The 449884-nt window shown below is 72.3% G+C and carries 426 protein-coding genes, 5 tRNA genes, 1 pseudogene and 1 riboswitch (2 of these 433 running past the window's edge); of the genes and pseudogenes, 277 read left to right on the plus strand and 155 right to left on the minus strand.

The window, feature by feature from the left end; genetic code table 11:
* Positions 1-1294 carry the 5' portion of a sensor histidine kinase gene (locus H5V45_RS13915; protein ID WP_185253478.1) on the minus strand. It extends 473 nt beyond the left edge of the window, so 1294 of the gene's 1767 nt are visible here — the first part of the coding sequence; the start codon lies at positions 1292-1294; its stop codon lies off the left edge, out of view.
* A gap of 227 nt (positions 1295-1521) precedes the next feature.
* On the opposite strand from H5V45_RS13915, the gene purF reads away from it, so the two are divergent.
* The 3 genes from purF (at position 1522) to H5V45_RS13930 (ending at position 4511) form a co-directional block, all read left to right on the plus strand.
* Complete coding sequence (purF, locus tag H5V45_RS13920) at positions 1522-3018, plus strand: amidophosphoribosyltransferase (protein ID WP_221634523.1); 1497 nt, start codon at positions 1522-1524, stop codon at positions 3016-3018.
* Positions 3019-3044: 26 nt separating this feature from the next.
* A complete protein-coding gene (gene purM / locus H5V45_RS13925) occupies positions 3045-4151 on the plus strand; it encodes a phosphoribosylformylglycinamidine cyclo-ligase (RefSeq protein WP_185253480.1) in 1107 nt (368 codons plus the stop codon).
* A 174-nt stretch (positions 4152-4325) separates the two neighbouring features.
* A complete protein-coding gene (locus H5V45_RS13930; protein WP_185253481.1) occupies positions 4326-4511 on the plus strand; it encodes a DUF3073 domain-containing protein in 186 nt (61 codons plus the stop codon).
* An 84-nt stretch (positions 4512-4595) separates the two neighbouring features.
* On the opposite strand, the gene H5V45_RS13935 is transcribed toward H5V45_RS13930, so the two are convergent.
* Both H5V45_RS13935 and H5V45_RS13940 read right to left on the minus strand, forming a co-directional pair.
* A complete protein-coding gene (locus H5V45_RS13935; protein WP_185253482.1) occupies positions 4596-5693 on the minus strand; it encodes a Glu/Leu/Phe/Val family dehydrogenase in 1098 nt (365 codons plus the stop codon).
* A gap of 116 nt (positions 5694-5809) precedes the next feature.
* Complete coding sequence (locus tag H5V45_RS13940) at positions 5810-6790, minus strand: protein kinase domain-containing protein (RefSeq protein WP_185253483.1); 981 nt, start codon at positions 6788-6790, stop codon at positions 5810-5812.
* A gap of 77 nt (positions 6791-6867) precedes the next feature.
* On the opposite strand from H5V45_RS13940, the gene H5V45_RS13945 reads away from it, so the two are divergent.
* Positions 6868-7431 carry an RNA polymerase sigma factor gene (locus H5V45_RS13945; protein WP_343061561.1) on the plus strand — a complete coding sequence of 188 codons (564 nt, stop codon included), beginning with the start codon at positions 6868-6870 and terminating at the stop codon, positions 7429-7431.
* An 82-nt stretch (positions 7432-7513) separates the two neighbouring features.
* Here H5V45_RS13945 and H5V45_RS13950 read toward each other — a convergent pair whose 3' ends face one another.
* A complete protein-coding gene (locus tag H5V45_RS13950) occupies positions 7514-10744 on the minus strand; it encodes a response regulator (protein ID WP_185253484.1) in 3231 nt (1076 codons plus the stop codon).
* Between the two features lie 768 nt (positions 10745-11512).
* On the opposite strand from H5V45_RS13950, the gene H5V45_RS13955 reads away from it, so the two are divergent.
* The 8 genes from H5V45_RS13955 (at position 11513) to H5V45_RS13990 (ending at position 22317) form a co-directional block, all read left to right on the plus strand.
* The gene (locus H5V45_RS13955) at positions 11513-15199 is read left to right on the plus strand and encodes a hypothetical protein (RefSeq protein WP_185253485.1); all 3687 of its coding nucleotides are present in this window, start codon (positions 11513-11515) and stop codon (positions 15197-15199) included.
* 634 nt (positions 15200-15833) lie between these two features.
* Entirely contained in the window at positions 15834-16760 is a 927-nt protein-coding gene (locus H5V45_RS13960) for an NAD(P)H-binding protein (RefSeq protein WP_185253486.1), read from the plus strand.
* 76 nt (positions 16761-16836) lie between these two features.
* Positions 16837-17649: an alpha/beta fold hydrolase gene (locus H5V45_RS13965; protein WP_343061562.1), complete on the plus strand. Its 813-nt coding sequence runs from the start codon at positions 16837-16839 to the stop codon at positions 17647-17649.
* Positions 17650-17661: 12 nt separating this feature from the next.
* A complete protein-coding gene (locus H5V45_RS13970; RefSeq protein WP_185253487.1) occupies positions 17662-18846 on the plus strand; it encodes a PP2C family protein-serine/threonine phosphatase in 1185 nt (394 codons plus the stop codon).
* A gap of 193 nt (positions 18847-19039) precedes the next feature.
* A complete protein-coding gene (locus tag H5V45_RS13975) occupies positions 19040-19510 on the plus strand; it encodes a hypothetical protein (RefSeq protein ID WP_185253488.1) in 471 nt (156 codons plus the stop codon).
* Between the two features lie 109 nt (positions 19511-19619).
* Positions 19620-20981 (plus strand): C1 family peptidase, encoded by a 1362-nt coding sequence (locus H5V45_RS13980; RefSeq protein WP_185253489.1) that lies wholly within the window; start codon positions 19620-19622, stop codon positions 20979-20981.
* Positions 20982-21053: 72 nt separating this feature from the next.
* Positions 21054-21437 (plus strand): hypothetical protein, encoded by a 384-nt coding sequence (locus H5V45_RS13985; RefSeq protein WP_185253490.1) that lies wholly within the window; start codon positions 21054-21056, stop codon positions 21435-21437.
* A gap of 25 nt (positions 21438-21462) precedes the next feature.
* Positions 21463-22317: an SCO6745 family protein gene (locus H5V45_RS13990; RefSeq protein WP_185253491.1), complete on the plus strand. Its 855-nt coding sequence runs from the start codon at positions 21463-21465 to the stop codon at positions 22315-22317.
* A gap of 53 nt (positions 22318-22370) precedes the next feature.
* On the opposite strand, the gene H5V45_RS13995 is transcribed toward H5V45_RS13990, so the two are convergent.
* The 3 genes from H5V45_RS13995 to H5V45_RS14005 all read right to left on the minus strand — a co-directional run bounded on the left by H5V45_RS13995 (position 22371) and on the right by H5V45_RS14005 (position 26564).
* Positions 22371-22700 (minus strand): TfoX/Sxy family protein, encoded by a 330-nt coding sequence (locus tag H5V45_RS13995; protein ID WP_185253492.1) that lies wholly within the window; start codon positions 22698-22700, stop codon positions 22371-22373.
* 38 nt (positions 22701-22738) lie between these two features.
* The gene (locus H5V45_RS14000; protein ID WP_185253493.1) at positions 22739-25159 is read right to left on the minus strand and encodes an SCO7613 C-terminal domain-containing membrane protein; all 2421 of its coding nucleotides are present in this window, start codon (positions 25157-25159) and stop codon (positions 22739-22741) included.
* Positions 25160-25244: 85 nt separating this feature from the next.
* Positions 25245-26564, minus strand: a complete 1320-nt coding sequence (locus H5V45_RS14005; RefSeq protein ID WP_185253494.1) for a cytochrome P450 — start codon at positions 26562-26564, stop codon at positions 25245-25247.
* 133 nt (positions 26565-26697) lie between these two features.
* Here H5V45_RS14005 and H5V45_RS14010 point away from each other — a divergent pair, with 133 nt between their 5' ends.
* A complete protein-coding gene (locus tag H5V45_RS14010) occupies positions 26698-27087 on the plus strand; it encodes a hypothetical protein (RefSeq protein ID WP_221634013.1) in 390 nt (129 codons plus the stop codon).
* Positions 27088-27167: 80 nt separating this feature from the next.
* Here the strand turns inward: H5V45_RS14010 and H5V45_RS14015 are convergent.
* Together H5V45_RS14015 and H5V45_RS14020 are read right to left on the minus strand one after the other, a co-directional pair.
* Positions 27168-27241, minus strand: a tRNA-Phe gene (locus tag H5V45_RS14015).
* Positions 27242-27318: 77 nt separating this feature from the next.
* Positions 27319-29001, minus strand: a complete 1683-nt coding sequence (locus H5V45_RS14020) for a hypothetical protein (RefSeq protein ID WP_185253495.1) — start codon at positions 28999-29001, stop codon at positions 27319-27321.
* Positions 29002-29142: 141 nt separating this feature from the next.
* Here H5V45_RS14020 and H5V45_RS14025 point away from each other — a divergent pair.
* From H5V45_RS14025 to H5V45_RS14035, 3 genes are all read left to right on the plus strand, one after another.
* A tRNA-Glu gene (locus H5V45_RS14025) sits at positions 29143-29215 on the plus strand.
* Positions 29216-29298: 83 nt separating this feature from the next.
* Positions 29299-29372: transfer RNA gene (locus H5V45_RS14030), tRNA-Asp, on the plus strand.
* Positions 29373-29440: 68 nt separating this feature from the next.
* A complete protein-coding gene (locus H5V45_RS14035; protein ID WP_185253496.1) occupies positions 29441-29794 on the plus strand; it encodes a metallopeptidase family protein in 354 nt (117 codons plus the stop codon).
* Here the strand turns inward: H5V45_RS14035 and H5V45_RS14040 are convergent.
* Genes H5V45_RS14040 through H5V45_RS14050 form a run of 3 tightly spaced genes read right to left on the minus strand, consistent with a single transcriptional unit; the run spans position 29785 to position 31411 of the window.
* Entirely contained in the window at positions 29785-30114 is a 330-nt protein-coding gene (locus H5V45_RS14040; RefSeq protein WP_185253497.1) for a CrcB family protein, read from the minus strand. The genes H5V45_RS14035 and H5V45_RS14040 overlap by 10 nt on opposite strands.
* Positions 30111-30527: a CrcB family protein gene (locus tag H5V45_RS14045; protein ID WP_185253498.1), complete on the minus strand. Its 417-nt coding sequence runs from the start codon at positions 30525-30527 to the stop codon at positions 30111-30113. Before H5V45_RS14045 ends, H5V45_RS14040 begins: the two co-directional genes overlap by 4 nt.
* Positions 30524-31411 (minus strand): ATP-binding protein, encoded by an 888-nt coding sequence (locus H5V45_RS14050; RefSeq protein WP_185253499.1) that lies wholly within the window; start codon positions 31409-31411, stop codon positions 30524-30526. The genes H5V45_RS14045 and H5V45_RS14050 overlap by 4 nt, the downstream gene beginning before the upstream one ends.
* A 269-nt stretch (positions 31412-31680) precedes the next feature.
* Here H5V45_RS14050 and H5V45_RS14055 point away from each other — a divergent pair, with 269 nt between their 5' ends.
* Entirely contained in the window at positions 31681-33168 is a 1488-nt protein-coding gene (locus H5V45_RS14055; RefSeq protein WP_185253500.1) for an NAD(P)/FAD-dependent oxidoreductase, read from the plus strand.
* 27 nt (positions 33169-33195) lie between these two features.
* Here H5V45_RS14055 and H5V45_RS14060 read toward each other — a convergent pair whose 3' ends face one another.
* Positions 33196-33855, minus strand: coding sequence for a PaaI family thioesterase (locus tag H5V45_RS14060; RefSeq protein WP_185253501.1), 660 nt, complete (start codon positions 33853-33855; stop codon positions 33196-33198).
* 79 nt (positions 33856-33934) lie between these two features.
* Here H5V45_RS14060 and H5V45_RS14065 point away from each other — a divergent pair, with 79 nt between their 5' ends.
* Positions 33935-34459 (plus strand): GNAT family N-acetyltransferase, encoded by a 525-nt coding sequence (locus H5V45_RS14065; RefSeq protein WP_185253502.1) that lies wholly within the window; start codon positions 33935-33937, stop codon positions 34457-34459.
* Here H5V45_RS14065 and H5V45_RS14070 read toward each other — a convergent pair.
* Positions 34441-35298: a hypothetical protein gene (locus H5V45_RS14070; RefSeq protein ID WP_185253503.1), complete on the minus strand. Its 858-nt coding sequence runs from the start codon at positions 35296-35298 to the stop codon at positions 34441-34443. The two genes, H5V45_RS14065 and H5V45_RS14070, sit on opposite strands and share 19 nt — an antisense overlap.
* A 73-nt stretch (positions 35299-35371) precedes the next feature.
* Positions 35372-35444: transfer RNA gene (locus H5V45_RS14075), tRNA-Lys, on the minus strand.
* Between the two features lie 563 nt (positions 35445-36007).
* Between H5V45_RS14075 and H5V45_RS14080 the strand changes: the two genes are divergently transcribed.
* The 5 genes from H5V45_RS14080 (at position 36008) to H5V45_RS14100 (ending at position 39355) form a co-directional block, all read left to right on the plus strand.
* Positions 36008-36211 (plus strand): cold-shock protein, encoded by a 204-nt coding sequence (locus H5V45_RS14080; protein ID WP_068108172.1) that lies wholly within the window; start codon positions 36008-36010, stop codon positions 36209-36211.
* 211 nt (positions 36212-36422) lie between these two features.
* A complete protein-coding gene (locus H5V45_RS14085; RefSeq protein ID WP_185253504.1) occupies positions 36423-36587 on the plus strand; it encodes a hypothetical protein in 165 nt (54 codons plus the stop codon).
* A gap of 88 nt (positions 36588-36675) precedes the next feature.
* Positions 36676-36969: a metal-sensitive transcriptional regulator gene (locus tag H5V45_RS14090; RefSeq protein WP_185253505.1), complete on the plus strand. Its 294-nt coding sequence runs from the start codon at positions 36676-36678 to the stop codon at positions 36967-36969.
* A gap of 26 nt (positions 36970-36995) precedes the next feature.
* On the plus strand, positions 36996-37202 hold the full coding sequence (locus H5V45_RS14095; RefSeq protein WP_185253506.1) for a heavy-metal-associated domain-containing protein: 207 nt from the start codon (positions 36996-36998) through the stop codon (positions 37200-37202).
* Complete coding sequence (locus H5V45_RS14100) at positions 37199-39355, plus strand: heavy metal translocating P-type ATPase (protein WP_185253507.1); 2157 nt, start codon at positions 37199-37201, stop codon at positions 39353-39355. The genes H5V45_RS14095 and H5V45_RS14100 overlap by 4 nt, the downstream gene beginning before the upstream one ends.
* A gap of 20 nt (positions 39356-39375) precedes the next feature.
* Here H5V45_RS14100 and H5V45_RS14105 read toward each other — a convergent pair whose 3' ends face one another.
* A complete protein-coding gene (locus H5V45_RS14105; RefSeq protein ID WP_185253508.1) occupies positions 39376-40425 on the minus strand; it encodes a hypothetical protein in 1050 nt (349 codons plus the stop codon).
* A gap of 41 nt (positions 40426-40466) precedes the next feature.
* Here H5V45_RS14105 and H5V45_RS14110 point away from each other — a divergent pair, with 41 nt between their 5' ends.
* The 6 genes from H5V45_RS14110 to H5V45_RS14135 all read left to right on the plus strand — a co-directional run bounded on the left by H5V45_RS14110 (position 40467) and on the right by H5V45_RS14135 (position 46771).
* A complete protein-coding gene (locus H5V45_RS14110; RefSeq protein ID WP_185253509.1) occupies positions 40467-41327 on the plus strand; it encodes an NUDIX hydrolase in 861 nt (286 codons plus the stop codon).
* A gap of 198 nt (positions 41328-41525) precedes the next feature.
* Positions 41526-42638, plus strand: coding sequence for a phosphate ABC transporter substrate-binding protein PstS (gene pstS, locus H5V45_RS14115; protein WP_343061563.1), 1113 nt, complete (start codon positions 41526-41528; stop codon positions 42636-42638).
* Positions 42639-42725: 87 nt separating this feature from the next.
* A complete protein-coding gene (pstC, locus tag H5V45_RS14120) occupies positions 42726-43673 on the plus strand; it encodes a phosphate ABC transporter permease subunit PstC (protein WP_343061564.1) in 948 nt (315 codons plus the stop codon).
* Positions 43670-44758 carry a phosphate ABC transporter permease PstA gene (gene pstA, locus H5V45_RS14125; RefSeq protein ID WP_185253511.1) on the plus strand — a complete coding sequence of 363 codons (1089 nt, stop codon included), beginning with the start codon at positions 43670-43672 and terminating at the stop codon, positions 44756-44758. Before pstC ends, pstA begins: the two co-directional genes overlap by 4 nt.
* A gap of 9 nt (positions 44759-44767) precedes the next feature.
* Positions 44768-45547, plus strand: a complete 780-nt coding sequence (gene pstB, locus H5V45_RS14130; RefSeq protein ID WP_185253512.1) for a phosphate ABC transporter ATP-binding protein PstB — start codon at positions 44768-44770, stop codon at positions 45545-45547.
* A gap of 330 nt (positions 45548-45877) precedes the next feature.
* Positions 45878-46771, plus strand: coding sequence for a hypothetical protein (locus H5V45_RS14135; RefSeq protein WP_185253513.1), 894 nt, complete (start codon positions 45878-45880; stop codon positions 46769-46771).
* A gap of 110 nt (positions 46772-46881) precedes the next feature.
* Here the strand turns inward: H5V45_RS14135 and H5V45_RS14140 are convergent, their stop codons facing one another.
* From H5V45_RS14140 to H5V45_RS14150, 3 genes are all read right to left on the minus strand, one after another.
* Complete coding sequence (locus H5V45_RS14140; protein WP_185253514.1) at positions 46882-47898, minus strand: inorganic phosphate transporter; 1017 nt, start codon at positions 47896-47898, stop codon at positions 46882-46884.
* A 3-nt stretch (positions 47899-47901) separates the two neighbouring features.
* The gene (locus H5V45_RS14145; protein WP_185253515.1) at positions 47902-48519 is read right to left on the minus strand and encodes a DUF47 family protein; all 618 of its coding nucleotides are present in this window, start codon (positions 48517-48519) and stop codon (positions 47902-47904) included.
* Between the two features lie 68 nt (positions 48520-48587).
* Positions 48588-50750 carry an RNA degradosome polyphosphate kinase gene (locus tag H5V45_RS14150; protein WP_185253516.1) on the minus strand — a complete coding sequence of 721 codons (2163 nt, stop codon included), beginning with the start codon at positions 50748-50750 and terminating at the stop codon, positions 48588-48590.
* Between the two features lie 75 nt (positions 50751-50825).
* On the opposite strand from H5V45_RS14150, the gene H5V45_RS14155 reads away from it, so the two are divergent.
* Complete coding sequence (locus tag H5V45_RS14155; RefSeq protein ID WP_185253517.1) at positions 50826-52142, plus strand: ATP-binding protein; 1317 nt, start codon at positions 50826-50828, stop codon at positions 52140-52142.
* 84 nt (positions 52143-52226) lie between these two features.
* A complete protein-coding gene (locus tag H5V45_RS14160) occupies positions 52227-53273 on the plus strand; it encodes an alpha/beta hydrolase (protein ID WP_343061565.1) in 1047 nt (348 codons plus the stop codon).
* Between the two features lie 6 nt (positions 53274-53279).
* Here H5V45_RS14160 and H5V45_RS14165 read toward each other — a convergent pair whose 3' ends face one another.
* Complete coding sequence (locus H5V45_RS14165; RefSeq protein WP_185253518.1) at positions 53280-56300, minus strand: coiled-coil domain-containing protein; 3021 nt, start codon at positions 56298-56300, stop codon at positions 53280-53282.
* A 67-nt stretch (positions 56301-56367) separates the two neighbouring features.
* Between H5V45_RS14165 and H5V45_RS14170 the strand changes: the two genes are divergently transcribed.
* Positions 56368-57036 (plus strand): GDSL-type esterase/lipase family protein, encoded by a 669-nt coding sequence (locus H5V45_RS14170; RefSeq protein WP_185253519.1) that lies wholly within the window; start codon positions 56368-56370, stop codon positions 57034-57036.
* Between the two features lie 4 nt (positions 57037-57040).
* On the opposite strand, the gene H5V45_RS14175 is transcribed toward H5V45_RS14170, so the two are convergent.
* On the minus strand, positions 57041-57403 hold the full coding sequence (locus H5V45_RS14175) for a DsrE family protein (protein ID WP_185253520.1): 363 nt from the start codon (positions 57401-57403) through the stop codon (positions 57041-57043).
* A gap of 24 nt (positions 57404-57427) precedes the next feature.
* Between H5V45_RS14175 and H5V45_RS14180 the strand changes: the two genes are divergently transcribed.
* The 4 genes from H5V45_RS14180 (at position 57428) to H5V45_RS14195 (ending at position 59782) form a co-directional block, all read left to right on the plus strand.
* The gene (locus tag H5V45_RS14180; RefSeq protein ID WP_185253521.1) at positions 57428-57922 is read left to right on the plus strand and encodes a heme-binding beta-barrel domain-containing protein; all 495 of its coding nucleotides are present in this window, start codon (positions 57428-57430) and stop codon (positions 57920-57922) included.
* Between the two features lie 144 nt (positions 57923-58066).
* Positions 58067-58555 (plus strand): Fur family transcriptional regulator, encoded by a 489-nt coding sequence (locus H5V45_RS14185; RefSeq protein WP_185253522.1) that lies wholly within the window; start codon positions 58067-58069, stop codon positions 58553-58555.
* Positions 58548-59537 (plus strand): CAF17-like 4Fe-4S cluster assembly/insertion protein YgfZ, encoded by a 990-nt coding sequence (ygfZ, locus tag H5V45_RS14190; protein WP_185253523.1) that lies wholly within the window; start codon positions 58548-58550, stop codon positions 59535-59537. The genes H5V45_RS14185 and ygfZ overlap by 8 nt, the downstream gene beginning before the upstream one ends.
* Before the next feature lie 41 nt (positions 59538-59578).
* Positions 59579-59782 carry a hypothetical protein gene (locus H5V45_RS14195; protein ID WP_185253524.1) on the plus strand — a complete coding sequence of 68 codons (204 nt, stop codon included), beginning with the start codon at positions 59579-59581 and terminating at the stop codon, positions 59780-59782.
* Here the strand turns inward: H5V45_RS14195 and mshD are convergent.
* The 3 genes from mshD to H5V45_RS14210 all read right to left on the minus strand — a co-directional run bounded on the left by mshD (position 59779) and on the right by H5V45_RS14210 (position 62529).
* Positions 59779-60600 (minus strand): mycothiol synthase, encoded by an 822-nt coding sequence (gene mshD, locus H5V45_RS14200; protein ID WP_185253525.1) that lies wholly within the window; start codon positions 60598-60600, stop codon positions 59779-59781. The two genes, H5V45_RS14195 and mshD, sit on opposite strands and share 4 nt — an antisense overlap.
* Positions 60601-60682: 82 nt before the next feature.
* Positions 60683-61660 carry a hypothetical protein gene (locus H5V45_RS14205; protein ID WP_185253526.1) on the minus strand — a complete coding sequence of 326 codons (978 nt, stop codon included), beginning with the start codon at positions 61658-61660 and terminating at the stop codon, positions 60683-60685.
* A gap of 128 nt (positions 61661-61788) precedes the next feature.
* Positions 61789-62529, minus strand: coding sequence for a response regulator transcription factor (locus H5V45_RS14210; protein WP_185253527.1), 741 nt, complete (start codon positions 62527-62529; stop codon positions 61789-61791).
* Between the two features lie 81 nt (positions 62530-62610).
* On the opposite strand from H5V45_RS14210, the gene H5V45_RS14215 reads away from it, so the two are divergent.
* The 3 genes from H5V45_RS14215 (at position 62611) to H5V45_RS14225 (ending at position 64173) form a co-directional block, all read left to right on the plus strand.
* On the plus strand, positions 62611-62913 hold the full coding sequence (locus H5V45_RS14215) for a MoaD/ThiS family protein (RefSeq protein ID WP_185253528.1): 303 nt from the start codon (positions 62611-62613) through the stop codon (positions 62911-62913).
* A gap of 3 nt (positions 62914-62916) precedes the next feature.
* Positions 62917-63615, plus strand: a complete 699-nt coding sequence (locus H5V45_RS14220) for a lipase family alpha/beta hydrolase (RefSeq protein WP_185253529.1) — start codon at positions 62917-62919, stop codon at positions 63613-63615.
* Between the two features lie 66 nt (positions 63616-63681).
* Positions 63682-64173 (plus strand): thioredoxin family protein, encoded by a 492-nt coding sequence (locus H5V45_RS14225; protein WP_185253530.1) that lies wholly within the window; start codon positions 63682-63684, stop codon positions 64171-64173.
* Here H5V45_RS14225 and H5V45_RS14230 read toward each other — a convergent pair.
* Positions 64164-65180 carry a GDP-mannose 4,6-dehydratase gene (locus tag H5V45_RS14230; RefSeq protein ID WP_185253531.1) on the minus strand — a complete coding sequence of 339 codons (1017 nt, stop codon included), beginning with the start codon at positions 65178-65180 and terminating at the stop codon, positions 64164-64166. The two genes, H5V45_RS14225 and H5V45_RS14230, sit on opposite strands and share 10 nt — an antisense overlap.
* A 341-nt stretch (positions 65181-65521) precedes the next feature.
* Between H5V45_RS14230 and H5V45_RS14235 the strand changes: the two genes are divergently transcribed.
* From H5V45_RS14235 to wecB, 11 genes are all read left to right on the plus strand, one after another.
* Positions 65522-66016, plus strand: coding sequence for a DUF4395 domain-containing protein (locus H5V45_RS14235; RefSeq protein ID WP_185253532.1), 495 nt, complete (start codon positions 65522-65524; stop codon positions 66014-66016).
* A gap of 77 nt (positions 66017-66093) precedes the next feature.
* On the plus strand, positions 66094-66954 hold the full coding sequence (locus H5V45_RS14240; protein WP_185253533.1) for a sulfurtransferase: 861 nt from the start codon (positions 66094-66096) through the stop codon (positions 66952-66954).
* On the plus strand, positions 66954-67250 hold the full coding sequence (locus tag H5V45_RS14245; RefSeq protein WP_185253534.1) for a DUF1416 domain-containing protein: 297 nt from the start codon (positions 66954-66956) through the stop codon (positions 67248-67250). The genes H5V45_RS14240 and H5V45_RS14245 overlap by 1 nt, the downstream gene beginning before the upstream one ends.
* A gap of 106 nt (positions 67251-67356) precedes the next feature.
* Positions 67357-67773, plus strand: coding sequence for a VanZ family protein (locus tag H5V45_RS14250; protein ID WP_185253535.1), 417 nt, complete (start codon positions 67357-67359; stop codon positions 67771-67773).
* Between the two features lie 79 nt (positions 67774-67852).
* Positions 67853-69100, plus strand: a complete 1248-nt coding sequence (locus H5V45_RS14255) for a hypothetical protein (protein ID WP_185253536.1) — start codon at positions 67853-67855, stop codon at positions 69098-69100.
* A gap of 149 nt (positions 69101-69249) precedes the next feature.
* Positions 69250-70266: a polysaccharide biosynthesis protein gene (locus tag H5V45_RS14260; RefSeq protein ID WP_185253537.1), complete on the plus strand. Its 1017-nt coding sequence runs from the start codon at positions 69250-69252 to the stop codon at positions 70264-70266.
* Complete coding sequence (locus H5V45_RS22690) at positions 70263-71240, plus strand: MraY family glycosyltransferase (protein WP_185253538.1); 978 nt, start codon at positions 70263-70265, stop codon at positions 71238-71240. Before H5V45_RS14260 ends, H5V45_RS22690 begins: the two co-directional genes overlap by 4 nt.
* On the plus strand, positions 71237-72484 hold the full coding sequence (locus H5V45_RS22400; protein ID WP_185253539.1) for a glycosyltransferase: 1248 nt from the start codon (positions 71237-71239) through the stop codon (positions 72482-72484). Before H5V45_RS22690 ends, H5V45_RS22400 begins: the two co-directional genes overlap by 4 nt.
* Positions 72474-73418 carry an NAD-dependent epimerase/dehydratase family protein gene (locus H5V45_RS14275; RefSeq protein ID WP_185253540.1) on the plus strand — a complete coding sequence of 315 codons (945 nt, stop codon included), beginning with the start codon at positions 72474-72476 and terminating at the stop codon, positions 73416-73418. Before H5V45_RS22400 ends, H5V45_RS14275 begins: the two co-directional genes overlap by 11 nt.
* Positions 73415-74524 carry a polysaccharide biosynthesis C-terminal domain-containing protein gene (locus tag H5V45_RS14280; protein ID WP_185253541.1) on the plus strand — a complete coding sequence of 370 codons (1110 nt, stop codon included), beginning with the start codon at positions 73415-73417 and terminating at the stop codon, positions 74522-74524. The genes H5V45_RS14275 and H5V45_RS14280 overlap by 4 nt, the downstream gene beginning before the upstream one ends.
* Before the next feature lie 5 nt (positions 74525-74529).
* A complete protein-coding gene (wecB, locus tag H5V45_RS14285) occupies positions 74530-75639 on the plus strand; it encodes a non-hydrolyzing UDP-N-acetylglucosamine 2-epimerase (RefSeq protein WP_185254663.1) in 1110 nt (369 codons plus the stop codon).
* 27 nt (positions 75640-75666) lie between these two features.
* Here wecB and H5V45_RS14290 read toward each other — a convergent pair whose 3' ends face one another.
* From H5V45_RS14290 to H5V45_RS14305, 4 genes are read right to left on the minus strand one after another with little or no spacing between them, the layout of a single operon-like run.
* On the minus strand, positions 75667-76317 hold the full coding sequence (locus tag H5V45_RS14290; protein WP_185253542.1) for a YveK family protein: 651 nt from the start codon (positions 76315-76317) through the stop codon (positions 75667-75669).
* Positions 76317-77681, minus strand: coding sequence for a hypothetical protein (locus H5V45_RS14295; protein ID WP_185253543.1), 1365 nt, complete (start codon positions 77679-77681; stop codon positions 76317-76319). The genes H5V45_RS14290 and H5V45_RS14295 overlap by 1 nt, the downstream gene beginning before the upstream one ends.
* A complete protein-coding gene (locus H5V45_RS14300; protein ID WP_185253544.1) occupies positions 77678-79000 on the minus strand; it encodes a lipopolysaccharide biosynthesis protein in 1323 nt (440 codons plus the stop codon). The genes H5V45_RS14295 and H5V45_RS14300 overlap by 4 nt, the downstream gene beginning before the upstream one ends.
* Positions 78997-80004 carry a glycosyltransferase gene (locus H5V45_RS14305; protein WP_185253545.1) on the minus strand — a complete coding sequence of 336 codons (1008 nt, stop codon included), beginning with the start codon at positions 80002-80004 and terminating at the stop codon, positions 78997-78999. The genes H5V45_RS14300 and H5V45_RS14305 overlap by 4 nt, the downstream gene beginning before the upstream one ends.
* A 96-nt stretch (positions 80005-80100) precedes the next feature.
* Between H5V45_RS14305 and H5V45_RS14310 the strand changes: the two genes are divergently transcribed.
* Positions 80101-81441 (plus strand): hypothetical protein, encoded by a 1341-nt coding sequence (locus tag H5V45_RS14310; RefSeq protein WP_185253546.1) that lies wholly within the window; start codon positions 80101-80103, stop codon positions 81439-81441.
* Here H5V45_RS14310 and H5V45_RS22405 read toward each other — a convergent pair.
* Positions 81438-83348, minus strand: a complete 1911-nt coding sequence (locus H5V45_RS22405) for a DUF4012 domain-containing protein (RefSeq protein ID WP_185253547.1) — start codon at positions 83346-83348, stop codon at positions 81438-81440. The genes H5V45_RS14310 and H5V45_RS22405 overlap by 4 nt on opposite strands.
* A gap of 34 nt (positions 83349-83382) precedes the next feature.
* The gene (locus H5V45_RS14320; protein ID WP_185253548.1) at positions 83383-85242 is read right to left on the minus strand and encodes a glycosyltransferase family 2 protein; all 1860 of its coding nucleotides are present in this window, start codon (positions 85240-85242) and stop codon (positions 83383-83385) included.
* A 280-nt stretch (positions 85243-85522) separates the two neighbouring features.
* On the opposite strand from H5V45_RS14320, the gene H5V45_RS14325 reads away from it, so the two are divergent.
* On the plus strand, positions 85523-87376 hold the full coding sequence (locus H5V45_RS14325) for a nucleoside-diphosphate sugar epimerase/dehydratase (RefSeq protein WP_185253549.1): 1854 nt from the start codon (positions 85523-85525) through the stop codon (positions 87374-87376).
* Positions 87377-87394: 18 nt separating this feature from the next.
* On the opposite strand, the gene H5V45_RS14330 is transcribed toward H5V45_RS14325, so the two are convergent.
* Positions 87395-88291, minus strand: a complete 897-nt coding sequence (locus H5V45_RS14330) for a glycosyltransferase family protein (protein WP_185253550.1) — start codon at positions 88289-88291, stop codon at positions 87395-87397.
* On the minus strand, positions 88288-89370 hold the full coding sequence (locus tag H5V45_RS14335) for a sulfotransferase family protein (protein WP_185253551.1): 1083 nt from the start codon (positions 89368-89370) through the stop codon (positions 88288-88290). Before H5V45_RS14335 ends, H5V45_RS14330 begins: the two co-directional genes overlap by 4 nt.
* Before the next feature lie 166 nt (positions 89371-89536).
* On the opposite strand from H5V45_RS14335, the gene H5V45_RS22410 reads away from it, so the two are divergent.
* Positions 89537-89659 (plus strand): hypothetical protein, encoded by a 123-nt coding sequence (locus H5V45_RS22410; RefSeq protein WP_281385835.1) that lies wholly within the window; start codon positions 89537-89539, stop codon positions 89657-89659.
* A gap of 26 nt (positions 89660-89685) precedes the next feature.
* Here the strand turns inward: H5V45_RS22410 and dtd are convergent, their stop codons facing one another.
* Positions 89686-90111 (minus strand): D-aminoacyl-tRNA deacylase, encoded by a 426-nt coding sequence (gene dtd / locus H5V45_RS14340; protein WP_185253552.1) that lies wholly within the window; start codon positions 90109-90111, stop codon positions 89686-89688.
* 58 nt (positions 90112-90169) lie between these two features.
* On the opposite strand from dtd, the gene H5V45_RS14345 reads away from it, so the two are divergent.
* From H5V45_RS14345 to H5V45_RS14420, 17 genes and pseudogenes are all read left to right on the plus strand, one after another.
* Entirely contained in the window at positions 90170-91003 is an 834-nt protein-coding gene (locus tag H5V45_RS14345; RefSeq protein WP_185253553.1) for a 3-keto-5-aminohexanoate cleavage protein, read from the plus strand.
* A 51-nt stretch (positions 91004-91054) separates the two neighbouring features.
* Positions 91055-92827, plus strand: coding sequence for a DUF4012 domain-containing protein (locus H5V45_RS14350; RefSeq protein WP_185253554.1), 1773 nt, complete (start codon positions 91055-91057; stop codon positions 92825-92827).
* 89 nt (positions 92828-92916) lie between these two features.
* A complete protein-coding gene (locus H5V45_RS14355; protein ID WP_185253555.1) occupies positions 92917-94380 on the plus strand; it encodes a tyrosine-protein kinase domain-containing protein in 1464 nt (487 codons plus the stop codon).
* Positions 94377-94694 (plus strand): PqqD family peptide modification chaperone, encoded by a 318-nt coding sequence (locus tag H5V45_RS14360; protein WP_185253556.1) that lies wholly within the window; start codon positions 94377-94379, stop codon positions 94692-94694. The genes H5V45_RS14355 and H5V45_RS14360 overlap by 4 nt, the downstream gene beginning before the upstream one ends.
* The gene (locus H5V45_RS14365; RefSeq protein WP_185253557.1) at positions 94681-95502 is read left to right on the plus strand and encodes an ATP-binding protein; all 822 of its coding nucleotides are present in this window, start codon (positions 94681-94683) and stop codon (positions 95500-95502) included. Before H5V45_RS14360 ends, H5V45_RS14365 begins: the two co-directional genes overlap by 14 nt.
* Positions 95499-95774, plus strand: a complete 276-nt coding sequence (locus H5V45_RS14370; protein ID WP_185253558.1) for a hypothetical protein — start codon at positions 95499-95501, stop codon at positions 95772-95774. Before H5V45_RS14365 ends, H5V45_RS14370 begins: the two co-directional genes overlap by 4 nt.
* An 85-nt stretch (positions 95775-95859) precedes the next feature.
* Positions 95860-96459, plus strand: a complete 600-nt coding sequence (locus H5V45_RS14375; protein WP_185253559.1) for a hypothetical protein — start codon at positions 95860-95862, stop codon at positions 96457-96459.
* Between the two features lie 51 nt (positions 96460-96510).
* Complete coding sequence (locus tag H5V45_RS22880; RefSeq protein WP_185253560.1) at positions 96511-97434, plus strand: nucleotidyltransferase family protein; 924 nt, start codon at positions 96511-96513, stop codon at positions 97432-97434.
* 14 nt (positions 97435-97448) lie between these two features.
* Positions 97449-98558 carry a DUF1972 domain-containing protein gene (locus tag H5V45_RS14385; protein WP_185253561.1) on the plus strand — a complete coding sequence of 370 codons (1110 nt, stop codon included), beginning with the start codon at positions 97449-97451 and terminating at the stop codon, positions 98556-98558.
* Positions 98555-99460, plus strand: coding sequence for an SDR family oxidoreductase (locus H5V45_RS14390; RefSeq protein ID WP_221634014.1), 906 nt, complete (start codon positions 98555-98557; stop codon positions 99458-99460). Before H5V45_RS14385 ends, H5V45_RS14390 begins: the two co-directional genes overlap by 4 nt.
* 5 nt (positions 99461-99465) lie before the next feature.
* The gene (locus H5V45_RS14395) at positions 99466-100416 is read left to right on the plus strand and encodes an NAD-dependent epimerase/dehydratase family protein (protein WP_246416428.1); all 951 of its coding nucleotides are present in this window, start codon (positions 99466-99468) and stop codon (positions 100414-100416) included.
* A gap of 127 nt (positions 100417-100543) precedes the next feature.
* Positions 100544-101938, plus strand: coding sequence for an MATE family efflux transporter (locus H5V45_RS14400; protein ID WP_185253563.1), 1395 nt, complete (start codon positions 100544-100546; stop codon positions 101936-101938).
* Between the two features lie 313 nt (positions 101939-102251).
* On the plus strand, positions 102252-102893 hold the full coding sequence (locus tag H5V45_RS14405; RefSeq protein WP_185253564.1) for a glycosyltransferase family protein: 642 nt from the start codon (positions 102252-102254) through the stop codon (positions 102891-102893).
* Between the two features lie 23 nt (positions 102894-102916).
* Positions 102917-104077, plus strand: a complete 1161-nt coding sequence (locus tag H5V45_RS22695) for a glycosyltransferase family 4 protein (RefSeq protein ID WP_343061643.1) — start codon at positions 102917-102919, stop codon at positions 104075-104077.
* Positions 104077-105423 (plus strand): hypothetical protein, encoded by a 1347-nt coding sequence (locus H5V45_RS14415; RefSeq protein WP_185253566.1) that lies wholly within the window; start codon positions 104077-104079, stop codon positions 105421-105423. The genes H5V45_RS22695 and H5V45_RS14415 overlap by 1 nt, the downstream gene beginning before the upstream one ends.
* A pseudogene (locus H5V45_RS22885) lies at positions 105362-105910 on the plus strand (glycosyltransferase family 4 protein); the annotation flags it as partial. The gene H5V45_RS14415 and the pseudogene H5V45_RS22885, both read left to right, overlap by 62 nt.
* 21 nt (positions 105911-105931) lie before the next feature.
* Entirely contained in the window at positions 105932-106555 is a 624-nt protein-coding gene (locus H5V45_RS14420; RefSeq protein ID WP_343061566.1) for a glycosyltransferase family 4 protein, read from the plus strand.
* Between the two features lie 161 nt (positions 106556-106716).
* On the opposite strand, the gene H5V45_RS14425 is transcribed toward H5V45_RS14420, so the two are convergent.
* Together H5V45_RS14425 and cysD are read right to left on the minus strand one after the other, a co-directional pair.
* A complete protein-coding gene (locus H5V45_RS14425; protein ID WP_246415909.1) occupies positions 106717-107994 on the minus strand; it encodes a sulfate adenylyltransferase subunit 1 in 1278 nt (425 codons plus the stop codon).
* Entirely contained in the window at positions 107994-108908 is a 915-nt protein-coding gene (gene cysD / locus H5V45_RS14430) for a sulfate adenylyltransferase subunit CysD (RefSeq protein WP_185253568.1), read from the minus strand. Before cysD ends, H5V45_RS14425 begins: the two co-directional genes overlap by 1 nt.
* A 177-nt stretch (positions 108909-109085) precedes the next feature.
* Between cysD and H5V45_RS14435 the strand changes: the two genes are divergently transcribed.
* Positions 109086-110399, plus strand: coding sequence for a nucleotide sugar dehydrogenase (locus H5V45_RS14435; RefSeq protein ID WP_185253569.1), 1314 nt, complete (start codon positions 109086-109088; stop codon positions 110397-110399).
* A gap of 45 nt (positions 110400-110444) precedes the next feature.
* On the opposite strand, the gene manA is transcribed toward H5V45_RS14435, so the two are convergent.
* The 3 genes from manA to cysC all read right to left on the minus strand — a co-directional run bounded on the left by manA (position 110445) and on the right by cysC (position 114653).
* Positions 110445-111635 carry a mannose-6-phosphate isomerase, class I gene (gene manA / locus H5V45_RS14440; RefSeq protein ID WP_185253570.1) on the minus strand — a complete coding sequence of 397 codons (1191 nt, stop codon included), beginning with the start codon at positions 111633-111635 and terminating at the stop codon, positions 110445-110447.
* 118 nt (positions 111636-111753) lie between these two features.
* Entirely contained in the window at positions 111754-112755 is a 1002-nt protein-coding gene (locus H5V45_RS14445; RefSeq protein WP_185253571.1) for a sulfite exporter TauE/SafE family protein, read from the minus strand.
* A complete protein-coding gene (gene cysC / locus H5V45_RS14450) occupies positions 112752-114653 on the minus strand; it encodes an adenylyl-sulfate kinase (protein WP_343061567.1) in 1902 nt (633 codons plus the stop codon). The genes H5V45_RS14445 and cysC overlap by 4 nt, the downstream gene beginning before the upstream one ends.
* Positions 114654-114693: 40 nt before the next feature.
* Between cysC and H5V45_RS14455 the strand changes: the two genes are divergently transcribed.
* The 5 genes from H5V45_RS14455 (at position 114694) to H5V45_RS14475 (ending at position 117925) form a co-directional block, all read left to right on the plus strand.
* A complete protein-coding gene (locus H5V45_RS14455; protein WP_185253573.1) occupies positions 114694-115668 on the plus strand; it encodes an asparaginase in 975 nt (324 codons plus the stop codon).
* Positions 115669-115933: 265 nt separating this feature from the next.
* Positions 115934-116314 (plus strand): helix-turn-helix domain-containing protein, encoded by a 381-nt coding sequence (locus tag H5V45_RS14460; protein WP_185253574.1) that lies wholly within the window; start codon positions 115934-115936, stop codon positions 116312-116314.
* A 30-nt stretch (positions 116315-116344) separates the two neighbouring features.
* Complete coding sequence (locus H5V45_RS14465; protein WP_185253575.1) at positions 116345-116965, plus strand: hypothetical protein; 621 nt, start codon at positions 116345-116347, stop codon at positions 116963-116965.
* Between the two features lie 223 nt (positions 116966-117188).
* Positions 117189-117473 (plus strand): DUF2516 family protein, encoded by a 285-nt coding sequence (locus H5V45_RS14470; protein WP_221634018.1) that lies wholly within the window; start codon positions 117189-117191, stop codon positions 117471-117473.
* Positions 117474-117562: 89 nt separating this feature from the next.
* Complete coding sequence (locus tag H5V45_RS14475; RefSeq protein WP_185253576.1) at positions 117563-117925, plus strand: phosphomannose isomerase type II C-terminal cupin domain; 363 nt, start codon at positions 117563-117565, stop codon at positions 117923-117925.
* Here the strand turns inward: H5V45_RS14475 and H5V45_RS14480 are convergent.
* Together H5V45_RS14480 and rfbB are read right to left on the minus strand one after the other, a co-directional pair.
* Complete coding sequence (locus H5V45_RS14480) at positions 117898-119286, minus strand: sugar nucleotide-binding protein (RefSeq protein WP_343061568.1); 1389 nt, start codon at positions 119284-119286, stop codon at positions 117898-117900. The two genes, H5V45_RS14475 and H5V45_RS14480, sit on opposite strands and share 28 nt — an antisense overlap.
* A gap of 1 nt (position 119287) precedes the next feature.
* On the minus strand, positions 119288-120286 hold the full coding sequence (gene rfbB / locus H5V45_RS14485; RefSeq protein WP_185253578.1) for a dTDP-glucose 4,6-dehydratase: 999 nt from the start codon (positions 120284-120286) through the stop codon (positions 119288-119290).
* Positions 120287-120383: 97 nt separating this feature from the next.
* Here rfbB and rfbA point away from each other — a divergent pair, with 97 nt between their 5' ends.
* On the plus strand, positions 120384-121247 hold the full coding sequence (gene rfbA / locus H5V45_RS14490) for a glucose-1-phosphate thymidylyltransferase RfbA (protein WP_185253579.1): 864 nt from the start codon (positions 120384-120386) through the stop codon (positions 121245-121247).
* Positions 121248-121253: 6 nt separating this feature from the next.
* Here the strand turns inward: rfbA and H5V45_RS14495 are convergent, their stop codons facing one another.
* The 4 genes from H5V45_RS14495 to H5V45_RS14510 all read right to left on the minus strand — a co-directional run bounded on the left by H5V45_RS14495 (position 121254) and on the right by H5V45_RS14510 (position 125141).
* Positions 121254-122207, minus strand: a complete 954-nt coding sequence (locus tag H5V45_RS14495; protein ID WP_185253580.1) for a GDP-mannose 4,6-dehydratase — start codon at positions 122205-122207, stop codon at positions 121254-121256.
* 4 nt (positions 122208-122211) lie between these two features.
* Positions 122212-123192, minus strand: coding sequence for a GDP-mannose 4,6-dehydratase (gene gmd / locus H5V45_RS14500; protein ID WP_185253581.1), 981 nt, complete (start codon positions 123190-123192; stop codon positions 122212-122214).
* Positions 123193-123217: 25 nt separating this feature from the next.
* Positions 123218-124645 (minus strand): exopolysaccharide biosynthesis polyprenyl glycosylphosphotransferase, encoded by a 1428-nt coding sequence (locus tag H5V45_RS14505; protein WP_185253582.1) that lies wholly within the window; start codon positions 124643-124645, stop codon positions 123218-123220.
* A 262-nt stretch (positions 124646-124907) separates the two neighbouring features.
* Positions 124908-125141: a hypothetical protein gene (locus H5V45_RS14510; RefSeq protein ID WP_185253583.1), complete on the minus strand. Its 234-nt coding sequence runs from the start codon at positions 125139-125141 to the stop codon at positions 124908-124910.
* A gap of 165 nt (positions 125142-125306) precedes the next feature.
* Between H5V45_RS14510 and galE the strand changes: the two genes are divergently transcribed.
* On the plus strand, positions 125307-126311 hold the full coding sequence (galE, locus tag H5V45_RS14515; protein ID WP_185253584.1) for a UDP-glucose 4-epimerase GalE: 1005 nt from the start codon (positions 125307-125309) through the stop codon (positions 126309-126311).
* The gene (locus H5V45_RS14520) at positions 126308-127168 is read left to right on the plus strand and encodes an N-acetylmuramoyl-L-alanine amidase (protein WP_343061569.1); all 861 of its coding nucleotides are present in this window, start codon (positions 126308-126310) and stop codon (positions 127166-127168) included. Before galE ends, H5V45_RS14520 begins: the two co-directional genes overlap by 4 nt.
* 236 nt (positions 127169-127404) lie before the next feature.
* On the opposite strand, the gene H5V45_RS14525 is transcribed toward H5V45_RS14520, so the two are convergent.
* Positions 127405-127833, minus strand: a complete 429-nt coding sequence (locus H5V45_RS14525; protein ID WP_281385838.1) for an Hsp20/alpha crystallin family protein — start codon at positions 127831-127833, stop codon at positions 127405-127407.
* A 73-nt stretch (positions 127834-127906) separates the two neighbouring features.
* Here H5V45_RS14525 and H5V45_RS14530 point away from each other — a divergent pair, with 73 nt between their 5' ends.
* From H5V45_RS14530 to H5V45_RS14540, 3 genes are all read left to right on the plus strand, one after another.
* Positions 127907-128170 carry a MerR family transcriptional regulator gene (locus tag H5V45_RS14530; protein WP_185253585.1) on the plus strand — a complete coding sequence of 88 codons (264 nt, stop codon included), beginning with the start codon at positions 127907-127909 and terminating at the stop codon, positions 128168-128170.
* A 262-nt stretch (positions 128171-128432) separates the two neighbouring features.
* A complete protein-coding gene (locus H5V45_RS14535) occupies positions 128433-129683 on the plus strand; it encodes an HNH endonuclease signature motif containing protein (protein ID WP_343061570.1) in 1251 nt (416 codons plus the stop codon).
* A gap of 111 nt (positions 129684-129794) precedes the next feature.
* A complete protein-coding gene (locus tag H5V45_RS14540) occupies positions 129795-131897 on the plus strand; it encodes a CARDB domain-containing protein (protein WP_246416442.1) in 2103 nt (700 codons plus the stop codon).
* A 13-nt stretch (positions 131898-131910) separates the two neighbouring features.
* Here H5V45_RS14540 and H5V45_RS14545 read toward each other — a convergent pair whose 3' ends face one another.
* Positions 131911-132135 (minus strand): hypothetical protein, encoded by a 225-nt coding sequence (locus tag H5V45_RS14545; RefSeq protein ID WP_185253587.1) that lies wholly within the window; start codon positions 132133-132135, stop codon positions 131911-131913.
* Positions 132136-132216: 81 nt separating this feature from the next.
* Here H5V45_RS14545 and H5V45_RS14550 point away from each other — a divergent pair, with 81 nt between their 5' ends.
* Complete coding sequence (locus H5V45_RS14550; protein ID WP_185253588.1) at positions 132217-133119, plus strand: alpha/beta hydrolase; 903 nt, start codon at positions 132217-132219, stop codon at positions 133117-133119.
* Between the two features lie 18 nt (positions 133120-133137).
* Here the strand turns inward: H5V45_RS14550 and H5V45_RS14555 are convergent, their stop codons facing one another.
* Together H5V45_RS14555 and H5V45_RS14560 are read right to left on the minus strand one after the other, a co-directional pair.
* Positions 133138-135264, minus strand: coding sequence for an SGNH hydrolase domain-containing protein (locus H5V45_RS14555; RefSeq protein WP_185253589.1), 2127 nt, complete (start codon positions 135262-135264; stop codon positions 133138-133140).
* A gap of 102 nt (positions 135265-135366) precedes the next feature.
* Entirely contained in the window at positions 135367-136071 is a 705-nt protein-coding gene (locus H5V45_RS14560) for a hypothetical protein (RefSeq protein ID WP_185253590.1), read from the minus strand.
* Positions 136072-136192: 121 nt separating this feature from the next.
* On the opposite strand from H5V45_RS14560, the gene H5V45_RS22700 reads away from it, so the two are divergent.
* Complete coding sequence (locus H5V45_RS22700) at positions 136193-137557, plus strand: helix-turn-helix transcriptional regulator (RefSeq protein ID WP_343061571.1); 1365 nt, start codon at positions 136193-136195, stop codon at positions 137555-137557.
* Positions 137558-137593: 36 nt separating this feature from the next.
* Here the strand turns inward: H5V45_RS22700 and H5V45_RS14570 are convergent, their stop codons facing one another.
* Positions 137594-138211: a TetR/AcrR family transcriptional regulator gene (locus H5V45_RS14570; RefSeq protein ID WP_185253591.1), complete on the minus strand. Its 618-nt coding sequence runs from the start codon at positions 138209-138211 to the stop codon at positions 137594-137596.
* 92 nt (positions 138212-138303) lie between these two features.
* Here H5V45_RS14570 and npdG point away from each other — a divergent pair, with 92 nt between their 5' ends.
* The 7 genes from npdG (at position 138304) to H5V45_RS14605 (ending at position 145905) form a co-directional block, all read left to right on the plus strand.
* Positions 138304-139011 (plus strand): NADPH-dependent F420 reductase, encoded by a 708-nt coding sequence (npdG, locus tag H5V45_RS14575; protein WP_185253592.1) that lies wholly within the window; start codon positions 138304-138306, stop codon positions 139009-139011.
* Positions 139012-139345: 334 nt separating this feature from the next.
* Entirely contained in the window at positions 139346-140296 is a 951-nt protein-coding gene (locus H5V45_RS14580) for a glucosyl-3-phosphoglycerate synthase (protein ID WP_185253593.1), read from the plus strand.
* A complete protein-coding gene (gene folP / locus H5V45_RS14585; protein ID WP_343061572.1) occupies positions 140293-141156 on the plus strand; it encodes a dihydropteroate synthase in 864 nt (287 codons plus the stop codon). Before H5V45_RS14580 ends, folP begins: the two co-directional genes overlap by 4 nt.
* On the plus strand, positions 141153-141689 hold the full coding sequence (locus H5V45_RS14590; protein WP_343061573.1) for a class III extradiol ring-cleavage dioxygenase family protein: 537 nt from the start codon (positions 141153-141155) through the stop codon (positions 141687-141689). The genes folP and H5V45_RS14590 overlap by 4 nt, the downstream gene beginning before the upstream one ends.
* Positions 141686-142369 carry a dihydrofolate reductase family protein gene (locus tag H5V45_RS14595; RefSeq protein WP_185253594.1) on the plus strand — a complete coding sequence of 228 codons (684 nt, stop codon included), beginning with the start codon at positions 141686-141688 and terminating at the stop codon, positions 142367-142369. Before H5V45_RS14590 ends, H5V45_RS14595 begins: the two co-directional genes overlap by 4 nt.
* Before the next feature lie 63 nt (positions 142370-142432).
* Positions 142433-145072, plus strand: a complete 2640-nt coding sequence (locus tag H5V45_RS14600; protein WP_185253595.1) for a reprolysin-like metallopeptidase — start codon at positions 142433-142435, stop codon at positions 145070-145072.
* A gap of 65 nt (positions 145073-145137) precedes the next feature.
* The gene (locus tag H5V45_RS14605) at positions 145138-145905 is read left to right on the plus strand and encodes an enoyl-CoA hydratase-related protein (RefSeq protein ID WP_185253596.1); all 768 of its coding nucleotides are present in this window, start codon (positions 145138-145140) and stop codon (positions 145903-145905) included.
* Between the two features lie 97 nt (positions 145906-146002).
* On the opposite strand, the gene H5V45_RS14610 is transcribed toward H5V45_RS14605, so the two are convergent.
* Complete coding sequence (locus tag H5V45_RS14610) at positions 146003-147580, minus strand: fatty acyl-CoA synthetase (RefSeq protein WP_185253597.1); 1578 nt, start codon at positions 147578-147580, stop codon at positions 146003-146005.
* Positions 147581-147631: 51 nt separating this feature from the next.
* Here H5V45_RS14610 and H5V45_RS14615 point away from each other — a divergent pair, with 51 nt between their 5' ends.
* Positions 147632-148984, plus strand: a complete 1353-nt coding sequence (locus tag H5V45_RS14615; RefSeq protein WP_185253598.1) for an MFS transporter — start codon at positions 147632-147634, stop codon at positions 148982-148984.
* A gap of 10 nt (positions 148985-148994) precedes the next feature.
* On the opposite strand, the gene H5V45_RS14620 is transcribed toward H5V45_RS14615, so the two are convergent.
* Positions 148995-149495 carry a thioesterase family protein gene (locus H5V45_RS14620; protein ID WP_185253599.1) on the minus strand — a complete coding sequence of 167 codons (501 nt, stop codon included), beginning with the start codon at positions 149493-149495 and terminating at the stop codon, positions 148995-148997.
* Positions 149496-149587: 92 nt separating this feature from the next.
* Here H5V45_RS14620 and H5V45_RS14625 point away from each other — a divergent pair, with 92 nt between their 5' ends.
* Entirely contained in the window at positions 149588-150223 is a 636-nt protein-coding gene (locus H5V45_RS14625; protein ID WP_185253600.1) for a DUF4386 family protein, read from the plus strand.
* Positions 150224-150285: 62 nt separating this feature from the next.
* Here the strand turns inward: H5V45_RS14625 and typA are convergent, their stop codons facing one another.
* Positions 150286-152178, minus strand: coding sequence for a translational GTPase TypA (gene typA, locus H5V45_RS14630; protein ID WP_185253601.1), 1893 nt, complete (start codon positions 152176-152178; stop codon positions 150286-150288).
* Positions 152179-152373: 195 nt separating this feature from the next.
* Between typA and H5V45_RS14635 the strand changes: the two genes are divergently transcribed.
* The 5 genes from H5V45_RS14635 (at position 152374) to H5V45_RS14655 (ending at position 157171) form a co-directional block, all read left to right on the plus strand.
* Positions 152374-152847 carry a PPOX class F420-dependent oxidoreductase gene (locus H5V45_RS14635; protein ID WP_185253602.1) on the plus strand — a complete coding sequence of 158 codons (474 nt, stop codon included), beginning with the start codon at positions 152374-152376 and terminating at the stop codon, positions 152845-152847.
* A gap of 105 nt (positions 152848-152952) precedes the next feature.
* Complete coding sequence (locus H5V45_RS14640) at positions 152953-154407, plus strand: NHL repeat-containing protein (RefSeq protein WP_185253603.1); 1455 nt, start codon at positions 152953-152955, stop codon at positions 154405-154407.
* Between the two features lie 9 nt (positions 154408-154416).
* Positions 154417-155250 (plus strand): Imm63 family immunity protein, encoded by an 834-nt coding sequence (locus tag H5V45_RS22705; protein WP_185253604.1) that lies wholly within the window; start codon positions 154417-154419, stop codon positions 155248-155250.
* 24 nt (positions 155251-155274) lie between these two features.
* Positions 155275-155784, plus strand: coding sequence for a hypothetical protein (locus H5V45_RS14650; RefSeq protein WP_185253605.1), 510 nt, complete (start codon positions 155275-155277; stop codon positions 155782-155784).
* Between the two features lie 58 nt (positions 155785-155842).
* A complete protein-coding gene (locus H5V45_RS14655) occupies positions 155843-157171 on the plus strand; it encodes a protealysin inhibitor emfourin (protein WP_185253606.1) in 1329 nt (442 codons plus the stop codon).
* A gap of 168 nt (positions 157172-157339) precedes the next feature.
* Here the strand turns inward: H5V45_RS14655 and H5V45_RS14660 are convergent, their stop codons facing one another.
* On the minus strand, positions 157340-158029 hold the full coding sequence (locus tag H5V45_RS14660; RefSeq protein ID WP_185253607.1) for an amino acid racemase: 690 nt from the start codon (positions 158027-158029) through the stop codon (positions 157340-157342).
* Positions 158030-158110: 81 nt separating this feature from the next.
* Positions 158111-158872 (minus strand): SDR family oxidoreductase, encoded by a 762-nt coding sequence (locus tag H5V45_RS14665; protein WP_185253608.1) that lies wholly within the window; start codon positions 158870-158872, stop codon positions 158111-158113.
* 104 nt (positions 158873-158976) lie between these two features.
* On the opposite strand from H5V45_RS14665, the gene H5V45_RS14670 reads away from it, so the two are divergent.
* From H5V45_RS14670 to H5V45_RS14680, 3 genes are all read left to right on the plus strand, one after another.
* Positions 158977-159360: a hypothetical protein gene (locus H5V45_RS14670; protein ID WP_185253609.1), complete on the plus strand. Its 384-nt coding sequence runs from the start codon at positions 158977-158979 to the stop codon at positions 159358-159360.
* A 113-nt stretch (positions 159361-159473) separates the two neighbouring features.
* Positions 159474-160733 carry a D-inositol-3-phosphate glycosyltransferase gene (gene mshA, locus H5V45_RS14675; RefSeq protein ID WP_425491444.1) on the plus strand — a complete coding sequence of 420 codons (1260 nt, stop codon included), beginning with the start codon at positions 159474-159476 and terminating at the stop codon, positions 160731-160733.
* Positions 160730-161245: a YbjN domain-containing protein gene (locus H5V45_RS14680; protein ID WP_185253610.1), complete on the plus strand. Its 516-nt coding sequence runs from the start codon at positions 160730-160732 to the stop codon at positions 161243-161245. The genes mshA and H5V45_RS14680 overlap by 4 nt, the downstream gene beginning before the upstream one ends.
* A gap of 24 nt (positions 161246-161269) precedes the next feature.
* Here H5V45_RS14680 and H5V45_RS14685 read toward each other — a convergent pair whose 3' ends face one another.
* From H5V45_RS14685 to H5V45_RS14700, 4 genes are all read right to left on the minus strand, one after another.
* Positions 161270-161623 (minus strand): DUF1304 domain-containing protein, encoded by a 354-nt coding sequence (locus H5V45_RS14685; RefSeq protein ID WP_185253611.1) that lies wholly within the window; start codon positions 161621-161623, stop codon positions 161270-161272.
* Positions 161624-161641: 18 nt separating this feature from the next.
* Positions 161642-162592, minus strand: coding sequence for an EamA family transporter (locus H5V45_RS14690; protein WP_185253612.1), 951 nt, complete (start codon positions 162590-162592; stop codon positions 161642-161644).
* A gap of 218 nt (positions 162593-162810) precedes the next feature.
* Positions 162811-163488 (minus strand): response regulator, encoded by a 678-nt coding sequence (locus H5V45_RS14695; RefSeq protein ID WP_185253613.1) that lies wholly within the window; start codon positions 163486-163488, stop codon positions 162811-162813.
* Positions 163485-164615 carry an ATP-binding protein gene (locus H5V45_RS14700; protein WP_185253614.1) on the minus strand — a complete coding sequence of 377 codons (1131 nt, stop codon included), beginning with the start codon at positions 164613-164615 and terminating at the stop codon, positions 163485-163487. The genes H5V45_RS14695 and H5V45_RS14700 overlap by 4 nt, the downstream gene beginning before the upstream one ends.
* A 120-nt stretch (positions 164616-164735) precedes the next feature.
* Here H5V45_RS14700 and phoU point away from each other — a divergent pair, with 120 nt between their 5' ends.
* Positions 164736-165392 (plus strand): phosphate signaling complex protein PhoU, encoded by a 657-nt coding sequence (gene phoU, locus H5V45_RS14705; RefSeq protein ID WP_185253615.1) that lies wholly within the window; start codon positions 164736-164738, stop codon positions 165390-165392.
* A gap of 16 nt (positions 165393-165408) precedes the next feature.
* Here the strand turns inward: phoU and H5V45_RS14710 are convergent, their stop codons facing one another.
* The 3 genes from H5V45_RS14710 to H5V45_RS14720 form a co-directional block, all read right to left on the minus strand.
* Complete coding sequence (locus H5V45_RS14710; RefSeq protein ID WP_185253616.1) at positions 165409-166152, minus strand: phosphoglyceromutase; 744 nt, start codon at positions 166150-166152, stop codon at positions 165409-165411.
* 2 nt (positions 166153-166154) lie between these two features.
* Positions 166155-166727, minus strand: coding sequence for a hypothetical protein (locus H5V45_RS14715; protein ID WP_185253617.1), 573 nt, complete (start codon positions 166725-166727; stop codon positions 166155-166157).
* A 133-nt stretch (positions 166728-166860) separates the two neighbouring features.
* Positions 166861-167778, minus strand: coding sequence for a UbiA prenyltransferase family protein (locus H5V45_RS14720; protein ID WP_185253618.1), 918 nt, complete (start codon positions 167776-167778; stop codon positions 166861-166863).
* A 200-nt stretch (positions 167779-167978) separates the two neighbouring features.
* Here H5V45_RS14720 and H5V45_RS14725 point away from each other — a divergent pair, with 200 nt between their 5' ends.
* Complete coding sequence (locus tag H5V45_RS14725; RefSeq protein WP_185253619.1) at positions 167979-168464, plus strand: CarD family transcriptional regulator; 486 nt, start codon at positions 167979-167981, stop codon at positions 168462-168464.
* A 102-nt stretch (positions 168465-168566) separates the two neighbouring features.
* A complete protein-coding gene (locus H5V45_RS14730) occupies positions 168567-169163 on the plus strand; it encodes a 2-C-methyl-D-erythritol 4-phosphate cytidylyltransferase (RefSeq protein ID WP_185253620.1) in 597 nt (198 codons plus the stop codon).
* 78 nt (positions 169164-169241) lie between these two features.
* Here the strand turns inward: H5V45_RS14730 and H5V45_RS14735 are convergent, their stop codons facing one another.
* The 3 genes from H5V45_RS14735 to H5V45_RS14745 are packed head-to-tail and all read right to left on the minus strand — an operon-like array spanning position 169242 to position 171368.
* Positions 169242-169946 carry a 2-C-methyl-D-erythritol 4-phosphate cytidylyltransferase gene (locus H5V45_RS14735; protein WP_185253621.1) on the minus strand — a complete coding sequence of 235 codons (705 nt, stop codon included), beginning with the start codon at positions 169944-169946 and terminating at the stop codon, positions 169242-169244.
* Between the two features lie 19 nt (positions 169947-169965).
* Complete coding sequence (locus H5V45_RS14740) at positions 169966-170868, minus strand: hypothetical protein (protein ID WP_185253622.1); 903 nt, start codon at positions 170866-170868, stop codon at positions 169966-169968.
* Complete coding sequence (locus tag H5V45_RS14745; RefSeq protein ID WP_185253623.1) at positions 170865-171368, minus strand: SigE family RNA polymerase sigma factor; 504 nt, start codon at positions 171366-171368, stop codon at positions 170865-170867. The genes H5V45_RS14740 and H5V45_RS14745 overlap by 4 nt, the downstream gene beginning before the upstream one ends.
* Positions 171369-171614: 246 nt before the next feature.
* Between H5V45_RS14745 and H5V45_RS14750 the strand changes: the two genes are divergently transcribed.
* From H5V45_RS14750 to H5V45_RS14780, 7 genes are all read left to right on the plus strand, one after another.
* The gene (locus H5V45_RS14750) at positions 171615-173093 is read left to right on the plus strand and encodes an MFS transporter (RefSeq protein ID WP_185253624.1); all 1479 of its coding nucleotides are present in this window, start codon (positions 171615-171617) and stop codon (positions 173091-173093) included.
* Positions 173094-173100: 7 nt separating this feature from the next.
* The gene (locus H5V45_RS14755) at positions 173101-175194 is read left to right on the plus strand and encodes a molybdopterin oxidoreductase family protein (RefSeq protein ID WP_185253625.1); all 2094 of its coding nucleotides are present in this window, start codon (positions 173101-173103) and stop codon (positions 175192-175194) included.
* Positions 175191-176564, plus strand: coding sequence for an FAD-dependent oxidoreductase (locus H5V45_RS14760; protein WP_185253626.1), 1374 nt, complete (start codon positions 175191-175193; stop codon positions 176562-176564). The genes H5V45_RS14755 and H5V45_RS14760 overlap by 4 nt, the downstream gene beginning before the upstream one ends.
* A 97-nt stretch (positions 176565-176661) precedes the next feature.
* Positions 176662-179217, plus strand: a complete 2556-nt coding sequence (gene nirB, locus H5V45_RS14765) for a nitrite reductase large subunit NirB (protein ID WP_185253627.1) — start codon at positions 176662-176664, stop codon at positions 179215-179217.
* The gene (gene nirD / locus H5V45_RS14770; RefSeq protein ID WP_185253628.1) at positions 179214-179609 is read left to right on the plus strand and encodes a nitrite reductase small subunit NirD; all 396 of its coding nucleotides are present in this window, start codon (positions 179214-179216) and stop codon (positions 179607-179609) included. The genes nirB and nirD overlap by 4 nt, the downstream gene beginning before the upstream one ends.
* Positions 179610-179612: 3 nt before the next feature.
* The gene (locus tag H5V45_RS14775) at positions 179613-180770 is read left to right on the plus strand and encodes a uroporphyrinogen-III synthase (RefSeq protein ID WP_185253629.1); all 1158 of its coding nucleotides are present in this window, start codon (positions 179613-179615) and stop codon (positions 180768-180770) included.
* Positions 180770-181444 carry a sirohydrochlorin chelatase gene (locus H5V45_RS14780; RefSeq protein ID WP_185253630.1) on the plus strand — a complete coding sequence of 225 codons (675 nt, stop codon included), beginning with the start codon at positions 180770-180772 and terminating at the stop codon, positions 181442-181444. The genes H5V45_RS14775 and H5V45_RS14780 overlap by 1 nt, the downstream gene beginning before the upstream one ends.
* A 134-nt stretch (positions 181445-181578) precedes the next feature.
* Here the strand turns inward: H5V45_RS14780 and ispF are convergent, their stop codons facing one another.
* Positions 181579-182082: a 2-C-methyl-D-erythritol 2,4-cyclodiphosphate synthase gene (ispF, locus tag H5V45_RS14785; RefSeq protein ID WP_185253631.1), complete on the minus strand. Its 504-nt coding sequence runs from the start codon at positions 182080-182082 to the stop codon at positions 181579-181581.
* A gap of 20 nt (positions 182083-182102) precedes the next feature.
* Between ispF and H5V45_RS14790 the strand changes: the two genes are divergently transcribed.
* From H5V45_RS14790 to H5V45_RS14805, 4 genes are all read left to right on the plus strand, one after another.
* A complete protein-coding gene (locus tag H5V45_RS14790; RefSeq protein ID WP_343061575.1) occupies positions 182103-183656 on the plus strand; it encodes a molybdopterin-dependent oxidoreductase in 1554 nt (517 codons plus the stop codon).
* 219 nt (positions 183657-183875) lie between these two features.
* Positions 183876-184436, plus strand: coding sequence for a DUF6318 family protein (locus H5V45_RS14795; RefSeq protein WP_185253632.1), 561 nt, complete (start codon positions 183876-183878; stop codon positions 184434-184436).
* 362 nt (positions 184437-184798) lie between these two features.
* Entirely contained in the window at positions 184799-185278 is a 480-nt protein-coding gene (locus H5V45_RS14800) for a hypothetical protein (RefSeq protein WP_185253633.1), read from the plus strand.
* Between the two features lie 209 nt (positions 185279-185487).
* Positions 185488-186672, plus strand: a complete 1185-nt coding sequence (locus H5V45_RS14805) for a hypothetical protein (protein ID WP_185253634.1) — start codon at positions 185488-185490, stop codon at positions 186670-186672.
* Between the two features lie 85 nt (positions 186673-186757).
* On the opposite strand, the gene H5V45_RS22710 is transcribed toward H5V45_RS14805, so the two are convergent.
* Positions 186758-188065 (minus strand): C39 family peptidase, encoded by a 1308-nt coding sequence (locus H5V45_RS22710; protein ID WP_185253635.1) that lies wholly within the window; start codon positions 188063-188065, stop codon positions 186758-186760.
* Between the two features lie 96 nt (positions 188066-188161).
* Between H5V45_RS22710 and cysS the strand changes: the two genes are divergently transcribed.
* From cysS to H5V45_RS14825, 3 genes are read left to right on the plus strand one after another with little or no spacing between them, the layout of a single operon-like run.
* Entirely contained in the window at positions 188162-189607 is a 1446-nt protein-coding gene (cysS, locus tag H5V45_RS14815; RefSeq protein ID WP_185253636.1) for a cysteine--tRNA ligase, read from the plus strand.
* A complete protein-coding gene (gene rlmB, locus H5V45_RS14820; protein ID WP_185253637.1) occupies positions 189607-190557 on the plus strand; it encodes a 23S rRNA (guanosine(2251)-2'-O)-methyltransferase RlmB in 951 nt (316 codons plus the stop codon). The genes cysS and rlmB overlap by 1 nt, the downstream gene beginning before the upstream one ends.
* 2 nt (positions 190558-190559) lie before the next feature.
* The gene (locus tag H5V45_RS14825; RefSeq protein ID WP_343061576.1) at positions 190560-192080 is read left to right on the plus strand and encodes a metallophosphoesterase; all 1521 of its coding nucleotides are present in this window, start codon (positions 190560-190562) and stop codon (positions 192078-192080) included.
* Here H5V45_RS14825 and H5V45_RS14830 read toward each other — a convergent pair.
* Positions 192071-193294 carry a GNAT family N-acetyltransferase gene (locus tag H5V45_RS14830; RefSeq protein ID WP_185253638.1) on the minus strand — a complete coding sequence of 408 codons (1224 nt, stop codon included), beginning with the start codon at positions 193292-193294 and terminating at the stop codon, positions 192071-192073. The genes H5V45_RS14825 and H5V45_RS14830 overlap by 10 nt on opposite strands.
* A gap of 76 nt (positions 193295-193370) precedes the next feature.
* Here H5V45_RS14830 and H5V45_RS14835 point away from each other — a divergent pair, with 76 nt between their 5' ends.
* From H5V45_RS14835 to H5V45_RS14865, 7 genes are all read left to right on the plus strand, one after another.
* Entirely contained in the window at positions 193371-194519 is a 1149-nt protein-coding gene (locus H5V45_RS14835) for an acyl-CoA dehydrogenase family protein (protein WP_185253639.1), read from the plus strand.
* Positions 194520-194633: 114 nt separating this feature from the next.
* Complete coding sequence (locus H5V45_RS14840) at positions 194634-196127, plus strand: ABC transporter substrate-binding protein (protein ID WP_185253640.1); 1494 nt, start codon at positions 194634-194636, stop codon at positions 196125-196127.
* A 7-nt stretch (positions 196128-196134) separates the two neighbouring features.
* Entirely contained in the window at positions 196135-198165 is a 2031-nt protein-coding gene (locus tag H5V45_RS14845) for a branched-chain amino acid ABC transporter permease (RefSeq protein ID WP_185253641.1), read from the plus strand.
* On the plus strand, positions 198152-198979 hold the full coding sequence (locus tag H5V45_RS14850; RefSeq protein ID WP_185253642.1) for an ABC transporter ATP-binding protein: 828 nt from the start codon (positions 198152-198154) through the stop codon (positions 198977-198979). The genes H5V45_RS14845 and H5V45_RS14850 overlap by 14 nt, the downstream gene beginning before the upstream one ends.
* On the plus strand, positions 198976-199683 hold the full coding sequence (locus tag H5V45_RS14855; RefSeq protein WP_185253643.1) for an ABC transporter ATP-binding protein: 708 nt from the start codon (positions 198976-198978) through the stop codon (positions 199681-199683). The genes H5V45_RS14850 and H5V45_RS14855 overlap by 4 nt, the downstream gene beginning before the upstream one ends.
* Complete coding sequence (locus H5V45_RS14860; protein WP_185253644.1) at positions 199680-201368, plus strand: choice-of-anchor P family protein; 1689 nt, start codon at positions 199680-199682, stop codon at positions 201366-201368. The genes H5V45_RS14855 and H5V45_RS14860 overlap by 4 nt, the downstream gene beginning before the upstream one ends.
* Positions 201369-201373: 5 nt before the next feature.
* Positions 201374-201949 (plus strand): hypothetical protein, encoded by a 576-nt coding sequence (locus tag H5V45_RS14865; protein WP_185253645.1) that lies wholly within the window; start codon positions 201374-201376, stop codon positions 201947-201949.
* A gap of 215 nt (positions 201950-202164) precedes the next feature.
* On the opposite strand, the gene H5V45_RS14870 is transcribed toward H5V45_RS14865, so the two are convergent.
* Genes H5V45_RS14870 through soxR form a run of 3 tightly spaced genes read right to left on the minus strand, consistent with a single transcriptional unit; the run spans position 202165 to position 205761 of the window.
* Entirely contained in the window at positions 202165-203403 is a 1239-nt protein-coding gene (locus H5V45_RS14870) for a DUF4032 domain-containing protein (RefSeq protein ID WP_185253646.1), read from the minus strand.
* 43 nt (positions 203404-203446) lie between these two features.
* Positions 203447-205273, minus strand: coding sequence for a glycoside hydrolase family 13 protein (locus H5V45_RS14875; RefSeq protein ID WP_185253647.1), 1827 nt, complete (start codon positions 205271-205273; stop codon positions 203447-203449).
* Entirely contained in the window at positions 205270-205761 is a 492-nt protein-coding gene (gene soxR / locus H5V45_RS14880; protein ID WP_185253648.1) for a redox-sensitive transcriptional activator SoxR, read from the minus strand. The genes H5V45_RS14875 and soxR overlap by 4 nt, the downstream gene beginning before the upstream one ends.
* A gap of 120 nt (positions 205762-205881) precedes the next feature.
* Here soxR and H5V45_RS14885 point away from each other — a divergent pair, with 120 nt between their 5' ends.
* The 3 genes from H5V45_RS14885 (at position 205882) to H5V45_RS14895 (ending at position 207253) form a co-directional block, all read left to right on the plus strand.
* Positions 205882-206622, plus strand: coding sequence for an SDR family NAD(P)-dependent oxidoreductase (locus H5V45_RS14885; protein WP_185253649.1), 741 nt, complete (start codon positions 205882-205884; stop codon positions 206620-206622).
* A gap of 124 nt (positions 206623-206746) precedes the next feature.
* Positions 206747-206819, plus strand: a tRNA-Thr gene (locus tag H5V45_RS14890).
* Positions 206820-206848: 29 nt separating this feature from the next.
* Positions 206849-207253, plus strand: coding sequence for an HNH endonuclease family protein (locus H5V45_RS14895; RefSeq protein ID WP_185253650.1), 405 nt, complete (start codon positions 206849-206851; stop codon positions 207251-207253).
* A gap of 16 nt (positions 207254-207269) precedes the next feature.
* On the opposite strand, the gene H5V45_RS14900 is transcribed toward H5V45_RS14895, so the two are convergent.
* From H5V45_RS14900 to pdxY, 4 genes are all read right to left on the minus strand, one after another.
* On the minus strand, positions 207270-208550 hold the full coding sequence (locus H5V45_RS14900) for a serine/threonine-protein kinase (protein WP_185253651.1): 1281 nt from the start codon (positions 208548-208550) through the stop codon (positions 207270-207272).
* 45 nt (positions 208551-208595) lie between these two features.
* On the minus strand, positions 208596-209204 hold the full coding sequence (locus tag H5V45_RS14905; RefSeq protein WP_185253652.1) for a DUF305 domain-containing protein: 609 nt from the start codon (positions 209202-209204) through the stop codon (positions 208596-208598).
* Between the two features lie 63 nt (positions 209205-209267).
* Positions 209268-209660, minus strand: coding sequence for a DUF6153 family protein (locus tag H5V45_RS14910; RefSeq protein WP_185253653.1), 393 nt, complete (start codon positions 209658-209660; stop codon positions 209268-209270).
* A 21-nt stretch (positions 209661-209681) separates the two neighbouring features.
* Positions 209682-210533, minus strand: coding sequence for a pyridoxal kinase PdxY (gene pdxY / locus H5V45_RS14915; RefSeq protein WP_185253654.1), 852 nt, complete (start codon positions 210531-210533; stop codon positions 209682-209684).
* A 146-nt stretch (positions 210534-210679) separates the two neighbouring features.
* On the opposite strand from pdxY, the gene H5V45_RS14920 reads away from it, so the two are divergent.
* From H5V45_RS14920 to H5V45_RS14930, 3 genes are all read left to right on the plus strand, one after another.
* Entirely contained in the window at positions 210680-212305 is a 1626-nt protein-coding gene (locus H5V45_RS14920; RefSeq protein ID WP_185253655.1) for a GMC family oxidoreductase, read from the plus strand.
* A gap of 4 nt (positions 212306-212309) precedes the next feature.
* Positions 212310-213881 (plus strand): succinic semialdehyde dehydrogenase, encoded by a 1572-nt coding sequence (locus H5V45_RS14925; RefSeq protein ID WP_185253656.1) that lies wholly within the window; start codon positions 212310-212312, stop codon positions 213879-213881.
* Positions 213882-213957: 76 nt separating this feature from the next.
* The gene (locus tag H5V45_RS14930; RefSeq protein WP_185253657.1) at positions 213958-214917 is read left to right on the plus strand and encodes an aldo/keto reductase; all 960 of its coding nucleotides are present in this window, start codon (positions 213958-213960) and stop codon (positions 214915-214917) included.
* A 37-nt stretch (positions 214918-214954) separates the two neighbouring features.
* Here H5V45_RS14930 and H5V45_RS14935 read toward each other — a convergent pair whose 3' ends face one another.
* The 4 genes from H5V45_RS14935 to H5V45_RS14950 form a co-directional block, all read right to left on the minus strand.
* Positions 214955-215716, minus strand: a complete 762-nt coding sequence (locus tag H5V45_RS14935; protein WP_185253658.1) for a dioxygenase family protein — start codon at positions 215714-215716, stop codon at positions 214955-214957.
* Between the two features lie 40 nt (positions 215717-215756).
* Positions 215757-216449: a uracil-DNA glycosylase gene (locus H5V45_RS14940; RefSeq protein WP_185253659.1), complete on the minus strand. Its 693-nt coding sequence runs from the start codon at positions 216447-216449 to the stop codon at positions 215757-215759.
* A gap of 131 nt (positions 216450-216580) precedes the next feature.
* Positions 216581-217684 (minus strand): SMP-30/gluconolactonase/LRE family protein, encoded by a 1104-nt coding sequence (locus H5V45_RS14945; protein WP_185253660.1) that lies wholly within the window; start codon positions 217682-217684, stop codon positions 216581-216583.
* Positions 217681-219228, minus strand: a complete 1548-nt coding sequence (locus tag H5V45_RS14950; RefSeq protein WP_185253661.1) for a flavin monoamine oxidase family protein — start codon at positions 219226-219228, stop codon at positions 217681-217683. Before H5V45_RS14950 ends, H5V45_RS14945 begins: the two co-directional genes overlap by 4 nt.
* Positions 219229-219330: 102 nt before the next feature.
* Here H5V45_RS14950 and H5V45_RS14955 point away from each other — a divergent pair, with 102 nt between their 5' ends.
* From H5V45_RS14955 to H5V45_RS14965, 3 genes are read left to right on the plus strand one after another with little or no spacing between them, the layout of a single operon-like run.
* Positions 219331-219984: a TetR/AcrR family transcriptional regulator gene (locus H5V45_RS14955; RefSeq protein ID WP_185253662.1), complete on the plus strand. Its 654-nt coding sequence runs from the start codon at positions 219331-219333 to the stop codon at positions 219982-219984.
* Entirely contained in the window at positions 219981-220640 is a 660-nt protein-coding gene (locus H5V45_RS14960; RefSeq protein WP_185253663.1) for a class II aldolase/adducin family protein, read from the plus strand. Before H5V45_RS14955 ends, H5V45_RS14960 begins: the two co-directional genes overlap by 4 nt.
* Positions 220637-221563, plus strand: coding sequence for a carbohydrate kinase family protein (locus H5V45_RS14965; RefSeq protein ID WP_246415910.1), 927 nt, complete (start codon positions 220637-220639; stop codon positions 221561-221563). Before H5V45_RS14960 ends, H5V45_RS14965 begins: the two co-directional genes overlap by 4 nt.
* Positions 221564-221638: 75 nt before the next feature.
* Here the strand turns inward: H5V45_RS14965 and H5V45_RS14970 are convergent, their stop codons facing one another.
* From H5V45_RS14970 to H5V45_RS14990, 5 genes are all read right to left on the minus strand, one after another.
* Positions 221639-223093 (minus strand): pyridoxal phosphate-dependent decarboxylase family protein, encoded by a 1455-nt coding sequence (locus H5V45_RS14970; protein ID WP_185253664.1) that lies wholly within the window; start codon positions 223091-223093, stop codon positions 221639-221641.
* Positions 223090-224463 (minus strand): MFS transporter, encoded by a 1374-nt coding sequence (locus tag H5V45_RS14975; protein WP_185253665.1) that lies wholly within the window; start codon positions 224461-224463, stop codon positions 223090-223092. Before H5V45_RS14975 ends, H5V45_RS14970 begins: the two co-directional genes overlap by 4 nt.
* Before the next feature lie 31 nt (positions 224464-224494).
* A complete protein-coding gene (locus tag H5V45_RS14980; protein ID WP_221634020.1) occupies positions 224495-225901 on the minus strand; it encodes an alpha/beta fold hydrolase in 1407 nt (468 codons plus the stop codon).
* Positions 225902-225981: 80 nt separating this feature from the next.
* Entirely contained in the window at positions 225982-227421 is a 1440-nt protein-coding gene (locus H5V45_RS14985; RefSeq protein ID WP_185253666.1) for a trehalose-6-phosphate synthase, read from the minus strand.
* Between the two features lie 58 nt (positions 227422-227479).
* Positions 227480-228526, minus strand: coding sequence for a Gfo/Idh/MocA family protein (locus H5V45_RS14990; RefSeq protein WP_185253667.1), 1047 nt, complete (start codon positions 228524-228526; stop codon positions 227480-227482).
* A gap of 139 nt (positions 228527-228665) precedes the next feature.
* On the opposite strand from H5V45_RS14990, the gene napA reads away from it, so the two are divergent.
* The 7 genes from napA (at position 228666) to H5V45_RS15025 (ending at position 236378) form a co-directional block, all read left to right on the plus strand.
* Positions 228666-228962, plus strand: a complete 297-nt coding sequence (gene napA / locus H5V45_RS14995; protein WP_185253668.1) for a nucleoid-associated protein NapA — start codon at positions 228666-228668, stop codon at positions 228960-228962.
* A gap of 3 nt (positions 228963-228965) precedes the next feature.
* Complete coding sequence (locus H5V45_RS15000) at positions 228966-229484, plus strand: LytR C-terminal domain-containing protein (protein ID WP_343061578.1); 519 nt, start codon at positions 228966-228968, stop codon at positions 229482-229484.
* A 73-nt stretch (positions 229485-229557) separates the two neighbouring features.
* Complete coding sequence (otsB, locus tag H5V45_RS15005) at positions 229558-230403, plus strand: trehalose-phosphatase (RefSeq protein ID WP_185253669.1); 846 nt, start codon at positions 229558-229560, stop codon at positions 230401-230403.
* A 96-nt stretch (positions 230404-230499) separates the two neighbouring features.
* Entirely contained in the window at positions 230500-232845 is a 2346-nt protein-coding gene (gene lon, locus H5V45_RS15010) for an endopeptidase La (RefSeq protein ID WP_185253670.1), read from the plus strand.
* Between the two features lie 82 nt (positions 232846-232927).
* Positions 232928-233070: riboswitch (SAM riboswitch) on the plus strand.
* Between the two features lie 9 nt (positions 233071-233079).
* The gene (gene thrC, locus H5V45_RS15015; RefSeq protein ID WP_246415911.1) at positions 233080-234384 is read left to right on the plus strand and encodes a threonine synthase; all 1305 of its coding nucleotides are present in this window, start codon (positions 233080-233082) and stop codon (positions 234382-234384) included.
* A 157-nt stretch (positions 234385-234541) separates the two neighbouring features.
* Entirely contained in the window at positions 234542-234820 is a 279-nt protein-coding gene (locus H5V45_RS15020; RefSeq protein WP_185253671.1) for a MoaD/ThiS family protein, read from the plus strand.
* A 55-nt stretch (positions 234821-234875) separates the two neighbouring features.
* On the plus strand, positions 234876-236378 hold the full coding sequence (locus tag H5V45_RS15025; protein ID WP_185253672.1) for an APC family permease: 1503 nt from the start codon (positions 234876-234878) through the stop codon (positions 236376-236378).
* 6 nt (positions 236379-236384) lie between these two features.
* On the opposite strand, the gene H5V45_RS15030 is transcribed toward H5V45_RS15025, so the two are convergent.
* The 5 genes from H5V45_RS15030 to H5V45_RS15050 all read right to left on the minus strand — a co-directional run bounded on the left by H5V45_RS15030 (position 236385) and on the right by H5V45_RS15050 (position 240196).
* A complete protein-coding gene (locus H5V45_RS15030) occupies positions 236385-236873 on the minus strand; it encodes a GDYXXLXY domain-containing protein (protein ID WP_185253673.1) in 489 nt (162 codons plus the stop codon).
* A complete protein-coding gene (locus H5V45_RS15035; protein ID WP_185253674.1) occupies positions 236870-238096 on the minus strand; it encodes a DUF2157 domain-containing protein in 1227 nt (408 codons plus the stop codon). The genes H5V45_RS15030 and H5V45_RS15035 overlap by 4 nt, the downstream gene beginning before the upstream one ends.
* A gap of 152 nt (positions 238097-238248) precedes the next feature.
* A complete protein-coding gene (locus H5V45_RS15040; RefSeq protein WP_185253675.1) occupies positions 238249-239472 on the minus strand; it encodes an RNA polymerase sigma factor in 1224 nt (407 codons plus the stop codon).
* The gene (locus tag H5V45_RS15045; RefSeq protein WP_185253676.1) at positions 239469-239834 is read right to left on the minus strand and encodes a YciI family protein; all 366 of its coding nucleotides are present in this window, start codon (positions 239832-239834) and stop codon (positions 239469-239471) included. Before H5V45_RS15045 ends, H5V45_RS15040 begins: the two co-directional genes overlap by 4 nt.
* Positions 239831-240196 (minus strand): YciI family protein, encoded by a 366-nt coding sequence (locus H5V45_RS15050; RefSeq protein WP_185253677.1) that lies wholly within the window; start codon positions 240194-240196, stop codon positions 239831-239833. The genes H5V45_RS15045 and H5V45_RS15050 overlap by 4 nt, the downstream gene beginning before the upstream one ends.
* A 125-nt stretch (positions 240197-240321) precedes the next feature.
* On the opposite strand from H5V45_RS15050, the gene H5V45_RS15055 reads away from it, so the two are divergent.
* From H5V45_RS15055 to H5V45_RS15115, 13 genes are all read left to right on the plus strand, one after another.
* On the plus strand, positions 240322-241200 hold the full coding sequence (locus tag H5V45_RS15055; protein WP_185253678.1) for an SGNH/GDSL hydrolase family protein: 879 nt from the start codon (positions 240322-240324) through the stop codon (positions 241198-241200).
* Positions 241201-241256: 56 nt separating this feature from the next.
* A complete protein-coding gene (locus H5V45_RS15060; protein ID WP_185253679.1) occupies positions 241257-242102 on the plus strand; it encodes an ATP-grasp domain-containing protein in 846 nt (281 codons plus the stop codon).
* 259 nt (positions 242103-242361) lie between these two features.
* Complete coding sequence (locus H5V45_RS15065) at positions 242362-243213, plus strand: ATP-grasp domain-containing protein (RefSeq protein ID WP_185253680.1); 852 nt, start codon at positions 242362-242364, stop codon at positions 243211-243213.
* A gap of 202 nt (positions 243214-243415) precedes the next feature.
* A complete protein-coding gene (gene groL / locus H5V45_RS15070) occupies positions 243416-245044 on the plus strand; it encodes a chaperonin GroEL (protein WP_185253681.1) in 1629 nt (542 codons plus the stop codon).
* Positions 245045-245275: 231 nt separating this feature from the next.
* Positions 245276-245821 carry a sigma-70 family RNA polymerase sigma factor gene (locus H5V45_RS15075; protein WP_185253682.1) on the plus strand — a complete coding sequence of 182 codons (546 nt, stop codon included), beginning with the start codon at positions 245276-245278 and terminating at the stop codon, positions 245819-245821.
* Positions 245818-246453 carry a hypothetical protein gene (locus tag H5V45_RS15080; RefSeq protein WP_185253683.1) on the plus strand — a complete coding sequence of 212 codons (636 nt, stop codon included), beginning with the start codon at positions 245818-245820 and terminating at the stop codon, positions 246451-246453. Before H5V45_RS15075 ends, H5V45_RS15080 begins: the two co-directional genes overlap by 4 nt.
* Positions 246454-246480: 27 nt before the next feature.
* The gene (locus tag H5V45_RS15085; RefSeq protein ID WP_185253684.1) at positions 246481-247038 is read left to right on the plus strand and encodes an NTP transferase domain-containing protein; all 558 of its coding nucleotides are present in this window, start codon (positions 246481-246483) and stop codon (positions 247036-247038) included.
* Positions 247039-247073: 35 nt separating this feature from the next.
* The gene (locus tag H5V45_RS15090) at positions 247074-247970 is read left to right on the plus strand and encodes an aminoglycoside phosphotransferase family protein (protein ID WP_343061579.1); all 897 of its coding nucleotides are present in this window, start codon (positions 247074-247076) and stop codon (positions 247968-247970) included.
* Positions 247971-248002: 32 nt separating this feature from the next.
* Entirely contained in the window at positions 248003-248932 is a 930-nt protein-coding gene (locus tag H5V45_RS15095; protein ID WP_185253685.1) for an endonuclease/exonuclease/phosphatase family protein, read from the plus strand.
* A gap of 63 nt (positions 248933-248995) precedes the next feature.
* On the plus strand, positions 248996-249868 hold the full coding sequence (locus tag H5V45_RS15100) for an AAA family ATPase (RefSeq protein ID WP_185253686.1): 873 nt from the start codon (positions 248996-248998) through the stop codon (positions 249866-249868).
* On the plus strand, positions 249868-251058 hold the full coding sequence (locus H5V45_RS15105; RefSeq protein WP_185254681.1) for a vWA domain-containing protein: 1191 nt from the start codon (positions 249868-249870) through the stop codon (positions 251056-251058). The genes H5V45_RS15100 and H5V45_RS15105 overlap by 1 nt, the downstream gene beginning before the upstream one ends.
* Positions 251051-252196, plus strand: coding sequence for an XdhC family protein (locus H5V45_RS15110; RefSeq protein ID WP_185253687.1), 1146 nt, complete (start codon positions 251051-251053; stop codon positions 252194-252196). Before H5V45_RS15105 ends, H5V45_RS15110 begins: the two co-directional genes overlap by 8 nt.
* Before the next feature lie 73 nt (positions 252197-252269).
* The gene (locus H5V45_RS15115; RefSeq protein ID WP_185253688.1) at positions 252270-253505 is read left to right on the plus strand and encodes a transcriptional regulator; all 1236 of its coding nucleotides are present in this window, start codon (positions 252270-252272) and stop codon (positions 253503-253505) included.
* A 69-nt stretch (positions 253506-253574) separates the two neighbouring features.
* On the opposite strand, the gene H5V45_RS15120 is transcribed toward H5V45_RS15115, so the two are convergent.
* Entirely contained in the window at positions 253575-254339 is a 765-nt protein-coding gene (locus H5V45_RS15120) for an aminoglycoside 3'-phosphotransferase (RefSeq protein ID WP_185253689.1), read from the minus strand.
* Between the two features lie 380 nt (positions 254340-254719).
* On the opposite strand from H5V45_RS15120, the gene H5V45_RS15125 reads away from it, so the two are divergent.
* The 5 genes from H5V45_RS15125 to H5V45_RS15145 are packed head-to-tail and all read left to right on the plus strand — an operon-like array spanning position 254720 to position 261177.
* The gene (locus H5V45_RS15125; protein ID WP_185253690.1) at positions 254720-255190 is read left to right on the plus strand and encodes a (2Fe-2S)-binding protein; all 471 of its coding nucleotides are present in this window, start codon (positions 254720-254722) and stop codon (positions 255188-255190) included.
* The gene (locus H5V45_RS15130; protein ID WP_343061580.1) at positions 255187-257715 is read left to right on the plus strand and encodes a xanthine dehydrogenase family protein molybdopterin-binding subunit; all 2529 of its coding nucleotides are present in this window, start codon (positions 255187-255189) and stop codon (positions 257713-257715) included. The genes H5V45_RS15125 and H5V45_RS15130 overlap by 4 nt, the downstream gene beginning before the upstream one ends.
* Entirely contained in the window at positions 257712-258566 is an 855-nt protein-coding gene (locus H5V45_RS15135) for an FAD binding domain-containing protein (protein WP_185253691.1), read from the plus strand. Before H5V45_RS15130 ends, H5V45_RS15135 begins: the two co-directional genes overlap by 4 nt.
* A 7-nt stretch (positions 258567-258573) precedes the next feature.
* Positions 258574-259323 (plus strand): SRPBCC family protein, encoded by a 750-nt coding sequence (locus tag H5V45_RS15140; protein WP_185253692.1) that lies wholly within the window; start codon positions 258574-258576, stop codon positions 259321-259323.
* A gap of 45 nt (positions 259324-259368) precedes the next feature.
* Positions 259369-261177: a PAS domain-containing sensor histidine kinase gene (locus tag H5V45_RS15145; RefSeq protein WP_185253693.1), complete on the plus strand. Its 1809-nt coding sequence runs from the start codon at positions 259369-259371 to the stop codon at positions 261175-261177.
* Here the strand turns inward: H5V45_RS15145 and H5V45_RS15150 are convergent.
* Positions 261143-262426 (minus strand): MFS transporter, encoded by a 1284-nt coding sequence (locus H5V45_RS15150; RefSeq protein ID WP_185253694.1) that lies wholly within the window; start codon positions 262424-262426, stop codon positions 261143-261145. The genes H5V45_RS15145 and H5V45_RS15150 overlap by 35 nt on opposite strands.
* 128 nt (positions 262427-262554) lie before the next feature.
* Positions 262555-263181, minus strand: coding sequence for an alpha-ketoglutarate-dependent dioxygenase AlkB (locus H5V45_RS15155; RefSeq protein WP_185253695.1), 627 nt, complete (start codon positions 263179-263181; stop codon positions 262555-262557).
* A gap of 118 nt (positions 263182-263299) precedes the next feature.
* Between H5V45_RS15155 and H5V45_RS15160 the strand changes: the two genes are divergently transcribed.
* From H5V45_RS15160 to H5V45_RS15170, 3 genes are all read left to right on the plus strand, one after another.
* Complete coding sequence (locus tag H5V45_RS15160; RefSeq protein ID WP_185253696.1) at positions 263300-264085, plus strand: ABC transporter ATP-binding protein; 786 nt, start codon at positions 263300-263302, stop codon at positions 264083-264085.
* Positions 264086-264088: 3 nt separating this feature from the next.
* Positions 264089-266623 (plus strand): FtsX-like permease family protein, encoded by a 2535-nt coding sequence (locus tag H5V45_RS15165; RefSeq protein ID WP_185253697.1) that lies wholly within the window; start codon positions 264089-264091, stop codon positions 266621-266623.
* A 74-nt stretch (positions 266624-266697) separates the two neighbouring features.
* Positions 266698-267417 (plus strand): UTRA domain-containing protein, encoded by a 720-nt coding sequence (locus tag H5V45_RS15170; RefSeq protein WP_185253698.1) that lies wholly within the window; start codon positions 266698-266700, stop codon positions 267415-267417.
* Here the strand turns inward: H5V45_RS15170 and H5V45_RS15175 are convergent.
* Positions 267383-267763 carry a hypothetical protein gene (locus H5V45_RS15175; protein WP_246416467.1) on the minus strand — a complete coding sequence of 127 codons (381 nt, stop codon included), beginning with the start codon at positions 267761-267763 and terminating at the stop codon, positions 267383-267385. The genes H5V45_RS15170 and H5V45_RS15175 overlap by 35 nt on opposite strands.
* Before the next feature lie 96 nt (positions 267764-267859).
* Here H5V45_RS15175 and H5V45_RS15180 point away from each other — a divergent pair, with 96 nt between their 5' ends.
* Both H5V45_RS15180 and H5V45_RS15185 read left to right on the plus strand, forming a co-directional pair.
* Positions 267860-268600 (plus strand): copper homeostasis protein CutC, encoded by a 741-nt coding sequence (locus H5V45_RS15180; RefSeq protein ID WP_185253700.1) that lies wholly within the window; start codon positions 267860-267862, stop codon positions 268598-268600.
* Entirely contained in the window at positions 268597-268860 is a 264-nt protein-coding gene (locus H5V45_RS15185) for a DUF4031 domain-containing protein (protein ID WP_185253701.1), read from the plus strand. Before H5V45_RS15180 ends, H5V45_RS15185 begins: the two co-directional genes overlap by 4 nt.
* 166 nt (positions 268861-269026) lie before the next feature.
* Here H5V45_RS15185 and H5V45_RS15190 read toward each other — a convergent pair whose 3' ends face one another.
* The 3 genes from H5V45_RS15190 to H5V45_RS15200 all read right to left on the minus strand — a co-directional run bounded on the left by H5V45_RS15190 (position 269027) and on the right by H5V45_RS15200 (position 273132).
* A complete protein-coding gene (locus tag H5V45_RS15190) occupies positions 269027-269632 on the minus strand; it encodes an HD domain-containing protein (protein ID WP_343061581.1) in 606 nt (201 codons plus the stop codon).
* A gap of 6 nt (positions 269633-269638) precedes the next feature.
* Entirely contained in the window at positions 269639-270934 is a 1296-nt protein-coding gene (locus tag H5V45_RS15195) for a carboxypeptidase-like regulatory domain-containing protein (RefSeq protein WP_185253702.1), read from the minus strand.
* Positions 270935-271056: 122 nt separating this feature from the next.
* Positions 271057-273132 (minus strand): HelD family protein, encoded by a 2076-nt coding sequence (locus tag H5V45_RS15200; protein ID WP_185253703.1) that lies wholly within the window; start codon positions 273130-273132, stop codon positions 271057-271059.
* A 114-nt stretch (positions 273133-273246) separates the two neighbouring features.
* Here H5V45_RS15200 and H5V45_RS15205 point away from each other — a divergent pair, with 114 nt between their 5' ends.
* Positions 273247-273984, plus strand: coding sequence for a hypothetical protein (locus tag H5V45_RS15205; RefSeq protein WP_185253704.1), 738 nt, complete (start codon positions 273247-273249; stop codon positions 273982-273984).
* 4 nt (positions 273985-273988) lie between these two features.
* Here H5V45_RS15205 and H5V45_RS15210 read toward each other — a convergent pair whose 3' ends face one another.
* From H5V45_RS15210 to H5V45_RS15230, 5 genes are all read right to left on the minus strand, one after another.
* Positions 273989-274885: an oxygenase MpaB family protein gene (locus H5V45_RS15210; protein ID WP_185253705.1), complete on the minus strand. Its 897-nt coding sequence runs from the start codon at positions 274883-274885 to the stop codon at positions 273989-273991.
* 98 nt (positions 274886-274983) lie between these two features.
* Entirely contained in the window at positions 274984-276183 is a 1200-nt protein-coding gene (gene serA / locus H5V45_RS15215; RefSeq protein WP_185253706.1) for a phosphoglycerate dehydrogenase, read from the minus strand.
* 318 nt (positions 276184-276501) lie between these two features.
* Positions 276502-278142: a DNA repair helicase XPB gene (locus H5V45_RS15220; RefSeq protein WP_185253707.1), complete on the minus strand. Its 1641-nt coding sequence runs from the start codon at positions 278140-278142 to the stop codon at positions 276502-276504.
* Between the two features lie 7 nt (positions 278143-278149).
* Complete coding sequence (locus H5V45_RS15225; protein ID WP_185253708.1) at positions 278150-278716, minus strand: CGNR zinc finger domain-containing protein; 567 nt, start codon at positions 278714-278716, stop codon at positions 278150-278152.
* A 49-nt stretch (positions 278717-278765) separates the two neighbouring features.
* Positions 278766-281051: a helicase C-terminal domain-containing protein gene (locus tag H5V45_RS15230; RefSeq protein ID WP_185253709.1), complete on the minus strand. Its 2286-nt coding sequence runs from the start codon at positions 281049-281051 to the stop codon at positions 278766-278768.
* A 66-nt stretch (positions 281052-281117) separates the two neighbouring features.
* Between H5V45_RS15230 and H5V45_RS15235 the strand changes: the two genes are divergently transcribed.
* The 10 genes from H5V45_RS15235 to H5V45_RS15280 all read left to right on the plus strand — a co-directional run bounded on the left by H5V45_RS15235 (position 281118) and on the right by H5V45_RS15280 (position 290898).
* On the plus strand, positions 281118-281939 hold the full coding sequence (locus H5V45_RS15235) for a PP2C family protein-serine/threonine phosphatase (RefSeq protein WP_185253710.1): 822 nt from the start codon (positions 281118-281120) through the stop codon (positions 281937-281939).
* Positions 281936-283312 carry an FHA domain-containing protein gene (locus tag H5V45_RS22420; RefSeq protein ID WP_185253711.1) on the plus strand — a complete coding sequence of 459 codons (1377 nt, stop codon included), beginning with the start codon at positions 281936-281938 and terminating at the stop codon, positions 283310-283312. Before H5V45_RS15235 ends, H5V45_RS22420 begins: the two co-directional genes overlap by 4 nt.
* A gap of 18 nt (positions 283313-283330) precedes the next feature.
* Positions 283331-284680 carry an RDD family protein gene (locus H5V45_RS15245; protein WP_185253712.1) on the plus strand — a complete coding sequence of 450 codons (1350 nt, stop codon included), beginning with the start codon at positions 283331-283333 and terminating at the stop codon, positions 284678-284680.
* Entirely contained in the window at positions 284677-286533 is a 1857-nt protein-coding gene (locus H5V45_RS15250) for a helix-turn-helix domain-containing protein (RefSeq protein WP_221634022.1), read from the plus strand. Before H5V45_RS15245 ends, H5V45_RS15250 begins: the two co-directional genes overlap by 4 nt.
* Before the next feature lie 81 nt (positions 286534-286614).
* Positions 286615-287376 (plus strand): 3-hydroxybutyrate dehydrogenase, encoded by a 762-nt coding sequence (locus H5V45_RS15255; protein ID WP_185253713.1) that lies wholly within the window; start codon positions 286615-286617, stop codon positions 287374-287376.
* 155 nt (positions 287377-287531) lie between these two features.
* Positions 287532-288905: an MFS transporter gene (locus tag H5V45_RS15260; protein ID WP_185253714.1), complete on the plus strand. Its 1374-nt coding sequence runs from the start codon at positions 287532-287534 to the stop codon at positions 288903-288905.
* Between the two features lie 105 nt (positions 288906-289010).
* Entirely contained in the window at positions 289011-289433 is a 423-nt protein-coding gene (locus tag H5V45_RS15265; RefSeq protein WP_185253715.1) for a hypothetical protein, read from the plus strand.
* Between the two features lie 11 nt (positions 289434-289444).
* Complete coding sequence (locus H5V45_RS15270; RefSeq protein WP_185253716.1) at positions 289445-289852, plus strand: SRPBCC family protein; 408 nt, start codon at positions 289445-289447, stop codon at positions 289850-289852.
* The gene (locus tag H5V45_RS15275; protein ID WP_343061582.1) at positions 289849-290271 is read left to right on the plus strand and encodes an NUDIX hydrolase; all 423 of its coding nucleotides are present in this window, start codon (positions 289849-289851) and stop codon (positions 290269-290271) included. The genes H5V45_RS15270 and H5V45_RS15275 overlap by 4 nt, the downstream gene beginning before the upstream one ends.
* Before the next feature lie 72 nt (positions 290272-290343).
* On the plus strand, positions 290344-290898 hold the full coding sequence (locus H5V45_RS15280) for a dihydrofolate reductase family protein (RefSeq protein WP_185253717.1): 555 nt from the start codon (positions 290344-290346) through the stop codon (positions 290896-290898).
* A gap of 31 nt (positions 290899-290929) precedes the next feature.
* Here the strand turns inward: H5V45_RS15280 and H5V45_RS15285 are convergent, their stop codons facing one another.
* Positions 290930-292348, minus strand: coding sequence for a sialidase family protein (locus H5V45_RS15285; RefSeq protein WP_185253718.1), 1419 nt, complete (start codon positions 292346-292348; stop codon positions 290930-290932).
* Between the two features lie 137 nt (positions 292349-292485).
* On the opposite strand from H5V45_RS15285, the gene H5V45_RS15290 reads away from it, so the two are divergent.
* Complete coding sequence (locus H5V45_RS15290) at positions 292486-294111, plus strand: AMP-binding protein (protein ID WP_185253719.1); 1626 nt, start codon at positions 292486-292488, stop codon at positions 294109-294111.
* Between the two features lie 150 nt (positions 294112-294261).
* On the opposite strand, the gene H5V45_RS15295 is transcribed toward H5V45_RS15290, so the two are convergent.
* Positions 294262-296478, minus strand: a complete 2217-nt coding sequence (locus tag H5V45_RS15295) for a S8 family serine peptidase (protein WP_185253720.1) — start codon at positions 296476-296478, stop codon at positions 294262-294264.
* 105 nt (positions 296479-296583) lie between these two features.
* Between H5V45_RS15295 and larE the strand changes: the two genes are divergently transcribed.
* Together larE and H5V45_RS15305 are read left to right on the plus strand one after the other, a co-directional pair.
* Positions 296584-298035 carry an ATP-dependent sacrificial sulfur transferase LarE gene (gene larE, locus H5V45_RS15300; protein ID WP_221634023.1) on the plus strand — a complete coding sequence of 484 codons (1452 nt, stop codon included), beginning with the start codon at positions 296584-296586 and terminating at the stop codon, positions 298033-298035.
* A 118-nt stretch (positions 298036-298153) separates the two neighbouring features.
* Positions 298154-298549 carry a cold shock domain-containing protein gene (locus H5V45_RS15305; RefSeq protein ID WP_185253721.1) on the plus strand — a complete coding sequence of 132 codons (396 nt, stop codon included), beginning with the start codon at positions 298154-298156 and terminating at the stop codon, positions 298547-298549.
* A gap of 6 nt (positions 298550-298555) precedes the next feature.
* Here H5V45_RS15305 and H5V45_RS15310 read toward each other — a convergent pair whose 3' ends face one another.
* The gene (locus H5V45_RS15310; protein WP_185253722.1) at positions 298556-300064 is read right to left on the minus strand and encodes an MFS transporter; all 1509 of its coding nucleotides are present in this window, start codon (positions 300062-300064) and stop codon (positions 298556-298558) included.
* Between the two features lie 674 nt (positions 300065-300738).
* Here H5V45_RS15310 and H5V45_RS15315 point away from each other — a divergent pair.
* Entirely contained in the window at positions 300739-301527 is a 789-nt protein-coding gene (locus H5V45_RS15315) for a DUF3027 domain-containing protein (RefSeq protein ID WP_185253723.1), read from the plus strand.
* A gap of 16 nt (positions 301528-301543) precedes the next feature.
* Here H5V45_RS15315 and H5V45_RS15320 read toward each other — a convergent pair whose 3' ends face one another.
* Complete coding sequence (locus tag H5V45_RS15320; RefSeq protein ID WP_185253724.1) at positions 301544-302224, minus strand: class I SAM-dependent methyltransferase; 681 nt, start codon at positions 302222-302224, stop codon at positions 301544-301546.
* Positions 302221-302541 (minus strand): DUF2530 domain-containing protein, encoded by a 321-nt coding sequence (locus H5V45_RS15325; RefSeq protein WP_343061584.1) that lies wholly within the window; start codon positions 302539-302541, stop codon positions 302221-302223. Before H5V45_RS15325 ends, H5V45_RS15320 begins: the two co-directional genes overlap by 4 nt.
* A 68-nt stretch (positions 302542-302609) precedes the next feature.
* Here H5V45_RS15325 and H5V45_RS15330 point away from each other — a divergent pair, with 68 nt between their 5' ends.
* The 9 genes from H5V45_RS15330 (at position 302610) to trmB (ending at position 311769) form a co-directional block, all read left to right on the plus strand.
* A complete protein-coding gene (locus H5V45_RS15330) occupies positions 302610-304085 on the plus strand; it encodes a solute carrier family 23 protein (RefSeq protein WP_185253725.1) in 1476 nt (491 codons plus the stop codon).
* A gap of 163 nt (positions 304086-304248) precedes the next feature.
* Entirely contained in the window at positions 304249-304698 is a 450-nt protein-coding gene (locus H5V45_RS15335; protein WP_246415912.1) for a MarR family transcriptional regulator, read from the plus strand.
* An 8-nt stretch (positions 304699-304706) separates the two neighbouring features.
* Complete coding sequence (locus tag H5V45_RS15340) at positions 304707-306020, plus strand: MFS transporter (protein ID WP_185253727.1); 1314 nt, start codon at positions 304707-304709, stop codon at positions 306018-306020.
* Positions 306021-306144: 124 nt separating this feature from the next.
* Positions 306145-306519, plus strand: coding sequence for a 30S ribosomal protein S12 (gene rpsL, locus H5V45_RS15345; RefSeq protein WP_134738134.1), 375 nt, complete (start codon positions 306145-306147; stop codon positions 306517-306519).
* A 1-nt stretch (position 306520) separates the two neighbouring features.
* The gene (gene rpsG / locus H5V45_RS15350) at positions 306521-306991 is read left to right on the plus strand and encodes a 30S ribosomal protein S7 (RefSeq protein WP_185253728.1); all 471 of its coding nucleotides are present in this window, start codon (positions 306521-306523) and stop codon (positions 306989-306991) included.
* 80 nt (positions 306992-307071) lie between these two features.
* Positions 307072-309183, plus strand: a complete 2112-nt coding sequence (gene fusA, locus H5V45_RS15355) for an elongation factor G (protein WP_185253729.1) — start codon at positions 307072-307074, stop codon at positions 309181-309183.
* Between the two features lie 78 nt (positions 309184-309261).
* Positions 309262-310455: an elongation factor Tu gene (tuf, locus tag H5V45_RS15360; protein WP_185253730.1), complete on the plus strand. Its 1194-nt coding sequence runs from the start codon at positions 309262-309264 to the stop codon at positions 310453-310455.
* Positions 310456-310573: 118 nt separating this feature from the next.
* The gene (locus tag H5V45_RS15365) at positions 310574-311038 is read left to right on the plus strand and encodes a hypothetical protein (protein WP_185253731.1); all 465 of its coding nucleotides are present in this window, start codon (positions 310574-310576) and stop codon (positions 311036-311038) included.
* Positions 311035-311769, plus strand: a complete 735-nt coding sequence (gene trmB, locus H5V45_RS21950) for a tRNA (guanosine(46)-N7)-methyltransferase TrmB (protein WP_185253732.1) — start codon at positions 311035-311037, stop codon at positions 311767-311769. The genes H5V45_RS15365 and trmB overlap by 4 nt, the downstream gene beginning before the upstream one ends.
* A gap of 24 nt (positions 311770-311793) precedes the next feature.
* On the opposite strand, the gene H5V45_RS15375 is transcribed toward trmB, so the two are convergent.
* Together H5V45_RS15375 and H5V45_RS15380 are read right to left on the minus strand one after the other, a co-directional pair.
* Positions 311794-312195, minus strand: coding sequence for a hypothetical protein (locus H5V45_RS15375; RefSeq protein WP_185253733.1), 402 nt, complete (start codon positions 312193-312195; stop codon positions 311794-311796).
* Between the two features lie 40 nt (positions 312196-312235).
* Complete coding sequence (locus H5V45_RS15380) at positions 312236-312946, minus strand: tetratricopeptide repeat protein (protein WP_185253734.1); 711 nt, start codon at positions 312944-312946, stop codon at positions 312236-312238.
* Positions 312947-313038: 92 nt separating this feature from the next.
* Here H5V45_RS15380 and H5V45_RS15385 point away from each other — a divergent pair, with 92 nt between their 5' ends.
* The 3 genes from H5V45_RS15385 (at position 313039) to H5V45_RS15395 (ending at position 316079) form a co-directional block, all read left to right on the plus strand.
* Positions 313039-314379 carry an MFS transporter gene (locus H5V45_RS15385; protein WP_343061585.1) on the plus strand — a complete coding sequence of 447 codons (1341 nt, stop codon included), beginning with the start codon at positions 313039-313041 and terminating at the stop codon, positions 314377-314379.
* Positions 314380-314448: 69 nt separating this feature from the next.
* On the plus strand, positions 314449-314952 hold the full coding sequence (locus tag H5V45_RS15390) for a SigE family RNA polymerase sigma factor (protein ID WP_185253735.1): 504 nt from the start codon (positions 314449-314451) through the stop codon (positions 314950-314952).
* Positions 314949-316079, plus strand: a complete 1131-nt coding sequence (locus tag H5V45_RS15395; RefSeq protein ID WP_185253736.1) for a hypothetical protein — start codon at positions 314949-314951, stop codon at positions 316077-316079. Before H5V45_RS15390 ends, H5V45_RS15395 begins: the two co-directional genes overlap by 4 nt.
* A gap of 65 nt (positions 316080-316144) precedes the next feature.
* On the opposite strand, the gene H5V45_RS15400 is transcribed toward H5V45_RS15395, so the two are convergent.
* Positions 316145-316954 carry an RDD family protein gene (locus H5V45_RS15400; protein WP_185253737.1) on the minus strand — a complete coding sequence of 270 codons (810 nt, stop codon included), beginning with the start codon at positions 316952-316954 and terminating at the stop codon, positions 316145-316147.
* A 23-nt stretch (positions 316955-316977) separates the two neighbouring features.
* Here H5V45_RS15400 and H5V45_RS15405 point away from each other — a divergent pair, with 23 nt between their 5' ends.
* Positions 316978-317973 carry a stage II sporulation protein M gene (locus H5V45_RS15405; RefSeq protein ID WP_185253738.1) on the plus strand — a complete coding sequence of 332 codons (996 nt, stop codon included), beginning with the start codon at positions 316978-316980 and terminating at the stop codon, positions 317971-317973.
* A 6-nt stretch (positions 317974-317979) separates the two neighbouring features.
* Here H5V45_RS15405 and H5V45_RS15410 read toward each other — a convergent pair whose 3' ends face one another.
* From H5V45_RS15410 to H5V45_RS15435, 6 genes are read right to left on the minus strand one after another with little or no spacing between them, the layout of a single operon-like run.
* Positions 317980-321201 (minus strand): adenylate/guanylate cyclase domain-containing protein, encoded by a 3222-nt coding sequence (locus H5V45_RS15410; protein ID WP_185253739.1) that lies wholly within the window; start codon positions 321199-321201, stop codon positions 317980-317982.
* Positions 321202-321244: 43 nt separating this feature from the next.
* Complete coding sequence (locus H5V45_RS15415; protein ID WP_185253740.1) at positions 321245-322537, minus strand: DUF58 domain-containing protein; 1293 nt, start codon at positions 322535-322537, stop codon at positions 321245-321247.
* Positions 322538-322547: 10 nt separating this feature from the next.
* The gene (locus H5V45_RS15420; RefSeq protein WP_185253741.1) at positions 322548-323540 is read right to left on the minus strand and encodes an AAA family ATPase; all 993 of its coding nucleotides are present in this window, start codon (positions 323538-323540) and stop codon (positions 322548-322550) included.
* A complete protein-coding gene (locus H5V45_RS15425; protein ID WP_185253742.1) occupies positions 323537-324691 on the minus strand; it encodes a DUF4350 domain-containing protein in 1155 nt (384 codons plus the stop codon). Before H5V45_RS15425 ends, H5V45_RS15420 begins: the two co-directional genes overlap by 4 nt.
* Positions 324688-325320 carry a DUF4129 domain-containing protein gene (locus tag H5V45_RS15430; protein ID WP_185253743.1) on the minus strand — a complete coding sequence of 211 codons (633 nt, stop codon included), beginning with the start codon at positions 325318-325320 and terminating at the stop codon, positions 324688-324690. Before H5V45_RS15430 ends, H5V45_RS15425 begins: the two co-directional genes overlap by 4 nt.
* Before the next feature lie 10 nt (positions 325321-325330).
* Positions 325331-326455 (minus strand): hypothetical protein, encoded by a 1125-nt coding sequence (locus tag H5V45_RS15435; protein WP_185253744.1) that lies wholly within the window; start codon positions 326453-326455, stop codon positions 325331-325333.
* A 104-nt stretch (positions 326456-326559) separates the two neighbouring features.
* Between H5V45_RS15435 and H5V45_RS15440 the strand changes: the two genes are divergently transcribed.
* The 35 genes from H5V45_RS15440 to rplQ all read left to right on the plus strand — a co-directional run bounded on the left by H5V45_RS15440 (position 326560) and on the right by rplQ (position 349046).
* On the plus strand, positions 326560-327393 hold the full coding sequence (locus tag H5V45_RS15440) for an alpha/beta fold hydrolase (RefSeq protein ID WP_185253745.1): 834 nt from the start codon (positions 326560-326562) through the stop codon (positions 327391-327393).
* Between the two features lie 391 nt (positions 327394-327784).
* Positions 327785-328093, plus strand: coding sequence for a 30S ribosomal protein S10 (rpsJ, locus tag H5V45_RS15445; RefSeq protein WP_008360994.1), 309 nt, complete (start codon positions 327785-327787; stop codon positions 328091-328093).
* 10 nt (positions 328094-328103) lie between these two features.
* Entirely contained in the window at positions 328104-328763 is a 660-nt protein-coding gene (gene rplC / locus H5V45_RS15450) for a 50S ribosomal protein L3 (protein WP_185253746.1), read from the plus strand.
* Positions 328764-328765: 2 nt separating this feature from the next.
* Positions 328766-329395 carry a 50S ribosomal protein L4 gene (rplD, locus tag H5V45_RS15455; protein WP_185253747.1) on the plus strand — a complete coding sequence of 210 codons (630 nt, stop codon included), beginning with the start codon at positions 328766-328768 and terminating at the stop codon, positions 329393-329395.
* Positions 329392-329697: a 50S ribosomal protein L23 gene (gene rplW, locus H5V45_RS15460; protein WP_185253748.1), complete on the plus strand. Its 306-nt coding sequence runs from the start codon at positions 329392-329394 to the stop codon at positions 329695-329697. Before rplD ends, rplW begins: the two co-directional genes overlap by 4 nt.
* A 37-nt stretch (positions 329698-329734) precedes the next feature.
* Positions 329735-330571: a 50S ribosomal protein L2 gene (gene rplB / locus H5V45_RS15465; RefSeq protein WP_185253749.1), complete on the plus strand. Its 837-nt coding sequence runs from the start codon at positions 329735-329737 to the stop codon at positions 330569-330571.
* A gap of 5 nt (positions 330572-330576) precedes the next feature.
* Positions 330577-330858 (plus strand): 30S ribosomal protein S19, encoded by a 282-nt coding sequence (rpsS, locus tag H5V45_RS15470; RefSeq protein WP_185253750.1) that lies wholly within the window; start codon positions 330577-330579, stop codon positions 330856-330858.
* Positions 330855-331295, plus strand: a complete 441-nt coding sequence (gene rplV, locus H5V45_RS15475; protein WP_185253751.1) for a 50S ribosomal protein L22 — start codon at positions 330855-330857, stop codon at positions 331293-331295. The genes rpsS and rplV overlap by 4 nt, the downstream gene beginning before the upstream one ends.
* Positions 331295-332125, plus strand: a complete 831-nt coding sequence (rpsC, locus tag H5V45_RS15480; protein ID WP_185253752.1) for a 30S ribosomal protein S3 — start codon at positions 331295-331297, stop codon at positions 332123-332125. Before rplV ends, rpsC begins: the two co-directional genes overlap by 1 nt.
* A gap of 3 nt (positions 332126-332128) precedes the next feature.
* On the plus strand, positions 332129-332548 hold the full coding sequence (gene rplP / locus H5V45_RS15485) for a 50S ribosomal protein L16 (protein ID WP_185253753.1): 420 nt from the start codon (positions 332129-332131) through the stop codon (positions 332546-332548).
* A complete protein-coding gene (rpmC, locus tag H5V45_RS15490; RefSeq protein WP_185253754.1) occupies positions 332548-332790 on the plus strand; it encodes a 50S ribosomal protein L29 in 243 nt (80 codons plus the stop codon). The genes rplP and rpmC overlap by 1 nt, the downstream gene beginning before the upstream one ends.
* Positions 332787-333065, plus strand: a complete 279-nt coding sequence (gene rpsQ, locus H5V45_RS15495; RefSeq protein WP_185253755.1) for a 30S ribosomal protein S17 — start codon at positions 332787-332789, stop codon at positions 333063-333065. The genes rpmC and rpsQ overlap by 4 nt, the downstream gene beginning before the upstream one ends.
* A 73-nt stretch (positions 333066-333138) precedes the next feature.
* Positions 333139-333507 carry a 50S ribosomal protein L14 gene (rplN, locus tag H5V45_RS15500; protein ID WP_185253756.1) on the plus strand — a complete coding sequence of 123 codons (369 nt, stop codon included), beginning with the start codon at positions 333139-333141 and terminating at the stop codon, positions 333505-333507.
* 3 nt (positions 333508-333510) lie between these two features.
* The gene (rplX, locus tag H5V45_RS15505) at positions 333511-333873 is read left to right on the plus strand and encodes a 50S ribosomal protein L24 (RefSeq protein ID WP_221634025.1); all 363 of its coding nucleotides are present in this window, start codon (positions 333511-333513) and stop codon (positions 333871-333873) included.
* Positions 333873-334457 (plus strand): 50S ribosomal protein L5, encoded by a 585-nt coding sequence (rplE, locus tag H5V45_RS15510; RefSeq protein WP_185253757.1) that lies wholly within the window; start codon positions 333873-333875, stop codon positions 334455-334457. The genes rplX and rplE overlap by 1 nt, the downstream gene beginning before the upstream one ends.
* A gap of 1 nt (position 334458) precedes the next feature.
* Entirely contained in the window at positions 334459-334644 is a 186-nt protein-coding gene (locus H5V45_RS15515) for a type Z 30S ribosomal protein S14 (RefSeq protein ID WP_011757321.1), read from the plus strand.
* Positions 334645-334747: 103 nt separating this feature from the next.
* The gene (gene rpsH / locus H5V45_RS15520) at positions 334748-335155 is read left to right on the plus strand and encodes a 30S ribosomal protein S8 (RefSeq protein ID WP_182524550.1); all 408 of its coding nucleotides are present in this window, start codon (positions 334748-334750) and stop codon (positions 335153-335155) included.
* A gap of 28 nt (positions 335156-335183) precedes the next feature.
* Positions 335184-335723 carry a 50S ribosomal protein L6 gene (gene rplF / locus H5V45_RS15525; protein WP_185253758.1) on the plus strand — a complete coding sequence of 180 codons (540 nt, stop codon included), beginning with the start codon at positions 335184-335186 and terminating at the stop codon, positions 335721-335723.
* Between the two features lie 3 nt (positions 335724-335726).
* On the plus strand, positions 335727-336110 hold the full coding sequence (rplR, locus tag H5V45_RS15530; protein WP_185253759.1) for a 50S ribosomal protein L18: 384 nt from the start codon (positions 335727-335729) through the stop codon (positions 336108-336110).
* 37 nt (positions 336111-336147) lie between these two features.
* The gene (rpsE, locus tag H5V45_RS15535) at positions 336148-336759 is read left to right on the plus strand and encodes a 30S ribosomal protein S5 (RefSeq protein ID WP_185253760.1); all 612 of its coding nucleotides are present in this window, start codon (positions 336148-336150) and stop codon (positions 336757-336759) included.
* Positions 336759-336941: a 50S ribosomal protein L30 gene (rpmD, locus tag H5V45_RS15540; RefSeq protein WP_185253761.1), complete on the plus strand. Its 183-nt coding sequence runs from the start codon at positions 336759-336761 to the stop codon at positions 336939-336941. The genes rpsE and rpmD overlap by 1 nt, the downstream gene beginning before the upstream one ends.
* A 1-nt stretch (position 336942) precedes the next feature.
* Entirely contained in the window at positions 336943-337383 is a 441-nt protein-coding gene (gene rplO, locus H5V45_RS15545) for a 50S ribosomal protein L15 (RefSeq protein WP_185253762.1), read from the plus strand.
* 165 nt (positions 337384-337548) lie between these two features.
* Positions 337549-338841, plus strand: coding sequence for a preprotein translocase subunit SecY (gene secY / locus H5V45_RS15550; RefSeq protein WP_185253763.1), 1293 nt, complete (start codon positions 337549-337551; stop codon positions 338839-338841).
* Positions 338841-339416 carry an adenylate kinase gene (locus tag H5V45_RS15555; protein WP_185253764.1) on the plus strand — a complete coding sequence of 192 codons (576 nt, stop codon included), beginning with the start codon at positions 338841-338843 and terminating at the stop codon, positions 339414-339416. Before secY ends, H5V45_RS15555 begins: the two co-directional genes overlap by 1 nt.
* Before the next feature lie 6 nt (positions 339417-339422).
* Positions 339423-340241 carry a type I methionyl aminopeptidase gene (gene map / locus H5V45_RS15560; protein ID WP_185253765.1) on the plus strand — a complete coding sequence of 273 codons (819 nt, stop codon included), beginning with the start codon at positions 339423-339425 and terminating at the stop codon, positions 340239-340241.
* 92 nt (positions 340242-340333) lie between these two features.
* Entirely contained in the window at positions 340334-341317 is a 984-nt protein-coding gene (locus H5V45_RS15565) for a TerC/Alx family metal homeostasis membrane protein (RefSeq protein WP_185253766.1), read from the plus strand.
* 31 nt (positions 341318-341348) lie between these two features.
* Positions 341349-343685: an FHA domain-containing protein gene (locus H5V45_RS15570; protein WP_185253767.1), complete on the plus strand. Its 2337-nt coding sequence runs from the start codon at positions 341349-341351 to the stop codon at positions 343683-343685.
* A 54-nt stretch (positions 343686-343739) separates the two neighbouring features.
* A complete protein-coding gene (locus H5V45_RS15575) occupies positions 343740-344786 on the plus strand; it encodes an LLM class flavin-dependent oxidoreductase (protein WP_343061586.1) in 1047 nt (348 codons plus the stop codon).
* 278 nt (positions 344787-345064) lie between these two features.
* Positions 345065-345286 carry a translation initiation factor IF-1 gene (infA, locus tag H5V45_RS15580; RefSeq protein ID WP_026145687.1) on the plus strand — a complete coding sequence of 74 codons (222 nt, stop codon included), beginning with the start codon at positions 345065-345067 and terminating at the stop codon, positions 345284-345286.
* A 22-nt stretch (positions 345287-345308) separates the two neighbouring features.
* The gene (gene rpmJ, locus H5V45_RS15585; protein ID WP_056862094.1) at positions 345309-345422 is read left to right on the plus strand and encodes a 50S ribosomal protein L36; all 114 of its coding nucleotides are present in this window, start codon (positions 345309-345311) and stop codon (positions 345420-345422) included.
* A gap of 197 nt (positions 345423-345619) precedes the next feature.
* Positions 345620-345994: a 30S ribosomal protein S13 gene (gene rpsM / locus H5V45_RS15590; RefSeq protein WP_185253768.1), complete on the plus strand. Its 375-nt coding sequence runs from the start codon at positions 345620-345622 to the stop codon at positions 345992-345994.
* 67 nt (positions 345995-346061) lie between these two features.
* The gene (gene rpsK, locus H5V45_RS15595) at positions 346062-346469 is read left to right on the plus strand and encodes a 30S ribosomal protein S11 (RefSeq protein ID WP_090849777.1); all 408 of its coding nucleotides are present in this window, start codon (positions 346062-346064) and stop codon (positions 346467-346469) included.
* A 31-nt stretch (positions 346470-346500) separates the two neighbouring features.
* Positions 346501-347109: a 30S ribosomal protein S4 gene (rpsD, locus tag H5V45_RS15600; protein ID WP_185253769.1), complete on the plus strand. Its 609-nt coding sequence runs from the start codon at positions 346501-346503 to the stop codon at positions 347107-347109.
* A gap of 108 nt (positions 347110-347217) precedes the next feature.
* A complete protein-coding gene (locus H5V45_RS15605) occupies positions 347218-348234 on the plus strand; it encodes a DNA-directed RNA polymerase subunit alpha (protein ID WP_185253770.1) in 1017 nt (338 codons plus the stop codon).
* A 95-nt stretch (positions 348235-348329) separates the two neighbouring features.
* Positions 348330-349046: a 50S ribosomal protein L17, sunset domain variant gene (rplQ, locus tag H5V45_RS22890; protein WP_185253771.1), complete on the plus strand. Its 717-nt coding sequence runs from the start codon at positions 348330-348332 to the stop codon at positions 349044-349046.
* A 64-nt stretch (positions 349047-349110) separates the two neighbouring features.
* Here rplQ and H5V45_RS15615 read toward each other — a convergent pair whose 3' ends face one another.
* The 3 genes from H5V45_RS15615 to H5V45_RS15625 all read right to left on the minus strand — a co-directional run bounded on the left by H5V45_RS15615 (position 349111) and on the right by H5V45_RS15625 (position 351302).
* On the minus strand, positions 349111-349848 hold the full coding sequence (locus tag H5V45_RS15615; protein WP_185253772.1) for a DUF2786 domain-containing protein: 738 nt from the start codon (positions 349846-349848) through the stop codon (positions 349111-349113).
* Positions 349849-349906: 58 nt separating this feature from the next.
* Positions 349907-350872, minus strand: coding sequence for a ketopantoate reductase family protein (locus tag H5V45_RS22715; RefSeq protein WP_185253773.1), 966 nt, complete (start codon positions 350870-350872; stop codon positions 349907-349909).
* 73 nt (positions 350873-350945) lie between these two features.
* Complete coding sequence (locus H5V45_RS15625) at positions 350946-351302, minus strand: GntR family transcriptional regulator (protein WP_185253774.1); 357 nt, start codon at positions 351300-351302, stop codon at positions 350946-350948.
* A gap of 55 nt (positions 351303-351357) precedes the next feature.
* Here H5V45_RS15625 and H5V45_RS15630 point away from each other — a divergent pair, with 55 nt between their 5' ends.
* The gene (locus H5V45_RS15630; protein ID WP_185253775.1) at positions 351358-352272 is read left to right on the plus strand and encodes a carbohydrate kinase family protein; all 915 of its coding nucleotides are present in this window, start codon (positions 351358-351360) and stop codon (positions 352270-352272) included.
* A gap of 9 nt (positions 352273-352281) precedes the next feature.
* On the opposite strand, the gene H5V45_RS15635 is transcribed toward H5V45_RS15630, so the two are convergent.
* The 3 genes from H5V45_RS15635 to H5V45_RS15645 form a co-directional block, all read right to left on the minus strand.
* Positions 352282-352608: a hypothetical protein gene (locus tag H5V45_RS15635; RefSeq protein WP_185253776.1), complete on the minus strand. Its 327-nt coding sequence runs from the start codon at positions 352606-352608 to the stop codon at positions 352282-352284.
* Positions 352605-353486 (minus strand): collagen-like protein, encoded by an 882-nt coding sequence (locus tag H5V45_RS15640; protein WP_185253777.1) that lies wholly within the window; start codon positions 353484-353486, stop codon positions 352605-352607. The genes H5V45_RS15635 and H5V45_RS15640 overlap by 4 nt, the downstream gene beginning before the upstream one ends.
* A gap of 126 nt (positions 353487-353612) precedes the next feature.
* Positions 353613-355265 carry an NAD(P)/FAD-dependent oxidoreductase gene (locus tag H5V45_RS15645; protein WP_185253778.1) on the minus strand — a complete coding sequence of 551 codons (1653 nt, stop codon included), beginning with the start codon at positions 355263-355265 and terminating at the stop codon, positions 353613-353615.
* Between the two features lie 71 nt (positions 355266-355336).
* On the opposite strand from H5V45_RS15645, the gene truA reads away from it, so the two are divergent.
* The gene (gene truA, locus H5V45_RS15650) at positions 355337-356182 is read left to right on the plus strand and encodes a tRNA pseudouridine(38-40) synthase TruA (RefSeq protein ID WP_185253779.1); all 846 of its coding nucleotides are present in this window, start codon (positions 355337-355339) and stop codon (positions 356180-356182) included.
* Positions 356175-356771, plus strand: a complete 597-nt coding sequence (locus tag H5V45_RS15655) for a class I SAM-dependent methyltransferase (protein ID WP_185253780.1) — start codon at positions 356175-356177, stop codon at positions 356769-356771. The genes truA and H5V45_RS15655 overlap by 8 nt, the downstream gene beginning before the upstream one ends.
* A 94-nt stretch (positions 356772-356865) precedes the next feature.
* On the opposite strand, the gene H5V45_RS15660 is transcribed toward H5V45_RS15655, so the two are convergent.
* Genes H5V45_RS15660 through H5V45_RS15685 form a run of 6 tightly spaced genes read right to left on the minus strand, consistent with a single transcriptional unit; the run spans position 356866 to position 363475 of the window.
* On the minus strand, positions 356866-358383 hold the full coding sequence (locus tag H5V45_RS15660; protein ID WP_185253781.1) for a long-chain-fatty-acid--CoA ligase: 1518 nt from the start codon (positions 358381-358383) through the stop codon (positions 356866-356868).
* A 37-nt stretch (positions 358384-358420) separates the two neighbouring features.
* The gene (locus H5V45_RS15665; protein ID WP_185253782.1) at positions 358421-359572 is read right to left on the minus strand and encodes an acyl-CoA dehydrogenase family protein; all 1152 of its coding nucleotides are present in this window, start codon (positions 359570-359572) and stop codon (positions 358421-358423) included.
* Positions 359573-359632: 60 nt separating this feature from the next.
* Positions 359633-360880 carry an acyl-CoA dehydrogenase family protein gene (locus H5V45_RS15670; RefSeq protein ID WP_185253783.1) on the minus strand — a complete coding sequence of 416 codons (1248 nt, stop codon included), beginning with the start codon at positions 360878-360880 and terminating at the stop codon, positions 359633-359635.
* Complete coding sequence (locus H5V45_RS15675; RefSeq protein WP_185253784.1) at positions 360880-361914, minus strand: phosphotransferase family protein; 1035 nt, start codon at positions 361912-361914, stop codon at positions 360880-360882. The genes H5V45_RS15670 and H5V45_RS15675 overlap by 1 nt, the downstream gene beginning before the upstream one ends.
* A complete protein-coding gene (locus H5V45_RS15680) occupies positions 361911-362723 on the minus strand; it encodes an SDR family oxidoreductase (protein ID WP_185253785.1) in 813 nt (270 codons plus the stop codon). The genes H5V45_RS15675 and H5V45_RS15680 overlap by 4 nt, the downstream gene beginning before the upstream one ends.
* Positions 362723-363475 carry an SDR family oxidoreductase gene (locus H5V45_RS15685; protein WP_185253786.1) on the minus strand — a complete coding sequence of 251 codons (753 nt, stop codon included), beginning with the start codon at positions 363473-363475 and terminating at the stop codon, positions 362723-362725. Before H5V45_RS15685 ends, H5V45_RS15680 begins: the two co-directional genes overlap by 1 nt.
* Before the next feature lie 137 nt (positions 363476-363612).
* Here H5V45_RS15685 and H5V45_RS15690 point away from each other — a divergent pair, with 137 nt between their 5' ends.
* The 6 genes from H5V45_RS15690 to mgrA all read left to right on the plus strand — a co-directional run bounded on the left by H5V45_RS15690 (position 363613) and on the right by mgrA (position 367354).
* A complete protein-coding gene (locus tag H5V45_RS15690; RefSeq protein ID WP_185253787.1) occupies positions 363613-364200 on the plus strand; it encodes a TetR-type transcription factor C-terminal domain-containing protein in 588 nt (195 codons plus the stop codon).
* 159 nt (positions 364201-364359) lie between these two features.
* On the plus strand, positions 364360-364716 hold the full coding sequence (locus H5V45_RS15695) for an ArsR/SmtB family transcription factor (protein WP_185253788.1): 357 nt from the start codon (positions 364360-364362) through the stop codon (positions 364714-364716).
* Entirely contained in the window at positions 364713-365405 is a 693-nt protein-coding gene (locus H5V45_RS15700; protein WP_185253789.1) for an aquaporin, read from the plus strand. The genes H5V45_RS15695 and H5V45_RS15700 overlap by 4 nt, the downstream gene beginning before the upstream one ends.
* On the plus strand, positions 365402-365806 hold the full coding sequence (locus H5V45_RS15705) for an arsenate reductase ArsC (protein ID WP_185253790.1): 405 nt from the start codon (positions 365402-365404) through the stop codon (positions 365804-365806). The genes H5V45_RS15700 and H5V45_RS15705 overlap by 4 nt, the downstream gene beginning before the upstream one ends.
* Positions 365803-366261 carry a Clp protease N-terminal domain-containing protein gene (locus tag H5V45_RS15710; protein WP_185253791.1) on the plus strand — a complete coding sequence of 153 codons (459 nt, stop codon included), beginning with the start codon at positions 365803-365805 and terminating at the stop codon, positions 366259-366261. Before H5V45_RS15705 ends, H5V45_RS15710 begins: the two co-directional genes overlap by 4 nt.
* Before the next feature lie 46 nt (positions 366262-366307).
* Positions 366308-367354 (plus strand): L-glyceraldehyde 3-phosphate reductase, encoded by a 1047-nt coding sequence (gene mgrA / locus H5V45_RS15715; RefSeq protein WP_185253792.1) that lies wholly within the window; start codon positions 366308-366310, stop codon positions 367352-367354.
* Positions 367355-367439: 85 nt separating this feature from the next.
* Here the strand turns inward: mgrA and H5V45_RS15720 are convergent, their stop codons facing one another.
* Positions 367440-368351 carry an FAD:protein FMN transferase gene (locus H5V45_RS15720; RefSeq protein ID WP_185253793.1) on the minus strand — a complete coding sequence of 304 codons (912 nt, stop codon included), beginning with the start codon at positions 368349-368351 and terminating at the stop codon, positions 367440-367442.
* A 1-nt stretch (position 368352) separates the two neighbouring features.
* Positions 368353-368694, minus strand: a complete 342-nt coding sequence (locus H5V45_RS15725) for a hypothetical protein (protein WP_185253794.1) — start codon at positions 368692-368694, stop codon at positions 368353-368355.
* Between the two features lie 187 nt (positions 368695-368881).
* On the opposite strand from H5V45_RS15725, the gene H5V45_RS15730 reads away from it, so the two are divergent.
* From H5V45_RS15730 to H5V45_RS15740, 3 genes are all read left to right on the plus strand, one after another.
* On the plus strand, positions 368882-370576 hold the full coding sequence (locus tag H5V45_RS15730) for an ATP-binding cassette domain-containing protein (protein ID WP_185253795.1): 1695 nt from the start codon (positions 368882-368884) through the stop codon (positions 370574-370576).
* Entirely contained in the window at positions 370573-371595 is a 1023-nt protein-coding gene (locus H5V45_RS15735; RefSeq protein WP_185253796.1) for a GNAT family N-acetyltransferase, read from the plus strand. The genes H5V45_RS15730 and H5V45_RS15735 overlap by 4 nt, the downstream gene beginning before the upstream one ends.
* Before the next feature lie 96 nt (positions 371596-371691).
* Positions 371692-372630 carry a zinc metalloprotease gene (locus H5V45_RS15740; protein ID WP_185253797.1) on the plus strand — a complete coding sequence of 313 codons (939 nt, stop codon included), beginning with the start codon at positions 371692-371694 and terminating at the stop codon, positions 372628-372630.
* Between the two features lie 190 nt (positions 372631-372820).
* On the opposite strand, the gene H5V45_RS15745 is transcribed toward H5V45_RS15740, so the two are convergent.
* Positions 372821-373927 carry a S1C family serine protease gene (locus H5V45_RS15745; RefSeq protein ID WP_343061587.1) on the minus strand — a complete coding sequence of 369 codons (1107 nt, stop codon included), beginning with the start codon at positions 373925-373927 and terminating at the stop codon, positions 372821-372823.
* Positions 373928-374215: 288 nt separating this feature from the next.
* On the opposite strand from H5V45_RS15745, the gene H5V45_RS15750 reads away from it, so the two are divergent.
* The 3 genes from H5V45_RS15750 (at position 374216) to H5V45_RS15760 (ending at position 379297) form a co-directional block, all read left to right on the plus strand.
* Positions 374216-375787, plus strand: coding sequence for a long-chain-fatty-acid--CoA ligase (locus tag H5V45_RS15750; RefSeq protein WP_185253799.1), 1572 nt, complete (start codon positions 374216-374218; stop codon positions 375785-375787).
* Positions 375788-375822: 35 nt separating this feature from the next.
* Positions 375823-376611 carry a DUF2127 domain-containing protein gene (locus tag H5V45_RS21965; RefSeq protein WP_221634027.1) on the plus strand — a complete coding sequence of 263 codons (789 nt, stop codon included), beginning with the start codon at positions 375823-375825 and terminating at the stop codon, positions 376609-376611.
* 130 nt (positions 376612-376741) lie between these two features.
* On the plus strand, positions 376742-379297 hold the full coding sequence (locus H5V45_RS15760) for a choice-of-anchor A family protein (RefSeq protein ID WP_185253800.1): 2556 nt from the start codon (positions 376742-376744) through the stop codon (positions 379295-379297).
* Positions 379298-379316: 19 nt separating this feature from the next.
* On the opposite strand, the gene H5V45_RS15765 is transcribed toward H5V45_RS15760, so the two are convergent.
* The gene (locus tag H5V45_RS15765) at positions 379317-379946 is read right to left on the minus strand and encodes an HAD family hydrolase (protein ID WP_185253801.1); all 630 of its coding nucleotides are present in this window, start codon (positions 379944-379946) and stop codon (positions 379317-379319) included.
* 98 nt (positions 379947-380044) lie between these two features.
* Entirely contained in the window at positions 380045-381334 is a 1290-nt protein-coding gene (locus H5V45_RS15770) for a citrate synthase (protein ID WP_185253802.1), read from the minus strand.
* A 298-nt stretch (positions 381335-381632) separates the two neighbouring features.
* Between H5V45_RS15770 and rplM the strand changes: the two genes are divergently transcribed.
* From rplM to H5V45_RS15800, 6 genes are all read left to right on the plus strand, one after another.
* Positions 381633-382076, plus strand: coding sequence for a 50S ribosomal protein L13 (gene rplM / locus H5V45_RS15775; RefSeq protein WP_185253803.1), 444 nt, complete (start codon positions 381633-381635; stop codon positions 382074-382076).
* Between the two features lie 27 nt (positions 382077-382103).
* Positions 382104-382646 (plus strand): 30S ribosomal protein S9, encoded by a 543-nt coding sequence (rpsI, locus tag H5V45_RS15780; protein WP_425491446.1) that lies wholly within the window; start codon positions 382104-382106, stop codon positions 382644-382646.
* Between the two features lie 18 nt (positions 382647-382664).
* Positions 382665-384014 (plus strand): phosphoglucosamine mutase, encoded by a 1350-nt coding sequence (glmM, locus tag H5V45_RS15785; protein WP_185253805.1) that lies wholly within the window; start codon positions 382665-382667, stop codon positions 384012-384014.
* Between the two features lie 55 nt (positions 384015-384069).
* On the plus strand, positions 384070-384519 hold the full coding sequence (locus H5V45_RS15790) for an organic hydroperoxide resistance protein (protein WP_185253806.1): 450 nt from the start codon (positions 384070-384072) through the stop codon (positions 384517-384519).
* Between the two features lie 95 nt (positions 384520-384614).
* Positions 384615-385616 carry a GNAT family N-acetyltransferase gene (locus H5V45_RS15795; RefSeq protein ID WP_185253807.1) on the plus strand — a complete coding sequence of 334 codons (1002 nt, stop codon included), beginning with the start codon at positions 384615-384617 and terminating at the stop codon, positions 385614-385616.
* A 48-nt stretch (positions 385617-385664) separates the two neighbouring features.
* Positions 385665-386447: a DUF8017 domain-containing protein gene (locus tag H5V45_RS15800; RefSeq protein WP_185253808.1), complete on the plus strand. Its 783-nt coding sequence runs from the start codon at positions 385665-385667 to the stop codon at positions 386445-386447.
* 9 nt (positions 386448-386456) lie between these two features.
* Here the strand turns inward: H5V45_RS15800 and coaA are convergent, their stop codons facing one another.
* On the minus strand, positions 386457-387443 hold the full coding sequence (gene coaA / locus H5V45_RS15805; protein WP_185253809.1) for a type I pantothenate kinase: 987 nt from the start codon (positions 387441-387443) through the stop codon (positions 386457-386459).
* A gap of 75 nt (positions 387444-387518) precedes the next feature.
* Between coaA and glmS the strand changes: the two genes are divergently transcribed.
* From glmS to rimI, 8 genes are all read left to right on the plus strand, one after another.
* Positions 387519-389363, plus strand: a complete 1845-nt coding sequence (glmS, locus tag H5V45_RS15810; protein WP_185253810.1) for a glutamine--fructose-6-phosphate transaminase (isomerizing) — start codon at positions 387519-387521, stop codon at positions 389361-389363.
* 14 nt (positions 389364-389377) lie between these two features.
* Positions 389378-389731 (plus strand): holo-ACP synthase, encoded by a 354-nt coding sequence (locus H5V45_RS15815; protein ID WP_185253811.1) that lies wholly within the window; start codon positions 389378-389380, stop codon positions 389729-389731.
* A 183-nt stretch (positions 389732-389914) separates the two neighbouring features.
* The gene (locus H5V45_RS15820; protein WP_185253812.1) at positions 389915-391345 is read left to right on the plus strand and encodes an NAD(P)H-hydrate dehydratase; all 1431 of its coding nucleotides are present in this window, start codon (positions 389915-389917) and stop codon (positions 391343-391345) included.
* 45 nt (positions 391346-391390) lie between these two features.
* Positions 391391-392554, plus strand: a complete 1164-nt coding sequence (gene alr, locus H5V45_RS15825) for an alanine racemase (protein ID WP_185253813.1) — start codon at positions 391391-391393, stop codon at positions 392552-392554.
* A complete protein-coding gene (locus H5V45_RS15830; RefSeq protein WP_185253814.1) occupies positions 392551-393639 on the plus strand; it encodes an alpha/beta fold hydrolase in 1089 nt (362 codons plus the stop codon). The genes alr and H5V45_RS15830 overlap by 4 nt, the downstream gene beginning before the upstream one ends.
* Complete coding sequence (tsaE, locus tag H5V45_RS22895; RefSeq protein WP_185253815.1) at positions 393636-395039, plus strand: tRNA (adenosine(37)-N6)-threonylcarbamoyltransferase complex ATPase subunit type 1 TsaE; 1404 nt, start codon at positions 393636-393638, stop codon at positions 395037-395039. The genes H5V45_RS15830 and tsaE overlap by 4 nt, the downstream gene beginning before the upstream one ends.
* A 9-nt stretch (positions 395040-395048) precedes the next feature.
* A complete protein-coding gene (gene tsaB / locus H5V45_RS15840; RefSeq protein ID WP_185253816.1) occupies positions 395049-395687 on the plus strand; it encodes a tRNA (adenosine(37)-N6)-threonylcarbamoyltransferase complex dimerization subunit type 1 TsaB in 639 nt (212 codons plus the stop codon).
* The gene (rimI, locus tag H5V45_RS22435; RefSeq protein ID WP_185253817.1) at positions 395684-396160 is read left to right on the plus strand and encodes a ribosomal protein S18-alanine N-acetyltransferase; all 477 of its coding nucleotides are present in this window, start codon (positions 395684-395686) and stop codon (positions 396158-396160) included. Before tsaB ends, rimI begins: the two co-directional genes overlap by 4 nt.
* A gap of 40 nt (positions 396161-396200) precedes the next feature.
* Here rimI and H5V45_RS15850 read toward each other — a convergent pair whose 3' ends face one another.
* Positions 396201-397853 (minus strand): HAD family acid phosphatase, encoded by a 1653-nt coding sequence (locus tag H5V45_RS15850; RefSeq protein WP_185253818.1) that lies wholly within the window; start codon positions 397851-397853, stop codon positions 396201-396203.
* A 92-nt stretch (positions 397854-397945) separates the two neighbouring features.
* Positions 397946-398665: a GNAT family N-acetyltransferase gene (locus tag H5V45_RS22730; RefSeq protein ID WP_185253819.1), complete on the minus strand. Its 720-nt coding sequence runs from the start codon at positions 398663-398665 to the stop codon at positions 397946-397948.
* A 27-nt stretch (positions 398666-398692) separates the two neighbouring features.
* On the opposite strand from H5V45_RS22730, the gene tsaD reads away from it, so the two are divergent.
* From tsaD to H5V45_RS15875, 4 genes are all read left to right on the plus strand, one after another.
* On the plus strand, positions 398693-399766 hold the full coding sequence (tsaD, locus tag H5V45_RS15860) for a tRNA (adenosine(37)-N6)-threonylcarbamoyltransferase complex transferase subunit TsaD (protein ID WP_185253820.1): 1074 nt from the start codon (positions 398693-398695) through the stop codon (positions 399764-399766).
* Between the two features lie 221 nt (positions 399767-399987).
* Positions 399988-401076, plus strand: a complete 1089-nt coding sequence (locus tag H5V45_RS15865; protein ID WP_185253821.1) for an S-(hydroxymethyl)mycothiol dehydrogenase — start codon at positions 399988-399990, stop codon at positions 401074-401076.
* Positions 401073-401690: an MBL fold metallo-hydrolase gene (locus H5V45_RS15870; RefSeq protein ID WP_185253822.1), complete on the plus strand. Its 618-nt coding sequence runs from the start codon at positions 401073-401075 to the stop codon at positions 401688-401690. Before H5V45_RS15865 ends, H5V45_RS15870 begins: the two co-directional genes overlap by 4 nt.
* Positions 401691-401757: 67 nt before the next feature.
* On the plus strand, positions 401758-402801 hold the full coding sequence (locus H5V45_RS15875; protein WP_185253823.1) for a cobalamin B12-binding domain-containing protein: 1044 nt from the start codon (positions 401758-401760) through the stop codon (positions 402799-402801).
* Positions 402802-402813: 12 nt separating this feature from the next.
* Here H5V45_RS15875 and H5V45_RS15880 read toward each other — a convergent pair whose 3' ends face one another.
* Entirely contained in the window at positions 402814-403971 is a 1158-nt protein-coding gene (locus H5V45_RS15880) for a THUMP-like domain-containing protein (protein WP_185253824.1), read from the minus strand.
* Positions 403972-404242: 271 nt separating this feature from the next.
* Here H5V45_RS15880 and groES point away from each other — a divergent pair, with 271 nt between their 5' ends.
* Together groES and groL (H5V45_RS15890) are read left to right on the plus strand one after the other, a co-directional pair.
* Positions 404243-404536, plus strand: a complete 294-nt coding sequence (gene groES / locus H5V45_RS15885; protein WP_185254692.1) for a co-chaperone GroES — start codon at positions 404243-404245, stop codon at positions 404534-404536.
* A gap of 80 nt (positions 404537-404616) precedes the next feature.
* On the plus strand, positions 404617-406239 hold the full coding sequence (groL, locus tag H5V45_RS15890; RefSeq protein WP_185253825.1) for a chaperonin GroEL: 1623 nt from the start codon (positions 404617-404619) through the stop codon (positions 406237-406239).
* Positions 406240-406361: 122 nt separating this feature from the next.
* Here groL (H5V45_RS15890) and H5V45_RS15895 read toward each other — a convergent pair whose 3' ends face one another.
* A complete protein-coding gene (locus H5V45_RS15895) occupies positions 406362-407699 on the minus strand; it encodes a hypothetical protein (protein WP_185253826.1) in 1338 nt (445 codons plus the stop codon).
* Positions 407693-408238 (minus strand): SigE family RNA polymerase sigma factor, encoded by a 546-nt coding sequence (locus tag H5V45_RS22440; protein WP_343061588.1) that lies wholly within the window; start codon positions 408236-408238, stop codon positions 407693-407695. The genes H5V45_RS15895 and H5V45_RS22440 overlap by 7 nt, the downstream gene beginning before the upstream one ends.
* Before the next feature lie 229 nt (positions 408239-408467).
* Between H5V45_RS22440 and H5V45_RS15905 the strand changes: the two genes are divergently transcribed.
* From H5V45_RS15905 to H5V45_RS15925, 5 genes are all read left to right on the plus strand, one after another.
* Positions 408468-409370 carry a GNAT family N-acetyltransferase gene (locus H5V45_RS15905; RefSeq protein ID WP_185253828.1) on the plus strand — a complete coding sequence of 301 codons (903 nt, stop codon included), beginning with the start codon at positions 408468-408470 and terminating at the stop codon, positions 409368-409370.
* Between the two features lie 31 nt (positions 409371-409401).
* Entirely contained in the window at positions 409402-410943 is a 1542-nt protein-coding gene (guaB, locus tag H5V45_RS15910; RefSeq protein ID WP_185253829.1) for an IMP dehydrogenase, read from the plus strand.
* A gap of 1 nt (position 410944) precedes the next feature.
* The gene (locus H5V45_RS15915; protein WP_185253830.1) at positions 410945-412051 is read left to right on the plus strand and encodes a GuaB3 family IMP dehydrogenase-related protein; all 1107 of its coding nucleotides are present in this window, start codon (positions 410945-410947) and stop codon (positions 412049-412051) included.
* On the plus strand, positions 412048-412875 hold the full coding sequence (locus H5V45_RS15920) for a carbon-nitrogen hydrolase family protein (RefSeq protein WP_343061589.1): 828 nt from the start codon (positions 412048-412050) through the stop codon (positions 412873-412875). The genes H5V45_RS15915 and H5V45_RS15920 overlap by 4 nt, the downstream gene beginning before the upstream one ends.
* A gap of 63 nt (positions 412876-412938) precedes the next feature.
* Complete coding sequence (locus tag H5V45_RS15925; protein WP_185253831.1) at positions 412939-414189, plus strand: glycoside hydrolase family 3 protein; 1251 nt, start codon at positions 412939-412941, stop codon at positions 414187-414189.
* Between the two features lie 62 nt (positions 414190-414251).
* Here H5V45_RS15925 and H5V45_RS15930 read toward each other — a convergent pair whose 3' ends face one another.
* On the minus strand, positions 414252-414662 hold the full coding sequence (locus H5V45_RS15930) for a pilus assembly protein CpaE (protein ID WP_185253832.1): 411 nt from the start codon (positions 414660-414662) through the stop codon (positions 414252-414254).
* Positions 414663-414781: 119 nt separating this feature from the next.
* On the opposite strand from H5V45_RS15930, the gene H5V45_RS15935 reads away from it, so the two are divergent.
* The 5 genes from H5V45_RS15935 (at position 414782) to H5V45_RS15955 (ending at position 422295) form a co-directional block, all read left to right on the plus strand.
* A complete protein-coding gene (locus tag H5V45_RS15935) occupies positions 414782-416509 on the plus strand; it encodes a glycerol-3-phosphate dehydrogenase/oxidase (RefSeq protein ID WP_185253833.1) in 1728 nt (575 codons plus the stop codon).
* A 172-nt stretch (positions 416510-416681) separates the two neighbouring features.
* Positions 416682-418304 carry a succinic semialdehyde dehydrogenase gene (locus tag H5V45_RS15940; RefSeq protein ID WP_185253834.1) on the plus strand — a complete coding sequence of 541 codons (1623 nt, stop codon included), beginning with the start codon at positions 416682-416684 and terminating at the stop codon, positions 418302-418304.
* The gene (locus H5V45_RS15945; protein ID WP_185253835.1) at positions 418301-420037 is read left to right on the plus strand and encodes a GMC oxidoreductase; all 1737 of its coding nucleotides are present in this window, start codon (positions 418301-418303) and stop codon (positions 420035-420037) included. The genes H5V45_RS15940 and H5V45_RS15945 overlap by 4 nt, the downstream gene beginning before the upstream one ends.
* A 271-nt stretch (positions 420038-420308) precedes the next feature.
* Positions 420309-421889 (plus strand): glutamine-hydrolyzing GMP synthase, encoded by a 1581-nt coding sequence (gene guaA, locus H5V45_RS15950; protein ID WP_185253836.1) that lies wholly within the window; start codon positions 420309-420311, stop codon positions 421887-421889.
* Between the two features lie 7 nt (positions 421890-421896).
* Positions 421897-422295, plus strand: coding sequence for a VOC family protein (locus H5V45_RS15955; protein ID WP_221634028.1), 399 nt, complete (start codon positions 421897-421899; stop codon positions 422293-422295).
* A 92-nt stretch (positions 422296-422387) separates the two neighbouring features.
* Here H5V45_RS15955 and H5V45_RS15960 read toward each other — a convergent pair whose 3' ends face one another.
* The 5 genes from H5V45_RS15960 to H5V45_RS15980 form a co-directional block, all read right to left on the minus strand.
* On the minus strand, positions 422388-422534 hold the full coding sequence (locus tag H5V45_RS15960; protein ID WP_185253837.1) for a GPGG-motif small membrane protein: 147 nt from the start codon (positions 422532-422534) through the stop codon (positions 422388-422390).
* 145 nt (positions 422535-422679) lie between these two features.
* Positions 422680-423912 (minus strand): ROK family protein, encoded by a 1233-nt coding sequence (locus tag H5V45_RS15965; protein WP_185253838.1) that lies wholly within the window; start codon positions 423910-423912, stop codon positions 422680-422682.
* A gap of 24 nt (positions 423913-423936) precedes the next feature.
* Positions 423937-425187, minus strand: a complete 1251-nt coding sequence (locus H5V45_RS15970; protein ID WP_185253839.1) for a sugar ABC transporter permease — start codon at positions 425185-425187, stop codon at positions 423937-423939.
* Positions 425184-425942 carry an ATP-binding cassette domain-containing protein gene (locus tag H5V45_RS15975; RefSeq protein WP_185253840.1) on the minus strand — a complete coding sequence of 253 codons (759 nt, stop codon included), beginning with the start codon at positions 425940-425942 and terminating at the stop codon, positions 425184-425186. The genes H5V45_RS15970 and H5V45_RS15975 overlap by 4 nt, the downstream gene beginning before the upstream one ends.
* A gap of 96 nt (positions 425943-426038) precedes the next feature.
* Positions 426039-427001, minus strand: coding sequence for a sugar ABC transporter substrate-binding protein (locus H5V45_RS15980; RefSeq protein WP_343061590.1), 963 nt, complete (start codon positions 426999-427001; stop codon positions 426039-426041).
* 303 nt (positions 427002-427304) lie between these two features.
* Here H5V45_RS15980 and xylA point away from each other — a divergent pair, with 303 nt between their 5' ends.
* Together xylA and xylB are read left to right on the plus strand one after the other, a co-directional pair.
* On the plus strand, positions 427305-428465 hold the full coding sequence (gene xylA / locus H5V45_RS15985; protein ID WP_185253842.1) for a xylose isomerase: 1161 nt from the start codon (positions 427305-427307) through the stop codon (positions 428463-428465).
* Between the two features lie 3 nt (positions 428466-428468).
* Complete coding sequence (gene xylB / locus H5V45_RS15990; protein WP_185253843.1) at positions 428469-429875, plus strand: xylulokinase; 1407 nt, start codon at positions 428469-428471, stop codon at positions 429873-429875.
* Positions 429876-429912: 37 nt separating this feature from the next.
* On the opposite strand, the gene H5V45_RS15995 is transcribed toward xylB, so the two are convergent.
* From H5V45_RS15995 to H5V45_RS16010, 4 genes are all read right to left on the minus strand, one after another.
* Positions 429913-431157 carry a D-arabinono-1,4-lactone oxidase gene (locus tag H5V45_RS15995; RefSeq protein WP_185253844.1) on the minus strand — a complete coding sequence of 415 codons (1245 nt, stop codon included), beginning with the start codon at positions 431155-431157 and terminating at the stop codon, positions 429913-429915.
* An 87-nt stretch (positions 431158-431244) separates the two neighbouring features.
* Positions 431245-433134 (minus strand): serine/threonine-protein kinase, encoded by a 1890-nt coding sequence (locus tag H5V45_RS16000; RefSeq protein ID WP_185253845.1) that lies wholly within the window; start codon positions 433132-433134, stop codon positions 431245-431247.
* A gap of 126 nt (positions 433135-433260) precedes the next feature.
* A complete protein-coding gene (locus H5V45_RS16005; protein ID WP_185253846.1) occupies positions 433261-435807 on the minus strand; it encodes a bifunctional FO biosynthesis protein CofGH in 2547 nt (848 codons plus the stop codon).
* 68 nt (positions 435808-435875) lie between these two features.
* Positions 435876-437993: an MMPL family transporter gene (locus H5V45_RS16010; RefSeq protein ID WP_185253847.1), complete on the minus strand. Its 2118-nt coding sequence runs from the start codon at positions 437991-437993 to the stop codon at positions 435876-435878.
* 131 nt (positions 437994-438124) lie between these two features.
* On the opposite strand from H5V45_RS16010, the gene H5V45_RS16015 reads away from it, so the two are divergent.
* On the plus strand, positions 438125-439651 hold the full coding sequence (locus H5V45_RS16015) for an acyl-CoA synthetase (RefSeq protein ID WP_185253848.1): 1527 nt from the start codon (positions 438125-438127) through the stop codon (positions 439649-439651).
* Positions 439652-439673: 22 nt separating this feature from the next.
* On the opposite strand, the gene H5V45_RS16020 is transcribed toward H5V45_RS16015, so the two are convergent.
* Together H5V45_RS16020 and H5V45_RS16025 are read right to left on the minus strand one after the other, a co-directional pair.
* On the minus strand, positions 439674-440243 hold the full coding sequence (locus H5V45_RS16020) for a hypothetical protein (RefSeq protein ID WP_185253849.1): 570 nt from the start codon (positions 440241-440243) through the stop codon (positions 439674-439676).
* A 73-nt stretch (positions 440244-440316) separates the two neighbouring features.
* Complete coding sequence (locus tag H5V45_RS16025; RefSeq protein ID WP_185253850.1) at positions 440317-441573, minus strand: HNH endonuclease signature motif containing protein; 1257 nt, start codon at positions 441571-441573, stop codon at positions 440317-440319.
* Between the two features lie 507 nt (positions 441574-442080).
* On the opposite strand from H5V45_RS16025, the gene H5V45_RS16030 reads away from it, so the two are divergent.
* Positions 442081-442647 carry a TerD family protein gene (locus H5V45_RS16030; protein WP_221634029.1) on the plus strand — a complete coding sequence of 189 codons (567 nt, stop codon included), beginning with the start codon at positions 442081-442083 and terminating at the stop codon, positions 442645-442647.
* A gap of 198 nt (positions 442648-442845) precedes the next feature.
* Here the strand turns inward: H5V45_RS16030 and H5V45_RS16035 are convergent, their stop codons facing one another.
* Complete coding sequence (locus H5V45_RS16035) at positions 442846-443994, minus strand: acyl-CoA dehydrogenase family protein (protein WP_185253852.1); 1149 nt, start codon at positions 443992-443994, stop codon at positions 442846-442848.
* A gap of 112 nt (positions 443995-444106) precedes the next feature.
* Between H5V45_RS16035 and H5V45_RS16040 the strand changes: the two genes are divergently transcribed.
* Positions 444107-444817 carry a MerR family transcriptional regulator gene (locus H5V45_RS16040; RefSeq protein ID WP_185253853.1) on the plus strand — a complete coding sequence of 237 codons (711 nt, stop codon included), beginning with the start codon at positions 444107-444109 and terminating at the stop codon, positions 444815-444817.
* Here the strand turns inward: H5V45_RS16040 and H5V45_RS16045 are convergent.
* The 4 genes from H5V45_RS16045 to H5V45_RS16060 all read right to left on the minus strand — a co-directional run.
* On the minus strand, positions 444795-445724 hold the full coding sequence (locus H5V45_RS16045) for an oxygenase MpaB family protein (protein WP_185253854.1): 930 nt from the start codon (positions 445722-445724) through the stop codon (positions 444795-444797). The genes H5V45_RS16040 and H5V45_RS16045 overlap by 23 nt on opposite strands.
* Positions 445721-446749: an LLM class F420-dependent oxidoreductase gene (locus H5V45_RS16050; protein WP_185253855.1), complete on the minus strand. Its 1029-nt coding sequence runs from the start codon at positions 446747-446749 to the stop codon at positions 445721-445723. Before H5V45_RS16050 ends, H5V45_RS16045 begins: the two co-directional genes overlap by 4 nt.
* Before the next feature lie 114 nt (positions 446750-446863).
* Positions 446864-448618 (minus strand): ABC transporter ATP-binding protein, encoded by a 1755-nt coding sequence (locus H5V45_RS16055; protein WP_185253856.1) that lies wholly within the window; start codon positions 448616-448618, stop codon positions 446864-446866.
* On the minus strand, positions 448615-449884 hold the 3' portion of the coding sequence (locus H5V45_RS16060) for an ABC transporter ATP-binding protein (RefSeq protein WP_343061591.1). It continues 461 nt past the right edge of the window; the window shows 1270 of its 1731 coding nt (coding positions 462-1731); its start codon lies off the right edge, out of view — the gene reads right to left on this strand; its stop codon occupies positions 448615-448617. Before H5V45_RS16060 ends, H5V45_RS16055 begins: the two co-directional genes overlap by 4 nt.

The raw sequence follows: 449884 nt of genomic DNA on the forward strand, positions 1-449884 counted from the left end.
TCGGGTCGCCGACCTTGGAGAGCAGCAGCAGGTCGTCGATCACCCGGGTCAGCCGCTGCGCGCCGCGACCCATGGCCGCCAGCGAGCTGCGCGTCATGCCGTTCAGGTCCGGGGTCGAGTCGAGCATCTCGAGGTGGCCCAGGATCGCGGTGAGCGGGTTCTTCAGCTCGTGGGAGACGGTGGCGATCAGCTGGCTCTTGTAGACGTCGAGGGCCTGCAGCTCCTCGACCAGCCGGTGCTCGCGCTCGAAGGTGCGGGCGTTGAGGATCGCGCGGCCGAGGTCGTGGCCGATGTCGAGCGCGGCGGCGCCCTCCACCTCGCTCCAGTCGGGGGCTCCGGGCTCGCGGGTGAGCACCAGGTTGCCCAGGCACTCGGGGCCGGCGCCGAGCGGCGCGAAGAGCAGCGAGCCGATCCCGATCGCGCTCAGGAAGGCGAGGATGTGCTCGCCCTGCCCGATGGTGATCGTGGGGCCGAACGGGCGGTCGGGGGCGACGACCTCGGTCGTCTGGATGTCCCAGGCGCGGCGCGCGGCCCGCTCCGCGATGGCGACCAGCTCGTCGGGGAGCTCGATGTGCGTCCCGTCGGAGGAGTAGATCGTGCCGGTGCCGAGGCCGTCCTCGTCGAAGGTCTGGATCCACATGCCGCGGGCCTGGAAGCCCTCGGCCAGCGCCTCGCGGCTGTCGGCGAGGATCGCGCCGAGGCTGGTCTGCGAGCTGGCGTTGCGGACGATGATGCGGGCGGCGTCGGCGAGGCGGACGCGGGCCGCGAGCGCCTCCCGCTCCAGGGCGGTGACGACGGCCCGGCCGGCCTGCACGGCGTAGGTGTGCAGCACCCGGCGCTGCTCGGCACCCGGGCGGCGACCGTCGAGCGGCAGGTCCATGGCCAGCGTGCCCCGGAGCGCCCCCTGGTCGTCGTACAGCGGCGCCACGAGCATGTCGAGCGGGTGCCACGCGTCCGGGCCGGCCGTGGTCGGCAGGTCGGGGTCGGGCACCCAGCCCCACGCCTCCTCGCCGGTGCCGAGGTCGAGGCGCTCGTGCGGCACGAACTTGAGCAGGCCCCAGTCGTCGGCCTTCTCGAGCTCGGTCATCAGCGCGTCGACAGGGGTACGCCGTCCCAGGATGCCCTCGCCGGCACCGCCGTCACCGGCGATGGTGATGAGCTCGAGCTTGCCGTCGTCGCGGACGACGCTGATGGCGGCGATCCCGAAGCCGGCGAGGTCCGTGACGCCCTCGGCGATGGTCTGCAGGGCGTCACGCGACGGTGCCTCCGCCAGCCCCGGGGTGGGGGTCGGCAAGTGGGCTGGTGGCGTGTCCCGAGCCATCTGTCCTCGCGTCGTCTGAGATGTCGGGGTCATGTTACGTGGGTCACCCGCTCCCGGTGCCGCTTCGGGCCCGCGCGGCCCGGTGCGGACCGCTGCGTGGACGCCGCCCGCGTCGACTGGGAGCCACGCCGTACGGGCTCTACACTCGGACCGTGCCCCAGCCCAGCAGCGTGCGCAAGGGGGGCGACGGCCGTCTGACCATGGCCCTCGACCCGCAGGACCAGGGACCGCAGGACGCCTGTGGCGTCTTCGGCGTGTGGGCCCCCGGCGAGGACGTCGCCAAGCTCACCTACTTCGGCCTCTACGCCCTCCAGCACCGCGGGCAGGAGTCCGCCGGGATCGCGGTCAGCAACGGCCGCCAGATCCTCGTCTACAAGGACATGGGCCTCGTCTCGCAGGTCTTCGACGAGACCACGCTGGCCTCGCTGAAGGGTCACCTGGCGATCGGCCACTCGCGCTACTCCACGACCGGCGCGAGCACCTGGGAGAACGCCCAGCCGACCTTCCGCCCCACCGCCGGCGGCTCGATCGCGCTCGGCCACAACGGCAACCTGATCAACACCCACGAGCTCCGCGGCCTGGTCAGCGACCTGCCCGGCCCCGAGGACGAGCTGGAGCTGCACACCCGCCACGTCGAGACCTCGACCAACGACACCAGCCTGGTCACGGCGCTCCTGGCCCACCACCCCGACACGACGCTCGAGCTGCGGGCCCTCGAGGTGCTGCCGCAGCTGCGCGGCGCCTACTCGTTCGTCTGGATGAACGAGGACACGCTGTACGCCGCCCGCGACCCGCAGGGCATCCGCCCGCTGGTCCTCGGCCGCCTCGACCGGGGCTGGGTCGTCGCGAGTGAGGACGCCGCCCTGGCCACGATCGGCGCCAGCGTGGTCCGCGAGGTCGAGCCCGGCGAGATGATCGTCATCGACGAGAACGGCCTGCGCTCGCACCGCTTCGCCGAGCCCGAGCCCAAGGGCTGCGTGTTCGAGTACGTCTACCTCGCCCGCCCCGACGCCACCATCGCCGGCCGCAGCGTCCACGAGTCGCGCGTCGAGATGGGCCGCCAGCTGGCCCGCGAGTTCCCCGTCGAGGCCGACCTGGTCATCCCGGTGCCGGAGTCCGGCACCCCCGCCGCCGCCGGCTACGCCGAGGAGAGCGGCATCCCGTTCGGCCAGGGCTTCGTCAAGAACGCCTACGTCGGCCGCACGTTCATCCAGCCCAGCCAGACCCTGCGCCAGCTCGGCATCCGGCTCAAGCTCAACGCCCTCGACCACATGATCCGCGGCAAGCGGATCGTGGTCGTCGACGACTCGATCGTCCGCGGCAACACCCAGCGCGCCCAGGTCCGGATGCTGCGGGAGGCCGGTGCCCTCGAGGTGCACGTGCGGATCTCCAGCCCGCCGGTCAAGTGGCCCTGCTTCTACGGCATCGACTTCGCCACCCGCGCCGAGCTGATCGCGAACGGCCTCACGCCCGAGGAGATCGCGGCCAGCGTCGGCGCCGACACGCTGGGCTACATCTCGCTCGACGGCATGGTCGACGCGACCAAGCAGGAGCGCACCCGGCTCTGCACGGCCTGCTTCACCGGCGAGTACCCCGTCGAGCTGCCCGACGAGAGCCTCCTGGGCAAGCACCTGCTCGAGGCCACGCTCGCCAGCCCCACCCTGGGCAAGGCGCTGCCCGTCCTGAACAACCCCTGACGGCCACCGGCCACGAGGAGACCCCGATGACCGAGTCCGCGCACCCCTCCGGAGAGAACGCGTACGCCGCTGCCGGCGTCTCCATCGAGGCGGCCGACAAGGCGATCGACCTGATGAAGGTCTGGGTCGAGAAGGCCCGTCGTCCGGAGATGATCGGGGGGCTCGGCGGCTTCGCCGGCCTCTTCGACGCGACGGCGCTGAAGTCGTACGAGCGGCCGCTCCTCGCGACGTCCACCGACGGCGTCGGCACCAAGGTCGCGATCGCGCAGGCGATGGACGTCCACGACTCCATCGGCTTCGACCTGGTCGGCATGGTGGTCGACGACCTGGTCGTGTGCGGCGCCGAGCCGCTCTTCATGACCGACTACATCGCCACCGGCCGGGTCGTCCCCGAGCGGATCGCCGCGATCGTCAAGGGCATCGCCGAGGCGTGCGTCGAGGCCGGCTGCGCGTTGGTCGGCGGCGAGACCGCGGAGCACCCGGGCCTGCTCGCGCCCGACGAGTACGACGTGGCCGGCGCGACGACCGGCGTCGTGGAGGCCGACAAGCTGCTCGGCCCCGGGCGGGTCCGTCCGGGCGACGCGGTCATCATGATGGAGGCCAGCGGCCTGCACTCGAACGGCTACTCGCTGGTCCGCCACGTGCTGCTCGGCTCCGCCGACCGTGGCGGCGCCGGCTGGGCGCTGGACCGTCACGTGCCCGAGCTCGGCCGCACCCTCGGGGAGGAGCTCCTCGAGCCCACCCGCATCTACGCCAAGGCGTGCCTGGCGCTCGCCGACCAGGAGCTCGCCCACGCGATGGCCCACGTCACCGGTGGGGGCCTGGCCGCCAACCTCGAGCGGGTGATGCCCGAGGAGCTGACCGCGACGGTCGAGCGCGGCACCTGGAACCCGCAGCCCGTCTTCGACCTGGTCCGTCGGGTCGGGAACGTCTCGCAGCCCGACCTCGAGGCCACCCTGAACTGCGGCGTCGGCATGGTCTCGCTTGCCGCGCCGGAGGCCGTCGGCCGCACGCTCGAGGTGCTCGAGGGCTTCGGGATCCGCGCCTGGGTCGCGGGTGAGGTCACCCTCGCGCCGGCCGGAGGCGACCGCGCCGGCAAGGTGGTCCTGGAGGGCCAGCACCCCGACTGGTGATCCGTCGGTCCCCGGCCGGTCGGAAATATCGACGCGCCCGTCCGTTTTCGGGGAGTGGGTGTGCAGGAACAGCCGGGCAACAGGTAGCGTTGCCCCCACGACAAAATGTTGAGAAGTCCGGAGTGCCCCGCCGACGAGGTCTGGGCCCCGGCCGAGTGCGAGGGGGCTGACCCTATGGGGCGCGGCCGAGCGAAAGCCAAGCAGACGAAGGTCGCACGCGACCTCAAGTACCAGACCCACGAGACGGACTTCGGGGCGCTGGCCAACGAGCTGCACGGCGACAGTCACAACGACACCGACCAGGTGGATCCCGAAGAGCTCGAGAAGTGGTCCGACTACTCCGGCCCACGACGCGACTGATTCTCATCTGAATCGCTGAGCAGGGCGCGCGCAGCACCTCTGGTGCCGCACGCGCCCTGCTCGCGCGCCGTCCGGGGACCGCGGTCAGGGCAGCCAGATGCCCCGGAGCCGGCCCACGTCGCGCATCCGGCGCTCGGCCAGGCGGTCGGCGGCCGTCGCGGGGGAGACCCCGTCGGAGGCGGCCAGCTCGAAGACCCGGCGGGTCGTGTCGAAGATGCCGCTGGCCCGCTGCTGCGCGCGCTCGAAGGAGAATCCCTCGAGCTCGTCGGCGACCTGGATCAGGCCCCCGGCGTTCACGCAGTAGTCGGGGGCGTAGAGGATCCCGCGGTCCTCGAGGGACTTCTCGACCCCGGGGTGCGCCAGCTGGTTGTTGGCGGCACCGCAGACGATCTTCGCGGTCAGCACGTCGACCACCTCGTCGGTGATCGCGCCGCCCAGCGCGCAGGGCGCGTAGACGTCCAGCTCGGAGGCGACCAGCGCGTCGGTCGAGGCGACGGACGTGACCTGGGGGAACTCCGCGACCACGGCGTCGACCGAGGGCTGGTGCACGTCGGTCACGACGACCGCGGCACCGTCCTCGATCAGGTGCCGCACCAGGTGCCGGCCCACCTTGCCGATGCCGGCGACGCCGACCGTGCGGCCCGCCAGCGTCGGGGCGCCCCAGGCGACCTCCGCCGCCGCGCGCATGCCCTGGAACACGCCGTACGCCGTGAGCACCGAGCTGTCGCCGGCGCCGCCGTGGGCCACGGTGCGCCCGGTGACGTAGGAGCACTCGCGGGCGATGTGGTCCATGTCTTCCGAGAAGGTCCCGACGTCGCAGGCGGTGTAGTAGCGCCCGTTGATCGACTCCACGAAGCGGCCGTAGGCACGCAGCAGCGCCTCGGACTTCAGCGTGGCCGGGTCGCCGATGATGACGGCCTTGCCGCCGCCGAGGTCGAGCCCGGCGAGCGCGGCCTTGTAGGACATGCCGCGCGAGAGGTTGAGGACGTCCTGCACCGCGTCGGCGGTGCTGGCGTAGGGGTAGAACCGGGTGCCGCCGAGGGCGGGCCCGAGCGCCGTGGAGTGGATCGCGACGATGGCCTTCAGTCCGGTGGCGGGGTCGTTGGCGAAGACGACCTGCTCGTGCTCCGAGCCGAGCTCGAAGACGTCGACCGGACCGGTGCCGGAGGGCTGTTCAGACATGGGTGGTGCCCACTTTCTGGTGTGACGGCCACGGGGTGGGTGGCGCTGGCGTCGGACCGCAGGGGTGGCGCGTGTCCGTGGTCACATCGTAGGACGCCCGGCGCCCGGGACCGAACTCAGCGGAGCAGGGTCGTGGCGGCGTACGCCGTGCCGAACGCGGCCGCGAAGACCAGCAGCGCCAGCAGCGCGAGGAGCACCCGCGAGGCGCGCTGCTCGGGAGCGGCCTCGAAGGTCGTGGGCGCGCTCTCCCACGCGGTGCGGTGCCGCCCGGACGGGGCCGGCGTCCCGCTCCCGGGGACGGCCTCCTGCAGCGCGGCGACGAAGCTCTCGACGTCCGGCCAGCGCCGGTTCTGGTCGGGCTCCAGGGCGCGCAGGAGCACCTCGTCGACCGCCGGCGGCAGGTCCGCGAGGGACGAGGGGGCCGGCGGCAGGCTGGCGGTGGCGAGGTCGCCGAGGCTGCCGGTGCGGGCCAGCTGGCCGGTGAGCATCTGGTAGGCCACGGCGCCCAGGGCGTGCACGTCCGCGCGCCGGTCGATCCCGCCGCCGGTCGCCTGCTCGGGTGCCATGTAGGACGGGGTCCCGACGACCTGGGTCAGGCCGCTCGCGTGCAGCATCGCCTTGGCCACGCCGAGGTCGGCCACCAGCAGCTTGTCGCCGGCGCTGCCGATGCTGCGCAGGAGGAGGTTCTGCGGCTTGATGTCGCGGTGCACCACCCCGTGGTCGTGCAGGACCGACAGCCCGGCCCCGGCCTGGGCCACCAGGTCGACGGCACGGACGGGAGGGAGGGGCCGGCCCGCGGTGAGCGCGCCGGCGAGCGAGCCGCGGTCGGCGTACGTCATCACGAAGTACGGCGTCCCGTCGGCCTCGCCGATGTCGTAGACGCGCACGATGTGGTCGGAGTCCGCGCGGCGCAGGATCCGCGCCTCCTCGAGGAACCGCTCACGCACGTCGAGGCGCTGCGCCCAGTTGTCCGCCAGCGCCTTCACCGCGACGTCCGAGTCCAGCTCGGCGTCGTGGTAGAGCCAGACGGTCGCGAAGCCGCCCACGCCGAGACGGTCGACTCGCTGGAGACGGCCGAGACGCTCCGGGAGGGACACCCTCGGTATTGTGCACGAGGAGCAGGCGGTCCGGCCCGGACCCCACGCGTGACCTGCTCACGACTCGGGAGGCAGACGTGACGACCGTGCCCTCCGACGACGGCGACCTCGACGACCTGGCCCGCCGCGCGGCCGAGGGCGACCGGGCGGCGCTCGAGGACCTGCTCGCCGCCGTGCAGCCGCGCGTGCGCCGGATCTGCGGCCGGATGCTGCTCTACCCCGAGGACGCCGAGGAGGCCGCGCAGGACGCCCTGCTGCTGGTCGCCACGAAGATCCACACGTTCGCCGGGCGCAGCCGCTTCACCACCTGGCTGCACGCCGTGGCGTCCAACAGCGCCCGCGGCACCTACCGCACCCTCAAGCGGCGCGCCGCCGACCGGCTCACCGACGAGGTCGCCCAGGCGCACCCCGACCCCCGCACGACCAGCGTGATCGCCGGCAGTCGCCTCGACCTGCTCGAGGCGCTCGAGGTCCTCGGGGCCAGCCACCCCGACCTCGTCGAGCCGCTCGTCCTGCGCGACGTCCAGCAGCTCGGCTACCAGGAGATCGCCGACCTCCTCGACATCCCGCTCGGCACCGTCAAGTCCCGCATCCACAGCGCCCGCACCGCCGTCCGACCCCTGCTCGCCGTCTCCGACTGACCAGCGCGTCGGTGGTTGAGGAAGTCGCACCACCCGGTGGTTGAGGAAGTCGCGCAGCGACTGTCTCGAAGCCACCCCTCGCTCAGCGCGCCCGTGCGGTCGCCGTCTGCAGGGCCGCCACGGCCCGCTCGACCTCGCCGACGAGCTCGGCCAGCAGGTCGTCGGTGTCGTCGGTGCGCCCCGCGTCCCCGTGCGCCTCGAGCCGGGCGGCGGTGGCGCCGACCAGCGGCAGGCCGAGGTTGAGGGCGCTGCCCTTGAGCTGGTGCGCGGAGGTCATCAGGCCGTGCGCGTCGCCGGCGTCCGCGGCGTCGCGGATCGCGACGACCTGGTCACCGACCCGCGCCATGAAGGAGGCGGCGGTGCGCTCGAAGAAGCTGACGCCGTCCTTCTTGAGCTCGTCGAGCATCTTCATCCGGTCCGGGTCCAGGATCGAGGAGGACGGTACGTCGGGGACGACCGGGCCGTCGGCCGCCGGCGTCGGGGCTGCCGCCGGCGCCTCGCCGGTGAGGCCCGACGACGCGCGCCCGGCCGCGGAGCGGATCCAGGAGCCGATCACCCGCTCCAGCTCCTTCGCGTCGACCGGCTTGGTCAGGAAGTCGTCCATGCCGACGGCCAGGCAGCGCTCGCGCTCGCCCTCGAGGGCCGAGGCCGTCATCGCGATGATCGGCACCCGCTGACCGGGCGGCTCGTGGGCGCGGACGGCGCGGGTCGCGTCGAAGCCGTCGAGGCGCGGCATCCGGCAGTCCATGAGGACGGCGGCGTACCGGTGCGGCCGGGCCAGCATCTCCACGGCCTCGGCACCGTCGTTGGCGACCTCCACCGCGCACCCGAGGCTCTCGAGCAGCCCGGTGGCCACGAGCTGGTTGACGTAGTTGTCCTCGACCACGAGGACTGTCACGCCGAGCTCGGGCTGGGCGGGAGCGGGCACCGGGCGCTGCTCGAGGGCGGCGGCCACGACGCCGATGAGGGTGTCGTACAGCTCGGAGTGACGCACCGGCTTGCTCAGCGCCGCCCGGATGCCCGCGGAGCGGGCCGACTGCGAGCCGACCCCCTGGTCCGAGGACAGCAGCAGCATCGTCAGCTGGCCCAGTGCCGGGTCGGCGCTGACGCGACGGGCCAGCTCGAGCCCGTCGGTGCCCGGCATGATCAGGTCGAGCAGCGCGATCTCGAAGGGCTGCCCGTGGCGCGCGGCGGTGCGCAGCGTGGCCAGCGCCTCGTCGGCCGACGCCACGGCGACCGGCTTCATCTGCCAGGCGGCGAGCTGCTCCTGGAGGATGAAGCGGTTGGTCTCGTTGTCGTCGACGACCAGCACCCGGCGGTCGTGCAGGAGGTGCGGCGGGCCGGACAGGCGTGCCGCCGGCGCGGTGGTGGCGCGGGCGAACGACGCGGTGAAGGTGAAGGTGCTGCCGCTGCCGAGCTCGCTGGTCACCGAGATCTCGCCGCCCAGGGCCTCGACGAGCTGGCGCGAGATCGCCAGGCCGAGCCCGGTCCCGCCGTGGCGGCGCGTGGTCGACGGGTCGGCCTGCGTGAACGCCTCGAAGAGCCGCTCGCGGGCCCCCGGCGCGATGCCGACACCGGTGTCCGTGACGTCGACGCGCAGCACGACGCGGTCGCCGGACTGCTCCGCGACGCTCGCCTGCACGACCACCTCGCCGCTGTCGGTGAACTTCACGGCGTTCGAGCCCAGGTTGGCGACGATCTGGCCGAAGCGCACCGGGTCGCCCTTGAGGAAGACGGGGACGTCGGGCTGGCACGCGACGACGAGCTCGAGCGCCTTGTCGTGCGCCGGCCCGCTCAGCACCGCGGCGGTCTGCTCGAACACCGCGCGGACGTCGAAGTCCGTGCTCTCGAGCTCCAGCTTGCCGGACTCGATCTTCGACAGGTCCAGGATGTCGTTGATGATGCCGAGCAGCGTCAGGCCCGCGCTCTGCAGGCCCTCGGCCAGTCGCCGCTGGTGGTCGTCGAGCTCGGTGCGCATCATCAGGTCGTTGAGCCCGATGACGCCGTTCATCGGCGTCCGGATCTCGTGGCTCATCGTGGCGAGGAACTCCGACTTCAGCCGGGACGCCTCCATCGCCTGGTCGCGGGCCTCCGCGAGCTGCGCGGCGCTGCGCTCGCGCTCGGCCACCAGGCTGAGCTGCCCGGCGATCTGCTCGATGAGGAAGCGGGAGTTCTCGTCCGGGGGCACCTCGTCGGCCAGCACCTCGATGACCGCGACGACGACGCCGCCGAGCTGGACGGGGATGGCGACCAGGCTGTGGGTGTCCTGGTGCGTGGTCGGCGGCCCGACCTCCAGGCGGCGGGAGATCCGCGCCCGCTCGGCGAGGCGGGGATCCGGAGGCGTGGTCCACGCATAGGCCGTCGGCAGCACGGTCGGCAGGCTCGGCCCCTGCGGGGTCATCGGGTAGACGCACACCGCCGACCACTGGGTGTACGCCGGCAGCCCGGACGCCGCGACCTCCACCGCCTCCGCCAGGCTGCTCGCCTTGTTGGCGGCCATCGCCATGTTCTGCAGCAGCTCCATGCGCCGGGTCGCCTCGGCCGCCAGCTCGTCGGCGGTCTTCAGGTCGGTGATGTCCTGCGTGGTGCCGCCCATCTTGCGCGGCATCCCGTCGGGGCCGCGCTCGACGAGCCCGAGGCCGCGCACCCAGCGCTGCTCGCCGTCGGTGCGGATGATCCGGGCGTCGAAGGAGAACTCGTCGACGCCGGCGAACGTCGACTCGACGTGCGCCCGCACCCGCGGACGGTCGTCGGGGTGGACGAACGCGAGGAAGCCTTCGTACGTCGCCGCGAACTCCTGCGGCCGCAGGTTGTAGATGCGGTACAGCTGGTCCGACCACGTGACCGTGTCCGTCGGGACGTCCCACTCCCAGCTGCCGATCTGCGCGATCCGCTGCGCCGTGGCCAGCTGGTGCTCGCGGTCCTGGAGACGCTCCATCAGCTGCTTGCGCTCGGTGTCCTCGGTGAAGCGGTGCAGCCAGCCGACCCGCACCCCGTCGTCCCCGTGCAGCGGCGCCCAGCTCGCGAGCGTCCAGATGACCGTGCCGTCGCTGCGGACCAGCAGCGTCTCGAGGTTCTCGGCGCCGGGCAGGCCGGCGTTCATGTTCGCGAGGTGCGCGGGCAGCTGGCGCTTGCCCTCGTCGTCGAGGAAGTCGGCGACGGAGAGCCCCTCGAGGCCGTCGTCCGCGCGCCGTCCCAGCAGCCGGGCCATGCCGGGGTTCGCGAACACCGTGCGGCCGTGCTCGTCGAGGACCCAGATCCCGTCGATCGTCGTGTCGACGATCCGGTTGATCATGTGCGCCCGATCGCTCATCTGGTCCCTCCCTCCGGGAACATCATCCCCTGTCGACACCAGTCCGCGTGAAGGATTGTCCCGGCCGGGGGCCGGGAGGTCTGCTGGGCGTCGGAGTCCGGCCGGTGGCCGGGGAGGTCTCCTGGGCGTGGGAGTCGTCGCACCGGTCCCCGGCGCCGGTGGCTCCCCGCACGCGCGGTCGCTTGGCTGCGCCCAGGAACCGCCCGCAGAGTTCGCTGCGCTGACAGTTCCGGTGGGGGCGGGCGGTGTGGGAGGGCTTGCTTTTACGCTCCCCGCGCGTGCGGGGAGCCCCCGCCACCGGGGCCCCCTGACGCCCGCGCCCGTGCCCGAGGGTGCGGGTGGGTGAAGGAGAGCCCAGGGGTCGGAGTGACCGCAGAGAACTCATCTACTTCCCCTTCACGTCCGTGATCGACCACGGACGCGCGCCACGCGGGGTGCGGGGGCGGCGCCCACCCGCCGCGGCGGCGTAAAAGCGACCCCACCGCCCGCCCTTGACCGGATCAGTCAGTGCACCGGTCTCCGCGGGCGGTCCCTGGGAGCAAGCGCCGCGGCGGGTGGGCGCGGCCCCCGCAGCCCACCGAGGAGCAGCCGGCCACGGTCAGCCCAGCACCCGCCGCACCCGCGGCGACCTGTTCCGAGGATTCCCGTGCGCGAGCACGGGAGTCGGAGCAGCATGTGCCCGTAACGGCACGCCGCCACGCGCGTTGGGGCCGTGGGTGGTTCGCGGCCATGGGTGCCGAGGGGGCGGACCGTGACCGAGGAGTGGCGATGTCGGGTCTCGTGCGTCGATGGATCCTGGTGGTGACCGTCCTGGCGGTGGCGATCGGCGGCACGTTCGCCGCGGTGGCCCTGAGATCGTCGGGAGGGCGCGAGCCGTCGGCCGGCCCGGCCGGGGACTGCGCGCTGGGCTACCAGCCGGTCGAGCAGGCGCTCGCCGAGGTGCGGGCCGAGATGCGCAACGAGCGCGCCGCCGCGAGGGCCGACTCCGAGGAGGCCCGCGAGGAGGCCGAGCGCGAGGAGGCGGAGCGTGAGGGCGAGGCGGCCCGGGAGGGCGAGTCCGGCGAGGACGCCGAGCTGGTCCGCGAGGCGGTCGCCGAGCTGCCGATGCTGGCCGGCACCGACCCCGACGAGTGGGACTCGCTCTGCGTCCGCAGCAAGCGCCCGGAGTCGCTCCAGGAGCTGTCGGCGATGTTCGGCGCCCGCGCGATCTCGCGGCTGGCGCCGTACGGCACCTACGCCCAGGGTGCCGCGCTGCACGCGGTCGCCCAGCGCCAGTCGATGCGCGCCGGATCCGTCCCCGGCAGCGCCGGCAAGGCGCGCCTCTACGGCCAGGGGCCGCTGGTCGTCGACGACCCGAGGTACCCCGAGGTCAACGGCCTCGGCCTCTCCGACAACTCCGGCCGCATCGACAGCTACGCCTGGGACCCGAAGGCGAAGCGCCTGTTCGCCGCCGTCGGCAACGGCGGCATCTTCCGCTCCGACGACCTCGCGCAGCACTGGAAGAGCGCCAACGGCAACCTGCCGACCACCGTCACCGGTGCCGTCGCGTGGAGCCGCGCCCGTCGCGGGACCCTGCTCGCGCTGACGGGGGAGCCGACGTTCGGCTCCTCGGCGTACACCGGTCTCGGCGCCTACTGGTCGCGCGACCTCGGCCGCCACTGGAAGCGCGCGAAGGGCCTCCCGGCCGGCGCGCTCGGCTTCGCGCTCGCGGTCGACCCGGCCAAGCCGAAGCGGGTGTACGCCGCCACGCAGCTGGGTCTCTACGGCTCCCGTGACGGCGGCCGCTCCTACCGCAACCTGCGGCTGCCGACGGGCAAGGCCTGCAAGGGCGTCAGCAACACCAACAAGCACCCCGTCTGCGCGCTGCGCAGCGTCGTGACCGACGTCGTGGTCGCCCCCAAGGGCGGCACCGGCACCACCACCAAGGCCGGCACGGTCGTCGCGACCGTCGGCTGGCGCGGCGGCCAGCGCAAGAACATCGACGGGAGCATCCAGGCCAAGCGCAACGGCGTCTACCGCTCCACGACCGGCAAGCGGAACTCCTTCAAGAAGCTCGCCGCCCCCGGCTTCGCCGACCAGGACGCGATCGGTCGCGTCGAGCTCGGCAACGCCGTGGGACCGCAGCAGGACCATGACTACCTCTACGCGCTCGTCCAGGACGCCAACCTGCTCAACAACGGGGGCGTGACCGGCATCGACGTGCCCGAGGGGGCGAAGCCGCCGGTCGGCAGCACCGTGCTGAACGGCCTCTACGTCTCGCCCGACTTCGGTGCGACGTGGACCCGGATGGCCAGCGGCAGCGAGCTCGCCGGCGACCCGACCACCGGCTCGGCGCTCGTCGGCACCGGCACCGCGACCGGCTACCAGCCCGGCGTCCAGGGTTGGTACAACCTCTGGGTCCAGCCGGACCCGACGCGCCAGACCACCGACGGCGTCCCGACCCGGATGGCCTTCGGCCTCGAGGAGATCTGGTCCAACGACGCCGCGAACACCGGCGCCCCGCTGGACGGGACCTCGCCGACGCACTTCCGCGTCGTCGGGAAGTACTTCGGCGGCAGCTCCTGCCTGCTCCTGTCCACCGGTCTCCCGACCTGCCCCGGTGACCGTGAGCCCACCGACAACAACCAGACCACCCACCCCGACCAGCAGGACGGCATCTGGATCCCGGACGCCTCGGTCGCGGGCGGCGTGCAGCTGGTCGTCGGCAACGACGGCGGCTCCTACCGCTACCGCTTCGAGGACGACGACGACTCCGAGCTCGACAACTCGCACTGGGGGACCGGCGACCAGACCGGGCTGTCCACGCTGATGCCGTACTACGCCGCGATGGCCAAGGACGGCACCGTCTGGGCGGGGCTCCAGGACAACGGCAACCTCAAGATCGACGGCAAGACCCGCAAGCAGTACGAGACGTACGGCGGCGACGGCTTCTTCGCCGCGGTCGACCCGGACGACTCGAAGACGGCGTACGAGGAGTACACCAACGGCGCCATCTCGGTCACCACCGACGGCGGCACCTCGTGGAAGAGCATCGACCCCGGCCTGACCGCGTCGAAGTTCTCCAACCCGTTCACGATGGACCCGCTGGACAGCAAGCACCTGATCACCGCTGGGCGCGAGGTCGTCGAGACCCTCGTCGGCTCGAGCACGGACTCCGGCCAGACGGCCGCGGCCGACGCGGACGCCTCCACCACGACCTGGCGGACCGTCTACAACCTCGGCACCCGCGCCCACCCGGGCGACGCCGACGCGGCCTCGACCACCACGGACCCCGACAACTCCATGTCGGCGGTCGCGGTGCGCGGTGCGGCGGCGTACGTCGGGTTCTGCGGCTACTGCGACACCCTGAACAAGCTGAGCACCAAGCGGACGCTCTTCAAGCGCGGGCTGGCGACCAACGTCGGCGGCGCGGCGAAGCCGCAGAAGGGGACCGACAAGGGCTGGCACCTCGTCAAGGCCAAGGGCCTGCCGAACCGCTACATCACGTCGGTCGCGATCGACCCGAAGCACCGCAAGCACGTCTACGTGACGCTGGGCGGCTACACCCGTCGCTGGCTCCCGCCGGGTGCCGTGGGTGACGCCAACAAGCAGATCGGTCGCGGGCACCTCTTCGTGTCGCGCAACGGCGGCAAGTCCTTCCGCAACGTCAGCGGCAACCTGCCGGACAGCCCCGCGACCTGGGTCGCGATCCGCGGCAAGCAGCTGCTGGTGGCCACCGACGTCGGCGCGTTCGCCTCGGGCAGCAAGGCGCTGACCCAGAAGCGGCCGAGGTTCGCCCCGCTGGGCGGCCTGCCGACCGCGCCGGTCACGAGCATCGCGCTCAAGCCCGGCAACCCGAACCGCGCCGTGCTGGCGATGTTCGGTCGCGGGGTGTGGACCTACGACTTCAAGAAGCGGATCCCCGTCCCGGTCGACCCCGGCCCGCCGGCGACCCCGACCATCGGCACGGCCTACCAGTCGTGGGACTTCGAGTCCGGCGACCAGGGGTGGACCACCTCGGGCGCCCCGACCTGGACCGAGGGCACCCCCGGCCACGGCACGGACAAGGCCGAGAACGCCTCCGGCAACTCCTGGTCGATCACCGGGCCGACGGGCTACGTCGACAACATGGACGCCTCCCTGGTCTCGCCGGCCGTCCAGGTGCCCGGCGGCAAGACCGTCGCCGAGTGGTGGCTGCACCTCGACACCGAGGGCGGCTTCGACCCCGTCGACGTCGAGTGGTCCACCGACGGCACCACCTGGAAGCCGCTCGGCTCGTACTCCGGCCAGAGCGCCGACCTCCCCGGCTGGACGAGGTACGCCGTCCCCTTCACCGCCCCCGCCGGCAACGTCCAGCTCCGCTTCCACTTCACGTCCGACTCCCTCTGCTCCAACCTGGGTGGGCCGCTCTGCTCGAACGTGAGTGGCTGGGAGGGTGTCCGGGTGGATGACGTGCGGGTCGGGTCGCCGGGCTGATCCGGCGGGTGCCGGAACGATCCGGCCAGGGGCCGGGGAGGCCAGCGTGGCGTGGTCGGCTGTGCTCGCGGGGTGGGCGCGGTGCGCCCACCCACCGCGGGCGCTTGCTCCCGGGACCGCCCGCGGAGTCTGCTGCAGTGATTGATCAGCTGCGGGGCGGGCGGTGGGTCGCCTTGACGCGCCCGCAGTGGGTGGGCTCCCCGCGCCCACCCGGCCAGTCACGCGCCCGTGCCCGAGGGTGCGGGTGGGTGGGTGAAGAAGGACCCTGCGGGTCGGAGTGACCGCAGCGGACTCATCCACCTCCCAACACATCCGTGATCGACCACGGACGCGCGCCACGCGGGGTGCGGGGGCGGCGCCCACCCGCCGCGGCGGCGTAAAGGCGACCCCACCGCCCGCCCCGCAACAGATCAGTCAGCGCACCGGTCTCTGCGGGCGGTCCCTGGGAGCAAGCGCCGCGGCGGGTGGGCGCGGCCCCCGCAGCCCACCGAGGAGCAGCCGGCCACGGGAAGCCCAGCCCCGCCGCACCCGCGGCGACCCCGACCCTCTGCCCCCGCGGCTGGGCCGCACCCCGCACACTGGGTCGGGGGGTGCGCCACCCCGCGACAGATCGAGCGACAGCGAGGAGTGCCTCATGGCCCTGGTCCTGGTGACGGGCGCGACCGGCTTCATCGGTCGGCGGCTGTCGGCCGAGCTGGTCGCGGCGGGGCACGAGGTGCGCGCGATGACGCGCCGCCCCGCGGCGTACGACGGTCCCGGCACCGCCGTCGCGGGCGACGTCCTCGACGCCGGCACGCTGGGGGAGGCGCTGGCCGGGGTGGAGGTGGCCTACTACCTGGTGCACTCGCTGTCGTCGTCGCGCTTCGAGGCGGAGGACGCGGCCGGGGCGAACGCGTTCGGCGAGGCGGCCGCGGAGGCGGGCGTGCGGCAGATCGTCTACCTGGGCGGGTTGGGCGCGGACGGCGACAGCCTGTCCCCGCACCTGCGCTCGCGCCGCGAGGTCGAGACGCTGCTGGGGGCCGCCGGTGTCCCCGTCACGACGCTGCGCGCCGCGATCGTCGTGGGCCACGGCGGCATCTCGTGGGAGATGACCCGCCAGCTGGTCGACGTGTCCCCGGTGATGGTCGCGCCGACCTGGGCGGCGACGCTGACCCAGCCGATCGCGCTGGCGGACGCCGTGGCCTACCTCGTCGGCGTCCTCGACCACCCCGACGCGCTCGGCCGCACCTTCGAGGTCGGCGGGGCCGACGTGCTGAGCTACGGGCAGATGCTCCAGCGTGCCGCCGCCGTCCAGAGCGGCCGCGACGTCCCGATCGTCTCGGTGCCCGTCCCGCAGCGCGGCCTGGTCGGCGGCGCGGTGACGCTGGCGTCCTCGGTCGGCCTGGCCGCGCTCACCGACGTCGACCTCGCGACCGGCCGGCACCTGCTGGGCTCGATGTCGACCGAGGTGGTCGTCACCGACGACGCGATCCGTGCGGTCGTCGACCTGGAGCCGATGGGCTACGAGGACATGGTCCGCCTCGCGCTCGGCGACCGGCTCCGCGCCGGCGAGACGCTGTGACCCGGGTGGTCGTGGTCACCCGCCGCGCCGTCTGAGAACGCCCGCGGCCGGCGACCGCGGTCGCTAGGCTCAGGTGGTGGTCACGGAGGTTCGCGCCCGTTTCAACGTCACGGAGTCGGGCCCCGTCGACGGTCGTCCGATGGTGTTCGCGCACGGGTTCGGCTGCGACCAGCACATGTGGCGCCTGGTCGCCCCGGCGTTCGCCCGCGACTTCCGGGTCATCCTCTTCGACTTCGTCGGCGCCGGTGGGGCCGACCCCGCGGCGTACGACCCCGTCCGGCACGCCACCCTCGACGGCTACGCGCAGGACCTCCTCACGTTGCTCCGCGAGCTCGACCTGCACGACGTCGTGTTCGTGGGCCACTCGGTCTCCGCGATGATCGGCGTCCTCGCCGAGGTGGCGGAGCCCGAGCGCTTCGCCCAGCTGGTCATGGTGGGTCCCTCGCCCCGCTACGTCGACGACGAGTCGTACGTCGGAGGGTTCACCGAGGACGACATCACGGAGATGCTCGAGTCGCTCTCGAGCAACTACCTCGGCTGGTCGGCGGCGATGGCGCCGGCGATCATGAGCAACCCCGAGCGTCCGGCGCTGGGCGCCGAGCTGACCGAGAGCTTCTGCCGGATGGACCCGGCGATCGCGCGCCAGTTCGCCCGCGCGACGTTCCTCTCGGACAGCAGGGCCGACCTGCCCCGGGTCACCACCCCGACCCTCGTGCTGCAGTGCAGCAACGACCTGATCGCTCCCCTCGAGGTGGGGGCCTACGTCCACGCCGCGATCCCCGGCAGCCGGATGACGGTGCTCGAGGCGACGGGCCACTGCCCGCACCTCAGCGCCCCGGACGAGACGATCGCGGCGATCGCCGCCTTCGTGCGCGCCCCCGTCGCCTGACGTGGGGACCCGATGACCCAGGAGCGCGCGGCCCGCGAGGCGTTCCTCGACGCGCTCGTGTACGACGACCCCGTGCAGCTCTACGAGCGGGCGCCCTGCGGCTACCTCTCGACGACCCCCGACGGCATCATCGTGAAGTGCAACGCGACGTTCCGGACCTGGATCGGGCGCGAGGCGGCCGACATCGTCGGGCGGTTGTCGTTCGTCGACCTGCTGACGCGGGGTGGCCGGATCTACCACGAGACGCACTACGCGCCGACCCTGCGGATGCAGGGCAGCGTCCGGGAGATCGCGCTCGACCTGCTGCACGCCGACGGGCAGCGGCTGCCGGTCCTGGTGAACGCGACGCTGGAGCGCAACGAGCAGGGCGAGCCCAAGGTGATCCGGATCGCGGTCTTCGACGCCACCGAGCGGCGTCGCTACGAGCGCGAGCTGGTCCGGGCGACCGAGGCGGCGCAGGAGGCCGAGCAGCGGGCCACCGAGCTCGCCCGGATCCTGCAGCAGGCGTTCATCCCGCCGGTGCTGCCCGCGATCCCCGGGCTCGACCTCGCGGCGGCGTACCGCCCGGCGGGCGCGGGCGACGAGGTCGGCGGCGACTTCTACGACGTCTTCCCGATCGGCGAGCGCGACTGGGTCGTCGCCGTGGGCGACGTGTGCGGCAAGGGCGTGGCCGCCGCGGTAGTGACGGCGCTGGTGCGGCACACCGTGCGGGCGCTCGCCGTGGACGGCGACGAGCCCGACCAGGTGCTGCGCCGCCTGAACGACGTGCTGCTGGGCCATGGCTCGGAGCGGTTCTGCACCCTCGCCCTGCTCCGCCTGCGCCGTGACGACGAGGCGTGGCGCGTCGTGCACGCCACCGGCGGCCACCCCGCCCCGCTGCTGCGACCGGCGGAGGGAGCGGTCGCGCCCTGGGGCGGGTCCGGGTCGCTGCTGGGGGTGCTCGACGAGCCGGCGTTCGCGTCGGCCTCGCGGGTGCTGCGGCCCGGCGACCTGCTGGTGCTCTACACCGACGGCATCACCGAGGGCCGGCGCGGCGGGGAGCTCTTCGGGGACCAGCGCCTGCTCGAGGCGGTCCCGGGCGACGGTGCGAGCGCCGACGAGGTCGTCGACGCCCTGCTGGCGGGGGTGCTGGACTTCCAGGACCAGGTGCCGCGCGACGACATCGCGCTGCTGGCCTTGCGCGTACCGCCCGCCTGACCGGCTCACGCCGGACGAGACGCTGGTCACGTCGGGCCCGGCCTGATCCGCCTCCTCCCGCGGGCGAGGGCGACATTTTCAGGAAGTCTTCAGGCGCAGCACAGTCTCGGAATCGCTTCCCACAGTTTCGGGTGGCACCGTCGACCCTCGTGCCGCGCCACCGTGCGGTGACTCCCCGACCTGAGAGAGACCCATGCGCCTGAAGCAGCACGCCCTGACCGCCGCGACCCTGGTGATGATCGGTGCTGCCGCTGTCGGCTGCGGCGGCGACGACAAGACCTCGGCCTCCGCGTCCGACTCGAGCAGCAGCGCGAGCTCGGACCCCAGCGCCTCCGCGAGCGACGCCGGCACCGCCGACTTCTGCACCGGCCTCACGTCGACCACGCAGATCACCAACGGCAAGGAGGTCGCCGCCTTCGTTAACACCCTCCAGGCCCTGGACCTGCCGTCCGACGCGCCCGCCGAGGCCAGCGAGGGCTTCGACATCTACGTCAAGGCGCTCGGCACCGTGGACGAGAGCGCGACGACCGCCGAGCTGAAGAAGATGGGCGACCTGGGCCTGTCCGCCGACGACAAGACCAAGGTGCAGTCCTTCCTCGCGTACGCCGCGCAGGCCTGCTCGCCGCAGACCTCGGAGTCCCCGAGCCCGAGCCCCAGCAAGTGACCTGAGGCCGGTCGCCCGCGGGCGACCGGCCGCACCGACGGGCCGCGGGCCGGAGCGATCCGGTCCGCGGCCTGTCGCACGTCCGGGCGGGGCGTCGTACGGTGAACCCATGGACACCGAGCTCACCCACGACCTGACCGAGCGCTTCACCAAGGAGTTCGACGCGGAGCCGCGCAACCGGCTGCTGCAGAACGCCATCACGCTCAACGAGGTCGACCAGGTCGCGCTCGACCACCAGCTCGCCCGCACCATCGACCGGTCGATGAGCCACCAGCTCGACGACTGGAGCGCGACGAACCAGAAGCAGTCCGGCCGCTGCTGGATGTTCGCGGGCCTCAACCTCCTGCGGGTCGGCACCGCCGAGCGGCTCGGGGTCAAGGAGTTCGAGTTCTCTCAGAACTACCCGCTCTTCTGGGACAAGCTCGAGAAGGCCAACCACTGGCTCGAGTCGATCATCGACACCGCCGACCGGGACGTCGACGACCGCACCGTGGCCCACCTGCTGGCCATGCCGGCCGAGGACGGCGGGCAGTGGAACATGTTCCTGGCGCTGATCGCCAAGCACGGCCTGGTGCCGAAGACCGCGATGCCCGAGACGGTGTCGTCCTCGGCCACGCGCCAGCTCAACCGCGACCTCTCCCGGGTGCTGCGGCAGGCCGCCCGCGACGTGCGCGCCCGCGCGACCGACGGCGCCGACGACGAGGAGCTGCGCGAGCTCAAGGAGGACACCCTCAAGGTCGTCCACCAGATGCTCTGCCTGCACCTCGGCACCCCGCCCACGTCGTTCACCTGGCAGTGGCGCGACGAGAAGAAGGACTTCCACCGCGATGGCGAGCTGACCCCGCTGGAGTTCGCCGAGCGCTACGTCACCGTGCCCGTCGAGGACTACGTCTGCCTGGTCCACGACCCGCGCGAGACCAGCCCGTACGGCCGCACCTTCACCGTCGAGCACCTCGGCAACGTCGTCGACGGCCCGCCGGTCGTCTACCTGAACGTCGAGATGGACACCCTCAAGCGGCTCGCCATGGAGTCGATCGTCGGCCGCGACGGACAGCCCGGCGAGCCGGTGTGGTTCGGCTGCGACGTGGGTCAGATGTACGACAAGGAGCGCGGCCTGTGGGACGCGTCCCTCTTCGACTACGACGCGCTGTACGGCGCCACGTCGGACATGACGAAGGAGGACCGCCTCCACCACCACGCCACCGCGATGACGCACGCGATGCTGCTCACCGGGGTCGACGTCGTGGAGGGGCCGTCCGGCGACACCCCGAACCGCTGGCGGGTCGAGAACTCCTGGGGCACCGACAAGGCCGACAAGGGCTTCTGGACCATGAACGACTCGTGGTTCGGCGACTACGTCTTCGAGATCGCCGTGCGCCGCGACGCGCTGCCGGCCGACCTGCGCGAGGCCCTCGACGCCCCGCCCGTCGTCCTGCCCGCGTGGGACCCGATGGGCGCCCTCGCCGACTGACCACCGCCGCTTCCGGAGGGCTCACCCCTCGAGGTCTGTTTCCCGTCGGCGCCCGTGGGTAGCGTGCCGAGCGTGGAACGCCGACCGCACGAGAACGTCGCCACCGTCCTGGTGGACCCGCGGGTGCTGCGCGACCTGGAGCTGGCCCTGGTGCCGCTGGACCTGTGGGTCTGGCCGGTCGCCACGGCACCGGTCTGCGTCGACGGCCCGCGCACGGCCTTCCAGGTCCGTCGTCGGCTCGTCGAGGCCCAGCGCGGTGCGTGGGACTGCGCCGCGGAGTGGGTGCCCGTGTGGGTCGCGTTCGGCGAGCGGTGGCGCCACGGGCACGAGCCGCTGCCGTGGGCGGCCCACGAGGCGCTGTGGAGCACGCTGGCGGAGTTCGCCGACCACGTCCGCTACCGGCCCCGCCTCGGCGGCGTGGCCCGGCTGGCCGTGCCCCGCGACATCAGCGCCTGAGCGTCCGTCCGGTAGACAGGGGTCCATGGAACCCCGAGACCACGGCCGGATCGCCCGCTCCCTCGAGCCGCTGCACGCGCTGGGGTACTTCTCCCCGGACGTCGAGGAGGCGCTCGTCGGCGCCGGGCTGCGCAAGGGACGCACGGCGTACTTCGCCTCCCGCGCCGCCGCGATGGGCCGGGTCGGCGCCGGCGTGGTCACGGCGACGTTCTACAACTTCCACCCGGGGCTGGTCGCGAAGTGCGTCCCGGCCGCCTGGGAGCAGGCCACCCCCGAGGAGGCCCTGGCGGCCCGCCTGCGCGGCATCGACAAGTCCTACCGCCGTCTGCTCGGCGACGACGTGCTCGCGTCCCCGGAGGTCGCCGAGGCCGCGGCGCTCGCGCGCCGGGCCAGCGAGGGGTGCACCGCGCCCGGGCGCCCGCTGTACGCCGCCCACGCCGACCTGCCCTGGCCGGAGGAGCCGCACCTCGTGCTCTTCCACGCCCTGACGCTCCTGCGTGAGCACCGCGGCGACGGCCACCTCGCCGCGCTGCTGGCCGCCGGGCTCAGCGGCCTCGAGGCGCTGGTGACCCACTGCGCGACCGGCAAGGGCTTCGTCCCGGCCGTCGCCCAGCTCACGCGCGGCTGGTCCGACGAGGAGTGGGCCGCGGCCACCGCGGGCCTGGTCGAGCGGGGGCTGCTGACGCCCGAGGGCGGCCTCACCGACGCCGGCCGCGACCTGCGCCGCCACGTGGAGGCCGAGACCGACCGGATGGCTGCCGCGCCGTGGGTCCACCTCGGCGACGAGGGTGCCCTCCGCCTCGCCGAGCTCGGCCAGCCCCTCGTCGCACGGGCCCTCGCCAACGGGGCCTTCCCCGACGGGGTCTTCGCCTCGGCCTGACCGCGACGCCGCGGCGTCGCTGCGGCGTCGCGCCGGTCAGCGGGCCGGGCGGCTCACTTCGGCGGCAGCGTGGCGACGTACGCCGTGCCGACCCCGGCCCAGCGGGCGACGGCCTCGTGGTCGGCCGGGTCGACCTGGACGTGCAGCCAGCCGTTCATGGGCCGGCCGCGCATCTCGAAGCGCTCGACGCCGGGCTCGGCCACCAGGACGTCCGTGGCGGCCGGGTCGCAGCGCACCAGCAGCCCGTCCTGGCCGCTCGCGCTGACGGCCATGTGACCGGCCACCAGGAACGCGAGGCCGCCGAACATGGCCTTCTCGGTCAGGTCGGGTGTCCCGGCCAGCTCGTCGCGCAGTGCGGCGGCCAGCCCCTCGTCGTACGCCATGGCACCAGCATGCGGCACCCCGCGCGCGGACGCGAGGCTCAGCGCAGCCGGGCGAGGTACGCCGACGCGTGCTGGACGTCCCGCAGCCGGCTCTCCCAGGTCACGCCCAGGACGGTCAGCAGCGTGCCCGCCAGCCCGATCAGGACCCACTGCGGGGTGCCGCCGGCGTACGGCGCCAGCTCGCGCAGCACCACCAGCGCACCGGCCGCCGACCCGACCACCAGGGGAGCGCCCCAGCGCAGCCGGAGCCCGGCGAGCACCAGCCCGAGGCAGCCGAGCCCGAGGAGCAGTGCCCGCAGCGTGACCGGGTCGCCGGTCAGGACCCACAGCAGCGACGGCACGGTCGCGAGGACGAGTCCGGGCGCGAGTGCCACGGCAGTTGACGAGCCCGGCTCCCGGCGCAGGTGCGCCAGGCCGACGAGCACGAGGGCGACAGCCGTGGGGAGCGTGTAGGCCTCCGGGGCGTCGACGCCCAGGTCCGCCAGCCGGACCCAGGTCGCTGCGGCCAGCAGCAGGCCGCCCGGCCAAGCGAGCAGGCGACGCGACGGGTGCACGAGAGCGCTCGCGGTGACGAGCGCGCCCGCGAGCGTGAGGTGCAGGGCCAGCGAGGTGTCCTGGTCGGTGGCGACCGCGATCGACGCGACGGCGGCGACCGCGCCCGCGAGGGCTGCCGAGCCCTCGAGCAGGGGACGCGGCCGGGCGATCGCGAGCAGCCCGACGACCAGCAGCAGCGGGGCCGCCCGGAGGGCCTCGTCGAGACCGACGACCTCCCCGGCCGTCCACAGCAGCGCGGCCAGCGCGGCCGGGAGCACCGTCTCGCCGGCGAGGACGACGTCGGCGCGCGCCCCGCGCAGGGCGGCCGTCGCAGCGGCGCCGACCACCGCCAGCAGCGCGACCAGGGTCAGGCCCGCGCTCGGCAGGGCGACGACGGCGGCGGCGAGGCAGACAGCGGCCCCGGCCGTGGAGGCCTGGAGCCCGCCGTCGTCGTGACGGCGTACGCCCAGGGCCAGCAGGGCGGCGCCGGTCGCCAGCAGCGCGACCACGACGGTCCCGAGGGGGACAGGCTGCAGCGCGAGCGTCCCGACCGCGGCGAGGACGACGAGCGGGGCGACGCTCCGCGCGATGGTCGTACGACGGGGGGCGGGTGCGACCGCGAGGCCGGCGAGCAGCAAGCCGAGCGCGAGGGGGACCAGCAGGGCGGGGCTGGCGCCGCCGTCCACGGGCTCGAGGCGCACCCCGAGCGGGCGGGTGAACGGTGCACCGACACCGAGGACGGTCGCGATCGCGGAGGCGACGAGCCCGGCAGCGACGACCGCCACGACGAGGGCCGCGAGGGCCATCGGGGCTGCGGGGGCCGCGAGGCGGCGCCGGTCGACGACCAGCGCCACCGCGGACCAGACGAGCAGCCCGGCCAGGGCGACGAGGGCCAGGCGGGTGGTGCCGTGGTCGACCCCCGGCAGGGCGATCGCCACGCTCGCGAGGACGGCGGCGGCCGCGAGGCCGGACGTGACCGCCGCGGACGGGGCGCGGGCCACCAGCGGCAGCAGGGCGAGGACGGCGGCCGTGGCCAACGTGACGCCGTGGCCGTCGGCCCACAGGGCCGCGAAGGAGGCGTGGTCGGCGGCGTCGGCGAGGCCGGATGCGACGAGCACGAGCCACCAGCCGAGCGCGACGGTGAGCGACGACCCGAGCAGGACCGGCCGCGCCTGCGACCGGGCGAGCAGGGCGAGGGCGGTGCCGGCGAGGACGGCGACCGTGGCGACCACGTCCGGGTGGCCGGTGGCGTCGAACGCCCCTGCGGCGGCCACCAGGAGGCCGAGCGGCGCGACGACCTCGGGGGCGGTGAGCCGCGTCCGGCCGGCGAGGGCGAGCACCAGGGCCACCACGAGCAGCGTGCCGCCCACGGCGACCGCGAGGCCGGAGGTGTCCAGGTCACCCAGCCAGCCGGCGTTGTCCGCGCCGATGACGTCGAGGGTGAGGAGCCCGAAGGCGACCACGGTGAGGGCCTCCCCGGCGAGGCGCAGGTCCTTGCGGGCCAGCTGGTGCCCGAGGCCGCTGCTGAGGACGGTGAGGGCGACCAGGATCGCGGTCCGGCCGCCGACGCCGAGCCACGACCACGCGACGGCGAGGAACGTGACGGCGGCGACCAGCAGGCACAGCGCGCCGAGCGAGAGCAGGATCCGCGGGACCGAGGGGGCCCCGAGGCCGCGCCGGCGCGGAGCCTCCGCCCGGGAGGCTGCGGGGTAGGCCTCCGGCGTCCACGCCTCGGCGACCGGCGCGAAGGCCGGCGCGGTGAGGCGCAGCTCGGCGAGCAGCCGGTCGGCGGTGCTCAGCGTCTCGAGGAGGCGAGCGGCCAGGGGCCCCTGGAGGGGGAGCCGGCAGCGGGGGCAGGTGGCGGGCCCGACGGGCAGCACGGCGTGGCAGTCGGGGCACAGGGAGGGGTCGGCGTAGCGCGGCATGTGCTCATTGAGCCCGCTCCCGCGCGCCGCGGACAGGGTCCGAGGACTCAGGCTCCTGGGCCCGGGTGCTCAGACGAGGGGGGACTCAGGGCTGCAGGCGCGCCGGCAGCGCGGCGTACCCGCGCAGGATCCGGGTGGTGCGCCGCCGAGCCCCGGGCTCGAGCCGCAGGTCCGGGAAGCGCTCGACGACCGAGCGCAGCCCGACCTCGCCCTCCATCCGCGCGAGCGCGGCGCCGAGGCAGTAGTGGCGGCCCGAGGAGAAGGAGACGTGGTCGGCGGCGTTCTCCCGGTGTACGTCGAAGCGGTCCGGGTCGGCGAACACCTCCGGGTCCCGGTTCGCCCCGGCCAGCAGCGTGGTGATCACCGCGCCCCTCGGCACGGAGACCCCGGCGACCTCGGTGTCGCGGGCGACGGTGCGCCCGGTGAGCAGCACCGGCGGGTCGTAGCGGAGCACCTCGTCGACGGCGTTCGGCCACAGCGAGGGGTCCTCGCGCAGCGCGGCGAGCTGCTCGGGGTGCTCCTGCAGGAGCGCGATCCCGTTGCCGAGCAGGTTGACGGTGGTCTCGAACCCGGCCGCGAGGACCAGGCCCGCGGTGGCCTTGAGCTCGGCGTCGTCGAGGCCGCGGCCGTCCTCGTCGCGGGCCTGTACGAGCTGGCTGAGCAGGTCGTCGCCGGGGTTGCGGCGTACGGCGAGCAGGTGCTCGCCCAGCCACTGCTCGAACTCGGTGAGCGAGGCCTCCACGTCGCGGAACGTGCGCCAGGACAGGCCGAGGTCGAGGCTGGGGGCGGCGCCGGTGCCGAAGCGCAGCACGCGGTCACGGTCCTGCTCGGGGACGCCGAGGATCTCGGCGATGACGGTCACGGGCAGCTGGGCGCAGTAGGCCTCGACGAGGTCGACCGGCCGGGTCGGGTCCAGCCCGTCGAGCAGCTCCTGCGCGATCTGCTCGGTGCGGCCGCGGAGCCGCTGCACCGCCCGCACGCTGAAGACGCGGGTGACGAGCTTGCGGTAGCGGGTGTGGTCGGGGGGCTCGGTGACCAGCAGCGACGGCGGCGTCAGCGGGCCGATCGGCGCGGTCCGCGCGGCCCAGCTGTGCAGCCGGCCGAGCGGTCCCTCGGGGCCGAACTCCACGCCGGCCCGCACGTCGTTGCTCGTCAGCACCTCCTTGACCACCGGCTGGGAGGCGGTGACGAAGGCGAAGCGGGAGCGGTGCAGCGGGCCGTCCTCGCGGATCTCGCGGAAGAGCTCCAGCGGCACCGTGTCGGTCTGCGTCGTGGCCTCGATCAGCCGGCCGTGCAGGTCGCCCCGCTTGGCCGAGCCGCGGATCGCGACGCGGGGGAGGGCGTGGCCCAGGCCCCACCGGACGGTGGCGGCGGCACGGTGCTCGAGCGGGGACGTGAGGCTCATCGACGGCTCCTCGTACGGCGTCTCACTACTGAATCACGTTCAGTATGCCAGTGCGGGGGTGGTCCGGACCGGCCGACCGGATGCTGGGTGTGGACGCGGCAGGCATGCTGAGGACCTACCCCGAGGAGCCCCCATGGCCAAGAAGAAGCCGACCGCCGAGCAGAAGCTGACCGCCACGGTCGCCGACCTGCGGGCCGCCCTCGAGCGGTCGCAGGACAAGCGCGCGGCCTGGAAGAAGCGGGCCACGAAGGCGGAGGCCCGCGTCGTCCGGCTGGAGCGTCGCCTCGCCAAGGTCGAGAAGAAGGCCCGCAAGCTCGTCGGGGAGGTCGCCGCCGAGGTGCCCGCCGAGGTCGTCGCGGCCGCGCCGGTCGAGGCTCCCGCCGGGGCGCGGACCGAGGTGTCCGTCGCCGCCACGCCCGACAGCACCTGGACGGTGGCGCAGCTGCGCGACGAGGCCCGCCGCCGCGGGCTCACGGGCCTGTCCGGCAAGACCAAGGCCCAGGTGTTGGCCGCGCTGGCCTGAGTCGTCGACGCCCGGAACGACGAACGCCCCCGTCGGAGTCCGACGGGGGCGTCCTGCAGGTCCAGGACCTGCGGTGCTTGTGGGCAGGGGCGGGGTCGAACCGCCGACCTATCACTTTTCAGGCGATCGCTCGTACCGACTGAGCTACCTGCCCAAGCGAGGGAAAAGATACATGAGCGCGATCCCGGCCACGAATCTGCGCTGCAGACCGGGACGGCGGCGGCCCTCCTGTCAGTTGCGACGGTAGGGCTTGTAGTTGCTGCTTCCCGACCACGAGGACCAGTACGGGTAGGGAACCACCTGAGAGAACGTGTATCCCTGAACCCCGTTCTCCTCCCACGACACGTAGTGAGTGCGCGAGGAGTCAGTCCAGCCCATGAAGATCGCGACGTGACCGTTGTTGCCGGAGGCGGAGTTCAGCATGAAGTCGCCTGGACGGAGGTCGTCCTTGCCGATCGGATGCATCACCTGTGGAAGCGTGACGGTCGTGTAACTCGACGGCAGGCCGAGTGCCATCGAGACGAATCCCGAGCAATCCTGTCGGTACTTTCCGTACTGGTTGGTGTAGTACGAACCCTGGTCGTAGGGGACCCGAGCATCGAGCCATGACTTGGCCCTCGTCGTCAGGTCGTTGTTGGCGGGTGCCGGTGGCGGACTCGAGCAGCCCGGCGTCACCGGGTCGTTGCTGCCGGTCTGCAGGTCGACGTCGGCAACCCAGTGGCCGTCGTTGACCTGGTACCAGAGGTCGTCGTACCCGCCGGGAAACGAGCTGCTGTAGTAGCCCTTGACCGGCTGACCGTGGACGAAGCACGTCAGCGTGAGCCGGCTGCCGGCTGTGTAGACGCCATCCTGGGTCGAGTTGAGTGTCGCGCTTGACATGCGCTGGGTCGTAGCCATGACCCGCGCATTGGTGGTGTCGGCGACCGGCTGGTCAGCGCAGGCGGGGACGACTGGATCCAGTGTTCCCGTCTCCAGATCCACATCGGCCACGTAGTGACCGTCGTCCACGCGGTACCACAGGTTGTCCCAACCGCCGTTGGGGAAGGACGAGCTGAAGTAGCCCTGGACGGACTGTCCCCGCTGATAGCAGCTCAAGGTCAGCACCTGTCCGTTCTCGTACCAGCCCTCTTGCGTGGAGTTCAGGGTCGACTGCGTCATGCGCTGCGTACGGGTGGCAACTCGCCCGGTGACGGGCGGAACGGGAACCTTCGTCGTTGCTGCGCTCAGGACGGTGCGGTCCACGTAGCCACGCGCATGACCAGTGACGCTGACGCTGAGAGCCTGGCCGATGTTGGCACTTTCGACCACGTACTGGGGCGAGGTCGCGCCCCCGATCGGGACGCCGTCCGACAGCCACTGGTAGGCGAAGCGGATGTCGGGTGGTCCCCACGTGCCGGCCTGAGCGCTCAGGGTGCTGCCGAAGGACGGTGATCCTCCGATGGAGGGGATAGGGAGATTCGAGAAGGACGCCGGCGGCACGATCGGGGTCGACCGGCTGCTTCTCGTCACCGCGGGGTGGCCAGCCCTGTGACCGGTCACTGACACGGAGATCGTGTGACCGACTTGGGCGGTCGTGAGGGCGAACTGCTTCTTGGTGGCGTGGGGAACACGCCGAGAGTCGGCCCGCCATCGGTAGGTGAAGGTCGTGCCGCGCGGCCACGTGCCCGTGCGTACCCGCAGAACCTCGCCGACCTGGATCTTCCCGACGACCTGTGGTCGGGCGTTTCCGGTCCGGTCCCACGTCTTCGCCTCACCACGCCCTGCCGTTGCGGGCCCGGCGATCCCCAAGGAGACGATGACGCAGGCAAGCGCCGTGATCAGCGTGATCCTGGACCTCGCTGACAGGCCCTTCCGGGCTCCGTGCTCGACGATGGGTTCGGAGGACTGGCGGGCGCGACCGTCGTTCATGGGCATGTTCTTAATCGACTTCGGCCCTGGCGGGTCGGTAAATCGCGAAAGTCGCGCCCCGGAGGGTGCGCGCAGGCGTTTCCGAGACGGACCAGCGGGCCTTTTGGAGCCGATCCGCGCCCGCCCCTATGCTGTCGGGGCAGTCCGGCCCCCATCGTCTAGCGGCCTAGGACGTCGCCCTTTCACGGCGGTAGCACGGGTTCGAATCCCGTTGGGGGTGCGACCTGGTGGTGCCGGTCGGCCCGATTGGGAGACACCGACACCGATGGGTTAGAGTTCCAGCGCTTCACCAGTGAGTCACCTGGCCCCGTAGCGCAGTTGGTTAGCGCGCCGCCCTGTCACGGCGGAGGCCGCGGGTTCGAGTCCCGTCGGGGTCGCAGAAGAACGCTCCGGATCACCTGATCCGGAGCGTTCTGCATTTGTGCCGCTCCGCGATGATGGGGCCGTGCCCGTGGACCTGAGCCGCTCCGACTTCGAGGCCCTCGTCGACCGTGCGCTCGACGACATCCCCGACGAGCTCGCCTCGCTCGTGCAGAACGTCGTCGTCCTCGTCGAGGACGACGCGCCCGCCGACGAGCCCGACCTGCTCGGGCTCTACGACGGCATCGCGCTCACCGAGCGCTGGGGCGACGGGGTGATGGAGCTGCCGGACCGGATCTTCATCTTCCGCAAGCCGCTGCTGGCCTTCTGCGACACCCCCGAGCAGCTCGTCGAGGAGGTCCGGATCACCGTGGTGCACGAGATCGCCCACCACTTCGGCATCGACGACGACCGTCTGCACGAGCTCGGCTACGCCTGAGCCAGCCACCAGCCCAGCGCGCACGCGGCCAGCGCCACGGGCACGGTCGCGACTGCGTACGCCGTGCCCCCGGCCCAGCCGCGGGCGTGGGTGCGCACGGCGAAGGCGGAGTACGTCGTGAAGCCGCCGCAGAAGCCGGTGCCCAGCAGGGCGAGGGCGTGCTCGCCGAGCGACAGACCGGAGAAGAGGCCCAGCAGGAACGACCCGACGACGTTGACCAGCAGCGTCCCCCACGGGAAGCGGCCGTCCAGCCAGTGCCCGGCGAGGTAGCGCAGCGGGGCGCCCACGGCCGCACCGAGCGCGACGAGCAGCGGCGTCACCGGTCACCGTCCGCGTCGTCGAAGGACGTCCGCTCCGGCGCGGTGGACAGGCGGTCCGCCAGCGCCACCGCGACCAGGCAGGCGACCAGCGTGCCGAGGAGGTACGCCGCGGCCATCGCGGCGTGGCCGTCGGCGAGCAGCGCACGCGCCTGCTCGGAGTACGCCGACAGCGTGGTGTAGCCGCCGAGCACGCCGGTGCCGAGCCCGACCGTGAGCAGTGCGGATCGGCGTACGGCCGCGAGCGCGGGCAGTAGCGCCAGCGCGAACGAGCCGCTGACGTTGATCGCGAAGGTCGTCCAGGGGAAGCCGGAACCGTCGGGGACGAGCTGGCCGAGCGCCCAGCGGAGCAGGGCCCCGAGCGCACCGCCCAGGGCCACCGCCGCGACCATCCGCGGCGGGGGAGCAGGGGTCACGACACGCTGCTGCGGCGACTCGTCATCGAGGAATCGTGCCACGCCTGCGGGGCCTCGCCACGCTCCTGGCGGACGAACTCGCCGAGGAACCACCGCTGGAAGAGCCGCTGCTCGGGCGAGCGGGCCAGCGAGAGCAGGCGCTGCTCGCGGCAGAAGTCGTCGGCGAGGTCGAGCAGCTCGAGGAAGCGGCCGACCGTGCTGGCGCCGTCGGCGGCGATCGCGACGCGGAGGTCGGTGGTGTTGCGGCGGCTGCGGATGGCCTCGTCGATCTGGTAGGCGCCGATGCCCTCGCTCAGCTGGCGGTCGAGGGCGCCGAAGTGGTCGGAGAGGGTCTTGGCGAGGGGGTACTTCTCCTCGTGCGCGAGCGCCAGCAGGCGGACCTCGCGACGCAGCTCGCGGTAGTGCATCTGGAAGCCGAAGAAGCTGCGCAGCGGCACGCCGTGGAGCTCGATCTCGACCAGGCCGTCTCCGGGACGGGGCCGGGCGCTCGCGTCGGGGAGGCCGGTGATGACGCCGTCGACGCCCTCGTCGCCGGGCTCGGCGGCGGGGTCGAACCAGACCACCTTGCCGAACTCCTCGATCTCGGCGCCCCAAGCGGTGGAGCAGCGGGACACGATCGAGAGGCCGCGCCCGAAGGTGACGAGCAGGTCGTCGTCCTCGTCGTCGAAGCCCATCGACGGCAGCAGCGGCGGCTGGCCGGTGGAGTCGCTGACCTCGACGCGCGGGTGCTCGCGGGTGCCGCGGACCCGGACGGAGATGGGGGCCTCGGCGTGCAGCAGGGCGTTGGTCACGAGCTCGGAGACGCCGAGCTGGGCGCACTCGACGAGGTCCTCCCGGCCGATCTCCTCGAACACCTCCGTGACCCACCGGCGTGCGTTCTGCACGCCGCGGGGACCCGAGCCCAAGGACAGGGCTGGCCTGCTCAGCGGCACGGTGGACCTCACGGGGGGACGGGATCGGGGCAAGTCGTTCGAAGGCTGCTTACCCGGCGTCCTCGCGGGGCAAACATCGGTTGGTCAAAAATGAGACCAGTCCGGCCGCCGGTCAAGAGGCATGTGATCGACCAGACGATGGGCGGATTGGTCTTTGGGTGCGCGGCGGCGGGAGAATGATGGCAAGGGACACACGGATCCACCGCGCAGGAAGGTTCGCCATGGCAACCACGCAGCAGCAGGCACCGGGCCAGCGTCACCAGGTCGTGGTGATCGGCTCCGGCTTCGGAGGGCTCTTCGGCACCAAGGCCCTGCGCCGGTCCGACGTGGACGTGACCATGGTGGCCAAGACGACCCACCACCTCTTCCAGCCGCTGCTCTACCAGGTCGCGACCGGCATCCTCTCCGAGGGCGAGATCGCCCCGCCGACGCGCGAGGTGCTGAGCAGCCAGCAGAACGCCCAGGTCCTGCTCGGCGAGGTCACCGACATCGACCTCGAGGCCCGCACCGTCACCTCGCAGGTGCTCGGGCGCGAGACGGTCTCGGCGTACGACTCGCTGATCGTGGCGGCGGGCGCCGGCCAGTCCTACTTCGGCAACGACCAGTTCGCCGAGTTCGCCCCCGGCATGAAGAGCATCGACGACGCGCTCGAGCTGCGCGGCCGGATCTTCGGCGCCTTCGAGATGGCCGAGCTCGGCGCCGTCCGGGGCGACAACGTCGACCACCTGCTGACCTTCGTCGTCGTCGGCGCCGGCCCCACGGGCGTCGAGATGGCCGGCCAGATCGCCGAGCTCGCGCATCGCACGCTGCGCCGCGACTTCCGCGCCATCAACACCCGCACCGCCCGCGTCGTCCTCGTCGACGCCGCGCCGCAGGTGCTGCCGCCGTTCGGCGAGAAGCTCGGCGCCAAGGCCAAGGCCGAGCTCGAGGGCCTCGGCGTCGAGGTGATCCTCGGCGCGATGGTCACCGACGTCGACGAGCGCGGCATCGAGATGAAGTTCAAGGACGGCCGCGTCGAGGTCATCAACACGGTCACCAAGATCTGGGCCGCGGGCGTCCAGGCCAGCCCGCTCGGCAAGACGCTCTCGGAGCAGTCCGGCGCGCCGCTCGACCGGGCCGGCCGGATCAGCGTCAACCCCGACCTCACGCTGCCCGGCCACCCCGAGGTGTTCGTGGTCGGCGACATGATCGCCCTCGATCACCTGCCCGGCGTCGCGCAGGTCGCGATCCAGGGCGCGAAGTACGCCGCCAAGGAGATCACCGGCCGGATCAAGGGCGAGCCCTCGCAGCCGCCCTTCAAGTACTTCGACAAGGGCTCGATGGCGATCATCAGCCGCTTCCGAGCGGTCGCGATGGTCGGCAAGCTCCGCCTCACCGGCGTCATCGCCTGGCTGATGTGGCTCGCCGTGCACCTCGTCTACATCACCGGCTTCAAGAACCGCGTCACCGCGGTCCTGCACTGGTTCGTCTCGTTCCTCGGCCGCGGCCGCTCGGAGCGCACCACCACCGAGCAGCAGATCTTCGCGCGCAGCGCGCTGGCGCGGCTCAAGCGCGGTGCGGCCGACCTGGTCTCCGACCCGGGGGCGTACGACGCCGCGCGACAGCTCCTCGAGACGACCCGTCGCGCCGAGCTCGAGGCGCAGGCCGCCGAGGAGGCCCGGCTCACCGACGCCGGCCAGCGCGGCGTGCCGGCGGCCGAGCGGGTCTGACGCGGGCCGGCTCCGGCCGGCCTCGACTCACTCGAAGCGGGACGGGAAGCCGCTCTCCTCGAGCCGCTCGCGCGCCCAGCGCGGCAGGATGAAGACGCCCTCGGCCTCGACGGTGACGCCCTCGGCGTCCGCGAGGTGGCCGACCGCGTAGGTCTTGATGCCCTCGACCCGGTCGATGTGCGCCTCGGCGCGCAGCGGCCCCAGCGGGGTGGCACGGCGGTAGCGCAGCGTCAGCGTCCCGGTCATGCCGGGCTTGCCGCCGGCGCCCGCGGCCTCGCCGAGCATCTGGTCCAGCACCAGGGCCGCGACCCCGCCGTGCACCAGCCCCGGCGGTCCCTCGTAGGCCGCGCCGAGGTCGAAGTCCGACCACGCGCGCCCGCTCTCCTCGTGGTGGATCACCAGCGGCGGCGCGACCGCGTTGCGCGTCCCGACCACCGCGTTGCCCCAGGCCCGGCTGCCGCCGCTGGGCGTGAAGCGGACGCCGTACGACCCCTCGAGCTGGCGGGCGCGCAGCCGGGCGGTCACGGCCTCGATCTCGGCCTGGGCCGCGCGGACGGTGTCGTCGTCGACCTCGGTGCGGATCGCGGCGTCGACCAGCTCGCGGATGCTCTGGGTCAGCGGCCCGTAGAGCGCCTTCTGGCGGGCCACCTCGGCGGCGGTGACGTCCTCCTGCGCGTAGCGAGCCATGCCGCGGAGTCTAGAACGTGTTCCAGTCGACCTCGACAACCGGTGGGCGGCGGGTGCCGGCCGCTGGTGGAATGGCGCCATGACCGCGCTCGTGACCCCCGACGTCCGCCTGCACGCGACCTGGGCCGCGGCCATGCAGGAGTTCGGCGACGGCTACCCGCACGGCTCGGGCCTCGGGCACGAGGTGCCGACGTACGACGAGGAGGGCTGTGCGGCGTACGTCGCCTGGCTGCTCGGCGCCGCGGAGACGCCGATCCGCGAGGACTGGGTGCCCTGCACGTTCCTCTGGATCGCCGAGGGCGACGAGGTCGTCGGCTTCCTGGCGCTGCGGCACACGCTGAACGACTGGCTGCTCGAGGAGGGCGGCCACATCGGGTACTCGGTCCGGCCCTCGCGGCGCCGCGAGGGGCACGCCGGCCGGGCGCTCGGGCTCGCGCTGCCGCGGGCGGCGGCGCTCGGGCTCGACCGGGTGCTGCTGACCTGCGACGAGGACAACCTGGCCTCGCGGGGCACGATCGAGGCCAACGGCGGCGCCTACGAGGACTCCCGCAACGGCAAGCGCCGCTACTGGATCGCGACCGGCTCTCAGTCCTCGGGGCGGTAGTAGCGCACGACGCGCGTGAACTCCACGGGGTCGACCATCGACGCGTCGATCACGAACGGCGCCATGCTCCGGCGCACGAACAGGACCTTCCAGCCGCGGCTGCCGGGCTCGCCCACGATCTCGACCGGCGTGTAGTGGCTGGCCAGGTCGAACTGGTGGCGGCCGCCGGCCCGCTCCACGATCAGCATCCCGCCGCGGACGCTGAGCACCGCCACCGACGAGCCCGAGCGCACCGCCCAGATGATGCCGGTGAGCACGCCGAAGGTGGCCGCGATGCCGATGCTCGTGGTGGTGCGGTCCTGCCAGGCGAGGTACGCCGTCAGCACCGTCGCGGCCAGGGCCAGGAGCAGCAGCACGCCCACCACCCGGCGTACGCCGCGGCGCGGAGCGAACTCGACCACCGCCGGCATGCCCTCGGCGACGAGGGGTTCGCGGGTCGGCGGCGGCGGCGGCGGCGGCGGAGATGCCGGTGCCGGGGCGACCTGCTCCGTCGCGGGCTGCTCGGCGAAGGCGGCCACGACCGCCCGGGCCGCGTCGTGCTCGCTGGTCCTGGCCGGGGCGGGATCGGGCTCGGGGGCGGCCGGGGCCGCCGGCGCGCCGGGCAGCAGCGGTGAGTCCTCGCGCTCCCGCAGCTCGGGTGCGACCACCTCGGGGGCGACGGCGGGAGCGGTGGTGGTGTCCGCGAAGAGCGGGTTCTCGAACGTGGCGGCCGGGGCGGCGGTCGGCTGCTCCCGCTCCGCGTCACCGGCCCCCTCGCCGGCCCCCTCACGGTGCGCGAGCCAGCGGTCGAACAGGTCGTAGGCGCCCTCGCCCGACTCGTTCCCCCGTGCGTCTCCCATGCCGGAGAAACTACTCGCGGGAGAGGCGGTTACGCCTGCGGTTCGGCGGTCTGGTCCAGAACGCCCGCGCGGGTGGGCCCCGTGGGACTCGAACCCACAACCAAGAGATTAAAAGTCTCCTGCTCTGCCAATTGAGCTAGAGGCCCCGGACACGGGAGCGCTCGTCCGGGACTGCCGGACGACCAGCGGGCGCCGCCCGCCCATGACCGCGTCCGATTATGCCTTGGTCGGTGCGCAGGCCGATCGCAGTGTCGGATGACCAGCAGGTGGACGCCGACGATCTGGCCGTGAGTGCCCGGGGCGGGGCTCCGAGCCGCGGGCGTCGGGTCGCGTGGCGGCTCGGGCACCACCGCGACCCACCGCCCAGGTCGCCCGATCCCCGCCTCGGGACGGCGTGCGAACGGCGTGCGGACGGCGTACGCGACGGACGCGGGAGGTCGTCGTTCGCCGCCCTGTCACACCGTCGACGCGGAACCTTCACACCAAGTGCGCAAGATTCGTCGGCCGGGAATCTTCCGCCTCGCCCCAGGCTTGATAGTGTCGCTCCAGCAACAGGTGCAAGTTCCAGCAGGTCTGACGCCCGCGGAGTTTGTGATCCAACGGCGTTTCTTCTCATGGGTGCCTATCCAGGGTGGGAGCGACGTGTCACCGCATCTGATGCGGGGTCGTCGAAGTGATGACCTCTCGCCCCATATAGGAGTAACCAGTAATGGCTCAAGGCACCGTGAAGTGGTTCAACGCCGAGAAGGGTTTCGGCTTCATTGCGCAGGAGGACGGCGGCGACGACGTCTTCGTGCACTACTCGGCGATTCAGACCCAGGGCTACAAGTCCCTGGACGAGAACCAGAAGGTCGAGTTCGACGTCACGCAGGGCCCGAAGGGTCCGCAGGCGGAGAACGTGCGCGCGGTCTGACCGACGCACAACAGCCGACCGGGCAGCACCTGTCCGACAGGCCTTCGAACGAGGCTCCACCCCGTGCGGGTGGGGCCTCGTTTCCGTCTGGGGGGTGACGTCTAGCCCGAACGGGCCAGATTTGGCCCCGCGTGTTTGTCGCCACCACCCGTCGGGCACGCTGGGAGGCAGGGGACAGTCCGGCAGTCGTCAGAGTGAGGAGCTACCAACGGTGCACGACCAGTTCGACGTCACCCTCGAGGACGCCGACCTCCTCGGCGAGGTGGAGCTGACCACCAACCTCATCATCGCCGCGAGCGAGTCCGACGACCACCTGTCCGAGGGCCAGATCGACGAGATCCTCGGGGTCGATCCCGACGCTCCCACCGCGGGTTGAGCCCGCCGCGGGCCGAGACCCGCCGCGCTCCTCGCGCACCGCTCCCGTCACCTTGAGCGGTATACCCCATGGGGGTACCCTCGTGGGCATGGACGACCACCAGCACGGCTACATCCACCGCAAGGACGACTACCTCAAGCGGTTGCGCCGCATCGAGGGCCAGGCCCGTGGCCTGCAGCGGATGGTCGAGGAGGAGCAGTACTGCATCGACATCCTCACCCAGGTCTCCGCGATGACGAAGGCCCTCCACGCCGTCTCGATCGGCCTGCTGGAGGAGCACATGAACCACTGCGTCGTCGACGCCGCCCGCGTGGGCGACGCCGAGGCGCGCGAGAAGGTCACCGAGGCCGTGGACGCGATCGCGCGCCTGGTCCGGTCCTGAGCACCCACGACGACGAGGAGCACGACATGAGCGAGACCACCACCTGGACCGTCACCGGCATGACCTGCGGCCACTGCGTCGCCTCGGTCGCCGAGGAGATCGGCGAGCTGGACGGCGTCGAGCAGGTCGACGTCGTCCTCGCGACCGGCACGGTCACCGTCACCAGCGCCACCCCGCTCGACCGGGAGCGGGTCGAGGCGGCGGTGACGGAGGCCGGCTACGTGCTGGCATGACCGGCCACGTGGGCACGGGGACGAGCACCGACGTCGAGCTCGACATCTCCGGGATGACCTGCGCCTCCTGCGCGAACCGGATCGAGCGCAAGCTCAACAAGCTCGAGGGCGTCACGGCCACGGTGAACTACGCGACCGAGAAGGCCCGGGTCCACCACTCCGCTGCGGTCTCGACCGACGACCTGCTGGCCACCGTGGCGGCCGCGGGGTACGCCGCCGCCCTCCCTGCCGCCGAGCCCGTGGAGGAGACGCAGGGCCGCGACCCGCTCACCGTGCGGCTCGTGGTCTCCGCGGTGCTGTCGCTGCCGGTGGTCCTGCTCGGCATGGTGATGGCCCTGCAGTTCGAGGGCTGGGGCTGGGTCTCGCTGGTCCTGGCCACCCCAGTCGTGCTCTGGGGGGCCTGGCCCTTCCACCGGGCCGCCGCGGTCAACGCACGGCACGGTGCCACCACGATGGACACCCTGGTGTCCCTGGGCGTGGGGGCGGCGTACCTCTGGTCCGTCGTGGCGCTCGTCGCCGGCGGACACCTCTACCTCGAGGCCGCCTCCGTGGTCACGACGTTCCTGCTGGCGGGCCGCTGGCTCGAGCACCGCTCCAAGCGGCGGGCCGGTGCCGCCCTGCGCGCGCTGCTGTCGCTGGGGGCCAAGGAGGTCGCGGTGCTCCGCGACGGCCGCGAGGTGCTGGTCCCGGCCGAGAGGCTCGCGGTCGGTGATCTCTTCGTCGTACGCCCGGGCGAGAAGATCGCCACCGACGGCGTCGTCGACTCCGGCACGTCGGCCGTCGACGCCTCGATGCTGACCGGCGAGCCGGTGCCCGTGGAGGTGGCGCCCGGGGACGCCGTCGTCGGCGCGACCGTGAACGCCGGCGGGCGCCTCGTCGTCCGGGCCACCCGGGTCGGGAGCGACACCCAGCTGGCCCAGATGGCCCGTCTCGTCGCCGACGCCCAGAGCGGCAAGGCGGACGTGCAGCGGCTGGCGGACCGGGTCTCCGGCGTCTTCGTGCCGGTGGTCCTCGTGCTCGCACTCGCCACCCTCGCCGGGTGGCTCCTGCTCGGGGGCTCCGCGACCGACGCCTTCACCGCGGCCGTGTCGGTGCTGATCATCGCCTGCCCGTGCGCGCTGGGGCTGGCGACGCCGACCGCGCTGATGGTGGGCACCGGCCGCGGCGCGCAGCTGGGCATCCTGATCAAGGGTCCCGAGGTGCTCGAGTCCACCCGTCGGGTCGACACCGTGGTGCTGGACAAGACCGGCACGGTGACCACGGGGCGGATGAGCCTGGTGGACGTGGTCGTCGCCGCGGGCGAGTCGCCGGACGACGTACGACGCCTGGCGGCGGCGCTCGAGTCCGCCTCGGAGCACCCGATCGCGCGGGCCGTCGTGGCGGGCACTGCCGGCGCGGCACCGCTGCCGGACGTGACGGGCTTCGCGAACCTCGAGGGCCTGGGCGTCCGCGGGGGCGTCGAGGGCCGGGACGTGCTCGTCGGACGGCCGAGCCTGCTGGCCGAGCGCGGGCTGGCCGTGCCTGTGGCGCTCGCCGACGCCGTCGAGGCGGCGGAGTCCGCGGGCCGGACCGCCGTGCTGGTCGGCTGGGAGGGGCAGGCCCGCGGGGCGCTGGTCGTGGCCGACACGGTGAAGCCGACCTCCGTCGAGGCGGTGCGGAGGCTGCGCGACCTGGGGCTGACCCCGGTGCTGCTCACCGGCGACAACGAGCGCGCCGCTCGCGCGGTGGCCGCCGAGGTCGGGATCGAGCGGGTGGTGGCCGGGGTGCTGCCGAGCGGCAAGGTCGACGAGGTCCGTCGGCTCCAGGCCGAGGGTCACGTCGTCGCGATGGTGGGCGACGGCGTCAACGACGCCGCCGCCCTCGCCCAGGCCGACCTGGGCCTCGCGATGGGCACCGGCACCGACGTGGCGATCGAGGCCAGCGACCTGACGCTGGTGCGCGGCGACCTGCGGGTCGCGGCGGACGCGGTCCGGCTGGCGCGCCGTACCCTCACCACGATCAAGGGCAACCTGTTCTGGGCCTTCGCCTACAACGTCGCCGCGCTGCCGCTGGCCGCGCTGGGGTTGCTCGACCCGATGGTCGCCGGCGGCGCGATGGCGCTCTCGTCGGTCTTCGTCGTCACCAACAGCCTGCGGCTGCGGCGTTTCCGCTGACGACGGCTGGAGCATCAGCCTCAGCAGGTCGCGAAGAGCACCGGCCCGTTGCTCAGGTCGGACAGCACGTAGGCACCCTCGACCGGCTTCAGGTCCATCGTCACCAGCGACCCGTCCGCGGTGACGGAGCGGACGCTGAAGCGGTCGGCGAAGTCGCCGCCCTGGCCCGGCGCCGGGCCGGCGGCGAGGGCGGCGCGCGAGTCGGCGTTGGTGCGCGCCTGGTCGTCGTTCTCGAAGCCGAGCACCACCCGGACGTCGCGGTCGGGCTGGACGGACATCGCGAAGCCGGTGACCGGGTTGACCTTGCCGGCGTCGCGGAGCAGCTGGTCGGCCTGCTCCTGGTCGCCCGGGTCGGCCTGGCTCATCGCGAGCTTCTCGCAGGTGTAGGCACCGGAGTAGACGGCCGCGGACAGCGGGTCGCCGGACGCCGCGATGACCTGGCGCAGGTCGTCGGCGACCCCGTCGCCACCGTCGGAGTCCTTGACGGCCTGGGCGAGGTAGGTCGGCTCGTCGCTGGTCAGCACCAGCCCGCGCTCGGCGTCGAGGGCGATGAACTGCAGCTCCGGGGTCAGGTCCGAGCCGATGCTGCTGAGCAGGTCGCCGCCCTGCCAGACGCCGGTGTCGCTGGAGGGTCGGGTGAAGCCGAGGTCGGTGAGGTTCGCCTCGAGGTCGCCGAAGTCGGTCGACTCGGGCAGGTGCAGGATCACGACGGCGCCCTGGGGAGACTGGCTGAAGAGCTCCCAGTCGACGCTCGCGGGGGAGAAGCCGAACTTCGCCTGCAGCACCGGCGCGGACTGGACCAGCGCGGAGCCGGACGTGAGGTCGGCGTCGTAGCCCTGGTCGAGGAACTTCCGCAGCTGGGAGGTGCCGGAGTCGGCGTCCAGCGAGACGCCGAGCTCACGGCGTACGCCCGCCCAGTCGGTCCACGAGAGCCGCTCGGCGTCCGGCGGCGCCAGGGCCGCGGCCCGCTCGAGGTCGGTGCCCTGCTGGCTGCGCCACCACAGCAGACCGGCCGCGACGAGGGCGAGCGCCACCACGACGGCGGCCACGATGATGAGGCGCTTGCGCACGCGGTCTCCGTTCCTGGGCGAGGTGGTGTGAGACTACTGTCATGCCCCCCAGGGACGTGCTCGCGGCAGGAGCCGTGGTCTACCGCTCCGGCAAGCAGGTGCTGCTGGTCCATCGCCCGAAGTACGACGACTGGTCGTTCCCGAAGGGCAAGCTCGACCCCGGCGAGCACGTCACCGCCGCCGCGGTCCGCGAGGTCGAGGAGGAGACCGGGCTGCACGTGCGCCTCGGGCCGCCGCTGGAGCCGCAGCGCTACCTCGTGGCCGGGGGGCGCACCAAGCACGTGTCCTACTGGGTCGGCCGGGTGCTGGGCGACCACGACGTGAGCGGCTACCGGCTGAACGACGAGATCGACGGCGTGCGCTGGGTGCCGTACGACGAGGCGCTCGAGCTGCTCACCTACGGCTACGACCGGGCGACGCTGCGGGCGTCGCGGCCGCTGCGCCGTCCCACCCGGCCCGTCGTGGTCCTGCGCCACGCGTCCGCCCGCAGCCGCCGGGGCTGGGGCAAGGACGACCGGAAGCGACCGCTCCTCCAGTCGGGCAGCCTGCAGGCGGAGCGGTTGGTCCCGGTTCTCGCGGCGTACGGCGTCAGTCGTGTGCTCACCTCCGGGTCCCGGCGCTGCCTCGACACCGTGCGCCCGTTCGCCGACACCACCGGCTGGCCGCTCGAGGTCGAGGACGGGCTCAGCGAGGAGGGCGCCTCGCCCGCCTCGGTGCGGCGGGCGGTGACGGCACTGGTCGGGAGCGGTGACGCCGCGGTCGTCTGCACCCACCGGCCGGTGCTCCCGGGGGTGCTGGCCGCCCTCGGCGTGCCCGACGACAGGCTCGAGCCGGGTGCGTTCCTGGTCGCCCACCTGCGCCACGGCGAGGTCGTCGCGACCGAGCGGCACTGGCTGCACTGACCGAGCTCCAGCGGAGGGTTCGCGCAGCGCTCGTCAAGACCTCCGGGCCGTGTTCACGTGATGGCCGTCTCGTTTCCGGCCTTTTGTGGACGTCCAGCCGGTTCGTATTCACCCCTCGTTCACCGACGGCGGCCGGTCCAGTCACCTGCGCTCCCTAACTTCCTTCGTGTGATGACCACGAATCTTCAGGAGAACGACGTGAAGCGCTCCTCTCTCCGCCGGGCGATCGTCCCCGGCATCGCCGTCCTCGTCCTGGCCCTCTCGGGCTGCGCCGCTGGCAACGACACCGGTGGCGACACCGGCACGGGCTCCGGCTCGGGTGACCTCAGCGGCACGCTGAACGGCGGCGGCTCGTCCGCCCAGGAGTCGGCCCAGGCCGCCTGGCGCGCCGGGTTCCAGGGCGCCAACGGCGACGCCGTCACCGTGAACTACGACCCGGTCGGCTCCGGCACGGGCCGCGAGAACTTCATCTCCGGCGCCTACCTCTTCGCAGGCTCCGACTCCGCCCTGAGCACCGACGAGGGCGAGCTCGACAAGGCCACCGAGCGCTGCGGCGGCTCCCCGGCCATCGAGGTCCCGGCGTACGTCAGCCCGATCGCCGTCGTCTACAACCTCCAGGGCGTCGACGACCTGCAGCTGTCCGCCCCCGTGATCGCCCAGATCTTCAACGGCACGATCACGAAGTGGGACGACCCGCTCATCGCCGCCGACAACCCGGACGCGACGCTGCCCGACACGACGATCACCCCCGTGCACCGCTCGGACGACTCGGGCACCACGAGCAACTTCACCGACTACCTGGAGAAGGCTGCCGAGGGCAAGTGGGCCGACCCGCACGACGGCGTGTGGCCGCTCAAGGGTGGCGAGGCCGGCGAGGGCACCTCGGGCCTCGTGGCCGCGGTCAAGGCCGGCGACGGCACGATCGGCTACGCCGACGAGAGCCAGGCCGGTGACCTCGGCGTCGCCAAGATCAAGGTCGGCTCGGAGTACAACGCCCCGACCGCCGAGGGCGCCGCGCAGGTGCTCGCCGAGTCGCCGCGCACCGAGGGCCGCGACGCGGTCGACATGGCGATCGACGTGGACCGCACCGCGACCGACTCGGGTGCCTACCCGCTGATGCTGACGTCGTACCTCATCGCCTGCCAGACCTACGACAAGGCGTCCGACGCCGACCTGGTCAAGGGCTACCTGTCGTACGTCGTGTCGGAGGAGGGCCAGCAGGCCGCCGCCGACCAGGCCGGCTCCGCGCCGCTCGACTCGTCGCTGCAGCAGGAAGCCGCCGGCATCGTCGAGAAGATCGCCGCCAAGTAACGTCAGTTCAACAGCAGCACACGGCGTGCGGCGGGTCGGGGAACCGGCTCGCCGCATCGCCACGCCGGACCCGAGCTGAGGAGAGCAGTGACAGCCACCATGACCCCGGACGAGACCCGGCAGGCGACCCCGCCGCGCCGGCGGGGCGACCGCGTCTTCGCCGGCCTCAGCCGCGGAGCGGGCCTGGTCATCCTGGCCGCGCTCGCCGGGGTCTTCGTCTTCCTGACGATCGAGGGCATCCCCGGCCTCAGCCAGCCCGCGTCGACCTACGCCCCCAGCGCCGACTTCCTCTCGTACGTCGGCCCGCTGGTGTTCGGCACGATCCTGGCCGCGCTCCTGGCGCTGGTCCTGGCGGTGCCGTTCGCGTTCGGGATCGCGCTGTTCATCTCGCACTACGCGCCGCGCCGGCTCGCGACCCCGGTGGCCTACGTGGTCGACCTGCTCGCGGCCGTCCCGTCCGTGGTGTTCGGCCTGTGGGGGGCGCGCACGCTGGCGCCGTACCTCGTCAGCCTGCACACCTGGCTGGCCGAGCACGCCTCGTGGATCCCCTTCTTCAAGGGTCCGGCGTCCGTGACCGGTCGCACCATCTTCACCGCCGGCATCGTGCTGGCGATCATGATCCTCCCGATCATCACCGCGATCTCGCGCGAGATCTTCGCCCAGACCCCACGGCTGAACGAGGAGGCCGCGCTCGCGCTCGGCGCGACGCGCTGGGAGATGATCCGGCTGACGGTCTTCCCCTACGCCCGCTCGGGCATGGTCTCGGCCGTGATGCTCGGCCTGGGTCGCGCGCTCGGCGAGACGATGGCGGTCGCGATGGTGCTGTCCGCCTCGCCGGTCGTCACGCTCAACCTGATCTCGAACACCAACCCGGCCACGGTCGCCTCGAACATCGCCTCCAGCTTCTCCGAGGCGACGCCGGCCAAGCTGCACGTGCTGATCGCGACCGGCCTGGTGCTGTTCGCCTTCACCTTCGCGGTGAACTTCGCGGCCCGCTGGGTCGTGGGCCGCAGCGAGCGGAGGATGGCCCGATGAGCGCCTCCGAGCTCGCCCTCAAGGACGTCTCCTCGTCCATGTCCCTCGCGCAGCCGCGGCTGCCGCGCTGGGCGCCCGCGCTGATCGGCGTGCTCGCGCTCGCCGGCGCCGGCCTGCCGGCGATGCTGCTCGGCTGGGGCCTGGTGCCGTGGCTGCTGCTGGCGCTGCTGCTGTTCCTCGTCGGGCTGCCGCTGTGGTCGCTGGGCGTCGAGAACTCCCGCGCCGCCGTCGACCGGCTGATGACCTCGCTGGTGTGGTCGGCCTTCGGGCTGGCCGTGGTGCCGCTCGTCTGGCTGCTCTGGACCGTCGTCAGCAAGGGCGCCTCGGTCATCAGCGTCGAGTTCCTGACCTACGACATGCGCAACATCGTCGGCCCCGGCGGCGGCATCTACCACGCGCTGCTCGGGACCCTGCTGGTCACGCTGGCCGCCGCCGCCATCTCGGTCCCGGTCGGGCTGTTCGCTGCGATCTACCTCGTCGAGTACGGCAAGGGCAGCAAGCTCGCGAAGTGGATCACCTTCCTCGTGGACGTGATGACCGGCATCCCCTCGATCGTGGCCGGCCTCTTCGCGCTGGCGGTCTTCGTGCTGATCCTGGGTCCGCAGGCCCGGCTCGGCTTCGGCGGCTCCGTCGCGCTGTCGCTGCTGATGATCCCGATCGTGGTCCGCTCGGCCGAGGAGATGCTGCGGCTGGTGCCCGACGACCTGCGCGAGGCGTCGTACGCCCTCGGCGTACCCAAGTGGCGCACGATCACCAAGGTGGTGCTCCCGACGGCCCTGGGCGGCATCATCACGGGTGTGACTCTCGCCGTGGCCCGCGTGATCGGGGAGACCGCGCCGCTGCTGGTCGTCGCCGGCAAGACGGACTCGGTCAACCTCAACCTGATGCACGAGCGGATGACCACCCTGCCCGTGTACATCTTCTACTCGTTCACCCAGCCGGGCATCGCGCCCGCCGGCAGCGGCGCCGAGGCGCCCGGGATCGCCCGCGCGTGGGGGGCCGCCCTGGTCCTCATCGTGATCGTGATGGTCCTCAACCTGCTGGCGCGCTTCGTCGGCAAGATCTTCGCCCCCAAGAAAGGCTGAGCCCCACTCATGGCCAAGAGCATCGACGTCTCCGACCTGAACATCTACTACGGGGACTTCCTCGCCGTCGAGGGCGTCAACATGACCATCAAGGCGCGGTCCGTGACCGCGTTCATCGGCCCCTCCGGCTGCGGCAAGTCCACCATGCTGCGGTCGCTGAACCGCATGCACGAGGTGATCCCCGGCGCCCGCGTCGAGGGCAAGATCATGGTGGACGGGCAGTCGCTGTACGACGCCTCGATCGACCCGGTCGCCGTACGCCGCGAGATCGGCATGGTCTTCCAGCGCCCCAACCCGTTCCCCACGATGTCGATCTACGACAACGTCCTCGCGGGCAACCGGCTGAACGCCAAGAAGATGAAGAAGTCCGAGGCCGACACCATCGTCGAGCGCTCGCTCTCCGCGGCGAACCTCTGGGCCGAGGTCAAGGACCGTCTCAACAAGCCCGGCATGGGCTTGTCCGGCGGCCAGCAGCAGCGGCTCTGCATCGCCCGCGCGATCGCCGTCGAGCCGCAGGTGCTGCTCATGGACGAGCCGTGCTCGGCCCTCGACCCGATCTCGACCTCCGCGATCGAGGACCTGATCCACGAGCTGAAGACCGACTACACGATCGTCATCGTCACCCACAACATGCAGCAGGCCGCCCGCGTCTCCGACGACACCGGCTTCTTCAACCTCAAGGCCACCGGCGAGCCCGGCCACCTCGTGGAGTTCAACCCCACCAAGAAGATGTTCACCCAGCCCGACCAGGAGTCCACCGAGGCGTACATCTCGGGCCGCTTCGGCTGAGTGCTCGAGGGCGCTCGGCGCGGGCGCCGGTGTCAGGGAGTTGCCCCGGATAGTCCGACACGATTTCGTCGTCGGGACAGCCGATGGACGACAAATTCGTAGCGGACTATGCCGGCGCTGCCGGGGGTGTGGATAGCCGCTGCAGCGATCCTCGGGCCGAGGAACCCTCGTGGGGTGTCCGCGTTCGATCCACCCGCCTTCCACGCCGCCCGGCCCGGGCTCGTCCGGCCCGTGCGCGTGGACCCGAAGGGCGAGCGAGGGCCAACCCCCGCGCAGGTGCGCGGGGCGGCGTGGCGACGGACGAGTGCGGGTCTCTTCGTTCCGTCGACGGTGGGCCTCGACCGTGTCGAGCAGAGGATCGTCGAGGCGGCCGCTGTCCTGCCGAGCTACGGAGGCGTCACGGGCTGGGCGGCGCTGCGGTGGCTGGGTGGACGCTGGTTCGAGGGCACGGACGTGGCCGGGTGGCGGTTGCCGGTGACACTGGCGACCGGTGGGCTGAACGTCCGTCACCAGCCGGGGATCCGGGTGTGCAAGGAGAAGCTGGACCCTCGCGACCTCATCGAGGTGGACGGCCTGCGGATCACCACGGCAGCACGGTCCGTGTGCTTCGAGATGCGGTACGCCGACAATCTTCGGCTGGCCGTGCGTGCCGCAGACATGGCGTGCTTCAACGACCTCGTCTCGACGTCCGAGCTGTCGACGTACGTGCTCGCCCACGCCGCGTGGACGGGGATCCCCCGAGCGCGCGACGCTCTCGGCCTGATGCAGGAGAACAGCTGGTCGCCTGCGGAGGTCGACCTGCGCCTCGTGTGGACGGTGGACGCAGGGCTCGGCATCCCCCTCTGCAACGTCCCGATCTTCGACCGGGCTGGCCGGCACCTGGGCACGCCCGACCTGTTCGACCCGGACGCGGGGGTCGCCGTCGAGTACGACTCCTCCCTGCACCTGACCGGATTTCAACGAGCGAGGGATGTGCGGCGGGAGGAGGTGTTCCGCAGCCATGGCCTGGAGTACCTCACCTCCGTCGCGGCCGATCGCGGCGACGTCGACGCGCTGGTGGCTCGGATCCACGCCACTCGAGCACGAGCCCGGTGGCTGCCCGAGTCACAGCGCGCCTGGACGACCCAGGCACCCCCGTGGTGGGTCCGCACCGAGACCGTGGAGCAGCGACGGCGGTTGACCAGCGGACAACGGTCCTACCTGCTGCGCCACCGAGCCGGCTGACGCGTCACCACCGGCATAGTCCGACACGTTTCTGTCGCCCCAAGGGGCTTCGGACAACAGAAACGTGTCGGACTATCCCGCCAGAGCGCGAGCCCGGCCGCCGGCCAGGCTCAGACCGGGACGACCAGGTGCAGCACGAAGTAGCAGATCGCGGCCATCAGACCGGCCATGGGGAAGGTGAGGACCCAGGCGGTGACGATCGAGCGGGCGACGCCCCAGCGGACGGCGGAGAAGCGCTTGGTGGCGCCGGCGCCCATGATCGACGAGGTGATGATGTGGGTGGTCGAGATGGGGGCGGCGTACACGAACGCGGTGGTGTAGAGCACGGCCGCGCCGACCGACTCGGCGGAGAAGCCGCGGGCCGGGTCGAGGTGGATGATCCGGCGGCCGAGGGTGCGCATGATGCGCCAGCCGCCGGAGTAGGTGCCGAGCGAGATCGCCGAGGCGGCCGCGATGACGACCCAGAGGGGGAGCGGGTCGCCCTCGGAGACGTGGTCGGTCGCGAGGAGCGCCAGGAAGATGACACCCATCGTCTTCTGGGCGTCCTGCAGGCCGTGGCCCAGGGCGAGCCCGGCGGCCGAGACGGTCTGCGCCATCCGGAAGCCGCGGAAGACCTTGTGCGGGTTCCGCTTCCGGAAGATCCACATGATCGAGAGCATCACGACGAAGGCCGCCGCGAAGCCGAACAGCGGCGAGGCCACCATCGGGATCACGACCTTGTCGATGATCGTCTTCCACTGCACGGCCGCGATGTCGGGGCCCGCGGCGATGGTCGCGCCGCCGAGGCCGCCGATGAGGGCGTGCGAGGAGGAGGAGGGGAGGCCGAAGTACCACGTGATGAGGTTCCACGCGATGGCCCCGAGCAGGCCCGCGAGTACGACGACGAGCGCATGCCCCGCGTCGAGGCCGTCGGCGAACTTGATGGTGTCACTGACGGTGTGCGCGACCTCCTGGCCGAGCAGCGCGCCGACGAAGTTCATCACCGCCGCGAGGATCAGGGCGACCCGTGGGGTCAGCGCCCGGGTCGAGACCGAGGTGGCGATGGCGTTCGCCGCGTCGTGAAAACCGTTGGTGTAGTCGAAGCCGAGGGCCACGACGACAACCGCGATGACAATCGCGAGCTCCACGGGTCAGGACTCCTTGACCGCGATCTGCTCCACGATGTTGGCGACCTTCTCGAAGGCGTCGATGGCGCCCTCGAGCGACTCGACGATGTCCTTCAGCTTGAGCACCTCCATCGCCTTGTACTCGCCGCTGAACAGGTGGGCGAGCATCCGGCGGTGGTTCTTGTCGCCGACGTTCTCGAGACGGTTGATCTCGATCCAGTACTCCTCCAGCGACTGCATCGAGCGGAGGTTCGGCATCGCAGCCGCGGTGATCTCGGCGCAGCGCTGGATGACCTCGACCTGGGTCGACAGCTCGGCCGGCAGGATCTTCACCTCGTACAGCAGGATCAGGTCGACGACCTCGTCCATCATGTCCATGACGTCGTCGATCCCCGAGGCGAGGTTGTAGATGTCCTCGCGGTCGAAGGGCGTGACGAACGTCGTGTTCACGCGGCGGACGATGGCGTGCGTCGTCTCGTCGGCCTGGTGCTCGGCCTCGCGCATCCGACGGGCCACGTCCTGGTGGTCGGCGGTCTCGCTGAGCATCTCGGCGAGCAGCTCGGCGCCCCCGACGAGGTGCTGGGCAGCCTCGCTGAAGAGGTCGTAGAACGTCGTGTCGGTCGGGCGGAACTTCAAACCCACGGGAAACTCCTGGAGAGCAGGATGAGAACAGCCGTCATGCTAGGGGGTCGGGACGCCGGACGCGCAAGTCAGGGCGCCGAGCGGCGTCGCCGCTGGCCCTCGATGAGCGCCTCCTGGAGGTGGACGCCGCCAGCGTTACGGGTCCACTCGCCGTCCGGCCCGAGCAGCCAGGCGTTGGTGTCGGGGTCGAAGGCGAGGTCGAGCAGCCGGCCGACGGCCTCCACGTTGTCCGGACCGGGCAGCCGCACCAGGACCTCGACGCGGCGGTCGAGGTTGCGGTGCATCATGTCGGCCGACCCGATCCAGGCCTGCGGCTCGCCGGCGTTCTCGAACCAGAACACCCGGCTGTGCTCCAGGAAGCGGCCGAGGACCGAGCGGACCTCGATGGTCTCCGACAGCCCGGGAACCCCGGGCCGCAGCGAGCAGATCCCGCGCACGAGCAGCTGGATCGGCACACCCGCCTGCGAGGCGAGGTAGAGCGCGTCGATGATCGCCTCGTCGACGACCGAGTTGGCCTTCATCCGGATCCGGGCCGGGCGACCGGCCCGGTGGTGGGCGATCTCCTGGTGGATCTGGTCGACCAGGCCGTCCCGCACGGAGTCCGGGGCGACGAGCAGCTCGTCGTACGACGCGTTGCGGGCGTAGCCGCTGAGGTTGTTGAACAGGTGGGCGACATCCTCGCCGATGCGCTCGTTGGTGGTGATCAGCCCGAGGTCCTCGTAGCTGCGCGCGGTCTTGCCGTTGTAGTTGCCGGTGCCGATGTGCGTGTAGCGGCGGATCCCCTCGGCCTCGTCACGGACGACCATCGACAGCTTGCAGTGGGTCTTGAGCCCGACCAGGCCGTAGACCACGTGGCAGCCGGCCTGCTCGAGCTTGCGGGCCCAGCGGATGTTGGCCTGCTCGTCGAAGCGCGCCTTGATCTCGACGATCACCAGCACCTGCTTGCCGGACTCGGCCGCGTCGACGAGGGCGTCGATGATCGGGGAGTCCCCGGAGGTGCGGTAGAGCGTCTGCTTGATCGCCAGCACGTGCGGGTCGGCGGCGGCCTGCTCGATGAAGCGCTGGACCGAGGTGGCGAACGAGTCGTAGGGGTGGTGCAGCAGCACGTCGTTGCGGCGCGCGGCCTTGAAGACGTCGACGGGCGCCGCGGACTCGACCTCGGCCAGGCGGGAGTGGGTGGTCGGCACGAAGGCGGCGTACTTCAGCTCCTCGCGCGGCAGGTCGGCGATGCCGTGCAGGCCGCGCAGGTCGAGCGGGCCGGGCAGCCGGAAGACCTCGTCCTGGGTGACGCCGAGCTCGGAGGTCAGCAGCTCCAGCACCGCGGGGGAGATGGTCTCCTCGACCTCGAGGCGCACCGGCGGGCCGAAGCGGCGGCGGAGCAGCTCCTTCTCGAGGGCGGCGAGGAGGTTCTCGGCGTCGTCCTCCTCGACCTCGAGGTCCTCGTTGCGCGTCACCCGGAAGGAGTGCGCCTCCAGCACCTCCATGCCGGGGAAGAGCCGCTTGAGGTGCTCGGCGATGACGTCCTCGAGCGGCACGAAGCGCTGGTTGCCCAGCGGCACGAAGCGGGTGAAGATCGGCGGCACCTTGACCCGCGCGAAGTGCTCCTTGTCCGTCTTCGGGTTGCGGATCACGACGGCGAGGTTGAGCGAGAGGCCGGAGATGTAGGGGAACGGGTGCGCGGGGTCGACCGCCAGCGGGGTCAGCACCGGGAAGACCCGGTCCTTGAAGAGCCGCTTGCAGTACTTCTGCTCCTCGCGGTCGAGCTCGTCCCACCGCAGCAACTCGATGCCGGCCTCGGTCAGGGCCGGCACGATCTCGTCGCGGAAGACGTGGGCGTGCCGCAGCATCTGCTCGCCGGCGCCGCGCCAGATCTGCTCCAGCACCTCGCGCGGCATCAGGCCCGAGGCGGCCCGCACCGCGACCCCGGCCGCGATCCGGCGCTTGAGACCGGCGACGCGGACCATGAAGAACTCGTCGAGGTTGCTCGTGACGATCGCGAGGTAGCGGGCCCGCTCGAGCAGCGGCAGCGACTGGTCCTCGGCGAGGTCGAGGACGCGCTGGTTGAAGTGCAGCCACGAGAGCTCCCGGTCGAGGAAGCGGTCGTCGTACTTCTCGACCGCGGCGAGCGCCTCGTGGTCGGGGACGTACGGCGGCTCCACGTCGAACGTCGCCTCCGCGGCGCGGTCGTCCGGTGGGACGACGACGGGGCTGGGGACGGTCTCCGCACTCATGTAGACCAGTGTGGCACCGGCGGGTGAACGGCGGGTGGACGTGATCGGGGCCGGACGGATGGGGTACAAACAGGTGTGAGCAGTCGCCTGGGGGGTGTGGAGGCCACGCTGCGGCCCCACCCCGCCAGCGTGGGGGAGGCGCGTCGCCTCGTCCGGGAGGAGCTGGCGCGCGCGGGCCGGGACGACCTGGTCGAGACCGCCGAGCTGCTCGTCAGCGAGGTCGTCACGAACGCGCTCGTGCACGCCGGGACGCAGATCAGCGTGCGGGCCTGGGTGCTGGCGGTCGGCCTGCGGGTCGAGGTGGGTGACGGCAGCACGCAGCTGCCCGCCCCGCGGCACAACTCGACGCTGGCCGGCACCGGTCGCGGGCTGCGGATGCTGCAGCAGATGGTCGACCGCTGGGGCGCCCAGCCGAGCGGCGAGGGCAAGACCGTGTGGTTCGAGCTCGACCGGGGTGACCGTGAGGGCGCCGAGAGCGTCCTCGACCTCTCCGGGCTCCCGGAGGTCGACGTCGTGCCCGGACCGGACACCCTGGCTGTCGAGCTGCGCAACGTCCCGCTGCTGATCCACGTCGCCTGGCACCAGCACGCGGAGGCGCTGCTGCGCGAGTACCTCCTCCACAACCTCACCGACGACGACGACCTCCTGGCGCTGCAGGCGCACGCCGCGGCCAGCGAGGCGATCGGGCTGATGCTCGAGCACTTCCCCGACCCCGGGCTGGGCGACGACTCCGACGAGCTGATGGCCACGGCCACCGAGCCGGCCGTCTCCAGCCCGAAGCTGGTGCTGCCGGTCTCGGGCGACGACGTCACGAACTTCAAGGTGCTCGACGAGACGATCGACGCCGCGATCGCGCTGTCGGACGCCGGGGCCTTCCTGAACCCGCCCACCCAGCCCGAGATCCGCGCCTTCCGCCGCTGGGTCTGCCGGGAGGTCGCGATCCAGGCGGTCGGTGGCCGGGCCTCGGCCTGGATGGACCTCGCCGACGCCGCCCCGCCCGAGGTGGCGCCGCTGCCGTGGGCCTCGCGCGAGGTCTCGGAGTCCCCGACCGGCCAGATCGCCGCGGACGACGCCAACCGGATCCTCGCGGTGAGCCCGCCGGCGCTGGCGGCGCTGGGCTACGACCACGAGGACGAGCTGGTCGGGCAGCGGCTCGTCGCGATCATCCCGCCGCGCTACCGGCAGGCCCACCTCGCCGGCTTCACGCTGTTCCTGGCCAACGGCCGCGCGCCGCTGCTGGACCGCGCGGTGACCGTCCCGGGCCTCTGCCGCGACGGGAGCGAGCGCCTCGTCGAGCTCACGATCGCGGCGCACCGCCTGGCCGACGGACGGCACGTCTTCGTCGCCGACCTGCGCCTGCCCGAGGCGGTCCCCGACGCCGCGTCCGCCTGACGCGGCCCCTGGGCGCGCGCCGCGCCAGCGGTCGCGGGGCGGACCCCCGGCCGCGGACGGACGGGCCGCCGGTAGGTTCCCCCCGTGGCCCTCAAGGACGTCGTCGCGACGCTCACCCCCCGTGTCCAGGCAACCGTGCTGCGCGGCATGCTCGCGCTCCCCGAGCCGGTGCAGCGCCGGCTGGTCGGGAAGCCGGTCGTCCGCGACGGCCAGACCCTCGCGACCGACGTCCAGCTCAGCCTGTGGCTGCAGAAGCTCGCCAAGGAGCCGGGCGCCGAGACCCTGCCGATGGAGGAGGGCCGCGCGGCGCTGCGCCGGCACGCCGCAGCGGCCGGTGGGCGCCAGCCGATCGGCTCGGTCCGCGACCTGACCGTGGCGGACCTGCCCGCGCGGCTCTACGTGCCCACCGGGGCCCCGGCCACCGGGCCGCTGCTGGTGTTCTTCCACGGCGGCGGCTTCATGCACGGCGACCTCGAGTCGCACGACGCCGCCTGCCGCTTCCTCGCCGAGCGCAGCGGCGTGCGCATCGTGGCGGTCGACTACCGCCTGGCCCCCGAGGCGCAGTTCCCCGCGGCGTACGACGACGCGTGCGCGGCGTACCGCTGGGTGGTCGCGAACGCCGCCTCGCTCGGCGGCGACCCGGCCCGGCTCGCGGTCGGCGGCGACTCCGCGGGCGGCACGCTCTCGGCCGGCGTCGCGCTCGTGGCCGCGCGCGAGGGCCTGCCGCTGGCGTTCCAGCTGCTGGTCTACCCCGCCAGCGACGGCGTGCGGCGCACCTCGAGCGCGGAGCTGTTCAGCGAGGGGTTCTACCTGACCCGGGCCTACATGGAGCTCGCCAACGACAGCTACATGCCGGCGGGCGGCGACTTCACGGACCCGCGCTACTCACCGCTCTACGCCGACATCCCCGCCGGGGTGGCTCCCGCGTTCGTCGCCACGGCCGGCTTCGACCCGCTGCGCGACGAGGGCGAGGCCTACGCCCGCAAGCTCGCCGAGGCGGGCGTGCGGGTGGAGCTCAAGAGGTACCCCGGCCTCATCCACGGCTTCCTCAACATCGTCGGCGTCGGCCGCAGCTCGAAGGCCGCGGTCGCCGAGCTGGCCGCCAAGCTCAAGGCCGCCCTCGGTGGTTGAGGCCCGCTAGAGCTCCGGGCGCCAGCGACGCAGCGCCTCGGTCAGCGCGACGGAGTCGACGGCCCTCGAGGTGACGACGACCGGCTCGAGGCTGCGGCGCAGGAAGCGGACCTGCCAGTCGCGGCTGCCGGGCTGGCCCTCGGTCTCGACCACGGTGCGCTCGTCGCGGAGGTCGAAGCGGTGGTGGTGGTCGCCGTCGACGATGTCGACCAGACCGCGGTCGAGGCGGACGTACGACGTGCGCGGACGGGTCACCACCGCGACGAGCACCAGCAGCACGGTGAGGCCGGCCCCGCCGGCGATGACGGGCACCGCGAGCGCCGTGCCGACGGCGTATGCCGTGACGAGGGCCGCCACGAGCGCCCCGACGGCCGCGACGCGGGCTATCCGGCTGCGCGGTGAGCCGAAGGTCAGCACGGCGTCGGCGTCGTCGGGGGTGTCCGCCGAGCGGCGGCCCCCGACCGGGTCGCCGGCGGGCAGGCCGGTGCCGGCGCGGTCGGCGACGGCGTCGTCACCCTGGAGGTCGGCGTTCAGCGGCGGGTGCGGCGGGAGCACGACGGCCTCGGGACGCTGCCACCAGTGCCGCCGGACCGTGAGCTCGTCGAGGAGCAGCGCACGGGTCTCGGCGAGGGCGTGCGCGAGGTCGCGGGCCCGCTCCTCGGCCGCCCGGCGCTCGCGCAGGGCCTCCTCGGCGACCTCGGTCTGACGGCGTACGGCGGCCTCGACCGCGCTCCGCTCCATCGCGCGCTTCTCGGCCTTCTCCTCCGCGATCGCGCGCAGGCGGGCCTGCTCGGCGACCGCCTCCTCCGCGTCGGTGCGGGCGGTGAACGCGACCCGGATCTCGTCGGCGTGCGCGGCGGCGGCGGCCGCGGCCTGGTCGACGACCTCGCGGGTGCGGACCTCGGCGCTCTCGCGGTCGGCCGCGGAGCGCGAGGCGCTCTCGGCCTGGCTGCGCGCCTCCTCCTCGGCGGCGTGGCGGTCGGCCAGGGCGACCCGGGCGACCTCCTCGGCGGCGGCCCGCGCCTCGGCGTGCTCCTGGGCGACGGCGTCCGCGGCGGCCCGGGCCTCCTCGGCGGCCCGCGCCTCCCGGCTGCGCAGCTCGGCGGCCTGGTGGGCGGCGTGCTCGGCCTGAGCGGCCATCGCCGCGGCGTCGGCGAGCTCGCGGAAGCGGGCCTCCGCGGCCTCGCGGTCGGCGAGCGCCTGCTCGGCGCGCGCGGCCTGGTCGCGGGCGGCCTGCTCGGCGGCGGCCCGCTCCGACTGCGCCTCGCGGGCGACCTCGGCGGCGGCCTGCGCGGCCTCCTCGGCGGCGGCGCGCTTCTCGGCCTGCTCCGCGGCGACGTGCTCGGCCATCGCCCGGTCGTCGTGGGCGACGGAGGCCCGGTCGGCGTGCTCGGCGGCGGTCTCGTCGGCGGCGATCCGGGCCTCGGTGGCGGTGCGGGTGGCCTCGGCTAGATCGGTGGCGGCGCGGTGCGCGGCCTCCTCGGCGGCCGCGGCGAGTCCGGCGGCGACGGCCTGCTCGCGGGCGGCGTTCTCGGCGGAGGTCCGCTCGACGAGGGCCTGCTCGGCCCGGTCGGCCTGCACGCGGGCGGCCTCCTCGGCCGCGGTCCGGGCCCGGTGGGCGGCGCCGGCCTGCTGGGCGTGGTAGCCGGCCGACTGGTCGGCCTCGGCGCGAGCCGCCGCCTGCTCTGCGGCGGCCTGCTCGGCCGCCGTACGCCCGTCGTGCGCACCGCTCGCCAGCTCCGCCTGCCGGGAGGCGGCCTCGTCCGCGGCGATGCGGGCCTCGGTGGCGATGCGGGTCGCGTCGGCCAGCTCGGTGGCGGCCCGGTGGGCGGCCTCCTCGGCGGCGGCCGCGGTGGCGGCGGCAGCGGCCTGCTCGCGAGCGGCTTCCTCGGCGGCGGTGCGCTCGGCCAGGGCCTGCTCCGCGCGCTCGGCGGCGGCCCGGGCGGCGTCCTCGGCGGCCCGGCGCTCGGCGGCTGCCCGGTGCGCGGTCTCCGACTGCTCGCGCGCGGCCTGCTCCGCGGCGGCCCGGGCCTCGGCCTGCTCGGTCGCGGCCTGCTCGGCGGCGCTCCGCGCGTCGGCGTGCTCCCCGGCCGCGGTCTCGGCGGCCTCGCGCGCCGCGACCGCGGATCGTACGGCGGCAGCATGCTCGTCCGCGGCGGCCCGGAGCGACCCCGCGTGCTCCTCGGTCGCGGCCTGCAGCGTCGCGGCGTGCTCGTCCGCGGCGGCGCGGGCGGCCGCGGCGTGCTCCTCGGCGGCCCGCGACCCGGCCTCGGCGAGCTCGTGGGCGCGGGCCTCGGCCGCGGCCCGGTCCTCGTGGGCCTGCCGGGCGGCCTCGGCGTGCTCGGCGGCGGCCTCCTCGGCGGCGACCCGGGCGCTGTGGGCGTCGGCGGCGTCGCGGCCGAGACCGCGCGCGGTCTCCTCGGCCTCGGTGCGGGCCGCGTGCGCCAGGGTGGCCGCCTCGGCGGCGTCCCGGGCGGCGTCCTCGGCCGCGGCGCGGTCGGCGGCCTGCAGCGCGGCGGCCTGCTCGGCGACCAGGCGGAACGCCATCGAGGCCCGCGCGGACGCGCTCTCCTCGAGGGCGGCCTTCTCGGCTGTCTCGCGCTCCTTCAGCGCGGCGATCGCGGCCTGCTCGGCGACGAGGCGCTCCTCGGCGTGGGTTCGGACCGCGGCCTCGGCCTCGGCCCGGGCGGCGTGCGCCTCCTGCGCGGCCGCGGCGTGCTCGGCGGCCTTCGCGTCGGCCTCCTCGCGGGCCACGGACGCGGCCCGGGCGGACTCCTCGGCGACCAGCCGCTCGGCCGAGGCCTCCGTCGCGGACAGCTCGGCGGCGTGCCGGAGCTTGGCGGCGCGGTGGGCCGCAGCGGCCTGCTCGGCGGCCCGGCGTACGGCCAGCTCGGGGTTCTCCGGCACGGTCTGCGCAGACTGGACGCGGCGGCGCCAGCGGCTCCCGCCGTCCTCGGCGCGCGCGCGATCGCGCCGCAGGGAGTCGTCGGCGTCGCGCTGGTCGTCGTCAGTGGGGCCCGAGGTCATCGAGAGGGAGGTTATCCGTTGTCCGCCCGGCAGTCGCGCGGATGGCGCGATCGGGCAGGATCGAGGCGTGATCGGGACACGGGAGGCCGGGATCGGGGCCGTGCTGGTGCTCGTCGCCGCGGGCGCGGCGTTCGTGGTCCTGCGCGACGGCTCCGGCGGCGCCACCGCCGACCAGCCCGTCCGCACGGTCTTCATGGGCGACTCGCTCACGCAGGCCGACACCGGCCGCTTCGACGCCCGCCCCGGCCCCGCGTCGTGGGTGGCGTACGCCGTGAGCGGCCGCTCGCCCTGGTCGTACGTCGCGGACGTCGCCGTAGGCGGCCAGACCCTGGTGCAGATGGCCGAGCGCTTCGAGCAGGACGTGCTGGCGCGCGACCCCGAGGGCGTCGTGATCATGGGCGGCACCAACGACGTGCTGCAGGGGCTGCCGGTCGAGCCGTCGGTCGCGAGCCTCGTGACGATGGTCGGGCTGGCGCGGGACGCGGGTGCCCAGGTGTGGGTGATCGGCCCGCCGGCCATCGACGCGGCCTACGCCAAGCCGGTCACGCCGATGGTGGAGGCGCAGCGCCGGGCCGCGGAGCAGGCCGGGGCGACGTACGTCGACATCGGGCCGGACGACCGCCTCTACGGGCGCAACGGCGACTGGCTTCCGGGTCTCAGCTTCGACGGCGTGCACCCGACGCCGGAGGGCGCGCGGGCGCTCGCCGGCGTGATCCTCGACCGGCTGGCCGAGTGAGCGCCTAGTAGACGAGGGCCTGCACGTCGTCGCGCAGGACCTCCTCGGTGAAGCCGGCCGCCCCGGCGATCCGGACACCCTCGCGCAGGTCGCCCTCGACGATGCCCCGCCGGGCGGCGCACTGCGTGCACACCGTGACCATCCCGCCGGCGACCACCGCGGCGAGCAGGTCGGCCAGGGGCGTGGCGAGGTCGAGCGCGAACTCCTCGGCCCGGCCCGGCACCCCGAACCACGCGGCCTCGCCGGTGAGCCAGAGCGAGACGTCGGCGCCCGCCGCGACGGCGGTGGCGGCGACGGTGAACGCCTGGTTGCAGCGCTCGGCGTCCTCGCTCCCGCAGGTGACCTTGACGACGAGTGGGCGTGGCATGCGTCCGACTCTAGAGTGGTCGCCATGCCTTTCGAGCTCCCCGACAACCTGCACCCGAACTGTGGTCCCGTGGCCTGGCTGCTCGGCACCTGGCGCGGGAGCGGCCACGGCGACTACCCGACGATCGAGGCGTACGAGTTCGGCCAGGAGCTGATCTTCACCCACGACGGCCGCCCGTTCTTCCACTACATGTCCCGCGCGTGGATCACCGACGAGAACGGCGAGAAGATCCGCGACGCCGCGATCGAGACCGGCTTCCTGCGCTGCCTGGAGGACGGCAAGGTGGAGTTCCTGCTGACCCACAACACCGGCTTCGTCGAGATCTGGCACGGCACCGCCGACGGCGGCAAGCTCGACCTGACGACCGACGCGGTCGCCCGGACCGAGACCGCCAAGGAGTACACCGGCGGCAAGCGCCTCTACGGCAACGTCGAGGGCGACCTGCTCTACGCCTTCGACATGGCGGCCATGGGGCAGGCGCTCCAGCCGCACACCTGGGCCCGGCTCGTCCGCGCCTGACGTCTTCTCGGACGGTCCCGCTGGTCGAGTAGGTCGCGCAGCGACCGTATCGAGACCCACCCGCCGAACCGGTCTCGTCGGTCGAGTAGGTCGCGCAGCGACCGTATCGAGACCCTCCCCGCCCAACCGCGCAACAATGGCCCCATGACCGACGACTGGCGCGAGCGACTCCGGGGCAGCGGCTACCGGCTGACCCCGCAGCGCGAGCTGATCCTCAGCGCCGTCGAGGAGCTCGGGCACGCCACCCCCGACGAGGTGCTGGCCAAGGTCCGCGAGCAGTCGTCGGCGGTCAACGTGTCGACGGTCTACCGCACGCTCGAGGTCCTGGAGGAGCTCGGCCTGGTGCGGCACGCGCACCTGAGCGACCGCGCCCCGACGTACCACTCCGTCACGGACCACGAGCACTTCCACCTCGTCTGCCGGAATTGTCGACGCATCACCTCGGTTGACCCTGGTGTCATCACCCCGCTCAGCGACCGGCTGCGCGACGAGCACGCGTTCGTCGTGGACGTCGGCCACCTGACGGTCTTCGGCCAGTGCACGGACTGCGAACGCCCCGCGCACGCCGACCACCCGCCCGGCACCCCGCCCGGCACCCACGCACATCCCGAGGAGCCCCACACCCATGCGTAGCCCCCTGCTGGACCTGCCCGGCGCCGTCGCCGGTGACGGCATCGACGCCGAGGTGGCCGCGCACTACGGCTCCTTCAACCTCGAGCAGCGCTCGCTCGAGTCCGGCGAGGGCTTCGTCGACCTCTCGCACCGCGACGTGCTCCGCATCTCCGGGCCGGACCGCCTCACCTGGCTGCACTCGCTGACCTCGCAGCACCTCACCGCCCTCGCGCCGAAGGTGTGGACCGGCGCGCTGGTGCTCAGCCCGAACGGCCACGTCGAGCACGCGTTCTACGGGTACGACGACGGCGAGGCGTTCACGGCGCACACCGAGCCCGGCCAGGTGGCCGCGCTCATCGCGTTCCTCGAGCGGATGAAGTTCATGATGCGGGTCGAGGTCACCGACGTGACCGACCAGCTGGCCGTTACCTGGCGCCCCCGCCCCGCGCCGGTGGTTGAGGAGGTTGCGCAGCAACCGTCTCGAAACCACCCGTCGCCGTACGCCGCCTACGAGCTCGTCCCGCGCGACCAGCTGACGGCGTACGCCGCGGCCGCCGGCCCGGCGTGCGGCTTCTGGGCCTTCGAGGCGCTGCGGATCGCGCGCGGGGAGCCGCGCCTGGGCATCGACACCGACGCCCGGACGATCCCCAACGAGGCCGGCTGGATCCCGGCCGCCGTGCACCTCGACAAGGGCTGCTACCGCGGGCAGGAGACCGTCGCGCGGGTGCACACGCTCGGGCGGCCGCCGCGCCGGCTGACGCTGCTGCACCTCGACGGCACCGAGAACAGGCTGCCCGCGCAGGGTGCCGAGATCCGCTCCGGCGACAAGGTGGTCGGCTTCGTCGGCTCGTCCGCGCGCCACCACGAGCTCGGGCCGATCGCGCTCGGCATGGTCAAGCGCAACGTCCCCGTGGACGCCCCGCTGGTCGTCGACGACATGCCGGCCGGCCAGGAGGTCGTCGTCGACCCCGAGGTCGGGCTGCACGTGCGCCCGATGCGCTGACCCGCACGGCGCTCTCACCGCCCCGCTGGCATCCTTGGCGGGTGCGCGCGTTCCTGGTCGTCTGCCTCTTCGGCATCATCAGCGCGCTGACGCTGCTGCTCCTGGCCGGGCACGGCCCCTGGGCGGGCCACACCATCTGGCGGATGGATGCCGCCCACGGCATGAACGTGGGCGACATCCCCGTGCTCGGCATGTGGGGGATCGGGTCGCTGTTCTGCCTGGTGCTGCTCTGGCGGGAGAGCTAGGCCCTCTCGTACATCACGTGCGTGTCGGCCGCCGCATGGGCGAAGCCCAGCCCGGAGTAGACCGCGACCGCCGGGGCGTTGTCCGACTCGACGTACAGCAGCACCTCGGCGACGCCCAGCCCCGCCAGGTGGTGCAGCCCGGCGAGCGTGAGCAGCTTGCCGAGGCCACGACCCTGCGCGCCGGGGTCGATGCCCACGACGTACACCTCGCCCAGCGCGGCCGAGTGCTGCTTGGTCCAGTGGAAGCCCAGCATCCGCTCGCCGTCCGTCGCGACGAGCAGCCCGTCGGGGGAGAACCACGGCTCCGCCATCCGCTCGGCCAGGTTGGCGGCGTCCATCGACCCCTGCTCGGGGTGGTGCGCGAAGGCCGCGGCGTTCACGCGCAGCAGCTCGGCCTCGTCGCCGGGACGGAAGGACCGGACGGGTACGTCGCTCGCGGGCAGCTCCGGGAGCGGGTCGGCCGTCGCACGGCGCATCACCCAGAGCTCGCGCACCTTCGCGAAGCCGCGCGACGCGGCGAGCCGGTCGGCCGCGGGGTGGTGGCCGTGCGACCACGCACTGAGTTGTCCCGTCCGCCCGCCGCCTGCCCGGGCGTCCAGCGCCTCGTCCAGCAGGCTCGTCCCGACGCCCCGGCCCCGCGCGTCCGGGTGCACGACCAGCGTCAGCTCGTCCCCGATCACCAGCGCGACCCCGCCCTCGCGCTCGAAGCGCTGCACGCTGTCGGGCCGGTGCCGGAGCGCCAGCCAGGTCGCCTCGTCCAGCGGGGCGGCTCCGTCGGCGGACTCGGCGGCGGCCGCGAGGGCCTCGAGGTCGGTCACCCCGCCACTCTAGGAGCCTCGGGTGCGGCTGCTTCGAGAGCGAGGAGTCTGAGGCGCACGTGCTGCGCCCCAGACTCCTCGCTCAGGCAGCCGGCCGGTCGAGGGCAGCGACGGCACAGTCCGGACCGCAGGCGACCGGTGCCCCGGTCCAGCCGCGCCGCTGGAGGATCCGTGCCAGTCGCGCCGCGGTCCGGCACTCGGTGCCGTACACCTGCCGCCACCGGAGTCGCACCGCTTCCCGGCCGTCCGCGTGGTCGTCGAGGTCGCGGTCCGCGTCGCGCCCGGTGGCGTCCCAACCCGTGTGGCCGGCCCGGCCGTCCAGCTCGACCACCAGCCCGAACGCCACGTACTCCACGTCGCGGTACTCCCGCCCCTCCGCGCGTCGCGGCCGCTGCCGCCGCCCCTCGGGCAGGCCGTGCGCTCGCTCCACGCGGGTGAGGAAGCCGTGCTCCAGGACCGAGCAGGTGCCACGCTCGAGGTCGTCCAGGAGCCGCGTCAGGAAGGCCCGGTCGCGGGTGCGTGATCGCGCGGCGAGTGCGGTGCGCAGCCGCGCCGCCGTCGTACGCCGTCCGCCGACCGCGTCGGTCAGCACGCGCACCGCGTCCAACCGCGTCGGTGCGCGGTGGGCGAGCTCCAGGGCGGTCGCCTCGGTGCGCACGCGTGGGGGAGAGGCGTTCTCCTGGACCTGGGCGGCGAGCCCGACGACGCGGTGCACGCGGACCCCCGGCTGGTCGGCGAGGCGGCGTGCGGCCTCGACGGCGACGTGGACGACCGCGTCGCCCGGAAGCGGTGCACCAGCCGACCCGTCAGCCGCCCACGCGGACTCCAGGCACAGCGCCGCGCCCGGTCCTGCGTGGAGAACGGCCGCCCAGGCCCGCTGGTGCCAGCTCAGTGGGCCGGTGTGGTCGACGTACACCCCCGGGAGGACGGCCGTGAGCTCACGACGCCGGACCATCCGGTCGAGGTCGTGCTTGCCCGCCCCCACCTTGCCGAGCAGCTGGCGCCGGGCGACGACACCGGACTGCAGCTCGAGCAGCTCGCGCAGGCGGTCGTGGTCCACGTCAGGAGGCTGCCCAGGGACGCTGGCCGGCTCACCTGCTGCAGGAACACCTGTGGACAACCATCAGCGCGGAGTCTGAGCCGCACCAGGTGCGCCGCAGACTCCTCGCTGTCGTTCCCGACCAGCCGTCAGGCGTCCTGCTCCGCACGGTGCAGCGCGTCGGAGGAGTCCTTGATCTCCTTGGCCTCCTTGGTGGGGAGGACGAACCGGTAGCCGACGTTGCGGACCGTGCCGATGAGCGTCTCGTTCTCGGGGCCGAGCTTCGCGCGGAGGCGCCGCACGTGCACGTCGACGGTGCGGGTGCCGCCGAAGTAGTCGTAGCCCCACACCTCCTGCAGCAGCTGCTGCCGGCTGAAGACGCGGCCGGGGTGCTGGGCGAGGAACTTGAGGAGCTCGAACTCCTTGAACGTGAGGTCGAGCGCGCGGCCGCCGATCTTGGCGGTGTACGTCGCCTCGTCGACGACCACCTCGCCGGAGCGGATCACGTGCGACTCGGGGTCGTCGGCCTCGCGGCGGGCGGCGAGCCGGCCGATCGCCAGCTTGATGCGCGCCTCGAGCTCGGCGGGGCCGCAGGTGTGCAGCACGACGTCGTCCATGCCCCAGTCGTGGGTGACGACGGCGAGGCCGCCCTCGGTGACGATGAGGAGGACGGGCACGTCGGTGCCGGTGGTGCGGATCAGCCGGCACAGGTCGCGGGCGTGGGCCAGCTCCTGGCGGCCGTCGACCAGCAGCAGGTCGGCGTCGGGCGCCTCGAGCAGGGCACTGCCCTCGGCGGGGAGGATCTTGACCTGGTGGCCCAGCAGGGCCAGCCCCGGCAGCACCTCCGTCGAGGGTTGCAGCGCGCTGGTGAGCAGCAGAAGGGTGCTCATGGGTCTCCTCCCGTAACGGGCGGGGACCAAGACGCAGCGCTGGGCCTCGGTCGGGTTTCGTCGTGGTGAAGAATACCGAACATGAGCCTCGACGCGCCGGGAACCGGTCCGGATGAGACGCGGGTCATCCGCGTCCACTACTGGGCGGCCGCGAAGTCGGCGGCCGGCGTCGCCGGTGACGATCTCCCCGTGGACGGCCCGATCTCGCTCACCGAGGTGCTCCGCCGGGCCGTCGCCCTGCACCCCGGGACCCGCCTCGGCGCGGTCCTCGGCAGCTGCTCGACCCTGCTCGGCGACCGCCCCGTCTCGGCCGAGGACCCCGACGAGGTCCTGGTGCCGGTCGGCTCGACCATCGAGTTCCTCCCGCCCTTCGCCGGCGGCTGAGCCGTGCCCTCGCGGCTCACCTCCGCTTCACGGCTGCTGGGGCTGAGCTCCGCCGCCCGCGCCTGGGACCACCCGGCGTCCGCACCCGACCCCGACGCCCGGATGTTCGGCGAGCTGCACCGCGAGCTCGCGACAGCGCTCCAGGGGCCGCGCCTGGTGGCTGCGGCCCCGCGGCTGGCCCGGGCGCCGCGCGCCCCGCAGCCCGGTCACGTCGTCGTCGACGTCCCGGGCTGGCGGGCACCGGAGGTGGCCACGCTGCCGCTGCGCACCTACCTCCGCGCGCTGGGCTACGACGCCCACGGCTGGGGCTTCGGCATCAACCGCGGTGACGCCCGCGCCGACGCGCGCCGGCTCGGGCAGCAGGTGGCCGGTCTCGCCGAGCAGCACGGGCCGGTCTCGCTGGTCGGTTGGAGCCTGGGCGGCGTGATCGTGCGCGAGGTCGCGCGCCTGCACCCGTCGTACGTCGCCTGCGTCGTGACCTACGGCTCGCCGGTGTTCGGCGGCCCCGTCCCGAAGGCGGTGCCGGTGACCGCGATCGTCAGCCGGCGCGACGGCATCGTGCCGTGGCGCTCCGCCGTCGACGGCCGCTCGCCGGACGTCGAGCACGTCGAGGTCGACTCCACCCACCTCGGACTGGGCTTCGACCCGGACGTCTGGGGCGTCGTCGCCGAGCGGCTCGCCCGCGCGTCCCGCGCCGGTTGAGCGTCCCGCCGGGCACAGCCTCGCGCGCCCCGGAATCGAAAGCGTGCATCCGTCGTTGAGCACTTCATGACCGCAGGAGCATGGGTACTCGTCGTCGCCGTCGTGGCAGCGCTGTCCTTCGGGCTCTACCGCGCGGCGGTGGACGGCCGCTTCCGCGGCACGCACCGCGTCCGCGCCGCCGCGGCCGCCACCTCGACCGCGTCCCCGACGTCCGAGCCCGCACCGGCCACCCCCTCGATCGCCGACCTCGCGGAGTCGCAGGGTCTGGCCCTCGAGCTGGGGGAGCGGGCCACGCTGCTGCAGTTCTCCTCCGCCTTCTGCGCCCCCTGCCGCGCCACCCGCCGCACGCTCACCGAGGTCGCCGACGTCGTGCCCGGCGTCCGCCACGTCGAGGTCGACGCGGAGCACCACCTCGAGCTGGTGCGCCACCTCGGCGTCCTGCGCACCCCGACCACGCTGGTGCTCGACGCCCGCGGCGCCGAGGTCACCCGGGCCGCCGGGGCGCCCCGCAAGGAGCAGGTCCTGTCCGCGCTCGCCGGGATCGGCGCTCAGGGGTAGAGGTAGTCCTCGGACTCCTCGACGCCGGTCTCGAGCCGCCTCATGTCGACCCGCACCATGTGGTCGACCACGGTCTCGAAGTCGTAGGCCGGCTCCCAGCCGAGCTGCTCGCGCGCCTTGGTCGGGTCGCCGGCGAGGTCGACGACCTCGGCGGGCCGCATCAGCGCCGGGTCCTGCACGACGTACGGCGTGGGGTCGTCGATGCCGACCGCGAGGAACGCCAGGGCGAGCACGTCCGAGAGCGCGCGTGACACCCCCGTCGCCACGATGAAGTCCGCGGGCTCGTCCTGCTGGAGCATGAGGTGCATCGACCGGGCGTAGTCGGCCGCGGAGCCCCAGTCGCGCCGGACGTCGAGGTTGCCGAGCGAGACCTGCTCGCGGCGGCCCAGGGCGATCTCCGCGACCGCCTGGGTGATCTTGCGGGTCACGAACTGCTGCGGTCGCAGCGGGCTCTCGTGGTTGTAGAGCGTGCCGGTGCACGTGAACAGGCCGTAGGACTCGCGGTAGTTCACCGTCAGGTGGTGGGCGAAGCTCTTGGTCACGGCGTAGGGGCTGCGGGGGTGGTGCGGGGTGCCCTCGGTCTGCGGCTGCTGGTCGCTGATGCCGAACATCTCCGAGCTCGACGGCTGGAAGTAGCGCGGCGCCGACCCGTGCCGGTCCTGGTGCGCGACGAGCTCCTCGAGGATCCGCAGCACCGCCATCCCGTTGGTCTCGGCGACCAGCTCGGCCTGGCCCCAGCTGGCGCCGACCGAGGTGAAGCCGGCGAGGTTGTAGACCTCGTCCGGACGGACGGTGTCGAGGATCGCGGCGAAGCCGGCCCGGTCGCGCACGTCCAGCTCGCGCAGCTCGACGCCGGAGAGGTACGCCGCGCGGTCGCCGTCGAGGGCGTCCTCGCGCACGGTGCCGACGACGCGGTAGCCGAGGGTGAGCAGGTGCCGGGCGAGGTAGACGCCGTCCTGGCCGCCGACGCCGAGGACGAGGGCGGTCGGCCCGGACGCTTCACTCATGGTGGGCACACCCTAGCCATCACCTCCGGCGTCTTGAAGGGTGGACAGACGTCTCGTCTGACGAGATGGAACAAGGCGGGACCGGGTGGCGTTCTCCTACAGTGCTTCCCATGTCCTCGACCATGCTGACCCGCCGCCGCGCAGTGGACCACTGCCGCGTGCGCTCGTCGCTGTGTCGAATGTCCTGACGGGTCGCATCGCCCCAACTGCTCTTTAATCCACCGACTTAGGCGACTAACGTCGGACCGAGAGCCCTCACCCCCGGGCGAGGTCGCGATGACACCCGGCCGCCGCCCCGCGTCGGCCTCGTCGATCGAGCACGTCGAGATCCCAGGAGAGACATGTCCACCACCGTGAACCCCAGCACCGCCAGCGGCGCGCGCGTCGACTCGACCGCCGGCCGCCCGGCGCGCATCGACCCGCGCGGCCCGCAGCTCGGTGCCGCGATCACGTCGGTCGTGCTCGCCGCCGTGCTGCTGCTCGCCCCCCACCCGGCGGCGGTCGCCCTGCTCGCCGTCCAGGCCGTGCTGTTCGCCACCGGTGCCGCGCTGGGCGTCCAGCGCACGCCGTACGCCTGGCTCTTCAAGACGTTCGTCCGGCCGCGGCTCGGCGCCCCCGGCGAGCTCGAGGACACCGCCCCGCCGCGCTTCGCGCAGGGCGTGGGCCTGGCCTTCGCCCTCGTCGGCCTCGTCGGCTTCCTGACCGGCGTGACCGCGGTCGGCCTGGTCGCCACCGGCCTCGCGCTGGTCGCGGCGCTGCTCAACGCGGCCTTCCGCTTCTGCCTCGGCTGCGAGATGTACCTCCTCATCAAGCGCTTCGCCCCCATCGGTGGTTGAGGAGGTCGCGCAGCGACCGTCTCGAAACCACCCCAGACCCCACCGCGCCGGCCGCCGGCGCACAGAAAGGTAATGACATGAGCCGCGAGAACTCCCTCGTCTCCACCCAGTGGGTGGAGGACCACCTCGACGACCCGCAGGTCGTGATCGTCGAGGTCGACGAGGACACCACGTCCTACGACAAGGGCCACATCCGTGGCGCGATCAAGCTCGACTGGACGACCGACCTCCAGGACCAGGTCCGTCGCGACTTCGTCAACAAGCAGCAGTTCGAGGCCCTGCTCTCCGAGCGCGGCGTCGGCAACGACCACACGGTCGTGCTGTACGGCGGCAACAACAACTGGTTCGCCGCGTACGCCTACTGGTACTTCACGCTCTACGGCCACGCCGACGTCAAGCTCATGGACGGCGGCCGCAAGAAGTGGGAGCTCGACTCCCGCGAGCTGACCGACGAGCTCCCGACGCGTGAGGCCACGACGTACTCCGCCCAGGAGCAGGACACCTCGATCCGCGCCTTCCGCGACGAGGTCGTCGCCGCCATCGGCGCGCAGAACCTCGTCGACGTGCGCAGCCCCGACGAGTACGCCGGCCGCCTGCTCGCCCCGGCCCACCTCCCGCAGGAGCAGGCCCAGCGCGCCGGCCACGTGCCGACGTCGGTCAACGTCCCGTGGAGCAAGAACGCCAACGACGACGGGACCTTCAAGTCCGACGACGAGCTCAACGCGCTCTACGAGGAGGTCGGCTTCGACACCTGCAAGGACACCATCGCCCTGTGCCGCATCGGTGAGCGCTCGTCGCTGACCTGGTTCGTGCTCAAGGAGCTGCTCGGCCGCGAGAACGTCAAGAACTACGACGGCTCGTGGACCGAGTACGGCTCCCTCGTCGGTGTCCCCGTCGCCCTGGGCGACGAGCCCGGCTCGGCCGAGGGCGGCGCCTGATGTGCGGCGCCACCGAGGGCGGTCTGTCCCTCGACGGCGTGAACGTCGCCAAGGAGGCCGTGATCCAGGGCCAGGTCCTGCGCGGTGCCGAGCCCGTCGGCAACGCCTACGTGCGCCTGCTCGACCGCACCGGTGAGTTCACCGCCGAGGTCCCCACCTCGGCCACCGGCCACTTCCGGTTCTTCGCCGGCGACGGCGAGTGGACGCTGCGCACGCTCGCGCCGAAGGCCGAGCCCGTGGACAACAAGGTCGTCGCCGCCGTCGGCTCGGTCGCCGAGGTCACCGTCTCCATCTGAGACACAGCAGCACAGCAGCACAGCAACGAGGCCCCGCCGGAGCACCCGGCGGGGCCTCGCTGCGTCCGGCGCGGGCGCGCCCACCCGCCTGTCAGACTCGGTCCCCATGGCTCCCGTCCGACTCGTCTCCGCCGCGCTCCTGGTGGCGTACGCCGTGGCGCTGGCCGTCGTGCTGATGGAGTACAACCCGCTGGTGGCCACGGACGTCGTCGCGCGCTTCGGCTACTGGCTCCAGGGGCACGGGGCCTCCGCTGCGATGACCGAGCCGGCCCGCGTCGAGTTCCTGCTGAACGCCGCGATGTTCGCGCCGGTCGCCTTCCTGGCGGCCCTGGCCCTGCCTCGCCAGCACTGGGCCACCTGGGTGGTCTGGGGCTTCGTCCTCTCGGGGGCCGTCGAGCTCCTGCAGGGCGTCCTGCTGCCCCCGCGGTCCGCGCAGTTCGAGGACGTCGTGGCCAACACCCTCGGGGCGCTGGTCGGGGCGGTGGCCTCGCTCCCGGTCGCCCGGGTGATGACAAAGCGGTGAGGGCGGTCCAGACCGGTGTTAGCCTCGCCGGGTGCTCTGGATCACGAGCACCCGTCGATGCGATTTCTTGGGGGAATCCATGTCCTTGACCCGTTCCCGACCGCGTGTGCTCACGCTGGTCTCGCTCCTGCTGGCGCCGGCACTCGCGCTCAGCACCCTGTCCGTCGCCGCGCCGGCCCAGGCGCAGAAGATCAAGCCGACCTTCTGGGGGATGCACGACAACGAGTGGACCACCCCGCCGACCGTCACGATCGGCTCGGCCAACTTCACGACCACCGGCACCTACTGGCGCAACGTCGAGACCAGCAAGGGCAATTACGACTTCACGCGCCTCGACCTCCAGGTCTCCGCGGCCGAGGGCGTCGGCGCCCAGCCGATGGTCCTCCTGGGCCAGACGCCCAAGTTCCACTCGACCAAGCCCCGCTCGTCGAACGTCGTCACGACCATGCCGAAGATCAAGGCCTGGAAGAAGTACGTCACCAAGGTCGCCGCGCGCTACGGCACCCGGATCGACTACCAGATCTGGCCCGAGCCCAACATCATCCAGAACTGGTCCGGCACCCCCAAGCAGATGGCGCAGCTGACCGTGGTCGCCGCCAAGGCGATCCAGAAGGCGGCCGGCAAGAAGGCGAAGGTCATCTCGCCCGCCGTGGCCCTGCGCCTGCCGTCGCAGCAGGACTGGACCGTGAAGTACTTCAAGTCCAGCGTGGGCGGCGTCCGTCCCGGCAAGGTCGTCGACGCGGTCGCGATCGACCCGTTCCCGGCGCAGAAGGGCACGCCGGAGGACTCCTACAAGATCATGCAGACGATCAAGAAGAAGCTCGGCCGGATCGGCGTCCACAAGCCGTTCTGGAACAACGAGATCAACTACGGGGTCGCCGGTGGTGGCGCCACCACCACCACGAGCTACCCCGTGCCGAAGCAGCAGGCGTACGTCGTCCGGACCTACGCCCTGAGCGCCGCGGCGAAGATGGCGCGGACCTACTGGCTCGCCTGGTTCAGCAGCCCCGAGCTCGCGATCAACATGACGGACGCCAACGGCTTCGCGCTGCCGCCGGCCACGTCGTACTCCGTCGTGCGCTCCTGGCTCAACGGGACCAACATGAAGGGCTGCTCGAAGAAGAAGAACGGCGTGTGGGTGTGCACCGCCACGAACGGCGCGAACGAGGTGCGCCGGATCTACTGGCTGCCCAAGGGCGTCAAGACGTTCAACACCCCGAAGTCGACCACGCGCGTCGAGGACCAGGACGGCAACGTCGACAGCCGCACCGGCAAGTTCCTCGTCGGTGTCGACTACCGGCCGATCATGATCGCCTCCCGCAAGTAGCACGCACCTCCGAAGGGTGCGTCGACGCTGCTCGCAGCGTCGGCGCACCCTTCTGCGTGTCCGGCGGCGGCTCCGCACCGTGGTTTCGCGGCCACGCCGCGTGACACCTAGACTCGGCCCTCGGCCCACGGGGAAGGCACTCATCACCCATGCACACTGACCAGTCCACGGTCCTGGTGACCGGCGGCACCGGCTCCTTCGGTTCCACGATGATCCGCAGGTTGCTCGACACCGATGTCCGCGAGATCCGGGTCCTGAGCCGCGACGAGCTCAAGCAGCACGAGCTGCGCCAGGCCCTCAACGACCCGCGCGTCCGGTTCTACCTCGGCGACGTGCGCGACGAGGACAGCGTGCACCGGGCCACCCGCGGCGTCGACTTCGTCTTCCACGCGGCCGCGCTCAAGCAGGTCCCGAGCTGCGAGTTCTTCCCGCTCGAGGCCGTGCGCACGAACATCCTCGGCAGCGCCAACGTGATCGAGGCGTCGAACGCCAACGGCGTCCAGAGCGTCGTGTGCCTCGGCACCGACAAGGCGGCCTACCCCGTCAACGCGATGGGCATGAGCAAGGCGCTGATGGAGAAGGTCGCGCAGGCCTTCGCCCGCAACAACCCGACCGCGCGCACCACCGTGTCCACGGTCCGCTACGGCAACGTGATGATGTCGCGCGGCTCGGTCATCCCGCTCTTCGCCGAGCAGGTGCGCACCGGGGCGCCGATGACGCTGACCGACCCCTCCATGACCCGCTTCCTGATGTCGCTGGACGAGGCCGTCCTGCTCGTCGAGCACGCCTTCGAGCACGCGCGGCCCGGCGACCTCTTCATCCGCAAGGCGCCCGCCAGCACCGTCGGCGACCTGGCTCGCGCCGTCGCGTCGGCGATGGGCCGCGAGGCCGACCTCCAGGTGATCGGCACCCGCCACGGCGAGAAGCTCTACGAGACGCTCGCGACCCGCGAGGAGCTGGCCCGGTCCGAGGACCAGGGCGACTACTTCCGCGTCGCCGTCGACGCCCGCGACCTGAACTACGGCGAGTACTTCGACGAGGGCGACGTGACGGAGTCCGAGATCGACGACTACCACTCGCACAACACCGAGCGCCTGGACGTCGCGGGCGTGGTCGACCTGCTCGAGGGGCTGCCCCAGTTCCGGGCGCTCGTGGCGGCCACGTGACCCCGTTCTGGGTCGCGCTGGCGGTCGGGGTCCTGCTGACGGGCCTGGCCGTCCCGCTGCTGCGGCGCGCCTCGATGATCGACCGGCCCAACCACCGCTCGTCCCACGACGTCCCGGTGCCCCGGGGCGGCGGCGTCGCCGTCGTGCTGGCGGTGCTGGTCGGGGTCGCGCTCGACGGTGGCTCCGACGCCTGGGCGGTGGTCGTGCCGGCCCTGCTGCTCGCGGCCGTCGGCCTGACCGACGACCTCCGGTCGCTCTCGGCGCGGCTGCGCCTCACCGCCCAGCTGGTCGTGGCGGTCGGCCTCTGCGCGTGGGTCGCGGCCACCCAGTCGGTCACCGGGGCGGCGCTGCCGCTCCTGCTGGTGATCGGCGTCGTCGGCGTGGTCGGCTTCGTCAACGCCTTCAACTTCATGGACGGCATCAACGGGATCTCCGCGCTGCACGCGGCGGTGTCGGGCGGCTGGTTCGCCTGGCTCGGCCACGACCGCGACCTGCCGGTGCTGCTCCTGCTCGGCCTGGTCGTCGCCGGCGGCGCCCTCGGCTTCCTGCCGTGGAACGCCCTCGGTCGCGTCTTCCTCGGGGACGTCGGCAGCTACGGCATCGGCGCCCTGCTCGCCGGGACCGCGATCACCGCGTGGGCGCTCGACGTCCCGGTGGTGCTGGCCGTCGCCCCGCTGCTCGTCTACCTCGCCGACACCTCCTCGGTGATGCTGCGCCGCGCCCGCGCGGGCGAGCCGCTCTTCGAGGCGCACCGCCAGCACGCCTACCAGCGGCTGGTGCAGCAGGGCTGGCCGCACCTCGGTGCCGCCGCCTGGAGCGCAGCCGTCTCGGTCGCCGTCGTCCTCGTGCTCGCCGGGCTCTACCCCGACCACGCGGTCGTGGCCGTGCTGCTCGCGGTCGCGCTGCTGGCGGCGTACCTCGCCACCCCGCGCCTGGTCGAGGCGCGCCACCGCGAAGGCGTGAGCGTCTCGTGAGGATCGCCTTCATCACCCAGTGGTACGACCCCGAGGTCGGCTCCGCCGCCATCCCGGGCGCCGTCGTGCGCGCCCTCCAGGCCCGCGGCCACGACGTCGAGGTGATCACCGGGTTCCCCAACTACCCGACCGGGCGCCTGTACGACGGGTACCGGCTGCGGCCCTACCTCCGCGACGAGGTCCGCGGCGTGGTCGTCCACCGGCTGCCGCTCTACCCCAGCCACGACGCCTCGGCCGTCCGCCGGATCCTGAACTTCCTGAGCTTCATGGTGAGCTCGACGCTGCTGGCCCCCGTGCTCGCACGCCGCTGCCAGGTCGCCCTCGTCTACTCGACGCCCGCGACCGTGGGGATGGCCGGGATCGCCCTGCGCGCCCTGCTCCGGCGCCCGTTCGTGCTCTACGTCCAGGACCTCTGGCCGGACACGCTGACGGCGACCGGCATGCTCCCCGCCCGCCTCACCCGGCCGGCGGAGTGGGTCCTGCACCGCTTCTGCAACCGCGTCTACCGCTCCGCCGCCCACATCGCGGTGATCTCGCCGGGGATGAAGACGATCCTGATGGGGCGCGGGGTGCCGGAGAGCAAGATCGACGTCGTCTACAACTGGGTCGACGAGCAGCTCTTCCGTCCGGTCGCCGGGACGTCGTCGGCCGAGGGGCCGTTCGAGGTGATGTACGCCGGCGCGATCGGCCCGGTCCAGGGTCTCGACGTGGCGGTCCGCGCCCTCGCGCTGCTGCGGCCCGACGAGGACGTCCGGCTCCGCCTGATCGGCAGCGGCGGCGAGGTGCCGGCGCTGCAGCGGCTCGCCGACGAGCTCGGGGTCGCCGACCGGGTCACCTTCGAGGGGCCGCGGTCGGTGGGGGAGATGTCCGAGGTGATGGCGTCCGCCCACGTCCAGCTGGTCTGCCTCAAGGACGACCCGCTCTTCCACTTCACGATGCCGAGCAAGATCCAGGCGATCCTGGCCTCGGGGCGACCGGTCATCACCTGCGCGCCCGGCGACGTCGCCGCGCTGACCGCGGCGTCCGGCGCCGGCTGGGCCGTCGGCCCCGGCGACGCCGCCGGGCTCGCGGAGGCCTTCCGCGCGGCCCGCTCGCTCACCCCGCACGAGCTCGACGAGCTCGGCCGGGCCGGGCACACGTACTACCAGGACCGGCTCTCGGCCCGCTTCGGCGCCGAGCAGCTGGAGGGCGCCCTCACGAGCGCGCTCGGCGAGACGAAGGAGGCGGGGACCCGTGCCTCGTAGTCGTGTGGTGCTCGTCGGGGCGACGGGCTTCGTGGGCTCGGCCGTGGCCGAGGCGCTGGCGGCGACGGGCGAGGTCGTGCCGGTCCCGTCCCCGCGCCTGACGTCGACGGCGCGCACCGTCGACGACGTACTCCGGGCTGCGGCCGAGCAGGGCGACGTGCATGCCGACCTGGTCCGCCGGTTCGCCGGCGCCGACGCGGTCGTCAACGCGGCCGGGAACCCCGACGCCTCCTCGCTCGACCTCGACGTGCTGTACGGCGCCAACGCGCTCCTCCCCGCGGTGCTGCTCGCGGCCGCGGCGGAGGCGGGGGCGCCGCGCTTCGTCCACGTCAGCTCGGCCGTCGTGCAGAACGACCACCCCGTCCTCGACGACTCCGAGGACGTCCACGGCTTCTCGCCGTACTCCGGCTCCAAGGTGCTGGGGGAGCACGTCCTCCGCGACGCCGCCACGCCCGGCTGCCACGTCGTGCGCTACCGCCCGCCGTCGGTGCACGCACCCGGACGGCGCGTGACGCGGATGATCACCCGGATCGCCGGCTCGCCCGCGGCGACCGTCGCGCGGCCCGGCCAGCAGCCGACGCCGCAGGCGCTGCTGCCCAACGTCGGCTCCGCCGTCGCCTTCCTCGCGACCACCGACCGGGTGCCGCCCGCCGTCGTGCACCACCCCTCGGAGGGCGTCACCGTCACCACGTTGATGAGCGACCTGTCCGGCGGTCGCGCCCCGCGCCGGGTGCCGCGGTCGCTGGCCCGCCTGCTCGTCGCCACGGCCAAGCTCGTCGGCCGCGTGCACCAGCCCACGGCCGCCAACGCTCGCCGGCTCGAGCTGCTCTGGCTCGGCCAGGGCCAGGCGCCCAGCTGGCTCACCGAGGCCGGCTGGCAGGCCCCCGTGGGCCGCGAGGGCTGGCAGGCGCTGGCCGCGGGGGAGGCGTCATGACGATCGCGATCACCGGCGGCCACGGCTTCCTCGGCTGGCACACCGCGAGCCGGCTGCGGGCGCTCACGGGCACCGACGCCGTCCGGCTCGGCCGCGACGACTTCGCGGACCCGCAGCGGCTCGCGTCCGCCCTCGACGGCGTCGACGCGGTGCTGCACCTCGCGGGGGTGAACCGCGCCGGCTCCGACGAGGAGGTCGAGCAGGGCAACGTGCGCCTCGCCCTGGACCTCGCGGTCGCGCTCGCGCACCAGGACCGCCCGATCGACGTGGTCTACGCCAACTCGGTGCAGGCCGAGCTGGACAACGCCTACGGCCGCGGCAAGGCCGCCGCCGCAGCGCTGCTCGCCAGCGCCGTGGAGACCCATGGCGGCCACTTCGCCGACCTGCTGCTGCCCAACCTCTTCGGGGAGCACGGGCGGCCGGCGTACAACTCCTTCGTCGCGACCTTCGCCCACGAGGTGGCCGCGGGTCGTCGCCCCACGGTCACCGTCGACCGCGAGGTCCCGCTGCTGCACGCCCAGGACGCGGCGCGCGAGCTGCTGGCGTCGGTCGGCCGCACGGAGCGTCGGACTCTCGACGCGGAGCCGCGCGGCGTCGGCGAGGTGCTGGCGCTGCTCGAGCAGGCGCACGCGCTCTACGCGACCCGTGGCGAGATCCCGCCGCTGCCGGGGCCCTTCGAGGTCAACCTCTTCAACACCTACCGCGCGGCCGCCTTCCCCGCGATGTGGCCGCTCTCGCCGCAGGTGCACGCCGACAACCGGGGCGAGCTCTTCGAGACCGTCCGCGCCCACGGCGGCACCGGCCAGGCGTTCGTCTCGACGACGAGGCCCGGCCAGATGCGGGGCGACCACTACCACCTGCACAAGGTGGAGCGCTTCTTCGTGGTGCAGGGTGAGGCGGAGATCAGCCTGCGCCGCCTGCTGCACGACGAGGTCGTGACGTTCCGCCTCAGCGGCGCGACCCCGTCGTTCGTCGACATGCCCACGCTGTGGGTGCACAACATCCGCAACGTCGGCGACACCGAGCTCGTCACGATGTTCTGGGCCGACCAGCTGCTCGACCCGGAGAACCCCGACCAGTACCCCGAGAAGGTGGCCCTGCCGTGAAGGTGATGACGATCGTCGGCACTCGTCCGGAGATCATCCGGCTCGCCCGGGTGATGTCCCGGCTCGACGCGACCGAGGGCATCGAGCACGTCCTGGTCCACACGGGCCAGAACTACGACCGCCAGCTCAACGAGGTCTTCTTCGACGACCTCGGGCTGCGCGCGCCCGACCACTACCTCGGCGTGGACACCTCCAGCCTCGGCGCCGTCCTCGGCGGCGTGCTGGTCGGCACCGAGAAGGTGCTGCTCGAGGAGCGCCCCGACGCCGTCCTGGTCCTCGGCGACACCAACTCCTGCCTGGCCACCGTGATGGCCAAGCGGATGCGGATCCCGACGTACCACATGGAGGCCGGCAACCGGTGCTTCGACGAGAACGTCCCCGAGGAGACCAACCGCCGGCTGGTCGACCACGTGGCGGACTTCAACCTCGCCTACACCGAGCACGCGCGCCGCAACCTGCTCGCCGAGGGCCTGCACCCGCGCCGGGTGCTCGTGACCGGCTCCCCGATGCGCGAGGTGCTCGAGAGCGTCCGCGACCAGATCGAGGCCTCCGACGTCCTGGACCGGCTCGGGCTCACCGCGGGCGGCTACTTCCTGGTCAGCGCGCACCGCGAGGAGAACGTCGACAGCCCCGAGCGCCTGCAGGCCCTGCTGGCCTGCATCGAGCGCGTCCACCGGGTGCACGACCTGCCGATCGTCGTGTCGACCCACCCCCGCACGCGCAAGCGCCTCGAGGCCCTGGACCAGCAGGTCGAGGGCGACGTGCGCTGGCTCGACCCGTTCGGCTTCCACGACTACAACCACCTGCAGCTGCGCGCCGCCTGCGTGCTCTCTGACTCCGGCACGATCGCCGAGGAGGCCTCGATCCTGGGCTTCCCGGCCGTCACGCTGCGCGACTCGATCGAGCGGCCCGAGGCTCTCGACACCGGGTCGATCATGATGACGGGCCTGGACCCGGAGAGCGTCGAGCAGGCGGTCCGGATCGCCCTCGACGACGGCCCGGTCACCAGCTCGATGCCGGGTGGCTACGAGATCGCCGACACCAGCAACCGCGTGGTCCGCTTCATCGTCTCGACGGCGAAGCGGCACCACCAGTGGGCCGGCCTGCGCCGCTAGCGGCCGGCCCGCCGGGCCACGCCGGGCTCAGTCCGTCGGGTCGGGACGACGCTCGCGACGACGGGCGCGGGTCTCGCCGACGAAGCACGCACCGATGCCGACGGTCAGCCCGAGCACGGGCGCGAGCGGCAGGGCGAGGGTGCGGGCGGTGCCGCTCGTCGTCTGCGTCGGGTCGTAGGACAGCTCGGGCTCACCCAGCTGACGGGCCTCGACGGCGGGGTTCTTCTCGTCCGGCACGATCGTGGTGTTGATCGTCTCGGTCGTCTGCTCGGCCCAGGCCTCCAGGAAGTCCCGTGCCAGCGTCGCGTCGTTGCTGCCGGCGATCAGCTGGTAGTTGTCGTCGCCGCCGTAGGTCAGCGTGACCCCGCCGAGCCGCGTGTCGCTCCGGTCGATGCCGGACTCCTCGTAGGCCCGCGCCTGCACCTCGCGGCTGAGCGCCACCTGGGCGAAGGTGTACATCTCGCCCTGGATGTACGCCGTCGCGTCGGCCGACGCCGTGGGGGTGGCGGCGGTCGGCACGAAGATGACCGTGACCTGGTAGTCCTGCCACACGCCGGCCACCCGGCCGGTCGGCATCAGGAGCGCGTAGGTCACCAGCGCCACCACGACGACGGCTCCGGCGCTGACGCCCCAGCGCCACCGGCGGCGCAGCGTGGCCAGGATCTCGGTGAACTCCATCAGGTCATGTCCTTCTCGAGAGGAGCCGGGTCGGCGGGCTCCGGCCGGTCGGGGAACTTCGCGACCGCGTAGTAGAGGAGCATCATCACCGCCGTCCCGGTGGCGGGCTGGTAGAGGGTGCCGTTGGCGGTGACGGAGTTCAGCAGCACCATGCCCATGGCCAGGGCCAGGCAGGTGTCGAAGGGCCGGTGCGTCCGTCGCGCCTTGAGGACCAGGCTGCAGGCCGCCACGATCAGCAGCGCCCAGAGCAGGGTGCCGCCGAGGATGCCGTGCACCGACATCGACTCGACGACCTGGTTGTGCGCCATCGGCGCGAGCACGTCGGTGGGCTCGACGAGCGCGGTGTTGCCCATGCCGTAGCCACCGCCGGTGGCCTGCAGGAGCGGCTGGTCGAGGCCGGTCAGCGCCGACCAGTTGGCGGCCGGCAGGCTGGTGAGCCGGTCGAGGATCGAGGGCAGGGCCGGGTCGTAGTTGTTGCTGGCGCTGGGCGTCGTCTCGGTGAAGGCGCTCACCGTGCCGAGGAAGCGCTCCCGCAGCGCGGGGATCGTCACCAGCGCCAGGGTGCCGACGGCCGGGATGGCGATCAGCGGGATGAGGAACTTGCGGTTGTGCCGGTGGGCGATCAGCAGCCCCAGGCCGCCCAGCGCCAGGTTGGCGACCGCGGCCTTCGACAGCGAGAGCATCGCCGGGATGCCCATGCCGGCGACGAGCAGCCACGGCCACCACTTCTTCGCGGCCGGCGCCATCAGGATGAAGAGACCGACCGCGATGCCCTGGGAGGTCACACTCCCGACGAGCGAGGAGTAGCGGACGTCCACGCCGCGCACGAGCGCCGGGGCGAAGAAGCTGATCGGTCCGGTGATGAACTGCAGCGGCAGCGTGAGCGAGGCGACGGTGAAGACCGCGACGCAGGAGGTGACGTTGCGGCGGAACTGGTCGTAGGAGTCGGTGAACGCGACGGCCGCGAAGAGCACCGGCATCACGAACAGGAAGCGCAGCAGGCCGTACGCCGCCCCGTCGAGCGAGCCGAGGATGGCGGTCGTGATGGCCGCGACCACACCCAGGATCATCCAGGTCCACGCGATCCAGCCGCGGTCCTGGAGGTTGCGGACCTTGTCGGTGCGCAGGAAGTGCCAGAAGGCCCACGCGCTGACCAGGCCGTAGACCCCGAGGTAGCCGACCACCGACACGTTGCGCAGCAGGTGCAGGTTGACGACCACGACGACCAGCAGGAAGCGGGCCGTGTTGGTGCGCCACCACTTCTCGGGCAGCCTCAGGCTGGGCCGGCTGAAGGTGGGCCGGCCGAACGTGGGCCTCGTGAAGGACGGCCGCTTGCGGGCCGGAGGGGTGAGCACCTTGGTCATGACGCGGCCACCTGGTGGGGACGGTCCCAGATCGCGGTGCCCACCCGGCGCCGCCGCAGCAGCACCTGGTGGCTCACGAGCGCGAAGAGCACGGCGGGAGCCGCGCCCCCGATCGTGACCGCGAGGGGGGAGATGGGGAGGGCCGCCACCATGAGGAGGAGCCCGACGACCAGCACGGCGACCATGGTGACACCCGTGGTCCGCTCGAGCCCGGTCGTGGTGGCGAGGGCGTAGGTCGGGCCGAGGGCGACCACGGCGACGAGGGAGACGACGAGCACCCGCAGCATCCCGCCGGCCTCGGCGAAGGGGGCCCCGAAGACCGCGCCGAGGATGGCGTGCGGGAAGACGAGCAGCGGGATGGCGACGACCAGGGCGATCGCGGTGGCGTTGCGCGTGGCGGTCCACACCCGGTCGCGGAGCTCGTCGAGGTGGCCCTGGTGGTGCAGCCGGGCGAAGACCGGGGTGAGGTAGGCGATCTGGAGCGTGGGGACCAGGTTCACGAAGCTGGCGAGCGTGTAGGAGCTGCGGAACTCCGCGGCCGCGACGTCCTGGTTGACGGCACCGAAGACCAGGATCGGCATGTAGGCGTAGAGGTAGAAGCCGAGCCCGGTCATCATGAAGGCGGTGAGGCTGGCGCCGTGCTCGCGCAGGTAGTCCCGGACCGGCCGGTTCGGCTCCGCGGCGACGGTGGGGACGCGCGAGAACGCGCGGAGCGTGACCCAGGCGGCCACCAGGCAGGTCATGAAGGTCGCGGAGGAGTAGACGACGAGCGTCTCGGTCAGCGTGACCGAGCCCCGCGCCAGCCAGAGGACGGCGAGCGCGGCGACGGTCAGGCCCGGCACGACGCCGAGCTCGAGCAGCGTGCCGAGCGCGACCTGGCCCAGGCCCCGGAGCCAGGCGCCGCAGACGACCAGGACGTTGAGCGCGAGGACGTTGAAGCCGAGCATGACGCCCATGAAGAGCCAGAGGATCTCCGAGGCCAGGGACTCACGGGTGATGGTGACGGCGATCATCGCGGGGAACGCCGGGACCATGAGCAGGACGAGGGTGCCGATGGTGCCGCGCAGGAGCAGCTTGGCGCGGGCCGGCTCGGAGGCCGCGAGCTTGACCGCGAGGTTCTCCGACCCGAGGCGGGTCACGGTGGCCACCGCGAACAGCGCGGTGTAGATGACGCTCCAGGCGCCGACGGCGAGCTTGTCGCTGCCCTCGGTGAGCAGCCGCGTGACGACCCAGGTGAGCAGGACGCTCAGGAACATCGCGGCACCGCGGGCGGCGATCGCTCCCGAGAGGAGCGTCATCGCCCGCCGGGCCGGCCTCACGCGATCTCCGCGCTGCGGTCCGGTCGCCCGGCGTGGCGGTCCCGGACGCCGAGCCGGGTGCTGAGGAGGTAGAGGACGCGGTACGGCAGCGGCTGGAAGGCCCAGCGCCGCCCGTCGACGACGCGCAGGCCGCGGGCCAGCAGCGTGACGAGCCACGGCCAGGCGAGCAGCGACGTGACGAGGTACAGCAGGCGGTCCGGGAGACCGGAGGCGAGGCCGGGCTCGGTCATGCGCAGCGTCGGGATGCGCCGGCACTCGGGCGCCTTCGCGATCAGCAGTCCTTGGCCGTGGTACGCCGCCTTGTAGAGCTTGCGGGCGAACCCCACGACGTCCTGCTTGACCTCCTGGTGCACGGCCCGGCCGTCCGGGGCCAGCACCAGCCGGGCGCCGTGCTCGCGGGTGACCCGGTGCCCGAACTCGAGGTCCTCGGCGCCGTAGTGCACGAAGTCGGGGTCCCAGCCGCCGCACGCCTCGAAGAGCCGGCGCGACATCGCCATGTTCATGCAGACCACGCGCCACGGCTCGAGCGAGTCCCGGTCCTGGTCGTCGTCGTTGCGGTGCCACTCCTGCTTGAAGTGGTAGTAGTTGCTGCTCGCGACCCAGGCGTCCGGGAAGTCGATCGCGCCGCAGGACACGACGTCGTCACGACCGCCGAGCGCGGCGAGGTGACCGACGACCCAGCCCGACGGGAGCCGCATGTCGTCGTCGGCGAACATGATGACGTCGGCGGTGGCGAGCTCCCCGCCGACGTTGCGCTTGGACGCGAGGCTGTTGACCGTGAGGTGGTAGCTCGCCGCCAGACCCTGGGCGGCAGCGCGCTCGACGACCTCGGCGGCGGACTCGGCCACGGCGGAGTCGACCACGAGCACCTCGATCGGGCCGGGCAGGTCCTTCTGGCGGAGCAGGTCGTCCAGCAGCTCGGCGAGGCCCTCGTGCCGGTTGTGCGTCGGGATCACCACGGTCGCGACAGGGGCTGGCGACGAGCCGAGATCGTGGGTGGACACGTCGGGGAAGGTTACCGGAGACCTGCTGGCCGGCCGCATCACCGACCGGTCACGTAGCGTGGGCGGCCGTTCCGCCCCACCCCGAGGAGAAGCCCCGTGACGTCTCGCACTGCCGCGGTCGTGTGCACCACCCTGCTCGTCCTGGGCGTGGGCGCGACCGGCTGCTCCGCCGGTGGAGGTGGTGACGCGCCGGAGGCCGCACCCTCCGCCCCCGCGTCCTCGACGAAGGGAGCCGCGTCGGCCGCGCCGACCGCCGGTCCGGAGCCGGTGGCGTCCTGCGCCACCACCCCTCCCGCCGGCAGGCTGCCGGCGAGCTTCTGGGGCATGCACGTCTCGCAGCCGATCGGGGCGGACTTCCCGCAGGCGCCGATCGCGGCGGTCAACCTCACGACCGCGCAGACCTACTGGAACATCGTGGAGACGGCGCCGGGCCAGTACGACTTCGCCCGGCTCGACGACATCGTCTCGAACTCCGAGTCCCGCGGGGCCCAGCCGATGGTGGTCCTGGGCTTCACGCCGACGTTCCACGCGAAGAACCCGGCGTCCCCGACCGCCGCCGCCACGATGCCCGACATCGCCGCCTGGCGAGCCTGGGTCACCGCCGTCGTGGGCAGGTACGGCGACCGGCTGGACTACCAGGTGTGGCCCGAGCCCAACATCGTCAGCAACTTCTCCGGCACGCCCGCGCAGATGGCGCGGCTGACCGTGATCGCGGGCGGGATCATCCACGCCAAGGCGCCCGACGCGCTGGTGGTGGCGCCGGCCACGACCCTGCGCCTGGAGTCGCAGCAGCAGTGGATGGACCGCTTCTGGGGCAGCGAGGTCGACGGGGCGCCGGTGGCCGACAGCGTCGACGCGGTCGCGCTCGACCCGTTCCCGCTCCAGGACGGCACCCCCGAGGACTCCCTCGACCTGCTCTGCACGGCCCGGGGGATCCTGGCCGACCACGACGTCGACCTGCCGCTGTGGACCAACGAGATCAACTACGGCGTGCCCAGCGGCGGCACGAGCGACGTCAAGCCCTACCCCGACGCGCAGCAGGTGGCGGTCGTCGGTCGCACCTTCGTGCTCCACGCAGCGGTCGGCATCGACCGCGTCTACTGGCTCGGCTGGTTCAGCTACCCGGCGCTCGCGGTCTCGATGGCGCGGGTCGGGGTGGCCCCGACCCCGGCCGGGCGTGCGTACACCGTCGTCCACGACTGGCTGGCCGGCTCGCCGCGGCCGGTGTGCGAGGTCGAGAAGGGGCTCTACACCTGCCTCGTCGACCAGGGCGACACCGTGCTCCGGATCCTCTGGCGCGAGAAGGGCACCGCCCGGGTGGCGGCGTCGGACGGCGCGACCCGGCTGCGGCTCCTCTCCGGTGAGGACCGTCGGATCAGCGGCGGCGACCCGGTGCGGGTCGGGCAGTCGCCGGTCGCGATCGTCGAGCCGGCCTAGGACCGGAGCTCGATCTCCCACTTCTCGCTCGAGGTGAGCGCATCGGTGTGGAAGGTCAGCACGCCGTCCTGGGAGGTCCAGCCCTCGGGGAGGGACGTGGCCTCGTAGCCGTCCGGCAGGTGCACGGTGATGTCGGCCGACGCGGGGAAGGCCGTGCCCTGCGGGTCGAGCGCGAGGCGGTAGGTCAGCGTGCCGTCGTCGACCTCGGCCGCGTCCGGGACGGTGTACGACGCCGTGAGGTGCGTCGACTCGCCGGGTGCCAGGACGATCTGGTCGCCGACGAAGGAGTGGTCGCGGAACCTGCCGACGTGGTCGTCCCAGGGCTGGTCGCCGAGGGAGAAGTCCTGCACGTCGGCCGAGCCGGGCAGGAACGCCGAGGCGGCCAGGCTGGACCAGCGGGTGAAGTAGCCGGACAGGTAGTCGTCCGCCGGGCGCTGGTCCGGGGGCAGGTCGGTGCCCGGGACGGCGTACGGCGGGGTGTCGTTGTGCAGCAGGACGTCGAGCTCGTCCTTCGCGGTCCCGTCCTCGCCCAGGGTCACGTCGAGGGCGAGGTTGCGGCGCTGGTAGTAGTCGACCTTCGCGCCGACGGTGCTCTGGGTGAAGGCGCCGACGTAGTCGCCCGAGGTGTCGGCGAGGTCGCCGTCGAGGCCGAGCGCGGCGAAGCCGGCCTGGAGGTCCGGGTCCTTCAGGTAGAGCGCGAGGTGGCGGCCGTTCGCCGCGGCCTTGAGTGCCTGGCTCTTGGCGACGTAGTCGCCGTCGGCGAAGAGGGCGCCCTGGAGCGCGGCGACCACGGTCGCGAAGGTCTGGTCCTGGGCTGTCGGGTCGGGGTAGTAGTCGTCGTAGCTGCCGACCAGGATCTTGGTGAGGTTGCTGCCGTTGAGCTCGCCCACCCCGGGCACGGTCGTGGGGCCGGTGGCGTCGAGCACCATGGCCATCGTCACGACGTCGACGGCCATGACGCCGTCGTACCGCACGCCGGTGGCGCTGCGCCAGGCGCGGAGCAGCTCCTCGCCGGACACCGACCAGGACGGGGCGAAGGTCGAGCTGGCGATGCGGGTGTCGTCGCGGTGGAAGGGGTTGCCGCGCACCTTCTTCCAGGTGTGCGGGACGCTCAGCCGCGGGTCCGCGACCAGCGGGAAGGCCTGGCCGATCGTCAGCGTGCCGTCGTCCCAGGTCATCGGGGCGAAGGCCAGCGCCGTACCCCCGGAGTAGCGCAGCTCCGCCGGGTTGAGCATGGCGATCAGGTAGCGCTGCCGGCCCTCGAAGCCGAGGAACGTCGGGAGCTGGTCGAGCAGCGGCTCGAGGTGGGTGAACCCCTCGGCCAGCGGAGTGACCTGCTCCGCCGCGGCGTCGCGACGGGCGCTGATGCTGGCGCTGAGGAAGGGGGTGTTGCCCTTCACCTCGTCGAGCTCGTGGGCGGCGTTCTCCAGGTGCGGTCCCGCCTCGCGGGCCCCCGCGATGACGTCGTCGAGCGTGCTGCGCTCGACCTGGCCGTCCCGGAACAGCGTGGCCTGCTTGCCGGCCACCGAGGGGTAGAGGTCGACCCCGATCGAGGCGACGGACGTGACGTCGTCGAGGGCCTGGACGAGGTGGCGCGCGTCCGCGACCGGGGTGCCGATCAGGGGGATCCTGCTCCACACGTCGCCACCGATCCCCTGGGCGCCGTCCTGGGCCCGGTCGACGTGCGCACGGGCCCGGTCGACGGCGGCCCGGGCGGCGGGGATGTCACCACTGGCCAGGGCGGCCTTCGCCGTCGTGAGGTCCTCGTTGGCCGCCTGCGCCTCGCCGGGCACGTGCCGCAGCGGGATCGCGAGCAGGAGCAGGGCGCCACCCAGGAGGACGAGGACGCCGAGCGCGATCGTGATGCGGCGGCGCCTGCGTGACGGGTGAGGAGTGGTGGTCGACACGCCGTTCATGGTCTCAGACGGGGGTCGGGTCCCTTCAGGGCGCTGCGGGGCGGGGCAGGTCGACGGGGTCCGGGTCGAGCAGCAGGCTCGGTGCGAAGCCGTCCCACGCGCCGCCGGCCCGGTCCGGGTCGAGGAAGTAGTCGGCGTTGGCCTCCCAGGTGTGGCCGCTCTCCCGCCGGGCGAGCACGTAGTTGAGCCCGTGGCCGCGGTAGACCGAGCCGCCGGCGGACAGGACCGAGGCCGTCAGGGAGGCGTCGACGTACCGCCGCGAGCGACGGAAGCCGCTGAGCTCGTCGAGCCGGGCCCGCTCGATCATCATCGTGCCGCCCGCGACGAAGCGCGGGTAGCACTCCGAGCGGTCCGCCCGCCGCACGGTGCGGTCCAGCTCGTGGAGGTAGACGAACTCCGCGGTGGTGCCGACCAGGTCCGCGCCCGAGTAGTGCCGGGCGAGCAGCAGGTCGGCGACGTGGTCGCGGCCGTACCAGTCGTCGTCGTCCATCTTGAGGACCAGGTCGCCCGACGCCACGGCCACGCCGGCGTTGAGCACGTCGCCGAAGACCGCCTCGGGCGGTGTCGGGAGGAGCGTGGTCGGGTGTCCCGCCAGCTCGGCGACCCGGGCCGGGTCCGGGTCGAAGCCGTGCGTCATCACGACGAGCTCGAGGTCGGCGCCGCGCTGCCGGGCGACCTGGCGCAGCGCGAAGTCCAGCTGCTCCTCCCGCTTGGTGGCGAGCAGGACCGTGCAGGTGGGGAACGACCGGTGGGGGAGGCCGGCCCGCTGGGCCAGACGGGCGCGCCAGGCGAGGGACGAGTGGCCGAGCAGCGCGGCGCGGCGCAACCGGACGCTGTGCTCCTCGCGCCGCAGCGGGTCGGTCAGGTCCACGGCGGTGGTCAGGGCCGTGGCGAGGTCGTCGCCCAGGCGGGCGCGCGCGTCGGCGTCGAGCGCCTCGACGGTGACCGGGACGCCGGCCATCGCCAGCGCGGCGACGGCCCGGACCAGGCCGGGGGAGGAGTCGACGTACGCCGTGGCGACGCCGGCGCGGTCGCGCAGCGTCGCCACGAGCTGCGCGGTCACGCCGCGGGCGACGTCGACGGGGAGGTCCAGGTCCCCCTCGGGCGACCGGAGCCGCAGCCCGGCGACGGGGTCGACCGTGAGTCCGACGACGCCGTGCTCCGGGCGCTGCACGAAGCCGGTCGGGTTCAGCACGCCCTCGTCGAGGGGGCCGCCGACGAGGTCGGGGTCGGTCACGACGGTGGCGGGTCGTCCGGTCACCGGGTGCTCCGGCAGGCCCGCGGCCGGTGCGGTGGTCAGGACGACGTCGGGCGGGACGCCGACCTCGGGGTCGGCCGCCTCGGTCGTCGCGCCCAGCACGTGCAGCCCCGGGTCGGCCGGCGGTGCGGTGTCGGGGCCGCGGGTGGTGCTGGCGACGAAGAGTCCGCCGTTGTGGGCGCGGGTCGGGGTGCTGGCGCGGGCCAGCTCCTCGAGGACGAGGTGGACGCCGACGGGCCGCTCCCAGCGCAGGACCGTCAGCCGGTCGCCCGACGCCAGGGTCCGTGCGTTGACGGACGTGAGGGGCGGCCACTCCGGGCGCGGGACCAGGACGGGGGGTGCCGCCGCCTCCACCAGGAGGCAGCCGATCCTGCGTGCCCGGCCGAGGCGGGGCAGCACCGACACGGCACGACGCAGCGCGGCGGCATCGGCGACCGCGACCAGCACGGCGGACCAGCGCTTCGTGGGCTCCGGCACGTCGCCGCCGACGGTGGCCACGGCCAGGCCGTCGCAGGACAGTCCGCGGACCGCGGCCGCGGCCGTCTCGTCGTGGAGCACGAGGACCTCGCCGGCGGCCTGGTCCAGGAAGGTCTGGAGCGCGGGCTGCGCACGGTCGGGAGGCGTCACAGGGGTGCGGGCTCCGGGCGGTCCATGGCGGCAGTCTAGGTGTCGGAGAGCCGGATCCCGGCGGGCCGGCGGACCCACGACGAGGGGGGTCGGTGACGGCTGTCCCGCAACTCACTGGTAGCGGGACAATGAGACACGGATTTTTTTATCGTTCGAAGGTACCCGTAACCTGTGAACTTATTCTCGTTGATCCTCATCAGACACGCGTGATCGCGAGAGTCCGATCACTCCCGGCACTGCCGAGCGCGGTGGGGACAATCTGACGAAAACGGGGTTCGAAATGTCCGAGCTGGTGCCGCGACTGCGGCGTCACCGTGCACTGCTGTCGGTCGGCTACGACGTGGCGGCGTGGTTCACCGCCTACTTCGCCTTCGCCTGGCTGCGCATGGACGGCGTGGTCTTCCGCGCCCCGTGGCCCGAGATCGGCCTGATGGCGCTGATGACCGCGGTGCTCTATCTCGTGCTCGCCACCCCCGTGCGGCTGCACCAAGGTCGCGCCAACACCGCCAGCCTCGAGGAGATGGTCCTCCTCGGCCTCACGGTGATGAGCGCCGGCGCCGTCGTGTCCGTGCTCAACCTCTGGCTCCAGTGGATCCCGCGCACCATCCCGGCCGGGGCCACCCTGGGAGCCCTCGTCCTCGCCGCCTGGGGCCGCGCGCTCTGGCGGCGCCTGCGCGAGCGCGACGACGAGGGCCTCGAGGCCCAGGGCGTCACCAGCGTGCTCGTCATCGGTGCCGGTGAGGCCGCCCGCGAGCTGGTCGGCAGCATGCTCCGCGACCCGTCGCGGACCTGGCGCCCGCTCGGCCTGCTCGACGACGACCCGCGCAAGCGGCACCTGCGGATCCGCAGCATCCCCGTCCTCGGCACCATCGCCCAGCTCGGCGAGATGGTCAGCCGGACCGGCGTCGGCACGATCGTGATCGCGATCCCGAGCGCCGACGCCGACACCGTCGACCGGATCCGCGTGGCCGCCTTCCAGGCCGGCGTCACCGTCAAGGTGCTGCCGTCGACCACCCAGCTGCTCACCAACCACGTCGGCATCCGCGACCTGCGCGACATCAACCTGACCGACGTGCTCGGTCGGCACCAGCTCGACACCGACATCGAGGGCATCGCCGGCTACCTCACCGGCCGCAAGGTCCTCGTCACCGGCGCCGGCGGCTCCATCGGCTCCGAGCTGTGCCGCCAGATCCAGCGCTTCGAGCCGGCCGAGCTGATGATGCTCGACCGCGACGAGTCGGCCCTGCACGCGGTCCAGCTCTCCATCCACGGCCGCGCGCTGCTGGACTCCGACGACGTCATCCTCTGCGACATCCGCGACCAGCAGGCCGTCAACGCCGTCTTCATGGCGCGGCGCCCCGACGTGGTCTTCCACGCCGCCGCCCTCAAGCACCTGCCGATGCTGGAGCAGTACCCCGCCGAGGCGGTCAAGACCAACATCAACGGCACCCGGATCGTGCTCGACGCCGCCGACCTGGTCGACGTCGACCGCTTCGTCAACATCTCGACCGACAAGGCCGCGAACCCGTCCAGCGTGCTCGGCTACTCGAAGCGGATCGCCGAGCGGATCACCGCCGACCGGGCCCGCCACGCCTCCGGCACCTACCTCTCGGTGCGCTTCGGCAACGTCCTGGGCAGCCGCGGCTCGGTGCTGACCAGCTTCGCCGACCAGATCGCCAAGGGCGGCCCGGTCACCGTGACGCACCCCGACGTGACCCGCTTCTTCATGACGATCGAGGAGGCGTGCCAGCTGGTCATCCAGTCCGCCGCCATCGGCCGTCCCGGCGAGGCGCTCGTGCTCGACATGGGCGACCCGGTCCGGATCCTCGACGTCGCCCGCCAGCTGATCGAGCAGTCGCACCTGCCGGTGCAGATCGAGTACACCGGTCTCCGCGAGGGCGAGAAGCTGCACGAGGAGCTCTTCGGCGACGACGAGCCGCAGGACGTCCGCCCGGCGCACCCGCTCGTGTCCCACGTGCCCGTGCCGGCGATCTCGGACCACACGACGCTGCGCCTGCCCACGCAAGGCAGCCGCGCCGCCGTGATGGAGGCGATGGCCGACCTGTGCGTCATCACCCTCCCGGACGACGAGGTCCTCGACGCCACGGCGCAGGACCTCAGCGCCCGCCGCTGACGCTCCCGCCGCGGCCGCTCACTCGACGAGCGGCCGCGGCTGCGCGGGCAGCCACACCTGCGCCACGTGGTCGACGACGTGGACGCCTTCGGGCGCCTCGATGCGGTGGACGCCCTCGAGGTCGGCGAACCGGCCCTCCTGCAGGGCCGTGAAGACGAGGTTCTCGCGCACCTTGCGCGGCGAGCGCACCAGGTCGGTCTCCTCCGAGGTGCTCCAGTGGGCGAACTCGTCGCTGTCGAGCCACTTGAGCTCGAAGCAGACGCCCTGCGGCAGCACCATCCGGCGTACGTCGTCGGGCGCGGTGCGGATCTCCCAGTCGAAGCCCTTCACGTAGACGTAGTCCGGCCCCTGCGGGTGGATCCACGGCTCGGCGTTGCGCAGGCCGGCGTCGAAGTAGCCGACGCGGTCGCTCTCGACGTAGAGCGGCAGGTGCTGGAAGGCGACGAGCGTGTCCGCGCTCTCGAGCTGCCAGAGGGTGTCGGCCAGGACCGCGATGCCCTCCGGCGTGAGCACCATGTCGCCGTCCCACTTGAGCGAGTAGCGCGTGCGCACCTGCGAGAAGGACCAGTTGTAGAAGTGCGTGAGGCTGTGGACCGAGTCGCCGGGGGTGGCCAGGTGCTCGGGGCCGCAGCGGCTGACGGCGTACGGGTAGTCGAGGACCTCGAGGCCCGCGAAGCCGTGCGTCTCGGCCAGCTGCCGGGCGACCTCGGCGGTGCCGTCCGTCGACTGGTTGTCCACGACCACGATGCGGTCCAGCGCGCGGAACAGCGGCGGCAGCACCCAGGGAAGGTTGCGTGCCTCGTCGCGGAGCCGCAGCACGGCGGTGATGCCCGGCTGCGGGGCCTCGTGGGCCCAGGGCCAGTCCACGTCGAGGCCCGGGAGGCCCTCGACGTTGCGGATCAGCTCGGCGCTCACCGGCGACCGAGCAGCCCGCGGGCGCGGCTGGAGAGCGAGGGGGCAGCGTCGTCGGCGGGCTCGTCGGCGGCCGGCGCCTCGACGGGGGCGGGCTCGGGCGCCGGGGCGGGCGTGCTCGCGCCCGCCTTCTTCTTCGGCGGACGCTGCCGCCGGGCCGCCTGGATGCTGGCGGTGACGAGCGCCTCCGCCTCGCCGTAGAGCCTCGCGTAGGCCTCGCGGGCGTCGTCGAGCGCCGCGTGCACCTCGGGGGACTCCTCGGCGTCGTCGACGAGCCGGTTCATCAGCCGCCACGTCTCCTCGGCGATCGCGCGCAGCGGGGCGGGCAGGTCGACGTCGTCCCAGGTGGTGCGCACCCGGTGCAGGTCGGGGTCGATCAGCTCGTGCACCCGGCGGATGTTGCGGGCGTTGGCGCTGCGCACGCCGTCGAGGCCCAGGGTCGCGCCGAGGCGGTAGACGGGCACGGTCCAGTCCTCGAGGAGGTCGGCGTACCGCACGAAGCCGCGCCGCGAGCCGCGCGTGGCCCGCTCGGTGTGCAGCATCTGGTTGATCCAGCTGGCGGCGCGGGCGACCTCGCTGACCTGGGAGGAGTAGTAGGTCTTCTTGCTGCCGATGACCTCGGCGGGCGCGCGGAGGGTGATGGCGTACGTCGCCTCGACGTCGCTGCGCAGGGCGGCGGAGCGCCACAGCCCGATGAACCACGCGAGCCGCGGGTCCTTGACGACCACTTCACGGACCTCGTCGGTGAACTGGCCGTCGAGCCAGACCCGGGCCTCCTCTCGGAGCCTGTCGTTGGTGGCGACCTTGCCGGTGTCGAACCACGCGCTCGGCCGGCCGTCCGCGACGCCGACGTTGGCCTTGCGCAGCAGCCGGTCGTGGAAGTCCACGACCCACTGGGACTCGCCGAAGCCCTTGGGGTTGGTCTCGTCGGGCGCGACCTCGGGCTGGGGGACGTGCAGGCCGAGGGTCTGCAGGCTGCACGCCAGCGCGCTGGTGCCGCTGCGGCCGGAGCCGACGATGAAGACCGCCCGTCGGGGGCCGGGCTCGAGGACGGGTCCACTGTCCGGGGTGGAGCTGGTCACCGACACTTCCCTTCGTCGACCGCGGTGGTCCACACTATCGGCCGTCTGGGGGAGGCGCTGTCACACGATGTTCACCGGCTGTGTCAGCAGGAGGACAGAGGGCTCGACAGAGTGGTGCCAGCATTATTCTCGATCTGACCGATGCACTTTGAGTGGGGGAACATCGATGGCCCGGAGCAGCAACCCTGTCGACCAGCACCGCCGGACGCGCGCCGTCCAGATCACCCTCGCGGTGATCGTGGTCCTCATCGCGCTGGTGCTCGCCTACAAGGCCCTCACCATGGAGTGACGCTTCCCGGTCGCGTCCCTCGGGCCCTACCGCTCGAGCAGCAGCGTCACCGGGCCGTCGTTGACCGACGCGACCCTCATGTCCGCGCCGAACACGCCGCGGGACACCCGGGCGCCGAGCCGCTCGAGCTCGGCGCAGACGGCGTCGTACGCCGGCTCGCTGACCGGCCCCGGCGCGGCCGCCTGCCACGTCGGGCGCCGACCCTTGCGGGCGTCGCCGTACAACGTGAACTGGCTGACCACCAGCACCGGTGCGTCCACCTCGGAGGCGGACCGCTCGTCGCGCAGCAGCCGCAGCTCCCAGATCTTGCGCGCCGTCCAGGCGACCTCGTCGGGGCCGTCGGTGTGGGTCACGCCGAGGTAGACGAGCAGCCCCGGCTCCGTGATCGCGCCGACGATCTTCCCGTCGACGGTCACGCTGGCCTCAAGAACTCGCTGCAGGACTGCCTTCATCCGCAAGACCTCCACTCCGCATTCGATCTCGTCGGCTTCACTCTGGCAGCATGGGCTCGTGAGCACCGTCCCCGCCGACCGCCTGCTGATCACCGTCGCCCCGACCGGGGCCGAGACCACCAAGGCGGACTGCCCCCAGCTGCCCACGACGCTGGAGGAGCTCGTCGCGACGGCCCGGGCGTGCGAGGCGGCCGGCGCCGCCATGATCCACGTGCACATCCGCGACGACGAGCACCGGCCGACGCTGGACCTCGGGCGGCTCACCGCCACCGTCGAGGCGCTGCACGAGAGCACGGACCTCGTCGTCCAGCTGTCGACGGGCGGGTCGGTGCACGACCCGCTCGACCAGCGCCTCAAGGTGCTCGACGCGAAGCCCGACTCGTGCAGCCTCACCATGGGCACCACCAACTTCGGCGACGACGTCTTCTCCAACCCGTGGCCGTTCGTCTGCGAGCTCTACCAGCTCAGCCAGGATCGCGAGGTGGTCCCGGAGTTCGAGCTGTTCGACCTCGGACAGGTGCACGCGATGCACCGCCTGCTCGACCGCTACGGCCTGCCGTACGGCGGTCGAGTGCACTGCGACTTCGTGATGGGCGTCCCGGGCGGGATGCCCGGCACCGCGGACGCGCTCGTCGCCGGCGTCAACGCCCTCCCCGAGGCCGTGACCTCGTGGTCGGCCACCGGCATCGGCCGCTCGACCCTCCCCGTTGGGCTCGCCTCGCTGTCCAAGGGCGGTCACCTCCGCGTCGGCATGGAGGACGTGCTCACGATCAGCCGTGGGGTGCCCGTCGACAGCAACGCCCAGCTGGTCGAGCGCGCCGTCGAGATGGGTCGCCTGGCGCAGCGCACGCCGATGACCACGGACGAGGCCCGCCAGCTCCTCGGCGTCTGAGGCACGGTCGGCCCGACAGCGGCCCTCGGGTCGTCTGAGAGGATCGAGTCCATGAGTCGACGCGAGCGCCGGACCCGCAGGAGCCCCCGGAGCCGCGTGGTCCGCCGGGTGGTCGCCGGCCTCGCGCTGGTCGTGGTCGTCCTCGTGCTGCTCGCCGGGTGGCAGCTCGTCCAGGCCGCCCGCGAGGTCTCCCAGGCGAAGGCGCAGGCCTCGTCGATGAAGGCCGCCCTGTCCGGACGCGACTTCGTCGCCGCGCACCGCGACGCCGAGGCGCTCGGCGCGACCGCTGCCGACCTGAAGGGCCGCACCGACGGCCTGACCTGGTCGGCCATGAGCGCGCTGCCGGTCGTCGGCTCCGACCTCGACGCCCTCGCCACGGCTTCCCACGGCCTGACCGGCGTCGCCCAAGGCGCGGAGCAGGTCACCTCCGTCCTCGCCAAGCCGCACGGCCTGCTGAAAGGCGACCGCGTGTCGATCAGTGCGGTGCGCACGATCGCCGCCGCAACCGACGCCGCCGCCCGCGGGCTGGGCGACCTCGACACGGCCGTGACCGCGCTCGAGGACTCCAAGTTGCCCCCGGTCCGCGCCAAGGCGACGGACCTGGGTGCCCAGGTCGACGCCGGGCTCGAGGGCGTCGAGAAGTTTCAGCCCGTCATCCGGCAGGCACCGGCCCTCCTCGGCGCCGGCGGCACCCGCCACTACCTGCTGGTGTTCCAGAACAACGCCGAGGTCCGGGCCACCGGTGGCCTGTTGGGCTCGGCGGCGCGGATCACGGCCGACCGAGGTCGCCTCACCCTGGAGCAGAGCTTCTCGCCGGTGCTGAAGACGGAGCAGACCAAGGCGTCGTTCGATTTCAGTGCGAGTGAGCGGGCGCTCTACGGCCGCGACCTCGACCGAGGTGCGGTGTTTCTCAACTCCATGCCCGACTTTCAGCGCACGTCAGAACTTCTTCGTCAGGGTTGGTCCAGTTGGTTCGGCAATCAACTGGATGGAGTGATTTCCGTCGATACCGTGAGCCTCAGTTACCTCCTGCGGGCAACCGGGCCACTCAACGTGCTGGGCGAGTCGCTGACTCCCGACAACGCCGTCGACAGCCTCCTCTCCACTGCCTACTCACGGTATCCGGACAATGCCGGGCAGGACCGATTCTTCTCTGCGGTTGCTGCGAAGCTCTTTTCAGGCGTCACGAATGGAGACGTCGACACGGCGGCTCTGTTCACGGCGTTTCGGCGGATGGCCGACGAGTCACGGTTCCAATCGCAGTTCTTTCTCCCCGGTGCGAGTGCGGTGGATGTGGATCCCTTCGGTGACGAGGACGTCAAACGATCGGCTGTGACCGTTGGGTTCAACAACACATCGGGTGACAAGATGAGTTTCTACCTACGCCGAACGGTCAAGGTGCGGTCGATCTCGTGCAGCGGTGACGGCCAGATTCTTCGAGGTAGAGCACTTCTGTCGTCCTCGGCTCCTGTCGGCGGAGTCGGACTCGCGCCGCGGGTGACCGAGGTGCGACCGCCCAACCAGTACGGCGGCGTTTGGCACCATGTTCCTCTGGGATCACAGCTCGTGCAGGTGGTCATCCGAGCCCCAGCCGGCGGTCAAGTTGGTGCCGTCGAGGTTGACGGTCGGCGGAGGTCAGTCGCTCGCGCGGAGCAGGGCGGCAACGACGTTGTGACGCTCTCTGTCCAGGTACCGGCTCAGGAGTCGCATGTGGTGACGTGGGATATGGCCACGCCTAATCGTCCAGGGGACATCGACCTTGTGGTTACTCCCGGAGTCGAAGCGCGTTCAGCATCGTCTGTGGCAAGTTCCTCATGCTCGTGAGCTCAACGAGCACGCCGCGTCCGTAATGATGATGTGACACGGGTGGGCTAGCCTTCGGGCGGTATGCCGACGAGTGAATGGTGCTGTTGATGGATCTGCGTGACCACGTCCGGATGCTCATCCTCCACTGGTTGGGCGTGCTGATCATCGTCGCGCTCGTGGTGGCGGGGGCTTCGGCCTACACCTTCACCCGCACCAAGATCTACGCCGCCGAGGCCACCGGCTTCGTGAACACGGGCGGCAGTACGAACGCCGCGCTCGGGTCCGTGGGTGACGAGCTCTCCAAGTCGCGGGCGACGTCGTACGTGTCGATCGCAAAGAGCCGGGCCGTGGCGCAGCAGGTCGTCGATGACCTGGGTCTGGACACGGATCCCTCGACGTTGGTGGGCGACATCTCGGTCGAGCAGCCGCTCGACACGGTGCTGATCCAGATCACGGCGAGGGAGAGCTCCCCCGAGGGTGCTCAGGAGCTGGCCGACGCCTGGGTCGAGGCGCTGGCCACCCAGGTGAAGAAGCTCGAGGACCCCAACGGCGCCGAGCGCGTGGGCACCCCGCGCGTCCAGGTGTACGGCGCTGCCGCACTGCCGTCGAGTCCGGTGTCACCCAAGCCGCTCCGCAACCTTGTCCTGGCCCTGCTGCTGGGGCTGGCCCTCGGCTACGGCTACGCACTCCTGCGCCACAACCTCGATCGACGCCTGCGCACCCCGCAGGTCGTCCAGGACCGGTTCGACGTCGCCGTCATGGGCAGCGTGCCCATGGCGGGCGTGCTCGGGCACGAGCCCGGTGAGCGCGCCGAGCTCGCGCTCGAGGTCGGGGACGGAGCCCAGCGTCAGCGGGAGGCGGCCGAGGCCTTCCGCAAGCTGCGCACCAACCTCATCTTCATGGAGGTCGACAACCCGCCGAGGGTCATCGTCGTGACCAGCCCGCAGCCAGGCGACGGCAAGTCGACCGTTGCCGCCAACCTCGCTGCCGCGGTGGCTGTGAGTGGACAGCCGGTCATCCTGGTCGATGGCGACCTGCGTCGGCCAACCGTCGGCGGCTCCTTCCAGGTGGACCAGGAGATCGGTCTGACCGACGTGCTGGTGGGCCGGCTCAAGCCGTGGGAGGCGCTCCAGCCATCAGCCGTGAGCGACAATCTGCAAGTCATGTCGGCGGGGCGCATCCCGCCGAACCCGAGCGAGCTCCTCGGCTCGCAGGCCATGAAGTCGCTTCTCGCCGAGCTGTCCAGCAAGGCGATGGTGATCGTGGACGCCCCGCCGCTCCTCCCGGTCACCGACGCTGCGATCCTCACCGCGGCCGCCGACGGCGCCCTGGTCGTCATCTCGGCCGGTCGCACCCTCGACGCCGAGCTGTCCCAGGCCCTGGGGCACCTCGCGTCGGTCAACGGCCGGGCGCTCGGGATCATCATGAACAAGTCCAGCCGCCGGACGACCGGGGGCTACTACTACTACGAGTCGTCGTACTACGGCACAGACGACGACAAGAAGGCCACGCGCAAGCGGGCGGGCCGTCGATCCTCGCCGAAGCGGTCGCGAGGTCGGAGCAAGGCGTGAGCCAGTCGGATGACCCCGAGATCGTCTGGAGGCATCATCCGGACGTGGCGCACGTCGACAGCGGGGACCGGATCGCTCTCCTGGACCTGCGGCACCCCGAGCAGCCTCCGTTCCTTCTCGAGGGGACAGCGGCCCTAGTGTGGCGCGGTGTCAACGGCCACCGCAGCGTTGGGGAGATCGTGGCGTCATTGGCGGCCGAGTTCGACGTTGCTCGAGAGCAGGTGGCGGCCGACATCGGACCCTTCCTCGAGGACCTCCAGCGACGTCACCTCATCAGCCAGGCTGAGCTCGAAGGTCTACATGGTCAAGCTTGACGAGCCTCCCGTTGTCGCCACCGTCGAGGCCATGGAGTGCGTGGTGCGCATCGAGTGCACCGGTCCTGGTGCTGGTGACCTGATGGAGCAGGTGGAGCGGGCCTGGACCCGGTGTCGGGTGCCCGACGGACTTCCACCGGACATCACCCTTCCGGTGAGCATCGCGTCGTTGGCAGAGGAGTCGACGATTCCCGATGCCGGCCCATCCGGAGAGATGTTGGCGGAGGCGCTCGAGGCCCTGACTCAGCTCGTGACCATCGAGGCGATCACATGGCACGCCGGTGCCCTGCTGATGCTGCACGCTGCGGCCCTGGCGGATCCGACGAATGGGCGCACCGTACTCTTCGTGGGGCCATCCGGGATGGGCAAGACGACGGTGGCGCAGCGGCTCGGGCAGCAGTTGGGTTACGTCACCGACGAGACGGCAGCGCTGACGGCGACCAGACGACTCCTGCGCTACCCCAAGCCACTCTCGATCATCGCGGGCGACGGAGCGAAGGAGCAGGTCTCACCCGATGAGTTGGGGTTGGTCGCCGCGCCGGACGACCTCGAGATCGCGGCAGTGGTGCTGCTCGACCGAAGGACGGACGCCCTACCCTTCCTGGAGCCGGTGCAGAGCGCTGAGGCAGTCGCCTTGCTTGCCGAGCACACGTCTCACCTAGCCGATTTGCCCGATCCACTACGCCGGCTAGGCGCGCTCTGCGACTCGGTCGGGGGAGCCCTTCGGGCGACCTACCGCGACACGGATCAGTTGGGCGCACTCGTCGTACAGCTGCTGGGAGCCGGCGACCCGGGGGTCAGCTCGTGAGGCTGGTTCTGGGTGACCTGAAGGATCAGTACACCGATGGGGACGGAGTCACCGTCGTGATGGTCGGCCAGCGGGTCCTCCTTCTCTCTCCCTTGGCGTCCGAGATCCTGCGGTGCCTGTCAGGGACGCCTGTCGAGCTCGAGAGTGTGGCGACGCACGTGCGCGCGGTCTTGGGCGAACCGCCCACCAACGTGGCTGCTGAGGTGCTGTTGCAGGCTGTCGCCCGGGACCTGGCAGGGTCAGGCATCATTCGGATTGTTTCGCCAACGTGAAAATCTGAGAACGATGACAAACATCACCCGACTTCGGGATAGAGTCCTCTCAACGCACCATGGGGACCGACTTTTGGAGACGATGATGGACAACAACCTCGACGCAGTCGACGCGAATGAGCAGACCGTGGGCGGCCTGAGCCGCCGGTCTGTTGTGCGCACCGCGGCTCACGCCGCTTGGGTAGCGCCCGCGATCGCGGTCGCCACTGCCGCGCCCGCGCTTGCTGTTTCGGGCAAGAAGGCCAAGGTCAAGGTCAAGCAGACCGACGCCGAGTACGACACCACCACCACCGGCAAGGGCAAGAAGAAGAAGAAGTTCGTGACGGGCTTCTCGTTGACGACCGTGGTAGCGAACAACGGCAATGGCGACACTGATGGGCCGGCTACGCTCACCGTCTCCTTCTCCAAGGAGAAGTCGGGCCCGTTCTCGAAGCCCCCGACGCTTGAGAAGTACAACGAGGGCAAGTGGACGCTGTCGGGCAAGCCCACGGCCTACACGTTCACGTTCGTCAGCAACGGCCCGATCGACGCACACGACGACAAGGCCTTCCGCTCGGAGTACAGCTTCAACAAGCCCAAGTACGACCAGGGCCCGGCCACCTCGGTCAGCGTTGCGGCATCAGCCACCAAGGGTGGGGCCGACTCTGACACGGTCAAGCTCCCGAAGTTTGACTACGACAAGTAAGGCCCCGTGACAGCGCTTCGGCTCGAAGAAGCTGTCCCACTTGGATACGCCATGATCTCCCGCGTCGCACATGACGCGGGAGTTCGTGCGTTGGCGATCAAGGGCCCGATTCTCGCGGAGCAACGTCTGCGATCATCACGGATTCAATCGATCGACATCGATGTCTTGATCCCCCCGTCTGAGCGAGACAGGTTCCTTCGAGTGCTTTCGGCGCAGGGTTGGCACGATCAACAAGCGCCCGACAAGGGGAGCATTCTGGGCTCGCACGCAGTCTCGCTTGCGAACGTGCGCTGGCCTGCGGAACTGGACGTCCACGTAAATTTTCCTGGCATGTTGGAGGACTCCGAAACCGTCTTCCGCGAGCTGTGGAGGCGCCGGGTGACGGAGGTCGTCGGTGGAGGGCCTGTGATCGCTTCAGACCCTGCCAGCAGCGCCATCATTGCGGGCTTGCATCTCTGCCGAGACGGGGATCAAGACGGTCTCACCGACCTCGCAGGTCGAATCGCGTGCGTGTTATCGGACCAGATGCGTTCGGACCTGAAGAGTCTCGCTGCCAACGTGGGCGCAATGGAAACGCTCCGCCCCTTGCTTGAGATGTTGGGTGTGGACGCTCCTGTCGCTCGGCCTTCGGCTGACCTTGAGCTCTGGCGGCTGCGTGTTGGGGCTCCGGTGGTTGGCGTTCCACTCATCGTGGATCTCATGCGTTCGCCATGGAGATCGGCGCCCAGTGTCTTGGCGAGATACTTGAACCCCGATGACCGAGAACTGGGAGAACGATTCCCGTCCGAGGCGCAATCTCCGCGTCGGCTGAATAGGTTGAGACTACGCAGGATCGCGGTCGGAGTGATCTCGATGCCCCGCGCAGTCATCGCCGCGCGCAGCTACTTGTGGATCAGCATCAGGTCTAGGTCCGCGACCCTGCTGGGACGGCTTCCGCGACCGCAACGCAGCCATTCCGAACCTCCGAAGACCTGAACGGGAGCCCAGCCTTGGGAACTGTAAACACGGCCATCAATATCCTCGGAACGCGGGGAATCCCCGCAGGGCACGGGGGTTTCGAAACTTTCGCTGAGGAATACTCGCTCCACCTGGTCGGCCGCGGAGTCACGGTGCGCGTCTACTGCCCGAGTGAGAGGCGCGAGGACGTTGAGTGGCGGGGTGTCTCCTTGATTAAGATCAAGGCGCCTGACACGGCAATCGGGAGCATGCTGTTCGATCTCAAGGCTACTGTCCACGCCGCTCGGCATGGTGGCCTGAATCTGGTCCTGGGCTATAACACCGCCGTGATCAACCTTCTGCTGAACATTGTAAGACGACCGTATTTCATCAATATGGATGGAATCGAATGGCAGCGACGCAAGTGGGGTCGACTCGCCAAACTCTGGTTCAGGCTGAACGAGCGTGTCGCTTCTGCGGCGGCCACGGGTCTGATCGCAGACCACCCGGCAATTGCAGCTCACCTCGAACCAATTACAAGGCGCAAAATCGTCATATCGATGATCCCCTACGGCTCGCGCGAGTCCTCCAACGGGAAATCAGCGGTTGGCCGGGAGTCCCTCGTTGAGCGTTGGGGACTTAACGGCGCTTATGCCCTCATTATTGCGCGGCCCGAGCCAGAGAATTCGATTGAAGAGATGGTGGCGGCTTGGAGTCAAAAGCCGCGTGGGGCCAACTTGGTGGTACTCGGCAGATATACCGAAGAGAACCCTTACACGAAGCGCGTACTGGACGTCGCCTCCGATGAGGTTCGATTCATTGGGCCTGTCTATGAGAAGTCCACCCTGGACATCCTGAGGGAATGTGCAGCGTTCTATATGTACGGTCACACGGTGGGGGGAACGAGTCCTACCCTGGTTGAAGCGCTCGGCTGTGGCAGCCCTATCCTGGCACTGGACTCGGTCTACAGTCGGTGGGTCGCGGGCAGCTCGGCGGAATACTTTGCCACCCAGGAAGAATGCGCATCACAAATCGAACGACTTCTGCAGGACGAGGATCTGCGAAAGCGCCTCTCTGGCGAGGCCAGGGCCCGGCATTCCGAAGAATTTGTCTGGAGCAAGATTTTCCGTAGTTACGACAACGCGTTAGGATTAGACGCTTGAAATACAACCGGGTATACATTGCTGGGTGCGGCGGGATGCTCGGCGCTTCCGTGCATGAGTCGTGGAGTCGTCGAGCAACGGTGATGGCCAGCGACTTGGCACCTAGGGATAATTGGCTGAGACATCTTGACGTCGCTGACTATGGAGCCTTCAAGGACGAGGTCCTCAGTTTCAAGCCAGATCTACTCGTCAACCTCGCCGCGCAGACTGATCTCGAGTTTTGTGAGCAGAACGTTGACCTCGCCTGGGCGTCCAATGCTATCGGTGCGGAGAATGGCGCACTGCTCGCCAGCCAGTTGGACATTCCCTACGTCTATATCTCAACCGCTGGCATTTTCGACGGCGGTCAGGAGGTGTACTTGGACTATGACGACCCTAACCCCCTCACTGTATATGCGAAAAGTAAGTATCACGGCGAAAAGTTCGTCGCTTCCTATCTGAGGAAGTATTTCATTCTTCGGGCTGGCTGGATGATGGGTGGGGGCCCGGATCTTGACAAGAAGTTTATTAACAAGATTTACCGCCAGCTGCGTGACGGCGCCACCGAAATCTTCGCCGTGACGGACAAGCTGGGAACGCCCACCTACACGGTGGACTTTGCCGAGGGCATGGTCAAGATCGCAGAGAGCGAAATTTATGGCCTCTACAACCAGGTGTGCGGCGGATCAGGTAGCCGATACGATGTCGCGAAGGAATTCGTTCGTCTTCTGGGGCTGGGTGACTCGGTCGCAGTGACGCCGGTGACGTCGGAACACTTCGCGCAGGAATACTTCGCTGATAGACCTTCGTCTGAGCAGTTGGTCAACCACAAGCTAGATCTGAGGGGTATGAACTACATGCGGCCGTGGCAAGAAGCTCTTGCTCACTACGCCGAGGTCTTCAAACAGGATCTGGCCCAGTGAGGGTAATGGTCACGGGTGCGGCCGGATTCATAGGCAGTCACTTGGTGTATGCCCTCCTGCAGGATGGGGTTGATGTGCGAGGAGTGGATGCATTCACCGATTACTACGCCCACTCGTCGAAACTGAAGAACTTAGAGCTCAGCGGCCTTGCCGCAGACAGATTCCGTAGAAGCCTCGTGAGCGAGCTGACTGCATCTGATCTAGAAGGTGTAGATGTCGTCTTCCACCTAGCCGCTCAACCAGGTGTACGTGACTCGTGGGGACATTTTGGGACGTACCTGCGACACAATCTGGAGGAAACCAACGCACTTGCAATCGCCGCGCGGGCAGCAGGTGTAAAACGGATCGTCTTTGCCAGCAGTTCTTCCGTATATGGGGACGCTGCCAGTTATCCAACATCCGAGGCATCCCAGACCATGCCGAGGAGTCCCTACGGCGTCACGAAGCTGGCGGCCGAGAGTCTGCTGAGAGCACACGCGAACATTTCGGACTACGAGTTGATCTTGATGCGGTTTTTCACCGTGTACGGGCCTGGTCAACGTCCTGACATGGCAATTCAGCGGTTGATCGAATGTGCTCTCGACACCAGTGATCGTGAGTTCCACCTGTTTGGTGATGGGCATCAACGGCGTGACTTCACTTATGTGGGGGATCTAGTCCGGGCGCTACGCGCCTCGGCCGTTGTGCCTATGCCTGAGCGCATATCCACTGTCAACGTGGGGGGAGCGGGCGACATCTCTATGTTGGAGCTGATTGACATGGTGGAGGTTGCGACTCAGTCAAAAATTCGGCTGGTCCATGAGCCTGTTCAAGTGGGCGACGTGGTTCGCACTGGTGCGGATCCAGCCCGCGCACGTGACCTGCTGGGGTGGTCGACCGCCGTTCAGGCGACCGAAGGAGTGCAGCGTCAAGTTGATTATGTTCGGCGAGGCGGAATGGCAGAATGGTCAGGCTAACGAACGCCCGACCCTTGCGCGTGCAGTATAGAGCCGCTGCCTGATGCCTGGGGCTAGCAGGGGCAGACGTGGCCTGTCGACAGCCGGTCGAGCTGGGGTTGCGACCACAGCTGTAACCCTGCTCAACGTGATCATCGGGCTCGTCTACCAAGCCATACTCGCTGGCCGGTTTGGCTTGAACAGCGTGGCGGACGATTTTCAGTACGCCTACGCTCTCGTGACATTTTGCACTATCGTGCTCTTCTCGCTCGTCACTTCCGTCATTATTCCGCGCACAAAGAGTTCGGCCGGCGAGATTTACGCGATCAGAGATGGGCTTCTGCCCCTGTACGCGGGGTTTCTGCTAACCGTCACGATGCTTGTTGCCTCATTCTCGATTATCAGCGGGAGCGCTGCGACCATTCTGCGCTGGGCTGCTGCGAGCGGGGTATTGGCGGGGGCTACGGTTATGCCTCAAGCGGTTGCCTACATGGAGCGACGATTCGTGCTGGCTGCCATGGGGCCTGTCGCGAACGGTGTGGGTGGCACCATCGCATTGATCTGCATCCCGAGCGCTGACCTCAGCCCGGCCAGCTTGGGGCTGGTCATAACACTCGGCTATGTTGCGCAATTGCTCGTGTCGCTTCTGGGGCTGGCTGGGTCCGGGGCGCGGTGGTCCTGGATGCCCAGCATCCAGGGATTTGCCTTCGTCTCATATCTCGGTTTCACGGTTATGACGAAGTTCCAGCCTGTTCTCGAGCGGGCGATCGCACAATACATTGGTGTGATTGGGACTACCGCGGCACTCGGTTTCGGGCAGAAGTTTGCGCAGGGATTGCTACTTGTGTCGGCCTTTGGGCTGGCCTTGACTGCGGCGCCAGCGATGAGCGCGCTTGCTCGGAAGAATGAAACGGCGGCGGTTGCTTCGATCCTGTCGACGGTCGTGGCAGGGACATACGTCGCGACCATCTTGGTTCTCACAGTCGCGGTGCCGCTTTCGTACGTTGGAATCAAGATTCTTTTTGAGCGGGATGCCTTCTCGGCAGGTAGTACGCGCGAGGTGTATTCGGTCGTGATGGCTCAATTGGTCTGGGTATTTGCGAATGCAATGGCTGGCGTGGGCACCTCGTATCTGTACGTCATTGGTCAGTATGCCCGTGTGCTCCTATCGGCTTGCGCCGGCCTTGCAGCGACAGTGGGAGTTTCTTACGCTCTCGATGGGTATACGCCCCTTGCGGTGGCATGGGGTAGCAGCGCGGGCGCACTAGCCAGCCTCGCGATGACGACTGCCCTCGTTATGCGTTCCGATGCAGGAACGCTCATGCTGGAACGGCTGCGCGATCTTCGCGTGGCTCTTGCAATGCCCACCGCACTGTTCGCCGGTGTCGCCGCCTCCTATGTGGTCGTCAGCCACATGTACGGTGCCGCTTCCTGGCAGGCCCCGGCACTACCTCTGTCCCTCATGGTGGCGGGGATCGTCCTCGGGGCGAGGTCGGCGCGACTCAAGTCCGATCTGAAGGCCCTTTACCGTGCCAAATTCTAAGCGTCTTGTTGTTCATACCGTTGGAAGCGATATCGTCGCTAGCAGCAGAGTTCGAGCGGCCCCGGTCGTTGAGTACGCCAAGCATGCCGGCTGGCATGTGGCTCGCTTCGAGGGAGGGCTTCGCTCGTCGGCCTTAGCAACATTCGGTGCTCTGCGCCATGCTCCGGACGTCCTCTACGTTCAGAAGGTCGCGCTGCCCCGACTCCTTTTCTACTTGGCGTCTCTCAGAGCGAGCCGCACTGTCTTCGATCTGGACGACGCAATCTACTTCGGTTATCCCGGTGAGTCCGGGGAGCGGAGGATGCGAAAGCGGGTGAGGATGCAGGCGAGATTGTCCGATGTTGTGACGACATCAAGTCCTCTTATCAAACGAGACCTCGAAGCACTCGGCATATCGCCCAGTTCGATCGTGGTGTTCGCGGGTCCCGCCCCCCAGGTTCAAGGGCCGCGCCTGCAAAGGGGGACTCAGATCCTCTGGCTGGGCTCACCGTCGACCTTTGCAAACATCGCTCCCCTCGTCGACCGGCTTCATCGTGATTGTCCGCGCTGGCACTTGCGAATCGTGGGTGCCCCTTTTGACTCCACCCAAGGCGCAGATGGACCCACGTTCCAGAGGTGGACTCCAGATGTGCAGCGCGAAGCGCTTGCGATGGCGCGGATTGGGCTCATGCCGCTGGTGCGCGGAAAATGGGAGGACCGCAAGGCTGCCTACAAAGTGCTTGAATACCTGGCGGAAGGGATAGTTCCGGTGGTCGAAGATGTGCCGGCGCTGCATGCATTGCTGAATCAAGACGAGCTTGACCTGTGCGTCAGGGTCATCTCGCAGGACTGGACCGCCGCGGTGCAGCAAGCCTGGGTGTTGCCCACTAATGACTCTTGGATCGAACGACGCAATCGCTTGTTCGATCGTCTAAGTCGCCAGCGATACTCCCGTCTAGTTTTGGGGAAGTCATGAAGAGCCGAAGGCAATCCGTGGTGATGGTCGCGTCGCAGTACCCGCCAGTCTACGGAGGGGCAGGGGGTCAAGCTGCACGTTTGGCACGACGCCTCGTGGCGATGGGCTGGTCGTGTCGCGTCGTAACGTTGGACCAGGACCGCATTGGGTCAACCCGCCAGCAGTACCTGCATGTAAGTCGCCTTCGTGCGAACCGGAACGACAGTTCCCGGATAGGCCGTGCGCTTTCGTCGCTGAGGCTGGGTCTCAGATCTGCTGTGACGGTGATTCGCGCACGTCCGAGCGCGGTGCACGTGCACGGCATTTTCTGGTGGACCATCCCGCCCGTCGTGGCTGGGCGCCTCGTGAGGAGCACGGTGGTCATCAAGGCCACACGTGACGGCGATGACGACCCCCGAACTGTTATGGCCAAGCGAATTGGTCGGTTCCGGGTTGGGGCTGTCTATGGCCTCTCGCTCCGCTTGGCGCACGTGATTGTGGTCCTCAATGGCGAATCGATGCAGTCGTGTCGCGGACTTCCATGCTTTGAAAAGGTTCGCCAACTCCCCAACGGGATCGAAGTCAACGAACTTCGACGAACTGAGCTTCGAAGGGCTACTGCAAGGCAGAAGTTCGGTGTTCCAGCCGACGGATTCGTCATTACCTTTGTGGGTTTTCTGGCACCACACAAAGGCGTGGGCGATCTGATCACTGCCTGGGAGCAGTGGAGGTCGAAGGAATCGACTCAACTCTGGCTTGTCGGGCCTGACTCCGGATTCTACCGCGAGTTGTCGGATGATGTGGTTGCGGACGCACGAGCTCTCGCTGGTCGCGATAGTCGAGTTCAATTGCTTGGTCACAAGCCGCCGGATGAGCTTCCCGAGATTTTCTGGGCCACTGACTTGTACGTGCTGCCCAGCTACGCCGAAGGGATGCCTAATTCTCTTCTCGAGGCCCTCGGGGCTGGGTGTCAGATCTTGGCAACGGATATTCCGGGAATCATTGACATCGTTGACGAACAGTCTGCCTTCCTAGTCAGACCGGGAGACGTTGTTGGTCTCGTCGAGAATATGCGGCAAGCGGAAGCAGGAGTTGAGAAGGCGACGCACAATATTGTGGCCAAGATTGACATCCACCATCTGGCCGAGATATACGATGCTTTGTATCGACGCGTCGAGCCGTCCGCAAAGCGGGAAGTCTCATAATGGGGGCGCTGGGCATTGATTTCGGAGCGATATTAGGTTCGCTGCCGCTGGCGCTCCTCTTGGCCGTTTCCTTGGGTGCTGCGGTCTTGTACAAGTTTTCGAACGGCGCCTTCTCGGGCTCGGCCGCCATCGTTCTGCTCTTCATGGCATTTGCTTGTCTCGTGGGCATGCTGCCTTCCAAAAATCCGCTTTACGACGTAAACCCGGGCACCTACTTGGCTTGGTTGACTGTCCTTGGGTTCACCTCGATGGCCATCGGCGTGATCGTCGGCAGTCGTCCCGGAAAACTTGGTGTCTCAGTCGACTCCAGTTATGAGGGTTGGGGGGCGCGGAGCGTCGCAGTGGTACTTTGGGGTGCGGCGACTGCTGCTTTGATTAACTATGGAACGGGGGATATCCCCCTCTTGGCCGCTGATATCAATCAGACGCGGCTCAACGGAACCGATGCCGGTCTGCTCGGCAGATTCTGGCCGATTATCTTCCCGCTCCTCCAGTTGGGTGCGATTTCAGGATTCCTTCCGAAGTTTCGGACGGAGCGTGCCGGGCCGCGCAAGGGTGGCGTCGAGGCGTGGTTTGGCCTTCTTTGTCTTGGCCTGCTGATCCTGAGTGGAAGTCGTTCCCTTGTTTTCATCCCTTTAGTTGCAATATCACTTCTTCAGATTGAGAAGCGACGCTTCGGGCTCTTGAAGATCGCGGTAGGCGTCGCAATGATTCTTGTTGCGGTTGGTGTCATCGGCGCCGCCAGGGTGAATTCGGTGGAGCAGCAGAATCTACTTCGCGCAACGGGGGCGGAAGCGGGGGAGGGGTGGCTGGGTAGCGCGACCGTGGCAATCGATCTGGCCCTTCAGACGGGGCCGAGAGTATGGGCGAGCGCAGAGAATAGGTTGGGTGGTGAACGAATTCACGGCGACCTTCTGGTGGGGGATATCCGAAACTTCTTCGAGCCTTCGGTCGAGCGTTCGGATCGACAGGTAACGCGGCTCATCGGCCGCGACCCGACTGTGTTGGGTGGCTCGCCGCCGACGGTCTGGGGTGGGCTCAATTTGGACTTCGGTGCATTAGGCGTGCTCCTCGGTGGCGCAGGCATGGGATGGGTGCTGGCGCGATCTCGGGTTGGGTATCTGCGCACGCCATCGCGTGCAGCCGCACTCTGGTACGCCTACATAGGCACGTACTTCCTGCTCTCCATCTACAGCTACGTAAGTGTTCGGCCCTCGTGGCTGGTGGCCGCAGGTTTCTGTTTGTTCGTCCGATATGCAGACAGGTATTCGAATGCGCATTCTTATGGTGTCGAAGTTCAAAGAGTTTCGAGGGGGAGTGGAGGCGCATATTCGAGACCTGTCTGATGGGCTCGGGCGCGGGGGGCACCAGGTTCGGCTTTTCGCTTCCGAGGATCTGCCGGAAGCGGCGCGCGCGTTCGATGTTGGTGCAACGGGATTGGCGCAACGAGCCCATGCTGCGACCCAGTTGTTGTGGAACGGGGCAGCACGAGAGTCCGTCCTGCGAGAGATTGATGCCTTCCAACCTGACCTGGTGCACTACCACGCCATCTATCACCAACTGAGTGCGTCCGTCCTGCGAACTCAATTTGGTGGCCCAGTTGTCATGACTTTGCACGACTACAAATTTTCCGCACCGTGCTATTCGCTGTTTCGAGATGACTCGGTCTGCGAGCTCTGCGTGGGCAAGGTGCTCCCCGTTGACGCCGTCAAATATCGGTGCGTTCGCGGCAGCGCAGTTGCGTCGTCACTATGTGCCGTGGAGGCGGTTGTTAATCGCAGAAGCTATCTGAAGCATGTCGACAGGTTTGTTGTCCCGTCTCGCTACGCAGCCGATATTGCGTCTCGAGGGGGGGTGCCTGAGGACCGCATCGCGGTTGTTCCGTGGGGTGTTGGGAGTCGTCCCGACCATGATGGGGCCGACAGAGTCCCGTCGGCCGATTCGCGCAGATTTGCCTACGTGGGGCGACTCCACGGCAATAAGGGCATCGGTCTGTTGCTTCAGGCATGGGAGAAACTTGCGCCAAATCATCAGGCCGAGTTGTTCATCGCTGGGGGAGGGGAGATGGCGTCTGCCGTCCTGGAGGCTGCTGCTCGAGATTCGTCGATTCACTACATGGGCGTTCTGACGTCCAAGGACGTCCAGTCACTCTTGGGTGAGACCGACTGCCTAGTTGTTCCCTCCCTTGTTCCGGAGAGTATGGGGTTGAGTGCTTTGGAGGGCATGCTTGCCGGAGTGCCAGTCCTACTCTCCGACCGGGGGGCGTTGGGAGACCTCATGGGCCCAGGCGTCGTCGCGATCCATCAGTTGTCCCCTGAAGGCCTGGCGAACGACCTGAACTCGCTAATCAGCTCTGCAGATCGTCTCAGAGACTTGCGTAAGCATCTGAGGGGAAGGGACTTGAGCCCCTACAAGGCTTCTGTGATGGTCTCCGGGATGGAACGGGTTTACATGCAGGCGGAATCGACTGGGAACTAGCCCCGGTTCGCGGTCGAGCCCCTGCCGGGGAGGGTGCCGTGCAAGCTTGCCTAGAGGGATCGAAATGATTCGTGCTGCGTCGTGGTGGGGCCCGTGAATGCTCGCGTCCGAAGACCTGGGCGACTCACAAGCCCTAGCACCATGACCAGGTCAGGGTTGGGCTAGGCCCCGCTGTTGATCATGCCAGCACCGACAGTCACTCCGGTTGCCTCATCGATCAGGATGAACGAGCCCGTCGTGCGGTTCTTCGAGTAGGGGTCGCACAGCAGCGGGACCGTCGTGCGCAGCTGGACGCGGCCGATCTCGTTGCGGCCGAGCTCCTTGGTCTCTTGGTCGCGGTGCAGCGAGTTGACGTCCAAGCGGTACTGGATGTCCTTGACCAGCGCCCGGGCCACGCGCGTGGTGTGCTTGATGGCGAGCTTCTGCCGGGGGCGGAGGGGCTCGTCGGCCATCCAGCAGATCATCGCGTCGATGTCCTGGCTGGGCTTGGGCGCGTTGTTGGCACGGGCGATCATGTCGCCGCGCGAAACGTCGACGTCGTCCTCGAGACGGACGGTGACCGACATGGGCGGGAACGCCGCGTCGAGCTCCTTGTCGTGGAGGTCGATGCCGGCGATCTTCGAGGTCATGCCGCTCGGGAGGACGACGACCTCGTCGCCCTTCTTGAGGACGCCACCCGCGACCATGCCGCCGTACCCGCGGTAGTCGTGGTGCTGGTCGGACTTGGGACGGATGACGTACTGCACGGGGAACCGGACGTCGACCAGGTCGCGGTCGGAGGCCACGTGCACGTGCTCGAGGTGGTGCATGAGCGTGGGACCGGAGTACCACGACATCTTCTCGGACCGCGTCACGACGTTGTCGCCCTGCAGCGCGGAGATCGGGATGACCTCGAGGTCAGGGATGTTCAACTTGGTGGCGAACTGCGTGAACTCCTTGTGGATCTTCTCGTAGGTCTCCTGCGAGAAGTCGACGAGGTCCATCTTGTTCACGGCCAGCACGAGGTGGGGGACCCGCAGCAGGGACAGGATCACGGCGTGGCGACGGGACTGCTCGGTGAGACCCTGGCGGGCGTCGACCAGCACGAGGCCGAGGTCGGCGGTCGAGGCCCCGGTGACCATGTTGCGGGTGTACTGCACGTGCCCGGGGGTGTCCGCGATGATGAACTTCCGCGTCGGGGTCGCGAAGTAGCGGTACGCCACGTCGATGGTGATGCCCTGCTCGCGCTCCGAACGGAGACCGTCGGTGAGCAGCGCCAGGTCGGTGTAGTCGTAGCCCTTGCCGCGGCTGGTCGTCTCCACCGCCTCGAGCTGGTCCTCGAAGATCGACTTGGAGTCGAGCAGCAGCCGCCCGATCAGGGTGGACTTGCCGTCGTCGACGGAGCCGGCGGTCGCGAAGCGCAGCAGGTCCATCGTGTCCTGGTGGGTCTGTTCGGCCATCAGAAGTAGCCTTCCTTCTTGCGGTCTTCCATGGCGGCCTCGCTGAAGCGGTCGTCGCCACGGGTGGCGCCGCGCTCGGTGACCCGGGCGATGGCGGTCTCGTCGATGATGGCCGCGGTGTCCGCCGCGTCGCTCTCGACGCAGCCCGTCTGGGTGCGGTCACCGACGGTACGGAATCGGACCATCTTCTTCTCGACGGTCTCGTTGCCCTTGGGCTGGATCTCCGGCCCGATCGACAGGAGCATCCCGTCCCGCTCGACGACCTCGCGCTCGTGCGCGAAGTAGATCGCGGGGATCTCGATCTGCTCACGGTGGAGGTAGTGCCAGATGTCGAGCTCGGTCCAGTTCGACAGCGGGAAGATCCGCATGTGCTCGCCGGCGTGGATGCGGCCGTTGTAGAGGCTCCACAGCTCGGGGCGCTGCATCTTCGGGTCCCACTGGCCGAACTCGTCGCGGTGGGAGTAGACGCGCTCCTTGGCGCGGGCCTTCTCTTCGTCCCGTCGACCGCCACCGAAGGCGGCGGTGAAGCCCTCCTCCTCGATGGCGTTGAGCAGGGTGCCGGTCTGCATCCGGTTGCGGCTGGTCTTGCCGTCGTCCACGATCACGCCGCTCTTGATGGCCTCGTCGACGCTGGCGACGACGAGCCGGACACCCAGGCGGTTCACCCAGTTGTCGCGCGTCTCCAGCACCTCGGGGAAGTCCAGGCCGGTGTCGACCTGCAGGAGGGGGAACGGGATCTTCGCCGGGTAGAACGCCTTCTCTGCGAGCCGCAGCATCACGATGGAGTCCTTGCCGCCCGAGAACATCAGGGCAGGCTTCTCGAACTCGGCGGCGACCTCACGGATGATGTGGATCGACTCCGCTTCCAGCTGGTCGAGCTGACTCAGCTGGTAGTCGGCATGGGTTTCGGTCATGACTGACTGGGGACCTCTCGTCGGGACAGCAGGGCTCATCGTAGCCACCGGCTCCGTGCGGCGGCGAACCGCTCGTCCCCGTGTCCGCGACCTGACCAAATGTCCGAGGTGAGGACGGGACGTCACCATTGGGTGAAGTCGGCCCTCGAGCCGCCAGACCCGCCTAGACTCCGGCGCGTGCGTATCTCTGTCTTCGGTTGTGGTTACCTCGGCGCGGTCCATGCGGCCTGCATGACGCAGCTCGGTCACGAGGTGGTCGGCATTGACGTCATTCCAGATCATGTTGCCGCGCTCGCTCGTGGAGAGGCGCCGTTCTTCGAGCCCGGGCTCCCGGAGATCCTGGCCGAAGGTCTGGCGAGTGGTCGGCTGACCTTCACCACCGACGCCACGTCAGCCGCAGATGCGACGGTGCACTTCGTCTGTGTGGGAACGCCGCAGAAGAGGGGCGAGAACGCCGCCGACCTGGCCTACGTCCACTCCGCGATCGATGCGTTGCTTCCGATCCTCAAGGCCGGAGACGTCGTCGTCGGCAAGTCCACTGTGCCCGTCGGTACAGCGGAGTCCCTGGCAGAACGCATCGCCGAGGTCCACCCGGACGTGGAGCTGATCTGGAACCCCGAATTCCTTCGCGAAGGCTTCGCAGTTGAGGACACCCTGCGGCCGGACCGATTCGTCTACGGGCACGCGGACACTGAGGCGGGGCGAGCGGCCGCAGGCCAGTTGGACGAGGTCTACGCCGTTGCCCTCGCCAGCGGGACCCCCAAGATCGTGGCCGACCTGGCGACGGCTCAACTGGTCAAGGTCGCTGCGAACTCGTTCCTGGCCACGAAGATCTCCTTCATCAACGCGATGGCCGAGCTGTGTGAGGCGACGGGCGCAGACGTCACCCTGCTCGCAGACGCGATCGGTCACGACAACCGGATCGGGCGCAGGTTCCTCAATGCTGGCGTCGGGTTTGGTGGTGGCTGCCTGCCCAAGGACATCCGTGCCTTCATGGCCCGAGCCGGGGAACTGGGGGTTGACCAGGCGCTTACCTTCCTGCGCGAGGTCGACTCGATCAACATGCGTCGACGGGTACGGATGGTCGACCTGGCTCGTGAAGTGTGCGGCGGGTCGATCGTCGGCCGGCGCGTTGCCGTCCTCGGTGCCGCCTTCAAGCCCAATAGCGACGATGTTCGCGACTCGCCCGCTCTGAGCGTGGCCGCTCAGATGCAGCTGCAGGGCGCGCAGGTGACCGTCACGGACCCCGAGGCGATCGACAACGCTGCCAAGAAGTGGCCCGAGCTCAGTTTCGCCGCCAGCGTCGACGATGCCGTCCGGGGCGCGGAGGTCGTCCTCCTGCTCACGGAGTGGAGTGAATACGTGGCACTCGATCCCGTGGCCCTGCGCGGTCAGGTGGCCAGCCCGCGGATCATCGACGGGCGCAACTGCCTCGAGCCTGCGGTGTGGCGCGACGCCGGGTGGACCTACCGAGCCCTCGGTCGCCCCTGAATCAGCTTGTCGCCCCTCACGCCAACTCGTGGTTGATCGGCGAGGTCAGACCACGTCGACCAGGCGGGAGTGCAGGGCGCGGGCCGTGGGCTCGAAAGCCTGGGCAACCTCGCCGAGCCCCACGATGGCGCATCCGCGGTCGTCGGGGCCGAGGAACAACGAGTCGCCCCGACCGAGCGGCACCCGCTCCCCGCTGGCGCAGCGGACCTCGACGTCACCACCCGTGCAGATCAGGAGCGACCGCTTCGCGTCGACGACCGACACACCGTCGGGATCCGCGTGCGAGACCTGGGTGATGGCGAGCGCGAACTCGACGTCAGCGGGGCTGAAGACCTCGGTATCGGCCAGCACGAACTCCGGGCTGACTCGTGCGATCCGTGCCATGCCGGTCTCGCCGAGACAGTTGACCACCCCCAAGGCGTCGATGTGCTTGGTGGTGAGCCCCGCACGCAGCACGTTGTCCGATGATGCCATGACCTCCAGGCACAGACCCTTCAGGTGCGAGTGGATGATGCCGGCCCCCAGAAAGGCGGCCTCGCCCGGCTGCAGGGTCATCCGGTTCAGCATGAGGGACAGAATCACGCCGATGTCGTCGGGGTAGTAGGCGGCGATCTCGACCGCCGTTGCGTAGGCCCGCTTGATGTCCATGCCCAGGTTGGCGATCGCCCGACAGGCCCCGACGACCTCTCCGACCTCGGCCGCCGTGACGTGCTGTGCCAGGAGCCACTCGACGCGACGGACGATGCCGGCGAATCCGGGATCGGCGCGCAGGTCCTCGACCAGCCGCTGGGTCAGGGGCGTGCCCAGCGGCGCGAGCACCCGGAGGATCTCCACGGTGGGTCGGAAGCCGATGAGACTGTCGAACGTCGACAGCGCGTAGACCATCTCCGGCTTGTGGTTGGCGTCCTTGTAGACGCGGTGCGGAGCGTCGAGCGGAATGCCTGCCCGCTCCTCCTCGGCGAAGCCGTCCTCGGCCTGCGACTTGCTCGGGTGCACCTGCAGGGAGAGCGGCTGGTCGGCGGCCAGCAGCTTCAGCATGAACGGCAGGTCGCCGGTGATGTCGGACAGCGGCTTCGACGAGCCGTCGCTGCTGACAGCGGTCGACGGCTGTAGGGGGTGGGTCCCGATCCACACCTCCGCCACGGCGGTCCCTGCGGGGCGCTCGCCGAGGAAGCGCGGGATGGCGTCGGGAGAGCCCCAGGCGTAGTTCTGGACGCCGTTGCGCAGTCGGTACATGGCGTCAGCGTAGGCAGTCGGGTTTGGAGGGTGTCGAGGTCGTCGGGGTCGGGACCGCCGTCACTCGCCAGCCAGGTACTCCTGGACACCGACCTGCGCTGCTCAGTGGGGGCAGAACTCAGCCGGCGTCGATCTGCCGACGTCGCTTCTCGCCTTCGAGCTCGGCGACGGTGGGTGCACCGAACATGGGCAGGCCCTGCTCCTTGCGCAGCAGGCCCCAGATGAGCGGCACGACCACGATCATGACGAGGCCGATGACGGCGATCAGGATCGGGTGGGTCTCGTCGTCGCCGGCGCCGAGGGGCGCCCAGCCGGCCTTGTCGAGCAGGGCCACGCCCGACATGGTCAGCACGACCACGATGCCGCGGCGGATGAAGGACTGCGGGACCTTGGGCGCGATCTTGCTGCCGAGGATCGTGCCGGGCACCGAGCCGATGACCAGCGGGATCAGGATCGACCAGTCGAGACCGTTGATCACGATGTTGGAGATGGCCGCAGCCATGACCAGCGGGACGGCCTGGACGAGGTCGGTGCCGACGAGCTTCACGGCCGAGAGGCCGGGGTAGAGCATCAGCAGCGCGATCATGATGACCGAGCCGGAGCCCACGCTCGTGATGCCGACGAGGAGCCCGCCGAGGGCGCCGACGGCCAACGTCGCGAGCGGGCGGATGAACGGGTCGGGGTCGGCGTCGCCGACTCCGCCGCGGACGCGACGCAGGTTGACGTACAGCCGCAGGGCGTACGTCGCGGCTGCCAGCAGGAGAGCGAAGCCGATGCACTCCTTGAGCAGCGTGTCGACGGATGCCGGCTCGGAGCCGGCGACCTCGCGGATCAGCCAGGGTCCGAGCAGGGCCATCGGCACCGAGCCGATGATCAGCCACTTCGCGAGCTTGAAGTTGGGTGACCCCTCCTTGGCGTGGGTGATCGCCCCTCCGGTCTTGTAGATCGCGGCCGCCGTGAGGTCGGCGGTGACGACCGTCGAGGCGTCGCCGACGCCCAGGAAGATCAGCGCCGGTGTCATCAGGGCGCCACCACCCATGCCGGTGAGACCGACCACGATGCCGACGAAGAAGCCGGCCGCAACGATCGAGAAGAAGGTGGTGGTGATGAGGTCGTTCATGAGGCGATCTTCCTCGATCCGGTGAGTGCAGGCACCACGACGCGCAGCAGCGAGGCGATGTGGCTCGCCACCTGCTCGGCGACGCCGGTCCCCTGGCGGTAGGGGTCGGGGACGTCCAGGGACGGATCGCCGCTGCCACGACGCTGGGCGACGGCGTCGAGGAGCGCACGACCGCTCAGCCCGTCGTCGGCGGCGGACACTGCCTCGGCGAACTGGCCGAGCGTGAACACCTTGCGGAAGTCGCCCGGGTGGTCGTCGAGGATGAAGGTGCGGTGCGAGGCCTCGGCGGTCAGCACGACGTCGGCCCGCGCGACCATCTCGGCGGTGAGCGGGCGGCTGAGGAAGTCGCTGGCATCCGCGACGTCGTACGTCGGCAGGGTGCCCGCGACCGTCGCGTCCATGGCGTGCGCCCGGAAGCCGTGTGTCCCGGCGCTGCTGAACGCCACGTTGCTGTCGGGACCGGCCATCTGAGTCGCCACCAGCTGCATGAACGGGGAGCGGCAGATGTTCGCGGTGCAGACGAAGAGGACGTTGAGGGGTTCGTCGTCCACGGGTGGTTTCGAGACAGGCGCTAGCGCGCCTTCCTCAACCACCGAGTGGGCATCCACGGGTGGTTTCGAGACGGGCGCTAGCGCGCCCTCCTCAACCACCGGGGTGGATGAGGTGAGGTCGAGGTAGCCCTCGTCGCGCAGGGCTTCGAGGACGTCGTCCAGGGCGTCCTCGATGGTGCGGCCGGTCGTGTCGACGCGAACGTCGGCGTCCTCGGGCTCCTCGTAGGGCGAGGAGATGCCGGTGAACTCGGGGATCTCGCCACGGCGGGCCTTGGCGTAGAGACCCTTGCGGTCGCGTCGCTCGCACTCCTCGAGCGGGGTGGCGACGTGGACGAGGAAGAAGGCGCCGCCGGCCTCGTCGACCATGGCACGGACCTGCTGGCGGGTCTCGTCAAACGGGGCGATCGGGCTGACCACGGCGACGCCGCCGTGGCGGGAGATCTCGGCGGCGACCCAGCCGATACGGCGGATGTTGGTCTCCCGGTCCTCCTTGGAGAAGGTGAGGCCGGCCGACAGGTTCCGCCGCACGACGTCGCCGTCGAGGCTGGTGACCGATCGGCCACCCTGCTCGAGCAGCTTGTCCATCAGTGCCCGGGCGAGCGTGGACTTGCCGCTCCCGGAGAGGCCGGTGAAGAAGAGCACCAGGCCCTGGTCAGACGGTGCCGGCTGGTCGGCATCGACGATCGCCTGGATGTCGCTGCGGTAGTGGTTTCGAGACGGTTGCTGCGCAACCTCCTCAACCACCGATGGGGACGTGAGAGCGAGGACGGGGTCGGGGCCGGCGTAGGTGGCGACGACCTGGACCCCGAGTGCGTGGTCGGCGTCGGCGTCGTCGTGCGAGGCGAGCGGCACGGCGACGACGACGGCGTCCGGCAGGTGGCTCGCGGCGGCGAGGGTCGCCCGGATCAGGGCGACGGGGGAGAGGGTCGGGGTGCCGTGGCCCACCAGTGCCAGCAGGGCGAGCGGACCCGCTGCCGCGAGCGACTCCAGCTGGGGGGCGGTGACCGCGTCGGCGACCGGGACGAACGTGCGGCCGGCGTACTGCTCGCGAACCTGCGTGGGGGTGAGGTAGAGCCGGCGGAAGGGGCCGTACTGCGCGTGGGTCAGCGGCTCGACGTGTCCGCCTGGGACGGTGACGCGTGCCAGGGGGAGGCCCTCGGGGTCGACGAGCTCGACGGCGCCGGCGCTCGCCGCGGCCTCCGCCACGGCGTCCGGAAGCGTGAGGGTGACCGGGCTGCCCGGCTCGTCGAAGGCCGTCGTCGGCGCCAGCGCGCCGCTGGCCAGGAGCTCGAGGTCGTCGAGCTCGCGCGGGCTCGGGCAGTGCTGGGGCACGGAGGGGGTCGACACGGGGGTCATCCTCTCAGGTCGGCCTCGATAGCCTGCCGCCATGTCTTCTCCCGTGGTCGTGGCCGAGATCGTCCGTTCCGGATTCGTCGAGGGGCACCACTACGGCTCCTTGGTGGCGCTCGAGGCCGACGGGTCGGTGGCGTGGGGCGTGGGGGCCGTGGACGAGCCGGTGCTGCCGCGCTCGTCCAACAAGCCCGTCCAGGCGCTGGGCATGGTGCGACTGGGTCTGGACCTGCCTCCGGACCTGCTCGCGCTCGCCTGCGCCTCGCACTCGGGTGAGTCCTTCCACGTGGAGGGAGCCCGTCGCATCCTCGCGTCGGTCGGCCTCGACGAGTCCGCGCTGCAGACGCCGCTCGACTTCCCGCTCGACGACGCGGCGCGCGACGCCCTGATCCGGGAGGGCGGGGAGCGGACCTCGATCCTGATGAACTGCTCCGGCAAGCACTCCGCGATGCTGGCGACCTGCGTCGTCAACGGCTGGGACACCGCGACCTACCGCGACCCCGAGCACCCGCTGCAGCAGGGGATCCGTGCGACCTTCGAGGAGATGACGGGCGAGCCGGCGTACGTCGCCATCGACGGGTGCGGAGCGCCGCTCCTCTCGACCTCGCTGACCGGTCTGGCGCGCGCGTTTCGTCGCTTGGCGCTGGGCCTGGACGGCCACAACGAGGTCGACGAGCGTTCGGTCCGCGTGGCCGAGGCGATTCGCGCGTTCCCGGCGTACGTCTCCGGGACCACGCGCGACGAGCTGGCGCTGCTCACGGCCATCCCCGGGGCCATCGGCAAGGCGGGCGCTGAGTCCTGCTACGCCGTGGCGCTGCCGGACGGGCGCGCCTGGGCGCTGAAGGTCGACGACGGTGCCCCCCGGGTGCGTCCGGTGCTGATGGCCGAGGCGCTGCGGCGGGCCGGCGTGCCCGACGAGGACGGGGTCGACGGGGCAGCCGTGAACAAGACCGGGGTGCTCGAGCTGCTCGGTGGTGGGGTGCCGGTCGGGGAGATCCGGGCCTGCTTCTAGGTCTCGATACGGTCGCTGCGCGACCTACTCGACCAACGAGTGGCTCTTGCGGTGCGGCCTGTTCGACCGGCGAGTGGCGCTTGCGGTGCGGCCTGCTCGACCGACGAGGGCGGTCGCTGTGTGGCGTGTTCGACCGTCGAGAGGCGGCTGCTAGCAGGGCTGCTTGCTGAGAATCTCCTTGTTTTTCTGGGTTTTCACGCTGAGTGTGACCCGACGCACGCCCTCTCAGTTTGCATTTGCTAGCTGGAGTTAGCAAGGTAGAGGCATGTCCAAGGGAAAGGTCGGCAAGACCGTCGAGTCCCTCGGCGAGTACCTGAAGGAGCAGCGCGTCGCCTCGCGGCTGTCGCTCCGTCAGCTCGCTGAGCAGGCCGGTGTGTCGAACCCGTACCTCAGCCAGATCGAACGTGGTCTGCGCAAGCCCTCGGCCGACGTCCTGCAGCAGATCGCCAAAGCACTTCGGATCTCTGCGGAGCAGCTCTACATCCGGGCGGGCATCGTCAGCCCGGATGACGGCGTCGGCGGATCGGTGGAGCTGGCAGTCCTCAACGACACCGGCCTCACCGAGCGGCAGAAGCAGTCGCTCATGGACGTCTACTCGTCGTTCCTGGCACTCAACGCGGCTCAGCCCGCTGCCGACGACAGCTGAACCCCAGAACCCCTACCGAAGGAGATCGACATGGCCACCACCAAGTTCGACATCAAGATTGAAGCCGCCCGCCCGCTCTACGTCGGCGTCGGCATCACCGACCTCGCCGTCGAGGCCGTCCGCGACTACGTCGCCGACGTCCAGAAGCGCTTCGTCGACGTGCAGAAGACCGTCACGAGCATCGACTTCCAGCCCGTCGCCCTGCGCGAGACCATCGAGGCCCGCGTGGCCGAGCTCCAGGCCGAGGCCCAGACGCTCGTCACCGAGGGTGTCGAGACCGTTGCCGGCACCTACGCCGACCTCGCGAAGCGCGGTGAGGTCCTCGTGACCCGCATCCGCAAGCAGGAGTCGACCAAGGCGACCGTGAAGTCCGCCAAGACGACCTCCGCCAAGGCGAAGACGACCAACACGCAGGCGAAGAAGACCACGAAGACGGCTGCGAAGAAGACCTCGGCCGGCGCCAAGTCGACCGCTCGCGCGACGACGAAGACCGCCACCAGCGGTGCCAAGTCGACCGCCAAGAAGGTCTCGACCACGGCCAAGAAGTCCTCCGCGCCGAGCAGCGCCAAGGCCACCACCACCGCTGCGAAGACGACCGCGTCCAACGCGACCGCCGCCGTCGCGGACGCCGCCCAGAAGATCGGCGACTGAAGAGCACCCGATGAGGGACAGCTCGCGCTGTTCTGACATCTGACGAGGCCCCGGGAGGTATGAGCTCCCGGGGTCTTGTCGCGTCTCGGTGGTTTCGAGACGGTCGTTGCGCTACCTCCTCAACCACCGTGCTGGCGGTCGCTGGGCGACCTCCTCAACCACCGGGTTGCGGTCGTTGTGCGACCTCCTGAATTGCCGGAGGCGGGACCCGTAGGCTGTGACCGTGCTGGATGTCTTCGCGGTCGAGAACTACGTCATGCTGGCGCTCCAGCTCCTGCTGATCGGCATCAAGATCTTCGCGCTCGTGAGCTGCCTGAGCTTCTCGTCGGAGTCCTACGTCGCGGCCGGCAAGCTCACCAAGGCAACGTGGGGAGCGATCCTCGGCATCGGGGTGGTCCTGGAGATCGTTCCTCTGCCGCTGCTGCTCATCGGTCTCGCGTTCACCATCGCGGCGCTCGTCTACCTTGCCGACGTGCGCCCGGCCCTGAGTGGTCTACGCCGGCGCTAGCGATCCGACGCTTCGTCTGAGGGCGGAAGCCGAGGCTGCCTACCCTGAAGGTCGACGGAAGAATTCCGTCGCTACCTGGGGGGGTAAACATGGAGTCGAGCCTGTCCGAAGAGCGGCCGTGGGGATCCTGGCACGTCCTCGACGAGGGACCTGGGTTCAAGGTCAAGCGCATCGAGGTGAAGCCGCACTCGCGGCTCTCCTACCAGACACACCGCCACCGCTCGGAGCACTGGGTGGTCGTCGCAGGCAAGGCCACGTGCGTCGTCGAGGGGATCCAGTCGATCGCGGGCCCCGGAGACTGTGTCGAGGTCGCGCTCGGTGAGGCCCACCGGATCATGAACCACGAGGACGAGGCTCTCGTGATCGTCGAGATCCAGCGTGGTGAGTACACCGGTGAGGACGACATCTGCCGACTCGACGACGACTACGGTCGCTGCAGCGCCGCGACGTAGGAGGCAAGGCTCTCCCGTGCGTCCGCCGGCTCATAGCCCGTGGCGCGGAGCCGCGTGAGGTCCAGTGCGCTGTGCGTCGGGCGGGGGGCCAGCTCCTTGCCGACGGCGTACTCCGCCGCGGTGATGGGCGTGACGTCCGACGGGTCGCGACCGGACAGCTCGAAGACGACCCGGGCGACGTCGGCCCACGAGGTGACGTCGCCGCCGTTCGACACGTGGTAGGTGCCGTACGCCGCGGCTGAGGTCAGCAGGTGCCGCGTCGCGCGCGCCAGCTCCTCGGTGAAGGTGAGGCGACCGAGCTGGTCGGACACGACCGACGGGCTGATGCCGCGGGCCGCGAGGTCGGCCATCGTGCGGACGAAGTTCTTCCCGTCGCCGACGACCCAGGACGTGCGAAGCAGGTAGTGCCGGGGAGCCGTGGTCGTGGCCAGGTCGCCGGCCGCCTTGCTCTGGCCGTAGGACCCGAGCGGCGACAGCGGCTCGTCCTCGGCGTGCTCCTCGACGGTGCCGTCGAAGACGTAGTCGGTCGAGTAGTGCACGAGGGTGACCCGGTGCTCACGGGCCAACCGGGCCAGCACCGTCGGGCCGACGGCGTTCGCGGCCCACGCGTCGCGGCGACCCTCTGCCGACTCCGCGAGGTCGACGGCGGTGTAGGCGGCGGCGTTGAGGACCACGTCGTACTCGTGCCACGGCCACGCCTGCAGGGCCTCGGTGTCGGTCAGGTCCAGCTCGGCGCGGGTCACGGCGTGCGCCTGCGGGAAGGCCTCGGCGAGGGCGCGGCCGAGCTGTCCGCCTGCTCCGGTGATGAGGGTGCGCCGACGCGGCATCGGGGTGACGTCGCCGAGCCGAGGGTTCGCGAGGTCCTTCTCGGAGAGGTCTGCCTGGTCCAAGGGGATCGGCCACGCGAGCGCCACGGTCTCGTCGGCCAGGTGGAGAGCGGGATAGGACTCGCCGGCGCGCCAGTGCTCGTTGACGAGGTAGCTGTAGACGGTCCCGTCCTCGAGCGCCTGGTAGGAGTTGCCGACACCGCGCGGAACGAACACGGCGACGCTCGGGTCGATCTCGATGCTGAAGGTCGCGCCGAACGTGTCGCCCTCCCGCATGTCGACCCAGGCGGCGAACACCCGGCCGGAGCTGACGCTCACGAACTTGTCCCACGGCTCGGTGTGGATGCCGCGGGTCGCGCCGCGGCGGGCGTTGAAGGAGACGTTGTTCTGAACGGGCTGGAAGTCGGGGAGTCCGAGCACGAGCATCTTCTCGCGCTGCCAGTTCTCCTTGAACCAGCCGCGGTTGTCCTCGTGGACGGGCAGCCGGACGACCAGGAGGTCGGGGATGGTGGTCGCCTCGACGCTCAGCGCCACGTCACTGGCCCTTCGCGGCGTAGGTGGCCTCGGTGGCCGCCTTGACGCCGGCCCACCAGTCCTCATGAGCGAGGTACCACTCGATGGTGGCCGCGAGGCCGGCGTCGAAGTCCTCGTAGCGCGGCTGCCAGCCGAGCTCTGAACGGAGCTTGCCGGACTCGATGGCATAGCGACGGTCGTGGCCCGCGCGGTCGCGGACGAACTCGATGTCGTCCTCGTTGCGGCCGAAGTGACGCAGGATCGCGCGGACGACCTCGAGGTTGCTTCGCTCGCCGTCGGCGCCGACGAGGTAGGTCTCGCCGATCGTCCCGCGCTGCAGGATGGCGAGCACCGCCGACGAGTGGTCCTCGGTGTGGATCCAGTCGCGCACGTTCATGCCGTCGCCGTAGACCTTGGGCCGATCGCCGCGCGCCACGTTGGTGATCTGGCGCGGGATGAACTTCTCGACGTGCTGCCAGGGCCCGTAGTTGTTGGAGCAGTTGGAGATGGTCGCCTGGACCCCGAAGGAGCGCACCCACGCGCGGACCAGGTGGTCGGACCCGGCCTTCGAGGCGGAGTAGGGGCTGCTCGGGTTGTAGGGGGTGTCCTCGGTGAAGCGCTTCGGGTCGTCGAGGTCGAGGTCGCCGTAGACCTCGTCCGTGGAGACGTGGTGGAAGCGCACCCCACTCTTGCGGACGGCCTCGAGCAGGGCGAAGGTGCCCAGCAGGTTGGTCCGGATGAAGGGGGACGGGTCGTCCAGCGAGTTGTCGTTGTGTGACTCGGCCGCGAAGTGCACGACCGCGTCGTGCTCGGCCACCAAGCGGTCCACGAGCGTATCGTCGGCGACGTCCCCGACCACGAGGGAGACCCGGTCCGACGGGAGGCCCTCGAGGGACGCCTCGGAGGCGGCGTACGTCAGCTTGTCGAGGACCGTGACGTTCGCCTCGGTGTGGGCCAGCGCGTGGTGCACGAAGTTGGAGCCGATGAAGCCGGCGCCACCGGTGACGAGAAGACGATCCATGCCCGGAATCCTAGGTGCAAGCGACCTCGCCGCGTTGCGGGACGGTAACGGCGAGCGAACAGGACCGACCAGAGACGTGGATCCCTAGGATGGCGCCATGCGGGGAATCATTCTGGCCGGCGGGACGGGCTCACGCCTGCACCCGATCACGCGCGGCATCAGCAAGCAGCTGGTGCCGATCTACGACAAGCCGATGATCTACTACCCCCTCTCCACGCTGATGCTGGCCGGGATCCGGGACATCCTCGTGATCACGACCCCGCACGAGGCCGAGCAGTTCCAGCGGCTGCTCGGTGACGGCTCGTCCTTCGGCCTTTCGATCTCCTACGCGGTGCAGCCGAGCCCGGACGGGTTGGCCCAGGCCTTCGTCATCGGGGAGGAGCACATCGGCTCGGACCCGGTCGGGCTCGTCCTCGGGGACAACATCTTCTACGGCGCCGGCCTCGGCGAGCAGCTCGGCCGCTTCCACGACATCGACGGGGCGGCCGTGTTCGGCTACCGCGTGGCCGACCCCACGGCGTACGGCGTCGTCGAGTTCGACGACGACTTCAGGGCGCTTTCGCTGGAGGAGAAGCCGAGTGAGCCACGGAGCAGCTACGCCGTCCCGGGGCTCTACTTCTACGGCAACGACGTCGTCGGGCGAGCCAAGACGCTGGAGCCGTCGGCACGCGGAGAGCTCGAGATCACCGACCTCAACAGGACCTACCTCGACGAGGGGCGGCTGCGCGTCGAGGTGCTGCCGCGCGGCTCGGCCTGGCTGGACACCGGGACCTTCGACGACATGAACGACGCCAGCAACTTCGTGCGCACGATCGAGAGCCGGCAGGGCACCAAGATCGGGGCGCCCGAGGAGGTCGCCTGGCGCAAGGGTTTCATCACCGACGACGAGCTGCGGAGCCAGGCGCAGACCTTGGTCAAGAGCGGCTACGGGACCTACCTGCTGGGTCTGCTGGACGACTGAGGCGGCTCAGCGGTCGAGGTCGGCGTCCACCATCCGCCCGACCAGCTCGTCGAAGCCGACGGTGGGCGCCCACCCCAGAAGCTCGCGGGCTCGCGTCGCGTCCCCGGTCAGGTCGGTCGGGTCCACGGGGCGCACGAACTCCGGGTCGGTCGTGACGAGGCTTCCCCAGTCCGTGATGCCCACTCGCCGGAAGGCCGCGTCCACGAACTCGCGCACGGAGTGACCCACTCCGGTCGCCACGACGTAGTCGTGGGCATGCTCGGCCCGAGCCGCGCGGACCAGGGCATCGACGTAGTCGGGCGCCCAACCCCAGTCGCGCCGGGCGTCGAGGTTGCCCAGGGTCAGGCTCGCGGCTCGTCCTTGCACGATCGCCGCCACCGTGGACGTGATCTTCCGGGTGACGAAGCCCGCGGGCCGGCGCGGGGACTCGTGGTTGTAGAGAATGGCTCCAACAGCGTGCAGATCGCGGTGGCGGTAGACGTCGACCATCAGGTGCGCGTAGGCCTTGGCGGCGCCGTACGGGTTGACCGGGCGGATCGGGGTGGACTCGTCCTGCGGCGAGCTGGCCGGCTCGCCGAAGATCTCGGCGCTGGACGCCTGCACGAAGCGGACCGACTTGCCGGTCTTCTCCTGCAACTGGAGGGCCGACTCCAGCAGCGCGACCGCGGCAGCGCCGTTCACCTGGGCGGTGAGCTCGGGCTCCGACCACGACCGGGCGACCGAGCTGACGGCCGCGAGGTTGTAGATCTCGTCGGGGGCGACGTCGAGGAGCAGCGCCCGGACCTCGTGCACGTGCGTGAGGTCCCCACGGTGGAGCACGACACCTGGGGCTCGGGGGAGCGGCTCGGCCGCGTGCGCGAGCGCGTGCACCTCGACGCCTTCGTCGAGCAGCCGCTCGGCGAGGTAGCTGCCGTCCTGCCCACCGATCCCGGTGACGAAGGCCCGGGTCGCCGCGGTCACCGGATCACCAACCGTTCTGGGTCGCCTCGAGGTCGGCCTCGACCATCAGGGCGACGAGCTCGGGGAAGGAGACGCGCGGCTTCCAGCCGAGCACCTCGCGCGCCTTGCTGGCGTCGCCGATCAACCGGTCCACCTCGGCCGGGCGCATGAAGCGTTCGTCCTGGCGCACGTAGCGCGACCAGTCCTCGATCCCGACGTGGTGGAAGGCGGCGTCGAGGAAGTGCCGGATCGAGTGGGTCTCTCCGGTCGCGATCACGTAGTCGTCACCGTGCGGCTGCTGCAACATCAGCCACATGGCCTCGACGTAGTCGCCGGCGAAGCCCCAGTCGCGCTCCGCGTCGAGGTTGCCGAGCACGAGCTCGTCCTGCAGGCCGAGCTTGATGCGGGCGACCGCCTGGCTGATCTTGCGGGTCACGAACTCGGGCCCGCGGCGAGGTGACTCGTGGTTGAACAGGATCCCGGACGACGCGTGCATCCCGTAGGACTCGCGGTAGTTGATCGTCATGTGGTGCCCGAAGACCTTGCTCACGCCGTACGGCGACCGCGGCCACAGCAGGGTCCGCTCGTGCTGCGGCGACTCCTGCACCTTGCCGAACATCTCCGAGCTCGACGCCTGGTAGAAGCGCACGTGCTCGGGGCGGTCGCCGGTGTGCAGCCGGATCGCCTCCAGCAGGTTCAGCACGCCCTTGCCGGTGACATCGGTCGTCAGGGGAGCGTTCTCCCAGGAGTAGGCCACGAACGAAACCGCGCCCAGGTTGTAGACCTCGTCGGGACCCGAGTCCCGGAGGGCTCGGATCAAGCTCGACATGTCGGTGAGGTCGCCGTGGTGGAGGCGGACGTCGGGCAGCAGGTCCTCGACCAGCTCGCGCTTCGGGTTGTTCTGGCCGCGGATCACGCCATGGACGTCGTACCCCTTGGCGAGCAGCAGCTCGGCGAGGTAGAGACCGTCCTGGCCGGTGATCCCGGTGATGAGCGCGGTGGGCATGGACGGATTGTGCCCGACGGCTCGGTCAGTAGGCGCCGCGAGAGCTGAAGACGGCGCCGAAGGTCTTGCCGAGGATCGAGAGGTCCTGCAGCATCGACCAGTTGTCGACGTAGTAGAGATCGAGGCGGATCGCCTCGGCCCACGACAGGTCCGAGCGCCCTGAGACCTGCCACAGGCCGGTCATGCCGGGCCGCACGCGGAGCCGGCGTTGGGCATCGAGGTCGTAGGTCGCCACCTCGCGGGGCAGCGGGGGGCGGGGGCCGACCAGGCTCATGTCGCCGCGGAAGACGTTGAACAGCTGCGGCAGCTCGTCGACGGAGAAGCGCCGCAGCCAGGTGCCCGGCCGGGTGATGCGCGGGTCGTCCTTCATCTTGAAGAGGCCCTCGCCGTCGTACCCCTGCTCTGCATGCAGCTTCGCCAGCACCTCCTCGGCGTTGGTCACCATCGTGCGGAACTTGAGGCAGAAGAACTCCTCGCCGTCGCGGCCGACACGGACCTGGCGGAAGAGCAGCGGGCCGCCGTCGAAGCGCTTGATCTGGATCATGGCGACGAGGTAGAGCGGCACGAAGGCGACGATCAGGCAGGCCGAGCCGACGAGGTCGAAGAGGCGCTTGCCCCAGCGGGAAGCGTCGATCGCCGTCGGCGGGTCGATGTGCATGAGGGGGAGGCCGCCCACGGGGCGAACCCGGATCCGGTCGCTCGAGATGTCGGTGACGCTCGGGGCCACGATCACCTGGACGTCGTGCGCCTCGAGGTCCCAGACCACCTTGCGCATCTGGCCCGCCGAGCCGAGCGCGCCACCGGCGAAGAAGATCACGTCCGCGCCCGAGTCGTGGACGATGTCGCCCGCCTCGTCGGCGTTGCCGAGCACAGGAATGCCGGACTTGGTCTCCTCGCTGAGGTCCCAGGCCGGCGTGAGGGCGCCGATGACGTGGTAGCCCAGCCACGGCTCGCGACGCAGCACGCTGGCGACCTCGTCGACGTGGGATCGGGAGCCGGCGATGAGCACGCGCTGGAGCAGCGCGCCGCGTCGGCGGGCGCTGTGGATGGCCCGGCGCAGGAGCAGGCGACCGAGCACGAGGGCGGGGACGCCGAGAACGAAGGCGAGCAGGAAGAAGCCACGGGACAGGGGGAACTTCGCGAGGTAGCAGCCGACCCCGGTGAGGCCCGCGGCGATCATGCTGGCCTGGACGACCCGCTTGTACTCGTCGGTCCCCGCGCCGAAGACGTTGTCGCGGTAGCCGCCCAGCGCGGCGATCGCGAGCAGCCAGCCGAGCATCATCAGTGGCCCGGCTATTCCGAGCGTGTCAGCCACGCGGACCGAAGATTCAAAGACGCCGAGCCGCTGACGGCCGAGGGATGCGAGGGAGCCCACACCGATGATCAGGCCCAAGTCGATGATCAGCGCGCTGAGCGGCAGGTAGGACAGCGCGCGACTCGCTCGTGCGGTCACCCGACCATCCTTCTGCGTTGCCACGAGCGTCATCGTCGATCCCCCACGGAGCGGTGTTCGTCGTCCCAGGGCCCCCCGGCCCTGTCTGCCGACCGTCGAGCTGTTCCCAGCCTGACGGCGCCAGCAGCCTAATCCGCTTCGGAGGTGTTAACGCCAGATCTCGGAGACTCGTTACGCCCGGGGGCGAGAACCACCCCTCGGGGTGCGGTCGCCCGCGCTCATTGTCCCGGCTGCAGTCTCCACCGGGACAAACCGCGACTGCTCAGGCGACGCCGGACTCCGGGAGCGTGCGGGTCAGCGCGGCCTCGTAGGCCTCCCACACGCCGTGCGCCTCGGGGTGCAGGCCCTGGGCGTCGCACCAGTCCTCGAACCCGGTGGTCAGGTGCATGGCGAGGAAGGGGGTGGGGATGACCCCGGGCGGCCGCACGGACGAGCTGCCGTCGCGGCGTGGAGCAGGAGCAGGGCTCCGATGCAGGCGCAACATCCTGAATGCCATGGCGCTCCCTCCAGAGCCCGACCCGGTTCGACGAGGTCCTCGTACCCCACTGTGAAGTCGTTCACACCTCGGGTGTGGGACGTCGTCGTCGGAGCGGCTCCGGGCGCGGCGCAGCCGCCCACGTCGTACGGCGGGTGGCGCGGCCGAACCTCTAGGGTGGTCGGCATGAAGGTTCTCGTCACCGGCGGCGCCGGCTACCTCGGCTCGGTCACCTCGAAGGCTCTCGAGGAGGCCGGGCACACGCCGGTCGTCCTCGACTCGCTGGACGTCGGCCCGAGGGTCTTCGTGAAGGACCGGATCTTCTACTCAGGTGACATCGCGGACCGGGCACTGCTGCGCCGGATCGTCGAGGAGCACCCCGACCTGGACGCGACGATCCACATGGCCGCGCGGATCGTGGTGCCGGAGTCCGTCGAGGAGCCGTACCTCTACTACGCCAACAACGTCGCGAAGTCGCTGGAGATGTTCGACGAGCTCGAGAAGCTCGGCAAGTCGCGGGTGCTCTTCTCCTCCTCGGCCTCGCTCTACGCGACCAAGGACGACTTCGAGGTCGTCGAGTCCGACCCGCTCGAGCCGACCTCGCCCTACGCCCGCACCAAGCGGATGATGGAGCAGATCCTGATCGACATGTCCGCGGCGACCGGGCTGCGCGCGATCATCCTGCGCTACTTCAACCCGATCGGCTCCGACCCGGACCTCGAGTCGGGCATCTACGCCAAGGAACCGTCGCACGTCATCGGCCAGCTCGTGATGGCCGCGCGCGGGCTCAAGGACTCCTTCACGATCACCGGCACGGAGCACCCGACGCGGGACGGCACGGGCATCCGTGACTACATCCACGTCTGGGACCTGGCGAAGGCGCACGTGCGGGCCGTCGAGAAGTTCGACGAGGTGCTCGAGGCGGTCGGCGAGCCGAGCGTGATCATCAACGTCGGTGCGGGCGACGGCGTGACCGTGCGCGAGCTCGTGGCGTCGTTCGAGCGCGTCTTCGGCTCCGAGGTGCCGGTCAGCGAGGGCCCGCCGCGGCCGGGTGACGCCGTCGGGGCGTTCGCGAACGCCGACCGCGCGGCCGAGCTGCTCGACTGGCGCACGGAGCTGTCGCTCGACGACGCCATCTTCTCGGCGCTCGCCTGGGGCGAGAAGCGCCAGGAGATCCTGGGCTACGAGTGACCCGCCGTTCGACCGCCGGGCTGCTCACCCTGGTGCTGCTGGCCGTCGGGCTCGTCGCCGAGGCCGGGTGGGCGTCGTACGGCGGTCGCTCGGAGGGGCTGGTGCCGGCGCACGTGACGCTCGTGGCCGGTCCGGCTGGTCCCGCCGGCGGAGCCGGTGACGTCGGTGCCACCGGTGCCCGGGTGGACGCGCCGCTGGCCGGCCGGACGATCGTGGTGGATCCCGGTCACCAGCTGGGCAACCACCGCTACCCGCGCAAGATCAACCGCTTGGTGCCGGCCGGTGGCTTCCGCAAGCCGTGCAACACGACCGGGACGGCCACGAACGGCGGCTTCCCGGAGGCGACCTTCGCCTGGCGGGTCTCGCGCCTGCTGAAGGCCCGGCTCGTCGAGCTCGGGGCGCGCGTCGTGATGACCCGGCACAGCCACCGCCAGGATCGCTGGGGGCCGTGCGTGGACGTCCGCGGCCGCGCCGGCAACGCCGCTCCTGCCGACCTCAAGATCAGCATCCACGCCGACGGCTCGTACACCGCCGGTGCCCGCGGCTTCCACGTCATCGCCCCGACCGACCGGCGGCCGTGGACGCACGACATCTACCGCGCCTCGAAGCGGCTCGCGGTCCGCTCGCGCGCGGCACTGCGGGCGGCGGGTCTGCCGGTTGCCAACTACGTCGCCGGTGGCGACGGCCTCGACTTCCGCTCGGACCTCGGCACGCTGAACCTCTCCGACGTCCCGACCGTCATGGTCGAGCTGGGCAACATGCGCAACGCCCGCGATGCCCAGCGGATGACGTCCGCCCGCGGGCGGACGACCTACGCCGAGGCCCTCGCCGACGGTGTGGTGCGGTTCCTGCCGTAGATCCGGCGGTGGCCGAGGAGATCGCGCAGCGACCGTCTCGAAACCACCCGACCGCCGAGTCCCCGAGGACTCGACGGTCTCAGGACCGACCGCCGCCCCCCAGGCGTCCGTTCGCCGGTCCTGGCCCGGTGAAGTGGGAGGAGACTGGCTGCCAGGACCAACGTGACCGATGCGTGATCGTCACGAGCAGAAAGCGGCGGTCTGGACCTCGGGAGGGTGCGGGCCGGCGATGTGGGTCAGGCGTCGATCGCCGTGCGCTCGGACGGCGACCCGACGCCGACCTCGATCTTGCGCGGCTTGGCCCGCTCGGCGACGGGGACGACCAGGCGCAGCACGCCCCCGTCGTACGCCGCCTCGATGCGGTCGAGGTCGAGGTTGTCGCCGAGCACGAGCTGGCGGCTGAACACGCCGCGCGGCCGCTCGGAGGCGAGCATCTCCCAGTCGCCGTTGCGGGCGACGCGCTCGGCGCGGACCGTCAGCACGTTGCGCTCGACGTCGAGGTCGATGCTCTCCCGGGCCACGCCCGGCAGGTCGAACTCGATCACGAAGCGGTCACCCTCGCGCCAGGCATCCATCGGCATCACCGCGGGGCGGTTCGTGGTGCCGAGCATCTGCTGGGTGAGTCGGTCGAGGTCACGGAACGGGTCGGTGTTTCGCAGCAACATCACAAGTCCTCCTTCAGGGTCGATGTCCACGGATCTATATCCGCTGGCACACATTTGATATACCGTCGACGTCATGACGTCAAGAGGGGTCTTCGCGATCTCCGTCGCGGCCGACCTGGTGTCGATGGAGATCCAGAACCTGCGGGTCTACGAGCGGCGCGGCCTGCTCGAGCCGGCGCGTACGCCGGGGGGCACCCGCCTCTACAGCGAGGACGACCTGGAGCGGCTGCGTCGGATCGGCGAGCTGCTGGCGGACGGGCTCAACCTCGCAGGGATCCACCGCGTGCTGGTGCTCGAGGACGAGGTTCGCCGGCTGGGTGGGCGGGTCCCGGACTGAGCGGACGTGGCGCTGGTCGAGGCCGTCAGTGGTCCGGCCTGTGCCCGCCTGGACGTAGCTCCGTTGTAGGGGATTTATTGGATATGTGGTCGCCGTGGGTGCCGGGGCTACTACCCCTTGCGGCTGCTTTCACACTCTCCGTTGGTGCCACTCTCCCGCCGTGGTCACCGTTCGAACATTTGTCCTGATATTTTACTTTCGGAGTGTGGATCAGGCTCATTCTGGCCCTTGGATTGTCGGTGGTCCCTGATTGACTTTCCCCGTGACCAGCTCCCAGACCACGGCTCCCCAGCACGCGATCGCGCGTGCCGTCGCAGCCATGGACGAGCAGGTCGACAACGTTCTCGATGCACCGGTGTGGTCGATGTCGGATGACGAGGCCGCCGCCGCACTCGTCGGGCTCACCCGGCTCATCTCGCGCATCACCGAGCTCGAGGCCCGCGTCGCCGTCCACGCATCTTCTGTCGAGGTCGGCTCGTCCGTCGGGGCCACGTCGATGCAGGCGTGGTGGGCGACCCAGACCTCCCAGACCCACCGGAGCACTGCGGCGAAGATCCACCTCGCCGAGGCCCTCGGCCGCTGGCACCTCGTTCGCCAGGCGGTTTCGTCCGGGGCGCTTTTGACCGAGCAGGCCCAGGTCATCGTGCGGGCGCTGGACGACCTTCCTGAGGATGTCGACCCCGAGACCCGGGTGCTGGCGGAGAAGCATTTGGTCGACCTCGCCGCCGACCACGACGCGATCGACCTGCGCCGCCTCGGCCGAGGTCTCCTCGACGTCATCGACCCCGCTGCCGGCGAGGACGAGGAGCGCCGCCGGTTGGAAGAGGAGGAGCGCAGGGCCCGGCAGAAGATGCGCCTCACGATGAGCGAGGACGGGCACGGGTCCTGCCACGGTAGGTTCACCATCCCCGCCGCCCAAGGCGCCATGCTCAAGAAGATCCTCCAAGGGATCGCGGCCCCGAAGCATCAGACCGCCGTCCACGGACCCGGAGTCGAGCGCAAGCCCAGCCCCGAGCGCATGGGTGCGGCGTTGTGCGAGCTCATCGAGCGCTACCCGGCCGACCGGCTCCCCAACGCGGGTGGCGTGAACGCGACGGTGGTCATCACGATGCCCCTGGAGATCCTGCTCGGAGCCGAGAAGGCCGCCACGTTGGACACCGGCGACAAGATCACCGCGAGCCAGGCCCGACGGCTCGCCTGCGAGGCGGGGATCATCCCTGCGGTCCTCGGCGGGAAGTCCGAGGTCCTCGACCTCGGCCGGACTCGCCGCTACTTCTCCAAGGCCCAACACCTCGCCCTCGGCATCGAACAAGGCGGCTGCACCGCCGATGGCTGCGACTGGCCACCCAGCATGTGCCACGCCCACCACGACCCGTTCTGGAGTCACGGCGGCAACACCGACCTCAAAGACGGCAGACTCCTCTGCCCCCGACATCACGCGAGAGCCCACGACCCGGCCTACGAGATGGCCAAGCTGCCCGGCGGGAAGGTCGCCTTCACCCGGCGGACGTAGGTCGATCCACCTGCCGACGAGCGAGAGCGATCTAGTCCGGATTGACCATGTCCCTGAGTTCAGCCTGCGCGCATGCTGGACGGCATCATCCGCCCTCGGTCGGGGAAGATCATGGAGCGATCTCGTCGCACGGTCCTGGGGGTGGTCGCTGCACTGGTGGCCGCCACGCTGTCCGTCACACCACCCGGTCCGGCGCAGGCAGCCGGCCGTCCGGACCTCGTCGTGCGAGCGCTCAGCGCGAGCCCCGGGTCAGTCCTCGCGGGTCACGCCGTGACCGTCCACGACACGACGAAGAACGTCGGCGCCGCAGCGGCGGGGTCCAGCGCCACGGCGTACTTCCTGTCCGCCGACAAGCGGAAGTCGTCCGGGGACCGACTGCTCGGTTCTCGCAAGCCGGGTCGCTTGTCCGCGGGTGTGCGCGACGCCGGCTCGAGGAAGCTCATCGTTCCGGCCGCGACCGCTGCGCGTGCGTACTGGTTGATCGCCTGTGCCGACGCCCAGAAGCAGGTCACGGAGTCGAAGGAGCAGAACAACTGTCGGACGTCCTCCGCGAAGCTGACCGTCCGGTCGGTCGGCATCTTCCCCCAGACGCCGGACCCCGCCCCACCGGTGACGACCACGGACGACACCGGGTCGTCGTCGGTGGTCAGCGGGACCTACAACCCGGCCACCGGGCTCGACCTGTACGGCTACGACGCGAGCTTCGCCACGACCTACCACCTGCACCTGCCGGGCGACCTCGGCGCCGAGAACGCGGGGGCGGCGCTCCAGGGCGGCGAGGACGTCACGATGACGGTGCTCTCGTCGGTCGCGGGACTACCCGCAGGGTCCTCGATGCTCGCCGGCGTGCGGTTGGAGCCGGAGGGCCTGCAGCTGGTGAACCCCGGGACCCTGACCATCACGGGACCGGCCCTGACCTCGGCGAACCTCGCGAGCCAGACCGGTGCGGTGTGGAACTCCGGCGGGACCGACCTGTCGATGTCGCCGATCCTGCCGCCCAGCCAGGGCGGGAGCCCGAATGCCGGAACCGTGGTGCTGTCCGTCTCGCACTTCTCGTCCCCGAGCGTGCTGGAGGCGAGCGACGCCGCGCGTCAGTACCTCCGCGACCATCCCCCTGCGCGCGTCCTCGAACAGCTGCAAGCGAAGGCGGCCGACCTCCTGCGCACCGAGCGGCTGAGCCAGATGGCGGGGCACAGCGCCGACCCGGTCGTCGTGCAGGACGTCCAGGCGTTGTACGACGACTACTTCGACCACCAGGTCGTCCCGGAGCTCAACGCGGCGCTGACCGACGACACGATGGCCAACACCGCACTGCAGGACGCCCTGCGTTGGGAGAGATCGACCATGCTCCGGGGCGGGGACCCGGGCGCGCGGGGTGACCTGATCACCGCCATGCTGCCGAAGATCATGGAGAACGCCATCAGCAAGGCGTGGGCCCGGTGCGCCGTCGACCACCACCTCAGCGACATCATGACCCTGCTCGGCATCGCCCGGTTGGCTGCCGTACTGGGTGACGGGCCGGACGCCGGCGAGGCCTACAACAAGGCCCTGGCCTGCGGGCACTTCACGGCCACGGTCGCCCTGGACGTCCACCACAGCTACCACTACCCGGCGCACCAGGTCGGCACCTTCTCGGAGGACGTGGAGGGCCACTGGGCGACCAAGCAGACGGCGCTCGACATCGGGGTCGTCACGAGCTCGGCCACCGCACCCCTGAGCTACGACTCCGCCGGGGAGTCGTACTCCAACGTGTGGAAGGACTACGAGGGACCGCCCGACTGCCCGGTCTACGTGAAGCAGACCGACATGACCTCCACGGTCGACGGCACGGTGCGTGGCCTCCTGTTCGTCGACATCAACGCCTACGAGGTGCCGCCCGGTGCCCAGCGACCTCTCGTGCAGCCGGGGAGCCTGAGACTGACGTTCGCCGATGCGGTGGAGAACTACCACTGGTACTACACCCAGTGCGGCAGCGGATCGGGCGACTCGACGTTCCCGGGCCTCCAGGGCTACGCCCAGGCGGCGTTCACCCACGGCGGGAGCGTCTACGGCGACGCGGCCGTCAAGATCCCGATCGAACCGGCTGCCCAGAGCGGCGCGACGCTGTACGACGACGTGTTCCAGCGGACCTGGGACAACCAGGCCTTCCTGCACGAGGTCGACACGGCCGCGGTGACGCTGAGCGTCGTGCACACCCCGCAGCCGGCCTCCTGAGCCGCTCGGGCGCTCAGTCCTCGGGCGGGACGTCTCCCTCGCGCTGTGCGTCGTCGGTGTGGTCGCCCACGTCGACGTGCCAGTTGAAGTGCTTGCCGATGTTGTCCGGCTTGATCTCGGCCAGGCAGGTGGTGCAGGTGACCGTGGCGTTCGGGTCGGCGAACTCGCCGCCGGCCTGGTGCTCGCCCTGCCCCTGGGTCTGGTCGTCGGTCGTGGCCGCAGCCTCGGAGTCGCTCATGCCGCCCCACTGTGCCACCGGTCCGGGCCGCGTGGCTCGACCGAAGGGGTGGCTGTGGTGGGTGCGGCTAGGTTCTCCGGCATGCCCATCGACCCGCAGCTCCAGGACATGCTCGACTTCATCAAGGCCGCGGGCTACCCGCCCATGCACGAGGGGACGCCCGAGGCGGCGCGCCAGGGGTACCGCGCGATGAGCGTCGGGATGGTGAAGCCGGAGGACGTCGTCCCGGTCGGGTCGGTCGAGGACGTGACGGTGGGGGAGCGGCCGGGTCGGCTGTACCGGCCGGAGCAGGCGGACGGCGTACCCGTCCTCGTGTTCTTCCACGGCGGCGGCTTCGTGATCGGCGACCTCGACACGCACGACCAGGCGTGCCGGCGGATCTGCCGCGACGCGGAGGTCGTGGTGCTGTCGGTGGACTACCGGCTGGCGCCGGAGCACCCGTTCCCCGCCGGCATCGAGGACGCGCTGGCCGCCGTGCGGTGGGCGGTCGCCGAGCTCGGCGTGGACCGGGTCGCCGTGGGCGGCGACAGCGCCGGCGGCAACCTGTCGGCCGTGTGCGCGCAGGAGCTGCCGGAGCTGGTGTCGGCGCAGGTGCTGATCTACCCGGCCGTCGACCCGTTCGGCGAGCACGCGTCGCGGGTCGAGAACGCGACCGGCTACTTCCTCGAGCAGGCGACGATGGAGTGGTTCTTCGGCCACTACGCCGGCGGCCAGGACCTCGACGTCGCGGACACGCGCCTCTCGCCGCAGCTCGGCTCGGCCGAGGGCCTCGCGCCCGCGCTCGTGGTCACGGCCGAGCTGGACCCGCTGCGCGACGAGGGAGAGGCGTACGCCGCCAAGCTCGCCGCCGCCGGCGTCGAGGTCGACGTCGTGCGGTACGACGGGATGATCCACGGCTTCCTCGACATGGGCGCCTTCAGCCCCGCGGCCGCGACCGCCGTCGACGACCTGGTCGCCCGGACCCGCAAGCTGCTGCGGGACTGAGCCGACCGGAGCGCCTGGTCAGCCCGGGCCGATGAGCGCCCGCCGCAGCAGGGGCGCGAGCTGCTCGGAGAACTCCACCGTCAGGTGGGAGCCGTCGGCGGTGACCGGGGTGCGTCCGACGAAGCCGGGGCAGACGTCGGCCACGCAGAACCAGTCCCGGGTCTGGACGTAGCGCGCGCCGGCGGCGGCCGTGGCCGCGGTCTCCCCGTCGACGTGGTCGTACCAGTCGGCGTCGGGCGACGACGTGCAGTCCTGCGGCACGCCGAAGCGGTGGATGCAGGCCACGAGGTCGGCGTGCGGCGGGCTCGGGGCGAGCACGACCGTGCGGGCGATCGGCATCGAGGCCAGGGTCGCGGCCAGTCCCTGCTGTGCCACGACGAAGCCGTCGTGCGGCATGTCCGGCCGCTCGCTGTTGCGCACCTCGCCGCCACCGCTCGCCAGGACGACGAGGTCGGGGTGCTGCTGCTGGACGAGCGACTCCACCAGCGCGTGGTGCTCGGCGCAGTCCTCGAAGGGCTTGCCCTCGGGGGTGAGGTAGCTGCTGAGGGTCCAGGTGGGACAGGCGGCGAGGGTCAGCTGCTGCACCGCCCAGCCCCGGGGCTCGAGGGCCGCCCGGATGCCGGGCATCCACGCGATCGCGAACGAGTCGCCGACGACCACGGCAAGCTTCGTGGCCGCGGGTCGGGCGAACCGGCACGAAGCCACCTCGGCCTCGCTGACGTCGACGCACCCGTCGGCGGCCTCCTCGTGACTCCACTGCTCCAGGCTGAGCGCCCCGAGCGGAGGATCGAAGTCGGGGAAGTCGGGGGCGGCCAGGGCATCGATGAGTCGCTCCTGCTGCCGCTCGAGCAGCGTGACGGCGTGGCCGCCGGAGGGTGCCGCCGCGGCTCTCTCCGACGACGCCGAGGCCGGAGCCGGTGCGGAGTGCAGCGACGCAGCCATCAGCGCGGCGGCCACCACCAGGGAGACGCCGAGCCAGCCGAGCTGCAGGACTCGCGGCGAGGCGCCGCGTCGGGGTCGCCCGGCGCGACGCCGCCGCTCGGGAGCGGTCATCAGCGCCGGGGCGAACCTCAGGGGCTGCTCGACCAGGTAGAAGCAGGCCAGGGACGCCACGACCGTGAGGGCGACGGTGCTGGCGTAGTAGGCAGGTGCGCCGGGCTCGAACCACGGTCGCAGGGCCAGGTTGACCGGCAGGTGCACCAGGTAGACGGAGTAGGAGATGTCGCCCAGGTAGACCATCGGGCGGTTGTCGATGATCCGCAGGTAGCGGGTGTCGCGGTCGATGCCGCCGGCGATGATGACCGCGGTCGTCAGGGCCGGGCCCAGCCCCCAGGGCGCCGGGAACGCGAGGCCGCCCGGAGGGACGAACAGCAGCGCGATGAGCCCGACGGCCCCGCCCCAGCCCAGCCGCCGGCTGGTCCACGCGGGCATCCGGGCCAACCGTGGAGCGAGCACCGCGAGGAGGGCGCCGATCCCGAACTCCCACGAGCGGTCGAGCGTGGAGAAGTACGCCGTACGAGGTGCGGCGGCCGAGTGCCAGCACGAGTAGGCGAACATGCCGGCCGTGACCAGGCCCAGCACGACGAGCAGCACCCGCTCGGGGTCGGGGTGGGCGGTCCGCCTTCCGGCGTGACGGTGCCACGCGAGCAGGACGAGGAAGATCAGCAGCGGCCAGACGGCGTAGAACTGCTCCTCCACCGAGAGCGACCAGTAGTGCAGGAGCGGCGAGGGTCGCTGGTCGGCGAAGTAGTCGGTGCCGTTCGAGGCGAAGTGCCAGTTGACGGCCAGGAGCAGCGCCCAGACCCCGTCGCGTGCGGTGAGCGCGCCGATCGTGGAGTTGAAGAGGAGGTACCACGCCGCCACGGTCACCGCGATCACGGCCACGGCGGCGGGGATCAGGCGGCGGAACCGGGCGAGGTAGAAGACGACGAAGAAGCCGGGGCCGTAGCGGGGGAACGCCGCGATCAGGATGCCGGTGATGAGGAAGCCGGACAGCACGAAGAACATGTCGAGCATGGCGAACGCGCCCGGCGGCCACTGCGCGAGGTGACCGACCACCACGAGGATGACGCCGAGGCCGCGGATGCCCTGCAGGTCGCGGCGCAGGTGGGGGCGAGCCGGAGTGGTCGCCCGACTGCTGTCCACGGGTGCCTCCCTGGGTGCGCGGCCCGTCACTGTCACGGTAGGGCCGCCGAGCCCCCACGCGCCGGGGAATGCACGAGCGCAGTTGCGGCCGGGACGAGCGGGTCAGGCGCGCCGGACGGCTCCCTGATCGGTACGACGGCGCCACGCTCCGACGGCGGCCACGCCGAGCGCCCAGAGCGTGATGCCCGAGCCGCCGACGGCGAAGAGGGCGTCGAGCGCGTCGCTGAACGGGATGGTGAGGGCGGCGGCCGCGAAGCAGGCGCCACCGACGAGCCCGGCGACGGCCGTCACCCGGTTGCCGAGGTCGCCGGAGACGCCGCCCACGAGCGCGAGCAGGGCGATCCCGAGCGCCCACGGGGCGTCGGCGAGCGTCTCGTCGATCGTCATGAAGGCGCTGAGCGCGTTGGCGCGCCCGTCCGCGAGCGAGTCCGCGCCCAGCGGGGCGAGCACGTGCGGCACCATCGCCGCGGTCGTCACGGCCGAGACGACCACCATCACCCGGAGCAGCAGGTGGGTGACGGGAGTGGTGTCGAGGCGACGGACGAGCCGCCCGAGCGCGACGGTGAACAGGGCGAACGACGCCAGCAGGAACAGGTGCGAGGGGTACCACCGCGGCTCGAGCAGCATGTCGTGCAGCTGGTCGACCTTGCTGCCGGTGCCGCTGTCGTTCGGGTGGAGGGCGCCGCCGAGGTTGAAGGTCACGGCGGCCGCCACGAGGGCGGCGATGCTGCCGCTGCTGAGCGCCGGGCGGGGCGGGCGGGCGGTGCTGCCGAGAAGGGTGGTCGTGGAGGGTCCGGTGGAGGTCATGGGTCCCACGGTGCGGCGGTGCGCGTCGCGGCGGTACGGGGTTGTCCCTGGCATCACGTCGGCGGCCGTCGAGCAGGGTTTTCCCTGGTCCGCCGGAGCGGCCCCCGTGTCACCATGAGGCGTGGCGAGATCGGGGCGCAGCGACGTACTCACGGTGCTCGCGGCCAGCGCCGCCTGCGTCCTCGTCGCCGTGGGCCTCACCCGCGGGGTCTGGTGGGCGAACGTCCACAACGGGGTGCTGGCGGTGACCCTGTCCCTGGTCGGGCTGTGGCTGGCGACCGAGCGGCCGCGCAGCCGCGAGGGACACCTCTTCCTCGCCGCGGGCACGGTCGAGGCGGTGCTCTTCGTGGGGCGCCAGGTCGGCCACACGGCGGAGCCCGGAGCCGCGGCGTCCTGGCTCGGCTGGCTCGGGGTCTGGCCGGTCGCGCTGGGGCTGCTGGCCACGACGTACGCCGTGGTCTGCTTCCCCGACGGTCGCCTGCCCTCCCCGCGCTGGCGCCGGCCCGCGGCGGTCGCCGTCGCCCTGGCGGTCGTGGCCGCGCTGCTGTCCGCGCTGTGGCCCGTGGAGTGGGCCTCGGCCGGGCTCCGGCCGGCGCCGCCGTTCACCCTGCCGGGACGGGGGACGGCGCAGGTCGTCTGGGAGGCGCTGGCGCACCCGCTCTACCTCGTCCTCCAGCTGTCGTGGATCGTCGCGGTGGCCGTCCGCTGGCGCGCCGGCCGCAGCCGCGCGCCGCTGCTGGGCCTGCTCCTGGGGGTGGCCGTCGCCTTCGTGGTGCTCGTGGTCGGGCTGGTGGCCGCCGGCTCGGCGGTGCCCGGTCTGGTGACCGTGTCCGTGGTGCCGCTCGTCGCGGGGTGGTCGGCGCTGCGGGGGCACGCGCTCGCGCGCTACCGCACGCTGTCCTGGCTGACCGGTGCGCAGCACGAGGGTGGGCCGCTGCCCGACGCGCTGGCCCGGACGGTGGCCGAGTCGCTGGACGTGCCCATGGCGTCGGTCTGGCGCGGCGGTGGGGCCGCGCTGCACCTCGCCGGCTCGTGGCCGGCCGCTTCCGTCGTCGACGGCGGCGTCGAGGACGGGGCGCCGCGCCCGTTCGAGCAGCTCCCGGGGCGCACCTGGCCGGTGCACGCGCAGGACGAGCTGGTGGGGGCCGTGGTCGTGCCCGGGGCGGACGTGCTGAGCCGGGCCGAGGAGCGGATGGTGGCGGACCTGGTCGCGCAGGCGGCGCTCGTGCTCGACCGCCTCACGCTCGCCGAGCTGGTGCGGCAGGAGCGGAGAGCCGGACGGCTCGACCACCTCACCGCGCGGGAGGGCGAGGTCCTCGAGCTGATGGCGCGGGGGCTGACGAACGCGGCGATCTGCCGCGAGCTGCACCTCAGCGTCAAGACCGTCGAGCCGCTCGTCAGCACGGTCTTCGCCAAGCTCGGGCTGCACGCCGACCCGACGGTCAACCGCCGCGTGCTCGCGGCGCTGGAGTACCACCGGCGGTGAGCCCCGGCGGGCCCGGCCGTCAGGGGCGGGCGGTCCTCACGGCAGGAGGCCGGCGCCGGCGAGCACGAACGCCACGACCGGGCGAACCCGCTCGCCGATCTCGGCGTCGCTCAGCCGGCGGCCCTCGCCGGTGAGGCCGAGGGTCTGCATCGTGATCGCGCCGTAGAGGCACTCGATCATCGTGGTCGCGGGGAAGTCGGCCGGCGCCTCGCCGCGGCCGATCGCGCGGCGGACCAGGGTGTCGGTCGCGATCCGGTGCTGCTCGACGACGACCTCGGTGAAGCGGCCGAGCGGCTCGGGGGAGCCGGCGGCGTCGACGGTGATCCGCAGCGTCGCCCAGCCGCCCGGGTCGAGGTAGAACCGGAAGAGGTTGTCGGCCAGCGCCTCGAGGTCGCCGCGCAGGGTGCCGGTGTCGACCGCCTCGATGTCGTTGCTGCGGCGGGTCACCGCCTCGGTGAGCAGGTCGTCCTTGTTGCTCCAGCGCAGGTAGACGGTGGACTTGCCGACCCCGGCGCGCCGGGCCACGGCATCCATCGTGAAGCCCGCCCAGCCGCGCTCGCCGTACTCCTCCAGCGCGGCCTCAAGGATGCGCTCCTCGGCCCCGGCCTTGCGGGGGCGACCGCGGGTGGGTCGCTCGGTCTGGTTCGGGGGCATCCGACGATTGAACCACCGCGGGCCGTCGTACGTCGTGTGTGACAACCTTCGGCTGACGTGCCGCGGTCCGCGGTCCCGACGAAGGAGTGCACGTGAGCGAGGTCTCGACAGGCTCGACCACCGAGGGCGCCGAGGGCAGGGCCCTGGCCGACCACACCGTCTCGGTCCTGGGCGGCACCGGTCCGCAGGGGCGCGGGCTGGCCCGACGCTTCGCCGCGGCCGGGCTGACCGTCGTCATCGGCAGCCGCAGCGCCGAGCGCGCCGGGGAGACCGCCGCCGAGCTCGCCGAGGCGACCGGCGGAACCGTCACCGGCGCCGACAACGCCGGCGCCGCCGCGGCCGGGGACATCGTCGTGGTCGCGGTCCCGTGGGACGGGCACGGCGAGCTGCTCGCCGGGCTGGCCGACGCGCTCGCGGGCAAGATCGTCGTCGACTGCGTGAACCCGCTCGGCTTCGACAAGCAGGGTGCCTACGCCCTGCCCGTCGAGGAGGGGTCCGCCGCGCAGCAGGCGGCCGCGCTGCTGCCGGACTCGACCGTCGTCGGCGCCTTCCACAACGTCAGCGCCGTGCTGCTGGACGACCCGGCCGTCGAGACCGTCGACACCGACGTGCTCGTGCTCGGCGAGGTCCGCGCGGCGACCGACCTCGTGCAGGCGCTGGCCGACACGATCCCCGGCGTGCGGGGGATCTTCGGCGGCCGGCTGCGCAACGCGCACCAGGTCGAGGCGCTCACCGCGAACCTGATCTCGGTCAACCGGCGGTACAAGGCGCACTCGGGGCTGCGGATCACCGACGTCTGAGGCGCCTGGTGGTTTCGAGACGGTCGCTGCGCGACCTCCTCAACCACCGGGTGGCCAGTCGCTGCGCGACCTCCTCAACCACCGGGTGGACGGTCGCTGCGCGACCTCCTCAACCACCGGGTGGACGGTCGCTGCGCGACCTCCTCAACCACCGGGCGGACGGTCGCTGCGCGACCTCCTCAACCACCGGGCGGACGGTCGCTGCGCGACCTCCTCAACCACCGGGCGGACGGTCGCTGCGCGACCTCCTCAACCACCGGGTGGACGGTCGCTGCGCGACCTCCTCAACCACCGACCTACGGGCGCGTCGAGGACCAGTCGATAGGGTCGCGGCATGCATCTGGGGGGCTCGGCCTGGTTCGACCGGAACACCCACCACTGGGACGAGTGGACGCTGGAGTCCCTGCTCGAGGCCAAGGGCGGGACGACGGTCAGCCTGGTCGTGCCGGCGCGCAACGAGGCCGCCACGGTCGGTGACGTCGTCACCCGGGTCCGCGAGGCGCTGGTGGACACGGTCGCGCTGCTCGACGAGATCGTGGTCATCGACTCGGACTCGACGGACGACACCTACGCCGTGGCGACCGACGCCGGCGCGGTCGTGCACCGCTCCGCGGAGATCCGCCCCGACCTGGGCTCCGTGCCCGGCAAGGGCGAGGCGATGTGGAAGTCGCTCTTCGTCACCACGGGCGACGTGCTGGTGTTCATGGACGCCGACCTCCTCGACTGGGACACCCACTTCGTGCCCGGCCTGCTGGGGCCGCTGCTGACCCGCCCGGACATCGAGCTGGTCAAGGGCCTCTACGAGCGACCGCTGGTCGACGGTGACGATGTGACGGCCTACGAGGGCGGCCGCGTCACCGAGCTGGTCGCCCGCCCGCTGATCGCCCTGGACTTCCCCGAGCTCGCGGGCCTCGTGCAGCCGCTGGCGGGCGAGTGGGCGGTGCGGCGGTCGCTGTTCGAGCGGCTCCACGTCCCGACCGGGTACGCCGTGGAGCTGGCCGCCCTGGTCGACACCGCCGCGACCTCGGGGGTGGACGCGATCGCGCAGGTCGACCTCGGTCGCCGCGCGCACCGCCACCAGGCGCTCCGCGACCTCGGCGCGATGGCCACGCAGATCATCGCCGCGGCCGAGGTCCGCCGCGGCTCGCTGGACGTCTTCGACCACCGCGACATCGTGCTGCGGCAGTACCACCCCACCGGCGCGGGCGCCGGGGCCGGGATCGCCCCGGTGGACCGGGTGATCGACGTGGGCGAGCGCCCGCCGGCGATCGGGTTCGCCCCGTGACGCTGCGCCTGGGCCGGCACTCCTTCACCGACGACACGACGCTGATGATGGCGATCGTCAACCGGACCCCCGACTCGTTCTACGACCAGGGCGCGACCTGGGCCGAGGACAAGGCCTTCGAGCGGGTCGCCACCGTCGTGGAGCAGGGCGCCGAGATCGTCGACATCGGCGGCATCAAGGCCGCCCCCGGCGTCGAGATCGGCGAGGCCGAGGAGCGCGAGCGGGTCGTCGACTTCGTGGCACGCGTGCGCGAGGCGTACCCCTCCCTCGTCATCTCCGTCGACACCTGGCGCGCCTCCGTCGGCGACGCGGTCTGCCGGGCCGGCGCGGACGTCCTCAACGACGCGTGGGGCGGCGCGGACCCCGAGCTCGTCGACGTCGCGGCCCAGCACGACGTGGCGATCATCTGCACGCACACGGGCGGGGTGACGCCGCGGACCCGGCCCTACCGCCTGGAGTACGACGACGTCGTCGCGTCGGCGATCGCCGACACCACGGCGTACGCCCAGCGGGCGCTGGACGCGGGCGTCGCCCGGGAGTCGGTCGTCATCGACCCGGCCCACGACTTCGGCAAGAACACCTTCCACTCCCTCGAGCTGACCCGGCGCCTCGGCGAGATGGTCGGCACCGGCTGGCCGGTGCTGGTGTCGCTCTCCAACAAGGACTTCGTCGGCGAGACCCTCGACCGGCCGGTCGGCGAGCGGCTCCTCGGCACGCTGGCCGCGACCGCGATCTGTGCGAGCGCCGGGGCGCGGATCTACCGCGTGCACGAGGTCGTCGAGACGCGGCAGGTCGTCGACATGGCCTGGACGATCGCCGGGCGACGGCCTCCGGCGCGGGCGATCCGGGGCCTGCAGTGAGCGGGCCGGGCGGCGTGCGCGTGGTGCTGGTGCCGGGCGTGCTGGCGCTGCTGCCGGAGTACGCCGGCCTCACCGACCCGGTCGCCGACCTGCGCGCGGCCTGCCTGGACGCGGTGCGGTGGCTGGGCGAGCCCGGTGGCGGCATCGGCGTGCACGGCAGCCCGCAGGGGCTGCGGGTGGCGCGCTCGCTGGCGGCCGCGACCGGCGTAACGCTCGACGTGGCCCCCGAGCGCCCCGCGGCCGTCCTGGTGATGGGCAACGGCTCGGCCCGGCGCACCGAGAAGGCGCCCGGACACCTCGACCCGCGCGCCGCCGCGTTCGACGACGAGCTCGGGGCGGCGCTGCGCGACGGACAGCAGGACGCTCTTGGCACCGTGCTCGCGGACGGGCTGGCCGAGGAGCTGCTGGCCGACGTCGACGGCCTGCGCTGGCTGGCGGACAGCGTCCGCCTCGGCGCGGCGACGGTCGACCACGACGACGACCCCTTCGGGGTGCAGTACTGGGTGATGCGATGGACGGGGGAGTGGCGATGAGGCTGCTGGTGGGGCCCGAGGGTCTCGACGCAGGACGCGAGCTGGACGACGACGACCTGCGGCGGGTGTACGCCGCCCCGTCGCAGCCGTGGCTGCGGGTCAACATGGTCAGCACGCTGGACGGCTCGGCCACGGGGTCGAGCGGGCTGAGCGGCTCGATCAACAACGACGCGGACCACCGGGTCTTCCACACGCTGCGCGCGATGGCCGACGCGATCCTCGTGGGGGCGGGGACGGCGCGCGCCGAGGGCTACCGCCCGGGCGACACCCCGATCGTGCTGGTCAGCCGCCGCGGCGAGGTGCCCGAGAAGCTCCGGGGCGGGCCGCCCGGCTCGGTGCTGATGGCGACCGTCGCGCGCGCCGAGCACCTCGACGAGGCGCGGGAGGCGCTGGGCGAGGAGCACGTGGTCGTGGCCGGGACGCACCGCGTGGACCTGGCCGCGGTCCGCGCCGAGCTGGTCGAGCGGGGCTGGCGCGAGCTGCTCTGCGAGGGCGGGCCGCACCTGCTGCGCGACCTGCTGGACCAGGGCGTCGCCGACGAGCTGACGACCACGATCGTCCCCCGCGCGGTCGGTGGGACGCACCCGCGGATCACGGACGGCGCGCCCGTCGACGTACCCCTCCGCCTGCACGCGCTGGTCGAGGAGGACGGCACGCTGCTCGGCCGGTGGCTGGTGTAGTCGGAGGCCCCACCTAGAGTGCAAGGGGCCCGTGCTCGAGGCGCGGGACAACGAGGGAGAGTCATGTCGCGTCCACTTCGCCGCTTCGCCGCGGTGGTCACCCTGGTCCTCACCGCCGGCGCGCTCGCGCCGCTGGGGATCACCAGCGCCGGCGCCGCCGCCGACGACCAGCTGTTCCGTCCGGCGCCGTCCGTGCGGCTCGACGGCGCCAAGGTCCGGGTCAGCCCGGAGCACTACTCCGCCGTCACCGTCGACCTCGCCGGCCTGCGCACCACGCTGGGCGCCGCGCCACGCGGGCGCACCGCCGCGCCGCTGGTCCTGCGGGTCCCGACGCCGGCCGGCGGCACCGAGCGTTTCGCCGTCCGCCGCACGCAGGTGATGCAGCCGGCCCTGGCCGCCGCGCACCCCGAGCTGGCCACGTACGCCGGCCGCTCGCTAGACCACGCCGGCACCACGATCGCGCTGGACCTGACCCCGATGGGCTTCCACGCGCAGGTGCGCGGGCCGCAGGGGCAGGGCAGCTGGTACGTCGACCCGGCGTACGACCGCCGCGGCACCACCACGCACCTGGCCTACTACGCCAGCAGCGTCGAGCGCGGGCCGCAGGACTTCGTGGAGCGGGAGAGCCGCCAGGTCAGCCGCGCGGTGACCCAGCGCGCCGCGCAGCAGGCCGCCGGCCGGACGACGGCGTCGCGGACCCGCCCCGGTGGGCTGGTCAAGCAGCGGACCTACCGCCTCGCGCTGACCTCGGACCCGACGTACGCCGCCTATTTCGGCAGCGAGAACGTCCTGGCCGAGAAGGTCACGCTGATCAACCGGGTCAACCAGGTCTACAACGACGACACCGCGATCCGGCTGCAGCTCGTCGACGGCGAGGACCAGCTGAACTTCGACACCGACGCCAAGGCCACCGGGCCGAACGGGCCCTGCGGCGAGAACGCCTGCTTCACGGCCAAGCAGCTCGCGGCCTGCGACATCGGCACGCTGGGGCGCAACCGGACCGTGCTCGGCGAGCTGATCGGCGCCGGCAACTACGACATCGGGCACATCGTGCTCGGCGTCAACGGCGGCGGCGTCGCGTGGCTCGGCGTCGTCGGCGCGGACTACAAGGCGGGCGGCTGCACGGGCCTGCCGCAGCCGCAGGGCGACTTCATGGCGCTCGACTACGTCGCGCACGAGATGGGCCACCAGTTCGACGGGAACCACACGTTCAACGGCGTCCAGTACGCCTGCGGCGGGCCCAACCGGGCCGGCGGCGCGTCGGTCGAGCCGGGCTCGGGGTCGTCGATCATGGCGTACGCCGGCATCTGCCTGCAGGACGACCTGCAGCCGCACACGGACCCGTACTTCTCCCAGCGCACCATCGCCGAGGTGTCGTCGTACACCACCCGCGCGCTGCGGCCCGTCGCCGAGGTGCAGAACGTCTCGCTCGCGGGCTTCGACACCGACGGCGAGACGATCTCGCTGGCCTACGGCACCGGGGGCGGCACGCCCGTCACCCTGACCCGGGGCGTCGACTACGACGCCGCGCACCTCGAGGCCGCCATCGAGGCGCAGACCGGGCGCGACGTGACCGTCGTCGGCTGGGGCTACGACCCGATGGGGTCCTACCGGTCCTACCCCGCGAAGAAGACGCTGCCGAACGACACCGGCTTCCAGGTGATCTTCTCGCCCAAGCTGCTGCCGCGGGGTGCGCCGGCCGACTCGGTCGACATGGCGCCGCTGCAGGTCACCAGCACCAGCCCGGGCGTCAGCACGCACGTCGCGGAGACCGCCCGCGGCGGGCCGGCGGGCAACGCCGGCAACACGGTCGTCGAGACCGCCAACCACGCGCCGGTCGTCAGCGCGCCGGCGAACAGGACGATCCCGCGGCAGACGCCGTTCCGGCTGACCGGTCGCGGCATCGACCCCGACGGCGACGCGCTGACCTACCTCTGGGAGCAGAACGACATCGGCCGGGCCGGCCAGGGCACCAAGCTGGTCAGCAACACCAAGGTCTGGGGGCCGCTGTTCCGGGTCTTCGGCACCTACGCCGACGTCTCGGACGAGGCCACCCAGCAGACGCCGTCGCCCGGCGAGAACACCGCCACCGGCAGCCCGACGCGGGTGTTCCCCGACCTGAAGCAGGTCCTGGCCAACAACACCAACGCCAAGGACGGCACCTGCCCGCGCGTCGCCCCGCCGGGGGACGTGTCGACCTACACGCCGGTCAAGCGGCGCATCGTCAACTGCTTCTCGGAGTTCCTCCCGACCGGCGACTACCGCGGTCGGCGCGGGACCAGCGCGAAGCACCCGGCCATGCACTTCCGCCTGACCGCCCGCGACGGCTTCGCCGACGGGGGCGGCACGGCGCACGACGACGTGCGGCTGCGGATCTCGCGCACCGCCGGGCCGTTCCTCGTGACGTCCCAGCGGGCCAAGGGCACCAGCGTCCGGGCCGGGAAGCCGATGTCGGTGACCTGGAAGGTCAACGGCACCCGGCCGCTCGCCGCCCGGGTGCGGATCCTGCTGTCCACCGACGGCGGGTCCACCTGGTCCACGGTCCTCACCCCGGGCACGGCCAACGACGGGTCGGCCCGGGTGCAGCTCCCGCGCGACGCGACGAGCCGCGCGCGGATCATGGTCGAGGCGGTCGACAACTACTTCTTCGACGTCAACGACCGGGACTTCCGGATCCGGGCGCGTGGGGGGTCGCGGGGCTGAGCGGGCCCTCCCCCGGGGCGGTGCCGGCCGCGGGCGCACCGGCGGGGCGCCGTACCCTCGCGGTCGTGACCGACGAGCTCTCCATCGCCCGCACCGACGGCGTCGTCGAGGTGACCTTTGACCGGCCGCACCGGCACAACGCCTTCACGACGGCGATGTACGCCGGGATGCGCGAGCTGTGCGCGGAGCTGGCGACCGACACCTCGGTGAAGGTGCTGGTGCTGCGGGGTGCCGGCGGGCGGGCCTTCGCGGCCGGCAACGAGATCACGGACTTCCTGGCGAACGACGCGGTGCCGTACGAGAACTGGATCCGCGAGCTCCTCGACGCCCTCTTCGCCCTGCCCCAGGTGACGATCGCGGCCGTCGACGGGGTCTGCGTCGGCGGCGGGCTGGCCGTGGCGACGCACTGCGACCTGCGGGTGGCGACCGCGCACTCGCGCTTCGGCTACCCGATCGCGCGCACGCTCGGCAACGCGCTGTCGGCGTCGATCGTCTACCGCTGCGCCGCGGTCTTCGGGGAGTCGCTCACCCGCGAGATGCTGCTGACCTCGCGGCTGACCACGGCCGAGCGGGCGTACGCCGTGGGCGCGCTGATGTCGGTCAGCGACGACGGCCCCGGCCTCGACGCCGAGCTCGCCTCGGTGGTCGACGGGCTGCGGCACGCGTCCGGGGTCACCCTGCGCGCCACGAAGCGCCAGCTGCTGGCCCGCGCCCGGCTCCTCGAGGCGAACCCGGACTTCGACGAGGAGCTCCTGCACGAGGTCTACGGCGGCCCCGACTTCGCCGAGGGCGTCCGCGCCTTCGTGGCCAAGGAGAAGCCCGCCTTCGAGTGAGCCCGGGGGGCGGATAGTCCGCCACGAATACGTCTGCCGGGGCGGCGATGGACGACAAGTTCGTGGCGGACTATCCCGCCCGGGCGTCCGGCCGGGCTCAGTCGGCCGCCAGGTCGGCGTGCTCGTCGCGCAGGGTGCGCTTGACGATCTTGCCGCTGGGGTTCTTGGGGAGGGCGTCGACGACCACGACGTACTTCGGGGTCTTGTAGCCCGCGAGCACGCTGCGGCCGTGCTCCATCACCTGCTCGGGAGTCAGCGTGACCCCCTCCTTGGGGACGACGGCGGCGGCGACGGCCTCGACCCAGCGGGGGTGGCTGATGCCGAAGACGGCGACCTCGGCGACCCCGTCGAGGAGGTAGAGCGCCTCCTCGACCTCGCGGCTGGCGACGTTCTCGCCGCCCGTCTTGATCATGTCCTTCTTGCGGTCCACGACGTAGAGGCGGCCGTCGTCGTCGACGTAGCCCAGGTCGCCGGAGTGGAACCAGCCGTTGCGGAACGCCTCGGCGGTCTTGGCCTCGTCGTGGTGGTAGCCCAGCGTGGCGTGCGGGGAGCGGTGCACGATCTCGCCGACGGTGCCGGCGGGCACGTCGACGTCCTCGTCGTCGACGATCCGGGTCTCGACGTTGAGCGCCGGTCGGCCGGCGGAGCCGGCGTGCGAGAGCTGCTCGGACGGGCCGAGGATCGTGGCCAGCGGGGCCATCTCGGTCTGGCCGTAGAAGTTCCACAGGTCGACGTCGGGCAGCCGCTCACGCATCTCCTTGAGCACCTCGACCGGCATCGCGGACGCGCCGTAGTAGCCCTTGCGCAGCGACGACAGGTCGGCCGAGGCGAAGGCGGGGGAGCGCAGCAGCCCGATCCAGACCGTGGGCGGTGCGAAGAACTTCGTGATCCGGTGCTCCTCGATCGCGGCGAGGACGGCGGCCGGGTCGGGGCCGGGCAGGATCACCGAGGTCGCGCCGAGGTAGACGTCGACGCCGAGGAAGCAGTCGAGCTGCGCGCAGTGGTAGAGCGGCAGCGTGTGCAGCTCGACGTCGTCGGCGCTCATCGAGCCGTCGACGACGCAGGAGACGTACTGCCACAGCAGCGCCCGGCTCGTCAGCAGCGCGCCCTTGGGGCGCGACTCGGTGCCGGAGGTGAACATCATCCGCACCGGGTCGTCGTCGGCCACGTCGACCACCGGAGGGGTCCCGTCGTGGTCGAACCACTCCTGCGCGTCCCGCCAGCCGTCGGGCACCTCGCCGCCCGCCAGCCGGATCACCGCCCGCGGCCCGACCGTCCCGCCGGACGCCGCCAGCGCCTGCTCGGCGACCGGGAGCAGCGCGTCCTCGACCAGGAACGCCTTCGCGGCGCTGTGGTCGAGGATGAAGGCGATCTCCGCGCCCCCGAGCATGAAGTTGACCGGCACCAGGACGACGCCGACCCGCGCGGCGGCGAAGTTCAGCACGGCGTACTGCCAGCAGTTGTGCGACAGCAGCGCGAGCCGGTCGCCCTTCGCCAGGCCCGCGTCGGCGATCGCCGCGGCCGCACGGTCGACGGCGGCGTCGAGCCCGGCGAAGGTCAGGGTGACGTCGCCGTCGATGACCGCGGGCTTGTCGGGGAAGCGCCGGGCCGTACGCCGGGGGAGGTCGCCCAGCGCGTGCTGGCGGGCCTGCTGGACGCGTGCGTCGGTCGTCATGGGGCGAGGGTAGGACGGAATGGTTGGTCCGTGGTGGGTGTTGGGGACCCCATGACGTCACCGACCCCGACCCGGACCGATGACGACTCCCGACGGGTCTCGGTGCTCCTCGGGCTGCTCTTCGGCCTCGCCGGCATGGGCTCGTCCTCCGCGGCGATCGCGCTGCCGCTGCTCGGCGACGACCTCGGTGTCGGCGTCGGTCAGGGCGCCTGGACGATCAGCCTCTACGCCCTGATGCTCGCGGTCACGACCGCGGTCTACGGGCGGGTCTCCGACCTCGTCGGCATCCGGATCCCGCTGCTGGTCGGCATCGGCCTGATGACCGGCGGCGCGCTGATGGCGGCGTTCGCCCCGACGTTCGGCGTGCTGCTCGTCGCCCGCCTCGTCCAGGGCGCCGGGGCCGCCGCCGTGCCGACGCTCGGCGTGGCGGTGCTCAGCGGAAGGTACGACGGCGCGACCCGTGGCCTGGCGCTCGGCCGGCTGGCGGGCTACGCCGCCGCCGTCAGCTGCCTGGGCCCGCTGACCGGCGGGCTGGTCGAGCACGCCTTCGGGTGGCGCGCCGTGATGGCCCTGCCGATCCTCGGGGTCCTGGTGATCCCGTTCCTGTGGCGCGCGCTGACCGGCGAGGGCACCGGCGCCAGCCTCGACATCCTCGGCGCTGTCCTGGTGGCCGGGACCGCCGCCGGGCTGGTGCTGTTGGTGCAGTCGCCCTCGACGGGCGCCACCGTCGCCATCGCCGGCGTGCTCCTCCTGGTGCTCGGCGCCCCGGCGGTGGCCCTGCGCGTCCGCAGGCGCCCGCACGGCTTCCTGCCGCTCACCGTCATCCGCAACGCCACCGTCGTGCGCAGCGCGCTGGCCGCGGCCGCCGTGCCCGCCGCGTGGTTCGCGCTGCTCATCGCCGTGCCCGCGGTGCTGGTCGGCGACGGCTGGCAGGCCTGGCAGGTCGGGCTGCTGCTGGTCCCGAGCGCCCTGGTCGCGCTCGGCGTGCCGCGGGTGGCCGGCCCGCTGCTGGACCGGATCGGCTCCGGCCCCTCGCTCGCGGTCGCGGGCGTCATCGCCTCGGTGGCGCTCGTGCTGGCGTCGTTCGGCGCGGCGATCGTCTCGTCGGTCGTGCTGGGCGTCGCGGTCGTCCTGGTGACGATCGCCTTCGGCCTCGGTCAGCCCTCGCTCAGCGCCGCGGTCGGCCAGGCCGTGCACGAGGACGTGCGCGGCGTGGCCCTGGGCGTCGCCACCCTGCTGTTCCTGGTCGGCGGCAGCGTCGGCTCGGCGGTCGTGGGCGGGCTCGGCGGGGTGATCGGCATCGACCGGAGCCTCGCGCTGCTCGCCGTGCTCCCGCTGCTCGGGCTGGTCGCGCTGCTCCCGGAGCTGCGCGGACTGCGCCGCCCGGCCGCCGACGCCGCCTGACCGGGAGCGGTCAGCGCAGGGCCATCGTGCCCGACAGCTCGGGGGTCCAGTCGAGGCCGGCGTGCTCGGCGATCTTGGCGTCCATCGCGGCGGCGACGTCGTCGGGCCACGGGCTGGTCCGGCGGGTCTCCATCGAGATGTGCACGAAGATCTCCTCCATCGCGTAGCTCACGCGCTGGTGGGACTCGTCGAGCAGGAAGACCAGCACGTGCGCGGCGCGCTCGGAGCGGCCGAGGAAGCGCACCCGGGCGGACATCCGGTCGCCGGTGCGCAGCTCGTGCAGGTAGGTCAGGTGGTGCTCGACCGAGAAGCAGGCCTGCCCGGCCGAGGTCGGCCAGTTCTGCGGGATCCCGAGCTCGACGAGCGACTCGTCGAGCCCCTCGCTGGCGATGCCGAGGTAGTGGCGGACGTTGAGGTGCCCGTTGATGTCCTCGAAGGCCACGGGGACGGGCTGCTCGGCGAAGGCCGGGAGGCCGACGATCTGGTCGTAGGTCGGCTGGTGGGTGCTCACGGTCGCTGAGGATACGGCGCCCGGTCCGCGCGACCCGCCACGGGTTCGGGTGTTGTGCCTCGGCACACTCCCGTGACCCCTACCGTTGGCGGGTGCAGAAGAAGCTCGACTGGGTCCCCGTGTCGGCGGCCGCGCTGGTGACCGGGGCGATGGCCCTCACCTTCGCGTCCCTGCTGACCCCGACCGGCTCGAGCACGCGGGACACCCTGCGCCTCGTCCACGAGCAGGACGGCCGCTGGCTCGTGGTGGCGGTGATCTTCTTCATCGCCTCGGTCGCGCTGACCGTGGGGCTCCCGTCGGTGCTGACGCTCTTCGAGCGCCGCGGCCGCAACCTCAGCTACCTCTCCGGGCTGGTGCTGGCGATCGGCTTCCTCGGGACGGCCGGCTACGCGATGCTGCTCGTCTTCTTCCGGGCGCTGGTGATCACCGGCTCGATCCGCGACAGCGGCTTCGACGAGGTCACCCACGAGGCGGGCCTGGCGGTCTTCCTCTACGGCTGGATCGTCGCGTTCTTCCTCGGCGAGCTGCTGCTCGCCGTGGCGCTGCTCCGGGCGCGGACCGTCCCGCGCTGGATCCCGGTCGTGCTGCTCGTCCACGTGCTGTCGGTCTTCGTCCAGAAGCTGCTCCCCGACGTGGTCGGCAAGGCCACGATCCTGCTCTTCGCGGTCGGGTTCGCCGGGATCGCCATGCAGGCGGTCACCCGCGACACCGTGCGCCCCCGGCCCTGAGCTAGGTCCTGAAATGCACACGGGCCCGCCCGAGGAGCTCGGACGGGCCAGTGTGCGCGTGACTACTTGGACTTGCGGGCCCGCGAGGCGGTCTTGGCACGCTCGTTGGCGTCCAGGACGACCTTGCGGATCCGGACCATGTCCGGGGTGACCTCGACGCACTCGTCGTCGCGGCAGAACTCCAGGCACTGCTCCAGCGACAGCTTGCGCGGCGGGATCAGCTTCTCGAAGTTGTCGGAGGTGGCGGACCGGATGTTGGTCTGCTGCTTCTCCTTGGTGATGTTGACGTCCATGTCGTCGGCGCGGGAGTTCTCGCCGACGATCATGCCCTCGTAGACCTCGGTCGTGGGCTCGACGAACATGATCCCGCGCTCCTGCAGGTTCGTCATGGCGTACGCCGTGGCGGCACCCTTCCGGTCCGCGACGAGCGAGCCGTTGGTGCGCGAGCGGATCTCGCCGGCCCAGGGCTCGTAGCCCTCGGAGATGCCGTGCGCGATGCCCGTGCCGCGGGTGTCGGTGAGGAACTCGGTGCGGAAGCCGATCAGGCCACGCGCCGGGACCATGAACTCCATCCGGACCCAGCCGGTGCCGTGGTTCGTCATCTGCTCCATGCGGCCCTTGCGGGTGGCGAGCAGCTCGGTGATCGCGCCGAGGTACTCCTCCGGGGCGTCGATCGTCAGGCGCTCGTACGGCTCGTGGATCTTGCCGTCGACCTCCTTGGTGACGACCTGCGGCTTGCCGACGGTCAGCTCGAAGCCCTCGCGGCGCATCTGCTCGACGAGGATGGCCAGCGCCAGCTCGCCGCGGCCCTGCACCTCCCAGGCGTCGGGGCGCTCGGTGGGGAGCACGCGGAGCGAGACGTTGCCGACCAGCTCCTGGTCGAGGCGGTCCTTGACCAGGCGGGCGGTGACCTTGCCGCCCTTGGTGCGGCCGACCAGCGGGGAGGTGTTCGTGCCGATCGTCATCGAGATGGCCGGCTCGTCGACGTGGATGAGCGGCAGCGCGACCGGGTTCTCCGGGTCGGCGAGGGTCTCGCCGATGGTGATGTCCGGGATGCCGGCGATGGCGACGATGTCGCCGGGGCCGGCGGACTCGCCGGGCTTGCGCTCGAGGCCCTCGGTCACGAGGAGCTCGGTGATCCGGACGTTCTTGACCTCGCCGTCGCGGCGCATCCAGGCGACGGTCTGGCCCTTCTTCAGGGTGCCCTGGTGGACCCGGACCAGCGCGAGCCGGCCGAGGAAGGGGGAGGCATCGAGGTTGGTGACGTGGGCCTGGAGCGGGGCGCCCTCGTCGTACGTCGGCGCGGGGATCGTGTCGAGGATCGTCTTGAACAGCGGCTCGAGGTTGTCGCCCTCGGGCATCGAGGCGTTCTCGGGCTGGGTCAGGCTGGCGATGCCGGCGCGGCCCGACGCGTAGACGACCGGGAAGTCGAGGGCGTCCTGGCTGTGCGACTCGTCGAGGAGGTCCATGAAGAGCTCGTAGGTCTCGTCGACGACCTCGGCGATGCGGGCGTCGCCGCGGTCGGTCTTGTTGACCACCAGGATCACCGGCATGTCGGCGTTCAGCGCCTTGCGCAGCACGAAGCGGGTCTGGGGGAGCGGGCCCTCGGACGCGTCGACGAGGAGCACGATGCCGTCGACCATGGACAGGCCGCGCTCGACCTCGCCACCGAAGTCGGCGTGACCGGGGGTGTCGATGATGTTGATGACCATCGGCTTGCCACCGCCGGCGGGGCCCTCGTAGTGGACCGCGGTGTTCTTCGCGAGGATCGTGATGCCCTTCTCGCGCTCGAGGTCACCGGAGTCCATGACGCGCTCGGCGACGCTCTCGGCCTGGTGCGCGGTGAACGCGCCGGCCTGGCGGAGCATGGCGTCGACCAGCGTGGTCTTGCCGTGGTCGACGTGGGCGACGATCGCGACGTTGCGCAGGTCGCTGCGCTGCGTGTTTCCAGACATGCGGGAGCAGAGCTCACTTTCGGTGGCGGTTCGGGAGGGCCGGGGCGCGGTACGAGCACGCGAGAGCCTCGACGAGTCTACGGCGCGGAGCCGCTCCCCCTCGCATCGACGGAGGCCGCCCCCGGCCGCCCGGCCGCCCGGCGGCGGGGCCCGGTGGCTGGCCCCGCGGGTTGGGCGGGCCGTTAGCGTGGAGGGATGCCGACGATCGCCACCGCCACCCGCGTCGAGCGCGACGAGCTGCTCGACTTCGCCCGCACCCGCCACCAGCTGACGCTGGTCACCACCAAGCGGGACGGCCGCCCGCAGATGTCGCCTGTCACCGGCGGCGTCGACGCCGAGGGGCGCCTCGTGGTCTCGACCTACCCCGACCGCGCCAAGGCCACCAACCTGCGGCGCGACCCAGCCGTGTCGGTGCTGGTCCACTCCGACGACTGGAACGGTCCCTACGTCCAGGTCGACGGCACCGCCGAGGTCCTCGACATGCCCTCGCAGGAGGCCGAGGACGGCCTGGTGGAGTACTTCCGCTGCATCAGCGGCGAGCACCCCGACTGGGACGAGTACCGCGCCGCGATGCGCACGCAGGGCAAGTCCCTGATCCGGATCACCGTGGAGTCCTGGGGCCCGATCGCCACCGGCGGCTTCCCGCCGGACCGCGTCCCCGCCGGCTGAGCGCCTGACGGCCGGCACCGGCGGCCCCGCACGCGTCCGGCCGGTCCAGACCTACCGGTCCAGTCGGGCCCGGAGCGCGGGCTCCGGCGGTCGTACGCTCCGGGCGTGGCTCGTTCTCCCCGCGCGCGACGCGCGCAGCGTGCCGGTGCCCGTGCCCGCCTGGCCGGTGTCGTCAGCCTGGTCGGCGTGGTCGGGCTGGCGATGACGGCAGCGGGACTCGGGACCGCGCCGCCGGCGCGCGCCGACACGGCACCACATCCCTCTGCAGTGAGGGCTGCCGCGACGACGGGGGCCGCCACGCCCGCGTCCCGGCAGCTCGCGGCCCTGCGGCCGACGGCGATCGGGGTGGACGGCCGCGGCACGTCGTACGTCGGGTTCGCGGCCGGGGGCGCCCTCGCGCGCTACTCCGCCGACGGCGAGCGCCGGCGGCCGCTGCCGCTCGACCGGGACGGCGCGGTCGTGGGGCTGCACGCCACGCGGCGGGGGTCGGTGTGGGTCGCCTATGCCGACGGGGTCTCGCTGCTGCGGCCCGGTGGGCACGTGGCCCGGCGCCTCGACACGGGCACCTGCCCGGACGGGACCGCGCGCGACCCCGACCGGTACGGCGGCGTCACCGCGACGTGGTGGGCGACCTACGTCGCCGACCCCTGCGCCCCGCGGCTGCTGGTCTTCGGCCCCGACGGCGACCGGATCGCGGTGGTGCACCTGCCCGGCTCGCGGCCGGCCCGCGGGCTGGCCGCCACCGCCGGCGAGGGGGGCCACGGCCCGCGGCTCTACGTCACGCTGCCGGACCGGGCCGCCCTGCTGGCCTACGGCCTGCGCCGGGACCGCCCCGGTCGCCACCCGGTCGACCGGGTGGTGCTGCGGCGCCCGGCCGGCGGCGTACGCCCCGTGCCCGCGGGCGTCACCGTGGACCGCTTCGGGCAGGTGGTGGTGGCCGACGCGGCCAACAACGCGCTCTACTTCCTCGACTCGCACCACGGCTACTCGCTCTACCGCACGCTCGGCCACCCGCCGCGGCGCAGCCACCGGGCCGGGCGGCTGAGCCACCCGACGGCGCTCGCGCAGCACGCGCAGGACGGCAGCGGGCTGTCGGGCAACCTCTTCATCGCTGACGGCGACAACTACCGGATCCAGCGCTGGGACACCGGCGGCTACACGCACTGGGCGCACCGGGTGCACGCGCCGCGCTCCACGGGCGGCGGTGGGAGCGGTGGCAACGGCGGCGGGAACGGGAACGGCGGCGGCACCGGTGGGGGAGGCGGCAGCGGCGGGGGCGAGCCGGCGAACTTCGACCTGCCCGTGGTGGTCGGGACACCCGAGGTCGGGCAGCTGCTCAGCTGCTCGCACGGCGGCTGGAGCCCGGCGCCGACGTCGTACGAGTACGGCTGGCTGCGCGACGGCGTCCTCCAGGACGCCGGCGAGGACGGGGTGTACGACGTCCCCGCGGCCGACGCGGGGCACAGCATCGCCTGCCGGGTCCGGGCGACGAACGCCGACGGGACCAGCGGCTGGGTGCACAGCGACAGCGTGGACGTGAGCGCGGCCGGCTCGTCCTAGGGTGGGCGGGTGGACCACGACCTGCGCCCGTCGCGGCCGAACCCGCAGGAGCAGGCGGTCGCGTCCCGGCTCGCGGTCGCCGCGGAACGGCTCGCGCGCCGGAGCGGGAAGCGGCCGTCGTACGTCCCCGACACCGAGAACCGCGACGCCGGCTACGTGTTCTTCCGGTGGCAGGACGGGGTCTACGTCTACGAGGCGCGCGAGCGCGGCCGCGTCTGCCTGCGCCGCACGACCACCTCCACCGACCAGCTCGTGCGGTGGCTCGTCGAGGACCTGGCCCGCGACGTGGTGCCGTCGGGGCCGCCGTCCGGCGCCCGTGGTTGGTGGCGCCGCGGCCGGCTCGGCCGGGGGACGTGGGCGGAGCGGGTGGAGGCTCTCGTCGACCACGCGCTCGCCGGCGACCCGGCGGAGGCGCTCGGGGGCGACGAGGAGACCGTGGTGGCGCGTCGTCTCGCAGAGGTCGTCGAGCGGCTGGAGCGCATCAGCGGGCGACGTCCCGGGTGGGTGCCGACGACGGAGAACCGCGACGGCGGCCACGACTTCTACCGGTTCGCGGACGGCTTCTACCGGTGGTCGGCCCACGAGCGCGGCGTGCCGGTCTTCGAGCGCTCCACGCGCTCCCAGGACCGCTTCGTCGGGTGGATCGCGATCAGCCTGGTGCGCGACTGCGCCACCGCCCACGAGCTGGCCCACCGGGTCGAGGGCGAGGACTCCCGGCGGCAGTGGTTCGGCCTGTGGGAGGAGTGGGCGCGCGCGCTCGACCCCCAGTGGGGCGACGAGGTGGCGGCGCGGGTCGCCGGGATCCTGCGGACCGCGCCGTTCGTCGACAGGCCGGTGCGATGAGGTTCCGGCCATGAGGTCGTGGCGATGAGGTGGTGGCGGCGCAGGCCGTCGGACGCGACCGCGTCGGGAGAGCTGCGGCCGGGGCCGGGGCCGGACCGGCTGTGGGTGCGGCCGGGCGTGCCCGAGGAGGAGCTCGCGGGCGCCGAGATCGTGGGCCACGTCGTCGAGATGGAGCGGCTGCACCGGATGAGGGCTCGGCACGTCCCGCTCAACCACGGGCTGCTCGACGGGGCCGACCCGTGGTGGGTGCTGCGCGACGGGGTCTGGTCCTACCGGGCGTTCGAGCGCGGGCAGGAGGTGTGGGGCCGCACGACGACGTCGCGCCACGAGCTCGTCGGCTGGGCGGTCGCCGACGTGGCGCGCAGCCTCGCGGTGTCCGCCGAGAGGGCCGACCAGGGCTCGGGGGCGACGCCCGACCGCAGCCGGGTGCACGGGCGCTGGGAGCACATCGTGCGGCTGCGCGACCCGCGGTGGGGCGACGAGGTCGCGGCCCGGATCGCCGCCGAGGTGGCGCGCTGGCCGTACGGCGCCTGACCAGTCACCCGCGGGGCCGACCCTTGCGGCGGGGCCGGGCCTCGACTTGTGTGGAGGCATGACGTGTCAGTTCGTGCCGCCGTACCTCCTCCAGCAGCTCGCCTCCCACCACCCCGGGGTGAGCGGGCCGTGCACCACCACGCTCGCGATCGACGAGCGGTTCCGCACCGCCCGGTCCGGCCCGCCGCGGTCGGCGCCGGCGGGCGTGGTCGGGTCCGCCGCCTGGACCGTGCACACGGCGGCCGGAGGCTCGACGCTGCCCGGCACGAAGGTCCGGGCGGCGGGGGAGCCGGAGTCCGGTGACGCGGCCGTGGACGAGGCGGCGTACGGCATCACGGGGTCGCTGGCGCTTTTCGCCGAGGTCTACGGCCGGGCGTCCTACGACGGGAACGGCGCGCCGGTGAGCCTGACGGTGCACTACGAGCAGGACTACGACAACGCCTTCTGGGACGGCACGCAGCTGGTGTTCGGCGACGGGGACGGGACGGTCTTCGGGCGGTTCACCAAGCCGGTGGACGTGCTGGGGCACGAGTTCACCCACGCGGTCACCGAGCACACGGCGGGGCTGGCCTACGCCGGGCAGTCCGGCGCGCTCAACGAGTCGATGTCCGACGTGTTCGCCGCCTGCCTCAAGCAGCGGCTGCTCGGGCAGGACGCGCTGGAGGCGGACTGGCTGATCGGCGAGGGCATCTTCGTGCCGGGCATCAGCGCGCGCGGGCTGCGCGACATGGCGGCGCCGGGGACGGCCTACGACGACCCGGCGCTGGGCAAGGACCCGCAGGGCGCCGACATGTCGGCGTACGTCGAGACGACCGACGACAACGGCGGCGTGCACCTGAACTCCGGCATCCCGAACCGCGCCTTCCAGCTCGCCGCCGTGGCGATCGGCGGCTCGTCGTGGGAGGGGGCGGGCGCGGTCTGGTACGCCGCGCTGACCGGCGGGGCCGTGGGCGCCCGGACCGACTTCGCCGGGTTCGCGGCGGCGACCGTGGCCGCGGCCGGCGCGCACGCGGACGCGGTGCGGGGCGCCTGGGAGACGGTCGGGGTGACGCCGGCGGGTGCCGCGGCCGGTTCCGGTGCCGGCGCGCCGGGGGTGGCCGAGGGCGACGGGCCGGCGCCGAGCCCGGCACGGACGGTGAGCGTGCGACGCACCGGCGGCTTCGCCGGCCTCGCCGTCGGCGGCGAGGTCGACCTCGACGGCGACGACCCCCGCGGCTCCGAGGTGCGCTCGCTGATGGACCGCATCGACCTGCGCGAGGCGCGGACGGGCCTGCCGCACCCGGACATGTTCGTCTACGACTTCGACCTCTGCGGCGAGCGCGCCCGCGTCCCCGAGCAGCACCTCACCGACGACCTGCGTCGCCTCGCCGAGGTGGTCCTGGGCTGACGGCGGTGTGCGGATTGGTCACCAACCGCAGGTTTTCGGGCCCGGATGTTGCGTTTGGTGACCAATCCGCACGTCCGCGGGGCCGGATGTTGCGGTTGGTGACCAATCCGCACGTCCGCGGGGCCGGATGTTGCGGTTGGTGACCAATCCGCAACAGGCGGCGAGGGGTCAGGCCAGGGCGCGGTCGAGGGCGGCCTCGACGTGCAGGGTGGTGCAGGGGAAGACCGGCAGGTCGACGTCGGCCTGCTTGATCAGCAGCTCGAGCTCGGTGCAGCCGAGCAGCACCCCGGCGGCGCCGGCGTCCCACAGCTCGTCGACGACCGAGACGACCCGGCGGCGGGTGCGGTCGAGGACGTGCCCGTGCACGAGCTCCTCGTAGATCGCGGTGTTCAGCCAGTCGTGGTGCTCCTGCGCCGGCACGATCGCGGTCACGCCGTGGGTCGCGAGGCGGTCGGTGAAGAAGCTGTCCTCCATCGCGACCTTGGTCCCGATGAAGCCGACCGTGGTGACGCCCTGCGCGAGGCAGGCCTGCGCGACGACGTCGGCGAGGTGCACGAGCGGGATCTGCACCGCGGCCTCGACCTGGTCGGCGACCTTGTGGAACGTCGTCGTGCACATGAGCAGGAAGTCCGCCCCCGCCCGCTCGACGCCGGTGGCGGCCTCGGCGAGCAGCTCGCCGATCTGCTGCCAGCGCTGCTCGTCCTCGAGGTCGGTCAGCTCGGCGAAGTCGACGGTGGTCAGCGCGATCTTGGGCGAGGAGAACCCGCCCAGTCGCTGCTGCACGCCGAGGTTCAGGTCGCGGTAGTAGGCGGCGCTGCTCTCCCAGCTCATCCCGCCGATCAGTCCGATGGTCTGCACGGGCGGCAGTCTGGCATGCCGGGAGTACGCCGGGGAGCGACGGCCGGTCCGCGGTCAGTCGGTCCAGTCGGTTCAGTCGGTTCAGTCGGTGGAGACCCGGTGCACCTTGTGCTGGGCGGCCTGCGCGCGGGGCCGGATCACCAGCTCGTCGATGTTGACGTGGCTGGGCCGGGTCGCGATCCACGCGACCGCGTCGGCGACGTCCTCGGCGACCAGGGGGTCGGGCACCCCGGCGTACACCGCGGCGGCCTTGGCCTCGTCCCCGTCGAAGCGGACCATCGCGAACTCGTCGGTGCGCACCATGCCCGGCGCCACCTCGGAGATCCGGATCGGCTCGCCGACCAGCTCGAGGCGCAGGGTCTCGGTCACGACCTGGGTGCCGTGCTTGGCCGCGGTGTAGCCGCCGCCGGTCTCGTAGGCGATCCGCCCCGCGGTCGAGCCCATGTTGACGATCACCGCGTCGCCGCTGGCCCGCAGCGCCGGCAGGAGGGCCTGGGTGACCTGGAGCAGGCCGATCACGTTGACCTCGTACATCGCCCGCCAGTCGGCCGGGTCGGCTCCCTCGACGGTGTCGGAGCCGAACGCGCCGCCGGCGTTGTTCACCAGGACGTGCAGGACGCCGCCCTCGGCCTCGACTGCAGCGGCCAGCCCGGCCACGGACTCCCGGGAGGTGACGTCGCAGGCGACGGCCAGACCCCCGATCTCCTCGGCGAGGGCCTCGATCCGGTCGGTGCGCCGGGCGGCGCAGACGACGCGGAACCCCTCGGCGGCCAGGGCGCGCGCGGACGCGGCCCCGATCCCGCTGCTGGCTCCGGTGACGACGGCGGTGCGTGGAGTGCTCATGCCCCCGATTCTGCCCGGCGGTGGTGAGGGAGCGGCGCCCGGTGGCACACTGCCTGTCGTTCGGCCCCCTCACGGGGGAGCAGCGACGCCGAAGTGGGAGCTCCATGGATCTGCACACCGTCGCCCGTGGCTCGGGCCTCCTCGGGGGGCTCTGCTGGGTCGTCCGGCTCGTGCTCGACCTCGCCGGGTCGGGCACCGGCGGCGCCGCCGACGGGCTGTACTGGGTGGGCCTGGTGCTCCTCGCCGTGGGCCTGGCCGGGATGGGCGCGGGACTGGTCAGCACGAGTGCGACGTGGCTGCAGGCGATCGTCGCCGTGGCCTTCCCGCTGCTGGTGTGGTCGGTGCTCGAGGTGCTGCACCCCGCGGGCAACCCCCGGGTGATCGACGGGGTCCTCGGCCTCGTGGTCGCCGGTGCCGCCGTGCAGCGGCTGCTTCGGGACCGGCGTCGCCGCGAGGCCCGCCGCAGGGCCGGCGCTCACGCTCGCTGACCGGCCGGCGTGGGGCGTGCCCGGTCGGGGTACGACCCGGCGTACCGCCGTGCGGGAATCGCTGGCACGCTGGAGCGGTTGTGCGACGTGGAGCACGACAGAGAGGGAGCGACGTGGAGCGCATCGGGCGGCTGGCGATGATCAGCCTGCACACCTCCCCGCTCGACCAGCCGGGGATCGGCGACGCGGGCGGGATGAACGTCTACGTCATCGAGCTCTCGCGCCGCCTGGCCCAGCAGGGCATCGCGGTCGACATCTTCACGCGCGCGACCAGCTCGACGCTGCCGCCGGTCGTCGAGGCCTTCGACGGAGTGCTCGTGCGGCACATCCACGCGGGCCCGTTCGAGGGGCTGACCAAGGGCGAGCTGCCCGGCCAGCTCTGCGTCTTCGCCCGCGAGGTGCTCCGCGCCGAGGCCGCGCAGCCGGTGGGCCACTACGACGCCGTGCACTCGCACTACTGGCTCTCGGGGCAGGTCGGCGCACTCGCCCGCGACCGCTGGGGCGTGCCGCTCGTGCACACCATGCACACGATGGCCAAGGTCAAGAACGCCGCGCTCGCGCTCGGTGACACCCCCGAGCCCGCCGCGCGGATCATCGGCGAGGAGCAGGTCGTCGAGGCCGCCGACGTCCTCATCGCCAACACCGACATCGAGGCCAAGCAGCTCATCGAGCTGTACGACGCCGAGCCCGGCCGCGTCGAGGTCGTCCACCCCGGTGTCGATCTCGAGGTCTTCCGGCCGATGGACCAGGACACCGCCCGCGGTGCGCTCGGGCTGCCGCTCGACGCCCACGTGCTGCTCTTCGCGGGCCGGATCCAGCCGCTCAAGGCGCCCGACGTGCTCCTGCGCGCCGTCGCCGAGCTGCTCGCCCAGCAGCCCTCGCTCCGCTCCCGGATGGTCGTCCCGGTCGTCGGCGGCCCCTCGGGCTCCGGCCTCGACCACCCCGAGTCGCTGGCCCAGCTGTCCGCGGAGCTCGGCCTCGAGGACGTGGTCCGCTTCGTGCCGCCGGTGGCGCAGGAGGAGCTGGCGCGGTGGTACGCCGCCGCCACGCTGGTCGCCGTGCCGTCGTACAACGAGTCCTTCGGCCTGGTCGCCGCCGAGGCCCAGGCCGCCGGCACCCCCGTCGTCGCCGCGGCCGTCGGCGGCCTGCCGACCGTCGTCCGCGACGGCCACTCGGGCCTGCTCGTCGACTCGCACGAGCCGCGCGACTGGGCCGCGGCCCTGCGCCGGGTGCTCGAGGACGACGACCTGCGGGCCCGGCTCGAGGTCGGTGCGCTCGAGCAGGCGCGCAGCTTCGCGTGGGAGCGGACCGCCGAGCGGACCCTCGAGGTCTACCGCCGGGCCGGCTCGCTGATGCGCGAGGCGGTCTCGTGAGCGCGGACGTCGTCCGGTCCTACCTCCGCGCCAACGACCTGGAGTTCGAGGAGACGGCGCCCGGGGTGTTCTCGTTCTCGCTGCCCGGCGAGAAGAAGCTGCAGACCGCCGTCCGCCTCGACGTCGGCGCCCACGCCCTCGGCGTGCACGCCTTCGTCTGCCGGAACCCCGACGAGAACCACGAGCGGGTCTACCGCTGGCTGCTGGAGCGGAACCTCAAGATGTACGCCGTCTCGTTCGCCGTCGACCGGACCGGTGACATCTACCTCGACGCGCGGCTCCCGCTCGCCGCCCTCGGCGAGGGTGCTGCCGACGAGCTGGACCGGCTGCTCGGCTCGGTGCTGTCGTACGCCGACGAGTCGTTCAACGCGATCCTCGAGCTCGGCTTCGCCTCCTCGATCCGCAAGGAGTGGGAGTGGCGCAAGCTGCGCGGGGAGTCGACCCGGAACCTCGACGCGTTCCGGGGCTGGCTGGAGGCGGGCGACGAGGACGCGCCTCCTGCGGCTGACTGACGCGGGCGTCGTGGCGCGCTGGCGTCAGGCGGCGACGAGCACCGCGACCAGCGCGAGCACCGCGGGCAGCGCCTGCACGACCAGGATCCGGCGGCTGACCGTCTGGGCGCCGTACACCCCGGCGACGACGACGCACGTGAGGAAGAAGATCTTCACGTCGCGCTGGTCCGCGACCAGGCCCCAGACGAGCCCGGCGACCAGGAAGCCGTTGTAGAGGCCCTGGTTGGCGGCGAGCACCTTGGTCGACTCGGCGAACTCGGCGGTGTTGCCGAACGTCTTGCGACCGAGCGGCCTGGTCCAGAGGAACATCTCGAGCACGAGGAAGTACGCGTGCAGCGCGGCCACCAGCCCGACCAGCACGTCAGCGAGGATCGTCATCCCCGCAGCATGGCAGCCTCAGGCGGGTCGGGCAGGCTCTTCGGTCAGCACCCGCGGGCGCGGCTTGCGCCGAGCGACGGCCACGCCGACCAGCGCGAGCACGCCGCCGGCGTACGCCATGGTCGGCGGCACCTCGCCGAGGAAGACGAGCCCCATGACGATGGTGAGGGGCGGGACGAGGTACGTCGTGACGCCGAGGCTGCTCGCGGACATGTGCTGCAGGGCGAAGGCGTACGTCGTGAAGGCGATCGCCGTCGGGAAGATGCCGAGGTAGACGAGCCACAGGATCGACGCCGTCGGCGCCGCGGCGGTCTCCGACCAGAGCTGGCCGGCGAACGGCAGGCAGGCCACCGCCCCGACGCTGCAGGCGAGCCAGACCACGTGCACGGCCGCCATCCGGGTCATGAGGGGCTTCTGCAGGACCAGGCTGACGGAGTAGACGACCGCGCTGACCAGGCAGAGCACGACCCCGACCACGTCGCTGTTGCCGCCGGGGCTGGTCGAGAACGCGATGACCGCGACGCCCGCGAAGGCCAGCGCGAGCCCGCCGGCGAGGTAGACGGTGAAGCGCTCGGACAGGAAGACGGCCGCCAGCAGCGCGATCAGCACCGGCGAGACCTGGATCAGCATCGCGGCGGTGCCGGCGTCGACGCGCCGCTCGCCCTCGTTCAGCGCGAGGTTGTAGACCCCGAACCACAGCACCCCGATGGCCAGGATCCGCAGCAGGTCGCGGCCGCGGGGGCGCGGCAGGCCGCGGGGGAGCGCGACCGCCGCGAGGCACAGCGCCCCGACGAGCAGCCGCCCCAGCGAGAGGGCGCCCGGGGAGAAGTCGTCGCCGAGGTAGCGGATCGCCACGAAGGCGCTGGCCCAGAGCAGCAGGGTGACCGCGACGGCCGTGACCGGCAGCCACGTCGCGACCGGCTGGTCGGGAGCGGGGCGGCTGGTCGGGGAGGTCGTCGTACTCGTCACGCGCCCAGCCTAGGGACGTCCACCGACGCCCGACACGCGGTTATCGGACGTCGTTGCGCGACATCCCGCCAGTGCCGCCTGGTGCGGCCTTCGCCGGCGACTTCCCGGGGGAAACTGCGGCGACTTCCCGGGGGAAACTGTCACTTTCCGGGGGTTGCAACACCCGGAAAGCGCCAAATTCCCCGGATATCCGGGGAAACCGACGCCCCCGGAGAACCTCAGAGGTCGAGCTTGTACCCGAGCCCCCGCACGGTGACGAGGAACTTCGGCTCACCGGGGTCGGGCTCGAGCTTGGCGCGCAGCCGCTTGACGTGGACGTCGAGGGTCTTGGTGTCGCCGACGTAGTCGGAGCCCCAGACGCGGTCGATGAGCTGGCCGCGGGTGAGCACCCGGCCGGGGTTGCGCAGGAACATCTCGAGGAGCTCGAACTCCTTGAGCGGCAGCCGCTGCTCCTCGCCGCCGACGGTGACGACGTGGCGCTCGACGTCCATCCGGACGGGGCCGGCCTCGAGGGTGGCGGGGGCCAGGTCGGGGTCGGCGCCGCGGCGCAGGACGGCGCGGATGCGGGCGACCAGCTCGCGGGGGGAGTACGGCTTGGTGACGTAGTCGTCGGCGCCGAGCTCCAGCCCGACCACCTTGTCGACCTCGTCGTCCTTGGCGCTGACCATGATCACCGGGACGTTGGACGTCTGGCGGATCGTGCGGCACACCTCGGTCCCGGGGATGCCCGGCAGCATCAGGTCCAGCAGCACGATGTCGGCGCCGTTGCGGTCGAACTCCGCGAGCGCGGCGTTGCCGTCGGCCGCGATCGCGACCTCGAAGCCTTCCTTGCGGAGCATGTAGGCGAGCGCGTCGCTGTAGCTCTCTTCGTCCTCGACGACGAGTACCCGGGTCACCGGCCTGCCTCCTGGTTCCTGCGCGGAAGGGACAGGGTGAACGTAGACCCTTGCCCCTCGACCGACCACACACGGACTTCTCCGCCGTGCGTCGCGGCCACGTGCTTGACGATGGACAGCCCCAGACCGGTGCCGCCCGTCGAGCGGTGCCGGGCCGGGTCGACGCGGTAGAACCGCTCGAAGATCCGGTCCATCTCGTCGGTGGGGATGCCGATGCCCTGGTCCACGACCGAGATCTCGACCTTGCCCTCGTCGGCCTTGGTGGTGACGAGGACGGTGGAGTCGCACTCGGAGTACGACACTGCGTTGGCCACGAGGTTCGCGACCGCGGCCGTGACCTGCTCCTCGTTGCCGAAGACCTGCAGCCCGGTGATACCGCCGGTGACGATCGCGATCCGCTTGGAGTCCGCGTCGATGGCGCTGGTGTCGACGGCCGTGGCGATCACCTCGTCCAGCTCCACCACCATCGGGGCCTCGAGCGGGTCGTCGCCCTGCAGCCGGGACAGCTCGATGACCTGCTGGACCAGCCGGGACAGGCGGTCGCTCTCGGTCAGCATCCGGCCGGCGAAGCGCTTGACCGCCTCCGGGTCCTCGGACGCGTCGCTCACGGCCTCGCTGAGCAGCCGGATCGCGCCGACGGGCGTCTTGAGCTCGTGGCTGACGTTGGCGACGAAGTCACGGCGTACCGCCTCGACCCGGCGCTCCCGGGTGCGGTCCTCCACCAGCGCCAGCACGAGCCGCGACCCCAGCGGGGCCACGCGGGCGGTGACGTGGCGCGCCGGCATGCCCGGGCGCGACATCAGCAGCTCGGTCTCGCGGATCTGTCCGTCGCGACGCACCTGCCGGACGAGGTCGGCGAGGTCCTCGGAGACCAGGGCGGTGCCGCGGACCAGGCCGAGGGCGTACGCCGGGGCCGAGGCCTTCAGGACGACGTCGCTGTCGTCGACCACGACCGCGCTGCTGCGGAGCACGGAGAGCACGGTCGCCACCCCGGGGGGTACGACGGGCTCCTCGACGGCAGGGGCACGGTGCTGCTGGCGGTCGCTGACCGCCCAGGCGAGCACGGCGCCGCCGGCGACGACGGCTCCGATGAGCGCGGCGAGGAAGGCCTGCGTCGTCGGGTCCACGCCCCAAGAGTAGGGCTCGATTCACCTGGAATTTGCCGAGCGGGGCCTGGCTTCCGACTGTTCACTCCTCGTTCACCGGCCGACCCCGACTGGTCATCCGGCCCTCGTAGGCTCCTCCTCATGCGTGAGGCCTTCCATGAACAGCTCGATTCCGTCTTCGACGACCTCGCGGGCATCTGCCGCAGCGTCGAGAGTGCCGTGCGACTCGCCACCGAGGCGCTGCTGACCGGCGACGCCGAGGTCGCCGAGCGGGTGATCAGCGCCGACGTCGAGATCGACCGGGCGCGCGAGAGCGTCGAGGAGAAGGCCTTCCAGCTGCTCTCCTTGCAGCAGCCGGTCGCCGGCGACCTGCGCACCGTCGTCTCCGCGCTGCGGATGGTGAGCGAGCTCGAGCGGATGGGCGACCTGTCCGTCCACGTCGCGAAGATCGCCCGCCTGCGGGTGCCGAACGTCGCCGTGCCCCTCGAGGTGCAGCCGACGATGACCAAGATGGCCACCGTCGCCGAGGACATGGTCAGCCGGGTCTCCCAGATCATCACCGGCCGCGACGTCGCCGCCGCGATCGAGCTCGGCCGCGACGACGAGGTCATGGACCAGTTGCGCCGCGCATCCTTCGTCGAGCTGCTCTCCGACGACTGGGACCACGGCGTCGAGGCGGCCGTCGACATCGCCCTGCTGGGGCGGTACTACGAGCGGATCGCCGACCACGCCGTCTCGGTCGCCAACCGGGTCGTCTTCGTCGTCACCGGCCAGGACCCGCGGACCGTCGGGGCCTGAGGCTGGTCCGACCGGCTCAGCGACCCTGGTTGGCGACGGCGGCGGCTGCTGCTGCGGCCGCCTCGGGGTCGAGGTACTCGCCACCGGGGACGGTGGGGGCCAGGTCGTCGTCGAGGCGGTAGACCAGCGGCATGCCGGTCGGGATGTTGAGCCCGGCGATGTCGTCGTCGCTGATGCCGTCGAGGTGCTTGACGATGCCGCGCAGGCTGTTGCCGTGGGCGGCGACCAGGACGGTCTTGCCGGCGCGCAGGTCGGCGGTGATGTCGGACTGCCAGTACGGCAGCATCCGCGCGATCACGTCCTTGAGGCACTCGGTGCGCGGCAGCTCGTCGCCGAGGTCGGCGTAGCGCGGGTCGTCGACCTGGGAGAACTCGTCGTCGTCCGCGAGCGGCGGGGGCGGCACGTCGAAGCTGCGGCGCCAGGTCATGAACTGCTCCTCGCCGTACTCCGCGAGGGTCTGCTTCTTGTCCTTGCCCTGCAGCGCCCCGTAGTGGCGCTCGTTGAGGCGCCAGGAGCGCTTCACCGGGATCCAGTGCCGGTCGGCCGCGTCGAGGGCCAGCGCGGCGGTGTTGATCGCGCGGCGCTGGAGCGAGGTGTGGACGACGTCGGGCAGCAGCCCGGCCTCCTTGAGCTGGACGCCACCGCGGACGGCCTCGTCACGGCCCTTGTCGGTGAGGGCCACGTCGACCCAGCCGGTGAAGAGGTTCTTGGCGTTCCACTCGCTCTCGCCGTGGCGGAGCAGGATCAGGGTGTGGGTCATGGTCACTCCGACGGGGACGCGGACGGGCTCGCGGAGGACGACTCCGACGGGGACTCGGACGGGCTCTCCGAGGGGGCGTCGGACGGGCTGGCGCTCGCCCCGCCCGAGATGTCGAGGCCGGCGTACTCGCCCGTGGCGGTCACGACCGGCACCTTGAGCGTGACGCGCTCACCGCTGCCGAAGGTGACGGTGATGGGGAGGTACTCGCCGGCCTTGAAGGTGCCGGACACCGGCACGCCGCCGTTGGTGGCGAGGTTGACGAAGCCACCGGGCGGGATCGTGAGGGCGCTGAAGTCGCCCGGCTGGATCGTGTTGCCGTCGGCGCCGGCGATCGACTCGAAGGTCGCCTCCTTCGCCTGGTCGTTGTTGGAGAACGACGCGATGAAGGTGCCCGAGTCGTCCGCGGCGGAGACCACGATCGCGGAGAGCACGTCGACCTTCCCGGAGCGGTCGGTGGCGCCGTTCTGGATCGTGTTGACCCGGTCGGTCGCGTAGTTGAAGCCGCAGGCGGTCAGCGCGGGGGCGGACAGCAGCAGGGCGCCCAGGGCGAGTGCGGTCGAGCGTCGGAGGTGCATCTTCAGGCCTTCGCAGGTCGTCGGCGGGCACCAGGGGGACCTGGCTGCGGTGCCGGTACGGCGGGGTGGTGGTGCCCAGACTAGTGGGCGCGCGCGAGGCTCGCCCGACTGGTCACCGGGCGGTCCCGACGGGTCACTGGGACAGGCCGACGGCGTTGCCGGTGAGCAGCAGCGCCGCGACCACGATCGCGGTCGCGACCGAGCCGAGGACGAGCAGCTTGGTGGCGCCGGTGCGCAGCGCGAGCCGCAGCGGCAGGTGCTTCCAGCCGTCGGCGTTGTCGGGGACCAGCCCGGGCAGGGCGCGCAGCACGTGCACGCACACGCCCAGCAGTGCGGCCAGCACGGTGATGGCGATCTCGGGCGGGTTGCCGGTGGCGTCGCCGCCCCAGCCGCCGTACGACAGGAACGCGGGCAGCAGGGCGAACGACACCGCCCACGGCAGCCACGAGAGCAGGCCACGGCGGAGCGCGACGTTGCCGAGCAGGCCGACGACCAGCGAGACGAGGTAGGCGCTGCCGGCGGTGACGCCGTTGGCGACGGAGAGGGGGACGACGAGCAGCACGCCCACGATCAGGGCGAACCAGACGGTCCCGGCGTCGAGCTGGCCGAGCGCGACCGGCTTGCCGGCGAGCTCGTGGCGGCGGTCGCGGGCCGCGTCGACGATGTCGTTGTGCCAGCCGAGGATGGTCTGGCCGACGAGCACGGTGACGAAGACCAGGCCGAGCTCGCGCGTCGTACGCCCCGCCAGCGCGGCCGCGGCGGCGACGCCGAGCGCGGTGACGACGGCCTGGCGCGGGTGGCCGGCGCGCAGCAGCAGTACGGGGCCGAGGGTGCCGAGCGAGAGCCGGCGCCCGGCGCGCCGCTGCGGCTGCACCGGCGCGGTCACGGCGGTGGCGAGCGGCTCGGTCGTGGTCGCGCCCGTGGCGCGGCGAGGGGCGGGGGCGGTGCCGGACGCGGTGTCCGCGGCAGTCGCCGACGCGGCCGCGGGGGCCGCTCCCACGCCCTCGTCGGGGAGGTCCTTCTTCTTGCGCGCACGCCGCGTCATCACCATGGTCGGCAGTATCCGCCAACGGGCTCCCGCAGGTCGTGATTCGCCCGCTTTGGCGCCCCCGGGTCGCGCGCCGGACACCCGGCCCACCATACGAACGGCGATTCTGTCAAGCCCACAATGTGCCTCTGACCTGCGCAAACGTGAACGGGGCCGCTTCCGAGCCGTGTTAGAATGGTCACCTAGGAAGGGGTACCTCACACATGACTTTCACCGTCGGCGAAACGGTTGTTTACCCAAATCACGGGGCCGCGATCATCGAGGACATCGAGACGCGCACCATCAAGGGGGAGGACCGGGAATACCTCGTCCTTCGGATTGTCGCCCAGCAGGACCTGGTCGTTCGCGTCCCGTCCTGCAACCTCGACCTGGTCGGGGTGCGCGACGTGGTCGACAAGGAGGGCCTGGACCGTGTGTTCGACGTCCTCCGGGCGGCCCACGTGGAGGAGCCGACCAACTGGTCGCGCCGCTACAAGGCCAACCTCGAGAAGCTCCACAGCGGCGACGTGCTGAAGGTCGCCGAGGTCGTGCGTGACCTGTGGCGCCGCGAGCGCGACCGCGGGCTCTCGGCCGGTGAGAAGCGGATGCTGGCCAAGGCGCGCCAGATCCTCGTCTCCGAGCTGGCCCTGGCCGAGCACACCAACGAGGACAAGGCCGAGGCCATCCTCGACGAGGTCCTCGCCTCCTGATCGACACCGATCTCCACGCTGCCCCCGGGTCACCCCGGGGGCAGCGTGCATTTCGGGGTCCGCCGCCGCCGGACCGGGCGGACGTCATACGGTCTGAGGGCCATGACCCACGATGCGTATGACGTCCCCGAGTCCCCGCCCGCGCTCGGCTCCGTCGTGGAGCAGGACCGCGGGTCGCTGCCGTTCGCCCTGGTCCACGGCGAGGCGCTGGTCGCCTGCGCGTCCTGGGCGCTGGGCGACGCCGGGGTGCTGGCCGTCGACGTCGGCACCGAGTGGGCCGGTCTGGTCGACGCCGAGGAGCCGTTCGTGCTGCACGACGCGCTCTGCCCGATGACCCCGGCCTCCTTCATCGCCGCGTGCGTCACGGCCGCCGTCGAGCACGACCGGGTCGTGGTCGGGGTCCGGCCGGTGACCGACACCGTCAAGCACGTCGGCCCCGACGGCGACGCCGACGGCCCTGTCCTCGTCGGCGCGACCGTCGACCGGTCCACGCTGGCCGCGGTCGTCTCGCCGATCGTGCTGCCGGCGTCCGTCGTCGCCGCGCTGGACGGCCTGCCGACGCTGGACTTCGCCGACCTGGTCGCCGCCCTGGCCGAGCGGTTCCCCGTCGAGCTGCTCGGGGCCCCGGCCGAGGCCCGCCGGGTCGGGTCGGCCGACGACGTACGCCTCCTCGAGGCGCTCACCGGCCCTCCCCGCTGACGCGAGCGGGCGGGCGGGCCGGTAGTCCGCCACGTTCTGGTCGCTCCGAGCCCGCCGCAGCGACAGGTTCGTGGCGGACTATCCCGCCGCGGGCCGCCCCGGGGCGAGACGGGTCGCGAGGGCGACGTCCTCGGGGAAGGTGATCTTCAGGTTGAGCGAGGTGCTCGGCACGGCCGCGATGCGGACGTCGGTGTAGCGCTCCAGGCAGCCCGCGGTGTCGGTGGCGTCGAAGCCGTCGTGCTCGGCGAGGCGGTACGCCGTCAGCAGGTCGCCCGCGCGGAAGGCCTGCGGCGTCTGGACCCCCGCGAGGCCGGCGCCGGCGGCGGTCGGAGGAGCGTCGGGGGCGACGACGAGCAGGTGGTCGAGCGGTGCCACCGGGATCGCCCCGCCGTGCTCGCGGGCGGCGGCGATCGTGGCGGCCCAGAGCGCCTCCCCGGCCAGCGGCCGCGCGCCGTCGTGGATCACGACCACGTCGACGGCGCCGGACTCGATGTCGGGGGTGAGGGCGCGCAGCGCGTTCCACTCCGAGCGGTGCCGTGTCTCGCCGCCGTCGACGACCAGCACCTCCCGGTTGCCGAGCCACGGCGTGACCGCGTCGGCGACGTCGTCGCGCTCGTCGGGCCGGACCACCAGCACCAGCCGGTGCACGTCCGGCTGCGCGAGCGCGTCGCGCAGCGACCACACCAGCACCGGGGCGTCGCCCAGCGGCAGCAGGACCTTGTTGACGCCGGCCCCCACGCGGGTCCCGGCGCCGGCGGCGAGGATGACGACGGCGGCGGGCACGCGCGGAGTCTAGGCGGCCTCAGTAGATCGGCTGGTCCGACCGCAGCGACGGGTAGGCCGTCAGCGGGGGCAGGTCGCCGACGCGCTCGTGGTCAGGCCCGGAGCCGGTGCCGTCGGAGGCCTGCGCGGCGATCGGGTCGCCGTCGGCGTCGAGGTAGGTGATCCGGTCCAGGGCGTTGAAGCCGAGGTTCGAGCCCATCGAGTCGATCGAGGCGCCCGGGGGCAGGTCCAGGAGACGGTTGAGGACGACGTAGCCGTCCCGCGCCGTGACCGTCGCGTGCGTGCCGTCCCCGAAGTCGTAGCGCACCTGCGCCACCTCGTCGGGCAGGCGGTCCGTCGTGGAGATCGCCCATGTCGGGCACGACTCGTCGGCCCGCCCGTCGACCAGGCCGCAGCCGCCCCCGAACGAGTAGCTCGTCGACCGGCTGGTGCCGGAGGCGTCGTACACCGTCATGCCGGAGGAGAACTCCTGGTTGTCCAGGTGCACGAAGCACTCCGCCCAGTGGGCGCCGTCGCCGGACTCGATCGCCAGGATCACCTGGTGCGCGGTGCGCTCCTGGGCCTTCACGACCGGGGTGCCGGCGTCGAAGATCAGGCCGGTCGCGTCGGCGGACTGGTTGCCGTCACGGCACTGGCGCAGCAGGGTCGCGTCCGAGCGCGGCGCCTCGGAGGTGCCCTGGCTCGCCACCGGTACGTCGCGCCCGTCGCGGGCCGTGCCCGGACCGCCGCCGGCCACCGCCTGGACGGAGCCGGCGATCGCGAGGACCGCGACGGCCGCCCCCGCCCCGGTCAGCAGGCGTCGGCGGCGCAGCAGCCGGCGTCCGGCGCTCACCCCGGGGTCGCCGGCGAACGCCCCGCCGGCGGGCTCGCGGCGTACGGCGTCGTCGAGGAGGTCGTGGAAGTCGGTCGAGTTCATGCTCATCGTCGGGATCCCTCCGTGGTGTCGGACATCAGCTGGTGGAGCCGCTCGAGGGCTCGTGAGGTGTGGCTCTTGACGGTGCCCTCGGAGATCCGCAGGTCACGCGCCGTCTCGGTGACGGACATCCCCATCCAGTGCCGCAGCACGACGGTCTTGCGCTGCATCTCCGGCAGCTGCAGCAGGGCCAGCACCAGGTCGTGCCGGTCGCCCGGGTCGACCCCGGGTGCGGTCGGGTGGTCGTAGCCCTCCAGCCCGGCGCGCTCGCGCCTCCACGGCCGGCGGTGCTCGTCGATCGTGCTGCGCAGGATCGTCTGGCGCACGTAGGCGTCCTCCGCGGCCGCCCGGCGCACCCGCGGCCACGCGACGTACAGCTTGGCCAGCGCGTTCTGCACGATGTCGTCGGCGGTGTGCCAGTCGCCGCACAGGGCGTAGGCCATCCGCCGCAGCTGCGGTCGTCTCGCCTGGGCGTAGTCGGTGAACTCCGCCCTCCGGTCGCTGCTCATCCGTGCTCCTGTCGGTCCCGAGGTGTCAGTCCCGAGAGAGACGGGGCCTCGCGAGGTTCGGTTGTCACGCGCACGCCCGATTCTCGCCCTCCGGGGTTTCCAGGGCCGCCGGGTCCGTGAGGTCGTGAGGTCTGTGAGGCCGTGAGGACAAGTTGACCTCGGCGAGAGACCGGCGTGCAGCGAGGCGAAACCTCGACTGCCGAGAGTGAGGTCGTCAGCCACCACGGAACCCCCCAGGAGCAGCCCATGTCCGCGACCGCCCCCACCGAACGGCGCACCGGCCGCTGGATCGACGACTGGCGCCCCGAGGACGCCGCCTTCTGGGAGGGCGGCGGCCGACAGGTCGCGCGCCGCAACCTGGTGTGGTCGATCTTCGCCGAGCACCTCGGCTTCTCGGTCTGGCTGATCTGGAGCGTCAGCTCGGCGTTCCTGGTCGCGACCGGCTTCGACTACAGCCCCCAACAGCTGTTCCTCCTGGTCGCGCTGCCGAACCTGGTCGGCTCGCTGCTGCGGCTGCCCTACACCTTCGCCGTCCCGAAGTTCGGCGGCCGCAACTGGACGATGACGAGCGCCGCGCTGCTGCTGGTGCCGACGCTCGGTTTCGCGTACGCCGTGCAGCGGCCGGACACGCCGTACTGGGCCTTCTGCCTAATCGCGGCCACCGCCGGCCTCGGCGGCGGCAACTTCGCCTCGTCGATGGCGAACATCAACTTCTTCTACCCCTCCGCCAAGAAGGGCGCCGCGCTCGGGCTCAACGCCGCGGGCGGCAACCTCGGCGTCTCGCTGATCCAGCTCTTCCTGCCGGTGATCGTGGGTGGCGCGGGCATCTTCGGCCTGGTCAAGGCCGCCGACGGCGGCGTGCACCTCGAGCGGGCCGCGTGGGTGTACGCCGGCCTCGCCGTGGTGGCCACGCTGGCGGCGTACCTCTTCATGGACAACCTCGGCACCGCGAAGTCGACGCCCCGCGAGCAGCTGCAGGTCGTCCGGAAGCCGCAGACCTGGATCATGGCGTTCCTCTACATCGGAACCTTCGGCTCGTTCATCGGCTACTCCGCGGCGATGCCGCTGCTGATCAAGCTCAACTTCTGGGTGCCGGACCCGGCGCCGCTCGGCACCGGCATCTACTTCGCCTACTTCGCCTTCCTCGGCGCGCTGGTCGGCTCCGCGACGCGGCCGCTCGGCGGCTGGCTCGCCGACACGTACGGCGGCGCGAAGGTCACCCTCGGCGCCTTCGTCGGCATGGTGGTCTTCACGCTCGTCGTGCTGTGGACGCTGACGCAGCTCACCCCGAACCCGACCGCGGACCCGGCGATCGCCACCGAGAACCAGGCGTGGTTCCCCGCGTTCCTCGTCGCCTTCCTCCTCGTCTTCGCCTCGACCGGCATCGGCAACGGCTCGACCTACAAGATGATCCCCGCGATCTGGCGCACCGAGGCCGAGCGCTCGACGGCTCCCGGCACCCCCGAGCGCGACGCCGCGCTGCTGCGCGGCACCAAGCAGGCCTCGGCGGCGATCGGCGTCATCGGGGCGGTCGGCGCGATGGGCGGCTTCCTGATCCCGCTGGCCTTCAGCTCGCCGTGGGTCGACAACCCGCTGTCGGCGACCAAGGGCGCGTTCATGGTCTTCACCGGCTTCTACGTCGTGTGCGCGCTGGTCACCTGGGCGGTCTACCTGCGCCGGCCCGCCACCGCGAAGGCGACCGGCCTCGCCGGCGCCCGGATCTGACCTCGCCATGACCGACACCCACTGCCCCTACTGCTCCCTGCAGTGCGGGATGAAGGTGACCGGGCGGCGGTCGCCGGAGGTGTCGGCCTGGCCGGAGTTCCCCGTCAACGAGGGCGCGTTGTGCCGCAAGGGCTGGACGGCGACCGGGCTCGTCGGCAGCCGCGAGCGGCTCACGACCCCGCTGCTGCGGGACCGGGCGACCGGGGAGTTCCGCCCGGTCGGCTGGGACGAGGCGCTCGGCGTCGTCGCCGACCGGCTCCGTGCGCTGCGCGCCGCGCACGGGCCCGACACGGTCGGCGTCTTCGGCGGCGGCGGGCTGACGAACGAGAAGGCCTACCAGCTCGGCAAGTTCGCCCGGGTCGCGCTCGGCACCAGCCAGATCGACTACAACGGCCGCTGGTGCATGAGCTCGGCCGCGTCGGCCGGGACGAAGGCGTTCGGCCTGGACCGCGGGCTGCCGTTCCCGCTCGCGGACCTCGAGCAGACCGACGTCGTCGTGCTGGTCGGCTCCAACCTCGCCGAGACGATGCCCCCCGCGGCCCGCCACCTCGACCGGCTGCGCGAGCGCGGCGGCCGAGTCGTCGTCGTCGACCCCCGCGTCACGGCGACCGCCGAGCGCGCCGACCTCGTCGTCCAGCCGGTCCCCGGCACGGACCTGGCCCTCGCGCTGGGCGTCCTGCACCTGCTCGTGGCCGGCGGCCACGTCGACGAGGAGTACGTCGCCACCCGGACGACCGGCTTCGACGACGTCCGCCGCGCCGTCGCGGCGTGGTGGCCCGAGCGGGTCGAGCGGGTCACCGGCGTGCCGGTCGAGGAGCTCCGCGCCCTGGTCGCGCTGCTCACCGGCGCCGACAAGGTGGTGGTGCTCACCGCCCGCGGGGCCGAGCAGCACAGCCAGGGCACCGACACCGTGCTCGCCTGGATCGACGTGGCCCTGGCGCTGGGGCAGTGCGGGACGACGTACGGCGGCTACGGCTGTCTGACCGGTCAGGGCAACGGCCAGGGTGGCCGCGAGCACGGCCAGAAGGCCGACCAGCTGCCGGGCTACCGGATGATCGACGACCCGGCCGCGCGCGAGCACGTCGCCGGCGTGTGGGGTGTCCCGGCCGACCAGCTGCCGGGCAGGGGGCGCTCGGCCTACGAGCTCCTCGACGTCCTCGGCACCCCGACCGGCCCGCAGGCGCTCCTGGTCTTCGGCTCCAACATCGTGGTCTCCGCGCCGAACGCCACCCACGTCACGCGGCGGCTGGAGTCCCTCGACCTCCTGGTCGTCGCCGACCTCGTGCTGTCCGAGACCGCCGCGATCGCCGACGTCGTCCTGCCGGTCACGCAGTGGGCCGAGGAGACCGGCACCATGACCAACCTCGAGGGCCGGGTGATCCTGCGCCAGCAGGCGCTGACCCCGCCCACCGGTGTACGCAGCGACCTCGAGGTCCTGCACGGGCTGGCCGTCCGCCTCGAGGCGCCCGTGCCGTTCGCGACCGATCCCGAGGAGGTCTTCGCCGAGCTCGGCCGGGCCTCGGCGGGCGGCCGGGCGGACTACGCGGGCATCACCTACGACCGGATCCGCGCCGAGCACGGGGTGTTCTGGCCGTGCCCGGACGCCGACCACCCCGGCACGCCGCGGATGTTCCTCGACGGCTTCGCCACCCCGGACGGTCGGGCCCGCTTCCACGCGGTCGAGCACCGCGGCGCGGCCGAGCAGCCGTGCGCGGACTACCCGCTGCACCTCACCACCGGGCGGGTGCTCGCGCAGTACCAGTCCGGCGCCCAGACCCGTCGCGTCCGCGCGCTCACCGACACCGGCCCCTTCGTCGAGCTGCACCCCCTGCTCGCCCGCCGGCTCGGCACCGCCGACGGCGAGCCGGTCACGGTCACCACCCGCCGCGGCTCGATGACCGCACCGGCGCGGGTGGTCGCGACGATCCGCCCCGACACCGTCTTCGTCCCCTTCCACTGGGTCGGGGCGAACCGGCTCACCAACGACGCCCTCGACCCGTCCAGCCGGATGCCGGAGTTCAAGGTGTGCGCGGCGTCGGTGATGGCGGCGGGCCGCGCGTCCGGTGCGACCCGCGAGCAGCCGGCGGGGGTGCCGGCATGAGCGAGCGCCTGGTCGTCGTCGGCAACGGGATGGCCGCGAACCGGCTGCTCGACGACCTCGCCGTGCGCGGGTACGACGGGCACGTCACCGTGCTCGGCGACGAGCCCGTGCCGGCGTACAACCGGATCCTGCTGAGCGCCGTCCTCGAGGGCAGCCACCCCCGCGGCGCGATCGCGCTGCCGGAGCGCACCCCGGACCGCACCGACCTGCGGCTCGGGACGCGCGTGCTCGAGGTCGACCGGGAGCGCCGCGAGGTGATGCTGGTCGACGGCGAGCGGATCGGCTACGACCGGCTGGTCCTCGCGACCGGCAGCATCCCCACCCTGCCCCCGATCCGCGGGCTGGTGCGGATGGACGGCCAGCTGCACCCGAAGGTGCACGCCTTCCGCAGCCTGGCCGACTGCGAGCGGCTCGACGCGGCGATCGCGGGCGACCTGCGGGGCGTCGTCGTCGGCGGCGGCCTGCTCGGCCTCCAGGTCGCGCGGGTGCTGACCCTGCGCGGGGTCGCGACCGAGGTCGTCGAGGGCGCCGAGCACCTGCTCGCCAGCCAGGTCGGCACGCCCGGCGGGAAGGTCCTCGCCCGCGACCTGCGCCGGCTCGGGACCGCCGTCTACACCGGCACCCGCGCGGTCCGGCTCACCGACGCGGGGCTCGTCCTCGACAACGACTACACCCTCGAGACCGACCTCGTCGTGCTCACCGCCGGCGGCCGGCCGAGCACCGCGCTCGCCCGGCGCGCCGGACTGATGGTGCGGCGGGGCGTCGTCGTGGACGGCCGCCTCGCCTCGGTCACCGACGACCGGGTCCACGCGATCGGTGACTGCGCCGAGCACCGCGGCGTCACCACCGGCTTCGTCCCGCCGGCCTGGGAGCAGGCCACGGCACTGGCCGACCAGCTGACCGGCGGCACCACGGCGTACGCCGGCTCCCGCACCGTCGCCCGCCTCCGCGCCACCGGCCTCGAGGTCGCCGTGCTCGGCGACCCGGAGCGCGCCGACGGCGAGGTCGTCGAGATGACGAACCCGCTGGCCGGGACCTACCGCAAGCTCGTCGTCCGCGACGGCGCGATCGTGGCCGCGGCCCTGGTCGGCGACCTGTCCCGGATCGGCCTGATCACCCAGCTCTACGACCGCCGCACCGTCCTCGGCCCGCTCGAGCCCGGCGAGCTGCTCGTGCCCGAGTCGGCCGCGGCGCCCGCGCCGCTCACCGACGAGGTCGAGGTGTGCGCCTGCGCCGGGGTCAGCGCCGGGCGGGTCCGGGCCTGCGCGGACCTCGACGACGTACGCCGCACCACCCGCGCCACCACCGGCTGCGGCGGGTGCGGACCGGTCGTCCGCCAGCTGCTCGGTGCCGCCCCGGCCCCGGTCTGACGCTCGCCGCACCCCATTCGTTTTCACGCCTGTTACACGCCGAAACCGCCCCACAACACAGCCGCCCTACCGTCGAAGCACCAGGGAAGGACCTCCCATGACCCACCTCCGCAGGACCCTCGTCGTGGCCGGCCACGGGATGGTCGGGCACCGCTTCGTGCAGGCGGCGATCGAGCGCGGGCTCACGGAGACCTACGACGTCGTCGTCGTGGGGGAGGAGCCGCGCGCGGCCTACGACCGGGTCGCCCTGACGTCGTTCTTCGCCGCCGGGAGCGCCGACGCGCTGTCGCTGCTGCCGGACGGCCGCTACGACGATCCGCGGGTCCGCCTCACCCTGGCCACCACGGTCACCGCCGTGGACCGCGAGGCCCGCACGGTCACGCTGGACGACGGGACCGTGCAGGCCTACGACGCCCTGGTGCTCGCGACCGGCTCCGCCCCGTTCGTCCCGCCGGTCGAGGGCCGCGACCTCGACGGCTGCTTCGTCTACCGCACGATCGAGGACCTCGAGGCGATCCGCGCGGCCTCGCTGACCGCCACCCGGGGCGTGGTCGTCGGGGGCGGGCTGCTCGGGCTCGAGGCCGCGAACGCGCTCGTCCAGCTCGGCCTGGAGACCCACGTGGTCGAGATGGCGCCGCGGCTGATGCCGATGCAGCTCGACGCCGCCGCGGGCAGCACCCTGGTCCGCCACATCGAGAAGCTCGGCGTCCACGTGCACGCCGGCGCCGCGACCCGGTCCGTCACCGGCACCGACCGCGTCACGGGCGTCGAGCTCGCGGACGGCCACGTCCCGGCCGACCTCGTCGTCTTCTCCGCCGGCGTCCGCCCGCGCGACCAGCTGGCTCGCACCAGCGGCCTCCCGGTCGCCGAGCGCGGCGGCGTACTCGTCGACGAGCAGTGCCGCACCGTCGACCCCCACGTCTTCGCGATCGGCGAGTGCGCGGCGCCCGGAGGCACGATGTACGGCCTGGTCGCCCCCGGCTACGCGATGGCGGAGGTCGTCGTCGACGCGCTGCTCGACGGCCCCGGCACCTTCACCGGCGCCGACATGTCCACCAAGCTCAAGCTGCTCGGCGTCGACGTGGCGTCCTTCGGCGACGCGTTCGCCACCACCGAGGGCTCCCTCGAGCTGGTCTTCTCCGACGCGGTCGCGGGGATCTACAAGAAGCTCGTCGTCACCGAGGACGGGACCCGGCTGCTCGGCGGCATTTTGGTCGGCGACGCGTCGGCGTACGGCATCCTGCGCCCGATGGTCTCCAGCGGCATCGCGCTGCCGGCGAACCCGGAGGAGCTGATCCTCCCGGCGAGCCGCGGGGGGACGCCCGCGGGTGCGGCCGGCCTGCCCGACGAGGCCCAGGTCTGCTCGTGCAACGACGTCACCAAGGGCGAGATCCGCACGGCGGTCGCGGCCACCACCGGCCACGCCTGCGAGGACCTCGCCTGCGTGAAGAGCTGCACTTCGGCCGGCACCACCTGCGGCTCGTGCGTGCCGGTCGTCAAGACGATCATCGAGGACCACTTCGCCTCGGTCGGCAAGGTCGTCGACAAGGGCCTGTGCGAGCACTTCGCGCTGACGCGGCAGGAGCTCTTCGACCTGGTCGCGGTGCACGGCTACCGCCGCTTCGACGAGCTCGTCGAGGCGCACGGGCGCGGCCGCGGCTGCGACGTCTGCAAGCCCGTCGTCGCGAGCATCCTGGCCAGCCAGTTCAACGGCCACGTGCTCGCCGAGGACACCGTCGCGCTGCAGGACACCAACGACGCCTACCTCGCGAACATCCAGCGCAACGGCACCTACTCCGTCGTGCCGCGCATCCCCGGCGGCGAGATCACGCCCGAGAAGCTGATCGTGATCGGCGAGGTGGCCCGCGACTTCAACCTCTACACGAAGATCACCGGCGGCCAGCGCATCGACCTCTTCGGTGCCCGGATGGAGGAGTTGCCCGCGATCTGGAGGCGGCTCGTCGACGCGGGCTTCGAGTCCGGCCACGCCTACGGCAAGTCGCTGCGCACGGTGAAGTCGTGCGTCGGGTCGACGTGGTGCCGGTACGGCGTGCAGGACTCGACCAGCCTCGCGATCCTCCTGGAGCTGAGGTACCGCGGGCTGCGCTCGCCCCACAAGCTCAAGGGCGGGGTCAGCGGCTGCGCGCGCGAGTGCGCCGAGGCGCGGGGCAAGGACTTCGGGGTCATCGCGACCGAGAAGGGCTGGAACCTCTACGTCGGCGGCAACGGCGGCGCGAACCCGGCCCACGCGCGGCTGCTCGCCGGCGACCTCGACAACGAGACGCTGGTCCGCTACCTCGACCGGTTCCTCATGTACTACGTCCGCACCGCCGACCGGCTGCAGCGGACGGCGCCTTGGATCGACGCCCTGGAGGGCGGCCTGGACCGGGTGCGTGAGGTCGTCGTCGACGACGTCCTCGGCCTCGGGGCCGACCTCGAGGACGCCATGACCCGGCACGTCGGGTCCTACTTCGACGAGTGGAAGGCCACCGTGGACGACGAGGAGAAGCTGGCCCGGTTCGTGTCGTTCGTGAACGCGCCCGGCACGCCCGACCCGAACATCACCTTCGGCACCGAGCGCGGGCAGATCACGCCCTCGACCTCGGCGGAGCCCGTCGTGCTCGGCACGTCGATCCCGGTCGGGGCGCCATGACGCCGGCCGTGCCGCCGCCCCCGCCGCCGTCCTCTGCCGCGCACCGGACGCCCGAGGAGTGGCAGCCGGTGTGCCGGGTCGCCGAGCTCGAGGTCGAGCGCGGGGCCACGGCGCTGGTGCACGGGCAGGCGATCGCGATCTTCCGCACCCACGACGACCAGGTCTACGCGCTGGGCAACCACGACCCCTTCGCCAAGGCCTCGGTCCTCGCCCGGGGCATCGTCGGCACCCGCGGGGACACGCCGTTCGTCGCCTCGCCGATGCACAAGCACGCCTTCGACCTCCGCAGCGGGCGCTGCCTCGACGACCGGAACGTCTCCGTGCCGTCGTACGACGTCCGCGTGGTCGAGGGCGTCGTCCTCGTCGGCCAGCGCAAGTCCGACGCGGCCTGAGCCATGACGTCCCCCGAGCCCGCTGCCTCCGCCGCCGGTCCTGCTGCCGGCCCTGCCGCCGGCCCGCTCGACGGCTTCCACGTCGGCGTGACCGCCGCGCGGAAGGTCGACGAGCAGATCGCGCTGCTCGAGCGGCGCGGCGCCCGGATCGAGTGGGCGCCGGCGCTGTCGCTGGACCCCAACCACGTCGACGACGACCAGCTCCGGGCGGCGACCGACGAGGTGCTCGCGCGGCCGGTCGACCTGTTCCTCGCGACCACCGGGGTCGGGATGAAGGCGTGGTTCGAGGCGACGGCCCGGTGGGGGATCCTCGACGACCTGCTCGGTGCGCTCGGCCGGGCCGAGATCCTCGCGCGCGGGCCGAAGAGCGTCGGCGCGCTGCGTCGCCAGGGCCTGCGCGAGCTGTGGGCGCCGGAGTCGGAGTGCTTCGAGGACGTGCTGGCGCACCTGCGCGGCCGCGACCTCGCCGGCGTCCGCATCGTCGTGCAGGAGCACGGCCAGTCGCTGTCGATGGCCTCGCACGCGCTGCGGCGGCAGGGGGCCGACGTGACCGTGGTGACGGTCTACCGCGTCGAGGGGGCCGAGGACCCGGCCCCGATGTTCCGGATGGTCGACCTGATCGCGGACCGCAAGCTCGACGCCGTCACGTTCACCTCCGCGCCGGCCGTGGCGGCACTGATGGACGCCGCCGGTGTCACCGGGCGCCGCGACGAGGTGGTCGCGGCGTTCCAGGCGGACGTCGTCGCGACCTGCGTCGGGCCGGTCACCGCGGCGGCCTTCGAGCTGTGGGGGGTGCCCGCGATCGTGCCGGAGCGCTCCCGGCTCGGCGCGATGGTCAAGCTGATGGAGACCGAGCTGCCGGCGCGGCGCTCCGGCACCGCGATCCCCGTCGCGGGGCGGCTGCTGGTGCTGCACGGCGACCGGGTGCTGCTCGACGGCCTCGAGGTCAAGATGTCCGCGGCGCCGCTGGCCGTCCTGCAGGCGCTGGCCGTCAACCCCGGCCACGTCGTGTCGCGGCCCGAGCTCCTCGCCGCGCTTCCGAGCGGCCAGGCCAGCTCCGAGCACGCCGTCGAGATGGCGGTCGCCCGGGTGCGCGCCGCGATCGGGACACGGCTGGTCGCGACGGTCGTGAAGCGTGGCTACCGGCTGGTGGTGGCGTGATGCGGCTCGTCACGGTGGCGCACGGGACCCGCTACGCGCCGGGCAACGACGTCGCACGTGAGATCGCCGCCGCGGCCGGTGCCCGCCTCGGGGTGAGCGCCTCGGCGGCGTACGTCGAGCTGTGCGAGCCGTCCTTCGCCTCCGTCGTCGCGGCCACCTCCGTCCCGACGGTGGCGGTACCGCTGCTGCTCTCCACCGGCTTCCACGTGCGCCAGGACCTGCCGGCGGCCGTCGCCGCCGCCGGGCCCGCGCACCCGGTCGTGCTGACGCCGACCCTCGGACCCCACCCGCTGCTGGCCGCCGCCCAGGCGGCCCGCCTGGTCGCGGCGGGGGCCCGGCCGGGGCAGCAGGTGGTGCTCGTCGCCGCGGGATCCCGGGACCCGCGGACCGACCCCGACCTGGCTCGGGCCGCGGCGCTGCTCGCCGCGGCCTGGGGCGGGCCGGTGGAGCTCGCCACCCTGACCGGCCGCGGTCCGCGCCCCGCGGACGTCGTCCGGCGCGGGGCGGTCGCGTCGCCGTACCTCCTGGCGCCCGGGCACTTCGCCGACCGCGCCCGCGACGAGTCGCTCGCCGCCGGCGCCGCCTTGGTCGCCGACGTCATCGGCCCGCACCGGTTCGTCGCCGAGCTCGTCGCCCGGCGGTTCCGGGCCCTCGCGCCGGCTGTCGCTGCCTGACTCATGCGTCGTGGCGGCCCTCTGTAACGCGGTGTCCACGTAGCTGCCGCGGCGCTGCAGCACCGCACGAGTGACGTGGACACCGCGTTACAGCGGCGGGCGTGCCGGCGGGGTACGGCGTGCCGGCCGGCGGGTCAGGCCGGCGCGACCACCAGCGCCGTCGCGATGGCCGCGACTCCCTCACCGCGGCCGGTCAGACCCAGTCCGTCGGTGGTCGTCGCGGAGACGGTGACGGGGGCGCCGACGGCGGCGGAGAGGGCGGCCTCGGCCTCGGCCCGGCGGGGCCCGACCTTCGGGCGGTTGCCGATCACCTGGACGGCCACGTTGCCGATCTCGAAGCCCGCGGCGCGGAGCCGGCGGGCGGTCTCGCCGAGCAGGGCGGCGCCGGACGCACCGGCCCACTCCGGCTCCGACGTACCGAAGTTCGACCCCAGGTCGCCCAGCCCGGCCGCCGACAGCAGCGCGTCGCAGGCGGCGTGCGCGGCGACGTCCGCGTCGGAGTGTCCCTCGAGTCCTCGGGGCTCGTCCGGCCAGGAGAGCCCGGCCAGGAAGAGCGGGACGCCGTCGACGAGGCGGTGGACGTCGGTGCCGACGCCGATCCTCGTTCTGTAAGGACTTGGGTGCACAGCCGTGATCATGCCTGAGTCACACTGGAGCGGTGAGCGCACCCAAGTGGACCTGGTCCCTCGCCGGCCTCGTCGCCGGCGCGGCGGGTCTGGCGACGAGCTTCTTCGTGGCGATGGCGATGACCATCCGCGAGTCGCCGGTGGTCGCCGTGGCGGAGCTCGTCATCCGGCTCACGCCCGGTGCGGTGGCCGAGAAGGTCATCTCGGTGCTCGGCACCAACGACAAGCCGTTCCTCGTCCTGATGGTGCTGCTGCTGACCGGCCTGGTGTTCGCCTGGGCGGGTCGGTTGGCCCAGCGCTCGGTGTGGGCGTCGGCGATCGTCTTCGCCGCCCTCGGGATCCTCGGCGCCGTCGCGGTCGCCCTCCAGCGCGGCACCGGCGTGGTCGACCAGCTGCCGATCCTGGTCGGCTTCGTGACCTGGCTGGTCGCGCTCTCCCTCCTCACGGCGCCGCTGCAGCGGGCCGAGCAGGCCCTCGCCTCGCCTTCGAGCACGGCCGGTACGCCGGCCCGCCCGGCCGCCCACCACCGACGGTCGTTCCTCATCGGTGCCGGGGCGATGGGCGCCGTCGCGCTCGCCGTCTGGTTCGTCGGCGACATCGTCGGCCGCGGTCGCCGCCACGTCGAGGAGACCCGCCGCCTGCTCCGCCTCAACGGCGTCAGCGAGCCGGCCGTCCCCGCCTCCACGCGCGTGGGCGTCGACGGCGTGTCGCCGTGGATGACCCCGACGTCCGACTTCTACCGGATCCACACCGCCATCGTGGTCCCGACGATCGAGCCGTCCGACTGGCAGCTGCGCATCCACGGGATGGTCGACAAGGAGATCGTCCTGAGCTACCAGGACCTGGTCGCCCGGGAGTTCACCGAGGGCTGGATCACCCTCAACTGCGTCTCCAACACGGTCGGCGGCAACCTGGTCGGCAACGCGTGGTGGAGCGGCGTACGCCTCGCCGACATCCTCGCCGAGGCCGGCGTCCAGGACGGCGCCGACGCCGTGCTCCAGACCTCCGACGACGGCTGGACCTGCGGGACCCCGGTCGCCGCCCTCACCGACGACCGCAACGCGATGCTCGCCATCGCGATGAACGGCAAGCCGCTGCCCATCGACCACGGCTTCCCCGTGCGCACGATCGTGCCGGGGCTGTACGGCTACGTGTCCGCCACCAAGTGGGTCGTGGACATGGAGGTCACGCAGTTCAGCAAGATCGCGGCGTACTGGACCGAGAAGGGCTGGGGCGAGAAGGGCCCCGTCAAGATGGCCTCGCGCATCGACGTCCCGCGCGCCGGCGACGAGGTCCCCGCGGGCTCCGTCGCCATCGGTGGTGTCGCGTGGTCGCAGCACACCGGCATCTCGGCCGTGGAGATCGCGTACGACGGCGGCGACTGGCAGCCCGCCGAGCTCGCCGGCGCCCCCACCGATGACGCGTGGGTGCAGTGGAAGGCCGTCGTGGACCTCGAGAAGGGTGACCACGTCGTCCGCGTCCGCGCGACCGACAAGGACGGTCTCGTGCAGACCGGCGTCGAGCGCGACGTCCTCCCCGACGGTGCCACCGGCTGGCACACCGTCGGGTTCACGGTCAACGCCTGACGCGTACCGCCCGACAGGAGGAACTCGGGCGACCCGCCCGAGCCACGCCTGCTACCGTGCCGCGCGGGGGACTTCCTCCTGTCGGCCGGGCCGCTCCGGTTCTCCACAGGCCGTCACCGAGCCCTTTTCGCCTCGTTGATCCTTCGTTAGCGTGCTGGGGTGCCGCCTGGTCGGGGCGGCGTTCCCTCGGGGAAGGAACGAGGTGTGAGGCGCTCTCGGGTGGTGCTGGTCGCGGGTCTGCTCGCCCTGTCGCTGGGGCTGGGTGCGTGCTCGGGCGACCACCCCCAGCCCAAGATCGCCCCGCCCGAGTCCTCCGCGCCGACCTCCGGGTCGCCGTCAGCGGAGCCGGGGCCTGTCGAGCCGACGATGCCGGCCGCGGCGAAGAGACATGACGCTGCCGGGGCGGAGGCGTTCGTGGAGTACTACTGGGAGCTCGTCAACTACGCCCAAGCGACCGGCGAGGTTGCACAGCTCAGGCAGGTCGCGCTTAAGTCTTGTTCCGCTTGCAGCGGCGGACTGCGGGGGATAGTCGATACCTACGAAGCCGGTGGCTCGATCACCGGCGGGGAGATCGAGGTGGTCACAAGACGAGCTTCACCGTTCTCGGCGGGACCCAGGTCCGGCTTCACGGTGACGGTGATAGTCGCGACCACGGCGCAGACCGTCAAGGCCCCGGGCAAGCGGACCAAGCACCTCGACCCCGGCCGAACCAAGATCCAGTTGGTGGTTCAGAGGACGCGCGCTAACTGGATGATCGGTCGCTGGGATGTGCTGACATGACGCGGGGGCGCTTGATCTTGGTGCTGGTGACCGCGATGCTCGCCTGCCTGTTCTCCACACTTGGCAGCGGTAGGGCAGAAGCAGCATGCGGCAGTAGCTCGAGCGGTGGGACGACATCTGCCGGCGCAGGGGCGAACCAATTCATCATCGACGGCCAGACCGCAAATAGTGGATCTGGCTCCTGTTCATCCACTCAAGGAGCAAGCTCCGTGGCGTCCCAGCCGGGGACTTGGCACGAAGAGGTGATGTGCGCGTTCGGTGGGCAAGGTCAATGTCTAGATCCTCAGACCTGCCCTGATGGGACAGCGATGATCCATCAATGGTTCGTCACGGATGCAGGACAGGTCCTGAGTGACGCCTACGTGTGTCCCGCCGAAGGCACCCCTGTAGCTCCGGCCCAGATCACGAACGCACTGGTCCTGCGGGCGCTGCGCCGCATCGACCTCCCGGGCTCGGAGCTGGTGGTGCAGCCGCCGGGCGGGACGACGCTGGTGAACTTCGAGACGAACTTCTACACCGAGCAGGGGGAGTTCACGAGGACGGTGCGGCTGCTCGGTCGCCGGGTGGACCTGCGGATCTGGCCGAGCCGGTTCCGGTGGGAGTTCGGGGACGGTGCGTCGTTGTCGTCGGAGTCGGCGGGGGCGGCGTACCCGGACCTGGAGATCACCCACGACTACGCCCGCAAGGGCGTGGTGAGCCCGAGCGTGGACACGACGTACGCCGCGGAGTTCCGCGTCGACGGGGGACCGTGGCGTCAGGTGACGGGCACGGTCACGATCGCGGGGGCGCCCGCGCAGCTCGAGGTGACCACGGCGCGGCCGGTGCTGGTCGGCACCCGCTGATCCTTCGTCCAGCGTGAGGCGGACCGAACGACGGGAGGTGCCGCTCTCCCTGTCGGCCTGTACGCCGCCGGGGTCGCGGTGTCGTAGGATCCGGCCGAACTGTCTAGACCGGTAGTTCAGACGCCCGCATCCGCGGGTAGGTAGCGCCGGCAACGTCGTTCGGCCGGGGGCCGAAGCGGTACACGTACGTCCGAGGGGGACACCGTCACATGAAGATCTTCGCGGCACTGGCCGCGTCCGTCCTGGCGCTGGGGGTCGGCACGCTCACCGCGTCGCCGGCGAGCGCCCACACACCCGACATCAGTGCGAGCTGCGACGGCGTCCACGTCGGCGCGACGGCGTACGACCCCGCCATGGTGAACCGCTGGTCGGTGACGATCAACGGCAACACGCAGGACGGGACCTTCGCGGACTCGTTCGACCAGACCTTCAACGTGCCGCAGGGGGGCTTCGCGAGCACCTGGTCGGCGTTCGTCGAGGCCGAGGACGGTGACTTCCACTTCGAGAGCTCCGGGACCGTCGGGCCTTGCGGCGGCCCGCCGCCCAAGGTCGACGTGTGCAAGGACCTGCCCGCGGACCAGCCTGTCGGCACGGACTGCACGCAGCCCCCGGACGTGCAGCGCGTCGAGAGCGGTGCGGCCGAGGGATGTGCCGTCGTCCTCGAGGGCACGTCGTACGGCGCCGGCTCGCTGACCTACGACAAGCAGTACACCGACACGTTCCTGTTCAACCTGGTCACCAACACCTGGGACCTGATCACGGACACCTCCCCGAGCGTGGCGAACATCGTCTTCACGCCGTGGAGCATCGCCCAGCAGGTCAAGCACGGCTGCACCAAGCAGTCCACGCAGCCGCCCGCCCTGCACTCGACCAAGAAGAAGACGCGCATCGACTGCGGTGACAACGTCCGGATCACCACGGTCACGACGACCACCACGCCGTACGTCTACGACGACGCGACCAACACCTGGGTCCTCGGTGAGCCCGTCGTGCACGTGAGCACCACCCAGGAGCCGGTCCACGCCGGTGACTGTGCCGGTGGCACCCAGGGTCCCGGCACCAACAACCCGGGCGGCAACGACAGCACCGACGTGGCGCCGGCCCAGGCGCACACCTCCACCAGCGGCCCGCAGGTCCTGCCCGCCTCGGCCCCGGCCCCGCTGCTGCCGTCGTCCACGACGACCGTCCCGAACGCCGCTGACGCGGGTCTCGCCGGCCGTGCGAACGTCCTGGCGGCCGCCGTCACCGCGCCGTTCGCGGCGATCATGCCGACGTCCTCGCCGATGTCGCGCGACGCCGGTCTCGCGACGCTGCTCCTGATGGCCGGCCTGGCCTGCACCGCGGCGGCGTTCCGCACCCGCCTGGCGCCCCGCACCCGGACGCACAAGCACTGATCCACCGCATCGCCGAGTCGGCGTGGACGTCCTCCGGAACGGCCACGCCGACTCGGCATTTCGGGGCAGGTCCGCGCCGGCCCGGCTACCAGTTGGTGGGGGTGCCTCCGGGCAGCGGGTGCGCGTCGTCGGTGATCACGTAGGCCAGCCCGCCCGAGCGCGGCAGCCAGGCGTTCTCGAACTGACCGCGGTCGTAGGTCCGCCGGACGCCGGCCCGGCGCTGCGCGGCCGGGTCGTTGACGACCACGTCGCCGGACGCCGTGAAGCCGACGACGACGACCAGGTGCCCGTTCGTGGAGGAGATCGGGGCGCCGGTCAGCTCGCCGGGGCCGAACGAGATCGACGCGACGACCGGGATGCCCGCCACGACGAACGCCTCCGCCTCGCGCAGCGACCGCAGCCGCGTCACGAAGGCGTGCCCGGCCAGCGGGGCGGCGTACGCCGTGTTGAAGGGCCAGTTCCCCGTGCCCTCGTACGCCGTGTCGTAGGTCGCCCGCGCGGCCTGGTCGACCCACGGGTCGACGTGGCCCTGCGGCACCCAGGCCGAGGCCGTGGCCGGGGGCAGCGCGTCGTAGTAGGCCAGCACCATCGAGGTCGACGTGGGCGAGCACCAGGCCTCGCCCCCGCCGCCGTACTCCGTGTAGTCGCCGTCGTGCACCATCTGCGACATCCGCGGCACGTCGAGCACCACGCCGCGCGCCGCGCGGCCCGGGCGGGACGTCGTCACCGACGAGACCGTCGGCAGCCGCGAGGCCATCGCGCCGATCGTGTCGACGGTCGGGCTCGCTGACGAGGCGCCGGTGCGGCGCATCAGCGAGACCCGCAGCTGCCACGACGTGAGGCCGGCGGCGTCGCGCGCCCGCCAGGTGTCCACCGCCACGTCGGCGAGGTCGTCGGACTGACCGGCGACGGAGGTCCGCCGCACGAACCGGTCGCCGGAGGCCCACCGGCCGAGCGAGTCCCAGCTCGACGTCGAGCCCGCCGCCGACCGGCCGCGCACCTCGACCTCGATCCGGCTGTTGCGGGGCGTCGTCGCCGACCAGGACGACACGAGCTCGGTCAGGCCGAAGCCGGGGGAGACCCACGGCGAGGACCAGCGCCCCACGTCGTACGTCGTCCCGCCGTAGCGCCGCTGCGCGACGGGTGCCCCGGGCGCGAGCGCGAGCCGACCGGCCGTGGTGACGCGGGTGCCGGCCGGGGTTCCGGTGCCCAGCTCGTCGACGGTGTCCCACTGCGTGTAGGTGATCGGCCGGGCCGCGGCCCGGCTCTCACCAGGAGCGACGGAGGCCGCCGCCGGCGCGGCGGAGGCACCGGCAGGCGCGGTGAGACCCAACGGGATCGCGAGCACGGCGGCCAGAGCGGGGGCGAGGGCGGCGGTGAGAGGGCGGCGCACGCGAGGAACGGTACGCGTGAAACGCCACTTCCGCCCCAGGAGTCACAGGATCCGACGATGCGGAGCGCAGACCGTTACGCCTCTAGAATCACCCGGGTGACCTTCAGGCTCTTCGACACCGCGACCCGCGAAGTCCGTGACTTCGTCCCCCTCGAGGAGGGGAAGGCCGGCCTCTACGTCTGCGGTCTCACGGTCCAGAGCGAGCCCCACGTCGGTCACGTCCGCTCGGCCGTCAACTTCGACGTGCTCCAGCGCTGGCTGCGCCACACCGGCCACGAGGTGACGTTCATCCGCAACGTCACCGACATCGACGACAAGATCCTCACCAAGGCCGCCGAGCAGGGCCGCCCCTGGTACAACCTCGCCTACGTCATGAAGGGCGAGCTCGACAAGGCGTACGCCGCCCTGAACGTCGCCCCGCCGACGTACGAGCCCGCCGCCACCGGCCACGTCCCCGAGATGATCGAGCTGATCGGCACGCTGATCGGCCGCGGGCACGCCTACGCCGCCGAGGACGGCTCCGGCGACGTCTACTTCGACGTGCGGAGCTGGCCGCAGTACGGCGAGCTGACCCGTCAGGGCATCGACGACATGGAGGCCGCGGAGGACGCGGACCCGCGCGGCAAGCGCGACCCCCGCGACTTCGCGCTGTGGAAGGGCTGGAAGAAGGCCACCGAGCCCGAGACCGCCGCCTGGCCGAGCCCGTGGGGCCCCGGTCGCCCCGGCTGGCACATCGAGTGCTCGGCGATGGCCGGCAAGTACCTCGGCCACGCCTTCGACATCCACGGCGGCGGCGTCGACCTGCGCTTCCCGCACCACGAGAACGAGCAGGCCCAGTCCCGCGCCGCGGGGCACCCCTTCGCGTCGTACTGGATGCACAACGCATGGATCACCACCGCCGGCGAGAAGATGAGCAAGTCGCTCGGCAACTCGCTGCTGATCCCCAACGTGCTGGAGCGCTTCCGCGGCATCGAGCTGCGCTACTACCTCGTCGCCGCGCACTACCGCAGCCACGTCGAGTTCAGCTTCGAGGCGCTGGAGGAGGCCGCGGTCGGCTTCCGCCGGATCGAGGGCTTCCTCGAGCGCGCCTCCGAGGTGCTCGGCGGTCTCGGAGCGGGCTCCGACGCGACCCCCGCCGGGATGCCGTGCGCCGACTTCGTCACCGCGATGGACGACGACCTCGGCACGCCCGCGGCCGTCGCCGCGATCCACGAGGTCGCCCGTGAGGGCAACAAGCTGCTCGCGGCCGGCGACTCGGCCGCGCTCCGCGGCACCGCCGGCTCGGTGCTGGCCATGCTCGACGTCCTCGGCCTCTCGCCGTACGACGTCGCGTGGACCAGCGAGGCCGGCAAGAACGACCAGAAGCTCACCGCCGCCGTGGACGCCCTCGTCCGCGGCCTGCTCGACCAGCGCGCCCAGGCGCGCGCGGCGAAGGACTTCGCCGCCGCCGATGCGATCCGCGACCAGATCAAGGCCGCGGGCATCGAGGTCGAGGACACCCCGAACGGACCCAAGTGGTCACTGGAAGCAGGCAACAACTGATGGCTGGCAACTCGCAGCGCAAGGGCGCGATCAAGAAGAGCGGCAAGGGCAACCCCACCGTCGGCTCCGGCGGCCGGGTCCGTCGCGGGCTCGAGGGCCGCGGCCCGACGCCCAAGGCCAAGGACCGCCCGAACCACAAGGTCTACAAGCAGGTCAACAAGGTCGACAAGTCCGCCGCCGCCCGCCCGAAGCGGCGCGCGACCGGGCACACCGACGCCGAGTGGATCGCCGGGCGCAACTCCGTCGTCGAGGCGCTGCGCGAGGGGGTGCCGGTGACCGGGGTGTACGTCGCCGAGGGCGCCGAGCGCGACGGCCGCCTGCGCGAGGCCTTCAAGCTGGCCGCCGAGAAGGGGCTCACGCTCCTCGAGGTCACCCGCAACGAGATGGACCGGATGACCAGCGGGGCCGTGCACCAGGGCCTGGCCGCGCGCATCCCGTCGTACGAGTACGCCCACGCCGACGACCTCATCGGCTTCGCCGAGGCGAACGGCGAGCAGCCGCTGATCGTCGCGCTCGACCAGGTCACCGACCCGCGCAACCTCGGTGCCGTCGTGCGCAGCGCGGCCGGCTTCGGCGCCCACGGCGTCGTGATCCCGGAGCGCCGCGCGGCCGGCATGACCGCCAGCGCGTGGAAGACCAGCGCCGGCGCGGCCGCCCGGATCCCGGTGGCCCAGACGGTCAACATGGTCCGCCAGCTCAAGGCCTACCAGGACGCCGGCTGCATGGTCGTCGGCCTCGCGGCCGACGGCGACGTCGCGCTGCCGGACTTCGAGCTGGCCGACGGCCCGCTCGTGCTCGTGGTCGGCTCCGAGGGCAACGGCCTCTCGCGCCTGGTCGCCGAGACCTGCGACCAGCTGCTGTCGATCCCGATGGCCAACCAGTTGGAGTCGCTCAACGCCGGGGTGGCCGCGTCGGTGACGCTCTACGCGATCGCCCAGGCGCGCGCCTGATCGTGCGCCCGACCCTGCGGCGCGCGACGGTGCTCCGCGCCACGGCGTACGCCGCGGTGTGGCTGCTGGTCACGCTCGCGGCGTTTCCGCTGCTGTTCCTGGTGAGCAGCCGCACCGTGGTGCTGGCCAGCCACGACGCGGTGCTGCGGCCGAACCTGACCGGCCAGGTCGTGGTGCACACCGGTCCGGTCCTGCCGGACTTCCGCCGCGACTCCGGGCACCGGATCGGGGTCGACATCCGGCTCGGCAAGACCGAGGCGCAGTCGACCGACGAGCTGGTTCAGCGCTACGCCTACATCGCCAGCCAGCCCGAGGGGCAGGTCGCGAAGGTGCGCGAGGCGCTGGCGGACATGGCGTACGCCGCCGCCGTCCGGGCCGCGGTGATCGGCCTGCTCCCGGTCCTGGTCTGGCTGCTCGTCGGGCGGCGTCGTCGCCGCGAGCTGCTTGTCCGCAGCCGCAGCCCCGGCGGGCTCGTCGCGGCCGCGACGGTCGCACTGCTGGTGATCGGCGTGTGGGAGCCGTGGACCGACGAGGAGGACACCGTCGAGGAGCAGCGGCCCTGGACGTCGCTGGCCACCTTCTTGGGCCCGGAGGTCCGGCTGCCCGACGAGGTGCAGGGCATCGAGGTGCGCGGCGACGTGACCACCCAGCAGACCCGTCGCCTGGTCGAGAGCGCGATCGCGACCTACGACAAGAGCAAGCAGTTCTACGCGACCGCCGCCCGCCAGGCCGCGAACCTCGGCCTCCGCGTGCCCGAGCCCGGCGACACCGTCGTCACGCTGGTCTCCGACCGGCACGACAACATCGGCATGGACGCCGTGGCGCGCGCGATCGGCGACGCCGGCGGTGCGACGGCGACCTTCGACGCCGGTGACGACACGTCCTCGGGCAAGAGCTGGGAGGCGTTCTCCCTCGACTCCGTCACCGCCGCCTTCGACGACCTCGACCGCTGGGGCGTCGCCGGCAACCACGACAACGGCACGTTCGTACGCCGCTACCTCGCCGACCGCGGCTGGCGGATGCTCGACGGCGAGGCCGTGGACGGGCCGGGCGGCAGCACCCTGCTCGGCGTCGACGACCCGCGTGCGAGCGGTCTGGGCGCGTGGCGCGAGGAGACCGGGCTCAGCTTCGAGGAGGTCGGCAGCCGGCTCTCCGACGTCGCCTGCGACAGCGACGAGCGGGTCGCCACGATCCTCGTCCACGACGCCAACCTCGCCCGCGAGGCGCTCGCCCGCGGCTGCGCGGACCTGGTGGTCGGCGGCCACCTCCACGTGCAGGTCGGCCCCACGCGCGTCGTCGGCAGCAACGGCGAGGCGGGGTACTCCTACACCACCGGCACGACCGGCGGCGCGGCGTACGCCATCGCCGTGGGGAGCAAGCCCAAGCGCGAGGCCGAGGTCACGCTGATCACCTACCGCGACGGCCGACCGGTCGGGCTGCAGCCGGTGACGCTGCAGACCAACGGGGTCTTCGAGGTCGGGGACTACGTCCCGCTGCACCTCGCCGGCGACGCTCAGAAGTAGTCGCGGATGTGCACCCGGCGCCCGCCCAGGAGGGCGTCGAGCGTCGCGTCGTGGTGGTCGGGGCCGGTGAGGTGGCCGGCCAGCCGCAGGCTGCCGCAACCCTGCGCGCCGGCGTAGGCCAGCGCGAGGCCCTGCGGCGTGAAGGTCGGTACGCCGTCGGGCGCGTCGACCCGCTCGCAGCGGGTGGGACCGCCGGCGGGCGCGGTCACCAGGCGGTAGTCGCCGTCGAGCATCCCTAGCGGGTCGCCCGCGACCGCGAAGGTGACGTCGGCGTCGATGCCGAACGCGCGGGCCGTGAAGGCGCCGGCGACGTCGAGCACGCGCAGCATGTAGGACCGCGACTCGACCAGCCGCCACCCGGCCGTCGGGAGCACCAGCCGCGCGACGTCGTCGCCCGAGGTCTCGAGGTGCACGTGGCCGGTCACCGCGCCGAACGAGCCGAGGACCCGCCACAGCGCCCGCGTCGCGTCCGCGGTCAGCCCGAGCAGGTCGCTCACCTCGATCGTCGACGTGGCGTCGTACCCCTGACCGCGGTCCCAGCTCGCGAAGCCCACGACCTTGCCGTCCTCCTCCGCCAGCGTGACGCCGGTGAACGAGTCGACGAACTCCTCGGCGTCGGCCGCGAACGACGGCCCGCTGCGGGTGAGCGGCCCGTTCTGCGCCGCCGCCCAGGTGTCGTAGACGTGCCGCACGGCGTCGAAGTCGGCGGTGGTCGCCCGGCGCACGGTCGTCCGCTCGGGTCGCCGGACCCGCTCGAGGTCGGCGGTGCGGATCTCGACGGTGTCCTTGGCGCCCACGACCTCGTAGCCCAGCCCGCGGTAGATCCCCGGCGCCGTCGGGAACAGCGTCGAGACGACCTCGCCGCTACCCGCCGCCTCCACGAGCAGCTCGCGGAGCAGCGGGGCCAGCAGGCCGTCGCCGCGGTGCTCGGCGACGACCGTCACGCCCGCCACCCCGCACGTCGCGACCCGGGCGCCGCCGAACCAGGAGTGGAACTCCCGCCCCACCACCCGCGCCAGCAGCCGGTCCCCCTCGAAGGTGCCCCAGGTGTGCCGCCCCGGCGCGACCGAGCCGGCCGGCGTCGGCGGCGTCGCCCCGGCCGGCATCACCCCGAAGGCCTCGCCGCCCAGCTTCAGCGACTGCTCGAAGTCCTCGACGGTCAGGTGGCGGGTGGTGCGGCTCGTGCGGGCGGGTGCGGGATCGGGCGAGACCATGGGCGCAACGTACCGGGCGCGGCAGCCACCGCCCACCGGGATTCCGGCGGTTCCTAGGACGTCCTACGATCGAGCCATGGCCACCACCGTCGACCGACTGCTGCCCACCGACGAGGCCGAGGCGCTCCTGGAGCTGACCCGGCAGATCGCGACCAAGGAGCTGGCGCCGCAGGTCGCCGAGCTCGAGGAGCAGGGCACCTTCCCTGCGGAGGCCTACGCCCTGCTCGGCAAGTCGGGGCTGCTGAGCCTCCCGTTCGCCGAGGAGCACGGCGGCGGCGCGCAGCCCTACGAGGTCTACCTCCAGGTCGTCGAGGAGATCGCGACGGCGTGGCCCAGCGTCGGCGTCGGCACCAGCGTGCACTCGCTGACCGCGTCGGTCGTCGCGGCCAACGGCAGTTCCGAGCTGTGCGCGACGTGGCTGCCGCGGATGCTGTCGGGCGACTGGCTCGGCGCCTACTGCCTCTCCGAGCCGCAGGCCGGCTCCGACGTGAGCGGCATCCGGACCAAGGCGGTGCGGGACGGCGACGCGTACGTCGTCACCGGCACCAAGCAGTGGATCAGCAACGGCTCCTGCGCCGACTACTACATCCTCTTCGCCCGGACCTCCGAGGACGCCAAGCGCGGCCTCTCGGCGTTCGTCGTCCCGGCCGACACGGCCGGGATGAGCTTCGGCGCCCCCGAGAAGAAGATGGGGCTGGCCTGCGACGTCACCACCCAGGTGCTCTTCGACGGTGCCCGGATCCCCGCCGACCAGCTGATCGGCGAGGAGGGCGCCGGCATGAAGGTCGCGCTCTCCGCGCTCGACGCCGGTCGTCTCGGCATCGCCGCGGTCGCCACGGGCATCGCCCAGTCGGCGCTGGCCCACGCGGTCGCGTACGCCGGGGAGCGGCGGCAGTTCGGGCAGGCGATCGGCCAGTTCCAGGGCCTGCAGTTCCTGCTCGCCGACATGGCCGCGGACGTCGAGCGCGCGCGGGCGACGTACCTCCACGCCGCCCGCCTCAAGGACGCCGGCCGTCCCTTCTCCCGCCAGGCCTCGATCGCCAAGCTCACCGCCACCGACGCCGCCATGAAGGTCACGACCGACGCGGTCCAGGTGCTCGGCGGCAACGGCTACACGCGCGACTACCCCGTCGAGCGGCTCTTCCGCGACGCCAAGGTGACCCAGATCTTCGAGGGCACCAACCAGATCCAGCGCATGGTGATCGGGCGCGACCTCCTCCGCTGACGCCCGCCCCCTCCCTCGGCGACCGGAAAGCCGGACATGTGTCCGGCGTCACCTTCTTCCGCATGCCTCGTTGAGAACTAGTACGTGTTCTAGAAACGTTGCGCGGAGGGAACCATGCTCGAGCGTCGTGTGCGTCCGGACCGTCGGGGAGCGACCCGTCGGGGGTCGCTCGCCCTGTCCGCGGGGGTGGCGGTGCTGTCCCTGGTGCTCGCCGCCTGCGGCTCCCAGCTCGACCCCGGCACGGTGGCGCAGGTCAACGGCGGCGCGGCCGGTGCGCAGGGCGGCACGGTGCCCGGCGGCGACGGCTCCGGCACCCAGGCCGACGGGACCGCCCCCGGCAGCACCGGCGGCGGCGCCGGCAGCAGCACGACCGGCGGTGGCGGCACCACCGGCGGTGACGGCGGCGGGGGCGGCGGCAGCGCCCCGACCGGCGACGGCGCCAATGCGCCGACCGGCCAGACCAAGGCGGGCGGCTGCGACGGCTTCAAGAACGGCCCCGGCATCACCGACTCCACGATCACGATCGGCAACTCCTCCGACATCTCCGGCCCGGTGCCCGGCCTCTTCGAGCAGAGCCAGGACGCGGTCAAGGCGTACGTCGCCTACTTCAACCAGACCAGCGACATCTGTGGCCGCAAGCTGGCCCTCAAGGCCTACGACAGCCGCACCGACGCCTCGGCCGACCAGCAGGCCTACACCAAGGCCTGCGACGAGACCTTCGCGATGGTCGGCTCGATGTCGGCCTTCGACTCCGGCGGCGCCGGTGCCGCCGAGGGCTGCGGCCTGCCGGACATCCGCACCGCCGCCGTCACCGGCGACCGGGACTCCTGCGGCACCTGCTTCGGCGCCCAGTCGACCAACGCCGCCGAGTTCGAGAACGCCGTCCCGGACTACGTGAAGAAGAACTTCCCCGACGCCGCGGCCCACGCCGCGATGCTCTACATCAACGCGGGCGCGGCGGCCGAGAACGGCAAGATCCAGGCCGAGGCGATGGGCCGGCGCGGGATGCACTTCGACTACGTGCAGGGCATCGACGTCTCGGAGTTCAACTACGCGCCGTACGTCCAGCAGATGAAGGACAAGGGCGTGAACTACGTCCAGATGATCGCGTCGCCCGCGCAGTTCGTCCGCCTCGCCCAGGCGATGCAGCAGCAGGGCTTCGACCCCGACGTCTTCATGCTCGACCCCACGGCGTACAGCCCCGACTACGTCGAGAACGGCGGCGACGCCGCCGAGGGCACCACGGTGTTCGTGAACTTCACGCCGTTCGAGGAGGCCTCCAGCAACAAGGAGGAGCAGCTCTACCTCTCCTGGCTCCAGCAGGTGAAGCCCGGCGCCAAGCCCGGCTTCTTCGGCCTCTTCGCGTGGTCCGCGGCGCGGCTCTTCGTCCAGCAGGCCACGGCGCTGGGCGGCAAGCTGACCCGCGACGCGATGGTCCAGAGCGTCAGCAAGGTCGACGACTGGACGGCCAACGGCCTGCACTCGCCGCAGCACGTGGGGTCCAAGCACACCGGCGACTGCTGGCGCTTCCTGCAGCTCAAGGGCGGGAAGTGGACGCCGGTCGGCGGCACGAAGTACGCCTGCAACGGCGTCACGACGGTGAACTGAGACCGCCATGAGCTCGCTGCTGTCCTTCACGATCCTGGGTCTCTTCACCGGGGCGGCGTACGCCATCGCCGCGAGCGGCCTCGTGCTGACCTACACCACCACGCGGGTCTTCAACATCGCGCACGGGGCGTTCGGCATGGTCATGGCCTTCACGTTCTGGGACTTCAGCCAGCGCCAGGGCATGCCGACGTGGCTGGCGCTCGTCCTCGTGCTCGGGGTGGTGGCGCCCGGCACCGGCTGGTTCATCCAGCGGTTCGTCACCCGCGGGCTCGGCGAGGGCCCGGTCAGCGTGGCGCTCGTCGTCACCGTCGGTCTGTTCGTCGGCTGCATCGGGCTGGCCCAGCAGATCTGGCCGCCGGCGGCGCGCACCGTGCCGCCCTTCCTGCCCGCCAGCGGCTTCCAGGTCGGCGGCACCTACGTCACCGCGCACCAGGTGATCACGATCGTGCTGTCCGTCGTGGTCGCGCTGCTGCTCTACCTCCTGCTCAACCGCACCCGCATCGGCACGGCCATGCGCGCCTCGGTCGACAACCCCGAGCTGCTCAAGCTCTTCGGCGGCAAGCCGCAGCAGGTCGCCTCGCTCTCGTGGGCGATCGGCACCTCGCTCGCGGCGCTCGCCGGCATCCTGCTCGTGCCGATCATCGGGCTCGACTACTACGCCCTCACGCTGCTCGTCATCAACGCGTACGCCGCCGCGATGCTCGGCCGGCTCAAGAGCCTGCCGCTCACCTTCGTCGGCGCGATGGGGCTCGGGATCCTGCAGTCCTTCGCGGTGGCCTACCTGCCGACCCAGGGCGCGCTCTCCAACATCCGGGCCGTCGTCCCGGCGCTGTTCCTCTTCGTGGTGATCGTGCTGATGCCGCAGGCGCAGCTCCGCATCGGCCAGGTCAAGGGCATCGTCTCCGCGCCGCTGCCGTCGCTCACCCGGGCGCTGGGCTGGGGTGCCGCGCTCGTCGTCCTCGCGGCGCTGCTCGCGGCCGGCTTCTCGCAGGCCAACCTGCTGCTGGTCGGCACCGCGGCGACGTACGCCATGGTGATGCTGTCGCTGGTCCTGCTCACGGGGTACGGCGGCCACGTCTCGCTCGCGCAGTTCACGTTCGCCGGGGTCGGCGCGCTGGCCTACGCCAAGCTCGACCAGCCGAACCTCTACGGGCTGCTGCTCTCCGCGCTGATCGCCGCGGCCGTCGGCGCCCTGGTGGCGCTGCCGGTGCTCAGGCTGACCGGGCTCTACCTCGCGCTCTCGACGCTCGCCTTCGGCGTGCTGATGGACAAGATGATCTTCCAGGCCGACTACGCCTTCGGCTACAACGGCACCGTCAAGGCCGACCGGCTCTCGATCCTCGGGGCCTCGATCGACTCGACGGGCGCCTACGTCGTGGTCATGGTCGGGTTCTTCGTGCTGATGGGGCTGGGCCTGCTGGCGCTGCGTCGCGGGGCGCTCGGCCGGCTGCTGATCGCGATGCGCGACAGCCCGCAGGCCTGCGGCACCCTCGGCCTGGACCTGCGCTGGTTCCGCGTCGGGCTCTTCGGTGTCTCGGCCGGGATGGCCGGGCTGGCGGGCGGCCTCTTCGCGGGGCTGCGCGGCACCATCGGCGCCGCCGACTTCCAGTTCTTCAACAGCCTGCCGCTGCTGCTCCTCGCGGTCGTCTTCGGCGTCACCTCCGTGACCGGGGCCGCGCTCGGCGGCGTCGGCCTGATGCTGCTGCCGGTCTTCCAGAGCGGCAACCCGTCCCTGGCGGGCGCGATCTTCGCGGTCATCGGCTTCGGCGCCGTCGCGCTCGGTCGCGACCCCAACGGTCTCGCCAACCTGGTCTTCGGGCTGGGACGCCGGCTCGACCGCCGCTTCGGCGACGACCTGCGGGCGCGGATCCCGCTGGTGGGCGCCCGGGGGACCGCACCGGCCGCCCCCGGGTCCGACGGCTCCGTCGAGGTGCCGCTGAGCCGGATCGAGGGCCGAGCCCCTGCTCCCGCCCCGGTCCCCGCCACCGCGCCCGTCCCCGGCCCCGCGAAGGAGGTGCCCGCCCATGTCGCTCCTTGAGATCGACGACGTCGTCGTGCAGTTCGGCGGCGTGACCGCCGTGGACGGTGCGTCGTTCGCCGCCGGGGCGGGCCGGATCACCGGGCTGATCGGCCCGAACGGCGCCGGCAAGACGACCTGCTTCAACGTGATCAGCGGGCTGCAGCGCCCCACCAAGGGAGCCGTCCGCTTCGACGGCCGGACCGTCACCTCGATGCCGGTGCACCGCCGCTCCAAGCGGGGGATGGGGCGCACCTTCCAGCGGCTCGAGGCGTTCGGCTCGCTGAGCGTCCGCGACAACGTCCGGGTCGCCTTCGACATCCACCGCGGGGTGACCGGCCTGGTGCGACCCGCCGCCGCGAACGTCGACGCCCTCCTCGAGCGGGTCGGCATCGCGGCGTACGCCCGGGAGCGCGCCGACGCCATCCCCACCGGCACCGCCCGCCTGCTCGAGCTGGCCCGCTGCCTGGCCGGCGACCCGAAGATGCTGCTGCTCGACGAGCCGTCCTCGGGCCTCGACGAGGCCGAGACCGACGCGTTCGGCGAGCTGCTCGCCGGTCTCGCGGCCGAGGGTCGCGGGATCCTCATGGTCGAGCACGACATGGACCTGGTGATGACGGTCTGCGACGAGATCCACGTCCTCGACTTCGGGCGCGTGATCGCCTCGGGGGCGCCCGCCGACATCCGCTCCGACCGGCGGGTCCAGGAGGCCTACCTCGGCTACTCCGAGGACGCCGCCGACGACGCCGAGGCCTCGACCGGGGACGCCGACCCGGCCGACACCCGCCACGACCTGCCGCCGGTCGCGGCCGAGCTCTCGGAGGTGCCGCGATGAGCGTCCCGATCCTCGAGGTCGTCGACCTCCACGCGGCGTACGGCCGGATCGAGGTGCTGCGCGGCGTCGACCTCGCCGTCCCCAAGGGCGCGGTGATGGCGCTGCTCGGGCCCAACGGCGCCGGCAAGTCGACGCTGGTCAAGGTGATCAGCGGCCAGAAGGCCGCGACCTCCGGCGACATCCACCTCGGCGGCGTGCACGTGCAGGGCGCCGCGCCGGAGGAGCTGTCGCGGCTCGGCCTCTGCACCGTCCCCGAGGGCCGCTCGGTCTTCCCGAACCTCACGGTCGAGGAGAACCTCACGCTGATGTCGTACGCCGGGGTGTCGGCCGGCGCGGTGCTCGAGACGGCGTACTCCTACTTCCCGCGGCTGCACCAGCGCCGCACCCAGCTCGCCGGCACCATGTCCGGCGGTGAGCAGCAGATGCTCGCGATGTCGCGGGCGCTCGCATCCGACCCGGCGCTGCTGCTGCTCGACGAGCTGTCGATGGGGCTGGCGCCGCTGATCGTCGACGAGCTCTACGAGACCGTCGCCCAGATCGCGCAGAGCGGCGTCTCGATCCTCTGCATCGAGCAGTTCGCGCGCACCGCCCTGCGCGTGTCCGACTACGCGGCGGTGATGAGCGGCGGCCGGATCGTCGCCACCGGCGAGCCGGCCGAGATCCTCGCCACCATGTCCGACGTCATCCTCGGAGGAGCAGCATGACCAGCACCAGGACCACCTCGCAGCGGTTCGTCCGCTCGCTCGCTGCCACCGCCGTCGTCGGCGTGATGCTGCCGGTCGCGGCCGCTGCTCCCGCCCGGGCGGAGGGTGGTGGCGACGCGCCGTACGCCGGCTTCAGCACCGAGGCCGTCGCGACCCCCGTCAAGATCGAGGTCTACGAGCCGACCATCCCGGTCCCGGCGACGCCCCAGGCGGAGCTGAGCCTGGGCTACTCCAAGGTCGCCGCCGACACCGGCAGCTCGGCCGGGCGCGCGAGCTACCTGTGGCCCGGCGACGCGGTCGGCGAGGGCTTCAAGACGATCGTCGAGAACCTCGGCCTCCCGCAGGAGGTCAGCGGCCCGCTGGCGGAGGGCGGCTACCCGTTCCAGGTGAACTCGACGTACCCCTCCGGCGAGAACAGCCAGGCCGACGAGCCGTTCCCGGGCATGGTGATGCGCACGTCGTCGGGGGAGAGGACGACCTCCGCGCAGACCGGCTACTCGACGAACTGCCAGGTCGACGACGGCGGCTCGGGCTCGGGTGACGGCGGGGGTGGCACGCCCGGCGTGCCCGGTCTCCCGCCGCTGCCGGGTCTTCCCGGACTCCCGGGGGCGGGCAGATCGGGCGGCTCCAGTGCCGCCGACGCCGCCGCGGCGCTGCTCGGAGGCGGTACGACGAGCGCGTCGGGCAAGCACAGCGGCAAGTCGGCCCAGGAGGAGAAGGCGTCGTGCCAGCTGCCGGCCGAGCTCGCCGCGCTGGTCGACTTCGGCGGGTACGCCTCCACCAGCACCTCCACGAACACCGGCTCGAAGGTCGGCGCGACCTCGAAGGCGCACCTCGCCGACATCGACCTGCTCGGCGGTGTCATCACGATCTCCGACGTGCACGCGCAGGCGCTCACCACCAGCAACGGCCACCGGACCAAGCCCTCGGGCGGGTCGGGCTACGGCACCCTTGCGATCGCGGGGCAGGAGTTCACGATCGGGCCCGACGGCATCCACGCGGCCGGCCAGTCCCAGCCGATCCCGGGTCTCCCGGACGACCCGGCCAAGGCCCTCGAGCAGCTCGGGATCACGATCACGGTGCCGAAGCCGGCGTACGAACGCGACGGTGACCAGGCCACCAGCCAGGTGGCCGCGCTGGTGGTCCAGCTCGACACCAAGCAGCTGCGCAGCAAGCTCGACGGCGTCCCGTTCGACGAGATCGTCGGCGCCGTGCCGGACGAGGCCGGCCAGCTCAAGAGCCTCCTCGGCGCCCTCGTGCACCTGTCGCCGCGGTTCGTGGTCACCCTGGGTGACGTGACCAGCCTGGTCGACACCGTGCAGGCCCTCGAGACCACGCCGCCCAGCACGCCGGACGACCCCGCCTCGACGAACCCGTCCGGTGGCGACGGCGCCGGCGGCAGCACCACCGGTGGCGCCACCGCCCCCTCGGCCGGTGCTCCCGCTGCGCCGGGTGGCGACGCCCCCGCCGGTGACGGCGCGGACGGCGACCTGACCGACGCCGCCCCCGCGGCGGCCGGCCTGCCCCCGTTGTTCTCGATCCCGGGCGTCCTGCTCGTGGGTGGCATCGCCCTGGCCGCCGTGGGGGGCAGCTACTTCCGCAAGATCGGCGCCCTGGCCCTCGGTGGCACCGGCGCCTGCCCGCACGGCCTCGACAGCGGCCTGCCCGACCTCCGAAAGGCCTGATCCCGATGTCCACGACCTCGTCCGCCCCGGCCACGACTGCCGCTCCCGCCGCCCCGGCCTCCCGCACCACGCCGCTGCCCCGGGCCGGCAGCCGCGGCGGCTCGGGCGCCGCCCCGCTCAAGGACAACCACGCCCAGCTGCTCCAGGTCGTGCTGTTCTGGGCGGGCGCGATCCTGCTGCCGCTCGGCCTCGTCGTCATCGTGCTGGGGTGGTACGGCGCGGCCAACACGCCCTACCAGTACGACCAGCTGTCCTACCTCGTCTCCGGCGGCCTGCTCGGCCTCGGGCTCACCTTCGCGGGCGGGTTCCTGTACTTCGGCGCCTGGCTCGCCCGGATCGCCGCCGACGGCCGCGAGTCCTCCAAGCGCCTCGCCGACACCCTCCTCGTGCTCGCCGACGTGACCTCGCGCGCGGCCGCCCAGGCCGACAACGGCGTCGACGTCTCCGCCCTGCCGGTCACCGCCGGCGACGGCACCACGATGCACCGCCGCGACTGCTCCCTCGTCGCCCACCGCGCCGACCTCGCCCCCGTCGGCGAGGACAACGGCCACCTCACCGCCTGCCGCGTCTGCCGCCCGTAACCCGCCGAGTCGGCGCGTCTGCAGATCCTGGAGGTGCCGAGTCGGCGCATCTGCAGATCCTGGAGCGCCGAGTCGGCGCATCTGCAGATGGCACCGGGACATCCGCGTCGAGTCGAGGGTGAGTTTCTGCAGTAGCGCCGACTCGGCGGTCCGCACGTCTGCAGTAGCGCCGACTCGGCGGTCCGCACGTCTGCAGTAGCGCCGACTCGACGGGCTCAGGAGTCCAGCAGGTCGGGGTCCGGGTCCTCGTCGGCGGCGGCCACGGCCTCCTCGGGCTTCTGCGCGAGGACGTTGTAGATGTAGTCGCGGGCGGTGTCGAAGATGTCGACCATGGTGCCGGCGCGCTCGGAGAGATACCACCGGTGCACGAGGATCTCGTGGAAGATCTCGGCCGGCTCGAGCTTGCCGCGCGCCTCGGGCGGCACCATCGCCATGAGCGGCTCGTAGATCTTCGTCAGCCAGCGGTTGGCCACCAGGGCGCGGTCCTCGCGGCCGAGGTCGAAGTGCGCCGCGAACGCCGCGATGTCGTTGAGCAGCCGCCGCGCCTGGGCGTCCTCGACGTTCAGGCCGGTCAGCGCCTGCAGCTCGCGCTGGTGGTGGCCGAGCTCGACGACGCGCGGCTGGATGCGCACCTGGTCGCCGTCGAAGTCGGTGACGATGTCGATCTCCTCGACGTCGAAGCCGAGGTCGTTGAGCCGCTCGATGCGCTGCTCGATCCGCCACATCTCCTCGGTCGAGAACTCCTCCTCGGCGGTGAGCTCGTCCCACAGCGCGTGGTAGCGGTCGGCGAGCATCTCGACGATCTCGTGCGCCTGCACCTCGGCGTCGAGGGACTCGCTGGCCTGCAGATCGAGCAGCTCGGCGAAGACGTTCTCGGTCGCGACGGTGAGGTCGTACTCCCGCATGCTCGCGGACAGGCTGGACTTGAGCTCGCCGGTCTCGGCGTCGACGAGGTACGCCGCGAAGCCGCCCGCGCTGCGCCGGAAGAGCACGTTCGAGAGCGACACGTCACCCCAGTAGAAGTCCGCCAGGTGCAGCCGCACCAGCAGCACCACCATCGCGTCGATCAACGACGGCAGGTTGTCGGCGGTCAGCCCGTGCGAGAACAGGCTGCGGTAGGGCAGCGAGAAGCGCAGGTGCTCGGTCATCAGCGCGGCCGGCAGCTCCTCGTCGTCGTCGTCCTCACGACCGGTCACGACGCCCTGCGGCACGACGGCGGGCAGGCCGAGCCGCTGCAGGTCGCGCAGGAGGCGGTACTCCCGGAAGGCGATCTCCTCGACGGTCTCCTTCACGGCGTACGTCCGGTCGTGCAGCCGCACGATCCGCACGACGTGCCGCGACAGGCCGCGGGGGAGCGGGACGAGGAAGTCGTCGCTCCACTCCTCGAGGGGGAGGTTCCACGGGAGGGTGACGATCGCCGGGTCCGGCCGGCTCGCGACGATCCGGAGTGCCATGCGCAGCAGCGTAGTGGTGCCGGTGGTCGACGTCAGGGCGGTGTCAGAGCCGCCAGACCCCGAACGTCGCACCCGCGCAGGCCGGGATCGTGACGACGCCGTCGATCGAGGTCAGCGCCTCGTCGGCGAGCAGCGGCGTGCCGTCGACGAAGCCGAGCGGGCCGGCGGGCAGGTCGATGTGGACGCCGGCGTCGCGCCGCGCGGCCACCAGCAGCGAGCCGGACGGGTGCTCGCGGACGAAGACCAGCGCGTCCTCGTCGACGTGCGCCCAGCGCAGACCGCCGCGGCGCAGGGCGTCGTGCTCGGTGCGCAGCCGCGCGAGCGAGGCGTACGTCGCGAACGTCTCGCCGTCCCACGTCTCCGGGCGATCCCACGGCATGGTGCGCCGCGAGTCCTCGCCGAGCACGCCCTCGAGGCCGATCTCGTCACCGGCGAAGACCATCGGGACGCCGGGCAGCGTGAACTGCAGGCCGGCGGCCACCCGGTGCGCGGCGCCGGAGCCGGTGACCGTGCGGATCCGGGCGCTGTCGTGCGAGCCGAGGATGTTCCACGACTGCGAGGAGGCGCGCCAGCCGTAGCGCGCCTGCCACTCGCGCAGCGTCCGCTGCACCGCCGGGCCGCCGCGGCGGGGCACCTGCACCGGCCGGCCGAAGGCACGGGCCTGGGAGTCCGGGTCGCGCAGCCACGACCACACCGGCCAGGAGAAGCCGGAGTAGTTCATCGTGCCGTGCCAGCCGTCGCCGTCGAGGTCGCCCGAGGCGTCGTGGTTGTGCTCGCCGATCACGAGCGGGTCCGGTCGCTCGGCGTCGGCGGTGCGGCGCACGGCGCGGGCGACGTCGTGGTTGACGTCGAGCATCCCGAGCCGCCCGGTCATGTTGGCGACGTCGATGCGCCAGCCGTCCACGTCGTACGGCGGGCGCAGCCAGCGCGCCACGACGCTGTCACTGCCCTCGACCATCGCGGCGCGCAGGCCCGGGTCGGCGAGGTTGAGCTTGGGCAGGGTGCCGTGGCCCATCCAGCACTCGTAGCTGCCGTCGTGGCCGAAGTAGTACCAGCTGCGGGTCGGCGAGGCCGGGTCCCGCGAGGCCGAGACGAACCACTCGTGGGTGTCGCCGGTGTGGTTGGTCGTGAGGTCGCCCAGCAGCCGCATGCCGCGCTCGTGCACCGCCGTCGACAGGCGGGCGTAGGCGTCGTCGCCGCCGAGCAGCGGGTCGACGCCGTCGAAGGTCGAGGCGTTGTAGCGGTGGTTGCTCTCGCCCGGGAAGACCGGGGTCGTGTAGAGGATCGTCGCGCCGACCTCGGTCACGTGGTCGAGGTGCTCGGTCAGGCCGTCCAGGTCGCCGCCGAAGAGCTGCAGCGGGGTGTGCGGGTCGGAGCCCTCGAAGACGACCTCGTCGTCCCACCCGGCCGGCACCGCCCAGGCCGGCGTCGGCCGCTCGTCGGCGGCCGCGGAGCGCGCGAAGCGGTCCGGGAACACCTGGTAGACCACGCCGTCGCGCCCCCAGTCCGGCGCCGCCGCGTGCGAGGTGATCCGGTAGTCGAAGGCGTCCGGCGGGTCGTGCGCCACGATGCCGGCACCGGTCAGCCAGCGCTGGTCGCCGTGCTCGTCGGCGAGCAGGAAGCGGTAGTGCGTCACCGGGTTGTGCACCGGCAGCGTGCCCTCCCACCAGACGCTGTGCTCGTCGTGCGCGACGACGGCGCAGGCGTGGTACGTCGGCTCCGCGTCGTACGTCGTGCGGATCCAGACCGCCTCGACCGGGTCGCCGGCCCAGGTGCGGACCCGCACCGGGACGGCCCAGCCGAGCGTGGGCACCTCCTGGTCGACGTACGTCGGGGAGCCGTCGTGGTGGGGCTCGTGCAGGAGGCTCATCGGGGGCTCCGTGGGTGATCGGGGGCGGGGGTGCCGGAAGGAGGCGCGGTCGTCGCGCCGGGCTCGAGGAGGACGGCGCCGCGGCCGCGGGCGGCGACCTCGTCGTCGGGGTTGGTCAGGGCACAGGTGCGCAGGCTCAGGCAGCCGCAGCCGATGCAGCCGTCGAGGGTGTCGCGCAGCCGCTCGAGGCGCTCGATCTGCTCGTCGAGGCGAGGCCGCCAGGCCCGGCTGAGCCGGGTCCAGTCGGCCTTGGTGGGGGCGTGGTCGGCGGGCAGGGTCGCCAGGGCGTCGGCGATCTCGTCCAGGCTGAGCCCCACCTGCTGGGCGGTGCGAATGAACGCGACCCGGCGCAGCGCCGCCTGCGGGTAGCGCCGCTGGTTGCCCGAGGTCCGCTCCGAGGCCAGCAGCCCGCGGGACTCGTAGAACCGGATCGCCGACGTCGCCACCCCGGCGCGCTCGGCCAGGTGGCCGATGGTCAGGGCGGACATGGGGTCAAGGGTTCCGTCACCTCAACCGAACTTCAAGTCGGGGCCCGCACCTAGAACACGTTCTAGTTCGACTGGTACGGTCGGCGCCGGCACCCACCCCCCGTCCGATCGGAGACCACCATGACCAGCACCCCCGCGAGCGGCGGCGTCAGCGGCCGGGTCGTCGTCGTCACCGGGGCGGCGTCCGGCGTCGGCCACGCGACCGCGGCGATGTTCCGCGACGCGGGCGACACGGTCTTCGGCCTCGACCTGCACCCGACGGTCCCCGAGGGCGTGACGTACGTCGAGTGCAACGTCGGCGACAAGGCCTCGGTCGACGCGGCGATCGCCACCTGCGCGGCGTCCGGGCGGATCGACGTGCTCGCGAACGTGGCCGGCATCGTCCAGTTCGGCCGGTTCGAGCAGATCACCGAGGCGGAGTTCGACCGCGTCCACGCCGTCGACCTCAAGGGCCCGTTCCTGACCATGCAGGCCGCGCTGCCGCACCTCAAGGCGTGCGGCGGCAACATCGTCAACGTGTCGTCGGTGGCCGGCCGGGTGCCGCAGCCCTACGCCACGGCGTACGCCGCCGCCAAGGGCGGGCTCACCACGCTCACCCAGGCGCTCGCCCTCGAGCTCTCGCCGGTCGGCATCCGCGTGAACGCGATCTGCCCCGGCACGGTGGACACCCCGATGGTCGCGCACGTCGCCAGCATCTTCCCCGCGGACCTCGAGCCGCGGCTGGCCGACCGGCTGCTCATGCAGCTCCCGGGCGCGGCCATCGCGCCGGCCGAGATCGCCGGGGCGATCCGCTACCTCGCCTCCCCGGAGGCCCGGATGATCACCGGTGCGGTGCTCGCCTTCGACGGCGGCATGAGCTGACTGCTTCTCGACTTCATGTCCGGGGATGAGGCCGCTGTCGTCGCACGTCGGCCGTTCGTGGCTAGGGCAGGGCGGCGACACCGCGACCAGATGTCTACGATTGACGGGCACCCCTCGGGTGCGTGCCGCGTTAGCTCAGATGGCAGAGCGTCGCCCTTGTAATGCGAATGTCGAGAGTTCGATTCTCTCACGCGGCTCTGTCGGCGCTGACTCGTACGGTTCCCGCATGTTCACGTGTCAGGGATGTGGCGCGGTCCTCGCCGGGCGCGCCTCGCGCGTCTTCTGCAGCAACGCGTGCCAGCGCGAGAAGGAGCGTCAGTTGCTCGTTTCGGCCTGGCTGGCGACGGGGATCGCTCACCCCGGCACGGGGCGTCACCATTACGTTCGTCGCTTCCTGCTCGAAGCGCAGGCTGGCTCATGTGCGCGGTGCGGGGTGCGGTCCGAATGGAACGGCGAGCCGCTTGCTTTCGTTCTCGACCATGTCGACGGCGACGCGGAGAACAACCGTCGCGAGAACCTACGGCTGGTCTGCCCGAACTGTGACTCCCAGCTGCCCACCTACAAGAGCCGCAATCGTGGGCGAGGGCGTCATGCTCGGCGCGAGCGCTACGCACGGGGCGAGTCGTACTGAGGTCACCGCCGACGCGTCACTTCTTCTTCGGCCCCTTGCCGGGTCCCTTGCCGGGCCCCTTGTCCTTGGGCGGCTTCGGCTCCTTGCCGGGCGCGGGCGGCGTGACCGCGGGGGTCGACGACGTCGTCGGGGCCGGCTCCGAGGTGGTCCCGCTGGGGGAGGCGTCGGTCGAGGGCGTGCCCGACGGCGACGTCCGGGCCGGGGTCGGGGTGGTGTCCGAGCCCGGGTCCGTGCCGCCGTCCGAGCCGGTCGAGGACGCGATGCCGGCCACGACGATGAGCAGCAGGATCGCGGCGCCGACGGCGGCGACGGGGCGCAGGTGCGGCGGCATCCGGCGCGCCGCGGCCGCGAGGGCTGCGGGCTGGCGGGCGAGGGCGTCGCCGGCACGGTCGATGGCCGAGGCGCCGCCAGCCGCGGACGCGGTCGGCACGGGTGTGGGCTGCGAGAGCAGCATCGTCCGGGTGGCCTCGTCGGGCACCGCCGCGACGGGGGCGGCGCCGGGCTCGGGCGCGTCGCGCAGCCGGGTGGCGACCTCGGCGGCCGAGGGGCGGTCGGCAGCCTCGCGCGCGGTCATCGAGGTGAGCAGGTCGCGCAGGTCGCCGGGCAGGTCCGCGGGCACGTCCGGCGGACGGTGCAGCCGTGCGAGGGCGGCCTCCGTCGGCGTGCCGGGGTAGGCCCGGACCGCCGTCAGCGTCTCCAGCAGCACCAGCCCGAGGGAGTAGACGTCGGCCGCCGGCGTGAGGTCCTCGCCGAGCACCTGCTCGGGGGAGAGGTACGCCGCCGTGCCGATCGCATGGCCCGTCTGGGTGTGCCGGACGGTGTCCCCGATGAGTCGCGCGATGCCGAAGTCGGCGAGCTTGACCCGGTCCCCTTCCCCGACGAGGACGTTGCCGGGCTTGACGTCGCGGTGGACCACCCCGCGCTCGTGGATGTAGGCGAGCGCGTCGGCGACCTGGGCGCCCAGGTCCCGGGTCCGGGCGGCGTCGAGCGGCTGCCGGTCGCAGAGGGCGCCGAGGGTCGGCCCCTCGACGAGCTCCATCACCAGGAACGGCCGCTCGTGCGTGATGCCGGCGTCCAGCACCATGACCAGGCCGGGGTTGTTGAGCCCGGCCAGGGTGCGTGCCTCGGCGGTGAACCGACGTCGGTCGGACTCGTCGCCGGTCGGGTCGCGCAGCACCTTGACCGCGACGCTGCGGCCCAGCAGCAGGTCCCGGGCGCGGTGCACGTCGGCCATGCCACCGCGCCCGAGGACGTCGCCGAGCTCGTAGCGGTCCGCCAGGACCTCGGGGTCGCTCATCGATGCCTCGTCGTCACGAGGCGACATCTTCCCAGACGGTCCGGCTCACTGCTCCGCGAGCATCGCCTTCATCCCCTCGACCTCGGCGGCCTGGCCCTGCGCGATGGATCGTGCGAGGGCGACGGAGTCGGCGTACTCGCCGTCCGCGACCTCGGTCTCGGCCATGGTGATCGCGCCCTCGTGGTGCTGGATCATCATCTGCAGCCACAGCGTCTCGAAGTCCGCGTCGGGCGCGTCCTCGAGCTGCTGCATCTCGTCGGCGGTCATCATCCCGGGCATCGAGCCGCCCATGTCCATCTCCTCGCCGCTGTCGGCGTGGCTGTGGTCGCGGCCGGTCTCCGGGACGGGCTGGTCCCAGTCCTTCAGCCAGCCGGCCATCTGCTCGATCTCGGGGCCCTGGGCGTCGAGGATCCGGCCGGCGAGCTTCTCGAACGCCGGGTCGAGGTCGCGCTTGTAGGTCAGGTCGACCATCGAGAGCGCCTGGGCGTGGTGCGGGATCATGTCGGTCGCGAAGGCGACGTCGGCGTCGTTGAAGGGCTGCGACGCGGGGATGGTGCTGCCGGCGCTGGAGTCGGCGGAGTCGTCGCCGCCGCAGGCGGTCAGGGCGAGCGCGGCGACGGTCAGGAGCGCGGCGAGGCGCGGTGCGTGCTTCATGGGGTGGTCCTGTCTGGTGTGTGGGGGCATGGCTGAGGGCGGTCGCTCGGGGCGACCGGCCGCTCAGCAGCGGTACACGGACAGGAGCGCGGGCGTCGGTGGGTCGGGGGCGCGGCTGCGCGGCGACGGTGCGCGCGCGGGGGCGAGCCGGGGGAGCGCCCAGGGAGTACGTCGGCCGGCCACCGCGACGACGTACGCCGCCAGCAGGCCGCCGAGCAGGATCGCCACGCACAGCGGCATCGCCATGCCGGCCATGCCGTCGTGCGACGCGGAGGCGGCCGCCTGGTGCGCGGTGGGGGCCGCCGCGTCGACGGCCCCGGAGGCCACGGAGGTCATGGCGGCCATCGGCGCCATCGCGTCGTGGGCGGCGTCGTGGTCGCCGAGCCCGTGCATCCCGAAGAGGCCGGCCACGACCAGGACGGGCGTGACCAGCGACCAGCGCAGGCGGGGCGTCACGCCCTCACGATACGGAGGCGGTCAACGCAGCCGGCGTACGTCGAAGGTGAGCGGCGGGGTCGCGATCGCGTCCTGGGCCGCGACCAGCTGGATCTCCCGGGTGCCGGCGGCGATCGTCGCCTCCAGCACCGCGAAGACCGACGACGTCGTCGCCGCGAGCGCCTCGGCCGGCGACCCGGTCGTGAGCAGGTGCGCGAGGTAGAGCGCCGCGGTCACGTCGCCGCACCCGTTCGGCGCGATCGGCAGCTGGGGGGTGGTGACGGCCCACGCGCCGTCGTCCGAGACGGCGACGACGTCCAGCGACCCGTCCGGCACCTGGTCGTGGAGGACGCTCGTCACGAGGACGTCGCGGGGCCCGCGGGCCCGGACCGCGTCGACCGCGGCCAGGACCTCGTCGAGGGTGGTCGTCGTCGTGCCGGCGAGGAAGTCGAGCTCGAAGTGGTTGGGTGTGAGGACGTCGGCGGCCGGCAGCACGGTGTCGCGCATGAACTCCGGGATGCCCGGTCGCACGAACATGCCGCGGCCCACGTCGCCCATGACGGGGTCGCAGCAGTAGACCGCGTCCGGGTTCAGCGACTTCACCCGCGCGACGGCGTCGAGGATCACCGCGCCCACCGCCGGGTCGCCCTGGTAGCCGGACAGCACGGCGTCCGCCTCGCCCAGGACGCCGCGGTCGCCGATGCCGGCGATCACCTCGGCGACGTCGGCGGCCGGCAGCAGCGGGCCGCGCCACGCGCCGTACCCCGTGTGGTTGGAGAAGTGCACGGTCAGCACCGGCCAGACCTCGTGGCCGAGGCGCTGCAGCGGGAAGACGGCGGCGGAGTTGCCGACGTGGCCGTAGGCGACCGAGGACTGCACGGACAGGATCTTCACGGGTCCCATCATCGCCCTCCCGGCGGTCCGGTCGGGCGCCGGTCGTCCCTGTACGCACAAACTAGAACGCGTTACAGTTATCCGGCGTGTGGTGGGCGCCACACCGGCTGAGACAGCACCGGACCGAGCACAGCGAGGGTGGACAGATGGCCAAGACGGGTCCGTACAGGAACGAGGCCGACTACGTCGTCGTCGGCTCGGGCAGCTCCGGGGCCGCGATCGCCGGTCGTCTGGCCCAGTCCGGGGCGAGCGTGATCGTCCTCGAGGCCGGCAAGAGCGACGACCAGTTCCTGGTGAAGAAGCCCGGGATGATCGGCCCGATGCACGCGGTGCCGCAGATCAAGGCCAAGGTCGACTGGGGCTTCTACTCCACGCCGCAGAAGCACCTGCTGGACCGGAAGATGCCGGTCCCGCGGGGCAAGGTGGTCGGCGGCTCGAGCTCGATCAACGGCATGGTCTACGTCCGCGGCAACCGGGCGAACTACGACTCCTGGGCGGCCGAGGGCAACACCGGCTGGGACGCGGACAGCGTCAACGGGGCGTACCAGCGCATGGAGGACTTCGAGGACGGCGCCAACGAGTACCGCGGCGCCGGCGGCCCGATCCGGATCACCCGCAACAAGACCCCGCAGGAGGGCACCCTCCACTTCATCCAGGCCACCGCGGACACGCTCGGCGTCAAGGTCCTCGACGACTACAACGGCGCCTCGCAGGAGGGCGTCAGCCGCATGCAGCAGAACGCCGCCGACGGGCTGCGCTACAGCGCGTCGCGCGGCTACCTCCACCACCTCGACGTCCCGACGCTGCAGCTGCAGTCGGAGGTGATGGTCACCCGGATCGTGATCGAGAACGGCCGCGCCACCGGGGTCGTCGTCACGGACAAGAAGGGCGGCACCCGCACCATCCGCGCGGGCAAGGAGGTCATCCTCTCGGCCGGCTTCGTCGGCTCGCCCCAGCTGCTGATGCTCTCCGGGATCGGTCACGCCCAGCACCTGCGCGACCACGGCATCACGCCGGTCGCGGACCTGCCGGTCGGCGACAACCTGCACGACCACATGTTCCACGCGCTGACCTTCCACGCGACCTCGTCGACGATGAAGGGCAACGCCTCGTTCTTCGCCAAGGGGCTGCTCAAGGAGATCACCCGCGGCGGCACGTTCCTGGCCAACTCGGTCTTCGAGTCCGTCGCGTTCCTGCGCACCTCGCAGGCCACGGACGTGCCCGACCTGCAGCTGCACCTGCTGCCGTGGTCGTACGTCTCCCCGAACCAGGACGCCCCGATCCGTCACGACGTGGACCCGCGTACGTCGATCACGCTGCTGTCGACGCTGATCTACCCCAAGAGCCGCGGCACGCTGCGGCTGGCGTCGCGCGACCCGCTGGCGACCCCGCTGATCGACTTTCAGTACCTCGCCGACCCGGCCGACCTCGAGGTGCTCGCCGAGGGCTCCGAGATGGTCCGCGAGATCATGGGCGGCGCCGCCATGGGCGGCCACGTCAAGGAGGAGATCCACCCCGGGAGCAAGCTCAAGGGCTCCGAGCTGCGCGACGCGATCCTCAACCGCGCGACGTCGGTCTACCACGGCGTCGGGACCTGCCGGATGGGTGTCGACGAGCTCGCCGTCGTCGGGCCGGACCTCAAGGTCCGCGGCATCGACGGGCTCCGGGTCTGCGACGCCTCGATCATGCCGTCGATCACCGGCGGCAACACCAACGCGCCCGCGATCATGATCGGCGAGCGCGGCGCCGACCTCGTCCTCGGAAGGGCCTGACTCCATGGCACAGCCCACGACCCTGCAGCGCCCCGCGTCGATCACCGACGCCTTCCTCCAGCAGCTCGTCGCCCGGGTGCCGTCCACCAGCGGCGGGACCTGGAAGCTCACCGAGGTCTACTCCGGTGAGGTCCTCGTCGAGCTGCCTCAGTCCACGCTGGCGGACATCGAGCAGGCCTTCGCCACCGCGCGCGCGGCGCAGCGGGAGTGGGCGGCCCGGCCGCTGTCGGAGCGGCTCGCCGTCTTCAAGCGTGCGCACTCGCTCTTCCTCGACAACGCCCAGACGACCACCGACCTGATCCAGGTCGAGAGCGGCAAGAACCGCCGGATGGCGATCGAGGAGACCTGCGACCCGCCGATGGTGATGAGCCACTACCTCAAGCGCGCGGCCAAGCTGCTCGCCCCGGTGAAGCGCGGCGGGCCGGTGCCGTTCGTCTCGACCTCGACCGAGATCCGCCAGCCCAAGGGCGTCGTGGGGATCATCGCGCCCTGGAACTTCCCCTTCGCGACCGGCATCTCGGACTCCATCTCCGCGCTCATGGCCGGCAACGCGATCGTGCTCAAGCCGGACAACAAGACGGCGCTCTCGCCGCTCTACGGCATCCAGATGCTCGAGGAGGCCGGGCTGCCGAAGGGGCTCTTCCAGGTGGTCTGCGGCGAGGGTCCGGACATCGGCCCGACGCTGATCGACAACGCCAACTACGTGATGTTCACCGGCTCCACGGCCACCGGGCGGGTGATCGGCGAGCGTGCCGGGCGCAACCTGATCGGCTGCTGCCTCGAGCTCGGCGGCAAGAACCCGATGATCGTGCTCGAGGACGCGGACCTCGAGGAGGTCGTCCAGGGCGCGCTGTTCGGGGCCTTCGGCAACACCGGCCAGATCTGCATGCACATCGAGCGGATGTACCTCCCGCGCTCGCGCTACGAGGAGTTCAGGGCGAAGTTCGTCGCCGCCACCGAGGCGCTGACCCTCGGGGCGTCGTACGACTTCGGTCCCGACGTCGGCTCGCTCGTCTCCGTCGAGCAGCGCGACCGGGTGCAGTCCCATGTCGAGGACGCCGTCGCCAAGGGGGCAAACGTGGTGACGGGCGGCAAGCCGCGCCCCGACCTCGGGCCGGCGTTCTTCGAGCCGACGATCCTCGAGGGCGTCACGCCGGACATGCTCGCCGGCTCCGTCGAGACCTTCGGGCCGGTGGTGGCGCTGTACGCCTACGACACCGTCGACGAGGCCGTCGCGCTCGCGAACGACACCGACTACGGCCTGAACGCCTCGGTCTGGGGCGGTGACCTCGCGAACGCCTGCCAGGTGGGCCGGCGCATCGAGTCCGGCAACGTGAACGTCAACGACATCCTGGCGACCGCGTTCGCGTCGAAGGGCACCCCGTCCGGTGGCGTCAAGCAGTCCGGCGTCGGCGCCCGCCACGGCGACCAGGGCCTGCTGAAGTACACCGACGTGCAGAACCTCGCCGTCCTCAAGAAGCAGGTGATGGGCGCGCGGCCCGGCCAGGACTACGACGCCTACGTCAAGGGGATGCTGGGCGGCCTGCGGATGATGCGCAAGACCCGCATCCGCTGACCGCGTGCGTCGGGTCGACGGGCGCCGGGGCGGCGTGCGCCGGGGTGGCGTCGGCGGGCCACCGTAGGGTCGACGCATGAGCGACATGGACTATCGCCCCCTGGGTGACTCGGGCCTGATGGTGAGCGCGGTCGGCATCGGCTGCAACGCGTTCAGCCGGCGCGTCGACCTCGACGGCGTACGCGACATCCTCAGCGCCGCGCGCGACGTCGGCGTCACGCTGCTCGACACCGCGGACGTGTACGGCGACCCCGCCGGCGGCAGCGAGTCGCTGCTCGGCGAGGCGCTGCAGGGTCAGCGCGACGAGTTCGTCGTCGCGACGAAGTTCGGCATGGACATGCGCGGTGCCAACGGCGCGGACCACGGCGTGCGCGGCTCGCGACGCTACGTGCGCCGGGCCGTCGAGGCCTCGCTGACCCGGCTCGGCACCGACCACATCGACCTCTACCAGCTGCACGTGCCGGACGAGGTGACGCCGATCGAGGAGACCCTCTCGGTGCTGACCGACCTGGTCCGCGAGGGCAAGATCCGCTACCTCGGCTGCTCGAACTTCGACGGCTGGCAGGTCGCCGACGCCGACTGGACGTCGCGGACGTCCGGGCTCGAGCGTTTCGTGTCCGTGCAGAACCGCTACTCGCTGCTCGACCGTGCGATCGAGGACGAGGTGGTCCCCGCGTGCGAGCAGTACGGCCTCGGCATCCTGCCGTTCTTCCCGCTCGAGTACGGCCTGCTCACCGGCAAGTACCGCCGCGGTCAGGGCGCTCCCGACGGCTCGCGGGCCGCCTTGGACCCGAGCCGTGCGCAGTGGCTGGAGCAGGCCGACTGGGACCGGATCGAGGCGGTCGAGGCGTACGCCGCGGCGCGCGACCTGTCCGTGCTGGACGTCGCGATCGCGGGGCTGGCCGCCCAGCCCGCCGTGTCGTCGGTGATCTCGGGGGCGACGTCCGGCGACCAGGTGCGTGCGAATGCCGCCGCCCTGCGCTGGGACCCCACCGAGGCCGACCTGGTCGAGCTGGACGAGCTCACCGCGTCGTAGCCGCCCGTCGGTTGGTCGGCTGGTCGGGGTGGGCGGCTCAGGCGACCTGCAGCGACCGCTTCGAGAGTCCGAGCCAGAAGCCGTCGATGACCTGGAGGCCGGGCTCGTCGGGCGTGGTGGCGGCGCCCAGCGTGACGAAGAGCGGCGTGTAGTGCTCGACGGTGGGGTGGGCGTAGGGCATGCCCGGGGCCTTGGTGGCGTACGCCGCGAGCTCGTCGACGTCGCCGCGCGCCATCGCCTCGCCGGCCCAGGCGTCGAAGTCCTTCGACCAGCCGGGGGCCGGTGCGTCGAGGCGGTAGTCGGTGAGGAACGGCAGCCCGTGGGTGAGGAAGCCGGAGCCGATGATGAGCACGCCCTCGTCGCGCAGCGGGCGGAGCCGCTCGCCCAGCTTCATCAGCCGGACGGGGTCGGAGGTCGGGAGCGACATCTGCAGGACCGGGATGTCGGCGTCGGGGTACATGATCCGCAGCGGCACCCAGGCGCCGTGGTCGAGCCCGCGGCTGGCGTGCTGGTGGACCGGCTCGGTGCTCGGCATCATCGCGGCGATGCGCGTGGCCAGCGCGGTCGCGTCGGGCGTCTCGTAGGTCATCCGGTAGTACTTCTGGTCGAAGCCGCCGAAGTCGTAGACCAGGGGCGCGCCGCTGGCGCTGAGGCTGACGGGTGCCGACTCCCAGTGCGCGCTGACGATGAGGATGGCCGTCGGGCGGGGGAGGTCGCCGGCCCAGGCGGCGAGCTGGCCGGACCAGGTGGGGTCGTCGAGGAGCGGCGGGGCTCCGTGGCCGATGTACAGGGCAGGCATGCGTGCGTTCACAACGACTCCAATGGTTTGATATTCAACTTTATTCCATCGGGAGCGACCAGTCCACTTCCGCACCGCCCTGCCGGACCAGCAGGGCGTTGACCGCGCTGAACGGCCGCGAGCCGAAGAAGCCGCGGTGCGCCGAGAGCGGCGACGGGTGCGGGGACTCGACGGCCGGGACGGGATCCAGCATCGGCTTCAGCTTGCGGGCGTCCGCGCCCCACAGGATGGCCGCGCACGGCCCACCCCGGGCGGCCAGCGCCGCGATGGCCCGCTCGGTGACCGGCTCCCAGCCGCGCCCGCGGTGGCTGTTCGAGTCGCCGGGCCGGACAGTCAGGGTCCGGTTCAGGAGCATCACCCCGCGGTCCGCCCAGGCGGTCAGGTCGCCGTGCCGCGGCGGCACGACACCGAGGTCGTCGCGCAGCTCGGAGTAGATGTTGACCAGGCTGGGCGGCAGCGGCCACACGTCCCGGCGTACGGCGAAGCTCAGCCCGATCGGGTGCTGCGGGTTGGGGTAGGGATCCTGCCCCACGATGAGCACGCGGACGTCCGCCAGCGGCCGCTGGAACGCCCGGAAGACCGACTCGCCGCTCGGCTGGTAGGGCCGCCCGGCGGCCAGCTCGTCGCGCAGGAACTGCCCCATCGTCGCGATCCGGTCCTCGACCGGCGCCAGCGCCTCGGCCCAGTCGGGGGCCATCAGCCGGCGGTCGACGAGGGTGGCGAGGGTGCTCATGACGTCACGCTAGCCGGGCCGTCCGTCGCGCTCACCGGCGGACTTTCCGGGGAAAGCTGTCACTTTCCGGGTGTTGCAACACCCGGAAAGCGCCAAATTCCCCGGATATCCGGGGAAATCGACAGCCCCTGTCACCGCCAGAACGCCCGCCGCGGCAGGTACGGCTTCCGCCCCCGCTCGCCGACCCAGACGTCGAGGACGGCGTGGTGGGCGGTGTCGCCGAAGAACGACTGGTTGGCGACCAGGACCCGGCGGCCGAGGAACGTCGCGGAGGAGGGGGTGTCGAAGGGGATCGACGAGCCGTTGTCGCCGTTGGCGGAGGCGTCGGGGAAGCGCCCGACCTCCGTCCCGGCCGCCGTCAGCTCGACGAGCTGGTTGGAGAGGCCGGCGTTCGAGACGTAGAGGTGGCCCGAGCGGGCGATCCCGAAGCCGTCCGGCAGGTCGCCGGGGTTCGAGGTCCACAGGGTCGACAGCGAGCCGGGGCGGCCCGAGCGCAGCAGCGGCAGGTGGTAGAGCTTGCCGTTCACGGGCACCGAGCCGTCGGTCGCGGTCGACTGCTGAGTGATCAGGAAGTCGCGGCGCCCGGGGCGGTAGACCAGCCCGGCGGTGCCGAACTCCGACCCGTCGAGCTCGGGCGAGGCGAACCAGATCCTCGGCTTCTGGGTCTTCCGGGGGATCTTCCAGATGACGGCCTGGCCGTAGTCGCTGACGTAGAGCGCCCCACCCGGGCCCCAGGTCGCGTAGTTCGGGATCGCGGGGTAGTCCGTCGCGTTGGGCGAGCAGTCCGGCGCCGTGGTCCCGGGCGAGCAGGTCGGCAGGTCGGGCAGCGTCGCCCAGCGGTGGAACCTCCCGGTGCGGGTGTCGAGCGTGCGCACCGACGCGGTCGACTTCTCGAGCAGGACGAGGCGGCCGCGACGGTCCTGGTTGGCGACCTGGACGCCGTGGTCCTCGGACAGCCTCTGGTGCGGCACCGTCCACGAGCGCAGCAGCGTGCCGCGCGAGGACCACTCGAAGACCCGCGAGTGCTGGGTGTCGCCCTGCGGGTTGGTGTAGGTGCCGGCGTACGCCCGGCCGTTGCGGTGCACGAAGACGTACGCCGGGTAGCCCGGCGCCGGCACGGCGGAGAACACGCGGGTGTCCCACTTCTCGCGGGCGGGTGCCGCGTCGGCGCCGGCGGGCGCACCGAGGGTCAGGCCGAGGCAGGCGGCTGCGGCGAGGGCGAGGATCCGCCTCACAGCTTGTCCAGGACCTCGACGGCGGCGCGCTCGCCCGAGCGCACCGCGCCGTCCATGTAGCCGGTCCAGTAGGTCGACGTCTCGGTCCCGGCCCAGTGCACGCGGCCGAAGGGGCGCCGGATGGCGGAGCCGAACTCGACCATGGTGCCGGGCGCGTAGTTCGCGACCGGGCCGCCGGTCGTCCACTTCTCCTTGGTCCAGTCGTGCTCGACGTACCCGATCGGCTCGAGCGCCTCGTCGCCGAACAGCGCGGCGAAGCCCTCGAGCACGGCCTTCTTGCGCTTGGCCTTGCTGAGCACGCCGTACTCCCGCCAGGTCGCGCCGCCGACGAACGCCAGGAGCACGCCCGGGCCGCCGGACTTCGGGGTGTTGTCGAAGACCGCGCGGCAGGCGCCCGCGTCGTTGAGACCGAAGCCGTTGAGGCCGGCGTCGCGCCAGAAGGGCTTCTCGTAGATCGCGTCGCACTTCATCAGCTGGCCCATGTCGAGGTGGCGCAGCAGCTCCTTGCGCCGGCGCGGGAGCCGGGGGAACCAGTCGATGTCGAGCACCAGCGGCGGGGGAGCGGCCACGATGACCCGCTTGGCGCGCACGGCGCCGCGGGCGGTGTGCACGATCGCGTGGCCGTCCTTCTGCTCGATCCGGTGGACCGGCGCGGAGAGCGCGACGATGTCGCCGAGCTTCGCGGCGAGCCGCAGCGGGATGAGCTGGGAGCCGCCGACGAAGCGGCGCTCCTGGGCGCCGTCGGCGGTGTCGGAGTTGCGCTCGAAGGTGCCGACGTTCTGCTCGTCGCCCGAGCAGGCGACGTACCAGAGCACGTAGAGGAAGGAGAGCTCGTTCGGGTCGGCGCCGAAGCCCGGCTGGGTCCAGCACTCGATGATGTTCTCCGTGCCGTCCTTGTTGGCGGCGTTCGCCCGGATCCACTCGCCGAAGGTCATCGCGTCCCACTCGGCCGCGCGCGGGTGCGTCCACGGGGCGTCGACCGGGATCTCGGCGGCGTACTGGTCGATCTGCATGAGCAGGTTGCCGGCGTCGGGGAGGATCGTCGGGTCCGGCGGGACGGTGCCGGTGTACTCCAGGCGGCCGGTCGTCGAGGAGACGTAGACCGAGCTGCCGGTGTTGTACTCCTTGAAGGTCGGGACCTTCATCTCCTTCGCGAGCCTCGCGATGTGGGTCTGGGTCGCGCCGATGAAGGCGCCGCCGGACTCGATCGTCTCGCCGTGGGTCCCCGGACCGCGCAGGTGGTGGTTGAGCACCCGGCCGCCGACCCGGTCGCGCGCCTCGACCAGGAGGACGTCGTGGCCCTTGCGGGCGACCTTGCGGGCCGCGACCAGGCCGGAGATGCCGCCGCCGACGACGACCACGTCGACCTTGCGGGGGAGTCGGCCCTGCAGCGAGCCGGCCGCGTCGGCGGGCGCCGCGAAGGCGCCGGTGCCGAGGGCGAGGCCGCCCAGGGATACGCCGCCGAGGAGGGTACGGCGGGCGACGGAGGTCGTGCCCGCGCCCGGCGCGGTGGTGGGGGTGCTGAGCGGGGACTGCTGGGTCATGTCGGCTCCACGGTGTTGATCCGGACCGGTGGTCCAGAGGGGGCGTTCCCGAGAGAAGATGAACATGTGTCAGATTCCGGTTCTTACTCTACACTCGATCCCATGCCTGCGGTACGGACCCCGAATTCCCCCCCGAAGCGACGGGTCCCGCGGCAGGAGCGCAGCCGCCGCCGCGTCGAGGGTCTCCTCGACGCGGCGGCCCGGCTGGTCGTCGACCACGGCGTGGAGTCGCTGACCACCCGCGACATCGCCGAGGCCGCCGGTGCGCCGGTCGCCTCGCTCTACCAGTACTTCGCCGACAAGGAGGACCTCCTCCTCGCCCTCGCGCAGCGCGACATGGAGGAGATGGACGCCCAGGTCGTGGAGGACCTGGCCGGCATCGAGGAGCTCACCGTCGCCACGCTGGTGCGCACCACGATGCTGGCGTTCGTGTCGGTCTACCACCGCCGCCGGGCCTTCGTCGAGATCTATCTCCGCGGTCGCAGCAACCCGTCCGTCAACCAGTTCGGCCGCGAGCACAACGCCCGGGTCGCCGCGGACCTGCACGCCTACGCCCTCGACGCCGGGCTGGCCGGCCCGGACCTCACCCCCGCGATGGCCGTGCTGGCCGTCGAGGTCGGCGACCGGGTCTTCCAGCTGGCCTTCGAGCACGACGCCGAGGGCGACCCCGTCCTGATCGAGGAGGGCATCACGATGGTGACGTCCTACCTCGAGCGCTACGCCACCCCCGCCGGGCTCACCGGCGTCCGACCGTGACGACGGCGTACGACGGCGCGCGCGACGCGGTCGCTGCGGCGTCCCGCCGGCTGGCCGATGCGGGGCTGCTGGTCGGCACCGCCGGCAACGTCTCGGTGCGCGGCGACGGCTGGGTGGCGGTCACCGCCACCGGGGTCGTCCTGGCCGACTGCACCGCCGAGCACGTCAGCGTCGTCGCGGACGACGGCTCCCTCCTCGCGGGCACGCTCGCGCCCACGTCCGAGCTGGCGCTGCACCAGGGGGTGTACCGCACCACCGCCACGGGGGCGGTGGTGCACACCCACGCGCCGTTCTCGACCGCCGTCGCCTGCGTGCTCGACGAGCTGCCGGTGCTGCACTACCAGCAGCTCCTGCTCGGCGGGGCGATCGCCGTGGCGCCGTACGCCACCTTCGGCAGCGACGACCTCGCCGCCCACGTCCGCGACGCGCTCGCCGGGCGGCAGGCGGCCCTGATGGCCAACCACGGGTCCGTCGCGGTCGGCGCCGACCTCGACGCGGCCGTCGAGCACGCGCTGCTGCTCGAGTGGCTCTGCCAGCTGCAGCACCGGGCCAGCGCCCTCGGCACGCCGCGCGTGCTCACCGAGGCCCAGCAGACCGACGTCATCGAGGCGGCGATCCGCCTCCGCTACGGGACCACCCAGGAGAACCCCACATGAGCACCATGAAGATCGCCACCGTCGGCGTGCACGTCCTCGACACCCACGTGATCGGCATCGAGTCGATCCCCGACGGCTCCGACGGCCAGCTCGTGGAGACGATCCGGTTCTCGCCGGCCGGCACGGCGGGTGGGACGGCGATCGTGCTGAGCCGGCTCGGTGCCGAGGTGCTGAGCTTCGGGGCGGTCGGCACCGACCCGATCGCCACTAGCCTGCTGGCGATGCTCGAGGCCGAGGGCGTCGCGACGGCCGGCCTGGTCCGCAAGGCCGAGCACCAGACGTCCGCCTCGGTGATCCCGGTGCGCCCGAACGGCGACCGCCCCGCCTGGCACTGCATCGGGGCGAACGGCGCCTTCACCCCCGAGGACCTCCCGCTGACCGCGCTCGACGGCATCACCCACCTGCACCTGGGCGGGCCGGAGTTCCTCGGCGGCCCGGCCGCGGGCGAGCTGCTCGCCCACGCGCGCTCGATCGGGGCGACCACGTCGGTCGACGTGCTGGCGCCCGGGGACCCCGACCTGCTGGCCTGGATCCAGGACGCCTTCCCCCACACCGACTACCTCCTGCCGAACGACGAGCAGGTGCTCGGCTTCACCGGCGCCGCCTCGCTCGAGGAGGGCGCCCGCGCGCTGGTCGCGCTCGGCGTCGGCTGCGTCGCCGTCACCCAGGGCGCCGAGGGTGCGCTGGTGGTCACCGCCGACGAGACGATCGAGGTGCCGGCGTACCCCGTCGACGTCGTCGACACCACCGGCTGCGGCGACGCCTTCTCGGCCGGCTTCCTCCGCGGCCTGTCGCTCGGCCGCTCGCCCCGCGAGGCCGCCCAGCTCGGCTGCGCCACCGCCGCCCAGGTCGCCCAGGGCCTCGGCACCGACCACGGCTCCTACGACCTCGCCTCCGTCGACGAGTTCCTCGCCTCGTCCTGAGCGGGCTCGCCTCCCCAGGACGTCATACGGGCGGTGCAGCCGCTTGCTCCCTCCGTATGACGTCCCAGCGGGACGTCAGCGACGGGTGGGGGTGCTGAGGCGGCCGAGGAACGCGACCAGCAGCGCCTCGCGCATCGCGGGCGACGCGACGTCGAGCATCGCGTTGACCTCGGCCATCCGCTCGGGCAGCGCCAGGCCACCGGAGCCGGCGCCACCAGCCTCACCCACCAGCCCCGACGCCGCGAGCAGCCCGTCGAAGTCGGCGTCGGAGAGCGTCGCGGGGTCCAGCGCCGCGATGTACGCCGCCACGTCGGGGTCCACGGTGACCGGACCGGCCGCCACGGCAGCGGCCACCGCGTCCGCGAGCGCCGCGAGGAACTCGTCGACCAGCGGCAGGGTCGCCGCGCTCACCGAGAGGTGGACGGTCGGGGGCTGGCCGGCGTACGACATCTGGGGCTGGACGTACCACCCGCGCGCGGCCATCTCGTCGCACACGGTGAACGCGTCGCAGGTCGCGTCGGTCGCCATCGCGACCAGGGTCGAGTCGGGGGAGACGACCAGGCGCAGCGGCGCGAGCCCCGCCTCCGACGCGAGGCCCGCGACGATGCGGTCCACCGCCTCGAACACGTCGCGGGTCAGCCGCTCGTAGCCCGCGTCGCCCAGCGTCTGCACCACGGCCCAGGCGCCGGCCAGCGGCCCGCCGGACTTCGTGGACTGCATCGTGGAGTTCAGCATCGTGTAGCCCGGCCACCCGGCCGCCGCGAAGAACTGCGGCCGCCGCTGCGCGGCCGTCCGGTGCAGCAGCAGCGAGGCGCCCTTGGGGGCGTAGGCGTACTTGTGCAGGTCGACCGAGATCGAGGTGACGCCCTCGACGGCGAAGGTCCACGGCGGCACCGCGCGCCCGAGCCGGGCGGCGTAGGGCAGCACCCACCCGCCGATGCACGCGTCGACGTGGCACCGGATGCCCCGGGCCGCGGCCATCGCGGCGAGCTCGGTGACGGGGTCCACCACGCCGTGGGCGTACGACGGCGCGCTGGTCACCACGAGCACGGTCCGCTCCGGTGCCTCGTCGACCGCCGCCGTCATGGCGGCGACGTCGGCGCGGAAGTCGGCACCGACGGGGACCAGCACCAGCTCGACGCCGAAGTAGTGGGCGGCCTTGTGGAAGGCGGCGTGCGCGGTGTCCGGCGCGACCATCCGCGGACGGGTGACCTCGGGCCGGGCGTCGCGCGCGGACTGCACCGCGAGCAGCACCGACTCGGTGCCCCCCGAGGTGGCCGTGCCGACCGCGCCGGGCGGGGCGTCGAGCAGGTCGCACGCGAAGCCGACGAGGTCGTTCTCCATCGTCAGCAGGCTGGGGAACGCCGTGGGGTCGAGGCCGTTCGACCCGGCGAACTGCGCCACCGCCGCACGCCCCACCGCGTCGACCTCGGCCAGCCCGGAGTCGTAGACGTAGGCGAGGGTGCGGCCGCCGTGGACCGGCAGGTCGCCCGCCTGGAGCTCGCGGAGACGGGCGGTCAGGTCGGTCATGAGACCCCTTCGGTCGTGGGTGCGGAGGAGCCGGGCGAAGAGCCGGACGGGGAGCCGTCCACCGCGCCCGCGTCGAGCGCGTAGCGCCGCAGCCAGAGCAGGCTCAGCAGCGTGAGGGCGGTCGGCAGCAGCGAGAAGCCGACGACGATCGCGGCGACGGCCGAGCCGGGCTGGGCGACGTCGCCGTCGGTGGATGAGCGGTAGCCGCCCAGCGCCAGGGCGAGCGCGAAGACGCCGGGGCCGAGCGCGAGCCCCAGCGTCTCGCCCGCGGTCCAGACGCCGGTGTAGACGCCGGCCCGGTTGGAGCCGGTGCGGCGCGCGTCGACCGCGGCCGCGTCGGGCAGCATCGCCAGCGGGAAGACCTGGCACCCGGCGTACCCGACCCCGACGAGCACCACGGCCGCGAACACGACCGCGGGCGGGGCGGTCCGGGCCGTGACCGCGAGCAGGGCGCCCGCGGCGAGGACGAGCGAGGACAGGACGTAGCCGCGCTTCTTGCCGACCCGCTCGCCGACCCGCGCCCACACCGGCGTCAGCAGCAGCGCCGGCCCGACGAAGCAGACGAACAGGATCGTGGCGGCGCCCTTGCGCTCGAGCACGTCGCTGGCGAGGTAGTCGACGCCGGCGAGCATGCAGCCGGTCGCGAGCGCCTGGATGACGAACGTCGTGAGCAGCAGCCGGAAGTCCCGGGCGGTGGCGACGATCCGCAGCTGGTCGCGCAGCGAGCCGGCCCCCGGCTCCGTGCGGCCGACCGGCGCGTGGCGGGTGCCGCGGTAGGCGCTGACGACCCCGACCAGGATCACCAGCGCCATGGCGACGCCCATGATCCGGTAGCCCGCCCGGCCGCCGACGGCGTCGCGGATCACCGGGGCGGTCGCGCCCGCGAGCATGATCGTGAAGGCGAGGATCGCCACCCGCCAGGTCATCAGCCGGGTGCGCTCGTCGTACGACGACGTCATCTCCGCCGGCATCGACACGAACGGCACCTGGAAGAAGGCGTACGCCGTCGCGCAGGCCAGGAACATCACGAGCACCCACGCGGCCTCGGCGACGCGCCCCATCTCCGGGGCGGCGAACAGCAGCGCGAAGCCGAGCGCCAGGGCGATCCCGGCGCGCAGCAGCCACGGGCGGCGCGGGCCCCGCGGGTCAACCGTGCGGTCGCTGATCCGGCCCGCGACCGGGTTGAGGACGACGTCCCACGCCTTCGGCAGGAACACGATGAACCCGGCCGCGAGGGCCGCGATCCCGAGGCTGTCGGTGAGGTAAGGCAGGAGCATCAGCCCCGGGACCGTGCCGAACGCCCCGGTCGCCACGGACCCCGAGCCGTAGCCGATCCGGACGCCGCGGCTGAGCTGGTCGGTGGCGGGCATGCAGGGAGGCTAGCGGCGCCGGACCCGCCGGTCAGCGAGACAGCGCGCGCGACCCGCCGGAGCCGTAGCGGCGCGACGGGTTGGACCCGATCTTGTCGGGCGCGGCCTTCCGGACCGGCGCCTTCCTCGCTGCCGCCTTCTTGGTCGGCGCCTTCTTCGCGGGGGCGGCCTTCTTGGTGGCGGCCGCCTGCTTGGCAGGAGACTTCGTGGCGGGGGCCTTCTTCGCGGCCGCCTTCTTCGTCGCCGCCTTCTTCGTCGCGACCTTCTTCGCTGCCGGGACGACCTTCTCCACGGCGGCCTTCTTGGCGGCCGGGCTCTTCCTGGCCGTACGCCGGGTGCGGACCGCCGGGGCGGGCAGCGTCTCGCCCTCGGCGTCGGAGGACCACTGGCTGATCCACTCGTCCATCACCGCCCAGGTGCTGTTGCGGGCGGAGCGGCCGGTGAGCATGCCGAGGTGGCCGCCGGGGACGATCTCGAAGCGGACCTCCTTCGCCCCCTTCAGCAGCGGCACCACGGCCTTGACCGCGGCGACCGGGGCGATGCCGTCGGTCGATCCTGCGAAGACCAGGACCGGAGCCTTGATGTTGGCCACCGAGATGGTGCGGTCGCCGAACTCGATGGCGCCGGTGACGAGCGCGTTGCCCTTCACGAACCGGTGGTAGAGCTGCCCGAACGTGCGGCCGGGGTAGGCGATCATGTTGTCCATGAAGCGGTCCACCGCCTCGAGCTGCGCCAGGAAGTCGGTGTCGTCGAGGTGGCTGGCCACGGCCAGCGGCTTGGTGACGAGCTTCTGGAAGGACGACAGCTGGAAGGCCCAGCGCACCAGCGGCTTCGGGGCGCCGCCGAGCGCCTGGTAGGTCCGGGTGATGCCCTTGCCGGGCGCGATGTTCAGCAGCGGCCGCAGCGGCGCGACCATCGGCACCAGCTTCACGTCGAAGGGTGACCCGACGGCGGTGACGGAGGCGATCGGCAGGTCCGGGCGGTCCGCGGCCGTGAGCAGCGTGAAGATCCCGCCGAGGCTCCAGCCGACCACGTGCACCGGCCTGCCGCCGGCGTGCGCGGACGCCTCGAGGATCGCGGCGGGCACGACCTCGTCGATCCAGTGCTCCATGCCGAGGTTGCGGTCCTTGAAGGAGACCTGGCCGTACTCGACGAGGTACGTCGGGCGGCCGGCGCCCACGAAGTGCTCGACCAGCGAGCACCCGCGGCGCAGGTCGAAGCACAGGGCCGGCGCGGCCAGCGGCGTGACCAGGAGGACGGGGTCGCCCTGCTCCTTGACCTTGGCCGAGGGCCGGTAGTGGTAGAGCTCGCGCAGCATGCCCTCGTCGATGAGGGTGCGGGGCATCGGGCGGAGATCGGCCAGTCCGCCGTACAACATCTTGTGCGCGACGTTGCTGGCAGCAGAGACGACCTGATCGGGCTTCGGGATCAGATCCATGGACGCAAGTTACCGGAGAGTCGGGTGCAGCGGAGCGCTCCGCCACGTTGTCCTGCCCACACCGGCCGCACCGGCCCGGGTCAGGAGCGCTTGGCGGGCCGCACGGACTTGCCGTGCGAGGGGCGGACGGCGGCCAGCTCCTCGAGGAAGGCGTCGGCCCAGGCCGCGACGTCGTGCTGCAGGACCTGCTTGCGCATCGCCTTCATCCGGCGGGTCAGGTCGCGCTCGTCGGCGGCGAACGCCTCGAGCAGCGCGGCCTTCATGCCGTTGATGTCGTAGGGGTTCACCAGCCAGGCCTGGCGCAGCTCCTCGGCCGCGCCGGCGAACTCGGAGAGCACCAGGGCGCCGTCGCTGTCGAAGCGGCAGGCGACGTACTCCTTGGCGACGAGGTTCATGCCGTCGCGGAACGGCGTGACGACCATGATGTCGGCGGCGCGGTAGAGCGCCGCCATCTCCTCGCGCGGGTAGGAGGAGTGCAGGTAGGAGATCGCGGGCTTGCCGATCTTGCCGAGGTCGCCGTTGATGCGGCCGACGAGGCGGTCGATGTCGTCGCGCAGGATGCGGTACTGCTCGACGCGCTCGCGCGACGGCGTCGCCACCTGGACGAAGACCGCGTCCTCGACGTCGAGCCGGCCGTCGGCGATCAGCTCGCTGAAGGCGCGCAGCCGCGACAGGATGCCCTTGGTGTAGTCGAGCCGGTCGATGCCCAGGAACACCTTGCGCGGGTTGCCGAGCGCGGCCCGGATCTCGGCGGCGCGCTCGGTGACCGCCTCGGAGCGGGCCAGCTCCTCGAAGCCGGCCGCGTCGATCGAGATCGGGAAGGCGCCGGCGCGGACCGTGCGGCCGTCGGGCAGGTAGACCAGGTCGCGGTGCGTCTTGTGGCCGACCCGCTGGCGGACCAGGCGGACGAAGTTCTGCGAGCCGCCGGCGAGCTGGAAGCCGACGAGGTCGGCGCCGAGGAGGCCCTCGAGGATCTGGCGGCGCCACGGCAGCTGCTGGAAGAGCTCGGCCGGGGGGAACGGGATGTGGAGGTAGAACCCGATGCGCAGGTCTGGCCGCAGGTCGCGGAGCATCTGCGGGACCAGCTGGAGCTGGTAGTCGTGGACCCACACCGTGGCGCCCTCGGAGGCCAGCTCGGCGGCCTTCTCGGCGAAGCGCCGGTTGACCGAGACGTAGGAGTCCCACCACTCGCGGTGGAAGGCCGGCTTGGCCACGACGTCGTGGTAGAGCGGCCACAGGGTGGCGTTCGAGAAGCCCTCGTAGAAGTTCTCGATCTCGTCGGGGCTCATCGTCATCGGGACCAGGTCGAGGCCCTCGAACTCGAAGCGCTCGAGGTCCTGCTCGGTGCCGCCCGGCCAGCCGATCCAGACGCCGTCGTTGGCCCGCAGGACGGGCTCGATCGCGGTGACCAGGCCGCCCGGCGACGTGCGCCAGCCGGGGGTACCGTCGGGCAGGGTCACCCGGTCGACCGGCAGCCTGTTGGCGACGATGACGAGGTCGGACGATCCGGTGGAGGGCACGGCCCAACCCTAGGCGCTGGCCCTGACACCCACCCCGCCCGAGGGGGTGGGGTGGCGGTCAGCCCGCGTCGGCGGCGTACCGCACGCCGATCTGGGCCCGCACGTCGTCCATCTGCCGCATCAGCGTGAGCGTCTGGGCGTGCGGCACCAGCGGACTCTCGCGCAGGCCCTCGGCCAGGCAGCGCTGCACCTCGACGGCCTCGTTGCCGTAGCCGGAGCCGATGACCGGCTCGTCGCCCTCGATGCGCACCGGCTCGCCCAGCCCGACGTCGTCGTTGGAGCCGCCGTCGTCGAACGGCGTGAACAGCGCGTACGCCGGGTGGTGGAAGTCCTCGAGGGTGATCCGGCCCCGGTCGGTCGCGATCGCGGCGGCGCGCGAGGACCACGACGTCATCGACGCGGTCATCGTGGCGACCGCGCCGCCCGGGTAGCGCCCCACCACGGCGACGTCGAGGTCCGCCCCGGCCTCGGACAGGACCGCGGTCGCCCGGAGCTCCTCGGCCTCGCCGAGCAGCAGGTGCGCCAGCGTGAGCGGGTAGATCCCCATGTCCAGGAGCGCGCCCGCGCCCAGCGCCGGGTCGAGCATCCGGTCGGTCGGGGCGGCGTCCACGCGGAAGCCGAGCTCCGCGTGCAGCTGGCGCGGCGTCCCGAAGCGCCCGTCGGCGAGGTCGCGGCGCAGGCGGCGGACGACCGGGTGGCAGGCGGTCCACATCGCCTCCATCAGGAAGCGGTCGTGCTCGCGGGCGAGCGCGACCATCGCCTCGGCGTCCGCGGTGGTGAGCGTCAGCGGCTTCTCGCAGAGCACGTGCTTGCCGGCCGCGAACGCCAGCGCCGCGTGCTCGAGGTGCAGGGAGTGCGGGCTGGCGACGTACACGACGTCGACGTCGGGGTCCTCGACCAGCGCCTCGTAGGAGGAGTGCGCCGTGCGGGCGCCGTGCTCGGCGGCGAAGGCCTGCGCGGACTCCTCGCGGCGCGAGCCGACCGCGGCCAGCTCGGCGCCGGGCACCAGGGCGAGGTCGCGGGCGAAGCTGTGGGCGATCTTGCCGGTCGCGAGGATGCCCCAGCGGGTGGGGGAGGAGCCGGCCCCGGGTGTCGTCTGCGTCATGGTGGCGAGCCTAGGGGTGGTGGCCCCGGCGCGGGCCCCGCGAGTCGCGCCCGCGACTCGCCGGATGCGAATGACATCCGTGTGGTTCGTCGCCTACAGTGGTCCCACCACCACACATTCCACCCCGGGGAGACTGCGCATGGACGCCGCGAACGCCCTCCACGGCCACGAGGCCGAGGCCGCGTCGAGCCTCAGCGACCGGGACCGGGACATCCTGGAGTTCGAGCGCCAGTGGTGGAAGTACGCCGGCGCCAAGGAGACCGCGGTCCGCGAGAAGTTCGACATGAGCTCCACGCGCTACTACCAGGTGCTCAACGCCCTCATCGACCGCCCCGAGGCCATCGAGGCCGACCCGCTGCTCGTGCGCCGGCTGCGACGCCTCCGGGCCGCCCGCCAGCGCCAGCGCTCGGCCCGCCGCCTCGGCTTCGAGGTCTGAGCCGTGCCCCGCACCCCTCGTCGCCGCGACCAGCGCGGCGTGGTCTTCCCCAGCCCGGTCGTGATGCTCAGCATCATCGCCGTCGCCATGGCCGGCATCGCCTACGTCGCCACCCGCGGCCAGGAGCCGACCGAGCGCGAGGTCACCACGGTCTCCCGCAAGGCCGACCCGACGCCGACGGCCACCCCCTCCACGCCGGTGAAGACCGACAAGGAGAAGAAGAAGCCCGCCAAGCCGCAGGTCCAGCGCGGCAAGGTCTACGTCGAGGTCTACAACAACTCCGGGATCACCGGGCTCGCGGGCCGGATCGCCACCCAGGCGACCGACGCCGGCTGGCAGGTCGTCGGCTCCGACAACTGGTACGGCACCATCCCGACCTCCACCGTCTACTACCCGCAGCGCCTCAAGGCCGCGGGCAAGATGCTGGCGCTCGACCTCGGCATCCAGCGCGTGATGCCCGCCGTCGACGGCCCGATGCGCCTCGACCGGCTCACGGTCGTGCTCACCGCCGACGCCGCGTAACCTCCGCCACTCGCCCCGGCCTCGCCCGGACGGGGGTTGTCCGGGTCGCTCCGGCATCTGGTTGGGTTGGGGCATGGACTTCACCTCGGTCGAGGGAGAGCAGCGGTACGCCGCCCTGGTGCGCGCCGCCGCCGACACGGTGGTCGGTCTCGACTTCGACGGCGTGCTGTCGCCGATCGTGGACGACCCCGCCGCCGCGCACATCCACCCGGACGCGGGCGAGGTCCTCGTCGAGCTGGCCGGCCAGGTGCGCGCGATCGCGGTCATCACCGGTCGTCCGGCCCGCCAGGCGCTCGACCTCGGCGGCCTCGAGGAGGTCGGCCAGGCGGTGGGCGACGCCGGCAAGGAGCTCTACGTCTTCGGGCAGTACGGCAACGAGCGGTGGAGCTCGACCAACCGCCGGGTGATCTCGCCCCGGCCGCCGGCCGGCCTCGCGACCTTCCTGCGCGAGGTGCCCCGGGTGCTGCGTCGCGCAGACGCGGCCGACGCCTTCGTCGAGGAGAAGGGGCTGGCGGTCGCCGTCCACACCCGGCGCCTCGACGACCCCGACGCCGTCTTCCAGCGGCTGCTGCCGCTCTTCCGGGACCTCGCCGCCCAGCACGACCTCGTGATCGAGCCCGGCCGCAACGTCATCGAGGTCCGCTCGCACGGCATGCACAAGGGCCTCGCGGTGAACACGATCGTCGAGGAGGTCGGGGCCGGCGGCTTCCTCTTCGCCGGTGACGACCTCGGCGACCTCGAGGCCTTCGACGCCGTCACCGCGCTCGGTCACGGCGGCATGCCCACCCTGCTCGTCGCCTCCGCCTCGGAGGAGGAGAACGCCCTCGTCGAGCACGCCGACGTCGTGGTCAAGGGCCCCGACGGCGTCCTGGACCTGCTCCGCCAGCTCACCGAGGACGCCCGCGACCTGCGCGCCTGAGCCGGCTGTTCGCCCACGACGAACACCGGAACACCGCTCCGGACCGGAGAGTTGAGTCGGTATCGCTCAAGTCTCTCCTCGAAGGTAGGGCCCCGCATGTCCACCACCCGTCTCCCCGTCCTCTTCGTCACCGACCTCGTCGTGCTGCCCGGCATGGTGGTCTCGCTCGAGCTCGACGACTCCTCCCAGGCCGCCATCGACGCGGCCCGCTCCAGCAGCGACGGCAAGCTCCTGGTCGCCCCCCGGCTCGAGGACCGCTACGCGTCGTACGGCGTCGTCGCGACCGTCGAGCGGGTCGGTCGCTTCTCGGGGGGCAGCCCCGCCGCCGTGCTGAAGGCCGAGCAGCGCGCCGAGATCGGCAGCGGCGTCACCGGACCGGGCGCGGCCCTGTGGGTCGAGGTCGAGCCGGTCGACGAGCACGTCTCCGACCACGCCCGCGAGCTCGCCGAGGAGTACAAGCGCCTCGTCGTCGCGGTCCTCCAGCGCCGCGAAGCCTGGCAGGTCATCGACCAGGTGCACCGGATGACCGACCCCGCCGCGATCGCGGACGCGGCCGGCTACGCGCCGTACCTCTCCACCGAGCGCAAGCGCGAGCTGCTCGAGACCCCCGACGTCGAGCAGCGCCTCGCCACCGTCATCGCCTGGACCCGCGAGCACCTCGCCGAGGCCGAGCTGACCGACAAGATCGGCGACGACGTCCGCGAGGGCATGGAGAAGACCCAGCGGGAGTACCTCCTGCGCCAGCAGCTCGCCGCCATCCGCAAGGAGCTCGGCGAGGGCGAGCCGGAGGGCTCCGACGACTACCGCGCCCGGGTGGAGGCCCTGGTGGAGCGGGGCGTGCCCGACGACGTGCGTGCCGCCCTGCTCCGCGAGGTCGACAAGCTCGAGCGCTCCAGCGACCAGAGCCCCGAGACCGCATGGATCCGCACCTGGCTCGACACCGTCCTCGAGCTGCCCTGGGGCGTGCGCACCGAGGACCTGACCGACGTGGTCGCCGCCCGCGGCGTGCTCGACGCCGACCACCACGGCCTCGACGAGGTCAAGGAGCGGATCGTGGAGTACCTCGCCGTCCGTGCCCGTCGCGCCGAGCGCGGCCTGCAGGTCGTCGGTGGCCGCGGCTCCGGCGCGGTCATCCTGCTGGCCGGCCCTCCCGGTGTCGGCAAGACCTCGCTGGGCGAGTCCGTCGCCCGGTCCATGGGTCGCGAGTTCGTCCGGGTCGCCCTCGGCGGCGTCCGCGACGAGGCCGAGATCCGCGGCCACCGGCGGACGTACGTCGGCGCGCTGCCCGGCCGCATCGTCCGGGCGATCCGCGAGTCCGGCTCGATGAACCCGGTCGTGCTGCTCGACGAGATCGACAAGGTCGGTGCCGACTACCGCGGCGACCCGGCCGCGGCGCTCCTCGAGGTGCTCGACCCGGCGCAGAACCACACCTTCCGCGACCACTACCTCGAGCTCGACCTGGACCTCTCGGACGTGCTGTTCATCGCGACCGCCAACGTCGTCGACCAGATCCCGTCGGCCCTGCTGGACCGGATGGAGCTGGTGACCCTCGACGGCTACACCGAGGACGACAAGGTCGCGATCGCCCGCGACTTCCTGCTGCCGCGGCAGCTCGAGCGGGCGGCCCTGACCGCGGACGAGGTCACCCTGACCGACGCGGCGCTGCACGAGCTCGCCGCCGACTACACCCGTGAGGCCGGCGTCCGCCAGCTCGAGCGGCTGCTCGCCAAGGCGCTGCGCAAGGCCGCGACGAGGATCGCGACGGGGGAGCCCACCCCGCTCGCGATCGACCGGCCGGACCTCAAGGCCCTGCTCGGCCGGCCGCGCTTCACCCCCGACGTGCACGAGCGCACCTCGGTGCCCGGCGTGGCCACCGGCCTGGCGGTCACGGGGCTGGGCGGCGACGTGCTCTTCATCGAGGCGTCCGCCAGCGACGGCACCGGGCCCGAGGCCGGGGGAGGGCTGACCCTCACCGGCCAGCTCGGCGACGTGATGAAGGAGTCGGCGCACATCGCGCTGTCGTTCGTCCGCTCGCACGCGGCCGAGCTCGGCGTCGACCCGGCGTTCCTCGACCGCAGGATCCACGTGCACGTGCCGGCCGGTGCCGTCCCGAAGGACGGACCCTCCGCGGGCGTCACGATGGTCACCGCCCTGGTCTCGCTCGCGACCGGTCGCCCGGTGCGCTCCGAGGTCGGCATGACCGGCGAGGTCACCCTCAACGGCCGGGTGCTCCCGATCGGCGGCGTGAAGCAGAAGCTGCTCGCCGCCCAGCGGGCCGGGCTGAGCGAGGTCTTCGTGCCGCTGCGCAACGAGCCCGACCTCGACGACGTCCCCGCCGAGGTGCTCGAGGCGCTCACCGTGCACGTGGTCGGCGACGTCCTCGACGTCGTCCGCGGCGCCCTCGAGCCCGCCGCAGCAGGCGCCGAGGTGACCGCGGCCTGATCCTCCGGTCGACCCTGCGGGAGGCGACCAGCATGCGGACTCGATGTGCACATGCTGAGACGCCTCCCGTATGGTCGGGCACAGCTCATCAAGAGGGACTGAGGGAACGGCCCAGTGAAGTCCCGGCAACCGCCGCGAGCCCCCCGCCTCCCGACCATCGGAGACGGACGCGGAAACGGTGCTAATTCCGGCCCGCGGCGAGGTACGCCCCGGGGAAGATGAGAAGGAGGACGCATGAGCACCGTCGTTGCCGAGCAGGCCAGCCCCACCCCCGAGTCGTCCGACTCCGGCCGGAAGCCCACGCTGCGCGAGGGCGCGTTCGGGAACGCCCGGGCGCTCACCTGCCGCGAGTGCGGCCACGAGATCCCGCTGGGCCCGCACTACGCCTGCAGCGAGTGCTTCGGCCCGCTGGAGATCGCCTACGACTTCCCCGCGGTCACCCGCGAGCAGATCGAGGCCGGCCCCCGGAACATCTGGCGCTACAAGGCGCTGCTGCCCGTGCCCGACGACATCGAGCAGAGTCCGAACATGGAGCCCGGCTTCACCCGGCTGCTCAAGGCGCACAACCTCGGCCGGACCCTCGGCATCGACAACCTGTGGGTCAAGGACGACAGCACCAACCCCACCAACTCCTTCAAGGACCGGGTCGTCGCGTGCGCGCTGAGCGCCGCCACCGAGTTCCACTCCAAGGTGTTCGCGTGTCCGAGCACCGGCAACCTCGCCAACGCGGTCGCCGCGGCCGGCGCCCGCGCCGGGATCAAGACCGTCGTCTTCATCCCGAGCAACCTCGAGAAGCCCAAGCAGGTCAACTCGGCCGTCTACACCGACTCGCTGGTCGCCGTGAACGGCAACTACGACGACGTGAACCGCCTCGCCTCCGAGATCGCCGGCGAGGAGGACGGCTGGGCGTTCGTGAACGTCAACGTCCGGCCGTACTACGCCGAGGGCTCCAAGACCCTGGGCTACGAGATCGCCGAGCAGCTCGGCTGGCGGCTGCCCGACCAGATCGTCATCCCCGTCGCCTCCGGCTCCCAGCTGACCAAGGTGCACAAGGCCTTCCAGGAGCTGATCAAGCTCGGCCTCGTCGAGGAGAAGCCCTACAAGGTGTACGGCGCGCAGGCCGAGGGCTGCTCCCCGGTCTCGGTCGCCTACAAGGCCGGCGTCGACGCGATCCGCCCGGTCAAGCCGGACACCATCGCCAAGAGCCTGGCCATCGGCAACCCGGCCGACGGGATCTACGTCCTCGACATCTGCCGCGAGACCGGCGGGGCCGTCGAGGACATCACCGACGACCAGGTCCGTGAGGCGATCGTGCTGCTGGCCCGCACCGAGGGGATCTTCACCGAGACCGCCGGCGGCACCACCGTCGGCGTCCTGAAGAAGCTCGTCGAGACCGGCCAGCTGGACCCGACGCTCGAGACCGTCGTCATCAACACCGGCCACGGCCTCAAGACGCTCGACGCCGTGTCCGACCAGGTCGGACCGGCCGCGACCATCGACCCGTCGTACGCGTCCTTCGCCGCGACCGGCATCGCCTGACCGGTCTCGCCGGACCCGGGTCTCGATACGGTCGCTGCGCGACCTACTCGACCAACGAACGGCGCGACCTACTCGACCAACGAACGGCGCGACCTACTCGACCAACGAACGGCTCGTCCCTCACGACGGGCACTCGACCAACGAAAGAAGGGCACCGATGAGCGTTTCCGTCCGGATCCCCACCATCCTCCGCACCTACACGGGCGGCGACTCCGAGGTGAGCGCCACCGGCGGGACCCTCGCGGAGGTGCTCGACGACCTCGACGCGAGCTACGCCGGGATCAAGGGCCGGATCATCGACGAGGCGGGCCAGCTGCGCCGGTTCGTGAACGTGTACGTCGGCAGCGAGGACGTCCGGTTCCTCGACAACCTCGAGACGGCCACTCCCGACGGCACCCAGATCTCGGTGATCCCGGCCGTCGCCGGCGGTTGCTGAGCCTCACCCCCCGGGTCGAGCCCCGCGCCGCCCCCGAGCACTAGGGTCTCCTTCCATGTCTATCTGGGGCTCCGTCCTGCGCACCAAGGACGTCGACACCGTCATCCATCAGAACGACCCGACCGCCGACGGCGAGGAGTCGTCCGGCCTGAGCAAGCGGCTCAGTGCCCGTGACCTCACCGGGTTCGGCATCGGGATCGTGATCGGCACCGGCATCTTCACGCTGACCGGCATCGAGGCCAAGAACCACGCCGGCCCCGCGATCGTGATCTCGTTCGCCATCGCCGGCGTCGTGAGCATGCTGGCCGCCCTCTGCTACGCCGAGCTGGCCGCCGCGGTCCCGACCGCCGGCAGTTCCTACACCTACGCCTACACGACGATCGGCGAGCTCTTCGCCTGGATCATCGCGTGGGACCTGATCCTCGAGTTCGCGCTCGGTGCCGCGGTCGTCTCGCGCGGCTGGTCGGCGTACCTCCAGGACTCCCTGGGCCTGCCGACCGGGCTCTTCGGCGAGTCCGCGCCCGTCAACGTCGGCGCGGTGCTCATCGCCGCGGTCCTCGGGGTCGTGGCCGCCATCGGCATCCGTGAGTCGAAGTGGGTCACGAACGCGCTCGTGCTGCTCAAGGTCTCGGTCTGCATCTTCGTGATCGTGGCCGGCCTCTTCTTCATGAAGGCCGCCAACCTGATGCCGTTCGTCCCGCCGTCGAAGCCGTCGACCGACGACAAGACCGGCCTCGCGCTGCCGCTGTGGCAGTGGATCTCCGGCGTCGAGCCCACGTCGTTCGGCATCGCCGGCGTGCTGGTCGCCGCGGCCGTCGTGTTCTTCGCGTACAGCGGCTTCGAGGCCGTCGCGAACCTGGGCGAGGAGACCGAGAACCCCGGCCGCGACATGCCCCGCGGCCTGATCGGCACGCTGGTCATCTGCACGGCGCTCTACCTGCTCGTCTGCCTGGTGCTGACCGGCATGGTCAACTTCGCCGACCTCTCCGAAGGTGCCCCGATCTCGGACGCCTTCCACCAGGTGGGCCTCGGCTGGGCCGGCATCCTGATCGGCCTCGCCGCCGTCGCCGGGCTCAGCTCGGTGATCCTCGTCGACATCGTCGCGATGGGCCGGATCGGCTACGCCCTGTGCCGCGACGGGCTGCTGCCCGCCTCGGTCGGCAAGATCCACCCGAAGTTCCGCACCCCGACCCGGATCACGATCGTCACCACGGTCGCGGTCTGCCTGCTCGGTGCGTTCGTGCCGCTGAGCACGCTCGCCGAGATGGTCTCGATCGGCACGCTCTTCGCCTTCGTCGTCGTCTCGATCGCGGTCGCCGTGCTGCGGCGCACCGAGCCGAAGATGAAGCGACCCTTCCGCACCCCGTCGGTGCCGCTGCTGCCGATCGTCTCGGCCGCGTCCTGCATCGCGCTGATGGCCAGCCTGGCCGTCGACACGTGGATCCGGTTCCTGGTGTGGCTGGTCATCGGCCTGGTCGTCTACTTCGGCTACGGCCGCACGCACTCGGTGCTCAACCGCCCCGACGTCGACGACGCGGTGGCCGCGGCCGACCGCTGAGCGACCTCAGCCCGGCTCGACCGCCACGAGCACGGCGTGCCCGCGACCGTCCACCCGGACGGTCGCGGTGCCGCCGTGGGCGGACAGCCGCTCGCCGAGCCGGGCGGCCTCGTCCTGGTCGGCGAACCAGCTGCCGATGCCGCAGTCGACGTCCCACCCGTCGCTCTCGCACGTGAGGTACGGCGGGTGGCCCGGCCGGCTGCGCTCGTAGCCGTCCGCCACCCAGACCGCGCCCTCCTGCCGCAGCGGCAGGTAGACCGTGCCGGGCGCCGGCGGCTGCCAGCCCTCCCGCCTCGGGTGCCGCGCGGGCTGCACGCCGGGGTAGGCCAGGTCGACGTAGGCCCCCCGGAACGGGTCGACCGGGTCGACGGCGGCCACGGCGACGCGGTACTCCTCCCCGGTCGTGTACGCCGACAGCCGCGGTGCGACCGCGACCCCGACGAGGGCGAGCTGGACCGCGGCGACGACGGCGACGGTGGTGGGGACGGTGCTCATCGGGTGGCTCCTTCGAGAGTGGTGGCGAGCTCGCGGCGAGCCCGGTCGAACACGAGCCCGGTGGCCACGAAGACGGTCCCGAGCAGGACGAACAGCCAGGCGCCCTCGACGATCCGGGCGAAGACCGAGAAGCTCTGGAAGGTCGTGAAGACGACCAGGGCGACGGTGGCCAGCGCGGTCAGCAGGCCGCTGTCGCGCAGCGTCCCGAGCATCGCGACGGCGACCGCCGCGACGACGTAGACCCCGACACTGACGAGGGCGTGCGCGACGTCGCCGGCCTGCAGCGGGCCGGAGGCGTCGGCCCCGGCGTCCCAGGCCACCAGCCCGACGGCGGCGGCGAAGGCGACGGTGGCCGCGACGGGCTCGAGGCGGACGTCGGCCGGGGCGAGCGCCACCGCCGACGCGACCAGCAGCGCGGCCACGGCCAGGCCGGCGACCAGCGGGCCGGACCAGTGCGCCTCGCGGGCGTCGACGAACGGCAGCGCGGCGGTGAACAGCCCGGCCAGGCCGAGCAGGGCGCCGGTGGTGCGCCAGCACGCGGCGAAGGCGGCCCGGCCGCGCTCGTGCAGCGCGCCGACCGAGACCGCGACCAGCGCCGCGGTCATCAGGCACAGCACGACCGCCAGGCCGCTGGCCTGCGCGGCGACCACCGCCCACACGAACCACCCGGTCGTGGCGGCGAGCCCGACGAGCAGCGGCATGACCGCGCGGACGGCGTACGCCTGGACGAGCGCGCCGAGGCCCCAGACACCGACGAGCAGCGGCTCGTACGCCGGCACCTGGAGGCTCTGCGCGGCCTGGAAGACCACGGCGCCGAACGTGAGCGCGGCGAGGAGCCGGGCGGCGCCGACGACGGGCGACGGCAGGGAGGGGTGGTGGGTGCGACGGGTCGCGAGCACCTCGCCGCCGACGAGGGCCGCGAGCCAGAGGACGGTCACCACGCCGAAGCGGGTGAGCGGGGCGAGGCCGTCGAGGTTGGCGGCGACCAGCCAGATCAGGCCGGTGCCGACGAAGGCGGCGCCGAGGCCGAGGAGGAGGCGGCCGAGCGAGAGCCGGCGGCTGGGGCGGTAGCGGTGCCGGAGGCGCTCGGCCTGCTCGGCGTCCACGAGGCCGTCGGCCTGCCAGTGGACGAGCTCCCGGGTGAGCCACGCGAGCTGCGTGGGGGACGCGAGGTGCGTCGTGGGTGCGGCGGGGGTGGGACGGAGGGGCGCGTCGATGCTCATGGCCCCAGCGTCGGGCGCCGGGCGGCACGGGGGATGGGTACGCGCACTCAACCCGGCCGCGGTGGGTGCTCGACCGCCCGCGCCTCCTGTAACGCGGTGTCCACGTCGCGAAACAACCGTTGCAGCACCGCACCAGCTACGTGGACACCGCGTTACAAGCGGGCGCGGCGCTCGATCAGGTGCGCCTTCTCGGCGAGGTTGCCGCAGCGGCCGACGGCCTCGTCGTACGCCGTGCGCGCGGCGTCCAGCTCACCGCAGCGGGCCAGCAGCTCGGCGCGGACCGCGGGCAGCCGGTGGCCGGGGAGGACCAGCCCGTCCAGCAGTGCCAGCCCGGCCGCGGGGCCGTCGGCCTCGGCGACCGCGACGGCCCGGTTCAGCCGGACGACGGGGGAGCCGGTGAGGTCCTCGAGCTCGCGGTAGCGCTCCGCGATCCGGGCCCAGTCGGTGGCGGCAGAGGTCGGCGCGATCGCGTGCTCGGCGGCGATCAGCGCCTGGAGGAGGTAGGGCGTCGCCGGGGCGGAGGCCAGCGGGACGAGCAGCGCCAGCGCCTCGGCGGCCTCGTCGTGGTGCCACCGGGAGCGGTCCTGGTCGGGCAGGAGCACGAGGCGCCCGTCGGCGACGCGGGCGTCGCGGCGGGCGTGCTGCACCAGCATCAGGGCGAGCAGCGCATCGAGGTCGGTGAAGCGGTCCGGCAGGAGCGAGCGGAGCACCCGCACGAGCCGGATCGCCTCGCCCGCGACGTCCGCCCGCAGGACGTCCGTCCCCGAGCCGGGCGCGTAGCCGGCCGTGAACGCCAGGTAGGCGACGTCGGCCACCAGCCACACCCGCTCCTCCAGCTCGGGGCCGGACGGGACGGCGAAGCGCTCGCCGGCCAGGCTCTTGCGGGCCCGGGTCAGGCGAGCGGCCATCGTCGGCGTCCCGACCAGGAAGAGCCGCGCGATGTCGGCGGTGGGCACGCCGAGGACCAGCCGCAGGGTCAGGGCCGCAGCGGCCTCCGGCGACAGCGACGGGTGCGCGCAGAGCAGCACCAGCCGCAGCCGCTCGTCGACCACCACCTCGCCGGCATCCGCCATCGTGCGCTGCGCCTCCTCGCTGAGCCCGGCCTCGACCGCGAGCTCCGGCATCCGCCGCGCCGCCACGGCCTCGGCGCGCAGCCGGTCGACCACCCGGCGCCGCGCGACGGTGAGCAGCCACGCCGGTGGGTTGCCGGGAACGCCGTCGTCCGGCCAGGTCCGGGCCGCGGCCTCGAAGGCGTCGGCCAGGCCGTCCTCGGCGAGCTCGAGGCGGCGGTACTGCGCGACGAGCAGCGCCATCAGCCGGCCCCACTCGTCGCGCAGCAGCTCCTCGAGCCGGACGGCGTACGGGTCGTCGGTCATCGGCCGGGGTCGTAGTCCTCCATGTCGACGGCCGCCCGGACCTCGATCGTGTACCCCGCGGGCAGCACCCGGCAGAGCTCGACCGCGGCGTCCAGATCGGGGACGTCGATCAGGTAGAAGCCGCCGAGCTGCTCGACGGTCTGGGCGTACGGCCCGTCGGTGACCACGCGCTCGCCGCCGACGGTGCGCAGCGTCCGGGCGGTCTCGACGCCCGCCAGCGCCTCGCCGGCGAGCAGCTCCCCGCGCTCGCGGACCGCGCGGTCGAAGGCGTAGTGGTGCTCGAAGACCGCCGCCCGCTCCTCGTCGCTCGCCCGCTCCCAGGCGGCCGGGTCGTCCTCGGTCAGCAGCACCAGGATCCTCATGCCGCACCGCCCGAGTGGTCGACGGTGCCGCGGACCTCGACGGCGCCCTCGACGCCGGCGAGCACGCCGGCGACCTGGAGGAGGTCGTCGAGGTCGTCGGTGTCGACGACGTAGAAGCCGGTGAGCTGCTCGACGGTCTCGGCGTACGGCCCCTCGGTCACGACGACGCCGTCACCCCCGCTCCGCACCACCCGGGCGCCGCGGGAGTGGGTCAGCTCGCTGCCGCCGGTCACGGTGTGCCCGCGCTCGGCGAGCAGCCGGGCGAACTCCCCGTGGCGGGCGTAGGTCTCGGAGCGCTGCTCCTCGGTGGCCGACTCCCAGGCGCTCTCGTTGCCGGGCAGCAGCACGACGTACTCGGTCATGGTGGTTCCTCTCGCTCGTGCGGATGAGTCTGTCACCGGGATGACGGTCGGGGAGGGACGAAATCGACACCTCCCGCACACGGGATTCGCCCGGGCCGTTCAGGTCGGGGTGGTTGAACGGGTGCATGCGCCCACCGTCGCCCCGCCTGCTCGCCGCCGCCGCCCTCGTCGCCACGGGGGCCGGGCTCGCCGGTGGGGGCGTGCTGTACGCCGCCCGCGAGTTCCTGCACCGCCAGGGGGAGGCCGCCCGCCGGGTCGTCGGGCACGGGCTGGGAGAGGTCGCGCCGGACGCCGACGGCCGCTACAAGAAGAAGTACGGCGACCCTGTCGAGCTGCTGCTGCTCGGCGACTCGATCGCCGCCGGTCTCGGTGCCGACCTGCCGCAGGAGACCCTCGGTGGCCGGCTCGCCGGTCGGCTCGCGAAGGCCACCCGGCGCACCGTCCACCTCACGACCGCCGCCCGCGTCGGGTCCGAGTCGTCGATGCTCGGCGCGCAGCTGGACGGCCTCGCCCCGTCGTACCGCCCGCACGTCGCGGTGATCGTCGTCGGCGGCAACGACGTCACCCACCGGGTGCCGCTCACCGAGTCGGTGCGCCACCTCGAGGACGCCGTGACCCGGCTGCGCGAGCGCGGGGCCGCGGTGGTCGTCGGCACCTGCCCCGACCTCGGGGCGCTGCGGCCGGTGCCGCAGCCGCTGCGGTCGCTGGGCTCGCGCGCGTCGCGCCAGCTCGCCCGGGCGCAGGAGGCCGCCGCCGTCCGCTCGGGCGCGCACGCGGTCTCGCTGGCCCACGTCGTCGGCCCGTTCTTCATCACGAACCCTGACGAGATGTTCAGCCTCGACCGCTTCCACCCCTCCTCGATGGGCTACCGCCGGACGGCCAAGGCGATCCTGCCGTCCGTGCTCGCGGCGCTCGGGGTCGAGGACCGGGTGCCGTTCGGGCACCACCTCCCGGTGCCGGCCGCGTCCGCCGTGCCGGCCGCGCCGGGCGGGCTCGGTGCCTGACGGGGGACATATCGGTCGGCTACTGTCCCCATCACCCGTCTTCTCGAGGAGATCGTGTGAGCGAGCCCCCGGTCCTGCTGGTGACCTGCCAGGAGTGGGTCGACGGCGAGCCCGGCCACGCGGCGCTGGACGCGGCCTTCGCCAGCCGGGGCGTGGAGAGCCGCTGGGTCGTCTGGGACGACCTCTCGGTCGACTGGGGCGCCGCTGGTGCCGTCGCGGTCCGGTCGGTCTGGGACTACACGTTGCGGCTGGGCGAGTTCCTCGGGTGGGCGGCCGGCGTCGGGCCGACGCTGCTCAACGGTGCCGACGTCTTCCGCTGGAACACGGACAAGAACTACCTGGTCGAGCTCGGCGACGCCGGCCTGCCGGTCGTCCCGACCGTCGTCGTCGACGACGTGATGGACCTGCGCGCGGCGGCCGTCCAGTTCGGCCTCGCGGTCGCGAAGCCGCGCGTCGGCTCCGGCGGTGGGGGCATCGAGGTGGTCCGCGGCGGGCGTGGCTGGCTGCCGCCGCCCGACGGCTACCACGGCCCCTGGGTCGTGCAGCCGCTCGTCGAGTCCGTCCGCGACGAGGGCGAGGCCTCCGTCTTCGTCTTCAACGGCCGACCGGTGAGCCAGGTCGACAAGCTGCCCGCGCACGGCGACATCCGCGTGCACCAGCGCTTCGGCGGGCACTCCCTGCCGGTCGGCCTCGCCGACGAGACCGCCCTCCTCGCCGCCGAGGCGATCGCCACCGTTGTGGACCTGCTCGGCGCCGAGATCGTCTACGGCCGGGTCGACATGATGCGGTACGACGGCCGCCTGGTCGTCAGCGAGATCGAGCTCACCGAGCCCGGCCTCTACCTCGACGTCCTCCCGCTCAACGCCGACCCGTTCGCCGACGCCGTCGTCGCCCGCCTCTGACGGCTCGGTGGCCGAGGAGGGTGCTGACCTCGGTGGTTGAGGAGGTTGCTCCGGCAACCGTCTCGAAACCACCCTCGCGGTGGATCAGCCCGGCGTCGCCGTCATGACGCGCGAAGCACCCGACACGCCGTGGGCCAGGTGCTTCGCGCGTCATGGCGTGGGCCGCCCCAGACCCCGAACGCCCCGGTCGCACCACCGGCCTCCATCGGCCCGCATCTTTTCGGTGGCCCGCCCCGGAGCCAGTCCCTAGGCTCGCCCGGTGCCCCTCGTGCTGCTCGCCACCTTCAACCTCCTGCCGGACGGCGAGTTCGGCGGCGAGACGCTGACGGCGGCGCTGGCCGAGCGCGGCATCGACGCGCGCTGGGAGGTTTGGGACGACCCCGAGGTCGACTGGGCGGCGGCGGACCTGGTGGTGGTCCGGGCGACGTGGGACTACCAGCGCAGGTGCGAGGAGTTCCTGACCTGGGTGCGGGCCGTGGAGGAGCACACGCCGGTGCTCAACGGCGGCGCGGAGGTCTTCGCCTGGAACGCCGACAAGGCCTACCTCCTCGAGCTCGCCGCCGAGGTCGCCGTGGTGCCGACGCTCCTGGTCGGCAACCGCACCCTGGTCCCCGACCTCGAGGCCGCCCTGGCGGCGTTCGGCCCGATCGTGGTGAAGCCCCGCACCGGTGCCAGCGGCGTCGGCGTCCTCGTGATCGCGCACCGGCAGGACCCGGCCCTGCAGGGCCTGGTGCTCCCGCCGTGGGTGGCGCAGCCGGTCGTGGAGTCGGTGCGCACGCAGGGCGAGACCTCGGTCTACGTGATCGACGGGCACCCGGTCGCCCAGCTGCACAAGCAGCCGTCGGGCGACGAGATCCGGGTGCACGAGCTGTACGGCGGGGCCACCCGCGAGGTGCCGGTCGAGCCCGCGGCGGCCCAGGCGGCCCTCGCGGCGATGGCCGCGACCGAGCGGGTCCTGGGTCGCTCGCTCGACTACGGACGCATCGACCTGATGGCGTACGACGGCGGGCTCGTCGTCAGCGAGGTCGAGCTGATCGAGCCGGGGCTGTACCTCGACGTCTCGTCCACGACCGCCGGGCCGTTCGCGGACCTGGTCGCGTCGCGCCTCTGACGGCCGGCACTTTCTTGCACTCGCGGGGGGCGAGTGCTAAACATGAGGCTGGCACTCTCGTCATGAGAGTGACAACAATCCCCGGTCCGGGGAGTTGAGGTCAGAAGCGCCGGCGGGAAGGGTTCGCCGGGCAGCCTGGTCGTCCGTCGCGGGCAACGAACCGGTCCGCCCCAACTCTGAATTGCGAAGGATCGCAGGAGTTATGCCGAAGCTGATTGCTTTCAACGAGGAGGCCCGACGCGGCCTCGAGCGTGGCATGAACACGCTCGCGGACGCCGTCAAGGTCACCCTCGGTCCCAAGGGCCGCAACGTCGTGCTGGAGAAGAAGTGGGGCGCCCCCACGATCACCAACGACGGTGTGAGCATCGCCAAGGAGATCGAGCTCGAGGACCCGTACGAGAAGATCGGGGCCGAGCTCGTCAAGGAAGTTGCCAAGAAGACCGACGACGTCGCCGGTGACGGCACGACCACCGCCACGGTCCTCGCCCAGGCGATGGTCCGCGAGGGTCTGCGCAACGTGGCCGCGGGTGCGAACCCGATGGGCCTCAAGCGCGGCATCGAGGCGGCCGTCGCCGCCGTGTCCGAGCAGCTCTCGAACATGGCCATCGACATCGAGACCAAGGAGCAGATCGCGGCCACGGCCTCGATCTCCGCCGCTGACCCCACCGTCGGCGAGATCATCGCCGAGGCGATGGACAAGGTCGGCAAGGAAGGTGTCATCACCGTCGAGGAGTCGAACACCTTCGGGCTCGACCTCGAGCTCACCGAGGGGATGCGCTTCGACAAGGGCTACATCTCGGCGTACTTCGTCACCGACCCCGAGCGCATGGAGACGGTCCTCGAGGACCCCTACGTGCTGATCGCCAACTCCAAGATCTCGTCGGTCAAGGACCTGCTGCCGCTCCTCGAGAAGGTCATGCAGTCGGGCAAGCCGCTGCTCATCCTCTCCGAGGACGTCGACGGCGAGGCCCTGTCCACGCTGGTCGTGAACAAGATCCGTGGCACCTTCAAGTCCGTCGCCGTCAAGGCCCCGGGCTTCGGTGACCGCCGCAAGGCCATGCTGCAGGACATCGCGATCCTGACCGGTGGCCAGGTCATCTCCGAGGAGGTCGGCCTCAAGCTCGAGACGGCCGGCATCGAGCTCCTCGGCCAGGCCCGCAAGGTCGTCATCACCAAGGACGAGACCACCATCGTCGAGGGTGCCGGTGACGCCGACCAGATCGCCGGTCGCGTCAACCAGATCCGCGCCGAGATCGAGAAGTCGGACTCCGACTACGACCGCGAGAAGCTGCAGGAGCGCCTGGCCAAGCTGGCCGGCGGCGTCGCGGTCATCAAGGTCGGCGCGGCCACCGAGGTCGAGCTCAAGGAGCGCAAGCACCGCATCGAGGACGCCGTTCGCAACGCGAAGGCGGCCGTCGAGGAGGGCATCGTCGCCGGTGGCGGCGTGGCGCTCGTGCAGGCTGCGGTCGGTGCGTTCGCCAAGCTGGACCTCAAGGGTGACGAGGCGACCGGTGCCAACATCGTGAAGTACGCGACCGAGGCCCCGCTCAAGCAGATCGCCATCAACGCCGGCCTCGAGGGCGGCGTCGTGGCGGAGAAGGTCCGCAACCTGACCCCGGGTCACGGCCTGAACGCGGCCACCGGCGAGTACGTCGACATGATCGCCTCCGGCATCATCGACCCCGCCAAGGTGACGCGCTCCGCGCTGCAGAACGCCGCCTCCATCGCGGCGCTCTTCCTCACCACCGAGGCCGTCGTGGCCGACAAGCCCGAGAAGGCCGCGCCCATGGGCGGCGACCCCTCGGGTGGCATGGGCGGCATGGACTTCTGAGCACCGGCTGTCCGGGCGAAGCCCGGACAGCACCCCGGTGTCAGGTCGAGGAGCGTCGGCACGCACCGCGCGCAGCGCGGGACATGCGACGTGTCTCGTGACCGGGTCGCCTCAGAAGCACGACGCACCAGAGCTGGTCGACGGGTCTCGCCACCTGTCGATCGAAGGAACGGCCCCGGTCCTCGGACCGGGGCCGTTCTGCGTCCCGCGACGTGTGGCAGCGTGGGGGTCGTGGACGCGGAGACGAGACGGGACCGTTTCGAGGCGGTGGCGCCCGGGCTGATCGAGCCGCTGCGGCGCTTCCTCGCCCGGCGTACCGACGCCGCGACCGCCGACGACGTCCTCGGCGACACGCTGCTGGTCTGCTGGCGCCGCCTGGACGAGCTGCCGGACGAGCCGCTGCCGTGGGCGTACGGCGTGGCCCGGCACTGCCTGGCCAACGCCGACCGCGGCGCCCGCCGCCAGCAGCGGGTGGCGGCGAGGGTCGCGACCGTGGACCCGCCAGCCGCCACGGCACCCGGCCCCGGCGAGGCCGACGGCGGCCCGGACACCGGCCTGGACGAGGCGCTCGCCCGCCTGCGCCCCGACGACGCCGAGCTGCTGCGGCTGTGGGCGTGGGAGCAGCTGACGCCGGCCGAGATCGCGACCGTCCTGGACATCACCGCGAACGCCGCGAGCATCCGGCTGCACCGGGCCCGGGAGAAGTTGCGGGCCGAGCTGCGAAAGACCAGCGGTGTTGCCGGACATGAGGGGTCGAGAGAGGGGAGGACGTCATGAGTGACGAGCACGACGACGAGCTGAGGGCCCGCCTGCGCGCCGTCGACCCGGCGGCCTCCCTCGCGCCGGCCGACCCGTCCCGGGTGGCCAGACTCCTGGAGGACACCATGAGCAACGACCTGATGACCGAGACCCGCGAGACCGGCACGCACGGCCGGAGCCCGCTCACCTGGCTGGTCGCCGCCGCGGCCGCCGTGATCATCGCCGCGGTGGGCGCCTTCGGCGTGCTCCGCCACGACGCGGGCAGCGACCAGCCCCCGTCGGCGGCTCGCGACCAGACCCCCACGGTCACCGAGCTCACCGGTCCGTCCGGGGGCGTCGACGCCAAGTGCATGGTGCCGTCGGCCGCGGTGCTCGGCCAGGCGACCCTCGCGTTCGACGGCACGGTGCAGAAGATCACCGACGGCGTCGTCACGCTCGTGCCGAGCCACGTGTACGCCGGCCCGGCGACCGACGTCGTCACGATCACCGCGGCGCCCGAGGCGATGCAGCAGCTGGTCGGGGCCGTGAAGTTCGAGGACAACGGCCGCTACCTGATCTCCTCGACCAACGGGCAGGTCTCGGTGTGCGGCTTCAGCGGGCCGTACACCGCCGACCTCGCGGCGCTGTACGACGAGGCCTTCGCGTCCTGACCGGGAGCCGCGTGCCAAGGTGGGGGCGTGACTCTCCAGGGAATCCTCCTCGCCGCCGGTGCCGGCACCCGCATGGGCACCCCCAAGGCCCTCGTCCGTGACGAGGCCGGGGAGCCGTGGCTGGTCCGCGGCGTCCGGGCCCTCACCGAGGGCGGCTGCGACGCGGTGACGGTCGTGCTGGGCGCGGGGGCCGACGAGGCCGCACCGCTGCTGGACGGCACCACCGCCCAGGTCGTGCTCGCCACGGACTGGGCGGACGGCATGAGCGCCTCCCTGCGCACGGGGCTCGCCTCGCTCGCCGACGGCGACGCCGAGTCGGCGGTCGTCACGCTGGTGGACCTGCCCGACGTCGGCGCCGACGTGGTGCGCCGGGTCACCGATCTCGGCACCGACCGCGGCACGCTCGCGCGGGCGTCGTACGACGGGGAGCCCGGCCACCCGGTGCTGATCGGCCGCGACCACTGGCACGGCGTGATCGAGGTGGCCGCGGGCGACCGCGGGGCGCGCGACTACCTCGCCACCCACGCCGTCTTCCTCGTCGAGTGCGGCGACCTCGCCACCGGCGCCGACCAGGACACCCCCTGAGCGAGATCCGCCTCCAGCCGCTCACCCGGGCCCGGGTGGCCTCGCTGGGGGAGGCCGGCCGCGCCTGGGCCGAGGGCCTGCCGGGTGTGCTCGCCGAGCTCGCCGAGCAGTGGGGGCTGACCCTGGGCCGCGCCCTGCCCGGCGGCAGTGCGTCGTACGTCGTCTCCGCCACCACCCGCGACGGCGCACCCAGGGTCGTGAAGCTGGTGCTGGCCGACCCGGACCTCGCCGACGAGTCGCGCACCCTGGTGGCCGCCGAGGGTCGCGGCTACGCCCACCTGTTCGACCACGACGTCGAGCGGGGCGCCCTGCTGCTCGAGGCGCTCGGACCCTCGCTGGACCGGGCCGTGCTGCCCGTCGAGCGCAAGCTCGAGATCCTGGCGCGGACCCTCGCCGAGGCGTGGACGGTGCCGCTCGGGACGGCGCCCGTCCTCGCGCCCGGGGAGGACAAGGGCAGCACGCTCCACCAGATGGTCGTCGACCTCGACGCGCGGCACCCCGGAGCCTGCGACCCGGAGGTGCTTGCGCAGGCCCTGGCCTACGCCGAGGCGCGCGCCGCCGCCCACGACCCCGACGCCTGCGTGGTCGTCCACGGCGACGCGCACGCGGCCAACGCCCTGCGGGTCGACGTGCCGCGGCCCGGCGCCGCGTCGGGCTACGTCTTCGTCGACCCGGACGGCTTCCGCGCGGACCCGGCGTACGACCTCGGCGTGACGCTGCGGGACTGGAAGGTCACGGATGACCGGCCGCGCGCGGAGCTCGAGCGCCTCTGCGCGCTCCTCGCGGGACAGGCCGGCTCGGACGAGCAGCGGGTGTGGGAGTGGGCGTTCCTCGAGCGGGTCTCGACCGGCCTCTACGTGACCGACTTCGGGGCCGAGTCCATGGGGCGGTGGTTCCTGGAGAGCGCCGCACGGTTGTTGCGAACCCGCTGACGGGAGCCTGTGCGGCGCCTAGCGTGGGGGCCATGACACTGTCCCGGGCCCTGTCACCACTCGCGCTCCTGCTGACCCTCGCGGTCGGCAGCACCCTGCCGGCCGCTGCGGCGCCGGTCGCCGCCTCCGCGCCCCACGCCGGCCAGCAGGCCACCGCGCACCGCGGGGCGGCCGCCGACCTCATCGACATCGGCAGCTACAACATCCGCGCCGACCGCAGCACCAAGAAGTTCTCGCGGGCCGTCGCGACCTTCCGCAAGCACGTCGACGTGGCCGGCCTGCAGGAGGTCAACACCGGGCACAAGACCAAGGCGCTGATGCGGATGAAGGGCTGGGAGAGCTACCGCCCCGCGTCGCTCCAGCAGAACCCCGTCATCTGGCGCGACGACGTGTTCGACCAGGTCGCGGCCCGCGGCGCCAAGATCGCGACGGCCCGCTCGATCGGCAAGGAGGGCGTGCCGCACTACCGCAAGGCGCAGATCGCCACGGTCGTCCGGCTCCAGCACCTCGCCACCGGCCGCACCCTCTCGGTGATCAACGTCCACCTCGTCACCGGCGGGGTCAACGGCGGCAAGTGCATCAAGGCCCACCCGAAGCTGTGCGCGCTCTACGCGGACTCGGTGGCCGGCCTCGCGGACGTCGTCGCGGAGGAGCAGGACTGGGCGGACGACGAGGTCTACGTCTTCGGCGACTTCAACGACCACTACCCGGCCGACGAGAAGTTCCACAAGAAGCAGTTCGCCTACGCGACGCTGACGAAGCTCGGGATGGTCGCCCACTACGAGCTGCGCCCCGAGCAGCTGCCGAACCAGGGCTCGGGCACCCGCAGCGGCGCCTACCTCGACCAGATCTGGGGCCGTCAGGTGCCGGTGGCCGAGAAGGTCTGGCGCAGCATCAAGGCCTCCGACCACTACCCGATCACCGCGACCTACCCGATCCTCCCGCCGGTCCCCACGCCCTGAGCGGGGCCGCTGGCCGGCGGCGGTCCAACCATGGGCCAACGCCGCCCCCGTAGCCTTGCGGACATGGAGCTCGACAGCACCGCCGACGTGTCCGCACGCCTCGGCGAGACGGGGTACCTCTGCGACGAGGCGCTCTCCACGGTCGCGTTCCTCGCGCTGAGGATGCAGCGACCGCTGCTGCTCGAGGGCGAGCCCGGCACCGGCAAGACCGCGCTGGCCGAGGCGCTCGCCGAGAGCCTGGACCTGCCGCTGGTCCGCCTGCAGTGCTACGAGGGCATCGACGCCACCCAGGCGCTCTACGACTGGGACTTCCCGCGCCAGATCCTGCACCTGCGCGCGCTGGAGGCGGCCGGGGGAGCGGACCCCGAGGAGGCGGAGAAGAGCCTGTACGACGCCCGCTTCCTGCTCGCGCGGCCGGTGCTCGCCGCGCTGCAGCAGAGCCCGGCGGTGCTGCTCGTCGACGAGGTGGACCGGGCCGACGACGAGTTCGAGGCGTTCCTGCTCGAGGTGCTCTCGACCTACCAGGTCACGATCCCCGAGCTCGGCACCGTCAAGGCGGCCACCCCGCCGATCGTGGTGCTGACCTCGAACCGCACCCGCGAGCTGCACGACGCCCTGAAGCGGCGCTGCCTCTACCACTGGATCGACCACCCGGGTCTGGAGCGCGAGGTGCAGATCGTCCGCTCCCGCGCGCCCGAGGTCTCCGAGGAGCTCGGCCGCCAGGTGGTGACCGTGGTGCAGCAGCTCCGCGACCGCCACGACCTGCAGAAGCCGCCCGGGGTCGCCGAGACCCTCGACTGGGCCCGCGCGCTGCACCACCTCGGGACGACCGGGCTCGACCTCGCCACGGCGTCGGCCACGCTCGGCGCGCTGGTGAAGTACCGCGAGGACGCCGAGAAGGTCCGGCACGCGCTCGACCAGATGCTGCGCGCGTGATGGTCGCGACGGCCACGACCAGCGGACCCGGCGGCCCCGAGGCCGCCACCGACTGGGTCCGTGGCGCCGACGAGGTGCTGCTGGGCTTCACCCGGGCGCTGCGGGCGGCGGGGGTCCCCGTCACGCAGGACCGCTCGCAGGGCTTCCTGGCCGCCGTCGCGCTGCTCGGCCTCGACGACCAGCGCGCGACCTACCGCGCCGGTCGCGCCACCCTGTGCGCCGGCCCCGACGACCTCGAGCGCTACGACCAGGTCTTCGAGGCGTTCTTCAACGCCCGCGACGGCCTGCCCCGCACCCGACCGGCCGCCCCCGCCACGAACCCGACCTTCGGCGAGCTCCCGGCCGACGAGTCCCGCGGCGAGGGCACGACCACGCCCGACGAGGTCGTCCGCGCGATGGCCAGCGAGACCGAGGTGCTCCGGCACCGCGACGTCGCCGCGATGACCGCCGCCGAGAAGCACCGGCTCTCGGGCATGTTCGCGACCCTGCAGCCGCGACCGCCGACCCGTCGTACCGCCCGGCACCGGTCGTGGCACCGCGGCGACGTCGACGCGTCCCGCACGCTGCGCGCCAGCCTGCGCCGGATGGGCGAGCCGGCCGACATCGAGTGGCGGCGACGGAGCGTCCGGCCGCGGCGCGTGGTGCTCCTCATCGACGTCTCGGGCTCGATGAACGGCTACGCCGACGCGCTGCTGCGCCTCGCCCACCGGTTCACGCAGTCGGTCCGCGCCGGGTCCGCCGCCGGTGGCCGCCGGCGCGGCGTCGTGGAGACCTTCACGGTCGGCACCCGGCTCACGCACCTGACCCGCGCGATGCAGCAGCGCGACCCGAGCCGCGCGCTCGTGGCCGCCGGCGAGACCGTGCCCGACTGGTCCGGCGGCACCCGCCTCGGAGAGACGCTCGGCTTCTTCCTCGACCGGTGGGGCCAGCGGGGCATGGCCCGCGGCGCCGTCGTCGTGGTCTTCAGCGACGGCTGGGAGCGGGGCGACCCGAGCCTGCTGGCCGAGCAGATGGCGCGCCTGCACCGGGTCGCGCACCGCGTCGTGTGGGTCAACCCGCACCGCGGCAAGGCCGGCTACGAGCCGGTCCAGCAGGGCGTGGTCGCCGCCCTGCCGTACATCGACGACTTCCTGGCCGGGCACTCGCTCGCGACCTTCGCCGACCTCGTGGAGGTGGTCTCCCGTGCGTGACGTCCTGTCCGAGCTGCTGGCCTGGTGGGAGGCCGGCGAGACCGTCGGCGTCGGCACCGTCGTGGCCACCTTCCAGTCCGCTCCGCGCCCGGCCGGCGCCTCGATGCTGGTCGGCCCCGACGAGTCCGCGGTCGGGTCGGTCTCGGGCGGCTGCGTCGAGGGCGCGGTCTACGAGCTCGCGCAGTCCGTGGTCGAGGACGGCACCCCCGTCCTCGAGCGGTACGGCGTCTCCGACGACGACGCCTTCGCCGTCGGGCTGACCTGCGGCGGCATCCTCGACGTGTACGTCGAGAAGGTCAGCCGCGAGACCTTCCCCGAGCTCGGCGAGATCGCCGCCGACATCGAGGCCGGCCGGCCGGTCGCCCTCGCGACCGTCATCGAGCACCCCGACCCCGCCTGGCTCGGGCGGCGGCTCGTCGTACGCCCCGACGCCGAGGTGGCGCTGTCCGGGTCGCTCGGCAGCGCCCGCGCCGACGACGCCATCCACGACGACGCCCTCGGGCTGCTGGCCAGCGGGCACAACGCGACGCTGACCTACGGGCCCGACGGCGAGCGCCGGGGCGAGGGGATGCGGGTCTTCGTCTGGGCCTTCGCGCCCAAGCCGCGGCTGCTGGTCTTCGGCGCCATCGACTTCGCCGCGGCGGTGGCCCGGGTGGGCAGCTTCCTCGGCTACCACGTGACCGTGTGCGACGCCCGGCCCGTCTTCGCGACGACCAGCCGCTTCCCGGAGGCCGACGAGGTCGTCGTCGACTGGCCGCACCGCTTCCTCGCGGCGGAGCGCGACGCCGGCCGGATCGACCCGCGGACGGTGATCACGGTGCTGACGCACGACCCGAAGTTCGACGTCCCGCTGCTCGAGGTGGCGCTGCGGCTGCCGGAGGCGGCGTACGTCGGCGCGATGGGCTCGCGGCGCACCCACGACGACCGGTTGGCGCGGCTGCGCGAGGCCGGCCTGGAGGAGAAGGAGATCGCGCGGCTGTCGTCGCCGATCGGCCTCGACCTGGGGGCCCGCACGCCCGAGGAGACCGCGATCAGCATCGCCGCGGAGATCATCGCGGGCCGCTGGGGCGGCACCGGCGAGCGGCTGGTGACCACCGACGGGCGGATCCACCGCGACCTGGCACCGGGCGAGAGCTGAGCTCCCGACGGGTGTGACGCCGGTCACCGACCCGGTGCTAACGTCGGCGCAGACCCCCCGACAAGGAGCGGCCATGGCTGCCGGTGACCTCCAGGAGCGGCGGCACGACGCCGTCCGCGCGTGGACCTCGTTCGTCGAGCACGGCGACAGGGCCGAGCCGCTGGTGCGCCCGGAGATCCTGACGAGCTGGACCCGCTCGGTGGCGGCGATCTCGCCGGACGTGACCGAGGCGCCGCTCGCCGACGAGGGCGAGACGACCGCGCTGTGGCAGGGCTCGCCGCTGCAGCAGGCGGTGGAGCGGGTCGAGTCCGAGTTGCGCCGCACCTGCGAGGACGGCGACCTCGTGATGGCGGTGACCGACGCCGAGACCCGCATCCTGTGGACGTACGGCGGCCGCGTGATGCGCCGCAAGGCCGAGACCGTCAACTTCGTGGCCGGCGGCCGCTGGGACGACCTGTCGGTCGGCACCAACGCCCTGGACCTCGCCAACCGGCTCGACCACCCCTCGATGGTGTTCAGCGCCGAGCACTACGCCCCGATCGTGCACAACTGGGTCTGCTGGGCCGCGCCGGTCCACGACCCCGTCACCGGCGCCCAGCTCGGGGTCCTCGACCTCTCGACGACCTGGGACCGCACCCACCCGATCGGGCTCGCGACCGCCCGGGTGCTCGCGCGACTGATCGAGACCGCGATGCCGCACTCCGCGCACCACCCGACCTCGGTGCTCGGCGAGACCACCCACGACCCCGGCCTGGTGATGACGCTGCTCGGCACCGCCGAGACCCGGCTCGACGGGCAGCGGCTGCTGCTCAACCGCCGCCAGACCGAGGTGCTCGCCCTGCTCGCGATGCACCCCGAGGGGCTCTCGCTCGAGCAGCTGCACGCGCTGGTCTACGGCGACCAGGCCGTGACGTTCTCGACGCTCAAGGCGGAGGTGTCGCACCTGCGCTCGGCCCTGGGCGGCCAGCTCTCCTCGCGCCCCTACCGGCTGATGATGCCGGTCGCCACCGACGTCGAGCACGTGCTCGGGCTGCTGCGCCGCGGCCACGTCGGCGCGGCCGTCGACGCCTACGGCGGCGACCTGCTGCCCGGCACCAACTCCCCGGCGCTCGGGGAGCTGGCCGACTACGTCGCGGTGGCGCTGCGCGAGGCCCTCCTCGCCGACCCCCAGCCCGACGCCGTCGTGCGGTACAGCGAGCTGGCGCCGTACGACTCCGAGGTGATCGAGGTCTGCCTCGCCCGCCTGGCCGGCCAGCCGCACCCCGCCGTGCCGTTGCTCAAGGGCCGGCTCGCGGTCGCGCGCGGCTGACGCCCGACGGCCTCGTGTGCCCGAGGACGCGCCGGGGCGCGTCGTGGGGCACACGAGGCGTGGTGGGGCTCAGAAGAACTCGTCGAGCAGCCGGTAGAAGTCGAGCCGCCACGGGTCCACCTCGGTGGGGTACGCCGCCAGCATCCGGTCCGCGAGCACCACGCCGTACCCCGGGTTGAGGTGCGGGGCCGCCATCGAGCGCGACAGCAGGGCCAGGTCGAGGTGCCGGTCGGCGACGCCGAGGCGGCCGACGTCGACGATCCCGGTGACCTGGAGGGTGTCGGGGTCGACGAGCACGTTGGGCAGGCACGCGTCGCCGTGGCAGACGGCCAGGTCGAGGAACTCCTCGTCGCGGGCCCGCCACGCGGCCGAGGTCAGCTCCTCGAGCAGGTCCTCGGCGGTGCGACCCGCCCGCTCCTCGTCGAGGTCGTCCTCGTCCACCTCGCCCGCGGCCACCGCGGCGGCCGCCAGGGGCAGGGTCGTGCCCAGCCGCCGGTCGAAGGGGCAGTCGCGGATCGGCAGCGCGTGCAGCGTGACCAGCAGCCCGACCAGCGAGGCGGTCGCGGCCTCGGCGTCACCCCGGCCCAGGTCGCTGGCCGGGACGCCCGGCACCGTGGCCGTCGTCAGCGTCGCGGTGGTCCCGTCGTCGGACCAGTCGAGCACCTCGGCCGCCGGCACCGGCGTCGTCGCCAGCCAGAGCAGCCGGTCGCGCTCGTCGGCCAGCTCGCGCTGTGTCGTCGGGGTCGCGGCCGTCTTCGCGTGCCGCGTCCCGTCCGGGCTGCGGCGTACGACGGTGTCGGTGCAGCCCGTCTCCACGAGCGTCCAGGGGTCCATGCGACGAGGCTAGGGCCAGGGTGGGCAGGTGGGAGTTTCATCGGTCGACCGACGAAACTGGCGCCGGGACGACGAAGGATCAGCGTCCCGCCGACAGGTTCAGCGGCCGGCCGATGAAACTCCCGCGCCTTGGGTTTCGACGCGCTGCCTCCCGCGGCGTGACGAGACCTGATGGCTTCCTGGGTCTCGACGCGCTGCCACGACCTCGCGAGCTCGGTCGTGGCGCTTGCTCGACCGGGAGGGCCTGAGCCGTGCACTCGTTCCTCGTGCACGGCTCAGCCCCACCCCAACCATTCCCCAACCAGGCGTGCCTAGCGTGAGCCCCATCACAGGCCAGCACCGTCGGCCGGACCCGCCACGCACGCCTCAGGGAGTCGTCCATGACCCAGATCAACCTCACCGTCGACGGGGCGCAGGTCTCCGACGACGTCGAGCCGCGGATGCTGCTCGTGCAGTACCTCCGCGAGAAGCTCGGCAAGACCGGCACCGTCATCGGGTGCGACACCAGCAACTGCGGTGCCTGCACCGTGCATCTCGACGGCACGTCGGTGAAGTCGTGCAACGTCCTGGCCGTGCAGGCCGACGGGTCCGAGGTCACGACGATCGAGGGGCTGGCCAAGGACGGCGAGCTGCACCAGGTGCAGGAGTCCTTCCGCGAGTGCCACGGCCTCCAGTGCGGCTTCTGCACCCCCGGGATGATCATGCAGAGCGTCGACCTGCTGAAGGAGAACCCGAACCCGTCCGAGCAGGAGATCCGCCTGGGTCTCGAGGGCAACCTCTGCCGCTGCACGGGCTACCACAACATCGTCAAGGCCGTGCAGCACGCGGCCGCGCAGGGAGGTGCCTCGTGACGCTCACCGAGGACGAGATGATCGCCACCGAGCCCGACGCGGGCAAGGAGATCGGGCGCGACCGGCGCCGCAAGGAGGACCAGCGGCTGATCACCGGTCGGACGCGCTGGACCGACAACATCGTGCTCCCGGGCATGCTGCACATCGCGATGGTGCGCAGCCCCTTCGCGCACGCCACCATCACCAACGTCGACAAGTCCGCGGCCGAGGCGTCGCCGAACGTCGTCCGGGTGATCTCGGGCAAGGACGTTGCCGAGGAGCAGGGCGGCCTGCCCAACGCCTGGCCGATCACGCCCGACCAGGTCACCCCGGTGCACCCGCCGATCGCGGTCGACCGCGCCACCTTCGCCGGCGAGATCGTGGCCGTCGTGGTGGCCCGCTCCGCCGCCGCCGCGCGTGACGCCGCCGAGCTGGTGGACGTCGACTACGACGAGCTGCCCGCCGCGCTGGACCTCAAGGAGTCCGCCGAGGCCAGTGCTGACAACGGGGGGGCGCTCGCGCACCCCGACCTGGGCACCAACAAGTCGGCGTTCTGGAAGTTCGACTCGGCCGAGGCCGGCACCGGCGGCAACGTCGACGAGGCCATCGAGAAGGCCCGGGGCGACGGCATCGTGCTCGAGCGCGAGTACCGCCAGCAGCGCCTGATCCCTGCCTTCATGGAGCCCCGCTCCACGGTCGTGGACCCGACCGGCGAGCAGATCACGATGTGGTCGGCCACCCAGATCCCGCACGTGCTGCGCTTCCTGCTGGCGGCCGTCACCGGCGTCTCCGAGGCCAAGATCCGCGTGATCGCCCCCGACGTGGGTGGCGGCTTCGGCGGCAAGCTGCAGACCACGCCGGAGGAGTTCATCACCTTCCTGCTGGCCCGCCAGCTCGGCAAGCCGGTGAAGTACACCGAGACCCGCTCCGAGTCGCTGATGGCCGCCCACCACGGGCGTGACCAGTGGCAGAAGCTCACCCTGTCGGCCGAGAAGGACGGCACGGTGACCGGCTTCAAGGTCGAGCTGCTGGCCGACCTGGGCTCGCACGTCTCCCTCATCGGGGGCGGCGTCCCGGTGCTCGGCGCGTTCATGTTCAACGCGATCTACAAGTTCCCGGCCTACCAGTTCAGCGTCCAGACGGTGCTGACCAACAAGACCTGGACCGACGCCTACCGCGGCGCCGGGCGCCCGGAGGCGACGTACGGCATCGAGCGGATGATGGACGAGCTCGCCGCCGAGCTCGGCCGGGACCCGCTCGAGGTCCGCGAGCAGAACTGGATCAAGCACGAGGAGTTCCCGTTCACCTCGGTGGCCGGCCTCGAGTACGACTCCGGCAACTACGAGGCCGCCACCGAGCGGGCCAAGGAGCTGTTCGGGTACGACGATCTGCGCGCCGAGCAGCAGCAGCGCCGCGACGCGGGTGACCGGGTGCAGCTCGGCATCGGCGTCTCGACCTTCACCGAGATGTGCGGCCTCGCGCCGTCGCGGGTGCTGGGCTCGCTCGACTACGGCGCCGGCGGCTGGGAGCACGCGAGCGTGCGGATGCTGCCGACCGGCAAGGTCGAGCTGCTCACCGGCGCCTCCGCCCACGGCCAGGGTCACGAGACGGCGTTCAGCCAGATCGTCGCCGACCGCCTCGGGGTGGCCTTCGAGGACGTCGAGGTCCTGCACGGCGACACCCAGATCGCGCACAAGGGCATGGACACCTACGGCTCGCGCTCGCTGGTCGTCGGCGGCGAGGCCGTCGTCAAGGCGGCCGACAAGGTGATCGAGAAGGCCAAGGTCATCGCGGCCCACCTGCTCGAGGCCTCGGCCGACGACGTCGAGTTCTCCGGCGGCCGGTTCACGGTCAAGGGCACCGACCAGGGCCTGGCCATGGCGGAGATCGCGCTCGCGACCTTCGCCGCGCACAACCTGCCGGACGGCGTGGAGCCCTCGCTCGACTCCGACGCGACGTACGACCCGGTGAACTTCAACTACCCGCACGGCACGCACCTGTGTGCCATGGAGGTGGACACCGAGACCGGCCAGGTGACGATGCGGAAGTACGCCGCCTGCGACGACATCGGCAACATCATCAACCCGATGATCGTCTCCGGGCAGCTGCACGGCGGGCTGGTCCAGGGGATCGCGCAGGCGCTCTGGGAGGAGGCGGTGTACGACGACGCCGGCACGCTCGTGTCCGGGTCGTTCGTGGACTACCTGCTGCCCACCGCGGCCGACACGATCAGCTTCGACCTCGACCACACCACCTCGCCGGCGACGACCAACTCGCTCGGCACCAAGGGCGTCGGTGAGGCGGGCACCATCGCCTCGACCCCCGCGGTCGTGAACGCCGTCGTCGACGCGGTCCGGCACCTCGGCATCAACGACATCCGGATGCCCTGCACCCCCGAGCGCGTGTGGAAGGCGATCAACGACGCCCGCGGTGGCGCGCAGGCCGAGACCGAGGGAGCCGCGGCGCACCACTTCGACGCCGAGGCCGCCCAGGCCGGCGACATGGAAGGCACCACCGACCGCACGACCGGAGGAACGAGCGCATGATCCCCACCCAGTTCGACTACCTGGCCCCGACCTCGGTCGAGGAGGCGCTGGCCGCGCTCGCCGAGCACGGGGACGACGCCAAGATCCTGGCCGGCGGGCAGAGCCTGCTGCCGGTCCTGCGGATGCGGCTCAACGCCCCCGAGGTCGTCATCGACCTCAACCGGATCGAGTCCCTGCGCGGCATCCGTGACGACGGCGACGCACTCGTCGTCGGGGCGATGACCCGGCACGCCGACGTCGCCTCCAGCGACCTGGTCGCCGAGCACGCCGCGCTGATCTCGAAGGCCGTGGAGCACCTCGCCGACGCCCAGATCCGGCACCGCGGGACCTTCGGCGGGGCCCTGGCCCACGCCGACCCCGCGGGCGACATGGGCGCCCCGGCGCTCGCGCTGGGCGCCGAGTTCGTGATCGCCGGCAGCGGCGGCACCCGCACCGTGGCGGCCGACGACTTCTTCGTCGACCTCTTCGAGACGGCCATCGCCGAGGGCGAGATCCTCACCGAGATCCGGATCCCGAAGTTCACCGGCTGGGGCGCGCACTACGAGAAGTTCGTGCGGGTGGCCCACCAGTGGCCGATCGTCGCGGTCGCCGCGGCGGTCAAGGTCGAGGGCGGCACCATCACCGAGGCGCGCGTCGGGCTCACGAACATGGGCTCCACGCCGCTCCGGGCCCGCAGCGTCGAGGAGGCGCTGGCCGGCCAGCCCGCGACCGACGAGGCCGTCCGCGCCGCCGCGGAGAAGGCCACCGACGGCACCAACCCGCCCTCGGACCTGAACGGCGAGGCGGCGTACCGCTCCCACCTCGCCACGGTCCTCACCCGACGGGCCGTGCTCGCGGCCGCAGGAGCCTGACGACCCGATGGACCTCACCCACCGCTTCACCGTCCCCACCACGGTCGACCAGACCTGGGCGCACTTCCAGGACATCGCGTCCGTGGCCGAGTGCTTCCCGGGTGCGACCGTCACCTCGGTCGAGGGCGACACCTTCCAGGGCTCCTGCAAGGTGAAGCTCGGCCCGATCGCGCTCGTCTACAACGGCTCGGGCACCTTCGTCGAGAAGGACGAGGCGGAGCACCGCTTCGTCGTCGACGCGAAGGGCAAGGACAAGCGCGGGAACGGTACGGCGGGGGCGAAGGTCACGCTGACCATGGCGGAGGCCGCGGGCGACGCGACCGACGTCGTCGTCGTGACCGACCTGAACATCACCGGCAAGCCGGCGCAGTTCGGCCGCGGCGTGATGCAGGACGTGTCCGACAAGCTGCTGGGCCAGTTCGTGGCCTGCCTCGAGACCCGGCTCGCCGGAGGAGCCCCTGAGCCCTCCGGCGGGTCCGGCACACCGCCGACGTCCGCTTCCCCCGTGGCGGACGCCGGTACGCCGGAGGCCGCGGCGGCCGCGGAGGCACCCGCGCCCGCCGCGCCTCCGGCTCCTGCCGCCGCGGCCGCACCGCCGCTGCGACCGGTCACGTCGGCACCGCAGCACGCCCGGGAGGACGACGCGCTCAACCTCGGGGCGACCGTCGTGCCGATCCTGCTGAAGACCTACGCCAAGCCGGCCGCGGCGGTGCTCGCCGTGCTGGCCCTGATCGGGTGGCTGGTCCGCCGGCGCTGAGCGAATGCGTGCTGCGACCGGCGACGCTGTCCTAGGGTTCGGGGCATGGTGAGCGCGAGCAGGGGAGCAGTCCCCGACGACCTGGCGCTCGACCTCGGTCGTCAGGACGACGCCGACGGCGTCGCGCGCCTGCTCGAGCAGGTCGGCGCCACGGTGCTCGACGCCACGGTGCGGGTCGTCCCCGACCCTGCCGGGGAGGCGGACGAGGCCGCCTCCGGCGCTGGTGACCTCCGGCTGGACCTCACCTGGAAGGGCCGCTCGCACGGCACCCTGGTCGTGACCCGGGCCGACGGTGCCGCCCCCCTCGACGACGAGGACCGCGCCCTGGCCGCGCGGATCGCCGAGCACGGCGCGCTGGCACTGGACTGCGCCGTCGCGCACGACGAGCACGAGGCCGCGTGGGACGAGCTGACCCGCTTCCGGGCGCTGGCGGCCGCCAGCACCAACCTGGTCGCCCTCGCGGACGACGACGGGGTGCCGAGCTTCGTCAACCCGCGGGTCGCCGAGGTCGGGCTCGAGATCGGCGAGCGAGGCCTGTGGGGCACCGTCGCCGGGAACGTCGCGCCCGAGGACGTCGAGGAGATGCGCCGCATCCTCCTCGACGAGGGTCGCTGGTCCGGGGACATCGCCCTGGTCGGGTCGGACCCGCCCACGATCGTGCACGGGACCGTCTTCGTCCTCCGGCACCCGACCACCGGCGCCAGCCTGGGGACCGGTTGGGTGGCCGAGGACGTCACGGCGCTGCGCCGCGCCGAGCAGATGCTGCGGAGCGCGAACGCGAACCTCGAGCGCTACCAGGCGCTCGTGGAGGCCTCCAGCGACTTCATCGCCATCGCCGCCCTCGACGGCAGCGTCATCTACGTCAACCCGGCCGGACGCGAGCAGATCGGCATGCCGGCCGACGTCGACGTCACGAGGACGACCATCGTCGACTACCTCACGCCCGAGGGCATCGAGGCCTCGCTCCAGATCGAGCAGCCGGCCGTGCAGGCCGAGGGGCACTGGGAGGGCGAGTCGACCCTGCGCCGCTTCGACGGCGGCCCCGCGATCCCGGTGGCGATCGCCAGCTTCCTGATGCTCCACCCCGAGACCGGGGCGCCGTTCGCCCTCGCCACCGTGCAGCGCGACATCTCCGACCGGATGGCCCAGGAGGACGCGCTGCGCCGGCTGGCCGACCAGCGCCAGGAGCTGCTCAACCGGCTGGTCCGGGCGCAGTCCGAGGAGCGCGCCGAGATCGCGAACGACGTGCACGACGACCCGGTGCAGGCGCTGGCCGCGGTGGACCTCCGGCTCGGGCTGCTCGCGCGCAAGCTCGGCGACCAGGCGCCCCAGCTGCTGCCGGACCTGGTGCCGGTGCAGGAGTCGGTGACCGGCGCGACCCGCCGCCTGCGTGCGCTGGTCTTCAACCTGCAGCCACCCGACTTCGACGACGGGCTCGGCGTCGCCCTGGACAACGCCGCCCGCGACCTCTTCGAGACGAGCGGCACGACCTGGCGCGTCGACGCCGACGACGAGCCGGTGGCGCCCGACTCGATCCGCGCCGTGGCCTACCGGGTGGCCCGCGAGGCCATGGTCAACGCCCGCAAGCACGCGGCGGCGCGCTCGCTGGTCGTCACGGTCCGCGGCCGCGACGGGGGGCTCGAGGTATCCGTCGCCGACGACGGCGTCGGGCTGCCGGACGGTGCGGTCACGTCCTCGCCCGGCCACCACGGCCTCGGCAGCATGCGCGACCGCGCCGAGATCGCCGGCGGGCACTGGGACATGCGGGGCCGCCCCGGGGGCGGCGTCGAGGTCGTGTGCTGGCTGCCGCTCGCCGCGCCTAGCGGGCTGGAGCCGGGACCCGGACCCCGTTGACCTCCGGGGTGAGCTGCGGCTCGAGCCGCGCGACGGCGTACACCCCCACGAGCACGGAGCCCACCACCAGCGAGCCGATCCAGACCGAGCCCAGGTGGTGCCCGATCAGCACGCCCGAGACCGGCGGCGCGATGATCGCGGCGAGCTGGAAGGCGGCCGAGCTGAGCGCGTTGTAGCGGCCGCGCAGGTGGTCGGGCGCCAGGTCGTTGACCAGCGCCGGGATGGTCGGCTGCATCAGGGTCTCGCCGAGCGCGAACACCGAGGCGCAGGCCGCCACCAGGATCGTGGCGCCGACGGTGCCCGACACCAGCCCGGAGCCGCCCAGCAGCATCCAGGACGCGGCCCAGATCAGCCCCATCACCCCGATCACGCGGGTGCGGCGCAGCCCCTCGATCCGGCGCAGGACGACCAGCTGGAGCACCACGATGACGGCGGTGTTGGCCGCGAAGGCCAGGCCCAGCGCGCGGGTCGAGACCTCGCCGACGGCGCGGGCGTACGCCGGCATGCCGACGTTGAGCTGCGAGTAGCCGACGAAGGACGCCAGGAAGCCGAGCAGCATCAGGGAGGCGACCGCGGGGCGGCGCAGGACGCCGAGGTACGTCGCCGCGGGGTGCTCGTCGTGGTCGTGGACCGGGCGCCCGGCGACGCCGGCCAGCGGCACCAGCAGCAGGAACACCGGCGGCAGGTAGCTCAGCGCGTCCGCGAGGTAGATCGCCTGGAACGTCGCCAGGTGGTCCACGTCGACGACGACGCCACCGACCAGGCCGCCGATGCCGATGCCGAGGTTGAGCAGGGTGAAGTTGACCCCGAAGTAGCGCTGGCGCAGGTGGGTCGGGACGACCGCGGCGATGAAGCTCTGCGAGGCCGGCCACGAGACGCCGAAGGCGACGCCGGACATCACCAGGGCGGTGCCGGCGAGGAGCAGCGTCGAGGAGAACGCCAGCAGCACGTCGCCGGCGATCAGCAGGCCCAGCGAGGCGAGCAGGATCCGCCGCGCCCCCAGCCGGTCGATGGCCGCCCCGCCCGGCCCGACGACCAGGAAGCCGACGAGCGGCGGCAGGCCGAGCAGCAGGCCGACGTCGCTGAGCGCGAAGCCGCGGACCTCGTGGAGGTAGACGACGTGGAAGGGCAGCACCAGGCCGGTGCCGAGGAACTCGAAGACGACCACGGACAGCAGCAGCTTGCCGTCGCGGGGGAGGTCGTGCCAGAAGGAGGAGAGGGACGGGCGGGGCTCGGTCAGGGTCGTCATCGCCCGAGAAGTCAACCAGTCGCCACCGACGGCGGGCACGCGGGTTTCGGTCGCCGGGGCCGCGGGACGTCATACGGAGGGAGCAGACGCCTCCACCGTGCGTATGACGTCCCGCGGAGGCCCGGCGCTCAGAAGACGTTGAGGGGGCGGAACTGCACGCTGATCCGGGGGCCGGCGCCGGCGACCTTGGGCACCGCGTGCTCCCAGGTGCGCTGGCACGAGCCGCCCATCACGACGAGGTCGCCGTGGGCGAGCTGGATCGCGATCGAGTCGCCACCGCCGCCGCGCGGGCGGAGGGTGAGCCGGCGGGGGTCGCCGAAGGAGACGATCGCGACCATCGTGTCCTGGGTGCGGCCGCGGCCGATGGTGTCGCCGTGCCAGGCGACGCTGTCCCGGCCGTCGCGGTAGTAGCAGCAGCCCGCGGTCACGAACGGCTCGCCGAGCTCGGGCAGGTAGTGCGCGGACAGCGCGTCGCGTGCGGACGCGAGCACGGGGTGCGGGAGGGCCTCGCCGACGGCGTACGTGTGCACGAGGCGGGGGACGTCGACGACGCGGTCGTACATCTGGCGGCGCTCGGCGCGCCACGGCACGTGGGCCACCAGCGCGGCAAAGACCTCGTCCGCCTCCGGGACCCAGGCGCGGTGCACGTCGACCCAGGCGCCGCGGGTCAGGGGCCGCCGCTCGAGCCCGCTCAGGTCGGCCAGGTCGCGCACCTCGGGCTCGGGGGCGGCGAAGAGTGAACCCTGGAAGTCCATGCGGGCAGCCTAGCACCGGGTCGAACGTCTGTTCGACGATTGCGGCGGGGGTGGTCCCAGGGGCGGCTCAGGGGGAACCCGGTGGCGCGGGGTCGGTCGGACGGGGGATCGTTGCCCCATGACCGAGACCGCCCTGCGCGAGGACGGTGCCCCGGCCGCCCGGGTGCGCCACCTGACCAAGACCTACGGCAGCGGTGCGGCCCTGGTGACCGCGCTCGACGACGTCTCGCTGGACCTGGGCGCAGGGGAGTTCACCGCGGTGATGGGGCCGAGCGGGTCCGGCAAGTCGACGCTCATGCACTGCTGCGCGGCCCTCGACACCGGCACCTCCGGGTCCGTCTTCATCGGCGAGCAGGACCTGACCAGCCTCAAGGACAAGGCGCTGACCCGTCTGCGTCGCGACGAGATCGGCTTCGTCTTCCAGTCCTACAACCTCGTCCCCACGCTGAGCGCGGAGGAGAACATCCTCCTGCCGCTCGCGATCGCGGGGCGCCGGCCCGACCCGGAGTGGTACGCCTCGGTCATCGCGACCGTCGGGCTCGGTGACCGTCTCAAGCACAAGCCGAACGAGCTGTCCGGGGGCCAGCAGCAGCGCGTCGCGGTCGCCCGCGCCCTGGTGAGCCGTCCGACGATCGTCTTCGCGGACGAGCCGACCGGCAACCTCGACTCCCGCTCCGGCGCCGAGGTGCTCGAGCTGCTGCGCCGCAGCGTCACCGAGCACGGGCAGACGATCGTGATGGTCACCCACGATCCGGTGGCGGCGGCCTACACCGACCGCGTGGTCTTCCTGGCCGACGGCCGGGTCGTCGACGAGCTGCGGGCGCCGAGCCGCGAGCAGGTGCTCGCGATCATGGCGCGGATGGCCGACGCCGGCCCTGCCGGCAGCACGCCCGGGGAGGCCTGACCCGTGATCCGGGCTGCTCTCAAGAGCCTGCTCGGTCGCAAGGTCCGGCTGCTGCTCAGCACCTTCGCGATCGTCCTGGGCGTCGCCTTCGTGGCCGGCTCGCTGGTCTTCTCCGACACCCTCAGCCGCAGTTTCACTGCCCTCTTCGCCTCCACCGTCGGCGACGTCGTGGTCCAGCCGGAGGGCGGTGCGACCGTCGACGGCGCGCCCTCGACGCGCACGGTGCCGGCCGCGCTGGTCGAGGAGCTGCGTTCGCTGCCCGGCGCCGCCCGCGTGGACGGCAACGTCAACGCGTTCGGCGTCTACGTCGTCACGAAGCAGAACAAGGTGGTCGGCGGCTTCGGGCCGCCCGCGATCGCCGGCAACTGGACCGACGCCCCGGCCGGGCACGGCCTCGAGGGGCTGTCGGTGACCGTCGGCCGGGCGCCTCAGGGCGCCGACGAGGTGATGCTCGACGCGGTCACGGCCGAGAAGGCGGGCTACTTCGTGGGGGAGCGGGTCCGGCTGATCACCGCCTCCGACCAGGCCACGCTGAACCCCCGGCTCGTGGGGATCGCGGGCTTCGAGCACGGCGGGTCGCTGAACGGCGCGACCCTCGCGATCTTCGACACGGCCACCGCGCAGGACCTCTTCCTCGAGGGCGACGACGCCTACACCGACGTCTGGGTGACCGCGCGGCCCGGCGTCTCCCAGGACGAGCTGCGCGACCGGGTCGCCACGGTGCTGCCGCAGGACCTCGAGGCCGTCACCGGGGACGACGCCGCCGACGACGCCGCGTCCGAGCTGCTCAAGGCGATCTCGTTCCTCACGACGTTCCTCCTGATCTTCGCCGGCATCGCCCTCGTGGTCGGCGCCTTCCTCATCGTCAACACGTTCTCGATCCTGGTCGCGCAGCGCAGCCGCGAGCTCGCGCTGCTCCGGGCACTGGGCGCCTCGAAGCGGCAGGTGACCTGGTCGGTCCAGCTCGAGGCGTTCGTGCTCGGGGTGCTCGGCTCGACGCTGGGGCTCGGCCTCGGCGTGCTCCTGGCGATCGGGATCCGCACGCTGTTCGCCCGCTTCGGGCTGGACCTGTCCGGCCAGTCGCTCGTGTTCACGCCGCGCACCGTCCTGGCGGCGTACGGCGTGGGCGTGCTCGTCACGATGGCCGCGGCCTGGCTGCCCGCGCGGCGCACGTCGCGCATCGCGCCCGTCCAGGCCCTCCGCGACGACGTGGCGCTGCCCGAGTCGACGCTCACCCGCCGGCTCCAGCTCGGCCTCGTCCTGGTCGCGGCCGGCCTCGGCGCGCTCTGGGTGGGGCTGTTCGCCGAGGTGCCGCACGGCGGCTGGTGGACCGGCGGCGGCGTGCTGGCGATCCTGCTGGGCGTCTCCTCGGCCAGCCCGGTGATCAGCCGGCCCTTCCTGGCGGCCGCCCGGGCGGCGTACGCCCGGCTCTTCGGCACCATCGGCAACCTCGCGGGGCAGAACTCCCTGCGCAACCCGCGACGGACGACCGCCACCGCGTCGGCGCTGATGATCGGGCTGACCCTGGCCTGCACGATGGCGATCGTCGGCGACTCGGCCAAGGCGAGCGTGGACCGGTCGGTGGAGGAGAACTTCGTCGGCGACTACATCGTGAGCAACGTCTTCGGCGGGCCGTTCTCGCCGTCGATCGCGACCCGGATGGCCGCGGTGGACGGCGTCACGCAGGTGATCCGCCAGCGCTTCCAGTTCGTCGAGCGCAAGGGGGACCGGCAGGGGATCGCGGCGACCGACCCGGCCACCATCGACGGGCTCCGGCTGACGATGCTGGAGGGCTCGACCGACGACCTCGTCGACCGGACCGTGCTGGTCAAGAAGAAGTTCGCCGCCGACGAGGGCCTCGACGTCGGGGACCCGGTCACGCTGACGATGCCGAGCGGCAAGGAGACCTACCGCGTCGCCGGGATCATGGACGACAACCCGCTGGTCTTCACCCCGCTGCTCACCACGCTGAGGACGCTCACCGACGCGGGCTTCCCAGCGCAGGACAACGCGCTGGTCATCTTCGGCGACGGCTCCGTCGGCCTGCAGCGCGGCCTCGACGCCGTCGTCGCGGACCTGCCGATCGTGACGGTCAAGAACGAGGCGGAGTTCGCCCAGGAGCAGCGCGAGCCCATCGACCAGTTCGTGCTCATCATCTTCGCGCTGCTCGGGCTGGCCCTGGTCATCGCGGTGCTCGGCATCGTCAACACGCTCGCGCTCTCGGTCATCGAGCGCACCCGCGAGATCGGCCTGCTCCGCGCCATCGGCGTCAGCCGGCCCCAGCTGCGGGCGATGATCACGCTCGAGTCCGTCGTGATCTCGGTGCTGGGCGCGCTGCTCGGCGTGGTGCTCGGGACCGGCTTCGGGATCGCGCTGATGTACGCCGTGCGCGACCAGGGCCTCGAGGTCATCAGCGTCCCGGAGGGCCAGCTGCTGGTCTTCCTCGGCCTCTCCCTGGTGATCGGGGTGCTCGCCGCGGTCTTCCCGGCCCGCAGGGCCGCCCGCCTGGACGTGCTGAGGGCGATCGCGACCGAGTGAGTCGGCCGGATCCGGCTCGTGCCCATCCTGCGGAACCGAGGACGGGGGCCACCCTCCCGCCCTACAGTTTCACTGTGGACGAGCTGTTGGTGTCGGAGGGACGAGCGCTCAAGCACGTCCAGGTGCGGGAGTACGTCCGCTCCCTCGTGTCCGGGAGCGCCCCCGGGTCGCCGGCCCCGTCCGAGCGCGAGCTCGTGCACCGCTTCGGGGTCGCGCGGATGACCGTGCGCCAGGCGATGGACGCCCTCGTCGTCGAGGGCCTCCTCGAGCGGATCCCCGGCCGCGGCACCTTCGTGGCCCGCCCCCGCCGGGTCGCGAGCCGCCTCACGTCCTTCACCGAGGAGATGTCGCGCCGCGGCCTCCTCGCCGAGTCGCAGACCCTGCTGGCCCGTCGTGAGCAGGCCGGCCCGGGTGTCGCCCGCGCGCTCAGCCTCAGCGAGGGCGACGCCGTCATCCACTGGCGCCGCCTGCGCCGCGCCGACGGCGTGCCGATGTGCCTCGAGGACGCCTACCTCAACGAGGTGCTGATCCCCGGCTTCCTGCAGAGCGGGATGCCCACCAGCCTGTACGACGCCCTCGGTGCCCGCGGGCTGCGCCCGACCTGGGCCGAGGACTCCATCACCGCCGACGCCGTCTCCGAGGAGGAGGCGACGCTGCTCGAGGTCGAGCCCGGCACCGCCGTGCTCCGGCACTCCCGCCGGGCGCTGTCCGGCGAGAAGGTCGTCGAGGTCTCCCGGTCGGTCTACCGCTCGGACCGCTTCACCCTCTGGGTGCAGCTGGGCCAGGAGAGCTGAGCCTCCCGAGCGGAGCCACCGGCTCGCCCTTCTCCTCGCAGACCCACATCGGGTCGGGACCGCCGAGGTCCGGGTGGATGTGCAGCGCGTGCTGCGGGGCGTCCCCGCACGTCAGGCAGATCGGCCACCGGCCGACGCTCTCGAACAGGGCGTCCTGGACGTCCTGGGCGACCAGCCCGGCGACGTACACCGCCCCCTCGGGCCACTGCTCGGCCCACCACTTCCGGTCCGACACCGCGTCCTCCAGGAGGGAGACCGCCTCGGGGGTCGCGTGGTGACGGGCCTGGAGGTCGGCGAGCACCCGCGCGCGGGCGTCGAACAGCAGGGCGTGGTCCACGTCCCCCATCATGCCTCGCGGGCAAGGGAGGCCGCCCGCCTCGGGCCCCGGCGGGGCTCGTCGCGCCTCCCGCACGCGGCCCGCGCGCGGGCCTACAGTCGGCTCATGGGAGAGGCGCTCCTCGAGGTGACGGTGCTCGGCCCGCCCGACGTCGCGGGCGCGCTCGCCGGGGGCGCGGACCGGCTGCACCTGCTCGCGCCCGGCGCCGGCGAGGGCGACGTGGCCCTCTCGCCCGAGCCGACCGTCGTGTCCGGGGTCTGCCGCGAGAGCGACGTCCCGGTCTTCGTGCTGCTGCGCCTCAACGACTCCTGGACCACCACCGGTGGGGAGCTGACCCGCCTCGTGGGCCTGGCCGAGGACTACCTCGGCTGCGGGGCCGCCGGGGTCTCCTTCGGCTTCCTGGACAGCAACCTCGAGGTCGACGCCGAGGTCTGCCTCCACCTGGCCGACCGCCTGCCGGGCGTCCCGTGGACCTTCCACCGCGCGATCGACTCCTCGCTGGAGCCCGCGCGGGCGTGGCGCACGCTCGTCGACCTGCCCGGCCTGGTGGCGGTGCGGTCGGCGGGATCGCCGCGCGGGATGGGCGTCGGGTACGACGACCTCCTCGGCACCGCCTCCTCCGACCCCCGGATCGCCGCGCTGCTCATGCCCGGCGGCGGGCTGGTGGCCGAGCACGTGCCGTGGCTGGCGCAGGCCGGGGTCCGGCAGTTCCACCTCGGCCCCCAGGTGCGGCCCAGCGGGTCCTACAAGGCCTATGTCGACGCCTCGCACGTCCGGTCCTGGCGGCTGCTCGTCGACGACGCGGTCGGGCGGGCGGAGCGGACCCACCGCGCCTCCGCCGGATGACCCTGCTGATCGACCCGCCGGACGTCCCGGGCCACGGCCGGATGTGGTCGCACCTGGCCAGCGACACGTCGTACGACGAGCTGCACGCCTTCGCCCGCACCCTCGGCATCCCCGAGCGCGGCTTCGACCGGGACCACTACGACGTGCCGTCCGAGTGGTACGACCAGGTGGTCGCAGCCGGGGCGCTGGCGGTGTCGTCGCGGGAGCTCGTGGGGCGGCTGGTCGCCGCCGGGCTGCGGCGCCGCAAGGGTGCCCGCTGACCCGCTGACCCGCTGATCCGCTGAGGCCCGGGCCGCACCCCCTCCGGCTGCACCGCGCGGGGCGGGGCGGGCTACCAGCCCTGCGCTCCTGCGTCGCTCCGGGCGGCCAGTCCCACCACGCCCGCCCCGCCCCGCGCGGTTCCGCCTGCGGCGGTGCGGCCCTGGCTCACGGGATGAGGCGGGTGAGCTCGGCCTCGACGTTGGCGCGGGCGGGGGACTCCCAGTGGGTGCGGGCGTGGGGGGTGTGGAAGAGGTGCGGCTTGGCGAGCAGGCTGCGCAGCACGGCGGCGCGGCCGGTGGCGAAGTCGGGGTCGGGGACGTGGGCGTACTCCGTGCGGACCGTGGCGACGTACTCGTCGTAGCGCTCCTGCGGGGCCGCCAGGATGGCGAGGTCGGCGTCGGAGAGGGCGTGGCCGTCGGGGTCGTCGTCCTCGGGGTGGTGCGCCTCGGTGACGCGGACCAGGCGGGCCACCTCGGCGACGAGCTCGCGCGACAGCCCCAGCGGCGGCAGGTCGGCCTCGGCCCAGGCGGCCGAGCGCTCCTCGGCGTCGCGCTCGCCGTCGTACACCGCGTCGTGGAACCACGCGGCGAGCAGCACCGCCGTGCGGTCGTAGGCCGTCCCCGCGTCGCGGAGCTCGTCGAGGCGGGCGCAGACCTCGGCGAGGTGGCGGGTGTCGTGGTAGCCGCGGTCGGGGTGGGCGTACGCCGCCAGGAGCCGCTCGCGGAGCTCGAGCCCCCCGTCGAGGGGCCACCACGCCGCGAGGTCGCTCACGTCAGGTCAGGAGCCGTCGGACGGATAGCACTGGATGGCCCCGTCCTGCTCGTCCGCCGGGGCATGGGCCAGCGGGATGGCGCCGACGTCCTCGTTGTCACTGGTGGTGATCGAGAAGGCGTCGGTCATGCCCTTGAGGAACTTGCAGTAGCCGTTCGAGCTCTGCACCCAGCCACCGGCGTTCGGGTCGGGGTTCACGACCACGACCATGCCGCCCTGGCTGGTGAGGCGGGTGGTGAGGAAGAACTGGCCCTCGGAGTTCGTCGACGTCTCGGCGATCTTGGTCCCCGACTGGTCGAAGAGCAGCACCTGGGCCTTCTCGAGCCCGTAGCCCTCGTCCTCGCCGTCGACGACGATCCCGCTGACGGTCGCGCCGCGCTGGGTCAGCCGGAAGCTGCCGAAGGCCACGCGGCCGGGCTTGACCCGCCCGTGGGAGACCGGGCCGGTGCGGCCGATGAAGTTCCCGGCGCCCGGCATGATCAGCGTGTAGCGACCGGGGAACAGCCCCTGGAACGAGATGCTCCCGTGGTTCGAGCGGGCGGTCCAGAACTGCCCGGTCTTGCGGCTCACCACCGTGGCGGTGACCCGGCTGTTGATCGGCTCGCTGCCGGCGTACAGGTCGACGAGCAGGCCGCCGGCGTGCTTGGTCAGCGCGATCGCGAGGTTGGTGACGTCGCCGCGGGCCATCGACCCGGCGTAGGTGCTGCGCCCGACCCAGCGCTTGGTGCGGTCGTAGGTGAAGACGGAGTACTTCCCGTTGGGCAAGCCGCCGAGGGCGAACTGCCCCTCCTTGTTGGCCCGGACCTCGAAGGACTGCTTGGCCGTGTTGGCGGCGACGACGCGGGCGCCGCTGGCGACCTTGCCGCCGGCCCGGACCGTGCCGGTGATCGCGGCGCCCCGGTGCATCCGGACGTTGCCGACCGAGGTGTGGCCGGCGCGGATCGTGACCTTGATGTTCTCGGGGGCGTTCTTGGTGATGTCGTACGCCGGGCGCAGGTCGACGAACTGGAGCCAGTAGGTGCCCGGGCGCAGCGAGAGGGAGTAGCCGCCGCCGCTGACCTTGCGGGCGCCGAGGTAGGTCCAGTCCTTGGTGAACCAGAGCATCCGGACCTTGCTGACCGGGCCACGGGTGTCGACGATCTGGCCGCGGACCTTGCCGGTCTCCGCGCCGTGGGCGGCGGGAGCCGGCGCCAGCGCGAGCAGGAGCGCGGCGACGAGGCCGAGCACCACCAGCGCGGCGGTCAGCGGAAGGCCGGTGCGGCGGGTGGTGCCGGACGGGGGGCCGGGCTGGGCGACGGACATGGTGACGGGCTCCGAGGACGGGTCGTCGAGGCCCCACGGCTCCCGATCGACCCCTCCATCGTAGGTCCGCCGACCCGTGCGTGGCCTCAAGATCGGTTCAGGATTCCCGCAACCCGGCCCCGTCAGGGTGTGCCGAGCTCCGGGGGTAGCGGCTCGTCGTGGAGCACCACCAGGGAGGTGACGGCCCGGGTCAGGCAGACGTAGAGCCGGCGCAGCCCGGTGACCCGGTCGTGCTCGCCGGCCACGATGCCCGCGGGCTCCAGCAGCAGCACGTGGTCGAACTCCAGGCCCTTGGCCAGCGATGCCGGGACCAGGTCGAGGTGGCTGTCGACGTCGGCCTCGTCGCCGAGGGTCGCGAAGGCGACGTCGGCGGCCCCGAGCGCCGCCCCCACCTCGTCGACCCGGGCGTCGGGGACGATGAGCCCGACCGAGCCCTCGCGGCCGACGGCGGCGCGGACCTCGTCGACCATCCGCCCGGCCGGCTCGAGGCGCAGCTCGCCGCGCGAGCGCCGGACCGACGTGGGCGGCTCCAGGTCGGGTGCCACGTGGGGCAGCAGGCGGGCGGCGTACTCGATCACCTCGCCGGGGACCCGGAAGCCACGCGTCAGCTGCTCGACGTGGGCGTCGGGCTTGCCGAGGTGCCCCAGCGCCTCGGCCCAGGAGCGGGTGGCCCACGGGGTGGTGGCCTGGGCGAGGTCGCCGAGGACGGTCAGCGAGCCGGTCGAGGAGCGGCGGGCCAGCGCGCGGAGCATCATCGGGGACAGGTCCTGCGCCTCGTCGGCGACGATGTGGGCGACCGACGGCGTGCGCTCGACCAGGTCCACGGCCTCGTCGACCAGGACGGCGTCCGCCAGCGACCACGCCGTCGACGCGGGGCTCTTGGCGGGCCGGTCCCAGAGCAGCAGCGCCTGCTCGTCGGCGTCGAGGATCCCGTCCGCGGCGGCGGCGAGGAGGCCGGGGTCGCTCAGCAGCCGCCACACCAGCCGGGCCGGCTCGACCGCGGGCCAGAGCTCGGCGGCGTACTTCTTGACCGGCGCGCTGCGGGCCACGGCGTTCTGCACCCGGTCGTCGGGGGAGTCGCCGGCCAGCTCCATCTTCACGAGGATCCGGTGGGCGAGGGACTGCGGCACCATCGCGCGGGCGGCGCCGTACCGCACGCCGCGGGCGCGCAGCGAGGTGATCACCTCGTCGGCCTCGTACGCCGCGACCCGCCAGCGCCGGGCACCGCGCGGCAGCACCAGCCCCTCGGTGGGGGCCTGCGGGTGCGCCCACAGTGCGCGGTGGAGCACCTCGGCGAGGCGCGGGTCGCCCTTGAGCGTCGCGACGGCTGCGGAGTCCTCGCCGCGGACGGTCCACCGCGGGTTGACGCCCCGCAGGGTCCCCGCGACCAGCTCCTCGATCGTGGACTGGGTGGCGTCGATCTCGCCGAGCGCGGGCAGCACGTCGCGGATGTAACGCAGGAAGCTGGCGTTCGGCCCCACGACCAGGACGCCCTGGCGGGTGAGCTGCTCGCGGTGCGCGTAGAGGAGGTACGCCGCCCGGTGCAGGCCCACGGCGGTCTTGCCCGTGCCCGGGGCGCCCTGGACGCACACCGAGCGGGACAGCTCGGAGCGGACGATCACGTCCTGCTCGGGCTGGATGGTGGCGACGATGTCGCGCATCGGGCCGACGCGGGGCCGCTCGATCTCGGCCTCGAGGATCGCGGAGTAGTCGTCGCTCGCGGGGGCCTGCAGGTCCTCGTCCTCGTACGCCGTCAGCCGGCCGTGCTGGTAGCCGTAGCGGCGCCGCAGCCCGACGCCCATCGGCTCGAGGCGGCTGGCGCGGTAGAACGGCAGGCTCACCGGCGCCCGCCAGTCGATCACCATCGGCTCGCCGGTCGGGTCCGAGATGTGGCGGCGGCCGATGTGGAAGCACTCGGCCGGGCCGGCGCCGCTGCCACCGGTGTCGGCGGCCATGTCGAGGCGGCCGAAGAACAGCGGGATGGTGGGGTCGTCGGCGAGCTGCTTCATCCGGAGCGCGAACGTCGACTCGAGGTACTCGCGGCTGACCCAGTCGCCGGCCGCGGACGCGTCCATCGACTCGGTGCGCTCGCGCATCCGGGCCAGCTGGCGCCGGGACTCCGCGAGGTGCTCCTGCTCGGCCGCGAGCTCGGTATCCGGAGGGTGGTCGGTCGGCTGGGCTGACGGCTGGGCAGGCATGGCGGCACCTCCGCGGTCGCGGTCTCGTCGAGGGGGACGCGCGAGGCTACCCGGCGTACCGGCTCGAGGCGAGCGGTTCGTCGGCCCACCCGACGGGGTGCCTAGCCTGTGCGCATGTCGGTGGTGCAGGAGCTCGGGTCCGGGTCGTTCTCGTGGCGGAAGCTGGGGACGGGGATCTTCTCCGTGCTGTGCGTGGCCATCGGGCTCTTCGCGGTCGTCACGCTCGCGAGCACACGGGTCGAGGTGAACGCCGTCCGCTCGGCCGACGTGTGCGCGTCGTCCGGGCAGGTCGACGGGTGCCTAGAGCCGGTCCCGGGCCGGATCACCGACACCCGGCGGGACTCGCGGGGGCTGGGCGTGCGCTACCACTTCGTGCCCAGCGAGGCCGGGGCCGACGACCCCTTCGTGCGGTTCCTCCACGACAACGACCCCGAGGACCTGACGCCGGGCCTCGCCGCGGTGCTGTCCGGCCGCGAGGTGACCGGTCTGGCGTGGGACGGCGAGGTGGTCGGCTTCGACGCCGCCGGACAGCGGGTGTGGACGATCGGCTACGAGGCGGGCGGGTGGACGTCCCGGCTGTGGATGGGCGTCTTCTTCCTCTCCCTGGGTGTCGTGGGCCTGATGGGGGTGGTCCGCCCGCGGCGTCCGGCCGTCGGCCTCGTGGGTCTCGGCCTGGTCGGCACGATGCTCGGCAGCCTCGTGGCTCTGGCCCTCCCGTCCCTCCGGGCGCAGGTGATCGGCGTGCTGGTCCTCGTGGCGGCGTTCGTCGCGCTCGGGCTGTGGGGGCAGGCGCGGGCCGCGCGCGCGGCCCGGGGGCCCGGCGACCCGCCCGTGCACCACGCGCAGGGGTGAGGCCTCAGCGGGCGGCGGCGACCTCGGTGGCCTCGGTCCGGGCGGGCGACATCGCCCAGCGGATCGTGCCCGTGGCCAGCGTGCCGAGCGCCCGGACGACGGTGCGCTCGGAGACCGGCAGCCACGGCAGCCGCAGCGGGCGGCGCGTCCAGCGCGGCATCAGGCCGACGGCCGCAGCCACCAGCACGCCGTACGGTGCCCGCGCGGCCAGCGGCAGCGGCGGCTTGAGCAGCAGGAACGACACGGCCTCGCGGGCCTCGGGGGTGGCGCGCAGCTCGGGGCGGTACGCCGCCAGCACCTCGGCGAGAGCGGCCTCGGTCGTCGGCGGGTCGACGACGCCGAGCCGGGCGGCGACCTCGGCGGTCTGCGCGACGTACTCGTCACGACCGGCCTGGTCGAGGGGGTCCTTGCCGTAGACCTGGTGTGCCCGCAGGAAGCTGTCGACCTCCGCGACGTGCACCCACATCAGCAGGTGGGGGTCCGAGGCGGCGTACGTCGTCCCGTCGGGCATCGTGCCGGTGATCCGGGAGTGGATGGTGCGGACCATGTCGACGGCCTGCTGGGCGTCGTCGGCGGTGCCGAACGTGGTGACCGCGAGGTAGCGGCTGGTGCGGGCCAGGCGCCCCCACATGTCGCCGCGGAAGCCCGAGTGCTCGGACACTGCCCGCATCGCGGTGGGGTGCAGGGTCTGGAGCAGCAGCGCGCGGATCCCGCCGACGAACATCGACGCATCGCCGTGCACCCGCGCGATCGCGCTGTCGGGGGCGAACCAGCGCGGGCCGGGCCGGCCGTGGATGCGGTCGCGGTGCTTGACGCCGTCCGGGCCGGCGACGCGCAGGAACAGCGCCTCGCCGAGCTTGTCGCGGACGGCGCGGACGGTGGTCGTGCCGGGTGGGGTCACCCGCCCATCCTGTCTCGGTGCGCCAAGCCGGCCGAGTCGGCGCGTCTGCAGGCGTGGGAGGGGTCGAGTCGGCGCGTCTGCACGCGCGGGGCGGTGCGTCAGGCGGACAGGTGCCGCATCCGCAGCGTGTGCGGCATCGCGCGGAGCCGGTCGACCGCGGCCTGGTCGAGCGGGGCGGACACGTCGGTGACGACGTACCCCTGCTCGCCGCGGGTCGCCAGCGACTGCGCCAGCACGTTGGCCTCGACCTCGGCGAGCACCCGGTTGATCTCGGCGAGGACGCCGGGGACGTTCTCGTGGAGGTGCGCGAGCCGGAAGACGCCGGAGGCCGGCGGGGCCTGGACCGCGGGGAGATTGACCGAGAGCGCGGTGCTGGCCTCGTGGACGTACGACGCCAGCTTGCCCGCGACGAAGTGGCCGATCTCCTCCTGGGCCTCCTGCGTGGAGCCGCCGACGTGCGGCGTGAGGATGACGTTGTCGAGACCGCGCAGCGGCGACTGGAACGGGTCGCCCTGGGCCTTCGGCTCGATCGGGAAGACGTCGAGCGCCGCGCCGGCGATGTGGCCCGAGAGGATGTGCTCGCGCAGCGACTCGGTGTCGACGACCATGCCGCGGGCGGCGTTGATGAACAGCGAGCGCGGCTTCATCAGCGCGAAGTGCTCCGCGCCGAAGAAGCCGGCGTTGCCGGGGCGGCCGTCGACGTGCAGCGAGACCACGTCGGCCTCGGCGAGGAGCTCCTCGAGGGAGCCCATCCGCCGGGCGTTGCCGTGGGCCAGCCGGTCGGTGACGTCGAAGAAGATGACGCGCAGGCCGACGGCCTCGGCGACCACGGACAGCTGGGAGCCGATGTTGCCGTACCCGACGATGCCGAGCGTGCGGCCGCGGATCTCGTGGCTGCCGGCGGCCGACTTGTCCCACGTGCCGTCGTGCATCTTGGTGGTCTTCTCGACCAGGCGGCGTGCCAGCACGATGATCTCGCCGATGACGAGCTCGACCACGCTGCGGGTGTTGGAGTACGGCGCGTTGAAGACCGCCACGGTCCGCTGCGCCGCGGCCTCCAGGTCGACCTGGTTGGTGCCGATGCAGAAGCACCCGATCGCGAGCAGGTCCGGCGCGCTGTCGAGCACGCGGGGCGTGATGGTGGTGTTCGAGCGGATGCCCAGCAGGTCGATGCCGGGCAGCGCCTCCACCAGCTCGTCCTCCGACATCGACGCGGAGCGCAGGTCGACCTCCACGCCGGCCCGCTGGAGGCGGTCGACGGCGGCCGGGTGGATGTTCTCGAGCAGCAGGGCCTTCACGGTCGACCAGCCTAGGAGGTCGCCGCCCGCCCGCCGATTCGGCGCCGCGGCGTGGACAGCCGGTCCGTCGTGGGCGTCGCGGCGGGACGTCCTGCGATGTGGTGGCCGGGGCGACCACATCGCATGACGTCCCCGGCCGACCCTCGGGACGTCATACGGACGGAGCACCCGCTTGCTCGCCACGTATGACGTCCTGCGAGGGCCGCCGTGTGCCGCCGTCTGCAGATGCGCCGACTCGGCACCCTCGGCGTCTGCAGATGCGCCGACTCGGCACCCCCGGCGCCTGCAGATGCGCCGACTCGGCGAGCCCCGGCCAGCTCAGGCGGGCAGGTCCTCGGCGTCCACGATCCGGTAGGCGTACCCCTGCTCGGCGAGGAACCGCTGGCGGTTCTGGGCGAACTCGGCGTCGACGGTGTCGCGGGAGACGACGGTGTAGAAGTGGGCGGACTTGCCGTCGGACTTCGGGCGCAGCAGGCGGCCGAGGCGCTGGGCCTCCTCCTGGCGCGAGCCGAAGGACCCGGACACCTGGATGGCGACCTCGGCCGAGGGCAGGTCGATGGAGAAGTTGGCGACCTTCGAGACGACGAGCAGGCCGATCTCGCCGGTGCGGAAGGCGTCGAAGAGGCGCTGGCGCTCGCGGACGGGGGTGTCGCCCTTGATCACCGGGGCGTCGAGGACGGCGGAGATCTCGTCGAGCTGGTCGATGTACTGCCCGATCACCAGCGTCGGCTGCCCCGGGTGCTGCGCGACCAGGTCGCGGACGACGTCGATCTTGTGGTGGGTGCACGACGCGAGGCGGTAGCGCTCCTCGGGCTCGGCGGTGGCGTACACGAGCCGCTCGTTGGTCGGCAGCGTCACCCGGACCTCGACGCAGTCGGCGGGCGCGATCCAGCCCTGCGACTCGATGTCCTTCCAGGGGGCGTCGTACCGCTTCGGCCCGATCAGCGAGAACACGTCGCCCTCGCGGCCGTCCTCGCGCACGAGCGTCGCGGTCAGGCCGATCCGGCGCCGCGCCTGCAGGTTGGCGGTCATCCGGAAGATCGGCGCGGGCAGCAGGTGCACCTCGTCGTAGACCACGAGGCCCCAGTCGCGGGCGTCGAGCAGCTCGAGGTGGGTGTAGACGCCCTTGCGACGGGTCGTGAGCACCTGGTACGTCGCGATGGTGACCGGCCGGATCTCCTTGACGGCGCCGGAGTACTCCCCGATCTCGTCCTCGGTGAGCGAGGTCCGCTTGACCAGCTCGTCCTTCCACTGCCGCGCCGAGACCGTGTTGGTGACGAGGATCAGCGTGGTGGCCTTCGCGTGCGCCATCGCGGCCGCGCCGACGAGCGTCTTGCCCGCGCCGCAGGGGAGTACGACGACACCGGAGCCCCCGTGCCAGAAGGAGTCCGCGGCATCGCGCTGGTAGTCGCGCAGGTGCCACTCGGCCTCGTCGAGCTCGATCGGGTGGGCCTCGCCGTCGACGTACCCGGCGAAGTCCTCGGCCGGCCAGCCCAGCTTGAGCAGCGCCTGCTTGAGGTTGCCGCGCTCGGAGGCGTGGACCTGCACGGTGTCGTCGTCGATGCGGGCACCGAGCATGCCGGCGACCTTCTTGGCGCGCAGCACCTCCTCGAGCACCGGGCGGTCGGTCGAGGAGAGCACCAGCCCGTGGACGGGGTGCTTCTCGAGCCGCAGCCGGCCGTAGCGGGCCATCGTCTCGGCGACGTCGACGAGCAGCGCGTGCGGCACGGCGTAGCGGCTGTACTCCAGCAGCGTGTCGACGACCTGCTCGGCGTCGTGGCCGGCCGCCCGGGCGTTCCACAGGCCCAGCGGCGTGAGGCGGTAGGTGTGGATGTGCTCGGGGGAGCGCTCGAGCTCGGCGAACGGCGCGATCGCCTTGCGGCAGTCCTGGGCGCGCTCGTGGTCGATCTCCAGCAGCAGGGTCTTGTCGGACTGGACGATGAGGGGTCCGTCGTTCATGCGGGAATCAGACTGCTCTCTCGGTGGGGGTGCTCGGGGTGCCGGAGGCGCCGGCCGAGACGAGCTTCTGCCGGGCGCGGTACGCCGCCACGTTGGCGCGCGAGGAGCAGCGGTCCGAGCAGTAGCGGCGCGACTGGTTGGGGGAGGTGTCGACGTAGACGTTGGTGCACGGCGTGGCCGAGCAGATGCCCAGCCGGGTCGGGCCGAGGTCGCAGATGAGCGTCGCGAGCCCGAGCAGCGACTCGCCGACGAGCAGCTCGGCGACGCTGGCGGACTTCGTCGCGACGTGCAGGTGCAGGTCGTGCTCGTCGTGGTCGGCGATGCGCGGGGTGATCGGGTAGCGCACCATCAGGTCGTTGAGCCCGTCGATCACGCCGCGGACGTCGCCCGCCCCGGACGCCTCGAAGACCGGGCGCAGCTCGCGCTGGAACTTCCGCAGCAGCATGCAGTCGCGGTCGCTGCACTGGTCGTGCAGCCACGCGCGACCCGCGAGGTGCTCGACGAGCGCGTCGACGCCGTCGATCTCCGCGTTCAGGAGACCGGCCGACGCCTCGGCGTACCGGATGAAGTCCATCTCACGAGTTTACGGGCGTGGGCCAGCAGATTCCGACCGCCCGCAGCGCTCAGCCCTTCGGCACGGCCTTGACGCTGGTGATGCGGTGCACGGCGAACTGCCGGACGTCGTCGCTGCGGTGGTCGTACGCCGTCAGCCAGCCGCCCTCGACCCGGCGCGGGTCCACGATCCGCTCCGAGCTGGTGCCGTGGTTGTCGACGTAGCCGATCAGCACCGGGTCGCCGCTCTCCACGGCGTCCCGGAGCGCCGCGAGCGAGCCGCTGGGGGTGAGCACGGCGGTCGGTGCGGCGGGGCGGCTGACCGCGACCCGGTCGCCGGAGCGGACCGCGTTGACGACCTGCGCGATGTGCGCCGACTCGTGGGCGGCCCGGACCGACGTGGTCCGCGAGCTGCGGGGGCTGCGCGCCCGCAGCAGGTCCGGTCGCGCGACCCGGACGGTGCCGTCGGCCGCCTCGACGACCGGCGCGGCGCCGAGGTCGCGGAGGCGGGGGAGCAGCACGTCGACCGGCGTGCTGCTGATCAGCACCGTCGGGGCGATCCGGCGCAGCCCGAGCGAGCCCGCCTTGGGGTGGTGCATCAGCTCGGTGAGCGCGGTCTCGTCGTCCGCGCGCAGGAACGCCTCGGCGTGCCCGACCCGCACGGTGCCGAAGGTCCGCGCCGTGTCGTCGACGAGGTAGGTCAGCGGCTGCGGCACGGGGGTGCGCGACACCGACGCGATGAAGTCGTGGATCTCCACCGCGGACCAGCCCGTGTCGAGGGTGCGGCGCACGGACGTCGGGGTGAAGCGGTACGTCGTGGCACCGCCGCGCGACTCGACGTCCGCGAGCAGCTGCAGGGTCCGGGCCAGGCCGGACTCGAGCGGGCCGGGCGCCACGGCGGTCAGGTCGGCCTGGATGAGCACGTGGTCGACGGGCTCGGGCAGCAGCTCGTCCAGCGCGGCCCGCGCCTTGTCCTCGTCGTCGGCCAGCAGGGAGCGGGAGTACGTCGCCAGCCCGTCGAGACCGGTGACCCCGAGGATCGCGGCCTCCGCGACGGCCCACGCGACCTGGTCGGCGCGCGAGCGTGGCCGCCGCGGCCGCAGCCAGGAGATCCGGGCCACCAGCGACGGCAGGCCGGTGCCGGCGGCGAGCACCTGGCCGGCCGGCAGCTCCGCCAGCACGTCGAGGGCCATCCGCCGGCTCTCGACGGTGCCGACGGAGGCGAGCTCGGGGGCCAGGGCGTTCCAGGTCTTGCCCTGGTGGTCGCGGGTGCCGACCAGGGCGGGCATCCGCGGGCTCTGCAGCCACGCCCTGACCAGCCGGGTCCAGCGCTCGGCGACGGGGAGGGTGGTCCACAGGTCGAAGGCGTCGGTGGGCACCCAGACCGCGTTGCCGTCGGGGTCGGCGGCGGTCGCGAGCAGCCCGGCGGCGTGGGCGGTCTCGACGACGAGGGCGGCGACCCGCTCGTCGACGTGCAGCTGCAGCGCGGTCGCCTTGAGGTCGCGGACGCCGAGCCCGCCGCTGCGCAGGGCGCCGGGCGGCGTGGCGCCCCACTGGTCGAGGAGCAGCTCCACCCGGCGTACCGCCTCGAAGGCGGCGCCGGCGGCGGTCCGGTCCACGAGCTTCTGGGCCCGGTCGGACGACGCGACCCGGGGCTCGTCGTCGACGGGCTCGGTCGTGGTGCACCCGCCGCGCAGCGCGATGCCGACCTCGCCGGGCAGGACGACGGTGCCGCTGCCGCGCGGCAGCAGCAGCCTGCGGGCGAGCAGCTCCTCGGCCGGGGTGGCGGCGTCCTCGGGGAGCACGGTGTGCCGGGCGGTCCCGGTCGTGGCCTCGCCGCCGTGGTCGGCGACGTGGGTGAGCAGCGCGCGGGCCGGCTCCGAGAGCTCGGCCAGGAGCCGCTCGACGGCGGCGGCGTCCGGGTGCTCGGTCGAGCACGGCCGCAGGCCGCTGACGCCGGCCTCGGGACCGCCGTGCAGGCCCTCGGCCGCCCCGCTGAGCGCGCGCAGGCCCTGCGTCGACTCCCACGCGAGCGCCAGCGCGAGCAGCCGGGCCACGGCCGCGTCGACGGCCTCGGGTGCGGCCCGCACGATCGCGGCGAGATCGGCCGGGGTGGTTTGGCCGGCGATCACGAGGGCATCTAGGACGCAGAGCTCGAGCCGGGTCAGCCGGTCGAGCGCGCGCAGCAACGAAGCCCGGGTCGAGGCCCGGGACGCGAGCTGCCCGAAGTCGTGAGGGGCAGGAGTGGCGAGATCGGGACGTTCGAGCAGCAACCGGGTCAGCCGGTCGTCCGGCCAGGCGCGCAGCTGGTCGGCGAGGGTGCGGTACCCGTCGGGGCGGGCGCTCGGTCCGGACATCCCTCCTACGCTACCGGCACACCCCACCCCGGTACGCCGTACAGTTCCGCCCACCCAGGAGGTGGGATGAAGCAGGTCGAGCTCCACCACGGTGCCGCCACGGACGTGGGACTGGTCCGTGAGGTCAACGAGGACTCGTTCCTGGCCTCGCCCCCGATCTTCGTCGTGGCCGACGGCATGGGCGGGCACGACGGCGGTGACGTCGCCAGCGCGATCGTCGTCGAGGAGTTCGCCCGGCTCGCCGACGAGGGGTACGACCCCCGTCGCGGCGCCGAGGCCGTGGCCGACACGCTCCGGGCCTGCCAGGGCCGGATCGCCGAGTACGGCGCCGCGCAGCGTGCCCGCGGGGCCAGCCGCTTCCACGCCGGGACGACCGCCGTCGTGGCGCTGCTCGTCGAGGACGACGACGGTCCGAAGTGGCTGCTCGCCAACCTCGGCGACTCCCGCATCTACCGCTACGTCGACGGCGTGCTCGAGCAGGTCAGCGTCGACCACAGCGTCGTCCAGGAGCTCGTCGAGGCCGGCGCGATCACCGAGGACGACGCGGCGACGCACCCCGAGCGGCACGTCATCACCCGCGCGCTCGGCGGGCCGGACCGCGTCGAGGCCGACTACTTCCTGCTGCCCCTGCCCGCCGTCGAGCGCCTCGTCCTGTGCTCGGACGGCGTGACCGGGATGATCGACGACGAGCAGATCAGCACCATCCTCGGCCGCACCGAGGACCCCCGCGACGCCGCCGACCAGATGGTGGCCCACGCGGTGCAGGCCGGCGGCAGGGACAACGCGACCGCGATCGTCGTCGATGTGGTGGGATTGGCGAACGAGAACTCCTACGACTCCGAGCGCCAGCGCGTGAGTCTGGAACAGAAGCTGGGGGCGCTGCCATGAGTGACGAGGCCGACCGCTCGATGCGGTCCTACCGTCCGGGTGCGTGGTTCGGGATCTTCGGTGACCGCGCCACGGTGATCCTGCCGCCGACCGAGAAGGCCCGGGTCGCGAAGCTCTGGGAGCTGATCGACGACGGCGCCGGCTTCGACGAGACGCTCGACGCGCTGATCGCCGACGGCCTGCGCGACCTGCCCGGCTTCGTGCTGGTCAGCGAGAACGACGACGAGGTCAAGGTCGTGCTCCGCGGCGCCGCCCGCGCCACCTTCACCGTCGACGGCGAGCCCGTCGAGCTCGAGGGCTCCAGCGCCACGACGTGGGTCGAGCGCTCGCTGCGCCAGGTCACCCGGATGACCGTCGTCGTCGACGAGGACGGTGACGGCGAGGGTGCCGACGCCGCGCACCTCGTCATCGGCGGGGGCCTGGTCCGCATCGCACGCCTCGACGAGCCGCCGTACGTCGTGGGCGTGGCCGGCCCCGACACCGAGCCCGACGTCGCGCCGGTCGACGAGCCGCTGCCGGACCACGTGGTCGTGGCCGGCCTCGAGCCCGCCGACGACGGTGCGGGCGGCGACGACGCCCCCGAGGACGACGTGTCCTCGATGGTCGAGGCCACCGCCGACGAGGAGCCGGTCGCCGAGCCCGAGCCCGAGGAGGAGTCCGCCTTCACGCCGGAGCCCGCCTTCGCTCCCGTGCCCGCCGCGGCCGACGACGCACCGGCCGAGGAGCCGGCCCCCGAGGCGCCGGCCCCCGAGGAGCCGGCCGAGCCCGAGCTCGAGACCGTCGCCCAGCCCGTCCTCGACGCCGACGCCCCCGGCCCCGACGTCTCGGGCGCCGACGTGCCCCCGCCCGCCGAGCCCCCGGCCGGTCCGCCCGTCGACCCCGCGGTGCCCGCCGGGCCCGCCCCGGTCGTGGAGCCCGAGCACGACGGCATGACCCGCGCCGGCGGCTGGGACCGCCCCGAGTTCGTCCGGCAGCAGCCCGGCATCCCGGGCCAGCCGCAGGCTCCCAGCATCACCTCGCGCCCCGTGGCGTCGCTGTCGTTCTCGAACGGCGACGTCGTCGAGGTGGACCGCGCGATCCTGGTCGGCCGGGCCCCCGAGGCCCGCCGCTTCACCGCGACCGAGCAGCCCCGCCTGGTGACCGTCCCGAGCCCGAACCAGGAGATCTCCTCGACGCACCTCGAGATCCGTCCGGGGTCCGGTGCCGACCACGGCTCGGCCGTCGTCACGGACATGGGCTCGACCAACGGCACCGTCCTCGTGCAGCCGGGCCTGCCCCCCGAGGACCTCCAGCCGGGCATCGCGGTCCAGCTGATCCCCGGTGCGATCATCGACCTCGGCGACGGCGTGACCATCCAGGTCACCAATCCCTGATCCCGGAGAGCCCCACCGATGAGCGAGTACCCGTCCCCCGAGGCGCCGACCTTCCCGGCAGCGGAGCTGGACCGTCGCTTCTACGCCTTCACGCTGGACCGGCTCCTGGCCTGGTCGCTGGACCTGATCGCCGCCCTCGCGGCGTACCACTTCCTCATCGACCGCGACCAGGTCTGGGCCGGCGTCGCGGTGATCGTCGCGGCCGTGCTGCTCGTCGGGCTGGCCTTCTCGGTGCTGCTCGGCCAGTACGGCCTCTCGCCCGGCAAGGCCGCCGTCGGCCTCCGGGTCGTCCACCACGGCACCGGCACGCCGATCGGCATCGGGCCGGCGATGCTCCGCTCGCTGATCCTCGGGGTCTCGGCGCTGCCGACCTTCGGGCTCGGCGTGGCGACGCTCGCCTGGACCGCGGTGATGGACCGTGCCGGCCAGCGCCGCGGCTGGCACGACCAGGTCAGCCACACGATCGTCGTCGACGTCCGCCCGGCCCCCGTCGAGGAGGAGCAGGTCGCCTCCGCGCCGCGCCACATCGTGAACCTCACCGCGATGCGCCTCGTGCCCGCCCCGGTCGCCGCCCCCGTCTCCACGCCGGCCCGCTCGCCCCGCCCGGCCCCCTCCGCGCCCCGGCCCAGCGGACCGCCCGCCGCCGCCGGAGCCCCGCTCGCCGGCGCCACGTCGGCCACCCCGGAGCAGCCGGCCCCGGCCGCCCCCGCTGCCGCGGCACCGGCCGCGCCCTGGTCCCCGCCGCCCGCGGGCGCCCCGACCACCCCGCCGCCCACCGTCGCGCCCGCCTCCACCCCGGCAGCCCCCGCGGCAGCTCCCGCGGCCGCCGCCGCCCCGGCCCCGGCCGCCGAGGAGTCGGCTGCGGCCCCGCGCCAGCAGCTCGGCCCGCCCCTCGTGAGCCCGCCGGCCACCCCGCGGCAGAACCTCGGCCCGCCCCTGGTGAGCCCGCCGTCCACCCCGGCCCCCGGTCGCCACGCGGGCCAGGGCCCCTCGACGGCCGAGCGCACCGTGATCCGCAGCGGCGGCCCGGCGATGGCGCGCTGGCGCGTCGACTTCGACTCCGGCGAGTCGTTCCTCGTCGAGGGCCTGGCGCTGGTCGGGCGTCGTCCCGAGGCCCGGCAGGGCGAGCCGGTGCGCCACCTGGTGCCCCTGCGCTCGACCGACATGTCGCTCTCCAAGACCCACGCGCAGTTCCAGGTCGCCTCCGACGGGGTGCTCGTGGTGATGGACCGCGGCTCGACCAACGGCTCGATCCTGATCCGCCAGGGCGTCACCCGCGAGCTCGTCGGCGGCAAGCCGGCCACCCTGCTCGACGGTGACCAGATCCGCTTCGGCGACCGGACCATGACCGTCACGCGCGAGGGTTGAGCGGGCCGGCGACCGTGGCCGCCTCGTTCCTCGACCTCCTCTACGACGAGGAGCCGCGCGCGTCCTTCGACGAGGTCGTGGCCGAGGCCGGCCGGGCGGGCGCCGGGCCCGACGAGCTCGCCGAGCTGCGCCGCCAGTACGACGTCGCGCTGCGGCTCCGCGAGCTGATCGCGCGGCAGCGGGCCCGCGAGGCGGAGCTGTCGGCGCTCTACGACACCGCGAGCGACCTCACCGCGATCCGTGACGTCGACGCGATCCTGGCCGCGATCACCCGCCGCGCCCGGCAGCTGCTCAACGCCGACATGACCTACCTGTCGCTCAACGAGGACGGCGACGGCGCGTCGTACATGAAGGTCACCGACGGTGCCCTCACCCAGGAGTTCCGCACGCTCCGGCTGCCGCTCGGCACCGGGCTGCTCGGGCTGGTGGCGCAGTCGGGGGCGCCGTACTTCACCGAGGACTACCAGTCCGACGAGCGCTTCGTGCACAGCGAGGTCATCGACGACGCCGTGGCGGGGGAGCGGATCCGGGCCATCCTGGGCGTCCCGCTGGTCCTGGACGGCCGGGTGATCGGCACCCTGCTCGCGGTGCACCGCACGGTCCGGCCGTTCCCGCCCTCCGAGGTCAGCCTGCTGACGTCCTTCGCGGCGCACGCCGCGGTCGCGCTCGAGAACGCCCGCCTCTTCGCCGAGCTCGACGCCGCGCACCGCACGATGACCGAGCACGCCACCGCCGTCGAGAGCGCGGCCGTCGCCCACGACCGGCTCACCGACCTCCTGCTGCAGGGCGGCGGCCCCGACGAGGTCGCCCGGGTGCTCTCCGAGGTGCTCGACGGCGCGGTCGCGATCCACGACCCGGCCGGCGAGCTCGTCGCCGGCACCGCCGCGGACGACGGCTGGGAGTCCGCGGTCGCGGAGGCGGTCGCGTCGGGCCGCTCGGTCGAGGCCGACGGGTCGTACGTCGCGGTCGCGCTCGCCGGCACCGAGCACGTCGCCACGCTCGTGCTGCACGGCCGCGGCGCCGCGATGCCCCGGGCCGAGCGGCGGACCCTCGAGCGCGGAGCCCTGGTCACGGCGCTGGTGCTGCTGTTCGCCCGCACCGTGGCCCAGACCGAGGAGCGGCTGGGCGGCGAGCTCCTCCACGACCTGCTCGACGGCGCCGCGCCCGACCTGCTGCTGCGCGAGCGCGCCCGGCGCCAGGACGTGGTGCTGGACCCGCCGCTCTCCGTGGCCGTCGCGACCGCCGACGGCGTCGAGCGGCACGCGGCCGTGCGCGCTGCGGCGCGGATCGCGGGCGGCCTGCGCGGCCTGGCCGGCGAGCACCGCGGCGCCGTGGTGCTGCTGGTGCCCGGTGAGGACGCGCTCGGCGTCGGGGAGCGGCTGCGCGACGCCGTCCAGGCGCTCGGCGGGGTCGGCACGGTCGGGGTGGCCCGGGCCGGGGACGAGCTCGCCCCGGCGTACGCCGAGGCCCGCCGCTGCCTGGACTCGCTGGTCACGCTCGGTCGCCGCGGCGACGTCAGCGACCCGGCGGGGCTGGGCCTGACGCGGCTGCTGCTGGGCGAGAACGGGCCCGAGGAGCTGGGGGAGTACGTCGAGGCCACCCTCGGCCCGGTCGTCGCCTACGACCAGCAGCGCGGGACCAGCCTGGTCGAGACGCTCGAGGCGTGGTTCGCCACCGGCGGGCGGGTCAAGGACACCGGCGAGCGGCTGCACGTGCACCCGAACACCGTCGTCCAGCGCCTCGACCGCGTGGGCGAGCTGCTCGGTGCCGGCTGGCGGGACCCGGCGCACGGGCTCGACCTGCAGCTCGCGCTCCGCGTGCACCGGCTCCGGCGCACCACGGCGGACGGGTAGCCGCCGGCCACACGCAACGCCCGAAGTGGTGGTGGGGCGACACATGGGCCCCGCGACGGTGCGGCGCCTAGCGTGGTCACCATGCCCGAGACGCCCGTCACACCCCTGTCCGCACGCCGCGCCCTCGTCACCGGCGGCGCGAGTGGCATCGGCGCGGCCGTCGCCACGCGGCTGGCCGGCCTGGGGGCCCACGTCACGGTCCTGGACCGCGACGAGGACGGGGCCGCCCGCGTCGCGGCCCGGATCGGCGGCGACTTCCGGGCGATCGACCTCACTGACGGCGCCGCCATCGACGCCCTCGACCTCGAGGCCGACATCCTCGTCAACAACGCCGGGATCCAGCACGTCGCGCCGATCGAGGACTTCGACCCCGCGACGTTCCGCCTGATCCAGCAGCTGATGCTCGAGGCGCCGTTCCTGCTCGCCCGCCGCTTCCTGCCGGGCATGTACGAGCGCGGGTGGGGCCGGATCGTCCACGTCTCCAGCGTGCACGGCCACCGCGCCTCGCCGTACAAGGTCGCCTACGTCAGTGCCAAGCACGGGCTCGAGGGCCTGTCCAAGGTGATCGCGCTCGAGGCCGCCGACAAGGGCGTCACCAGCAACACCGTGTGCCCCGGCTACGTCCGCACCCCGCTGGTCGAGGGCCAGATCGCCGACCAGGCGAAGAGCCACGGGATCGCCGAGGAGGACGTCGTCGACGACGTGCTGCTCGCCCGCACCCCGGTCAAGCGCCTCGTCGAGCCCGAGGAGGTCGCCGAGATGGTCGGCTACCTCTGCGGCCCGTTCGCCGCGTCGGTCACCGGCTCGTCGTTCCTCATGGACGGTGGCTGGACCGCCGCCTGACCCGCCCGACCCGCCGCCCGTCCCCGGCGCACCGCGCCGACCCGTCGCCGGCCGGCACGACCGCGCGCCGCCACGCCGCCATGCCCCCCGGCACCACGTCGCAGGCCCCCGCCTGCCCCCGGGCACCACGCCCCGCCCCTGAAAGGAACCGCTCCATGACCACGCACGCCGTCCCCACCCCCACCCAGGGTGCCGACCCCGGGCGCAAGTCGATCGGCAAGGTCGTCTTCGCCAGCCTGATCGGCACCGCCACCGAGTGGTACGACTTCTTCCTGTTCGGCTCCGCCGCGGCCCTCGTCTTCGGCGAGGTCTTCTTCGGCGAGATCGGTGGCACCACCGGCACGCTGTACGCCTTCATGACCTACGCGCTGGGCTTCGTGGCCCGCCCGATCGGCGGCGTGGTCTTCGGCCACTTCGGCGACAAGGTCGGCCGCAAGAAGATGCTCGTGGCCTCGCTGCTCATGATGGGGATCGGCACCTTCGCGATCGGCCTGCTGCCGACGTACGCCACCATCGGCGTCGCGGCCCCGGTCCTGCTGGTCTTCTGCCGCCTGCTCCAGGGCTTCGCGGTCGGCGGCGAGTGGGGCGGCGCGGTCCTCATGGTCTCCGAGCACGGCAGCGACGGCTGGCGCGGTTTCTGGGCCTCGTGGCCGCAGGCCGGCGTCGCGCTGGGCAACCTGCTCGCGACCGGTGTGCTGTGGGTCCTCGCGGCCGTGCAGTCCGACGCCGCCTTCCTCGACTGGGGCTGGCGGATCCCGTTCCTGCTGAGCGCCGTGCTCGTCGCGGTCGGCATGTGGGTGCGCCTCTCGATCGAGGAGTCCCCGGTCTTCGCCGAGGCGAAGCAGGAGATGGAGACCACGCAGCGCGGACTGCCGATCATCGAGGTCGTCAAGCAGTACCCCCGCGAGGTCTTCGTCGCGATGGGCATGCGGATGGCCGAGAACATCAGCTACTACATCTTCACGGTCATCTCGATCACCTACGTCACGACCTACATCAGCGTCGACAAGCCGGTCATCCTGCGCGCGCTGCTCATCGGCGCGGCGATCCAGTTCGTGGTCGTCCCGGCCATCGGTGCGCTGTCGGACAAGGTCGGCCGCCGTCCGCTCTACCTGCTCGGTGCCGTCGGCGTCGGTATCTGGACCTTCGTCTTCTTCCACCTGCTCGACACCCAGGACCCCGACAAGATCCTCTTCGGTGTCGTGGTGGGGCTGATCCTGCACTCGTTCATGTACGCCCCGCAGGCGGCGTTCTTCTCCGAGCTGTTCGGCACGTCGGTCCGCTGCACCGGCGCGTCGGTCGGCTACCAGCTCGCCTCGATCTTCGCCGGCGCCATGGCCCCGATCATCGCGCTGAAGCTGCTCGGCGACGTGGGCGACGGCAACACCACCGCGGTCGGCATCTACGTCGCGATCGCCTCGGTGATCACGATCGTGGCCGTGCTGTTCGCCAAGGAGACCCGCGCGAGCTCGCTGCGCCACGACCGGGTCCTCGCGGACCCCACCGAGGTGGACGCCGCGCGGCGCTGACCCCCCTGACGGCGCCCGCACGGCGCCCCCGGTCCGCCGACCCGTCGCCTCGTCCCCCGTGGAGGCGGCGGGTCGGCGCCGTCGTACGGCTGGCACGATGACCGCGTGACGGTCCTCGCGGTGCTGGTGGCGGCGACCTGGCTGCACGCGGGCTTCCAGCTGACCGTCTCGACGCTCGTCTACCCCGCGCTCCTGCGGCCCACCCCCGACGCGGGCGCGTGGTCCGCGCGGCACGCCGCGCACTCCCGTGGGATCACCCCGCTCGTCGTGGTCGTGTACGGCGCCCTGCTGGCCGCCTGCGTGACGGTGCTCGTGACCGGGCCGCGCCCGCCGGCCGCCTGGGTGGCCCTGGCCGCCAGCGCCGTCGCCGGCGGGCTCACCGCGGGTGTCGCCGCCCCGGCGCACGGCCGGCTCGGGCGCGGGCGCGATGCCCGGGTGGAGGCGCGGCTGACGTGGGCCGACCGCGGCCGGGCCGTGGCGGCGGTGGTCGCCGCAGCGGCGGCCGCGACGGCGTACCTCCTGGCGTAGGTTGCCGTGGCATGACCTTCACGCACGAGGAGTCCCTGACCACCGCGGCGAGCCCGGCCGACGTCTGGGCGCTGTGGAGCGACGTCGGCAGCTGGCACGCGTGGGACCCGGCGGTGCAGCAGGTGGCGCTCGAGGGGCACTTCGCCGAAGGGGCGGGGGGCACGATGCTGCTCGCCGGCGGGATCGAGGCGGCGTTCGTGCTCGAGGTCGTCGAGCCGGGGGCCCGCTACCTCGACCGGCTCACGCTGGGCGACCTGGTGATCCGGATCGATCACCAGGTGGCCGCGCACCCGGACGGCGCCCGGCTGCTCGTCCGCACCACGGTCGAGGGCCCGGGTGCCGAGGACGTCGGCCCGATGGTCACCCAGGACGCGCCGGTCGCGCTGGCGGCCCTGGCGCGCCTGGCCGAGGCCCGGTGAGCGCCGGTCCCGTGGGCGACCGGATCCCGATCGCCGTCGCCGCGCTGGTCCGTGACGGCCGGGTGCTGCTGGTCCACCGCCACCCCGCACGCGCGGCCTACCCGGACTGCTGGGACCTGGTCGGCGGGCACGTCGAGGCCGGGGAGAGCGCCCGCGAGGCGGTCGTCCGCGAGTGCCGCGAGGAGCTCGGGGTGGACGTGCACGACCCCGTCCCGCTCGCGGTGCGGATGGACGACCCCGCCCTCGCGCTGCAGGCCTTCGTCGTCAGGCGCTGGGACGGGGAGCCGGTCAACGCGGCGCCCGACGAGCACGACGACCTGGGCTGGTTCGGCCCGGACGACCTCGACGACCTGGTGCTGGCCCACGCCGGGCTCCGGCCGGGCCTCCTGCGCGCCCTGCGAGCCCCCGTGAAGAATTAGTCAGCGCGACCTGTCGTACCCGCCCCACCCCGTTCGTGGAGAGGACGACAGCACCCCACGAGAGGAACCCCGATGCGCACCCTGATCAGCACCCACTTCGTCTCCCTCGACGGCGTCGCCGAGGCGCCCGGCGGCGAGCCCGGCTACCGGCACTCCGGCTGGACCTTCGACATCGAGCAGGACCCGGCGCTCTACGAGGCCAAGGGCGGCGAGCAGGAGGAGGCCACCGCGATGCTGATGGGCGGCCGGACCTACGACGCGTTCTCGGCCGTGTGGCCGACGATGGACTACTTCGCGAAGTTCAACGCGATGCCGAAGTACGTCGTCTCCAGCACCGTCACCGACCCGACCTGGCACGACACCACCGTGCTCGCCTCGCTCGACGACGTCGCGGCGCTGAAGCAGAGCGAGGGCGGCCCGATCCTCGTCCAGGGCAGCCTGGCCCTGACCCAGTCGCTGCTCAAGGCGGGGCTCCTCGACGAGCTGCGGCTGACGGTCTTCCCGGTGGTGCTCGGCAGCGGTCGGCGGCTCTTCCCCGACGACGCCGAGGACAAGGTGAAGCTGTCGCTGGTCTCCAGCAGGACCTTCAGCAACGGCGTGCAGCACCAGGTTCTGCGTACCGCCTGAGCGGCGGCACGCAGGACCGGACGGTGCAGGGTCAGCCGGCGTCGTACGCCGAGAGCAGCGGGAGACCGCTGCTCTGGCGGGCGATCGTGGCGTAGGCGTCGCGGCCCCGGTGCTGCGGGTCGCTGACGCAGGCGTTGATGCAGCCGTCGGCGAAGCCGACCAGCACGCGGCCGTGCGAGTCGGTCGTGACGTCGATGAAGTCGAGCAGGTTGCGGTCGTCGCCGCACGTCGTGCCGCCGGTGCAGATCGAGCCGACCTGGACGGGGTCGCCCGGCGTCGCGTCCGAGGTCACCCAGGTCTTGCCGCCGTCGTAGGTGGTGTCGACGTACAGGTGCCACTCGCCGTGGAAGTTCGCGTTGTCCTGGTAGTCGCCGCCGGTCGGCGTGCCGAGGTAGGCGAACGAGGCGCGGTCGTCGTCGCCGGCGACCATCGTCGGGAAGACGGCGTTCTTGATGCCGAAGCCCTTGCCGACCGTCTGGCGGTCGGTCCAGGTGCGGCCCCGGTCGTGGCTGACCGCGACGCCGGGGGTGCCGCTGCCGTCGACGTACCCGAAGTAGACGGTGCCGCCCGAGCCGACGCCCACGCTCGGGTCGGAGTCGCCGGGCGTCGTGCCCGGGACGGTGTTGACGGTCCAGGTCGTGCCGTTGTCGGTGGAGCTGACCACGGCCTGCTCGTTGCCGCAGCCCTTGTTGGGCAGGTAGGCCGTGCCGTCGGGGGCGACCTTCACGTGGCCGTGCAGGCCGCCGCAGTCGAGGAGGCTGTACGTCGGGACGCCGGCGCCGAAGGTCGTCCCGCCGTCGCGGGAGACCGCGCAGAAGGCGGCCGCGATGTCCTGCGAGCAGTAGTAGACCGCGTCGTCGTAGCCGAGCGGCAGGCCGCCGACCCCGCCCGCGGAGTAGGGGCCGCCGCCGATGGTCTGGTGGTCGACGCCGCTGGGGATGCCGCCACCGGTGCTCGGGTGCCACGTCGCGCCGTCGTCGTCGGTCCAGCAGGTCAGCGAGTCCACGCCGGAGAGCTGCGACTCGAAGGTGCGCCCGGTCGCGTGGTCGGTGAAGAGGATCGGGTCGAGGCTGATGGTCGAGCCCTGCGGGCACCCGTTGGTGGCGTTCGCGGAGACGTCCGACCAGTGCGGCGTCGCCGGGCTGGTGGTGTCGTCCCAGGTGACGGAGTAGGTCGACAGGCTCGACTGGTACATCGTCGTCCCGGTCCGCCAGTCGTCGCCGATGGACGGCTCGCCGGCGTTGTCGGCATCGTTGAACGTCGACGGGGCGGCGTACGACGTGAAGCCGGGCGCCGGGGCGGTGACCGCGGCCGCGGTGACGGCGTGGTGGCCGCCGCGGGCGGTGGTCACGGACGCCTGCGCGGTGCCGGCGCCGGTGGCGCCGGCGACGAGGACCGCGGTCGCGGCGAGCGCGAGGAGCCGCGGGGAGGAGAACGGGAGCCGAGTCATCGTGGGTCCTTCCGGGACGGAGCGGGTCGCCGTGACCCGGAGGGTCAACGACGCGACCGGCGTCGGGTCACGCGCGCCCGGCGCCGTGCGCCGGTGACCAACCGGTGACCAGCCGGACCGGCGTAGGTTGTCGAGCCATGGCTGACGAGAACGAGTCCTACGCCGCCGGTGAGCTCGAGCCGGCGCTCCTCGAGGAGACGATCGGGGTCAACTTCGCCCGCACGGCCGCGGCCCACCCGGACCGGGAGGCGCTGGTCGAGGTGGCGTCGGGCCGGCGCTGGACCTGGGCCGAGCTGGACCGCGACGTCGACGCGGTGGCCCGCGGCCTGATCGCGGCGCGGCTCGAGAAGGGCGACCGGGTCGGCGTGTGGGCGCCGAACTGCGCCGAGTGGACCATCGCGCAGTACGCCACCGCCAAGGCCGGGCTCGTCCTGGTCAACGTGAACCCGTCGTACCGCACCCACGAGTTCGCCTACGCCGTGAACCAGAGCGGGATGCGGCTGCTGCTGGCGGCGACGTCGTTCAAGACCAGCAACTACCGCGAGATGGTCGAGCAGGTCGCGGGGGAGTGCCCCGCGCTGGAGCGCACGGTGTACCTCGACACCGACGACTGGGCCGCCCTCGTGGCGGAGGGGGAGTCGGTGCCCGCCGCGGCGCTCGCCGAGCGGATGGCGACGCTGGAGCCGCACGACCCGATCAACATCCAGTACACCTCCGGCACCACCGGCCGGCCCAAGGGCGCCACGCTCAGCCACCGCAACATCCTGAACAACGGCTACGTCACGACCGAGCTGATCAACTTCACCGAGCAGGACCGGCTCTGCATCCCGGTGCCGTTCTACCACTGCTTCGGGATGGTGATGGCGAACCTCGGCTGCACCTCCCACGGCGCGACGATGGTCATCCCGGCGCCCGGGTTCGACCCCGAGATCACGCTGCGCACGATCGAGGCCGAGCGGTGCACGGGCGTGTACGGCGTCCCCACGATGTTCATCGCGATGCAGAACCACCCGACCTTCGCCGAGCACGACCTCTCGTCGCTGCGCACCGGCATCATGGCGGGCTCGATCTGCCCGGTCGAGGTGATGAAGCGCTGCATCAGCGACATGCACATGGCGGAGGTCTCCATCGCCTACGGCATGACCGAGACCTCCCCGGTGAGCTGCCAGACGCGCGCCGACGACGACCTCGACCGGCGTACCGCCTCGATCGGCCGCGTGCACCCGCACGTCGAGGTCAAGGTGGTCGACCCGGTCAGCGGCGAGACCGTCCCGCGCGGCGAGCCCGGCGAGCTCTGCACCCGGGGCTACTCGGTGATGCTCGGCTACTGGGACGACGACGAGAAGACCCGCGAGGCGATCGACGAGGACGGCTGGATGCACACCGGCGACCTCGCCGAGATGCGCCCCGACGGCTACTGCAACATCGTCGGCCGGATCAAGGACATGGTGATCCGTGGCGGGGAGAACATCTACCCGCGCGAGATCGAGGAGTTCCTCTACCAGCACCCCGACATCGAGGACGTCCAGGTGATCGGCGTCCCCGACGAGAAGTACGGCGAGGAGCTGTGCGCCTGGGTCCGGATGCGCTCGGGCGCCACCCCGCTCGACGCCGACGCCGTCCGCGCGTACGCCACCGGCAAGCTCGCGCACTACAAGATCCCGCGCTACGTCATGGTCGTCGAGGAGTTCCCCATGACGGTCACCGGCAAGATCCGCAAGGTGCAGATGCGGGAGGAGACCGCCGAGCAGCTGGGGCTGTGAGGCGGGGCCGCCTGCTCGTCGCTTCATCACGGGATGCAGGCGAACCGTCGCTTCCCACGGTGAACTCGCCGTGGGAAGTGCGACCTCACCTGCATCCCGTGATGAAGCAGATGCCAGAGAGGTCGGTCGACTCCGCGGATGCGTCCGCGCTCAGCGGCTGATCAGCACCGGGATGCTCACGAGCGTGCCGTTGGCGCCGAGCCAGCGGACGGTGCCGTCGTCGAGCGGCAGGGGGCCGGCGGGCCGGGTCACGCGGATCGTGAAGGTCGCGCTCTCGCCGGGGGCGAGGCGGACGGCGGCGGGGGTGACCGTGACGCGGTGGCGGGTGAAGCCGCGGGCGGAGGAGGAGAAGTACATCGCTCGCCGGCCGACGTTCGTCACCGTGCGGCGGGTGCTCGACTCGGCACCGGCGAGCAGCACCGACGGGGTGTTCAGGGTGGTGCGGTCGCCCTCGAGCCAGCGGCGGTAGTCGAGCGGATCGACCTCGAACGCGAGGCCGGGGGTCGCGGCCGCGGAGGCGCGGACCCGGCCGGCTCCGGCGGTGAGGGCCGAGCCTCCCGCGACCGGGACGGCGCTGGTGGCGAGGGCGGAGCGGACGACGGACGCGGACCAGCGGCGGTGCTCGCCCCGCAGCACCGCGGCGAGGCCGGCGGTGTGCGCGGTCGCGGCCGACGTGCCGGAGACGAAGTCCCAGCGGGTGCTGCGCACGGCGGGGGGTACGGCGCCGAGCACCCCGACCGCAGGGGCGGCGACGTCGGGCTTGAGCACCGGGCCCGTGGGGTCGCCCGCCGCCGTGTCGCGGGCGACACGGGTGGGGATGCGCGCGACGCCCAGCGGGTGCAGCGTGGCGCGGGCGCCGGGGTGGCCGGCGAGCCAGGAGCGCAGGGCGCGTGCGTCGGTGCGGTTCACGTGCACGGTGGGGACGCTGTGGAAGTCGGCGGCCAGGGCGCCGGCCCCGACGTTGGCCAGGACCATGCCGACGCCGTCGGCCTGCTCGACGGCGGCCGACTTGTCGACGCGGCCGATGACGCCGCGGTCGCACAGCACGATCGTGCCCGCGACGCGGGACGCGTCGAGGCTGCCGGGCTGGCAGGTGCGGGCCTGCTCGCGGGTGGCGTCCGGGGCGGCCACGGCGGAGCCGAGCACCACGCGGACGGGGTCGGCGCCGGTGCCGCGCGTCGACGCCATCGCGCCGGGCAGCGTCGGCCCGCCGCCGGCGACGCGGACCTGCCCGCGGCGTACGGCACCGGTCGTGCCCCCGACCGTGGTGACCCACGGACCGGGGTGCGCGGCGAACGAGTGCCGCGGGTCGTTGCCCGCCGCCGCGACGACGACCACGTCGTCCTCGGCGGCGCCGAGCAGGGCGCGCTCGACGGTGTCGAAGGTGGCGGGGCCGTCGACGGAGAGGTTGAGGACGTCGACCCCGTCGGTGGTCGCCTGGTCGATCGCGGTGACGAGGTCGGCGGTCGCGCAGCCGTCGTCGGCCGGGTCGGGCGCGGTCCAGCAGGCCTTGTAGACGGCGAGCCGGGCCTGGGGCGCGGCCCCGGCGTAGCTGCCGAGCCGCTGCTCGTTGACCCGCACCGAGACGCCCGGGTTGCCGGCGGCGATCGAGGCCATCTGGGTGCCGTGGCCGTCGTCGTCGCGGGCGGAGAGGGACGCGGTCGTGCGCACGCGGTCGGAGCCGAAGCCGTCGACGTACCACCGTGCCGCCAGCACCTTGTCGTTGCACGTGGTGTCCGGCCAGTCCTCGCCGCCCGCGCACTGGCCGGAGAAGCCGCGCGGCGCACGACCGAGCCCGGAGACGCTCGCGAACAGCGGGCTCTCGGGCGAGATGCCGGAGTCGACGACGCCGATGACCACGCTGGCACCCCCGCGTCCGGGAGCCGTCGGCGCCTGCGGTGCGGCGGTCGCCGGGGCGCCGGTGAGGTGGCGTACGGCGTTCTCCTCGACGAGCTCGACCTGCGGCAGCGCGGCGAGGTCGGCCGCCTGCGTGCGGTCGAGCCGGACGGCGAAGCCGTTGAGCGCGGTCGTCCAGCGGTAGACCGGGACGGGGGATCCGACCTTCGCCAGGACGGCGTCCTGCTGGCGTCGCAGCGCCAGCCGCTGCACGGGTGCCGGCAGCATGCCGCGGTAGCCGGCCACACCCGGACCCGTCAGCGTGACCAGGTAGAGCGCGTCGGTGTCGACGGCGGACGCGGCCGAGGTCGCGCCGGGTCGGCCGGACGCCGCCACACCGTGGCTGGCGCTGGCGGATCCCGCGAGCGGCACGAGGGCGGTGGTCGCCAGGGCAGCGGCGAGCGTCGCGCCGACGAGCGAGCGTCGTACGACGCTGCCCGGCGCGCGGTCCGCGGCGGCCTGCCTGGTCACGGTCCCCACCTGTCCCTCTGATGTCGAAATGTCCATTCTGTCGCACGGCGCAACTGCGCGACAGCCGATGCGACCAGCTCGTGGTCCCACGCCTACCCTTGGAGCATGTCCGACGCCCTCCCCACCGCCCCGCTGGTGGTGGGCTTCGACCTCGACATGACGCTGATCGACACGGCGCCCGGCTTCCGCGACGTGCTCCGGGTGCTGGGGGCCGAGCTCGGGGTCGACTTCCCCGTCGAGGAGATGACGGCGAAGCTCGGTCCGCCCCTCGACCTCCTGCTCGCCGACCACCTCCCCGAGGCCGAGATCGGCCCGGCGGGGGACCGCTTCCGGGCGCTCTACCCGGACCACGCGATCACCTCGGTCCCCGCCTTCCCGGGCGCGCACGACGCGCTGGCCGCCGTACGCCGCCACCGCGGGCGCACGCTGCTGGTCACCGGGAAGTACCCCGCCAACGCCCGCCTCCACGTCGAGCACCTCGACCTCGACATCGACCACGTCGAGGGCTGGGTCTGGGGCGTCGGCAAGGCCGAGGCGCTGCTCCGCGAGGGGGCGTCGGTCTACGTCGGCGACCACGTCCACGACGTCGAGGGCGCGCTCGCCGCCGGCGTCACGAGCGTGTCGGTCCTGACCGGCGGGTGCACCCGCGAGGAGCTGGAGGCCGCCGGCACCCACGTCGTCCTCGACGACCTCACCGACTTCCCCGCCTGGCTCGACGAGCACCTGCTCGACCTGCGGCTCGCGGCGCTCGAGGCCGACCTGCGCGAGCGCGGCTCGCTGCTCGTCGCCTACAGCGGCGGCGCCGACAGCGCCCTGCTGCTGGCCGCCGCCGTCCGCGCGCTTGGCCCGGACCGCGTCGCCGCCGCGACCGGCTACTCCGACTCGCTGCCCCAGGCCGAGCGCGACCCGGCCCGCTCCTTCGCGGAGTCGCTGGGCGTCCCGGTGCTGACCCCGCGGACCCACGAGATGGAGCGCGAGGGCTACCGCGCGAACGCCGGGGACCGCTGCTTCTTCTGCAAGGCCGAGCTGATCGACGTGCTGACCCCGCTCGCCGCCGAGCACGGCTACGCCCACGTCGCCACCGGCACCAACGCCGACGACACCGTGGCCGGCTTCCGCCCCGGGATCCGGGCGGCCGCCGAGCGCGGTGCGGTCACGCCGCTCGCGGACGCCGGGCTGAGCAAGGCCCAGGTCCGGGAGGCGTCGCGCCGCTGGGGCCTGCCCACCTGGGACAAGCCCGCCGCGGCCTGCCTGTCCTCGCGGGTCGCCTACGGCATCGAGGTCACCCCGCACCGCCTGGCCCGCGTCGAGCGCGCCGAGGCGGCGGTCCGCACGCTGCTCGCCGAGGCCGGCGTCGCCGTGCGCGACCTCCGCGTCCGCGACCTGGGGGAGCGCGGCTCCGTCGAGCTGGACGCCGCCCTGCTGGCCGGGCCGCTCGCCCCGGGCAGCGCGCTCGCGGAGCAGCTCCTGGACGTCGTTCGGCGTGCCGGTTTCGACACCGTCGAGCTGGACCCCCGCGGCTTCCGCTCGGGCTCGCTCAACGACGCCCTGCGCTGAGCCGCGCGCCCGCGCGGCCCGGCGGGAACCCGGTGGTCCGGGTGTGGTGGCGCCACATATGCTGTGCCGTCGCTGCGGCACCGGGTCGCGACGTCGCGTTTCAGGGAGAGGTCAGACCGTGCCCACTGGCAAGGTGAAGTGGTACGACGCCGAGAAGGGCTTCGGCTTCCTGTCGCAGGAGGACGGCCCGGACGTGTACGTCCGCTCCGAGGCGCTCCCCGAGGGCGTCACCACGGTCAAGGCCGGGACCCGGGTCGAGTTCGGCATCGCGCAGGGCCGCCGCGGCGACCAGGCGCTGCAGGTCCGCGTCCTCGAGGCGCCCGCGTCCGTCGCGCGCGGCCAGTCGCACGCCCGGCGCAAGAAGCCCGAGGAGATGGTCTCGATCGTCGAGGACCTGATCCGCCTGCTCGACGACGTCGGCGAGGGCTACCGCCACGGCCGCCACCCCGACTCCCGCACGGCCAAGCCGACCGCGAAGCTGCTCCGCGCGCTCGCCGACGAGCTCGAGCTCTGACGGACGTCAGCGGCCGGGCACCCGCACGGGTCGGTCCTGCCCCGGCCGGCTGACGAGCACGAACGCCAGCCAGGCGGCCAGCACGGCGCACGCAACCCCCAGGCCCAGCCGGGGGAGCAGTGGCATCGCGATGCCGACGAAGCCGCCGATCACCCACGCGAGCTGCAGCGTGGTGTCCGAGCGCGCGAAGGCGCTCGACTGCACCCGCTCGGGCACGTCGCGCTGGATCGTGGCGTCGAGCGCGAGCTTGGCCAGGGCCTGTGCCAGCCCGGCCGTCAGGCCCAGCAGCCCGAGCGTGACGACGCCGTAGAACAGCGCGGACACCAGCACGATCCCGGCGTCTGCCGCGAGGGCGACCACGACGAGCAGCGGCGAGTTGACCTGGCGCAGGGTGGAGCCGATCGCGATGCCCAGGGCGTTGCCGAGCCCGGCGCCGCCCAGGACGATCCCGAGCAGCACCTCGGTGCGCCAGTCGCCGATCGGGTTCTCGCGCAGCAGGAACGCCATGAACATGATGAGGAAGCCGGACAGGAACCGCGGCCCCGCGTTGGCGCGCAGCGCGAACGCCACCGCCGGCGGCACCTGGGCCCGGGCGGCCCGCCCGCGGCCACCTCGACGGCCGCCTGGCGCGTCGCCGAGCGGCATCTCGGCCGTCCCGGTCGGCCCGGGGCCGAGCGCCAGGGTGATCTCACCCTGGCTGGAGTCGACCTTCGCCGGGAGCAGGATCGCCAGGACGGTCGCGATGACGAACAGCACGAACGCGTAGCGCAGCGACCACTGCGCGCCGAAGGTCGAGGCCAGCCCGGCCAGCGGCGCCGAGACCCCGGCCCCGACGATGCCGGCCAGCGAGATGCGGGCATTGGCCTTGACCAGGGTGAACGACTTCGGCACGAGCCGGGGCACCGCGGCGGCCCGCGTGACGCCGTACGCCTTGGACGCGACGAGCACGCCCAGCGCCGCCGGGAAGAGCACCGTCGAGCCGGTCACCACCGCCGAGGCCAGCACCCAGCACAGGAACGCCCGCAGCGCCATCGTCGCGCCGATCGCCCAGCGCCGCCCGTGGCTGAACCGGTCGAGGAACGGCCCGATCAGCGGCGCCACGATCGCGAACGGCAGCATCGTCAGGCCGAGGAACAGCGCCACCTGGCCCCGCGCCTCGCCGGTCGGGACCTGGAAGAACAGCGTGCCGGCCAGCGAGATCGCCACCGCCGCGTCGCCCGCGGTGTTGAAGGCGTGCATCTCGATCAGCCGGGACAGCCCCGAGTCGCCGGCCCCCTCGGCGCGCGCGGCGCGCCGGGCCTGGCGGACGGTGTACCCGCCGGCCCGCCCGGTCACCCGGGCCACCCCGCGGACCCCGCGGGCGGCCCCCCGCGCCCCGGCCCCGAGCCCCCGCCCGACGGCGCGGGCCCGGTCTGCCTTGCTCGCGCCGGACCCGCCCGACCCCTGCTCGGGGTGGGGGTGGGGGTCCCGCCAGCGCTGGTCCCCGGAGGACGAGTCGGGGTGGGGCGCGGTCATGCCCCCATCCTGCCCGGTGCCGCCGACGGGTGGGGTGCGGGACACGGCTGCGCCGTGGGTCATGGCATCCCGTGGCCGGCGCCGCGGGGCGGCGCGGGCGGGGGCTCCCGGTGGGCGGCTGCTCCTCGGTGCCGGGGGCGGCGCTGCGAGGGGTGCCCGGTCGCTTGCGTCGCCCAGGAACCGCCCGCACCCCGCTGCACTGATTCGTTCCGTTGAAGGGCGGGCGGTGTGGGAGGGCTAGCTTTCACGCTCCCCGGGCACCCCTCGCCGCGCCACCCCCGGCGCGTGGAGCGCGTCCGTGGTCGATCACGGCGTGAAGAGATGGATGATTCCGCTGCGGTCACTCCGACCCTGCGGTCACACCCGCCCCCAGACCCCCACCCACCCGCACCGTCTGACGCGGGCGCGGGCGCCAGCGGGCCCCGGTGACGGCGGCTCCCCGCACGCGCGGGGAGCCTAAAAGCAAGCCCTCCCACACCGCCCGCCCTCACCGGGACAGTCAGTGCAGCGGAAGCGCGGGCGGTTCCTGGGCGCAGCCCAGCGACCGCGCGTGCGGGGAGCCGCCGGCGCCGGGGACCGGTGCGACGACTCCCGGTCTGCGCACGAACCGCCCCGACGGCTGATTCTTCCGGCTGCCGCCGGACCCGACCTGACACGACGGGGGCCGATGGGTCATGATTCCGTGCGTGATCACCTCCGTGCGCCTCAAGCCCGACACCGCTGCCGTCGCAGCGGTGGACCTGGCCCGTACCGCGCTCGTCGAGGAGGTCGACGCCGCCGACGTGGGCGAGCACCTGGGCCACCTGGTCGAGGGCGAGCGCCTCGTGACGCACCTCTTCGCGTGCACGCGTCCCGGGTACGTCGGGTGGCGCTGGTCGGTCACCGTGGCGCGTGCGTCGCGCCAGAAGACCGTGACGGTCGACGAGATCGTGCTGATCCCTGGCGACGAGGCGATCGTGGCGCCGGCCTGGGTGCCCTACCGCGAGCGGATCCAGCCCGGCGACCTCTCGCCCGGCGACCTGCTGCCGGTCGAGGACGACGACCCGCGCCTGGTGCCGACGTACTCCTTCGGTGACGACCCGCTGGACACCGACGCGCAGGCGCAGATCCGCACCGTCGCCAAGGACCTCGGCCTCGGCCGGGTCCGGACGCTGTCGCCGGAGGGCCACGACCTCGCGGCCCAGCGGTGGTACGACGGCGATCAGGGGCCGACCGCGGCGATCGCGCAGTCCGCGCCGGACAGCTGCTACTCGTGCGGCTTCCTGCTGCGGCTCAACGGCTCGCTGTCGGACACGTTCGGCGTCTGCGCCAACGGTGACGCCAACGACGACGGTCGCGTCGTCTCGCTCGACCACGGCTGCGGCGCCCACTCCGAGGTGCAGCTCGCCAAGAAGCACGAGCCCCAGCCGCTGCCCGAGCACGTCGTCGACACGCTGAGCGGCGACCAGCTCGAGTCCTTCTAGGTCCTTCGACGACGTCCTACGGGTCCGGCGTGAGCACCGTCGGGTGCCCGAACGACGTCGGGACCGGCCCGTCGTCGGCGCGCGACAGCACCCACACGGCGTACCCCTCGTCCGCGGGGTGCAGCTGGTAGCTCCCGGCCCGCAGGTCCACCCGCAGCCCCGACGCCTCGGCGTCCGCCGCGAACTCCGCGGGCGGATAGGTCCGGCTCGTCGTGGGCCCACCCACGGGGTGGAAGCCGACGAGCACGCGGCCGCCGGGGGCGAGCAGGCCGCGCAGCCGGGCCAGCACGTCCCGCTCGGTGGCCTCGGCGAGGTAGATCATCACGTTGCCCACGCACACGACCAGGTCGTACGTCGGGGGCAGGCCGCGACCGGCCAGGAGGTCGGCGGAGAGGCCGAGGATGTCGCTCTCGACGACCTCGAGGTCGGGATAGGTGCGCCGCGCCTGCGCGACGAGCGCGGCGTCCGGCTCGGCGGCGACGACCCGGTGCCCGCGGGCGGCCAGGGCGGCGCCCACGCGGCCCATCCCGGCCCCGGCGTCGAGGACCCGGGCGCCGCGGGGGAGCAGGGCGTCGGCCAGCCGGGCCTCGCCGTCCACGTCGGCGCCGTCGTCGACGAGCTCGGCGAACTTCCGGCCGTACCCGTCGTTGCGCCGGCCGCCGGACGCCCAGCGGGTGACCGGGGGGACGTCGGTCATGCGTCGGTGCGGAGGTCGCCGTCGGGGGACTCGACGAGCTCGGCGCGGGCCTTGCGGCGGCGCCGGCAGTACTCCAGGCCGAAGAGCCCCAGGCCGAAGCCCGCCAGGCAGGTCCACAGCCACCACAGCCGGCCGGCGTCCTCGAGACGGCCGTAGAACGGCAGCAGCGCGACGAAGGCGAGCAGCCACAGGCCGACGCCGACCTCGACCGTCCGGACGCCGTCGACGTCGAGCGGCTCGACGTCCGCGACGATGAACGTGCGGTTGCCGATCTCGTGCTGCATCGGCTGGTCGTCGCGGAGCTCCACGAGGCTCACCGTAGTCGCTCGTCCCACCCCCTCCAGCGGTAACCCGCACGAAACGCGACCCGTGCCAGAATCCCGCCGTGAGCAACGACAGCAAGACCGGCGCGAACGCCGGCACCAGGCGCCCAGCGGGCGGTCTCGACGGCTACTTCAAGATCTCCGAGCGCGGCTCGACCGTGGGCCGGGAGGTGCGGGGCGGCGTCGTCACGTTCCTCACGATGGCCTACATCATCGTGCTGAACCCGATCATCCTGCTCCAGGGGCAGGACATGGACGGCAAGTTCCTCGCCGACGGCAACTTCGCCGCGATCGCCGCCGCCACCGCGCTCGCGGCCGGCGTCCTGACGATCCTGATGGGCGTGGTGGCCAACTACCCCCTCGCGCTCGCGACGGGTCTCGGGCTGAACGCCTTCGTGACCTTCTCGATCGCCAGCCAGATGACCTGGGCCGACGCGATGGGCCTGGTGGTCCTGGAGGGCCTGATCATCCTGGTCCTGGTGCTCACCGGGTTCCGCGAGGCGGTCTTCCACGCCGTGCCCGCCCAGCTCAAGATCGCCATCTCGGTCGGCATCGGCCTCTTCATCGCCCTGATCGGCCTCGTGGACTCCGGGTTCGTACGCCGCACCGCGGCCGGCAGCGTCCCGGTCGAGCTCGGCATCGGCGGCAAGCTGCAGGGCTGGCCGGTCCTCGTGTTCGTCGTCGGCCTGGTCCTGGTGATCGGCCTGTTCGTCATGGGCGTGCGCGGCGCCATCCTGATCTCGATCGTCCTGACGACCCTGCTCGCGATCGTCGTCGAGAAGGTCGCGAAGGTCGGTCCCGCCTTCACGCCCGAGCGGGTCAACCCCAAGGGCTGGAACCTCAACGTCCCGGCCTGGCCGAGCGACATCGTCGACAAGCCCGACTTCGGGCTGATCGGCAACTTCGACCTGCTCGGCTCGTGGCAGAACGCCGGGGTCGTCACCGTCGCGCTGTTCGTCTTCACGCTGCTGCTGGCCGACTTCTTCGACACGATGGGCACGATGACCGCGATCGGCGCCGAGGCCGGGCTGCTCGACGAGGAGGGCAACCCGCCCAACACCCGGCGCATCCTGGTGGTCGACTCGCTCGCCGCCGCCGCCGGTGGCGCCGCCGGGGTCTCCAGCAACACGTCGTACATCGAGTCCGCGTCGGGTGTCGCCGAGGGTGCCCGCACCGGTCTGGCGAGCATCGTGACCGGCCTGCTCTTCCTGCTGGCCACGCTGTTCGCGCCGATCGTCCAGATCATCCCGAACGAGGCGGCCGTCCCCGCACTGGTCCTCGTCGGGTTCCTGATGATGCAGCAGGTCAAGGGCATCGACTGGGACGACCTCGAGATCGCGCTCCCGGCGTTCCTCACGATCGTGCTGATGCCGTTCACCTACTCGATCTCGGTCGGCATCGGCGCCGGCTTCCTCGCCTACGTCCTGATCAAGGTCGTCCGCGGCAAGGCCGGCCTCGTCCACCCGCTGATGTGGGGCATCGCGGCCCTGTTCGTCCTGTACTTCGCGATCTCGCCGCTCACCGCCTGGCTCAGCTGAGCCCACCCCACCGCCGAGTCGGCGTGGAGGTCCCGCCAAGGGGACCTTCACGCCGACTTCGCGATTTCGGGTCGGCAGATGCGCCGACTCGGGCCCTCTCCGACCTGCAGATGCGCCGACTCGGCGGGAATGCTTAGCGTAGGTAATGAGTTATGCTAACGACATGCCCACCGTGGAGAGAGTTGCCCGCACCGACGCCGGACTGGCCTCGGAGCTCCGCCTGTCCGTGATGCGCCTGCGTCGCCGGCTGGCGGCCGAGCGGCACCCCGACAACGAGCTGAGCCTCGGCGCGATGGCGGTCCTCGGGGCGCTCTACCGCGCCGGTGACCTCTCCATCGGCGAGCTCGCCGCCCGCGAGCGCGTCCAGCCCCCGAGCATGACCCGCACGGTCAACTGCCTCGAGGACGGCGGGTACGTCGCCCGCAAGCCCCACGACACCGACGGCCGCCAGGTCCTCGTGACCCTCACCGACAGCGGCCGCACCACGCTGCTCGCCGACCGCGCCCGCCGCGACGCCTGGCTGGCGCTGCGCCTGCGTGACCTGACCCCCGAGGAGCGCGCCGTGCTGCGGCAGGCCGCCCCCATCCTCGAAGCACTCGCCCAGAAGGACTGATCTCCCGCTTGAGCCCCACGTTCCGCGCCCTCCGCAACCCCAACTACCGGCGGTACCTCGTCGGCAGCGTCGTGTCGAACACCGGCACCTGGATGCAGCGCGTCGCGCAGGACTGGCTGGTCCTCCAGCTGCCGGGCAACAGCGGCACCGCCCTCGGCATCACCACCGGCCTGCAGTTCCTGCCGGTGCTGCTGCTCTCGCCGTACGCCGGGGTCATCGCCGACCGGTTCCCCAAGCGCCGCCTGCTCCAGGTCACCCAGGCCACGATGGCGGGCGCCTCGCTGCTGCTCGGCCTCCTGGCGGTGCTCGGGGTGGTGGAGACGTGGCACGTCTACGTCATCGCGTTCGCGTTCGGCATCGGCTCGGCCTTCGACGCACCCGCCCGCCAGTCGTTCGTCTCCGAGATGGTCGACCAGGACGAGCTCACCAACGCCGTCGGCCTCAACTCCGCCGCGTTCAACGTCGCCCGGATCCTCGGCCCGGCCCTCGCCGGCCTGATGATCGGCGCCCTCGGCGGCGGCGCCGACGCCACCGGCTGGGTGATCCTCATCAACGCCGCGTCGTACGCCGCCGTGATCTGGCAGCTCCAGCACATGAACCTCGCGCTGCTCCACCCGACCGAGATCCGTCCCCGCACGCCCGGGATGCTGATCGAGGGGGTGCGCTACGTCCGCAGCCAGCCCAAGATGGTGCTGATCCTGATCATGGTGTTCTTCGCCGGCACCTTCGGCATGAACTTCCAGATCACCTCCGCGCTGATGGCCACCGAGGTCTTCGGCAAGGGCGCCGGCGAGTTCGGCGTCCTCGGCTCGGCGATGGCGGTCGGCTCCCTCACCGGCGCTCTGCTCTCCGCGCGCCGCGTCACGATCCGGCTGCGGCTGCTCGTCTTCGCCGCCCTGGGCTTCGGCGTCGCCGAGATCATCGCCGGGATGCTGCCGTCGTACGTCGCGTTCGCGCTGTTCGCCCCGGTCATCGGGCTCTGCACGCTGACCCTGCTCAACTCCGCCAACGCCACGATGCAGCTCGAGTCCGACCCGGCCCTGCGGGGCCGTGTGATGGCGCTCTACATGACCATCGTGATGGGCGGGACACCCCTCGGCTCGCCGATCATCGGCTGGATCGGGGAGCACCTCGGTGCGCGGTACACCTTGGTCATCGGGGGAGCGCTGACGATCGTCGGCGTCCTGCTCGCCGTCCTCGTGTTCGCGAGGCTCCAGGGGGGCCTGCGTACCGTTTTGACCGGGGTAGAGCGACCCGGTAATCTCGTTCCTCGTGTCTGGGACAACCAGACCGTTGCGCGTGCCCAGAAGGTTTCCGACTGATCCACGACTGTCCATCGAGTCGTGAGCGGGTCTGGGCGCACACCACAGGCACAGAGCACGAGCAGCACATCGTGCCCGGCAAGTCGCTGGGTTCTGACGAGTAGAAAAGAAGGGGAACCACCCGGTGCCCACGATTAACCAGCTGGTCCGCAAGGGCCGCCAGGACAAGGTGTCGAAGAACAAGACGCCTGCCCTCAAGGGTTCGCCCCAGCGACGCGGTGTCTGCACCCGCGTCTACACCACCACCCCGAAGAAGCCGAACTCCGCCCTCCGCAAGGTCGCCCGCGTGCGCCTGTCGAGCGGCGTCGAGGTCACTGCCTACATCCCGGGCGTCGGTCACAACCTCCAGGAGCACTCGATCGTGCTCGTCCGCGGCGGTCGCGTGAAGGACCTCCCCGGTGTTCGCTACAAGATCATCCGCGGCACGCTCGACACCCAGGGCGTCAAGAACCGTAAGCAGGCTCGCAGCCTCTACGGTGCCAAGAAGGAGAAGAGCTGATATGCCGCGCAAGGGTCCCGCTCCGAAGCGCCCGATCGACATCGACCCCGTGTTCGGGTCACAGCTGGTCTCCCAGCTCGTGTCGAAGGTGCTGCAGGACGGCAAGAAGCAGGTTGCCCAGCGCATCGTCTACACCGCGCTCGAGGGTTGCCAGGCCAAGACCGGCACCGACCCGGTCGTCACGCTGAAGCGTGCGCTCGACAACGTGAAGCCGGCCATCGAGGTCAAGTCCCGCCGCGTCGGCGGTGCGACCTACCAGGTCCCGATCGAGGTCAAGGGCACCCGCAGCACGACGCTCGCGCTGCGCTGGCTCGTGGGCTACGCCTCGGACCGTCGCGAGAAGACGATGGCCGAGCGCCTCATGAACGAGATCCTCGACGCCTCCAACGGCCTCGGTGCCGCGGTGAAGAAGCGCGAGGACACCCACAAGATGGCCGAGTCCAACAAGGCCTTCGCGCACTACCGCTGGTGACCACGGGCGGCCGGCGGACCGCGAGGTCCGCCGCCCGCTCCACCTGACTTTCCACAAACTTTCTAAGGACGCTGACCACAGTGGCTGTCGACATCACCACGGACCTGAACAAGGTCCGCAACATCGGCATCATGGCTCACATCGACGCCGGCAAGACCACCACCACCGAGCGGATCCTCTTCTACACCGGTATCTCCTACAAGATCGGTGAGGTCCACGACGGCGCTGCCGTCATGGACTGGATGGAGCAGGAGCAGGAGCGCGGCATCACCATCACGTCCGCCGCGACGACCTGCTGGTGGAAGAACCACCAGATCAACATCATCGACACCCCCGGCCACGTGGACTTCACCGCCGAGGTCGAGCGCTCGCTGCGCGTCCTCGACGGCGCCGTCGCGGTGTTCGACGGTGTCGCCGGTGTCGAGCCGCAGACGATGACCGTGTGGCGCCAGGCGAACAAGTACTCCGTCCCGCGGATGTGCTTCGTGAACAAGCTGGACCGCACCGGCGCGGACTTCTTCCGCTGCGTCGACATGATGGTCGACCGCCTCAACTCCACCCCGCTGGTCCTCCAGCTCCCGATCGGCGCCGAGGGCGACTTCCTCGGTGTCATCGACCTGGTCGGCATGCGCGCGCTCACGTGGCGCGGCGAGACGACCATGGGCGAGGACTACGACGTCGAGGAGATCCCGGCCGAGATGGCCGAGCAGGCCGCGGAGTACCGCGAGAAGCTGCTCGAGACCCTCTCGGACGCCGACGACGTCATCATGGAGAAGTTCCTCGAGGAGGGTGAGTTCACCGTCGAGGAGCTCGAGGCCGCGATCCGTCGCGCCACCCTCGCCGACAAGCTCAACCCGGTCCTGTGCGGCACCGCGTTCAAGAACAAGGGCGTCCAGCCCCTGCTCGACGCCGTCGTGAAGTACCTCCCCTCGCCGCTCGACATCGAGGGCATCGTCGGTCACTCCGTCAAGGACGAGACCGTCGAGGTCATCCGCAAGCCTTCCGACGACGAGCCGTTCTCCGGCCTCGCCTACAAGATCGCCACGGACCCGCACCTCGGCAAGCTGATCTACGTCCGCGTCTACTCGGGCAAGCTCGAGGCGGGCACGACCGTGGTCAACTCGGTCAACGGCCGCAAGGAGCGGATCGGCAAGGTCTACCAGATGCACGCGAACAAGCGTGAGGAGATCGCGTCGGTCGGCGCCGGCCAGATCGTGGCCGTCATGGGCCTCAAGGACACCAAGACCGGCCACACCCTGGCCGACCCGCAGAACCCGGTCATCCTCGAGTCGATGACGTTCCCGGCCCCGGTGATCGAGGTCGCGATCGAGCCCAAGACGAAGAGCGACCAGGAGAAGCTCGGCACCGCGATCCAGCGCCTGTCGGACGAGGACCCCACCTTCACGGTCAAGGCCGACGAGGAGACGGGCCAGACGATCATCGCCGGCATGGGCGAGCTCCACCTGGAGATCCTCGTCGACCGCATGAAGCGCGAGTTCCGCGTCGAGGCCACCGTCGGCAAGCCGCAGGTCGCCTACCGCGAGACCCTCCGCAAGGAGGTCAGCAAGCACAGCTACACGCACAAGAAGCAGACCGGTGGCTCGGGTCAGTTCGCGAAGGTCGTCATCTCCCTCGGCCCGAACATCGACCCCGAGACCGGCACCGGTGCCGGCTACGAGTTCGTGAACAACGTGTCCGGTGGTCGCATCCCGCGTGAGTACATCCCGTCGGTCGACCAGGGTGGCCAGGAGGCCATGGAGTTCGGCGTCCTCGCCGGCTACCCGATGGTGGACGTGAAGTTCTCCCTCGAGGACGGCGCCTACCACGACGTCGACTCGTCCGAGCTCGCGTTCAAGATCGCCGGCAACCAGGCCTTCAAGGAGGCCGCACGCATGGCCAAGCCGGTGCTGCTGGAGCCGATGTTCGCGGTGGAGGTGACGACCCCCGAGTCGTTCCTCGGCACCGTCATCGGCGACATCAACAGCCGCCGCGGCCAGATCCAGGCACAGGAGGAGCGTCACGGTGACATGGTCATCAACGCCCTCGTGCCGCTGTCCGAGATGTTCGGGTACGTTGGCGACCTGAGGTCCAAGACCTCCGGCCAGGCTTCGTACTCGATGGAGTTCGACTCGTACGCCGAGGTTCCTTCGAACATCGCCGACGAGATCATCAAGAAGGTCCGCGGCGAATAAGCCTCTGCTTCACAGCACGGACCCTCGGTTTCATCCCACACGTACGAGTCAAGTAACAACACACCAGGAGGAGCCCCAGTGGCTAAGGCGAAGTTCGAGCGGACCAAGCCGCACGTCAACATCGGCACCATTGGTCACATCGACCACGGTAAGACGACGCTGACCGCAGCGATCACGAAGGTGCTGCACGACAAGTACCCCAACCTGAACGCCGCTTCGGCGTTCGACGAGATCGACAAGGCTCCCGAGGAGCGTCAGCGCGGCATCACGATCTCGATCGCGCACGTCGAGTACCAGACCGAGGCGCGTCACTACGCCCACGTCGACTGCCCCGGTCACGCCGACTACATCAAGAACATGATCACCGGCGCGGCGCAGATGGACGGTGCGATCCTCGTGGTCGCCGCCACCGACGGCCCGATGCCGCAGACGCGTGAGCACGTGCTGCTCGCCCGCCAGGTCGGCGTGCCGGCCCTGGTCGTGGCGCTCAACAAGTGCGACATGGTCGACGACGAGGAGCTCATCGAGCTCGTCGAGATGGAGGTGCGCGAGCTCCTCTCCGAGTACGAGTTCGACGGCGACGACATCCCGGTCGTGCGCGTTGCTGCCTTCCCGGCGCTCCAGGGCGACGAGAAGTGGGGCGAGTCGATCATCGAGCTGATGAACGCGGTCGACGAGGCCATCCCGACCCCGGCCCGTGAGACGGACAAGCCGTTCCTCATGCCCGTCGAGGACGTCTTCACGATCACCGGTCGCGGCACGGTCATCACCGGTCGCATCGAGCGCGGCATCGTCAAGGTCAACGAGGAGGTCGAGATCATCGGCATCCGCGAGAAGGCCCAGAAGTCGACCGTCACCGGCGTCGAGATGTTCCGCAAGCTGCTCGACGAGGGCCAGGCGGGCGAGAACGTCGGCCTCCTGCTCCGTGGCACCAAGCGCGAGGACATCGAGCGCGGCATGGTCGTCATCAAGCCGGGCACCACGACCCCGCACACCAACTTCGAGGCCTCGGTCTACATCCTCTCGAAGGAGGAGGGCGGCCGCCACACGCCGTTCTTCAACAACTACCGTCCCCAGTTCTACTTCCGCACCACGGACGTGACTGGCGTCGTGACCCTGCCCGAGGGCACCGAGATGGTCATGCCCGGCGACAACACCGAGATGGTCGTCGAGCTGATCCAGCCCATCGCCATGGACGAGGGTCTTCGCTTCGCGATCCGTGAGGGTGGCCGCACCGTCGGTGCCGGCCGCGTCACCAAGATCACCAAGTGATCCCGGCTGGTCTCTGACCAGCAGCTGAACCACCAGAACGGCCCCGGACCTCGGTCCGGGGCCGTTCTGTCGTCCCGGCGGTTTCGTGTGCCACGGGGGTCGTGGGGAGAATGGGCTCATGGACGTGGAGGACGAGCGCAGGGCCCTCGCGCTGCTGCAGGAGCGCGGCGGGTGGGACCTCGTGACCGGGGCAGCGGTGCAGGCGTTCCTGCGGACCCAGGGCTACGGCAGCTGGAGCCTGCTGCGCTCGATCGACGCCGAGCAGACGCTGACGCACTGGCTGGACCGGCTGGCGGTGCTGGGGCACCCCGAGGCGCTGTCGCCGGGCGAGCTGTGGCTCGAGATCGAGCGCGTGTCGCTGCGCAAGGCGGACGCCTCCGCGGCGTCGTACGCCGCCTTCAAGGAGGGGTCCGGTCCCACCGAGCCCCACGACCGCGAGGCCGCGGTGGCGGCCGGCGAGCTCGTCCTGCTGTGGCGGCGGATGGCGAACGTCGAGACGACCGCGGCCGGCAAGACCGGCTGCCTGGTCACGGCCGAGAGCTACGTGCGGGCGGCCAACGGGCACCGGGACGCCGCGCGGTGAGCGGGGTCGAGCAGACGCGGCGCGAGCGCCCGCACGAGCGCGTGACCGAGGACGGGCGCCGGGTCCGCGAGGTGCTGACCTACGCGCGGCGGGGGAGCCGGTTCACGCCGAAGCAGCAGGCGGCGTGGGACGCCCACCACGACGGGTGGGTCATCCCGGACGCCGCCGTGGACGACCCCGGCTTCTCGTTCGCGACGTGGTTCGGCCGCGAGGCACCGCTGGTCGTCGAGATCGGGCCCGGCGTCGGCGAGGCCACGGCCGCGCTTGCGGCCACGCGGCCGGCGTACGACGTCCTGGCCTTCGAGGTCTGGACGCCCGGGGTCGCCGAGGCGCTGGGGCGGGTGGCGGACGCCGGCGCCACGAACGTCCGCTGGTGCACGGTCGACGCGGTCTGGTCGCTGGAGCACCTGCTCGCGCCGGGCAGCGTGACGGAGCTGTGGACGTTCTTCCCGGACCCGTGGCACAAGAAGCGGCACCACAAGCGCCGGATGGTGACGCCGGAGTTCGCGTCCCTGGCGGCCTCGCGGCTGGTGCCGGGCGGGGCGTGGCGGCTGGCGACCGACTGGGCGGAGTACGCCGAGCAGATGGTCGAGGTGCTCGACGCCGAGCCGCTCCTCGAGGGCGGCGTGGTGGAGCGCTGGGACGAGCGGCCGCTGACCAAGTTCGAGCGCAAGGGCCTGGCCGTCGACCGGCAGATCACCGACCTGACCTACCGCCGCGTCGAGGCCTGAGTGAGGGTTGCCCGGCCGGTCCGGCTAGAGGGCGTCCTGGAGGCGGAAGCCGTAGCGGTCGAGGAGGTCCTCGACGCGGTACCGCTCGGCGTCAAGCTCGGTGCCCGGCCGCACCACGTCGAACAGGTGCGGGTGGTCCAGGGCCGTGCAGGCCTCGGCGAGGACCCGGTCGTAGGCGCAGCGCAGGCCTTCGTACTTCGCGAAGCGGATGCCGGCCGGCGGGTAGCGGAAGCGCACCCGCAGCCGCCGTGCGTCGAAGGCGATGTCCTCGATCGGCCGTCCGAGCGGCTGGAGCCTCGGCGGACGGATCCGGCGGGCGAGCGCCCGGCAGGGGCGCGCCAGAGCGTGGCGGTGGCGGATCGCGACGAGCAGCAGAGCGACCACCGCCAGGAGCTCGAGGCTCTGGGTGCCGGAACCCTGGTGCACCTCTCGACGGTACGACGGCCGCCGGTCATCGGCAACGGGTTCAGCCCTCGAGCAGGGCGAGCTCCTCGTCGACGTACTCGTCCTGCAGGCCGGCGGCGTCCAGCTCGGCCTTGAGCGCGCGCTGGCGCTCGCGGGCCTCGTCGGTGCGGCCGAGGTTCCGCAGTGCCCAGGCCACCATCCAGCGGGCGACCCGGGTGCGGGCGGGGTCGCCGATCCGCTCCCGGGCGGCCAACGCCTCCTCGAAGGCACCCAGCGCGGCCGCGAAGTCGTGCGCGTCCGCGTGCGCCATGCCGACGTTGTTGAGCAGCGAGGCGTCCCAGTCGCGCGCCTGCGGGTCCTCCGAGCGGCGCGCCACGTCGAGGGCCCGCGCGTGCAGGGCGGCCTGCTCGTCCGGGGAGGCGACCAGGGCCAGCATGTGGAGGGCGTCGACGTGCAGCACGTCGAGCCCCTCGGTCGCGGCCGTCGTGACCGCCGCCTCGAACTGGGGGCGCGCCTCGTCGGGGGAGCCGCCGGAGCGGAGGAGCCGGCCGCGCTCGAGCACCACCCGGACGGCGGCCTCGGGCTCGGTGGGCGCCAGGTCGTCCAGGACGGCGTGCCCGTCGTCGTACCTCTCCTGCAGGCCGAGGGCACGGGCCACCTGGGTCATCAGGACCAGCCGGTCCTCGCCCTCGGCCTGGTCGGCGGCCTCGCGGAAGCGCCGCTCGGAGCCGGCCGGGTCGTCGAAGTCCCACAGCGGGGTCACGTCGGTCATGGCCCCATCCTCGCAAGGGGTTGGCGCGATGTCGTGGTCCGGTGACCGTTCTCGGGCTGCTCGCGGGGCGCCGCCGGGCCTAGGCTCGACGGGTGACCGCGACGACCGACGCCTCCACCGGGACGCCCACCGGAGCGCCCCGCTTCCACCGTGCCTGGCTGGTCGCCGCGATCACGATGGGTGCCCTGATCGCCGCCGCGGGCTTCCGCTCGTCGACCGGGGCGCTGCTCGAGCCGCTCGAGAACGAGTTCGGCTGGTCGCGCGCGACCACGAGCGGCGCGGTCAGCCTCAACCTGGTCGTCTACGGCCTCACGGCGCCCTTCGCCGCCGCCCTGATGGAGCGCTTCGGCGTACGCCGGGTGGTGGCCGCGGCGCTCGCGCTGGTCGCCCTGGGGGCGGGTCTCACGCTGGTCATGACCAGCGCCTGGCAGCTGTGGCTGCTCTGGGGCTTCGCGGTCGGGATCGGGACCGGCTCGCTGGCGCTGGTCTTCGGCGCGATCGTGGCGAACCGGTGGTTCGTCGCCCACCGGGGTGTCGTCGTCGGGGTCTTCTCCGCCGCGAGCTCGACCGGGCAGCTGGTGTTCCTGCCCGCGATCGCCCACCTGGCCGAGGGGCCGGGCTGGCGCTGGGCGGCCGGCCTGGTCACGGCCTTCGCGCTCGCGCTCGTCCCGCTCGTCTGGTGGATCCTGCGCGACCACCCGGCCGACGTCGGCACCACGCCGTACGGCGCCGGGCCGGACTGGACTCCGGAGCCCGTGACCGAGACCCGCGGCGCCGCCCGGGTCGCCGTCGACACGCTCCGCGAGAGCGCCCGGTCGCGGACCTTCTGGATCCTGTTCGTCTCGTTCTGGATCTGCGGCTGGTCGACCAACGGCCTGATCGGCACGCACTTCATCCCGGCCGCGCACGACCACGGGATGCCGGCCGGCACCAGCGCGAACCTGCTCGCCCTGATCGGCGTCTTCGACATCATCGGCACCATCGCGAGCGGATGGCTGACCGACCGGGTCGACAGCCGCTACCTGCTGTTCGGCTACTACTTCTTCCGCGGCCTCTCGCTGCTGGTCGTCCCCGCGCTGCTCGGCCCCGACGTGCACCCGAGCCTGTTCGTCTTCATCCTGTTCTACGGCCTCGACTGGGTGGCGACCGTGCCACCGACGGTGGCGCTGTGCCGCCAGCACTTCGGGGCGGCGCGGGCCGGCGTGGTCTTCGGCTGGGTCTTCGCCGCGCACATGGTCGGGGCCGGGGTCGCCGCGAGCTACGCCGGCTGGATCCGGACGGCGTACGGCGACTACTTCGCCGCGTGGATGACGGCCGGCGGCCTGTGCCTCGGCGCCGCGGTGCTGTGCCTGCTCATCCCGCGTCGCGCGGGCGAGGACGGTCCGGGCGATCCCGAGCAGGCGATCGGCGAGCCCGTCACGGACTCGATGTGAGCCTCAACCTTTCGCCCCGCCCCGGTGTCTTCTCCTCCTGACGGCACCGGACCTCGGGAGGCACCACACATGGCGGGACCAGAGATCGAGTTCAGCGAGTTCATGGAGGCTCGCTGGGCGCCGCTGTACCGCACGGCGTACCTCCTCACCGGGGACCGGCACGAGGCCGAGGACCTGCTCCAGGGTGCGCTGGCGCGCACCTGCGTCCGCTGGGACGGCATCCGCGACAAGCGCGCGGCCGACGCCTACGTCCGGCAGGCGATGGTGCACCAGATGTCGCGCCAGTGGCGCCGGCGCGGCCGCGAGGTCCCGACCGACGAGCTCCCCGACGCGGGGCACGCCGGCGGGCTCGACGTCCGGGCCGACCACCTCGCGCTGTGGGACGAGATCCGGCGGCTGCCGCCGCGGATGCGGGCCACGCTCGTGCTGCGGTACGTCGAGGACCTCACCGAGGCCGCCACCGCCCGGGAGCTCGGCTGCTCCGTGGGTGCCGTCAAGAGCCAGACCCACCACGCCCTCAAGCGGCTGCGTGCCGCCCTGCCCGACCTGCAGCTCGTCGAGGAGATGTCATGACCAGCACCGAGATCCGCGAGTCCCTCACCCACGTCGGCGCCGCCGTCGAGGTCCCCGTCGTCGACCGCGTCGCCTTCCAGGCCCGCGTCCGGGCCGAGCGGCGGCGTCGTACGGCGGGCCGCTCGCTCGTCGCCGCGGCCGCCGCCGTGACCGTCGTGGGCTCCGCGCTCGCCGTGACGTCCACCGGAGGCGGCGCGGGCCCCGACCGCGACCGGTTCACCGACCCCGCCGGCGCCCCGAACCCGGCCCCCGCCACCCTGTCGAGCGGTCGCGTGCCCCTCGCCCTCGAGGGCAGGCTGCAGGAGCTGCTGCCCGACGGCGGCTCGTACGCCACCGACCAGCGCGTCGAGGAGGTGCTCGGCAGCGGTCCGGACGGGGTCGTCGTCATCGACGGCGACAGCCGGCTGCAGCTGCTCCCGGTCGACGCCGACGGCCGGCCGGGCGACGCCCGCCCGCTCGCCGGAGGAGACCCGGTCCAGCGCGCCTGGCTCGACAAGACCGGCGAGTTCCTGGGGTACGTCGACCTCGGCAACCGCCTGCACCTGCGGGCGGTCGTCAGCGACCGGGACACCGAGTCGGTGCCGCTGCTCGACCAGCAGACCCGGCTCATGGCGACGGACGGCACCCGCTGGGTCGAGGACGAGGGGGACCGTCTCTCGCTGCGGCTGCCCGACCAGTCCTTCGAGATCGACTCGAACGGCGACCCGCTGCGCGCCGAGCTCGCCGGGGACACGCTGGCCGTGCACACCCGGACCGGCATCGAGTTCTACGACAGCGCGGACGGCACCCGGCGCCTGGGCAACCTCGGGGGCACCACCGGCTCGCTGTCGCCCGACGGGACGACGTACGCCGCCGGGCGCGACGACGTCGAGCGCGACCAGGGCATGCGGCCGGCCCTGTTCCTCGTGGACACCCGCACCGGCGACCAGACCCGCGGCTTCACCGGGTACGCCGCCGACATGACCGCGCTCGCGCTGACCTGGCAGGACGAGGACGACTTCCTCGTGCTGGCCAGCAGCAGCGTGCGGACCGGCAACCACGTGCTCTACGCGTGCTCGGTCACCAGCCGGGCCTGCGAGGAGCGCTTCGACGACCCGACCGGCACGCTGCGGATCGCCTCGCAGTAGCCGCGGGCGTCTGCAGACGCGCCGACTCGGTGGTCCCCGGGTCCGCAGACGCGCCGACCCGGCGGTCAGCGTCGGGCGGTGAGCCGCCGGCGCAGGTCGGCCTCACGGGCCAGCCGGGCGGCGTCCCGCTCGCGCCGCGAGGCGACGACCGCGGCGAGGAACGCCTCGGGCGGGGTGCCGGGCGGCGGCGGGGGAGCGACGTACGCCGCCACCTGCTCGGCCAGGCGGCCGCCGATCGTGGCGCGGGAGGCCGCGTCGATCTGCGGCAGGCGCCCGAGGAACTGCCGGACGGCGAGCGCGAGGCCGGTCGGCAGCGAGGCCATGTCGGCCGCGCGGGCCCAGTCCGCCAGCGGCGGCGGCATCGCGGCGGGGGGCGCCAGCCGGAGCTTGACCCGTTCGCGCACGACGTACGTCCCGGCGGCGTAGTCGCCCAACCGCTTCCCGCGCGAGCTCAGCAGCGCGGAGAAGAACGCCGGCCCGCCGGAGAACGCGTAGATCTCGACGATCGCGATCAGCGACCGCACGAACGCGTGCTGGAAGGAGATCGGCCCCGCGTCGTCGCGGACGGTGCGCAGCCCCATCGCCCACTTGCCGATCGACTTGCCCCGGGTGAGCGTCTCGACCGTGGTGGGGAAGACGAGGAAGACCAGGACCATCGTCCCGATGAAGGCCACGGTCAGCAGCGCCTGGTCGGTCTGCAGCGCGGCGACCGTGAAGAGCAGCACGATGCCGACCAGCAGCAGCACCGTCACGATCACGTCGATCAACCCGGACACGAGCCGCGAGCCGAGACCCGCAGGGGGCAGGTCGAGGGCGACGGCCTCGCCGGTGACGAGGTCGTCGCTCGTCAGGGTCGCGAACTCCGGAGCGGACATCACCGTGAGCATAAGGTGATCACGTGGACCTCGACGCCTACGTGCTCGCGCACCACCCCGAGTGGCAGCGGCTCGAGGAGCTGACCCGGCGCCGCCGGCTGTCCGGCGAGGAGAGCGACGAGTTCGTCGAGCGCTACCAGCAGGTCGCCACGCACCTCTCGGTCGTCCGCACGTCCGCACCGGACGCGACCCTCGTCGCGCACCTGTCCTCCCTGCTCTCCCGCGCGCGCAACCGGGCCGCCGGCACCCGCGTCGGCACCTGGCGCGGCGTCGCCGGCTTCTTCGTCGACCGGTTCCCCGCCGCGCTCTACCGCTTGCGCTGGTGGTGTCTCGGCACGCTCGCCGCCAACGTCCTGGTGACGGCGGTGATGATGCTCTGGCTGCTCGACCACCCCGACGTCGAGCAGTCGCTGCTGTCGCCGCAGGAGGTCGACCAGCTCGTCAACCAGGACTTCGAGGGCTACTACAGCCAGTACGCCGCCGGGCACTTCGCCGCGCAGGTGTGGGTCAACAACGCGTGGGTCTCGGCGCTCTGCCTCGCGCTCGGCGTGCTGGGGTTCCCGGTCGTGGTGCTGCTCTTCCGCAACATCGCGAACCTCGCCATCATCGGCTCGATCATGACCCGGCACGACCGCGGCGGGCACTTCTGGGGGCTGATCCTCCCGCACGGGCTGCTCGAGCTGACCGCGGTGTTCGTGGCCGGAGGCGTCGGGCTGCGGCTGTTCTGGTCGTGGGTCGAGCCGGGAGAGCTGACCCGCAGCCAGTCGCTCGCCCGGGAGGGCCGCACCGCGGGGACCGTCGCGCTGGGCCTGGTCGCGGTGCTGTTCGTCAGCGGGCTCATCGAGGCGTTCGTGACCCCGTCCGGCCTGCCCACCTGGGCGCGGATCGGCATCGGGATCCTGGCCGAGAGCGTGTTCTTCGCCTACGTGTTCGTCATCGGCCGCGCGGCGGTCGCGCGCGGCCAGACCGGCGACATCGACGCCGCCCTGCTCGAGGACCGGGTCGCCACCCAGGCCTGACCTCCCCTAGCCCTGCCGGGCCGGATCGAGGTCGCCCAGCTCGTCCAGCCGCGCTCGCAGCTCCGCGTCGAAGGTGCGGATCTCCTTGGTACGGAAGCAGTCCACGGCCACGCGCAGCATCGCTGCCTCACGCTCGGCCTCTCCGCGGCGGCGAGGAATCTCGGCGAGGAACCGGCGCAGCTCGGCCTGCTGCCACAACTGGTCGGTCCGGTCGACGGCCGCGAGCGCCTCCTGGGTGAGCGTCCACGCCAGGTCGAGGTCACCGGAACGCGCCGCCACGACGGCCCGGCAGGTGGCGAGGTAGGCCGTCGACAGGACGTCGAACCGTGCCGTGTAGCGGGCTCCCTCCTCCACGAGCGGCAGCACCTCGGCCGCGTCGTCGCCGCGCTCGAGCATCATCGCCGCCTGCATCAGGACGTAGGTCGAGGCATGCCCGGTGTCGCCGATCTCCCGGAAGTTGTCACAGACGACCTGGGTGTAGGCGATGGCCGCGTCCAGGTCCCGGTGGAGGTGGTAGGCATCGATGAGGAAGACCTGCGACAGGCGCTTGCCGGAGGCGATCAGCTCCTCGGCCACCGCCTGCGCCTCCGCCAGCCTGACGGCGGCATCCGGCGCCATGTCCGCCGCGGCGACGATCGCCTCGAGTGCGGCGCGGCGCAGGCGGTGGCGCACGGCGGTGCGGTCGCCGCTCGCCGTCTCCTCCTCGATCTGGCGCGCGACCTCTCGGAGCGGCATCTCCCCGAAGTACCGGGAGGCCCCGCGGAGTGAGCGCGCGTTCCGGACGTCGGCGGGTCGGCCGACCGCCATCGCCTCCTCGCTGACGGCGGCGGCCTGCACCCACAGCGCCGAGACCGTGCTCGCGGCGGACCGGCCTCGTAGCCCGTGGACGAGGTACGACGTCTGGCCGGTCGTCCGCGCCAGATCGGCCAGCAGGGCGCCGGCGCGATCGAGTTCGACGGGGTCGACCTCCTGGCTGGTGCCGATGGCCACCTCCAGGCGGGCGCTGTGCAGGAAGGCACGCTCGACCGGCGTCGCGTGGTCGTCCAGGCTCGCCTCGAACGCGTCGAGCGTGGCGGCGAGACCGTCGTAGTCGGTCAGGTCCGCCTGCAGGTGTGCCCGGTTCTCGAGCACCAGCCGCCGGTCCGCCCCGAGCGGTGGGGCGAGGGCGAGGGCGCGGTCGAGCAGCTGCAACCCGAGCTCCATCTCCTCCCGGTCGCGGGCCTCGTGGGCGGCCTCGACGAGTGCCTCCACGGCCCGCGTCACGAGCGCGTCGACCAGGGGGGAGCGCCCGGCCAGCTCGCGGCGGTAGCGGGCGGCCTGTTCGAGGTGGTGGGCGACGAACGCGAGGCGCTCGCCCCCTCCCTCGCCCACCGAGGTGGCCATGCCGTCGGCGAAGCGCTCGTGGAGGTCGGCGCGGAGGGACTTGGCGAGCGCGTCGTAGGCCGCGTCCCGCACCAAGATGTGCTTGAACGCCCAGGTCTCGCCGGCCGAGGACCGCATGCGTCGCAGCAGGTCGCGGCGGCCGAGGGCGGCCAGCAGGCCGGGCAGGTCCGCGGCCGCTCCGGGGTCCGCCAGCAGGCTCGCGTCGTCGGCCGTGAACTCCAGACCCACGACCGAGACCCGTTCGAGGAGCTCGCGCTCCGCGACCGGCAGCCGGCCCAGGCGCGAGGCCAGCAGGGCGGACACGGTGGGCGGCAACCGGTCCTGGTGCACCTCACCGGCGAGTAGCCACGACCCGCCGTCGTCGCGCCGCAGCACCCCGGACTCGACCAGGTGCGCCACGATCTCCTCGACGAACAGCGGGTTGCCTCCGGACCACGCCGCGACGGCCTCACCGAGACCCCCCGGCAGGTCGGCCCCCAGGAGCGACGCGACGGACTCGTCGGTCTCGCGCTCGGTGAGCGGATCGAGGCCGAACGTGAGCGAGTTGAGGGCACCCGAGCCCCAGGTCGGGTGGTCCTCGAGCAGCTCGGGCCGTGCCTGGCACACCAGCAGCAGCGGCAGGTCCGCCACCTCGTCGCGCACCCGCTCGAGGAGCTCGAGCAGCGTCGGCTCGGCCCAGTGCAGGTCGTCGACGGTCAGCACCAGGGGGCGTCGGGTCGCGAGCTCCTCCAGCAGGCGGCGTACGGCCCAGGCGGTGTCGTCGCTGCCGTGCGCCGTCCCGGCCTTGCCCAGCAGCGGCATGAGGACGTCGACGACCTGGTCCGCGTCGGACGCCCCGGCCAGGGCGCGCGCCAGCGCGTGCCGGGTCAGCTCGTCGGACTCGGTGCCGGTGAGTCCGGCGGCTTCGCGCAACGCCTGGACGAGTGGCCAGTAGGTGATCCCGGCGCCGTACGACACGCACCGGCCTGCGGCGACCCCCGCGCGGTCGCCGATCCGGGTGAGGAAGTCCGTCACGAGGCGGCTCTTGCCGATGCCGGCCGGCCCGATGACCGTCACCAGGTGGCTCCGTCCGCTGCTCAGCGTCCGCTCGAGGGCGTCGTCGAGGGCCCGGGTCTCGCGGTCGCGGCCCACCAGCGCCCGGTCGTCGCGACGACGCCGTCCGCGGGCCACGTCGCGCACCGCGACCAGGCGGTACGCCGGCACCGGCTCGGCCTTGCCCTTGGCGGTGACCGGGTCGACCGCGACGGCGTCGACGGCGTCGCGCACCAGGGCGTGGGTGCCGGCTCCCAGCAGGATCTCGCCGGGAGCCGCGGCCTGCTCGAGCCGGGCCGCCGTGTTGACCGCGTCGCCCGTCGCGAAGGAGCCGCCCGCGCGGGCCGCTCCCGTGACGACCGAGCCGGTGTTCACCCCGGTCCGGATGACCAGGCGCACGCCGATCTCCTCGGCGAGCCGCTCGGAGAGCGCGGCGACCGCCGCGTTCAGCTCGGCGGCGGCCCGCACCGCCCGCAGCGCGTCGTCCTCGTGCACCTCGGGCACGCCGAAGACGGCCAGGACGGCGTCGCCGACGAACTTCTCGACGGTCCCGCCGTGCCGCTCGACCGCCGTCCGCGCGGCGTCGAAGTAGCGGCCCATCACCCCGCGGTAGGCCTCGGGGTCCAGCTGTTCGCCCAGGGCGGTCGAGCCGGTCACGTCGGTGAACAGGAGTGTCACGGTCCGCCGGGTCTCCCGCTCGACCGGCGCCGCCACCGGGGTGCCGCAGGACGCGCAGAAGCGGGCCCCGGCCGTCAGGGGTGTGCCGCACCGGGCGCAGGAGTCCCCGCCGTCGGAGGGGCGCTCGTCCACCATGACGGGATCGTAGGCCGACCGGAGCGGGTCCGCCCGCGCGTCGTCACAACAGGCCGCGCGCCTTGAGTCCGAGGTAGTGGTCGGCCAGGGCTGGCGGGAGGCGCTCGGCGTCCGCGTCGACCACGTCGACCCCGAGCGCCCGCAGCAGCTCGGCGGTGCGACGTCGGCGTCCGAGCACCTGCTCGGCCGCGGCCGCGTCGTACACCTCGTCGACGGTGCCGCGCGTCGCGGCCAGCTGCTCCAGCGCCGGGTCCTTGACGGAGGCGAGCACCACGCGGTGGTGCCGGGTCAGGGCCGGCAGGACCGGCGGCAGCCCCTCCTCGACGGCGGACGGCTCGAGCGGGGTGAGGAGCACGACGAGCGCCCGCTGGCGGCCGAAGCCGGCGACGGCCCCCGCCAGCGAGGCCCAGTCGGCCTCGGCGATCACGGGCTCGAGGTCGGCCATCGCCTCCTGCAGGGTGGCCGAGACGTCCCGCGCGCCGGCGGAGCGCAGCCGGGAGCGGACCCGGCGGTCGCCGGCCACGAAGTCGATGCGGTCGCCGGCGCGGGCGGCCAGGGCGGCGAGCAGCAGCGCGGCGTCCATGGCGGAGTCGAGGCGCGGCACGTCCTCGACCCGGCCGGCCGAGGTGCGCGAGGTGTCGAGGACCAGCACCACGCGGCGGTCCCGCTCCGGCTGCCAGGTGCGCACCACGACGTTGCGGTTGCGGGCGCTGGCCCGCCAGTCGATCGAGCGGACGTCGTCGCCGCGGACGTACTCCCGGAGCGAGTCGAACTCCGTGCCCTGCCCGCGGACCCGGATCGCGGCCCGGCCGTCGAGGTCGCGCAGCCGCGCCAGCCGGCTCGGCAGGTGCTTGCGGGACTCGAAGGGCGGCAGCGAGCGGACCCGGCCCTCGACCTGCCGGGTCTGCTGGCGCGAGGCGAGGCCGAGCGGGCCGCGGGTGCGGACGGTGACGCCGGTGGCCCGCAGGTCCCCGCGGCGCCGGGGGAGCAGGTCGGTGCGCAGCACCTCGCGCCCGCCGGGGGCCAGGCGCACCCGGTGACGGTTGCCGGTGGCCCCGGCCGTCGGCTGCCAGGCGTCGCGCAGGCTCGCGCGCACCGGGCGGGAGCCGGCGACGGTCGCGACCAGGGCGGTCCAGGTCGGGTGCCCCATCCGGACGGTCCCGACCGGCGCCCGCTCGAGCACCACCTTTGCGGGCGCAGGGGCCAGCAGCCAGTCCAGGAGCACCAGCAGGGCGACCGCGAGCACCCACAGCCACGTCGTGCCGAGGGCAGGACGCAGCACCACCGGGACCAGACCCAGCAGCAGGAGGAGGGGGACGCGGCCGGAGATCGCCATCAGGCGCGGCTCATCGGGGGACCGGGACCGAGCCCAGGGCGCTCGACAGCACCTGCGCGACGTCGACGCCCTCGAGCTCGGCCTCCGGCCGCAGCCCGAGCCGGTGGACCAGCGAGGCGTGCGCCAGCGCCTTGACGTCGTCCGGGGTCACGAAGTCGCGCCCGGTCAGCCAGGCCCACGCCCGGGCGGCCCGGAGCAGCGCCGTGGCGCCGCGCGGGCTCACGCCGAGCGACAGCGAGGGCGACTCCCGGGTGGCCCGGGCGATGTCGACGATGTAGCCGGCCACGTCGGGGGAGACCTGCACCCGGCGTACGGCGGCCTGTCCCGCGGCGATGTCGGCGGCGCCGGCGACGGCGGCGACGCCGGCCCCGGCCACGTCCCGCGGGTCGAAGCCCTCGGCGTGGCGGCGCAGGATCTCGAGCTCGTCGGTGCGCCCGGGGACCGGCAGCACGACCTTGAGCAGGAAGCGGTCGAGCTGGGCCTCGGGCAACGGGTAGGTGCCTTCGTACTCGACCGGGTTCTGCGTCGCGGCCACGAGGAACGGCGAGGGCAGCGGGCGCGAGACCCCGTCGACCGAGACCTGCCCCTCCTCCATCGCCTCCAGCAGCGCGGACTGGGTCTTCGGCGGCGTCCGGTTGATCTCGTCGGCGAGCAGCAGGTTGGTGAACAGCGGCCCCTCGCGGAAGCTGAGCTCGCCCCGGTTGCTGTCGATGACCATGGAGCCCGTGATGTCGCCGGGCATCAGGTCGGGCGTGAACTGCACGCGCCGGGTCTCGACCGACAGGGCGCCCGCGAGGGTGCGGACCAGGAGCGTCTTGGCGACCCCCGGGACGCCCTCCATCAGCACGTGCCCGCCGCAGAGCAAGGCGACCAGCAGGCCGCTGACCGCGGCGTCCTGGCCGACGACGGCCTTGGCGACCTCGGTGCGGACGGCCGCGAGGCGCTCGCGGGCCTCCTCGCCGGACCGGTCGCCGTTCGTGGGGGGTGGGGCGGTGTCGCTCATGTCGTGCGTACCTCTCTGTCGAGCTCGGCCAGTCGTTCGGCCAGGGTGATCAGGGCGTGGTCGGTGGTGGGGGCCGGCGCGTCGGGACCGAGGAGCGCCTCGACCTCGGCGACCGGGCGGCCGACGTGGCGGGCGACGTCGCGCACCACGGTGTCCGCGGAGGCGCTGCCGAGGCGCAGCCGCTCGGCCATCCGGGTCCGGGCGGCCCGGCGCAGGGCGGCGGCGGCGTGCCCGCGGTCGCCGGCCTTGCGGTAGAGCCGACCCCGGCTGCGGGTCGTCTCGATCGCCTTCACGACGACGGGCAACGGCTCGCTGGACAGCGCCCCGAAGCGCCGGGCCCGCCACAGCACCAGCGCGAGGACGGCCGTCCCGCCGAGCCAGAGGGCAGGCCGGATCCAGCGGGGGAGCAGCGTCTGCAGGCTGACGCCGTCGTCGCCGACGAGGTCGTCGACGGTGGGGACGTACCAGACCAGGCGGTCGCCGCTCCCGAGCAGCCGCAGCACGGTGGCGGCGTTGCCGGCGCGCAGCACCTGCCCGTTGGTGAGGGCGTCGCCGGCGCCGAAGAGCACGACGCCGTCGCGCGGCTCCGCCACGACCGCCCCGTGCTCGCCGCGGAAGCAGCCGCCGGGGACGGGGTACTCCAGCGCGTCGTCGACCTCGATCTCGAGACCGGCGTACGTCGGGTCGTCGCACGCCGAGGCCCGCGGGCTGGGCACCTGCACCTGGTAGGGCAGGTCGCTCACGCCCAGCGCCTCGGTGGTGCCGGGGCCGGGGTCGGCCAGCACCAGCCGCGCCTGCCGGGTGCTCGCGAGCAGCCGGTCGGTGGTGCTCTGGCCGAGCTGCTCGGTCGAGGTCACGAGCACGGTGGTGCCGGCCCCGGTGTCGGCGTCCTCGAGCGCGCCCGCGCTGCGGACGACGGTGACGTCGACCCCCTGGTCCTCGAGGACCCGGGCCAGGGCCCGGGCGCCGTCCGGGTCCGGGTTGTCGGGGTCCAGCGGGGTGGAGGTCCGGGCGCCGCCGGCCCCCACGAACACCACCACGAGCAGGGCGGCGACCACCCCGGCCACCAGCAGCAGGGTGGTGCGCTGACGGCGCAGCCAGCCGCCGGGGCCGGTCTCGGCCGCGGTCGGGGAGGTGCTCGTCGTCGTCATCGCTGGGCCGCCAGCTCGTCGTCCAGCGCGAGGACGCCGCTCGCCTGGTCGCGGGTGGCCGGCCGGTCGCCGTACAGCACGGCCTCGAAGAGCTGGGCGCTGCCGTCGACCCGCGTGCGCTGGTGGGGGTACGTCGACCCGAGCGAGCCGGCGACCTCGTGCGCCGTCGCGCCCGGGGCGTCGTCGAGGCGGCCGCGCTCGACCTGGCGCACCGTGATCGCCCGGAAGCCCTCCACGACCGCGTCCGCGTGGCGGCCCTCGGCCAGCGCCCGCTCGGCCCGGAAGCGCAGCTCGGCCGCGGTGACCTGCTCGTCGGTGAGGACCGCGCGCTCGACCTCGGCGGCCCGGGCCGTGCGCCGGGCGCGGGACAGCAGCCAGCCGAGGCCGGTCACCAGCAGCAGGAGGACGAGCATGCCGGCGAAGGTCGAGAGCGGCGGTGCCTGCGAGGCCGCCGTCAGGCCGCGGTCGATCTGGCGGGAGAGCCAGTCCACGAGCTGCTCGACGAGGTTGCGCTGGTGGTACTCCGGGTGCAGCAGCTCGCGGCGCAGCAGCGAGCGGCCCTCCGACGTGGACGGGTCCAGCGGAGGGTCGGCGAGCACCCGGTGCAGCACGGCGGGGGCCGCGGTCATGGCGCGGCCGTCACGACACCGTCAGCCCCGCCTGCGTCATCAGCTCGACGTCGTAGGCCTCCTTGCGCATCCGCTGGTCGAGGTACTGCAGCGACGCCACCGCCGTCGTGAACGGCGCGACGAACGCCGCCGAGACCACCGAGCTCAGCGCGTTCGACAGGACGAGCGCGAGCACGGCGTACTGCCCGCCGCCGGAGCCCATCAGGAAGCCCTGTCCCACGATCGAGATCGGCGCCGCGAGCATGCTGCCGGCGATCTGCGCGATGAGCACGGTGAGCAGCGCGATGCCGAAGGTCCGCCAGAACTGCCGCCTGGTCAGCCGGAAGCCGCGACCGATCGCGCCGAGGACGCCGACGTCCTCGAGCATCAGCGCGGGAACGGGCAGGTAGTAGACGCGCACCCAGAACCAGCACAGGAACGCCAGGAAGAGGGGTGCGGAGAGCACCGCGTAGACCGCGATGCCCCAGCCGTCGAGCAGCAACGTCACGGGGAGGTAGGTCAGGGCGTACAGCCCGATGACGAGCGCGATCATCAGGCCGAGCAGCAGGGTCAGCCCGATCAGGCGCCAGCGCTTGCCGTGCGTGGCCCGCCACGCCTCGCCGAGCGTCAGGCGCCGACCGATGGCCGCGGCGGCCGTGACGTGGGCGATCATCCCGGTCACCAGCACGAGGCCGATCGACTGCAGGACCGTGCCGAGCCCCAGGGACCCCAGTGAGCCGACCAGACCGGCCAGCTCCCCGGTGCTCGGGGAGGAGCCCGACGCCTGGTCGAGGGAGAGGTCCACGGTCCAGGTCAGCACGGCGGTGATGACGATCGGGATCAGCATCGACACCGCGGCCACCAGCACGGCGGAGCCGACCGTCGCCCGCGGGTTGAAGCGGATGATGCGGAACGCCGCGTCGTAGATGTCGCTGAGCCCCAGCGGTCGCAGCGGCAGCGCACCGGGCTTGTGGGCGGCGCCGAGCATGCCCGGGGGCGGCTGCCACGGGGGCGGCGGGCCGCCGGCCTGCGGCAGGCCGGGCGGCAGCATGCCCGGGGGTGGGCTGGTGGGGTACGGCGCGGCGTACGGCGCCGGCGGGGGAGTGCCCCACGCGGGCGTGCCGCCGGGCGGCGGGTAGCTCTCGTGGCCGGACATCCGTCTCCCCCTCGGTGCTGCGTCTGCGCGACGCGCTCATCCTGTCAGGTCGCGGCGACCTCGCGGACAGTCTCCCCAGCGCTCCGGGGGCGTAACCTCCGCTCGTGCGCGCGCGGCCGGTGACGACCCTCCTCGGGGGACTTCTCGTGGGCCTGCTCGCGCTCGGCGGGTGCTCCGCGGGGGACACCTCCACGTCGGGGACCGCGCCCACGTCGCCGTCGGCGGCGGACCCCTCGACCCCGACGGACCCGGTGGCGGCGCTCCGCAGCCGCTGCGCGAGCGGGATCCCCGACGGGACGCCCGTGCGACCGGTCCGCCTCGGCGGTGGCTCCGGTCCCTCCCTCGCCGCGGCCGACTTCGGCCCGACGCGCGGCAGCGGCACGGTCCTCGTCCTCCTGCACCAGACCGGGCCGTGGGGCCTGTGCGGCTGGGGCCGCTTCGCGGCCCGCGCGGCGGACGCCGGGATCGCGTCGGTCGCCGTGGACATGTGCGGGTACGCCGAGAGCACCTGCGACCCCGACCTGCCGGCGGTGGACCAGGTGCGGGTGGCCGTGGCGCACGCCCGCGACGACCTCGGCGCGGACCGGGTCGTCCTGGTCGGGGCCTCGATGGGCGGCTCGCGGACCGTGCTCGCGGTCGCCGACGGCGCCCGGGTCGACGCGTGGGTGGACGTCTCGGGCGTCAGCAGCTGGGACGGCATCCGGCTCCTGGACCGGGCCCGCGCCCTCGCCCGGGCGGATCGTCCCGGCCTGGTCGTCTACGCCCGCTCCGACGGCGACCAGCAGTACGACGCCGCCGAGCGCCTCGCGCGGGCGGCCGGGGCCCGGTTCGTCGACGGCGGGTCCGGCCACGGCTACGAGCTGATGACCGACTACCGGGCCCGGTTGCTGCCCGCCGGGCGTGCCGTGCTGCGCTTCGTGGAGGCCCGGGAGGACTGAGGCAGAAGCGATTTGGCGCTGCTGGGGATCTCTGCCAAGATAGTCAGGTTGCTCCGGCGGGTTGCCGGGGTGCGGCACATCTTGACTACTCCATCGCGTCTCCTGACTTGCTGGTGGTTGGCGTGCGCCGCACCAGCTCTGCAGTGATGTGGACGGAGACCCGATCAGCCCGACGAACCCGTCGGGCGCCACCGAAGAGACGAAGCAAGACCCCGGTCTTGTGTTGCGCCCCGAGGTTTTTCCTCACCGGGCACGACACGCCCGACCGCGGGGGTCGGCGGAGTCGAGGTGGAGCAAGGGCGGCAGGGCCTCACCCGGGGCCAGGTCGAGAAACGAAGGCACGCGGTTCCGGTTCACACCGGCACAGACTGACTAAGGACGAGAGAGACCTATGGCGGGACAGAAGATCCGCATCAGGCTCAAGGCCTATGACCACGAGGTGATCGACACCTCGGCGCGCAAGATCGTGGACACCGTCACCCGTACGGGTGCCAAGGTCGCCGGCCCCGTGCCGCTGCCGACCGAGAAGAACGTGTACTGCGTCATTCGCTCGCCCCACAAGTACAAGGACTCCCGCGAGCACTTCGAGATGCGCACCCACAAGCGCCTCATCGACATCATCGACCCGACCCCGAAGACGGTCGACTCGCTGATGCGTCTCGACCTGCCTGCCGGTGTCGACATCGAGATCAAGCTCTGAGGTCCGGGACATGACTTTCGAACGCAACGTGAAGGGGCTGCTGGGCACCAAGCTCGGCATGACCCAGCTGTGGGACGAGAACAACAAGATCGTCCCCGTGACCGTGATCGCCGCGACCACCAACGTGATCACCCAGGTCCGCCAGCCCGAGACCGATGGCTACAACGCCATCCAGGTCGGGTTCGGCGAGATCGACGGCCGCAAGGTCACCAAGCCCAAGGCCGGTCACTTCGCCAAGGCCGGGACGACTCCGCGTCGTCACCTGGTCGAGATCCGCACCGCCGACGCCGCCACCTACACGGTGGGCCAGGAGCTGGCCGTCGACACCTTCGCCGCTGGCGAGGAGATCGACGTAACCGGCACCAGCAAGGGCAAGGGGTTCGCGGGCGTCATGAAGCGTCACGGCTTCCACGGCGTCTCGTCCTCGCACGGTGCGCACCGCAACCACCGCAAGCCCGGCTCGATCGGCGCCTGCGCCACCCCGGGTCGCGTCTTCAAGGGCATGCGCATGGCCGGCCGGATGGGTAACGACACCGTCACCACCCAGAACGTCACCGTGCACGCCGTCGACACCGAGCGTGGCCTGATCCTCATCAAGGGTGCCGTCCCCGGCCCCAAGGGTGGGCTCATCGTGCTGCGCTCCGCCGCCAAGAAGACCCAGGAGGTCTGAACATGGCTACCAAGTCCAGCAAGGTCGACCTCCCCGCGGAGATCTTCGACGTGGCGGTCAACATCCCGCTGATCCACCAGGTCGTCGTCGCGCAGCAGGCCGCCGCCCGTCAGGGCACCGCGTCCACCAAGCGTCGCGGCGAGGTCCGCGGCGGTGGCCGCAAGCCCTACAAGCAGAAGGGCACCGGCCGCGCCCGCCAGGGCTCGACCCGCGCGCCGCAGTTCGCCGGCGGTGGCGTCGTCCACGGTCCCAAGCCGCGTGACTACGACCAGCGCACCCCCAAGAAGATGAAGGCCGCCGCCCTGCGCGGTGCCCTCTCCGACCGGGCCCGCAACGACCGCGTCCACGTGGTCGACTCGCTCGTCACGGGCGACGTCCCCTCCACCAAGTCGGCCCTGGCCGCCCTGGCCGGGATCGCCGACCGTCGCCACTTCCTCGTGGTGCTCGAGCGCAACGACTCCGTCACCTGGCTCTCGCTGCGCAACGCGCCGCACGTGCACATCGTGGCGGTCGACCAGCTGAACACCTACGACGTGCTGGCGTCCGACGACGTGGTCTTCACCCGGGGCGCCTTCGACGCGCTGGTGAACGGCACGACGACCGTCGCTGCTGCCGAGGAGGACTCGAAGTGAGCACCCTGCACAAGGACCACCGCGACATCCTGATCGCGCCGGTCGTGTCCGAGAAGAGCTACGGCCTCCTCGACGCGAACAAGTACACCTTCATCGTGCGCCGCGACGCCAACAAGACCGAGATCAAGATCGCGGTCGAGAAGGTGTTCAACGTCAAGGTGACGTCGGTCAACACGCTCAACCGCCAGGGCAAGACGCGTCGCACGCGCAACGGCCTCGGCAAGCGCGCCGACAGCAAGCGCGCCATCGTCAGCCTCGCTGAGGGTCACCGCATCGACATCTTCGGGGGCCCGGTCTCCTGACCGGGGCGCCACAGAAGAGCGAGGGATTCAGAGAATCATGGCTATTCGCAAGTACAAGCCGACCACCCCGGGCCGTCGTGGCTCCTCGGTGGCCGACTTCGTCGAGATCACCCGGACCACTCCGGAGAAGTCGCTGACGCGTCCGCTGCCCAAGAAGGGCGGCCGCAACAACCAGGGCCGGATCACCACCCGGCACCAGGGTGGCGGTCACAAGCGGGCCTACCGCATCATCGACTTCCGTCGCTACGACAAGGACGGTGTCCCGGCCAAGGTCGCGCACATCGAGTACGACCCCAACCGCACCGCGCGCATCGCGCTGCTGCACTACGCCGACGGCGAGAAGCGGTACATCATCGCGCCGAAGGACCTCGTGCAGGGCACGCCGGTCGAGTCGGGCGTCGGTTCCGACATCAAGCCGGGCAACAACCTGCCGCTGCGCAACATCCCCGTCGGTACGACCATCCACTGCGTGGAGCTTCGTCCCGGTGGCGGTGCCAAGATCGCCCGCTCCGCCGGCATGAGCGCCCAGCTCGTCGCCAAGGAGGGCTCGCGCGCCACCCTGCGCCTGCCGTCCGGCGAGATGCGCTTCGTCGACGTGCGCTGCCGCGCCACCGTCGGTGAGGTCGGCAACGCCGAGCAGTCCAACATCAACTGGGGCAAGGCCGGCCGCATGCGCTGGAAGGGCAAGCGCCCGACCGTCCGCGGTGTCGTCATGAACCCTGTCGACCACCCGCACGGTGGTGGCGAGGGCAAGACGTCCGGTGGTCGTCACCCGGTGTCCCCCTGGGGCAAGCCCGAGGGCCGCACGCGCAAGCGCAAGGCCTCCGACTCCCAGATCATCCGTCGCCGCAAGTCCGGCAAGGGTAGGAAGTAAACGACATGCCTCGCAGCCTGAAGAAGGGCCCCTTCGTCGACGGCCACCTGATCAAGAAGGTGGACGCCGAGAACGAGAAGGGCAGCCACAACGTGATCAAGACCTGGTCGCGTCGTTCGATGATCGTGCCGGACATGATCGGTCACACGATCGCCGTGCACGACGGCCGCAAGCACGTTCCCGTGTTTGTCACCGACGCGATGGTCGGTCACAAGCTCGGCGAGTTTGCCCCCACCCGCACCTACCGCGGGCACGTGAAGGAAGACCGGAAGGGACGTCGTCGATGAGCACCACCGAGCGCAATCGCACCAGCGCCCGTCGCGAGTCGCTGCTCGGCGACCAGCCGGGCTCCTTCGCCACCGCCCGCTTCGTGCGGATCACCCCGATGAAGGCCCGCCGTGTCGTCGACATGGTCCGCGGTCTCCGCGTCGACGAGGCCCTCGCGCTGCTGCAGTTCGCACCGCAGGCCGCCTCCGAGACCGTCTACAAGGTGCTCGAGAGCGCGATCGCGAACGCCGAGACGACCGAGTCGCTCGACGCCGCTGACCTCGTGGTCTCGGTCGCCCGGGTGGACGAGGGTCCGACCATGAAGCGCTGGCGCCCCCGGGCCCAGGGCCGGGCGACGCGCATCAACAAGCGCACGAGCCACATCACGCTGGCGGTTCAGCCGGCCGCGGTGGTGGCCGAGAAGAAGGCCACCCCCACGAAGAGGAAGAGTGCCTGATGGGCCAGAAGATCAACCCGAACGGCTTCCGCCTCGGCATCTCCACGGACCACAAGAGCCGTTGGTACGCCGACAAGCTGTACAAGGCCTACGTCGGTGAGGACGTCGCCATCCGCAAGCTCCTGTCGAAGGGCATGGAGCGGGCCGGTATCGCCAAGGTCGAGATCGAGCGCACCCGTGACCGCGTCCGTGTGGACATCCACACCGCGCGTCCCGGCATCGTCATCGGTCGCCGTGGCGCCGAGGCCGACCGCATCCGCGGCGAGCTCGAGAAGCTCACGGGCAAGCAGGTGCAGCTGAACATCCTCGAGGTCAAGAACCCCGAGATGGACGCGCAGCTGGTCGCCCAGGGCGTTGCCGAGCAGCTCTCCGGTCGTGTGCAGTTCCGTCGCGCCATGCGCAAGGCGATGCAGACCACGATGCGGTCCGGTGCCAAGGGCATCCGGATCCAGTGCTCCGGTCGGCTCAACGGCGCGGAGATGTCGCGCACCGAGTTCTACCGCGAGGGTCGCGTCCCGCTGCACACGCTGCGTGCCGACATCGACTACGGCTTCTACGAGGCCAAGACGACCTTCGGCCGCATCGGCGTGAAGGTCTGGATCTACAAGGGCGAGGTCGCCGGCTCCCGTGCCGAGCGTCAGGCCCAGGCCGCTGCCCGCGCCGGTGTCCCCGGCCGCGGCGGCAGCCGTCCGCCCGCCCGTGGTGGTGAGCGCCCGAGCCGCGGCACGCGCGCCGACCGTCCCACGCGCAGCGACCGCACCGACGCTCCCGCGACCGAGGCTCCGGCCGAGGCCGCGGCGCCCGCCGCTGACGCTCCGAAGGAGGCCTGAGCCATGTTGATGCCCCGTCGTGTCAAGCACCGCAAGCAGCACCACCCCAAGCGGACGGGTGCGGCCAAGGGTGGGACCAAGCTCGCCTTCGGCGACTTCGGTCTCCAGGCCATGGGCCCGGCGTACGTCACGAACCGCCAGATCGAGTCGGCGCGTATCGCGATGACCCGCCACATGAAGCGCGGCGGAAAGGTGTGGATCAACATCTACCCGGACCGCCCGCTGACGAAGAAGCCGGCCGAGACCCGCATGGGTTCCGGTAAGGGCTCGCCCGAGTGGTGGGTCGCCAACGTCAAGCCCGGCCGTGTCATGTTCGAACTCTCCGGTGTGGACGAGGCGACCGCTCGTGAGGCCATGCGCCTCGCGATGCACAAGCTGCCCCTGAAGTGCCGGTTCATCTCGCGAGAGGCGGGTGAATTCTGATGGTTACCACCGCTCACGAGCTCGACGAGATGACGAACGTCGACATCGAGGCCAAGCTGCGCGAGGCCAAGGAGGAGCTGTTCAACCTCCGTTTCCAGGCGGCCACCGGCCAGCTGGAGAGCCACGGCCGGCTGCGCACGGTCAAGAAGGACATCGCCCGGATCTATACCGTGGTGCGCGAGCGCGAGCTCGGCATCCGGACCGCCCCGGGCTCCAGCAACAACGAGGATGGTGCCGCATGAGCGAGCAGACCGCGACGTCGACCGAGCGCAACGCTCGCAAGGTCCGTGAGGGCCTGGTCGTCAGCGACAAGATGGACAAGACCGTGGTCGTGTCCGTCGAGGACCGCGTGAAGCACGCGCTCTACGGCAAGGTCCTCCGCCGCACGAGCAAGCTGAAGGCTCACGACGAGGCGAACGCCTGTGGCATCGGCGACCGGGTCCTGATCATGGAGACCCGGCCGCTGTCCGCCACCAAGCGCTGGCGCATCGTCGAGATCCTCGAGAAGGCCAAGTAACACACCCATCGAGTTCGGCAAGGCTCGGGCTCCGTGAGGGCACGAGAACCAGCACGACAACCAGGAGAAACTGATGATCCAGCAGGAGTCGCGACTCAAGGTCGCCGACAACACCGGTGCGAAGGAAATCCTCTGCATCCGTGTTCTCGGCGGTTCGGGTCGGCGCTACGCCGGTATCGGCGACACGATCGTCGCCACCGTCAAGGACGCGATCCCCGGCGGCAACGTGAAGAAGGGTGACGTCGTCAAGGCCGTCATCGTGCGCACCGTCAAGGAGCGCCGCCGTGCCGACGGTTCGTACATCCGCTTCGACGAGAACGCCGCCGTGATCCTCAAGAACGACGGCGAGCCGCGAGGCACCCGCATTTTCGGCCCCGTGGGCCGCGAGCTGCGCGAGAAGAAGTTCATGAAGATCATCTCGCTCGCGCCGGAGGTGCTCTGACTCATGAGTAAGAGCCTGAACATCAAGAAGGGCGACACCGTCAAGGTGATCGCTGGCAAGGACAAGGGCGCCGAGGGCAAGGTGATCCAGGTCCTCCGCGAGGAGAACCGGGTGATCGTCGAGGGTGTCAACCGCATCAAGCGGCACACCAAGGTCGTCAACCAGGGCGGTCGCGCTGGCACGACCGGCGGCATCATCACCGCCGAGGCCCCGATCCACGTCTCCAACGTGATGCTCGTCGAGGGCGACGGCGTGACCCGGATCGGCTTCCGCCGTGACGAGGTCACCAAGCGCCGGCCCGACGGTTCGACGTACTCGTCGACGCGCAGCGTGCGCATCTCGCGCAAGACCGGCAAGGAAATCTGATGACCGAGACCCAGACCGAGAACGCCTCCGGCGACTACGCCGGCCCGCGTCTCAAGGCTCGCTACCGCGAGGAGATCCTCCCCGCGCTCAAGTCCGAGTTCGAGATCCAGAACGTCATGCAGGTGCCCGGCCTGACCAAGATCGTGGTCAACATGGGTGTCGGCGAGGCCGCTCGCGACTCGAAGCTGATCGAGGGTGCGGTCAAGGACCTCACCGCGATCACCGGCCAGAAGCCGCTGGTCACGAAGGCCCGCAAGTCCATCGCCCAGTTCAAGCTGCGTGAGGGCATGCCGATCGGCGCGCACACCACGCTGCGCGGCGACCGGATGTGGGAGTTCCTCGACCGGCTGCTGTCGCTCGCGCTGCCCCGTATCCGTGACTTCCGTGGTCTGAACCCGAACCAGTTCGACGGCCGTGGCAACTACACCTTCGGTCTCACCGAGCAGGTCATGTTCCACGAGATCGACCAGGACCGGATCGACCGCTCGCGCGGCATGGACATCACGATCGTCACCACGGCCACCACCGACGACCAGGGTCGGGCGCTGCTCAAGCAGCTCGGCTTCCCGTTCAAGGAGAACTGACATGGCGAAGACTGCGCTCAAGGTCAAGGCGGCTCGCAAGCCCAAGTTCGCGGTGCGCGGCTACACCCGTTGCCAGCGCTGCGGCCGGCCCAAGGCCGTCTACCGGAAGTTCGGCCTGTGCCGCATCTGCCTGCGCGAGATGGCGCACCGCGGCGAGCTGCCCGGCGTGACCAAGTCTTCTTGGTGACCCACCTCCCGGTGACCCCCACCACCTTCAACAACAAACGATCGCTGCAGGTCGCGCCTGAGGTGCAGGTGCGAAACCACGGTGGAGAAAGGGCCTCGCGGCCATGACGATGACTGACCCGATCGCAGACATGCTCACTCGTCTGCGCAACGCCAACCAGGCGTACCACGATGCGGTGACCATGCCGTACAGCAAGCTCAAGCAGGGTGTCGCCGACATCCTGAAGCAGGAGGGCTACATCACGTCGTACGACGTGGCGGAGCCCGCCGAGGGCGAGGTCGGCAAGACGCTGACCATCACGCTCAAGTACGGCCGCAACCGGGAGCGTTCCATTGCGGGCGTGCGCCGGATCAGCAAGCCCGGTCTCCGGGTCTACGCCAAGCACACGGGTCTCCCGAAGGTGCTCGGCGGCCTGGGCGTCGCGATCATCTCGACGAGCCAGGGCCTGCTGACCGACCGCCAGGCCAACCAGAAGGGCGTGGGTGGGGAAGTCCTCGCCTACGTCTGGTAACGACGAGACCGAACAGGAGATCTGAAGCATGTCGCGTATTGGCAAGCTCCCCATCGCGGTCCCGTCGGGTGTCGACGTCGCGATCGCCGAGCAGCTGGTGACCGTCAAGGGCCCCAAGGGCACCTTGTCGCACACCGTCGCCTCGCCGATCACCGTCGAGCAGGGCGAGAGCGCGCTCGAGGTCAAGCGTCCCGACGACGAGCGCGAGAGCCGCTCGCTGCACGGGCTGACCCGCACGTTGATCAGCAACATGGTCGTCGGTGTCACCGACGGCTACGAGAAGAAGCTCGAGATCGTGGGCGTGGGTTACCGCGTCCTGTCGAAGGGTCCGACCCAGCTGGAGTTCCAGCTCGGGTACTCCCACTCGATCGTGTTCGACGCCCCCGCGGGCATCACCTTCACGGTCGAGAGCCCGACCAAGCTCGGCGTCCAGGGCATCGACAAGCAGCTCGTCGGCGAGACGGCCGCCAAGATCCGCAAGCTGCGCAAGCCCGAGCCCTACAAGGGCAAGGGCGTCCGCTACGCCGGCGAGCACATCCGCCGCAAGGTCGGAAAGGCCGGTAAGTAACCCATGGCGATCTCACTCAAGAACAACAAGCACACCGCAGGCCGCGTCAAGTCGCGTCTGCGCCGACAGGTCCGGGGTCGCAAGAAGATCTCCGGCACTGCCGAGCGCCCGCGCCTGGTGGTCACCCGGTCGTCGAAGCACATCACCGCCCAGGTCGTGGACGACCTGGTCGGCAAGACGATCGCGTTCGCGTCCACCACGGAGAAGGACCTCCGGTCCTTCGACGGTGACAAGACTGCCAAGGCCCAGAAGGTCGGTGCCCTCGTCGCCGAGCGCGCCAAGGCCGTCGGCGTCGACGGCGTGGTCTTCGACCGCGCCGGCAACAAGTACCACGGTCGCATCGCGGCCCTTGCCGATGGCGCCCGCGAGGGCGGCCTGACGTTCTGATGGCTACAGGCTTGCAAGGAAGAGAAGAGGAAGACTCATGAGCGGAGCCCAGCGCGGACAGCGTGCCGGTGGCGAGCGCCGTGGAAACCGTGACGACCGTCGCGGTGGCCAGGGTGCTGACAAGACCGCCTACATCGAGCGGGTCGTCGCGATCAATCGCGTCGCCAAGGTCGTGAAGGGTGGTCGTCGCTTCAGCTTCACCGCCCTCGTGGTCGTCGGTGACGGCGAAGGAATGGTCGGCGTCGGCTACGGCAAGGCCAAGGAAGTTCCCGCGGCGATCGCCAAGGGTGTCGAGGAGGCGAAGAAGGCTTTCTTCCGCGTCCCCCGCATCCAGGGCACGATCCCTCACCCGGTCCAGGGTGAGAAGGCCGCGGGCGTCGTCCTGCTGCGCCCCGCCTCGCCCGGTACCGGCGTCATCGCCGGTGGCCCGGTGCGTGCGGTGCTCGAGTGCGCCGGCATCCACGACGTCCTGAGCAAGTCGCTCGGGTCGTCCAACCAGATCAACATCGTCCACGCGACGGTCGAGGCGCTCCGCATGCTGGAGCAGCCCGAGGCCGTGGCGGCGCGGCGTGGCCTCCCGGTCGAGGCGGTCGCTCCGGCGGCGCTCCTCCGGGCCCGGGCCGAGGTCGCCCAGGGGGCTGGTCAGTGATGGCGCGCCTCAAGGTCGAGCAGAAGAAGGGCATCATCGGCGTCAAGGCCAACCAGCGGGAGACCCTGCGCACGCTGGGTCTCAAGCGGATCGGTGATGTCGTCGTCAAGGAGGACCGCCCGGAGATCCGTGGCATGGTCAACACCGTTCGTCACCTGGTGACGTTCGAGGAGGTCGACTGACATGACGCTCAAGCTGCACCACCTGCGTCCGGCCCCCGGCGCCAAGACCGCGAAGACCCGTGTCGGTCGCGGTGAGGGCTCCAAGGGCAAGACCGCGGGCCGCGGTACCAAGGGCACCAAGGCTCGCTACCAGGTTCCGGTCGCCTTCGAGGGTGGCCAGATGCCGATCCACATGCGGCTCCCCAAGCTGAAGGGGTTCAAGAACCCCTTCAAGGTGGAGTTCCAGGTCGTGAACCTGGACCGCATCACCGAGCTCTTCCCCGAGGGCGGGACCGTGGGCGTCTCCGAGCTGGTCGCCAAGGGCGCCGTTCGCGACGGCCACCCGGTCAAGGTCCTCGGTCAGGGCGACATCTCCGTGAAGGTCGAGGTGACCGCGAACGCGTTCTCCTCCTCCGCCAAGGAGAAGATCGAGGCAGCGGGCGGCACCACCACGGTGCTGTGACCTGTTTCAAGTGACACCTGCGAGGGGCGCGGACGGCAACTGCTGACCGCGCCCCTCAGCCCGTCCCGTGGGCACCATCGAGACCTGTGGGCCGCCTGTTAGGCTTCCCCGGGTCTTCGTGGGAGTTGAGCGAGGGCCGACCCCCGCTTGGAGAAAGAGGATGTCTTGCTGAGCGCGTTCGCCAATGCTTTCCGAACCCCGGACCTGCGGCGCAAGCTGCTGTTCGTGCTGATGATCATCACGATCTTCCGGCTCGGTTCGCAGATCCCGGCTCCCGGTGTGAACGTCGCCAACGTCCAGGAGTGCATCGGCTCCCAGACCAACAGCGCCTACAGCCTCATCAACCTGTTCTCCGGCGGCGCGCTGCTCCAGCTGACGATCTTCGCGCTGGGGATCATGCCGTACATCACCGCCAGCATCATCCTGCAGCTGCTCGTCGTGGTCATCCCGCGGCTCGAAGCGCTGAAGAAGGAGGGCCAGGCGGGCCAGACCAAGATCACGCAGTACACCCGCTACCTCACCCTGGGTCTCGCGCTCCTGCAGGCGACCGGCATCGTCGCGCTGGCGCGCTCGGGGAACCTGCTCCAGAACTGCTCGGGCTCGCTGCTGCACAGCGACAGCACCTCGACGTTCCTCGTCATGGTCGTCACCATGACCGCCGGCACCGCCGTCATCATGTGGCTCGGCGAGCTGATCACCGACCGCGGCATCGGCAACGGCATGTCGCTGCTGATCTTCACGCAGGTCGTCTCGGGCTTCCCCGGCTCTTTGTGGGCCGTCGGCAAGTCCAAGGGCTGGTGGGTCTTCGCGGTCGTGATCCTGATCGGGCTCGTGGTCATCGCGGCGGTCATCTTCATCGAGCAGGCGCAGCGCCGCATCCCGGTGCAGTACGCCCGCCGGATGGTCGGCCGCAAGATGTTCGGTGGCAGCTCGACCTACATCCCGCTCAAGGTCAACCAGGCCGGCGTCATCCCGGTCATCTTCGCCTCGTCGCTGCTCTACCTGCCGGCGATGGCGGCGCAGTTCAACCGGGACAGCTCCTCGAAGTGGGTCGTGTTCATCAACGACTACCTCGTCAAGGGCAGCCACCCGCTCTACATGCTCGCGTTCTTCCTGCTCATCGTCTTCTTCACCTACTTCTACGTCTCGATCACCTTCAACCCCGAAGAGGTCGCGGACAACATGAAGAAGTACGGCGGCTTCATCCCCGGGATCCGGGCGGGCAAGCCGACCGAGGACTACCTGTCCTACGTCCTGTCCCGCATCACGCTGCCGGGCGCGCTCTACCTCGGTCTGATCGCCCTGATCCCTCTGATCGCCTTCGTGTTCATCAACGCGAACCAGAACTTCCCGTTCGGCGGCACCTCCATCCTGATCATGGTGGGCGTCGCACTCGACACGGTGAAGCAGATCGAGAGCCAGCTCCAGCAGCGCAACTACGAAGGATTCCTGCGCTGATGCGACTGATCATGATGGGCCCGCCCGGGGCCGGGAAGGGCACCCAGGCGAAGTTCGTCGCCGAGCACTTCGGCATCCCCGCGATCTCGACGGGCGACATCTTCCGGTCCAACGTCTCCGAGGGCACGCCGCTCGGGGTCGAGGCCAAGCGGTACATGGACGCAGGTGAGTACGTCCCCGACGAGGTCACCAACAAGATGGTCCGCAACCGGATCGACGAGGACGACGCGACGCCGGGGTTCCTGCTCGACGGGTACCCCCGCACGCTCGCCCAGGTCGAGGAGCTCGACGGGATGATCAAGTTCACCGGTCACTCGCTCGACGCCGTCGTCGTGCTGACCGTGGACCCGGACGAGATCGTCCAGCGGCTGCTGCAGCGCGCCCAGGTCGAGGGGCGCACCGACGACACCGAGGACGTCATCCGCCGGCGCCAGGAGCTGTACGGCGAGGAGACCGAGCCGCTCATCGAGGTCTACCGCGACCGCGGGCTCATCGTCGAGGTCGACGGGATGGGTGAGGTCGCCGACGTGACCGGCCGCATCTTCGAGGCCCTCGACATCATCCCCGAGAGCTGACCCGCCGTGGTCTTCCTGGACCGGGGCGTCGAGATCAAGACCCCCGACCAGATCGCCCTCATGCGCCGGGCCGGACTGGTGGTGGGGGAGACCCTGGAGCTGATGCGCGCGAGCGCCCGGGCCGGGATCTCCACCGGTGAGCTCGACGCGATCGCCGAGGACAACATCCGCGGCGCGGGTGCGGTCCCGTCGTTCAAGGGCTACCACGGCTTCCCGGGGTCCATCTGCGCGTCGGTGAACGACGAGGTCGTGCACGGCATCCCCGGTGAGCGAGTGCTCGCGGAGGGAGACGTCGTCTCCATCGACTGCGGCGCCATCGTCGAGGGCTGGCACGGCGACGCGGCGATCACCGTCGCCATCGGGGAGGTGCCCACCGAGGTCACCGAGCTGATGCGGGTCACCGAGGAGGCGATGTGGCGCGGGATCGGCGCCGCCCGCCTCGGCGGCCGGGTCACCGACATCTCGCACGCCGTCGAGTCCCACGTGCGCAGCCAGGGCAGCTACGGCGTCCTGGAGGACTACGTCGGGCACGGCATCGGCTCCGCGATGCACCAGCCGCCCAACGTCCCGAACTACGGCCGCGCCGGCCGTGGCCCCAAGCTCGTCCAGGGCCTGGCCCTCGCGGTCGAGCCGATGATCACGCTCGGCGGCAAGGACACCGTCGTCCTCGACGACGACTGGACGGTCGTCACGGCCGACGGCACCTGGTCGGCCCACTTCGAGCACACCTTCACCCTCACGCCGCAGGGCGCGTGGGTCCTGACCGCCCTGGACGGCGGCGAGGCCGCGCTGAGCGCCCTCGGCGTCCCTTTCGGTGGACGGTAGGTTGAACACCCTGGGGTGCGCCGTCCGGCGTGCCCGGCCGGCGTGAGCGCCGCCCCCCGACCCGACACCGACCTTCTGGAAAGGCCGACGCCGTGGATGTAGCACCCTGGCTCTGGTGGACCACCGTCCTCGTCACGACGGGGCTCCTGCTCGTCGACGTCTTCATCATCGGACGCCGTCCGCACGAGCCGAAGACCCGTGAGCTGGTGACGCACCTCGCCGGGTTCGTCGCGCTGGCCGTGCTCTTCGGCATCGGCGTGTGGTACTTCGCCGGTGGGCAGTACGGCGGGGAGTTCTTCGCCGGCTGGCTGACGGAGTACTCCCTCTCCGTCGACAACCTCTTCATCTTCATCATCATCATGGCCAAGCTCCAGGTCCCCCGGGAGTACCAGCAGACCGCCCTGCTGATCGGCATCGTGATCGCGCTGGTCATGCGCGGCATCTTCATCGCGCTCGGCGCGGCCGCCATCTCGAACTTCAGCTGGATCTTCTACCTCTTCGGGCTGTTCCTGGTCTACACGGCCTACAAGCTCGCCAAGGACGACGACGACGACGGCGACCAGTACGACGAGCCCCGGATCGTGGCCTTCGCCCGCAAGCGGCTCCCGGCCACCGACCAGTGGAACGGCGTGAAGCTGAGCGTCAAGGAGAACGGCAAGCGCCTCGTCACGCCGATGGCGATCGTGGTGCTGTCCCTCGGTCTCACCGACCTGCTCTTCGCGCTCGACTCGATCCCGGCGATCTACGGCCTGACCGACGAGCCCTACCTCGTCTTCACCGCCAACGTCTTCGCGCTCATGGGGCTGCGCCAGCTCTACTTCCTCATCGGCGACCTGCTCCAGCGCCTGGTCTACCTGTCCTACGGGCTGGCCTTCCTGCTGTTCTTCATCGGCGTGAAGCTGATCCTCGAGGCGCTGCACCTCAACGAGCTGCCGTTCGTCAACGGCGGCGAGCACATCGAGTGGGCGCCCGAGATCCCGATCTGGCTCTCGCTGGTCGTCATCATCGGTACGCTCGCCGTGACCACGGTGGCCAGCCTCGCGAAGGACCGGGCGGACCACCGCAGCGCAGGCTGAGCACGCGCCGGCCACGAACCTGTCGGGGGACATGAGCACCGCACCATCGGGGGTCCGGCTCAGCTGGGGGAGCACCGTCGTGGTGCTGACCGAGGACGTCGTCGTGCTCGGTCGCGACCTGTCCTGCGACGTGGTCCTCGGGGCCGAGGACGTCTCGCGGCGGCACGCCGAGCTGCGGCGCACCGGCGACGACTGGTGCGTCGTCGACCTGGCCAGCACCAACGGCACCTGGCTCGAGGGCCGGCGCGTCGACCGCGAGCGGCTCGACGCCGGACGCGCGAGCAGGCTGCTCGTCGGCGGCCCGGCCGGGGTGGCCGTGCTGGTCGAGCCGCTCGCGGTGCGCGAGCCGCGGCCCGTCCCGGAGGCCCCGGGGCCTGCCGCTCCCGTCATACCTCCCGGCCGGCTGGCGGACGGCGCCGCCGTCCTGCCCGTACGCCGGCCCGCCGGTCGGGTCCTGACCATCGGCCGGACCCGCAGCAACGACGTGGTGCTCGACGACCCGCTCGTCTCGCGGCAGCACGCGACGCTCGAGCCGGGCGCCCCGGCCGTGCTGCGCGACCTCGAGAGCTTCAACGGGACCTTCGTCAACGGTCACCGGATCGACGGCGCCGTGCCGCTGGCGGTCGGTGACGAGGTGATCGTCGGGCACCAGGCCTTCGGCTGGGACGGGAGCCAGCTGGTCGCCCGCACGACCCGCCACGACCTGACGCTGCACGCCGAGCACCTGACCACGACGGTGGCCCGCGGCAAGCGCCTGCTCGACGACGTCTCCTTCGAGCTCGCGCCGTCGACGCTGACCGCCGTCATCGGCCCGTCCGGCGCCGGCAAGTCCACGCTGCTGGGCGCGCTCACCGGCCTGCGCCCGGCGACCCGCGGCCGGGTGGTGTGGCAGGGGCACGACCTCTACACGCACTACGAGCAGCTCCGCTTCCAGATCGGGCGGGTGCCGCAGCAGGACATCCAGCACCCGCAGCTGACGGTGCGCCAGGGGCTGACCTACGCCGCCCGCCTGCGGCTCCCGCCCGACACCTCGGCCGACGAGTGCGCGGCGCGCGTGGACCGCGTGGTCGCCCAGCTGCAGCTCGAGGACCAGATCGACCTGCGGATCGGGACCCAGCTCTCGGGCGGCCAGCGCAAGCGGGTCTCGATCGCCACCGAGCTGCTCACGGCCCCGCCGCTGCTCTTCCTCGACGAGCCGACCTCCGGCCTCGACCCCGGCCTGGACCGGGACGTGATGCGCCAGCTCCGCCACCTCGCCGACGAGGGCCGGGTGGTCGTCGTGGTGACGCACTCCGTGCTCGCCCTCGACGGGTGCGACCGGGTGATGGTGATGGCACCCGGCGGGCGGCTGGCCCACGTCGGCCCGCCGGGCGGCGTGCTGGCGCACTTCGGCGCCGCGGACTACCCGGCGGTCTTCGACCTCCTCGACGCGCCCGACCCGGTGGACCGGTCGACCCCGCCGACCCCGGCGAGGACGGGCGAGGTCGACCGGCTGCCCGCGCTCAACGGCCCCGTGCCGCCCCCGCCCCGCCAGAGCTTCGGGCGCCAGCTGTCGACGCTCGTGCGGCGCAACCTCGCGGTCACGGCCGCCGACCGGCTGCTCCTCGGGCTGCTGGTCCTGATGCCGCTCGTGCTGGGCGGCCTGAGCCGTGTCGTCCAGGGCGGGCACGGTCTGTCGATCCTCGGGACCGGCGGCGAGGGCCCGCCCCTGGCCGGCGAGGTCGTCCAGCGGCTGACGATCCTCGTGGTGGCCGCCGCGCTGATGGGCACGGCGGTGACGGTGCGCGAGCTGGTCAAGGAGCGGGCCATCTTCCAGCGGGAGTACGCCGTCGGCCTCTCGCCCGGTGCCTACCTGCTCGCCAAGGTGCTGGTGCTCGGCACCGCGGCGTTCCTGCAGGGCGTGCTCGTCACCTGGCTGGCGACGGTCGGCCTGCCCGGGCCGGACGACGGGGGAGTCCTCGGGCTCGGCACGCTGGAGGTCGCGCTCGCGATCGGGGCCGTGTCCGCCACGATGGCGGTGGCCGGTCTCGCGGTCTCCGCCGTGGTGACCAGCTCCGAGCAGACGATGCCGGCGCTCGTCGGGCTCGTGATGCTGCAGCTGGTGCTCTCCGGCGCCCTCGTCGAGGTGTCCGGCCGGCCCTTCCTCGAGCAGCTGGCCTGGCTGGCGCCGGGCCGCTGGGGCTACGCGCTCTGTGCCGCGACCGTCGACCTGGAGCGCCCCGAACGGGGGCGCCCGGGCCAGGTCGTGGACGGCCTGTTCGCGCACACGTCCGGCCAGTGGTGGGCGGACCTGCTGGTGCTGGTCGTGCTGGCCGCCACCACCCTGGGCGGGGCGCTGCTGCTCGTCCGCCGCAGCGCCCGCGGCTGACCCTGAGAACGGCCCGGCCGGAATAGACCGGCCGCCGCGCGGGGTTGTGCCCAGGTGAGCTCCGAACGCCCGACCCTGTCCGTGCTCGACCTCGTGCCCGTGCGCAGCGACCAGACGACGTCGCACGCCATCGCCTCCAGCGTCGCGCTCGCGCGCGCGGCCGACGACCTGGGCTACCGCCGCTACTGGGTGGCCGAGCACCACAACATGCCCGCGGTCGCGGCCACCAACCCGCCCGTCATGATCGCGATGCTGGCCGCCGCCACGCGCTCGATCCGGGTCGGCTCGGGCGGGATGATGCTGCCCAACCACGCGCCGCTCGTCGTCGCGGAGCAGTTCGCCCTGCTCGAGGCGGCCTTCCCGGGTCGCATCGACCTCGGCATCGGCCGGGCACCGGGCACGGACCCGGTCACCAGCTTCGCCCTGCGCCACGGTGCCGGCGGCGTGAGCGACGAGGCCGTGAGCCGCTTCCCGGAGTACGTCGACAACGTGCTGGCCATGATGGAGCCCGAGGGCGTGGGCCTGGCCGTCAACGGTCGCACGCACCCGCTGCGGGCGACGCCGGTCGCGACGTCCGTGCCGACCATCTGGCTGCTCGGCTCGTCGGACTACTCCGCCCGGCTCGCCGCCGAGAAGGGCATGCCCTACGTCTTCGCCCACCACTTCTCCGGGCAGGGGACCGCGGAGGCGCTCGAGCTCTACCGCTCGTCCTTCCGCCCGTCCCCGGAGCTCGCCGAGCCGCGCACGTTCCTCACCGTGAACGCCGCCGTCGCGGCCAGCGACGAGGAGGCCGAGGCGCTCGCGCTGCCTCAGCTCCTCGCGATGCTCGCCCTGCGCACCGGCCAGCCGCTCACCCCGCAGCGGACCGTCGAGGAGGCCGAGAAGGTCGAGGTGCCCGAGGCGCACCGCCCGCTGCTCGAGGCGATGCGGTCGCGCTGGGTGATCGGCGGCCCCGAGCGGGCCCGCGATGCGGTGGCCCGGCTCGCTGCGACGTACGCTGTGGACGAGGTCATGATCCACCCGGTGGCCGGCGCGCACGAGGGCACGGAGCCCGCCTCCAGCCCGGCGCGCGAGGAGACCCTCCGCCTGCTGGCGGGGTGAGCCACCCGGCTCCGCCCGATTCGTGTTTCGCGGGCGTTTCCCACTAAACTGGCGTGTCGGCCCAACGTGGGTCTGCTTCGTGGTGCCTCGTGGCTGCCCGGAAGCATCAGTCGAGTCGCTCTCGAGCGTCTCGTGGTGTGCCCGGGAAGAGGAACCCCGAGCGGCTGCACGAGGTCCACCGCCCTCCGGGGCGGAGGTTCCCGGGCCACCTGGCCGTCGGACCGATCCGGCGGACAGTGCACGAACGGTAGACATTCGACCGACAGATTGTGGAGGACATGCCGAAGAAAGAAGGCGTGATCGAGCTCGAGGGCACCATTACGGAGGCCCTGCCGAATGCGATGTTCCGCGTGGAGCTGAGCAACGGGCACAAGGTGCTCGCCCACATCAGCGGCAAGATGCGCCAGCACTACATCCGGATCCTCCCCGAGGACCGCGTGGTGGTGGAGCTCTCGCCGTACGACCTCACCCGAGGTCGGATCGTCTACCGCTACAAGTAGCCAGCCGAGAGGACCTCCTTCGATGAAGGTCAACCCCAGCGTCAAGAAGATCTGCGACAAGTGCCAGGTGATCCGTCGCCACGGCCGCGTCATGGTCATCTGCGAGAACCCGCGTCACAAGCAGCGCCAGGGCTGATCGCGCAGCGATCAGCACCGCACAACTGAACACCACTCAACGTGATCGCTTAGGTCTCGACCGACGAGAGTCGCCGGGACCGAACCACCTCCGGAGCAGAAGGCCGGAGCCCGCCCGACGAGGGGCGGGATGCGACACGACCAAAAACCTCTGTGATCACCGAAGGGCCTGAGCCCTTTGAAAGGAATGGCCAGACAATGGCACGCCTCGTTGGTGTGGACCTCCCGCGCGACAAGCGCATCGAGATCGCACTCACCTACATCTACGGCATCGGCCGTACCCGCGCCCAGCAGCTGCTCGCCGAGACCGGGGTCAGCCCCGACCTCCGCGTCCACCAGCTGGGAGACGAAGAGCTGGTCAAGCTCCGTGACGCGATCGAAGCCAACTTCAAGATCGAGGGTGACCTCCGTCGCGAGGTCCAGGCAGACATCCGTCGCAAGATCGAGATCGGCAGCTACCAGGGTCGTCGCCACCGCATGGGCCTTCCGGTCCGCGGTCAGCGCACCAAGACCAACGCCCGCACCCGCAAGGGTCCGAAGCGCACGGTTGCCGGCAAGAAGAAGTCCAAGTGATCCGTCGGCCCACGCCGCGTCACTGACCTCAGCACTCACCCAGACCAGCTACTTCAGGAGAAACTGAATGCCTCCCAAGAGCCGCACAGCGGCCGGCGCCAAGAAGGTGCGCCGCAAGGAGAAGAAGAACGTCGCTCAGGGCGAAGCCCACATCAAGAGCACGTTCAACAACACCATCGTCACGATCACGGACCCCACCGGTGCCGTGATCTCGTGGGCCTCTGCCGGCACCGTCGGCTTCAAGGGCTCGCGCAAGTCCACCCCGTTCGCCGCACAGATGGCCGCCGAGGCCGCGGGTCGTCGGGCGATGGAGCACGGGATGAAGAAGATCGACGTCTTCGTGAAGGGCCCCGGTTCGGGCCGCGAGACGGCGATCCGTTCGCTGGGTGCGATCGGCCTCGAGGTCGGCACCATCCAGGACGTCACCCCCACGCCCCACAACGGATGCCGGCCGCCCAAGCGCCGTCGCGTCTGATCACCCGAGACTGAACAGGAGACTTTGAGCTATGGCCCGTTACACCGGCCCCATGACCAAGAAGTCGCGCCGTCTCGGTGTCGACCTCGTTGGTGGCGACCAGGCTTTCGAGCGTCGCCCGTACCCCCCCGGCCAGCACGGCCGCGGCCGCATCAAGGAGAGCGAGTACCTCCTCCAGCTTCGCGAGAAGCAGAAGGCGCGCATCTCCTACGGCGTTCTCGAGCGTCAGTTCCACAACTACTACGTCGAGGCCTCGCGCCGCACCGGCAAGACCGGTGACAACCTCCTGCAGCTGCTGGAGTGCCGCCTCGACAACGTGGTGTACCGCGCCGGGTTCGCCCGCACGCGCCGTCACGCCCGTCAGCTCGTCGTGCACGGTCACTTCAAGGTGAACGGCCGGAAGGTCGACATCCCGTCCTTCCAGGTCACCGCCCACGACGTGATCGACGTGCGCGAGAAGTCGCTGGAGATGACCCCGTTCATCGTCCTGCGCGAGACGCACGGCGAGCGCGTCGTCCCCGCGTGGCTCGAGGCCCTGCCGAACCGCATGCGGATCCTCGTGCACCAGCTCCCCGTCCGGGCCCAGATCGACATCCCGGTCCAGGAGCAGCTGATCGTCGAGTACTACTCGAAGAAGTAACACCCTCGGGGGCACCTCGGGTTCCACCCGGGGTGCCGCCACCTTCCTTTTCACCTTCATTGTTCGGGCCCGTCAAATGGTGGGCGGCCCCGGAAAGGAAAGAATTCAGTGCTTATCGCTCAGCGCCCCACGCTGTCGGAAGAGTCCGTCGACGAGTTCCGCTCGCGCTTCGTGATCGAGCCGCTCGAGCCCGGCTTCGGCTACACGCTCGGCAACTCGCTGCGTCGTACCCTCCTCTCGTCGATCCCCGGTGCCTCGGTCACGAGCATCAAGGTCGACACCGTCCTCCACGAGTTCTCGACGATCGAGGGCGTCAAGGAGGACCTCACCGAGGTCATCCTCAACCTGAAGGGCCTGGTCGTCTCCTCGGAGCACGACGAGCCCGTCACGATGTACCTCCGCAAGTCCGGTGCCGGCCTCGTCACCGCCGCCGACATCGCGCCCCCGGCCGGTGTCGAGGTGCACAACCCCGACCTCGTCATCGCGACCCTGTCCGACAAGGGCAAGCTCGAGATGGAGCTGGTCGTCGAGCGTGGCCGCGGCTACGTCTCGGCCGTCCAGAACAAGGGCGCCGACAACGAGATCGGCCGGATGCCGGTCGACTCGATCTACAGCCCCGTGCTGAAGGTGACCTACAAGGTCGAGGCGACCCGTGTCGAGCAGCGCACCGACTTCGACAAGCTCGTCATCGACGTCGAGACCAAGCCGTCGATCCGTCCCCGCGACGCGATCGCCTCGGCCGGCAAGACCCTCGTCGAGCTGTTCGGCCTCGCCCGCGAGCTGAACGTCGAGGCCGAGGGCATCGACATCGGCCCGTCGCCCGTCGACGAGCAGCTGGCTGCCGACCTCGCCCTCCCGGTCGAGGACCTGCAGCTGACCGTCCGGTCCTACAACTGCCTCAAGCGCGAGGGCATCCACACCGTGGGTGAGCTCATCTCGCGCTCGGAGCAGGACCTGCTCGACATCCGCAACTTCGGTGCGAAGTCGATCGACGAGGTCAAGGCCAAGCTGGTCGAGATGGGCCTGTCCCTCAAGGACAGCGCGCCCGGCTTCGACCCGCACGCCGCCCTGGCGGCGTACGGCGACGACGACGACGACGCGTTCGTCGAGGACGAGCAGTACTGAGTCTCGACACGGCCCTCGGGCCACTCGACCACCGAGCACTTCCCAGCACCATCTATCCGAGTACCTAGTACGGCTCGGGAGAAACGAGAGAAGCCATGCCTACTCCCAAGAAGGGTCCCCGCCTCGGCGGTAGCCCGGCCCACCAGCGCCTCATCATCGCGAACCTGGCGACGGCGCTGTTCGAGCACGGTCGGATCACGACCACCGAGGCGAAGGCCCGCGTCCTGCGGCCGCACGCCGAGAAGCTGATCACCAAGGCGAAGAAGGGCGACCTGCACAACCGCCGCGAGGTCCTCAAGACCATCCGCGACAAGTCGGTCGTGCACACCCTCTTCACCGAGATCGGCCCGTCGTTCGCCGAGCGTCCCGGTGGCTACACCCGGATCACGAAGATCGGTCCCCGCAAGGGCGACAACGCGCCCATGGCCGTGATCGAGCTCGTGACCGAGGCGTACGCCCCCAAGGCGCCGTCCACGAAGGCCCGCACCACGACCGCCCCGAAGGCCGCTCCGGCCGAGGAGCCCGTGACCGAGGAGACCGTGGCCGACGAGGAGACCGTCGTTCCGGTCGAGGGCGTCGACACCGACGTCTTCGAGGAGACCGAGGGCGGGACGAGCGGCAAGTACGCCGGCTCCAGCGTCCCGCTCGAGGACGCCGCCAAGGCGCCCGAGGGCTTCCCGATCAAGGGCAACGAGGACTCGATGAAGTACCACACGCCCGACGGGCAGTGGTTCGAGCAGACCACGGCCGAGGTCTGGTTCGACTCCGAGGAGTCGGCCCAGGCGGCCGGATTCACCAAGGCCGGCGAGTAGTCCTCACCGACTGCTCCTGGTCGAGCGGCCCGTCACCCTCCGGGGTGGCGGGCCGTTCGCCGTCTCAGGACCCGTGCAACGCGCGGCGGCCGCCGCCCACGCGGGTCGCACCGAGGTCGGCGCGCTGGCCGGCGGCCCAGCCGTCGCCCGTCCCCGAGCCCGACAGGCTGCGGCCCCGGGCGGTGCGGACGTCGGGGTAGGCCGTCTCCATGGCGTGGACGACCTCCGCGGACCGGTCGGCCAGCACCAGGGCGCCGGACGTGCCCGACGCGGCGAAGCGCGGTGCCGCGTGCTGCTGCGCCCGGGCCTCGGCGTCCACGAGGCGACGCCCGACGGCCATCCGGAAGCCGGCCAGCCAGGAGCGCCGGAAGGCGGCCTTGTGCTCGTGGAGCGGCACCGGGGTCCGGGCCAGGGCGTGGGCCGACTGCAGCAGCAGGCTGGTCCACAGCAGCTCGGCGCGCTCGAGGTCGGACGTGTGTCCGAACAGGTGCAGGGAGAGCTCGGTGGGACCCGCGCCGCGCCGGCTGCGCTGCACCGCCGTGCAGCGCAGGCTGGTCGCGACGGTGGCGAGCAGGTCGAGCTTGTCGGCGGCGTACGGTGCGTCGACGTCGACGACGCGGTCGCCGACGGGATCGGTGCGGGGGTCGGCCTGCGCCAGCAGGGCCCGGTCGATGCCGTAGTCGGCGATCAGCTGCGTCGCCTTGGCCGTGCAGGCCTCCGCCTCGTGCGCGGTCGCGGCGGGGTCCTCGGCGAGGGCCAGCAGCTTGCGCACCTTGGCGAGGATCGGGTCGTGGTCGTTCATCGGGCCTCCGTCCGGTCGGGGGACCGAGGCTCGCACCGACCGGGGACAGTCACGGCGGTCAGGGGAGCCGGGCCAGGAGCTCGGCGGCGTCGAGGCTGCGGGGGACGCCCCCCGAGGCGGCCAGGGCGGTCGTGGCGCGCTGCACGGCCTCGTTGACGGGCGCCGCGAGGCCGTGCAGGCGGGCGACCAGGACGATCTCGCCCGAGAGGTAGTCGACCTCGACGGGTCCGCCCCGGGTCACGCTCTGCCAGGTCGAGCCCCCGGTGTCGGCAGGGTCGGGCGCGTCCGTGCGGCGGCGCAGGGTCTCGCCACGTCGGGCGCGGTCGTCCGCCGCGCTGGTGACCGGGATGCCGGCGCGGTGCAGGACGTCCTCGCCCTCGGTCTGCGCGCGGTCGGCGAGCTCGTCGGCCGCCGGGCCGGGGGCGAAGGACGCGTCGACGCCGTTGCCGAGGTTCATCAGGAGCTTGCGGTGCTTCCACGCCATGATGTCGGCGCGCGGCACGGACCCGAACCCGGCGCGGCGGAGGTCGGCGGCGACCGCGTCGGTCACGTCGTCGGTGCCGTCGGGGAACCGACCGGTGTCGAGGATCCCGGGCACCGGGTCGCACTTCTGCACCACGACCCCGGGCTCGAGGTGGGTGGCGGGGAGCATCACGCAGACGGCGTACGTCCGGGCGAAGCGGCGCAGCACGGCGCTCTCGTTGGCCACGCCGTTCTGCACGCAGACGACCGGGGTGCCGGGCGGGGCGTGGGCGGCGAGGTCGTCGAGTGCGGAGGCCGTCTGGTGGGACTTCACGGCGAGCAGGACGACGGTGTCGTCGGTCCAGGCGACGTCGGCGACCGAGCCGGTGGCCGCCGCGTCGATGACGTGGCGCCCGTCGGCCGCGTCGAGGACGAGTCCGTCGCGCCGGATCGCCGCCAGGTGCTCCCCGCGGGCGACGAGGGTGGTGGGCAGGCCGGCCAGGTGGAGGCGGGCGCCGATGACGCCGCCGACGGCACCGGTCCCGAGCACGACGTGTCTCACCCGTCCGAGCCTACGGTGGCCCGTCGTGGTGGTCCGGGGCGGTGGGCCGCCGGGCGCCGCCCCGACGGCGGTCTCACCAGGAGCGGGCGAGCAGTGCGGTGGCCTCCTCGAGCGTGAGCCCGAGCCGGCGGGCGGTGGCGGCGTACGACGTGGCGGCGTCGGCGGCCTCGGTGCCGCTGGCGGCCCGGGCGGTCAGGGGGACCGAGGTGCCGCGACGTCCCTCGGTGACGACGACCCCGTCGGCCTCGAGCTCGCGGTAGGCGCGGGCCACGGTGTTGGCGGCCAGGTCGAGCTGGGCGGCGAGCGCACGCACCGTCGGGAGCCGGGTCCCGGGCGGCAGGTCGCCCGCAGCGATGCGGGAGGCGAGCTGCACGCGGAGCTGCTCGTACGGCGGCCGGTCGGACGACGGGTCGAGGGGGTGCACGTCCATGAGACGGACCCTACGCGCGGTTCCACGTCGTGCCCGGATGCGGTAGAGAAGGCGCATGGAGCGCGACGTGCTGGTGGTGGGGGAGTCCCTGATCGACATCGTGAAGGGAGCGGACGGGAGCCGGACGGAGTACGCCGGCGGAAGTGCCGCCAACGTCGCGGTGGCGCTCGCGCGGCTGGGGCGGCCGGTGCGCTTCGCGACGAGCTACGCCGACGACGCCCACGGCGCGCTGATCGTGGCGCACCTCGAGAAGGCGGGCGTCCGCCTGGCGTCGGACCCGGCGGCCGTGGCCCGGACCTCGACCGCGCTCGCGACCATCGGCGCGGACGGTGCGGCGCACTACGACTTCGACCTCGAGTGGCGCCTCAACCCCGTCGAGGGGGACGAGCAGCCGCTCGTCGTGCACACCTGTTCGCTGGGAGCCGTGCTGGCGCCGGGCGCCGACGACGTGCTCGCCCTGGTCACGCGGCTGCGCGACGTGGCGACGATCAGCTACGACGTCAACGCCCGCCCCGCGATCACGGGGACCGGTGCCGACGTCGTCGAGCGCGTCGAGCGGGTGGCGTCGGTGAGCGACCTGGTGAAGGCGTCCGACGAGGACCTCACCGCGCTCTACCCCGATCTCGACAACGTCGCGGCGGCCCGGCACCTGCTGGGCCTCGGCCCGGCGGCGGTCGTGGTCACGCGTGGCAGCGAGGGCGCCACCTGGGTCGGCGCCGCGGGCGAGATCGAGGTGGCCTCGCTGCCCGTCGAGGTCGCCGACACGATCGGCGCCGGGGACACCTTCGGCGCGGCGCTCGTCGACGCCCTGTGGGAGCGCGGCCGGCTCGGCGCCGAGCAGCGCGAGGCCCTGCGCGAGCTGACGGCCGCGGAGATCGCAGAGGTGCTGGACCACGCCGCGCGGGCCGCCGCCGTCACCGTCTCCCGACCGGGTGCGGACCCGCCGTACCGCCACGAGCTGGAGGGCTGAGGTCGGCCCTCAGCGCCGGGCGGTCGTCGTCCGTGCCGGCTCCGGCGCCGGGCGGCCGACGAGCCGCACGACGACGGCCCGGCCGCGGACGAGTGTCGCCACCCGGACCTGCCCGGCGTGGGCCGGGAGCCGGGGCACGGCGCGGTGCCCCGGGAGGGTGGCCGTCGCGCCCCGGGCGACCACACGTCCGGTCGCGTCGCGCTGGACGTAGCGCGTGAGCTCGACACCCGGGACCTGGCCCGGTCGCGACGCCTCGGACGGGCCACCCGCGATCCCGGTCGCGACCAGCGCCACGGCGACGGTGGCCGTCCCCAGCCGGGCGGTGCGCCGGCTCACGGCTCGATCCGGAGCGGCGCGGAGGAGTTGTTGATGACCGTGTAGTCGACCGTGTGGTGCACGAGCGACGCGGGGCTCGAGAACGACACGTTGTCGAACAGGCTGACCCCGGGCTGCGAGCCGGGGTTGAAGAAGCCCGGGGTGCAGCCGGAGTTGACCGTCCCGAGGTGCAGCTTGTCGTCGGTCGTGACGGTGCAGGTGATGCTGTTCGCGGTGGCCAGCCACTGGATGGTGCCGTGCTCGGTGGCGATCTGGCTGCCGCCATCGTCGGCCCGGACGGTGTACTCGACCAGGCCGCCCGCGGTCTGCTTGCCGGTCAGCTGGACCGAGAAGATGCTCACGAAGCCGGGCGCGCTGAGCGTGAGGGACTTGGAGCCGGACGTCTGGTTGGTGACGCCGGTCGGGCCCTGCGGGCCCGTGTCGCCCTGCGGGCCCTGCGGGCCTTGGGGGCCTTGGGGGCCGAGGTCGCCCTGGGGTCCTGGGGGTCCGGCCACGCCCTGCGCACCCTGTGGCCCCTGCGGTCCGACCGGTCCGGGGGCGCCGTCGGCACCCGCCGGTCCGATCGGGCCGTCCGCCCCCGTGGCTCCCGTGGCCCCGGCCGGACCGACTGCCCCCGTCTCCCCGGTCGGTCCTGCCGCCCCCGTGGCCCCGGCAGCCCCCGCCGGCCCGCGCACGCTCCACGACACCTTGCGGGCGTGGGGTCCGCAGGCCGCGGTGGCCTTGACGATGCGGACGGCGTGGGTCCCTTTGTCCACGCAGGCGGTGATCCTGGCGCTGCCGCGCTGCTGGAGGTCTGCGGCGGTGGCCGAGCCCCCGACGAGGACCAGCACGGCGACCAGCGCGAGGACGGGACGGTGCGACGCCTTGGTGCGAGACATGCGCAGAACCTCCGGCGCCGCCACAGCAGCCGCGCGAGATGACGCCCCCGTCCTCACCCACGGTAGGGAGCGCCACCCGTGGGGGCCATGGTCAGTTCGGGGTGGCCCGGATGTGCGCGGCCGGGGTCACAGCGTCCCGAGCCAGGTGTGCACGAGCGGCACGACGGAGGCGCCCTCGCCGCTCGCGGCGGCGACCCGCTTCATCGAGCCGGCCCGGATGTCGCCGGCGGCGAAGATGCCGGGCACCGTGGTGGCGAGGTTGGGCGGGGGCAGCTCGTCGGTCCAGCGGTGCCGGGGGACGTCGCGGCCGGTGAGCACGAAGCCGCGCTCGTCGCGCGCGACGCTGTCGGGCAGCCAGTCGCAGTTGGGGTCGGCGCCGAGCAGCAGGAAGAGGCCGTACGCCGGCACGCGGGTCTGCTCGCCGGTCTCGACGTCCAGCAGGCCCAGCCACTGCAGGTGGCCGTCGCCGCCGCCGTCGACGACGGTCGTGCAGGTACGGACCTGGATGCGGGGGTTGTACTCGATCTCGCCGAGCAGGTAGGACGACATCGTCTCGGCCAGGTCGGGTCGGCGCACCAGGATCGTCACCGACCGCGCGAACCGCGCCAGGTGGACCGCCGCCTGGCCGGCGGAGTTGCCGCCGCCCACGACGTACACGTCCTGGTCCTCCATCTCGCGGGCGGCCGTCATCGCGGCGCCGTAGTAGACGCCGAGCCCGACGAGCTCCTCGACCGGCTCGACGCGCAGCTTGCGGTAGGCCACGCCGCTGGCGATCACGACCGAGCGGGCGCGGACCTCGCCGCCGTCCGTGCACACCACGTGGGGCTCGCCGTCGCGGCCGGGACGCAGGTCCTCGACGAGGAGGCCGGTGAAGAACTGGGTGCCGAAGCGCAGCGCCTGGTTGCGGGCGCGTTGGGCCAGCCGCATGCCGGAGATGCCGCGCGGGAAGCCGAGGTAGTTGCGGATCATCGAGCTGGTGCCGGCCTGGCCGCCGACGGCCTCCGCCTCCAGCACGACGGTGCTGAGCCCCTCGGAGGCGGCGTAGACCGCGGTGGCCAGCCCGGCCGGGCCGCCACCCACGACGGCCACGTCGACGACGGTCTCGAGGTCGAGGGCGGTCGGGGCGCCGAAGATCGCGCGCGCGACGTCCCGGACCGAGGTGGCGGCGACGGGGGTGCGGTTCATCGCGTAGACGAGGGGGTACGCCGCGTCGTCCGGCAGCAGCGCCCGGATCCGCTCGCCGACCTCGCTGTCGGGGGCGTAGACCCCGCTGGGCATGCCCATCCGGTCGAGGAAGTCGCGGATCGCCAGGGTCAGCCCGTCCCGGACGGGCGAGACGATCTTGACCGAGACGACCTCGGGGTCCGCGACCGTCGACCCCCAGTCCGAGAGCAGGTCGGTGATGGCGTTGTGGAACTCCTCGTCGCGCTGGCCGCGCGGCATGAGGAGGTAGGCGTCGTACTTGCCCTTGGCCATGCCGGCGCGCAGCCCCGGCGCGTCGACGAGGAAGCGCTCGAAGTGCGCGGCGATCACGCGGCGGGCGGTCGGGACGACCTCGCGCCACTTCGCGAACGCCTCGAGGATCGAGGCGTCGGGGAGCACCGACTCCGCGACGTACAGCGCGACGGTGCCGCCGGCCGCCCGGATCTCCTCGGTCACCGCGAGCGCCTCGGCGCACGAGCCGGCGACGTGCAGGTCGTAGTCGCGGGCGTAGCGGCCGAACTCGTCGAGGAGGAGGTCGCCGTGCTCCTCGGACACCAGGATCAGCGCAGGCTGCATGGGCTCACTCTAGGCGCGGGGTGCGCGGCGCCCGTTGGGTCGACGGCGGCCGTCGATGGGAGACTGGACGGGTGCGGATCCGGATCGACCTGGCCTACGACGGCGGCGCCTTCCACGGCTGGGCGATCCAGCCCGGGCTGCGGACCGTGCAGGCGTCGTTCGAGGACGCGCTCGCGACCGCGCTGCGGCTGGAGCGGGTCCGCGTGGTCTGCGCCGGGCGCACCGACACCGGCGTGCACGCGCGTGGCCAGGTCGTGCACCTCGACGTCGACGAGTCGGTCGTCGTCCGCTCCGCCGGCCGCTCGCAGGACCCGCCGCTCGACGCCCTCGCCCGCCGCCTGAACGGGATCCTCGACCCCGACGTGCGGGTACGCCGCGTGGTCGCCGCGCCGGAGGGGTTCGACGCGCGCTTCTCGGCGCTGCAGCGGCGCTACGCCTACCGGCTGTGGGACTCCCCGCACGACGTCGACCCGCTGCGGCGCTCGCACGTCGTGGCCTGGGACCGGCCGCTCGACCTCGACCTGCTCACCGAGGCCTCGGCCCACCTGGTCGGGCACCGCGACTTCGCGTCGTTCTGCCGGCGCCGCGAGGGGGCGACCACGATCCGCACGCTGCTCGAGCTGTCGTGGGCGCGCGACGCCTCGGGGACGATCGAGGCGACCGTCGTCGCGGACGCCTTCTGCCACAGCATGGTCCGCTCCCTGGTCGGCTGCCTGCTGGCGGTGGGCGACGGGCGGCGACCGACCTCCTGGTCGGCCGAGGTGCAGGCGGGGCTGTCGCGGCACCCGGCGGTGACCGTCGCGCACGCGCACGGGCTGACGCTCGAGGAGGTGTCCTACCCGCCGGACGACGAGCTGGCGGAGCGGGCCCGGCTGACCCGGGCGCTGCGGACGGAGGCGGGCGACGACGATGGATGACCACTACTTCAGCGCCGACCCGACGGTCGCCTTCAAGCGGGCGCCCGTCCACGCGTCGGTCTGGGGCCAGGAGCTCGACCTGATCAGCGGCTCCGGGGTCTTCGCCCAGGGCCGCGTCGACATCGGCACGGCGATCCTCTTCCGCGAGACCGAGCCGCCGGCGCCGGGGCGGATCCTCGACCTGGGCTGCGGGTACGGCGTGATCGGGCTCGCCGTCGCGGCGGCCGTGCCCGGGGCCGTGGTCACGGCCGTCGACGTCAACGAGCGCGCGGTGCTGCTCGCCAACGAGAACGCCGCCTCCCTCGGGCTGGGGGAGCGGTACGCCGCCTCGACGCCGGACGCCGTGCCCGCGGAGGCGACGTACGACGAGATCTGGTCGAACCCGCCCATCCGGATCGGCAAGCCCGCGCTGCACGAGCTGCTGCTCACCTGGCTGCCGCGGCTCGCGCCCGGCGGCCGCGCGGTGATGGTCGTCGGCAAGAACCTCGGCGCGGACTCGCTCCAGCGCTGGCTCGGCGAGCAAGGTTTTGCCACCACCCGGCTGGCGAGCGCCAAGAGCTTCCGGGTGCTGGAGTCGCGGCGGGGCTGAGCGGGGGCGACGGCGCTTGTAACGCCCGGTTATGGCATCTGGGGACCCGTTCGAACGGGTTCGCAGACGCGATAACCGGGCGTTACAAGCGCGATCAGCCCGAGAAGCGCTGGCGCAGCTCCCGCTTGAGCACCTTGTGGCTCGGCCCGAGGGGCAGCTCGTCGACGACGTGGACGAGGCGGGGGTACTTGTGGCGGCCGAGCCGCTCCCGCGCCCACAGGACGAGCTCGTCCGGGTCGAGGGTGGTGCCGGGCGCGGCCACGACGACGGCGCAGATCTCCTCGCCCTTCTCGGGGTCGGCGACGCCGATGACGGCGACCTGGGCGACTCCGTCGTGCCGGGCCAGCACCTCCTCGACCTCGCGGGGGTAGACGTTGAAGCCGCCGCGAATGATCAGGTCCTTCTTGCGGTCGACGATCGCGATGAAGCCCTCGTCGTCCTTGCGGCCGATGTCGCCGGTGCGGAACCAGCCGTCGACGATCGCGGCGGCCGTGGCCTCCGGGTCGTCGAGGTAGCCCGCGAAGACGCAGTGCCCGCGGATCACGATCTCGCCGAGCTCGCCGGCCGGCAGCAGCTCGATCCGGTCCTCGACGGTCTCCTCGGCGACCTCGACCTCGACGCCCCAGATCGGGTGGCCGACGGTGCCGGCACGGGTGCCGAACCACGGCTGGTTCACGCTCGCGGTGGGGGAGGTCTCGGAGAGGCCGTAGCCCTCGTAGACCGCGGTCCCGAAGACCTCCTCGAACTCCTCGAGGACCGCGACGGGCAGCGAGGCGCCGCCGGAGACGCAGGTGCCGAGCGTCGGCAGCACCAGGTCGGGGCCGCCGGCCCGGGCGGCGGCGAGGAGCTGGACGTACATCGTCGGGACGCCGAAGAACATCGTCGCGCCGAGGCCGCTCATCATCTCGACGGCGCCGGCCGCGTCGAAGCGTGGCTGCAGGAGCAGGGTCGCGCCGGCCCGGAAGCTGCCGTTCATCGACACCGACTGGCCGAACGTGTGGAACAGCGGCAGGCAGCCCATCACGACGTCGTCGCGGCCGATCGGGTTCGCGTCGAACGCGTTGGCGGTCGCGTTCATGACGAGGTTGAGGTGGGTCAGCACCGCGCCCTTGGGACGTCCGGTCGTCCCGCTCGTGTAGAAGATGACGGCCGGGTCCTCCGCCTCACGGGTCGCCAGCGTGGCGACCGGCTCGGCGTCGGCGGCGAAGCCCGCCATCGGGTGCGCGGGGATCCCTGCGGCACGCGCGGCGCCGGAGCCGACCTCGGCGAGCTGCTCGTGGTGCAGGACCAGCTCGGCGCCGGAGTGCTCGACGAGGTACGTCGCCTCGTCGGCGTTCAGCAGCGACGGGACCGGCACCACGACCCCGCCGAGCGCGAGCACGCCGTAGTAGCAGCGCACGAAGTCCGTCACGTTGGGCCCGATGAGACCGACCCGCGAGCCGGGCCCTAGGCCCTGCGCCGCCAGCCCGGCGGCCACCCGGCGAGCGTCGCGCCACAGGTCGGCGTACGTGATCGCGACGTCGCCCTCCGGCGTCCGCTCCACCACCGCGGTCTTGTCGGGGGAGCGCCGGGCGGACTCGGCGAGGATGCTGGCCAGGGACAGGACGGTCATGTCACTCCGAGAGGTCGGGGTCGGGGGAGGAGCCGGCTCACACGAACGCGCTGATGCCGGTCTCTGCGCGGCCGATGAGCAGCTTCTGGATCTGGCTGGTGCCCTCGTAGAGGGTCATCACGCGGGCGTCGCGGAGGTACTTCGCGGCGGGGTACTCGTCGATGTAGCCGGCACCGCCGTAGATCTGGATGGCGTTGTTCGCGGCCCGGACGGCGGCCTCCGAGGCGAAGAGCTTGGCCTTGGAGGCGGCGACGCCGAAGGGCAGCCCGCGGTCGATCAGGTCGGCGCAGCGCCACACGAGCAGCCGCGCGGCGTCGGCGTCGAGCGAGATGTCGGCGATCATGTCCTGCACCAGCTGGAAGCCGGCGAGCGGCCGGCCGAACTGGGTGCGGGTGGTGGCGTACTCGACGGAGGTCTCCAGGCAGCCCTGGACGATGCCGACGCAGCCCGCGGCGACGGAGACGCGGCCCTTGTCGAGCGTGGTCATCGCGATCTTGAAGCCCTCGCCCTCCTCGCCCAGGCGGGCGGACTCGGGGACGCGCACGTCGGAGAGGAAGAGCTCCGCGGTGGCCTGGCCACGCAGCCCGAGCTTGCCCTTGATCTCGCGGGCCTCGAAGCCCTCGGCGTCGGTCGGCACGAGGAAGGCGGAGACGCCCTTGGGCCCGGGGCCGCCGGTGCGCGCGAAGACGAGCGCGACGTCGGCCCAGGTGCCGTTGGTGATGAAGAGCTTCTGGCCCGTGATGACGTAGTCGGTGCCGTCCCGCTTGGCCCGCGAGGTGAGGTTGCCGGCGTCGGAGCCGGTGTCGGGCTCGGTGAGGCCGAAGCAGCCGAGGATCGTGCCGTTGGCGATGCCGGGGAGGTACTGCTGCTTCTGCTCCTCGGTGCCGGACGCGAGGATCGACTTGCCGACCAGGCCGTTGGAGACCGACACGATCCCGCGCAGCGCGGAGTCGGCGCGCCCGAGCTCCTCCATGCCGAGGACGTAGGTCAGGTAGTCGCCGCCGAGCCCGCCGTACTCCTCGGGGATGGTGAGGCCGAAGAAGCCGATCTCGGCCATCTTGGCGATGATCGAGGTGTCGACCGACTCGTCGCGGTCCCACTGGACGCGGTGCGGGACCGCCTCCTTGTCGAGGAACTCACGGGCGAGGTCGCGGAAGCTCTGCTGCTCGTCGTTCAGGCTCAGGTCCATGGGGTAGAGCGTCCTCCTCGGGACAAATGCTGCGGGATGTTCGGGGTGCGGTCGACCGGGTCAGGACGCCGCGGGGCGGTGCCGCGCGATCTCGGTCTTGGCCAGGGCGTTCTTGTGCACCTCGTCGGGGCCGTCGGCGAAGCGGAGCGTGCGGATGCCGGCGTACGCGTTGGCGAGCGGGAAGTCCTGCGAGAGCCCGCCGGCGCCGTGCACCTGGATCGCCTTGTCGAGGATCCACTGGACGGTCTCGGGGGTGGCGATCTTGATCGCCTGGATCTCGCTGTGCGCGCCCTTGTTGCCGACGGTGTCCATCAGCCAGGCGGTCTTGAGCACCAGCAGCCGCAGCTGCTCGAGGCGCACGCGCGACTCGGCGATCCAGCCCCGCACGACGCCCTGCTCGGAGATCGCGCGGCCGAAGGCGACGCGGCTGTCGGCGCGCTGGCACATCAGCTCGATGGCCCGCTCCGCGACGCCGATCGAGCGCATGCAGTGGTGGATCCGGCCGGGGCCGAGGCGGGCCTGGGCGATGCCGAAGCCGTTGCCCTCCTCGCCGATCAGGTTCGTCACCGGGACGCGGACGTCCTCGAAGCGCAGCTCGGCGTGGCCGCCGTGCTCGTGGTCGTCGTAGCCCATCACGGTCATGGGGCGTACGACGGTGAGGCCGGGCGTGTCCCGCGGGACGAGCACCTGGCTCTGCTGGCGGTGGCGCGAGGCGTCGGGGTCGGTCTTGCCCATCACGATGAAGATCTGGCACTCCGGGTTCATCGCGCCGGTGATCCACCACTTGCGGCCGTTGATGACGTACTCGTCGCCGTCGCGCACGATGCTCATCGCGATGTTGGTCGCGTCCGAGGACGCCACGTCGGGCTCGGTCATCGCGAACGCCGAGCGGATCGTGCCGTCGAGGAGCGGGTGCAGCCACTGCTCCTGCTGCTCGGGGGTGCCGAACATCGCCAGCACCTCCATGTTGCCGGTGTCGGGGGCCGCGCAGTTGAGCGCGGCCGGCCCGAGGTGCAGGCTGCGGCCGGTGATCTCCGCGAGGGGGGCGTACTGCAGGTTGGTGAGCCCGCCGCCGAGCTCGCTGTGGTTGCCCTCGCCGGTGGTGGGGAGGAAGAAGTTCCACAGGCCGCGCGAGCGGGCCTCGGCGCGGAGCTCCTTCATGACCGGGGCGGTCGACCAGGCCCAGCGGTCCGGGAGCGCGTCGAGCTGCTCCTCGAAGACGCCCTCGGCGGGGTAGACGTGGCTGTCCATGAAGTCCAGCAGCTGCGCCTGGAGCTCCTGGGTGCGGGCGTCGAACATGAAGTCCATCAGTGGGCCTTTCCGTGGGTGGCCGCGAGGCCGGCGGCGAGCAGGGGCTCGACCGCCTCCCCGACGGAGTCGAAGCCGGCACCGACCGTCTGGCCGTGCAGGAAGCGGTAGTGGATCCCCTCGAGGATCACGGCGAGCTTGAGGTGGGCGAGCCCGAGGTGGAAGTCCATCGCGCCGAGGTCGCGCCCGCTGGCGGCGGCGTACTGCTCGAGCTGCTCGGCGGGGGACGGGTAGCCCGGGGCGGCGCTGGCGTCGGCGACGGCGCCACCGCCCGAGATCGAGGCCAGGTCGTCGTAGACCAGCAGCAGCGCGACGTCGGTCAGCGGGTCGCCGAGCGTGGCCATCTCCCAGTCGATGACCGCCCGGACCTCCTCGCCGGTGCGGTCGGGCTCGACCAGCAGGTTGTCGAGGCGGTAGTCGCCGTGCACGATCGCGGCGTCGTTGGTGGTCGGCACGGTCTCGGTGAGGATCCGGAGCAGCTCGTCGGCGTCGGGGAGGTCGCGGGTGCGCGAGCCCTCCAGCTGACGTCCCCAGCGCCGGACCTGGCGCTCGAGGAAGCCGTCGGGACGGCCGAACTCGCCGAGCCCGACCTCGGCGGGGACCACGGCGTGCAGGGCGGCGAGCACGTCGACCATGGCGCGCGCGACGGTCGCCGTGCGCTCGGGGCCGAGCTCGGTGAGCTGGGCGGCGGTGCGGTACGGCGTACCGGCGACCCGCTCCATGACGTAGAACGGCGCCCCGACCACCTCGGGGTCCTCGCAGTGCGCGAACGTCTGCGGGACCGGGACGTCGGTGCCGGCCAGCGCGCTCATCGCGGTGAACTCGCGCCCCATGTCGTGGGCGGTCGCCTGGACGTGGCCGAGCGGCGGTCGCCGCACGATCCACGACGAGGTGCCGTCGGTGACGGTGTAGGTCAGGTTCGACTTGCCGCCCGCGATGATCTCGGCGCTCAGGTCGCCGGCGATCTCGCCGGGCCGCTGGGCGTCGTACCAGCTCCGGTAGGCGTCGAGGTCGAGACCGCGGGGCCCGCTCATGCTTGGGCCCGGGCGTCGTCGAGGCGGCCCTGGAGCTTGCGCATCCCGGCCAGCCAGCGGTCGGTGTCCTGGGCACGGACGGCGTAGTAGCCCGCGACCTCCGGGTGGGGGAGGACCAGGAAGCGGTCGTCGGCGAGGCTCGCGACCCAGGCGTCGGCCACCGCCTCGGGCGCCAGCGCCACGTCGTGGGAGAGCAGCGCCTGCAGCGGGCCGGAGTCCTCGAGCATCCGGGTCTGCACGCCCTGCGGGCAGATCGCCTGCACGGCGACGCCGCGGTGGCCGTAGGTGACCGAGAGCCACTCGGCGAAGGCGACGGAGCCGTGCTTGGTGACGGAGTACGGCGCGGAGCCGATCATCGTGAGCAGGCCGGCCGCCGAGGCGGTGACGACGAAGCGGCCGCCGCCGGTCTCGAGCCAGCCGGGGACGAGGGCGCGGGCGGCGCGGACGTGCGCCATCACGTTGGTCTCGATGATCCGCGACCAGGCCTCGTCGGAGGTGTCCAGGAGGCTGTCGCCGGTGCCGAGCGGGCCGCCGTCGATGCCGGCGTTGGCGCAGTAGACGTCGATCCGGCCGAGCGCCTCGGTGGCGGCGTCGACGAGGTGGCGGACCCCCTCCTCGGACGCGCAGTCGCCCGGGACCGCGGTGCCACCGATCTCGGCCGCGACCGCCGCGGCGTTGTCGGCGTCGAGGTCGTTGACGACCACGCGGGCGCCCTCGGCCGCGAGCCGGGTCGCGAGCGCGCGGCCGATGCCCTGGCCGGCGCCCGTGACGACGGCGCCCTTGCCGCGGAGCTTGTCGTGGCCGGTCATCAGACGCCGCCCGTCAGCGTCACGCCACCGTCGAGGGTGAGGGTCTGGCCGGTCACCCAGGCTGCGTCGTCGGAGAGCAGGTGCGCCACGGCGGCACCGACGTCGGCGGGGACACCGAGCCGCTTGAGGGGGTACGCCGCGGAGACCTCGTCCTCGCGCCCGTCGTACAACGCCTCCGCGAAGCGGGTCTTCACGACCGCCGGGGCGACGGCGTTGACGCGGATGCCGGGGCCGAGCTCGACGGCCAGCTCCTCGGTGAGGTGGATCAGCATGGCCTTGCTGGCGCCGTACATCGCGATGCCCGGTGCCGGCCGCAGCCCGCCGACCGAGGCGACGTTGACGACGCTGCCGCCGTGCTCGCCCATCCACGCCCGGTGCGCCTCCTGGACCAGCGCGAGCGCGGCCAGGCAGTTGACCTCGAAGATCTTGCGGGCGGCGTCGTGGTCGAGGTCCATGAGCGGGCCGAAGACGGGGTTGATGCCGGTGTTGTTGACCAGCAGGTCGAGGCTGCCGAACGTCTCGATGGTGCGGGCCACGGCCTCGCTGCGGTGGGCCGCGTCGCCGACGTTGCCGGCGACCGCGATCGCGTGCTCGGGGCCGCCGAGGGCGGCGACCGCCTCCTCGAGCGCCTCGGGCTTGCGGGCGGTGAGGCAGACGCGGGCGCCCTCCTCGACGAGCCGCTCGGCGATGGCCAGGCCGATGCCGCGGCTCGCGCCGGTGACGAGCGCGGTCTTGCCGGCGAGTCCCTTCATCGGGGGCCGTCGCTGTCGGGGTGGCTGCTCATGGCGTCCTTCCGGCGGGCGGACCCGCGAGGTCGTTGCGGTGTGACTAAGCGCTTGCTTACTATCGTCAACACACCGTACGACGTCAACCGCCCGGAGGGAACCGCATGCCGCTCGCACCCGCAGCCGACGACGCGCGCTCCCGGCTCCTGGCCGCCGCGGTGGCGGCGTTCGCGGCGAAGGGCTTCCACGGCACGACCACCCGCGACATCGCGGCGGCCGCGGGGATGTCGCCGGCGGCGCTCTACGTGCACCACCGCTCCAAGGAGGAGCTGCTGCACCTCATCTCCCGCGCGGGCCACGACGCCACGCTGGCGCTGTCCGAGGCGGCGGTCGCCTCCTCCGACGACCCGGTCGAGCAGCTCGGCCGGCTGGTCGAGGACTTCGTGCGGCACCACGCGATCTCGCACACCAGCGCCCGGGTCGTGAACTACGAGCTCGCCGCGCTCTCCGAGGAGCACCTGGCCGAGATCATGGCGCTGCGCCACCGCATCGACGAGGTGGTGCGCGCGCTGATGGAGCGCGGCGTGGCCAGCGGCGCCTTCACGACCCCCGACCCGCTCATGTCCGCCGCCGCCGTGCTGTCGCTCGGCATCGACGTGGCGCGGTGGTACGACGACGCCGGCGGCTGGAGCCCCGACGCCGTCGCCGCGCACTACCGCGAGCTGGCGCTGCGGATGGTGGGGGCGGGCTAGTCACTCCTGTCGCTGCTTCACCACGGGATGCAGTCGGAGTGGTGCTTCCCGCGGTGAGTTCGCCGTGGGAGCCTCCGCTTCACCTGCATCCCGTGATGAAGCCGCGACCCGGCCGGCCGCCGGCTTGCGCAAGACATCGACAACCATCAACATAGACACATGTCGAAGTCCCTGACGCTCACGCCGGTCGAGACCGTCGCGTGCTGCTCGCCGCTGACCTCGGAGCCGCTCACCACCGAGCAGGCCGAGCGGATCGTCCCCCTGGTCAAGGCGATCGCGGACCCGGTCCGCCTGCGGCTGCTCTCGCTGGTCGCGGCCCACGAGGGCGGCGAGGCCTGCGTCTGCGACCTCAACGACGCCTTCGAGCTGTCGCAGCCGACGATCAGCCACCACCTCAAGGTGCTGCACGAGGCCGGCCTGCTCGAGCGCGAGAAGCGCGGCGTGTGGGTCTACTACCGCGTCGCGACCGCAGCGCTCCGCGACCTGGGTGCCCTGCTCGGGGGCGTCGTCGCGTGACGCTCGTACGCCGTGCGGTCGCCGAGCTGGTCGGCACCGCGTTCCTCGTGATGGCCGTCGTCGGGTCCGGCATCGCCGCCACCCGCCTCTCGCCGGACGACGTCGGGCTCCAGCTGCTCGAGAACAGCCTGGTCACCGGGGCGGCCCTCGTGGCGCTGATCCTCGCCTTCCAGCCGGTCTCGGCCGCCTTCAACCCGGTCGTCACCCTGGTCGAGCGGGTGCTCGGCCTCGTCACCACGCGCGACGCCGCCGCCCTCGTCGTGGCCCAGGTGGTCGGTGGCGCGCTCGGTGCCGTGCTCGCCAACCTGATGTTCGGCCTCGACGCGGTGAGCGTCTCCACCCACGACCGCAGCGGGGGTGGCCTCTGGCTCGGCGAGGTGGTCGCGACCCTGGGTCTCGTGGCCGTGATCTTCGGCAGCGTCCGGCGCGGTCGCGCCGACACGGTGGCGTACGCCGTGGGCGGCTACATCACCGCGGCGTACTGGTTCACCAGCTCGACCAGCTTCGCCAACCCGGCCGTGACCCTGGCCCGCACGCTCTCCGACACGTTCGCGGGCATCGCGCCGGGATCGGTCGCGGTGTTCGTGCTCATGCAGCTCGTCGGCGGGGCCCTCGGGCTCGGCCTGGTGCTGCTGCTCCACCCCGATCCCGAGCTGCCTCGCCCCGACGTCACCGAGGAGACCGCATGAGCGAGCGCCCCACCGTCCTGTTCGTCTGCGTCCACAACGCCGGCCGCTCGCAGATGGCCGCCGGCTTCCTGCAGCACCTCGGCGAGGGCCGCATCGAGGTCCTGTCCGCGGGCTCGGCGCCGGCCGACACGATCAACCCGGTGGCCGTCGCCGCGATGGCCGAGGAGGGCATCGACATCACCTCCGCCTCGCCGAAGGTGCTCACCGACGAGGCCGTCCGGGTCTCCGACGTGGTGGTCACGATGGGCTGCGGCGACGCCTGCCCGTTCTTCCCGGGCACCCGCTACGAGGACTGGCAGCTCGACGACCCGGCCGGCCAGGGCATCGAGGCGGTCCGGCCGATCCGCGACGAGATCCGGCGCCGCGTCGCCGCGCTGGTCGAGGAGCTCCTCCCGTCGTGAGCGCCGACCGCCACGAGGTGCGCCCGGAGCACCTGCTGCGGGCGGTCCTCGGCGACGCGGCGGCGGCCGACCTCCTGCGGGGCGTCGGGCTGCGGCCCGACGAGGTCCGCACGACGCTCGAGCACCGGTGCCTGGAGCGGGTCGACGTCGTGGACGACGAGGTGCTGCACACCGAGGGCATCGACCTCGGCGCCCTGCTCGACGCTCTCCACGAGCCCCGGGGTGTCGCGGCCGCCCGGGACCTCGCGCGGTGCTCGCCGTCGGCCCGGCGCGTGCTGCTGGCGGCGGTCGGCGAGGCGGCCCGTGCCGGGACGGCGACGATCGGTGCCGGTCACGTGCTGCTCGCGCTCCGTCGGTCGCGGGACCCCGTGGTCGCCGGCACCTTCGCCGAGCACCGCTGCGGGGTGGCCGAGCTGCGCGACGTGGTGCGCCGCCGGGGCCGCCGGGCCGGGTGACCGACCCGGGCGCGCGCGGCTCGCGCGGGCTGGCAGGCTGGTCGCCGTGACGACGTACGACGCTGCCGAGAACCGTTACGACTCCTCCGCCACCGGGATGGAGTACCGCCGCACCGGACGCAGCGGGCTGCAGCTGCCGGTGCTGTCGCTGGGCCTGTGGCAGAACTTCGGGGACGACAAGCCGGAGGACAACCAGCGGGCGATCCTGCGCCGCGCGTTCGACCGCGGGGTGACGCACTTCGACCTCGCGAACAACTACGGGCCGCCGTACGGCCGCGCGGAGGAGAACTTCGGGCGCTACCTGGCCGACGACTTCTTGCCCTACCGCGACGAGCTCGTGATCTCGACCAAGGCGGGCTACGACATGTGGCCGGGGCCCTACGGCCAGGGCGGTGGGTCGCGGAAGTACGTCCTCGCCTCGCTCGACCAGTCGCTCGGGCGGATGGGGCTGGAGTACGTCGACATCTTCTACAGCCACCGCTTCGACCCGGACACCCCCGTCGAGGAGACGATGACCGCGCTCGACCACGCGGTCCGGCAGGGCAAGGCGCTCTACATCGGCATCTCGTCCTACTCCGCGGCGAAGACCGCCGAGGCCGCCGCGATCGCCCGCGAGCTCGGCACCCCGCTCCTCATCCACCAGCCGTCGTACTCCCTGCTGAACCGGTGGATCGAGGAGGACCTCCTCGACACGCTGGCGGAGGAGGGCATGGGCTGCATCGCGTTCACCGCGCTGGCGCAGGGGCTGCTGACCGACCGCTACCTCGACGGCATCCCCGCCGACTCGCGGGCCGCGCGCGAGGGCTCGACGATCCCCGGCACGTCCTTCGACGACAAGACCCTCGGCCACGTGCGCCGGCTGAACGAGATCGCGCAGGAGCGTGGCCAGAAGCTCGCCCAGATGGCGCTGCAGTGGGTGCTCCGCGACCCGCGGGTCACCTCGGCCGTCATCGGCGCGAGCTCCGTCGAGCAGCTCGACACGAACCTCGACGCCCTCGCCGGCCCGGCGTTCACGCCCGAGGAGCTGGCCGCCATCGACGAGGACGCCGTCGACGCGGGCATCAACCTCTGGGCGAAGTCGACCGCGCACTGATCCGTGTGCCCTGAGGGGGCGGCCCGGGGACGTCATGCGGACGGTGCGGACGCCTGCTCCGTCCGCATGACGTCCCGCGGCCGCCTCAGGCGGCGGAGCCCTCGTGCTCGTCGGGCCAGCCGCCGGTGAGGTGGACCCGGCCGTCGCGGCCGACCAGGCGGGCCGTGAGCCCGCGGTGGCGCAGCCAGCCGAAGCCGTCGCGCCCCTTGACGATCGCCGCCGTGGCGGCGGTGTTTGCCGCGGCGCAGGTGGGAGCGGCGACGCTCACGGTCCGCCACACCGGGTCCGCGGGCAGGCCCGTGGCCGGGTCGACGATGTGGTGCAGGGTGTGGCCGCGCCGGTGCCAGGTGCGCCGTACGGTGCTCGACGTCGCCAGCGCGGAGCCGGCCGGGAGCGCGACGTGGGCGGCCGGGTCGTGCGGGGCGTCGTGGACGCTGACCTGCCACCCCCCGACCGGGGCCGGCCCGGCGGTGGCGATGTCGCCGCCGAGGCTGAGGAGTACGCCGGTCCCGAGCCGCCCCGCGACGAGGGCCGCCGCCCGGTCGGCGGCCACCGCCTTCGCGGTCGCGCCCAGGTCGAGCTCGAGCCCGGGCGGGATGGTGAGGCGACGGCCGTCGAGGCGCAACCGGCCCCAACCGGGCACCGGGCGGACCAGCGCGACCAGTCGCTCGCCGCTCTCGACCAGGCGGATGTCGCGGTCGTAGCCCAGCGCGGCCAGCGACGCCGCGACCGTCGGGTCGACCGCGCCGTCGGTGTCGCGGGCGGCCCGCAGGGCCTCCCCGAGGAGGTCGGCCAGCATCGGCGAGACCAGCACCGTGCCGTCCGGGCCGGGGACCAGTCGCCGGATCTCGGTGTCCTCGCGGAACCTGCTGGCGGCCTCCTCGACCTCGGCGAGCAGGGTCCGGGTGCGCCCGACGGCCTCGTCGAGGGCGCCCGGCTTGGTCACGACCAGGCGGGCCCGTGTGCTCCACAGGTCCCACTCGTGCGCGGCGACCACGTCAGGACCCGCTCGACGTGGCGTGCGTGGTGCTCGACGAGCCCGAACCCAGGGAGGTCGTGGTGGCGGAGCTGTCCGAGCCGGACGTGCCGCTCGACGAGGTCGAGCCCGACGACGACGTCCCCGCCGTGTCGCTCGCCACCACACCGCACGCGGCGGTGAGGCCGAGCGACGCGACGGCCGCGCCGGCGACCAGGCTGCGCCGCCAGCGGCGGGTGCGCGCGGCACGACCGGCCTGCGTCGCGGCGGGGGAATCGGCGGGGGACTCGGCGGGACGTCCGCCGGCGCCCGGGGGAGGCTCGGGGGGACGTCGATTGCTGGGGAGGGGCTCGTTGCTGGTCATGCCTCGACGATGGCGCCGCAGCCTGTGGCCTCCCTGTGCGCAGCCCACCGACTCGCTGACTCTCGTCCGGTCCCCGGGACGTCATGCGATGTGGTCGCCCGGGCAGCCACATCGCATGACGTCCCGCTGGCGTCCCGGCCAACAATCGGTTCGCCCCCACCGGATCCATGCCGGACAATCGGTCGACGTGGGTCATGTGGATGTTGCCGGGATCAGGTACGAGCTGCCGGACGGGCGGGTGCTGCTCGACGACGTGTCGTTCCGCGTCGGCGAGGGGGCCAAGGTCGCGCTGGTGGGCGCCAACGGGGCGGGCAAGACGACGCTGCTGCGGATCATCACCGGCGACCTGGTGCCGCACGCGGGCGCGGTGACGCGCAGCGGCGGGCTCGGTGTCATGCGGCAGATGGTGGGGGCCGGCCTGGGGGAGGACCCCACGGTCGCGGACCTGCTGCTCAGCGTGTCGCCGCCGCGGATCCGCGACGCGGCGGCCGCCGTCGACCGGTGGGAGCTCGCGCTCATGGAGACCGACGACGAGAAGACGCAGATGGCCTATGCCCACGCGCTCTCGGAGTTCGCCGACGCCGGCGGCTACGACATCGAGGTGACGTGGGACGTCTGCGCGATCGCCGCGCTGGCGCTGCCGTACGACCGGGCGAAGTACCGCTCTCTCAAGACGCTCTCCGGCGGCGAGCAGAAGCGGCTCGTGCTGGAGTTCCTGCTCCGCGGGCCCGACCAGGTGCTGCTGCTCGACGAGCCCGACAACTTCCTCGACGTCCCCGGCAAGATCTGGCTCGAGGGCCGGGTCCGCGAGTCCGACAAGACGATCCTGATGATCAGCCACGACCGCGAGCTGCTGAACAACACCGCCACCCGCGTGGTGACCGTCGAGCTCGGCGCCGCGGGCAACACGGTGTGGACGCACCCGGGCGGCTTCGCGTCGTACCACCAGGCCCGCCTGGACCGCTTCGCCCGCTTCGAGGAGCTCCGCAAGCGCTGGGACGAGGAGCACGCGAAGCTCAAGCAGCTGGTGCTGCACTACAAGATCAAGGCGGAGTACAACGACGGCATGGCGTCGCAGTACCGCGCCGCCCAGACCCGGCTCCGCAAGTTCGAGGAGGCCGGTCCGCCGACCGAGCAGCCCCGCGAGCAGCAGGTCTCGATGCGGCTGAAGGGCGGTCGCACCGGCAAGCGCGCGGTGGTCTGCGAGGACCTCGAGCTGACGAACCTGATGAAGCCGTTCGACCTCGAGGTCTGGTACGGCGAGCGCGTGGCCGTGCTGGGCTCGAACGGGTCCGGGAAGTCGCACTTCCTGCGGCTCCTGGCCGCCGGCGGCAGCGACCCCGACATCGAGCACCGCCCGGTCGGTGACGTGAGCGTGAAGCCGGTCGACCACACCGGCAAGGCCAAGCTCGGCGCCCGGGTGCGGCCCGGCTGGTTCGTGCAGACGCACGAGCACCCCGAGCTGGTCGGCCGCACGCTGCTGGAGATCCTGCACCGCGGCGACGGCTCGCCCAACGGGCGCGCCGGGATGGGCCGCGAGGCGGCGGCGCGGGTGCTCGACCGCTACGAGCTCGCACACGCCTCGGAGCAGAAGTTCGAGTCGCTCTCCGGCGGCCAGCAGGCCCGCTTCCAGATCCTGATGCTCGAGCTCAGCGGCGCCACGCTGCTGCTGCTCGACGAGCCCACCGACAACCTCGACGTGCAGTCCGCCGAGGCGCTCGAGGAGGGGCTCGAGGCCTTCGACGGGACCGTGCTGGCGGTCACGCACGACCGCTGGTTCGCCCGCGGTTTCGACCGGTTCCTCGTGTACGGCGCGGACGGCGCGGTCTACGAGTCCGACGGCCCCGTCTGGGACGAGGGACGCGTGGAGCGGGCCCGGTGAGCGCGCTCGAGGTCACCCGTCTGGACCCCTTCGACGCGGACGCGTTCGACGCCTGGCACGCGGTCTACCTCGTCTCCCAACTGCACGGGCGCGACGACAGCGCGACGCCGTGGCAGCGCGAGGAGCTCCGCGCGCAGCTGCAGGCGTCCAGCACGCTGGTCGACGAGAGCGGGTACGCCGGCTGGTGGGACGGTCGCCTGGTGAGCGCGGGCTGGCTGGCGATGCCGCTCCAGGACAACCGGGACCGCGCCTACCTGGCCGTCGACGTCGACCCCGCGGAGCGGCGCCGCGGTCACGGCTCCGCGATGCTGGCGCACCTCGAGGGCGTCGCCCGGTCCGCGGGCCGGACGGTGCTGGGGGCCGAGTCGTCGTGGGCGCACGAGGTCGGACCGACCGGCGCGGGCCAGCCCGGGCCGGAGTTCCTGGGCCACCACGGGTACGCCCTGATGATGCCGGACGTGCAGCGCCAGCTCGACCTCCCGGTCGACGAGGACCTGCTCGCGGGGCTGGCGGCGGAGGCGGCGCCGCACCACCCGGCGTACGCCCTGCACTCGTGGGTCGGGCCGGTGCCCGACGAGCTCGCGCTGGGCTGGCTGCAGCTCACCTCGACGCTGATGACCGAGGCGCCGACCGGCGACATGGACCTGGAGCCCGAGACCGTCGACGTGGGCGCGATGCGGGACCGCGAGCAGACCGTCGCTCGGATGGGGCGGACGAAGTACAACACCGTCGCGCTGGACGCGGACGGCACGGTGGTCGCCTACACCGACATCGCCACGACGGTGCACGAGCCCGACCGGGCCTACCAGTGGGGCACGCTCGTGCACCGCGACCACCGGGGGCACCGGCTCGGCCTCGCGGTCAAGGTCGCGAACCTCGCGCAGCTGCAGCACGAGACGTCCGGCCTGGCGCGGATGACGACGTACAACGCCGAGGTCAACGACCACATGATCGGCGTCAACGAGCGGCTCGGCTTCCGGCCGGTCGCCCGGCTGGGGGAGTTCGAGAAGACGTTGTGACGGCCGGTGGGCCCGATTTCCTTCCGCTGAAATGCCCCGGGCGTTAGGTTGCCCCTGCACCACCACCCCCGTCGTCTCGAGAAAGCGTGCCCCGTCATGCGCTTGCAGATCCGCTCACTCCTGGTCGCCACGGCGGCCGGCGCCTTCCTCGTGGGGGGCCTGGCGCCGCTCGCCTCCGCCACGGTCGCGCGCTCCGGCGCCGGCAGCGCCGCCGCGGCCCCGTGCCTGCACACCTCGTCGTCCGCCGCCCGCTCGACCGGCGCGAAGACCGACGAGCCGACCCAGGACCCCAACTCGCCCGCCAACGGGCGGATCAAGACCCAGCCGCTCATGAAGCCCGGCAGCGTGACCGTCCCGGTCGCCTTCCACATGCTGCAGCCGACCGTGAAGCCGGCGGGCTTCCGGAGCAACGCCGCGTGGACCCGCATGGTCAACGACCAGATCAAGGTGCTGAACGACTCCTACGGCGGCCGCACCGGCGGGGCGAAGTCGCCCTTCAAGTTCACGCTCGCCTCGCTCGAGTTCGTCCAGAACGACGCGTGGTACAACGTCGGGCCCGGCAAGACCGAGCGGGACATGAAGCACGCCCTCAACGTGGGTGACAGCGAGACGCTCAACGTCTACGCCGGCAACATCGGCGACGGCCTGCTCGGCTGGGCCTACTTCCCGCAGAGCTACAACGACGGCCACGGCTACCTCGACGGCGTCGTGATGCTCGACGAGTCGATGCCGGGCGGCAACACCACAAACTACTCGGAGGGCGACACGCTGACCCACGAGGTCGGCCACTGGTTCGCGCTGCAGCACACCTTCAACGGCGGCTGCTCGGCCTCGAACGACTTCGTCGAGGACACCCCGAAGGAGGCGCACCCGCAGTTCGGCTGCCCCGTCGGCGAGGACACCTGCCCGGCCCCCGGCCTCGACCCGGTCCACAACTTCATGGACTACTCCGTCGACTCCTGCATGTACCAGTTCACCCAGGGCCAGGTGCAGCGCATGAACGACGCGTGGATCGACTTCCGCCAGGTCTCCTGACACCCGCACCACGACGTACGACGAGCCGCCCCCGGTGACCGGGGGCGGCTCGTGTGCGTCCGGACCCGGCCCATCCCCGGGCGGACAGCGGGCGACGGGGCCCCACGGCGGCCAGGAGACGGACCGGCTGCCAGGGGGCCCCGTCGTCGGGGGGAGACGGCGCCGTGTGGGAGCGCCGTCCTCGGTGCGGTCAGGAGTTGGACGACGCCGCGTCGGAGTCGAGGGTCAGCTCGGCGGTCTTGGTGCTGCCGTCGTGGTCGTAGGTGACCGTGACCTTGTCGCCGGGCCGGTAGGACCGGATCGTCGCGACGAGCGAGTCCGAGCCGGTGATCAGGGTGTCGTCGACCTTGGTGATCACGTCGCCCTTGGCCAGGCCCGCGTTGGCGGCGGTCGACCCGGCGCTGACGTCCTGGATCTCGGCGCCCTGGGTCACCTCGGCGCCGCTGCCGGCCTTGGCCGCGACGTCGGAGACGCTGATGCCGAGGCGGGCGTGGGTCGGGGTCTCGCCCTTGACCATCTGGTCGACGATCGGGAGCACCTCGTCGATCGGGATCGCGAAGCCGAGGCCGATCGAGCCGCTCTCCTCCGAGGCGGACGACGTGCCGGTGGTGCGGATCGAGGAGTTGATGCCGACGACGTTGCCGTCGAGGTCCACGAGCGGGCCGCCGCTGTTGCCGGGGTTGATCGCGGCGTCGGTCTGGACGGCGGGGTACGTCGTGCTGTTGCCCTGTCCGTCGGAGCCGACGTCCACGGGGCGGTTGAGCGCGCTGACGATGCCGCTGGTGACGGTCGACTCGAGACCGAACGGGGAGCCGATCGCGACGACGCCCTCGCCGACCTTGAGGTCGGCGGACTTGCCGATCGTCGCCGGGGTCAGGTCGCTGACGCCCTCGGCCTGGATGACGGCCGTGTCGGTGAGCGGGTCGGTGCCGAGCACCTTGGCCGCGGCCGACGTGCCGTCGTTGAACGAGACGCTGATCTTGCCGGAGTCACCGGCCAGCTCGACGACGTGGTTGTTGGTGAGGATCTGGCCGTCCGAGCTGAGGATGATGCCCGAGCCGGAGCCGGCCTCCTGCGGTCCGGTGACCTCGATCTTGACGACCGACGGGAGCACCTTGGCCGCGACCTGCTCGACCGAGTGGTCGGCGGCCTCGGTGGCCGGGGTGTCGACGACCTGGGAGGTCGTGCGACCGGACGGGGACGCGGTGGCGGAGTCCGAGCCGGCCGGGTGCCACTCGTTCCAGGCGGCGGCGCCGCCCACCCCCGCCGCCCCGCCCACGAGCAGGGATGCCGCCACGACCGAGGCCGCGAAGGCAGTCCGTCCGGGTCGCCGCTGCTCCGGAGCAGCCGCCGGTGGCGTCGGCGAGCCACCGAAGGGGAAATACTGCGGCTGCGCCGGAGGCGGAGTGGGGACGTTCGACCGGTCACCCGGGGGCGGGACGGAAGGGGTGTCGTTCATGTCACCGACTCTGGCGCCCGTCCCTGTGACCTTCCTGAGACCTCCCTTTGCCTTTGCCGAAGAATCGGGGCCGCATCCGTGGACGGCTCGTTGTCCCGGCTTTGTGGCGTGCGCCACAATCGCGCCATGACCGCACCCGCGCCGCGCTTCGTCGACGACCGCCTCGCCCACTGGGCGACCGAGACCCCGGACGCGGAGGCGATCACCTACGGCGGACGGACCTGGTCCTGGGCGCAGTGGGACGAGCGCGTACGCCGCGCGGCGGGAGGCCTGCAGGGGCTGGGGATCGGGCGTGGCGACGTGGTCGCCTTCCTCGACAAGAACCACCCGGCCTGCGTCGAGATCAGCCTGGCCGCCGGCTCGCTCGGGGCCGCGAACGCCATCGTGAACTGGCGCCTGGCCGGCGACGAGGTGGACTACGCCGTCAACGACAGCGGCGCCCGGGTCCTGGTCGTCGGCAGCGAGCTGATGCCGCTCGTCGAGAAGATCCGCGACCGCCTCACGAGCGTCGAGGAGGTCATCGAGGTGACCCCGGACGGCGCCGACGGGGACGCCTACGAAGCCTGGCTGGCGGCCTCCGCGCCCGTCACCCGGCCCGACGACGTCGACCCCGAGGACGTCTGCCTGGTGATGTACTCCTCCGGCACCACGGGCCGCCCCAAGGGCGTGATGCTCACCCACGCCAACATGGTCGCCCACACGCTGAACGCCCACGACGGCTGGGAGTTCGAGCCCGGCGACAAGTCGATGGTGTCGATGCCCCTCTTCCACGTCGGCGGGTCGTCGTACGTCCTCTTCGGCATCCACGACGGCATCCCGAGCATCATGACGCGGGAGCCCGACGCGGCCTCGCTGGCCGGCGCGATCCTCGGCGGGGCCAACCGCACCTTCCTGGTCCCGGCGGTCCTGGCCCAGGTGCTGCAGTCCGGGCCGGACGCCGTGAAGCTCTTCGGGGCGCTGAAGACCTACACGTACGGCGCCTCGCCGATGCCCCTGCCGCTGCTCCGCGCGGCGATGGAGGCGTGGCCGGAGACCGACTTCATCCAGGTCTACGGCCTCACCGAGGTCGCGGGCGTCGCCACGCACCTGCTGCCGGAGGAGCACAAGGACGCCGAGCACCCCGAGCGGCTGGTCTCGGCGGGCCGGCCGGTGCCGGGCTGCGACATCCGGATCGTCGACCCGGGCACGCTGGAGGACCTCCCGACCGGCGAGCACGGCGAGATCTGGCTGCGGACGCCCCAGTTGATGAAGGGCTTCCTCGGCAAGCCCGAGGAGACGGCGGCCGTGATCACCGACGACGGCTGGTTCCGCACCGGGGACATGGGCAAGGTCGACGACGGCGGCTTCCTCTTCGTCGAGGACCGGCTCAAGGACATGATCATCAGCGGCGGGGAGAACATCTACTCGCCCGAGATCGAGCGGGTCCTGGCCGAGCACCCGGCCGTCATGGAGGTCGCGATCATCGGGGTCCCGGACGACCGCTGGGGTGAGTCCGTGAAGGCCGTGGTGTCGCTGAAGCCGGACACCTCGGCCACCGAGGAGGAGCTGATCGCGTGGTGCCGCGACCGGCTCGCGCACTACAAGTGCCCCAAGTCGGTCGACCTCCTGGAGGCGCTGCCGCGCAACCCCACGGGCAAGATCCTCAAGCGCGAGCTGCGGGCGCCGTACTGGCAGGGGCGCGACCGCGGGGTGAACTGACCCGTCCGCGTGGCACCGCGTCCTAGGCTGGTCGGGTGCCCCGTCCGCTGCGCCACTTCGACTGGAGCCTGCGCTCGTGCGGCGTGCGCGGCCACGTCACCTACCGCCCCGACGACGCCGCGCTCGCGGACCGGCTGAGCGCCGAGACACCGGCGGGAGAGGCGTGGCGCTGCCTGCGCTGCGAGGACTTCGTCGTGGGGGAGCCGCACGGCTCCGGGCCGGCGGAGGACGCGCCGCTGGTGCTGCGCGGCAACGCCCTCAAGGACGCGCTGGTCCTGCGGCTGCTGGCCGCGGAGCGGCTGGTGCGCGGCCTGCTCCTCGTCGCGCTGGCCTACGGGATCTACCGCTTCGACGGTGCGCGGCACTCGCTCGACCGGGTGATCCAGGAGTACCTCCCCCTGCTGCGTCCGGTCGCCGACCGCCTCGGCATCGACCTCGAGGACACCGGCCCGGTCAAGCTGATCGAGGAGGCCTTGTCGGCCCGGCACTCGACGCTGCTGCTCGTGGCGCTCGGCGTGCTGGCGTACGGCGTCCTCCAGCTGGTCGAGGCGACCGGTCTCTGGCTGATGAAGCGGTGGGGCGAGTACGTCGCCGTCGTCGGCACCTCGGTGTTCATCCCGCTCGAGGTCTACGAGCTGCTGCACACGGTCACCCCGCTCAAGGTGGGGGCCCTGCTGCTCAACCTGTTCGCGGTCGTCTACCTCCTGTGGAGCAAGCGGCTCTTCGGGCTGCGCGGCGGCAAGGAGGCCTTCGAGGCCGAGCGCCACGGTGCCTCGCTGCTCGAGGTCGAGCGCGCCGGCCTCGTCGGACCGCGGCGGTCCTGACCCCCGACGACGCCGGCCCCCGGGTCGTCCCCGCCCCTCCGGTCCAGAGCGGTTCCTCAGCGTTTGCTCAAGTCGGCGGCGCCGTTCGCGCCGCGTGCCACGCTCCAGGTCCACGACCAACTGGGGGGTCATGTCGATGGAGAACCGTGGTTCTGCGCGCCGTCAGCACGGCGCTCGCCCGAAGGTCCGGGCCGCGATCGCTGCCGCCACGACCGTCGCCGCGGTGACGGCGCTGTCGTTCGTCGCGCTGTCGGCGTCGCCGCCGGCGAGCGGGCTGACCGGCCCGCCAATGCGCGCGGTGGCGACGTCCTGCACGACCGTGACGCAGCCCCTGGGGGCCGCGACGGGATGGACGGAGTTCGTCGAGGGCAGCGGTCACCGCGGCTCGGAGTCCGAGGGCTCGATCGCGTGGGGCGGCAACCTCGACGCGAGCGGGATGACCGTCGGCACGCGGCTGACGTCGGCGGCCGGCACCGCGACGCTCGTGGTCGCCGGGACCCACGGGCAGTACTTCAATCTGCAGAAGGGGTCGGCGTACGTCTCCCCGAAGTCCGGCGTGAACTTCAACGGCGGCGGGACCTACCTCGCGAGCAACCCCGTCGACTTCGCGGCGGCCTTCACCGACCTGCGCTCGCGCTCGACCGCCTGGGGGAGCGCGGCGGCGACCGGCACCGCGGCGCCCGGCACGGCCGGGGGCAACACGGTCCTGGTCCTGACCGGCACGGACCCGACGCTCAACGTGTTCAGCCTGACGCCGGCCCAGCTCACCTCGGCCAACGGCATCGGGTACGACGTGCCCGCCGGCTCCGGCGTCCTCGTCAACGTGTCCGGGAGCGCGGTGACGCTGCAGGGCCAGGTGTGGATCAAGCAGGGCGGCACGTACTACCAGGCCAACGACTCCGTCATGGAGAGCTGGCCCGGGATCCTGTGGAACTTCCCGACCGCGACCACGGTGACGATGAGCGTCGGCTCGGCGTGGGGCGGCACGATCCTCGCCCCCAACGCGGCCCTCACCATCGCGAGCGTCGGCCACACGATCGGCCAGATGGTCGCGAAGACGTTCTCGTCGAACTACGAGACGCACCAGCGGCTCTACCCGAGCAGCGCCTGCCTGCCGCCGACCACGACCACCCCGCCGCCGAGCGCCAACCGCTCCGACGTGCGCGTCGTGAAGACCGCGTCGAGCCCGGCGGTGCACGGCGGCGACACCGTCACCTACACCCTGGAGGCGAAGAACGTCGGACTCGACGACGCGACCGGCGTGGTCGTCCGCGACGCCCTGCCCACCGGCGTCACGTTCGACTCGGCGAGCAGCCCCTGCACGCAGTCCTCGGGCGTGGTGTCCTGCTCGATCGGCACCCTCACGCCCGGCCAGGCGAAGGTGCTGACCGTGCGGGTGGTCGCCGACCCGATCGCCGGCGCCGGCCCGGCGGCGCACCCCATGGCCTTCCACGAGCTGACGCCGTACAAGTCCGAGGTGCAGGTCGACCTCGATCCCGGCCAGACCCGGACGGTGACGGTCGCCTGCGGGGCCGGGGACATCCTCGGCGACGGCTCCCTGCGCGTGGACCACGTGGACCAGGGCACCGGCGCGCCGACGGACGTGCGGGTGCTGAGCTCGGAGTCGACCGCGGTCGGGACCTGGAAGGCCGTCGTGCGCAACGACGCGACCGGACGGGCGCAGGCCAAGGGCTTCGTGGTCTGCCTGCCGGGCCTCACGGAGTACGCCGACCGGCAGGACGGCGGCGCCAGCCGGCACCGCCACGCCCTGTCCGCCGACGCGGCGGTCGTCGCCACCACCCAGGCCTGGCCGGCGGGCCGGCGTACCGCCTCGGTGGCGTGCCCGACAGGGACCGCGCCGGTCGCGCCGGGCTTCTCGCTGTCCGGGGGCGCGGCGACGCTGGCGGGCTCGGAGCCGGCGGCCGGCAACGGCTGGGCGTTCACGATGGACGTGGCCGCGCCGACGACCGCGACGCTCTCGGTGCGGTGCCTGCGGACGACCACGTCGGCAGTGCTGGGCCACACGCACGACCTGGTCCTGGCCCACGTGGTGCGCACGGTCTCGGTGCCGGCCGGCGCGACGGTCGAGGAGCAGGTCACCTGCGCCGACCAGGCCAAGGGCGTCGTCGGGACCTGGTCGCTGCCCGCCGGCGTGCAGAGCCTCGGCAACGACCCGCGGCTCAAGGCGCGCGCCTTCCGCCTGCTCAACACCACCGCCGCCGCACAGACGGCGACCGTGGACCTCGAGTGCCTGGGTGACCGGACGACCGTGGAGACCCGGGGCACCGTGGACCCGCTGGTCGTGGTGAACACCGCCACCGTCACCTCGACCTCGGTCGACGCGGACCCCGGCAACAACAGCTCCACCGCGTCGGTCACGGTCCAGCCCGGGTCGACGACCGCGTCGGTCGCCCCGCTGGTCGTGGCGCGGCCCTCACGGCTGGGGGTGCGGATCGTGTCCTCCATGCCCGGCTCGGGCTTCGTGGTGGTGCGCAGCGCCGGTCGCGACGGGCGGGTGCTGGCGCGGGGCCGGGTCGACCTGCTCGCCGGGACGGCGCAGCGGGTGCACCTGAGGCTCACGGCCGCGGGCCGACGGGTCGAGGACGGGGCCCGGGCCTGGCTGCGGATCGACCCCACGCGCGGTCCCGGCGTACGCCGTCCGGTGGTCGTGACGCGGCCGGGCTAGCCGGCCGCGGCCCGGTCGCTCAGACGGGGAGGCCGAGCGCGCGCAGGTCCGTGCGGAGGGTGGCGGCGTCGGTGAACAGCACGCCGGCCATCCCGAGCGCGAGCGCGGCCTCGACGTTGTCGGCGCGGTCGTCGACGAAGGCGAGCGCGTCGAGGGGGAGCCCCGCCCGCTCGGCCGCGATCTCGTAGACGCGCGGGTCCGGCTTGGCGACGCCCTCGGTGCCGGACACGACCACGTCGTCGAGGAGTGCGAGGACCTCGAACATCCGCGGCGCGTGCGGGTAGAGCTCGTGCGACCAGTTGGTCAGGCCCAGCGCCGGGACGCCCGCGGCGCGCAGGTCGCGCACGACGTCGGCGGTCCCGGGCACCTCGCCGACCAGCGACAGCGGGAAGTGGGTGCGGTAGGCGCGGGCGTGCTCGGCCCAGTGCGGGTGCGTCCGCGCCACCTCGGCCTCCGCGTGCTCCCACGAGTCACCCGAGTCGGGGCCGTGGTTGTAGGCCCGGAAGTCGAAGTCGTCGGCAGCCAGGAAGCGCTCGGCCTCGGCCGCCCCCACGCCCGCCGCCACCGCCGCGTGCGGCTGCCAGTCGATCAGCACGTTGCCGAGGTCGAAGACGACGGCTGCTGGTGTGCGGCTGATGAGACCGGTCATCTACTGGGTCTCGACACGCGGGTCACGGCTTCGCACGCTCAGCCGTGCCGCTGCTCGACCTGGCCCGGAGCCGTCCGAGCGTTGGGCTTGAGCGGAGCTCAAGCCCAACGCTCGGACGCGGGCACGAAGTCGAGCGTGCGGTCGCCGGTGTAGATCTGCTTCGGACGCGCGATCTTCTGCTCCTTGTCGTCCACGAGCTCGGACCACTGCGCGAGCCAGCCGGGGGTGCGGCCGATGGCGAAGAGGACGGTGAACATCTCGGGCGGGAACTGGAACGCCTCGTAGATGAGCCCGGAGTAGAAGTCGACGTTGGGGTAGAGCTTGCGCTTGATGAAGTACTCGTCCTCGAGGGCGATCTTCTCGAGCTCCTTGGCGATCTCGAGGAGGGGGTTGACCCCGGTGACCTCGAAGACGTCGTCGCAGGCCTTCTTGATGATCGTCGCGCGCGGGTCGAAGTTCTTGTAGACGCGGTGCCCGAAGCCCATGAGCTTCTCGTTGCCGTTCTTCACACCCTCGATGAACGCCGGGATGTTCTCCTTCGAGCCGATGCGCCGCAGCATCCGCAGCACGGCCTCGTTGGCGCCACCGTGCAGCGGGCCGTAGAGGGCTGCGACGCCGGCGGAGACCGCGGAGTACGGGTCGACCTGCGAGGAGCCGACCGAGCGGACCGCGTTGGTCGAGCAGTTCTGCTCGTGGTCGGCGTGCAGGATGAAGAGGACGTCGAGGGCCTTGACCAGCCGCTCGTCGGCCTCGAACTTGCGCTCGCTCATCTTGAACAGCATCGAGAGGAAGTTCGCGGTGTAGCCCAGGTCGTTGTCCGGGTAGACGAACGGCTTGCCCTGCGCGTGGCGGAACGACCAGGCACCCAGCGTCGGCATCTTCGCGATCATGCGGACGATCTGCATGTGGCGGTTCTCGGCGTCGCTGATGTTGCGGGCGTCGGGGTAGAACGTCGAGAGCGCGCCGACGGAGGCCATCAGCATGCCCATGGGGTGGGCGTCGTAGCGGAAGCCCTCCATGAAGCTCTTGACGTTCTCGTGCACGAACGTGTGGTAGGTGATCTCGTGCACCCAGGAGTCGTACTCCTCCTTGGAGGGCAGCTTCCCGTGGTTGAGCAGGTAGGCGACCTCGAGGAAGTTCGACTTCTCCGCCAGCTGCTCGATCGGGTAGCCGCGGTACTCGAGGATGCCCTTCTCGCCGTCGATGTAGGTGACGGCGCTGCGGCACGAGGCGGTGTTCACGAAGCCCGGGTCGTAGACGGCGAGGCCCGGGGTGTCCTCCCCGGCCTTGATCTTCCCGATGTCGGCGGCCTTGATGGTGCCGTCGAGGATCGGGACGTCGTACTCCTGTCCGGTGCGGTTGTCACGGACGGTGAGAGATTCAGTCACCGTCACAACTTAGTCTGCGTTGCGAAGTCGTGCGAACCCACCCGTCCGGGTGCTGAGCCTGCGGGCGGGGCCGCGGACCCCCGCGAGCCCCGTTTTGACCCGCGTGCACGCCGCGCCGTACCCTCGACAGTCGCGACTCCTGCCGCGCCCAGACCTCTCGCTGTTCGGTCGGGGTGCAGTCCCGGACACCACCTCCCACGGAGGTGCCAGGCCGGGCCGTGTTCGTCAGAAAGTCGCCGCTCCACCCTCCGACCGGAGCACCCGGTCGGGTCCTACGAACGAAGAAGGTAGACCAGCCGTGCGCACGTACAGCCCCAAGCCCGGTGACATCCAGCGAGACTGGCACGTCATCGACGCCACCGACGTGGTCCTCGGACGCCTCGCCGTCCAGACCGCCAACCTGCTCCGTGGCAAGCACAAGCCGATCTTCGCGCCCCACGTCGACGCCGGTGACTTCGTCATCATCATCAACGCGGAGAAGGTCGCCCTCTCGGGCACCAAGAAGACCACCAAGATGGCGTACCGCCACTCCGGTTACCCGGGCGGCCTCTCGGCCACCCCCATCGGCGAGCTCCTCGAGAAGGACGCCCGCAAGGCGATCGAGAACGCGGTCTGGGGCATGCTCCCCAAGAACCGCCTCGGCCGTCAGGTCCTGAAGAAGCTGAAGGTCTACTCCGGCCCCACGCACCCGCACGAGGCCCAGCAGGCCAAGCCCTTCGAGATCGTCCAGGTCTCCCAGTAATCCACTGGCATCCCCGAGAAAGACTGAGTGAGGAATACCGTGGCTGAGACCACCGAGAGCACCGAGAACACCACCAACCAGGGTGGCGAGGTCGAGGAGACCTTCGAGACCAACGAGCAGGGCGTCGCCTACAGCTCCGAGAGCGCCCCGTCCGCCGACGCCCCGCTGCGTCCCGCGACGATCGCTCCCGCCGCGGCCACCGGCCGTCGCAAGGAGGCCGTGGCGCGTGTCCGCATCGTCCCCGGCACCGGCGTGTGGACCGTCAACGGCCGCACCCTGGACTCCTACTTCCCGAACAAGCTGCACCAGCAGGTCGTGAACGAGCCCTTCGCGAACCTCGACCTGATGGACCGCTTCGACGTCATCGCCCGCATCCACGGCGGCGGCATCACCGGTCAGGCCGGCGCCCTGCGCCTCGGCGTGGCCCGCTGCCTGAACGCGATCGACACCGAGACCAACCGCCCCTCGCTCAAGAAGGCCGGGCTGCTCACGCGCGACGCCCGCGTCATCGAGCGCAAGAAGGCCGGTCTCAAGAAGGCGCGTAAGGCGCCGCAGTTCAGCAAGCGCTGATCAACTAGCGTTGCGTCCATGACGCGACTCTTCGGCACGGACGGGGTCCGGGGCCTGGCCAACGGTCATCTGACCGCTGAGCTGGCCCTGGACCTTTCCGTTGCAGCAGCACGTGTCCTGGCCGACAGGGGCGAGTTCGCGGGTCACCGCCCGCTCGCCGTGGTCGGCCGGGACACGCGCATCTCCGGCCAGTTCCTCGAGGCGGCGGTGGTGGCCGGGCTGGCCTCCGCCGGTGTCGACGTGCTGCTCCTCGGGGTGCTGCCCACCCCGGCGGTGGCGCACCTGACCGGTGCCCTGCACGCGGACCTCGGCGTGATGCTCTCCGCCTCGCACAACGCGATGCCCGACAACGGCATCAAGTTCCTCGCCCGCGGCGGCCTCAAGCTCGACGACGCCGTGGAGGCCGAGATCGAGCGGCACCTCCACGAGGACTGGGACCGCCCCACCGGCGGCGACGTCGGCCGGGTCTCGGCGTACCCCACCGCCGTGGCGGAGTACGCCGCCCACCTCGACGGCACCCTGAGCCGCCGCCTCGACGGGCTCACCGTCGTCCTCGACTGCGCCGAGGGTGCCGCCCACGCGTCGGGCCCGATGGCGCTGCGGGAGGCCGGCGCGACCGTGATCGCGATCCACGACCAGCCCGACGGCCTCAACATCAACGACAACTGCGGATCGACCCACCTGGCACCGCTCCAGGCGGCGGTGCTCGAGCACGGCGCCGACTGCGGCTTCGCGCTCGACGGCGACGCCGACCGGGTGCTCGCGGTCGACCACGAGGGCAACGTCGTCGACGGCGACCAGATCCTGGCCGTCCTCGCGCTGTCCCTCGCGCTCAACGGCCACCTCGTCAAGGACACGGTCGTCGCCACCGTGATGAGCAACCTCGGCTTCGTGCAGGCCATGAAGGCCGCCGGTCTCGGCGTCCGCCAGACCAAGGTGGGGGACCGCTACGTCCTCGAGGCGATGCGGGTCTCCGGCTACTCCCTCGGCGGTGAGCAGTCCGGCCACGTGATCATGAGCGAGCACGCCACCACCGGCGACGGCACGCTCGCGGCGCTGCACGTGCTCGAGCGGATGGCCGCCACCGGGCAGACGCTCCAGTCGCTCGCGTCCGTCGTCAACCGGCTGCCCCAGGTGCTCGTGAACGTCCCCGACGTGGACAAGTCGCGGGTCGACGAGGACGCCGTGCTCGCCGCCGCGCTCTCCGAGGAGGAGGCTGCGCTCGGCGACACCGGTCGGGTGCTGCTGCGCCAGTCGGGCACCGAGCCGCTGGTGCGGGTGATGGTCGAGGCGGCCACCCACGACGAGGCCGAGGCCGTCGCGAACCGGCTGGCCGACGTCGTACGCCGTCAGCTCACGCTGCGCTGACCCGCCGATCCGCTCCTCCCGGAATCAACGCGCGCCCACCGTGGTTGAAAATGGCATGACCAACACCCCTGAGAAGATCGTCTACACCGCCCGCGCCCACGTCACCGGCGGTCGCGCCGGCCACGCGGTGTCCGAGGACGGCGTCCTCGACCTGCAGCTGACCGCGCCCAAGGAGACGGGTGGGCCCGGCACGGGCACCAACCCCGAGCAGCTGTTCGCCGTCGGCTACGGCGCCTGCTTCCAGGGTGCGCTCGGCCTGGTCGCGAAGAAGGCCGGCGTCGACGCCTCCCGGTCGGTCGTCGAGGTCGCCGTCGGGTTCGGTCCCGAGGGCGAGTCCTTCGCGATCACCGCCGACATCGTCGCCAGGATCCCCGGCGTCGACGACGCGCAGGCCCAGGAGCTCGTCGAGGCGGCCCACCAGGTCTGCCCGTACTCCAAGGCCACGCGCGGCAACGTCCCGGTCACCGTCACGGGGCTGGGCGTCGCCGCCTCCGAGGTCGCCTGACCCGCAGCACCGACCGACCACGTCGGTCCACCGTCCCGGCCCGCCTCCGATATCCGGAGGCGGGCCGGGCTGCTTCCTGCCTAGGCTCGCCCACCATGAGCGACGTGGAGATCCGTGAGGTCGACGTGCACGACGAGCCCGCCCTGCGGGTGTGGTGGGAGACCGGGCGGGCGGCGAGCGCGGAGCGGCCGTTCGACGCGTGGCCGGTGTGGGAGGTCTCGCGGGTCGCCCTGCCGCGCGAGCGCAGCGACGGCCGCAAGGAGCTCGTGACCGCGACCCGGGACGGCGCGGTCGTCGGGGCGGGGATGGTGTGGTTCTTCCTCGCCGACAACACCCACCTGGCGCAGGTCGACGTCTGGGTGCCCCCCGAGCACCGGCGCCGCGGCCTCGGCCGGGCGCTCCTCGCCGACCTGGAGGAGCGGGTGCGGAACGCGGGGCGCACGACCTGCCTCAGCACCGTGCGTGCGCCGGTCGACGAGGACAGCGCGGCGGTGGGCTTCGCGGCGGCCCTGGGCTACCCGGTCGCGAGCCACGAGGAGACCAAGCTGGTGGACCTCGCCACGGCCGTCCCGCGGTGGGCCGCGCTCGACGAGGAGGTCGCGGCCGCCCAGGGGGACTACGGCTACGTGCCGTTCGAGGACGTCGTGCCGGAGGCGTACGTCGACGACTTCTGCGCCCTGCTGTCGGCCTTCATGGGCCTGATCCCCACCGGTGACCTCGACCTGCGCGAGGCCGAGTGGACCCCGGAGCGGCTGCACGAGCACGAGGAGCGGACCCGCGCGACCGGGCGGACCTGGGTGGTCGCGCTGGCGGTCGACCCGGACGGCCGGGCCTGCGGCTTCTCCGAGCTCGGCATCTCGAGCCAGGACCCGCGGCACGCCGAGGTCGGGGGCACGATGGTGCTCCCGGAGCACCGCGGCCACCGGCTCGGGCTGGGCATGAAGCTGCTGACCCACCGGAGGGTGCTGGAGCTCTACCCGGAGTGTGCCTACGTCGAGACCGGCAACGCCGGCGTGAACGCGCCGATGAACGCCGTGAACGAGCGGCTGGGCTACCGGGTGGTCGAGCGCTCCCTGGACGTCCAGAAGGTGCTCTGAACGACCACCGGTGGGGTTGAGGCGGGCCGGGCCGGGTAGACAGTGCGCATGACGGGGAGCACGAGCGCGCGCGTGGCGACGGTCCTCGCGGCGGTCTCGACGCTGGCGGTGCTGGCGGTCACGGGGGTCGCGGTGACGGCGTACACCCACCGCGACGGCGCGCCGGCCGCCGACGGGCCGTCCAGCACCTCGGCGTCGCCGAGCCCCACGGAGTCGCCCTCGTCGACCGCCCCACCGGTCAGCGAGCGCGAGCACGTCTTCGACGACGGGCAGTTCGTGGTCGGCGACCGGGGCGACAACGCGATGTTCGAGGTGCCGTCGAGCGCGGACGACTGGACGACGCAGAGCAGCGACACGGTGCTCTACTACCTCGGCAAGGACGGCAAGGCGGCCGTCGGCGTGGCGGGGCCGGCGGTCTTCCGCGACGGCTACTGCAAGACGGCCGACACGGCCTCGAACAGGGGCTTCGTGGGCTTCACCCGCTCGGCGACCGGCCTCGCCGCACGCGCGGCCAACGAGCAGCTGAGCGCCGACTGGGTGGCGGCGATCTCGCTGAACGAGGACCTGAAGACCTCCAGCCCGCACACGCCGGTGGTCACCGAGGAGATCACCCTCGACGACGGCAGCACCGCGGTGCGGAGCACCTCGCGGATCACCGTCACCGACCGGACGCCGTGCGACGCGCCCGCGGTCGACTTCGCGCTCGTCAGCCTCGACACCGGCGACGCCGTGGCCAACCTGGTGATGGTCCGCGACGCCGAGGCGCCGGACGTGCTGGACGACGAGCTGGCCGGGCAGATCCTGGGCACCCTGCACCGGGTGCTGGGCTGAGCGGCTCGCTCAGAGCTTGCGGACCCGCACGTAGCGGACCGAGTGGTCGCGGTCCTTGCGCAGCACCAGCGTGGCCCGCGAGCGGGTGGGCAGGATGTTCTGGCTCAGGTTCGGCCCGTTGATCGTGTCCCAGATCCGCTCGGCCTCCGCGGTCGCCTCGTCAGCGCTGAGGGCGCCGTACTTCGCGAAGTAGGAGCCGGGGTCGCGGAACGCCGTCTCCCGCAGCCGCAGGAAGCGCTCGACGTACCAGTTGCGGATGTGGCCGGTGCCGGCGTCGACGTAGACGCTGAAGTCGAAGAAGTCGCTCAGCGTGAGGCCGGTGCGGCCGTCCTCGCGCACCCGCGCCGGCTGGAGGACGTTGAGGCCCTCGATGATGACGATGTCGGGCCGCTTGACGACGACCTTCTCCTCGGGGACCACGTCGTAGACGAGGTGGGAGTACGTCGGGGCCTCGACCTCGTCCTTGCCGGACTTGATGTCGACGACGAAGCGCAGCAGCGCCCGGCGGTCGTAGGACTCGGGGAAGCCCTTGCGGTGCAGGATGCCGCGGCGCTCGAGCTCGGCGTTCGGGTAGAGGAACCCGTCGGTCGTCACCAGCGCCACGTTGGGGTGCTCGGGCCAGTGGGCGAGCATCTCCTGCAGCACCCGCGCTGTGGTCGACTTGCCGACGGCGACCGAGCCGGCGAGGCCGATGACGAACGGCGTGCGCGGCGGGGTGCGGCGGTGGAGGAACTCCTCCTGCCGCAGGTGCAGGCGGCCGGCGGACTCGACGTACATGCTCAGCATCCGCGACAGCGGCAGGTAGACCTCGCGCACCTCGTCGATGTCGAGGGAGTCGCCGAGCCCCCGCAGCCGGCGGACCTCCTCCGCGCTCAGCGGGCTGCTGGTCTCCTGCGCCAGCGCGGCCCACGCGTCGCGGTCGAGCTCGATGTAGGGGGAGGGTTCGCGCCCGGCGTCCTCGCCGGCGCCCTGCGGGGTCCACCCGTGGTGCGACATGCGGGCGATTGTTGCAGCCGGGCCGGCCGTCGCCCTGCGGGGTGTCGGTCCGGCCGCGTCGCTAGGGTGGGGCGCATGTGCGGAATCGTGGGCTATGTCGGGGAGCAGCAGGCACAGGGCGTCGTGATCGAGGGGCTGCGACGGCTCGAGTACCGCGGCTACGACTCCGCCGGGATCGCCCTCGTCGACCGGGGCACGATCGCCTCCGACAAGCGCGCCGGGAAGCTCGCCAACCTCGAGAAGGCCCTCCAGGACCACCCGCTGGTGCCCTCGACGACCGGCATCGGGCACACCCGCTGGGCCACCCACGGCGCCCCCAACGACACCAACGCGCACCCGCACCTGGGCCGCAGCGGGCGGCTCGCGCTCGTGCACAACGGGATCATCGAGAACTTCGCCGAGCTGCGGGCGGTGCTCGAGAAGGCCGGCCACACGCTGGTCTCCGAGACCGACACCGAGGTCGCGGCCCACCTCGTGGAGAACGAGCTCGAGAGCGGCGCCGACCTGACCACCGCGATGCAGAACGTCTGCCGGGTCCTCGAGGGCGCCTTCACGCTGGTCGCCGTCGACGCGCAGGACCCGTCGCGGGTGGTGGCCGCGCGCCGCAACTCGCCGCTCGTCGTCGGGCTGGGCGAGGGCGAGAACTTCCTCGGCTCCGACGTGGCGGCCTTCATCGAGCACACCCGCGAGGCGCTGGAGCTCGGGCAGGACCAGGTCGTCACGATCACCCGCGACGGCGTCGAGGTGACCGGCTTCGACGGCTCGCCGTCCGAGGGTCGCCGCTACCACGTCGACTGGGACCTGTCGGCCGCCGAGAAGGACGGCCACGACTGGTTCATGCGCAAGGAGATCCACGAGCAGCCGCACGCCGTGGCGGACTCGCTGCTGGGCCGGCGCACGCCCGAGGGGCTGCTGCACCTCGACGAGATGCGCCTGACGGACCAAGAGCTGCGCTCGATCGACAAGATCATCATCATCGCGTGCGGGACGTCGTTCTACGCCGGCATGGTCGCGAAGTACGCCATCGAGCACTGGACCCGCACGCCGTGCGAGGTCGAGCTCGCCTCGGAGTTCCGCTACCGCGACCCGATCCTCACGCCGTCCACGCTGGTGGTGGCGATCAGCCAGTCCGGCGAGACCGCCGACACCCTGCAGGCGATCCGGCACGCGCGCACCCAGCACTCGCGGGTCCTGGCGATCTGCAACACCAACGGCTCGACGATCCCGCGCGAGTCCGACGCGGTGATCTACACCCACGCCGGCCCGGAGATCGGGGTCGCGTCGACCAAGGGCTTCCTGACCCAGCTGGTCGCCTGCTACCTGCTCGCGCTCTACCTCGCGCAGGTCAAGGGCACGCTGTACGGCGACGAGATCGGCAACGTGCTCGACCAGCTGCACGAGATGCCGGACCACATCCAGCGCGTGCTCGACGGCGAGCAGCAGGTCTACGACCTCGCCAAGGAGCACACGGGCAGCCGCTCGGTGCTGTTCCTGGGGCGGCACGCGGGCTACCCGGTCGCGCTCGAGGGGGCGCTGAAGCTCAAGGAGCTGGCCTACCTCCACGCCGAGGGCTTCGCCGCCGGCGAGCTCAAGCACGGCCCGATCGCCCTGATCGAGCAGGACCTCCCGGTGCTGTGCGTCGTCCCGCCCCAGGGGCGCGACCAGCTGCGGGAGAAGATGATCAGCGGCATCCAGGAGGTCCGGGCCCGTGGTGCCCGGACGATCTGCCTGGTCGAGGACGGGGACGAGGCGATCGCGCCGTACGCCGACGTGCTGATCCGGCTGCCCAAGGTCCCGGTGCTCCTGCAGCCCCTGGTCGCGGTCGTGCCGCTGCAGCTCTTCGCCTGCGAGCTCGCGACGCTGATGGGCCACGACGTCGACCAGCCGCGCAACCTCGCCAAGTCCGTCACGGTCGAGTAGGGCAGCGGCGGCTCGTGGCGATCGTGGGCGTCGGCATCGACGTGGTGGACGTGGCGCGCTTCGGGCAGTCGCTCGAGCGGACGCCCGGCCTGGCCGAGCGGCTCTTCACGCCCGACGAGGCCTCGCACCGGCTGGCCTCGCTGGCCGCCCGGTTCGCCGCCAAGGAGGCGATCGCCAAGGCGCTCGGGGCGCCGGGCAACCTCGCCTGGCACGACGCCGAGGTGGTGTCCGAGGCGTCGGGCCGCCCGCTGCTCGTGATCCGCGGCTCCGTCCAGGCCCGTGCCGACGAGCTCGGGGTCGCCTCCGTCCACGTCTCGCTCTCCCACGACGCCGGCATCGCGTCCGCCGTCGTGGTGCTGGAGTCCTGAGGGCCTTGGTCCGCTGGCGCTCGCGCCTCTGCTTCATCACGGGATGCAGTCGGCGTGGAGGTTCCCACGGCGAGCTCACCGTGGGAAGCCGCGCTTCACCTGCATCCCGTGATGAAGCAGCGGGAGGGCGCACGCCGGCCTGGTCGCCGGCCCAACAGGGGCGGCGACGACTAGCGTGGCCGCATGAGGCAGGCGCACACGGTGGAGCAGGTCCGGGCCGCGGAGGCCGAGCTGCTGGCGAGACTGCCCGAGGGCGCGCTGATGCAGCGGGCCGCCGCCGGGCTGGCCTACGCCGTGCTGGACCTGCTCGGGTCGGCGTACGGCCGCCGGGTGCGGCTGCTCGTCGGGTCGGGGGACAACGGCGGTGACGCGCTGTACGCCGGGGCGCTGCTCGCCCGCAGAGGCTGCGCCGTCGAGGCGGTGCTCCTCTCGGAGACGCCGCACGCCGCGGGGCTGGCCGCGCTGCGGGCGGCCGGCGGGGTCGTGTGCCCCACGACGCGCCCCGGCGCGTCCTCAGGCACACGAGGCGACGCCGGCGACCGAGGCGTCCGCCCGGACGTCGTCGTCGACGGCATCGTCGGGATCGGCGGCCGGCCCGGGCTCCGGCCGGACGCGGTCGCCGCGCTGGACGGCCTCGACGGCGTCCCGGTCGTCGCGGTCGACGTGCCGTCCGGGGTGGACGTCGACAGCGGCGAGCTGGCCGGGCCGCACGTCACGGCCGACCTCACCGTCACCTTCGGCACCCACAAGGTCGCGCACCTGGCCGACCCCGCCGCGGCCGCGTGCGGCGCGGTCCACCTCGTCGACCTGGGTCTCGACCTGCCCGCCCCGGCGCTCGAGGCGCTGCAGCCGGACGACGTGGCGGCGCTGCTGCCGCGACCGGCGCCGGACGCCCAGAAGTACTCCCGCGGCGTCGTCGGGCTGCGCGCCGGCTCGGCGACGTACCCCGGCGCGGCGCTGCTGTGCGCCGGCGGTGCCGCGACCGGCCTGTGCGGGATGGTCCGCTACGTCGGCGACGAGACCGTCGCCCGCCAGGTCCGCGAGGCGCACCCCGAGATCGTGGGGGAGGGCCGGGTGCAGGCCTGGGTGGTCGGACCCGGTGGCGGCGAGCAGGCGGGCGAGGCGCTGTCCGCGGCCCTCGCCGACGGCGTGCCGCTCGTGGTCGACGCCGACGCGCTGCAGCACGTCGACGGCCCGCTCGGCGTCCCCGCCGTGCTGACGCCGCACGCCGGCGAGCTCGCCCGGATGCTCGACGTCGAGCGGGACGAGGTCGAGGAGGCGCCCCTGGCGCACGTGAGCCGTGCGGCCGAGCAGTACGACGCCGTCGTCCTGCTCAAGGGCCGCCACACGCTGGTCGCCACGCCCGACGGGCGCGTCCGTGCGACGACGACCGGCGTGCCCTGGCTGGCCACCGCGGGGGCCGGCGACGTGCTGTCCGGGCTCGTCGGCGCGCTGCTGGCCGCCGGCCTCACGCCGTACGACGCCGCCTCGGTCGGGTCCTGGCTGCACGGTGCCGCCGCGACCGTCGCGTCGTCCGGCGGACCGGTCGTCGCGGGCCAGGTCGCGGGTGCCGTGGCAGCCGTCGTGCGCGCGCTCCCGGACGTCCGCCACTGACGGGTGCGTCCGGATCGGCTGCCGGGGATGGAAGAATCACCCGGCATGACCCCCTCGTCGGCACCGCGCGCCGAGATCGTGGTCGACCTGGCGGCGCTGCGGCACAACGTCACCGTGCTGCGCGAGCTGGTCGGCGAGGGCGTCGCGATGATGACGGTCGTCAAGGCCGACGGCTACGGCCACGGCCTGCTCGAGTCCGCGGCGGCGGCGCGTGCCGCCGGGGCCGCCTGGCTCGGCGTCGCGACCATCGACGAGGCGCTCGCGCTGCGCGCCGGCGGCGACACCGGTCGGGTGCTGTGCTGGCTGGGCGTGCCGGGGGAGGACTACGCGGCCGCGATCGAGGCCGACGTCGACGTGACGGCGTACTCCGTCGCCGAGCTCGACGAGATCCGGATGGCCGTCGTCGCCGTCGGCCGCCCGGCGCGCGTGCAGCTCAAGGTCGACACCGGGCTCTCGCGCGGCGGCGCGACGCTCCGGGCCTGGCCGGACGTGGTCGCCGAGGCCCGGGCCGGAGAGGACGCCCGGATCTGGTCGGTCACCGGCATCTGGTCGCACCTCGCCTGCAGCGACGAGCCCGACCACCCCGCCAACGACGCCCAGGAGACCGCCTTCCGCGAGGCACTGGCCGTCGCCGGGTCCGCCGGGCTGGACCCCGAGGTCCGCCACCTGGCCAACTCCGCCGCCGCGATCCTGCGGCCGAGCGCCCGCTTCGACCTCGTGCGGTGCGGCATCGCGTCGTACGGCCTGGACCCCGCACCCGGCCGCACCCCCGACCTCGGGCTGGTCCCCGCCATGACCGCCCGCGCCCGGCTCGCCGTCGTGAAGCCGGTCGCCGCCGGGGCCGGCGTGTCCTACGGCCACACCTGGGTCGCCGGGCACGACACGACCGTCGCGCTGGTGCCCGTCGGGTACGCCGACGGCGTGCCGCGCCACGCCAGCAACCGTGCCGAGGTCTGGGTCGCGGGTCGCCGCCGGCCCGTGCGCGGGCGGGTCTGCATGGACCAGCTCGTCGTCGACCTCGAGGGCGACGCCGCTGCTGCGGGCGACCCCGTGGTGCTGTTCGGCACCGGGGTCTCCGGCGAGCCGACCGCCCAGGACTGGGCCGAGGCCAGCGACACCATCTCCTACGAGATCGTCACCCGGATCGGCGGACGGATGACCCGCCGCCACGTGGACACCGCCCCCGACTCCCTGCGAGGAGCCCCATGAGCCGCACCCGCAAGCTGCTCGGCGTCGCCGCCGGAGCGGCGGGCGTCGCCGTCGCCGGCACCGCCGTCGAGGTCGCCCGCCGCCGTCGCGTCATCGCGCGGCGCGGCGCGGGCGACGTCACCCCGCTGGGCTCGCTGCACGCGCCCGCGCAGACGGTCGTCGCGTCCGACGGCGTCCCCCTGCACGTCGAGGTGGACGAGTACGCCCCGCCCAAGACGCGCGGCGGCCACCGGGGCAAGGCCGGCGCGCAACCGGCGCTGACGATCGTCTTCTGCCACGGCTACGCGCTCAACCTCGACTGCTGGCACTTCCAGCGCGCCGGCTACCGCGGCCTGGTCCGCGCCGTCTACTACGACCAGCGCTCGCACGGCCGCTCCGGCAAGTCCACGCGCGGCCACGCGACCATCGACCAGCTCGGCCACGACCTGAAGGACGTGCTCGACGAGGTGGTCCCCGACGGGCCGGTGGTCCTGGTGGGCCACTCGATGGGCGGCATGACGATCGTGGCGCTGGCCGAGCACTACCCCGAGCTCTTCGAGGACCGGGTCGTCGGCGTCGCCCTGATCTCCACGACGGCCGGTGGCCTCGACCCGAGCCGGATCCTGCTGCCGATGGTGCCGCTCTCGCTGGGCAGCGGGCTCGCGCACCGGACGATGCGGCTGCTCGGCCGCGGGCACCGGGCGATCGACGGCATCCGCCGGGTCGGCAAGGACGTCGCGATGGTCGCGACGGACCTCTTCGCCTTCGGGGACGCCGTGCCGGCGGCGTACGTCCGCTTCGTCGACGAGATGCTCGCCGCGACCCCCTTCGAGGTGGTGGCGGAGTTCTTCCCGAGCTTCGGCAGCCTCGACAAGTTCCACGCCGTCGACGTGCTGTCCCGGGTGCCGACGGCGATCATCTGCGGCACCTCCGACCGGCTCACCTCGATCGGCCACAGCCGCAAGCTCAAGGTGCACATCGACGGGGCCACCCTGCTCGAGTGCGAGGGCGCGGGGCACATGGTGATCATGGAGCGGCACGACCAGGTGAACGCCGAGCTCGACCAGCTGATCGCGGCGGCCGCCGCCGCGGTGGAGTCGCGGTGAGCCTGGAGGTGCGCCGGGTCGGCGCGGACCACGCCGAGCGGATGCTGCTCGTGATCCGGGCGGCGTTCGAGGCGCGCCCGCCGCTCGACCCGCCGGCCGAGGCGCTCACCGAGACCGTCGAGTCGCTCGGGCAGATGATGGAGAAGGGTGGCGGCGGGCTGCTCGTCACCCTGGACGGTGTCGACGTGGGCGCGCTGGTCCTCGACCCGGACGAGAGCACGATGTACCTCCGCCGCTTCGGCGTCAGCCCCGCCGCCCAGGGGCGCGGCATCGCGCGGGTGCTGATCGACGCCGCGGTCGACGCCGCCAACGGCTACGACGACCTCACCGTCGTCACCCGCGTCGAGCTGCCGCGGACGCGCCAGTTCTGGGAGCGGCAGGGCTTCCGCGAGATCCGCCGCTACGGGCCGAACGTCGAGCTGCGCCGTCCGCTGCGCACCTTCCTCTTCGACGCGCCCGACGCCGAGACCATGCGCGAGCTGGGCTCGCTGCTCGCCGCCCAGCTGGTGCCCGGCGACCTGATCGTGCTCAGCGGCGAGCTCGGGGCCGGCAAGACGACCTTCACCCAGGGCATCGGCGCCGGGCTCGGCGTCCGCGGCGACGTGACGTCCCCGACCTTCGTGATCGCCCGCGAGCACCCGAACCTCGGCGAGGGGCCGTCGCTGGTGCACGTCGACGCCTACCGCCTCGGCGGGATCGAGGAGCTCGACGACCTCGACCTCGAGGCCTCCCTGGACGACGCGGTGACCGTGGTCGAGTGGGGTGAGGGGGTCGCGGAGGGACTGGCGGAGTCGCGCCTCGAGGTGCGGATCATCCGCGCGCTCGCCGACGAGGACGAGGACACCGAGCTCGACCCCCGCCGCGTGCTGATGACCCCGATCGGACCGCGGTGGTACGAGATGGACGAGCTGGACCGCCAGCGCGCCCCCCTCGCCGAGAAGCTGAACGAGAACCTCCTCCTCGACTTCTCCCGCTGCGACGAGTCCGAGCTGGGCGACCTCGACCCTGCCGTCCCCCTCCCGCTGGCGCTGATGGTCGCCGAGCACGACGGCCGCGTGCTGCTCGTGCACAACGCCTGGCGGCGAGAGTGGGAGCTGCCCGGCGGCATGATCGACGAGGGCGAGAGCCCCCGCGAGGCCGCGGTCCGCGAGTTCCGCGAGGAGACCGGGCTGGTCGAGGCCGAGGTGCACTTCATCGGCGTCGGCACCGTGCAGCTCGGCCACGAGCGCCGCATCGAGTACGCCGCGGTCTACCGCACCGAGCTCGCCGCCGCCGGCGAGCCCGCCACCAACGACGAGATCGACGACTTCCGCTGGTGGGACCTGATGGCCGAGGTCCCCGGCCTGTCCGCGATCGACGCGCACCTGGCCGAGATCGCGGTCGAGCGCCGCCCCGGATAGCCTCGGCCCGTGCTGCTCGCCTTCGACACCGCCACCCCCCTCGTGAGCGTCGCCCTCCACGACGGCGACGACGTGGTCGTGGAGCGGGCCTCCGAGCGCCCGATGAAGCACGGCGAGGACCTCGCCCCGCTCATCGCGACGGCGCTGGAGCGCGCCGGGATCGTGCGGCAGGACCTGACCGCGATCGCCGTCGGCGTCGGGCCGGGCCCCTTCACCGGGCTGCGGGTCGGGCTGGTGACCGCCCGGACGCTGGCGTTCGTGCTCGAGATCCCGGTGTACGGCGTGTGCACGCTCGACGTGCTGGCGGTCGAGGCCGTCGAGGCCGGTGCGGTGGCCGGCGACTTCGCGGTCGCGACCGACGCCCGGCGCAAGGAGGTCTACCTCGCGCGCTACGACGACCGGGGCGCCCGCCTGGAGGGGCCGCTCGTCGACAAGCCGGCGGTCCTCGCGACCGCCCGGCCGGTGGTCGGGGAGGGCGGCGGGATGTACCCCGAGGCGTTCCCGCACCGGGTCGGCCCGCAGCGACCGAGCGCCGGCTGGCTGGCCCGCACCGTGACCGAGGAGCGGGCCGAGCTGCTCGACCCGGAGCCGCTCTACCTGCGCCGGCCCGACGCGGTCGCGCCGGGCAAGCCCAAGCCCGTCTCGTGAGCGGGGCGCCGCACGTCAGGGCCGCCACGGGCGACGACGTCGCGGCGATCGCCGCGCTCGAGGACGAGAACCTCGGGGCCGACGCCTGGTCGGAGGGGCTGGTGCGCGAGGGCGTGACCGGGGGGCTGCCGACGGTCCGCTACCTGGTGGCCGAGCAGGCGGGCGTCGTCGTCGGGCACGCGGCGGCCAGCATCGTCGCGGACATCGCGGAGCTCCAGCGGATCGCGGTCACGCCGGCCTGCCGTCGTACGGGCCTGGCGCGAGCGCTGCTCACCGAGGTGGTCCGCCTGGCCACGGCCGAGGGCGCGGACCGGCTGCTGCTGGAGGTGCGCGAGGACAACGCCGGGGCGCGGGGGTTCTACGCGGCGGCCGGGTTCGACGAGATCGCCCGGCGGCGTCGCTACTACCGCGACGGCGCCACCGCCGTGGTCCTCGGGTTGCCCCTCGGGCCCACGGACGGCAGCGCCGTCTGAGTCGTGCGCCGCGGCGCCGGTCAGCGGCGCCGCGGGTGCCTCACGGCAGGTAGTACGTCGGGTTCGGCAGCTTGACGACCTTGGCGGAGTGCCCGCCGATCAGGTCGCTGAACTGGTCGCCGAAGTTGGCGACGATCCGGAAGCCGTAGTGGTCCTCGACGTAGTTGCGGGTCGACGACTTGTACTCGATGGTCGAGCACTTGGTGGCGTCGGCGTCCTGCGCGCAGTCGACGTACGCCGGCGGCGTGTCGGTGCTGGTGAACTTCGTGAAGTAGTACTGCGAGCGGAACAGCGGCTGGTCGGTCTTCTTGCTGAAGTAGAACTTCGCCAGGTTGTCCAGGGTCGCGGTGCGCTGGGCGTTGTTGCGCCCGGTCAGGCCGACGACCTTGCAGCCGTTGCGGGCCGCGGTGCGGACGACCTTGACCATGCCGGGGGTCGCCGGGAAGCGCTCCTCCTGCACGAAGGTGTTCTGCAGGGCGGGGTCGAAGTTGAAGTGCATCGCCGCGTCCTCCATGTCGTAGGTCATCAGCGTGGTGTCGTCGGCGTCGAAGACGACGGCCGGCTTCTGGTGCTTCCTGACCCCGCGGGCGCAGCTCTTCGCGAGCTTGTCGCTCCACGTCGCGGCGAGCGCCTTCATCTCGGAGACGTACGGCGACGCGCTCGTGTTCGCCCTGCCGTTGACCGCGCCGTAGTAGGTGCGGATCGTGGACTTCACCGAGTCGATGTTCGGGATGCCCTCACCGCCCTCGGTGGCGCCGCTCGAGCCGTCGGCCGCCATGTCGAACTCCGTGCGCGGCTGGCCGGCCGGGTCGCCCGGGCCGGGCGTCGTCAGGTCGAGGCTGGGCAGGTAGTACGTCGGGTTCGGCAGCTTCACGTTGTGCAGCGCGTACCCGCCCTGCAGGTCGGAGAACTGGTCGCCGATGTTGAGGACGATCGTCTTGCCCAGGTCGTCCTGGATGTGCCGGCGGGTGGCCGCCTTGTACTCGACCGTGGAGCACTTCGACGCGTCGCTGTCGGCCGCGCAGTCGACGTACGACGGCTGCGGCAGCGCGGTGCCGCCCGGCTGGGCGGTCCACTTCGTGAAGAAGTTGTCGGCGTCGAACTCGGTGTAGCCGACGTCCTGGAGGTTCGCGAGGGTCGCGGCCTCCTGGTCGTTGGTGCGGCCCGTGATGCCGTAGATGTCGTAGCCCTTGGCCTTCACGGCGGCGACGAAGTCGACCATGCCGGGCGTCGCGGGGAACTTCCTCTGCTGGACGTAGGTGTTCTGCAGCGCCGGGTCGAAGTTGAAGTGCATCGCCCCGTCCTCCATGTCGTACGTCGACAGCGTGGTGTCGTCGGCGTCGAACACGACCGCGAGGTTCGGCGCGGGCGCCTGCGGGATCTGGGCGAGGACGTTCGCCTCGAGGGCCTTGATCTCCGTGATGTACGGCGAGGAGTCCTTGTTCGCGATGCCGGCGGACGAGGCGTTGTAGTAGGTGCGGATCGTCGACTTCACCGAGTCGATGTTGGGGATGTCGGCACCGCGGGCGGTGCTGCCGGAGGAGCCGTCGGCCGCCATCACGAAGTGCGTGTGGGGCGTCAGGGTGGCGTCGTCGACGCGGGCGCCGGCGGTGGCCGGCGTGCCGATCAGGAGAGCGGCGGAGACGGCGGCTGCGAGGGCAGCGCGCGTCGCGTGGTGTCCCGAGAGGTGCATGGGTGCTCCGAGTTTCTTCACGAGGGTGGTGTCCCGAGGGGTTGGTCAAACCCGGACAACCTACGCCCGTCGCGCGGCCAGGGGAACGACCCTCAGGCAGAAACCGTGCCGGACGCGAAGGTGTGCGCCGCGACGTAGCCCAGACGCCCGTAGATCGCCACGGCCGGCGCGTTGTCGACGTACACCCCGAGGCTGCAGACGCCCGGCCCGGCCAGCCCGCGCCGGGTGAGGGCGGCGCTCAGCGCGGTGCCGAGGCCGCGCCCGGCGTACGCCGGCAGCACGGACACGCCGCGCAGGTGGCCCGAGCCGTCGGGCTGGCGCACCAGCGCGCCGACGGCCACGAGGGCGCCGGCCTCCCGGAGGCCGAGCCAGCACTCGACGCCGGGCGTGCCGGGGCGGGCGAACGAGTCGGGGTTGGCGACGTCGAGGACCGCGTCGATCTCGGCGGGGTCGGTGACCTCCTCGACCGAGGCGGCTGCCTCCGGGGCCGGGCCGCGGGTGAGCATCCAGTGCCAGCGGTGGGGCGCCGGCTGGTGCCAGGCCGCCGGCACCACGTCGTACGCCGTCACGTCGACGGTCAGCCGGAGCGGCTGCTCCCCGGCCGCTGCGAGGTCGTGCATCAGCGGGCCGAGCAGGTCGGGCGGGCCGAGGGCGGTGAACACCCTGCCGGGCGGTGCGCCCGGGCGGCCACCGGCGCCGTCGAGCACGACGGCCGCCCCGGACCGCCACGCGCGGCGCGCGCGCAGGGGGTGGTGGCGCAGGAACGGGTCGTCGGTGGTGGCCACCAGCTCCTCGACCCCGACCTCGCGCACCACGCCATTGTCGGCACAATGCTTCCCATGACCGACACCCACCCCGACGCAGGCAACGACGGGCCGCTCGTCCTGGGCATCGAGACGTCGTGCGACGAGACCGGCGTGGGCATCGTCCGCGGCCGGACGCTGCTGGCCGACGCGGTCGCGAGCAGCGTCGACGAGCACGCGCGCTTCGGCGGGGTCGTGCCGGAGGTCGCGAGCCGGGCGCACCTCGAGGCGATGGTCCCGACCATCGAGCGGGCCTGCGAGACGGCCGGGATCCGGCTGCACGACGTCGACGCGATCGCCGTGACGAACGGTCCCGGCCTGGCCGGCGCGCTGCTGGTCGGCGTCGCCGCGGCCAAGGCGCTGGCGATCGGGCTGGGCAAGCCGATCTACGGCGTCAACCACCTCGCCTCCCACGTCGCGGTCGACCAGCTCGAGCACGGCGCGCTCCCGGAGCCCTGCCTGGCCATGCTGGTCAGCGGCGGCCACTCCAGCCTGCTGCGCGTCGAGGACGTCACGGTCGGCGTCGAGCCGCTCGGCTCCACGATCGACGACGCGGCGGGCGAGGCCTTCGACAAGGTCGCCCGCCTGCTCGGCCTGCCGTTCCCCGGCGGGCCGCACATCGACCGCGCGGCGCGCGAGGGGAGCAGCGTCTACGTCGACTTCCCGCGCGGGCTGAGCTCGCGGCGCGACCTGGAGCGGCACCGCTTCGACTTCTCCTTCTCGGGCCTCAAGACCTCGGTCGCCCGGTGGGTCGAGGCCCGCGAGCGGGCCGGCGAGCCGGTGCCGGTCGCCGACGTCGCGGCCAGCTTCCAGGAGGCGGTCTGCGACGTGCTGACCCGCAAGGCGGTCGACGCGGCGTCGAGCCTGGGCATCGAGGACATCCTGATCGGCGGCGGCGTCGCCGCGAACTCCCGCCTGCGCACGATGGCCGAGGAGCGCGCCGCCGCGAAGGGGATCCGGGTGCGCGTCCCGCGCCCCGGGCTGTGCACCGACAACGGTGCGATGGTCGCCGCCCTCGGCGCCGAGATGGTCGCCCGCGGCCGTACGCCGTCCTCGCTGGACCTGCCCGCCGACTCCTCGCTGCCGGTCACCTCGGTCCTCGCCGGCTGACGCGGCTCGCCGTTGGGTGCGGTGTTGGTCCCAGCGGCCACTGCTTCATCACGGGATGCAGGTGACGTGGAGGTTCCCCCGGCGAGCTCACCGTGGGAAGCAGCGGTTCGCCTGCATCCCGTGATGAAGCGACAGCGCCAGCCCGCGTCATCACCACGCACCGAAGACGCCGGCGGTCACCCGATGGTGGCAAAACTTGTGCGATGGGGTTGGCTGGCGTCATGCATCAGGTGAAGGGCGTCGTCGCCCGCAGCAAGGGACAGCCCGTCGAGGTCGTGACCATCAACGTGCCGGACCCCGGTCCGGGCGAGGCGCTGGTGAAGGTGCAGGCGTGCGGCGTCTGCCACACCGACCTCCACTACCGCGAGGGCGGGATCAACGACGAGTTCCCGTTCCTGCTCGGCCACGAGGCCGCGGGTGTCGTCGAGGCCGTCGGCGACGACGTCACGAGCGTGGCGCCGGGCGACTTCGTGATCCTCAACTGGCGCGCCGTCTGCGGCGACTGCCGGGCCTGCAACCGCGGCGAGCCGCAGTACTGCTTCGCCACCCACAACGCGACCCAGAAGATGACCCTCGAGGACGGCACCGAGCTGTCGCCCGCCCTGGGCATCGGCGCCTTCGCCGAGAAGACCCTCGTCGCCGCCGGCCAGTGCACGAAGGTCGACCCCGAGGCACGTCCGGCGGCCGTCGGCCTGCTCGGCTGCGGCGTGATGGCCGGCCTCGGTGCCGCCATCAACACCGGCAACGTCGGCCGCGGCAAGTCCGTGGCCGTCATCGGCTGCGGCGGCGTCGGCGTCGCCGCGATCGCCGGCTCCGCGCTCGCCGGTGCCGGCACGATCATCGCTGTCGACATCGACGCCAAGAAGCTGGAGGCGGCCACCCGGATGGGGGCCACGCACACCGTGAACAGCAAGGACGTCGACCCGGTCGCCGCCATCCAGGAGCTCACCGGCGGCAACGGCGCGGACGTCGTGATCGACGCGGTCGGCCGCCCGGAGACCTGGAAGCAGGCGTTCTACGCCCGTGACCTCGCCGGCACCGTCGTGCTCGTCGGCGTGCCGACCCCGGACATGACGATCCCCGAGATCCCGCTCATCGACGTCTTCGGTCGCGGCGGCTCGCTGAAGTCCAGCTGGTACGGCGACTGCCTGCCCAGCCGTGACTTCCCGATGCTCGTCGACCTCTACCGCCAGGGTCGGCTCGACCTCGACGCCTTCGTCACCGAGGAGATCGGCATCGACGACGTCGAGGCCGCCTTCGACCGGATGCACGGCGGCGACGTGCTGCGCTCGGTCGTGGTGCTCGGATGACCGGCGACGTCCGCGTCGACCACGCCGTCTCGAGCGGCACCTTCAGCCTCGACGGCGAGACCCACCAGGTCGACAACAACATCTGGGTCGTCGGCGACGACACCGAGTGCGTCGTGATCGACGCCCCGCACTCGGTCTCCGACATCCTGGCCGTCGTCGGCGACCGCAAGGTCCGGGCGATCCTGCTGACCCACGCCCACGACGACCACTGCCGGGTCGCCCCCGCCCTGCGCGAGGAGACGGTGGCGCCGATCATGCTGCACCCGGACGACAAGGTGCTGTGGGACCTCACCCACACCGACTTCCTCTGGGACGTCGACCTGCACGACGGCTTCGAGATCACCGTCGGCGGCACCACGCTGCGGGCGCTGCACACCCCGGGCCACGCCCCCGGCGCGGTGTGCTTCCACGCCCCGGACCTCGGCTGCGTCTTCACCGGCGACACGCTGTTCCAGGGCGGGCCCGGGGCCACCGGCCGCTCGCACAGCGACGAGGACGTCATCAAGGCCTCGATCCGCGCGGCGCTCTTCGCGCTGCCCGGCGAGACCGTCGTCCACACCGGGCACGGCGACGACACCACGATCGGTGCGGAGCGGGCCTCGCTGGGCGCCTGAGGCGCACTGGACTGGACCGGTTCCGCTCCCGCGGTTAGTGACGGGGCTCACCTGGGCACGTGCGGTCATGCAGCCCGAGCACGAGGCCTACTGGGAGGCCCTGCGCGCCGCCGACCGACCCGCGGCGCTGGCCGCGGTCGTGGCCGCCCGCGAGCGCGGTGCCGGGCCGCTCGAGATCATCGAGGACCTGATCGTCCCGGCCCAGGTCCGGATCGGCGAGCTGTGGCTCGACGGCGAGTGGTCCGTCGAGGACGAGCACGCCGCGACCGCGATCAACGAGGGTCTCGTGCACTGGGTCTGCTCGTTCGCGGCGCCGCCGGCACCGGACGCCCCGCTGGTCCTGGTGTCGTGCGTGGAGCACGAGCGGCACACCCTGCCCGCGCTGGTGGTGGCCGAGGAGCTCGGCCTCGCGGGCTACCGCGTGCACCTGATGCCGGAGGACCAGCAGCCCGGGGACCTGCTCCGCGAGGTCTTGGTGACCAAGCCGCGTGCCGTGCTCTTCAGCGCCTCGCTCACCTCGTCGCTGGCGACGCAGAAGTCGCTCTTCGGCAACCTGCGCTCGGTCGGCATCCCCGTCATCGTGGGCGGCCAGGCCTTCGGCAACGACGAGCGCCGGGCGCTGGCGCTCGGCGCCACGGCGTACGCCGCCACGTCGGCCGACGCGCTGCGCCTCATCGAGGAGCTGCCCGTCCGCACGCCGCGCCACGAGCCCGACCCGTCCACGCCCGCGGACGCCGAGGCGGGCTGGATCCACGAGTTCCGCAGCGAGATCACGCCGTACGTCATCCGCGCCGTCGCCCGGTCCCACCGTGCCGAGGGCACCCCGTCGTGGTGGCTGGAGCTCGAGGGCCACGTCGACCACCTGCTCGGCTGCGTCGCCGCCTCGCTCGTGACCGGCGACGAGACGATCGTCGTCGAGATGCGCGACTGGTTCGAGCACCTGCTGCAGCGGCGCGGTGCGCCGCAGAGCCTGGTCCAGGAGGTCTGGGGGCTGCTGGCCGACGCGCTCCGCGGCCACCCGCTCGCCCGCCTGCACCTGGCCGGCGGTGCGCCCGTCACGGCCACGGCGCGGGGTGCTGCTGCCCAGGGCAACGAGGAAGCCGTCGCCTGAGCGACCGTCGCCTCAGAACGGGCGCACGAGCAGCGCGGTGCCGCTGCCGGCCACCCGGGTCAGCACGATCGTGGCGGTCTGGTCCCCGGCCAGGTCGAGCCGCTTGCGCAGCTGCTCCGGGACGACGTCGACGCCGCGCTTCTTGATGGTGAGCGAGCCGATCCCGCGCTCGCGCAGCGCCGCCTTGAGCGGCTTCTCCCGGTAGGGCAGCCGCTCCAGCACCTCGTAGCCGCGCGCGAACGGCGTGCGGATCCGCTCGTCCCCGGTGACGTAGGCGATGTGCTCGTCCACCAGGCCGCCGTCGGCCAGTGCAGCCACGGCGGTGACGAGGCCGGCGCGGATGACGGCGCCGTCGGGCTCGTAGAGGAACGCGCCGACCGGGCGCACCCCGGCGCCGGGGTCGTCGTCCTCGGTCATCGTGGCGAGGCCGCCGTCGCCGATGACGGTCGCGCGGCGGGCGGTGGTGGCCAGCCGTCCGGACCAGAGCGCCGCCTCCTTGACCTCGCCGTGGTCGCTGACCCACTCGGCCTCGACGCCCTCGGGGACCAGGCCATGAGGGATGCCCGGCGCGACCTTGACGCAGGCGTCGCGCCGCAGCAGCCCCTCGACGAACGGCCAGGGCGGCGTCCAGTCGTCCACGTCGAACGTGCGGCCCCGGCCGCTGCGGCGGGCCGGGTCGGCGAAGGCGACGTCGAAGGGGGAGGTGTCCAGCGCGGTCGCGTCGGCCACGATGACCGCGCCCTCGAGGCCGAGCGCGGCGAGGTTGGCCTCGGCCACCGCCACCCGGACCGGGTCGAGGTCGACGCCCGCGATGGTGAGGCCGGCCTCGGCGAACGCGACGAGGTCGCCGCCGACGCCGCAGCCGAGGTCGACGACCGTCGCGGCGGACGAGGCGGCGGTCCGGGCCGCGCGGTGACGGGCCACCGGCAGCCGGGTGGCCTGCTCGAGGCCGTCGGGGGTGAAGTACATCCGCGCGGCCAGGTCGCCGAACTTGGCGACCGCCCGGCGCCGGAGCTGGACCTGGGTGAGGGCCGTGGCGACCCGGCCGGGCTCGGCCCTGCGCCGGAGCTCGGTCTGCGCGCGCAGCGGGTCGTCGGGAGCCTCGTCCGCGCGGGCGAGCAGCTCCTGACCGTCGTCGGTCAGCAGCCACCGGAAGTCGTCGAGGTCCACCCCGCGATCCTGTCAGACCCCGCGGGCCGCCGGACGGGCCCTGCGCGGCGGGACCTCTCTGGCACTCCGTGAGGTCGAGTGCTAACGTCTGGACTGGCACTCTCACCACGAGGGTGCCAGAGCTTGCAGGCGATGTCCGACCCCCGCGACGGCGTTCATCTCCGAGCAGGCCCCAACGTCCGGAGGACTCCACCAGGAGCCCTCCACCCCGCTGGACAACCCCGGTGGACTCACTCCGTCAAGACAAGTGATGAAAGTGGAGGTCGACATCGTGTCGGTCAACATCAAGCCCCTCGAGGACCGCATCGTCGTGAAGCCGCTCGAGGCCGAGCAGACCACGGCATCCGGCCTGGTCATTCCCGACACCGCCAAGGAGAAGCCCCAGGAGGGCGAGGTCGTGGCGACCGGTCCCGGCCGCATCGACGACAACGGCAACCGCGTCCCGCTGGACGTCGCCGTCGGCGACAAGGTCATCTACAGCAAGTACGGCGGCACCGAGGTCAAGTACGCCGGCTCCGAGTTCCTGATTCTCTCCGCCCGCGACGTCCTCGCCGTCGTTTCCTGATCTCCCGGGTCGTGTGCCTGACGACGCGCCACGGCGCGTTGGCAGGCACACGACCCGACTTCGTTAGAGAGAGGCCCTAGATGCCCAAGATCCTTGAGTTCGACGAGAACGCCCGACGCTCCCTGGAGCGCGGCGTCGACGCGCTCGCCAACGCCGTCAAGGTGACGCTCGGCCCGAAGGGTCGCTACGTCGTCCTCGACAAGAAGTGGGGCGCGCCGACCATCACGAACGACGGTGTGACCGTCGCCCGTGAGATCGAGCTGGACGACCCGTTCGAGAACCTCGGCGCCCAGCTGACGAAGGAGGTCGCCACCAAGACCAACGACGTCGCCGGTGACGGCACCACGACGGCCACCGTGCTCGCCCAGGCGATGGTCCACCAGGGCCTGCGCGCCGTGGCGGCCGGCGCCAACCCGATGGGCCTCAAGCGCGGCATGGACGCCGCGGCCGAGGCCGTCGGCGACGCGCTGCGCGAGGCCGCCCGCGAGGTCGAGTCGGTCGAGGACATGGCGTCCGTCGCCACGATCTCGAGCCGCGACTCGCACATCGGCGACCTGCTCTCGCAGGCCTTCGACAAGGTCGGCAAGGACGGTGTCATCACCGTCGAGGAGTCCAACACCATGGGCACCGAGCTGGACTTCACCGAGGGGATGCAGTTCGACAAGGGCTACATCTCGCAGTACTTCGTCTCCGACCCGGAGCGCATGGAAGCCGTCCTCGAGGACCCCTACATCCTCCTGCACCAGGGCAAGATCTCGGCGATCGCCGACCTGCTCCCGCTGCTGGAGAAGGTCATCGCCGCCGGCAAGCCGCTCTTCATCCTCGCCGAGGACGTCGAGGGCGAGGCGCTCTCCACCCTGGTCGTCAACAAGATCCGCGGCACGTTCAACGCCGTCGCGGTGAAGGCCCCGGCCTTCGGCGACCGCCGCAAGGCGATGATGCAGGACATCGCGACGCTGACCGGCGGCCAGATCGTGGCCCCCGAGATCGGGCTCAAGCTCGACCAGGTCGGCCTCGAGGTGCTGGGTCAGGCCCGTCGCGTCGTCGTCACCAAGGACGACACCACCATCATCGAGGGCGCCGGCGAGGCGTCCGAGGTCGAGGGTCGCGTCAACCAGATCAAGGCCGAGATCGAGAACACCGACTCCGACTGGGACCGCGAGAAGCTCCAGGAGCGCCTCGCGAAGCTCGCCGGTGGCGTGTGCGTGATCAAGGTCGGCGCCGCCACCGAGGTGGAGCTCAAGGAGAAGAAGCACCGGATCGAGGACGCCGTCTCCGCGACGCGCGCCGCGATCGAGGAGGGCATCGTCCCCGGCGGTGGCTCCGCGCTCATCCACGCCGTGTCGGTGCTCGAGGGCGACCTCGGCCTGACCGGTGACGAGGCCGCCGGTGTCCGCATCGTCCGCAAGGCGGCCGACGAGCCGCTGCGCTGGATCGCGGAGAACGGTGGCGTCGAGGGCTACGTCGTCGTCGCCAAGGTCCGCGAGGGCGGCGTCGGTCACGGCTACAACGCCGCGACCGAGGAGTACGGCGACCTGGTCGCCCAGGGCGTCCTGGACCCGGTCAAGGTCACCCGCTCCGCGCTGGTCAACGCCACGTCGATCGCGGCCATGCTGCTGACGACGGAGACGCTGATCGTCGAGAAGCCCGAAGAGGACGACGACGCCCCGGCCACCGGCCACGGGCACGGCCACGGCCACTGATCCGTCGTTACTCCACGCCTGAGCGCGTCGACCCGTCGTCAGCTGACGACGGGTCGACGCGTTTCTGCGTCAGGAGGCGACGGGTCGGTGCGTTCGTCGCGTGAACGAGCGACGGGTAGGCGTCAGTCGAGCAGCTGGGTCAGGTGCTGGGTGGCGCCCTTGCGGTGGTTCACCGGCGAGCTCCAGAGGAACTGACCGTCCGGGGTCGGGCCGCCGGCCGACCACGACGAGGTCGCGTCGCTGAGCCGCAGGAGGCGGTCGCTGGCGAGGTCGTAGACGTAGGTGCCCGCCCGACTCGACTCGTACGCCGTCACGGTGACGACGTCCCGGGGCCCGCCGTGGCCGAGCAGGGCGCCCTCGACGCCGCTGTCCTGCAGCGTGACGACCTGCTCGCCGTCGGTGGTGAGGACCTGCACGCGGTCGTCGCGCACCCCGCCGTACGTGCCGCAGTACTCGCTCATCATGATCCGCTCGTCCGTGGCGCCGAAGGACAGCAGGTTGCAGCGCTCCCCGGCGTGCGGGTCGAAGCTGCGCTCCTCGCCGCTCGCGAGGTCGCGGACGTGCACCATCCCGGCCGCGCCGTTCTCGGAGTCCGTCCACACCATCGAGGACGGCGTGAAGTCCAGCTGGCCGAAGCGCAGCCCCTCGTCGCGGACGTCGGTGGGGTCCGTGAGCGAGAGCGAGTAGAGGTCGAAGGTGTCGCCCTCGGCGTCGGCGTCCTCGGCCTCGCCGTCGGGGCCGGTCGGCCAGCCGCCCGGAGGCGGTGTGCCGCGGGTGGCCGGGACGCCGATGTAGAGCCGACCGTCCGGGCCGACCTTCGCCGCCCCGGCGAAGTCGACGTCCCGCAGCTCCGGCCAGGTAATCTCGCTCCAGGTGCGGTCGCCCCGGTCGAAGACGTGGGCGACGAGGGTCGAGCCGCGCCGCCCGGTCGCCCCCACGAGCACGAGGCGGTCCGTCCCGAGCTCGACCGGCCAGGCCTGGGCCTGGCCGATCCTCAGGTCGGGCAGCCAGTCCTTGGCGCCGGTGGCGGGGTCGAGCAGGGCGTAGCGGGGCCGCAGCTGGTCCATCCGCGGCCCGTCCCGGAAGAGCACGAGCCCGTCGTCGGTGACGCCGTCGTAGTACTGCCCGTTGTCGCGGTCGAGGTTCTCGTTCGTGTACGCCGACAGCTCGCGGTAGTCCTGACCCTCGACGGCCGGCTCGGCGTCGGCCAGGCGCAGCACCGGCGCGTCCGGGCGGGGCATCCCCGCGGGCGACACGGCCCTGCCGCCGTCGCCGGGCAGCACCGCCGCCCCGACGGCCACGGCCGCGACCACCCCGAGCGTCGCGGCGCCCGCGGCCATCGTCGTACGACGGGTGCGCACGCGCCGGTGGCCGGCCGCGAGCAGGCCCGCGACGTCGAGCTGGTCGGTGGGGGAGTCCGCGACGTTCTCGCGCAGCAGCGTGCGCAGCTCGTTCACCATGGGAGGTTCCTCTCTCCGGCGATCGCGAGCTCCTCGCGGTCGGCGTTCTCGAACAGGGAGCGGAGCGTGGTCAGCGCCCGCGAGGTCTGGCTCTTCACGGTGCCCTCGCTGCAGCCGAGGACGACGGCGGTGGCCCGCACGTCGAGGTCCTCGAAGTAGCGCAGCACCACGCACGCCCGCTGCCGCTCCGGCAGCCGGGCCAGCGCGACCATCAGCGCCTGCCGGTCGGCGACGGCGGTCGCGACGTCCTCGGCGCTGGCGCGGGTCGGGTCGTCCTCGACGGGCCGCTCGCGGCTCGAGCGCCGCCGGCTGGCGTCGAGGAACGCGCTCACCACGGCCTTGCGGGCGTAGGCCAGCTCGCCGCCGTTGCGGACCAGCCGCGGCCAGGCGACGTACACCCGGATCAGGCCCTCCTGCACGTGGTCGGAGGCGCGGTCCCAGTCCCCGCAGAGAAGGTACGCCGTGTGCCGCAGCCGCGTGCGCGACGCGGCCGCGAACTGGGTGAAGGCGGCGTCGCCCGCCGCGTCCTGCCGCCTCACGCGGCTGGTTCCCGTCGTTGCATGCTCCCCAGAACGCAGTGACGGCCGGTTCGGTTGCACGCAGGACCCGGCCGGTTCACCGGCCCAGCGTCCCACCTCGTTCCGGACGTTGCATGCCTGAAACAGGCGCGACGCCGTCGCGCAACGCGTCCGGGGGAGGCTCGTCCCCAGGACACGGGGACGCCGACGCCTCGTGCCGCCCACGACGCACCACCGAGGAGACCCACCCATGCTCTGGCGAGTCCGCACCACCCTCCCCGACCGTCCCGGCGCGCTCGCCGTGCTGGCGCTCAACTGCGGCGAGGCCGGTGTGAACATCCTGGGGCTGCAGATCTTCCCGGGGATCGAGGCGGTCACCGACGAGCTGGTGCTGCGCACGCCCGAGGACTGGGGCGTCGCCGAGATCGCGCAGCTGATCGAGCTGTCCGGCGGACTCTCCGTCGTCTCGGCACCCTGCACCGAGGCCGCCCTGACCGACCAGCCGACCCGCTACGTGCAGGCCGCGCGCTCGATCCTGGCCCAGCCGGCGTCGTTCCCGGAGATCGTGGCGATGCTGTTCGACGCGGAGGCCGACCCGGCGCCCGGGTCCGACGGCCCGGAGCAGGACGTCATGGACATGACGGTCGGCGACGTCCAGGTGCAGGTGCGCCGGACCGCGCCCTTCACCGCCACCGAGCACGCCCGCGGCTCCGCGATGGCCGACCTGGTGAGCGACGTCCTCGAGCGCGGTCGCGACCAGGTGATGACGCCGACCCTCGGGCGCCGCGTCGGCGGCGGCTCGACGCCGGAGTACTCCGTCGAGGGCGACCACGTCTCCGCGATGATCGACGGCACCGCGGTCGGCCTGGCCGTCGTCCGGCCGGCCCAGGGCGACGACCCCGACGTCCGGCCGGTCACGCTCCGCGTCGACCCGGCCTGGCAGCGTCGCGGCATCGGCACCCGGCTGCTCACCGACGCCGCCCGCCTGGCCCACACCATGGGCGCGACCGAGATCGTGCTGACGACGCGTGCGGACAACCAGGCGGTGCTGCCGATGGTGCTCGCGGCCGGCCTGCGGGGCCGGATCCGGATGGCCGCGGACGTGCTGACCGTGCGCGTCCCGGTCCGGGAGCTCAAGCCGCTGCCCCGGTGACCGGGAGGGCCGTGCCGGCCGGTTCACGCCGATGACCGGCGGGGGAGCGGACGCGGCTAAACTGGCGCGCGTGGAGCTCCCCGAGAAGTTCGCCGCCCTGGGCCTGACCTACGACGACGTCCTGCTGCTGCCGGGTCACTCCGACCTGGCGCCGTCGGACATCGACACGACCGCGCGCCTGACCCGCGAGATCTCGCTGAAGGTGCCGCTGGTCAGCGCCGCCATGGACACCGTGACCGAGTCCCGGATGGCCATCGCGATGGCGCGCCAGGGTGGCCTCGGCGTCCTGCACCGCAACCTCTCGATCGAGGACCAGGCCTACCAGGTCGACCTCGTCAAGCGGACCCAGACCGGCATCATCTCCAACCCGGTCACGATCACGCCCGACAAGACCCTCGAGGAGCTCGACCGGATCTGCGGCGAGTACCGCGTCTCCGGCCTGCCCGTCGTCGACACCGACCAGCGCCTGCTGGGCATCATCACCAACCGCGACCTGCGCTTCACGCCGGTCGCCGAGTGGGCCACGACCAAGGTCGACGAGGTGATGACGCCGATGCCGCTGATCACCGGGCCGGTCGGCATCTCCCGCGACGACGCGACGCTGCTGCTCCGCAAGCACAAGCGCGAGCGGCTCCCGCTGGTCGACGAGCAGGGCCGCCTCGCGGGCCTGATCACGGTCAAGGACTTCGTGAAGTCCGAGCAGTTCCCGAACGCCTCCAACGACGCGCACGGCCGGCTCATGGTCGGCGCCGCGATCGGCTACTTCGGCGACGCCTGGCAGCGCGCCACCACGCTCATCGAGGCCGGTGTCGACGTGCTCGTCGCGGACACCGCCCACGGCAACGTGCGGATGCTCCTCGACATGGTCGAGCGGCTCAAGACCGACCCGGCCACCCGCCACGTGCAGGTCATCGGCGGCAACGTCGCGACCCGCGAGGGCGCCCAGGCGTTCGTCGACGCCGGCGCGGACGCCGTCAAGGTCGGCGTCGGGCCCGGCTCGATCTGCACCACCCGCGTCGTCACCGGCGTCGGCGTCCCGCAGATCACCGCGGTCCACGAGGCCTCGCTGGCGTGTGCGCCCGCCGGCGTACCCGTCATCGCCGACGGCGGCATGAAGCACTCCGGCGAGATCGCCAAGGCGATCGTCGCCGGCGCCTCGACGGTCATGGTGGGCTCGCTGCTCGCCGGCTGCGAGGAGTCGCCCGGCGACCTGGTCTTCGTCAACGGCAAGCAGTTCAAGGCCTACCGCGGCATGGGGTCGCTGGCCGCGATGTCGAGCCGCGGCAAGAAGTCCTACTCCAAGGACCGCTACTTCCAGGCCGAGGTCACCAGCGACGACCAGATCGTGCCCGAGGGCATCGAGGGCCAGGTCGCCTACCGCGGCCCGCTCTCCGCCGTCGCGCACCAGCTCATCGGCGGGCTCAACCAGTCGATGTTCTACGTCGGCGCGCGCACGATCACCGAGCTGCAGGAGAAGGGCCGGTTCGTCCGGATCACCTCGGCCTCCCTCAAGGAGAGCCACCCCCACGACGTCCAGATGACCGTCGAGGCACCGAACTACACAGGACGCTGACATGACTGAGATCGAGATCGGTCGTGCCAAGCGCGCCCGCCGCGCCTACTCCTTCGACGACATCGCGATCGTGCCCTCGCGGCGCACCCGCGACCCCGAGGAGGTCAGCGTCGCCTGGCAGATCGACGCCTACCGCTTCGAGCTGCCGGTGCTGGCCGCCCCCATGGACTCCGTCATGTCGCCCGCGACCGCGATCGCGCTCGGCAAGTTCGGCGGCCTCGGCGTGCTCAACCTCGAGGGCCTCTGGACGCGGTACGACGACCCGTCGGAGCTGCTCGCCGAGGTGGCCGGCCTCCAGGGCATCGAGGCCACCCGCCGGATGCAGGAGATCTACACCGAGCCGATCCGCGGCGAGCTGATCACCGCGCGGCTCAACGAGATGCGCGACGCCGGCGTGACCGTCGCCGGGTCGCTCTCGCCCCAGCGCACCAAGGAGTTCGCCAAGGCGGTCGTGGACGCCGGGGTCGACATGTTCGTCATCCGCGGCACCACGGTCTCGGCCGAGCACGTCTCCTCGCAGGCGGAGCCGCTGAACCTCAAAGAGTTCATCTACGAGCTCGACGTCCCGGTGATCGTCGGGGGCTGCGCGACCTACCAGGCCGCCCTCCACCTGATGCGCACCGGCGCGGCCGGCGTCCTCGTCGGCTTCGGCGGCGGCGCCGCCCACACCACCCGGTCCGTGCTCGGCGTCGCGGTGCCGATGGCCTCGGCCGTCTCCGACGTGGCCGCGGCCCGTCGCGACTACATGGACGAGTCCGGCGGCCGCTACGTGCACGTCATCGCCGACGGCTCGATCGGCCGCTCGGGCGACATCGCGAAGGCGATCGCCTGCGGTGCCGACGCGGTCATGGTCGGGTCGCCCTTCGCGCGGGCCTCCGACGCCCCGGGCCACGGCTTCCACTGGGGCACCGAGGCGCACCACGCCGAGCTGCCCCGCGGCCAGCGCGTCCAGTTCGACACCGTCGGGACGCTCGAGGAGATCCTCTTCGGTCCCTCCCGCGTGGCCGACGGCACCATGAACCTCATCGGCGCGCTGCGCCGCTCGCTGGCCACGACCGGCTACACCGACCTCAAGGAGTTCCAGCGGGTCGAGGTCGTCGTCGAGTGACCCCGGCCGGCGGGTCCCCGGGCGTGCTGCGGGTCGCGGCCGCCCAGGCCGCGTCGGTCTCCGGCGACGTCCCCGCGAACGTCGCCACCGCCGTGCGGCTCGTCGAGCTCGCCGGCAGCCAGGGCGTGCGGGTGCTGCTGCTCCCCGAGGCGTTCCTGACGGGGTACGACGAGGCCGCGTTCTCCGGGCCGCTGCCGGACGCGGACTCCCTGCAGGACGCCTGGCTCGACCCGCTCCGGGCGGCCGCGGCCGCCTCGGGCCTCGTGGTCGTCGCCGGCACCGCGCTGCGCCGCGGTGACCGGCGCACGCTGTCGCTGGTCGTCGTCGCGCCGGACGGCCACACCCTGGCGGCGTACGACAAGCAGCACGTGGACGCCGACGAGCTCCCGTGGTTCACGGCCGGGTCCGGCGGGTCCTCGCTGGTGGTCGACGGCGTCGAGCTGGGCCTGGCCGTCTGCTACGACAGCAGCTTCCCCGAGCACGCCCGGGCCGCGGCCGACGACGGCGCGGTCGGCTACCTCTGCTCGGCCGCGTTCTTCCCCGGCTCCGCGCACCGCCGCGACCTCGCGCTGCCCGCCCGCGCCCTCGACAACGGGATGTACGTCGTGCTGGCGGCCGCCACCGGCACCTGCGGGGCCGCCTCCTTCATCGGCGGGTCCGCCGTCTTCGACCCCGAGGGCCGCCCGCTCGCCTCGCTCGGGGCGGAGGAGGGGCTGGCGATCGCCGACCTCGACCCGGCCGTCGTGGCGCAGACGCGCACCGAGCGACGGATGCACGCCGAGCGGCTGCCCGGGCCGGGGCCGCGGGCGCGGCATTCGGCCTGAGCCGTCCGGTCCGGTACGGTCGGCCGCTGCATCGCCCACCCCCACACGCAGGAGCTCTCGGGTTTGTCCTCGTCGAAGTCCGTCCGCACGCCCCTGTCCCGCCGCGCGGCCAGCGTCGTCGCCACCGTTGTTGCCGGCGTCGTCGCCGGTGGGGTCCTGGCCCTCCCGGCGCCTGCCGGGGCGGTGCCCCAGCGCGAGTGGACGCTGCCGTCGTGGACCGACCCGGTCTCCCAGGTGCAGGCGGCGGTCGCGCGGAAGCCGCGACGCGACCCGGCCGAGCGGGTGCGCGACGCGATGACGCTGCCGCAGCGGGTCGGCCAGCTCTTCATGGTCGGCACCCCGGCGACGTCGGTCAGCCCGGCCACCCGCAGCCAGATCGGCCGCTTCCACGTGGGCAACGTGATGCTCACCGGGCGCAGCCACGCCGGCACCCGCACCCCGGCGCGGGTCGCGCGCACGCTCCAGGGCCGGACCACGCAGGCGGCCACCCACGGCGTCCGCCTCCTCGTCTCGACCGACCAGGAGGGCGGCCAGGTCCAGGTGCTCCGCGGGCCGGGACTCACCGACCTCCCGTCCGCGCTGGTCCAGGGCACCTGGTCGCTGCGCGGGCTCCAGGCCGCCGCCGGTCGCTGGGCCGGCCAGCTCGTCGCCTCGGGCGTGAACATGAACCTGGCGCCGGTGCTCGACACCGTCCCCGCCGCGCTCGGTCGGGCCAACCCGCCGATCGGCCGCTACGACCGCGAGCTCGGCCACGACCCCCGGCGCGTCGCCCGCCACGGGCTCGCGCTGGTCCGCGGCCTCGACCGCCACGGGGTGGCGCCGAGCGTCAAGCACTTCCCGGGCCTCGGCCGGGTCCACGCCAACACCGACACCCACGCCGGCGTCGTCGACCGGGTGACCTCGCGGCACGGGGCGTACCTCCGGCCCTTCCGCGACGCCGTGGCGGCCGGGGTCCCCGCGGTGATGATGTCCTCGGCGACGTACACCCGCCTCGACCGCCGCAACCCCGCCGTCTTCTCCCGGACCGTCATCACCGAGGTGCTCCGCGGCGACCTCGGCTTCGAGCGGGTCGTGATGTCCGACGACCTCGGCAACGCCGCGCAGGTCGCCCGCTGGAGCGCCGGTCGCCGCGCCGTGAAGTTCCTGCGCGCCGGTGGCGACCTGGTGCTGACCGTCGACCCCGGCGAGCTCCCCGGCATGTACGCCGCGGTGCTGCGTCTCGCCCGCCAGTCTCCGGCGTTCCGCGCCCGGGTCGACGCCGCCGCGCTGCGCGTCCTCGAGGTCAAGCACGACCGGCAGCTGCTCGGCCGCTGACCGTCCGGGACGTCATGCGTCCCGTGGAGGGGGTCGCCCCTCCGGATGACGTCCGGCGGCGCTCAGCCCCGCTGGACCGACACGAGCGCCCGCCCGTAGGCGCACTCGACGTCCACGTCGACGTGCCGCTCGGGACCACCCGGACCACGCACCGTGACGGCGTACCCCGCCGGCGGCCCCGCCAGCCGCTCCAGCGAGACGAACGCCTCGCCGAGCAGGTCGCGCAGCTGGTCCTCGCGCGGCACCCAGATCGCGTCGCTCGCCTCGAGGCTGTCCAGCGCCCACTCGGTCGTGCCGTTGAAGGCGAGCACCTGGTCGCCACCCGGGGCGTCGAGGAGCTCGATGACCATGTCGCTCAGCACGAACACCTGGTCGTCGAGGTCCCGGTCCGGGACGACGAACCGGTCGCCGTTGGCCGGATCCCAGGCCAGCCCGGCGTCCCGCAGGGTCACGGCCAGCTCGCGCGTCAGCATGCCAGCAGTCTGGCGCAGCGCCCCTGAGACCCCGGCGGGCGAGCAGGCCCCGGAGCCGGGATGCGCACCCGGACCCGCGCGTCACGCGCCCGTCACACGGACTTTGCGAGACTGGTCGCATGACCCACTCGAGCGCGCTCAGCCCCGCGGCGCGCGACGCCGCCCTCGCGGCCATGACCGGGACGGCCGGTGAGCCCGAGCTGGACGTCCTCGTCGTCGGTGGGGGAGTCGTCGGCGCCGGCACCGCCCTCGACGCGATCACCCGCGGCCTCAGCACCGGGCTGATCGAGCAGCGCGACCTCGCCAGCGGCACCAGCAGCCGCAGCAGCAAGCTGATCCACGGCGGCCTGCGCTACCTCGAGATGCTCGACTTCGGCCTGGTCCGCGAGGCGCTCCAGGAGCGGGGGCTGCTGCTCACGCGCCTCGCGCCGCACCTCGTCCGCCCGGTCGCGTTCCTCTACCCGCTGACGCACAAGGGCTGGGAGCGGCCCTACGTCGGCGCCGGGCTCGCGCTGTACGACGCCATGGCGATGACCGGGAAGAGCCCGATGGGCGTGCCGCGGCACCGGCACCTGCTCAAGCGCCAGGTCGCCCGGATCGCGCCGGACTTCAAGTCCGACCAGATCGCCGGCGCGATCAAGTACTACGACTGCCAGGTCGACGACGCCCGCCTGGTCCTGACGATCGCCCGGACCGCCGCCGGCCACGGCGCGCACGTCGCGACCCGGGTCAAGGTCGTCGGCTTCCTCCGCGAGGGGGAGCGCGTCGTCGGCGTGCGTGCCGTCGACCTCGAGAGCGGCCGGGAGCACGAGATCCGCGCCCGGGTCGTCGTGAACGCCGCCGGGGTCTGGAGCGACGAGATCCAGGAGATGGTGGGCGGCCGGGGCGCGCTGCACGTGCAGGCCAGCAAGGGCATCCACCTGGTGGTGCCACGGGACCGGATCCGCTCGGAGGCCGGCTTCATCACCCGTACGGCCACCTCGGTGCTCTTCGTCATCCCGTGGGGCCGGCACTGGATCATCGGCACCACCGACACGCCGTGGGACCTCGACAAGGCGCACCCCGCGGCCAGCCGCACCGACATCGACTACCTGCTGGACCAGGTCAACGCGATCCTGCGCGAGCCGCTCGACCACGAGGACGTCGAGGGCGTGTGGGCCGGGCTGCGGCCGCTGCTCACGGGCGAGTCGGAGCCCACCTCGAAGATCTCCCGCGAGCACACCGTGGTGACGCCGGTCGCCGGCCTCGTGATGATCGCCGGCGGCAAGCTCACGACGTACCGCGTCATGGGACGCGACGCCGTGGACGCCGCCGCCCACTCGCTGCGCACGACGGTCAACCTCACGGTCCGCGACTCGATCACCGACCGGGTCCCGCTGGTCGGCGCCGACGGCTTCGAGACGCGCTCGAACCAGCGCGTCCTGCTGGCGCGGCGCTCGGGCCTGCACGTCGCCCGCATCGACCACCTCCTCGGGCGCTACGGCGGCCTCGTTGACGACGTGCTCGACCTGGTGGCCCGGCGCCGGGTCCTCGGGCTGCCGCTCGAGGGCGCGGAGGACTACCTCGCCGCGGAGGTGGTGTACGCCGTCACGCACGAGGCCGCACGGCACCTCGACGACGTGCTGACCCGCCGCACCCGGATCTCCATCGAGACCTTCGACCGCGGCGTGGCGGCCGCGCCGGCGGTCGCCCGGCTGATGGCCGACGAGCTGGGCTGGGACCAGGCCCGGCTCGACGACGAGGTCGACCACTACCTGCGCCGGGTCGAGGCGGAGCGGCTCAGCCAGGCACAGGCGACCGACCGGGAGGCCGACGAGGCCCGGGTGCAGGCCCCCGACATCGTCTGAGCGGGCACCACCGACCGCGGCGTGTGCCTGTCGACGCGCTCCGGCGTGTCCCCGGGCACACGAGCCGGTCGCAGCATCGGGTCACGCTTGACAGAAGCGGCCAGTGTGTCAACCGTCTCAGTGGGCTACCGGGGGGTAGGCGGGGGAGACCCCCGCCACATACTCTCGGTACATGAGTGACCGCAACCCGACCCCCGCCGGCGGACCGCTGGTCGAGGGTCCGCACGACCCCGAGCACGACCCCACGGCGTCGTACGCCCTCGAGCCGGAGTACGTCGCGGCCCTCACCCGCCGCCTCGTGGCGACCTCCGGCCACTCGGTGCAGGTGCACTCGCCGCTCGACGGCGCCCCGCTCGCGCACATCCCGCAGTCCACCGACGACGACGTCGCGGAGGCCTTCGCCCGCGCCCGTCGGGCCCAGGCCGCGTGGGCGCGCACCTCCCTCGACGAGCGCTCCGCGGTGCTGCTGCGGCTGCACGACCTGGTGCTCGACCGCCAGGACGAGATCATCGACCTGACCGTGCTCGAGTCGGGCAAGGCCCGCAAGCACGCCTTCGACGAGCCGCTGCACATCGCGCTCACGGCCCGCTACTACGCGCGCACCGCCCACCAGCACCTCGACACCGAGCGCAAGCTCGGCGTCGTGCCCGGCCTGACCCGGGTCGAGGTGAACCGCATCCCCAAGGGCGTCGTCGGGATCATCTCGCCGTGGAACTACCCCTTCACGATGGCGCTCTGCGACGGCCTGCCCGCGCTGCTGGCCGGCAACGCCGTGGTCGCGAAGCCGGACGCCCAGACCATGCTGACGGCCCTCCTCGCGGCCCAGCTGCTCGAGGAGGCCGGCTTCCCGAAGGACCTCTGGCAGGTCGTGGCCGGCCCCGGCTCCGAGGTCGGCCCCTCGATCATCGGCCGTGCCGACTACGTCTGCTTCACCGGCTCGACCGCGACCGGCAAGCTCGTCGCCCGGGGCTGCGCGGACCGGCTGATCGGCTGCTCGCTCGAGCTCGGCGGTAAGAACCCGCTCCTCGTGCTCCGCGACGCCGACCTCGAGAAGGCCGCCGAGGGCGCCGTCCGCGCCAGCTTCTCCAATGCCGGCCAGCTCTGCGTCTCCATGGAGCGGCTGTTCGTGGCCGACCAGGTCTACGACCGGTTCGTGGAGCGCTTCGTGGCCCGCACCCAGGCGATGACGCTCGGCGCCACGCTCGAGTGGGGCAACGACATGGGCTCGCTGATCTCGCAGGCGCAGCTCGACACCGTGGTCGCGCACGTCGACGACGCGGTGGCCAAGGGCGCGCGGGTGCTGACCGGCGGTCGCGCCCGCCCGGACCTGGGGCCGTTCTTCTACGAGCCGACCATTCTCGAGGGCGTCACCCCCGACATGACGTGCTTCGGCCACGAGACGTTCGGGCCGGTGGTCGCGCTCTACCGCTTCCACGACGAGGCCGACGCGGTCGCCCGGGCCAACGACGGCTCCTACGGGCTGAACGCGTCGATCTACAGCCAGGACGGCGCCCGCGCCCGCACCATCGCCCGCCAGGTCCTGTGCGGCACGGTGAACATCAACGAGGCGTTCGGCGCGACCTTCGCCAGCATCGACTCCCCGATGGGCGGGATGCGCGAGTCGGGCATGGGCCGCCGCCAAGGGTCCGAGGGCGTGCTCCGCTACACCGAGTCGCAGTCCGTGGCGACGCAACGACTGATCCGCTTCGCGCCGATGCTCGGGATGTCCGACGAGACCTACGCGAAGGTGATGACCGCCAACCTCCGCCTGATGAAGAAGCTGGGACGAGCATGAGCACCGCTGAGCAGACCTTCGACTACGACGTCCTCGTCATCGGCTCCGGCTTCGGTGGCTCGGTCACCGCGCTGCGGCTGACCGAGAAGGGCTACCGCGTCGGCGTCATCGAGGCGGGCGCCCGCTTCGATGACCAGGACTTCGCCGAGAACTCCTGGGACGTCAAGCGCTACCTCTTCCGCCCCGAGGTCGGCTGCTACGGCATCCAGCGCATCGACGCGCTCAAGGACTGCCTGATCGTCTCCGGCGCGGGCGTCGGCGGCGGCTCGCTGGTCTACGCGAACACGCTCTACGAGCCGCTCCCGGCGTTCTACACCGACAAGCAGTGGAGCCACATCACGGACTGGAAGTCCGAGCTGCAGCCGTACTACGACCAGGCCAAGCGGATGCTCGGCGTCGTCGAGAACCCCCTCCGCACGCCCGCCGACGACGTGATGGAGCAGGTCGCCACCGAGATGGGCGTGGCCGACACCTTCCACCCGACCCCGGTCGGCGTCTTCTTCGGCGGCCCCGGCGACGAGCAGGGCACCACGGTCCCGGACCCGTACTTCGGCGGTGCCGGCCCGGCGCGGACCTCGTGCGTCGGCTGCGGCGAGTGTATGAGCGGCTGCCGCCACAACGCCAAGAACACCCTGGTCAAGAACTACCTCTACCTCGCCGAGCAGAACGGCGCCCGCGTCCTCCCGCTGACGACCGTGACCCGGGTCGCGCCGCGCCCCGACGACGTCGGGGGCGGGTACGACGTCCACGTGAAGTTCACCAAGGCCAAGACCGGCCGCGCCTCGGCGACGCGCGTGCTGCGCGCCGAGCAGGTCGTCCTCGCGGCGTCGTCGCTGGGCACCCAGCGGCTGCTGCACCGGATGCGCGACGAGGGCCACCTGCCCCGGCTCTCGCAGCGGCTGGGCTTCCTGTCGCGCACCAACTCCGAGTCGATCCTGGGCGCCATCGCGCCGGACACGAAGGTCGACTACAGCCAGGGCATCGCGATCACGTCGAGCTTCCACCCGGACCCCGACACGCACATCGAGCCGTGCCGCTACGGCAAGGGCAGCAACTTCATGTCGCTGATGCAGACCGTGCTGACCGACGGCGACGGCCCGACGCCCCGCTGGCGCACCTGGCTGCGCGAGATGTGGAGCCAGCGCACCAACGTCGCGAACCTGTACGACGTCAAGCACTGGTCCGAGCGCACCGTCATCGCGCTGGTGATGCAGAGCCTCGACAACTCGATCACGACCTACACCAAGCGCGTCCCCGGCACGCAGCGCCGCTACCTCACCTCCAAGCAGGGCCACGGCGTGCCCAACCCGACCTGGATCCCGGCCGGCAACCTCGCGGTGCGGCTGATGGCCAAGGTCATGGGCGGCACGGCGGGCGGCTCGATCGGCGAGCCGTTCAACAAGCCGCTGACCGCGCACTTCCTCGGCGGCTGCGCGATCGGCGACTCCGTCGAGACCGGCGTGATCGACCCCTACCAGCGGGTCTTCGGCCACCCGGGCCTGCACGTGGCCGACGGCTCGGCGATCACCGCCAACCTCGGAGTGAACCCCTCCCTCACGATCACCGCGCAGGCCGAGCGTGCCATGTCGTTCTGGCCCAACAAGGGCGAGCAGGACGCCCGTCCGGCGCTGGGCGCGGCCTACGAGCGGATCGCCCCGGTCACCCCGGCGGCGCCCGCCGTGCCGTACGACGCCCCGGCCGCCCTGCGGCTCCCGATCGTCGGGGTGAGCTGACGCGGGAATCACCCGGTTTCGGCCCGTCCGAGCCGTAACCCGCCTCCGGACGGCTCGTTGAGCCAGCGAACCCGGCAGTCATGCTCCCTCCCAAGGCCGGGTTCCTGGTCCAGGCACTGTCCAACACGTGCGTGGACGATCAGGGCCCGGCCACCCTCCCTCCCCGGCCGGGCCCTGGTGCATTTCCCGGCAGGTCCGCTCCAGCCGGCCCCCGCCGGGTCGTTCTCCGGGCACGCGTCCGGCCGCGGTCGCCGCTCGATAGGCTGCTCCCATGAGCGAGCTCCCCGACCATGACCTCGTCCTCGTGGTGGACTTCGGGGCGCAGTACGCCCAGCTGATCGCCCGCCGGGTGCGCGAGGCCCGCGTCTACTCCGAGATCGTCCCGCACACGATGCCGGTCGAGGAGATCCTGGCCCGCAGGCCGCAGGCGATCGTGCTGTCCGGCGGCCCGTCGTCGGTGTACGCCGAGGGTGCGCCCTCCATCGACCCGGCGCTCTTCACGGCCGGTGTCCCGGTCTTCGGCATGTGCTACGGCTTCCAGCTGATGGCCCAGGGCCTCGGCGGCACCGTCGCCCACAGCGGCGCCCGCGAGTACGGCCGCACCCCCGTCACCGTCGGCGAGGCCGGCACGCTGCTCGAGGGGATCCCCGCCGAGCACAGCGTGTGGATGTCCCACGGCGACTCGGTCACCGAGGCCCCCGAGGGCTTCGCCGTCCTCGCCTCGACCCAGGTGACGCCCGTGGCGGCGTTCGAGGACGTCGAGCGCCAGCTCGCCGGCGTCCAGTGGCACCCCGAGGTGATGCACACCCAGCACGGCCAGCAGGTGCTCGAGCACTTCCTGCTCCGGATCGCCGGGTGTCGTCCCACCTGGACGATGGTCAACATCGTCGAGGAGCAGATCGAGGCGATCCGCACCCAGATCGGCGAGACCGGTCGGGCCATCTGCGGCCTGTCCGGCGGCGTCGACTCGGCCGTCGCCGCCGCGATCGTGCAGCGCGCGATCGGCGACCGCCTCACCTGCGTCTACGTCGACCACGGGCTGATGCGCCAGGGCGAGACCGAGCAGGTCGAGCGCGACTTCGTCGCCGCCACCGGCGTCGACCTCAAGGTCGTCGACGCCGAGAAGCGCTTCCTCGACGCCCTCGCCGGGGTCTCGGACCCCGAGGAGAAGCGGAAGGTCATCGGCCGCGAGTTCATCCGGGTCTTCGAGGCCGCCGAGGCCGAGGTCCTCGCCGACGCCATCGCGCAGGACGGCGCCAAGGTCGCCTACCTCGTGCAGGGCACGCTCTACCCCGACGTCGTCGAGTCGGGCGGTGGCGCCGGCACCTCCAACATCAAGTCGCACCACAACGTGGGCGGCCTGCCCGACGACCTCGAGTTCGAGCTCGTCGAGCCGCTGCGCACGCTCTTCAAGGACGAGGTCCGCCTGATGGGCGAGCAGCTCGGCCTGCCCGACGAGATCGTGCACCGCCAGCCCTTCCCCGGGCCCGGCCTCGGCATCCGCATCATCGGCGAGGTGACCCGCGAGCGCCTCGACATCCTGCGCGCCGCCGACGCCATCGCCCGCGAGGAGATGACCCGGGCCGGCCTCGACCGCGACATCTGGCAGATGCCCGTCGTGCTGCTCGCGGACGTCCGCTCCGTCGGCGTCCAGGGCGACGGCCGCACCTACGGCCACCCGGTCGTGCTCCGCCCCGTCACCTCCGAGGACGCCATGACGGCCGACTGGGCGCGGCTGCCGTACGACGTCATGGAGACCATCTCCACACGCATCACCAACGAGGTCCCCGACGTCAACCGGGTCGCCGTCGACATCACCTCGAAGCCGCCCGGCACCATCGAGTGGGAGTGACGCGCCGGTGATCCGCGCGCTGCACCACCTCGACCTCTGGGTCAGCGACGTCGCGACGGCGACGGGCGAGTGGGCCTGGCTGCTGGGTGAGCTGGGCTGGGAGATGGCCGACGAGTCCGGTGACGGCACCGCCTCCTGGGCGCACCCGGACGGGACGTACTTCTTCCTCGAGCGCTCGCGCGACCTGGTCGACGAGCCGCACGACCGGCTCCGCCCGGGCGTCAACCACCTGGCGCTGACCGTGGAGGACCGGCGCACCCTGGACCGGATGCGCGCGGAGTCGTCGAGCCACGGCTGGCACGAGCTCTTCGCGGACCGCTACCCGCACGCCGGGGGAGAGCGGCACACCGCGCTGTTCCTCGAGAGCTCCGAGGGCTTCGAGGTCGAGGTCGTCCTCGGCGACTGACCGGGGGAGGCGCGGGCACGCGCGGACACCTCCGGACGCACGACGGCCGGCCACGGCGCCGAGGCGCCGGACCGGCCGGGTGGTGCGTGCGACTACTTCGTGAAGATGCTGACGCCACCCGGGCCGACGAGCAGGCCGACGATGATCAGCACGACGCCGAGCAGGATGTTGCTGCGGAAGAGCTGGACGATGCCCGCGATCACGAGGATGACCGCGATGATCCAGAGGATGAAAGCCATGGTGTTCTCCGTACTGGTGGGGGTATTGCCCGCGCCGGCAGATGCACCGGAGCGGGTGCGGGCCCGGCCCGGGTTGCGGACGGCCCAACAGAGACTGGTACCCGTTGCCGGCCCGTACATGCCAACGACCTGACCGCGACGCGCGTCACTGCGCCAGCGCGTCGTGCCCCTGGGCCTCGGGCTCTCCCATGACCGCCAGCGGATCGGCGAGCAGCGGGCTGAAGGCCAGCTCGGCCGCACCGACCAGGGAGGAGTCCTCGCCCAGCGCCGCCACCCGCAGGTCGACCCGCCCGCCGGGACTGATCAGCGTGGCGGAGTTGAGTCGCTCGGCGACCAGGTCCGGACGGGACGCCAGGACCCGGCCCAGCATGCCGCCGAGCACGATGACCTCGGGGTTGAACACGTTGACCACGGCGCGCAGGCCGACCCCGGTCCAGCTGGCGACGTCCTCGACCGAGGCGATCGCGCGCTCCTCGCCGGCCGCGGCGGCGTCGACGACCTCGGCCACGGCCTGCGGGCCGCCTCCGGGGAGCCGGCCGGCGTGGGTGAGCAGCTGGTTCTCGCCGACCTTGGTCTCCCAGCAGCCGACGGAGCCGCAGCGGCACGTCGTGCCCCCGCTGTCGACCGCGAGGTGGCCGATCTCGCCGGCGTACCCCTCGACACCGCGCAGCAGCTGGCCGCCGACCAGGAACCCGCCACCGATGCCCACGCTGCCGCTGATGTAGGCGACGTCCGCGACGCCGACGGCAGCGCCGCGGACGTTCTCGGCCAGCACCCCGAGGTTGGCGTCGTTGCCCGACTGGACGGGCATGCCGAGCTCCTCGGCGAGCAGCGCCGTGAACGGCTCGTCGACCCACCCCAGGTTGGGACCGAAGCGGATCAGGCCGTCGGAGGCCCGGACGGCGCCCGGCACGGAGACGCCGACACCCAGGCAGCACCGGGGCGCGTGCTGGGTGAGCAGGTCGTGGGTCAGCTGGGAGACCGACTCGACGACCCGCTCGACGTCGTGCGACCCCCGCTCGTGCAACCGGGTACGCCGGTCGAGGACGACGCCCCCGAGCCCGACCAGGGCCACCGTGATCCGGTCCACGTCGAGCGCGATGGCCACGACGGCCACGTCCGAGCGCGGCGAGACCACGAGGGAGGGCCGCCCCGAGCGTCGGCCCAGGGGGGCCGTCTCCTCGGTGGGCAGCTCCTCGCTGACCAGGCCGAGCGACTCGAGCTGCCCGGTCAGGTCACCGATCGTGCTGCGGTTGAGGCCGAGCTCGGTGGTGAGCTCGGCCCGGCTGGTCGGACCGTCGGTGTGGACCCGTCGGAGTAGTGCCCCGAGATTGACACGACGAAGCTCGTCCTGACTGATGCCCGATCGACGTGGCATCGCACTCTCTCCCGGATCTCCGTCTCAGACCCGACCCGTGGACGCTGCGCGTCGACGGCTGATCGCGTCCACGCTCGCGGCGACCAGCAGCACCAGGCCGGTGACGATGTACTTGCGGCTGTCGGGCTGGTTGAGCAGACCCATGCCGTTCGCGATCACGGCCACGACGGTGCCGCCGATGACGGCGTCGACGACGCGTCCCTTGCCGCCGAAGAGGCTGGTCCCGCCGATCACGGCTGCGCCGACGGCGTACAGCAGGATCGTGCTGCCACCGGTGTTGTTGTTCACGCCACCGCTGTAGCTCGCCAGCATGATGCCGCCGATCCCCGCGATCGTGGAGGAGATCACGAAGCAGCTGAGCTTGATCATCGCGACGTTGATGCCGGCGCGGCGAGCAGCCTCGGCGTTGCCACCGACGGCGTAGACGTGGCTGCCCCACCTCGTCCGGCTGAGCAGGGCGGTGAGGACCACGGCCAGGCCCAGGATGATGAGGAGCGAGATCGGCACCCCCTTGATCGACTTGATGTTCGCGTTGGGGCTGCGCTCGATCGAGAGGTAGAAGACGACGAGGAACGCGATGACGGCGAGGCTGCCGGCCTTCAGCGCCCAGAGGAGGTTCGGCTCGTTCGTGAGCCCGTTGCGCCGACGACGCTGATTGCGCAGGAAGGTCGACGCGGCGTACAGCACCACGAACACGATCGCGATCGCCCAGCCGAGCCACACCGGGAGGTTGTCGCTGTTGAGCTTGGCGACGAACTCGCCCGAGTCGATCGACCCGCGCTCGCCGATCAGGGACAGCAGGACCCCCTGCAGGCCGAGGAAGGTCGCGAGCGTGACGACGAACGACGGGATGCCGAGCCGGGAGACCAGTAGTCCGATGCCCGCGCCGATCACGGCGCCGGTGGCGAGCCCGACGAGGATGGCCGGCAGGACCGGCCAGTCGTGGGTCGTCAGCGCCACCGACATGACGCCCGCGGCGGTGCCGCCGGTGTAGCCCGCGGAGAGGTCGATCTCGCCGAGGAGCAGGACGAAGACCAGGCCCATCGCGATGATCGTGACGCCGGCCGACTGCTGGATCAGGTTGCCGAAGTTGAAGGCCTTGGTGAACGTGTCGGGCCGGAGGGCGGAGAAGACGATGACGAGCACGACCAGGCCGAGGATCGCCGGGAGCGAGCCGACGTCACCGCCCCGCAGCTTCGCCACGTAGGCCCTCGCCAGGGTGCCGACGTTGTCGGCGTTGCGGAGCTCCTCGATCTCTTCACTTGCGACGCTCATGCCGCGTCCCCCTTGTTCAGCACGCCGGTCGTGATCGCCGTGACGATCCGGTCCCGGCTGGTGGTGGCGGTGTCGACCTGCGCGACCATCTGGCCGAGGTAGAGCACCGCGATGTCGTCGGCGACCTCGAAGATCTCGTTCAGGTTGTGGCTGATGAGCACGACGCCGAGGCCTCGCTCGGCGAGCCGGCGGACCAGCTTGAGGACCTGCTCGGTCTGCGCCACGCCCAGCGCGGCGGTCGGCTCGTCGAGGATGACGATCTTGGAGTTCCACAGCACGGAGCGGGCGATGGCGACCGTCTGGCGCTGGCCGCCCGAGAGGGCGGCGACGTGGGTCCGCACCGACTTCAGGGTCCGGACCGAGAGGCCGTCGAGGGTCTCGCGGGCGCGGGCCTCCATGCTGTCCTCGTCGATCATGCCGTTCTTGGTGAGCTCGCGGCCGAGGAACATGTTGTGGACGACGTCGAGGTTGTCGCAGAGCGCGAGGTCCTGGTAGACGATCTCGATGCCCAGCGCGTTCGAGTCGCGCGGACTCTTCACGTGGACCGTGTTCCCCTCGAAGGTGTAGTCACCCTCGTCGAAGGGGTGGATGCCGGCGATCCCCTTGATCAACGTGCTCTTGCCGGCGCCGTTGTCGCCGACCAGCGCGGTCACGCGGCCCGGCTTGACCGTCAGGTCGACGCCGCGCAGCACGTGCACGGCGCCGAAGGACTTCTGGACGCCGCGCAGCTGCAGCAGCGGTTCTCCACTCGACATTGCGTCACTCTCCCGGGGGTTGGTGGTCATGGAAGCGGGGGCCCGCCCAGTCGGACGGGCCCCCGCGCTTGAAGATGTCAGACAACCGCTACGCGGTCACTGGACCCCGTACTTCGTGCAGAGGTCCGTGATGCCCTTGCAGATGTCGGCGGCACTCGCCTGGCCGGCCGTCACGACGTCCTGGACGGAGTCGGCGGTGATCCAGACGGGGGTCGCGAGCACCGAGGGAACGTCGACGCCCAGCTCCGAGTCGTTCACCGAGCCGGTCGCGATCGTCGAGGGGTCGTCGCCCTTGATGATCGCGATCGCCAGGTCGGCAGCGGCCTTGGCCTCGACCGAGGTGTCCTTGAAGACGGTGCCGGTCTGGTAGCCCTGCAGGACGTTGGCGAGGCCCTCGGGCGTCGCGTCCTGACCGGTCACGAGGACCTTGCCCTCGACGCCGGCAGCCTTCTCGCGGGCGATCACGCCGCCCGCCATGCCGTCGTTCGCCGTGACGAGACCGATCAGGTCGGGGTGCGCAGCGTAGAACTGGTCGAAGACCTTGCCCGCGGTGACGGGGTCCCAGTCGCCGGTCTGGTCGGCGACGACGGTGAAGCTGCCGTCGTCCTTGATGACCTGCTCGTAGCCCTGCTTGAAGAGCGTGGCGTTGTTGTCGGTCGCGGCGCCGTTGATGAAGGCGATGTTGCCCGACGTCTTGCCTGCGGCGTTGAGGCCGTCGATGAGGCCCTGGCCCTGCAGCTCGCCGACCTTCACGTTGTCGAAGGACACGTAGTAGTCGGCGCCGCCGCCGAGGGTGAGGCGGTCGTAGTCGATGACGGCGATGCCCGCGTTCTTGGCCTTGTCGATGCAGGCCTTGCCCGAGTCGGGGTCGAGGTCGGTCTCGATGAGCACCTTGACGCCCTCGGTGATCATCTGGTCGCAGAGCTGGCCGAACGTGTCGGCCGAGCCCTCGGCGTTCTGGATGTCCGACTCGAGACCGGCAGCCTTGAAGGCGGCCTCGAGGTTCGGACGGTCCTGCGTCTCCCAGCGCACCGACGACTTCGAGTCGGGCAGGATCACGCCGACCTTGCCTGCCGAATCGCCGCTGCCACCCGAACCACCGCTGCCCGAGCCGCTGGAGTCGCTGCCACCGCATGCGGCGGCAGTGAAGACCAGCGCACCGACCGCAGCGACGGAGGCGATGCGCGAACCTGTGCTTCTCACCATCTGAGTTCCTTCTCGTTGGTCCGCCGGCACGAGCTGTGATTGCCGTCACGCGGAATGTTGTCAGCGCCAACATAACCGGCTAAGTTCACCTTGTACAGGGCCTGAATGGGGCATTTTGTTGTTTATCAGAACCATCAACGAGACGAGGGTCACCCAATGGACGCCATGACACCCACGCACGACGACAAGTTCTCCTTCGGCCTGTGGACGGTGGGCTGGCAGGGGGTCGACGTGTTCGGCACCGCCGTGCGTCCGCCGCTGGACCCTGCGGAGGCGGTGCGGCGGCTGGCGGACCTCGGCGCGTACGGCATCACCTTCCACGACAACGACGTCTTCCCGTTCGACGCCGACGCGGCCACCAAGGAGGCGCACCTGGCGCCGCTGCGCAAGGCGCTGGAGGAGACCGGGCTGAGCGTGCCGATGGTCACGACCAACCTGTTCTCGCACCCCGTCTTCCGCGACGGCGGGTTCACGAACAACGACCGCGACGTGCGACGGTTCGCCGTCCGCAAGGCCCTCGACAACCTCGACCTGGCGGCGGAGATGGGCGCTCAGGTGTTCGTCGCCTGGGGCGGCCGCGAGGGGGCCGAGTCCGGCGCGGCCAAGGACGTCAGGGCGGCCCTCGACCGCTACGCCGAGGCCTTCAACATCCTCGCCCAGCACGCGATCGACAGCGGCTACGACATCCGGTTCGCGATCGAGCCGAAGCCCAACGAGCCCCGCGGCGACATCCTGCTGCCCACCGTCGGTCACGCGCTCGCCTTCATCAACGAGCTGGACCACCCGGAGCGGGTGGGCATCAACCCCGAGGTCGGGCACGAGGAGATGGCGGGGCTGAACTTCGCCCACGGCCTGGCGCAGGCGCTCTGGCACGGCAAGCTCTTCCACGTCGACCTCAACGGCCAGACCGGTCCGCGCTTCGACCAGGACCTGCGTTTCGGCGCGGGCAACGTGCGCGGCGCGTTCTGGACGGTCGACATCCTCGAGAACGGCGGCTACGACGGCCCGCGGCACTTCGACTTCAAGCCCCCGCGCTCGGAGGACATGGACGGGGTCTGGGCCTCGGCCGAGGGCTGCATGCGCAACTACCTGATCCTGCGTGAGAAGAGCCGGGCCTTCCGCGCCGACCCCGACGTGCAGGCCGCCCTGGCGGCCGCCCGCGTCGACGAGCTCGCGCAGCCGACCCTCGGCGCCGGCGAGAGCGTGGCCTCGCTGCGCGCCGAGAGCTTCGACCCGGAGGAGGCGGCCGCCCGCGGCATGGGCTTCGAGCACCTGGACCAGCTGGCGCTGGAGCACCTCTACGGCACCCGGGGCTGAGTCGTGCTGGTTGCCGGCGTCGACTCCTCGACCCAGTCCTGCAAGGTCCAGGTGCACGACGCCGAGACCGGTGAGCTGGTGCGCCAGGGGCGGGCCGTGCACCCCGTCGGGACCGAGGTCGACCCCGAGCACTGGTGGTCGGCGCTCGGTCGTGCCGTCGACGAGGCCGGGGGCCTCGACGACGTCGCCGCGGTGTCCGTCGGTGGCCAGCAGCACGGGATGGTCTGCCTCGACGACGACGGCCGGGTCGTCCGGCCGGCCCTGCTGTGGAACGACACGCGGTCCGCGGACGCCGCCGTCGCGCTGACCGAGGAGTTCGGCGGGGCCGCCACCTGGGCCGCGGAGGTGGGGGTCGTGCCCGTCGCGTCGTTCACGGTCACCAAGCTGCGCTGGCTCGCGGAGCACGAGCCCGACCTGGCGGCCCGCACGGCAGCGGTCTGCCTGCCGCACGACTGGCTCACCTGGCGGTTGGCCGGCCACACCTCCCTGTCCGAGCTCGTCACCGACCGCAGCGACGCCAGCGGCACCGGCTACTGGTCGGTGCCGCACGGCTCCTACCGGCACGACCTGCTCCGCGGTGCCCTCGGCCGGGACGCCGTGGTGCCCCGGGTGGCCGGGCCGCGGGACGTCGTGGGCACGGTCGCCGGCGCCGCCGCGGTGCTCGGCCCCGGGTGCGGCGACAACGCGGGAGCCGCCCTCGGCCTCGGTGCCGGCCCCGGTGACGTCGTCGTCTCCATCGGCACCTCGGGCGTGGTCTCGGCGGTGTCCGAGGTGCCGGCGGCCGACGCCACCGGCGCGGTCGCCGGCTTCGCCGACGCGACCGGGCGCTTCCTGCCGCTGGTGGCCACCATCAACGCCGGCCAGGTGCTGAGCGCGACCTGCCGGTTGCTCGGCGTGGACTTCGAGGAGCTCTCACGGCTGGCCCTGACGGTCCCCCCGGGCGCCGGTGGCCTCACCCTCGTGCCCTACCTCCAGGGGGAGCGGACCCCGGACCGGCCCACCGCGACCGGCTCCCTGCACGGGCTGACCCTCGAGACGATGGAGCCCGCGCACCTCGCTCGCGCCGCCGTCGAGGGTCTGCTCTGCGGGCTCGCTGACGGCCTGGACGCCCTGGTCGGCCAGGGCAGCGAGGTCGGCCGCGTGCTGCTGGTCGGCGGTGGCGCGGCATCGGCGGCGGTGCGCACCGTCGCCGCGACCGTCTTTCCCGCCCCGGTGCACTGCCCGCCCGCAGCGGAGTACGTCGCCCGCGGCGCCGCCCGGCAGGCCGCCTGGTCGCTCTCCGGTGCCGAGCAGCCGCCCGCATGGGTGCTGCCGGAGACGGTGGTGCACGCCGCCGACCCGGAGCCGGCCGTCCGCACCCGCTACGGGGTGGCCCGCGACGCCACGCTGGAGCGGTTGCCGGTCGCCTGACCCGGACGTCCTGGGCCGGACGGCCTGAGCCCGTGGCTCAGGCCGTCGGGTCCAGGTGCCGGTCGAGCCAGTCGTTGCCGAACTTGCCGGTCGGGTCCAGCCGGCCCCGCAGGGCCAGGAAGTCGGCCAGCCGGGGGTAGCTCCGCGCGGGTCGGCACCCGGGCAGGAAGAGCTTGCCCCAGTGCGGGCGAGGGTCGAAGGGGGCGAGGCAGTCCTCGACGACGGCCAGGGCCTCCTCGACCGCGGCCTGCTCCCGCACCCAGGTGAAGTGCAGGGACAGCGTGTCCCGCTCGTACTGCGGGCTCAGCCACAGGTCGTCGCGTCGCACGGTGCGGATCTCCCCGATCTGCAGCACCGACCGGAACCCGTCGGACGCGGCGCGCAGCGCCTCGATCGCGGCGCCGCCGAGCTCGCGGGGGACGTGGTACTCCGACTGGATCTCGGCGCCGTGGCTCGGCGTGAACCCCATCCGGAAGTGCGGGAGCCGGTCGGACCACGCACCCGCGATCCCGAGCTGCTCGGTGGTGGTCGCGCCGTCCAGGCCGGGCAGCGGGTGCCGGGCCGCCGTCGCCGCGACGCCGCCGTGGAAGTCGTCGGGAGCCGGGGCGTCCCCGTCGCGCCGCTTGACCCAGGCGGACGCGCCCTGCGGCCCCCAGTCGGTGAACAGGCTGACCGAGTAGCCGGCGGACGTGATGGCGTCGAGATCCTCGACGACGCGCGTCCACGGCAGCCCCTCGTAGACCGTCTGGTCCACCTGGTAGGTCGGCTCGACGTCGAGCGTCACCCGCCAGATCACCCCCAGCGCGCCGAGGCTGACGACCGCCCCCTCGAAGCCGGGGTCGCCGCGGCGCAGGGTCAGCAGCTCGCCGTCGGCCGTGACCAGCTCGACGGCCGCGACCGCGGTGGCGAGGTTGCCGTTGCGGTCACCCGACCCGTGGGTCGCCGTCGAGACGGCGCCGGCGACCGAGATGTGGGGGAGGGAGGCGAGGTTGTGGAGGGCATGGCCCCGGGGCTCGAGGTGGGCGGCGAGCGCGCCGAAGGTCGACCCGCCGTGGCAGGTCACCGTGCCGGCCGCGGCATCGACGGTGACCGCCTCCGGCAGCGAGGACAGGGTCACCGCGGCCTCGCCGTCGGCCAGGGCGGTGAAGGAGTGCCGTGACCCGAGGGGCCGGATCCTGCGGTGCTCGGCAACGACGATCTGCAGCTCCTCGAGCGAGGTGGGCGCCAGCACGTCCCGGAAACCGAAGGTGTGGTTGCCGGCCCAGTTCTTCTCGATGGTCATGCGCCCAACCTGCCACCTCCGCCAAGCGCGTCCGTCGGCGGACGGGGCGGGGACGCGGTGCGGCCCACGCGGTGACGACGGGGCTCGTCAGGGGACGAAGACGCGCTGCCCGATCCCGTCGACGACGAGCGTGACGTAGCCGTCGATGCTGCCCGGGGCGACCTGCCACTCGTGGATCTGCGCACCCCGGCCGTCGTCCTTGACCCGGATCTTGTTGAACGTGCAGTCGCACCACGGGCTGCCGGTGCTGTCGTAGATCACGGCCTGCTGGTCGCTGCCGCTCGCGAAGCCGGTGATGTAGACGTTGTACCAGCGGCAGCCGGGCGCCGCCGCGCACTCGTCGTTGGTCCGCACGAGGCGTACGGTCCGGGGCTTGGCCTTGCCGCACGCCTTGACCGGCTCGCTCGCGGCCTCGTCGCCGGTGTCGGAGACCGCGACCGTGCGGACCTGCACGCAGCCGCGGGCGCCACCCTGCTCGGTGGGCACCCGGAGCGGGTCGTCGGCCTCCTCCCAGCCCTGGCCGTCGAGGTCGGCCTCGATCCGCTGCTCGCCGGAGGTGGAGGCGGGGGTGACGCTGAAGACCACCGAGCGGTAGCCCGGGCGGGCCTTGACGGTCGGGGCCTCGGGCGCGTCGATGTTCGCCGCGGGACTCTCCGAGGAGCCGGCGGCCGGCCCGCTGGAGGCGGGCTCGTCGTCGCCCCCCGTGGCGGCCACGACCGCAACCCCCACGCCCACGGCGAGGACGACCCCGGCGGCGCCGAGGGCGACCGCCCACCAGCGCTTGCCGCGCGGTCCGGTCGTGCCCGACGAGCCGGGGCGCGAGGCCCGGCCTCCCGGCGGGGTCGGACCGGACGGCGTCCGGAGCACGTTGCTGGTCGAGGTGTCGCCCGCGCCGGCACTCGCGCCGGCGCTCGGGCCCGTCGTGCTGCCCGCCGGCGGGCGCACCGACACGGCGCGGGTGTGGCCGTCGTCCAGGGCCGCGCCGGCGGCCGCCGCGGCACCGGCCGCGCCCGGGGACGCCAGGTCCACCGGGGGACCGCTCGGGGGCGGGGTCGTCGGGCCGGCGGCGCGACCGGCCGGGGGCGCGGCCGGCGGGGCGAGCGGCGGCGGCACGACGGCGGCGTCGATGTCCTTGACGATCGCGAGCAGGTCGGCGCGCATCTCCGCGGGGGAGGCGGTGCGGCGCTCGGGGTCCTTGTTGAGCGCGCCGGCGAGGACCGCGTCGATGCGGTCGTCGACGGGGTGGCCGGTGGCCAGCGCCGGGATCGCACCGTTGATGTGGGCGTTCATCATCTGGAAGTCGGTGCCGGTGTACGGCGCCTCGCCGGTCAGCACCGACCACAGCAGGCAGCCCAGCGAGTAGACGTCGCCGCGCTCGTCGGCCGGGTGCCCGAAGTGCCGCTCGGGCGCCATGTAGGCGGGGCTGCCGACCAGCGTGCCGGTGCGGGTCAGGCTGGCGCGGGTGCTGCCGCTCTCGGGGGTGTCGATGGCGATCCCGAAGTCGGCCAGGTAGGGGATCAGGCCCTCCGGTCGGCTCCACAGCAGCACGTTGCCGGGCTTCACGTCGCGGTGGATGACGCCCATCGCGTGCGCGTCCGCCAGGGCCTCGCCGACCTGGGCGATCAGGCTCAGCGCGGCGCGCCGGTCCAGCGGGCCGCGGGTCGCGAGCCAGGACTGGAGGTCGCCGTCGGGGAAGAGCTCGGTGACGAAGTAGACGGTCTCGCCGTCCTCGCCGTACTCGTGGATCTGCACGATGTTGCGCGAGCGGATCCGCGCCAGCACGGAGGCCTCGCGGGCGAAGCGGGCGGTGAAGTCCTCGCGGTCGGGGAGCGAGGGCAGCACGATCTTGAGTGCGACCGACCGGTTCAGGACCTTGTCGACCGCCTCGTAGACGACGCCCATCCCGCCGTGGCCGAGCTGGCGCACGATCCGGTAGCGGCCGCCGTACTCATCGCCAGCCTTCGGAAAACCCGACATTCCCGCCCTCGAACTACGACGCGCCTCGCGGCCGTCCCCCGGTGAACCCCGGCCGACCTTACTTCAGCCGCGGCGGGCCTCCAAGGGCCGTTCGGTCACGGTTCGGGCAGCACGCCCGGGCGCGGCCTACGGGCGGACGCGCGGGGCGTACGTCGTCGTGCGCTCGCGCACCGGGCGGCCGATGCCCGCGCCGATCTCCGTGAGCTCGGCGACGGTCTTGGCGGAGCCGTGCTCGGAGCCGGCCATCCGGCTGATCGTCTCCTCCATCAGGGTGCCGCCGACGTCGTTCGCGCCCGCCCGGAGCATCGCCCGGGTGCCGTCGACGCCCAGCTTGACCCAGGACGTCTGGATGTTGTCGATCCGGCCGTGCAGCAGGATCCGGGCCAGCGCGTGCACGGCCAGGTTGTCCCGCAGCGTCGGGCCCGGCCGAGCCACGCCGGCGAGGTAGATCGGGGCCGAGGTGTGCACGAACGGCAGCGGGACGAACTCGGTGAACCCGCCGTACCCGTGCTCGCGCGCCACGTCCTGGATCCGCGAGAGCACCCGCAGGTGGCTGACCCAGTGGCGCGGGTTGTCCACGTGGCCGTACATCATCGTGCTCGTCGTCGGGAGCCCGACGCGGTGCGCCGTCGAGACGACCTCGACCCAGGTCCGGGTGGGCAGCTTGCCCTTGGTCAGCACCCAGCGGACCTCGTCGTCGAGGATCTCGGCGGCGGTGCCCGGCAGCGAGCCGAGGCCGGCCTCGCGCGCCTTGATCAGGAAGTCCTCGATGGACAGGCCGGTCCGGGCGACGCCGTTGACGACCTCCATGGGGGAGAACGCGTGCACGTGCATGTCCGGGACGCGCTGCTTCACGGCGGCGACGAGGTCGAAGTACGCCGTGGCCGGCAGCTCGGGGTCGATGCCGCCCTGCATGCAGACCTCGGTCGCACCGAGGTCCCAGGCCTCGGCGGCGCGGTCGGCGACCTCGTCCAGCGAGAGCGAGTAGGCGTCGGCGTCCGTGCGGCGCTGGGCGAAGGCGCAGAAGCGGCAGCCGACGTAGCAGACGTTGGTGAAGTTGATGTTCCGGTTCACGACGTAGGTGACGTCGTCGCCCACCGCCTCGCGGCGCAGGTCGTCGGCGAGCCGGCAGACCTCGCGGAGCAGGTCGCCCTCGGCCGTCATCAGCGTCAGCGCGTGCTCGTCGGAGAGGTTGCCCGGGTCGCGCTCGGCGGCCTTCAGGGCGGCGAGCCCCCCGGTGGTCGAGGAGGGACGACGTCCCGTCTCGACACCACCCGTGACGGCCGCCGCCTCCTTGACGGAGTCCCAGTCGCCGTAGACGTTCGCGAAGTCGGAGCGCCGGTCCTCGGTGCGTCCTTCGGTGTCGACGGCGGCGAAGAGGTCGGTGCGGCCGCTGGAGGCGAAGCCGCCGTCGGGCTCCTGCCAGGGCAGGCCGGTGGGGCGGACGCCGGGGCGGGCCAGGCCGTCCTCGTCGGCCAGGGCGGCGACGTGGCCGGAGACGCGCGGGTCGAGCCAGGGGCTCCCGCCGCCGAGGCCGGCCCGGACGTACTCCGGGTGGATCGTCAGGCGGGCCCGCAGCTCGAAGCCGCAGGTCGCCGTCAGGTCGCGCAGCCGCTCCAGGGAGGGCCAGGGGCGCTCGGGGTTCACGTGGTCCGGGGTCAGGGGCGAGACCCCGCCCCAGTCGTCGACGCCGGCCTCGAGCAGCGCCCGGCACTCAGCGAGGTCGACGAGGTTCGGGGGCGCCTGCACCCGCGCCTTCGGGCCCAGCACGATCCGGGTCACGGCGATCGTCGCGCGGTAGTCGTCCAGGGGCAGGTCGTCGGCGTGCCGCATCGCGGTGTCCGGCTTGGCACGGAAGTTCTGGACGATCACCTCCTGCACGGCGCCGTACGCCTTGGCGTTCGCGCGCAGCGCGAAGATCGTCTCGGCCCGCTCGGTGAGCGTCTCGCCGATGCCCACCAGGATCCCGGTGGTGAACGGGACGGAGAGCCGCCCGGCGTCCTCGAGGACCCGCAGCCGCACGTCGGGGTCCTTGTCGGGCGAGCCGAAGTGCGCCTCGCCCTTGGTCTCGAAGAGCCGCCGCGACGTGGTCTCGAGCATCATCCCCATCGAGGGGGAGACCGGCTTGAGGCGGTTCATCTCCTCCCACGTCATGACGCCGGGGTTGAGGTGGGGCAGCAGCCCGGTCTCCTCGAGCACCCGGATCGCCATCGCCCGGACGTAGGCGAGCGTGGAGTCGTAGCCGACCTCGTCGAGCCAGGCGCGGGCCTCGGGCCAGCGGTCCTCCGGGCGGTCGCCGAGCGTGAAGAGCGCCTCGAGGCAGCCGAGCTCGGCGCCCTGCCGCGCGATGTCGAGGATCTCGTCCGGCGACAGGAACATGTCGTGCCCGGCCCGCCGCAGCTCCCCGGGGGACTCGACGAAGGTGCAGTAGTGGCAGCGGTCGCGGCAGAGCTTGGTGATCGGGATGAAGACCTTGGGCGAGTAGGTCACCACGCCCGGCCGTCCCGCGGCCACCAGGCCGGCGTCGCGGACCCGCGCGGCGGCGGCGGTGAGCCGGTCGAGGTCGTCGCCACGGGCGGCGAGGAGGACGGTGGCCTCGTCGAGGTCGAGGGCGGCGCCCCGCTCGACGCGTGCCAGGGCACGGCGTACCTGCTGCGGGGTCGGCTCGGTCATCGTGGTCAGGCTAACGGCGCGCGGGCCGAGGGGATTCCCCGGCCCACGCGCTGACCCGCGCCCGTCCGTCAGACGGACACCGGTGTGCCCGTGTGGTCGGTCTCCGGGGTGGTGGCGGGCGGCACGACGACGTGGTCGCCGCGGTCGAGCTGGCTCGGCCACCAGATCCTGCCGCCGAGGTCGAGGTTGAGCGCGGTCACCAGCACCGAGCGCACGATCATCGTGTCGAGGATGACGCCGAGCGCCACGGCCGTGCCCATCTCCGCCAGGAAGACCAGGGGGATCGAGCCGAGCACCGCGAACGTCGCCGCGAGCACCAGCCCCGCCGAGGTGATGACCCCGCCGGTGGCCGAGAGGGCCACGAGCGAGCCCTCGCGGGTGCCGCGGGTGACGGTCTCCTCGCGGACCCGGGTCATCAGGAAGATGTTGTAGTCGATGCCCAGCGCCACGAGGAAGACGAAGACGAACAGCGGGAAGGACGCGTCCGCCCCGTTGAAGCCGAAGACGTACTCGAAGAGCAGGGTCGAGATCCCGAGCGCGGCGCCGAAGGACAGCACGACCGTCAGCATGAGCAGGAGCGGCGAGAGCACCGCCCGCAGCAGCAGCATCAGGATCAGCATCACCACGACGAGCACGACCGGGATGATCACCAGGTTGTCGCGGCTCGAGGCCTTCTCGATGTCGAGGTAGAGCGCGGACGTGCCGCCGACGAGCGCGTCGGCGCCCGCCACGTCGTGCACGGCGGCCCGCACCTCGTCGACCTTGTCGAACGCGGCCTGCGCGGCGACGTCGCCCGGGACGGTGGCGGTGACCAGGCCGACCCCGTCGACCGGCGGCACGGAGGAGTCCGGGGCGCCGAGCCCGTCGACGGTCGCGACGGCGGCCGCGACGTCCTCGACCTTGTCGGCGTTCGCGACGATCATCAGCGGGCTCGAGCTGTCCACCAGCCCGTGCGCCATCAGGACCTGCTGTCCCTTGATGGAGTCGAACTCCTTGGTGTACTGGTCCTCGGTCGAGAGCCCGTGGGCGTCGAGCTTGAAGAGGCCCAGGCAGGCGATCATCAGCACGACCGCGGTGCCGACCCAGACGGTGCGCGGCCGCGGGGCGATCCGGCGGCCGACCTTCGCCCACAGCCCGGAGGACGTGGGCTCGGGGGAGCCCATGCTCGGGCGGGCGGGCCAGAAGATCCACCGGCCGCAGATCACCAGCAGTGCCGGCAGCAGCGTCACCATCACGAGCAGGGTGACCGCGACGCCGATCGCGTTGACGGGGCCGAGGCCGGCGGTGGAGTTCATGTCGGCGAGCAGCAGGCACAGCATGCCGACCACCACGGTGCCGGCGCTGGCGAGGATGGCGGGCGCGGCGCGGTGGAGCGCGAACGCCATCGCCTCGTGCCGGTCCTCGTGGCGCCGCAGCTCCTCGCGGTAGCGCGCCACCAGGAGCAGGGCGTAGTCCGTGCCGGCGCCCACGACGAGCACCGTGAGGATGCCCTGGGACTGCCCGTTGACGGTGAGGTCGAAGTTCTTCGCGAGGAAGTAGATGACGGCCTCGGAGGTGAAGAGCGCGAACACGGCCGAGAGGATCGGCAGGATCCACAGGACCGGGCTGCGGTAGGTGAAGAGCAGGATCAGGATGACGACCCCGAGGGTCGCGAAGAGCAGGGTCCCGTCGATCCCGGCGAACGCCTCGGCCGAGTCCGCGGCCTGGCCGCCGGGGCCGGCGATGTGCAGGGTGACGCCGTCGACGGCGGCGATGTCGCGCAGCTTGTCGGCCGTCGCGGGGAGGTCGTTCCAGCCGTTCTGGCCGAAGTTGTAGGTGACGATCGTCTGGGCGACCTCGCCGTCCTCCGACGGGATCGGTCCCTGCACCTGACCCACGACGCCCTTCATGTCCTGGATCTCGGCGACGTGGGACTTGATCGCGGCGAGATCGTCGGCCGTGAGGCCCCCGACGCGCTCGTAGACCACGACCGTGGGGATGTCGTTCTGGTCCTGGAACGGCGCGAGCTTCTCCAGCGCGCGGGTCGACTCGGCGCTGGACGGCAGCCACGACGAGGCCTCGTTGTTCTGGACGTCGGTCAGCTTCGAGGCGAAGCCGCTGGAGACGACCATGATCACGATCCAGGCGGCGAGCACGATCCACTTGGTCACGGGGCCGGTGAGCTTGCCGGCGATCTGACGATGCATGGGAGTACTCCATCACTGGGCGGGGACAGTCGGCATCGGGGTTTCCCCTGATGTGACCCGTGGGGCCCGGGAAATTCATCGATCCGTCCACTGGTCTGGAGCGGACGGCGCTCCGGTGGCAGGGTCGGGGCATGTATCCCGGGACCTGGGCAGCGACGCACCCCGACAAGCCGGCGCTGGTGATGGCCGGCTCCGGCCGCACCCTGACCTACGCCGAGCTCGACGAGCGCAGCCTCCGGTTGGCGCGGCACCTGCGCTCCGCCGGGCTGCGCACCGGGGACGTGGTGGCGCTGCTCAGCGACAACTGCCCGGAGGCCTACGAGGTCTACTGGGCCTGCCTGCGCTCGGGGCTCTACGTCACGGCCGTCAACCACAACCTGGCGCCCGACGAGGCGTCGTACATCGTCCGCGACTGCGGGGCGCGCGCCCTGGTCGTCTCGGGCGGCAAGGCCGCGCTGGTCGCAGCGCTCGACGTGGACGTGCCCGAGCGGCTCGCCTACCTCGGGCAGGTCGAGGGGTACGCCGACTACGAGGCCGCCCTGGCCGCCGCCGGCACCGACCCGCTCGACGAGCAGCCGCACGGCGACGACTTCCTCTACTCGTCGGGGACCACCGGGCGGCCGAAGGGCGTCAAGGTCGCGCTGCCCCCGATCGCGGTCGACGAGCCCGGCTACTCCTACGTGACGATCTTCGGCGGCCTCTACGGTTTCGGGGAGGACACCGTCTACCTCTCGCCGGCGCCGGTCTACCACGCTGCCCCGCTGCGGTTCGGCGGCGTCGTCCACGCCCTCGGCGGCACGCTGGTGATGATGGAGAAGTTCGATGCCGAGGGCGCGCTGCGGGCGATCCAGGAGCACGGCGTCACCCACACCCAGATGGTGCCGACGATGTTCGTCCGGCTGCTCAAGCTGCCCGACGACGTGCGCACGTCGTACGACGTCTCGAGCCTGCGCGTCGTCGTGCACGCCGCCGCCCCCTGCCCCGTCGAGGTGAAGCGCCGGATGATCGAGTGGGTCGGCCCGATCGTGCAGGAGTACTACGCCTCCACCGAGGCGAACGGCGCCACCATGATCACCAGCGAGCAGTGGCTCGAGCGCCCCGGCTCCGTAGGCGTGGCGCTGCTGGGGGTGCTGCACATCTGCGCCGAGGACGGTCGCGAGCTCGCCCCCGGCGAGGTCGGCACGGTCTGGTTCGAGCGCGACACGGTGCCGTTCAGCTACCACAACGACCCCGCCAAGACCGCGGCCGCGCAGCACCCCGAGCACCCGACGTGGACGACGGTCGGGGACCTCGGCTACGTCGACGAGGACGGCTTCCTGTTCCTCACCGACCGCAAGGCGTTCATGATCATCAGCGGCGGCGTGAACATCTACCCCCAGGAGATCGAGGACCTCTTCTCCCTCCACCCCGCCGTCGCCGACATCGCCGTCATCGGCGTCCCCGACGAGGAGATGGGCGAGCGGGTCGTCGCCTTCGTCCAGCCCGCCCCCTCCGTCGACGCCTCACCCGCACTGGCCGACGAGCTGACGGCGTACGCCCGCGAGCGCATCGCGCACTACAAGGTGCCGCGCGAGGTCCACTTCCGCGACGAGCTCCCGCGCACGCCGACCGGGAAGATGGTGAAGGGCGGGCTGCGCGAGGAGTACGTCGCGCGCTGACGGGAGTCGCGGGGCCTGCTCCTCACTCGCCGGTCCAGGCGCGCAGGTCCCAGCAGGACTCGACGCGCAGCAGGGCTCCGGTCTCGGCCGCCACGAAGAAGGCACAGCCCACGGGGTGCGTCGATCCGCCCGGAGGGCACGGCCCACCGAAGCAGTGCTGGTCCAGGGCCTCGTACGCGTGGTAGAGCAGCAGCGCCGGGACATTGTCCCGGGCAATGATCGCCGCGATGGGTGGGCGGTGGTGCGGGTCAGTGGCCCGCCCCGTGCGCGAGTAGGACACCAGACAGGCTGTGTAGTCCTGCTCCAGCCCGACCCCGATCTCGTCTCGGGAGGCCTTGTCGAGCACCGTGCGCGTGGTCGTCAGCTGACGGGTCGTGGGGGTCGAGAGCTCCGACAGCCGGACCTCGGAGGCTGCGGCTGAGCGGATCATGACGTCGTCGGGCACGCTCACGCTGCGCGCCGGGTCCAGGAGGCTGCGGCAGACGCCGTCGTACGGCACCGGCCCGGCGGGGGACTGGGTCAGGCCGCAGTAGGCGGCGACCAGAGCGAGCCCCAGCGACGACGCCGCCCGCCGGATCACCCTGGTGCGCATGCCTTCATCGTCCGGCCGACAGTCCCGACAGGTCGATGGCGCGCACGTAACGATGTGAGGCGGGGCGGTCGGCCTACGTCCGCCGGGTGAAGGCGACCTTCCCGCCGGGCAGCTTGGCCATCTCGTAGGCCGGGTCGTGCGCCCTCGCGTGATGTCGCGGGCAGAGCAATCGGCCGTCTTTCAGGTCGGTGTTGCCGCCGTGCGCCCAGAAGATGTCGTGGTGGGCGTGGCACATGCTGGGTGGCCAGTCGCACCCGTCGGCGGTGCAGCCGCCTTGTGTGATGCCGAAGGCGAGGTGTTGGGCCTTGGAGAAGTAGCGGCGGGTGCGGCCGAGGTCGAGGACCTGGGACTTCCCGCCGAGGACAGCGGGGATGATCCCGGCCTCGCAGGCCAGTCGGCGGGCTTGGCTCGCGGTGATCTTGTCGCCGGTGTCGAGGGTGGCGGCCTTCTCGGCCCCCAGGAGGGTGGCCATGTCCATGGTGATGACGACGGCGGCGTTGACGCCCCCCGCGTTGGGGAGTCGGTCGGTGGGGTAGCGCTCGATGAGCTCGCACAACGCCGCGCCCATCCGCTCAGGGCTGGGCTTCCGCTCGATGGTGGCGCCGGCGCCGTTGATGGCGGTCTGGTGCTTGGGGGCGGCGATGCCCTGGAGGATCTTCTTGAGCATGGCGCCGTGGGCGGCGGGGATGGTGAAGCGGCCGTGGCAAGACCCGTGCCCGTCGTCGGACATCGTGAGGCGCATCTTCTGGCGTGCCTTGCGCTCCTCCTCCTCCAGGCGGCGGCGTTCTTCTTCCTCTCCGGCGGCGGGGTCGATGACGTCGAGGAGACCGCGACCGAGGCGGCGCAGGTCGACGGCGTCGTGGTCGGCGGCGAGGTCGACGAGGTGCTTCTCGGCCAGGGCACGGGTCTCGGGGTCGACGTCGTCGGGGAGGTCATCCAGGGCCTGGGTGATGACCTGGGCCTGCTCGGTCAGGATCGCCCCGGAGGACAGGGCTTGGCGGACGACGTGCCAGCGGCCGAGGGCCTGGGCCAGGTGGATCTTCGCCGCCGTGCTGCGGTGGGTCTGGGCGGTCTGGGTGGCCCACCACGCCTGGGTCGAGGTCGCCCCGACGGAGGCACCCACCTCGACCGCGGAGGCATGAACGGCGACCCTGGCTTCGAGCTCGGCGACTCTCGCCGAGAGTCGGGTCAGCTCCACCAACGTGGTTCCGGCTTCGTCGGGTGTCATGGACCAGACGGGTGCGTCGGCGACGTCGGTGAGGCGTTCGCCGACGTCGCGCACGGCACGCGAGATCGCGTGGCGGGGACCGTCGTCGGTGAACGTCTTCATGAGGAAAGTCAAGCAGGGGCCACCGACAGTCCAGGGGTCAGAATGAGCCGGGAAGCGACCCTGAAAGTAAAATATTCGGGCAAAGTTTCGAACGGTGACCCAAGCGGGCGAGTGGCACCGATGGCAACTGTGAAGGCAGCCGCAAGGAGGAGTTGCCCCGGCACCCACGGCATCCACATCTTCAATAAATCCCCTACACCGGGGCTACGTCCCGGCGCGCACAGGCCGGACCACAGACGGCCTTGGGTCGTGGCAAGGTGAGGTGGTTTCGAGACGGTTGCCAGCGCAACCTCCTCAACCACCGGAAGGCGCGCCTTCCTCAACCACCGGAAGGCGCGCCTTCCTCAACCACCGGAGGCGGCGCCCTGCTCGACCACCGGAGGCGGCGCCCTGCTCAACCACCGGAGGCGGCGCCTTTCTCAACCACCAGAAGGGCGCGCCCTGCTCGACCACCGGGGGATGGAGCACCCGGGTACCTTCGTCACCACACCGACGGAAGGACCACGCGTGATCGAGCTGACCCAGGGCCAGGAGATGGTGCTGGCCACCGAGGACGGCCGGCCGCTGACCCGGATCCGGCTGGGCATCGGGTGGGACAAGAACCCCACGGCGGGCGCGATCGGGACCGGGGCGCCGGACATCGACCTGGACGCGACGGCGGTGCAGTTCGCGAGCGGTCAGCTCTTCGACATCGCGTTCTACAACAACCTGAAGACGCGCGACGGGTCCGTGGAGCACCTGGGCGACAACCTCACCGGGCGCGGTGACGGTGACGACGAGGCGCTCGTCGTCGACCTGCCCCGCGTGCACGGTCCGGTGGACACGATCGTGCTGCTGGTCAGCAGCTACCAGGGCCACACGCTCGAGTGGATCAACAACGCCTACTGCCGCCTGGTCGACGAGGACGAGGTGGAGGTGGCGCGGTACACGCTGACCGGCGGCGTACCCCACACCGGGCTGGCGCTCGCCGCGATCACGCGCGACGGCGACCGGTGGAAGCTGCGGGCGATCGGCGAGGGCATCGCCGTGAAGGTCCCGACCGAGTCGATCGAGGCGCTGCGCCCGTTCCTGTGAGGTGGTTTCGAGACGGGCGCTGCGCGCCCTCCTCAACCACCGGTAGCCGGGCGCTGCGCGCCCTGCTCAACCACCGGTAGCCGGGCGCTGCGCGCCCTGCTCAACCACCGGTAGCCGGGCGCTGCGCGCCCTCCTCAACCACCGGTAGCCGGGCGCTGCGCGCCCTCCTCGACCACCGGTAGCCATTCAGGGGCGGGATCAGATGCCGAGCGTCCGCCCGATGATCTCCTTCTGGATCTCGGTGGTGCCGCCGTAGATCGTCTGGATGCGGCTGTCGACGTACGCCTTCGCGATGGGGTACTCCATCATGTAGCCGTAGCCGCCGTGGAGCTGGACGCCCTGGTCGACGATCTTCTTCTGGAGCTCGGTGGTCCACCACTTCGCCATGGAGGCGAGCGCGGTGTCGACCTCGCCGGCGTTCAGCTTCGTCACGCAGTCGTTCACGAACACGCGGGCGATGTGGACCTCGGTGGCCATCTCGGCGAGCAGGAAGCGGTTGTGCTGGAACTTGCCGATCGGCTTGCCGAAGGCCTCGCGCTCCTTGGCGTAGTCGAGGCAGAGCTGCAGGATGTGCTCGCACGCGGCGACGGCGATCGCGGCGATCGAGATCCGCTCCTGGGGCAGGTTCACCATCAGCGAGATGAAGCCGGAGCCCTCCTCGCCGAGGAGGTTGGTCTTCGGGACCTCGACGTTGTCGAAGAAGAGCTCGGCGGTGTCCTGCGCCTTGAGGCCCATCTTGTCGAGGTTGCGGCCGCGCTCGAAGCCGGCCATCCCGCGCTCGACGACGACCAGGCTGATGCCCTGGTGCCCGGCGTCCGGGTCCGTGCGGCAGACGACGATCACGAGGTCGCTCATGATGCCGTTGCTGATGAACGTCTTGGAGCCGTTCAGCACGTAGTGGTCGCCCTTGTCGACGGCGGTCGTCTTGATGCCCTGGAGGTCCGAGCCCGCACCCGGCTCGGTCATCGCGATGGCAGAGATGAGCTCGCCGCTGACCAGCCCCGGCAGCCAGCGCTGCTTCTGCTCGTCGGTCCCGAGCTGGCTGATGTAGGGGACGATGATGTCGGTGTGGACGGGGAAGCCCAGCCCGCTGGCGCCGACCTTGGAGATCTCCTCGCTGAGCACCATGTTGTAGCGGAAGTCCTTGGCCCCCATGCCGCCGTACTGCTCCTCGACATCGAAGCAGAGCAGGCCCTGCTCGCCCGCCTTGGTCCACACGTCGCGGCTGACCTGCCCGTCCTTCTCCCACTGGTCGTGGTGGGGGACGACCTCGCGCTCGAGGAAGGAGCGGACGGTACGGCGGAAGTCCTCGTGCTCCTGGTCGTAGATCGACGTCGACTGGGCCATGGGAGTCCTCCGGGAGAGAGCGGGATGCGGGTGCGGTCCTACTCTGACAGCAGTACTGTCACGATTCAACCCTCGTTGCCAGTCACGTTGTGACAGCCCTACTGTGACGATCATGTCCGCACCCGAGGAGGGCCTCCTCACCATCGACGAGCTCTCGGCCGCGGTGGGGATGACGGTGCGCAACACTCGCTACTACGCGAGCCTCGGGCTGGTGCCGGCGCCCGAGCGGCGGGGCCGGGTGGCGTACTACGGCGACGTGCACCGGGCGCGGCTCGAGATGGTGCGCGCGCTGCAGGACCACGGCTTCACGCTGCAGGCGATCGAGCGGTACGTCGCCCGGCTGCCCGCCGACGCGACCGTCGAGGACCTCGCGCTGCAGCGGGCGATGCTGACGTCGTGGACGGCCGAGCCGCCGGAGCCGATCACGGCGCAGCAGCTCGAGCAGCGCGCCGGACGCGCGCTCGGCGAGCCCGAGATCGAGCAGCTGGTCGCACTGGGGGCGTTGGAGCGGGACGGGGCGGCGTACGTCGCCATGCCGCACCTGCGGGTCGGGGTCGACCTGCTCGACCTGGACATCCCGCCGGAGAGCGTGGGCGCGGCCGGCGACGCGATCCGCCGGCACATGGAGTCGCTCGCCGACGAGCTGACCGTGATCCTGCGCGAGCAGGTGCTGGCGCCGTACCGCCGCGAGGCGCACGAGCCCGAGGACGCCGAGCGGCTCGAACGGACGGTCGGGCGGCTGCGTCAGCTGACGCTCGAGGCGGTCGTGGCGGGCTTCCAGCGCGCGGCGAACGCCGTGATCACGCGCTCTCTCGCGCGCTGACGTCGGCGCTGGCCTCGCCTCGGTGGCGCGCGTTGAGCTCGTCGATCATCTTGGCGGGGCCGACGTCGCGCAGGGAGTAGCCGTCGGGGTAGGACACCGGCTTCGGCACGAAGGCGGTGCGCCGCGGCGGAGCGAACCGCAGCACGCGGGCGCGGGCCTTCAGGGAGACGTGCACGAGCCGGACGAACCACGCGGGCTGGCGCGGCATCCCCAGCGCCTCGCGGAGCGGCTCGTCCATCAGGGCGATCGTGAGCCGGCGTACGACGGGCTTGAGCGGCCACGGCGAGGTCTGCCGGGCGATCCGCAGCGTGGCCTCGGTGACGCGGCGGTTGGCCGGGTCGAAGGCGAAGTGCTCGCGCTCGTAGTCGTCGAGGAGGTCGGAGTAGCCGGCGTACGTCGTGGGCAGGTCCTTGATGCCCATGAGCGTGCCGAACCGCGTGGTGAAGGACGACAGGGCGGCGAGCTCGTTGGGGTCGAGCTGCCGCCAGCCGAACTGCTCGATCCAGCGGACCGGGCCGACGAGCGTGGTGGCCAGCACGTAGCGGAACTCGTCGTTCGGGATGTCGTAGTGGCCGTGGATCTGGTTGAGGCGGCGGACGCCGGCGCGGCTGCGCGGGGAGTCGACGCCCTCGGCGACCGACTCCTCCGCGAAGATCAGCGTGTCGTCGTACCGCTTGACGCCGTCGTCCTCGAACTGCCGCGTGTGGTCGAGCAGTCGCGAGATCGACGGGATGCCGTAGTCGCGGAGGAACGCGATGCCGGTGCCCTGGGTGTAGTCCCAGGGGAAGTCGTGGCGGCTCGTGAGCACCACGATCCGGTCGCGATCGGCCTCGCGCGCAGGGTCGAGCGACCGGATCTCGCGGAGGTTGTCGTAGCGCCTCCGCGATCCCAGCCGCCCGAGCGTCATGCCACCCACTCCTTCATCTGGCGGATGGTGGCCGCGGGGTCGTCCGAGGCGGGGTTGACCTGGAGGCTGGTCACGCCGGCCTCCTTGAAGGCGGCGATGCGCTCCTGGACGTACGACGCGGGGCCGACCAGGTTGCCGGCCTCGAGCCACTCGAGCGGGACCTTGGCCTCGGCGTCGCGCTTGTGCCCGTCGAGGTAGAGATCCTGGATCTCCTTGGCCTCCTTCTCGTAGCCGTACTGGCAGGCCATCTCGTTGTAGAAGTTCTTGCCGCGGGCGCCCATGCCGCCGACGTACAGCGCGTACATCGGGCGCATGAAGTCGAGCATCCCCTTGACGTCCTCGCCGATGGCGACCATGCCGCCGGCGGAGACCTCGAGCGGGCCGAGGTCGGCCGAGCGCTTGGCCGCGCCCTTGGCGAGCGCGTCGCCCCAGACCTCGTGCGCCTTGCCCGGGTGGAAGAGGAACGGCAGCCAGCCGTCGGCCACCTCGGCGGTCATGGCGACGTTCTTGTCGCCGAGCGCGGCGACCCACAGCGGGATCGAGGGGCGCTCGGGCTTGTTGAGGAGCTTGAGCGGCTTGCCCAGGCCCAGGCCCTGGTCGGCGGGCAGCGGGATCTTGTAGATGCCGTCGCTCGTCAGCGGCTCGCGGCGCAGGCCGCGGCGCAGCAGGTCGATGATCTCGCGGGTGCGGCCGAGCGGCTTGTCGTAGGGCAGCCCGTGGAAGCCCTCGATGACCTGCGGGCCGGACGCGCCGAGCCCGATGACCGCGCGGCCGCCGGACACGTTGTCGAGACCGGCCGCGGTCTGCAGCAGCGCGCCGGGGGTGCGCGAGTAGACGTTGAGGATGCCGGCGCCGATCTCGACCGTCTCGGTCTTGGCGGCCAGGTAGCCCATCAGCGTGGGGGAGTCGAAGCCGTACGGCTCGGCCACCCAGATCGTGTCCAGGCCGGCCTTCTCGAGATCGGCGACCTGGTCGGCGGTCTCGCGCGGGTTTCCGGCGTAGACGAGCGGCATCGAGAGCTTCATGGGTCCCCTGGGGTCGTGGGTGGTGGGTCACCCACGATGACAGAATCACTGTCATCGTGGCAAGGTCGTCCACGTCACGCCGAGTCGGCGCATCTGCAGACGCGCCGACTCGGCCTAGTGCTTGCCGTTCCAGGAGTCCCAGAGGGCGGCGTAGGAGCCGCCGGCGGCGACCAGCTCGTCGTGGGTGCCGAGCTCGGTGATCCGGCCGTCCTCGCACACGGCGACGCGGTCGGCGTCGTGGGCGGAGAAGAGCCGGTGCGCGATCGCGATCACGGTGCGCCCGTGGAGCACGGCCGCGAGCGAGCGCTCGAGGTGGCGGGCGGCCCGGGGGTCGATGAGGGAGGTCGCCTCGTCGAGCACCAGCGTGTGCGGGTCGGCGAGCACCAGGCGGGCCAGGGCGATCTGCTGGGACTGGGCCGCGGTCAGGGCGCGGCCGCCGGAGCCGACGACCTCGTCGAGGCCGCCCGGGAGGGCGTCGACCCAGTCGAGCGCGTCGACGGCGGCGAGGGCGCCGCGGATGTCGTCGTCCGAGGCGCCGGACGGGGCCGCGAGGGCGAGGTTCTCGCGCAGGGTGCCGACGAAGACGTGGTGCTCCTGGGTCACCAGCGCCACGTGGCCGCGCAGGTCGTCGAGCGGCAGCTCGGTCAGCCCGACCCCGCCCACCGTCACGGCGCCGGTGCGCGGCGGGTGGATGCCCGCGAGGAGCCGCCCGAGGGTGGACTTGCCGGCGCCGGACGGCCCGACCATCGCGATCCGCTCGCCGACGCCCACGGCCAGGTCGACGCCGTGCAGGACGTCGCGCCCGTCGACGTACGAGAACCGCACGTCGTCCGCCTCGATCTGCTCGCCGCGGGGCGTCTCGCCGCTGACGGCCCGGTCGTCCGGGACCTGCGCGACGCCCAGCAGCCGCGCCAGCGAGGCAGCGCCCATCTGCAGCTCGTCGAGGATCGACACGATCCGGTCGACGGGGTCGATCAGCATCTGCACGTAGAGCGTCGCCGCCGTGACGTCGCCGAGCGAGGCGTGGCCGTGCAGGTGCAGCCAACCGCCGAAGAGCAGCGTCGCGACCGTGGGGATCAGGTAGGCGATCTCCATGTTCGGGAAGAACACCGTGCGCAGGTAGAGCGTGTAGCGCTCCGCCGCGAACGACTCCTCGATGTCCGCGTCGATCGCCCGGACCCGCTCGTCGCCGATGCCGAGCGCCTCGACGGTGCGGGCGCCCTCGACGGTCTCGGTGAGGGTGGCGTTGATGGCGGAGTACGACGCGGACTCGCGCAGGTAGCCGTCCTTGGCGCGACGGAGGTACCACCGCAGCCCGATCACCAGGGGCGGCACGCCGAGCAGGCACGGCAGCGCCACCCACCAGCCGACGCTGATCGCGGCGACGAAGGTGACGATCGCCGTGATGACCGCGATCGTCCACTCGGGCAGGGCCATCCGCACCGACCAGCCGAGCTGGTCGACGTCGCGGCTGGTGCGGGTCAGCAGGTCGCCGGAACCGGCCGACTCGACGACGCCCACCGGCAGCGCGAGAGTGTTGCCCACGAAGTCCTCGCGCAGCTCGGCCAGCACCTGCTCGCCCAGCACCTGGCTGACGTAGCGGGCGTAGCGCGTCAGCACGGTCTGGGCGACCAGGAAGCCGGCCAGTACGAGCATGATCCGGTCGACGTGGCCGACCGTCGTGCCGCCCTGGACGGCCTGCACGAGGTCGCCCAGCAGCCGCGGGGCGGCCAGCCCGGTCAGCGCCGCGAGCACGTGCAGGGCCACGGCCGACCAGAGCAGCCGCGGGTGCTGCCGGGCCAGGGTGCCGGCGTAGCGGCGTACGGCGCGGGTGTCCGCGACCGGCAGCTTCGTGGAGACGGCGCTCATCGCACGGCCTCCGCGGGCTCGGTCTCGCGCGTCACGACCATGCGGTACGCCGGGTTCGTGGCCAGCAGGTCGCCGTGGGTGCCGGTCGCGACGATGCGCCCGTCGTGGAGGAACGCCACCTCGTCGACCGCGTCGAGCATCAGCGGGCTGCTGGTCGTCACGACCGTCGTCCGGCCCGAGCGCTGGGCGCGCAGCCGGGCCGCGACCCGCGCCTCGGTGTGCGCGTCGACGGCGGACGTCGGCTCGACGAGGACGAGCACCTCGGGGTCCGTCGTGAGGGCGCGCGCGAGCACCAGCCGCTGGCGCTGGCCGCCGGAGAAGGTCCGGCCGCGCTCGGCGACGACGGTGTCGAGGCCCTCGGGCAGCGCGGCCATGATGTCGTCGGCCGACGCGGTGTCCAGCGCGCGCCGCAGCGCGGCGTCGGTGCCGAGGCCGGTCACGTCGAGGCGGTCGCCGAGGCGGCCCGAGAAGAGCACGGCCCCCGTGTCCGAGACGACGATGCGGGCCCGGACCTCGGCGCGCCGCAGCGCGGTGAGGCGTACGCCGCCGAGCAGGACGTCGTCGTCGACCTCGGCCGCACACAGGCCCAGGCGGTCGGCCAGCGCCGCCGAGTCGTCGGGCTGCTCGCTGACGATGGCCGTGAGGCGACCGGCGCTCGCGACGAACCCGGTGCGCACGTCGGTGAGGTCGACGCCCGGGGGCGGCGAGTCCGCCGGCACCTCGGGGTCGTCGACGTCGGGCGTCAGGGCGAGCACGTGGCAGACCCGCGCGGCCGAGACCTTGGCGCGGATCACCTTGTTGGCGTACTCCGTCGCGGTCCGCAGCGGGATCATCAGGAACGCCGAGTAGCCGTAGAACGCGACCAGCTCGCCGGGGGTGATCCGGCCCTCGACGGCGTACCGCGCCCCTAGCCAGACCACGAGCACGACGAAGACGCCGGGCAGGAAGATCTGCAGCGCGTCCAGCAGGGACTGCAGCTTGGCGACCTCGACGCCGGCCCGGCGCACGGTCTGCGACTCGCGGCGGTAGCGGTCGTGGAAGACCTGCTCGCCCCCGATGCCGCGCAGCACCCGGAGCCCGCCGACGATGTCGCTGGCGGTGTTGGACAGGTCGCCCATCAGGTGGCGCTGGGTCGCGCTGCGCCGCTGGAGCGGCGACAGGAGCGGACCCACGACGAGCATCAGTGCGGGGACCCCGACGAGCACGACGAGGCCGAGCGTGACCGAGGTGTTGAGCAGGATCACCGACACGAGCAGGAAGGAGACG

The sequence above is a fragment of the Nocardioides luti genome, assembly GCF_014212315.1.
In the GTDB taxonomy this organism is placed as follows: Bacteria; Actinomycetota; Actinomycetes; order Propionibacteriales; family Nocardioidaceae; genus Nocardioides; species Nocardioides luti.

What these genes read in the sequence shown, in the direction of transcription:
- H5V45_RS14615 (WP_185253598.1), top strand. Translation starts at nt 147,632, where the DNA reads ATGACGTCACCGACCCCGACCCGGACCGATGACGACTCCCGACGGGTC.
- rplR (WP_185253759.1), top strand. Translation starts at nt 335,727, where the DNA reads ATGGCGATCTCACTCAAGAACAACAAGCACACCGCAGGCCGCGTCAAG.
- H5V45_RS15030 (WP_185253673.1), bottom strand. Translation starts at nt 236,873, where the DNA reads ATGAGCACCGTCCCCACCACCGTCGCCGTCGTCGCCGCGGTCCAGCTC.
- H5V45_RS14875 (WP_185253647.1), bottom strand. Translation starts at nt 205,273, where the DNA reads ATGAGCCTCCTGCACGAGCCCCACCACGACGGCTCCCCGACGTACGTC.
- H5V45_RS16000 (WP_185253845.1), bottom strand. Translation starts at nt 433,134, where the DNA reads ATGTCGGGTTTTCCGAAGGCTGGCGATGAGTACGGCGGCCGCTACCGG.
- H5V45_RS14685 (WP_185253611.1), bottom strand. Translation starts at nt 161,623, where the DNA reads ATGACGATCCTCGCTGACGTGCTGGTCGGGCTGGTGGCCGCGCTGCAC.
- H5V45_RS15685 (WP_185253786.1), bottom strand. Translation starts at nt 363,475, where the DNA reads ATGAAGGGACTCGCCGGCAAGACCGCGCTCGTCACCGGCGCGAGCCGC.
- H5V45_RS14465 (WP_185253575.1), top strand. Translation starts at nt 116,345, where the DNA reads ATGGCCACCACCAAGTTCGACATCAAGATTGAAGCCGCCCGCCCGCTC.
- H5V45_RS15410 (WP_185253739.1), bottom strand. Translation starts at nt 321,201, where the DNA reads ATGGTGGACGAGCGCCCCTCCGACGGCGGGGACTCCTGCGCCCGGTGC.
- H5V45_RS14955 (WP_185253662.1), top strand. Translation starts at nt 219,331, where the DNA reads ATGCCTGCGGTACGGACCCCGAATTCCCCCCCGAAGCGACGGGTCCCG.
- H5V45_RS15820 (WP_185253812.1), top strand. Translation starts at nt 389,915, where the DNA reads ATGAGGCAGGCGCACACGGTGGAGCAGGTCCGGGCCGCGGAGGCCGAG.
- H5V45_RS14885 (WP_185253649.1), top strand. Translation starts at nt 205,882, where the DNA reads ATGACCAGCACCCCCGCGAGCGGCGGCGTCAGCGGCCGGGTCGTCGTC.
- H5V45_RS14920 (WP_185253655.1), top strand. Translation starts at nt 210,680, where the DNA reads ATGGCCAAGACGGGTCCGTACAGGAACGAGGCCGACTACGTCGTCGTC.
- pstA (WP_185253511.1), top strand. Translation starts at nt 43,670, where the DNA reads ATGAGCGCCTCCGAGCTCGCCCTCAAGGACGTCTCCTCGTCCATGTCC.
- H5V45_RS15675 (WP_185253784.1), bottom strand. Translation starts at nt 361,914, where the DNA reads ATGAGCGGGCCCCGCGGTCTCGACCTCGACGCCTACCGGAGCTGGTAC.
- H5V45_RS14215 (WP_185253528.1), top strand. Translation starts at nt 62,611, where the DNA reads ATGAGCCTCGACGCGCCGGGAACCGGTCCGGATGAGACGCGGGTCATC.
- rplN (WP_185253756.1), top strand. Translation starts at nt 333,139, where the DNA reads ATGATCCAGCAGGAGTCGCGACTCAAGGTCGCCGACAACACCGGTGCG.
- H5V45_RS14925 (WP_185253656.1), top strand. Translation starts at nt 212,310, where the DNA reads ATGGCACAGCCCACGACCCTGCAGCGCCCCGCGTCGATCACCGACGCC.
- nirB (WP_185253627.1), top strand. Translation starts at nt 176,662, where the DNA reads ATGACCCACCTCCGCAGGACCCTCGTCGTGGCCGGCCACGGGATGGTC.
- H5V45_RS15670 (WP_185253783.1), bottom strand. Translation starts at nt 360,880, where the DNA reads ATGGACTTCATGTTCGACGCCCGCACCCAGGAGCTCCAGGCGCAGCTG.
- galE (WP_185253584.1), top strand. Translation starts at nt 125,307, where the DNA reads ATGAAGGTTCTCGTCACCGGCGGCGCCGGCTACCTCGGCTCGGTCACC.
- H5V45_RS14600 (WP_185253595.1), top strand. Translation starts at nt 142,433, where the DNA reads ATGTCGCGTCCACTTCGCCGCTTCGCCGCGGTGGTCACCCTGGTCCTC.
- manA (WP_185253570.1), bottom strand. Translation starts at nt 111,635, where the DNA reads ATGTACCGACTGCGCAACGGCGTCCAGAACTACGCCTGGGGCTCTCCC.
- H5V45_RS14940 (WP_185253659.1), bottom strand. Translation starts at nt 216,449, where the DNA reads ATGAGCACCCTCGCCACCCTCGTCGACCGCCGGCTGATGGCCCCCGAC.
- H5V45_RS15245 (WP_185253712.1), top strand. Translation starts at nt 283,331, where the DNA reads ATGAGCGAGTACCCGTCCCCCGAGGCGCCGACCTTCCCGGCAGCGGAG.
- H5V45_RS15315 (WP_185253723.1), top strand. Translation starts at nt 300,739, where the DNA reads ATGATTCCGTGCGTGATCACCTCCGTGCGCCTCAAGCCCGACACCGCT.
- H5V45_RS15640 (WP_185253777.1), bottom strand. Translation starts at nt 353,486, where the DNA reads ATGTCTCGCACCAAGGCGTCGCACCGTCCCGTCCTCGCGCTGGTCGCC.
- H5V45_RS14395 (WP_246416428.1), top strand. Translation starts at nt 99,466, where the DNA reads ATGGTCACGGGTGCGGCCGGATTCATAGGCAGTCACTTGGTGTATGCC.
- H5V45_RS15115 (WP_185253688.1), top strand. Translation starts at nt 252,270, where the DNA reads ATGGCTGCCGGTGACCTCCAGGAGCGGCGGCACGACGCCGTCCGCGCG.
- H5V45_RS14005 (WP_185253494.1), bottom strand. Translation starts at nt 26,564, where the DNA reads ATGAGCCTCACGTCCCCGCTCGAGCACCGTGCCGCCGCCACCGTCCGG.
- H5V45_RS14180 (WP_185253521.1), top strand. Translation starts at nt 57,428, where the DNA reads ATGCCTTTCGAGCTCCCCGACAACCTGCACCCGAACTGTGGTCCCGTG.
- H5V45_RS15100 (WP_185253686.1), top strand. Translation starts at nt 248,996, where the DNA reads ATGGAGCTCGACAGCACCGCCGACGTGTCCGCACGCCTCGGCGAGACG.
- H5V45_RS15695 (WP_185253788.1), top strand. Translation starts at nt 364,360, where the DNA reads ATGTCGAAGTCCCTGACGCTCACGCCGGTCGAGACCGTCGCGTGCTGC.
- H5V45_RS15040 (WP_185253675.1), bottom strand. Translation starts at nt 239,472, where the DNA reads ATGACCGACGACCCGTACGCCGTCCGGCTCGAGGAGCTGCTGCGCGAC.
- phoU (WP_185253615.1), top strand. Translation starts at nt 164,736, where the DNA reads ATGCGTGAGGCCTTCCATGAACAGCTCGATTCCGTCTTCGACGACCTC.
- H5V45_RS14020 (WP_185253495.1), bottom strand. Translation starts at nt 29,001, where the DNA reads ATGCCCATGAACGACGGTCGCGCCCGCCAGTCCTCCGAACCCATCGTC.
- H5V45_RS15285 (WP_185253718.1), bottom strand. Translation starts at nt 292,348, where the DNA reads ATGACTCGGCTCCCGTTCTCCTCCCCGCGGCTCCTCGCGCTCGCCGCG.
- rpsH (WP_182524550.1), top strand. Translation starts at nt 334,748, where the DNA reads ATGACGATGACTGACCCGATCGCAGACATGCTCACTCGTCTGCGCAAC.
- rpmC (WP_185253754.1), top strand. Translation starts at nt 332,548, where the DNA reads ATGGTTACCACCGCTCACGAGCTCGACGAGATGACGAACGTCGACATC.
- H5V45_RS15320 (WP_185253724.1), bottom strand. Translation starts at nt 302,224, where the DNA reads ATGACCGACGTCCCCCCGGTCACCCGCTGGGCGTCCGGCGGCCGGCGC.
- H5V45_RS15690 (WP_185253787.1), top strand. Translation starts at nt 363,613, where the DNA reads ATGCCGCTCGCACCCGCAGCCGACGACGCGCGCTCCCGGCTCCTGGCC.
- H5V45_RS22410 (WP_281385835.1), top strand. Translation starts at nt 89,537, where the DNA reads ATGGCCCGGAGCAGCAACCCTGTCGACCAGCACCGCCGGACGCGCGCC.
- H5V45_RS14325 (WP_185253549.1), top strand. Translation starts at nt 85,523, where the DNA reads ATGTCCGAGCTGGTGCCGCGACTGCGGCGTCACCGTGCACTGCTGTCG.
- rplC (WP_185253746.1), top strand. Translation starts at nt 328,104, where the DNA reads ATGACTTTCGAACGCAACGTGAAGGGGCTGCTGGGCACCAAGCTCGGC.
- H5V45_RS14845 (WP_185253641.1), top strand. Translation starts at nt 196,135, where the DNA reads ATGAGCTCGCTGCTGTCCTTCACGATCCTGGGTCTCTTCACCGGGGCG.
- larE (WP_221634023.1), top strand. Translation starts at nt 296,584, where the DNA reads ATGTCCGACGCCCTCCCCACCGCCCCGCTGGTGGTGGGCTTCGACCTC.
- H5V45_RS15140 (WP_185253692.1), top strand. Translation starts at nt 258,574, where the DNA reads ATGGACCTCACCCACCGCTTCACCGTCCCCACCACGGTCGACCAGACC.
- rfbB (WP_185253578.1), bottom strand. Translation starts at nt 120,286, where the DNA reads ATGGATCGTCTTCTCGTCACCGGTGGCGCCGGCTTCATCGGCTCCAAC.
- H5V45_RS14260 (WP_185253537.1), top strand. Translation starts at nt 69,250, where the DNA reads ATGCACACTGACCAGTCCACGGTCCTGGTGACCGGCGGCACCGGCTCC.
- H5V45_RS15255 (WP_185253713.1), top strand. Translation starts at nt 286,615, where the DNA reads ATGCCCGAGACGCCCGTCACACCCCTGTCCGCACGCCGCGCCCTCGTC.
- H5V45_RS15945 (WP_185253835.1), top strand. Translation starts at nt 418,301, where the DNA reads ATGAGCACCGCTGAGCAGACCTTCGACTACGACGTCCTCGTCATCGGC.
- H5V45_RS14375 (WP_185253559.1), top strand. Translation starts at nt 95,860, where the DNA reads ATGGACAACAACCTCGACGCAGTCGACGCGAATGAGCAGACCGTGGGC.
- ygfZ (WP_185253523.1), top strand. Translation starts at nt 58,548, where the DNA reads ATGCGTAGCCCCCTGCTGGACCTGCCCGGCGCCGTCGCCGGTGACGGC.
- H5V45_RS15435 (WP_185253744.1), bottom strand. Translation starts at nt 326,455, where the DNA reads ATGTCCGGCCACGAGAGCTACCCGCCGCCCGGCGGCACGCCCGCGTGG.
- H5V45_RS15080 (WP_185253683.1), top strand. Translation starts at nt 245,818, where the DNA reads ATGAGTGACGAGCACGACGACGAGCTGAGGGCCCGCCTGCGCGCCGTC.
- H5V45_RS14965 (WP_246415910.1), top strand. Translation starts at nt 220,637, where the DNA reads ATGAGCACCATGAAGATCGCCACCGTCGGCGTGCACGTCCTCGACACC.
- glmM (WP_185253805.1), top strand. Translation starts at nt 382,665, where the DNA reads ATGACGCGACTCTTCGGCACGGACGGGGTCCGGGGCCTGGCCAACGGT.
- H5V45_RS14710 (WP_185253616.1), bottom strand. Translation starts at nt 166,152, where the DNA reads ATGACCCACACCCTGATCCTGCTCCGCCACGGCGAGAGCGAGTGGAAC.
- H5V45_RS14830 (WP_185253638.1), bottom strand. Translation starts at nt 193,294, where the DNA reads ATGGTCTCGCCCGATCCCGCACCCGCCCGCACGAGCCGCACCACCCGC.
- pstB (WP_185253512.1), top strand. Translation starts at nt 44,768, where the DNA reads ATGGCCAAGAGCATCGACGTCTCCGACCTGAACATCTACTACGGGGAC.
- rpsJ (WP_008360994.1), top strand. Translation starts at nt 327,785, where the DNA reads ATGGCGGGACAGAAGATCCGCATCAGGCTCAAGGCCTATGACCACGAG.
- H5V45_RS15795 (WP_185253807.1), top strand. Translation starts at nt 384,615, where the DNA reads ATGAGCGACGTGGAGATCCGTGAGGTCGACGTGCACGACGAGCCCGCC.
- H5V45_RS14775 (WP_185253629.1), top strand. Translation starts at nt 179,613, where the DNA reads ATGACGTCCCCCGAGCCCGCTGCCTCCGCCGCCGGTCCTGCTGCCGGC.
- H5V45_RS15680 (WP_185253785.1), bottom strand. Translation starts at nt 362,723, where the DNA reads ATGACCGGCCACGACAAGCTCCGCGGCAAGGGCGCCGTCGTCACGGGC.
- H5V45_RS15965 (WP_185253838.1), bottom strand. Translation starts at nt 423,912, where the DNA reads ATGCCACGTCGATCGGGCATCAGTCAGGACGAGCTTCGTCGTGTCAAT.
- H5V45_RS13935 (WP_185253482.1), bottom strand. Translation starts at nt 5,693, where the DNA reads ATGTCTGAACAGCCCTCCGGCACCGGTCCGGTCGACGTCTTCGAGCTC.
- H5V45_RS15395 (WP_185253736.1), top strand. Translation starts at nt 314,949, where the DNA reads ATGACCAGCACCGAGATCCGCGAGTCCCTCACCCACGTCGGCGCCGCC.
- H5V45_RS14295 (WP_185253543.1), bottom strand. Translation starts at nt 77,681, where the DNA reads ATGACCAAGGTGCTCACCCCTCCGGCCCGCAAGCGGCCGTCCTTCACG.
- H5V45_RS15055 (WP_185253678.1), top strand. Translation starts at nt 240,322, where the DNA reads ATGCGCCCACCGTCGCCCCGCCTGCTCGCCGCCGCCGCCCTCGTCGCC.
- H5V45_RS14225 (WP_185253530.1), top strand. Translation starts at nt 63,682, where the DNA reads ATGACCGCAGGAGCATGGGTACTCGTCGTCGCCGTCGTGGCAGCGCTG.
- H5V45_RS15020 (WP_185253671.1), top strand. Translation starts at nt 234,542, where the DNA reads ATGAGCGTTTCCGTCCGGATCCCCACCATCCTCCGCACCTACACGGGC.
- H5V45_RS15035 (WP_185253674.1), bottom strand. Translation starts at nt 238,096, where the DNA reads ATGAGCATCGACGCGCCCCTCCGTCCCACCCCCGCCGCACCCACGACG.
- H5V45_RS15765 (WP_185253801.1), bottom strand. Translation starts at nt 379,946, where the DNA reads ATGACCGGTCTCATCAGCCGCACACCAGCAGCCGTCGTCTTCGACCTC.
- H5V45_RS15975 (WP_185253840.1), bottom strand. Translation starts at nt 425,942, where the DNA reads ATGTCGAGTGGAGAACCGCTGCTGCAGCTGCGCGGCGTCCAGAAGTCC.
- H5V45_RS15760 (WP_185253800.1), top strand. Translation starts at nt 376,742, where the DNA reads ATGTCGATGGAGAACCGTGGTTCTGCGCGCCGTCAGCACGGCGCTCGC.
- infA (WP_026145687.1), top strand. Translation starts at nt 345,065, where the DNA reads ATGCCGAAGAAAGAAGGCGTGATCGAGCTCGAGGGCACCATTACGGAG.
- H5V45_RS15430 (WP_185253743.1), bottom strand. Translation starts at nt 325,320, where the DNA reads ATGACCGCGGCCCCCGCCGTGCTGCACCGGGTGCTCGCCGACCCTCCG.
- rplD (WP_185253747.1), top strand. Translation starts at nt 328,766, where the DNA reads ATGGCTACCAAGTCCAGCAAGGTCGACCTCCCCGCGGAGATCTTCGAC.
- H5V45_RS15380 (WP_185253734.1), bottom strand. Translation starts at nt 312,946, where the DNA reads ATGACCGACGTGACCCCGCTGTGGGACTTCGACGACCCGGCCGGCTCC.
- gmd (WP_185253581.1), bottom strand. Translation starts at nt 123,192, where the DNA reads ATGCCCACCGCGCTCATCACCGGGATCACCGGCCAGGACGGTCTCTAC.
- groL (WP_185253825.1), top strand. Translation starts at nt 404,617, where the DNA reads ATGCCCAAGATCCTTGAGTTCGACGAGAACGCCCGACGCTCCCTGGAG.
- ispF (WP_185253631.1), bottom strand. Translation starts at nt 182,082, where the DNA reads ATGATCACGGCTGTGCACCCAAGTCCTTACAGAACGAGGATCGGCGTC.
- dtd (WP_185253552.1), bottom strand. Translation starts at nt 90,111, where the DNA reads ATGAAGGCAGTCCTGCAGCGAGTTCTTGAGGCCAGCGTGACCGTCGAC.
- H5V45_RS15660 (WP_185253781.1), bottom strand. Translation starts at nt 358,383, where the DNA reads ATGACCGTCCTGTCCCTGGCCAGCATCCTCGCCGAGTCCGCCCGGCGC.
- H5V45_RS15870 (WP_185253822.1), top strand. Translation starts at nt 401,073, where the DNA reads ATGACCGGCGACGTCCGCGTCGACCACGCCGTCTCGAGCGGCACCTTC.
- H5V45_RS14865 (WP_185253645.1), top strand. Translation starts at nt 201,374, where the DNA reads ATGTCCACGACCTCGTCCGCCCCGGCCACGACTGCCGCTCCCGCCGCC.
- H5V45_RS14855 (WP_185253643.1), top strand. Translation starts at nt 198,976, where the DNA reads ATGAGCGTCCCGATCCTCGAGGTCGTCGACCTCCACGCGGCGTACGGC.
- H5V45_RS14525 (WP_281385838.1), bottom strand. Translation starts at nt 127,833, where the DNA reads ATGTTGCTGCGAAACACCGACCCGTTCCGTGACCTCGACCGACTCACC.
- alr (WP_185253813.1), top strand. Translation starts at nt 391,391, where the DNA reads ATGACCCCCTCGTCGGCACCGCGCGCCGAGATCGTGGTCGACCTGGCG.
- H5V45_RS14540 (WP_246416442.1), top strand. Translation starts at nt 129,795, where the DNA reads ATGGAGCGATCTCGTCGCACGGTCCTGGGGGTGGTCGCTGCACTGGTG.
- H5V45_RS14760 (WP_185253626.1), top strand. Translation starts at nt 175,191, where the DNA reads ATGAGCGAGCGCCTGGTCGTCGTCGGCAACGGGATGGCCGCGAACCGG.
- H5V45_RS13980 (WP_185253489.1), top strand. Translation starts at nt 19,620, where the DNA reads ATGGACACCGAGCTCACCCACGACCTGACCGAGCGCTTCACCAAGGAG.
- H5V45_RS14560 (WP_185253590.1), bottom strand. Translation starts at nt 136,071, where the DNA reads ATGACCTCCACCGGACCCTCCACGACCACCCTTCTCGGCAGCACCGCC.
- H5V45_RS16055 (WP_185253856.1), bottom strand. Translation starts at nt 448,618, where the DNA reads ATGAGCGCCGTCTCCACGAAGCTGCCGGTCGCGGACACCCGCGCCGTA.
- H5V45_RS15995 (WP_185253844.1), bottom strand. Translation starts at nt 431,157, where the DNA reads ATGACCATCGAGAAGAACTGGGCCGGCAACCACACCTTCGGTTTCCGG.
- rpsC (WP_185253752.1), top strand. Translation starts at nt 331,295, where the DNA reads ATGGGCCAGAAGATCAACCCGAACGGCTTCCGCCTCGGCATCTCCACG.
- H5V45_RS14975 (WP_185253665.1), bottom strand. Translation starts at nt 224,463, where the DNA reads ATGCCCGCCACCGACCAGCTCAGCCGCGGCGTCCGGATCGGCTACGGC.
- H5V45_RS15365 (WP_185253731.1), top strand. Translation starts at nt 310,574, where the DNA reads ATGGACGTGGAGGACGAGCGCAGGGCCCTCGCGCTGCTGCAGGAGCGC.
- rpsD (WP_185253769.1), top strand. Translation starts at nt 346,501, where the DNA reads ATGGCCCGTTACACCGGCCCCATGACCAAGAAGTCGCGCCGTCTCGGT.
- H5V45_RS14905 (WP_185253652.1), bottom strand. Translation starts at nt 209,204, where the DNA reads ATGAAGCACGCACCGCGCCTCGCCGCGCTCCTGACCGTCGCCGCGCTC.
- wecB (WP_185254663.1), top strand. Translation starts at nt 74,530, where the DNA reads ATGACGATCGTCGGCACTCGTCCGGAGATCATCCGGCTCGCCCGGGTG.
- otsB (WP_185253669.1), top strand. Translation starts at nt 229,558, where the DNA reads ATGGACTTCACCTCGGTCGAGGGAGAGCAGCGGTACGCCGCCCTGGTG.
- H5V45_RS14720 (WP_185253618.1), bottom strand. Translation starts at nt 167,778, where the DNA reads ATGGTGATGACGCGGCGTGCGCGCAAGAAGAAGGACCTCCCCGACGAG.
- H5V45_RS14000 (WP_185253493.1), bottom strand. Translation starts at nt 25,159, where the DNA reads ATGCCGCGCTACGCCGACCCCTCCCTGTGCCCCGACTGCCACGCCGTG.
- H5V45_RS15045 (WP_185253676.1), bottom strand. Translation starts at nt 239,834, where the DNA reads ATGAGGATCCTGGTGCTGCTGACCGAGGACGACCCGGCCGCCTGGGAG.
- typA (WP_185253601.1), bottom strand. Translation starts at nt 152,178, where the DNA reads ATGTCTGGAAACACGCAGCGCAGCGACCTGCGCAACGTCGCGATCGTC.
- H5V45_RS14090 (WP_185253505.1), top strand. Translation starts at nt 36,676, where the DNA reads ATGGACGACCACCAGCACGGCTACATCCACCGCAAGGACGACTACCTC.
- H5V45_RS16045 (WP_185253854.1), bottom strand. Translation starts at nt 445,724, where the DNA reads ATGACGCTCGGGCGGCTGGGATCGCGGAGGCGCTACGACAACCTCCGC.
- H5V45_RS15095 (WP_185253685.1), top strand. Translation starts at nt 248,003, where the DNA reads ATGACACTGTCCCGGGCCCTGTCACCACTCGCGCTCCTGCTGACCCTC.
- soxR (WP_185253648.1), bottom strand. Translation starts at nt 205,761, where the DNA reads ATGTCCGCCCTGACCATCGGCCACCTGGCCGAGCGCGCCGGGGTGGCG.
- H5V45_RS13930 (WP_185253481.1), top strand. Translation starts at nt 4,326, where the DNA reads ATGGGGCGCGGCCGAGCGAAAGCCAAGCAGACGAAGGTCGCACGCGAC.
- H5V45_RS14080 (WP_068108172.1), top strand. Translation starts at nt 36,008, where the DNA reads ATGGCTCAAGGCACCGTGAAGTGGTTCAACGCCGAGAAGGGTTTCGGC.
- xylA (WP_185253842.1), top strand. Translation starts at nt 427,305, where the DNA reads ATGGACGCCATGACACCCACGCACGACGACAAGTTCTCCTTCGGCCTG.
- H5V45_RS14840 (WP_185253640.1), top strand. Translation starts at nt 194,634, where the DNA reads ATGCTCGAGCGTCGTGTGCGTCCGGACCGTCGGGGAGCGACCCGTCGG.
- napA (WP_185253668.1), top strand. Translation starts at nt 228,666, where the DNA reads ATGGACGCCGCGAACGCCCTCCACGGCCACGAGGCCGAGGCCGCGTCG.
- H5V45_RS15160 (WP_185253696.1), top strand. Translation starts at nt 263,300, where the DNA reads ATGACCGAGACCGCCCTGCGCGAGGACGGTGCCCCGGCCGCCCGGGTG.
- H5V45_RS14355 (WP_185253555.1), top strand. Translation starts at nt 92,917, where the DNA reads ATGGATCTGCGTGACCACGTCCGGATGCTCATCCTCCACTGGTTGGGC.
- H5V45_RS14930 (WP_185253657.1), top strand. Translation starts at nt 213,958, where the DNA reads ATGAGCGACATGGACTATCGCCCCCTGGGTGACTCGGGCCTGATGGTG.
- H5V45_RS13970 (WP_185253487.1), top strand. Translation starts at nt 17,662, where the DNA reads ATGACCCAGGAGCGCGCGGCCCGCGAGGCGTTCCTCGACGCGCTCGTG.
- H5V45_RS14185 (WP_185253522.1), top strand. Translation starts at nt 58,067, where the DNA reads ATGACCGACGACTGGCGCGAGCGACTCCGGGGCAGCGGCTACCGGCTG.
- H5V45_RS14950 (WP_185253661.1), bottom strand. Translation starts at nt 219,228, where the DNA reads ATGACCCAGCAGTCCCCGCTCAGCACCCCCACCACCGCGCCGGGCGCG.
- H5V45_RS15225 (WP_185253708.1), bottom strand. Translation starts at nt 278,716, where the DNA reads ATGGACTTCATCCGGTACGCCGAGGCGTCGGCCGGTCTCCTGAACGCG.
- H5V45_RS15850 (WP_185253818.1), bottom strand. Translation starts at nt 397,853, where the DNA reads ATGCACCTCTCGGGACACCACGCGACGCGCGCTGCCCTCGCAGCCGCC.
- H5V45_RS15800 (WP_185253808.1), top strand. Translation starts at nt 385,665, where the DNA reads ATGACGGGGAGCACGAGCGCGCGCGTGGCGACGGTCCTCGCGGCGGTC.
- H5V45_RS13960 (WP_185253486.1), top strand. Translation starts at nt 15,834, where the DNA reads ATGGCCCTGGTCCTGGTGACGGGCGCGACCGGCTTCATCGGTCGGCGG.
- H5V45_RS16010 (WP_185253847.1), bottom strand. Translation starts at nt 437,993, where the DNA reads ATGCATCGTCAGATCGCCGGCAAGCTCACCGGCCCCGTGACCAAGTGG.
- rplQ (WP_185253771.1), top strand. Translation starts at nt 348,330, where the DNA reads ATGCCTACTCCCAAGAAGGGTCCCCGCCTCGGCGGTAGCCCGGCCCAC.
- H5V45_RS14805 (WP_185253634.1), top strand. Translation starts at nt 185,488, where the DNA reads ATGAAGATCTTCGCGGCACTGGCCGCGTCCGTCCTGGCGCTGGGGGTC.
- rplE (WP_185253757.1), top strand. Translation starts at nt 333,873, where the DNA reads ATGACCGAGACCCAGACCGAGAACGCCTCCGGCGACTACGCCGGCCCG.
- H5V45_RS14580 (WP_185253593.1), top strand. Translation starts at nt 139,346, where the DNA reads ATGCATCTGGGGGGCTCGGCCTGGTTCGACCGGAACACCCACCACTGG.
- rpmJ (WP_056862094.1), top strand. Translation starts at nt 345,309, where the DNA reads ATGAAGGTCAACCCCAGCGTCAAGAAGATCTGCGACAAGTGCCAGGTG.
- H5V45_RS15750 (WP_185253799.1), top strand. Translation starts at nt 374,216, where the DNA reads ATGACCGCACCCGCGCCGCGCTTCGTCGACGACCGCCTCGCCCACTGG.
- H5V45_RS15940 (WP_185253834.1), top strand. Translation starts at nt 416,682, where the DNA reads ATGAGTGACCGCAACCCGACCCCCGCCGGCGGACCGCTGGTCGAGGGT.
- H5V45_RS14235 (WP_185253532.1), top strand. Translation starts at nt 65,522, where the DNA reads ATGTCCACCACCGTGAACCCCAGCACCGCCAGCGGCGCGCGCGTCGAC.
- H5V45_RS14745 (WP_185253623.1), bottom strand. Translation starts at nt 171,368, where the DNA reads ATGAGCAGCGACCGGAGGGCGGAGTTCACCGACTACGCCCAGGCGAGA.
- H5V45_RS14850 (WP_185253642.1), top strand. Translation starts at nt 198,152, where the DNA reads ATGTCGCTCCTTGAGATCGACGACGTCGTCGTGCAGTTCGGCGGCGTG.
- thrC (WP_246415911.1), top strand. Translation starts at nt 233,080, where the DNA reads ATGAGCACCGTCGTTGCCGAGCAGGCCAGCCCCACCCCCGAGTCGTCC.
- H5V45_RS14055 (WP_185253500.1), top strand. Translation starts at nt 31,681, where the DNA reads ATGGCAACCACGCAGCAGCAGGCACCGGGCCAGCGTCACCAGGTCGTG.
- H5V45_RS15220 (WP_185253707.1), bottom strand. Translation starts at nt 278,142, where the DNA reads ATGAACGACGGACCCCTCATCGTCCAGTCCGACAAGACCCTGCTGCTG.
- H5V45_RS14240 (WP_185253533.1), top strand. Translation starts at nt 66,094, where the DNA reads ATGAGCCGCGAGAACTCCCTCGTCTCCACCCAGTGGGTGGAGGACCAC.
- H5V45_RS15875 (WP_185253823.1), top strand. Translation starts at nt 401,758, where the DNA reads ATGCAGCCCGAGCACGAGGCCTACTGGGAGGCCCTGCGCGCCGCCGAC.
- H5V45_RS16005 (WP_185253846.1), bottom strand. Translation starts at nt 435,807, where the DNA reads ATGACCGAGCCGACCCCGCAGCAGGTACGCCGTGCCCTGGCACGCGTC.
- H5V45_RS15935 (WP_185253833.1), top strand. Translation starts at nt 414,782, where the DNA reads ATGACCCACTCGAGCGCGCTCAGCCCCGCGGCGCGCGACGCCGCCCTC.
- H5V45_RS16025 (WP_185253850.1), bottom strand. Translation starts at nt 441,573, where the DNA reads ATGAAGACGTTCACCGACGACGGTCCCCGCCACGCGATCTCGCGTGCC.
- H5V45_RS15655 (WP_185253780.1), top strand. Translation starts at nt 356,175, where the DNA reads ATGGATGACCACTACTTCAGCGCCGACCCGACGGTCGCCTTCAAGCGG.
- rplO (WP_185253762.1), top strand. Translation starts at nt 336,943, where the DNA reads ATGACGCTCAAGCTGCACCACCTGCGTCCGGCCCCCGGCGCCAAGACC.
- H5V45_RS14365 (WP_185253557.1), top strand. Translation starts at nt 94,681, where the DNA reads ATGGTCAAGCTTGACGAGCCTCCCGTTGTCGCCACCGTCGAGGCCATG.
- H5V45_RS15830 (WP_185253814.1), top strand. Translation starts at nt 392,551, where the DNA reads ATGAGCCGCACCCGCAAGCTGCTCGGCGTCGCCGCCGGAGCGGCGGGC.
- H5V45_RS14175 (WP_185253520.1), bottom strand. Translation starts at nt 57,403, where the DNA reads ATGCCACGCCCACTCGTCGTCAAGGTCACCTGCGGGAGCGAGGACGCC.
- H5V45_RS15135 (WP_185253691.1), top strand. Translation starts at nt 257,712, where the DNA reads ATGATCCCCACCCAGTTCGACTACCTGGCCCCGACCTCGGTCGAGGAG.
- H5V45_RS15960 (WP_185253837.1), bottom strand. Translation starts at nt 422,534, where the DNA reads ATGGCTTTCATCCTCTGGATCATCGCGGTCATCCTCGTGATCGCGGGC.
- H5V45_RS15050 (WP_185253677.1), bottom strand. Translation starts at nt 240,196, where the DNA reads ATGACCGAGTACGTCGTGCTGCTGCCCGGCAACGAGAGCGCCTGGGAG.
- H5V45_RS14510 (WP_185253583.1), bottom strand. Translation starts at nt 125,141, where the DNA reads ATGGCATTCAGGATGTTGCGCCTGCATCGGAGCCCTGCTCCTGCTCCA.
- tsaD (WP_185253820.1), top strand. Translation starts at nt 398,693, where the DNA reads ATGACCGACACCCACCCCGACGCAGGCAACGACGGGCCGCTCGTCCTG.
- H5V45_RS14245 (WP_185253534.1), top strand. Translation starts at nt 66,954, where the DNA reads ATGTGCGGCGCCACCGAGGGCGGTCTGTCCCTCGACGGCGTGAACGTC.
- H5V45_RS14665 (WP_185253608.1), bottom strand. Translation starts at nt 158,872, where the DNA reads ATGAGCACTCCACGCACCGCCGTCGTCACCGGAGCCAGCAGCGGGATC.
- H5V45_RS15865 (WP_185253821.1), top strand. Translation starts at nt 399,988, where the DNA reads ATGCATCAGGTGAAGGGCGTCGTCGCCCGCAGCAAGGGACAGCCCGTC.
- rpsQ (WP_185253755.1), top strand. Translation starts at nt 332,787, where the DNA reads ATGAGCGAGCAGACCGCGACGTCGACCGAGCGCAACGCTCGCAAGGTC.
- H5V45_RS15290 (WP_185253719.1), top strand. Translation starts at nt 292,486, where the DNA reads ATGGCTGACGAGAACGAGTCCTACGCCGCCGGTGAGCTCGAGCCGGCG.
- rplP (WP_185253753.1), top strand. Translation starts at nt 332,129, where the DNA reads ATGTTGATGCCCCGTCGTGTCAAGCACCGCAAGCAGCACCACCCCAAG.
- H5V45_RS15175 (WP_246416467.1), bottom strand. Translation starts at nt 267,763, where the DNA reads ATGGGGGACGTGGACCACGCCCTGCTGTTCGACGCCCGCGCGCGGGTG.
- H5V45_RS15105 (WP_185254681.1), top strand. Translation starts at nt 249,868, where the DNA reads ATGGTCGCGACGGCCACGACCAGCGGACCCGGCGGCCCCGAGGCCGCC.
- H5V45_RS16040 (WP_185253853.1), top strand. Translation starts at nt 444,107, where the DNA reads ATGTCCGCACCCGAGGAGGGCCTCCTCACCATCGACGAGCTCTCGGCC.
- H5V45_RS15400 (WP_185253737.1), bottom strand. Translation starts at nt 316,954, where the DNA reads ATGTCCGCTCCGGAGTTCGCGACCCTGACGAGCGACGACCTCGTCACC.
- H5V45_RS14755 (WP_185253625.1), top strand. Translation starts at nt 173,101, where the DNA reads ATGACCGACACCCACTGCCCCTACTGCTCCCTGCAGTGCGGGATGAAG.
- rpsK (WP_090849777.1), top strand. Translation starts at nt 346,062, where the DNA reads ATGCCTCCCAAGAGCCGCACAGCGGCCGGCGCCAAGAAGGTGCGCCGC.
- H5V45_RS16020 (WP_185253849.1), bottom strand. Translation starts at nt 440,243, where the DNA reads ATGCGCACCAGGGTGATCCGGCGGGCGGCGTCGTCGCTGGGGCTCGCT.
- H5V45_RS15195 (WP_185253702.1), bottom strand. Translation starts at nt 270,934, where the DNA reads ATGTCCGTCGCCCAGCCCGGCCCCCCGTCCGGCACCACCCGCCGCACC.
- H5V45_RS15420 (WP_185253741.1), bottom strand. Translation starts at nt 323,540, where the DNA reads ATGAGCGACACCGCCCCACCCCCCACGAACGGCGACCGGTCCGGCGAG.
- H5V45_RS15310 (WP_185253722.1), bottom strand. Translation starts at nt 300,064, where the DNA reads ATGACCGCGCCCCACCCCGACTCGTCCTCCGGGGACCAGCGCTGGCGG.
- H5V45_RS14065 (WP_185253502.1), top strand. Translation starts at nt 33,935, where the DNA reads ATGACCGCGCTCGTGACCCCCGACGTCCGCCTGCACGCGACCTGGGCC.
- H5V45_RS14595 (WP_185253594.1), top strand. Translation starts at nt 141,686, where the DNA reads ATGAGGCTGCTGGTGGGGCCCGAGGGTCTCGACGCAGGACGCGAGCTG.
- H5V45_RS15155 (WP_185253695.1), bottom strand. Translation starts at nt 263,181, where the DNA reads ATGGACTTCCAGGGTTCACTCTTCGCCGCCCCCGAGCCCGAGGTGCGC.
- H5V45_RS14895 (WP_185253650.1), top strand. Translation starts at nt 206,849, where the DNA reads ATGTTCACGTGTCAGGGATGTGGCGCGGTCCTCGCCGGGCGCGCCTCG.
- H5V45_RS14095 (WP_185253506.1), top strand. Translation starts at nt 36,996, where the DNA reads ATGAGCGAGACCACCACCTGGACCGTCACCGGCATGACCTGCGGCCAC.
- rpsM (WP_185253768.1), top strand. Translation starts at nt 345,620, where the DNA reads ATGGCACGCCTCGTTGGTGTGGACCTCCCGCGCGACAAGCGCATCGAG.
- H5V45_RS14900 (WP_185253651.1), bottom strand. Translation starts at nt 208,550, where the DNA reads ATGAGCGACCCCGAGGTCCTGGCGGACCGCTACGAGCTCGGCGACGTC.
- H5V45_RS14255 (WP_185253536.1), top strand. Translation starts at nt 67,853, where the DNA reads ATGTCCTTGACCCGTTCCCGACCGCGTGTGCTCACGCTGGTCTCGCTC.
- rfbA (WP_185253579.1), top strand. Translation starts at nt 120,384, where the DNA reads ATGCGGGGAATCATTCTGGCCGGCGGGACGGGCTCACGCCTGCACCCG.
- cysD (WP_185253568.1), bottom strand. Translation starts at nt 108,908, where the DNA reads ATGACCGAAACCCATGCCGACTACCAGCTGAGTCAGCTCGACCAGCTG.
- H5V45_RS15895 (WP_185253826.1), bottom strand. Translation starts at nt 407,699, where the DNA reads ATGGTGAACGAGCTGCGCACGCTGCTGCGCGAGAACGTCGCGGACTCC.
- H5V45_RS15930 (WP_185253832.1), bottom strand. Translation starts at nt 414,662, where the DNA reads ATGCTGACGCGCGAGCTGGCCGTGACCCTGCGGGACGCCGGGCTGGCC.
- H5V45_RS15725 (WP_185253794.1), bottom strand. Translation starts at nt 368,694, where the DNA reads ATGACCAGCAACGAGCCCCTCCCCAGCAATCGACGTCCCCCCGAGCCT.
- H5V45_RS14475 (WP_185253576.1), top strand. Translation starts at nt 117,563, where the DNA reads ATGGAGTCGAGCCTGTCCGAAGAGCGGCCGTGGGGATCCTGGCACGTC.
- H5V45_RS16015 (WP_185253848.1), top strand. Translation starts at nt 438,125, where the DNA reads ATGTATCCCGGGACCTGGGCAGCGACGCACCCCGACAAGCCGGCGCTG.
- H5V45_RS15915 (WP_185253830.1), top strand. Translation starts at nt 410,945, where the DNA reads ATGACTGAGATCGAGATCGGTCGTGCCAAGCGCGCCCGCCGCGCCTAC.
- rplF (WP_185253758.1), top strand. Translation starts at nt 335,184, where the DNA reads ATGTCGCGTATTGGCAAGCTCCCCATCGCGGTCCCGTCGGGTGTCGAC.
- H5V45_RS14610 (WP_185253597.1), bottom strand. Translation starts at nt 147,580, where the DNA reads ATGACGACCGACGCACGCGTCCAGCAGGCCCGCCAGCACGCGCTGGGC.
- H5V45_RS14290 (WP_185253542.1), bottom strand. Translation starts at nt 76,317, where the DNA reads ATGGAGTTCACCGAGATCCTGGCCACGCTGCGCCGCCGGTGGCGCTGG.
- H5V45_RS14415 (WP_185253566.1), top strand. Translation starts at nt 104,077, where the DNA reads ATGGGGGCGCTGGGCATTGATTTCGGAGCGATATTAGGTTCGCTGCCG.
- H5V45_RS14210 (WP_185253527.1), bottom strand. Translation starts at nt 62,529, where the DNA reads ATGAGCACCCTTCTGCTGCTCACCAGCGCGCTGCAACCCTCGACGGAG.
- guaB (WP_185253829.1), top strand. Translation starts at nt 409,402, where the DNA reads ATGACCGGCGGGGGAGCGGACGCGGCTAAACTGGCGCGCGTGGAGCTC.
- H5V45_RS14655 (WP_185253606.1), top strand. Translation starts at nt 155,843, where the DNA reads ATGACGTGTCAGTTCGTGCCGCCGTACCTCCTCCAGCAGCTCGCCTCC.
- H5V45_RS15125 (WP_185253690.1), top strand. Translation starts at nt 254,720, where the DNA reads ATGACCCAGATCAACCTCACCGTCGACGGGGCGCAGGTCTCCGACGAC.
- H5V45_RS13990 (WP_185253491.1), top strand. Translation starts at nt 21,463, where the DNA reads ATGGAACCCCGAGACCACGGCCGGATCGCCCGCTCCCTCGAGCCGCTG.
- H5V45_RS15120 (WP_185253689.1), bottom strand. Translation starts at nt 254,339, where the DNA reads ATGGACCCCTGGACGCTCGTGGAGACGGGCTGCACCGACACCGTCGTA.
- glmS (WP_185253810.1), top strand. Translation starts at nt 387,519, where the DNA reads ATGTGCGGAATCGTGGGCTATGTCGGGGAGCAGCAGGCACAGGGCGTC.
- H5V45_RS15970 (WP_185253839.1), bottom strand. Translation starts at nt 425,187, where the DNA reads ATGAGCGTCGCAAGTGAAGAGATCGAGGAGCTCCGCAACGCCGACAAC.
- lon (WP_185253670.1), top strand. Translation starts at nt 230,500, where the DNA reads ATGTCCACCACCCGTCTCCCCGTCCTCTTCGTCACCGACCTCGTCGTG.
- H5V45_RS15150 (WP_185253694.1), bottom strand. Translation starts at nt 262,426, where the DNA reads ATGACGACCCTGACCGAGCCCCGCCCGTCCCTCTCCTCCTTCTGGCAC.
- H5V45_RS15025 (WP_185253672.1), top strand. Translation starts at nt 234,876, where the DNA reads ATGTCTATCTGGGGCTCCGTCCTGCGCACCAAGGACGTCGACACCGTC.
- H5V45_RS14670 (WP_185253609.1), top strand. Translation starts at nt 158,977, where the DNA reads ATGGATCTGCACACCGTCGCCCGTGGCTCGGGCCTCCTCGGGGGGCTC.
- H5V45_RS22880 (WP_185253560.1), top strand. Translation starts at nt 96,511, where the DNA reads ATGATCTCCCGCGTCGCACATGACGCGGGAGTTCGTGCGTTGGCGATC.
- H5V45_RS15280 (WP_185253717.1), top strand. Translation starts at nt 290,344, where the DNA reads ATGCGCACCCTGATCAGCACCCACTTCGTCTCCCTCGACGGCGTCGCC.
- H5V45_RS15555 (WP_185253764.1), top strand. Translation starts at nt 338,841, where the DNA reads ATGCGACTGATCATGATGGGCCCGCCCGGGGCCGGGAAGGGCACCCAG.
- H5V45_RS14530 (WP_185253585.1), top strand. Translation starts at nt 127,907, where the DNA reads ATGACGTCAAGAGGGGTCTTCGCGATCTCCGTCGCGGCCGACCTGGTG.
- H5V45_RS15665 (WP_185253782.1), bottom strand. Translation starts at nt 359,572, where the DNA reads ATGGACCTGAGCCTGAACGACGAGCAGCAGAGCTTCCGCGACCTCGCC.
- H5V45_RS15425 (WP_185253742.1), bottom strand. Translation starts at nt 324,691, where the DNA reads ATGACGACGACGAGCACCTCCCCGACCGCGGCCGAGACCGGCCCCGGC.
- H5V45_RS14750 (WP_185253624.1), top strand. Translation starts at nt 171,615, where the DNA reads ATGTCCGCGACCGCCCCCACCGAACGGCGCACCGGCCGCTGGATCGAC.
- rpsS (WP_185253750.1), top strand. Translation starts at nt 330,577, where the DNA reads ATGCCTCGCAGCCTGAAGAAGGGCCCCTTCGTCGACGGCCACCTGATC.
- H5V45_RS14280 (WP_185253541.1), top strand. Translation starts at nt 73,415, where the DNA reads ATGACGATCGCGATCACCGGCGGCCACGGCTTCCTCGGCTGGCACACC.
- H5V45_RS15645 (WP_185253778.1), bottom strand. Translation starts at nt 355,265, where the DNA reads ATGCAGCCTGCGCTGATCCTGGTGTCCGAGGAGCACGGCGACCTCCTC.
- H5V45_RS16050 (WP_185253855.1), bottom strand. Translation starts at nt 446,749, where the DNA reads ATGAAGCTCTCGATGCCGCTCGTCTACGCCGGAAACCCGCGCGAGACC.
- H5V45_RS22420 (WP_185253711.1), top strand. Translation starts at nt 281,936, where the DNA reads ATGAGTGACGAGGCCGACCGCTCGATGCGGTCCTACCGTCCGGGTGCG.
- H5V45_RS15205 (WP_185253704.1), top strand. Translation starts at nt 273,247, where the DNA reads ATGTCGGTGGTGCAGGAGCTCGGGTCCGGGTCGTTCTCGTGGCGGAAG.
- rpmD (WP_185253761.1), top strand. Translation starts at nt 336,759, where the DNA reads ATGGCGCGCCTCAAGGTCGAGCAGAAGAAGGGCATCATCGGCGTCAAG.
- H5V45_RS15235 (WP_185253710.1), top strand. Translation starts at nt 281,118, where the DNA reads ATGAAGCAGGTCGAGCTCCACCACGGTGCCGCCACGGACGTGGGACTG.
- H5V45_RS15335 (WP_246415912.1), top strand. Translation starts at nt 304,249, where the DNA reads ATGCCCACCGTGGAGAGAGTTGCCCGCACCGACGCCGGACTGGCCTCG.
- H5V45_RS15270 (WP_185253716.1), top strand. Translation starts at nt 289,445, where the DNA reads ATGACCTTCACGCACGAGGAGTCCCTGACCACCGCGGCGAGCCCGGCC.
- H5V45_RS14635 (WP_185253602.1), top strand. Translation starts at nt 152,374, where the DNA reads ATGCCGACGATCGCCACCGCCACCCGCGTCGAGCGCGACGAGCTGCTC.
- H5V45_RS15415 (WP_185253740.1), bottom strand. Translation starts at nt 322,537, where the DNA reads ATGGCGATCTCCGGCCGCGTCCCCCTCCTCCTGCTGCTGGGTCTGGTC.
- H5V45_RS15905 (WP_185253828.1), top strand. Translation starts at nt 408,468, where the DNA reads ATGCTCTGGCGAGTCCGCACCACCCTCCCCGACCGTCCCGGCGCGCTC.
- H5V45_RS15630 (WP_185253775.1), top strand. Translation starts at nt 351,358, where the DNA reads ATGGAGCGCGACGTGCTGGTGGTGGGGGAGTCCCTGATCGACATCGTG.
- H5V45_RS13995 (WP_185253492.1), bottom strand. Translation starts at nt 22,700, where the DNA reads ATGGCGTACGACGAGGGGCTGGCCGCCGCACTGCGCGACGAGCTGGCC.
- H5V45_RS13975 (WP_185253488.1), top strand. Translation starts at nt 19,040, where the DNA reads ATGCGCCTGAAGCAGCACGCCCTGACCGCCGCGACCCTGGTGATGATC.
- H5V45_RS14350 (WP_185253554.1), top strand. Translation starts at nt 91,055, where the DNA reads ATGAGTCGACGCGAGCGCCGGACCCGCAGGAGCCCCCGGAGCCGCGTG.
- H5V45_RS14460 (WP_185253574.1), top strand. Translation starts at nt 115,934, where the DNA reads ATGTCCAAGGGAAAGGTCGGCAAGACCGTCGAGTCCCTCGGCGAGTAC.
- H5V45_RS14110 (WP_185253509.1), top strand. Translation starts at nt 40,467, where the DNA reads ATGCCCCCCAGGGACGTGCTCGCGGCAGGAGCCGTGGTCTACCGCTCC.
- coaA (WP_185253809.1), bottom strand. Translation starts at nt 387,443, where the DNA reads ATGTCGCACCACGGGTGGACCCCGCAGGGCGCCGGCGAGGACGCCGGG.
- H5V45_RS15180 (WP_185253700.1), top strand. Translation starts at nt 267,860, where the DNA reads ATGGGAGAGGCGCTCCTCGAGGTGACGGTGCTCGGCCCGCCCGACGTC.
- rpsE (WP_185253760.1), top strand. Translation starts at nt 336,148, where the DNA reads ATGAGCGGAGCCCAGCGCGGACAGCGTGCCGGTGGCGAGCGCCGTGGA.
- purF (WP_221634523.1), top strand. Translation starts at nt 1,522, where the DNA reads ATGGCCCTCGACCCGCAGGACCAGGGACCGCAGGACGCCTGTGGCGTC.
- H5V45_RS14150 (WP_185253516.1), bottom strand. Translation starts at nt 50,750, where the DNA reads ATGAGTGCGGAGACCGTCCCCAGCCCCGTCGTCGTCCCACCGGACGAC.
- H5V45_RS14165 (WP_185253518.1), bottom strand. Translation starts at nt 56,300, where the DNA reads ATGACCTCGGGCCCCACTGACGACGACCAGCGCGACGCCGACGACTCC.
- H5V45_RS15185 (WP_185253701.1), top strand. Translation starts at nt 268,597, where the DNA reads ATGACCCTGCTGATCGACCCGCCGGACGTCCCGGGCCACGGCCGGATG.
- rplB (WP_185253749.1), top strand. Translation starts at nt 329,735, where the DNA reads ATGGCTATTCGCAAGTACAAGCCGACCACCCCGGGCCGTCGTGGCTCC.
- H5V45_RS15625 (WP_185253774.1), bottom strand. Translation starts at nt 351,302, where the DNA reads ATGGACGTGCACCCCCTCGACCCGTCGTCCGACCGGCCGCCGTACGAG.
- H5V45_RS14060 (WP_185253501.1), bottom strand. Translation starts at nt 33,855, where the DNA reads ATGGCTCGCTACGCGCAGGAGGACGTCACCGCCGCCGAGGTGGCCCGC.
- nirD (WP_185253628.1), top strand. Translation starts at nt 179,214, where the DNA reads ATGACGCCGGCCGTGCCGCCGCCCCCGCCGCCGTCCTCTGCCGCGCAC.
- H5V45_RS14935 (WP_185253658.1), bottom strand. Translation starts at nt 215,716, where the DNA reads ATGCCTGCCCTGTACATCGGCCACGGAGCCCCGCCGCTCCTCGACGAC.
- H5V45_RS15615 (WP_185253772.1), bottom strand. Translation starts at nt 349,848, where the DNA reads ATGAACGACCACGACCCGATCCTCGCCAAGGTGCGCAAGCTGCTGGCC.
- H5V45_RS15200 (WP_185253703.1), bottom strand. Translation starts at nt 273,132, where the DNA reads ATGCCTGCCCAGCCGTCAGCCCAGCCGACCGACCACCCTCCGGATACC.
- purM (WP_185253480.1), top strand. Translation starts at nt 3,045, where the DNA reads ATGACCGAGTCCGCGCACCCCTCCGGAGAGAACGCGTACGCCGCTGCC.
- H5V45_RS14545 (WP_185253587.1), bottom strand. Translation starts at nt 132,135, where the DNA reads ATGAGCGACTCCGAGGCTGCGGCCACGACCGACGACCAGACCCAGGGG.
- H5V45_RS15515 (WP_011757321.1), top strand. Translation starts at nt 334,459, where the DNA reads ATGGCGAAGACTGCGCTCAAGGTCAAGGCGGCTCGCAAGCCCAAGTTC.
- H5V45_RS13955 (WP_185253485.1), top strand. Translation starts at nt 11,513, where the DNA reads ATGTCGGGTCTCGTGCGTCGATGGATCCTGGTGGTGACCGTCCTGGCG.
- H5V45_RS14550 (WP_185253588.1), top strand. Translation starts at nt 132,217, where the DNA reads ATGCCCATCGACCCGCAGCTCCAGGACATGCTCGACTTCATCAAGGCC.
- H5V45_RS14715 (WP_185253617.1), bottom strand. Translation starts at nt 166,727, where the DNA reads ATGCACCTCCGACGCTCGACCGCACTCGCCCTGGGCGCCCTGCTGCTG.
- H5V45_RS14570 (WP_185253591.1), bottom strand. Translation starts at nt 138,211, where the DNA reads ATGCCCCCGAACCAGACCGAGCGACCCACCCGCGGTCGCCCCCGCAAG.
- H5V45_RS14250 (WP_185253535.1), top strand. Translation starts at nt 67,357, where the DNA reads ATGGCTCCCGTCCGACTCGTCTCCGCCGCGCTCCTGGTGGCGTACGCC.
- H5V45_RS15230 (WP_185253709.1), bottom strand. Translation starts at nt 281,051, where the DNA reads ATGTCCGGACCGAGCGCCCGCCCCGACGGGTACCGCACCCTCGCCGAC.
- H5V45_RS14860 (WP_185253644.1), top strand. Translation starts at nt 199,680, where the DNA reads ATGACCAGCACCAGGACCACCTCGCAGCGGTTCGTCCGCTCGCTCGCT.
- H5V45_RS16035 (WP_185253852.1), bottom strand. Translation starts at nt 443,994, where the DNA reads ATGGCCCAGTCGACGTCGATCTACGACCAGGAGCACGAGGACTTCCGC.
- H5V45_RS14870 (WP_185253646.1), bottom strand. Translation starts at nt 203,403, where the DNA reads ATGGCACTCCGGATCGTCGCGAGCCGGCCGGACCCGGCGATCGTCACC.
- H5V45_RS14980 (WP_221634020.1), bottom strand. Translation starts at nt 225,901, where the DNA reads ATGGATCTGATCCCGAAGCCCGATCAGGTCGTCTCTGCTGCCAGCAAC.
- H5V45_RS14100 (WP_185253507.1), top strand. Translation starts at nt 37,199, where the DNA reads ATGACCGGCCACGTGGGCACGGGGACGAGCACCGACGTCGAGCTCGAC.
- H5V45_RS14780 (WP_185253630.1), top strand. Translation starts at nt 180,770, where the DNA reads ATGCGGCTCGTCACGGTGGCGCACGGGACCCGCTACGCGCCGGGCAAC.
- H5V45_RS22695 (WP_343061643.1), top strand. Translation starts at nt 102,917, where the DNA reads ATGGTCGCGTCGCAGTACCCGCCAGTCTACGGAGGGGCAGGGGGTCAA.
- rpsG (WP_185253728.1), top strand. Translation starts at nt 306,521, where the DNA reads ATGCCGCGCAAGGGTCCCGCTCCGAAGCGCCCGATCGACATCGACCCC.
- H5V45_RS14740 (WP_185253622.1), bottom strand. Translation starts at nt 170,868, where the DNA reads ATGAGCATGAACTCGACCGACTTCCACGACCTCCTCGACGACGCCGTA.
- H5V45_RS14425 (WP_246415909.1), bottom strand. Translation starts at nt 107,994, where the DNA reads ATGGCCGAACAGACCCACCAGGACACGATGGACCTGCTGCGCTTCGCG.
- H5V45_RS14445 (WP_185253571.1), bottom strand. Translation starts at nt 112,755, where the DNA reads ATGAACGACCTCATCACCACCACCTTCTTCTCGATCGTTGCGGCCGGC.
- rplV (WP_185253751.1), top strand. Translation starts at nt 330,855, where the DNA reads ATGAGCACCACCGAGCGCAATCGCACCAGCGCCCGTCGCGAGTCGCTG.
- rlmB (WP_185253637.1), top strand. Translation starts at nt 189,607, where the DNA reads ATGGCTGGCAACTCGCAGCGCAAGGGCGCGATCAAGAAGAGCGGCAAG.
- H5V45_RS15705 (WP_185253790.1), top strand. Translation starts at nt 365,402, where the DNA reads ATGAGCGAGCGCCCCACCGTCCTGTTCGTCTGCGTCCACAACGCCGGC.
- H5V45_RS14010 (WP_221634013.1), top strand. Translation starts at nt 26,698, where the DNA reads ATGGCCAAGAAGAAGCCGACCGCCGAGCAGAAGCTGACCGCCACGGTC.
- H5V45_RS14730 (WP_185253620.1), top strand. Translation starts at nt 168,567, where the DNA reads ATGACCCACGATGCGTATGACGTCCCCGAGTCCCCGCCCGCGCTCGGC.
- H5V45_RS15260 (WP_185253714.1), top strand. Translation starts at nt 287,532, where the DNA reads ATGACCACGCACGCCGTCCCCACCCCCACCCAGGGTGCCGACCCCGGG.
- H5V45_RS14970 (WP_185253664.1), bottom strand. Translation starts at nt 223,093, where the DNA reads ATGACCGACCTGACCGCCCGTCTCCGCGAGCTCCAGGCGGGCGACCTG.
- guaA (WP_185253836.1), top strand. Translation starts at nt 420,309, where the DNA reads ATGAGCGAGCTCCCCGACCATGACCTCGTCCTCGTGGTGGACTTCGGG.
- H5V45_RS14070 (WP_185253503.1), bottom strand. Translation starts at nt 35,298, where the DNA reads ATGGGAGACGCACGGGGGAACGAGTCGGGCGAGGGCGCCTACGACCTG.
- H5V45_RS14990 (WP_185253667.1), bottom strand. Translation starts at nt 228,526, where the DNA reads ATGACGCAGACGACACCCGGGGCCGGCTCCTCCCCCACCCGCTGGGGC.
- H5V45_RS15390 (WP_185253735.1), top strand. Translation starts at nt 314,449, where the DNA reads ATGGCGGGACCAGAGATCGAGTTCAGCGAGTTCATGGAGGCTCGCTGG.
- H5V45_RS13950 (WP_185253484.1), bottom strand. Translation starts at nt 10,744, where the DNA reads ATGAGCGATCGGGCGCACATGATCAACCGGATCGTCGACACGACGATC.
- H5V45_RS14455 (WP_185253573.1), top strand. Translation starts at nt 114,694, where the DNA reads ATGTCTTCTCCCGTGGTCGTGGCCGAGATCGTCCGTTCCGGATTCGTC.
- H5V45_RS15570 (WP_185253767.1), top strand. Translation starts at nt 341,349, where the DNA reads ATGAGCACCGCACCATCGGGGGTCCGGCTCAGCTGGGGGAGCACCGTC.
- H5V45_RS14650 (WP_185253605.1), top strand. Translation starts at nt 155,275, where the DNA reads ATGAGGTGGTGGCGGCGCAGGCCGTCGGACGCGACCGCGTCGGGAGAG.
- H5V45_RS14230 (WP_185253531.1), bottom strand. Translation starts at nt 65,180, where the DNA reads ATGAGTGAAGCGTCCGGGCCGACCGCCCTCGTCCTCGGCGTCGGCGGC.
- H5V45_RS15790 (WP_185253806.1), top strand. Translation starts at nt 384,070, where the DNA reads ATGACCAACACCCCTGAGAAGATCGTCTACACCGCCCGCGCCCACGTC.
- H5V45_RS14725 (WP_185253619.1), top strand. Translation starts at nt 167,979, where the DNA reads ATGACTTTCACCGTCGGCGAAACGGTTGTTTACCCAAATCACGGGGCC.
- H5V45_RS15740 (WP_185253797.1), top strand. Translation starts at nt 371,692, where the DNA reads ATGCGCTTGCAGATCCGCTCACTCCTGGTCGCCACGGCGGCCGGCGCC.
- rplX (WP_221634025.1), top strand. Translation starts at nt 333,511, where the DNA reads ATGAGTAAGAGCCTGAACATCAAGAAGGGCGACACCGTCAAGGTGATC.
- groL (WP_185253681.1), top strand. Translation starts at nt 243,416, where the DNA reads ATGCCGAAGCTGATTGCTTTCAACGAGGAGGCCCGACGCGGCCTCGAG.
- H5V45_RS14835 (WP_185253639.1), top strand. Translation starts at nt 193,371, where the DNA reads ATGGCCACCACCGTCGACCGACTGCTGCCCACCGACGAGGCCGAGGCG.
- H5V45_RS15145 (WP_185253693.1), top strand. Translation starts at nt 259,369, where the DNA reads ATGGTGAGCGCGAGCAGGGGAGCAGTCCCCGACGACCTGGCGCTCGAC.